We start from the raw sequence: 461373 nt of genomic DNA, 5'->3' as shown, positions 1-461373 counted from the left end.
CTGCAGCGTTTAAAGCAATCAGGCGCAAGGGATACCACCAGTTTAGATAAAGACCTTGAAATATTAAGAAGTGACCTGGTTGGGATCGACCTGAAAAAGATCATGAATAAGCCATTATCACGTAACGACCTGATTGTAGAAAACGGAGATGTGATCCGGGTACCCAAAGAGCTGCAAACCGTTCGGGTAACAGGCGAAGTTTTAAAACCCAACAGCATTGTGTATACCAAAGGCAAAAGCTTTACCGGTTACATCAGTGGCTCAGGCGGTTTCAGCTATAATGCATACCGAAAAGGTGCATTTATTGTATACTCCAACGGATCTGTTGCTGCCAACCGGAAATTTTTGTTCTTCAATAATTTTCCGCAGGTAAAACCGGGTGCTGAAATTTTTGTGCCGAAAAGGGCGGAGCGTGAGAAGCTCAATGCCGCTACGTTTATTGGAATATCAACAGGTATCGCCTCACTGGCTGCCATTATTGTGAGTTTATTACGTTAAGCCATGTCTGAAATCCATCATAAAGAAGTTACGCTGAAGGAACTGGCCATCAAAACAAATGAGTGGTTATCCTATCTCCGGTCGAAATGGCTGATCATGCTGATCGGCTGCCTATGCGGCATGGTATTGGGCTACCTCTATGCGACCTATAAAAAACCAAAGTATGTAGCGGCAAGTACTTTTGCTCTGGAAGATGCAAATGGCGGCGGAAGCCTCGGACAGATGGCGGGTTTGGCTTCTATGGTGGGTATTGACATTGGCGGTTCAGGAAACGGAGGAGTGTTTCAAGGTGATAATCTCATTGAATTGTATAAATCCAGGAACATGATCCAGAAGTCACTTTTAAATGAGGCTGATTTTAATGGCAAAAAACAGTTATTGATTGATCGGTACCTGGAATTTAATCACCTGAAGGAGAAATGGGCCAAACATCCGGTGCTGAAAAATATCAACTTTAAGCTAAAACAAAATGACCGTTTAACCAGGGCTCAGGACAGTGTTCTTGGTGAAGTCGTTAAAGAAATCGGGAAAAACAACCTGGTGGTCACCAAGCCTGATAAGAAATTAAGTATTTTAAAGGTTCAGGTGACTTCTAAAGACGAATTATTTTCCAAGGCATTTGATGATGAGATTGTCAAGAATGTGAATGAATTTTATGTGCAAACGAAGACAAAAAAATCATTGCAGAACGTGGCCATTCTGCAGCATCAAACCGATTCAGTGAAGCGGGAATTAAACGGCGCACTGGCTGGTATGGCTTCTTTAACGGATGCCAATCCCAATCCTAACCCGGCCAGGCAAATCCTGAAGGTACCCTCCCAACGGAGACAGGTGGATGCACAGGCCAATACAGCCATTCTGACGGAGCTGGTGAAAAACCTGGAAATGTCAAAAGTATCACAACGCAAGGAAATGCCCTTAATTCAGATGATCGATGCACCGGTTTTACCTTTAACCAAACTGGCGACCACCAAAACCCAGGGGATGGTGGTTGGCTTCTTCCTGGCCGGATTTTTAATGTCGGTACTGTTATTGGTAAGACGCGGATTTTTATTGATGATTAAATAATGCATGTCGGGCTTAAAGAAAAATATTGTCTTTAATACACTCTTATCCGTTTCTCAAATCTTATTTCCGTTGGTTACCTTCCCTTATGCTTCACGCATATTGGGGCCTGAAGGTATGGGTGCCGTAAACTTTGCCGATAATTTTATTACCTACTTTTTAATTTTTTCAGCACTGGGTATTCCCTTATATGGCGTAAGGGAAATTGCGAAGGTAAAACATGATTCCATCGCACTCGGACGTGTGTATTCCGAACTGATCTTCATCCACCTCGTTACTTCATTAATTTCCATTGTGGTATTGCTGGGCATCAGCTTATCCAGTGATAAGTTATTTGCGAATTTTCAGCTTTATCAAATCGGGATGGCCATTTTACTGGGTAATGTTTTTATTGCCGAATGGTTTTTTCAGGGCATAGAAAAATTCAAATACATTGCCATCCGCACGGTGCTGATCCGTTTATTCACCATCATATTGCTTTTTGCCCTGGTGCATACGGTGGCCGACCGGAATATCTATTATGCCCTAAATCTGGTGGCTACCCTGCTGGCTGCTGCTACCAATATGTATTCTGTCAGTAAGCTGGTCAAAATCTCTTTTAAAAACCTGACCCTCCGGCACCACCTGAAACCACTCTTCATTATCTTTTCCAATAGCATCATCACCACCATTTACCTGGTTTTTGATACCATCATATTGGGCTTTTTAACCAGTGATGTCTATGTAGGTTATTATTCTGCTTCCATGCGGATCAGTAAAATTTCGCTGGCCGTCATTGGCGTTTTATCAGCAGTGCTGTTACCCAGGCTGACCATTGCTTTTAAAGCCGAAAACTGGGCGGAGGCCCGATTACTGCTGCACAAATCCATCAACTTTGTGGTATTTTTAAGTATTCCCATTGCCATTGGTACGTATTGCCTGTCAGAAGAAATTATCCGCTTATTTGCCGGTCAGAAATATTTGCCGGCCGTAAGCTCCTTACAAATTCTATGTTTCATTGTGGTATTTGTGGGTATGGCACAGGTTTTTGCACATCAGATTCTTTTGCCCCTGCATCAGGAGCGTAAAATTCTGTATGCCTCATTGTTCGGCGTTTTTGTGAGTCTGGGTTTAAATTTCTTACTGATCCCCATCTATAAGCAAAATGGTGCAGCGATTAGTTCACTGGCTACAGAATGCAGTGTAACCATGCTTTTGTTCTTTTTTTCGTTTAAACTGTTTAAGGTAAAGTTTCCTGTGCTAGAAACATTACAGGCCTTATTTACTTCGGCTTTGTTTTTTCTGATTAAAATGCTGGTGCTGAAAATCAGCAGCCTGCCTATCGTGGTTGTCATCATTACCGTGCCCCTGTGCGGCCTGGTTTATCTGTTTATGCAGGTATGGGTTTGGAAAAACAGGAATGTTTTAGAAGTATTGGCAGGTTTTGGCCCCTTAAAGTTTTTACAAAAAATTTAATTATGAAAGCTTGTGTTGTAATTCCGGTGTATACAGATCAGATTGGTTCATTTGAGCAGATCTCCATGGATCAGTGTTTCCGGATACTGGCTAACCATGATATCTATTTTATCGCACCCAGAAGACTGGAAGGCTTTATCCGGAATCACAATTATGTGCTTAATCATCAGGCCGGTTATAAGCTTTATGACGATCAGTTTTTTGCCGATATTCCGGCTTATAACCGGTTAATGAAGTACCATGGTTTATATGCCAGCTTTTTAGCTTACGATTTTATGCTCATTCATCAACTGGATGCCTTTGTATTTAGGGACGAATTGATGGACTGGTGTAAAAAGGGATACGATAATATCGGAGCACCGCTGTTTGAAGGACATGATTTGGCCGGAACAGATAGTCCGCTGGTGAGTTTAGGCAATGGCGGCTTTTGCCTTCGGAAGGTGAGAAAGTGTTATGAAGTGGTCACGAAGTTTAAAAAACTGAAGTTTACCCGCACATTTGATGATACAAACCGGCCGTTTTACATCAATTTTTACCGTTATATCAAACACCAGATGGTTTATATTTATGCTGGTTATCCTTTTCAGCCCATCATCAATGAAGATCTGTTCTGGTCAGAAGTGATTCCTCATAATTTTCCTGATTTCAAATTACCCACAATCGGTGAAGCCATGAAATTCAGCTTTGAAGTGAACCCAGAGGTATTGTTTGAGCTGAATCACCACAAATTGCCTTTTGGCTGCCATGCCTGGTGGAAGTATAATTTAGCGTTCTGGCAAAAGCACATCAACGCATACGGGTATCATATTAAGGTTGATTAAAGTTTATAAAAATTTGCACATTTGTAATCTATGGGAATAAAACTGCGCCTGTTGCAATCCAATGATGGAGAATACTTTCTTGATTGTATTGATGAGTTATACCGTACAATAGAAAAGGCACCTGCAGGTTTTGACCCAGCGCGTAAAATGCTTAAACACTCCCGTTTTAAGTCTTTCGTTGTTAGAAAACTGACCCGGTATCCATCCTTATTTAAACTGCGGTTAAGATTTAAACAGGAACTTGCTGTTAATTTTGTTTCCATGATCAGCGGCGATTTCAGGTTGCTTATTCCCTATGCTTTTAAAACAAAACTGAACTTTGTGTACATGTACGATGTGTGGCCAAGGTTTCACCGCTGGATTTTCCCGCTTCTTGATTTTTTTAATGTATATTATGTATTCTTCTCCTCTAAACAGGTGATGGAGAATTTTAATCAGAATTATAGCCATATTAAATGCCGGGCCATCTGGCTTCCCGAAGCTTTATCTGCTCAGGATTATCATTTCAAGGCATACCATGACAAAGAAATTGATGTGCTTGAATTTGGCCGGATGTATGATGAATACCATCATCTGATCACCGGGCCGCTTCAGCTCAACGGAAAGCATCACGTCTACAGGAAACCGGGAATGAATTTACTTTTTCCTGATAAGCCTGCTTTTTCTGCGGCACTGGCGGCAGCTAAGATTGTCATTTGTGTACCCTCTAATATCACTCACCCTCACCGGGCAGAATATATTTCTTCCATGACGTTAAGGTATCTTCAGGCAATGGCTTCCAAATGTTTGATTGTCGGTGTTTTACCTTCGGATATGGCAGAATTATTCGGCTATAATCCGATCGTTGAGATTGACATGGACCATGCCGGAGACCAGATGCTCAATGTTCTGGCCAGTTATGAGGATTATCATGCACTGATTGAACGGAATTATAATCATGTGATTCGCCATCATCAATGGGAAAACCGCTGGCAGGTGATTCAGGAAAAAATACAGGAAGCTTTATGATGGAACCTTTGGTGAGTATTATTATTCCTGCTTTCAATTATGGTCATCTGATCGTAGAAACCCTGCAGAGCATCATCAAACAACGCTACCTTCACTGGGAGTGTATCATCATTGATGATGGTTCAACAGACCATACCGCCGAAGTGGTGGCCGGCTTTATCGCGGCGCATCCAACCTATCGCATCACTTTTCATCCGGTGAAAAACGGGGGCACATCCGCCGCAAAAAATGCGGGCATCCGGCTGGCGAAAGGCAAATACCTTCAGTTTTTAGATGCCGATGATCTCTTGAGTGCAGAGAAATTAAGCATTCAGGTGGCCCTGGCAGAAACATCAGGTGCTGGCCTGGTTTTTTCTAAAGCAGTCTTTTTTACCGGAGAAGCTACAGCACGAGAAGAAATTCAGAAATATCCTGCCGGCTTTTTAGCAGCGGAAACCTTAAGTGATGTTGAACTTTTAAAAAGGCAGGTGACCAATAATATCTTAACCATCAATAGTCCATTGGTAAAAAAAGAACTCATCATCGCAGCAGGCCTGTTTGATCAGGATTTGAAAAACAATGAAGACTGGTTGCTGTGGTTTAAGGTGGCCATGCACCATCCGCATTTTATTTTTGACGGGGATGACCGTTCCTGCGCGTTGATCAGGGTACATGGAAAAAGCGCCATCAACAATAAAAGAAACATGTTTTTAGGCGAAGTAGTGGTCCGGAACCATATGGATCAGGCACTTTCCACATTACAGGATCCAAAAGCAATGGCATGGTTAAAGAAACTGAACCTGGATTTACTGGCCCTTCATGAAGTACGTTCGCTCGGTGTTTTAAAGGCGTTTGGGTATATTTTCAGTAATTTTGTAAAAAATCCGCTTCAGGAGTGGCCCCTGCTCAAAAAGGGAATGTTAAAATTAGGCATCAGGATGTATAAAACGATCAGATAAATGGGTATTAAACCTTATATATTAGTACTCATTATTGGTGCATTGCTGTTTATAGATGTTTACCTGCTGGCAAGGTATGCGTCATGGGGTTGCAGCCTGGAAGAGCTCGTCCCCTTTGCCACCTTCCTGCTGGTAGCAGAGGGATTATCGGTCTTCTCCGTGATCAGGTTCGGGCAAATCATCAACCCTTTTACCATTTACAGCATTTTTGTATACATCGCCGGTTTCTCCTTCCTGATGGTTTCAGACAGGCAAATGGGGTACGAATGGCAGTTTGTTTTGGTATTGGCTTTTAGCGTAGCCTTTTTTATCATTGGCGGGCTGGTATCCATGAAAACATTTTCCTTTAGTCTTAAAAATTATATCCAGCCGTTAAGCCCCAGGTTAAGCCTGGCCTTTTTATTACTGGTTTTTATAGCGGGTATAGGCGTCTTTATCATGGAAGTAGGCCAGTTGGGTTATTTACCGGTACTAAATTTAGGAAATGCCGCCGTGTACCAGGATATCAATGAAAATGATGTTACCCCCCTGCATAACTTTATTGTACTCAATTCGGTATTGCCGGCCATGTTCTATATCCTGTATAAGAAAAAGACCTTACGTTTCTGGCAGTTTCTGGCACTCAGTTTTGTCTGCGTTTTTATTATCCTTAACTTTTTCAGCCGGCAAATCATCGTCCTGTTTTTCTTTTCGATGCTGATTGCCTACAGCTATTATAAAACCATTCCCTTACTCCGGCTTTTTTCTATCGGTGCGGCCTGTATCGTCCTGTTTGTTATATTGGGCCAGTTGCGGGGTGGCTCAGCAGAAGACGATAAAGAAATGTCCGTCAATGAATTTTTAAGGGATTACGGCGATATTACCAAGCCCACCAATATTATTGAAACCTACCTGTCCCTGTATGGGGCCGTTAATTTTTCTACCGGAAATGAAATTGTCAGTACGGCTTTACGGGATGATTATGTTAGTTATGGGGCCTATTCTGCCAGACCCCTTATTACCGTACTACCCATTGATAAAAATGCCATTTATCCGCCGCTATACAGTTCATATACCAAAATCGGGACTTATATGGTAGATCCATTTCTGGATTTCAGGTGGTTTGGTGTAATCGTCCTGAATTTTTTATATGGGTTTTTATCCATGAATGCCTTTAAAAATTACATGTCTAAAAATGGCGAATATTATATTGTAGAATGGTCCTTATTTATATTCTGCATCTTTATGAGTTCATTTACAAATTTTTACCACATGTTTTTTGTGGCTTTCTTTTTCATTGTCAACCGGATAGCCATTAAATAAACATGAAAGAAGCACCGGTATTAACAATCCTGATGGCCACTTATAATGGTGCCGAATACCTAGAGAAACAACTGGATAGTATTTTAAATCAATCCTATGAAGCCTGGGAGCTGATCATTCGTGATGACCGGTCTACCGATGCGACTCCTGAGATCATTCACAGCTATGTGCGAAAAGATGCACGCGTGACATGTATTCAGTATGGTTCGGTGCATGGTTCTGCCTGTCGCAATTTTTCCCAGCTTTTCGATTGGGCTTATGAAAACAATAAATCATATGTTTTATTTGCAGATCAGGATGACATCTGGCTGGTGAACAAGCTGGAGCGTTCACTTGCAGGTTTATTAAAAAATGAAGCGATTTATGGGTCAGATTATCCATTGCTTTGTTATGCCAACCTTACCTTTATTGATGAGCATGATCATCGGATCGATGCCCGCCTGCCATTGCCCGCTCAGCTCAGTTTACCGGTATTAATGAATGAAAACTATGCCTGGGGCTGCACCATGATCTTAAACCGGGCGGCCGTCCAAAAAATAAAACACATTCCGGCCGAGTCGGTTAACCATGATTATTATGCTGCATTGGTGATTGGTGCTTTTGGTAAAAATATCTTAATTGATGAAGACCTCATCCTTTACCGGCAGCATCAAAAAAATGTAAGTGGTAATGTAAACAAAATGACTTTCATGAGCCGGTTTAACCGGTACTTCAGCGACACAACCTATATGCTGAAGCCTTTGGTCCATAATTACGAATTGCTGCAGTCTTTTTTTGACCGTTACCAGAATGAATTGTCTGATCAACAGGTGAAGATGATCAGCAGTTTTCTTCACCAGTATCAGAAAAGCTTTATGGCATTGTTCAGGACCATGTGGAGATACCATATTTTTAAAATCGGTTTAGGCAAAAATGTCGTTTACCTGTATACTTTGTTCCTGTTGCGCAAAAAGGTGATGGCAAAGGTTAAGACTGGGGGATTTAAATGAAGATACACTTTGATAATATTATTTACAGCCTGCAAAGGGCAGGCGGCATTTCCACTTACTGGACGGAGCTGATTTACAGGCTGCTGCGTGATCAGTATGAAATGACGTTTACAGAATTGCCTCATCAGAATATTTCCCGTGCAGGCTTACATATTCCTGAACAAAGCCGAACCCTGACGCAGGGCGGACGACTTTTATTCAACCGTTTTAAGATACTGTCTTTAAGAGCAGAAAAAGATCCCTTTATTTTTCATTCCAGCTATAACCGCATTACTTCCAATCCTCATGCGCAGCAGGTGCTGACCATTCACGATTTTGTACACGAAAAGTTTTACAGCGGCTTACGCCGGTACCTGCACCTTCATCAGAAAAATAAGGCTATCGGCCTTGCTGAAAAAATTATTGTCGTGTCTGAGCATACCAAACAGGATTTACTTCACTTTCATCCCTATTTAAAGGAGGAAAACATTGCGGTAATCTATAATGGTGTCTCCGAAAGCTTCTATCCGCTTAATGATGTCTGTAATCAAAAGCTCAATCCCTATCTGCTTTTTATCGGATCAAGAGCCCATTATAAAAATTTTAATTTTGCCGTTGAACTTTTAGGCCGACTAACCGATTTTAACTTTTATATAGTAGGTTCGTCACTTTCGGAAAAAGAAATCCGTTTACTGAACCAAAAAATTCCTGGCAGGTGGAAGATGTTCACTAATATAGACAATGAGCAGTTAAACCGGGTGTACAATGCGGCTTATGCTTTAATTTATCCCTCTTCATATGAGGGTTTTGGAATTCCTTTACTCGAAGTGATGAAAACTGGAACTCCTTTTGTAGCCTTAAATCAATCTTCTATTCCGGAAGTAGCCGGAAATGCCGGGATTTTGGTAGATGAGCTCGATCTTGATGCTTTTGAACAGGCCATTCTACAGATTAATGGGAATGAGGCATTACTGAAAGAGAAAGGGCAAACACAGGCCGGTAAATTTTCATGGGAGAAATGTTTCCACGAAACCCTACAGGTATACCACGATTTAGGACAATGAAAATTTCAATCATTACTGTAGTCTACAACAACCATAAAACCATTCAAACAGCTATTGATTCTGTTTTAGGTCAAGATTATGACGATATAGAATATATGATCATTGATGGCAAATCAACAGACGGCACCATGGATGTGATCCGTCGTTATGGTAAAGCCATTAGCCAGGTCATTTCTGAACCTGATCAGGGCATTTATGATGCCATGAATAAGGGTATAGCACATTGTACAGGCGATGTCATCGGTATTCTGAATTCGGATGACGTATATGCAGACCCGAATGTGTTGAAGGAAGTGATGCAGGTGTTTGCGCAAGACCCTGAACTGGATATGCTCTATGGAGATTTGGTGTACGTTAAAAATAACGACCTGAACCAGGTGGTTCGCCGGTGGACTTCGAAAAGCTACTACCCTACGTTTTTTGAAGATGGCCATGTACCGCCGCATCCCTCACTTTTTGTGAAGCGTGAAGTGTATCAACAGGTTGGTTTATTTAACCTGGATATGCGGCTGGCTGCAGATTATGAGTTGATGCTGCGGGTTTTTAAACTTAACCGGTATAAGAGCCGGTATATCAATCGTTTATTTGTTAAAATGCGTTTGGGTGGTGCAACCAATGCCAGTATTAAAAATATCGTTCGGGGCAACCAGGAAATTTTAAGGGCATGGAAAATCAATAATTTTAAGGCTCCTTTTCTGCTGATGCCTAAAAGAATGGTTAAAAGATTAATTCAATTTGCCAGATGACCATTCTATTAACAGGTGCCAATGGTTTTCTGGGTAAGGCTATTGGCCATCATTTCGCTGCTGAAACCATGATCCGCCTGGGCAGAACAACAGGTGAGGTGAGGGCGGATCTGCAACAGGAACTTCCACTACTTCCTGTTGCAGACCTGGTTATCCATGCAGCAGGTAAGGCACACGCTGTTCCCGGAACAGCAGCAGAAAGTGCCGCCTTTGAACATGTAAACGTGGGGGGTACGCGCCGTTTGCTTCAGGCATTGAGTCAGGCAGCCCGTTTACCCAGGTATTTTGTCTTCATCAGTTCCATTGCCGTTTATGGCCTGGAACATGGGGTGCTAATTGATGAGAATCATCCTTTAGGTGCTACCGACCCTTATGGAAAGAGTAAAATTGAAGCGGAGCAGCTGGTAGAAAAATGGTGCCGGGACAATGATGTGGTTTGTACCATTCTCCGCCTGCCACTGCTGGCGGGTAAAAATCCTCCGGGTAATTTACAGGCCATGATCAAGGGCATCGCCAAAGGCTATTACTTTGACATCAAGGTTCCTCCTGTAAAAAAGAGCATGGTGCTCATTGAGGATGTGGCTGTTTTTATAGAAAAGATTTACCAGATTGGCGGCACTTACCACTTAACAGATGGATATCATCCGGGTTTCAGTGAAATTTCCCATCTGATGGCCAGACAGCTGGGTAAAAGAAAGCCAAAAGCTATACCATATGTTTTAATCAGGACCATGGCCTATGTAGGGAATTTTTTAGGCCCGCGATTCCCGATCAATATCCGGAAGCTGGAAAAAATGACCAATACTTTAACTTTTACAGATCAAAAGGCCAGAACAATAACCAACTGGCAATCCAGAGCTGTTCTGGAACATTTTAAGATATGATTGACTTTACCCTGATTTTATTTACGGTTGTGCTGTTTGGCATGATGTTGCTCTACCTTCGGATTGCAGATAAATATGATATTATCGACAAGCCAAATGCCCGGAGTTCTCATGCTGTTCATACCATCAGGGGCGGCGGAATTATTTTTCCCATGGCCTTGCTGCTTGAATTTGCCTTTTCTGGTTTCCAGTATGGCTGGTTCATATTGGGTTTGGTCCTGATCAGTGCGGTTAGCTTTCTGGATGACCTTAAACCACAAAAAGCCAGGTTACGTTTCAGTGTGCACCTCCTTGCAGTAGCCCTGCTGTTTTATGAGCTGCAGCTCTTTGTTTTGCCCTGGTATCTCGTGGTATTGGCCTTGTTTTTTGTCATCGGCAGCATCAATGCCGTAAATTTTATGGATGGCATCAACGGGATAACTGGTGGGTATGCGCTGGTTACTTTACTGACATTGTGTTACATCAATATTAAAATCGTATCCTTTACCGATCAACGGATGCTGCTGGCGGCCATTATTGCGCTACTGGTTTTCAATTGTTTCAACTTCCGGAGGGTAGCGAGGTGTTTTGCCGGAGATGTGGGCAGTGTAAGTATCGCTTTTATCATGCTTTTCTTTATGCTCCGGCTCATTATGGTAACTGAAAACTTCAATTATATTTTATTACTGCTGGTCTACGGTCTGGATGTGGTGAGCACCATAATTTTCAGGATGATCAGAAGGGAAAATATTGTGGAAGCCCATCGCACTCATTTTTATCAGTTTCTGGTGAATGAGAAAAAAAAGCCACATTTAATAGTGGCCACGGCTTATTGTATGGTACAATTGGCCGTTAATGCGGGGGTGATTTACTGGTCTGTAAACAAATTATCTTATCTTGCGCTGGTTTTGGTGATAACAGGTACGTTTATTGTAGTGTCCCGGTTGATCATTCAGGGCAAAAGGCAGTTGGTTGATCGCACCTACGCAGAAAATAGTTAAAAAAATCCGGTGTTTAGCAAAGTTAATATAGTACCCCGCTGGCTTATATTCATCATTGACCTGATGATTTGCCTCATCTCCCTTGGAGTTGCCTATTTTATTCGGTATAATTTTGATATCACCGATTTAGATGTCATCTTTTTTAGCCGCAGTGCTTTAGTGACTATTGGGATTAATATTGTCGTTTTTCTGGCCGTTAAATCATACAGTGGTATTATCCGGTATACCAGTGCTCAGGACACTTTACGTATTTTGTTTGCGGTGGTATTAAGTAGTGCCAGCTTATTTATTCTGAATGTGTCTATCCTGGCCTTCATGAACAAGATGCTGATTTCCAATATTATTGTGGTGGTATATGGTTTAGTCAGTTTTGTAACGTTGATCACCTACCGGGTACTGATCAAATATTTCTTTACCTATGTGAAAAACCTGAATTTGGATAAGATGCGGGTAGTGATATACGGTGCTGGTGAAGCGGGTGTGGCGACTAAAAGAACCTTTGATCATGATAACCGCATCAATAAAAATATTGTCGCCTTTGTGGATGATGATTTGCGAAAAGTAGGGAAAACTATTGATGGGGTTAGGATCCTGGATGCAAAGGATCTAAAATTATTAATATCAAACCGGGAAATTGATGAACTTATTTTTGCCTCCTTCAGTATTCCTATTGAGGTGAAAAATGAAATTGTTGATGCCTGCCTGGCCTATGATGTGGTGGTGCTGAATATTCCGCCTTCCAATGTATGGATCGATGGCAAGCTGCAGTCGTCTCAGATTCAAAACCTGAATATCGAAGATCTGCTGAACCGGAAAACCATAGAAATTGATGTGGAGGGGATCCGCAGCCAGATCCGAAACAAGCGGATTTTAATTACCGGGGCAGCCGGCTCCATCGGCAGTGAAATTGTTCGTCAGCTGCTCAAATTTGAGCCCAGCCTCATTATCCTGAATGATCAGTCGGAAACCGCTTTGCATGAGCTTTACCTGGAACTGGAAGAATCCAGCCAGAACGCCAATTACCATGCTGCAGTAGGTGATGTACGCGACGTGAAAAGAATGGAGTACCTGTTCGAAACCTATAAGCCACATTTTGTGTACCATGCGGCAGCCTACAAACACGTGCCTTTAATGGAAGATAACCCTTGTGAAGCCATTAAAACCAATGTGATGGGGACCAAAATCCTCGCAGACCTTTCTGTAAAATATGGTGTACGCAAGTTTGTGATGATTTCGACCGATAAGGCCGTAAATCCAACGAATATTATGGGGGCTTCCAAAAGAATTGCCGAAATATATGTACAGTCTTTAAATAATACCTTAATCAATCATAACCATATTTTCAGCAACGGACTAAGTTACATCAACGGGTTGAATGTAAAGCCGATTACTAAATTCATCACCACCAGATTTGGCAATGTGCTCGGTTCAAACGGCTCCGTGATCCCGAGGTTTAAACAGCAGATTGAAAAGGGCGGACCGGTTACGGTTACACATCCGGAAATTACCCGGTATTTCATGACCATTCCTGAAGCCTGCCGGCTGGTGCTCGAAGCCGGAAACATGGGTGTGGGTGGTGAAATTTATATCTTTGATATGGGTAAATCGGTTAAAATTGTGGAACTGGCCAAGAAAATGATCCGCTTAGCCGGATTAATTCCTAATCAGGATATTAAAATTCAGTACAGCGGTCTGCGTCCCGGGGAAAAACTCTTTGAGGAGCTCTTGAATGATAATGAAAATACCATGCCAACCCATCACCATAAAATTATGATCGGGCGGGTAAGGGAATATATCTTTAATGATGTAGAACAGCACATCTATAAACTCATTGACTGTGCCCGGTTAAACGATAGCCGTCAGGTGGTCGTGCTGATGAAGCAATTGGTACAGGAATATAAAAGCAATAATTCAATTTACGAAGAACTAGATCATGCGAATGAAAAAAACTAATACGCCATTTTTAATCTTATTGGTTACCCTTATCCTTTCCTGTGCCTTACATGAAGGATCTTTTGCACAAACCCCCAATCAGCAAATTCCATATTCCTACCAGTTCTATCAAAAGTTAAATTCTGCTGTTTACGATATCAATTCCAGCTTTCACAGTTCCATCAGGGGCTTTTATGCGGATGACAGCCTGTTAAATGGCCAATACCAGGCGCTAATGAAACTGGGTGTAGACAGTCTGAATAAAAGAAGCTGGTTAAGAAGAAAACTCACTGATGAACATCTGGTCAATTTCAATGGAGATGATTACCATGTTTACATCGATTTCCTACCTGATTTTCAGATCGGAAGAGAATTTAAGGAAAGTAAAACAACCTGGTTAAATACCAGGGGTTTCCAGATTGGCGGCGATATCGGGAAGCAATTCTCGTTTTATGCCAGTGCCTATGAAAACCAGGGTGTTTTTGCCAATTATGTGACGGATTTTATCAATACCAACAAAGTGGTGCCAAGTGAAATGACAGGCAAACTGGACGGGAAAACGAAAGACTGGTCTTATGCAACAGCCTTACTTTCTTTTACCGCCAATAAACATTTAAATATCGCGCTGGGTTACGACAAAAACTTTATTGGTGATGGTTACCGTTCCATGTTGCTGTCTGACGTGGCGGCAAACTATTCCTTCTTAAGGTTGAGGACTTCATTGGGTAATGTGCAATACCAAACCATCTTTGCTTATATGCTTGATCCGGGTGCGGAGCGCTTTACTGAAGACAGAAGATTGGGCGATCGTGGCAAATGGATGGCAGCGCACTACCTCGACTGGAATATCACCAAACGTTTCTCTGCCGGCTTTTTTCAGGCAGTTACCTGGGCTGATGCAGAGAAGGAAGGAAAAAGAGGCTTTGACTTTAATTATGTACATCCCTTTATTTTCCTGCGTTCTGTGGAGAGTGCCAATACCACTTCACCGGATAAAATGCGTTTAGGCATTAACCTGAAATATGAAATTCTAGACAAAACCACGCTTTATGGTCAGTTCATGTTTGATGAATTTACAGCCAAAGAAATCTTTGCCAATACGGGCTACTGGGCCAACAAACATGCCATTCAGCTGGGCTTCCGCGGATCCGATCTGTTTAAGGTGCCCCGCTTAAACTACCTGGCTGAATTTAATACAGCCAAACCTTATACCTATGCCCACTTTGACCGCGTTTCCAATTATGCCGCCATGAACCAGCCATTGGCCCATCCCTTTGGTGCAAATTTCAGGGAATTTTTAGGCTTGCTGAACTATAGCTACAAGCGGTTCGATTTTCAGGGACAAATGATTTATGCCAATTATGGTGAAGATCCGGAAGGCTTAAACTATGGTAAAAATATCTTTTTAAGTTATGAAACACGGGTGCAGGATTATGGCGTACACACGGGACAAGGCATTAAAACCAACCTGTTTTTTACGGAAGCAAAGGTTTCTTACCTGATTAATCCCAAATACAACCTGCGTGCAGAAGTTGGCGGCATTCTCAGAAGAGAATCTTCATCCCTGACGGCGCAAAATACAGGTTTAATTACCTTTGGGATCAGAAGTACCTTCAGAAACTTATACCGCGATTTTTAATCTGTTGCCTACACCCTTTTGCTTATTACACCTATCTAAATTAATGGATCATGCTGCTCATTGAAAAGACCTTTAATTATTTCAAGCAAAGATTTCTGCGGAAATTTTTTTACCGGTATGGTTTTGGAAGTCCTGTCAGCAAAAATATCTGGGAAGCGCAGTTTAAAGATGGAAAGTGGGATTATCTTTATGCAGACCAGGAAGCCCTGCATTACAAAAGTATAGCCAAATTCTACAGGCAATACGGGAAGGGAAGTATGCTGGATGTGGGCTGCGGACAAGGCGTTTTATACCATTATCTTCAGCAGGATATTCATCCGCCTGAAGCATACCTGGGTGTAGATATTTCAGATACTGCCATTATGCAGGCTAAAACCAGCTTTCCGGGTGCCAGATTTGAGCAAATGGACTTCGATAATAGTCGCCTGGAAGAACAATTTGATATCATTGTTTTCAATGAATGCCTTTACTATTTCAAAAAACCCTTTGATAAACTGGCTTCTGCTATCGCCAAAAACCTGAAGCCTGGTGGTGCTGTTATGGTTTCCATTTTCTACTATGCCGAGCATGCGGTATTATGGAAAAAATTAAATGAACAATATCAGTTCCTGGCAGTAGATGAGGTGACCAATGATAAAGGCCAAATGTGGAAAATAGGCATTTTTAAACCCTAATTCATCCTTTTTTTGTTAGGGCAAGACGGCAATTTTGGACGCAGGATGATCTGTCTATCTCCGCATATTGCGTTACGCTCTCCCTCAGGCCTTCCCTTTGCTTCGCCATAACGGGCTTTACGTGGTTTTCATGGCAGCGCACTTTTTTCAGCGGTTTCAGCACCTTGTATGGACACTGGTCGGCGTAAGCATATCCCTTTATACAATAGGAGAAATTAAAACAGGCGGTGCCTGACCAGCGTTAAGCGAGACTTGACTTATGCCCAGGGCATGAGCAGCGCCATATTTGTGGCTATCTTGATCAAGAGAAAATGAGGCTGAGGACATACCAAAAACCGGCGTTCCTGATTACACACCCACGGCCGTACAAAGCCCTTCTCTTCATACAAGCAGCGGAGGGAGTGCATTTTACGGATAGCTGTTGCAATACCCGTTAAAACTTAATATATTCATTCATCTAAATCTTATCTCATGCAAACACTTTCAATCGGCTCAGCAGGCAGCGAGGTTTTTATGCTGCAAAGAGGCCTCTCTTTTCTTAATTATTCACTGGTCATTGACGGCAACTTTGGCCCGGGTACCCAGGCAGCAGTCAGGCAATTTCAAACGGATCATCAATTAGTTGCTGATGGCATTGCCGGGCCCGCTACCTGGGCTATGCTGGATAATCTGGTACCGCAGGGCATGGATATCAGTCATTTTAACGGCCTTATCAACTTCGCCCAGTTATCACCGCATATTCAGTTTGTGTATTGCAAAGCCAGTCAGGGCGCAGGTTTTAAAGACCCTACGCTATCTTCTAACATGGCAAGCATCAGGCAGCAGGGGCTGATATTTGGTGCTTACCATTTCTTAACCTTTCAGGATTCTGCCGCTGTTCAGATGCAGAACTTTTTATCGTGCGGCATTGATTTCAGGGCCCCGGGCACCTTGCCACCGGTATTGGATATTGAATGGCAGGTCAGCTCAAATGATGCGCAGAGCCAGGCCATGAACCAGTACATCCTGAATAATAAAAATGCCTGCGTTCAGCTGATTCAGGATTGCCTTACGCAACTTTCCGCTGCAACAGGTCGCATCCCGATGATCTACACCGCAAAATCGTTCTGGACGGAATATTTTAGCGGAGTCACTTTCCCTGATTATCCTTTATGGGTGCCTTCTTACCAATCTAACCCACCGGGGTTATTTGGTTCATGGCAGGCATACACATTCTGGCAATATTCGGGAGCCGGAACGGTAACAGGTGTGGCTGGTCAGGTAGACCAGGATCTTTTCAATGGCAACAAGGCCGCTTTAAATGCACTGGCATTGATCAGCAGTAGTGAAGCGCAGGTATAAATAGCTCGGGGCTTGCCCTGCAAGTGTTTAACGTATACTGCTATAGTTAACATTCTAAAGTATATAAATATGAAAGCCCCATCAGTACCTGATAGGGCTTTCATAATAAATGATGGGGTTAGATTAACGAATTCCTGTCTGCTATCCCTTTTAGTCGCCACAATCTTTCAATTTACTATCCGTTTGGGTTTGCGCACGAAGATGGCTTTCAATTGATCGCATATCTTCTCGTTACGATTTGGCGCTGCTGTTATCGGAAGATTGATAAAAAAACACTTAACTGTTTTTCGGCAAGCTCACCTGACAAATCTTCGTGAATAATGATGGTATCAACTTTTGGGGTTAAGGGATTACCGAGATTAATTTAGGAAAAGCATTTTGTCAGGTACATGGATTACCTATTTAAAGGAGATAACCCACCTGCTGTCATTCCGGAGCAGCCTAATTCAAAACAAGCATGTTATCACTGTTTTAGCTGGCTGACAGGCATGACTGATGCCTTAATCCTTCACTACGCGGTTTTTCAATAATAAAATGGGGTCATATAAGGCCCGCATGAGGCGGTATCTTTTGCCGAGTTTCATCGTGATGATTTTCCAGTCATCCGTCTCATTAATGGCAAATCTCCGGAGCGTATATCGCGTTTCCACCGAAGTATAAATGGATAAGCCAAAAGTATACCCGGCCTTTACCAGCATTTTTTGATGTTTCGCCGGGATTTTGCCGTATGGATAGGCGAAGGAATAGACCGGGGACTGCAGTAAAGTTTCCAGGTTTTGTTTCGAACCGGCAATATCCTGGTAAGCCGTTGCTTCACTTACCTTGTTCAGCCGGATGTGGTTTTCGCCGTGGCTCCCTATTTCCATGCCGAGTGCCAATAAATGCCGGAGTTGATCAAGATTCATGAGCTTTACACTGCTCATGGCAAATTCTTCAATATCCCAGGTGTTTTCACCGTCAATATGATTGGAAGGCATATAAAACACCGCTTTCATGCCGCGTTTCAGCAATTCAGGGATGGCAAATTCAAAAAGCTCGGCTGCACAATCATCAAAGGTGATGATGATCCGGTTTTTTAAGTCTTTTGCGGTGAATTTCTGGCTGACGATTTCATGAAAGGTGGTGGTTTGCAATTGCTGTTCTTCAATGCAGTTTAAAAATTCCAGGAACTTACCATGACTGATACACCAGGTCTGCAAACTCGGGTGAGGCTGTTCTGCTACATGATGGAGCATGGCAATGGGGATATTCAAGGGGTTTTCCGGTTAAAGCGTCAGCGAAATTTTAATTCTCAAATAAACGGATTTAATCGGTTAAAAACTCAGATTCCATCAATTTTTTTAACGCTAAAACGAATAAAACGACTTAGCTGTCAAAGTTGTAAAAGTGACAAACTGGTAAAAAATTTCTCATCCGGCTAAACTTTACATACCTTTGCGAGCATTTTAGCGTTCTTGTAACAAAACCATATCATGACTATGCGGATATTCTATCCCTTTTTATTGCTGATTTTTCTGAGTAGCTGGGTATCTGCACAGACTTTACCAGTAGGTTTATTGGAAAATGTGGAAGATGCCTACAGAAGGCAGCAATTGCTGGGTAAAGACAGCTCCAATAGTTCTTATATGATCAGGCCAATGTTTATGTCAGACCGGAATGACCTGGCATTGGATCCGGACAGCAGCTACTCTTTACTTCATTTCAGGAAGCTACTGTATAGCAATCCCAAATTCAAAACCCAGATTTATGCCTTGCCCTTAGCCTGGCAGCAACAAGTCAATTCCCATCATCCCTATGGCATGAATGATGGTTCCATGGTACAGGCCAAAGGTTATGAAACGCAAATCTCCGCAGGCATTTATGCCAAGATCGGCCCCTTAAGTATTCAGTTCCGGCCAGAATATGTATATGCACAGAATCTGAAATTTCAACGTTTGGCTGATGCGCCAAATGGCGTCTATTGGAATACGCCTGTTACCGCCACATACTATAATAAAATTGATCTACCTGACCGGATGGGTAATAAAGCTTATTCCAAAATGAGTTTAGGACAAAGCAGTATCCGCTTGAATGTTGGTCCAGTGTCAGCAGGCTTCTCCAATGAAAATTTATGGTGGGGACCTGGCGTACGAAACTCTTTGTTGATGACGAACAATGCGTCTGGATTTAGACACCTAACTTTAAATACCACCAGACCCGTGAAAACTTATATTGGTTCTTTTGAAGCACAAATTATTGGTGGACGCTTGGAGCAATCCGGTTTCACTTTAAATCGTGATCCGACTGTTCCGCAAGCGATCAGAAATGAATTGGTTCAAAAGCCATATGATTGGCGTTACATATCTGGTATAACAGCAACCTATCAGCCTAAGTGGGTTCCTCAATTGTTTTTGGGCCTTGCACGCACTTTCGTCGTGAATAGATCAAGCATGGGCACTGGCTTTAGTAATTATTTTCCAATTTTTGGCGCCATAGAAAAAGCATCATTTAATGAGGCCGATGGTAATAATGCTGCTGATGCTGCAGAAAAAGATCAATATATCTCTTTTTTTGCCAGGTATATACTTCCAGAGAGTAAGGCAGAAGTTTATTTTGAATATGGACGGAATGATCATTCTAATGATTTGCGTGATGCAATTGTAGAACCGGAACATACCCGGGCTTATGTGGTAGGTTTTCGAAAATTAATTCCGGTGCGAAGCGCAGATGAATTTATTCAGGTTGGTGTCGAACTGACACAGTTAGAAAAGCCAGCTACAAGAGAAACCAGGGCAAGCGAGACCTGGTACAGTCATTATCAGGTATTAGATGGTTATACGAATAAAGGCCAGGTATTGGGTGCTGGTATTGGACCAGGAAGTAATTTACAAACACTTGATTTAAGTTGGGTTAAAGGGCTAAAAAGAATTGGAATTCAGTTGGAGAGACAAGTTAATAATAATGACCTTTTTTACCGCTTTGCATATGCATCAGCTGATAAAAATCAATATATCAACAGGCATTGGATTGACCTTTCTCTTGGAGGTAATGTAAGCTGGAATTATAAGAATTTCATATTGAATGGTCAATTGACTTATATTCGATCACTAAACTATCAATATCAATGGCAAGCGAAGCCAGATGGTGATTTTTGGAACTGGAACAAACAAGATGTGAATAATTTGCATGCCAAAGTTGGCTTGGTGTATCTATTTCAATAATGATTAGTTATTAATCTACATATTAAATGAATTGAAAAGCACCTATCAAACAAATCCATCTATTTGATATTGCATTAAAATGATTAAGTTTGCAAAATTGATAAAATGTTCTTTTGAACAGATAAATTACCTATGAATAAAATTATTTTCTTGAAAAGAAACAGCATTTATTGCTTGTTACTTCTATTAACATCGACAATATTACCATCTTGTATAAGTAATAAAAAAATCGCCTATTTCCAGGATATTCAAACGATAGATAAAGCTCAACTTGAGAATGCCACAAAGTTTACGGAGCCTATTATTCAGTCAGATGACATTCTAAGTATAAACATTTTTACGTTGAATCCTCAAAGTGGAGCTATCGTTAATCAAGCAGCATCCAATACTGTCTTAGGAGGCGGAGCTAGTACAGCTGTAGCGGCTCAGCAAGTATCAGGTTTTTTAGTAGATAGAAATGGAGATGTTGAGCTTTCACTTATTGGTAAAGTCAAAGTCGCAGGTTTAACAACATATGAAGCTAGAGAATTAATTCGTGAAAAAGCTGCTTCAGTCTATAAAGAACCAAATGTTCAGTTAAGATTTGCTAATTTCAAGGTTAGCGTGTTAGGAGAAGTAAATACCCCTTCGGCCTATACCTTACCTAACGAAAAGGTAACAGTTTTAGATGCATTGAGTTTGGCTGGAGATTTAACAATATATGGAAGAAGGGAAAACGTTTTAATTGTCAGAGATAATAATGGTAAAAAAGAGTTTGCTCGATTAAATTTAAATTCTTCTAAAATATTTGATAGTCCATATTATTATTTAAGACAAAATGATGTAGTATATGTTGAACCAAATAAGCGAAAGGTTTCTGCATCGAATTCTGCACAAGTCCAAACTATTAGCGTAATTGCATCTGTTTTGTCTGTTATTGTTGTAGCTATTACAAGTTTAAGATAATATTAGCATTATGAATAATCTGCCAGGAATTAATATGGAAAACAATCATACAGAAGAGGAAGAAACAATAGATTTAAAGAAAATACTAAATCAATTTTTAGTAAAATGGCACTGGTTTGTTATTAGTGCTTCAGTTTGCTTATTGGTTGCTTTTTTATACTTGAAATATACCGCACCAACTTACCAAATCAATGCTAGGGTATTAGTAAATGATGATCAAAAAGGCGGAGGTATAGGTAAGCAAGCAAGTGCATTAATGGATTTGGGTGGCCTTATGGGTGGTCATAATTCTGTGGATAATGAAGCAGAAATTTTAACCACTCGTTTCTTAATGGAACAAGTGGTAAGGAAAATGCAGCTCAATATTGTCTATTATAAAAAGATAAATTTGGTCAGTAGAGAGTTGTACAATACACCTTTTAAATTGACATTAGTTAGCGTATTGGATACCCTTAGACCAAGTAAGATTAATATTAAAATTGGTACTAATGATCAACTTGATGTTAAAAGTGATGGTTTCAAAGGAATGGTTAAATGGGGACAAACCTTTCTTATAAAAGGAATTGGTAAAATTAAAATTGACAAAATATCCACTATTTCTTCAAATGATATTGATTATTCGATAGTAATTAGCTCTATTGATGACAGGGTGGCCAGCCTGATGAATCAGCTTTCGGTCGCGGTCTCTAATAAGCAAGTTTCCATTATTGACTTGGGTTTATCATATCCAATACCACAAAAGGGGGAAGATATTTTAAACACTTTGATTAACCAGTATATCAAAGCAAATTTAACCGATAAAAATGCGATTGCTGATAGTACGGGTAAGTTCATCAAAGAGCGCTTATCTCTAATCGCTTCTGAATTGGGTGATGTTGAAAATAAAGTCGAATCTTTTAAACAAAGAAATAAACTCGCAGATATGAGTGAACAAGGCAAAGCGCTTGTTAAAAATACTAGTGAATTTGCTTCAGATTTGGCTAATGCTGAAACAAAAGTTACAGTCATTAATGATTTAGAGGCTTATATGAAAGATGAGTCCAAAAATAAAAAGATTTTTCCCACTTCGCTTTTCCCACAAGATATGGCTTTCTCAGCTTTAATGGGTCAGTACAATGCCTTACTTATTGAGCGTGAGAAACAATTATTAAGTGTGACAGAAGAAAGTCCATTCATTCAAAATATTGATAATCAAATTGCAGGTTTAAGAAAAGGAATTTTAGATAATATCGAAAGCACTAAAAATAGTTATATATTAACACGAAACCAACTTCGGAACCAATTAAATAAAGCTCAAGGAGAAATTTCAGGAGTGCCAGAGGTGGAAAAAAATTACCTAAAATTGGCTCGAAATCGAGATATTAAACAAGAGTTATATATATTTTTGATGCAGAAAGCAGAGGAAACTGCTATTTCCAAAACAGCTAATATGTCCGTTGCTAAAGTAATTGATCCACCAAAGGCACAATTCGCTCCTATAAGTCCTAAAACCAATGTAATTATTTTGGCTGGTTTATTCATTGGTTTTGTGTTGCCGGCAGCTATAATTTTTATACTAAATGCTCTGAAAACAACCGTTGCTACTAAAGAAGATATTGCTAATCATACCAATGTTCCAATAGTAGGAGAAATTAATCATAATCTAAGTAATGACAACATGATTGTGGCCAATAGTTCTCGATCTGCCATTTCAGAACAATTTAGGGCATTACGCACCAATTTATCTTTTTATCTTAAAAATGAAGGAGAGAAAGTAATTTTATTGACGTCCAGTATGAGTGGAGAAGGTAAGTCATTTACAGCGATTAATTTAGCCAATGTACTGGCACTATCGGGTAAAAAGGTACTATTAATGGAACTTGATTTACGCAAACCTGGCTTATCATCTAAATTAGGTGTCGACAATGGTATTGGTTACAGTAGTTATACTATCAATCCTGAGATTAAAATTGAAAACATTATTAAGCCTTTATCTCTTAATAATAATATGTTCATTATTTCTTCAGGCCCTTTGCCACCAAATCCTGCTGAAACCTTAATGAGTGAACAAATGCCCAATTTAATGTTAGAGCTCAAGAAACAGTTCGATTATATTATTCTCGATACTCCACCTGTTGGAATTATAACTGATGCACAACTTCTGGCTAATTATGCTGATATAACATTATATTTAGTACGCCAAAACGTAACCAAAAAAGATCAGCTAAAGATCGTTGAAGAGTTATATCGTTCAAAAAGAATGAAGCATTTAGGCATTGTAGTAAATGATATTAATAGTAAAAGCTATGGTTATGGTTATGGTTATGGGAACTATGGAGAGGATAAAAAGGAAAAGCAAAATATTTTCGATAAAATATTTAATAAAATTTAAAAATATTGATAGAATAAAATGAAAGTTGCATTAATTACTGGAATAACTGGACAGGATGGGGCCTATTTGGCCGAATTGTTATTGGAAAAAGGATATATGGTTCACGGAATTAAAAGAAGAAGTTCTCTTTTTAATACAGATCGAATAGACCATCTTTACCAAGATCCACATGATGAAAACTTACGCTTTAAATTGCATTATGGTGATTTAACAGATTCAACTAATTTAATTAGAATTGTTCAAGAAATTCAACCTGATGAAATTTATAATTTAGGTGCAATGAGTCATGTTAAGGTATCTTTCGATTCGCCTGAATACGTAGCCAATGTAGATGGTATCGGAACTTTACGTATTCTGGAAGCCGTAAGGATATTAGGCTTAGAAAAAAAGACCAGAATTTACCAAGCATCTACTTCTGAATTATATGGAGGCATGCCGGAAAATAAGAATGATAAAGGTTTTTATGATGAAAATTCACCGTTTTATCCGCGTTCGCCATATGGTGTAGCCAAGATTTACGGGTTTTGGATCACCAAGAATTACCGTGAGGCTTATAATATGTTTGCCTGTAACGGAATCTTATTTAACCATGAAAGCCCATTAAGAGGGGAAACTTTTGTAACCCGGAAAATCACACGTGCCGTAGCCAAAATAGCACAAGGTTTACAAGACAAATTATTTTTAGGAAATCTTGAAGCGGAACGAGACTGGGGGCATGCAAAAGACTATGTAGAAGCGATGTGGCGAATTTTACAACAAGATGCACCTGAGGATTATGTTATTGCGACAGGGGTAACGACTAAGGTTCGTGAATTTGTGCGGATGGCATTTGCTGAAGTGGGAATCACCATTGATTTTAAAGGTGAAGGTATAGCAGAAAAAGGCTTTGTAAGTGCTTGTGCCAATCCTGAATTCCAGGTGGCGATCGGTACCGAAGTGGTAGGTGTAGACCCTTCCTATTTCCGTCCTACTGAGGTTGATTTATTAATCGGTGATCCAACTAAATCCAAAACAAAATTAGGCTGGGAACCAAAATATGATTTGGCGGCTCTAGTTAAGGAAATGGTGGCTACAGATGTGGATCATTTCAGAAAAGAAACACTTTTAAAATCTCATGGCTATACCATTAAAAATCAATACGAATAATGTCAGAGTTATATCTGAAAGATAAGTCTTCAAAAATATATATAGCCGGCCATAAAGGCATGGTAGGCTCTGCAATCAAACGGAAACTGGAAAACGAGGGCTTTGAGAATATCCTGGTGGCAGATTCCAAAACCTTAGATTTACGTAATCAGCAGGCCGTTTCAGATTGGTTTGGTAAGAATCAACCTGAATATGTTTTTTTAGCCGCTGCCAAGGTTGGCGGGATTGTCGCCAATAATACTTACCGTGGAGAATTTTTGTATGATAACCTGATGATTCAAAGCAATATCATTGAGGCATCCAGAAAAGCCGGTGTTAAAAAGCTGATGTTTTTAGGTTCTTCCTGTATTTATCCGAAAATGGCACCACAGCCATTAAAAGAAGAATACTTATTAACGGGTGAATTGGAACCAACCAACGAACCTTATGCCATTGCGAAGATCGCAGGAATTAAAATGTGTGATGCTTACAGGGATCAATATGGATGTAATTATATCTCGGTCATGCCCACCAATCTTTATGGTTTGAATGACAATTACCATCCTCAGAATTCACACGTATTGCCCGCATTGATTAGGAGATTTCATGAAGCTAAGCAGCAAAATTTACCCAGCGTGACCATCTGGGGATCTGGTACACCAAAACGGGAGTTTTTGTTTGCTGATGATTTGGCGGAGGCCTGTGTTTTCTTGATGCAGCATTATAATGAGCCAGGATTAGTGAATGTGGGTTGTGGTACTGATTTGAGTATTGCGGAATTGGTAAATGAAGTTAAAAATGTTGTTGGCTATGAAGGTGAGATTGAATATGATTTAACTAAGCCCGATGGTACACCACGAAAATTAATGAATGTTGATAAGCTTAATGGCTTAGGATGGAAGTTCTCCACATCGCTGAAAGATGGCCTGCAAATTGCTTATACCGATTTCAAGAATAAAACATTGGAATAAATGAATTATACATTAAAGGTTGCTGAAATTCGAAAGGAAACTGAAGACACGGTAACCTTATGCTTTAAGCAACCCGGCTTAAAGAAAATAAAATATCAAGCTGGGCAATACTTAACCTTAATTTTTCGAATTAATGGCAGGCGTTATATCCGGCCCTATTCTTTTTCTTCTTGTCCTGGTGTAGATTCATTTCTGGAAGTCACGGTAAAACGTGTCGAAAATGGCTTAGTTTCCAATCATATTAATGATATGGTCAAAGTAGGGGATTCCATAGAGGTGATGCCCCCGATGGGAGACTTTGTGTTTGACCCAAATGATCATTTGACTGATGTCTACTTTTGGGGGGTGGGTAGTGGGATTACACCTTTAATCTCCATTATTAAGCATATTCTGAATTCAACGGAGCATATTACTGTCCATTTGAATTATGGCAATAGAAATCATGAAACGACCATTTTTAAAGATCAGATTGAAGCCTTAAAAAACCGGTATGCTGAGCGATTGATTACCAGGCATTTTCATACTAAATTAGTCATTGATGAAGCGAATCCATATCTGATTCAAGGACGAATTGACCAGGAAAAAGCCCTTTTCATTCTAAACGGACAAATGACTCCTGAACATTGTGCACACTATATCTGTGGACCAGCGGGTTTGAAAGAGTCTGTAAAGAATGCCATACAAATTAAGTATGGAACTTTAACCAACGTGTTTTCAGAAGACTTTGAACTGATTAAAGACCCAAAGGATTTTGAAGATGTGCACACACAGAAAATTTCATTAACCTTTGAAGGCACTGTTCATACATTAGAAGTAGCCAAGGGAAAAAGTATCCTGGATGCCGCCTTAAATGCAGATATAGAATTGCCTTATTCCTGTCAAACAGGAAATTGTAGTACCTGTAAAGGAAAATTGGTTACGGGTAATGCGAAGATGATCGGATTAAGCAAACAAAGAGATGATTTAGAACAAAACGAATTTTTGCTCTGCTGCACGCATCCGTTAACCGATAATGTACATATAGAAATATAAGATAAAAATATGAAAGTTGTAATACTTGCAGGGGGTTTAGGTACACGGCTGATGGAAGAAACAGAAGCCCGTCCAAAACCAATGGTTGAAATTGGTGGTAAGCCGATTTTATGGCACATTATGAAAATATATGAAGCCTATGGCTATAATGATTTCGTATTGTGTTTAGGATACAAAGCGCAAAGCATTAAAGAGTATTTTTTGAATTACTATCTCTATAATTCAGATGTATCTATTGATATTGAGAAGAATAAGGTCGACGTCCACTTTTCCAATTCTGAATCTTTTAAAGTTACCTTGGTTGATACGGGTTTAACCACCAATACCGCAGGCAGAATAAAAAAAATTCAAAAATATGTGCAGGATGAAACTTTCATGCTGACCTATGGAGATGGCGTTGCAGATATAGATATCACTAAATTAGCTGCGTTTCATAAAAGCCATGGTAAACTGGCCACATTGACCAGTATCCAGACACCCGGGCGTTTCGGTAATATTGAAATGGACGAGCATGGTGTCGTTAAACACTTCGTAGAAAAACCTCAGGGTGATGGCATGTGGATTAATGGTGGTTTTTTCGTTTTGGAACCAGGTATTTTCAAGTATCTGGAAGGTGACATGGACGAGATTCAGTGGGAGAATATACCTCTAAAAGAAATCGCAAATGACGGTCAATTGGCCGCATTTAAACATTCCGGTTTTTGGAAACCAATGGATGCATTGAGAGATCGCATTGAACTGGAGCAACTTTGGTCTACTGGTCAGGCAAAATGGAAAATCTGGTAAGATGAGTTTTCAGAATATATATCAAGGGAAAAAGGTACTTATAACCGGTCATACTGGTTTCAAAGGGTCCTGGATGGCGATCTGGCTTAAAGAATTGGGCGCAGATGTATATGGTTATGCACTGGCGCCACAGTCCGAAATGGATAATTTCGTTATCTGTAATCTAGAAAGTCAGATCAACCATTACGAAGGTGATGTACGGAATGGTAAAAAACTGAAGGGCTACTTTGAAGAGGTGCAACCTGATTTTGCTTTTCATTTGGCTGCGCAACCTCTGGTATTATTGTCTTATCAAGATCCCGTAGGCACATTTGATACCAATTTGATGGGTACAGTTAATTTCTGGGAAGCAGTAAGGGCTACCCCATCCGTAAAAGCTGCAGTTAACGTCACCACCGATAAATGTTATGATAATAAAGAATGGGTTTGGGGCTATCGCGAAAATGATCCGATGGGTGGAAAAGATCCTTACAGTGCCTCAAAGGGCTGCTCTGAGCTGATTACGAATTCGTATTTGGAATCATTTTTTAGTATTGAGGGTACCTGTAATATTGCCTCTGCCAGAGCGGGTAACGTGATAGGTGGTGGCGATTGGGCACTTGACCGTATTATTCCTGATTATTTCAGGGCGTTTAAAGTGGGCGAGAAACTCGAAGTTCGTAATCCTTATGCTACCAGGCCTTGGCAACATGTATTGGAGCCATTAAGTGGTTATTTAAATCTTGCTGCTGAACTTTCCTGTAAAGGAAAAGAATTTACAGGAGGATGGAATTTTGGACCAGAAGATGTGACCAACTATTCTGTAAAAGAACTTATTGATGAGATTTTACTGCTTGATAACCGAGGAGGATACGTAATTCCTGAAGGAACTAAAAAACTCCATGAAGCTGTTTTATTGAAATTAGATATATCAAAAGCTGCTAATTTTTTAAAGTGGAAGCCAGTGCTAAGTTTTAAGGAAACTGTAGACTTTACTCTAAAAGGGTACATAGATGATCTTAATGGCGGTAATAATATTTTAAAGGCGAGATCTGAACAAATTTATCAGTACACCAAAACCGCTATTGCAAAACAAATAAACTGGGCATTAGAATGGAAATAAAGGATACAGCTTTTCAGGATTTATATATTATGGAATACAATAATTTTCTTGATCAACGAGGGGAATTTGTTAAGACAATCCATAAGGAAACTTTTTTAATTAAAGGCTTGGACTATATCTTTAGCGAAAGTTTCTATTCTGTTTCCAATAAAAATGTGATTCGGGGAATGCATTTTCAAATTCCTCCTGAAGATCACGCTAAATTAGTTTATGTGGTAACTGGATCAATTATTGACGTCATTTTAGATATCAGAAATGATTCTCCAAACTTCGGCAAATTTTTTTCGATTGAATTATCCGCAAAAAATAGGAAAGGAGTATATATTGGAAAAGGATTTGCACACGGATTCTTAGCATTAGAGGATAATACTACAGTTGAGTATCATACAACCACCTCACAAAATCGCGAATGTGAAGCAGGAATTAAATTTGACTCTTTCGGATATGATTGGGCTGTTAAAGAACCAATTCTTTCCAATAGAGATTTAGCATTCCAAAATTTTTCTAGCATAGAAAGCCCGTTTTAAGATGATAGCATTTATTATCGGTGCATCGGGCTTAGTTGGCTCACACTGTCTATCTGTGTTTAAAAACAATGGATGGGATGTTATTGGTACTCACCTAAACTTCAAAACTGATTCAACAGTTTCATTTGATTTTTCAAAAGAGGATTTAGATGATTTCTTTCAAAAGTCAAACTTTAAACCAGATGTAATCATTCATTGTGCTGCTTTAACCAATGTTGACTTTTGTGAAAATAACGTTGAGGCTAGCTATGAAGGTACCGTATTACCCACAATAAAAATCGTTGATTATTGTGAAAGAAATAATGTAAAATTAGCATTTATATCTACAGACTATGTTTTTGATGGGAAAAATGGTCCCTATCATGAAGATGAAATGGTAAATCCACTAAATATATATGGAAAGCATAAATTAGCATGTGAAGATCTTGTATCTAAGCTGGATCAGCATTTGATTTTAAGAATTACTAATGTTTATGGAGAAGAAGGTAGATCTAAAAATTTTATAGCCAGACTAATAGATGATGCGAATAACAAAGTAGTAAAAGAATTAAAATTACCATACGACCAGTTTGCAACACCAATTTATGCCGGTGATATTGGCAGAATGACATTTCAGTTGATCAAAGATAACAAAAAGGGAATTTTTCACTTAGCTAGTACTGATTATTTTAATAGGTTTCAACTGGCAAAGAAGGTATTGTCTTATTTCAAAGATACTGAGGCTATAAAGATTTCACCGATTAAAACATCAAATGCAAAGCAAGCAGCATTAAGACCTTTGTATGGGGGCCTTTTAAACACAAAATTTATTGAAGAATATCCGGATTTTACATTTGAAAATGTAGATTCCTTTATGCTAAAAGTAACAAAACATGAATTATAAACATTTTAGCGGAACTTTAGAGGAGCAATTGTCCGAAATAGCCGCAAAGAACGCAAAAAGAGAAATCATTCCAGGACAGGACTATATTGCTGTAACAGGTAAAGTTATGGATCAAGATGACCTGTTATTAGGTGTTGACTCCATGTTAGACGGATGGTTAACTGCTGGAAGATTTGCAACTGAGTTTGAGTATGAGTTTGCGAAATATTTCGGTGCGACAAAAGCATTGTTGGTAAACTCTGGTTCTTCGGCTAATTTAGTTGCATTTTATACATTAACCTCTCCTAAACTTGGCGATAGAGCCATTAAGCCAGGTGATGAGGTCATTACTGTAGCCGCTGGTTTTCCTACTACAGTAAATCCAATTGTTCAAGCAGGAGCCATTCCAGTTTTTATTGACGTAGACATTGCAACACACAATGTAAAGGCAGATATGATAGAGGCCGCTGTTTCTCCGAAAACAAAAGCCATTATGATCGCCCATTCATTAGGTAACCCATTTGATTTAGACGAGGTGATGCGTGTGGCTAAAAAATATAATCTTTGGGTGATTGAAGATGACTGCGATTCATTAGGTGCAACCTATAAAGGCCAAAAAACAGGAACATTCGGAGATTTATCTACTTTTTCATTTTATCCTGCTCACCATATCACTATGGGTGAAGGTGGTGCTGTAGTAATAAATAACCCTGAATTAGCTAAGATTGCTGAAAGTTTCAGAGATTGGGGCAGAGATTGCTACTGTTTACCAGGCAAAGATGATACTTGCGGTTGCCGTTTTGGTCAACAGTTAGGATCACTTCCTTATGGCTATGATCACAAATATACCTACAGCCATGTTGGTTTTAATTTAAAAGTGACTGATATGCAAGCAGCTCTAGGGGTTTCTCAATTGAAAAAAGTTGATTACTTTATTCAAAGAAGAAAAGAAAATTTTGCTGCATTATATTCTCGTATGAAAGAATTTGAGGAAGTGTTTATTTTGCCTGAACCTACTGCAGATTCTGATCCATCTTGGTTTGGTTTCTTATTAACGCTAAGAGAAGGGGATTCAAATGATCGCCACATGCTCGTGCAATATTTGGAAGAGCATAAAATTGGAACTAGACTACTTTTTGCTGGGAATTTATTAAGACAACCTGCTTATGCTAATGTTGAACATAGAGTTGTTGGAGATTTAACTAATACTGATATTATTATGAACCAATCGTTTTGGTTAGGCGTTTGGCCAGGATTAAATGAATTCCATTATGATTACATTGCTAATGTAATTAGAAAGTATATAAACAATTAAATAATGATTTAGTTTTAGGTGCAGGATTAGTGGGGGGGGTTCATTATTTAAGTCGTGAGTTTTAGTTATAAAAAAAGTATCAGGTTGGAGGTGTCGTATTTATTCCCATTAAAATAATCGTCTTACATGAAATGAAGGGCTTTATGTTTCATTTTACGAATAATTTGAGTTAGTCCAATGATTAATGAATTTAATGTATTAAAAAAATGATGAATTCGAAATGGAAAAATATTTAAGTATATAATGAGCGATATTAGATTATCAAAAAAAGATGTTATTTGGGGGTACTTTGCCCAGTTTTTTTCAATTGCATCCGGAGTTTTGGTTTTGCCATTAATACTACATTTGCTTAGTCCAGAAGAGATTGGTATGAATTATTTGATGCTGACCGTTGGATCATTGGTGTCATTATTTGATTTTGGTTTTGGTCCTCAATTTGGGAGGAACATTACTTACATTTTTAGCGGAGCACAACAATTAAAAAAAGAAGGTATTCATAGCAGTCAAGAAGATATAAAACAAATTAACTATCGTCTATTAGCTACAATGATCTATACTGTTAGGTTTGTCTATCGAAGGTTGTCACTTGTAGTTTTGGTAGTTATGCTTTCGTTTGGTACATTTTATATTTATAAAGTCACTAATGGTTTTACAAATGTACATCAGTCCTTATTTATTTGGATAGTTTATTCTATATCAACTTTCTTTAATATGTATTATACCTATTATGCATCGTTATTAATAGGAAAGGGTATGATAATGGAATCGAAAAAGGCAATGGTCTATTCTAGGATTGTTTATATTATTATAAATGTCTCTTTGTTGTTATTGGGCGTCGGTTTGTTGTCTATTGCAATTGCTAATCTATTAGCACCTTTTGTAGAGAGATTTATTTCCCACTACTATTTCTTTACAAAGGAATTCAAAAGTAAAATTGATCAATTTGTAATCACTAGGAAAGAAAAATTGGATTTGTTTAATATCGTTTGGCATAATGCACGCAAACTCGGTTTAGTTTTTATAGGATCGTATGCAATAACTCGTTTTGCAATGTTTTTAGGAGGGTTGTATTTGAGTTTATCAGATATTGCTTCGTATGGCTTAATGGTGCAACTTGTTGGGATAATTTCGGGTATTTCAAGCACCTTGTTTATGATTAATAATCCACGTTTTGCTGAGTTAAATATTACAGGAAATATGAATGATCTAAAAAAAGAATTTGCTTTTGCTATGGGAATTTTTTATTTATTATTTCTAATTGGCGGTGTTTTTCTTGTGTTAGCAGTGCCTGAGTTATTAGTATTAATTAAAGCAAAAGCAGTATTACCTGTATCGAGTATCCTTATATTATATTTAATTGTAATGCTACTTGAAACGAATCATTCTTTTTTTGCAACGATGATCGTTATAGGCAATTCTGTTCCTTTTATGTGGGTTTCTTTAATTACAGGTGGATTTATAGCTTTGGGAAGCTATCTCTCCTTATCTTTTACTAATTATGGTTTATTAGGTTTAGTATTAGTTCAAGGGACTGTACAACTAGCGTATAATAATTGGAAATGGCCTTTTGTTATATTAAATAAATATAATATAAGTTTATTCGATTTTTTAGGATTAATCATTTCAGAAGTATTTTATAGACTAAAAGCGTATACTAATGCTAGATAAAAGTGCTGATTTTTTTAAAATCGAAGATAATTTTGCCAAGACTAAAAATATCACATCGATTTCCTTAATTCAATCAAAATTAAGCTTTGAACCCCAAATTACGATTGCAATACCTACATATAAAAGGGCAGATTTATTAAGGGATACCCTTGATAGCGCTATCAATCAAATTGAATTTATTGAATATGATATAGTAGTTGTAGATAATAACCCGGAACGTGGGTGTGAGACAGAAAAGTTAATGAATTTTTATAATAACCCGCGCTTAAGTTATTATAAAAATGAAGAAAACATTGGCATGTTTGGTAATTGGAATCGTTGTATAGAGCTTTCCTCTGGAAAATATTTGACAATTTTAAATGATGATGACATATTAGAACCAAATTATTTAAAATGCGTTTTGGAAATTGTTTCAGTTAAACAAAATTTGGATGCCATTATAGTTGGACATAAAGTAATTGATTCTGAAGGTAAGTTAATTTTAAAGCATAAAATTGCTGAACCCAAACTTAATAAAGTTATTCCGCTAGATTTACAACTGGGTAATGTGAATCCGGGGTCACTTGGTATACTATTTACGAAAGAAAGTCTATTAACAATAGGCGGCTATGATGAGAAATTTTATCCCTCGTCTGATTATATGTTTTTAGTGAAGTACCTAGCCCATTATGATAATGTATTTTACCTAAATGCTCAATTAACTAAATATCGTATTGGGTTTAATGAATCAAAAAAAATAGCTACTCTTCAGGGTTTTATTGAAATGGATACGAAAATCAGGCAGTCATTTAAAATTATTTATCCAATACTACGAAAAGTTATTGATTTAGCACAAAATGTAATAATACTGAAACAATATAAAGCGTTAAGTGCAGCTTCGGAAGAATTTGAAAATATAAATTCAAAGCATATAGAAAAATTGGAAAAGGATATAAATTTCTTTAATAAAATCGCATTCAAATCAATTCCAATTTTTTGTAAATTAATAAGGTTCAAAAATAAATTATAATTATAGTGGCTTTCGTGTATATTTTAAGTTTTACTAAAATAATTTTTAATTAAAATGAAAATTCTATGGTTTACAAATACTGCAGCGGGTTATAATTCGAATTCAAACGAATATAATGGAGGCGGGTGGATTGCTTCCTTGGAAAAGGAGATTAAAAAAGTATCTAATATTCAATTAGCAGTTTCGTTCTTTTATCAAGATGAACCATTCAAGGTTGAACAAGAAAATGTAACTTATTATCCAATTTCTATTGATAGAGGTATATTAAATAGATTAAAAAGAAAGTTTTCTAAAAGGGAACAAGAGTCTTTTCATGTAAGTGCTTTTAAGTCTGTTATAGATGATTTTAAACCTGATGTCATACATGTATTTGGTTCCGAACTAAGTTTTGGTCTCATAGCTCGGTATACTGATATTCCTACAATTATTCATTTACAAGGGATTCTTATTCCTTATTTGAATGCATTTGTTCCACCATTTTATTCTGAATGGGATATGTTTCGTTCCAATGGAATAAATCCTTTAAAAATACTTTCCAATTATAAGCAACTAAAAGGATGGAAAACTTCAGTTGAAAGGGAAAAAAGGATTTTTGCCGGTTGTAAATATTTTATGGGACGAACTGAATGGGACAAAAGGATTTCTAAAATTTATTCACCAAAATCTCAGTATTTTTATTGTAGTGAGATGCTTCGCGAATCTTTTTTTGATGCAAAGCCTTGGCAAGTTAAGACGAATAGAGATAAAATAGTAATTGTAACAACTATTTCAAGTCCGCTTTATAAAGGTGCGGATATGTTATTAAAGACAGCGCAAATAATCAAAAAAGAGTTGAAACTCAACTTTGAATGGCTGGTTTATGGAATCACAGATATGAATTTTGCGAGCTATAAAACGGGAATTCATCCTGACGCTGTTTCAGTGTACCCTAAAGGTATCGCTTCATCTAAGGAAATAACAGAAGCACTTATAAATTGTGATGTTTTTGTTCATCCTTCATATATTGACAATAGTCCCAATAGTGTTTGTGAGGCACAGCTTCTAGGCGTACCAGTTATTGCTTGTAATGTGGGGGGTGTTTCTACGCTAATAGAACATTTAACATCAGGCGTCTTGGTTCCTGCAAATGATCCTTATATGGCAGCATCCTATATTAAAGAAATAGTTAATGACAAAGCACTAGCATCAAAAATTGGAAATAGTGCCCAAATTCTTGCTTTGAAGAGGCATAATAAAAAAGAAATTATTAATGATCTGTCAGGGATCTATAAAACAATTCTGGGTTTACATAAATTTTAAATGTTATTTATCTACACCACTGTCAGATGGTGTTACTAATATAGAAGAGTAAAATAAAAATGTTAATTAATCCTAAAGTTACCGTTGCAATACCTGTTTATAATGTTGAAGCTTATGTTGCTAAATGTTTAACTTCAGTTATTAATCAAGATTATGACAATATAGAGATTCTAATTGTTTATGATGTTAGCGACGACAATAGTCTACAAGTGACTATAGATACTTTAGTAAGTAGCAAATTTCCATTTCGAATAATAAAAAAAAATGAAGTTGATAAGGGGATAGGGAAATCCAGAAATATTATTCTGGATAATTTAACAGGTGATTATCTTTTTTTTGTTGATAGTGACGATAGTATAGATTCACACACAATAAGTTTACTAGTAACAGAAGCAAAACTAAATAGTGCTGATATCGTAGCTGCTTCTCATCGGTTTGTAAATGAACAAGGTAGAGAAATTCAAGTATTTAAAAATAATGAAAAATTTCAATATGATAAAAAACAAATATTTGATAATAGCTCATTTAAAAAGTATGTCTATGTGCAAAATGGATACTTTTCTGTGTATTCATGGAATAAATTATATAGTACCATTTTCTTAAAAGACAATAATTTAAGATACGTTCATGATGTAGTTGAAGATGCTGTGTTTTCTTTTTTAGAAATTCGACATTTAACAAAGATTGTATTACTTCCTGATATTACATTAGATTATCTTACTCGAAACACATCTATTACAAATGCCATTATGTATAAAGACATGTCATTTGAAATTGCTAAAATATATATTTCGATTCGTGATTTCGAGTATTCTATTAATGATCCTGAAATATTTGAAGATGTATGCAGTAATATTGGTGTTTTCCACTTTTGTTACACCATGATTGTTAGGGATTCGTACAAAAGTAAAAAGATTACTAAACAGGATAAACTCGAACTTTGTAGAAAAGCTTTTGACACACCTTATATCAAATGGAAAAGCTTTTTCCCATTATTATTAGCAAAAAAGAAAAGTCTCATTTTATTATTGATGATAAAAATGTTTCCTTTCAAATTAAATATGATGATTGTTAATTTGTATCATAGATATTCGAAATATTTGAGGTCACTATAATTCGGTATGAATTCAATGATCAAATCTCCTTTCAGATCTATGATTATTGTATTAAATTTAAAATAATCTGGTTGATTTTTATATTGATTTCCTTGCCCTAATACAGCGTTTTTATTTAATCAAACAATTGGTTTTCTAACATAATTATTGCTTTTAAAAGCTAAAAAACTTTTGTTTACATTTACAAAAAATATATGTTAATTGAGATTTATAAAGTATATACCAAATTTACAACTCATATCGCCAATACAATCAATTGGAGATGGGGTAGATTTATTATGAAAGTATATGGTGTTTCATTTGGCAGAGACCTAATAATACAAGGAGTTTTAGATGTAACTATAGGAAAGAATACCAACATTACAATTGGTGATTCCTGCACTTTTAAAAGTGGAAGAGGTCTTAACCCTTTAAGCAGAAACATTAAAGGCTCAATAAGTGTTGAGGATAGTGCGGTTTTGCTTATTGGTAATAACTGTGGTTTTAGTTCAGTTTGTTTATGGTCTCATGAATCGATAAAAATTGGAAACTACGTGAATGTTGGTGCTGATACGATTATCATGGATTCTGATGCTCATTCTTTATCCTATCTTGATCGACGTAATAATCAATCTGATCTTAACCATAAAGTTAATAAACCAATCATTATAGATGATAACGTTTTGATAGGGACTCGATGCATAATTTTAAAAGGAGTTCATATTGGAGCACGTAGTATTATTGGAAGTGGAAGTGTTGTCGTGAAGGATATTCCAGAAGACTGTGTCGCCGCTGGAAATCCTGCTAGAATAATAAGAAAAATTAATTTTAATTAAATATGATATATGTTGTTTTTAGTGATAGGCTAGGAAATAATCTTTTTCAGATGGCCGCAGCGTTATCTCTAAGTAAAAATTTAACAATATGTGTACCATTAAAAGAAGAGTATCTAGCAACATTAAAATATAGCACTACCTTTTTTAAGGGTTTTGAAATTTTAGATTATATTCCTGCCGGAATACCAATTTATGAAGAACCATTTCATCATTACGCTACAATTCCATATACTGAAGGTGCGGATTTGATCATAAAAGGATACTTTCAATCCTATAAGTACATCAATAGAAGTAAAGCATTAGAGCAATTTTCAATTGATCAAGATACATATACTTTTATTAAGAGTCATTATCCTGTATTATTCAACAAAAAAATTACCAGTATACATGTTCGTAGAGGCGATTATCTTAGAATGTTGCACAAACACCCTTTTAGTGGTTTGTCTTATTATTTAAAGGCAATTGAACAAATAGGGAAAAATGAAAATTTTATTGTTGTCAGTGATGATATTGGCTGGTGCAAGAAAAATTTGAAGTTAGCTAACGTTATTTTTGTAGAAAATACATCGCCGATAATTGATCTGTATATCCAATCATTTTGTGTTAATAATATTATCAGTAATAGTTCTTTTAGTTGGTGGGGAGCGTTTTTAAATGAGCATAATGATAAAAAAGTTATAATGCCGAGTTTATGGTTTGGACATCAATTTAAAGTAGACATATCTGACTTAATACCTCCTTCATATATTGTTATTAAAAATAAATATAGTATGTTTTTATATTTAAAATCATTGATTCAGGTTATCAGTCAAAAAATATTTTCTTAAGTAATAAGGATGTTTAAAATAAAAATCGGGCAATTCAAAAGGTGCTTATCATTAGGAATTCTTTTTTTCTCTGGGACAGGATTTGATTTATTGAAAGTTAAGGGAGGTTTGATTATTTGGTTAATTTTATTGATTTTATTAAATTTTAGAAATTTACAAAAAATTGTTTTTCGAGATTTATTAATATTAGTAAGCTTGTTCTTTATTTTGCTCGTCTTCTTTTACTTTAAAGGAGCTGAAATACCATATTTTCTATTCGTCGCAATTACTTCATCTTATATTGTCTTACTGAATTATAGAACCTCAAATGCCAGTAGTAAATTCACAGGTGATATTTTTGCTCTACTAAGGTTTTATATGTATTTAACTTTAGTACATATATTATTTTTATTTATCGGTCAGTCATTATTCCAGCATACTTATGTTAATGTTTATTATCGACAGATTGGCTATATATTATGGTATATTGATTCTGGAGGGCCCTCTTTTTTCAATCGCTTTAGGTTATGTGCATTGGCATGGGAACCAGGTATTTGGCAGATGTATTTAAATATGAATCTTCTTTTAATGTTTTACTTCAAAAGAAAATTAAAAGAAATTTTGTTGTCTATAATAGCAATAATATTTACTTTTTCTACCACAGGCATCATTTTAATGTTGTTTGTAATAGTTGCGTATTTTTTATATATAAGGTCTATAAAAAATATTAAAGCTATGATTATTCCGGGTTTAATACTTCTTAGTTTGTCTACTTTAATTATTGATAATGTTAATGATAAGTTGAAGGGGCGCGGTGCTACTTCTTCTATGGTAAGATTCGGAGACTTTACACTAGGTCTTAAAATGCTTGAAAGGAGTCCATTGATAGGAGAAGATCCTAAAAGCACTTTAAATTCATCAGATAAATTGATTGCTAGTGTAAGGGAAAAAAATTGGGATGATTCATTAGAAGGTGATAAAATAGGATATTTGAATGCTGAAATACTAAATGGACTATTTATTTTTCTATTAGATTTCGGTTTAATTGTTGGGGGATATCTTTTATATAAAACTTATTGCTTTAACCTTTTTGTTGATAGTAAATTGAAAAACTTATTCATTTGTGTAATCATTATAACACTAATGTCGGAACCAATTTCACGCACAGGTTTCTTTTTCTTTTTCGTACTGGCCTCAATTATTATAAATAAGAAAGGTGAAAAAGAGTCTTCTTTTAGCGTAGGATATAAATAAATGAAAAATAATTTAATAACGATCATTGTAGCAACGTTCAATGCGGATTCTTGTCTTGAAAATTTAATTGAGAGCATAATTTCGCAAGATGCCAATTACGAATTCATACTAATTGATGGTGGATCGAAAGACAAGACGATTGAAATAATTAAAAAATATCAATCCTACATAAATTATTGGATCAGTGAATCCGATAAGGGGATTTATGATGCTTGGAATAAAGGGATTGCAAAAGCTACTGGGGACTGGATCATGTTTTTAGGGGCAGATGATTATCTTAAATCGAATGCTCTTAAAAAGTATTATAATTTCCTGAATGTACATCCAAGAATTGAAGATTTACTTTTTTTATCGTCCAAACGGGAAATGATTGACTTGAAAGGAAACTTGATAAGAACAACAGGATATTCTTGGGAATGGCCTCTCTTTAAAAAATTTATGACGGTTTCTCATCCCGGAGCCCTACATTCTAGCAGGCTTTTTGAAAAATATGGTATGTATAACATTGATTATAAGATTTCTGGGGATTACGAGCTTCTTTTAAGACCGAGAGAAAATCTAAACGCCGCATTCATGGCAGATGTTACTGTTATCATGAGTGAAGGCGGTACAAGTGATTCGATTAAGGCTATCACAGAATATTTCAAAGCAACTACACAAACTGGTGGCAGTTCAAAAGCCTCAGCGAGTATAAATGCAATAATTGTAGTGCTTAAGTTTATAGTAAAGAAATCACTCAGAAAGATTGGTCTCAATGTTTATTTAAAAAGGTAATCCATTTAGTAAATGAAAAAATATTTTGTTCCTTATGCCATTTCATTGTTATACATTATTTGTGGTACTATAGCGCTACTTCCATTTCACAATTTTAGGATTGCTTTGATGAAACTAATGGGAGCGAGAATAGGCAAAAAGGTTGGCCTTTACCGCGGTTTTGAAGTAAGAGATCCATGGAAATTATCAATTGGGGATAATACACTGATAGGGCACGGAGCACTATTAGATGCAAGAAAAGGTTTAGTGATTGGCTCAAATGTTAATCTCAGTAATGAGGTAATGGTCTGGTCTCTACACCACGATTATAATGATGAATTTTTCAAGATAATTGGTGATAAAGTAATTATTGAGGATTATGCGTGGATATGCTCAAGAGCCATAATACTACCTGGGATTACTATTGGCAAAGGTGCTGTTGTAGCTGCTGGATCAGTAGTTACAAAAAATGTACCTCCCTATTCTGTGGTAGGTGGTGTTCCAGCTAAAATTATCTCAAATAGGTCGAATAAATTATCATACAACTTAGGTGAAGGAATTTGTCCAATTATTTGAATTACTTACAAATTAAAAAATGTCAATTAAGCCTAGAGTTATTATTATACTAGATTCTTTGAAATATCTTGTGAAGGAAGATAAGTTAAAGCAAATAATATCGCAAGATTGTAATCCTGAATTTTATTATACATACTATGAAAATTCCATAGTGAAATTTTTTCATGGTTTACCAATTATTGGCAACTTCTTATCGCATCTTGCTTACTGGTCGATTTCATTGAAAGAAGCTTTAAGACTAATTGTTTTCAAAAAAAAGTATAATATAAAAATTTTTATAAACCCTATTGTAGCAATATTTTATTGCGGTATAACTAGGTTAGTGTTACGTAAAGAAGATATTAGTGTTGCAGGCTTCTTATTTGAAGATAAATCTAATAAGCTATATCTAAACCTGAGGAAATCATTTGTTAATTTTTGCTACAAGAAAGTTAAAAATATTATTGTATATTCTAATAACGAGGTTCTTCTTTATTCAGAGTTTTTCCCAGCCTTAGCAGGTAAATTTGTTTTTATAAGATATGGTAGAGATTTTGACATTTTTGAAGAAAATGAATATACCGATAGCGAACGATATATTTCAAGTGGTGGCGTTAGCAATCGCGACTTTGCCACTTTATTTAAAGCATTTAATATATTGTCGAATAGTAACCCACAACTAAAATGTAAGATTGCGACTAGGCCTCAGGCAATTGATGGATTTTCAGAAGCTAAAAATATTATTCCCTTGTATAATATAAGAATAGATACATTTGGCAGTTTTTTAGACAAATCTATTTTTGTAATTATACCTTTAGCAGATACTTTTATTTCTGCTGGCCACATGGCTTTATTGGAATCAATGTATCGTAAAAAAGTTATTTTGATAACCGATATTCCTGCAGTTAAAGACTATGTTGATGAGAGTGTTGCTTTCTTTTACAAAGCAAATGATGAATATAATTTGGCAAAAATGATTGAATATATTAATCTAAATATTGACCAGCCCGAAATACAACTTAAGGCAGATGCAGCATTTCAACGATATTCGTTAGATTTTGATTTTAGCTCGTTGCTTAAGCGAATTGTAACACACGCAGTTAATAAAGGTAATTTTAGTAACTAAATAACTCTGGTAATAAAAAATGAAAATTAAGATATTAGTAGACGCCCATACTTTTGATTATTCTTTCCAAGGATCTGCTACATTTATAAAAGGATTATATAATGGACTGGTTGAAAATGATCAAGTTGAGATCACTCTCGCTGCACAAAATCTTGAAAACCTTAAGGCTAATTTCCCAGATAAGAGATTTAGGTATTTACAATTAGAAAACAATTCCCGCTTTAAAAGATTGTTTTTTGAATGGCCTAAGCTTATAAAACTGGGTGGTTATGATTTTGCCCATTTCCAATATATCATACCATTTTTTCAAGAATGTATTTATATAACCTCTATACACGATTTAATATTTTTGGAACAGAAAGAGTATTTTCCCTGGAAATATCGATTCTTAAGAAGAATACTTTTTAATTACTCGGCAATTAGGTCTAAGGTTGTACTTACTATATCAAATTACTCGAAAAGATCTATCGTTAAAAAATTTAATATTGATAAAAAAAAGGTTTATATGATGCCTATAGGAGTAATTCAGGAACCTGCTAAAGCCAATTTGGACATTAAAGCAAAATATGGCCTAAGTAAATATATTCTTTACATAAGCCGATTTGAGCCAAGAAAAAATCAACGTGGTCTTCTTGATGTTTATAAAGAACTTAATTTGGCTGCAAATGGCTACCAGTTGGTTTTCATCGGTGCGAAAAAGGAAAAAATAGAATTGGATGAATATCAGAAGGTAGTAGATCAGGTACCAGACGAGCTAACTGATAAAGTGAAATTTCTTGAAAACATTCCCTATGACGAATTATCCCTTTTCTTGAGGCAGGCTGAATGTTTTGTATTCCCATCTTTTGCTGAGGGTTTTGGCATTCCTCCTATAGAAGCAGCTGTTAACAACTGTAAGGTTTTGTGTTCTAACTTAACGGCGATGGGTGATTTTGATTTTTTTAAATATCATTTTAATCCAAATGATAAGCAGTCTTTTAAGAATAATCTCTTATTGGCTTTAAACGATAATGAATATCCCTTTGATCAAATAAAAAACGAAGCCCAAAGAAGATATGATTGGAAAAACATTGCTAATGAATATTTCACTGTTTTGCAAAAGAACTTATCCCAGAAATAAAATCATAATATTGCAAATAAGTAATCGATTGGTTTTTCAATTAACTTATTGCTCAAGGCATTAAAAATAAAGAATGAAAGTTGCAATTATATCTGGCATAACCGGACAAGATGGTTCTTATTTAGCTAAGCTTTTAACCAGTAAAAATTATAGGGTAATTGGATTGTCTCGTAGTTACAGTTCACTAAATATAAAAAATTTAAAGTATTTAGGAATCAGTGAGAATGTAATAATTGAGGAGAGTGATTTATCTGATTTTTCCAGCATAATTAAGATTTTACTTAAATATAAGCCTGATGAGTTTTACAACTTAGCTGCACAAAGTTCAGTGGGCGTTTCTTTTGAACAACCCATTGGAACAATCAACTACAATACCCAATCTTTGCTAAATATTTTAGAAACAGTCAGGTTGTTAAAGCTTGATACAAAAGTTTATCAAGCATCTAGTAGTGAAATGTTTGGGCGGGTGCTAAACTTGCCGATAGAGGAAACTACCCCATTGCATCCACTTAGTCCATATGCCATATCTAAGGCGTCTGCTTATTGGATAGGAATTAATTATCGTGAGTCTTACAAGGTTTTCTGTGTTAATGGTATTTTATTCAATCATGAGTCTTATCTGCGCAGTCCAAACTTTTTTATAAAAAAGGTTATACGTACAGGGATTGAAATTAAGCGAGGTTTAGCGAATGAACTTAAAGTTGGGAATATCGATGTTAAAAGAGATTTTGGTTACGCCCCAGATTATGTTGAAGCAATGTGGTTATCATTGCAGCATAGCAAACCGGACGATTATTTAATTTGCTCTGGAACATCGATATATCTTCGTGATATTGTTAGTTACATATTCGATTATTTAAATCTTAGCCAAAATAAAATTATTGAAGATTCTTCATTGTTTAGGCCAACCGATATTGAAGATATATTTGGAAGTAATCAAAAGGCTAAGTCTATTTTAGGTTGGGAATATAATAAGTCTTTTTATCAAGTATTGGATATGTTGATCGAAGAGGAAAGCGTGAATATGATTTAAAAGAGCAATATAATAGAAGATGAAAATAGGAATAATAGGGACAAGGGGTGTGCCAAATCATTATGGAGGTTTTGAACAATTTGCTGAATATTTATCTCTGGGTTTGGTCGAACGTGGCCATGAAGTAATTGTTTATAATTCAAACGACCATCCCTATCAGGAATCTTTGTGGAACGGCGTAAAGATCATTCATTGTTATGATCCTGAAGATAAAATAGGTACTGCCGGGCAATTTATTTATGATTTTAATTGTATTTTGGATAGTAGAAAAAGAGGTTTTGACATTATTTTGCAATTAGGCTATACAAGTAGTTCGATTTGGGGTTGGTTGCTTCCTAGAAAAAAAACAGTTGTTACAACTAATGTTGATGGTTTGGAATGGAAGCGTACGAAGTTTTCACCAAAAGTAAAGCGGTTTTTAAAATACGCTGAGAAGCTAGGTGTTAAATGTAGTGATCATTTAATTTCAGATTCCATTGGTATCCAAGATTACTTAAAAAATACTTACCAAAAGGATTCACGTTACATTCCTTATGGAGCAGATCTCTTTACCGATCCAGATAAATCTTTTTTAGAAGATTATGGTTTGGAAGAACAGCAATTCAGTATGCTTATTGCAAGATTAGAACCAGAAAATAGTATTGAGATGATTTTGGATGGGGTTGTTGAAGCTGAGCATAATGAAAAATTCTTAGTTATAGGAAAGCATAAAACTAAGTTTGGGGAGTATTTAAAAGAGAAATTTAAAGCCCAAAATAATATAATTTTTATTGGTGGGGTTTATGATATAAATATCTTAAATAATCTAAGACATTTTTCAAGACTGTATTTTCACGGCCATACTGTAGGAGGAACTAATCCATCTCTATTAGAGGCAATGGCTTCACAAGCACTGATTGCGGCGAATAAAAATATATTTAACGAATCCATCCTTGAGGATAATGCATTTTATTTTGATAATGCGAAAGAGGTTTGCCAACTGTTAAAAACAATTGATAAAGCAGTATATAAAAATATCCTAGAAGCTAATAATAATAAAATTACTCAAACTTTTTCTTGGAATCTAATTGTTGATCAATATGAACAGCATTTTAAACAAATATTAATTTAAATACATTAAAGTGAACATAAGCAATCCAAATAGTTTCGTTTTAATCATGGCGGGCGGCGTTGGCTCCCGTTTCTGGCCAAAAAGCCGTAATCACTTCCCAAAACAGTTTATTGATATCCTGGGGACCGGAGAGTCTCTGCTGCAACTGACTTATAAGCGCTTTTTAAAGGTTTGCCCAAATGAGAATATCCTGATCTTAACGAATGCAGGTTACGCAGATTTGGTGAAGGCGCAATTGCCAGCGATATTAACTGATAACATTTTATTAGAACCCAGCCGCAACAATACGGCACCCTGTATTGCTTATGCCACCTATAAAATTTTACAAAAGAATCCGGATGCCAATATTGTAGTGGCCCCTTCTGATCATTTAATTTTGAAGGAGGACGTCTTTATCGAGAAGATTAACCTGGCATTGGATTTTACGGCCGACAATGATGCCTTGTTAACGCTGGGAATTAGTCCGACCAGGCCGGATACGGGATATGGGTATATTGAGTATTTGGAGGATGAAGGAATAGAAAAGGAGATAAAAAAAGTGGCTGCTTTTAAGGAAAAACCCGTATTGGAAAAAGCACAGGAATATGTGAACAGTGGGAATTACCTATGGAATGCAGGGATCTTTATCTGGAAAGCGGCCAACCTGCAGAAAGCATTTGAAAAATATGCCGTAGAGATTGATGCCTTATTTAAATCGGGAAATGCCTTTTACAATACGCCGGCGGAGGAGCAGTTTATCCTGGATCAATACCCGGGCAGTCCGGATATATCCATTGACTATGCCATTTTGGAAAAAGCCGATAACATTTATACTATTCCGGCAGATATTGGCTGGTCTGATTTAGGCACCTGGGCGTCTTTGCATGCCATTGCCCAACAAGACGAACACCACAATGTTTGTAATTCGGAACACCTTCATTTGCATGATACACATGACTGCATGATCAACTTACCTAAGGGGAAAGCTGCAGTGATCAGGGGGCTTGACAATTTTATTGTGGTGGATGATGAACAGGTATTGCTGATCTATCCCAAATCGGCAGAACAGGAAATCAAAGGGGTCTCTAAAGAAATGGTTTCCAGGTTTGGCGAGCAATATTCATAATCTTTTTACAGGAGAGCTTATCATAAAGATAGGCTCTTTTTCTACATAGCAGGCAGATAGCTCGACTAAATGATCGGTCAATCCTACTTTACATGTGATTCCAGGTAAAAAATTGTAACTTTGCTGTGAACTAAAAATATTCGTGAACGGGTTTTAAGTTAAAACTTAACATTGAATTTATATTAGGGCATTATTTTTGCTATGGGTAAAAACATTTGTAGCACTTCATTGTTAACGCACAAATTTTTATGCAAACACGTTACCTTTACATCCTGAAATACATCTTACCAGTCACCGACCTTCTGATGGTACTGGCCGTTTACTTCTTCTCTTATCAGTTCACCAGTTATTTAGGCAAAGTTGTTGATTCTGAATTGCAGTGGCATTACGTAGTGGTATGCAGCTTGCTTTGGATTGTTTCCACCACTTCTTTTGGTTTGTATACCGAATATGGTTCCAGGCGTATTGAACGCATTTACAGGGGGACCTGGAGAAGCGTGTTCCTGCACGCAATCCTGTTCTCCGTTTATTTATTTTTTTCTAAACAGAATGATTTTTCCAGGTCATTTCTCGTGGTATTCTATGGTGCCTTAGGTATTTTGTTCCTGGTTAATCGTTTTATCGGTACTTCTTTTCAGTTCCTGTTATTTAATCACCTCAGGGGGGTAAAGTCAGTAGCCATTATGGGAAACAATGCCACAGGGGAACAACTGGCTTCTTATTTTGAAAAACAGAAATACATTGAATTTCATGGTTTTATTCCGGATGTACCGGAGCATTACCTGGAACGGGATGGCCGGTTAAGTGATGCGGTAGGCAAGCAGTTTGAGCTGGCGATTGAAAAGGGGATCAAAGATATTTATGTCACGATAGCACCAGAGCGGATGAGCGATATGCTGATCCTGACCCAGGAAGCAGAACGCCAGTGTGTGCGCTTAAAGTTTATTCCGGATATCAGCGGGGCTTTATTGTCGCCTTATACGGTAAGTTATCTGGGAAATGAATTCCCAGTGATTTCGCTTCGCTCAGAACCTTTAGAAAAAATTCACAACCGTTTCAAAAAGCGACTGATTGATGTGGTTTTCAGCGGGCTGGTAATTTTGTTTGTATTGAGCTGGTTATATCCTATTATTGCACTGTTGATTAAATTACAAAGTAAAGGACCGGTATTGTTTAAGCAACTGAGAAGTGGCCGGGATGATGAACCTTTTTATTGCTTTAAATTCCGGAGCATGCGCATGAATGCAGACAGCGATAAAAAACAGGCCAGTAAAAATGATGACCGCATCACGCCCATTGGTAAGTTCTTAAGGAAATCAAGCCTGGATGAGTTGCCACAGTTTTTTAACGTATTTATGGGGCATATGAGTGTGGTTGGTCCACGCCCGCATATGTTAAGCCATACGGAGCAGTACAAAGGTATTGTAGACCAGTTTATGGTGCGCCATTTTCTAAAGCCAGGGATCACAGGATGGGCGCAGGTCAATGGTTACCGAGGCGAAACCAAAGAGGATTATAAAATGGTTAAAAGGGTAGAGCACGATATCTGGTACCTGGAACACTGGACGGCTGCACTGGATGTCAGGATCATTTTCATGACCGTGATTAACATGGTGAAGGGAGAAGAAAACGCTTTTTAATCTATAAAGATGTCAAAATTTAAAAAAGCTCGGTGTTGTAACAACCCGAGCTTTTTTATATTATTCATATCACCGGAATTTGTCTTTTATCCCGCCATCGTATTCGTGGTTCTTTTTACAGCAACCTTTCTTACGGCCTGAATAATGGCTTCTTTATCGTAACCACATTCTGCCCATAATTCAGGTTGTTCGCCATGGTCAATAAACTGATCCGGGATGCCCAGTCGAATGACAGTAGCGGTATATTGATGGTCTGCCATAAATTCTAAAATGGCCGCACCTGCTCCACCCGGTAATGAACCGTCTTCCACGGTGATGATGTATTTGTATTTAGAGAAAACCTCGTGCAGCATTTGAGCATCCAGGGGTTTTACAAAGCGTAAATCGTAATGCGCAGGATAAATGCCTTCGCTGTTTAATTCTGAACGTGCTTCAACGGCAAAATTACCTACATGCCCGATGGTTAGTAAAGCTACTTCTTCACCATCACATATTTTACGGCCTTTACCAATTTCCAAAGCTTTGAACGGGCGTTTCCAATCGGGCATGACGCCATTGCCACGCGGATAACGGATTACAAATGGCCCCATGTTTTCCTGCTGGGCAGTAAACATCAGGTTGCGCAATTCTTCTTCATTCATCGGGGATGAAATCACCAGGTTGGGGATGCAACGCATATAAGCGATATCATAAGCACCATGATGCGTGGCACCATCTGCCCCGGCTAAGCCCGCCCGGTCCAGGCAAAATACCACATTCAGTTTCTGAATGGCCACATCATGAATCACCTGGTCATAGGCCCTTTGCATAAAGCTGGAATAGATATTACAGAAAGGAATCAATCCCTGGGTAGCTAAACCTGCAGAGAAAGTGACCGCATGCTGTTCGGCAATGCCCACATCAAAAGCCCTTTTGGGCATGGCCTTCATCATGATGTTTAAGGAAGAGCCGGATGGCATAGCTGGTGTAATGCCCACAATTTTATCATTCGCCCCGGCCAGTTCAACCATGGTATGGCCAAATACATCCTGGTATTTTGGAGGCTGTGGTTTATCTGGTACGCTTTTTTTAATTTCGCCGGTAATTTTATCAAACAGGCCTGGTGCATGCCAGATGGTCTGGTCTTTTTCAGCAAGGGCAAAGCCCTTACCTTTTACGGTAATGCAATGCAATAATTTAGGGCCCGGAATGGCCGATAAATCTTTGATGGTTTGTGCTAAACGCGTAACATCATGCCCGTCAACCGGACCAAAGTACCGGAAGTTTAAAGCTTCAAACAGATTGCTTTGTTTCAGCAATGTTCCTTTGATGCTTTTTTCAATTTTCTTTACGTATTTATGTGCATTGGGACCAAGCTTGGATAGGCCGGCGAGCACATTTGAAATGTCGTCGCGAAAACGGTTATAAGATTTAGAAATGGTGATGCTGGTTAAATACTCTTTCAATGCGCCAACGTTGGGATCGATAGACATACAGTTGTCGTTTAAAATCACCAGTACATTGCTGTTTTCAATTCCGGCATGGTTTAAACCTTCAAAGGCCAAGCCGGCCGTCATGGCACCATCACCAATCACCGCAACATGCTGCCGGTCGGTTTCCCCTTTTAACTGTGAGGCCACAGCCATGCCTAAAGCGGCAGAAATAGAGGTAGAAGAGTGGCCAACACCAAAAGTATCATATTCACTTTCGGTAATTTTCGGGAAGCCGCTAATGCCTTTGTAAATTCTGTTGGTATGAAACAACTCCCGGCGGCCGGTCAGGATTTTATGTCCGTAAGCCTGGTGTCCAACATCCCATACCAGCTTGTCATAAGGGGTATTTAAGGCATAGTGCAGGGCTACTGTTAATTCAACAACACCTAAGCTGGAACCAAAGTGCCCGCCATTTACACTTACCACGTCAATAATATACTGACGTAATTCCTGGCTGATTTGTTCTAAGTCAGACTCACCATACTGCTTTAAATCAGCAGGATAGTTAATTTTAGATAATAGGGGGCCAGCTTTAACTTGCATTCAATTTTTTTAGTAGAAACAAGATACAAAGTAAGGTATTTTTGTTCTAATATTCATGTAAAAAATCAATCAATGCACTGAAAGCCAGATCAGCTTATTTTCAGAAACATGAAATACAGGGCTAAAGCTTTCATATAAAAATCATTATGTTTGTTTTTACAAATGCAATCTGAGATTTTTGAAATAAAACTTCCGGTATTCGAAGGACCCTTCGATCTGTTATTATTCTTTATCGAACGTGATGAATTGAACATCCAGGATGTTGAGATTGCAAAGATCACCAACGACTTTCTGGCTTATATCCATCAGCTGCTTGCCGTAAATGTAGAAGTGGCCAGTGAGTTTATTCTGGTGGCAGCCACCCTGATGCGCATTAAATCCAGGATGTTGTTGCCCAGGATGGATTTGAATGAATCGGGAGCGGAAATGAATCCTGAAGAAGATCTGATTGCACGATTGATTGCCTATAAGCAATTTAAATCTGCTGCGGAAGAAATGAAGCTTTTGGAAGATGCACGGATGAAACAGGAACGCAGGGGAAATATTGAGTATGACCTGCAACTTGCGGCAGAAAATGCTGCCCATCAGGATGAATTGTTATCACTTGATCTGTATAAATTGCTTACGGTATATCAGCGGCAGATGCAAAAATATGAGCTGCGTAGTGAAGAGGTTAAACATACAGTGGTACAGTATCCCTATACCATTGAACAGCAGAAACATTTTATGGCCAATTTATTAAACATCAATGAGCAAATCGATTTTGCCCTGGTGTTAAAGCATTCAGAAAATAAAGTTCATTTTGTTTATAATTTCCTGGCTATTCTGGAAATGCTGCAGCAACAACTCGTTGAGATTACGATAGGAAGTGGTTTTAATAATTTTAGCATCAGGTAAAAGGAAAGAGGCAATAGGATTTAGAAATCAAATAGCAAGACACAATCTGGCATGTGTTTTTAAGGATCGTTATGCTTTGCTTTACTGATGATGACAAGATTTTAATCAAAACCCTGTTTTTCCTGGTACCTGCCTCTATTTTCTCGGTGGTTAACTTTTTATGTCTACCGGCATTAGTACTACGTGCGGGCATGCTGCATGGATATGCTGTTGATTTTACTGTTTTTTTCGGTTAAACATTTATCCCCTAATTATCTCATATTCATCTCTGCGTTAAGGATTAATTTCTTACTTTTGCCAAAAAAACAGAAACCTATACAGGATGACACGCGACACCAAAATCTTTGAACTTATTGATAAGGAATTAAACCGCCAGGAACATGGTTTAGAACTTATTGCATCAGAAAACTTTGTGAGCAAGCAGGTAATGGAAGCTGCTGGTTCAGTACTCACCAATAAATATGCGGAAGGCCTGCCGGGGAAACGCTATTATGGCGGTTGCCAGGTGGTTGATGTAGTGGAGCAAATTGCGATTGATAGGGCAAAAGAATTGTTTGGTGCAGCGTGGGTTAACGTTCAGCCACACTCAGGTGCACAGGCCAATGCAGCAGTAATGCTGGCTGTATTGCAGGCAGGTGATAAAATTTTAGGTTTCGATCTGTCTCATGGAGGACATTTAACCCATGGTTCGCCTGTGAATTTCTCCGGTAAACTTTATCAGCCATTATTTTATGGTGTAGAAAAAGAGACCGGGTTAATCGATTATAAAAAATTAGAGGAAGTGGCCTTAGCTGAAAAGCCGAAATTGATTATTTGTGGCGCTTCTGCTTATTCTCGTGAATGGGATTATGCTTTCATCCGTTCGGTTGCTGATCAAATTGGGGCCCTGGTGTTGGCAGATATTTCTCATCCTGCTGGCTTAATTGCTAAAGGTTTATTGGCAAACCCATTGCCGCATTGTCATATTGTAACCACAACTACCCACAAAACATTACGTGGCCCCCGTGGTGGAATGATTATGATGGGTAAGGATTTCGAAAACCCATGGGGATTAAAAACACCAAAGGGCGAAACCCGCATGATGAGCAATTTGCTGGACATGGCCGTTTTCCCAGGTACACAAGGTGGGCCTTTAGAGCACATCATCGCAGCAAAGGCCATTGCATTTGGTGAGGCTTTGACTGATGAGTACGGGGCTTATATTAAACAGGTAGCAGCCAATGCGCAGGCCATGGCCAAAGCTTTTGTGGCTAAAGGTTATGGAATTATTTCTGGAGGTACCGATAACCACCTGATGTTAATCGATCTCAGAAATAAAAATATCACAGGTAAAGTTGCGGAAAACGCTTTAGAAAAAGCGGAAATCACGGTTAATAAAAACATGGTTCCCTTCGATGATAAATCTCCGTTTGTCACTTCAGGTATTCGCGTAGGTACAGCTGCGATCACTACCCGTGGGTTAAAAGAAGCTGAAATGGAAAAAATAGTAGATTTAATCGATCAGGTTTTAACTAACCCGGAAGATGCGTCTAATTTAAATGCGGTAAAGGAAGAAGTGATTAAATTGGTGAGTGCATTCCCGCTATATAAATAGGATAAGAATAAAGATTTTAAATAAAAAGCGCTTTGCATTCACTTGTAAAGCGCTTTTTATTTAAAGGATTTGGATAACCTGATTATGCTTGGCAATGGTCTTCTGAAAATTAGCGAAAAAGTAAAGGGCCGATATCCTAAAAGAAGTATCGACCCTTACCATCTAAATTAACGCTCTCAAATATATAAACGCAATTACAGGCTAAATGGTTTTAAAAAAATTAAAAAAGTTTATCTTTTTATGATTTAACCTATTTATATCCCTTTAATCAGGTATTAATGGTTTATCTAATTCTCTGATTAAGATGTGCTTACCTTTAATCACTCATATATATTGATAATTAAATTATTCAGCAAAAGCTATCGCCGCAATACTGATCTTTAGTGCGCCCTTATGAATTAAAGCATTTGCACAGGATTCTAAAGTAGCCCCGGTCGTGATCACATCGTCTACCAGTAAGATATGTTTACCCCTTATGGGTTCCTGCTCGGCGACTTTAAAAACAGCTTTCATATTTTCATACCTGCTGAAGCGGTTTTTCCTGGTCTGACTTTCTGTAGAAACAACGCGGACTAAAATCTGTTCATTCAGCGGAATGTTCATGGCTTGTGCGATCCCTGCTGCAATGAAATGGCTCTGGTTATAGCCTCTGGATCTTAATTTACGCTGATGCAGCGGAACAGGAACGATATAGTCAATATCTGCATAAGACGAACTTAAATTAAGTCTTTCTCCGATCATATTGCCCAGTAATATACCGACATCAGTTTTTTTATTGTACTTTAAGTGATGAATCAGCCGTTGTACTTTTGCGCCTTTTCTGAAATATAGCAAAGCCATGGCTGCGTGTATGGGCACTCTCCCCCACAATTGTTTCATTACCCTGTTTTCCTGGTATACATGATAATCGGTAAAGGGAAGGTCATACAGGCATTTGGTGCAAATCAGTTGCTCATTATGAAACAAACTTGTGCCGCAGGCATTACAAAGATTTGGGAACAGCAGGCTGATTAAGTCTCTTCCCCAGTGTGAGATCATTTGCATATCCCTAATTTATAAATTTATAGCGATAAGTTGTATGGGGGGGGCTGTGTTATTTAATGATGAGCCATTATTGATTACAGTATCCTTTATTATATTTTGCTCTTATTAATAGGATATCAGTCTTATTTTTCCTTTAATAATCACCATTACCGTCTCTATGTTCTCTATGCCTCTATGGTTTAATATAACTTGATCTGGTCTTTCTTCCTGAAAACCGCCCTTGCAAACACTGCTGATTTAAAAATGTTTTATTTATTTTAATTTTTTATGGATGATTTACAGCGGGTTATGTTTTTAGGGGAATGAAAGGGTTGGTATGGGTTTGCGGGGGTATGATTTTTTGCTACCTTTGCATCCCGCTTCGGAGGAAAGGGCTAGGGTTGAAAAGCGTGTTGATGATGAGTAGGGGGGATAAAAGGAGCAGAAATTATTTCAAATAAAATTTGCGGAAGTAGAAAAGATCATTACCTTTGCAGCCCGGTTCGGAAGGAACGGGGAGCTGGTTTTAAGGACTGGCAGATTGAAGGGTTGGAAAGAAAAGAAGGATGAAAAAATAAAATTATTTTATTTGGAAGTTCAGAAAAGATTTCTACCTTTGCACTCCCAACCGAAAGGGAAGGGAAAAAAGAATCAGGTGGCGGATGTCATGATGATTATCAAACGAGATTGAAACAGACGAAAAACAAGCTAAGACGAATACGACTTAAGCGAACTGAAGTCTGGAGATATATAAAAAGGGCGACCGTGAGGGATTAGCCTGATAAGTTCTTAAAAGAGATGTCAATGTAGCGAAAGCGGGTTTAATGAAGTACTGGTCGAAGTACATGATTAAGTAGCTTTATTTTAAAGGTGATGTCTAACAGACAAAACAAAAGAAGACTATTTTTAACAATAGTTAAAACTGGTCAGAATCAACAACATTTTACAATGGAGAGTTTGATCCTGGCTCAGGATGAACGCTAGCGGCAGGCCTAATACATGCAAGTCGAGGGGTAGAGGGAGCTTGCTTCCTTGAGACCGGCGCACGGGTGCGTAACGCGTATGCAACCTACCTTTATCTGGGGGATAGCCCGGAGAAATCCGGATTAATACCGCATAAAATCACAGAATGGCATTATTCAATGATCAAACATTAATGGGATAGAGATGGGCATGCGTGTCATTAGCTAGTTGGCGGGGTAACGGCCCACCAAGGCGACGATGACTAGGGGATCTGAGAGGATGACCCCCCACACTGGTACTGAGACACGGACCAGACTCCTACGGGAGGCAGCAGTAAGGAATATTGGTCAATGGAGGCAACTCTGAACCAGCCATGCCGCGTGCAGGAAGACTGCCCTATGGGTTGTAAACTGCTTTTATCCGGGAATAAACCTAAATACGTGTATTTAGCTGAATGTACCGGAAGAATAAGGATCGGCTAACTCCGTGCCAGCAGCCGCGGTAATACGGAGGATCCAAGCGTTATCCGGATTTATTGGGTTTAAAGGGTGCGTAGGCGGCCTGTTAAGTCAGGGGTGAAAGACGGTAGCTCAACTATCGCAGTGCCTTTGATACTGATGGGCTTGAATGAACTAGAGGTAGGCGGAATGAGACAAGTAGCGGTGAAATGCATAGATATGTCTCAGAACACCGATTGCGAAGGCAGCTTACTATGGTTTAATTGACGCTGAGGCACGAAAGCGTGGGGATCAAACAGGATTAGATACCCTGGTAGTCCACGCCCTAAACGATGAACACTCGCTGTTGGCGATACACAGTCAGCGGCTAAGCGAAAGCGTTAAGTGTTCCACCTGGGGAGTACGCTCGCAAGAGTGAAACTCAAAGGAATTGACGGGGGCCCGCACAAGCGGAGGAGCATGTGGTTTAATTCGATGATACGCGAGGAACCTTACCCGGGCTTGAAAGTTAGTGAATCATTTAGAGATAAATGAGTGAGCAATCACACGAAACTAGGTGCTGCATGGCTGTCGTCAGCTCGTGCCGTGAGGTGTTGGGTTAAGTCCCGCAACGAGCGCAACCCCTATGTTTAGTTGCCAGCACGTTAAGGTGGGGACTCTAAACAGACTGCCTGTGCAAACAGAGAGGAAGGAGGGGACGACGTCAAGTCATCATGGCCCTTACGTCCGGGGCTACACACGTGCTACAATGGATGGTACAGAGGGCAGCTAGCTGGCAACAGTATGCGAATCTCACAAAGCCATTCACAGTTCGGATTGGGGTCTGCAACTCGACCCCATGAAGTTGGATTCGCTAGTAATCGCGTATCAGCAATGACGCGGTGAATACGTTCCCGGGCCTTGTACACACCGCCCGTCAAGCCATGGAAGTTGGGGGTACCTAAAGTATGTAACCGTAAGGAGCGTCCTAGGGTAAAACCGATAACTGGGGCTAAGTCGTAACAAGGTAGCCGTACCGGAAGGTGCGGCTGGAATACCTCCTTTCTGGAGTAGCATCACCTACTCAGCTTTCGCAACATGATATTTCACATTAAGGTATATGATTAAAGCAAAAAGACTAAAGCTGAAAGGCTAAAGGCCTTGCTGCTTGATACTGATACTTTAAAAAAAACAAGAGAAAAAAAGAAACACCCAGAGGAAAACGGTGGGCTGCTATAGCGGTAAGCACAACGGAAGACAAGATGGGGAAAGCCAAAGGATAAGCAGTAGCGGTAAGATACTATATACTGCATACGGAAGCTGACCTTAAATCAAGAAGTCCCGTAGCTCAGCCTGGTTAGAGCACTACACTGATAATGTAGGGGTCTCCAGTTCAAATCTGGACGGGACTACCATTAAAGTTGGGAGTAAAGAGGATAGAGTTGGGAGTTATGAATACTCCAAACCAATGACTCCAAACTCAAGACTATAAATCTGGGGGATTAGCTCAGCTGGCTAGAGCGCCTGCCTTGCACGCAGGAGGTCAACGGTTCGACTCCGTTATTCTCCACTTTAGAGCTGTAAAGCTTAAAGACCAAAGCAGAAAGCTTTTAAAAAACAGGAATACCTTATTACCGGGATCGGTAATCTACATTGACATAAAGATTAAGACAAGAAGAAAACGCCATGGGGCACATACGAGAAAAAGTATGAAACGGTTCGAGACCGCAGTTTTTAACTAACGAAGCTGAAACGAGGCTTAGGTTGGGGCACATGACACCCTATACCTTTATACCTTCGTCCATCAGCCTCAGTAAAGTTCTTTGACATATTGGAAGAAGTTAAAAAAGAAGAGCAAACAACAATAGGCGACTGTTGTGTTTGTGCTCGCTTAACGAAGCGCAAGCAGAAATTAGGTATGAGACATCATAACAAGAGCAAAAAAGCATACTATACGGCGCAAAAGGCGTATAAGTAGAAGAAAGTAATAAAGAGTACACGGGGGATGCCTTGGCTCTCAGAGGCGATGAAGGACGTGATAAGCTGCGATAAGCTTCGGGTATTTGCAAATAGGAATAGATCCGAAGATTTCCGAATGGGGCAACCCGGCTGGTTGAAGACCAGTCACATATAATGAGCAAACCTGCCGAACTGAAACATCTAAGTAAGCAGAGGAAGAGAAAATAACAATGATTTCCTGAGTAGTGGCGAGCGAAAGGGAAAGAGCCCAAACCTACTTTGTTACGGCAAAGTGGGGGTTGTAGGACTACGATGTGGCATTGGTAAACAGAAGTGGAACGGGATGGGAAGCCCGGCGATACATGGTGATAGCCCAGTACACGTATAGAATACCAGTCTAGTAGTATCCTGAGTACCGCGAGGTCGGAGACGCCTTGTGGGAATCTGCCGGCACCATCCGGTAAGGCTAAATACTCCTGAGAGACCGATAGTGAACCAGTACCGTGAGGGAAAGGTGAAAAGAACCCCGAACAGGGGAGTGAAATAGAACCTGAAACCGTGTACTTACAAGCGGTCGGAGCGTCCAGGTGGCGTGACGGCGTGCCTTTTGCATAATGAGCCTACGAGTTACTCTTCTCTGGCAAGGTTAAGTGCTTCAGGCACGGATCCGAAGCGAAAGCGAGTCTGAATAGGGCGTATAGTCAGAGGAGGTAGACGCGAAACCTTGTGATCTACCCATGGACAGGTTGAAGGTGCGGTAACACGTACTGGAGGACCGAACCGATAAACGTTGAAAAGTTTCCGGATGATCTGTGGGTAGGGGTGAAAGGCTAATCAAACTGGGAAATAGCTCGTACTCCCCGAAATGTTTTTAGGAACAGCGTGGATATAAAGTTTAATAGAGGTAGAGCTACTGATTGGGTGCGGGGGAGTCAAATCCTACCAAATCCAGACAAACTCCGAATGCTATTAAATATGATCTGCAGTGAGGCGCGGGGTGCTAAGGTCACGCGCCGAGAGGGAAAGAACCCAGACCATCAGCTAAGGTCCCCAAGTTACAGTTAAGTTGAACTAACGAGGTCCGATTGCACAGACAGCTAGGATGTTGGCTTGGAAGCAGCCATTCATTTAAAGAGTGCGTAACAGCTCACTAGTCGAGCGATCGGGCATGGATAATAAACGGGCATTAAATTGTACACCGAAGCTATGGGATTGAAATATATCGGTAGGGGAGCATTCTATCGGCAGCGAAGGTATCTGGTAATGGGTGCTGGAGCTTATAGAAAAGCAAATGTAGGCATAAGTAACGATAAGCGGTGCGAGAAACACCGCCACCGAAAGGATAAGGTTTCCTGATCAACGCTAATCGGATCAGGGTTAGTCGGGACCTAAGGAGAACCCGAAGGGGAAATTCGATGGACAACGGGTTAATATTCCCGTACTTTTTATAACTGCGATGTGGGGACGGAGTAGTGACACTGCCGCGATCTGACGGAATAGATCGTTAAAGGCTGTAGGTATTAGAACGGTAGGCAAATCCGCCGATCTAGCTGAACGCTGATAGTACCGCAAGGCTTCGGCTGAGTGGATAGTGCAGGTAATCAGACTTCCAAGAAAAACCGCTAAGCTTCAGGTTATAAAAACCCGTACCGCAAACCGACACAGGTATCCGGGAAGAGGATTCTAAGGTGCTCGAGTGAATCATGGCTAAGGAACTCGGCAAAATGGCCCTGTAACTTCGGGAGAAGGGGCGCTTGCAGCAATGTAAGCCGCAGTGAAAAGGCCCAGGCGACTGTTTAACAAAAACACATGGCTTTGCAAAATCGAAAGATGAAGTATAAGGCCTGACACCTGCCCGGTGCTGGAAGGTTAAGAGGGGATGTCATCTGTAAGGAGAAGCATTGAATCGAAGCCCCAGTAAACGGCGGCCGTAACTATAACGGTCCTAAGGTAGCGAAATTCCTTGTCGGGTAAGTTCCGACCTGCACGAATGGTGTAACGATCTGGGCGCTGTCTCAGCCATGAGCTCGGTGAAATTGTGGTCCCGGTGAAGACGCCGGGTACCCGCAACGGGACGGAAAGACCCCATGCACCTTCACTACAATTTAACATTGACATTGGATACAGGATGTGTAGGATAGGTGGGAGGCTTTGAAGCGGCGTCGCTAGGCGTCGTGGAGCCAACGTTGAAATACCACCCTTTCTGTATTCGGTGTCTAATCCCGCCAAGCGGGAGACATTGTTTGATGGGTAGTTTGACTGGGGTGGTCGCCTCCAAAAAGGTAACGGAGGCTTTCAAAGGTAAGCTCAGTACGCTTGGTAACCGTACGCGGAGTGCAATAGCATAAGCTTGCTTGACTGTGAGACATACAGGTCGATCAGGGTCGAAAGACGGATATAGTGATCCGGTGGTTCTGCATGGAAGGGCCATCGCTCAAAGGATAAAAGGTACGCTGGGGATAACAGGCTGATCTCCCCCAAGAGCTCATATCGACGGGGAGGTTTGGCACCTCGATGTCGGCTCGTCACATCCTGGGGCTGGAGAAGGTCCCAAGGGTTCGGCTGTTCGCCGATTAAAGTGGCACGCGAGCTGGGTTCAGAACGTCGCGAGACAGTTCGGTCCCTATCTGTTGTGGGCGTAGGAATTTTGAGTGGGGCTGACCTTAGTACGAGAGGACCGGGTTGGACTAGCCTCTAGTGAATCTGTTGTTCCGCCAGGGGCATTGCAGAGTAGCTACGCTGGGAATAGATAAGCGCTGAAAGCATCTAAGTGCGAAACTAGCCACGAGATGAGAATTCCATATAGGACCGTAGCAGACTACTACGTTGATAGGCTACAGATGTAAAGCTGGTGACAGCACAGTCGAGTAGTACTAATCATCCGAAGCTTTCAAAGCAAACAGAACTGTTGTTTGTTCTTCAAAACTTAACTTCTTTCAATAATATGTCATTTAAGTTGTAAGTGATAAGTTGTATGTTGTAAGTAGAGATACTTATACCTTCATACTTAAAACCTGCCACTTATTTAAAAACATTTAGGTGCCTATATCGGTGGTGTCCACCTCTTCCCATTCCGAACAGAGAAGTTAAGCCCACCAGAGCCGATGGTACTGCGGTAACACGTGGGAGAGTAGGTCGGTGCCAAATCTTAAAAGCCTTAAGCAGGCATTTAATCAGAACCCTTGCAGTAACAACTGCAGGGGTTTCCTGGTTTATAAAGTTTAAAGAGCAAGGAGCAAAGAGCAAAGGCTGAATTGTTGTTTGAATATGGCTGAGACATGATTCTGGATCTTTTTATGGCTACTAATCCATAACGATAGAAAAACAACGAGATTAGAATCCATCTATAATGGTTCCCGCAGATTTCAGGGATTTCGCAGATTTAGGGTGATGAAACGTTGTGTCATTGAAATTCGGGATCTTTTTAAGGGTACTAATCCATAACGATAGAAGAACAATGAGATTAGCACCCATCTATAATGGTTCCCGCAGATTTCGGATATTTCGCAGATTTAAGGTGATGAAACGTTGTGTAGTCGCATTTGGAGTCTAAAGAAAAGCAGGTTTAAAAGTTATTCTCAATCAATGTTCTTCCAAACCCTTGTGTGATTCTTCTGAATGGGATTCAGGATCTGAAAAGAGTGGATTTAAACACCTCAACAGGCGCAGGCTTTCAAAAAAAGGCAACAGGCCTGTCTTTAATAAACCTGATGGTAACGAAAATCCTTTTTGTTAACGATAACGTTCTATTTTTAGAAATATCTCAACAAAAAGATTGCAGTGTACAGCAGAACTAAAATAGCCAATAGTTGCTGACTTTCGTTTACAAATTGTTCTAAGTATTCAGTGGATTTACTTTATTATCAAACGGCCTGGTTTTTCAACATATAGTTTAATCGATGGTAGATGATCAGGTATCAATTTCCCTCATTATGAGATTAGTAATAAAGATCATATTTAAAACTGATTCTATGCAAATGTGTTAATAAAATAAGGTTTGCCGTAATATTTGGTTACCTTTGTTTTTAACAAAATTTATATAAACGAGTAATGAGTTTTTTTGCAGAAAAAAGAAGGGAAGTAATGGTGCATATTGAGAAGTATATGCTCGACATGATGGATACATACCTTAAGCCTATTGATACCAATTGGCAACCATCTGATTTTCTACCTGATTCTACAAGTGATACTTTTTATCAGGATATTAGAATCTTGAGAGAAAATGCAAAAGATTTATCATATGACCTGGTAGCTGTTTTAATAGGCGATACCATTACTGAAGAAGCCTTACCTACCTACGAATCATGGCTGGCCATGGTGCAGGGACCAAGCATGAAAGAAGATGGTGGCTGGATGAAATGGAACAGACACTGGACAGCTGAAGAAAACCGTCATGGTGATTTGTTAAATAAGTATTTATATTTATCAGGTCGTGTAGATATGCGCCAGATGGAAATCTCTACACAATATTTAATTGCTGATGGTTTTGACATCGGAACCGGACATGATCCGTACCGTAACTTTATTTACACTTCCTTTCAGGAGTTGGCTACCAATATTTCGCACAGAAGGGTAGCTTCCCTAGCCAAAAGAGATGGCGATACCCTATTGTCTAAAATGTGTGGGGTTATTGCTTCTGATGAAGCGAGACATGCTAAAGCTTATAAGGATTTCATGAATCGTATTTTCGAAGTGGATCCTAATGAGGCCATGCTTGCTTTTGAGGATATGATGCGTAAAAAAATTGTAATGCCTGCACACTTTTTACGTGAAGTGGGTTTGAAAATTGGTCAGACATTTGGTCACTTTACCGATGCAGCACAACGCTTAGGTGTTTATACAGCGGTTGATTACGTAGAAATTATGCAACAGTTAATTGAAGACTGGAAAATTGACGGTATGCAGGATTTAAATGATGCCGGTGAAAAAGCCCGTGATTATATTATGGCACTGCCTTCCCGTTTATTGCGTGTGGCAGAACGGATGAAGACACCCACCATTGATTATAAATTTAGCTGGATTGCTGGTTAAAAGCCCTGAAATATTATTGAAAGTCCCGTTTTGAAAAAATCATAACGGGACTTTTTTGTGCTACATGTTTCGGCGGTATTGCCCGCCAACCTGATAAAGTGCATGGCTGATCTGACCAAGGGAGCAAACTTTACAAACTTCCATTAGCTGTTCGAATATATTTTCTCCATCAATGGCAGATTTCTGAAGTTTTTTGAGCAGGTGATCTGATTGAGCTGCATTTCTTTGCTGAAAATTTTGGAGTGCATTGATCTGGTATTGCTTTTCTTCTTCAGTAGCCCGTATCACCTCACCTGGAACTATAGTAGGCGAACCATTCTTATTTAAAAAAGTATTAACTCCTACTATCGGATAATCACCATTATGTTTAAGGGTCTCATAATATAAACTTTCTTCCTGAATTTTTCCACGCTGGTACATGGTTTCCATCGCACCTAAAACGCCACCGCGGTCGTTAATTCTTTTAAATTCCTGTAATACGGCATCTTCAACCAGATCGGTTAATTCTTCAATAATGAATGCGCCCTGCAGTGGGTTTTCATTCTTAGCCAATCCTAATTCCCTATTGATAATGAGTTGAATGGCCATGGCGCGACGAACAGATTCTTCTGTAGGTGTGGTAATGGCTTCATCATATGCATTGGTATGTAATGAATTACAGTTGTCATAGATGGCATAAAGTGCCTGTAAGGTTGTCCTGATATCATTAAAATCTATTTCCTGCGCATGCAGGGAGCGTCCGGAAGTTTGAATATGGTATTTTAATTTTTGCGATCGGTCATTTCCTTTATATTTATTTTTGATTGCTTTTGCCCAGATTCTCCGTGCCACCCTACCAATCACAGCATATTCGGGATCTATCCCATTGGAGAAAAAGAAAGAAAGATTGGGTGCAAAATCATCAATGTGCATGCCTCTGCTCAAGTAATATTCTACAAACGTAAAACCATTGCTTAAGGTAAAAGCAAGTTGGGAAATGGGGTTTGCCCCTGCCTCGGCAATATGGTATCCGGAAATTGATACAGAATAAAAATTACGGACTTTTTCATCAATAAAATACTTTTGAATGTCGCCCATCATTCTGAGTGCAAATTCTGTGGAGAAGATACAGGTGTTTTGTGCCTGATCTTCTTTTAAAATATCTGCTTGTACCGTTCCACGAACCGCACTGATGGCTTTTGCCTTGATGGTCTGGTAAACTTCCAAAGGTAAAACCTCCTCTCCGGTTACACCCAGAAGCATTAATCCCAGTCCATTATTTCCTTCAGGAAGTTCGCCATTGTAAGCGGGGCGCCGGATATTTTTTGCCTGGTAAATTTTATCTATCTTTTGCGCTGTTTCTTCCTGTAGATTGTTTTCGAGGATATACTTTTCACATTGCTGATCAATAGCGGCATTCATGAAAAAGCCCAGCAACATCGGCGCAGGCCCATTAATGGTCATGGAAACGGATGTGGAAGGTGCACAAAGATCGAAACCTGAATACAGTTTTTTGGCATCATCAAGAGTGGCAATACTTACCCCTGAGTTCCCGATTTTACCATAAATATCGGGGCGGATGTGCGGATCTTCGCCATATAGGGTCACGGAATCAAACGCGGTAGAAAGCCGATGTGCCGGCTGTCCGAGTGAAACATAATGAAAACGTTTATTTGTACGTTCGGGACCACCCTCACCTGCAAACATTCTGGTTGGATCTTCACCCTCCCGTTTTAACGGGAAAACGCCAGCGGCATACGGGAACTCCCCTGGTAGGTTCTCTGTAAGTAACCATCTTAAAATATCGCCCCAATCTTCATATCGGGGTAGGGAAACTTTAGGAATGTTAAGTTTGGATAGTGACTCGTAATATAGTGGTTGCTTAATTTCCTTATCACGTACTTTATAGATAAAAAACTTTTCCTTATAAGTCTTTTTGGTTTCCGGCCATTGACGAAGCAGGCGCTTACATTCACCATCCAATTGTTCCTCAAATAATATATATGCCTCCTGTAAACCTTCACTTAAAGAGAGCGATGGATGATCTTGTGCAAGATCGAGAACGCCTTTCAGCTGATACATTTTTCGGGCAATGCTGGCTTGTTTATCTACCCATTCATGATAGGCCTGGCTTCCTTCAGCTATTTCTGCCAGGTAACGGATGCGATCAGGTGGAATGATATAAATTTTTTCGGACTGATCTGAAGTGAGTTCCATTTTCGCCTGAAAATCTGTTCCGGTTTTAATGTTAATTTGTTCCATCAAGGCAACAAAGAGGTTATTCATGCCCGGATCATTAAACTGCGATGCCATGGTACCATAAACAGGAATTTTATCATCGCTCACCTCAAAAAGATTGTGATTACGTTTGTACTGCTTGCGTACATCGCGAAGTGCATCCAAAGCACCACGTTTATCAAATTTGTTTAAAGCAACCAGATCGGCAAAATCAAGCATGTCAATTTTTTCCAGTTGTGTAGCGGCACCAAATTCAGGTGTCATCACATACAATGAAACATCACAATGTTCGGTAATTTCGGTATCAGACTGGCCAATTCCGGAAGTTTCCACGATAATTAAATCGTAACCTGCCGCTTTACAGATATCGATACTTTCCTGTACATTTTTGGATAAAGCGAGATTCGCCTGCCGCGTAGCAAGTGATCGCATATAAACTCTAGGATTATTGATGGCATTCATGCGAATGCGATCGCCTAATAATGCCCCACCGGTTTTTCTTTTGGATGGATCAATGGAAATGATAGCCAATGTTTTGTCTGGCACTTCCACCAGGAAACGACGAACCAGTTCGTCTACCAATGATGATTTACCTGCTCCGCCTGTTCCTGTAATTCCCAAAATTGGAGCCGTGTTATTTTTTGAAAGTTTCTTTAATTCATCCACGAATTTCTGGGCACCTTCCGGATCATTTTCTGCAACCGTAATTGCTCCGGCAATGGCCTTTACGTCTTTTGTTGGGATGGTTTGCAATTCGTTTGTAATCCCGTCATTCGTCATGAAATCAGTTTGAATCAACATATCATTGATCATTCCCTGTAAACCCATTTTGCGACCATCATCCGGAGAGTAGATTTTAGAAATCCCGTAGGCCTCAAGTTCTTCAATTTCTGCAGGTAAAATCACCCCACCGCCACCGGCAAATATTTTGATATGCCCTGAACCCTTTTCCTGTAAAAGATCGTGCATGTATTTAAAATATTCTATATGTCCGCCTTGATAGGACGTCATAGCGATGCCCTGAACATCTTCCTGTATGGCACAATTTACCACTTCTTCGACTGATCGGTTATGACCAAGATGGATGACTTCTGCTCCGGATGACTGTAAAATCCGACGCATGATATTAATGGTGGCATCGTGGCCATCGAAAAGGGAGGCAGCGGTTACAAAACGGATTTTATTTTTTGGTTTGTATATTTCTACTGGTTGCATACAATAGGATTTAAAGGCGGCTGTACTTAAACGACTCATCCTTGTTCCCAAATATTTGGTATGCAAATGTACTAAAATAAGTAGCTCCGGCCAGGTATACCCTATACCGTTATGGCTTTTGGTTCAGCTATAAATCCTGTCCGAATTGCAACAAATAGCCATTATTGTCATAAATGGCAAACTCCCTCATGCCGTAATCGAAATCTTCCAGTGGGTAACAGATTTTACATTTACTTTTTAAATTTTCCCATAATGTTGCCACTTCATTTGTTTTGATATAAAGTGAGCCACTCATGATGGGTTTATGTATGTTACGGTGTTGATTAGGTGTGCAGAACATGATTTCTATTTCATCTTTGCTGAGGGTTAACCAGCAAACGTCATCGGACTTTTTACTACAGGTGAAGTTTAATATTTCAGTGTAAAATGTTAAGGTGGCCTGTATATCATGCGTTTCGAGCATGGGCGTGAGTTTGGTTGCTGTATATGTTGACATGATCCAAAAATAATAAAAATGGTTCAAAATAGAAGATCATCCTCGTGATTAGAAATAGTATACTTGATTTTTAACTATATAGGCATTTAAGTGCATATCAGGTATAGTTTCATATTGTACATTTATATCTGGGGGCATGCTAAACTGACTAAGGTGGTTCAATATTATTCTTTGCCATTATCATCGAAGATCATCCTTGGTGATTAGAAAATAGTATACTTGATTTTTAACCATATAGACATTTAAGTGCATATCAGGTATAAAAAAAACTATGCTGATGGGCATAGTTTTTTTGAATTATTTATTGGTAATTTCTGTGATGGGTTCTCCAACATTGCCATTTGGCATTTGAATATGCAGCAAGGCAGCGAGGGTAGGGGCAATATCAGTCATGTAATGTGTTTTATTTGATGCACCTGGCTGGATTCCCCAGCCCATAAAAACCAATGGAATGTGAGCATCATATGGATTCCAGTTGCCATGGGTAGTACCTGTGCTGCTACCGTTAAACCAGTTCGGATTTAAAATGTAATAAAGGTCTCCGCTTCTTCTGGCATTGTAACCATTGGTGATCATTTTCTTTTGAACCTCCGGTAAAGTTGCCTGAGAAATTTTTGAAATGTCTACCACATTGGCAAAGCCATCTATCTTTTTCAGAAATTCTATTGATGCCGATTTTATTACATCAAAGCTTACATTGAGCTGATCTGTTTTATCGTGGTCAAAAATAATCTGGTTATTCATCGACCTTAACACAATATTATTGAGCTTGAATTTCTCATTAAGATAAGTATTTAGTTTACTGGCAATATCTCTGTCACTTACTACCCCTGAAGGTAATTTATTGGCCTGCATAAAACCTGGTACATGGGCCGCACCATGGTCTGCAGTTAAAAATACGGTGTAATTTCCTTTGCCAACTTTCTTATCCAGATAATTGAAAAATTCTTCAATATCTTTATCCAAACGTAAATAAGTATCCTCAGCTTCTACTGAATTCGGGCCATAAGCATGACCAACATAATCGGTAGAAGAACAACTTACCGCTAAGAAATCAGTGATGTTATCCTGACCTAAATCTTCAGAAAGGATGGCTAATTTGGCAAGGTCAAGGGTAATGGTGTTGCCGTAAGGTGTGCTTCTGATGGCATCGTAATTTTTACCGGCAAACTGCGCAAGGCTATGGGGGAAGGTGTTTGACTTTCCTTCGTATGCCTGCTCATCAGTTGTGCTATTTACATAGGTATTGATTGGGTATAAGGTTTCCCAGTTTTTTGCATAAAACTTATTTGCGAGTTTAAGTTTGTTATAGTCTGCGATCCATGTCGGCACTTCTTTCATATAATAGCTACTAGTGATCCAGTTCCCTGTGGTTCCCTGGTACCAGTAGGCCGCATTTGCGGCATGACCTGCAGGAAGAATAGATCCCCTGTCTTTCAAAGAAATTCCGATGACTTTACCGCGGAAATTAGTGGCTAACCTTAACTCATCTGTAATGGTTGAAGTGAACATATTTTTTGGCGACATATTGCCTTCGGGTGATGGTGTACTGCCCACAGTTACGACACTGGTATCTTCAGTGCAATACACGCTTCTTTTTGTTTCAGGATCATACCAGTCGTTGCCGATAATGCCATGAATGGCCGGCACGGAGCCTGTATAAATACAGGTGTGGCCACAGGCCGTATAAGTTGGGGTATAAGGAATAAACGTATTTTCAACAGAAAAACCCTCGTTAATTAATCTCTTAAAGCCTCCATTGGTATAGCGGTTGTAATAACGGTATAAGTAATCCCAACGCATCTGATCAACCACCAGGCCTACCACCAGTTTAGGTCGTGCCACTTCAGCAGGAAATGTTTGGGATTGATTTTGTGGTGTTTTTTTGGTTTGTGCTGATGCGATTGAACCGGAGAGGAGCGCGAGTGAAAAGAGTAAATAAGAAATTTTCTTCATTCTGTTTTTTAGTAAAGGCCAAAATTAATCATTTTAAGATGAAGAACTTTTGAAGTTTTTGTAAAGTTTTTATATCGCTTCCGCTACTACGAACGTGCTTCCGCCGATATAAATCAGATCATTTACCGTTGCATTTTTTAACGCGGCTTCCTTTGCTGCTAATACTGAAGTGTATGTTTTACCCATAAGGTGATATGCAGATGCCTGTTCTGCCAGCTCAGCTTCAGGTAACCCTCTTTCCAAATCAGGCATACAGAAATAATAGGTAGCTTGCAGCGGCAGTAGTGATAAAACCTTCGAAATATCTTTGTCCTTCACCATTCCAAAAACGATGTGCAATTTTTCGTAGGGCGTTTGGTGAATGTTTTTCATCACTTCTGCAATACCGGCTTCATTGTGACCGGTATCACAAATTACCAGCGGACTGGTTTGCAAAGTTTGCCACCGGCCCTGCAAACCAGTGTATTTTTTTACGTTTTTGAGTCCTTTGTAAATACTTTTTTCTGCAATTTTGAATTCCGTTTCCTTTTCAAGAACATGCAATGCTTCCAAAACGGTCACGATGTTCTTTTGCTGATAGAAGCCAGTAAGGTCGCTCTGCAGATTTTTGTATTGTATTTTATCTTCCCGAAGGATAGATAAGGAAAGCAGGTTATCCTTTAATTCAAAATCGGCAGCCTTTAAAATCTCATCCGCAAATACGATCGGTGCATTTGCTTCTGTAGCTTTTGCAATGAAAACAGCCGATGATTTGTCTTGTGTTTCACCAATAATGACTGGTGTATTGGCTTTAATGATACCTGCTTTTTCACCGGCAATTTCTTCAATAGTATTTCCAAGCATATTCATGTGATCCAGGCTGATATTGGTAATCACAGAAATTTCAGGACTGATAATGTTGGTAGAATCTAAACGTCCGCCCAGGCCAACTTCAATAACGGCAATGTCTACTTTGTTTTTTGCGAAATGATCAAAAGCCATGGCTACCGTTACTTCAAAAAAAGAGGGTTGGATGTCTTCCATGAGTGTTCGCTGATCGGTAACAAAGTCGACCACATCCTGCTTCGGCATCATTTTTCCATTGATCCGGATGCGCTCTCGAAAATCTTTAAGGTGTGGTGAGGTATATAAACCTGTTTTATAGCCTTGTGCCTGTAACACTGCTGCCAGCATGTGCGACGTAGAACCTTTACCATTGGTGCCAGCCACATGAATACTTTTAAATTTTCTTTGCGGATGATCAATTGCTTCGCATAATAAAATGGTATTGGTTAAATCCTTTTTAAATGCTGACGCGCCAACACGGGTAAACATGGGAAGTTTACTGTATAAAAAATCAAGTGTCTGCTGGTAATTCATGGCGCAAATATACATCAAGGGGATTCAAAGTGAAATTGAAATCTTTTTAAAAAAAGCATCTAAACACAAAAGGGCACGGTATTTTATCCGTGCCCTTTTGTGTTAGTATTACAATATGTGAAATTTAAAGTGATGTAAAGCTAGTTTACGCCAAAATTAAAAGTAACTAAGCCAGTTTGATTATCTCCGCCTTCTTCGGCTTTAATGATTGAAGAATTTAACACCGCCTGAATACATTTATTCACCAATTCAGTGTCGGTTGTGGTAGATCCCTTAAGGTTTTGAGTGGCCTTAACAATTTTTCCATTCCGGTTAAAATACACCCTGATCACAATCCGGCCTGTCTTCTGACCATCATCTGTTGGTTTTTCTAAATTTGCAAAGCGCCTCAATGGGAGTGGTGTATTACCAAATCCCGAACCGCCTGCACCATAATTGTTGGCTAAAGGATCACCATTTACAGAACCCTGGTTACCCGGCGTATTTCCGGTTCCATCTCCTCCGCCCTGACCAGTACTTTTTTTGCCTTTATAGAGTGCATTTTGATTGACTACTGGTTTCGATGGTTTATCTTCAGTGGCTGTGGTTGGGGTAGCCGCCTTCGTTTTGGTTGGCTTGGTGTTTACAGCAATTGCTTCTTCGGTGTTTTGGGTCTGAATTTCTTTTTCTCCGGTTTCTACCGTTGTATTTTCCGTTACTTTTTCTTCTGGTACAACTTTATCAGGTGCTTTATTATTGGCATTTGGATCTGCAGAAGGTTCTTCAATACTGGTATAATCATCGCCCATCCCGGTTTCAGCCGTGCCATAGTTCACCACCATACCACCCATTCCGATCTCTTCGGGGGGCTCAAAAGAATTTATCACGATCAAAAAGCTAATCGCAAGCAAAACAGCCATGATTCCGCTGGAAATGGCAATGGCTTTTGGATAATTATTTTCTTCTGTAGTATTATTCATTATTTTTTAGGCTCTACAGCTAAAACGAGTTTTAATTTCAATTTGTTTGCTACATCATAAGCCACCATGATGTTTTCTGCCGGAACATTTTTTGCCACATATAAAACGATCGTCATATCAGGCGCAGCTTTCTGGTAAACCTCAATGGCAGATTGTAAGCCTTCAGCAGCTACTGGTTTCTTATCAACGAAATAATTGAACTTATCGTCTATACTCACCGTTACGGCTTTCTTTGCTGTTGATTGTTGTCCGCTGGAAGATTGTGGCAATAATAATTTAACCACCTGTGGATTTACGACAGCCGAGGCCAATAAGAAAAACAACATCAGAAAGAACATAATGTCGTTCAGTGCTGATGTATGTACTTCTACACTTCCTTTTGTTCTTTTGCGTAAATTCATTATTTGCTTGGTTCTTCTAATAAATCAATAAAATCAATAGCATCTGTCTCCATTTTAAGGATGATTTTTTCTACCATAATGTTTAAGATGTGGTACAACACATAAGCAATAATACCGATAATTAAACCGGATGCAGAGGTGATCATTTTAGTATATAAACCTCCTGAAATGGTACCAATTTCAATAGCGCCTTTAATGGATACCTGGTGAAAGATGGTAATTACCCCAACGATGGTTCCAACGAAACCAAGCATGGGTGCAATACCAGCAACAATACCGAGGATACTGATATTTTTTTCCAGTTTGGAAACCTCTAATTTACCCACGTTTTCAATGGCGCCTTCAATATCCTTAATCGGGCGACCGATGCGTTTTAAACCTTTCTGCAACATGCGTGAAAGTGGAGAGTTATTATTTTTTAGCAACGACATGGCCCCGTCTAAATTTCCGGAATGGATATATGACCTGATCTGTCCCATAAGGTTAGCTTCATCTTTTGTCGCTTTTTTAATAGTTAAGTAACGTTCTACAAATATAACAAGGGCTAAAAATGCCAGAAATGCCAGCGGAATCATTACCCAGCCGCCTTTAAAAAGAAGGTCGATAAAGTGAAGTTCTTGCGGAGCAGGTTGTGTTAACGCCTGGTTAACCGCATTGGCTGTGTCTTGAATCGCTTGCGTGGTGTCTTGAATTAATAAAGTAATCATTATGGTTGTGTGTTGGTAAATATTTGTTGTACAAAAAATCCTTTTCCTTTTAGTTTTTTCTGCAAAATCTCTTTTTGCACTTCAGCTTCTTTTTGCGTTTTAAAACTTGCAATGCTTACCTTTTTTAAACGGCCCGGAAGTTTTGCAATTTCTGCTTTCAAACCTATTTTTTCCATTTGTTTGATAAAAACCAAAGCTTTCTTTTCTGATTGGAAAGATGCCGCAATTACGTTAAAGGTAGACGGACCGGTATTAACCGGGATTTGACTTTCTTTAGGCGTTTCTACAGGAGGCTTAACCACTGGCTTTTCTGTCAGTTTACCAAGTGAATCTGTTTTTTTCTTTACCTGGTTTACTTTCAGAATGCTATCAGTTTTGGCAGCAGAGTCTTGTCTGGCTTTTGCCGGATCAACAGTAACCTGAGCTGTGTCTGTAACGGTTTTAATAGGTTGAGCAGGCGATATCTGGCCTGTAAATAGTTCTGGTTTAATCAGATAGGTGATGGCTACTGCGATAATTACAATCAATACAGCAATCGTTATTTTCAGCCAGGTTGACATGCCTTGCGGTGTTTCTTCCTCAGGTAGAATAGGATCGTGACCAAAGCGATTGGGATGTTCGGCATGCTGTGCTTTAATGAAAGAAGGCGCATCTATTACAGGTTCCGGCTCTGCTGTATTTTCGTCCAGATGAAGGTATGTTTTAGGTGTATCCGCATCAGCCCTCAATGAGAAGCGACCTGAGTGAGGTACCGGTTGAGGGATATCTGTTTCTGAAATTGCTGTTTCATCAGGAACCACAGTATTTATGGCAACAGGAGTTTCCAGCTGCGAAGTGTTTTTATTTGCCTGTTGAACGGCTTCTTTATATGCCTCTTCTGATTCAGGCGTATGGCCAAAACGATTCGGATGTGCTGCATGTTGTGCCTTTACCACCTCAGGAGTTTCCACAATGGATTCTTCTATTACACTATTTTCTGCTGAAGTAGCTGGTGTTTCATTTTCTTCAGGTTGTAAAACTGGTGGAGTTAAATTTGTATCGGCTTTTACTGCTGCTTCATCTTCAGGCGTATGGCCAAAACGATTCGGATGTGCAGCATGCTGCTCCTTTATAAATTCAGGTGTATCCTTCACCTCTTCAGCAGGAATGGTATGTTTTAAAGTATGCTTAAAATCATCCTTCACTTCATCAGGTTCAATATTTTCAATTGCGGGATGTTGATATGATGGATTTGCAAATGGGGAAGATGTAACCGTTTTATCAGGTATTTCGCTATTTACTTCCTCCTCTGGTTTGTCTACAGCTGGTTTTACTTCTTCAATGTTGTTTTCAGAAAGTGCAGGAAGACCAAAAAATTCAGAACCATAGGTAATGTTTTCAGCAGGGTCAAAACTTAAACCCGCATGCTCTGTAAAATAAAGTCTGCCAATACGGTCCAAAATGGCTTCATGTTCCTCTTCCAGACGAAGATTAGTCTCTTCTACAAATTTAGAAATGTAATACCCGGCACTTTCGACAGATATGTTTCTTTTAGCGGCAACATAGTCTTCCAGTATATTTTCTTCTTTAACTTCAGGAGTAAAGTGCAAAGTAAACCCCGGGGGTAAGAAAGATTGTTTTTCCTTATCGTATCTGCCAGGATATTTCTTTTTAAAGAAAGTTCCTAAACCGGCAATACCAACTTCTTTGCGTTGTTGCAAGAGTTCAAAAAGGTATGATAAGATATCCATTTTGTAAAATTATTATTTTAGAATTAAAAAAGATATTCATTTAAACTGCTTTGAAGGCTGTTTTCACAAAATGTGAGTTGAAAAAGCCCGGAAATAGGGGAGGAATGAATAATTTTTACCATGCAAATTTTACAGTTTAAGAGAATTGGTAGCTGCGTTCTTTCAAAGATAACGGTTACAAAGATAAAAATGGTATGTTACTACGCAAATGGCATATAAAATATAATACGATTGTGCTAATCAAAAGTAATCTAAAAGGATTTAGATAGTTGTAAATATATAAAAATAGTTAATCTACCGATTTTGTAGATTAACTATTTTTTTTTACGTTTGTCATTACGATGAATACCACACGAACAATTCTTACTCAGGTACTTAAGTTGTTAGTTCCGCCTTCCTATCCTCTGAAGATACCACGGATGAATCAGGAACCCTGTAAAAGTTAAAGCATTATGAATATCTGTCAATCCCTAACAAATCCAATCCCTTCATCCATGAGTTAACCGTTTATAAAAAAACCGGCAAGGAAGCCTCACCGGTTAGTTGGAATATCAGTTCTGTAACGCCAATCACTTACTGATATCCGCTCAGCTTTATTCAATGATAATCATTAACATAAAACCAGTTTAAATATGGAAATATTTCTCCATAAGAAAAAGTATATAGCGTATATTCTAAAAGCCAGCCTGATTTTTTCTTTTCTGCTGCTGTCTTTTTCCAGCAAGCTTTTTGCCCAGGTAGAACCACCGCCCCTGATTAATTCAAATTTACAGGGTATGGTTATTGATTCGGCCAGCAAACAACCTTTACCGGGGGTAGTGGTTCGTATAAAAGGGGTTACACATTCGGTATCAACCGATGGTGAGGGTAAATTTATTTTCGTTACCGGCCAAAAACTGCCTTATACCTTAATCTTAAGTTCGGTGGGTTACGAAACCAAAGAACTGGTGGTGTCCACGAGTCCGGTAACAATCCGGTTAAAGGAAACCAATAGTCAGCTAAATGATGTTGTAGTGGTTGGCTATGGCAAACAAACCCGGAAATCATTAACAGGCGCGGTATCTACTATTGCTGTAGATGAAGTAAGAACAAAACCTACAGCCACATTTGCCGAACAATTACAGGGGAAAGCACCCGGCTTACAGGTAAGTACATCCACCGGGGTTCCGGGTGACGGGATGTTTATCCGAATCAGGGGAACAACCTCTATTAATGCCAGTAATGATCCTCTATATTTAATTGACGGGGTTTATGTAAACAGCGGATCACTGCAACGCATTACCACTCAGGGCCAGGCAAATAATCCGTTGTCGGATATCAATCCGGATGATATTGAGAGTGTAACGGTGTTAAAAGATGCTGATGCGACGGCCATTTATGGTGCCAGGGCAGCCAACGGGGTAATTGTAATCACCACTAAACGTGGTAAATACAATACCGGGCCAAAGGTAAGCCTGAGCGCCTATGTAGGTACCGCAAAAACACCAAAATTATGGGATCTGGTTACGGGGCCGCAGCATGCAGAACTGGTAAACGAATTTTACCGAAATTCGAATGCAGATGCCATTGCAATTGCCGCCGCAAATGGAACAAACCCGGCTACCACTTATCGCTTTCAGCCTTTCAGAGCCTTAACGGATAACCCAACGGCATCTCCTGCACCACGCGGTTTGCCTCAGGATCAAAGTACTTACGATCGGTTAGGCAAAGCTTTCAGAACCGGATTTTTGCAAAATTATGATGTATCGGTGTCTGGCGGAAATGATAAGACCACTTATTATATTGGAGGTGGATTAAATAAGCAGGAGGCGACTTTAAAAACAAACGATTTTAGAAGGGGAAGTTTTAAAATTAACCTCGACCAGAAAATCGGCGATTTCATCACCATCGGTACCAGCAATATTTTAACGCAAACTTACCGTACCAATGCCCGTGTAGGCGATGGCCCACAGGGTGGAATTCTCCAGTCTGCATTGCATACCCCAACTTATTTACCTGAGGTTAACGCGGATGGAACTCCCGGAAAATGGGCCGGATTTGATAACCTGGATGTTTTGCTCGCAAATACCAATATGAATAGTACAAGTAACCGATTAATCAGCAATGTTTATGGAGAGGTAAAAATTTTAAAAGACCTTACCTTCAAAACCAGCTGGAGCGTTGATTATAATCAGTATGATGAATACCAATACTGGAATAGCTTAACCAATTTAGGGATTGCCAACAGAAACCTCGGCACAAACAGTGTAAGTAACAATACCATCTGGACGAATGAGCAGACCTTAAACTATACCCATACTTTTGGTGATCATAGTTTTGGTGCATTAATCGGAAATTCACTTCAAGGTGCGGTAAGCAAACAGGTTTTAGCTCAGGGAACCAATTTTCCAAACGATTCGTTTCAGCAGATTGCTTCTGCCGCAACTACCACTTCATCAGCCTCTGAATCTAAATATACCTTATCCTCATTTTTCGCCAGGTTAAATTATAATTATGCTGGTAAATATTACGCTGTTTTTAGTGTTCGCGGTGATGGTTCTTCCCGTTTCGGTACCAATCATCAATGGGGATATTTTCCTTCTGCAGGTGTTTCCTGGCGTATTAATAAAGAAAATTTCTTAAAAGATGTCGCGGTGATTTCTGATTTAAAATTAAGAGGAAGTATCGGAATTACCGGTAATCAGAATGGCATCAACGATTTCGCCTCACGCGGGTTATGGGGCGCTGGTGCGAACTACCAGGACAATCCTGGAACCATCGCCTCACAATTGGCTAACCCTGATTTAAAATGGGAAAGTACCCGCCAAACGAATATTGGTTTGGATTTAAGCTTATTTAAAGATCGTTTAACCATCAGCGGTGATGTTTATGAAAAGTACACCAGTAATTTATTGCTTAACCTCCCGCTGGCATCAAGCAAGGGATTCTCATCCATATTAACCAATGCCGGCGAAATGAGCAACAAAGGTTTTGAATTTAATGTAAGCAGTGTAAACCTTGATCAGGCTTTTAAGTGGAGCACCAACTTCAACATCTCCAGAAACATCAATAAAATTGAGCAACTACCAACACAGGTAGTTGCTGCCTATGCCGCACAACGCATGGTACAGGGTTTATCGATGTATACCTTTTTTGTGTACAACCAATTATACGTAGATCCGCAAACGGGAAGTGCGGTTTATGAAGATGCCGACAAAAACGGGGTAATCAATGCGAATGATATTGTTCCGGTAGGAAATGCGCTGCCAAAATTCAATGGAGGTTTAACCAATAATTTCAGTTATAAAGGCTTTGATTTATCGGTGTTCTTCAACTTCGTTTACGGCAATAAAGTTTACAATAATAACCACTACTTCCTGGAGGGTGGAGGAACCCGCGATGCCAACAGGGCAATGGATGTTTATCAGTTAGATCGCTGGCAACAGCCCGGCGATATCACAGATATGCCTCGACTTACTGCTTTTGGACAGAATTACACCATCAGCCCGACCAGCCGGAACATTGAAGATGGTTCATTTATCCGCTTAAGTAATGTTACGTTGGGCTACAACATTCCGAAAAGCATCACTAAAAAGGTAAAAATGTCTGCCGTTCGCATTTATGCCAGCGGATCAAACCTGGCCTTGTGGACTAAGTACAAGGGGCCCGATCCAGAAATCAATGTGTCATCATCCGCAACTGTTTTAGGTTACGATCTGGGAACACCTCCCGTGCCCAGAACTTTTCAAATCGGCGCAAACATTACATTTTAATCCATGGTAACAATTATGAAAAAAGTAATTTATATCTTATTTCTTGTGGTATTGTTTACTTCCTGCAAAAAGTTTCTGGAGGTAGAACCACAACTTCAGGTGGATCAGGATCAGGCGATTATTAACGCAGGTTCTGCCACTACCGCAGCTAATGGTCTTTTTAATCTATTGGCCAGCAATGGTTATTATGGCTCTAACTTTCTGGCACTTTCCTATCTTTCTGCCGGCGATATTCAATGGTCCGGATCGCAGGCTGATCCGAATGAAATTACCAAACATTTAACCTCCGCAACCAATGGCTACGTGCAATCTGCATGGACGGCCATTTACCGAACCATTTCTCAGGCCAATTACATTATAGACAAAGTACCGGGCGTGGCCGATCCACAGTTTTCAACGGCTTTAAGAAACCAGTACCTGGGTGAAGCCTATTTTGTTCGGGCGCTGGCCTATTTTGACCTGGCAAGGGGCTGGGGTGGCGTTCAGTTAATTCTGAGACCCACCAATACTTCTTCAGATAATTCCGACATTCCAAGAAGCAGCCTGGCGGATACTTATGCACAAGTACTGAAGGATTTAAATGCTGCAGAAACTTTAGTGCCTGCTGTGGTAAACCGGAACCGCGTTTCTTTACGCACCGTTCAGGCATTAAAAGCCAGATTTTATCTGTACCAGAAAAACTGGGCTTTGGCCGAACAATTTGCCACCTTGGTTATTGGCGATAATGCGAACTATTCTTTGGTTACGCCTTATAGTGCCTTCTTTGCAAACAATGTAGCCAGCACAAACGAATCAATTCTGGAACTGGCTTATACCACTTCAAATACCAATAACCACAGCAACTGGTGGCTGCCACCGGCGTTAGGCGGAAGAAGAGAATGGTCGCCAAATGATGCTTTGGTAGCACAATTAAATAATCCGGCTATAGGTGGCAACCGTAATGCTTTAATTGCCAGAACTGCTCCTCCTGGAAATTTATGGTATGGCAGATTATATTACCGCAACCCGTTGGGAACAGATCCTGCTTACCTGATCAGGGTTTCGGAACTTTATTTAATCCGCTCAGAAGCCCGAGTCTATCAGGGAAATTTTACCGGCGCAACAGCAGATTTGAATGCGGTGAGAAGCAGGGCAGGCCTGAGCGCCAGCATGGCTTCAACACTGGCAGAGATTTTACTGGCTTTGGAAAACGAGCGTCAGTTAGAATTTGCTTTTGAAGGCGACCGTTGGTTTAATCTTGTCCGCACCGATCGTGCACAAACGGTTCTGGCTTTGCCGGATAAGCACCTTTATCTTTTCCCGATTCCTTATAATGAAACATTGGTAGATCCCCAGCTTGGAGGAGCAAACCGTAACCCAGGTTATTAAGCTATGTTTATGAAAAAATTAACATTAACCGTTTTTGCTCTCGTTGCCACTGGTTTTTCGATCCTGGCACAGCCGTCGCCGATAACCATCAGAAAATCGGTTACCAGGCATGGGCCTGAAAAAGGAAGCCTGGTCATTATCGGAGGAAATGTAGGCTCACAGCGCGACATTTGGGAGAAGTTTACGGAACTGGCTGGCGGCAAGGATAAAGCGGTATTGGTAGTGGTTACCACAGCTACCGGCGATTCTGCGGCGTTTGACCAGAAAGGAGTTGAAGAGATAAAGCGACAAACCGGGATTAGAAATGTAACGCTTCTGCATACCAGCGATATTAAAGAGGCCAATAGTGAAAAGTTTATAGCGCCACTAAAAAAAGCCACTGCCGTTTATTTTGAAGGTGGCAGGCAATGGCGAATCGCCGATTCTTACCTCAATACCCTTACGCACCAGGCCTTTACAGATGTGCTGAGCCGTGGCGGCGTAATTGCAGGCAGTTCAGCGGGTGCAACCATTCTGGGCTCCTTTTTATGGCGGGGTGATACCAGGGGCGCACATATTTTAGTGGGCGATCATACGCAAGGTTTGGGTTTTCTTAAAAATTCTGCGATCGATCAGCATTTGCTGGTGAGAAACCGACAGTTTGACCTGGTAGATTTTATTCGTCAATCTCCTGAACTGATTGGTATAGGTTTAGATGAAGCCACTGCCGTATGGGTACAGCAAGATACCCTGCAGGTATTGGGCAAATCTTTCGTTGCCATTTATGATTATGCGCATATTATATATGATAGCAACCAGCATGTAGCAAACGGTCGTGAAAATTTCTCAGCTTCAAGTGGTCCTTTTTTCTTTCTAAAAAACGGACAGAAATATGATCTGGCTGCAAGAAAGGTGATTGTTGAATCTGCGAAAGCAAAAAAGTAGGATCAAAATGACGACTCAAACAAATAGCATTTCAGCAGGAAGGTGGACGGAAAGAGAAAAACTGATCTTCCGTTTCTTTTTTCTTTTCTTCATACTTCAGGCGCTGCCATTAAGCATTGATTTTTTCAAGATCGTATTTGGTTTCAACTGGCTGTATATCTCTTATGGAAATATCTTCGACCTCACCCGTTTATCGGCGAAGTTTATTCCGGGGTCAGACAGTCTGCTTAACTGGCTCATTGTTGCCATAATCTCCTTATCAGGTACTGCTTTCTGGTCGCGATCGAAATATAAAGATGCTAATTATAACGAACTTTATTACTGGCTCAGGGTAGTGGTGAGGTATCGCCTGGCCATCGGCATTATCGGTTATGGCTTCATAAAGTTCTTCCCGATGCAGGCACCTTTTCCATCCATCAGTAACCTGAATACCAGTTACGGTGATTTTACCAACTGGAAACTTTTTTCAATGAGTTTAGGCATTGTGCCCGGTTATGAAACTTTTTTAGGGAGCGTTGAAATACTGGCTGGTCTGCTGCTTTTCTTCCGCAAAACTGCTACCGTTGGTGCCATTATTATTCTGGTTTTTACCGGGAACGTATTCATCTCAAATCTGGCCTACAATGGCGGGGAATATGTTTATGCATTATACCTCATCAGCTTTGCGGTATTTGTGTTGTGGTTCGATGCCATCAGGATTTACAACCTCATTGCACTGGAGCGCCCCACCCAACCGAATGTTTTTAAACCATATTTCAACAACAACATTAAACCTATCCGCAAGGCAGTAAAAGGCTTTATCATTTTCTTCTTTATTTTTTTTTATGGATTTAAAACCTATTCCGGCTCACACCGAGACCCTTATCAATTCCCAAAAACGAAGGGTTTAGCCCGGGCTGCAGGTATTTATAATGTAACTGAGTTTAAAATCAATAACAAAGTTTTGCCTTACAACCCTGCCGATCCGGTGAGGTGGAAAGATGTGGTATTTGAAAAATGGGCCACAATCAGTATACGTTCCAACCGGCCGGTATTGATCGATTCTTTGAATGACGAGCGGATTTTTACACACGATAAGGAACGAAATTATGAGCTGGCCGGTAGTGGAGGCAGACATTATTATGCCTATCAGCTTGATACGATAAATCATTTGCTTCTGCTGGAGAATAAAAACTTTCATTACAAGGATGAGCAGTTAACATTTAAATACAGCCGGCCAGATACGGCAACGATTATTTTAAAAGGGGTTAATGAAAAAAGGGATTCTCTGTATGTAGTGTTGAACCGGATAAATAAAAAATATCCGTTAAAAATGAGCCGCCGGAAAGCACTTAAACTTTAAATGGAGTATACTGTAAAATCAAAAAATCATGTCTGACCTTAGTAAAAACGAAATTCAAGATACCGCGGATATTTCGCCTACAGCGCTGAAACCCTGGTCGGCACTGAAGAAATTCGGATTCCGTGTGTTGTTCATCTTCCTGCTGGCCATGTGTATTCCATTTTCACCCAACTGGTATAAAAATGTTTTGACGCTGGATTGGTCTCGTCCGCATTACCGCGACCTTTATGATATCGCACGTTTTCAGCCGGGTTTCCTTTCCCTTTTTGGCGGTCAGCGGAACCGGGATATTACAGACTCTCCGGATGGGAATGCAGCTTCCGGAAAAGATAAAAAGAACTCAGTCAAAATAGAAAATTCAGGAAAAAAAGCCACCGCAAACACGGTTGCACTACCCGCAAAGAAAAGTTTCCTGGCCGATTATGCCGATTGGGGTGTTGCATTGTTCATCGGGTTGCTGGGTGGTGCCATCTGGTCTGTATTGGACCGGAAGCGAAAATCTTATCACGAGCTTTATTACTGGATTCGGGTGGTGGTGCGCTACCGGGCCGGTATTGGAATTATTGGCTTCGGCTTCACCAAATTGTTTCCCACGCAAATGCCTTATCCATCTTTGGGTTTGCTGAACAGTAATTTTGGTGATTTTACCGCGCAGAAAATTTACTGGCTATCAGTTGGGATTGTGCCCTGGTACCAGGTTTTTGGCGGCGTAGTTGAAATTCTGGCGGGCGCACTGTTGTTCTTCAGGAAAACGACTACTTTCGGAGCCATTTTGCTCATTGCCGCATTGGGCGACATCACTTTTGTAAATTATGCCTATGATGGTGGTGTGCATGTATATGCTTTTTATTTTGTGGTTCTGGGATTGTTTCTGCTGGCAGATGATATTCCGAAGCTATACAACTTACTCATACTGGAACGTTATACCGTACCTTTTCGGGTATATCCAGACCTAAGAAAACCAGCATGGAAATACACGCGGATTGGTTTAAAGGTGTTAACCTTCTTAATTTTTTTCGGGGTGATGACTTATACCGAGATTATCAATTTTAAATATGATCCCTATAAGCAACCCGCTACGGCAGGCGTCAAAAACCTCCGCGGAAACTATCGGGTAACGGAATTTAAAATAAACGGACAGGTGGTTCCCTTTAATCCACTGGATTCTACCCGCTGGCAGGAAGCTACCTTCGAAAACTGGACTACACTTACTTTCAGGGTAAACCGGCCAGTGCTGATTGATCCTTCAAACGGAGGCGGTAGTCCGATGCGCGACATTCAGCGGACCTTCGAGATTAGTGGTGTGGCGGGCGGACAACGCGCCTTTCATTACTATGCCGATACTATCGATAAGGTGCTATATCTGCAGGATAAAAATGTGATGGCGCTTCGTGGTCAGGCTAAAAATAAAGCAGCGACAGCTGAAATTAAAAAACCGGATGAGTGGATTAGCAAAGCTGCCTGGGCACATATTGGGAATGAAAAAGAAATGATCGATCCGCGTGCATGGTCTACCCGGAGAGACCGGGAGTTTGCAGCGCAACCCAAGGAAATTAGAAGAAACAGAATGGTGCTTCATTATGAGACCAAAGATGGATCTAAAGTGCTATTAACCGGTTTAAATGAATACAATGATTCAGTTTCTATTGTTTTAAATCGCTACGACAGACCATATGTGTTACCCAAAAGTACCTTAAATGCAGGAAAGTATTAGGCAATGAAAAAGAGGTTACTATTCATATTTGGCTTTTTGTTTGGACTGATCCTGCTTTCTGTAAATGATACCTGTGTAGTTGCTCAAAAGCGGCAACCGTTTACAGATAGTGTAAAGAAGCCTGTAAAATTTGGTTTCGGCAGGCCGGCAACAGGTGCTGAGATTACCGCCTGGGATATTGATGTTCGTCCGGATGGAAAGGGATTGCCTGCCGGACAAGGTGATGTTAAAAAAGGGAAAGTAATTTATGATACGAAATGTGCGGTTTGCCATGGTTTAAACGGCCGCCAAACCGGAGCGGTAAAATTAGCAGGTGGTGCTTTGGTGGGTGATACTTTGGCAACTGCCAAACCAAAAACCATCGGCAATTACTGGCCCTATGCCACCACTTTATTTGATTACATCAGGCGGGCCATGCCGTACAATCTTCCGGGTTCCTTAACCAATAACGAAGTTTACAGCTTAAGTGCTTACCTGCTAAATGCCAATAAAATTGTAGGTGCTGATGTGGTGCTGGATGCTAAAAATCTTCCAAAAGTGGTGATGCCGGCTAAAAAACTTTTTATCATGGATGATCGCCGGGGAGGGGCAGAAATTAAATAATGGGAAAGAAACTAAAATTTGCTCCTGAAAAAAAACCGGGACACATGAGCAGGCGAACCCTGTTAGGTGGCATCCTGGCTGCTGCGGTATTGCCGGTTGATGGGTTGTTCGCCCTGGAAAAGGATCCCGTTAATATGCCTGAAGTAATCAATGACGACCCAACCAAAACACCCGGCCCGGGGCCAAGTCCTTTAGGTAAGCGATCGGGTTTCGAAAACCCTGTTCGGAAACCATCAGATATTTCTTCCCGTACACCCCTGCAGGATTTTCACAGTACCCTTACACCTTCCGATCTTCATTTTGAGCGGCACCATGCCGGTATTCCAACAATTGATCCGCTTAAGCATGAATTATTGATTCACGGCCTGGTGGATCAACCAATGAAGTTCACGCTGGCAGAATTAAAGCGGTTTCCATCGGTTACCCGCACCTGTTTTATTGAGTGTGCCGGAAATTTCAGAACCGGGAAAGCAGAGATGACCCCTCAGGATATTTTGGGCTTAACCAGCCAGAGTGAATGGACGGGCGTACTATTAGCAACAATCTTTAACGAAGTGGGAATCAAAGCCGAAGCCAAATGGTTTCTGGCAGAAGGGGCAGACGCGGCCGTGATGACGCGAACCATTCCGCTAGCCAAAGCCTGGGATGATGCGATGATTGTTTACGCCCAAAACGGAGAGGCCATCAGGCCGGAGCAAGGTTATCCGATTCGGTTGTTACTTCCCGGATTTGAAGGAAATATGAATATAAAATGGCTCAGAAGGATTGAATTATCCGAAGAACCTTACATGACTAGGGAAGAAACTTCAAAATATACGTATCCGGTACAGGATAAAATCAGAATGTTTAGCTTTGAGATGGATGCGCGCTCAATCATTACATATCCTTCTTATCCGCAGCAGATTACAAAAGGATATGTAGAAATTCGTGGCCTGGCCTGGAGCGGAAGGGGGAAAGTGACCCAGGTAGAAGTGAGTACCGATGCCGGGAAAACTTGGGAAATGGCAAAATTACAGGAGCCGGTTTTGAGCAAAGCCCATACTTATTTCAGATATTTATGGAACTGGAATGGCTCTCCGACAGCGATTTTAAGCCGGGTAACCGATGAAACAGGCTATTTACAGCCTACACTAAAACAATTGATTGAGGCAAGAGGGCCGAATATAAGTGGTTACCATATGAACCCGGTTACAGCCTGGCAGATTAGGGAAGATGGCTTTGTATTTTTTAAGCCGGAAAATTAGACGAAATAAAAATGAGTTTGGAAAAACGTGATTATGATGCAATAGTGGTGGGTTCTGGTCCGAATGGACTGGCTGCGGCTATTTTAATACAGCAGCAGGGTTTATCTGTATTGATCATTGAAGGGAAGGATAAAATTGGTGGCGGCCTCGCTTCTGAAGAATTGACACTGCCTGGCTTTGTACATGATGTTTGCTCAGCGATTCATCCAATGGCTGTGGCCTCGCCCTTCCTCAAAACCCTTCCTTTAGCTGCGCATGGCCTGGAGTTTATTTCCCCAACACTTGCCGCCGCCCATCCTTTTGATGATGGCACGGCAGCAATTCTGGATCACTCGATTTCACATACCGCCAGTTTTTTGGGTGATGATGCCCGCACTTACGAAAAACTGATGACGTCTGTAACTTCAGATTGGCCGCTCATTGACAAAGATACACTCGGGCCACTGCGTTTTCCTTCACACCCGCTGGCTTTGGCCAGTTTTGGTTTAAAAGCCCTCACCAGTGCTACCTATTTTGTCAATCATTTTAAAGGGCAGGCGGCGCGCGGATTATTTGGTGGGATGGCCGCCCACGCCATTCAGCCGTTAAACAATTTAAGTACAACGGCAATCGGTTTGGTGCTGATGGCTACGGGGCATTTGAAAGGCTGGCTAATTCCGAAAGGAGGTTCTGTATCCATTGCAAATGCTTTGGCCAGTTACTTTCTCAGCATTGGAGGCAAGATTGAAACCGGAAATTTTGTTACCGATCTCTCCAAACTGCCTTCTGCTCATGCTATTCTTTTCGATGTAACGCCAAAACAATTGCTGAAAATTGCCGGGCATAAATTCTCTAATATTTACAAATGGCAGCTGGAACGCTACAGGTACGGAATGGGGGTATTCAAAATTGACTGGGCATTAGCCGAACCTATTCCATTTACGGCCGAAGCCTGTAGAACGGCAGGTACAATTCACCTCGGCAATACTTTTGAAGAAATAGCAGAAGGAGAGTTAATGACCAGTAAAGGCAGGCAGGCTGAAAAACCTTTTGTACTGCTCTCCCAGCAAAGTCTTTTCGATTCATCCCGTGCGCCAGCGGGAAAACATACGGGCTGGGCGTATTGCCATGTTCCTAATGGTTCCAAGCAAGATATGACTAGCATTATCGAAAACCAGGTAGAACGTTTTGCACCGGGTTTCAGGGATGTTATTCTGGCCAGAAATACCATGAATACCGAACAGATGGAAGCCCATAATCCAAACTATATCGGTGGCGATATTAATGGAGGGATTTTGGACATCAGACAGTTGTTTACCCGGCCGGTGCTGAAATGGTCGCCCTATAAAACTTCTGCAAAGGGACTTTATATCTGTTCTTCCTCTACGCCACCTGGCGGAGGTGTGCATGGCATGTGCGGATACAATGCTGCGAAGGCCGCATTAAAAGATATTTTTAAAATCGAAATCAAATAAAATTCATAACAAAAAAATGATGTCAGTAGAGAATACAGCAACAGAAAACAGTGCTGCATTAACCGATGCAGGAATTACGCCAGATAAGAAGACCTTTCTACAATCTTTAACGGAAGACTGGTGGGCCGTAATTTTGGGTTCCATTATCATTGCCACGGTTTTATTTTTAACCAATAGCGGCACAATCATCGCCTTACCTGCTTATAAATGGAGTGGAAGTGAAGATTTATTTAATAAAATTTTATCTTCCGGAAACCTGCTTCTCATGCTGGAAACCGGGGTGATCTTTTTGGCACTGACCAGTATCGCCATTGCATTATCCGGCGGAAACGTTGCCAGGTTTGCCGCCGGCTTCAGTTTCATATATCTCCTCGCCAATATCGCTTTCATTATTGGTGGAAACAAGACCGTATCTTATTACGGATTGGAATATGTGGTTTTTGCATTGCTCATTGGAATTTTGCTAGGCAATCTGATTAAACTCCCAACATGGTTAAAGGAAGCCGTTCGCTCAGAGTTTTATATCAAAACCGGTCTGGTCATTTTAGGTACGACCATTTTATCTGCTGATTTAATTAAAGCAGGTTTACCCGGTATTATTCAGGCAGTGATTGTAGTGAGTGCCGTTTGGTTTTTCTCTTTATGGTTAAGCCGAAAATTAAAGGTAGACGATGAATTTGGAATTATCCTCGCATCTGCAGTGTCTATTTGTGGGGTATCTGCAGCCATTGTAGCAGCTGGTGCAATAAACGGAGATAAGAAGAAATTATCGTATGTCACCACGCTGGTCTTAATTATGGCGATCCCGATGATGGTGATTTTACCCTGGGCGGTTCGGTACTTTCAAATCCCGGAAGTGATTGGGGGTGCCTGGCTTGGCGGAACTTTAGATACCACCGCAACGGTAACCGCAGCTGGCGATTTAGTCGGCCCGATTGCTGTAAAAGCTGGTGTGATTGCTAAGTTTTCGCAAAATGTGTTCATCGGTTTAGCGGCCTTTTTTATTGCCATCTGGTGGGCTTACAGAAAGCCTGCTAACTTAACTGGTGAAATTTCGGCTGTTAAACCCAAAAGCCCGGGACTTAAAATTGTTTGGGAACGCTTTCCAAAATTTGTGCTGGGATTTGTCGGTGCATCCTTAGTATTTTCATTTCTGCTTTCACCAGCAACGGCTAAAGGTGTAGGGCCAACACTGAACGGTTTACGTACCATCTGGTTTGCGATTGCCTTTATTTCCATCGGGATGGAAGCTAAATTTTCTTCATTGGTTAAATTGCAGGGAGGCAAGCCGGCGTTGACGTTTGTGGTCGCACAAATTTTTAATATTTTCTGGACTTTACTTTGGTCGTATATTTTGTTTGGAGGGTATTTATTTCCGATCCCGGATTTTAAGTAGCTTATTCCTTCTTTTCTTATGCTCAATGAGGGATGCCCGCAGGGTATGGTGGTTAAATAAGGATTCATCTTTTTAAATCTGTTGGCTTGTTTTTTTGTCGTTTTTATTTGGTTGTCTGCTCTGGATTTTTGCTCTCTTATCCTTACGCCTTCCTCACGCTCAACCCCACAAAAAAAGGTAGGATAACCTCAGTCATCCTACCTTTAAACTATTATCAATTGAATTAAAAATTCCCCTTATCAACGTCCCACCATAATCTGGTACCGCCGTTATCAGGTCCGCCCAATAGGCCAACCGCTTTAACGACTTCTGCACTGTTACCATTTCCGAACTCGGTAGATGGATAAGGCAACCTTCTGATTTGCGTTTGGGTATTAATCGTTCCGTTGCTGAAATTATTCGCTACGGTGAACAATTTCGGGTAACCTGTACGTCTGAATTCAGACCAGGCTTCCTGTCCGTCAGGGAAGATAGCCAACCATTTTTGCGTAATAATTCTTTCCAGCTTTTGCTCATTCGAAGCTGCTGCATCCCACTTCACCGTAATGGTACTTACGGCTGCGGAATTGTTTGCCGGGTTTTTCGGATCAATATAGGCCATTGGTTTGCTTGTTGCATCCGCTAAATAATTTCCAGCACTTACATTCCACTGTTGAAGTGAAGTAGAAATTCCGGTTTCATAATTCGTTTGTGCATCTCCAGCACCTGCCCATCCACGAAGAGCAGCTTCTGCTTTCAAAAACCAAACTTCAGCCGCCGTCATCAAAATTTGAGGTGCTTTTTGTCCGGCAGGCGATTTTAAATTATCACTTGAATTTAAGCTGGAATAATTTCTGTATCCAGGTTTGCCTAAGCCATTAAACGAAGTATTGGCTCCCGCTCTGATGCCCACATACTGACCAGCAAACAGGGGATCTGTTGCAGGTGTAGCGTAAATGGGTAAGCGTGGATCATTATAACCCACTAAATACGATTGTAAAGCAGCACCCAAAGCATTATCGCCATCATAAGATACGGTAACTACCCATAAATCGTTATCTCTGGTTCCAGATTGGGCAACCGCAGCATTGTCTGTAACCGTAGATAATAAGCCACCCGGCGCACTTAATGCTTTTTCTCCCTGAATTTTTGCCGTAGCGGCATCAGCTTTCACAATTCGCGTGGCCAAACGTAAACGCAGTGAATTCGCCAGTTTCAGCCATTTTACCGGATCGCCGGAATAAATCAAATCTCCTTTATCATAAAAAGCAGTTTTGTTTGGATTGGCAGAAATAAAAGCCTGTAGGTTATTCGCTGCGGTATCAATTTGCTTAAAAAAGGCATTGTAAACCGTTTTCTGATCTTCATATGGCGTAGATATTAAAGATGATCCAGCCGTCGTATAAGGAATCGGACCGAATTTATCCGTCACCCTACTCATCGCCATCACCTGAACCAAAAGGGCGATAGCCCAGGCCTCAGGCGATTTCGTTTTCACCTCGCTCTGGCCAATTTTAGAAATCGGTGCCATTACGAAATTATACTGATCATTAAAGCCGGTACTGTTCCATCCGTTATTAAGCGAATAGTTCATGTTGTTAATACCGCCGTTAAATGGCGTTGGTGCCATCATGTAACCGCTAAATGCATCAGCACTTAAGTTCTGTGCGATTTGATAGTTGTGAAAAATTTCCTGCTCTATCGGACCAATTGCAGATTTTAAAAGGGCAGTAGTTTGCTCTGGTGAAAGTGCTGTAGGGTTGGTATTAAACTCTTCGAAGTTTTTGGTACATCCAAAATTCAGGGCCATTAAAGATGCCAGCAAAACAGCAGACCATCCTTTAATCCCTTTATCAGCAGATTTTTGATATATCGTTTTCATGTTGTTTTTCAATAGAATTAAAATGTTAAATTTAGATTGAAACCTAAAGTACGGGTGGCAGGCTGATTGAATACATCAATACCCGATAAACCATTTCCTGTCGACATCGTGAGCTCCGGATCAAATGGTGCTTTTTTATAGAAGTACACTAGGTTTCTGCCGGTAACTGAAAACTTCATGCTTTTGAAAGTTTTACCGGTTAACGGGAAAGTATAACCTAAAGCGGCTTCTCTTAAACGTACCACAGTTGCGCTGTAAATGTATTCGCCAGATACGCCTGATCTTCCACCAACGATAGAATAATAACTTTGTGGATTGATGCTTGCAGAAACTGCATTTCCTCTCGTATCCACACCATCAATTTTAACACCGCCTTGATTTCTGGCATTGCCAGTCGCTTCAGATGCGCCGGCTTCGTCCATTAATGCTTCTGTTAACGATAACACCTTTCCGCCGAATTTACCATCAACCAGGAAACTCAAACTGAAATCTTTATAACTGAAACTGTTGTTCCAACCCAATTGGAATTTCGGATTGGCATTGCCAATGTAATTGAAGTCTGCGCTTTTTAATGGTGTGTATGGCGAAGCGCTTGTTCCGTCTCCACCTAAAATGATTCTGTTTTGTGCATCACGCTGTAAGGTATAGCCATAAATATCACCATAAGAACCACCAACTTTTAACCTGGATATATAAGAATTATTACCGCCGCCCGTTAAGTCTATACTAAAAATTCTGTCTTCAGATGCAATATCAATAATTTTATTGCGGTTTGCAGAACCATTAATCGAGGTGTTCCAGTTGAATCCGTCACCTTTCACCACATCAGCGCCTAAAATGAATTGGATACCTTTGTTTTCTACATTTCCAGCATTTAAGTAACCGGTAGATACCAGTGAAGATGGTGGCGCAATTACCGGAATGTATTGGTTTCTGGTGTTGGTTTTGTAATAAGTGAAGCTAAAGTTGATTCGGTTAGCCAGGAAACGTAGATCTGTTCCAATCTCGAAAGATTTGGTACGTTCTGGCTGCAATTCTCTAAAAGCTGCATTGGTATTAAATAACAATGCACCATCTGCCTTTAAGGTATTTTGAATAAAGGTAAGGTATGGCGGAACCGTATTTCCAACCTCTGCATAGGTACCTCTCACTTTTGCATAGCTGATGGCCTCAGGCAATTTAAACATTTGCGAAACAATGAAAGACAAACCAAAAGAAGGATAGAAATAAGAATTATTTGGCGTGTACGATAAGTTCGATGACCAATCATTTCTTCCTGTAACGGTAAAAAATGCCCAGTCTTTATAAGATAAGTTGGCGTTACCAAAAACAGCCTGCAACTGATTGTGATTTGGAATAATCGCTGTGGTATTGGTCAACGTATTCCCGGTAAAGGTACCAGGTTGCGCCACGATGGTGTTTGATGGCGTAAAGAAATCAACTGCTGATAAATTTCCTGCAAGAGACAAACCAGAAGTTTTCTGATCGTTAATACTTCCACCAATTAACCCATTCAGTTTAAAATCTGATCCGGTTAATGGCACCGTAATGTTTGCAATTGCATCTACATACTTTTGTACAAAAGTCTGGTTGCTTTGTGAAAAATAACCTGTTCCGGTAGAATTAAAGTTTCCGTTGATTCCTGAGAACCTGTGGTTTTCATAATCATCAGTCGTTCTGTCCATATTTCCCCTTACCTGAACATTTAACCAGCTGGCTACATCATATTTTACGCTTCCGCTTAATAAGAAACGGTTACGGATAGCCGTATTCGGATTTAAATTGGTTAACCACCAAGGGTTTTGATTAATATCTGCCGAACCACCTAACCAGTTCTGGCGGGCAGTACCTGTATTATTAGAAAGCAAATACTGCTCTTTATAAGGATTAATATCTACACCACGAGGAAAAAGATATAAACCCACCAACGGATTTAAATATAAACCTAAAGTAGGACTGTTATTAATTCGCTGATTGATGTAGTTTACACTCGCATCAACCGTTAACTTGTTGTTTAAAAATTTAGCGGTTTCGCGTAAGTTGATGTTGTTTCTGTTTAACTTATTTCCTGGCTGAATACCACTTGCATAAGTGTTTGAGTAAGAAAAATAAGTTTGTGCAATTTCCGATCCGCCAGAAAGATTGATCGCGTTTGAAGTATTGATTCCGGTCCGGAAAAAATCACTTAGATTATCTGTAGTGTTATTAATTGCACTTCCCCAGCTATCTCTCGTAGTAGCAGATGCTGGTCCGTAGCTGTTTTGGAACTTCGGTTTGTAAGCGATGTTATCAATATTTACACCGGAAGAGAAACCAATTTCAGTTTTACCTGATTTACCTTGTTTGGTGGTGATTAAAATTACACCATTCTGCGCCTGGCTACCATATAATGCTGCCGCAGATGCACCTTCTAAAACTGTGATGCTTGCAATATCATCAGGATTTAAGTTGGAAATTCCGTCTCCGCCATCCTGACCACCTCCAAATACACTGTTTTGCTGGCCGTTTGCATTACCGTTATTGCTAATCGGAACCCCATCAATCACGTACAAAGGCTGGTTATTTCCGCTCACTGAACGGCTACCACGTAAAATTACCTTTGCAGAACCACCTACTCCGGAAGCACTCGGACTGATAGTTAAGCCTGCTACTTTTCCGTTAAGCGAGTTCATTAAGTTAGGGCTTTTAACCTTTGATAATTCATCTCCTGATACTTGCTGTGTATTGTAGGTTAACGATTTTTCTGACCTTTTAACACCCAATGCCGTTACCACAACGGTTTCCAGGTTTTTAGAATCAGCACCCATCGAAACATCAACAGTACTTTCTGTACCCACCGTTACCTCTTTGTTTTGATAACCAATAAAGGAGAAGACCAAAACATCACCGGCTTTAGCAGAAATGCTATACTGGCCAGAGGCATTCGTTTGTGTTCCGGTTTTTGTACCTTTTATCACAACAGTTACGCCGGGTAGGGTAATGCCCTTTTCATCTTTTACCGTTCCTTTAATCACATCCTGGTAAACCGAATGGAAGGAAACCGCGTGATTAAAATGATTAATTGGTGCAGCTGCGTACAAACCTGTTGATGCATAAAGCAATAAACAAGTGAGCTGTAAAGATTTTTTCATATTCATTAAGAATAATTTTGAATAATAATTATTTGGTTAATTGTTAGTCGCCATACAGAATCCATCTGGATGGTCTATCAGTTAAGAGCATTTATGGAGGATAAATTGCCTACAGAAAAACTGATGATTTTAATATTTATTTCTTCGGGCCTGATAATCATTTACTTAAAATACGGCTATTGGCATTAAATAAGGTTTGGCAGCCATTTGAGGAATCAGATTTTTCTATTAAACTGGCTGCCGACTAGATTTTTTTTGATTACTTTACGTTTGATTAACTAAACTAATCAATTTGAAAGCAGCAAAGCCAGATCTGGTCGTTTTATGGAGTAAGATTTGCCTGGAAAGTGATATGAACGCTTTTGAGCAGCTGTACCGGTTTTTGTATAGCCGGCTGATTAAGTTTTCCATTTATTATGTTGGTGATAAACAAGCTGCTGAAGATCTGGTTACAGAGGTTTTTGTGAAGTGCTGGGAAAATCGTAGCGCAAGTACACACGTTTTAAACCCTGAAAGCTATTTTTTTATCGCAGTTAAAAACCAATCGCTAAAACACCTTAAAAAAAAATCATCAGTTACGTTTATGGATTTAGCAGATGTTGATGAAGATGTTTCGGCAACAGCACAAACGCCGCAATATATTCTTGAAACAAAAGAACTTCATCAACAACTTCATCTCGCCATTGAAACTTTGGCACCCCAGGCCCGGGAGGTGTTCAGGTTGATTAAAGAAGGCGGACTGAAATATAAAGAGGTGGCCGAATTGCTTAATATTTCACCCCGAACCGTGCAAACGCAATTATTCAGAGCACTTGCCAAACTTCGGTTAATTTTAAAACCCTTAGCTGAAATGGAGTCTGGCGAAACCCCAAGCGGAACAATAATTTCGTTGTTGATGCTCTTGGGCTCCTTATCTTTTTTATCTTACTTGTAGGCAATTTTCAAAAAAACAGGAACCTTTAAATAGAACCACAACTAAAATGACAGATCAGAGATTTACAGAATTGCTAGGAAAACAATTGGCCGGAGATATTTCTGCGGATGAATCTATGGAACTGAAATCACTTTTAGAAAATCATGCAGCATTAAATAAAGAATATCAACTGTTGCAAAATTACCTGGAATCTGAAACGGAAGAAGAAGCAAATATCGAGGTGGTTTTCGATCGCATTAAAAGCCAGATTCAGGCTCCTGCTGAAACCCGATTAAAAGTTTTAAAAAGTAAAAGGTTCCTTTGGTTAAGAGTTGCTGCCATGGTTGCCATCGTATCAGGAGCCATTTTATTATACTATAGAGAAGTACTTTTTTCAGACGATTCCAGCCGTTTAGTCTTAGTGAAAGCGCAGACTAAAGCCGCTGATATTAGAACGATTACACTTGGAGATGGATCTGTTGTCAAAATTAATGCTGCAAGCCTGTTCAGGTATCCGAAAAAGTTTAGTGGCGATAATAGAAATGTTTATCTATCCGGAGAAGCATTTTTCGATGTAAAAAAAGACCCGCAACATCCTTTCATTGTGCATACTGAAAAAATGGACGTGCAAGTGTTGGGGACTGCTTTTAATGTTAAAAACTATCCTGATGATGATTTCGCCGAAACTACTTTAATCCGCGGTAAAGTTGAGATTGCACTTAAAAATGGCGATAAACAACCCTTTACTTTACGGCCAAATGATAAATTCACCTTGGTAGACGGCAAAGGCCAGGTAAGTCAAACTGAAAGTGGCGGTGTAGAAGAAACTGCATGGACGAGCCATGAACTCGTTTTTAAAAATAAAAATTTCGATCAGGTTTCCAGGCTTTTTGAAAGGCATTATGATGTCAAGATATATTTTAAAGATCCCGATTTGAAAAAGATGGAGTTTACCGCCCACTTTACCAAAGAAAATATTAATGAAGCGTTAGATGCATTAAAATTCATTGAAAACTTTAATTATTCAATAAAGGGTAAAAATGTCTATATCTTCCGCTAGTACAAAGCATTAGCCACGTATATTTGTGGCCATGGGTTTGCTGCAAAAAGTCGTATTATTTATCGGAATGCTTTTTCCGTTTTATGCAGCTGCGCAAACAAAGGTTACGCTCAACTTTAACAATGCAGATTTTGAGGAGGTGATCACCTCCATATCGCAACAAACCATTTATCACTTCGCTTACAGTGAAGCGCAAATTCCGAAACATCAGGTTTCCGTTAAAGTAGAAAAAGAGGAAGCACTCAAAGTAGTGGATCAACTGCTGCGCAATAGCGGTTATGCCTATTCGCTGTTGCCAAATAATTTAATTGTAATCAGAAAAACGGCTGAAGGGAAATTACCAGCAGATAGCGGTCGTGTATTGAAAGAAGTTGTAATTACCGCTCTGGGGATTGAAAAAGATAATGAAAAAGTAGGCTATGCTTTAACAACTATCAAAGGATCATCCATTTCAAAAGCAAGAGAAAGCAATTTAATCATGGCTTTGCAGGGCAGGGTTGCCGGCTTGAATATCACTGGTGTAAATGGCGGACCAGGATCTGCGGCGCGGGTATTGATTCGTGGTGTTTCGAGCATGACTGCCGCCTCACCTTTATTTGTGATCAACGGTGTACCCATCGATAATAGTATCAGGGGAAGTGCCAACGAATATGGTGGTGCCGATTACGGCGACGGTATCAGCAACATCAATCCTGATGATATTGAAACCATCACGATTCTGAAGGGTTCGGCCGCTTCGGCATTATATGGTGCAAGGGCCGCAAATGGTGTAATCCTGATTAATCTTAAAAGTGGTGGGGAAACTGCCGATCCGAAATTGGAATATAACGCAAATCTGGCTTTTGATGTTCCGGTGAACTCCACCGATTATCAATATTTGTATGGTCAGGGTGCGCAGAATAAACGTCCTTCAGATTTGTATAATGCCATTAACACGGGTTTGCTTAGTTGGGGAGAAATCATGGACGGACAATTAACCATGCAGGTTGATGGTTCCATGCGGCCATATAATCCGGCGAAAAATAACATCCAGACTTTTTATCGAACAGCACCTGCAGTTACCAATACCCTTTCACTTACGGGCAGAAATACCAGCAATAATTACCGGGTTTCAGTTTCTAACTTAGACTATAATTCCATTTTAACCAATGGTGCACTCAACCGAAAATCAATCAATTTTTACGGAAGTCTGGCACTAACCAAGAAGCTTTCATTAAGCCTGACCGGAAATTATATTGATGAACGGAATAAAAATAAAAGTTATTTAAGCGACGGACCTTTAAATGCTAACTATGGGATTTCAGCTTTAGCTACCAGCCTGGATCAGTCGATTCTCGCCCCTGGTTTTGATTCAGAAACCGGTTTCGAGCGGCGATGGAATGCCGATGAATATAAAACGAACCCTTATTTTTTAATGAATAAGCAAGCCGATTACGCCAACCGAAACCGCTACATTACTTCTGCTGTGATGAGGTATCAACTGGCAAGTTGGATGTCGCTTCAGGGACGGGTTGGCTATGATTTAAGTAAAGATAAAGTGGTGAGTATTTTACCTACCGGAACGGCATTTTCGATTAACAGGCAAGGTGGTATCAATGCTTACGATCAAAACAAAACTGCTGAATTTAACAGTGATGTTTTACTCAGCGCAAATAAAAAACTGAGCGATCAATTGAGCCTTGAACTCTCGCTGGGTGCAAATTACCGAGAAAGAAAGGGCAATGGCGAACAGTTGAAAGGCTCGCAATTTATCACACCTTATTTATACGTTCCGGAAAATCTAATCAGCAGTACCAGGATGTTCAATGTTTCCAGGATTGTCACGGAATCGGCCTATTACACAGCAGATTTGAGTTACTTACGTTTTCTCAATTTCTCCGTAACCGGCCGTTATGATATCTATTCTACCTTGCCAGTCAATAACCGTGGAATTTTCGTTCCCGGTGTATCAGGCAGTTTCATCTTTTCAGATCTGCTGAAATGGAAAGGCCTGGATTTCGGTAAACTAAGATTAGATTTTGCCAAAACCAGTGGCGAACCCATCATGCCTTATACCACGCAGATTTATTACAACATTGATCATCATGTAAATGGAACGCCAATAGGCGGCTTTTCCGGCGACCTGCCTAATTACAACCTGAAGCCTTTTACCCTGAATGAAATAGAAGCTGGTCTGGATCTCAAATTTTTTAATAGCCGTTTTAATATTGATTTTACCTATTTTAACCGCCTTACCCATAACGAAATCATCAATGCTAAGCAATCTGTAACTACAGGTTTTACCTCTGCTTATGTTAATCTTGGTGCTACCCGGAACAGGGGAATTGAACTGGCGCTCGGTTATACACCCCTCTTAACAACTAATAGTAAATGGCAGATTAACCTGAACATGACGAAGGTGAAAAATACGTTGCTTTCTATAGATGGGAATAGCAATTATACGCTCACCGGAACATACAGGCCATTAAATGCCAATACGGCACTGGTTGTTGGTAAACCAATTACGCAGATTATGGCTTACGATTACCTCCGCGATCCCAGTGGAAATGTTATCATCGGATCAGACGGGATTCCGAAGCGGGGTATTTTTATCCCGATGGGTGGTACCATGCCCACTTTATACGGAGGAATCACCAATAGCATCACTTACAAACAGTTTAATCTGTCATTTTTAATCGACTATCGTTTCGGCAATAAAATTTTATCTGCAACAGCATATTACAGTTATGTACAAGGACTTAATAAAGCAACACTCGTGGGTCGGGAAACCGGTATTATTGCAGATGGGGTAACCGAAAGTGGCCAAAGGAATACGGTAAATGTTCCGGCCTACGCTTACTATCCCGAACTGGCTACGAATGTTTCGGCATTATCAGTACTCAATGGCAGTTTCATAAAACTCCGTCAGGCCACGTTGGGTTATGCTTTTACGAATCAATTTCTCAAAAATACTCCTTTTAGCAGTGTCAACATAGATTTGGTTGCACGAAATATATTTACCTTGCTTAAATACAGTGATAATGTTGATCCTGAATCACAGTTTTCGCCAACACTTGGTTATGCAGGAATAGAGGGGGCTTCACTACCCGCCACCCGGACTTTTGGAATCAATTTTAACTTTAAATTCAGATAAACCATGAATTGGAAAAGGATAGGTGCAATAGGAATTTCATTTCTCGTTTTAATAAATGGTTGTTCAAAGTCGAAACTGGATAAGATAAATACTGACCCAACCAAACTTACCGAAGAGAATTTCGATCCTAACAATTTACTCTCGCAGGCGCAGTTGAAATATGCCAATCTCGGTTATTACCAGCTGTTGTATCAAAGTACGATGATGCAACTGTTTGCTTCTACTTACAATTATTATAACAACGGCGATAAATACATAAATGTCGGCAGTTTTACCGATTATCAGGGTAGGATTTTTGACGAAGGTTATAAAGATGCCTCCTATATCCGGGAGATGCAGCGACTGGCGAAATTGAAAAACCCGGGCGCCAATCAAAATTTAATAGCAATTGGCGATATCATGTTTGTATTGATTTTACAACGAATTACTGATACCTACGGAGATGTACCCTACACGCAAGCGGCAAAAGCGATCGAAGGAATCAAATTTCCGGTTTATGATCGGCAGGAAGCTATTTATAGCCAGATGCTGAATGATCTCGAAACTGCAACAGCTCAGCTTGATTCGAATAAACCCGGACCCACTGCCGATCTTTTTTACAAAGGCGATATCAATAAATGGAGAAAGTTTGGTTATTCTTTAATGCTCCGTATTGCCATGAGATTAACAAAAGTAAATCCGGAAAAGGCGAAAGTCTGGGCTGAAAAGGCAGCGGGTAAAACCTTTGCTAACATTAGTGATAATGCAATTTTAATTACTGATGCTTCTTCTTTTGAGAGCCAGAATGGAAGTTCACTTGCACTCAGAACTTATTCAGATTATCTCGAAGTGCGATGGAGCAAAACATTGATTGATCAGCTCCGCAAGACGAATGACCCCAGGCTCGGCGTAATAGGAGAAGTGCCTAATGATGGACTGGCAAAAAGTGCAGATCAAAACCTCACCGGAAATACTGACGCAAGTGTTCAGCTGGGGCTTCCGAATGGATATGATTTACAAGGCGGGGCTACGGATATCAGTCAGGCTCCAGATTATCCCGGCGGTACAGGGAGTGGAAGTGATTTTGCTCCGCTTGGAAAATATTCCAGGCCACGCACCAATGTATACCTCAAACTCGGCGGACCAATTTTTATATTAAGCTACGCAGAAACTGAGTTTCTATTGGCAGAAGCTAAAGTAAGGGGATGGAATATTGAAGGAACTGCACCAATTCACTATGCCAATGGACTAGCGGGTGCTATCCAGTCTCTTGCTCAATTAGATCCATTAGCTACAGTAAATGCAACCAGTATTAACCATTTCGTTAGCCAAAATTTCCTTGATGAAAGCAGTGCAGAAGCGTCACTAAATAATATAAATACACAATACTGGATTGCTACGGGCACTAACTTTAATTTTATTGAAGCCTGGTTAAACTGGAAGCGGAGTGATTGTCCTAAGCTGGTTCCGGTGAACTATAGAGGAAACGTAACGAATGCTACTATTCCGAGGCGAATGATCTACCTCTCAACAGAGATTCTGAATAATCCACAAAATTACAGAGATGCCGTAAGTAGGATGCCAGGCGGAGATGTACTGACTTCGAGGGTTTGGTGGGATCGTTAAAAATCATTCTCGTCTTTTGTCAGGATACAGCTAAAATAAAAAAGCGGCAGTACCATGATACTGCCGCTTTTTGATAAATTTTAACGCTTATTTAAAACGAATAAGTCAATCCGCCGAAAATGTTTAAACCGTTTACCTGGTAATACAAAAATCTGTTATACTTACTATTTAAAAGGTTATTAGCCTTTGCAAAAACAGAGAATTTATTATTGATTCTATAATCTGCACCAATACCTAAATCAACGAAACCTTTAACTGTTTCGATACGTTCGATCCCGGTATTCGGTACCAAATATTGCAAAGGATTTACCGGAGTTTGTACGTTTACTTTTGCTTTCACATCATCCTGAATTACTACAGCAGCGTTGAAACTTAATTTTTTATTGTAAGTATAAAGGAAGTTCGAACTAACCTTTAGTCCTGGCTTAAACCATGAGTAAGTTTCCTGAGCAGGTTTCCAATCGTCAACATTTAACTTTCCAGTCCATTTTAAAGCATCACTTACCTGTACCGAAAGCTCCCCTTCAATACCCGTTAACTTGGTTTTGCCGAAATCGTAGATCACGTCAAATTTGTTCAGGTTATCAAAGTTGTTAATGAACAACGGCATGTCATCAAATTGTTTAACATATACTCTTGCTTTATAACCAAAGCCTGGGCCGCCAGTTCCTTTAATCCCTGCACTGAAACTCAATTTTTCAACCGTGTTTTTAATCAGGATATTACTATTTAACCATGGGTTTTCTTCTGTAAAACCTCTTAAAGAGTTTCTGTTCACATCACCTTTTACTTCCCCAAAAACTTGTAAATAATCCGGAATTAAAGTGAAATCAGCTGTAACAGCAGGGAAGATCCTTGTGCTGCTGAAAGCACCAAACTCCTGAACGAAGTTTACCCCAGCGGTTACTTTTGCCCCCTTAACCTGCAAGCGGATGTATGGATTTAAACGAAGTAAGTTGTTACCAACACTGGTCAAAGCATCTTTAGTATTTCCAAATTCTGTAGACGCAGCCAAACCTAAGTTAAAAGAACTGATTCTTTTGTTTAGATAACCGTTTAAGGTTAAATAGTTTTCTTTTGCTTCAAATTTATCCGACCAGATATAACCATTGGCTTTCAGCGCATAACTTAAAGCATCCGGATCTTCAGTAAAGTTTTTTACCAACTCACCCTCCAGTTCCACAAATGTTAATGCCTGTTTCTGAGGGTCTGTATTAAAGGTTGGTCTGTCGGTATCAATTCCGTAAAAATTTGTTCCATGACGCTGAACATTAATGCGACCACTTACGGTGTGCTGATCTAAAATGCTGCGACCGAAAACACTCAATTGCTGGTCGCTGCTGTTTTGTTTGTTTAGTTTCCCTTCCTGACTAAAGTGTTTGAAATAACCACCAAACTGCAAACCTTCATCTTTTCCATTGTTAAAATAAGCTTCGCCAAAAATGGTACCCAGGTTACCTATACCACCTTTAACATAATTATTAATTAAGATACTTTCTTTTTCATCCGCTACAGCTTGTGCCTGTAATTTTTGGATATCGCTGTTAATTTCCAGCTTTCTGTCAGTAATGCTGTAATTCAGTTTTGCCTTATAGATTTTTACGTCATCCAGGTTCGGACTCCTTCTCAGTTTTACTGCTTCTGCCAAGATAGGCTTGTACGGACGAACTACTTCAATCTCTTCATTAACCACTGCTTTTTCCTCTGTCTTTTTTTCCTGCGCCTGCACAGTCATTAATCCGGCAGCTATAAAAAACAGTGAACTATATATATATTTAATTGACTTCATCATCTTACTTCTTCTGGTTTAGTTTTTCTAGTTTCTCTTTGGCTGTTGGGATGATATCATCCTTGCCTTCGTAATTATCAATGATACTTAAAAGCGTACTTTTTGCCTGCAAGTTATCTTTCAATGCAACATAATTATCTGATAACAGGATAAATGCTTTCGCTACCCAATAATCATAAGATGCCATATTGTTAACCAGGTCGAAACAGGTTTTCGAAGATGTTTTGTAATCGCCTTTGTTATATTCTACCAGCGCAAGATTGTATTTTGCCTCTGCTGCAGCAATGGTTTTGGTTTTAGCCACTACATTTTTAAATTCTTTTACCGCAGCGGTAGTATCACCTTTCAGTAAATAAGCTTTACCAGAGAATAAACCAGAACTGTTTTTTTCTTCTTCTGAAGCTTTTTCCGATTCTTTCGTCAGCTGTGCATATTTAATCATGTCATCTGGCATGTTCAGGGCCGTGTAAGCCTTTAACAGGTTGTTGATGGCGAAACCATAGTGAGATTTGTAATCAGTGGTGGTTTCTAAACGTTTTAAATAAACAATGGCTTCGTTATATTTTTTCTGATTCAGGAACAACTGGGAAATGCTCACGAGCGAACGTTCGGTATAATCGCTCGTCCAGTCGTTCAAAATAAATTCATAATCTGCAATGGCCTCATCCGGACGATTCAATTTTACTAAAGATTCTGCCCTGATGAATTTGGCTTCCTTAGTATGAATGGCTTTTGGGAATTTATCAAAGTAGGCGTTTACGGCTTGAAAAGCACCATTGGCATCGCCCTTTAAGTAAAGGTTGTTTGCTGCGGCAAAAATGATGTTGTCTTGCTCTGTGTTAGAATAATTTCCAAGTGGAGTGGTGTTTGCATAGTTGATGAATCCATTTGCATCGCCACGGTCTACATAAATATTTTTGATGGATTCCATCGCCTGTTTGGATTCATCTACGGCAGGATATTCTGTCACTACCTTTTTAAAGGATTCTAAAGCCGCATCATCCTGATCCTGGTTATATTGAACCAAACCAATCGTTACCAAAGCTTTTGGTACGTAGCTGCTTCGCGGGTATTTGGCTACTAAAGCCACTAAATCAGATTTAGATTTATCAAAATCACCTTTGTTAAAATAGGTATAAGCCGTTTCAAAACCCGCATCATCAGCATAGTTCGAATTTGGAAACTGCGATAACAAGCTTTGCATGGTGGCAATTTTTGCATCGTACTGCGTTTCCAATCCCTGGATCATTCCTTTCTGGAAGGTGGCATAATCTTCAGAAGAAGTATGTCTGTTGATGATTTTGTTATAATTTGTCATCGCCTGACCGTAACTCTTATTCACGAAGTATGAATCGGCTAAACGGATCGTGGCATCATCAATTGTTTTTTGATCTTTATCACTTCCAGCTAAAAACTTCTCGAAATAATTAGCGGCCTTGCTATACTTTTCATCTTCAAAAGCAGCATAGGCTAAAGCATAATTTGCGAAGTTATAAACACCGGTTTTGTCGGCGCCAGGCAGTTTAAGGAATTTTTCGAACGTAGATACTGCTTCACCGAACTTGCGTAATTCATACATCGACTCTGCTTTCCAATACGTGTTCAATGCATAAATTTCGTTATCTTCAGGATATTTATCCGAACGAAGGAACATCGATAATGCATTTGGAAAGGCACGCTCATTATAAAATTCTAAACCACGGAAATAGGTTACTTTCTGATAGGCTTCTTTAGCTTCTAATGTTTTATCCGGAATAGGTTCTAAAATATCTACCGCCGCCTGATAGTTTTTGGTGGTTAATAAAACTTCACCCAATAAGGTTTTAGCCTCATTTATTTTACGCGATTTAGGGAAAGCCTTTAGAAATCCTTGTGTAGCCTCTAAAGCTTGTTGGTGGAAATCTAATTCGTAACTCAGTTTCGCATAACTCAACCAGGCCTCTTCCTGTATGCCTTTGTCGAAATCTAAACGGGATGCCCTAAAGAATGCGCTTTGTGCTTTTTGTTTATTGCCCAACTGGATAAAGGCTTTACCCAAAGTATGCATTCCGTTTTGAAGGTAAACATCGTCCGAATTTAATTTCTCGAGTACCGCTACAGATTCTTTATATTTTTTATTTTGCAACAGGGAATAACCATACTGATAAATAAAAAGATTGTTTTTGGTGTCGTTTTTGTCTTTCGCATAAAATTCAGCGAAATATTTTTCAGTATTTTTAAAGTCTGATTTTGCGAAATAAGAAGCGGCAACCAGGCTCAGCATTTCCGGTTCGAACTGTTGCTTCGTTTTTTGAATCGATTCTAGCGCATAGCTGATCACATCATCATAGCGTTCATCCAAATAATACATCGAAGTGATGTAATAAGGATAACTCGCTTCATAAGTTGGAGAGCCCTTTAACTTTTCGAAGTTGGCCAATGCCGTTTTGTATTCCTTGTTCAGGTAATTGATGTAGGCGAAATAATAGGTGGCACTTTCCTGGAAATCGCCTTCCTCTTTTTTCACCTGCTCAAACAAAGGTTCGGCCTTATCATATTGTTTTAACTCGAAATAAGAATAACCCTGCTTAAACTGGTATTCGTTTCTCTGTTTGGCAGAAAGCGTTGAGGGATCAGTTTTTTCAAACCATTCTAAAGCTTTTTGATAGTTTTTTTGTCCGAAATAAGTTTTACCCACGTAAAAGTAGGCCAGTTTGGTATTTGGATTGAGTGGATAATCGCGTATAAATGCCTGAAACAAGCTTTCTGCATCGCTATTCGTTAATTCAAGTGCACAAACTGCAGCATAAAATTTTGCATTCTCTTTTAACAGGGATAATTCGGCATTACTCTCTGTCTGGGTAGAGGGTTTATAAAGATGCTGTTCTACCAGCTTAAACTGTTGTGCCGCAGCAGTATATTTTTCTTTATCTAATAATTCTAAGCCGGTTTGATAGTTTTTATTGAGGTTTTGGACGGCACTAACCTGTGCATACGAGCTAAAACTTCCTGCCAAAAGTAGCGGAATTAATAAGTATTTTTTTTTCATTATGCTATATCTTTTTCATGAGATGATGCCGTTATAATCCATAATTGCAGGAGATTAAGGCTTAAAGGTTCCATCGGTTTCAAATAGGGTTGGTACTAAATTAAAAATAGTATTGCTGTTTATCAACATAAGTAATTAACATCTGTTAATAACACACTTTAACGAAAGGTTTTTTAGTTTGGTATCAGGGTAGATCTGATTGTTGAAAAAGGAGGTTTATTTCGGCCAGGAGTTCAATGGTCATTCGTCATTGGTACAGTTGTTTATTTGTGCCGCCGCATCCGCCATTAGAGTAAAGAAGCTGAAGATTAATTATCTCTGTCAGGTCCGGAAACATGCTTTCAATTCCTGAATATTTTTTCCAACCCACTGCTAATAGACTAATACCGGCCACTAGACTTTGGACTCAAAACTCCAAACTTAACCCTGGCTTGCCAGTAAATAAAGCACTGCCATTCTTACCGCCACACCATTTTCTACCTGTTCCAGGATGATGGATTGTTTGCTGTCGGCTACATCACTGGTAATTTCTACGCCTCGGTTAATCGGGCCAGGGTGCATGACGATAATTTCTTTATCAAGGTTATCCAGAATCTGTTTGTTTAGACCGTACATCATCGCATATTCCCGTAATGACGGGAAATATTTAATGTCCTGACGCTCGAGTTGAATGCGGAGCATATTGGCTACATCACACCAGTTTAGCGCTTTGATCAGGTTATGTTCTACCTTCACGCCCAGTTGATGAATGTGTTTCGGTATCAATGTTGTCGGTCCGCATACCATCACTTCTGCACCTAAACGCTGCAGGCAAAGGATATTAGAGATGGCTACCCTGGAGTGGAGAATATCACCAACAATGACTACCTTTTTTCCGGAAACATCACCTAATTTCTGACGGATAGAGAAAGCATCAAGCAAAGCCTGTGTTGGATGTTCATGTGCCCCATCTCCGGCATTTACGATCTGCGCTTTAACGTGTTTACTCAAAAACTGACCTGCACCGGCATAAGGGTGACGCATCACTACCATATCCACTTTCATCGATAAGATGTTATTTACGGTGTCAATCAGTGTTTCGCCTTTACTTACAGAGGAGGAAGAGGCTGCAAAATTAACCACATCAGCCGAAAGTCTCTTTTCAGCAAGTTCAAATGAAAGTTTTGTTCGGGTAGAGTTTTCGAAAAAGATATTGGCAATGGTAATGTCACGAAGTGAAGGAACCTTTTTGATTGGTCTGTTAATTACTTCCTTAAAATTATCTGCAGTTTCGAAAATCAATTCGATATCATTCCGGTTAATATCTTTAATGCCTAAAAGATGTCGGGTTGATAGTTTGTCTGCTGCCATTTTCTATAGTATTGTTTTTTATCTGTTTATTATAATGTTATTAACTGTCAGATAGCGCTTCTATGCCAAAATACCCTCCGTAAAGCGTTTATGCTTATTTTGGCAAGGGTGGTTCAGATAATAAAATCACTTTGTCTTCTGCTCCTTCGCTTGCCCAGGTAACCTTCACCTGTTGTGAATTTAAGCTATCTACCACATGGCCCGTATAATCTGGTTCGATGGGTAAATGCCTGCTAAATCTGCGGTCTATTAACACCAGCAGTTCTACTTTTTCCGGACGGCCATATGCCAGCAAGGCATCAAGTGCTGCCCTGATGGTTCGGCCAGTCCATAATACATCATCAATTAGTACAACTTTTTTTCCTTCGATAATAAAGTCGATGGAATTGCTGCTTGCTGTTACCAAACCATCCTTTCGGCGGAAATCATCTCTGAAAAAGGTAATGTCGAGATTGCCCTTAAGGATTTTTTTATTTTTTAAAATGAGTTGCAGTTCCTGGTGAATCCGGTCAGCCAAAAAGATTCCTCTTGGCTGAATGCCAATTAGAACGGTATTTGCGAAATCGTCGTGATTTTCAATTAACTGATGGCAAAGCCGCTTAATTGTAATCTGAATTTTTTGTCCGTCAAAGATTGTTTTCTTTTGCATTGGAGAAGGATTGGGCAAATATAGAAAAATGTTTTAAGGTAGAAAAGTTAGATGTCTATTGTTTTGTAGTTTGTATGCTAAATTCTTCTGTAGCAACATTTAAAATTTAATTTTTGTTTTCGGTCGGTGTGACACCGGACCGATAGGCTAATTGATGTTTTAATAATTAATATGATGTCTGGCTTTGGCCCACAGATCAAAGTGATTTTGCAGGTTTACTATTCCCTTCTGTGAAAGTGCTCTAAATCTGGATAATTGTTTAAGCAATAGCGATTATTTCTTGGTTATTAATAAATACTGAATTAAATAAGCTAACTCGTGCGTTGTAAAATGGACATATGGTTATGTCTGGCTTTGGCCCGCAGATCAAAGTAATTTCGCAGATTTTTGCTGCTCGCTTCTGCGGAAGTCCTCTAAATCTGCGGGATAATTGTTTAAGCAATAGCGATTATTTCTTAGTTCGTTATAATAAATATTGAATTAAATAAGTTAAATCATGTGCTGTAAAACGACATAAGGTTATGCCTGGCTTTGGCCAGCAGATCAAAGTGATTCGTAGATTTTGCTGCTCGCTTCTGCGGAAGTCCTCTAAATCTGCGGGACAATTATTTAAGCAATAGCGATTATTTCTTGGTTATTAATAAATACTGAATTAAATAAGCTAACTCGTGCGCTGTAAAATGGACATAAGGTTATGCCTGGCTTTGGCCCGCAGATCAAAATGATTTCGCAGATTTTTACTATTCGCTTCTGCGGAAGTCCTCTAAATCTACGGGATAATTATTTGGGCAATAGCGATTATCTTAATCAATAAACTTCTGTCTTTCGTCCTACCTTTTTATTGATTTGCGTTGCACCAACAGAAATCTTAACGGGCTATAATGGCCAAGCTTGAAACTATAAATAAATTGGATTCTTTGTTTCGTTCGTCTGGACAAGGACCGATAGATTAATGCTTACTGTTCTGCATCTCGGTCCTTGTTTTTAGGCGACCATAACCAAAGACTTAAGATTAAAAACGGAATAAAGATGCTTAGCCAAATCACGATGAAAATTCCACGTTGTTTCACAATATCTGCTTCATCGGTAATAAAAACATTCACGGTTTCTTTTAAAAGAAATAAGGTGAGGATGGTGCAAGCAACTGCAAAAACTTTTCTCATGGTTATAATTTGATGCAAAGATTGTATTTATTTTCAATACCAATTGCCATAAAATAAAAAAGTCAGCCGGATTATGCCGAACTGACCTTAAAAGAAAAAATAGTATTTAATCTGCAGTTTTAACAGGTACCAGATTTTTAAGTTCCTCTTCAGTAAAAAGGCGATAATGGATTTTGAAAGTTTTTTGCAAAGGTGTTTCCAATGAAAATCCGCCAACGCCGAAACCATCCAAAACATCCAGCGTAAAGTGCGAAAATTTCCAATATTCAAAAAGATCTCTGTCCACCCAGAATTCACAACCTTCTACTTCTCCAAGGCAAACATCTCTCATGCGTAGATAATAGCCACCTTTTTCGAAGCATTGGGGTTGTGTGCCTTCGCAGCATCCTCCGGCTTGATAGAACATGAGCTCCCCATGTTTTTCTTTAAGAATTGCAATCAGCTCTTTAGCTTTCCCTGTACTGTCTATTCGCGCTATCATAATAGTGTATAGATGGTTTTATGTCGCTTCATATTTTGATAGTTATATGGTTCATGGTTTATAGCCGTGATATTCGTCTCATTTATCTCATGATTACGTTCTTAAGAAACACCAGGATATAAGCTAATTCACCATAAACCATGATCTAACTAAAAGAAACCTAATTTATTTTTATCGTAAGAGATTAACATATTTTTAGTCTGGCGATAATGACCGAGCATCATTTTATGATTTTCTCTTCCCACACCCGATTGTTTATACCCCCCAAATGGCGCACCTGCAGGATAGGAGTGATATTGATTTACCCAAACGCGACCAGCCTGAATGGCCCTCGGCACCTGGTAAAGCTCATGTGCATCTCTGGTCCAAACACCTGCACCCAAACCGTAAAGTGTGTCATTCGCGATCTCAATCGCTTCCTCAACTGTTTTAAAAGTGGTTACAGCCAGCACCGGACCAAAAATCTCCTCCTGGAAAATCCGCATTTTATTATGCCCTTTGAAAATGGTTGGTTTAATATAATATCCACCGCCAAGCTCACCAGGAAGTTCGTTTACTTCCCCTCCAGTTAATACTTCGGCACCTTCTTCTTTCCCTAATTTGATATATTGAGCAATCTTTTCGAACTGAATTTTTGAAGCTTGTGCACCCATCATTACGGTTTTATCCAAGGGACTACCGATCTTAATCGACTCCGTTCTTTCAATTACCCTGGCAATAAATTTCTCGTAAATGTCTTCCTGAATTAACAAACGCGACGGACAAGTACAAATTTCGCCCTGGTTTAAGGCAAACATCACCGCACCTTCTACTGCTTTATCTAAAAATGCATCATCTTCATCCATCACAGAACTGAAGAAAACGTTTGGCGATTTTCCACCCAACTCTAAAGTAACCGGGATAATATTTTCAGTTGCATATTGCATCACCAATCTACCTGTTGGTGTTGATCCGGTGAAAGCTGCCTTTGAAACTTTAGGATTGGTAACTAATGCACGTCCGAGTTCTGCGCCAAAACCGTTTACGACATTGATTACGCCCGGAGGCAATAAATCGCCAATGAGTTCCATCAAAACCATGATGGAAATTGGTGTGCTTTCTGCTGGTTTTAAGACCACACAATTACCTGCGGCTAAGGCAGGAGCCAGTTTCCAGATCCCCATTAACAGCGGGAAATTCCAGGGGATAATCTGTGCCACTACACCAATTGGTTCGTGTACAATCAGCGAAACCGTATTGGCGTCCAATTCTGAAAGTGAGCCTTCCTCCGCACGGATTACACCAGCAAAGTACCTGAAGTGATCAATGCCTAAAGGCAAATCTGCAGCTAATGTTTCACGAACGGCCTTACCATTATCAATCGTTTCTACAGTAGCAAGATATTCTAAATTATCTTCCATACGTTGAGCAATTTTATTCAAAATGATGCTCCGTTCGGTTGATGAAGTTTTGCTCCAAGTTTGGAAAGCATCATGTGCGGCATCTACAGCAAGTTCTAAATCTTCTTTGGTAGAATGAGCGGCTTTTGTAAAAACCTTTCCGTCAATCGGAGAGATGTTATCAAAGTAGGCACCTTTTACCGGCGCTACGAATTTTCCGCCGATATAGTTATCGTAATGGGATTTAAATGTTGGTTTCTCGATTAAATTTTCCATAATTATTATTGATTTTTTAATGATAAAAACACCAAAAGCATTTCACTAAATCAAGTTTAGATCGAATTGCTCATCATGATTTTTAGCGAATGAAGACCTGGTTAATACAAACCTAATGGTAAATCTGCCTGTAGAGGTAGTATAATTGCATCAAGTAATAGCATTATTGTTGCAGTCTGTATGGCCTTTGTGAAAATACTTATCTATATATTTGAGTAATCAGCAATGCGCTCTAACCAAAATCTTTATTGTTATGCCACATATATTAGACCAGGTCAGTTTAAGTAGAATCGAAAAATTACAAACATTAGTTGAAAACAGAACTTCATATACTTTATCACATTGCGAATTAAACGTTTTTGAAACTTATGCAGAATCTTACCTGGTGCCGCTAACTTTTAATGATTTCGTCATTACAAGTATGTTAAGAGGAAAAAAGGTCATGCATCTCTTTGATAAAAATGGATTTGATTATTTTCCAGGGCAAACGGTTATTGTTCCGCCTTCTGTAACCATGAAAATTGATTTTCCGGAAGCAAGCCACCGTAGTCCGACACAGTGTATAGCACTCGCTATAGATCAGGATCAGATTAAAAAAACAATAGCTTACCTGAACGAATTCTTTCCTAAAGAGGGAAGCAATGAAAAATGGTTGTTAAATTACGATGAATATCATTTTTACAACAATGAAGAAATTGCATACCTCATTAACAAAGTAATCAGGATTTGTTCAGAAGGCGCAAAAGAAAAGGATGTTCTGGCAGATTTAACCCTCAAAGAACTTTTAGTCAGGATTATGCAAATGCAAAACTTCAAAACCATCACTGATGAGGCCTATAACCTTAATCAAAATCCACTGGCCTTTGTATTGAATTATATTAAATCAAATTTAAGCGAGAAAATTAGTATCAAGAGTTTAAGTGATAAAGCCTGTATGAGCAAAGCAAGTTTTTACAGGTTATTTAAGCGGGAGTTAGGCATTAGTCCGAATGATTTTATCCTGACTGAGAAAATAAATAGGGCAAAGGTTTTACTGGCGCAATCTGGGGCAAAAGTAACTTCAATTAGTTATGAACTTGGATTTAATGATGCCAATTACTTCATCAGAATTTTTAAAAAGGTTGTTGGTATTACACCTGGTAACTATCAGTTACAAATGGCAAAACAGCTCATTCATTAATTTTCCAGATATTTTTTGGAATAGGTGATGCCCATCAAATCATAGCGTTTAAATTGAGTTGTCAAACGTTTTTTAAAATCCGGATAATTTCGTTTGTTTTTCGGACTCCACAAAATTTCACTCAGCGCATCTAACCTTGGGAAAAGCTGATATTGTACTTTTACGGGATTGGTGATGTATTCACTCCACAAACAACCCTGCCCGCCCCAAATGTATTTTGCTTGTTCGGTATTTAATTCGGCAGGAAGAGGGTCATACTGGTAAACATCAGCAAGGAGGGAAGCCTTGCCTGCCGTTAAACTATCTTCCTGGACAAATTGTGCATGGTTAAAATAAAACTTGTCTTCAGGAGTCATGATTACTTTATGGGTTTGCTTTGCGGCTTCAATGCCACCTTTTTCGCCCTGCCAGCTCATTACAACCGCGTTTGGGGCCAGGCCACCCTGTAAAATTTCATTCCAGCCAATAATGGTTTTGCCTTTGCTTTTTACAAATTTTTCAATCATTCTGATGAAATAACTTTGTAGCTCGCTTTCTGTTTTTAAGCCATTTGCTTTCATAATCTGTTGTGAAACGGCCGATTGTTTCCACCAAACTTTAGCAGCTTCATCACCACCAATGTGAATATATGGCGATGGAAATAAATCCATCACTTCAGTTAATACATTTTCCAGGAATTTGAATGTCGTGTCAGAAGCCTGTAGTACATTGTTGTATTTGTTCATCATGCCCCAGGTTTGGGCAACTTTGTATTTTTTATTTGGCTCGGTTCCTAACTCGGGGTAGGCGGCAAGTAAAGCCATGCTGTGTGCAGGCATTTCAATTTCCGGGATAATGGTAATGTAGCGCTTAGCCGCATAATCAATTACATCTTTAATCTGTTCATGGGTATAGTATCCGCCGTGTTTAATGCCGTCTGTTTTGACCACAGCGTCTTTTGGCGTAATTTTCACTTCCGTTGGCAATACCTGATATTTAATGTTTTCATTTCCTTTTCCAGGCCACAAACCAATAATACTGCCCTCTCTCCAGGCACCTATCTCTGTCAATTTTGGATATTTTTTTATTTCGATTCTCCAGCCATGGTCATCAGTTAAATGCCAGTGGAAATAATTCATTTTATGAAGAGCTAAATAATCAATGTATTGCTTTACAAAAGCTACATCAAAAAAATGGCGACTCACATCCAGGTGCATTCCCCTGTAATCGAAGCGTGGATAATCGACAATAGAAACCGAAGGAATTTGAACAGGAAAAGCTTTACGGGAATAGGGTAGCAGTTGAATTAACGTTTGGATGCCGTAGAAAATTCCTTTTGGAGATGAAGCACTGATTTGGATTTGCTTATCATCTGAAAAAAGCTCATACCGATCTGGATTTAAGGTTTTGATCGTATTTACTTGCAGCTTGATGACGTTGTCTTTTTTATTGAAAGTACTATCTCTGCCGATCACAATGCCATAATATTTCGAAAGATAATCTGTGAAAAACGAGATGCTGTTAATTAGAGAGTCAGGCGCAATAATCAGTGTGTTTTGATCGATGGTAAACGCTGCAGTTTTTTGCTTTATATCGAGTTGAACAGGTACCGGGATGATATTAACTTCCTGTGCAGAAAGTTTCAAAGTACTTAAGACTAGAAACAAAAAGATAAATTTCTTCATTATAAAAGGGATTTTCCTTTTCAAAAGTAATAATTATAGGCGGATGAAAGGAAATGGTTGGGCAGAACGAACTACTGATGTTACATAAACCCGATAGGATGAATGCCGTTTTTCACGGCAGCAAGTATAGCGGGGCAGGAGTTGCCGATGAGCTATTACTTTGGTTTTCTAATTATGATTGACGATATAAGGCATCTAAGAAAAATATAAGCTCATGTTGCAAATTTCTTTAATGTTCTTACATTTCTTATATAGTGAATGAAAATAAGATTGCTTGGTCGGCTGAAAAGCCTCCTCGCAATGACGAAAACTTTGAACACAAAAAAATCCCGATAACTTTCGCTATCGGGATGAATATATTCAGTTAAAAAGAACTAGCCTTTTTTAGCTTTGCTTTCTTCGCCTTCTAATTGCGATTTCAATTGAGCCAATACGTCTAAGTCTCCTAAAGTAGATTTCTCTACAGAATCTTTAACTTTTTTAACCGCAGTTACAGCAGCTTTAGCTTCTTTTTTCTTAGCATTTCTTTCTTCTGCTACCGCTTCAGCTTTAACCTCTTCCCAGATACGGGCGTGAGATACTACGATACGTTTTGCTTCTTTGTTGAATTCAATGATTTTGAAGTCATTGGTTTCCTCAGCTTTAACTGAAGTACCATCTTCTTTAACCATGTGTTTAGTTGGTACGAAACCTTCTACACCATATGGTAAAGCAATCACAGCACCTTTATCAGTTACTTTAACAACAGTACCCTGGTGAACCGAATCTAAAGTAAAGATCGTTTCGAAAGTATCCCAAGGGTTTTCTTCTAATTGTTTGTGACCTAAGCTTAATTTGCGGTTATCAACGTCTAATTCCAAAACAACTACGTCTAATACATCACCAACTTTAGTGAATTCGTTAGGGTGGTTTACTTTTTTAGACCAAGATAAGTCAGAGATGTGGATCAAACCATCAATACCTTCTTCGATTTCAACAAAAACACCGAAGTTAGTCATGTTTTTAACAGTAGCCTGGTGCTTGCTTCCAACAGGGAATTTAGCAGCTACTTCTTGCCATGGATCGTTAGATAATTGTTTAATACCTAAGCTCATTTTGCGCTCGTCTCTGTCTAAAGTTAACACTTCAGCTTCGATCTCATCACCAACTTTTAAGAACTCCTGTGGATTTCTTAAGTTTTGTGACCAGCTCATTTCAGACACGTGGATTAAACCTTCAACACCAGGGATGATTTCTAAGAAAGCACCGTAATCTGCAACAGTTACGATTTTTCCTTTTACTTTAGAACCAACAGCTAAGTTAGCATCTAAATTTTCCCAAGGGTGTGGCGTTAATTGTTTTAAGCCTAAAGCGATACGTTTTTTCTCATCATCGAAATCTAAAACAACCACGTTGATTTTTTCATCTAATGATAATACTTCTTTCGGATGCTCTATGCGGCCCCAAGAAATATCAGTAATGTGAAGTAAACCATCAACACCACCTAAATCGATGAACACACCGAAGTCAGTAATATTTTTAACAGTACCTTCTAATACTTGTCCTTTTTCTAATTTAGAAACGATTTCAACTTTTTGGCTTTCTAAATCGTCTTCAATTAACACTTTATGAGAAACAACTACGTTTTTAAACTCATGGTTAATTTTAACAACTTTAAATTCCATTGTTTTACCCACGTATACATCGTAATCGCGGATAGGTTTAATATCAATCTGAGATCCTGGTAAGAAAGCCTCAACGCCCATGATATCAACAATTAAACCACCTTTAGTACGGCTCTTAACGAAACCGTTGATGATTCTATCATTTTCAAGTGCCTCGTTAATCGCTTCCCATGATCTTTGGGTTTTTGCTCTTTTGCGAGAAAGGATCAATTGACCGTTAGCATCTTCTGGTGCTTCAACGAAAACGTCAACTGAATCGCCGATTTTAAGATCTGGTGTATCACGGAATTCTGAAGTAGAAACTAAACCGTCTGATTTAAAACCTACGTTTAATACGACGTCTTTGTTGTTAATAGAAACAACGATACCGCTAATGATTTCACCTTTAGTGATCTGATTGAATGTTCCGGCATACATATCTTCAAACTTTTTACGGTCTGCATCATTGTAATTACCAAAAACTTTTTCATCTGCATCCCAGTCGAAATCTTCGGTTGGTGTTGCTAATGATGATTTAATCGATTCGATCGAAACTGAATCAGCTTCTGATTCAATCGTTTCTTTTTCAGTCAGGCGTCCGCCTTCTCCCTGAAGTTCAGCTGTTTTAGCTGCTAATTCTTTTTCTGCTACTTGTTTTTTAGCCATTAATTAATTATCTCCTTTTTTCCCTATTTAGGGACTGCAAAGGTAAAAATATTTTAATTAATAGAAAAGATTTTTTTAATAAATGTTGCTGATTTTTAGGTTATTAAGATTCTACCACTCGTCATGCTGCATTTATTTCAGCATCTAAATTGTAAAATTCAAATAATATGAATGTGATTTTTATTATTTTTTTGTAAATGAAGGTGCAGTAATTCTTCGGATACAGTAGTCCCGTCATCGCTTATAGTCCTCGCTGCGCTGTGGGCTATCTGCTCTACCGGGTTTATAAACGAAGGCTTTGCAAAAAAAATACTCATTGTTATCAACAATAGCTTTTAAAGATAATTAATGTTATGATCCAGATTTATCTCTTCTTAAAAGTCCCCCTTGTAAAACCTTCTCCAACCAGCGTTTTTTCATCCCTGATCAACAGTAAAATCATATTTTGCTGATCATAAAGTTTGATCATATCGCCTTCAATCACATACTTTGCTTTAAAAGTAGAATCGGTATAGGTATCTTTTACCACAACAGAATCCTGCGTGCCAAAGTCGAAAGTTTTATATTGGGTGTCGCTATCGCTGATATAAGTTCCTGAAACTGTTTTGGGCTGTATAAATGTAACAAAGCAAAAATAAACCACTACCAGAACCACTATTGCAGAAATGCCGATCAGTATTTTATTCTGATTGGAATATTTAAAAATAAAATAAAGAATGGTGCCAAAAACCAGTGCAACAATGGCAAACAGAATGATGTTTGAATAATCTTTGGCAATCTGCGGTACTTCAACCGATACCGAAGGTTTTTTCGCAACCGGTTTATTTACGGGTGATACCCTGGCTAAAAACGCTTTGCTTACCCAACCCTCGCCATTTGACACTTTAATTTTGAAATAACTCGTGTTGGAGGAATCCAAAACGGCAACATTTTCATTTTCAGGTAGGTATCCGATTACTTTGCTTTTCGGGTCTGCACTTGATCTTACCCTTAGGTTATCTGTAGTGGCCTTGTAAATATCATTATTCGCGGACGTTGTCGTATCAACTGCAGCAGGTGCTGTTGTTCCGGTTTTTGCTGGTTCAGCCTGGGCCGGTGCAGCAATTTTTTCAATAAAATCTTTACTTACCCAGCCTTCTTTATTGCGAAGTTTGATCTTATAAAATTTGGCATCACTGGCATCTAAAACAGTCACTTTTTCATTTTGGATGATATTGGCAATTACTTTACTGTTTGCGTCTTTGGATTGTCTAACCCTCAGTTTATCCGCAGTTACACGGTATAAATCCTGAGCCATTACCTGGCTGGAAAAAATAAAAAGCGCAATAACTAAGAAGAAAATTCTGGTCATAATATTGGGATTCTGCAAATCTGTAAAGAATGATTTGGCAATTACGCTCAGCGCAGACATTGTGCCAAGCATGCCAAAATTATAAAATAGTTTTGATTAGCACAGAAAAGAATCTAAAAGTAAGCCTTTTACCAGCTTCCCCCGGTGCCGCCACCGCTACTGCTGCCACCGCCCCAGCTACTTGAAGAGGATGCTGAAGAACTGCTGCCTGATGAAGATGAACCCGATGATGAGCTGCTTGACTTAACCAACATGGGCAGTGTGATCCATCTGATAAACTCAGTTTTTTTGCAGAAGCTGCACTCATTAATGATTTTGGCTTGTCCTTCATGGCTATAGGTTGCAGATTTGGTTGTGATTTTTTTATTTAATTTGTAGGTTTTAAATCCACAGGCCGGGCACTCCAAATAATCGTCGAATTTTTCAGCAGGCCATTTTTTAATAACATGCTCTGTTTTCTCGGTATTTTCCCAAATGTCGTAATCGTATACTTTCTCCACTTCTTCTTTACGTTGCCCTGGTGTTAAATAAGGACTTCCCTCAACATTAATATCCCGGTCAATGCGAATCATTTCTTCATTTTTGCTATCCAAAACAGATTTAAAGCGATCGGTGGTTTGCACACGCATAATCAGCTGCCTGATTAAGGCTATCAGAATAAGTGGTGAAAGAAAGACCAGCCACCAGTTTTTCTGATTAAAAGTCTTTACTGCATTAAAGAAATTTTGATCGTCCTGATGCTTGTTTCTGATGGAAGCGATCAAAAACAAATACCTGAAGAAAAGTATGATGGACAGAATTGTAAATGTTATGTAGGGGATTTGTGCCAGTTTTATTTTTTCCAGAAAACCCAGGCCTCCGAAAAATACAATGGCAAATATCGAAAAGAAGCCAAAAATGATAAAACCGGCACAACCCTTTACAAGAACGGGATCATAACTGTCCTGCTTTGGCGATTTTGATTTCTTTTCATTTTTATCCTGCCTGTTTATGATTTTAAAAGTGATCCAAAAGCCTAAAATGATGAGTGACATGGGAATCCAAAAGTTCTCTAATGAACTATTGCTGTCCTTTTGTGTGAAAAATTGATTTAGTTCTGCGTGGTTATCTGGATTTAAAATGATTATGCCAATGGCATCAATGGTATTGATAATGCCGGTGCCGAAATTATTCTCCCTGAAAGCCGGAATTAAATTTTGTTCTGCCAGGTGTTTAAGCTTTACGTCGGGTAGAACACCTTCAATCCCCGTTCCGGTGATAAACCGGTACTTGCGGCGGTCTTTAGCTATAAATAAAAGTAAACCATTATTGCTGGTTTTTGATCCGATTCCCCATGTGTTAAAGAGGTGGTAAGCAAAATCGAAATCTTCCTGATTGTGGTCAAAATCTTTCACGATGACAATAGCTACCTGAACATTCGTTTTGCTTTCGAATGTAGAGATCGTGCTGTTAATCTGTAAAATATCGTCAGGTGTTAAAATCTGATCGGGATCACTGACCCAGCCTCCGCCATGTTTTTTAGGATCTGGAAGTTCTGCTACGGTATAAGCTTTTTGTCCGAAAGCAATTGTCGTTATAAATAAAAATATAACAGGTATAAAATTTTTGATGATAGAATGGGGTAGGCATATCATTTATCTATCGGAATTTAAGTTTTATGATGCTTATTATAGCAATAGATAACTAACGTTACTTTTCCAACAGTTGATTAATTACCTGATCAAGTTTTGTTTTGTTTTTCAGGTAAGGTTTCAGGTCAAAAAGTTTAACGGTTTTAAATTCAATGGGATGACTTTCACTTTGAAGTGAGATATAGCCGGATTTTAAAGGGGTGCCATCAATTTTTACTTTGGGATCGTAATTGGAAACATTATCACCGCCAATTTGGGGCTTGGTATATTCCAATACCACTTCTTTATTGATGATGTGTTTAATGACAGAATCTTCAAGAACCAGAAATTCTGCAGTAACCCACTGTTCTCCGGAATAAGTTTTCGACTTTGAATCCAGACAATGATCGGTAAAAAGTTTACCCTGATAATTGATTAGCGTACCGGGGGTGCAGACATTACTGGTATGTCGTAAATGTTCTCCGTCGCCACCTAAAATTTGTGCTTCAATAGAAATAGGGAAGTCCTGATCTTTCAGCATCGTTGCCGGATCCTGACAGTGTAGCATAGCGCCACTATTGCGCAGTGCCCAACCTTCACCACCCTTGGCCTGTTTGCCTACAAACCGATAGGTTACCTTTAATAAATAGGCCGAAAAAGGCTTTTTGTAAAAGATATGGCCATATTGCTGGTCAAATTCTTGGTAACCATCATAACTCACTTTCATTAAGCCATTTTCGACCCGAAAGGTATTGGCATAATTATCCTGATAATTGTGTTTGGCAATTTTAATGTTCCAGTCTTTCAAATCTTTTCCGTTGAAAAGATTAATCCAGCCTTTTTGCGCCAGGACATTAAAATTTAAACAAATAAAAAAAAGAAACAGGAGCGGGGAATATTTTAATTTCATAGCGGCTTAGTGGTTAGCTGCTAAAAATATGAATTTTTTTATTCTCCGGGAAATAGTGTTCACCTGGCAATTTCAGTTCAGCGTTGCTGGTACCGGTAAACGATTATTTGAAAAGCATTAAGTGCTACACCGCTAAATCCTAATCAGCTCCAGCATCTGGACAACGAATCCACTTCTCCGCCTTACCGATCCAGCAAAGGTTCTACCTTTCCTATGGCGAAAGCCAGCTGCTCGTCTTGTGTTAAATTGGTATTGTCTAAAATAATAGCATCATCAGCACGAACCAAAGGGCTTTCTTTACGGGTGGTATCTGCATAATCGCGATGGGCCAGGTTTTCAAAAACTTCCTCCAGTGTGGTGAGGTTATTACCCTTGCTCTCCAGCTCTCTAAACCTGCGTTCAGCCCGGATTTTTGGATCAGCTGTCATGAAAAACTTTAACGGGGAATTTGGGAAAACAGTGGTGCCGATATCGCGGCCATCCATTACAATACTTTTTGATTTCCCCATGCGCTGTTGCTGTTTCACCATTTCATGGCGTACCGTTTTGTGGGCAGATACTTCACTCACATTTTGGGAAACAGGCATTAAACGTATCTCATCAGAAACTTCTTCCCCATTTAAAGTGATGTGTGATTCATAATCCCTTGAATGAAAATTTAATTCTATGTGTTGTAGTGCATCTGCAACAGCATGATCATCACGCACATCAATATGATTCCGCAAAAAATATAAGGTAACTGCGCGGTACATTGCACCACTGTCTACATAAATAAAGCCTAATTTTTTAGCTAAGGCCTTTGCCAGTGTGCTTTTTCCGCAAGATGAATAGCCATCAATAGCTATAACCAGGTTCTTTTTCATTCTGCTACAAAGGTAAAAAAAGCCGATCGACTTACTAACTTTTTTTAGCCGACGATTCTTTTTACTTTTGTAAAATGTTACCCACCAGAGCAGAAATTTTAAAATCAGTAACCTTCAAAACCTCCAGAAGTGGGGGTAAAGGTGGGCAAAATGTAAATAAAGTTTCCAGTAAAGTTGAGTTGATCTTCGATTTATCAGCAAACGAATATTTAAGTGATGAAGAGAAAACGCTGCTAAAATCTCGCCTGGAAAATAGAATAGATAGTGAAGGCTTGCTTCATATTATAGCTCAGGAAGATAGAAGTCAGCTTTTGAACAAGGAAAAAACTATTGCCAAACTGATTGAGCTCCTTAAAAAATCGCTTCATGTGCAAAAAAAAAGAAAGCCAACAAAAATTCCGAAAGGTGTGGTAGAGAATAGATTGAAAAATAAAGCCGTTCATTCGGATAGAAAGAAAAACAGAAAACCTCCCAGGCTCCTAAAGGGGGAATAGAACCTAATTAAAAATGCTTCGGTATTGTAAAGGAGTGATGCAATTTAACAGGTAAGCAATTTACTTCCCAAACCTATAATACAAACTTAATCCGCCATAATTCTGTGCTTTGGCAACACTTTTAACTTCCTTTGTTTTAAAAATAACATTAAAATCTGCGGTAAATCTTTTTGAACTGTAGTTCACACCAAACTGCTGTTCGAAAACAATGGGTTTTACGTCAAATGTAACCGGGCTATTGTTATTAAATAAACTTCCCTGGATAGTCGCATCATAAGCCACAAAGTTAAGCTGTGGTTTTACATAAAGGAAAAGCTCAGATTTGTTTAAGCGCTTTGTTTTCGAATTTCCAATTACTGCATGATGGTAGGCACTGTTAAATAGTTGATTTAATTTTCCAGCCCTGAATAATACGGAAGCACCCAAACCGGAAAATGTAGTACCAAGGTTTGCATAACCCTGTCCGCTAATATCAATAATCGGATCTTCAGGCCTGAAAAGTAATTTACTATAATTTGCACCTAAATTTACAGCAAATTCATTTTTAATCTGGTATTCCCATCCTGCAGGTGTATAAAAGCCAACAGTTTTATGCAAAAACTTCTGGGCATCCTGTGCCAGTGAATTTGGTCCAACAGTTCCGATTTCTATACTGGTTTTCAATACACTTTCATTTTTGTAGAATATGGAATAAGCTGCACCAGCATATAAATAGCCGGCAAAGGGTCTGTCCTGATCTTCTTTTTTCGCCACCTGACCCCAGTATGGGGTATACATTTTCTGACCAGCAGAAATTTCATAGGTTTTCTTTTCTATTTTCTCTGAAAAATTTGTTGAATCTATGGCTCTGCGGAAATAAATAAATAAGCCATTGGTATAGTACCGGTCATTTAAGGTGGCCAGATAAGCATCATTTTCGGTTTTAAAACCAAATTCGTTTTTAAATGACTGCGCAAATCCTGTCATGCAGATGAAGCAAAAAATAGCTGTGGTGAAAATTGATTTCATAAAAAAGCCCGGATGATTATCCGGGCCATAAATGTATTTATTGTTATTGGATTTTCGAAAGGTCACCCCAAAGATTTCCCATTTAATTTACAATGGGTGCGGCTTTAATACTCAGATCCAAAGGTTTTTTAACTTTATTTTTAGTTAAAGCCAAATCTATGACTTCACTCATTTCATTTACGTAATGAAAGGTAAGGTCTTTGATATAGCTTTCTTTAATCTCTAAAATATCCTTGCGGTTACTTTTACAAAGGATAATCTCCTTAATATTGGCCCTTTTGGCTGCCAGGATTTTTTCTTTGATTCCACCCACAGGCAGCACTTTACCACGGAGGGTAATTTCACCGGTCATGGCCAAATGTTGTTTTACTTTTCGCTGCGTAAAGACAGAGGTTAAGGCCGTTAACATGGTTACACCAGCAGATGGACCATCCTTTGGTGTCGCGCCGGCAGGTACGTGTACGTGAACATCCCAGTTATCAAATAAGGTATAATCGATTCCAAATTCTGCAGCATGAGCACGTAAGTAAGCCAATGCAATTACGGCAGATTCTTTCATCACATCACCCAGATTACCGGTTAAGGTTAATTTTCCTTTTCCGGGGCTTAAGCTGGATTCGATAAATAAAATATCGCCACCAACACTTGTCCAGGCCAGACCGGTAACCACACCGGCTACTTCATTGCCTTCGTATAAATCTTTATCGTAAATTGGTGCACCTAGTATGCGTTCAACATCTTCATTTGTTAAAGTTGCACTGTATTCTTCTTCCATAGCCACCTTTGTAGCCACACCACGAACCAGAGAACCTATTCTTTTTTCCAGTCCCCTTACACCAGATTCACGGGTATAATCTTCAATTACCTTTTCAATCAGTGCTGGTTTAAGGGTAATATGCTTATTCTCTAAACCGTGATTTTCTTTCTGCTTAGGAAGCAGGTATTTCTTGGCAATCTCTATTTTTTCTTCAATGGTATAACCGTTAACTTCAATAATTTCCATACGATCCAGTAAAGCAGGCTGAATGGTACTAAGCGAGTTGGCGGTAGCTATGAACAATATATTAGATAAATCGTAATCCATCTCTACATAGTGGTCATAAAAAGCATTGTTTTGCTCCGGATCAAGTACCTCTAAGAGGGCCGAAGATGGGTCGCCACGGTGATCGGTTCCAACCTTATCTATCTCATCTAAAACAAATACGGGATTATCAGCACCGGCTTTTTTAATTGATGAAATGATCCGTCCGGGCATGGCACCAATGTATGTTTTACGGTGACCGCGGATTTCTGCTTCATCCCTGATTCCACCGAGGGCCATTCTGACATACTTGCGGCCTAAAGCTTTTGCAATTGATTTCCCCAGAGAAGTTTTACCTACTCCCGGAGGCCCCACTAAACAAAGAATAGGTGCTTTCATGTCGCGCTTAAGTTTTAGCACGGCAAGATATTCTATGATACGTTGTTTTACTTTTTCAAGGCCAAAGTGGTCTTTATCTAAAATACGTTGCGCTCTTTTTAAATCGAAATTATCTTTGGTAAACTCACGCCATGGTAAATCCAAAAGTAATTCAAGATAATTCAACTGTACAGAATAATCTGGTGCAGCCGGGTTCATTCGGCCTAATTTATCCAGTTCCTTATCAAAATGCGCATTAACTTCTTTCGACCATTTTTTCAGTTTTGCTTTCTCCTGTAAGGCATCAAATTCCAGGTCGGCAGAGTTGCCGCCTAATTCTTCCTGTATGGTTTTTAATTGCTGGTTCAGGAAATAATCACGTTGTTGTTTATCCAGATCGGTACGAACTTTAGATTGAATCTGGTTTCTCAACTCCAGCATCTGTAATTCTACCATCAACAATTCCATCACTTTTTGTGCGCGATCAAGCAATTTATTCATTTCCAGAATCTTTTGCTTGTCGGCCATTTCGGCATTCATGTTTGACGAAATAAAATTGATCAGAAATGAATTGCTTTCAATGTTTTTCAGCGCGATACTGGCCTCACTTGGTATATTTGGAGAAAGCTGAATAATCTGGGCCGACATTTCGCGTATAGACGCGATTAAGGTTTTGAACTCTTTGTCGCTCTTGTGTTTTTGCTCTTCAAATTTTTTAATAACAGCTTTGATATAAGGCTCATTCTGTACTTCTTCAATTAAGCTGAAGCGCTGTTTACCCTGAATAATTACAGTGGTGTTGCCATCAGGCATCTGCAGCAATTTGATGATGTTGGCCACAGTACCCACTGAGTTAAGTTGCTCAAAGGTAGGATCTTCGATGGAAACATCCTTTTGAGAAACCACACCAATGATTTTATTTCCCTTATAAGCTTCTTTAATTAATTTAATGGATTTATCCCGCCCAACTGTAATGGGAATAACCACTCCCGGAAACAAAACAGTATTCCTTAAGGGTAAAATAGCCAATGTTTCAGGCGTATCCTCGTTGTTCATTTCCTCCTCGTCTTGTTGAGACATTAAAGGGAAGAATTCGGTATCCTCATTTATAATTGGCATAGCAGAATGGAAATCAAATATATCTTGTTTACTCATTTTCACGTTTTCCTCTCACGACAAACTGGCAGTTTAATCGTATTCACATTGTTTAATTATGTTAGTAATATAATAAATTCAACTCTTGTGCCAAAGTAAAAACTATATTAATCTTATGTTAAAAAGGCAGAGAAATATAATTTTAAGTCAATATCATATTTCTTCTAATTGATCGTTTAAGCTAATATCTGGGCTTTCCGTTTTTTAGATAAAGAAAATTAAAAACTATTAAATTATCATAATAGGATTATATTGCAAAAAAAACACCCTGAAGGTGCTGGATTCATCTAAATTATTATTCATACATGAACTATTTTAAAAAAGCGATTTTAGGTTTAATCATTTTTTCTTCAACCACCAGTTTTGCTCAGAACAATTATGAGAAAAGCATGCAGGCCATGATGAAAGGCGATTATAAAACTGCAGTTACACAATTAGAAAAAGCCGATACCAAAACACCCGATAATGCCAATGTTTTAAAAATGCTGGGCTATTCTTATTTTCAAAATGGAGAATATGAAAAGTGTATTGCTACTTATAGTCGTTTGTTGACCATGAAGCCTAATGAGGTGTCTGCTTATTATTATCGTGGAAAAGCCAGGTTAAACATCGCAAATGATCCGAAAGAATCATTAAATACCATGCGTGAAAATTTTTATACAGCTGCCATTAAGGATTTTACCAAAGCCATTGAAATTAACGGGGATGAGGATACACAAATGTTTCAGAACCGTGGACTAGCCTATAAAGATTATGCAATTTTTAAATCCTATAAAGTAAAGAAAAACACCGAAAAGCTAGCCTGTGTTGCATTATTTAACAATTCTATCGCAGATTTTCAAAAAGTGCTTACCATGCAGCCTTTAAGGAAAGACATTATCGATTGGGTAGCTTACGATAAAGCGCAGATCGTCAGTTTAAAATAGAATTGGAAATCCATAAAAAAAGCAGATTCAAATCTGCTTTTTTTATGGATTAAAACTGGCTATTACGGCGTAATTTTTAGTTGAAAGAAATCTTATTTTCTGTTGTTTTTTAATTTGATATAACTGATCCGGGAGGTAGGTAAGTGTATCCTGTGATTGAAATAAAATATTCTTTTGGTTAATAATGATTTCAATCCTGCTAATTTTCGATGACTTTTCCGTTACCGAAATCTTTTTTACCGGGATTTTTTTATTGTCAGATGTGTAGGTGATTATGTCATCTTTCCGGTTAGTCTTAAAGCTACCTTTCCATGAATTTTTATTGATATCGGCATCTATAAAAATGGCCAGTTCCTTATCCCAGTCATTAATATGAAGGGATTTATTTTCTTTTACGCCATTTATACTAACTGTTTTATTTACTATGGGTTTAGCCTTCTTTAAACGCATGATCTCATTTCCGAAGTAACCTTTTAAATCGAAATAGGGTAATCCGGTATTTGCCTTAGGTTCTTCATGTGGGTTACACGAAAGAAATGCCAAAGCAAATACCAGTATACAAAGGTTTTTTATCATTATACTAAAACGTTTCCAGTCATTTCTGCAGGAATATCCACACCTAAAATCCTAAGCACAGTAGGCGCGATATCACCAAGCTTTCCATCAGCAATGGTTTTATAATCATGGTCAATCAGGATGCAGGGAACCAGGTTAGTCGTATGGGCTGTATTTGCAGATCCATCGCCATTAACCATAAATTCAGAGTTGCCATGATCTGCCAGTAAAATAAAGGAATAACCATTTTCTAAACCTTTCTTCACCACTATTTCCGCACATTGATCTGCAGTTTCTACAGCCTTTACCACTGCATCAAAAACACCGGTATGGCCCACCATATCCGGATTTGCAAAGTTCAGGCAAATAAAATCTGCCCATCCGGTTTCCATTTCTGCCGTAATGGCCTCGGTAATGCCGGCTGCACTCATTTCCGGTTGCAGATCGTAAGTGGCTACTTTAGGCGAAGGAATTAAAATACGTTTTTCATTTTCAAATTCGTTTTCTCTTCCACCTGAGAAGAAAAAGGTAACATGAGGATATTTTTCTGTTTCTGCAATGCGGATCTGATTTTTATGATTTTGGGCTAAAACCTCCCCAATGGTTTTGGTCAGGTCATCTTTAGTAAACATGACATTTACTTTTTCAAAGCTTTCATCGTATGTAGTCATGGTGACATAATACAATGGTAATTTATGCATCTGCTGCTCCGGAAAATCTTTTTGTGTTAATGCAGTAGTAATTTCACGTCCTCTGTCTGTACGGAAATTAAAGCAGATCACCACATCATCAGGCTGAATGGTAGCCACGGGTGCACCATTGGCCTGGGTAAGTACCACCGGGTTTAAAAACTCATCTGTTATGCCATTCTGATATGAATTTTGAATGGCGTTCAAGGCATCCTGAGTGGTTTCGCCAATGCCATTTACCATTACATCGTAGGCACGTTTTACACGTTCCCAGCGATTATCACGATCCATGGCATAGTAACGTCCAACCATTGAAGCCAGTTTTGCGTTACCGTGTTGAAGGTGATTTTGCAAGTCGGTAATGAAGCCTAAGCCAGCGTTCGGATCCGTATCTCTTCCATCCAAAAAGGCATGTACAAAAGTTTTTTCCACATGGGCTTCATTTGCCGCATCACAAAGTGCTTTCAGGTGCTCAATGTGCGCATGTACACCGCCATTTGAAACTAAACCAATAAAATGAACCGCCTTATTGTTTTGCTTTGCATAATTAAAAGCGTCAAGCAAAACAGGATTAACATGAAGTTCTCTATCGGTAATGGCTTTGTTTATTCGGCCAAGTTCCTGATAAACCACACGTCCTGCACCTAAATTCATATGTCCAACTTCAGAGTTCCCCATCTGTCCGGCTGGTAATCCTACTGCTTCGCCGGATGCTTCCAGCTTGGAATTTGGATAGTGCTGTAATAAAGAATCGAAAAAGGGTGTTTTTGCAGCATATGCTGCATCAGCATTATCCTGACGTCCGTAGCCCCAACCATCTAAAATAATAAGTGCGAGTTTTTTATTATTTACCATATTTATTCAAAATTATAATTATTACCAAAACCTTTTATTGTAAAACCTGTTTTAGTATTCTATTCATATGGCAAATATAGCTTTATTGAAGGTTATACAAATTAAGAAATCTGTTTTTTGATCAGCTAATGGCATAATTTTAGCTAACCATTCTGTATAAAATACAGAAATGATCCGGAGCTTATTTTTATTTATTATTGGTTTATCATCATTATATAGTTCTAATGCCATCCAGGCCGATATTATTGATGATTTATCGTCATATTTTAAAGCCGGCAATGCGAAAGAGATTGCGAAAAGTTTCGCTTCAACGATTGAATTAATTATTATTGATGAAGAAGATGTCTATTCTAAAGCACAGGGTGAACAAATTCTCAGAGATTTTTTCATTAAGCATCCTGCGGTCAAAACAAGTGTTTTTCATAAAATCAACAATAGTCCAAACTACCGCTTCGGAGTAGTTATCTTAAATACTTCAAAAGAAACATTCAGGGTATCCATCACCATGAAGAAATTTAACAACAGTTTTTTAATTACCGAATTAAGAATTGAACCTGCTAAAGACTAGGTGTCAGAGTCCTCCATATCAGCTGACTTAAGATCAGGAAATAGCAGAAATTCAGATTTCCAATCCATATATTTTCCTCAATCCGGTTGCTTTAAATCCATCTGTAAATTGCCCGCTCACAAATAATTCTTATTTTTGCTGCATAAAATCTATACTTTGGATATTCTACTTGTACATCAGTTTATAAAAAACGCACTTGCTGAAGATATTGGTGATGGTGATCATACCTCATTATCAACCATTCCGGCAGGAACTCAGGGAAAGGCAAAACTCATTATCAAAGAAGAAGGGATTCTGGCAGGAATGGAGTTGGCTGTAGAGATCTTCAAAATTGTTGATGCAGATTTAAACGTGACGGTGTTGTTACAGGATGGTGCCAAGGTAAATGTAGGTGATATTGGTTTAACGGTATCCGGAAGTACCCATTCTATTCTTGTTGCAGAACGTTTGGTTTTAAACTGCATGCAACGGATGAGTGGCATTGCAACCAAAACAAATCATATCGTTTCGCTTTTAAAAGATACGAAGACTAAAATTCTGGATACGCGTAAAACAACCCCGGGTTTGCGTTACCTTGAAAAATGGGCAGTAAGAATTGGTGGAGGTGTCAATCACCGGATAGGTTTGTACGATATGATCCTGATTAAAGACAATCATGTAGATTATGCAGGAGGAATTTCAAATGCCATTCATTCCACTAAAAAATATTTAGCTGATCATCAAAAAGCGTTACAAATAGAGATTGAAGTAAGAAATCTGGATGAGTTATCGCAGGTGTTGGCTATTGGAGGTATAGATCGGATTATGCTTGATAATTTTAATTTTGAGGAATTGAAAGCAGCTGTAGCATTAATCAACGGCCGGTTTACAACAGAGGCATCTGGCGGCATTACAGAAGAAAATGTGTTAGCATATGCTGCTTGCAGTGTAGATTTTATCTCAATGGGTGCACTTACACATTCTGTAAAAAGCCTGGACATCAGCTTAAAAGCGTACTAAATTGATGTGCTATAAAATTGAAAGTTTATTTTTTGTATCATTGTAGGCTATGGTTACGGTTTATTCGCTCAGCGCCTTATTGTTCGCGTATCTATTTGGGTCTATACCTACAGCTGTATGGCTCGGTCAGGCCTTTTATGGTATTGATGTAAGAGAGTATGGAAGTGGTAATGCAGGCGCAACCAATACCTTCAGGGTTTTAGGTAAAAAGGCGGGCATAGCCGTAATGATCATTGATATTGCGAAAGGGTATACGGCTACCAATTTAGCCTATCTTATAGGCATGTCTGTTACCGGACCACAAAATTCAGTAGTGTTTGTAAATTATCAGCTTGCCCTGGGTGTAACGGCGGTAATGGGGCATTTATTTCCCGTTTTTGCAGGTTTCAGGGGAGGAAAAGGAGTGGCTACACTTTTTGGAATGATTTTGGCAGTTAACTTTGAAGCATCTATGCTTTGCGTTCTGGTTTTTGTGATTGTGTTATTGTTAACAAAATATGTTTCATTAAGTTCAATTTGCGCGGGTTTTACATTTCCGCTCAGTGTTGTCTTCCTGTTTCAGGTTTCCATAAAATCAGAAGTGCTTTATGGCATGGTGGTTTGTGTGCTGATTCTGGTTACGCATCAAAAAAATCTCGAAAGGTTGCTGAAGGGCAAAGAATCCAAGGTGTATTTGTTTAGGAAAAAGGCGAACTAATTAACAAAAACACATTCATTAAAACTTATTTGCTGGCATGATGTTTAATCTCCGTTGTGCCCGAAGGGTTTATCAATCAACTAAAATCGCATTATGAAAAAGTTATTTTTAACGGCAGGTGTTGCTGGTATTTTATTATTTAATTCATGTTCAACCGTTCCGCTAACCGGACGTAGTCGATTTGATTTGGTAAGTAATGATCAGGTGTTGCCCATGGCATTTCAGGCCTATAATACATTTTTAACAGAAAATAAAAATACTGTTTTACCTGCATCAAATGCGCAGGCTTTAAAAGTTAAAACTGTTGGAAACAAATTGATCAATGCGGTAAAATCCTATATGAACAGCAATAATTATGGAAATTTAATTGCAGATTACCAGTGGGAAGTTAACGTAGTTCAAAACAAAGAGAAGAATGCCTGGTGTATGCCAGGAGGAAAAATTGTGGTGTATACCGGAATTTTACCCGTGACACAGGATGACGCGGGGCTGGCAACTGTAATGGGGCACGAAATTGCGCATGCTATTGCAGGTCATTCGGCCGAACGCATGTCGCAGGAAATGGTGGCTCAGGGCGTTGGTGCTGCAGCAGGGGTAGCTTTATCTAAAAATCCTAAAACACAGTCGATTTTCAATACCCTTTATGGTGTGGGTACACCGGTAGCCATGTTGAAATTCAGTCGTAACCAGGAGCTGGAGGCGGATCGTTTAGGTTTGATTTTTATGGCGATGGCCGGATACAATCCACAGAATGCCACCAGTTTCTGGAATAGAATGTCTGCTGCATCTGAAGGCGCGCAAAAACCAGCAGAATTTTTAAGTACGCACCCAAGTGATGCAACCCGTATTGCTCAGATTCAAAAATATTTACCTGAAGCACAACAGTACTATAAGAAGTAGGGTTGAAGATAAAAGATAAAAGATAAAAGATAAAAGGTGGAAGGTTCTTACATTGTGTAGAAGTTTCCACCTTTTTTTATAGTCGTCATCCTGATTATTAATTAAGTCATAGCTAAACATTACGACTGGCAAAGACTCATTTTTTGTTTTCTAATAATACTCCAATCAGGCCTAACCGCCAAACACCTTCAGCATTGCACTGGCCTTCAGCATACATTCTTCATATTCTTTTTCCGGATCACATTCATAGGTTATTGCTCCGCCTACCTGAAAGGATAGATATTGATTCGCTGAATTGTAAAGAATACTTCTGATGATTACATTGAAGTCGAAATCTCCAGCCGGATCTATGTAGCCAAAAGATCCTGAATAAACTCCCCGTTTGGTTTCTTCGTATTCCTCTATCAATCTCATGGCTTTTACCTTTGGTGCACCTGTCATAGAGCCCATTGGGAATGCATTTTTGATGGCATCAAGAAAATAAACATCTGAATTTAAATCGCAGCTGATGGTAGAAATCATCTGGTGAACCTGTGGAAAGCTATAGATTCCAAACAATTCATCAACTTTAACTGATCCCCTTACCGCTGATTTTGTAAGGTCGTGACGCACCAAATCAACAATCATTACATTTTCAGACTGCTCCTTGATATCATTTCTCAACTGTGATTTAATCAGCTTGTCTTCCAGCAGGTTTGCACTTCTTTTTGCCGTCCCTTTTATGGGTTGGGAAATGAGTTTTGCACCACGCTTGCACACAAAACGTTCAGGCGTAGCAGATAGTATATAATGTTGATCAATCTTAAAATAACCGGCAAATGGGGTCGGAGAAACTTCATTTAGTAAACTAAAGGTTTGCAACGGGTTAATTGCGGCATTTTCAGCAAAAAACTCCTGGCAAAAATTAACTTCATAAATATCGCCCCGGATAATATGGTTTTTTAAAGCCTCCACCTTTTCGATGTATGTCTTTTTTGAAAATTTTGAATGGATATTTATGGCCTTCGGAGGCATTTCATTTTCAAACTTGAAATTATTTATCTCCTCTAAAATAGCGTCATCTCCAACTAAGATCTCTGTTTTACCATCTTTGTGGGCAATCAGGTATTTTGGTACAAAGAAAAATAATTCCGGAAAATTCAAATGATCAGCATGGTTTGATTGAAGATCTTCTATTTCATTTTTAAGATCATAGCTCAAAAAGCCAAAGCTCCATTTTTTATGATTTTCATAGAAAATTTTGAGTTGCTCAAATGCTGTTCCGCTTGCACATTTTAATTGAGCCTGAACATCAGCAGCGATCAGAAAATCGTATTTACCGTAGGGGTCTGCGTATTGATTTGAATCTAATAAGCAACATACTTCAAACTGGTTGGCCCAGTGTAATGCTTTTTGTTTGAAATCAAAGATATTTTGTATGGTTTTCAATAATGCTTTTTTTATTCGGTATAAGGTTATTGTTTAGCTATTCCAGGTTTCTCATCCCTTTTTTATTTAAGCTCCTTAAAGCTTTGATTGCTCACTATCTTTTTACCTGATTATTGCGCTAAATCTTTTCGGGCTTTGCCCGCAACATTGCCACCTGCTTTTGCGGCGGTTAAAATGGCATATTCTTTATCTTTTTTAATGCTTCCTTATTTCCATATGTTAATGAGTTCATCGTGAACAAGAATACCGCGGATTCGTTTTTCAATCCGTTCATCGCTGTATCCTTTGGCTTTGTAAGGTACTGCCTTATCTTCAACTAATTTAAGTTCACTCATTTTATCTAAATTAAACTTAGTGTAATAATTATATAGATGAGATATATGTTATTGACAGGGAGTTCTAAGATAGATAAATGCTACTCAAAAACTAAAAAATGTTATATACAGCAAAAGCAACCTTTTTCTGGTTGCTTTTGCTGTATAATTATGAAAGATATCTAGCGTAATTCCAGAGTCTGTGCCCTATCTGGTCCTACAGAAAGGAATTTGATTGGCACCTCCAGTTCTTTTTCTAAGAATGCAATATAATCGTTTAGCTTCGCTGGAATTTCATCAACTGAAGTGATTTTAGTAACATCAGTAGCCCATCCGTCAATAGCTTTTAATACTGGTTTCGGTTCGATGGAAATGATATCGTAAGGCATATAGTCGATGGTTTCACCATTGTATTCGTAATGTGTACAGGCGTAAATGGTTTCGAAAGTATCCAACACATCGGCTTTCATCATAATCAATTCGGTTACACCGTTTAACATGATGGCATATTTTAATGCAGGCAAATCAATCCAGCCACAACGGCGGGCACGACCTGTAGTTGCACCAAATTCATGACCTAAAGCGCGTAAATTTTCACCAACTTCATTGTCCAATTCAGTAGGGAATGGACCACCTCCAACGCGGGTACAATAAGCCTTGAAAATACCATAAACAGCACCAACCTTGTTCGGTGCAATACCTAAACCTGTACAAGCACCGGCTGTAGTAGTGTTACTAGACGTTACGAAAGGATAAGACCCAAAGTCAACATCTAATAAAGTTCCTTGCGCACCTTCGGCTAAAACAGCTTTTCCTTCTTTTAAGAAACCGTTAACATAATGTTCGCTATCTACATGAGGGATTGATTTTAAAAATTCAATGGCTTCAAAGAATGAGGCTTCTTTTTCTGCCAGTTCATATTCAAAACCTTCGTAATGGGAGAGAATTTCCGTGTGCTTTTCTACTAATTTGTTGTAACGCTCTTTAAAATCAGGAAGTGTAGTATCGCCAACACGAAGACCATTCCTGCCTGTTTTATCCATATAAGTCGGGCCAATTCCTTTAAGTGTTGAGCCGATCTTATTTTTACCCATGCGTGCTTCATTAGCGGCATCCAATAACTGGTGGGTAGGTAAAATTAAGTGTGCCTTACGGGCAATTACCAGTTTGCCATCGGCAACAGGGTCATGACCAGCTTTTTTTAAGTTATCTAACTCTCTTTTTAAAATGATTGGGTCGATCACTACACCATTACCGATAAGGTTCATGGTTTTTTCATTAAAAATTCCTGATGGAATGGTATTTAAAACGAATTTTTTACCATCAAATTCAAGTGTGTGTCCGGCATTCGGGCCACCCTGAAAGCGGGCAATAAGATCATATTTTGGACTGAGTACATCAACGATTTTTCCCTTTCCTTCATCACCCCATTGCAGGCCGAGAAGTACATCTACTTGCGTCATTATTAAAAATTTAAGCTGGTTTTATTTTGTGGATTGATTTAATTTTCTTCAGGTTTGGCTGTCTTGGCCGACTCATTTACTTTTCTGGCCATGCTACAGTCTGAGCAGAATCCATACAGGTTTAATGAATGGTGTTTTACATCGAATTTTAAAAGATCGCCAACCATGGTTTGAATTTGGTGAATACGGGGATCGCAGAATTCTACTACCTTACCACATTCAATGCAGATCACATGGTCATGTTGACGGTAGCCGTAAGATTTCTCGAATTGTGCCATGTTCTTACCAAACTGGTGTTTGGTAACCAAATCACATGAAACCAATAATTCTAAAGTATTGTAAACCGTAGCCCGACTTACACGATACTTTTGATTTTTCATGTGAATATAGAGGGTTTCAACGTCGAAGTGATCGTTTCTAGAATATATTTCCTCCAGTATGGCGAAACGCTCAGGCGTTTTGCGCAGATTCTTGTTTTCTAAATAAGCTTCAAAAATCTTACGAACGAGCTCATTTGTTTTTTGTTCAGGCATAGTGTTTAAACTCCAATCAAAGGTAGGTAAATTGTTTTAAAAATGATTACCCCGGTGAAATGATTACAAAGATTTGGTAATTGTTTGATTATGATATTATTCTATTGTTGAAATGTTTTAAGATTAGTCTGAAGTCAAAAGTCTGGAATCCTAAGTCGGACTATACTACTTCAGGCTTCGGACTCCAGACTTTCAGGCTCTTTTAAGCATCAAATCTCGTCACCCCTGTCACCCCTCTTACCTTTAACAGGTTCTTGATTAAATTTTCAAGATGTTCGGTGTCATTGACGAAGATCATGATTGAGCCATCAAATATACCTTCATTGGTATCAACGGTAATGGAGCGCATATTCACCTTAAAGTCTGTTGAAATAACTCTGGTAATGTTATTGATTAAACCCACATCGTCAATACCCATAATGCGTAATCCCGTTAGGAAAGTTAGCTCCTGTTGTTTATTCCATTTTGCCTTCACCACGCGATAGCCATAGTTGGCCATCAGCTGCGCCGCATTGGGGCAATTTGTCCGGTGAATCTTTATCCCGTCACTAACGGTGATAAAGCCGAAAACATCATCACCCGGAATAGGGTTACAACAGGCCGCAAGCGTATAATCAATACGTTGCATATCTTCACCAATGAGCAAAATATCCGATTCACCGCCTTTTATTTTGCTTTTAACACCGTCTACAGATAAATTTTCAGGGCGCTCTGGTCCACGGGTTTCTACCTCCTTCTCGCTATTTAAATATTCCCTGATATCTTTAAGCTCAATTTTTCCGAGTGCCACATTTACAAAAAGCTCCTGGGTAGATGGCAGTTTAAAGAAATAGCTTAGTTTTTGTAAGTTATCGGTGTTGTAGGTGATTTTGAGCGATTTAAGTTTCCGTTCCAGAATCTCTTTACCATTATCGGCAATTTTTCTTTTTTCTTCTTTAAGGGATGATTTAATTTTGGATTTGGCTTTCGCCGTTACCACAATATTTAACCAATCCTCCTTAGGCGTTTGTTTGTTCGAGGTGATAATCTCCACCTGATCGCCATTTTGGAGCTTATAGGATATGGGCACCAGCTTATGGTTAACCTTTGCCCCAATACAGGTAGCCCCGACACCAGTATGGATTTCAAAGGCAAAATCTAAGGCTGTTGCTCCTAAAGGCAACTGCAGCAGGGCACCTTTTGGCGTAAAAATGAAGATCTCATCAGAGAAAAGGTTCATTTTGAAATCATCCAGGAAATCTAAAGCATTTGCTTCCGGATTGCTCAGCATCTCCCTCACTTTTTGGATCCATTGGTCAAGGCCATTATCATTGCTCGATTCTTTGTATTTCCAGTGCGCAGCGAAACCTTTTTCGGCAATTTCATTCATCCGTTGCGTACGGATCTGAACTTCTACCCATTGCCCCCTGGGGCCCATTACCGTAGTGTGTAAACTTTCATAACCATTTCCTTTCGGTGATGACACCCAGTCGCGCAGGCGGTCGGGATTTGGACGGTAAAGATCGGTTACAATAGAATAGGCTTTCCAGCAATCGGCTTTTTCATTTTCATAAGCACTATCCAGGATAATCCGGATGGCAAAAAGATCATAAACCTCTTCAAAAGGAATATTTTTCTTTTTCATCTTGTTCCATATGGAATGAATGGATTTTGGCCGGCCATATACATCAGCAACCAAGCCCTGCTCGTGAACAATTTCATCAATCGGTTCTACGAATTTTTTGATGAAAAGTGCACGTTCAGCTTTTTTCTCATTCAATTTTTTTGCGATAAATTTATAGGTATCAGGATCAAGATATTTCATGGAAAGATCTTCTAATTCTGATTTAATGGCATATAAACCTAATCGGTGAGCAAGTGGTGCATAAAGATAAATGGTTTCGGATGCAATTTTCAGCTGCTTGTGGCGCGGCATGAAATCCATCGTACGCATATTGTGCAGGCGATCGGCCAGTTTGATCAGGATCACCCTTACATCATCAGCGAGGGTAAGCAGCATTTTACGGAAATTCTCCGCCTGCAGGGAACTGTTCGTGTCGAAAACCCCTGATATTTTGGTTAATCCATCAATGATTTTAGCTGTTTTCTTGCCAAATTCACGTTCAATATCTTCCAGTGTGATTTCCGTATCTTCCACCACATCATGTAATAATGCGCAAACAATAGAAGTGGTGCCCAGGCCAATTTCTTCAGCGGCAATCTGTGCCACCGCTATAGGATGATAGATATAAGGTTCGCCAGATTTACGGCGCATATCTTTATGGCTTTCCAGTGCCATATCAAAAGCTTTTCTGATTTCTTTTTTATCCCCTTTCTGCAATGTAGATTTGCTGGCCCGTAGCAACGCCCTGTATCTTTTTAAAATCTCCTGCTTTTCCGCCTCTAAATCAATCACTAACTCTGTTTTCATTTGTTTTTTTTGCGTAAAAATTTGCGTCTTATTTATGAATAAAACTTATATTAGTTCTGTCACACGACTAATATATGAAATAACACCTAACTTTGTTAAAGTATAAATTTATGAATTTTAAAGGGTCAATCTTTCTGTTTATTGTCATGATTTTTGGTGTTACACTAAAAGCCCAGGACGTTACAGCTCCGGTTTTTCCTAAAATGAGCAAAGCAGATACGATCAGGGTGGCCTCTACCAATGATAACGGCGTGATGATTCCCTGGATGCAACTGCAGGATGTGAGTATTTTTGCCAATAGAATCTGGAAATCTCCTGCAGAACAAATGGCTTATAACAGGTTGAGGTATAATGTATTGAAAGTGATGCCGTATGCCTTATATGCCAAGCGCCGCTACCAGCAGCTGGAAGAAGATATCGCACGCACACCTGAAAAAAAAGATCAAAAGAAACTGGTTAAGCAATGTGATAAAGAAATTAAAGACATGTTTAACCGCGAAATTAAAGAACTCACCATTACACAAGGCCAGATTTTAACCAAACTCATTGACCGGGAAGTTGGAAGAACCACTTATGATATTGTGAAGCAAACCAAAGGTGGTTTTGCGGCTTTTTCTTATCAGATTGTTGCCCGCGTGGTTGGTCATAATTTAAAAAGTACTTACAACCCTAATGAAGATCGTGATATTGAATCGATCATCAGAACTTCAGGGTTTTATCAATAAATCAAATGCAGGAAAGCATTCCGAATATTTATTCTTTCAAGGTTAAGAAAATCAATGGGGAAGAGCAACCCCTTTCCGCATACCGGAATAAAGTTGTTTTAGTGGTGAATACTGCATCTGAATGTGGGTTTACCCCACAGCTAAAGGAACTGCAGCAACTGAAAGATGAAATTAACCACCCGGATTTCGAGATTTTAGGTTTTCCGACAAATGACTTTGGAAAACAGGAACCCTTAACTGGTAATGATATTGCCTCATTTTGCGAAATTAACCATGGTGTAAAATTCCCTGTTTTTGATAAGATCATGGTTCGTGGCGAACATGCACATCCGCTTTATCAATTCTTAAGTGATAAAAAAAAGAATGCAAAGTTAAGCTCCAAACCCAGGTGGAACTTTCATAAGTATTTGCTGAACAAAAAAGGTGAACTGGTTGATTTTTATCTGCCCTTTACCAAACCCCTGAGTTCAAAAATTAAAAAGAAAGTTCAGCAGTTGCTGAACGAAAATGCCAATCAATCATCATGAAATTAGATATTTTAGTTATCGCTGTACATCCTGATGATGCAGAACTTTGCTGTTCAGGAACAATTTTAAAACATATTGCACTTGGTAAGAAAGTAGGAATTGTAGATTTAACCCGTGGAGAGCTGGGTACCCGGGGAACGGCTGAAACCCGTGATGAGGAAGCTGCAGATTCAGCCAGGATATTAGGTTTGCACGCCCGGGAAAATCTTCGCCTGAGAGATGGTTTTTTTCAGAATGATGAGTTTCATCGCCTGGAAGTGATTAAGGTGATCAGGAAATATCAACCGGAAATTATTTTAAGTAACGCATTGGAAGACCGTCACCCAGACCATGGTCGGGCGGGAGATCTGGTTTACGATGCTGTTTTTCTTTCCGGATTACCTAAAATCGAAACAAAAATAGATGGTATCAATCAAGGTGCCCACCGACCAAGATTACTGCTGCAATATATTCAGGACCGTTATCTGAAACCTGATATCATCGTTGATATTTCGGAGCATATGGATCAAAAGATTGAATCAATCAAAGCTTTTAAAACACAATTCTACAATCCAGATGTAGATGGTTTGCAAACCTATATTTCCTCTCCGGAGTTTTTTGAAACCGTAATTGGCCGTTCCAGAGAGTTTGGTAAAAGTATTGGTGCAACCTTTGGTGAGGGATTTACTTCCAGAAAATTGCTGGGCGTAGATAACCTGTTTGATTTGAGGTAATCTCGTTTATTAACCGCAAAGGAAGCCGAGCTTTTAGATCACCGGATGCTCCAGGTTTTTACAGAGAATATTGAGCTAAATTATATTTAAGCTCAGTGTTCCTTTGTGCCTTCTCTTCGTGTTATGTGGTTGCTTAAATGGGAATCCCCAACAAAATTGCCCTTCATTTGTTACTCTCCAAACGAATAATCATGGCAAATATATTCTCTTCACTCAAAAACGCATACAACCTTTTCAAACATGTAGATTTCGATAAGTTAGAAGTGCTTTCTAAAAAAGTAGATCTGCCCAAAATGGTCGAAACGATTTCTAGCCTGGATGATAAACAAATCCAAGGCATGATGAAAATGATGGGTGGATCGGGCAAAAAAAGAGAATTACCATCAATTGAAGGTGATTTTTACCACCTGGGCGACGAAGCTTTGAAAGATGAAGACAGGCAACTCCAGCTGAAGGTTCGTGCATTTTTAGAGAAGGAAGTGAAGCCGATTGTGAACCACTATTGGAATAAGGCTGAATTCCCGTTTGAGATCATTCCGAAACTGGCGGAGCTGAACATCTGTGGATTAACCTATAAAGGTTATGGCTGCCCAGGAAAATCGAATTTGATGGAAGGGATTCTGGCGATGGAAATGGCCAGAATAGACACGTCAATCTCTACTTTTTTTGGTGTTCAAAGTGGGCTTGCCATGGGCTCCATCTACCTCTGCGGATCGGAAGCACAAAAACAGCAATGGCTGCCTTTAATGCAGCAGTTTAAAATTATTGGCTCGTTTGGATTAACAGAACCTGAAGTAGGCTCTGCAGCTGCGGGCGGTTTAACCACCACCTGTAAAAAGGTTGGCGATAAGTGGGTGTTAAATGGTCAGAAAAAATGGATTGGTAATGCCACTTTTGCTGATATTTTAATTATATGGGCACGTGATGAAGGTGATGGAGAAGTGAAAGGTTTCATTGTAAAAAAGGATAATCCGGGTTTTGCAGTAGAAAAGATGCAGGATAAAATGGCCTTGCGGATTGTTCAAAACGGATTAATTACATTAACCAATTGTGAGGTAGAGGAAGTAGACCGACTTCAACATGCCAATTCATTTAAAGATACGGCGAAGGTTTTACAAATGACCAGGGCAGGGGTGGCCTGGCAGGCTGTTGGCTGTGCTCGTGGTGCTTATGAAAATGCTTTAGAATATACCCGAACCCGGAAACAGTTTGGTAAACTCATTGCTTCTTTTCAGTTGATTCAGAATCACCTGGTAGAAATGCTATCCAATCTGACGGCTATGCAAACTTTATGTTTCAGGCTTTCTCAATTGCAGGATCAGGGTTTACTGAAAGATGAGCATGCATCTTTAGCCAAGGTGTTTTGTTCTTTACGTACCCGTGATGTAGTGAGCAAAGCCCGTGAAGTGATGGGCGGAAACGGTATTTTACTCGAATATAATGTGGCCCGTTTTGTGGCTGATGCAGAAGCCATTTACTCTTATGAAGGCACCAAAGAAATTAATACCCTGATTGTAGGTAGGGCAATTACTGGTTTTTCGGCATTTGTGTAATCTCTAAATTTCCAGCAGATCAAGATGATTTTCGCTAATTTTTCTGCGGTTATCTTGATCTGCTGGAAATTTTATAGAGGATATTTATTAAATGCCACCTGACTCATGGCACTTTTTTCATACAAGGCTATACAATCCTTATTAAATGAAGGATTGAAGTTTACCGTTCCGGGTTCTAACGTGTTAGGTACGTTTGCATTCGCCATAAAGAAATAAACCTTTGTACTGCCATATTTGGTATGTGGCATTAAATTACCATAATCTTCCATTTCCTTCCAAACAGAATCTTCAACCGTTACCACATAAATACGTTGTACCGGACCAGTATTGTTCGCATTTCTATATTTAGCAATTTCTTTAAAGCCTGCTTTCATATCTTCAGTTCCGGGTTGATTAAAGGTATCTTTAACCATAAAGAAAACTAAAATAATAACGATTGCCGTAATGACGTAAATAAGGGATTTTCTGCGCATGCTTACAATAAAGGCAATATTTTTTCCATAACCGTCAGGCCTTCGTCAATATGTTTTTGTTCGATACAAAGTGCGGGTCTGAAACGAATAGTCTTTTCTCCACAACCTAAAAACATCACATTGTGCTCCAATCCTTTGCTGATAAAAGTATTGCGCATATCTTTATTCGGGAAATCAAAGGAGCAGAGCAAACCTCGCCCGCGGACATTGGTCATCTTATCAAATTGCTGAGCAAGATTAGCCAGGTTGTCTTTTAAATATGTACCTACTTTCTCCGCATTTTCACAAAGCTGATCATCTGCTATAATTTGTAGAATCTGTGATGAACGCACCATATCTACCAGGTTACCACCCCAGGTAGAATTGATTCGGCTCGGAATTTTGAATACATTTTTCTCTACTTCATCAACTTTATTACCGACCAGTATTCCACAAACCTGCATCTTTTTACCAAAGGCAATAATATCAGGTCTCGCTTTTTCACTAAAATGTTGGTGGCACCAGAATTTACCGGTTAAACCTACACCAGTTTGTACCTCATCGTAAATCAGGAAAGCTTCGTTTTCATCAGCCAGTGTCTTTAGCTGAATCAAAAATTCTTCTCTCAGGTGATTATCGCCACCTTCTGATTGAATGGGTTCAATAATAATGGCACAGATATCATCTTTATTTTCTACGAAAGCCTTTTTAATCTGCGCTATAGATATTTCTTCCGTTTGGATCGCATGATCAAGACTTTCTCCGGCAAGCGGAAATTTCACTTCTGGCACTGAAACCCTTGGCCAATCAAATTTGGCAAACCATTTTGTTTTATCAGGAAGGGTGTTGGTCAGGCTCAAGGTATAGCCTGTTCTGCCATGAAAGGCCTTTTCGAAATGTAATACTTTAAATCCCTTTTCTTCGGTATAGCCTTTGGCAAAGTTTTTTTGAACTTTCCAATCCATAGCTACCTTAATGGCATTTTCTACTGCCAATCCTCCGCCTGCAATAAAGAAAGCATGTGGTAAATAATCCGGAATACCAATTTTGGAGAAGGTTGCTAAAAACTGGGCATATTGCTGGGTATAAACATCAGAATTAGATGGATTCGCCATCGCTGCCAGTAATAAGTTTTTCTTAAAGTTTTCATCATCTACCATTTTTGGGTGATTGTATCCCAAAGGAACGGATGCAAAGCAGGTGAAAAAATCAAGAAGTGTCCGGTTATATTTAGCATCATAGATATAGGCTCCATGACTCTTTTCCATATCATAGGTCAGGTCGAAACCATCCGCTAAAATATGCTTGCTTAATGATTCTTTAACTTGGTTGGCAGGTATGGTTAACTCGTACATAAACTTGGTTTTGGTATAATTCAAATTTAGTAAAATGTGCCTGGAATCAAAATTTAAGCACTTTTTGCAGGAATTAGTCAAAAAATAGGTTTAAACTGTTTAAAGTATGATTATAGACAAATTCGGATTTTAGACTTCAGAAATGTGGAAAACTTTTTTGGTTGAAAAATATCAACTCAATGAGAATACGATCAGATAAGAGGTCATATCTGTTTGAAAATTCACCAATCAGGAAAGATGCATCACTACAGGTATACTTACCACCCAACAGATTCTTTTAACTTATTTATACTTTGTTTGAGGATGATGCTAAATAAGTTTAAGCATCATTAAAGCTCAAAAATTGAGATTACACCTTGATTTTTAACAGATCGACTGGATCATGTTCTAAAAAAGTGCCTCCAGATTAATCAAAGCTATTTTGGAAACAAATTTACGCGAAACAAAAAAAAGTTTCTATAAAAAATGTTTCTGGTTGGAGAAACAATTTTACAGGAAACAAAAAAATGTTTCTCGTAAATTTGTTTCGGGATTTGGAAACGATGAGTCAGGAAGCAAAAAAATGTTTCCCCTCGCCGGTGCACCGCGATGTAGGATATAAAACGCACATGCGCCAGTAAGGTTAGCAAGTGGCTTGTGTATTTTGAAACAAACATTAACCTAGCTTGCAGCAGATATGGCTTATTTAATTAGCCTACTATGGAAAGTGAAATTTATCCTTCATCCCCAGTAAACCCAATAACCCACCGGTATGAATAGCCAGGATGCTATCCGTCGGCAGGATTTGATTTTGCTGATATAAATCCAGAATGGCATAAAACATTTTTGCGGTATAAACCGGATCGATCAGCACGCCAGTTTCTTGAGTGAATTTTTTAATAAAATCCAGAAGCGCTGGGGTAGTTTTGGCATAGCCAGCAAAATGATAATCGGTATGCAAAATGAGGTGGTTGGAAAGCGCAGTGTACCTGACGATTTCATCAGCAATGAAACTTCCTCCTTTTAAAACCGGAATAACATGCAGTTTTGTATTTAAACCCGCATCTTGAATCCCCTTTAATAAACCCGCTGCAGTGGTGCCCGTACCGGCAGCTACAAAAATATGATCGTATGTTTCTGTGAGTTCTGAGATAATTTCACTACAGCCCTGAACTGCTTCTGCTGATGCGCCCCCTTCATCAATAAAATAAGTGCTGTCATTGGAACCAAAATGCCGCTGATATAAACCAGCTTTATTTTTATAAGATTCCCTGTCTACAAAAATGAGATTCATTCCGTAGAGGGAACAGATTAAAAGCATTTCATTTTTTACTTCTTCTCCTCGTACAAAGGCTGTAGCCTGTAAGCCAGACCGGGCAGCTGCAGCAGCTGTAGCCACCAGGTGATTGGAATAGGCACCTCCAAAAGTAACCAGGTGATTTTTCCGTTCAGCTTTTGCTTTTTCCAGAATGTACTTTAGTTTGCGCCACTTATTTCCAGAAATATAGGGATCAATCAGGTCATCCCTTTTTACATATAAATTGCTGAGCGGATGAAAATCAATCTTTTGAACCGGACTATATATATTTTTGAACACGTGTAAAATTAAAAAACGCCTGATGATTTCAGGCGTTTTTTAGTGTTTATGTTTCGACGGACTTGTTATTGTCCGATACCAAAGCCTACACCCGCATTAACCATGCTATATTTTGCCTGGGTATAAGAGCCGTATAACTTAAAAAATCCAAATTGCAGTTGAAAACCTAAGCTGCCGCGGATGCCATCGATATCTGTCCGGCCAACTGAAACAGGATCTACATAAGTTGCCGTGGTTACAGGGCTGGTTTCAAAGCGATAAGTACCCAGGGCTTTTAAACTGGTTTTAGCGGTTTGGTAACCAATACTGGCGAAAGGTGTAAAAAACATAATTTTCTTCGAAATAATGGCATCAACATTAACACCATTGAATCTGGCATCAATGCGCTGATCCGAATTTGCTTCGTTATTGATATTTAAGTCGAGATTATACTTATATTGGGTAAAACCTCCGGCCAGGGCAATATCTACAGGGATTAACTTTTCTGTTTTTCCCAGAATTAAAGGTAACAATTCAATCTTTGCACCAACACCAATCATCGAAATACTGCCTAAATCGCTACCCAATTTAATTTTTGGCATTGCCCTTAAAGAGATATCGATGTTTTTGGGCAGACCTAAAGTGGCCTGAATTTGTGGTGAAGGCACAACATGGAAACCAACACCCCTTGGCAGGCTAAAGAATTTTCCGGTGGGAATGCCATCACTGGTGTAAACTTCCATCCGGCCGCCATCCTGATTTTGCCCGAAAGCAGTCGGACCGATTGATGAGGCTCCCGGGGCGGGTTTAATGTTATTTAAACCTAAGGTATTTACATCATAAGTGCGGGCTGATTGTGGCACGAATGCTGCGGAGGCAGAAACCCTGACTTCAAATTTTAGAAAACCTTTTGACCTGGCGGTGTTGCTCCAGCCATCATTCAGGCCCTGACCTAAGCCTTTGTACAATGGATCAAAGTAGGCATTAATAAGTTTTGTTGCATCTGCAGGACCGGAAACGAATAGGTTTCCAACATCTTTTTGCGCATTTGCCCGAGGTGCGAAAGCAAATAGCAAGAAAGCCAGAAGGGCTTTTACGTAGGGATTTTTCATGGTAGAATGGTTTAGAACGGTTTGTATCACTAAGATAGCCCAGTTTTTTTAATAATAAAATCATTTCGATAATCTTAGGGCTAAAAGTTTATTTTTGTAAGATGGAAAATGTGGTAGAATTGCAGGAATCAGAAGAGCAGGAATTATATGAACACTTAAAAATTATTGTAGATAAGGGGCAATCTCTGTTGCGCATCGATAAGTTTTTAATGGTTCGTGTGGAAAATGCTTCCAGAAACCGCATTCAGAATGCCATTGATGCCGGGAATGTTTTGGTGAACCAGAAGCAGATCAAACCAAGTTATAAGGTTAAGCCTTATGATGAAATTTCGATTGTTCTGCCACATCCGCCCCGCGATACCGAAGTTTACCCGGAAGATATTCCATTGGATATCATTTATGAAGACAGCGATTTATTGGTGGTTAATAAGCCAGCCGGAATGGTGGTACACCCCGGTTTCAATAATTATACCGGAACACTGGTCAATGCATTGGCTTTCCATTTTGAGCAATTGCCACAATTGCCTGGAAATGATGGCAGACCAGGTTTGGTGCACCGGATTGATAAAGATACCTCAGGTTTACTGTTGATCAGTAAGAATGAAAAATCAATTACACACCTGGCCAGACAGTTTTTTGACCACAGCATCACCCGTAAATATATTGCTTTGGCCTGGGGCGATATTGAAAACGATGGCACCGTAACAGGCTATATTGGCAGAAGTGTGAAAGACAGAAGGGTGATGGATATTTATGAGGAGGAAGAAAAAGGAAAATGGTCGGTTACGCACTACAAAGTTTTAAAACGCCTGGGATATGTGACTTTAATCAGTTGTGAACTGGAAACCGGCCGTACGCACCAGATTCGTGCGCACATGCAACACATTGGGCATCCGCTCTTTAACGATGCCATGTATGGTGGCGATAAGATTTTAAAAGGAACCACGTTTAATAAGTACAAACAATTTGTAGATAATTGTTTTGAATTGTTGCCCAGGCAGGCGTTACATGCACAAAGTCTGGGTTTTATTCATCCAACAACAAAAGAATACATGCACTTCGAATCGGCATTACCTGCAGATTTTAAAGCAGCTTTAACGAAATGGGAAAATTACATCACCACATCATAAAATATGTCTCAAGCGTACCTTCTATTTAATGATGAATTTCATGCGGATGATTTTCCTGTTTTAACGACTTCTAATCGTGGGTTTAAATTTGGCGACGGGCTTTTTGAAAGCATGCGGATGATTAATCATAAGCTTCAGTTTGCGGATTTGCATGCCGATAGGCTTACTGCAGGTATGAAAGCACTGAAGATTGATGGTCATGTTTTAATGGATGATTATTTTCTTCGGCAGAAAACTGCAGACCTGGTGAAGAAAAATAAGTGGAATGGCAATGTTCGATTCCGGCTTTCTGTTTACCGGCAGGGTGCAGGGGTGTACACGCCTGAAAGTAGCAAGTCTGGCTATGTTTTAGAAGGTATTCCGCTAAAGGCTACTGATTATGAATTAAATGCAAAAGGTTTAATTATTGATGTTTATGATGAAATGACCAAATCCATCAATAAGCTAGCTAATTTCAAAACCTCAAATGCCCTGCTATATGTAATGGCTGGTCTTTTTAAGACACAGAACCGGTTAGATGAAGCCATGATATTAAATCAGAATGGCTTTTTGTGTGAAAGCATCAGCTCAAACATTTTCATTGTATATGATAAGCAAATTTATACCCCTGCATTAACTGAAGGTTGTATTAGTGGTGTAATGCGCAGCACGGTGATGCAGATTTGTAAAATGAACGATATTCCCCTGGTTGAAGCGCAGATTAGTCCTGAAATTTTAAAAGAAGCTGAAGAAGTTTTTATTACCAATGCTACGCAGGGTATTCAATGGATTATGGGTTATGGCCGAAAAAGGTATTTTAATGAGTTTTCTAAATTTTTGAATGAGAAGTTGAATGCTTTGTAATTGAGATTTATTTCCATATTGAGAAATGATGACCACTCTTTATTGGCTTTAGGGCATCTAATTGTTTTTCTTTATAGTGGTATTGATTGTAATTAAAATACGGCATTTATCGATTTTAAATGTCATATCTATAATTATTTGAAATTTAAATGTAGTATTAGTTTGTAGTTTTAAATTTTCTTTCTATCTTCATTTACCTCTACTGTACTAACCAAATTCTACAACTATTTATGAAGACCACATGTTCTCTGTTAAAGCAGTATATGCTGCCTTTAATTTTATTATTGAGCACAACAATTTTTATTTATTCCTGTAAAAAGGATAAAGACAATCATTCCGTTTTAAGTGCCGACGAAATTAAAAAGTGGTACATCTCAAACGCTAATACCTTTAATACAGAAAGTAAGATCTTCGAACATAAAAATCCTGATTTTACAAAATCTTTCGGAGCCTTTAAAGACGGACAGCAGGTAACCGAATTTAATTTTGATAGTCCTAATAAACTGGTTTTTGATAACGGAACATCTACAGATGCTGAAAAAGAAATAGCATTAGCCAATACTGAAGTTAGACTACTGTTTTTTAGCCCTATTGATACAAAGACAATTTCTGCTGCGGCTTTTATGGTTATTATTGGCAAAGAAAAACAAGATTTAACCAAGGTGCATTATAAAGAATTTAGTAATTTTAATGGACGCCTGTTATTTTACAATAGCAATGGCACTTTAGAGAATGGTTATACCATTGAGAATGGAAAGGTGATGAAAAGCTTTGGAAAAGTTAAACTAAGTTCTATTGAATTATTGAATCTAAAAGCTAAGCTTCGAAACCATTCAGGAGCGTATAATTCTAAAAGCGGCTCGAAGTTAATGTTGTATGATATTAATAGTAATTGTGTTAGCTGGGTAACAACATCCGAGCAAACCTGCACTTCATTTGATCTGTATCAGTTTTCTAATAAAACAAAATTAAATAATTTACAACATGAAAAATTAATGGTTGGCAGCGATACCTATTGCCGATGGACTGTTAGTGGAGAATATGTAGGAAGTGAATGCCAAAGTAGCGGGAATGATGGAGGTTATAATGGAGGATCAGGAGGTGCTGGTGGTCAGCAAGGTGGAGGAACTGGAAGCGGTAATACAGTAAATAAAGATATTATTGATAGCTTACGCGGTTATCCTTGTGCTCAAGCTCTACTTGCTAAAATGAAAACTCCTTTAAATACTGATATTGGCAATTTGATTAAAAGTACATTTGCACAAAATGACGATATAAATGTAACTTTTAAAATAGACAAAACCCTTATTGGAACAACAATTGACGGTAATACATCAACGGGTAATTTTGTAACAGGATATACCAGTGAACAAACTGTTGGTCTTAATCCAGATGTCTTAAATAATTCCTCTCAGGAATATATATTAGTTACTATGTATCACGAGGCACTTCATGCTTTTTTTAATAAGAGAAGTGAGGATCTTAAAAATAGTCCAGGTGAATTTAGTAGATTGTATGAAGGTGTAACTGTGAACGGAGGAAGAATGCTTGGGGTTAATGATGACGACCATTTACCCATGGCATACAATAAATATGTCAGCGGTTTGAGGGACATTATACTTGCATTTAATCCAAACTTTGGGAGTGATAGAGCAATGTCATTGGCTAAGTTTGGGATAATAACATTACTACCAGAAGAGAAGAAAGATAATGCGCAGGAAAGGGATACAACTAAACCAGGATACAAAGGCACAAAATGCCCATAATAAAATCGTTATGAAAACAGGTTACATTTTTTTTATCATGCTTCTTTCTATAAACTTACTATATATAGATGTTGCAATTTCGCAAACAAAAAAAGAAGGTTTAAATTCTTTAAATCATAAAAATACCTCCATTGAAAAAAGCTTTTATAAGATTTTTACACAAAGCGATAATTTATGTTCTAGATTATTAAATGACAGTGTTGCAATTTATACTACAAATTTTAGAATAGAAGTTATTAGAAAAGGTAGTAAAACAACTGTGACAAAAATCGAAGCGGCTGATTCTCTTGCTTACAAGCTTTTTCCAAAATACCCTGGATTAAAGCAAATTAATTTTATTGAGCTTTTCAATAAGTCAGATCAAAAAATTACCATTATTATGCCTATAATGGTATATGGTGCGGATAAAAGGAGAATAAAATACAGAGATATACAAGGAAATCCGCTAACAAATATGAACGCAGCTATAAATGCTTTGAAAACATCTTACTTTAATTTCTTTTCAAATGAAGGTGTTTTTAATAGATTAGTCATAGCAAGACCATTAATATGTGAATATTCATATATTGAATAAATTAAGAGAAACTAGCAAATCAATATAAATTGGTGCGATGTGTCCATAAGAAAATTATAGTAAAATAAAATATGGAATCAAAATACAAAGTAAATATTCTAAGCCCCTGTTATTTATGTTATCTTATTTTCCAATTGCTTTTTCATAAAATCATCGTTGGAACAAATAAAAAAATGGTTAATCTTAATGCAATTAAGAGTACTATTATGGCAAATAAAGGTTTTTTTAAAAAGTATAAAAGTTGTGTTATTGTTGCTCCTGTCATGATAATTAATTTAAATGATCAATTTATAAGTTTTCAAAATGAATTAGTAAAGAAATGGAATTCACTATTTCCTGATGTTGCTAAATTTAAAATAGAAGAACTGTATTGTGTAAACCAATCAACAGATCATATATAATTGATTATAATTAAGTGCCATTTCTAAAACATCAGTGATCTGGAAGCTCGGTGACTTAGCTGGGGGAGGATTAGTAGAAACCAGTTTATGGGACGTTTTAACTGAATCTGATAAACAACAAATTATAGATATTAATAAGAACTACTCAAAAAGAGGATCACTTAAAAACGTGATTATTGTAATTAAAGATTATGAGAGCAACATTTATATTATTCTTAATCTTTTGTTTTTTTAGGTTAAAGGACAAAACAAAGATTCTGAACAATTTATAAATGATTTTTATAAAGGTAATGACACAATTGTTTATTTTCAAATCATTGATAAATTCACACTTTCGCAATTAGAGAAGATTGTCTCAAAGGATACTTTAAGAGGTGTTTTTGAAGATGATGATAAAAAAAATATTCTTAACAGGTTAGAAAGGTCTCAGGTAAAACAAGAATTAGATCAAATGCAAAAATATCACTAGTCTTCAAAACTATTTAAAAAAATAAAAGTAATCTCCTTTAATCCTGATTCTATTAACAATAATCCAGGTCAGCATAAAATCGTGACTTTTAGTAAACCAATTTTTCTTAGAGAAAAAAGATTTTGCCTTTTTTATAATGGTTGCACTTGCGGTTCGAAATGTGGCCAGGGAAGATTTGTTTTATATAAAAGAATAGCACACAAATGGGTGTCATATATGACATTATATAGATGGATAGCCTAATCCAACGTGTTATTCTACAACCGCATCCCCCTTAAAAAATCCTCAATCAGCATCCGTTTTTTACCCTCAAACTGAATATCCAGTAATTTGATAAATCCATCTTTCGTGGCAAATTTTAGATAAGTTTTGCCGTCTGTTAAAAAGCCACCAGCGGCAATACCTGGTTCTTTCTCTTCAGGCTCCGCTTTAAAAATTTTTAATGTTTTATCATTTAACAGGGTGAAAGCAGTTGGATAAGGACTCAACCCTCTGATGAGATTATGAATCAGTGCGGAAGAATTATTCCAGTCTATTTTACAATCCTCTTTGAATATTTTTGGCGCATGTTTTAATTCATCGCTTTGTGGCTGTAGTTGCTCGGTAAAATCTCCTTTTGAAATGGCTGTAACTGTTTTGACCAGCAGATTGGCTCCGATTACCATTAATTTATCATGTAGTTCACCAGCGGTTTCATCGTCACCAATAGGGGTACGGTCACTTAAAATGATATCACCAGTGTCAATTTCATGTGTTAAAAAGAAGGTCGTTACACCACTTTCCTTTTCGCCATTGATGATGGCGTGATTAATCGGGGCGGCGCCTCTGTATTGTGGCAGCAAAGATCCGTGGAGGTTAATGGTTCCTTTTGGCGGCATGTTCCACACCACTTCCGGAAGCATTCTGAAGGCAACCACCACTTGTAAGTCGGCTTTAAAAGCTTTTAACTCAGCCAAAAAATCAGGATTTTTAAGTTTTTCGGGTTGGAGTACCGGAATTGAGTTTGCTACAGCATATTTTTTTACGGCACTTTCGTTAATTTTCTGCCCACGCCCGGCAGGTTTATCAGGGGCCGTTACCACTGCAACAATGTCGAATTTGGCCTGAACCAGGGCATCAAGAGAAGCAACTGCAAAATCGGGCGTACCCATAAAAACTATTTTCATACGTGTGTGTTGTGTTCTAAAATAACGTGATCAGTCACCTTAAGTTTTACAAAATAACTAAAAATTAATTCATCCTGATAAGTAAAAATGGTACAAGGTGAAGATGTGGTTAAAGCAAGCGGATTGGTTTATGTAACCGATGCCATGCCTGGTATTTACCGAAAAGGCAAACCCGGTAAATTTTACTACGAAGATAAAAAAGGAAATAAAATTACGGAAGAAAGGCACCTCGGCCGCATTAAAGCGCTTGTTATTCCGCCGGCATGGCAAAATGTATGGATTGCCAATAAACCCAATGCGTACCTGCAGGTGACCGGAATTGATGCCGCAGGCCGAAAGCAATACCGGTATCATGCCAAGTGGACGAGCCGTCGGTCGGAAGATAAGTATTTCAGGCTTTTTGAATTTGGAAAAGTATTGCCCGAAGCCCGAAAACAGATTGCCAAAGACCTTAAACGTAAGGTACTGGACGAGCGTAAGGTACTTGCCATATCAGTAGATGTTCTTCAGAAATCTTTGATCAGGGTAGGTAATGAAAATTACAAGCAGCTATACGGCTCCTTTGGTTTAAGTACCCTGAGGGATAAGCATGTTAAAATTGAAGGCAGCAAAATTAATATTGATTTTATTGGCAAGAAAGGGGTAAGGCAAACGGTTGTATTGAACGACAGCAGCCTGGCCAAACTGGTTAAAAAATGCCGCGATATTCCCGGTCAGGATCTTTTTCAATATTATACCGATGGCAAGGAACACCGCGGAATCGATTCGGGTAAAATCAATAATTATATTAAGGAAATCACGCAGAACGATTTTACCGCCAAAGATTTCAGAACCTGGGGGGGTACATTAGAAGCCTTACGCCAGTTTGCGAAATGTTCAGTGGATGTTGATGTAGCATTGAATACCAAAAAAACTGTGATAAATGTTTTGGATTGTGTAGCCAAAAAACTGGGCAATACCCGGGCCGTTTGTAAAAGTTCATATGTATATCCGTTGCTGATCACGGCTTATGAAAATAATGAACTGGTGAAGTATATGAAAAAAATGAATAACCATAAAACTGTTGGTAAATTGGGATTGGAACACGATGAAAAGGTATTGCTTTCCTTTCTGAAATCGACAGGAAGCAAGTAAATTTTTATATTTGTTCTTCCATATGCAAGAAAAACCTACAGATCATTCAGATCTCTTTAACATTTTAATAGAAGAATCAAAAACGCCGATTGCCCTTTATGAAGGGGATCATCTGATCATTAATGTTGCCAATAAGGCGATTTTAAAGGCCTGGGGCAAGGATGATTCGGTTAAAGGAATGGAACTTGCCAAGGCACTTCCTGAACTTGCCAACCAGCCTTTCCTGCAGCTTCTCAGAGAGGTGATCCGGACCGGAATAGCCTATGAGGCGAAGGAAGATATGGTGCAATTGATGGTGGATGGCGATCTCAGAACATTTTACTTCGATTTTATTTATAAGCCACTCTTTGATCAAAACGGAAAGGTATGGGCCATACTGAACAATGCCACCGATGTGACTGAACTGGTGAAAGCCAGGTTAAAATATCAGGAAAAGGAAGCCTTGTTTCGGCAGATGATTTACGATGCACCCATTGCCATTGGCGTTTTACGCGGACAAGATTTCATTATTGAAGATGCAAATGTTGATTTATTAAAAATCTGGGGTAAAACGGAAAAGGTTATTGGTAAGAAGCTGCTGGATGGTTTACCTGAAATTGCCGATCAGCAATTCCCCCAAATATTGGCACAGGTATACCAAAGCGGGAAGCCATATTACGGCTATGAAACCCTGGCGCGTGTGGAACGTGACGGAGTGTTGGGTAATTATTATTTCAACTTTGTTTACGATCCCATTTTTGATCAGGATAAAAAAGTATCAGGCATTATGATTGTAGCCAGTGATGTTACCGCACAGGTAAATTCACAGCTTAATTTAAAGGAAAGCGAAGCGCGTTTCAGAACGCTGGTGCAGGATAATCCTATGCCTACTGCCTTCTATGAAACCGAAGATATTGTCATTAAGATAGCCAATAACGAAATGCTTAAGTTATGGGATAAAGATAAAAGCATTATTGGAAAACCTATGATTGAAGGTATTCCGGAGTTGGCTGGTCAGCCTTTTATCCCCATTTTAAAAGAAGTGTTCCGCTCAGGTGTTCCTTATCATGCAGATCAGCAGGAGGCAGTGTTGGTTATGGATGGTGTTCCCACCAAAAGCTGGTTTAATTTTACATATAAACCGCTTCGGAATGCTACAGGGAAAGTTTATGGCATTCTGCATGCCGCAATAGATGTAACCAGACAGGTTCAGCTGCAGCAGCAAAAGGATGAGTTTCTGGGAATTGCAAGTCATGAGCTGAAAACGCCGGTAACCAGTGTTAAGGCTTATACTCAGGTACTGGAACGCATGATCCGTTTGGAAGGGGATGAAAAGAAAGCCAATATGGTGCATAAAATGGATCAGCAATTAAACCGTTTAACCGGATTGATTGGTGATTTATTAGATGTAACTAAAATCCAGGCAGGTAAAATGGTCTTAAACCTTTCAACATTTGATTTCGATAACCTGGTGAAGGATATTGTGGAAGAAATGCAGCATACCACTTTAAAACACCAGCTAAATGCTACACTAAACAGTTTCGTGAAGGTAGAAACAGACCGCGAAAGGATTGGGCAGGTGATCACCAACTTTTTATCCAATGCCATTAAATATGCTGATGATGCGGACAATGTCGAAATTAAAAGTGAGGTGATAGGAAATGAAGTGATTTTAAGTGTGAAAGACTATGGAATCGGTATTTCAGAAGATTTGCAACAGTATGTCTTCGACCAGTTTTACCGTGTCAGCGGCCATCAGCAACATACGTATCCGGGCCTGGGTTTAGGGCTGTACATCTCTGCGGAAATTATAAAAAATACAGGTGGCAGAATCTGGCTGGAAAGCGAAGCTGGTACAGGTTCAACCTTTTATTTCGCTTTAAAAATTAAAGCATAGTGCAAAAAGGGGATTTTAATACCATCAAAATCCCCTGATCATTAATCCGCTTTAGGTGCTTTCTTTATCGGATGAACAGGTTGCTCTTCAGTTTCTCTTTGTGCTGCCGGATCATCTGTTTTAACAGGCTTATTCGGTGTACTGTCATTAGGTTTACGAACGGTTTGATGATCTACCGGCTTTCGTCCTTTAGGTACTTCCTCCTTATAGTTACTTCCTGGTTTGTCGCTCGTTTCTTTTGGTCCGCTCATAATTTTAATGATTGAATTTTGAATGATAATGTTTAAAATCGATTATTAAAGTAACAAAGCCCAAACCGGATTGTTTAGTTCGGTATGTCAGAATGCGAATTGTTTCTCAAATTTCATCATTCCATTACAGGCTCATTGACCATTCACTCATTCAAATTCCACTCATTACTTATAAAGCAGATATTTCAGGCGCATTTTTTTATAATTGCTTAATCCTGGTTCCCAGCTGGCTCTGATTTCTTTTTCGCTCTGACCTTCCATCACCTGTTTTCTGAAATCAGCAACGCCAACCAGCCGCTCGATAACCCCCATCTCTTTACTTAATTTTGTATTGAAAAAATCTTCTTTTTTAGGTGAGGCATTGTACAGTGCAATGAGCCATGAAATATTAATCTGTTTAGATTTTCTTAATTCAGCAGGATCATAATTCCTCAGGTCAAGTCCGTAACAAAGCTGATTTTGAAAGAGCGGCGTTTCAGACATTCCTTTTATACTTTTAGGGATAAAACTGAATTTGAATTTACCTTTTAGGTAAGGCGCACCGATGATGGTGAAAGGAAACATTGTCCCGCGACCATGATTTAAATAGGTGCCCTCAAATAAACAGGTAGATGGATAAAGCAATATAGCTTGTTGTGTATTTAAATTTGGAGAAGGCTTCACTGGTAAAGTATATTCCATATCATGATTGTAATGAAGGTTTTTAATTACCACGATATGACATTTAACCTTGTTTTTTAACCAGCCCTCGCCGTTCAGCATTTGTGCATATTCGCCAACCGTTAAGCCATGTGCAATGGGAATAGGTTGTACGCCGATACCTGACTTGAATTGAGGGTCTAAAATCGGTCCGTCTATCAGATATCCGTTTGGATTTGGGCGATCCAATATCAGCAGTGTTTTCCCATTCGCTGCGCAGGCTTCCATTACATTTTGTAAGGTGTTAATATAAGTATAGAAACGTACACCCACATCCTGAATGTCAAATATCATGATGTCTACATCAGCCAGATCTTCAGTAGTTGGTGTACTATGTTTACCATAAAGCGATACAGCTTTTATTCCTGTTTTGGCATCAACTGCATCATCTACTTTAACACCTGCACTCGCATCACCCCTAAAACCATGCTCAGGGCCAAAAATTTTCTGAATCTTCACACCCAGTTTCAGCAAACTATCCACAACAGTTTGTGTGCCGATAATAGATGTAGGGTTAACCACCATGCCCACACGTTTTCCTTTCAGCAAAGGCAAATATTTTTCTGTTTGCTCGGCTCCTGTTTTAATCCCCATAGTATCAGGTAAATTCATGCGCCTGATGGTGGATTTTTGATCTCCTTTCCCTGTGCCTGAATCTTCTTCTGTTGATTTGGGTTGACCACAGGCAGATAGTGCAAGTAAACTGGTAAAAGCAAGAAATAGATATCTTTTCATGTTGTTATATTTTTTGACCTTTCGGAATACCTTTTATAAGCATTTATACTAATGCATTTAATACAAGGTTAAATGATGCTTAATAGAGATAAAGGTAATTCATTAAAACAATCCCTCATCCATATTGATTTACTTATCATTATAAGGGCATAATATTCCAAATATATGCCATTTTTAAAAAGGATTTAAGCATTTTTGCTGTTAAAAATTATCAGAATTGAATTTCGAATATTTCATAGCCAGCCGTATAGCCATTAAATCGGAGCGAACTTTTTCAAAGTTAATTGTGCGCATTGCCATTGCAGGGGTGATGCTAAGCCTTGCTGTAATGATTCTGTCTATCGCGATCATTAAAGGATTTAAAACTGAAATTCAGGATAAAGTCAGGGGCTATCTGGGTGATATTCAGATTACGCGTTATGATTTGAATAATTCTTTTGAACATTCGCCTTTTATACTGGATGCTGAAACAAAAAAACAGCTGAAAAATAATCCGGATATTGATTTTTATTATCCCTTCGCAACCAAACCGGCCATTCTTTCTGCCAATGACGAAATTGAAGGGATCAATTTTAAGGGGGTAGATAAAAGTTATCACTGGAACTATATTAAACAGCATATCATTAGCGGTACCATCATCGATTTTTCTGACAGTACAGCTGCAATGCAGGAATTGCTGATCTCCAATTATACGGCTAACCGGTTAAAACTTAAAACCGGTGATGACTTTATCATGTATTTTGTGCAGAACCAGTTGAGGCCAAGAAAGTTTAAAATTGTAGGTATTTATGATATTGGCGTAGAAGATATAGATAAGGGTTTTGTACTGGGAAATCTGAATATTATTAAGCGGTTAAACAATTGGAAACCAGAAGAAATTGGCGGTGTCGAAATCAGAATTAAGGATTTTAACAAACTAAAGCCGGTTGCTGATCAAATTTTTGAAGATTTACCCCAAAACCTCAGGTCGTTTTCCATAAAAGAAAATTTCCCGAATATATTCACCTGGCTGGGTTTGCTGGATGTAAATACCAGGGTGCTGCTGATTTTAATGTTAATTGTTGGGGTAATTAATATGGTAACAGCCTTATTAATTATGATTCTGGAACGGACCAATATGATTGGCATGCTCAAATCGTTTGGTGCCAGCAACTGGTCTATAATGAAAATATTTTTGTTTAATTCGGCTTACTTAATCGGAATCGGCTTGTTACTGGGGAATATTTTAGGGCTTGGCCTGGGCTTTTTTCAGCAATCCACCCATCTCTTCAAGCTGAACCAGGCATCTTATTTTCTGGCCTATGCCCCGATAGAATTTCATTTTATTGATGTGGTAGCATTAAATGTTGTAACTGTAGTGGTGTGTTTGGCGGTATTGATCATTCCATCATTCTTAATCAGTAAAGTTTCGCCTTTAAAAGCCATCAGGTTTAAATAGCGAAATTAAATAAGGTGCTTAAAAAATTAATGCGGCAATCAGATCGCCGCATTAAGTGATCATTAATCATGTGCCGTTTAAGCTTATTTCCATCCAGAGACAAGACTTTTGGCATTAACTAACCCATTCCAAACCGGAACAGCATTAAGAATTAAGCTTTTCTATAAGATATAATAAGACCCGACTGATGCCAGTTCGGTCTGCGGTTTATCTTCATATATTTTATCATCATCAAGCATTTGTGAAAGATCGCGCTCAATATTTCTACAGATGGTGGTGGTGGGGGTATCTGTAGGTTTATTTTCAAAGGGATCCTGCAAATGAACAGCCATTTTTTCAACCAATAAAAAGAATGCGGCAATGGCCACTACCAGGGGTACTTCCATATATCCGAAATACTCAATCAGCCCGAATGGCAGGAGCACAATAAATAAATGAATAGACATGTTGATGTACTTGCTGTAAGTAACCGGAAAAACGGTGTTTTTGATCCGCTCTGAGCCACCCATGTGATTGCATAAAGCCGTAATGGATTTATCAATTTCGATTTGCTGGTATTTGTTAATCCAGCCTTCGCTGAGGGCTTTTTTTAAATCCATTCCGTGTAACTCCAGCAATGATGTGGTTACGTTTCTTCTTTTTTTTATAAAAGCAAGTTCTTCGGCGCACAGGTATTCTTCCAGTCCTTTACGGGCATTAAAGCCTCTTAGTGCCTGACTTAGGGCATAGCACCAGGCAATTTGCCTTTTAATAAAGCGTTCTTTGAATTCTTCCACCTCGTTCATTCCATATGGATTTTCAACAAAAGACAAAATTTGCCGGGAGATTGATCTTGAATCGTTTACAATTGCCCCCCAGAGTGTTCGGGCTTCCCACCAACGGTCGTAAGCCTGGTTTGACCTGAAAGCCAGCAGTAGCGATATGATCGTTCCTAAAAGCGCGGGCACGGCAACCGGTATTGAAATTCTGGTGACATGAAAATTCTGATAAAGCACAACAATACCTACCGAATAACTGATCACAAAAAGTAATTCCGATTTAATCTTTCCAAAAATGTAGGTGAGCGGGATGTTATTTCGTAGCAGCATAAATAAATGTCTTTAAGAGTAAGTGGTTAGGCATTAGATCCTTGTAAACGGGTTTCAGGAATGCGGGTTTCGATCAGGTTTTCCTGAACATGAAGTTTCATCATATTTAGATACATCACTTCACAGCCCGATCTTTCCGTTAAATATTTCGGATTGATGCTATATTTATTGATGGCCTGGAAATTATAATTTTTTGGATAGGCGATGTAGTCTACCTCAAAAGCTTCTATAAAATTCTTGAAGGCAGATACTGTGCTGCCATAAAAATATTCAATGCCTATATTATGGATCTGATTGGCATATTGCCTTTTATAAGTCTCCAGTTTCTGATAGAATTCATCGCTTACATTTTCATAATCGCGGCTGCGGCGACTTAGCATCAACATATCTGTAATTGAATCTGATAACTTAAAAGCATGCAGAAAGATAATATTCAGGCTTTCATTGGGCTGGGCTTCTACAAGGGCATCAATAATTTTTGTGCTTTCTAGGTTGAAGTCGGTGGGTACCAATACTGTTTTCATTGCTAACTTGTTTAAGTGAATTAATCAATTGATACAAGTTTAGGCCAATGACATTACAGCCAGTTAAGAATGAGATTAGAATACGATTAGATTTGTGTATAAAGGAAGGATAATAAGCAAATATAATCAATATAGGTTTATACACCAATTAACGGCAGCATGATTTTAATTTCGGTTCCAATGCCTTCCTGTGATTTAATGGCAATACTTCCCCTGTGCAGCCGGATAATATTCAGTGAAAGTGGTAAACCAACACCGTAACCCTTATAATCATTGGTGTTGGAAGCCCTGTAAAAAGGCTCGAAAATATGTTGAATATCCGTTTGTGGTATGCCTATTCCATGATCAGTTACGGCAATAGATAGTGTTTTGCCAGTACTTTCAATGCCGATAAGCACTACATTTTCATTTGAATATTTACAGGCATTACTTACCACATTGGATATGGCCAGTTTAATTAAATTCTTATTTACCTTCAAGGTCAGTAATGATTCCTCTTCCGGCAGTTTACTGAAATCAATCCGGATGCTGCTATTGGGGTATACCTGGTTAACTGAACCTTTAATTTCCCACAGCAATTCGTCCATCCTTACTTCTTCCCAGGGTTGATTTTTGCCGTTAAAACCAGATTGTGCCAGGCCGAGCAAACTGGTTAAAATATGCTCCAGCCGTTCCGCCTCATCTTTTATTCTGGATAATGCCTTCTGCTGGTATTCCTGATGCTGATCATGTTTCATGGCCAATTCCACTTCGGCACTGATTACGGTTAGCGGCGTACGCAGCTCATGCGATGCATTACTGATAAAGTTGTTTTGGGTTTCAAAGGCCGTTTCCAGGCGGTTTAGCATGTTATTGAAAGTTTGTGCCAGTTGCGACATTTCATCGCTTCCTTTTTTAACATCCAGGCGCATGTGCAAATTCTCTGCTTTTATTTTTTTTACACTTTTGATGATATTTCTCAGTGGGGTAAGCATATAATCAGAAAATTTCCAGCCCACCACAAAAGAGAGGATAATGGAAAGGAAAAAACCTATAATGAGGATTTTTTGTAAATCTTCCAGTTCCCTGAAACCAAACGGGTCGTTTGCAGAAATGATTACAATGTAGCCCCCCTTAGACGTTTTAAAATATTTGCCGGCATAAAAATGATTTTCGATGCGATAGCGGGCCATCATACCTGTATTAATCTTTTTATAAAAAGTTTTGGGCAACTCCCGGTCTATTGGTGAAGTGGCTTTTTTGGGATCGATGATAAACTCCTGCTCTGATGGCAGGCGCTCCAGGTATTGATTGCGCATTTTGGCATAAACAGCGTTATTATCGTCTTCATACAATTTAATTTGTGCCGCAATGTTCACCCTGGCTTCTAAACGCTTGTAAAAATCTTCAAACGCAAATTCATTTGAAAAATACCAGACAAAACCACTTAACAATGAAATAATTACGGCCGATAAAATGGCGAAAAGTAAAGTGATTTTCTGGGCAATTTTCATGATTTTTCTTTTAAAACATAGCCTAATCCAACAGCGGTATGAATGAGTTTCTGACTGGCGTTTTTATCTATTTTTTTACGCAGGTAATTCACATAAACATCCACCACATTGGTGCCAAGGTTGAAATCAATATCCCAAACATTTTCCAGGATATCGATCCTTGACAGGATTTTGCCTTTATTTTTTGCCATGTATTCCAGCAAGCGGTATTCTGTTGCCGTGAGTACAATATCAGTCTGGTTCCGGTTAACGGTTTTTGCACTGAGGTTAATTTTTAAATCAGCAATGCTGATGATCTGATCGAGATTAACAGTGCCTTGATAACGCCTTAAAAGCATTCTGATTCTGGCAAAAAGTTCCGCAAATTTAAAAGGTTTAATCAGGTAATCATCTGCGCCGTTATCCAATCCATTCACCACATTTTCGGTAGTACCTAAAGCCGTAAGCATAATGACCGGGATACCGGGTTTCTGTTCTTTAATCATTTTACAGAGCTCAAGACCATTAATGCCGGGGAGCATGATGTCCAGAATAATTAAATCGAAATGATTTTCGATGGCCATTTGTTTGCCAATCAGTCCGTCGGGAGCAATACTCACCGTAAAACCTTCATCGGTTAAACCTCTTGAAATGACCGAAACCACATTGGGTTCATCTTCTACAAGTAATAAATTCATCTAAGTACAAGTAATTAAAAAACGGGGAATTAACAAAATTTAATTTTTTGTAATTTCCCCAAGATAATCGTTTTTCCTGAAAGATGAGTATGGTTTTCAGTCGTGCAACAGGCACAAAGTGGGCGTATGGTATAGATGTCCGATAAAGCAATCTTACCAGACCAGTAAAAGCATTAGCTGTGCTTCATGCCCTGAAATAGTGATTGATTTTTAAATAATGTTAAGGTCTGTTTTGGGCGAATTGATTTTAAAATGCATTAGATCTGCAATTGATTGTGCTTTTTGTTTAATGGTTTCAGCATTTTCACCGGCAAATAATTCATCAACTGTTTGAATAAAAATCGCTTTCCAGATGCTAAATTCTGCTTCCTGTAGTGGTATCTTTTGGTTTAATGAAAAATGTGTAAGCATCGGGTTTCCTTTATAAATGGCTTTTCCAAAAAGAATACTTTCCCAGAAATCATACATTTTAGGTAAGTGGTGCACCCAGTTTACCTGCGCGATCTCAGTAAAAATCGGACCGATCTCTTGATTTTCTTCTACATGGTTGTAAAAGCGATCAACCAAAAGGATGATATCTGTTCTGTTTTCAATGTCATTCATCATGCAATTTTTATGGTAACAAAGATCATATAAAATGATTTGTAAAAAATGACCGGGATCATTATGCCAGCACTATCGGTAAAGCCTCATCAAAAGTTTACTGTAATGAATAACGGCATTGTGTTGCATTAAAATATCGCCTCCGATAATGGCTGCGACAGGAGGATGGCCAAATTGCTGGTATGTTGCACTAACCGATTGCAGGTCAAAGGCAACCGTTTCGTAATTTTTTATTTTTAGTGTGCCAATTTTAACTTCCGGAATAGTGGCTTGTATGGTAGTGGTGGTGGTAAATAATGTTGCGGCATTTATTTCTTCCGATACATGGAGGGTTTCGGAAAGGTGTTTTTCTATAATGGCTTTATCAAATACACTTCTGGATGCACCGGTATCCAATACTGCGAAATGCGTTTCCTTAAAAACAACAATTTCTACCAGGAGGTGGAAGCCGTCATCTTGCAGATTGATGAGTTTAAGTGGGATCGGTATTGATTTCATGCATGGTTTTTAACGCCTAAAATTTCAGCTTTTATAAGTCACTTTAGCCAATCCTTAGTTCATTGGCTTTAATTTTGCCACCTGAGACATTTGAGATTATTTAGGGAAATTGAACTTAGCTGTATTTGGGTAGCTCAGGTGGTTAACTTCATAGCTATACCAATTTCATTTCGGCCAGTACGCTATTCATATTTCTTACTGCATCAGCACTTTTATTAAATGCAGTCTGTTCCTCATCGGTTAATTTGAAATCAATAATCTTTTCCCATCCATCACGGCCAATAATTACCGGAACACCCAGGCAAATATCCTGTTGACCATATTCGCCTTCTAAAGAAACACAGCAGGTAAATAATTTTTTCTCATCGCGAACAATGGCTTCTACTAAAGCTGCACCGGCTGCACCAGGCGCATACCAGGCGGAAGTACCAATTAGTCCGGTTAGTGTTGCACCGCCTACCATGGTATCTGCCGCTACTTTATCAAGCGTAGCCTGATCCAGTAAATGGCTTACCGGTAAACTTTGGTAAGTAGCCAGACGGGTTAAAGGAATCATCGTTGTATCGCCATGGCCACCAATTACAAAACCCTGCAAATCATTCGGATTGCAATTTAAAGCCTGAGATAAATAAAATTTGAAACGGGAGCTGTCTAAAGTTCCACCCATGCCAATGATGCGGTTTTTGGGTAATCCTAAAGATTTTAAAGCCAAATAGGTCATGGTATCCATCGGATTACTGATCACGATTATAATGGCTTCCGGCGAAAATTCAAGGATGTTTTCGGCCACGCCTTTCACAATGCCGGCATTAATTCCGATGAGGTCTTCGCGGGTCATCCCAGGTTTACGTGGCAAACCTGATGTAATGACCACAACATCCGAGCCCGCGGTTTTACTGTAATCATTGGTTACTCCGCTGATTTTTGTATCAAAACCCAATAGCGTAGCCGTTTGCATCATGTCGATTGCTTTACCTTCGGCAAAACCCTCTTTAATATCCAGTAAAACGAGTTCGTTAGCCAATTCCCTCCGGGCAATATTATCTGCACAGGTAGCACCGACAGCGCCTGCACCTACAACCGTTACTTTCATATATCTATAATTTTAATGGTTTGCTTCACTAATATAAGTCGAAGGTAGAAATAAATATAAGGTTAAAAAATCCTTATTGGAAAACTTTACATCGATAAACCGTTCCTGTTTTAATAAACCTATGGCGTTTGTTTCGTTATTTTTTTTATTTCTTCCAGCGTATAGGCTTTATAACTAAAGCCAAATCTTTTGGTATTCTCTTCAACAGTGGTGTCAAAACCTGCTTTTTTGCGTCTTTTGTTTACGTTTTTGGCATCTTTAATCGGGACTACATACCGAAAGAAATCCTTCTTGCCGGTTATTTTATTCAGAATTTTTACACCATATATCTGTGTGCCATAAAATTGTTCTTTCCCTTCGTTACTTAACTTTCTATCTAACATCATTGCCGTGTATTTAAATGGTAACTCACCTGCTTTTCCAGCTTTTTTAATAAGTGGATAATATGTTGGAATAAGGTTAGGGCTATGTTGGATGACAAAAAAAGCGGCTGTATTTGTCGGTTCACCCACCATGCTTTTTCCCGGGTAACCGTATTTTGATATTATGGCCTCTATTTTGATTAAATTAACAGAATCTATTTCATTCATGACCTTCCATAGGTTTTCAGTCAGGGTTTTCTTCGGGTATTTAAACATTGCTGCAAGTGTATCTTTTCTTATTTCCGTGGTTTCTGTATCACCAAATTCCCTGATTCCCTGATCAAGTTGCAGAATGGTATCCAGTTGCTTCTTCAATTCCAGATTAAATTGCTTCTGCGCAAACAGACCGGAGAAGGGCGCAGAAAGAAATAATATAGCTAAAATAGTTTTCATCATGGCAATGAAGTTTTTTTCTTGAAATAAATTTTTACAAAAAGTAATGTTTTTAACTGAATTTTCGTTTTATATCATGTTAAATGATGTAGTTGATCATCTTAGTCGTTTCAAAATGGAGTGGTTTGTTGATAATTTGCTGACAACATCCGCATTCAAATTTCCTATTTTTGAAAAACCGTTATGATTCCCGAACGGTTAATTCTTGACCATACCATATGTACTTAATTTTTGATACAGAAACCACAGGTTTGCCACGCAATTACAATGCGCCCATTACCGATACCGATAACTGGCCGCGTTGTATTCAGATTGCCTGGCAATTGCACGATGAAATGGGGAGGATGGTGGAGCATCAGGATTACCTGGTTAAGCCTGAGGGTTTTAACATCCCTTATGATGCCGAGCGTATTCACGGAATTTCTACTGAACTGGCCGATGAACAAGGGATTACTTTAGCAGAAGTACTGGAAAAATTTAATGCTGTCCTTGCTAAATCAAAATTCATAGTCGGGCAGAATGTTGGTTTCGATATCAACATTATGGGCTGCGAATTTTACCGTTTTGGTATAGAAAACTGCATGGCCGAAATGCCCGTACTGGATACCTGTACGGAAGTAACTGCCGAATTATTGAAGTTACCAGGGGGAAGGGGGGGTAAATTTAAACTGCCAACCTTAACCGAACTGCATTCCTATTTATTTGGCGTACCTTTTAATGAGGCACACAATGCCACTGCCGACGTGGAAGCAACAACACGTTGTTTTCTGGAACTGATCAAGAAAGAAGTTTTTAAAAAGGAAGAATTACTGGTTGATGCAGAATATTTTCCACGTTTCAGGGAAATAAATCCGGCGTCTATCCCAAGCTTTGGGATTCCGCATGTGAATTTAAAATCGGCTTCCGATGAAATTCGCAAGCGCCTGCAGAAAGCAGAGGGTGGTGGGGTATCCAGGCAGGAACTTGAACAGAATAAGCAGGAACTGGCTTCGGCGAATTTTGTACACCTGCACAATCACACCCAGTTTTCTGTTTTACAAAGTACCATCAGTATTCCGGCATTGATTAAGGCGGCAGCATCGTTGAAAATGCCTGCAGTAGCCATGACCGATCATGCCAATATGATGGGAGCCTTTCATTTTGTAAATCATGTTTTAAATCATAATAAAGCTGCCGAGGCCAAAAACGCTGCTGCTATAGAAGCCGGAGAAAGACCAACAGAAGTGGTGATGACACCAATTGTTGGCGTAGAGTTTTTCGTATGTAACAACCACTTAGACCGCACCACAAAAGACAATGGCTACCAAATGGTACTGTTGGCTAAAAATAAAGCAGGATACCACAACCTGGCTAAAATGTCATCCATTGCTTATACCAAGGGATTTTATTATGTGCCCAGAATTGACAGGGAGGTAATTGAGCAATATAAAGATAATATCATTGTACTTTCCGGAAATCTGTCTGGCGAAATTTCAAATAAAATCTTAAACATGGGTGAAAACCAGGCAGAGGAAGCTTTGCTGTGGTGGAAAGCACAGTTCGGAGATGATTTTTATATTGAGGTGATGCGACACAGTCAGGAAGATGAAGATCGGGTAAATGCATCTTTAATTTCACTGGCTAAAAAACATGATGTTAAGCTTGTAGCCACCAATAATACCTATTATATCAATAAAAAGGATGCGAATGCGCATGATATTTTATTGTGTGTAAAGGATGGTGAAAAGCAGGCTACACCAATTGGTCGTGGACGTGGTTACCGTTATGGCTTACCTAACCAGGAATACTATTTTAAATCGGGCGAGGAGATGAAAGCGCTTTTTGCCGATTTACCTGAAGCCATTTTGAACATACAGGAAATTGTTGATAAGATTGAAACTTACAAGCTTGCCCGGGAGGTATTACTGCCAAAATTTGATATCCCCGAACAATTTTTAGTCGCAGAAGATGAGGAAGACGGTGGAAAACGTGGTGAGAATAAGTTTTTAAGGCACCTTACTTATGAAGGCGCGAAAATCAGATATGGAGAACTTACACCGCCAATTATTGAGCGTTTAGATTTTGAGCTGGCTACCATTGAGAAAACAGGTTATCCGGGTTACTTCCTGATTGTACAGGATTTTATTGCTGAAGCACGCCGAAGAGATGTGTCAGTTGGACCCGGGCGTGGTTCGGCAGCAGGCTCTGTAGTGGCTTATTGCTTATGGATTACGAATATCGATCCGATTAAATATGATCTGCTTTTTGAGCGTTTCCTGAATCCAGACCGGGTTTCCATGCCCGATATTGATATCGATTTTGATGACGAGGGGCGTGGTCGTGTAATGGAATACGTAATTAATAAATACGGTTCCAGCCAGGTTGCGCAAATCATCACTTATGGTACCATGGCAGCTAAGTCATCTATTCGTGATACGGCCAGGGTGTTAGATTTGCCACTGTTTGAGGCCGATAAAATTGCGAAGCTGATTCCGAATATGAAGCTCGCTAAAATCTTTAATCTCGACGAAAAGAGTTTAAAGGATGCTTTACGACCTGATGAATATGAACGTGTTCAGGAGTTGAAGGCAATGGGACTTTTAAAAGACCTAAGTGCCGAAACCATTCAACAGGCACAGGTTTTAGAAGGCTCATTGCGAAATACGGGAATTCACGCCTGCGGAGTAATCATTACGCCAAGCGATATCACCAATTTCGTTCCGGTAGCTACAGCAAAGGATTCTGATTTATATGTTACCCAGTTTGATAACTCCGTAGTAGAAAGTGCCGGTTTATTAAAAATGGACTTCCTGGGGTTAAAAACATTAACCCTGATTAAAGATACCGTTAAACTGGTGAAGAAAAGGCATGGCATCGATCTTAATCCGGATAATTTTCCGATTGATGATGTGATGACTTATGAACTTTTCCAGCGCGGTGAAACCATTGGTATTTTCCAGTACGAGAGTCCGGGTATGCAAAAGTACATGAAGGAACTGAAGCCGACCGTTTTCGACGATTTAATTGCCATGAATGCATTATACCGTCCTGGTCCAATGGAATATATTCCAAGTTTTGTTCGGCGTAAAAATGGAGAAGAAGAAATTCAATACGATTTAGATGCCTGTGAAGAATATTTAAAAGAAACCTACGGGATTACCGTATACCAGGAGCAGGTGATGCTTTTATCGCAAAAACTGGCTGGTTTTACCAAAGGTGAAGCCGACGTTCTGCGGAAGGCAATGGGTAAAAAGCAAAAGGATGTTCTGGATAAGATGAAACCTAAATTTGTAAAGCAGGCGGCAGAAAAGGGCCACAATGCGGCAACTTTAGAAAAAATCTGGAAAGATTGGGAAGCATTCGCCTCTTATGCCTTTAATAAATCACACTCCACTTGTTATGCCTGGATTGCCTATCAAACGGCTTATTTAAAAGCCCATTACCCGGCAGAATATATGGCTGCGGTGCTTTCCAACAACATGAGCGATATTAAACAAGTAGCATTTTTTATGGAAGAATGTCGCCAGATGGGAGTAGTGGTGTTAGGACCTGATGTGAATGAGTCTGACCTTAAATTTTCCGTAAATGGCAGAGGTGAGGTGCGTTTTGGAATGTCGGCAGTGAAAGGTGTAGGAGAGAAGGCCGTGGAGAGTATTATCGAGGAAAGGGTTTCGAACGGGGCCTATGCATCCGTTTATGATTTTGCCAAACGGTCTAATACCCGCATCGTGAATAAAAAGGCTTACGAAAGTTTTGTGTATAGCGGTGCTTTTGATGCCTTTGGCGGGCACCGTGCGCAATACTTTTACATCGGACCTAATGATAAAATGAATGGCATTGAAAAAATTATCAAGTTTGCCAATGATTTTCAGAATAATGAAAATACCTCGCAGGGATCGTTATTTGGCGGATCGAAAGCAGATCTGATTCTGGAGCCTTCATTACCTGTTTCACCGGAATGGGCACTCATGGACCGGTTGAAATATGAAAAAGATGCCATCGGAATTTTCCTTTCTGGGCATCCTCTGGATAATTATAAACTGGAACTGGATAGATTCTGTACGCATGGTGTCAGGCAGTTGAGCATCATCAATAAGGTGAGAATGGGCGATACCAATGAAGAGATTTTGGCTGAATTTTCAAAGCTGCAAAACCGCGAACTTTGCGTGGGTGGATTAGTGGTGGCGGCTTCTCAGCGGATAACCAAAACCGGCAAACCCTTTGGCACATTTGTATTTGAAGATTATGAAGATGCCTGTGAAATGGCTTTGTTCGGCGAAGATTTTCTCAAATTTAAATCTTTTTTAACAGAAGGATATTTCCTTCAAATCAGAGGCAGGGTGGGTGAAAGATTTGGAAAGGCAGGTGACTGGGAGTTTAAAATCACAGCCATTAACCTGATGTCAGAATTAAGGGATAAGCTTACCAAAAGTTTAACCATACAAGTGCCGATTGAGCGGGTTAATGATGAGCTGATGAAGGAAATTGAACTGATCTTAGCAGACAATAAGGCAAATTCTGATCAGCAGAACTGCCAGCTTAATTTCGCTGTTTTCGATAGTGAAAAACAAATTATGCTGGATCTATCATCCAAAAATTTAAAAATAAACCCTAACAATAAGTTTCTAGAACAATTACTGGGGCTTAATGTTGTTAATTACAAGCTGAACTAGCGGTTAGTGTTTAGCGCAGGGCATTTTCGACTACGAATGCCACACGCCAACCGCCCCACGCTTTACCAAAATAATGTCAAATTGACATTACAGAGTAGTTGGCATTGCAATTGAATACATATATTTGAACATAAAAAAAATAATTATGGCATTAGAAATCACAGATGCAAACTTTGAGGAGCTTGTATTAAAATCAGATAAACCCGTATTAGTAGATTTTTGGGCAGAATGGTGTGGCCCTTGTCGCATGGTTGGTCCTGTTGTAGAAGAAATCGCTAAAGAATACGATGGCAAGGCAATAGTTGGAAAAGTAAATGTTGATAACAACCCTCAAATTTCAATGCAGTTTGGTATCCGTAACATTCCGGCCTTATTATATTTCAAAAACGGTCAGATCGTAGATAAACAAGTTGGTGCAGTTCCAAAATCTGTATTAGCAGATAAACTGAACAAGCAATTGGCATAGGAAGGTTGAAGGTATACAGGTCTAATAATTTAGGTCTTGATCCTGGATACTAACTATTTTATCCGCGCTGTGTGTAACATATTTAAAACCCGAAACCATTTTAAGGTATTCGGGTTTTTTATTGCGATATTTTTTTGTTTATTTAATAAAAATATAGAATCATGTCTGTCAATCTATTCAACAGCAAAACAGTAGGGATTATTATAGCAGGCTTCGCCTTAAACTGCCTAAATACGGCCTGTGCTTTCGCTCAAAATCCAGTGGAAACGGAGAAGCCTACCGCAGATTATAAGCCAGCTTTTACCGGACAAACCAGGATTGCCGGAATAAAAACAGAAACGCCTTTGTCTGTTTCAATCATCAATGAAAAATTAGAAAATCCGTGGGGAATAGCCGTTCTTCCAAATGGTGGATTTTTAATCACCCAGAAACAGGGATCGATGGTTATCTTAGGTGCTGATGGAAAGCTGTTAAAGAAAATTGAAGGCTTGCCGAAGGTTGATGCCTCGGGTCAGGGTGGTTTACTGGATGTCACTTTAGATCCTGACTTTGCAAAAAACAGGATGGTTTACTGGGCTTTCGCCGAACCTCAGGCTAAAGGCTCCTTATTAGCCATTGCGAAGGGGAAATTGTCTGCAAGCGAAACAAAAATAGAAAATCAGAAAATTATTTATCGGGCTACACCTGCACATACCGGGAAACTTCAGTACGGTTCAAGAATCGTTTTTGATAAAGATGGAAATCTTTTTGTAAGTACCGGAGAACGATCAGATAAAGAAATCAGGGTTCAGGCGCAACAGTTAAATTCCTCACTCGGAAAAATTCTGCATTTAACACCTGAAGGTAAACCTGTGCCGAACGGGCCCTTTGCCGGTAAAGCGGGTGCCAAACCAGAGATTTACGCTTACGGACTTCGGAACCCTGACGGACTGGCAATTAATCCGCAAACCGGCGATTTATGGGAGGCTGAGTTTGGCCCTCGCGGTGGTGATGAAATTAATTTAATCAGGCCGGGTAAAAATTATGGCTGGCCGGTAATTACATATGGAATTGAATACAGTGGCAAAGCTGTAGGTGATGGTATTCAGCAAAAAGAAGGTATGGAACAACCAGTTTATTACTGGAATCCGGTAATTTCGCCGGGCTCGATTGCTTTTTATAACAGTGATAAAATTCCGGCATGGAAAGGTAATTTATTTGTTGGTGCATTGAGTGGCTCGCATATTATCCGTCTGGTAATTAAAGACAATAAAATTGTTGGAGAAGAAAGACTGCTGGAAGGAAAAGGCGAGCGTTTCAGAGATTTAGTAGAAAAAGACGGTGCTTTATATGCCGTAACCGATAATGGAAAACTTTATAAAATAGCTGTAAAATAGCGAGTATATTAACATATTGGCTGGTGTTTCACCAGCCAATATGTTAATATCTGTTTCGGGGTGTAACAAACGGGCCATCATTTCATAAAATCTTTTTATTAGCTTTACGATATGCAGGCCGTAAATGATGAACAAGAAACCAGTTTTGGAAACCTGGAATTGCTGGCGAGCCAGGTTGTAGAAGGTTTTATCACTGGATTACATAAAAGTCCGTTTCATGGTTTTTCTGTAGAATTTGCCGAACACCGTCAGTACAATAATGGTGATAATGTTAAAAACATTGATTGGAAATTATACGCCAAAACAGATAAGCTGTATAGCAAGCGTTTCGAAGAAGAAACCAATCTTCGCTGTCAGTTCGTAGTGGATGTTTCTTCATCCATGTATTTCCCTGAAGCCCAAAACAATAAGCTTACTTTTTCCATTCAGGCAGCTGCAGCACTCATGTACCTGCTCAAAAAGCAAAGAGATGCCTTTGGACTAAGCCTTTTTTCAGATGAAATCTTATTAAATACCCCTGCTAAATCAACAACGGTTCATCAGAAATTCTTGTTTACCAAGCTTGAAGAATTATTAAACACGCCAAAGGTGAATGCACAAACGAATTTAAGTGAATCGCTTCACCAGGTGGCAGACCTCATCCACAAACGGTCGCTGGTGGTTGTTTTTAGTGATTTATTCAACACCCAAAGCAGCCCTGAACAAACCGATCAGTTTTTTGATGCATTGCAGCACCTCAAATTCAATAAGCATGAAATTGTGGTTTTCAATGTAGTGGATCAGTCTAAGGAAGTCAACTTTGAATTTGAGAACCGCCCGCATCAGTTTATCGATATGGAAACAGGTGATACCATTAAAGTGCATACCAATCAGGTAAAGGATAATTATAAGGACGCCATAACAACATACAGACAGCAAATTGCCTTAAAGTGCGCGCAATACAAAATTGACCTGATAGATGCTGATATTAAAGCAGGTTTTTATCCTATACTTCAGGCTTATCTCATCAAAAGGCAAAAAATAGGTTAGTTTTTTAACTCAACCAGATCAAAAATTACAAAACATTGTAAATCCATGCAAACAATAGCCTCATTTTTAAAGTATAAATAGTAATCATATTTAACAGAGGTTAATAACCTCCACTTTAAGAATAACTATATGGCTAAAAATGTTGCAGAACAACTGGTAGAAATGCTTGTGGAGGCTGGCGTAAAAAGAGTTTATGCGGTTACAGGCGATAGCTTGAATTATTTTAATGATGCTGTACGCCGAAACGGAAAAATCAAATGGATTCATGTTCGCAATGAAGAAGTGGGTGCCTTCGCTGCCGCAGCTGAAGCGGAACTGGATGGATTGGCCTGCTGTGCGGGAAGCTGCGGACCCGGACACGTTCACCTGATTAATGGTTTGTACGATGCACATAAATCTCATGTTCCGGTGATCGCCATCGCTTCTACCATTGATACCGGGCAGTTTGGTATGGATTATTTCCAGGAAACCAATACCACTAAATTATTTGACGATTGCAGTTCTTATAACCAGATTGCTACAACTGCTGCGCAGGTACCCAGAATGTTTCAGGCTGCTATTCAACATGCTGTTCATCAAAAAGGTGTAGCTGTATTTGGTTTACCAGGTGATGTTGCCCAAATGGACGCGGTAGAAAGTGAAACATCTATGCAGCTTTTTAAAAGCAGACCTGTCATCAGGCCCCAAGACAGCGATCTTCACTTACTGGCTAATTGTTTAAATGAAGGTAAAAAAATCACCATTTACTGTGGTATCGGCGCGGCTGAAGCGCATGATGAAGTTGTTGCACTGGCCGAAAAACTGAAGGCCCCGGTAGGTTTTTCCTTCCGTGGAAAAATGGGCATCCAATACAATAACCCTTACGAAATTGGCATGACCGGCTTACTTGGTCAGCCATCTGCATACCATAGCATGCATGAGTCGGATGTAGTGTTACTGCTTGGAACGGATTTCCCCTACCAGAATTTTATGCCTGAAAAAAATAAAATCATTCAGATAGATGAAAGTCCGGAGAGAATAGGCAGAAGGGCAAAACTGCACATGGGTTTGTGCGGTGATATCAAAGATTCAATAGCTGCTCTGCTGCCATTAATTTCCACTAAAACCGATGATAGTTTCTTAAAAGCACAACTGGAGTTTTACGGAAAAGTAAAAGAAAATCAATTGAGTTATGTGAAAGACCGCGGAGAGGAAAATAAAATTCAACCTGAATTTGTAGCAGATACCATCAACCGGTTAAGCGATCAGGATGCAATTTATACGGTAGATACCGGGATGTGCTGCGTTTGGGGCGCCAGGTTTATAGATGGCACAGGTCAAAGGAAAATGCTGGGATCTTTTAACCATGGTTCAATGGCCAATGCCATGCCCATGGCAATAGGGGCTGCACTTGCGCATCCTGAAAGACAAGTAATCGCACTTTGCGGAGATGGTGGTTTATCAATGCTGCTGGGTGATCTGGCCACCATTAAACAATATAATCTACCTATTAAAATTATCGTTTTTAATAATCGTGCCTTAGGCATGGTGAAGCTCGAAATGGAAGTTGATGGTTTGCCTGATAATGAAACGGACATGATTAATCCTGATTTTGCTTTGGTGGCACAGGCCATGGGTTTTAAAGGCATTACGATTAACCAGCCTGACGATGTAGAAGTTGCCATCGCCAATGCCTTTGCTGAAGATGGTCCCGTTTTATTGAATATCATGACCAACCCGAATGCTTTAGCAATGCCACCAAAAATAGAATGGGAGCAAGTAAAGGGAATGACCATTTCCATGACCAAATTAATGCTTGGCGGTAAAATGAGTGAGGTATTTGATACCATAAAATCTAATTACAAACATTTGGGCGAAGTATTATAGTCCGGAATAAAAAAATATAAAATGATACTCGAAAAAGGAAAAGTAGCACCAGATTTTGAATTGAATGCCACACCGGATCAGAAAATTAAGCTGAACGATTTCAAAGGTAAAAATGTGATCCTGGCTTTTTACCCTGCCGACTGGAGTCCGGTATGTGGCGACCAGATGGCCTTATATAATGAAATGCTGAAATATTTCAGTAAACATGATGCGCAGATGATCGGGATATCAGTAGATAGCACCTGGTGCCATAATGCTTTTCAGAAAGATAGAAAATTACATTTTCCGCTTCTGGCAGATTTTGAGCCTAAAGGGGAAGTTTCAAAAGCTTATGGCGTATATGATGATGAAGTAGGAGAGAGTAAGCGGGCACTTTTTGTGATTGATAAGGAAGGAAAAATTGCCTGGAGTTATTTATCACCAACAGCAGTGAATCCTGGTGCTGATGGCATACTGGATGCTTTGGAAAGTTTAGAACAAAAATAATATATCATGAGCACATTAAAACCAGCAATAGGAAGCAGCGATCATTCCGAAGGATCTGATTCAGCAGCAATTACCATCGTGGAATTTGGCGATTATCAATGTCCGCATTGTGCCCACGCTTATCCGATTATAAAAGAAATTCAGCAGGCTTTTGGTGATCAGATCCGGTTTGTGTTCAGGCACTTTCCGCTACAGGAATCTCATGCGTTTGCATTTCAGGCAGCTTTGGCTGCAGAAGCAGCAGCACTTCAGGGTAAATTCTGGGAAATGCACGAGGCCATCTATGATAACCAGTACCGTTTAAATGATGAACTCTTTCAGGAACTTGCAGAGACCATTGGCTTAGACATCGAGCAATTTGATGAGGATATAAATACTGAAGCGGTAAAGCAAAAAGTGGAAGATGATTTTGAGAGCGGTGTGAGAAGCGGGGTAAATGGAACGCCATCATTTTATGTAAATGAAACTAAATTTGATGGCGGTCCTGAAGATTTATTTGAGATGTTGAAAGAGAATGCTGAATAAAAATAAAAAACCTCATGTATTTTGCAATACATGAGGTATCAGATAAGGGTAACCGGAAAACTAAAAAACTAATTATGAAGTTTTTAGAATTTAACAAAACGGAAATCGCTTCTGGTGTTTTGTTATATCAAAGGTGCACTTCATTTATGAAGTTTTAGTGAAGAAGTGATTTTACTATTTACAAATTCCCTCTTAATTCCTGTTCACGCTCTAATGACTCAAATAAAGCCTTAAAATTTCCTGCACCAAAGCTTTGTGCGCCCTTACGTTGAATAATTTCAAAAAATAAGGTAGGCCTGTCTTCAACAGGTTTGGTGAAGATCTGGAGTAAGTAACCTTCTTCATCACAGTCAACCAAAATCCCCAGGCTTTCCAATAAAGCAATTTCTTCATCTATTTTGCCCACCCGTTGTGGCATCATATCATAATAAGCTTCTGGTGGGGCACTTAAAAACTCCACGCCACGTGATTTTAACTCTTTAACAGTTTTTACAATATCTTTGGTGGCCACGGCAATATGCTGAACGCCTTCGCCTTCATAATACTCTAAATATTCTTCTATCTGCGATTTCTTTTTACCTTCCGCGGGCTCATTAATCGGGAATTTTGAGAAACCATTTCCATTGCTCATTACCTTACTCATCAATGCAGAATATTCCGTGTTGATTTGTTTATCATCAAAGGAAAGGATATTTACAAATCCCATCACATCTTCGTACCATTGTACGGCCTCGTTCATCCTGTTCCAGCCCACGTTACCTACACAATGGTCAATATATAAAAGGCCGGCATCAGCAGGTTGATAATCGCTTTCCCAAACGCGGTAACCCGGCATAAAAGTACCTTTGTAATTTTTTCTTTCAATGAACATGTGGATGGTTTCGCCATAGGTATAAATCCCGCTCATTTTTACTTCACCTTGATCATCTGTTAGTGTTTTAGGCTCCATATAAGGCTTAGCACCTCGTTTTGTTGTTTCTTCAAATGCACTGTAGGCATCATCTACCCAAAGGGCCAGTACTTTAACACCATCTCCGTGTTTTTTTACATGTTCAGAAATCGGATGATCTGATTTTAATGCAGTGGTTAAAATTAACCTGATTTTTCCCTGTTGTAAAACATAAGAGGCGCGGTCACGTATGCCTGTTTCCGGACCGGCATAAGCCAAACTCTGAAAGCCAAATGCGGTTTTGTAATAATGCGCGGCCTGTTTGGCGTTGCCTACATAAAATTCAATATAATCTGTTCCGTTAATAGGCAGAAAATCTGGTGCCTTAGCGATCTTTTCTGCAAATGTCTGTGTTTCCATTTTGATGTTGTTGTAATGTTTTTTAATATTATAATATTTCGAATATGTTGGATATCTCATTATCCCGACTCCGGACTCAAGACTTTCGACTCCAAACGCTCAACTCCAAACTCAGCCTACCCTTCCTGCCAGCTTTTGTGGTAATTTTCATCTTCTATTGCAATGGCTTCTTCTGTCAGCATCAGCGGTTTAAAAGGATCAATCATCACAGCCAGTTCATCAGTTTTGTCTTTACCGATTGATTTTTCTACTGTGCCTGGATGAGGGCCATGAGGAATTCCTCCTGGATGTAAGGTAATTTGACCTTTAACCACGCTTTTACGGCTCATAAAATCGCCATCAACATAATACAACACTTCATCACTATCTACGTTGCTATGGTTATAGGGCGCAGGAATCGAATCAGGATGGTAATCATATTTACGCGGTACGAAAGAACAAACAACGAAATTATGCCCCTCAAAGGTTTGGTGTACAGGTGGTGGCTGATGTAAACGCCCGGTTATCGGTTCAAAATCATGAATGGAGAAGGCATATGGATAATGATAGCCGTCCCATCCGATATAATCGAAAGGATGCGTGCCATAGGTATAGGGATAAATTAATCCTTGTTTTTTAATAAGCACTTTGAAATCACCATATTCATCATGTGTTTGCAGGTTTTCAGGTAAACGTAAATCGCGTTCGCAATAAGGCGAATGTTCCATCAACTGCCCGTATTGATTTAAATAACGTTTAGGCGGGCGTAATGGGCTGAAGCTTTCTACGATAAACAATCTGTTCTGCTCCTGGTCAAACTCCATTTGATAAATGGTTCCTCTCGGGATAATCAGGTAATCGCCATAGCCAAACTTAATTTCCCCGAAGCCTGTTTTAAGTTTTCCGGAACCCTCGTGGATGAAGATCATTTCATCCGCCTGACTGTTTTTATAAAAATAATCGGTCATGGATTTCCTGGGTGCCGCCAAAACAATATGTAAATCACTATTCACTAAAACCGGCTTCCTGCTTTTCAGGTAGTCGTCTTCCGGTTGAATGTTAAAACCAATTAAGCTGGTGTGTTTCAGGTGTTTTTCTCTGGCAATTTTAGGCTCAACGCTGTAAGGTTCGCCCAAATGCTTCACCATGGTTGGTGGATGGGCATGATAAACAAGCGAATATAAACTCGAAAAACCTTCTGTAGAAACCAATTCTTCGGCATAAAGGTTTCCATCAGGTTTGCGGAAAACCGTATGGCGTTTTGCGGGTATCTGCCCCAATTTATGATAAACAGGCATATAATTAATGTTAGGTTAGAAATAAAATCTACTGGAAAAATTAATTAAAAACGTGAAGCGTCTAATTAAGAAGAAGGATGCTGGATTTTACAAAGAATACTGGGCCATGATTAGTTTAGATAGCATTTTATAGCGACGTGCAGCGATGGCATCGTTTACTAAATTGATATGTAATGCTTTTAAAATCATGTTTTGATACGGCTAAAATAAGTATATTCTTTAAGAGGAAGAAATTTTTAACCATTTTAATTTAACCGGATTTTACGATGATAATCAATTACTTAAAATTAATTGCAGTTGCTTTATCCAGGTTGGGTTGATTTTGAACGCTATTCCTTTTTACTATATTTACCCCGTAATTTAACCAAATCATATATGAAATTCGTATCCTATAAAACAGAAGATGTTATACACTTAGGCCTGTTTATCGACGGACATATCTATAATTTAAATAGCTGCGATAAATTGCTGCCAGACAATATGAATGAATTTTTGCAGGGAGGAGAGGTACTGATGGAACGTGCAAAAAAGGTTGATGCACAGATAAAAGATGGAAGCCTGGAAGCCAAAGAAGAAATTTTCTATGAAATTCTCGCACCGGTACCAAATCCAACCAGTTGTAGGGATGGATACGCATTCAGACAACATGTGGCTGCAGCTCGGCGAAACCGTAAAGTAGATATGATTCCGCAGTTTGATGAATATCCGATTTTTTACTTCACCAACCACAACGCCATTCAGGGTACAGGAGAAATTGAATGTATGCCTGATCATTTCGAAAAGCTTGATTTTGAACTGGAACTGGCCATTGTCATCGGTAAGAAAGGAAGAAATATTAAAGCTGCAGAAGCGGATGAGTATATTGCCGGTTATATGGTGATGAACGATATGAGTGCCAGGACCCTGCAGATGGAAGAAATGTTGTTAAATTTAGGTCCGGCAAAAGGAAAAGATTTTTCTACAGTGATTGGCCCCTGGCTGGTTACACCAGATGAACTGGAACCCTACAAAGTTGCGGCGAAAGATGGCCACACCGGAAATGCCTATAATTTAAAAATGACTTGTCGCGTAAATGGTATTGAAGTATCAAAGGGTAATGCCGCAGATATGGACTGGACCTTTGCCGAAATTATTGAGCGTTGTGCCTATGGTGTGGATATCCTGCCTGGCGATGTCATCGGATCAGGTACGGTTGGAACCGGATGTTTCCTGGAACTTAATGGTACAGGTTTACTAAACGATCCAAATTATCAGACACAATGGTTACAGCCCGGCGATGTGGTAGAAATGGAAATTACAGGTTTAGGTGCTTTAACCAATACCATAACCAAAGCTGATACTGATTTTTCTATTTTAGCTTTGAAGAAATAGTGGTGCAGGCGGTAAGTTGGTTAGGCGTTTAGTAAGTGAAATCCACAGGTGCCGATATGTAAGAAAGGAGGGGGGATGTGCCGATTTCCAAAATTTAAACTTATTGCGAGATTGATTATTCAACTGCACAACTTACTATGCCCCAACTTACCAACTGTAAAAAAACAATTTTACCAATTCATCAGCTCATGCTAACCTTAAAAACTGAAGATTTATCTGCGATGCAGCTGCAGGATTATCTGCAATATGCCATTGCACCAAGGCCAATCTGTTTTGCATCAACCATTGATGATGATGGAAACATCAATCTGAGTCCGTTCAGCTTTTTCAATATGTTTAGTACCAAGCCGCCGATTTGTGTTTTTTCACCAGCCCGGCGGGTGCGGGATAATACGACTAAGCATACGCTGGAGAATGTACTCCAGGTAAAAGAGTGCGTCATCAATATTGTAAATTATGAGATGGTACAGCAAATGAGTCTGGCCAGTACCGAATATGCAAAAGGAGTAAATGAGTTTGAAAAAGCGGGTTTTACCATGCTTAAATCTGATTTGGTTAAACCACCAAGAGTAGCAGAAGCCCCGGTGCAGTTTGAATGTGTGGTGAATCAAGTAATTCCATTAGGTGATCAGCATGGTGCCGGAAACTTAATTTTAGCAGAGGTTAAGCTCATCCATATTAATGAAGATATTCTAAATAGCGAAGGAAAAATAGATCAGGAGAAAATAGATTTGGTGGCCCGTTTAGGTGGCGACTGGTACTGCAGGGTAACTGCAGAAAATTTATTTAAAGTAGCCAAACCACTGGCTAAATTAGGGATCGGTGTAGATGCCTTGCCAAAATCTGTACGCTTATCTAAAGTATTAACCGGAAACGATTTGGGAATGTTAGGGAATGTGGAACATTTGCCAACTGATCATGAAGTTGATTTGGTTACTTTAAATCCAGATGTAAAAGAAGTTTTAGATGCCACCATTGGTGATGCCATGAACAGGGAACGTGAATTACATGAGCTTGCCCGGCAATACCTCAGGCAGGGGAATGTAGCATTAGCATTGAAGGTTGTTTTGCTTTAAATTTAATTTAAAAAATCCAGGCTTATGCATACTTCTGTACAAGTTGATCAATACATCATCAAATCTGCTCCATTTGCCATTCCGATATTGGAGCGCTTAAGAATACTTGTACATCATGCAGATGCCAGGATAGAGGAGAAGATAAAATGGGGAATGCCTTTTTTTGAATATAAAGGTGCGGTATGCCATATGGCGGCTTTTAAAAACCATTGTACTTTTGGTTTCTGGAAAGGCGCTTTAATCACAGACGAGTTTAATATTTTTGAAGATCGCAGCAGTGTAATGGGGATGTTGGGTAAAATCAAAAGCCTAAGAGATCTGCCTGACGATGAAATACTGATCGCTTATATTCAGGAAGGCATTCCCTTAAATGAAGATGGGATTAAGCTTCCTGCAAAGCCTAAGGCAGGCACACAAAACCTGATTATTCCGGCATATTTTATGGAAGCACTACAAAAAGATCCTGTAGCCATGCATATATTTCAAGACTTTAGCCCTTCCAATAAAAAAGACTATGTGCTGTGGCTGGAAGAAGCCAAAACTGAAGGTACAAGAGCAAGGCGGCTGGCCACAGCTATTGAATGGATTGGTGAAGGTAAAACCAGAATGTGGAAATACAAATAATAAGCTAGATGATGCTTACGATTTTCATAAAGCGATTTCTATAATGGCCATTAAGTTCAGTAATGGTAACGCTGTGTGCTTTTCCTGATGAGGCATGAATAAATTTAATTCCGTTTTCATCAATGGAATACACAATACCAACATGGCCGATTTTCCTGATTTTTGAATTGCTTCCGGTAAAAATTAACACGTCACCTACTTTCGCGTTTTCTAAAGTGGTTTCAGTTCCTGCCCCGCTAAATTCTCTTGATGAACGCGGCACTTTAAAACCGAAATTACTGAATACATAGCTCACAAAGCCTGAACAGTCAAAACCAATTTTAGGATTGCTAGTGGCATAGCGATAACGTATGCCCAGCATGCTTTTGGCAAAATCGATTAAAGATTCAGAATCTGTAGATGAACCATCTTTAAATGTTGCAGTAGTATTCTTTGGTAAGGTAGCAACTAATTTTTTAACCAGTTCCTGATATTGGGCAGGTATGATGTTTTGAGCTTTCACTGCACTTGCAGACAAAATGAAAAACAGAAAGGCAAATGTTATTTTCTTCATATGTTGACTGGCAAGATATAAAAAAAATATAAAGCAGGTTAAAAATGTGGAAAACTCGTTAAAACAAAAGGCCCGGATTGAATGTCCGGGCCTGATTAAATATTAGTACTGATTAGATACTTGGGAAAAAGCCCTGAGCTTTATCTCCGATTACCGGAAGTGGCTTTAACTGACTATTGTTTGCACTAACTGCACCTAAAATGATGAAGATAATGTACACAATGTAAATCAGATAACTCAAATAGCCTAAAAATGCTACCGGGAAAATCGCCACCAGAATGGTGAGTAAGATATTAACCACAATGATAGCCAAGTGCAGCAGCAGCGACTGCCTTAAATGATAACTGGATAAAGCCGTTTTATTGTCTTTATACATGGCGAAGTAAGAAATAAGCCAGCCAATCAGGAAGATGTAGCTAACAATTGCAGCATTTTTGCCGCTGTCTGGAGTAGTAGTGAATTTTGAGTTTTCCATATGATTAATTTAAAGGTATGCAATTCATATTAAATCATAGACTTTAATTAAACCAATAAAGTTTATCAGTTTTTAAAGTCTTAATGATTAAGGTGTTGACACTGCAACAGGCAAAATTTTTCCATTAAAAAACTTATGCCCTGTTTTTGCGAAATCTGCTACGTATTTCCCCATTTCAAAAGCCATTACAGGGCTTTGATAGCCGGGAAAAGCAGCTTCCAGCATTTCCGTTTGTGCCGAACCTAAGGCTAAACAATTAATTTTGATTTCTGTTTGCGCTAATTCAAAAGCGAGGCATTCGGTTAAGGCATGAAGCGCAGCTTTACTTGCAGAGTAAGCAGAAAGTCCGGAGAATTTAACACTCCCCTGAAAACCACCCATGCTTCCGACATTGACAATATGGCTGCCCTTTTGCATTAAAGGTAATGTAGCCTGGATCATTCTGAAATGACTAATTACGTTGCTTTGCAGCATTTCGCCTAAGTCTTGTTCAGTTGTTTCTAAAAAAGGTTTATTAATTAATGCGCCTGCATTGTTAATCAGGATATCGATATGGCCGAGGCGCTCTTTTAAAAATGGAATCAGTGCGGCATAATCGTCATTTACGATATCAAATTCAACAGGCAGCAGTGTGCAATCCGGGTTGATCCCTTTGGCAATTTCCAGCAGTTTACGTAGTTTATCCGCAGAACGGGCTATGGCAACAATTTTATTTTCTTTCTGCAAGCTAAACTCTAAGGCAGTTTCAAATCCGATTCCGCTGCTTGCTCCGGTAATGATAATGTTCATGGGTAAGGTATATTTGCGATGAATATCCTTCATCTATTGATTTAAGTTTTAAATAGCTTTAAGCTTAGTAATCTTCAAAATTCTGGCGTAAGTTAAATTAAAATTAATTCAATATCATCGATAAATTAGAATCCTGTATCAGAAGTGACTAAAGGTATTTGCAAAAAAAACTTGAACAGCTGCTATAATTGCATCGGGAGCTTTTACTTTAAAGCGTTGCCCTGAACATTAATAAGGAAGTTTGTATCCGCTACAAAACTAAATGAACTCATTTCTTATTTTTTTCTGGTAATCTACTTCATCCAAACCACGTTGCAATTTTCTAAAATGCTTATGCAAGGTTTTTTACACCCGTTTCTGATAATTTTTTATGGCATCTTGAACTTTTTCTTTCGTGATAGGTTGTTGGATTTCAATGATCATGCTCAAATTTACTTAATTAATATCAAATTTCACAGGTTAGGTTTTTGTGTTAATCTATTAATAATTGACTCACCGGATTTTTAATCACATGTAAACCATCATTAATAAGTTTTTTATGATCTAACTCTTTGCCCGCCTTAATTTCTAGATAAACCTGAATTTCCTTTTCCAGCTGGTGATAAATTTTTTGATGAAAGATGATTTCTAAAATCTCCAATGAACAAAGCCAGTCCTGCCGATGGTTCCGTTTCAGCTGATCAAAAATTCCAGCGAGTGCATCCAGGTTTTGACCACTTTCCCTGATCTCTCTAACCTGTTGATACAGCTGATGCAATGCTACTGTTTTTTCTTCATAAATAATCTGATGTGTACTTTCCTTGCTGATCAGGGCAATCTCTTCAAAGGCATCCTTATCTGCCGCACCATTAAAAACAGAAATAATTTTTTCACCCACAGCCATATCATAATTGCCCCATTCGGGTTTAAAAAGGATATTACCATTGCGCTCGTTTACGGTACAGTCTACAAATGTGATTAAGATAACCTTTCCATTTTCTCTCAAAATATCTGTCACCCTGCCATCAACACAGATGCCACTGCTGAAAATCATCTGGGTTCTGTTACCCTGATGATTTCCTGATGTTCTGATTTCTTCATCACTGTAATCTTCCAACGGTTTTGTAACATCCTTCAGCTTTCCAACAGGAGATGAGAACCCATCAGCGTGATATTGTTTTCCATGACCCGGAAGTTGCTTGTCATTAAAAGCAAGGGCAGAAACCCCGGTAGTTTTAATAAAGGTAAGCTCATCTGCCAGGCCAATCCCGATATCGGTAAATACACCACTCACCTGTAATCCTGAAGAATAAACTGCTGTTGCCACGTTTTTACAGGCAATCGCTTTCATGATGCTTTCTGTTCCGCCACGGCGAAAGGCCATGGTATCTGCAAATTGTTCCAGTACATCAATTAGATTTTGAAAAGTTTCTGTTACAAAAAGCTGGGGCTGAGGCTTGGTGATATCATATTGGTAATTGATGGTATCGATGTTGTACCACAATTTTTTAACTTCTTTATTCATACAGGAAGCGCTTTCTCCAATGGATGAAAGCAAACCTGCACCATAAATTTTCGGATCTTCCAACGTTCCGATTAGGCCATATTCAACTGTCCACCAGTGCAGGCGGCCAAGTAGTGCCATTTCGGAAGGCTCTCCCATATTTTCACTAATAGTGCGCAATGCTTTTTCTGCTTTCGCAATTTGTTCTTCATTAGTATTAACCGCTTCTTTTAATATGGATAATTTTCTGATGGCTTCATAGAGCTCAAAATCCTTGGCTGAAAACATCGCTTTGGCACCAATAGCACCAAAATAACTCAAATAATTATTATAATCTGTATCTGCTATAATAGGGGCATGGCCGGCACTTTCATGAATAATATCTGGTGCTGGTGTATATTCAATATGGTTGATCTGGCGAATATCTGCAGCAATGACCAAGACCCGATAGGCCTGGTATTCCATAAAAGCAGCTGGTGGAATAAAACCATCAACCGTAACGGCACCCCAGCCAATTTTGCCGAGGTTATCATTCATGGTCTGTAAATCTGGAATATGTTCAATACTTAAGCCGGCCCGTTGTAAACCTTTAATGTAAGGATAATAAGCAACATCCTTTAAATAGCTATAATTCTGACGCATGACATAACGCCAAACCGCCTGATCAATAGGGGTGTATTTTTCGTAATTCTGGTTAACTATAAATTGTTTTAAATGATTAGGTAATTTTGCTACCTGCGCGTTATTAAAATCATTAAAATGGCTCATGGTTGAAATGAAAATAAGTTGGTCGAGGGCTAAGTTATGATGTTAGCCTTACCTAAACAAGAAAGCCATCCTATAAATTAATAGCCATAGGTAATAAATGGTTAAAGCAGAATCGAAGAATCAGTATTTAGTGCCGGTTTTATTGATTTTTGCTATTGCTGCCTAGTTTCTTTACACTAAAGGTAAAGTAATGTTGATAAAGGTAACTGAAGCCAGCGATTAGGAATTGTACAACCAGGCGGGATATGGTGGGATAAATACCTAAAATTTCTGAAAAGAACTTGAGCAAAATATAGTTAAGCGGCATATTAATCAGTTGCAGATTTAAAAATCTAAATAACTGAACATGTGATTTTACTTCGCTGTGCGTAAAAATTACATATTTATTTAAAATGAAACTATAGGGAATGACAATGGCAAACTCCACGGCAAGCGCAACGGTATTTCTTTTCAAAGTCATGAATAAAATATGATATTCTTCCTTCATGAAGACATCATTATACGCAACATAGAAAACCACCAGCCCAAGAACGAAAGTACTGCCACCTGTAGCCAGATATCGAAAATTATGCAGTGAGATGTATTTTTTAAATGGTGGATAGAAAAAATCGATAATGGCTAAAATAAATTTCCGCATGAATTTTGATATGGTTCAGTCGCAAAGGTAGTTTTTTTAACAAAAATTACTTTCAAATTTTTGCTGAGGTTAAACGGTTAAATGAATTGAATAGGTCATTATGGCGTTTAACGGTCTGATTTAGGGAGTGCAACAAAATCTATCACCGCACACCATATATAGGAGGGATGTGGCTGTATGCTTAAACCAACGATATTAAACCTGTTTCTTTGGTCCAGTATGGTGAGGCGGTGACCAAGAGATTGCACACCACAATCCAGAAGCAGGTGGCATACAATATCCAATCCCTTATCATTCCCGAAATCGATGTTTTCACTCATCGTTCTATTTGGGTAATATGTAGCAATTCTTTTTGAAAACTTATCGCCATTACTGCTCTCATGTGTGTCCAGATTATTTTTGCTTAAATCCAATGCATGATTACGACTCACTATTGATAATTTATCGTCCGGATAAAACATTGGCAGGTCTTTTATCTTGCGCAAATGTATGAGTAGTGATAAATAATAAGGGTTGTTTTTAGCAATTTTCAGATCATTGTAATTGCGGTATTTACGAACTTTTGCATTGTAATCATTGATGTATTCTTCCAGTAGGGTGTGATAAAATTTCTCGCCATCCATACGCGCCAAATTCATGTACAGCACCATGTTTTTTTCTTCATTGCTGAGATATGATGCGTTGGCTGCTGTATTGGCACGTTGATACTCCGCATCTGTCCATTTTTGTGCCTGAGCAATAACGGCTAAAGAAAGAATTAAGAGTGTGAATAAAAAATATCTGATCATTCAAGATGGGATTTGTAATGAAAACGCCCGGAAGAATGCTTTATTTTAATTGGGTGATTATTGGTCGATAGGGCATTAATCAAAGTTTGTCGAAGTACCCAATGGCCTTCGACAAACTGAACTTTCAGCCATTCTATAATCTATAAGAACATGCCGCCTGAAGCCTCAATGCGTTGCGCATTAATCCATCTGGCTTCTTCTGTACAAAGAAATGCCACTACACCACCAATATCATCAGGTAAGCCTACACGGCCTAAAGCAGTTTGTGAGGCTATTCCTGCGTTCATTTGTTCATTATCACGTACCACACCACCACCAAAGTCAGTTTCTATCGCTCCAGGGGCAATGATGTTTGATCTTATACCTCTTGCACCCAATTCTTTTGCCTGGTACCTGGTTAAAGTTTCCATAGCTCCTTTCATCGCACCATAAGCCGCATATCCTGGTAAAGAGAAACGGGCCAGGCCTGATGAAATATTAATAATCGCGCCACCATCATTCAGAATAGGTAAAACTTTTTGCGTCAGAAAAAACGGACCTTTAAACTGGATGTTTACCAAAGTATCAAATTGATCTTCTGTGGTTTCTGCAAATGATGCATGGATACCAATACCTGCATTATTTACGATAAAATCCATTTTATCAGCACTGAAAACCGTGTTTAAAGTGGATTGCACTTCAGTAATAAAAGCATCGAAATTTCCACTATTGGCAACATCAAGCTGAAGTGCTGCGGCATTTACACCTAATTTTTTAATTTCATTAACCGTATTTTCAGCTTCTTCTTTTTTTGATTGATAGGTAACAATAACATCAATACCTTTTTCGGCGATTTTAATCGCTGCATTTTTTCCTAAGCCACGGCTACCACCGGTAACTAATGCAATTTTATGTTGTTTTTCCATGTTCTTTTAATTTGATAAACAAAGTTAAATGGAAAGTGATGGGAAAAATGGTGACTACTTAAGTTAAAATGGTGAGAGATTAAGTATTATGCGGTAGTAAGGGCTTTATTTGCTAAAGAAATTAAATATGCTTCACGATATTGCTTTGGCGTTTTGCCAGCAAAATGTTTAAAAAACTTGGTGAAGTTTGAAGGATCGTAAGTTAAAATTCTGGCAATTTCTGAAATGGGCATATTGGTATTTTCCAACATGGATTTTGAAATATCCATCAAACGCTTTTCAAAGAAATAACATGGCGCATAGCCGGTAGCGGCTTTAATGGTATTGCTTAAATGAACCGGGTGGACATGGATTAAATCGGCAAAGTCCCTGACTTCAAACATTTCTGTTGCCCGGCCGGATACAATATCATCAAGATGTTTATCTAACTCTTTTATATAATCGGCTGCAATTTCATGGCGACGGGCAAAAAATTTTTGAGGAAGTTTCATCAGGTGATATGATTAGGACCAAGACAAATATAATCTACAAACGATAAAACCAGGATCCTTATAGATTAAATCATTCTTTTTTGACTTTCGCATTATCTCGAAACCTGCTTTGTTTATAAATCAAACTCGTGTAGTTTTTTCACGAATTTTTTGCGTTGATACCAGTCATTGTAAACTAACTCCATGTTGTGTACTTCAAAGGTGCCGAAATCAAAGTCTCTGTATTTTTCTACCAGTTTCAATAATTGATCTTTGTTTTTTAGCACTTGCCTGAACCTGATAACGGTTGAATGTGCTGTTTGAATGGCATAACGTTTATCTATACTTTGTTGAAGATCAGTATTTTTAAAGCCAATGCGCAAATCATCCCTGATTTCGTTTAGCGTATCAGTTAAAAATCCCTGAAGCAAAATGCAGGAAGGAGAGGCCGTAATTCCTTTAAATTGAATTTTGAAATTTCGGTGTTTGGCTATTATCGGTTCAATTACTTTAACATAATCCGCTACATTGATGTGCCGGAGATCGAAACCAACATAGCAGGATATGATGGACATCACCGTAATGTGAAGATCGCTATTTTGATAATAATACTGGTGTGGATCAATGGCTTTAACTTCATTCAAAAATTGTTGGATGTTAGTCTTGGTGCTTTCGTCCGGCCTGATTACCAAGGTAATTCCGAAACGATAATCATCTTTCGAATCAATCAGTTCATCAACCTCATAATGGCCATTGGCTATTTTGGTTTTCGATTCCTGATATAGTTTGTCGTAATGTGCTGATAAATTCATTTTTCCAAAAAAAAGTCGCAGGTTAAAACCTGCGACTAAATATGATAACCAAACTAAAATGTTCTTAGGTGATCAATTAGGCAAGTAGTGTTTTCCAACTCACTGCTTTGCCAATAATATCGGCTAAATCAGCAATAGCAACACGTTCTTGTTCCATGCTGTCGCGATGGCGGATGGTTACGGTATTGTCTTCTAAACTCTGGTGATCGATAGTTAAACAAAAAGGTGTACCAACCGCATCCTGACGGCGGTAACGTTTGCCAATGGCATCTTTCTCTTCATATATGCAATTGAAATCGAACTTCAGGGTATCCATAATTTCGCGGGCTTTTTCCGGTAAACCATCTTTTTTAGTCAATGGGAAAACTGCAACTTTATAAGGTGCCAAAGCAGGGTGCAGGCGTAACAATGTACGACTGTCCTGTTTTTCTGCTGTACTTAAGTCCTGCTCTTCAAAAGCATTAATCATGGTTAACAGAAACATACGGTCTAAACCGATTGAAGTTTCAATCACATATGGCACATAGTTTCCGTAAGGCTTGCCATCTTCATTTAAATCATTGTCGAAATATTGCATTTTCTTGCCGGAAAATTCCTGGTGTTGCGTTAAATCGAAATCTGTACGGCTATGAATTCCTTCCACTTCCTTAAATCCGAATGGGAATTCAAATTCAATATCTGTGGCTGCATTGGCATAATGCGCCAGTTTTACGTGGTCATGGTAACGGTATTTTTCAGGCGATGTTCCTAAAGCTTTATGCCATTTCAAGCGGGCTTCTTTCCAGTATTCAAACCATTTTTTGTCATCACCAGGGCGAACGAAAAACTGCATTTCCATCTGCTCAAATTCGCGCATGCGCATAATGAACTGACGGGCAATTACTTCATTTCTGAAGGCTTTACCAATTTGGGCAATTCCGAAAGGAATTTTCATCCTTCCTGATTTTTGAACGTTCAAAAAGTTTACAAAAATACCTTGAGCCGTTTCCGGACGAAGATAGACTTCATCACTGCCCTCTGCCATAGCACCAAACTGAGTGCTGAACATCAGGTTAAACTGGCGTACATCTGTCCAGTTGGAGGTTTTAGAGATCGGGCAAATCACTTTATAATCAACAATTAAATCCTTTAGCTGTGCTAAATTTTCAGATTTAAGTGCCAGGTTCATTTCAACCTCAAGTGCTAAGCCTTTTTTTACAAATCTCCAGCTGGCTTCATTAATAAAAGGATATTTCTCATGCTCTAAAATGTCATTTTCATCTTTAAAACCAGGAATCCACGCGGCCTGACCTTCATCACTCAGACCTAAAATTTCATGTTGAAACTCCTGAAACTTAGCTTTGTTTTCAACACTGAAATTGGCCAGTTCAGAATATAATTCATCAATTTTATTTTCCAGTAGCTGGTCGGCACGGTAACGTTTTTTCGAATCTTTATTGTCGATCATCGGGTCGTTAAAACCATCCACGTGACCACTGGCTTTCCAAACTTTAGGATGCATAAAAATCGCAGAATCAATTCCTACAATATTTTCATGCATTTGTACCATGGCTTTCCACCAGTATGATTTGATGTTGTTTTTTAACTCGGCACCCAATTGCCCGTAGTCGTAAACGGCACTTAAGCCATCATATATTTCGCTGCTTTGAAATACAAAACCGTATTCCTTTGCATGTGAGATTACATTTTTAAATTGTTCGTCGTTATTCTTTTGAGCCATAATGCAGCAAAGATAATAAAAAGGCGGAGGGTTTAAAGGTATAAGGCTGAAGGTTTTTGAACGAAACCATTATGCGGTTTACAGGGTCTCCCTTTAGGCGATTTAGTGGTAAAGCAATGGTAATGCTGATCGGTTGCTCCAGTCCCGCTGTACGCTTTACTTCGTGCTCGCTGCCATCGGGTTTAGTTTGCAAAAGTGGTGTAATAATGAAAGTTTGTCTCCCCTGCTTCCATTTTTCTTATAACCCTATACATCATCCATTTTTTACTATTTTTGCCTTATGAAATTTTATCATCTCATTTTATTGAGTTTTCTGACCATTTTCGCCGCATGCGGCCAGGAGGAAGCTCATCAATATATTAAGTTTAATAATATTCAGGAACTCTATCAATTCTTAAAATGGAGCCCGGAAAACCGTTTTCCATTAATCAGTGCACACAGAGGTGGCCCGATGCCCGGTTTTCCTGAAAATTGTATTGAAACCTTTAATAATGCAACCACTTATAATCCCATGGTCATCGAATTTGATATTGCTTACAGCAAAGATTCGGTGATGGTGATTATGCATGATGATAATTTAGACCGGACCTCAACTGGAAAAGGCCCGATTGGAAATTACAAGTACGAAGAACTTCAATCATTTAACCTGAAAGATAATGAAGGGAAAGAAACCAGTTTTAAGATCCCCACGCTTGATAGTGTTTTAAGCTGGAGTAAAGGAAAGGTATTGTTAACAATCGATTTGAAAAAGGGCGTTTCTTATGCGAAAGTGATTGAAAAAGTGCGACAATACCAGGTAGAAAGTAATGCTATCCTCATTACCTATAATGCAAATCAGGCAGAAGAGGTTCATCGCCTGGCGCCGGATTTAATGATTTCTGCATCGGTACAGAAACAATCAGAGTTGAAACGGCTCAATGCTCTGGGTATTCCCGACAATAGAATTGTGGCTTTTGTTGGCGTTTCGGCACCTGATAAGGAATTATATCAATTTCTTCACGCCAGGGGCATTACCACCATTTTAGGAACCATGGGTAACATTGATAAAAGTGCGATTGCCAGTCCGGCCAGAAATATTTATTACCACCTGGTAAACAATGGAGCGGACATCTTATCTGGCGATAATATCCCCCAAGCAGCTGAGCAGCTTGATAAATTCAGGTACAATAAAAAGTTGAAATCAGCACGCATTAATTAGAAACGTCTTACTTGGCTAACTTTACAGCCTTTGCGAAAAACTTAGTGTTCTTTGCGGTTATATAAAACAAAATGAGCATTTCAGTAAGAAATATTTCCAAACATTACGATGCACAAAAGGCTGTTGATTCAATTAGTTTTGAAGCCAGGGCGGGGCGTATTTTAGGGTTTTTGGGACCAAATGGTGCGGGGAAGTCAACAACTATGCGCATGTTAACCGGTTACCTGGAACCAACATCCGGCAGTGCGGAGATTTCAAATAAAAATATCGTTACGCAATCTCTTGAGGCTAAAAAACACATCGGTTATTTGCCCGAAAATACACCGCTTTATCCGGAAATGTATGTAAGGGAGTATCTGGGCTATGTGGGGCATACTTATAAGTTAAAAGATATACCGGGTCGTGTGGATGAAGTGATTAAGCTGGTGGGTTTAACACCAGAGCAACACAAGAAAATTGCGATGTTATCAAAAGGTTACCGCCAGCGGGTAGGACTGGCACAGGCTATTATTCATAATCCCGATGTTTTGATTCTGGATGAACCTACTTCAGGTTTAGATCCTAACCAATTAATAGATATTCGTGCTTTAATTAAGGAGCTGGGTAAAAATAAAACGGTTATTATTTCTACACATATTATGCAAGAGGTAGAAGCCATTTGTGATGACATCATCATCGTCAATAAAGGTAAAATTGTAGCGAACGATACGCTTGAAGGCCTGAAAAAAGTGCATCATCAGATCTCACTGGAGGATATTTTCAGAAAACTTACGGCCTGATTGCTTTATTAATCCCTATTTCGGGAAGATGAAAGTGCTGGTATTTATATTAGTATAGAAATATTTTCATGCTAAATCTTACAGCCAGCTATTAGTTAAATAATGGAGTAACTTCATGAAAGATCTGATTTGGGTTAAAATGATACCTTGGCTAAGTGTTAGATTTAACTAATGAAAAGATAAAGTGTGTGCTGTTAACGTTAGCTTTTATTTTAATCAATGATAAGGTAATATATTTCATTAAAGCGGAATAGCAACAACGCTTTCTGAACGAATTAGCCGTTTTGTACCTTTAATATGCCCGAATATTTAATTAACTTCGGCATTTTAACGTGGTATGTACGCAGTTTTTAAACGCGAGTTATTCAGTTTCTTAAGTTCAATGGTGGCTTATATCACCATTGGCATTTTCCTGCTTATTTCTGGCTTGTTGCTCTGGTTTTTTCCTGACACATCAATTCTGGATTATGGCTATGCCGAAATGGATGGCTTTTTTAGTCTGGTGCCTTACTTATTTATGTTTCTGATTCCGGCCATCACCATGAGGTCTTTTGCCGAAGAACGCAGGGAGGGAACTTACGAACTCTTAATCACCCGGCCCGTTTCCCTGTGGCAGATAATCATTGCGAAGTTTCTGGCCTGCCTGGTGCTGGTATTTTTTGCGTTAATTCCAACACTCGTTTATTCTTACTCCATTTCAAAACTGGGATTTCCGGAAGGAAATATTGATTCAGGAGCGGTAACCGGATCATACATCGGTTTATTTTTTCTCGGCGCCATTTTTACATCAATAGGCATTTTTGCTTCTGCATTAACGAAAAATCAGGTCATTGCTTTTGTGATTTGCGCCGCATTATGTGCCTTTGTCTTTTTAGGATTTGAATATACCAGTCAGGTGGCTTTTTTACAGCACTTCCAAAGTACCATTTCAAGTTTCGGTATCAGTGCACATTATAGCTCAATGAGCAGAGGTGTGCTGGATACCAGGGATTTACTGTACTTTATCAGTTTTACGCTGCTTTTTTTATTGTTTACCAGATTAATAATAGGAGGGAAGCGATAATGGAAAAAGGGAAAAAATGGCTGTATATGATCTTGTTTTTTATCGCAATCATTGCCATCAATATTATTGGAAACTATATTTTTTACCGCTTTGATTTTACTATAGATAAGCGGTTTACTTTAAGTAATAAAACAAAAGATATTCTGGCTAAAAATACGAAGCCCATTACCGTCACTGTTTTTTTAGATGGTGAATTGCCTCCTGCATTTAAACGTCTTCAGGCCGCGGTAAATGATATTTTGTCAGATTATAAAGCTTATTCTAATGCCGATCTGAAAATTGTTTTTGTTGATCCGCTGGCCGGATTAAATCAATCCGATCAGGACACCGTGATCAATAACTTATATGAAAGAGGGATTGAGGCAACCAATTTAAGTGTTAAAACAGAAGCCGGACTGACACAGAAATTAGTGTATCCAATGGCCATGATTGAAACGGACAATAAGGAATTTCCGGTAAAGCTTTTTCAGAATTTAGATACCCGCGGCAGTTATGAAGATAATATAAACCGGGCCATTGAAAACCTGGAATATGTTTTTACAGCAAGCTTAAAAAAAGTAATTACCGGAAAAAATCCCAGGATTGGATTTACCGAATCAAATGGAGAACTTAACGATTTACAGATTGGAGATGCCATCCGAACGCTTTCGAGTAGTTATGAAGTAGGACGCGTGGATTTGAACACCATTGATAAGGCCGGGCTGGATAAGTTGAACATGATGATTATTGCCAAGCCGGTTAAGCCGTTTTCGGAAACGGAAAAATACAAAATCAATTATTTTGTGATGAATGGCGGGCGTATACTCTGGAGCATTGATCAGGTAAATGCAGAACTGGATAGTTTGAGACAGAGGAGCGGGCAGATGGCGACCAGCCGCAACCTGAACCTGGATGATATGCTTTTTATGTATGGGGCGAGACTTAATTATAATCTGATTGCTGATCCGGCAAATTGTGCCGAAATTCCAGTTTCAACAGGGCCTGTTGGCGGACAAAGCCAGATGCAACTCTTGCCATGGATCTATTACCCTATCTTACTTCCGGATACGAGCCAAAGTGTGGTGAAAAAACTAGATGGTATAAAGTCGGAGTTTCCTGGTACGGTAGATAGCATAGCGGTTAAGGGTGTTACGAAATCATTCATTCTCAATACTTCAGCATTTAATAAGGTTTACAATACCCCTAAGCCTTTCAGTTTACAGATGATTAGTGAACAGCTGGACCCCCGTGCATTTCAAGGCGTACCACAGCACGTAGGTTTAATGATGGAAGGGCATTTTCCTTCTGTATTTGCGGGCAGACCATTGCCGACTGGAATTTCAGTACCTTATACCCAGGATTTAAACAGTAAAACTACAAAAATGATCGTCATCGGCGATGGGGATGTCTTCAGGAATCAGGTTTCTGAAAGAGACCATTCACCTTTTCCTTTGGGTTTTGACCGGTTTAGCCAGCGCACTTATGGCAATAAAGCACTACTGTTAAATATTGTTGATTATTTTACCGACGATGATAACCTGATTATACTCAGAAACAAAGAAGTGAAAATCAGGTTGCTGGATAAAACCAAAATAAAACTCGAAAAAGCCCGATGGCAGTTTATAAATATTGCAGTTCCTTTGTTATTGTTAATATTCTTTGCGATTTTTCAACATTATTACCGCAAATACAAGTACGCTAAATAATTTTTATATTTTTGAAGAAGACTAAATAATATCATGAGATTTATTGTATCCACATCAACCTTATTAAAACACCTGCAAACTGTAAATGGTGCATCAAGCAGCAGTACAGTTCTACCTATACTAGAAAATTTTCTTTTTGAAATTAAAGAGGGAAACCTCACGATCTCAGCTACCGATTTACAAACCAGCATGACCACCTCATTAGCTGTAGAGTCAAAGGAAGAAGGTAAAGTAGCTGTTCCATCTAAAATTTTATTAGATACCCTCAAAACATTACCAGATCAACCCATTGCGTTCAATATTGACGACAGTACCTTTGCAATAGAAATCAGTGCTGGTGATGGTAAATATAAATTAAGTGGTGAAAACGGGGATGATTTCCCTAAAATTCCGGTGGTAGAAAATGCTTCTTCGGTAAATTTACCGGCGTCTGTTTTAACAGAAGCTATTACCAAAACCATATTTGCGGTAAGTAATGATGAGTTGCGCCCTGCAATGACTGGTGTATTTTGCCAGCTATCGCCTCAGCACATCACATTCGTAGCAACTGATGCCCACAAGCTGGTGCGTTACCGTCGCATGGATAGTAAGGCCGATAAAGCCACTTCATTTATTCTTCCTAAAAAAGCACTGACACTTTTAAAAGCAGCTTTACCATCAACAGATATTAATGTGTCAGTTGATTATAATGCCACAAGCGCATTCTTTAAATTTGATAACATCAACCTGGTGTGTCGTTTAATAGACGAACGTTATCCAGATTATGAGGCGGTGATTCCTCAGAACAATCCAAATAAACTGGTAATTGACAGGGGATTATTTTTAAATACCCTTCGTAGGGTAGTGATTTTTGCAAATAAAACCACTCACCAGGTGAGGTTAAAAATCAATGGAAGTGAACTTAATATCTCTTCTGAAGATTTGGATTTTGCCAATGAAGCACATGAACGTTTAAGCTGTCAATACGATGGAGAAGATCTTGAAATTGGCTTTAATGCCCGTTTTCTGATTGAAATGCTCACCAACCTTAGTGGTGATGAAGTTACCTTAGAACTTTCAACACCAAACAGGGCCGGCTTACTCATTCCTCAAACCAATGATGAAAACGAAGATGTTTTGATGTTGGTGATGCCGGTTATGCTGAATAACAGCTATTAATCTGTTTCATTAAATATAAAAAATGGCTTGGTTTTTGACCAAGCCATTTTTGTTATAACCAAACCCTGCTATGAAACGCCATTCCGCTCTTTTCTTTATTCTTTTCGCATGTTTAATCCTTACTTCTTTATTTTCTTGTAAAAAAGCGGATCCAAATGTCGAGGTGAAAGGCGAATCAAAAGTGAAGTTAGTGAATGCTATTCAGGCCAATGCAGTTCAGGATATCTTTATTGATGACGAAAAGCTTTCTAATTCCGCACTGGCTTTCTCTGAATCAACAGATTATATGAAGCTGGTTTCCGGAAGCAGGGATATTAAATTTATAGGGGATAATCACGTTGAAACAAAAGCTTCTATTAAATATACACCTTCCATTACCTATACTACTTTTTTGATCAGTAACCGTTCAGGAGCAAAAGAAATTGTATCCTATGAAGATAATTTAAGCAATACCGAATCAGGAAAAGCTAAAATTAAACTGATCAGCCTTACGCCTTATTTTACAACAGGAATTAATGTGAGTGTACAGGCAGGAACATTATTCGTAAACGGATTACAATACAAAGAGTCGTCAACCTATTTTTCTGTAGATGCCGATTTAAACCTCAGGTATAATGTTGTAGGCTCCGGAACAGTTAAAACCATTGATAATTCTAATTTTCAGGCAGGTAAGATTTATACCATTTGGTTCAGTGGCAATACCGCTGCCAGCTTAACGGCACATGTGATTACAGATAATTAATTATCAGTTTTAATATGCTTTCTGCTATCTTTACGTTTTAATTGTGTTATACCTGTTTATGAAGAATAAATTATTTCTAATTCCTAAATTACTGTTTTTAACTCTGGGCACTATCTGTATCAGTGCCTGCATTAAAAATGATAATTTCATTAAGGGAGATGCAAAAATCAGGATATTTCAAACTTCGGCTTTGGATACCACGCAAAATTTTTTTCTTAGTGGCCGGCAGCTTGGTTCTGCTACAACTTACGGAACCAATAGCAGTTATATTGTAATTGCAGGAGACTCTTCCTACAAAGTAAGCTCCAGGAACATTACCTCATCTGACGATTTAACCAGTTTGGATAATCAGCGATTTGGAATAGGAAAAAATTATTCTGTATTTTTCACCAGAAAGACGATAACCTCACCACCAAATTTAATGATGTATGAGGATGATGTGAAAATAGATACGGCAACTGCTAAAGTTGTATTTTTAAATCTGGGTTATACCCTTCAGTCTCCGGTTATTGTAACAGATACAGGTGCCAGTTTTAATAAATTCTCCATGAGTTACGGCGATCGGGTTGAAAAGAAAATAAAGGTAAGCAGGTTAACCAAAATTTCATTTGTGCTCACTACACCAACTACCACTAATCCACAGCCAGTAGTTACGGTATTGGATTCTACAACAATAATTAAAGGTAGAGTTTATACGGTGCTGATTGACGGTTCTAAAACAGGAGATCTTCAGAAACGTTTGGTAACCAGTAACTGATTAATCAGATTTATTTAATTAATCGCTCCTAAATCCTTTTCATATTCATACTTTTGTCCAAAATTAGATCAATTGGAATTACTACATCAACTTCTGGATTTTATCCTTCATATCGACGTACATCTCGCACAAATTGTTAATGATTATCAAACCTGGACATATCTGATCCTGTTTCTGATTATTTTTGCAGAAACCGGTTTGGTGGTTTTACCTTTTTTACCTGGTGATTCCCTGCTTTTTGCCATGGGGGCCCTAATTGCCGGTGAGCATGAAACCGGACTCAGCATTTGGTTAATGCTATTTATCCTGATCATTGCAGCCATTCTAGGTAATACGGTAAACTTTAAACTAGGTAGTGTGCTCGGAGCTGGTGTGTTCAAGGAGAATAATAAAATTTTAAAATTAAAATATTACGAACAATCACACGAGTTTTTTGAAAAACACGGCGGAAAGGCCATTATTTTTAGTCGCTTTTTGCCTATTTTCAGAACCATTGCGCCATTTGTGGCCGGAATTGCGAAGATGCCATTCGGCCGGTTTACCTATTTCAATGTTATAGGCGGTGTGGCATGGATCGTCGCGCTACTATTGGGTGGCTTTGTATTGGGCCAGATTCCTGTGATCAAAAATAATTTCGAACTTGTAATTGTATTCATTGGGGTGGTAACTTTTGTTCCGGCGATATGGGCTGCGGTAAAAAGCCGTCTTCAACCAAAAAAAATAGAAGAAATTATAGAAGGTGAGGACGCCAAGAAATAATATAAATACTGATAAAGAATTTAAAGCGGCGGGCATTTGATGTTCGCCGCTTTGTTTTACTCATATTTCTCGTCCGATGATGATGCCTTTTTGATATTTCTGCTCTGTTTCAGATTCTTCCTTTTTTAAGTCTGGTTCGGGCTCAATCTTCACTAGATTTTTAAGTTCCGGCTGTCCGGCATCAACCCAGGCTGAAAACCAAAAATTACCGGTTTCCAATATAGCCAACCGCATTTGTTTTTCCACCATATTATTCATCCGGTCATGATAAGCCTTTGCATAGGCAATAGAATACTGTTTTAAAACCACATTGTTCCGTTCAGAAAAGCTATATTTCTGGTCAGATGGAAAAGATGCGGCCAGCTGTGCTTCAAAAATTAACACGGTATCCACTAAGCGATGGGTATGCTTCACTATTTTCCATGCCTCCTTTAATGGGTTTTCAATGTAACTGGCTTTGCCTACAACAAAATTATATTGCGTTGAAAATAATTCAGGCAAACGGCTTTCCCAAAACGCATGAATTCCTACCTGTTTAGTGAGTTGTCCGTTATGGTTAGCGGTAGTATGGAGCGGTACATGTGCATCTCCGATGTAATGTCCAAGGTCTGCCGAATACTTCAGTATTTTTACAGAATCCATGATTTTAAAAGCATTAACCAGGCTATAGTATGTTCGCTGGATTTGCCAGGGAAGAATACCATTTGCATTTAATGACTTTGATCCGTATCTGGCCAATGCATCATTCCACTTTTCAGGAATGCTATCTATATTTGATGTGTAATTTTCAACATCCAAATAGTGCCGAGGTGGCTCGAGCGTATCCGCATACCTTCGTTTGTCTGGGTCTACGGCATGTTCGGTAATGTACTTGACGTTTTTTTTGTAAAAACCAATCATGCCGGAAGGCAGGGTAAAAACAGCAAGTTGGTTAATTCTTTGATGTGCAAAGAAACCCCAGGATGTACAAATTAGAAAAGGGATGATTAACGCCATTGTTATCGTTAATCTTTTCATATCCTAAGATAAAAAATATATATTATTTGTGCTGATTTTAACTTAAATTAATTTCATCACGGTGAATATTGAAAATTTCTGATCCGATGTTATTTAACTTTTCACTGAAGGGCTCAAATCCATGATCTGTAATATAATTTCTCTCCTTTTCGGTAATGGGTACCATCCATAATATATTCACCTGACTATCACGGTAATTTTCAAGCGGGATATCAGGTAAGTTATTTAAATGTTTCACCAGTACTACTGACGTCATTTTTGTGTGCTCAAAAATATTAAAAGTGATGGTGTGCCCGTTACCAAGCCAGGAAATTCTCTTCCACGGAATGCCCGCCTGACCGCTGATCCAACCGCCAATAAGGTTAAGCTCTGCCTGCGTCAAGCCAGCATTTAAGAGTAAGCCCAATTCTATTCTGTTTACCGCATTAGGGTCTTCGCTATACATTTCAGCCACTGGCATAGGTAGCAACGATAGTCCAACGGTTACAAATACATCCTTAACTTCTCCTTTCTTTAAGAATAAGCCCCTTGGTGGCCATTCGTTTCCATCTATCGCAAAATATTGATCACTTTTACCTAAATGATCTTCATATTGTTGAAGTAACTGAGGCTGAATCATTTGAAATGGATTAATTTCCTGATCCCACAATTGCCAGTAATCTTTCGCTTTTTTAACCCTTTCTAATAAGATATTAGAAGATTTGAGTTCCCAGCAATATTCTCCTTCACCAACACAGTCTCTGGCATAGCCTGAAAAACCATTCATACCAGCCCAGGATGGGATAAGGGCAATAACTTCTCCCTTTTCTATTAAAGCAGCACCATCACCTTCCTCAAGCCAAACAATTTCCAAATCATCTGCTTGCAAAGGTGTTTGTCCTTCTGGAAACCTGCAGTATGCTTTGGTTAACATTGGCGGAATTCCTTCTTCCATTTGTTTCAAATCTGCATTTAAGGGGGCTTCATCCAGGTTTCTGATCCAGCAGGCTTTAACTCCAAAATCGGAATCTTCATCACCCCACAAATAAAAATAAGCAACTTGATTATCCTGCTCCACAATAGCGGTAATCGGACAAGCCGGACTTCTCAATTCCATGAGTACTTCTGGTTCTTCCCTTTCAGGAGCATCTGAACCAAATAATTTTTTTAAAAAACTCATCTGATCATCTTAATTTTAAAAGTTTAAAAACAATTTATAGATATAATAATCCATTCAGTTTAGAATTAAAGCCAAACCTTAAGCAATATGCATAACTGTTCTGTTTCAAGTTTTATGCCAATTCCCAAGATTATCTGACCTCATTTATGGCTGCAGGGCTTTTCTAATGGCAGGCGCAATCTGATTTCCGAAGAGCTCTATTGATTTCATCATGGCCGCATGAGATGGCCCGCCAACATCCATATGCGCTGAAAAACGGGTTAAGCCAAATGTGGCTTCCATGGCTAAAATTTTATCAACGGATTCATTGACATCACCAATAATTAAAGCACCCTCGGGGCTCCGGCCGGCTTCAAACTGGTTTCTCTGAAAAGGTGCCCAGCCACGTGATTTTCCAATTCTATTCATTTGAGCTGAATACAAGGGGAAGTAATAATCTGAAATGTCCCGGCTGTTCGCTCCAAACAGGGAATGCATGTGTACGCCCACTTCAAATTTAGCCATATCATGACCATGGGCCTGATAAACTTTTTTATAGTAATCAAAAAGGGGTTTAAATTGATTTGGCTGACCACCGATAATTGCAAACATGACAGGTAAGCCTAATCTGCCTGCCCGTTCAACAGATTGTGGCGTACCACCTACGGCAACCCAAATCTTGAGGTTATTATTTACCGCACGTGGCAAAACTTCCTGATTCACCAAACCGGCCCTGAATTTGCCCTTCCAGTTAACTTTGGATTCACGGTTTATTTTTAAAAGCAATTCGAGTTTTTCTTCGTAAAGCTCATCGTAATCCTGAAGGTCATAGCCAAACAAAGGAAATGATTCGATGAAACTTCCGCGACCGGCCATAAGCTCGGCACGGCCGTTTGAGATTAAGTCTATAGTTGCGAAATTCTGGTATAACTTTACGGGATCTGAGGAGCTTAAAACGGAAACTGCACTGCTTAGTTTAATTTTTTTAGTAACTGTTGCTGCCGCGGCTAAAATAATCTCCGGACTGGAAACTGCATAATCAGGGCGATGGTGCTCACCAATACCATAAAAATCAAGACCAACCTGGTCCATCAATTTAATTTCTTCTATAATTTCCTGAAGCCTTTGTTGTGCGGGTTGAATATCTCCTTTTGCATTAATTTGCAAATCGCCGAACATGCCAATACCTAATTCCATAATGCTAAAATTTATTTAACAAAGATAGGGGATTAAGGTTTAGCGGTTTTTGATGTATGGTAAGAAAGCGGGAATTACCATATAAGAAAATACTCACAGGATAATCGCCCTTCATTTTCTTATATGGCAAATGCTTAATAAGAAATTTGGAATCTCATTCAGAACGATACCTTATGCCTTAAATTTACACATTGACTCTGAACTAACGACGTTGAACTCGGGACTTACTACTCAATCTTCTTCCCCTTCATCGCCGTAGAAACCGCCGCATCCATTACACGTTCTGCAAATGGGCGGGTAAATTCATTCAGTTCATCTGCTTTCTTCAAAATGGTATCTTTTTCTTGTGAGGCTAAAGCTGTTTTTAACGCTTCGATATGTGCCACAGTTTCTGCAATTTCGGTCTCGCTTAAATGTTCTGCATGTTTTTTGATAAAACCTTCGGCCGTGTAAACCAATTGCTCACCTTCACTTCTTGCTTCGATCAGCATCCGTTGCTCAACGTCACTTTTGGCGTGGGTGATGCTATCAATCAGCATTTTTTCTACAGTGTCATCACTTAAACCATAGCTTGGTGTAATTTCGATTTCCTGTTTCACGCCAGAACGCAGTTCAATTGCCTGAACAGTTAAAATGCCATCGGCGTTCAATAAAAAGTTAATATCAACTTTAGGTAATCCGGCAGGCATAGCCGGAATGCCTCTTAATTCAAATTCAGCCAGTTTACGATTTTCTTTTACCAGATCGCGTTCACCCTGATAAACAGAAATTTTCATATTTACCTGCCCATCAATGGATGTCGTATACTGGCGACCTGCTTTAGTCGGCACCTTACTGTTGCGGGCAATAATCACATCCATTAATCCACCCATGGTTTCGATGCCCAAAGAAAGAGGGGTTACATCTAACAATAAGATATCAGAACGGTTGCCGGCCAATACATCTGCCTGAATGGCTGCACCCAATGCCACCACTTCATCCGGATTAATATTATCTTGAGGTGTTTTGCCAAAGAAATTTTCTACCTGTTGTTTAACAAATGGGGTACGGGTGGAGCCACCAACTAAAATCACCTCATCAATATCATCAGCCTTAAGTTCAGCATCCTTTAAAGCATTTTTACAAGCGCTAATGGTTTCTTCAACCTTCGGCGCAATGAGCTGTTCAAAAGTTTGCTGATCTAATGTACACCAGATTTCGCCAACTTTTTCATTGTATAAATTTTGCGAAGACAATGCTTTTTTTGCTGCTTCAGCTTGTAAACGCAAGGTTTGCATCAGGATATTATCTTCAGCCAATACCTTAATGTCTAAATTATTTTTTTCTATCCAATGGTTTAAAATGGCATTATCAAAATCATCACCACCTAAATAAGTATTTCCATTTGTAGCAAGTACTTCAAAAATTCCATTCTGAATTTGAAGAATAGAAACATCAAATGTTCCACCACCTAAATCATAAACGGCAATGGTTTTTTGTTGCGTAGGATCTAAACCAATTCCATAAGCTAAACTAGCAGCGGTAGGTTCATTTACAATGCGCATTACGTCTAAACCGGCGAGTTTACCTGCATCGCGTGTGGCCTGGCGCTGACTATCATTAAAATAGGCTGGAACAGTAATTACAGCCCGGTTAACAGGTGTCTTTAAAGCATGTTCTGCCCTGGCTTTCAGTTCTTTTAAAATTTCTGCAGATAGTTCAATAGGGGTATAAAAACGATCACCTGCCTGAATTTTTACCAGGGCATCGCTATCATCATCAATAATTTTATAAGAGAAAATAGCAGCATGTTCAGCAACATCCTTATAGGAGCGGCCTAATAATCTTTTAACTGAAAATATAGTGTTGGCCGGATCAGTAGTTAAATATTCCTTAGCTTCATTCCCCACAATAGCTTCATTCTGGCTGTTAAAATAAACCACAGATGGCACCAATAATCCCTTTCCGGCATCGTTAATCACCTGCGGATTTTTATCTGGATTAATAAAAGCGACTAAACTATTGGTTGTGCCTAAATCGATTCCGACTATGATTTCTTCCTTTTGAAATGAACCTGTAGCAAGGTTGATTGATATTTTTGCCATAGCAACAAAAATATGCTTTTTAAATAAAGGTTATGTCATTCATTTGTTAGCAAGAATGCATAAGTTTTAGTCTTTTTATTTGAATGATTTTTATTCAATTTCTACAGAAAATCTATAAATCTGTTGTATTAAATATACGTTTTGGGTTTAATTGAAGTTAATTCGTTTGTTTGTGGTTTTTATTTTGTTTTATTAATTTATTTTTTAACAAAATGAATGGTTTTTTAATTTATATTGCTTGTATCTAGCAAAATAAATATGAAAAAACGATTACTTTATGTGTTAATGGTGGCTTTTGTGCTTCCGATTACTGCCTTAGCCCAGAATTTGGTTAAGGGAAAGGTTTTAACTACGAAAGGAGAAGGAATTATTGCCGCTTCTGTTAAAGAAAAGGGGACTGGTAAGGGTGCGGTTACGGATCAAAATGGAGACTTTCAGATTTCAGTTTCCAATCAGGCTATTTTAGTGATTAGTGCAATTGGTTATGAAACCAAAGAAGTGACTGCCGCTATGGCTTCATCAATTACGCTGTCTGAAGGTTCACAAAATCTTGGTGATTTTGTGGTGGTTGGAACACGTGGAAAAGGTCGCTCATCCATGTTAACACCAGTTCCTGTTGATGTGATTAAAATTAACCAGGTAAATATGCCTACTGCAAAAATGGATTTAACCTCTATTTTAAATGCGGCTTCTCCATCTTTTAATTTTAATAAACAAAGTGGGTCAGATGGTGCCGATCAGATAGATTTGGCTACGCTTAGAGGTTTGGGGCCAGATCAGACATTGGTTTTAGTGAATGGTAAACGCCGTCACCAAACGGCCTTTGTTGCCGTATTCGGAACCCGTGGAAGGGGAAATTCAGGAACGGATTTAAATGCCATTCCCGAATCTTCAATAGATCGGGTGGAGATTTTAAGAGACGGGGCCTCAGCCCAATACGGCTCTGATGCCATTGCGGGCGTAATCAACCTGATCTTAAAAAAGGATGTTGGTGTTTTAAGTGTCAATACCGGCTACTCGGGCTATTATGATCCGAGAAATAATACTTATTATGCTAAAGAGCTGGGTCAGTATCGCCATGGTGGCGCAATAGATGGCAATGCTTTTTCATTAGGCACTAATTATGGTCTGGCATTGGGGAAAAATAATGGTTTTATCAATTTCTCCGGTAACTTTTTTGCCAATGGAAAGACATTCAGGCAAAACCTGAATACAGATTTAAGTACCAAAGATGGTTTGCCTATTAATACGGTGAGGAGATCTACAGGAGATGGGTCAGTAACCTCCGGTGGTTTAATGTACAATATGGAATTGCCGATTGCACACACTAAAACAACTATTTACTCTTTTGGAGGTGGTAATATAAAGGCCTCTGATGCCTATGCTTACACCCGAAATTTATCAGACAGGCCGGAGCGTTTTCCTGATGGAGTTGCCGGAAACCCTATTTTACAAACTACAATAGACGGAGAAACTTATTTTGATCCGATCATTCAGACTAAAATTCAGGATCTTTCTTTTGCGGCGGGAGTAAAAGGCATTTGGGGTAACGATTGGAACTGGGATTTAAGCAACACATTGGGACGTAATAATTTCCATTTTTATGGTGATCAGACTTTCAATGCTTCTTTGGGTGCCGGAAAAACGCATTTTGACGATGGCGGTTTCTCATTTTTGCAGAACACGGTTAACTTCAATTTAAGTAAAGCAATACCTGATGTTGCATCAGGATTAAATTTAGCATTTGGCCTGGAACATCGATATGAAAATTATCAGATTTATGCTGGTGAAAAAGACTCCTATGCCAACTATAACCCTGATAAAGCTACCGGGGCACAAGGTTTCCCTGGTTATCAGCCAGGTGATGAAGTGAATGCCAGCCGATCAAACGTGGCGGCTTATGTTGATGCTGAATTAGATGCAACTGATAAATGGCTGATTGGTGTTGCGGTGAGAGCCGAAAACTATAACGATTTTGGTTTCACCAGCAATTACAAATTCGCTACCCGTTACAAGCTAACGAATAATTTTAATATTCGGGGATCATTAAGTACGGGTTTCCGGGCACCATCGCTACAGCAAATCAATTTTAGCAATACCTTTACCAATGTACAGGGAGGTAATGTTTTCGAGGTTAAAATTGCACCAAACTATAGTCCAATTACCAAAGCTGCAGGAATTCCTGATTTAAAACAGGAAAAATCTATGAATGCCAGTTTAGGATTTTCATGGAAGCCTATACCGGAGATTAACGTTACCTTAGATGGTTATCGCATCAATATTAAAGATAGGGTAGTTTTGTCAGGTCAGTTTGATGAAAGTATTCCGGCGTTGAAGCCGATATTAAATCAATTGAATGTATCACAGGCACAGTTCTTTGCAAATGCGGTTAACACCACAAATTATGGTTTGGATTTAGTGGTAGATTATAACAAACGATTCGATAATAAGAGCATCAGGGTTTTATTTACCGGAAACTTAAATCACCTAAATATTGATAAAATCAATATTCCAAATGCACTAAGTGGTTCTTATGAAAATCAACAGGCATTTTTTAGCGATCGTGAACAGGCTTACATTAAAGCGTCTGCACCTCCTGTAAAACTAGGCTTAAACTTAGATTATGGTTTTGGCAATTGGATGGTGGGAACACGCTTTTTGTACTATGGTAAAATTTCGATTTTGGGTTATGGCTATGAAAATACTTACCCACCCTTGGTTGCGCTGGATAACGATCCGGCCACAACCGTATTGGAGCAATTCAATTATTCTGGTAAAATGGTTACTGATCTTTATGGTTCTTATAAAGTATCAAAAAGGATGACCGTGTTTTTTGGTGTAGATAATGTATTCAATATTCACCCGGATTATGGCTATGTTCAAGGTGCTAAACTCTCGGCTTATGATGGCGAGACAGGCGGTGCATGGGATGCTGTTCAAATGGGCTTTAATGGTCGCAGGCTCTTTACCAAATTGGCTTTTAACTTTTAAAATTAGCTGAATATCAATGTTAAAGAGGCTTTTGATCAGATCAGAAGCCTCTTTTTTTCTTTTTCCCCCACCAGATTAAAAATCCGGTAGTGGGCAAGGTTGCAATAATTAAGGCAGCCAGAAATGCCAGTATCTTAGTAGGCCAGCCCAATAAGCCACCATCATGGATATCGAGATTGGAATTGCGCCATTTTAAACCCAACGGCTTATGCTGATGTAACATTTGATCCGTAAGTAAACCCGTATTTGGATTGAAGTAGAAATAACTTAATCCCCGCCAGGCATCTCCTGAATGAATGATCTGAACGGTAGCCATCATGCTTGCCTTTTTTTCTTCAGGATAATTTAGCAGGATCGCTTCGTAATTCCCTTTATTCAACCTGATCAGGGTATTTAAGGCCAGGTTACTGGCTAATCTGGTTTTATGTTCAGCCGGAAATTGTACGTATTCTCTTAATAAATTTGGCTTTTTAGGTGTGCCCAATGACTTATAAATGCCCAGTTCCCACCATTTAAACGACCACACCAGGCCAGTGATAACTATTACCAGTGCAAATGGAATCACATAAAAACCAAACGTACTGTGCAAATCCCAGTTAAGTCGTTTAAACCTTGCATTCCACTTTACTGTTAAGCGTTGCCTGATGTTTTTTAACTTTTTGGGAAGCCAGATGATAAAGCCTGTAATAATGATCACCAGAAACAGGAGTACTGAAGAGCCTACGATAAGACTTCCAATAGGCTTCTTAAATAGCAAATATTGATGAATCAGTCTGACAATACTGAAAAATTCATGTTTAAGATCAATAACCCCGAGAACCTTACCGCTAAACTGATCGATATACACCTCTTTACTATATGCTACCTGACCAAGATAAAAAATTGATTTAGTCTTTTTATTGACTTTAGAAGCTGAAAATATATAAGCGTACCGATCTGATTTTACTTCCACACGATTAAATTTTTCGTCAGCAGGAAGTGCCTTCTGTGCCTTGTCTTCTAAGATGTACAAAGGCAATGGTTTGCCCGCTGCCTTTGTATAAACAATATCCTGATGGAAAAAATTAAACAACTCCTCTTCAAAAACGTATATACAGCCGGTAATGGCTACAATGGTAATGACAACACCACTAATCAGTCCAAGCCAGAGGTGTATTAAAGCAGCTGTTTTTTTAAATTTTTTCAAGATTTTAATTGAATGTGTAACCCAAAGTAAATAAATAATTTGAAGGTGTACCCGGGAAAAGTCTTAGGTAATCGTACCCGCCAACCCAATGCACTTTATTCGTAATATTATTCATGTTAAACTGTACTTGTACCTTACCAACGTTATAATAAAGTGCAGCATTGAATAAAGTATAGCTTGGAATGGTTTGATTAAAATTCAAAGATAAGATTCTGGAATCTACATAATTTGAACCAGCACCAATGCCAAGTCCTTTCAAGATACCATCACTAAAGTTATATTTTGCCCAGATGTTGGCGGTATGATGAGGTGCATTTGGTTTCTGTATACCAACTTCTGATGCAACAGGACTATCCGTAATCATGGCCTGATTATAAGAATATGATGCTAATATGCTCAATTGAGGAATAATGCGCCCAATAATGTCGAATTCAATGCCTCTTGAACGTTCTTCGCCTACCGCACGCAAAAGATCTGGTTGGCCGGAAACATTTGCAGGATAAAGCACATTGGTTTGTTTAATCTGGTAAATGGCAGCAGAAGCTGTTAAGCGATCATCCAGCCAACTCGTTTTTGCACCAAATTCAATCATATTGCTTTTTAAAGGATCAAATGGTCCGCCGGCATTTGGGTTGGAAATGGCCGAAGCTGTTTGTGGCGTATAACCCATTACATAAGTTCCGTAAAGGTTAATGTTTGGTGTAGCTGAGTACACTAAACCAAATCTTGGTAGTAATGCTTTAGAATGTGCTTTTGCTTCAGTTGGTTTAAGGTAATTGGCAAAATCGGTATAATATTCGTAGCGAAGTCCAAGCAAGGCCTGCAGTTTTCCAAATTTGATATTGTCCTGTACGTAACCAGCATGTAGAAAATAATAGGTTGGATCATAGGCGGCCTGGGTAAAAAAGTTTTTGCTATCGTCTTGCATACGCTGAGACCCCATTACATCATTCAGGTTGAACGATGGTACATTCGGTACCAGCAAATTATTTACCACAAGGAAGCGCTTGATATAGTTGGTAGGATCCTTATCATAATCTGATTTTACAAAGCTGATTGCGCCGGTATTGGCTGCATTGCGATAGTTATTAGCCGTCAGTTGGGAAGCGCCAACCGGAAGTTTTTCGCTGGCAAAATCATATCCGGCTACAATGGTTTGCTCAATTTTTCCCGTTTTTATTTTATAATTAATAAAGCCGGAGAAGTTATCAATATACCTTTTACGGATACGGTTAAAAATTTGCATGGCGATTAGATTATCCACAGGTTTTCCGGTAGCATCTAAGGCATAGGCGTTGGCACTTCTATGTTCATACAAATCTTCGCTGTATCCTGTCTTCATGTAAGAAGCTGTAAAATTCAGGTTATCATTAAAACGGTGATTTAAGGAAAGCGCAACATTATAAGTTTTCTCATTCAGCCGGTCGTTCCCTGTATTTAGTGAAGTTGATTGCGGCGTGGAATACAGGTTTCCATTCCCAAAAACAGATTGTCCACGATCTAAACGGCTTTTGGAATCATTGTACACCAGGTCGAAATTTAAACTGGTGTTTTTCGAAGGTAAAAACGTAAGTGATGGTGCAATAACCACATTTTTATCAAATTGTAAATCGCGGAATGAATTTGCATCCTCGTAACCAAAGTTCACGCGGTATAGCAAAGTACTATCTTTATTTGCTGGTCCGGTTACATCGGCAAGGGCACGGAAAGTATTGTAACTTCCCATAGAAAGGCTCAGTGATTTACGCGTTTCTGCCAAAGGTTTTTTGGTTACGCGGTTAATTACACCACCCGGACTCGCATTGCCATAAAGTGCTGAAGAGGGTCCTTTTAATACCTCAACACGCTCCAGGTAATTGGCCAGGGGCTGTTTCCAGAAACCGGTGCTGGTACGCATGCCATTAATTAACTGGGTATTGCTACCACCATTAATTCTGAAACCACGGATCGTGATGTCATCATAAAAAGTGAACTGATTTACGCCGCTGAAGTTTTTGACCACTTCACCAACCCGTACAGCACCCTGATCTGCAATCAATTCCTTACTGGCATAAGAAACCGATTGTGGCAAATCTTTCAACAGGATTTCTGATTTGCTACCAATGAAAGTAGCTGTATTTTTGTAGGTTTTCTCTTTTCTCCCGGTAATCTCAACTTGCTGTAAATCTGATTTTGTTGGAGATAAGCTCACATTCAAAGTGATTTTATCACGATTCATGTTAATATTTCTGCTGGTGGTGATATAGCCGACATAGCTGAATTTAATTGTTAATGTGGTTTTGCTCACAGATAAATTGAAATTTCCCTGTTGATCGGTAGTTGTTTTTTCGTTTCCATGATCAGCATATACATTAACGCCAGGGATCACTTCACCGGATTCATTGGTTACTTTACCATTGATGGTTACCAATTCCTGGGCCGGGGCAAGGGCATAAATACCCGTAAAAACAATTAAAAATAACAGTTTCTTATAAAGATTAGACATTGAAATTTGTTTGGATTTTATTTAGACTTATTTTAAATAATGCGCAAATCTAATATATTTCTGAAATGTTACAAAAGGAAAATAAATAATCGGAGTTTTAGGTGAGTTGGGAAGAATGATGTGAGGTAAGATGGAGAAATAGACTATTTCTTGTTTTTTTCTTCAATCCAAAGTGACATGTATCTTGTACTTTGTGTGGTATGGTGGTTTAAAATCTGACCGAAGAAGTTATTTTGCCGGTGTGTAGTTAAACCTGAAAATAGTCTCTCAACTTCTTGTATGAATGGGTCAGCAAAATGTTTTGCCGAATATCTTTGGTTAATGATCTGGATACCGTTCTGCTGCGCGACTTGCCAGGAATTTTTATCCTGATAAAGTTTTACGGCTTCCTCTATAAAAAGTTCCAGATCATTTTCAATGCTACCATTCCAATCTAAATCACCTTTCATGGCTTCTGCGCCTACAGATGTAGTTATAGACGGCGTGCCAACCTGCATGGCATCAATAAATTTACCTTTTGCACCTGCGCCAAATTGAATAGGGGCAAGTAATATTCGATGTTTAGCAATGGTTTCCTTCGCATTTGCAGCTCTTCCTTTAATTAAGAATTTTTCGTTTTTATTATCCAGTTGCAGCACTTTTTGCGAGGCATAAGATCCGAATATATTCAAATTTGTGTTTGGGAGCCTTTTTCTGAGCAGAGGCCAGATCCTGGTTTTTAAAACCTGAACAGTATTCCAGTTGGGCTCATGAAGGAAATTGCCAATGAAAACAAAATCTGCTCGGTCTTCAAAGGGAATCCATTTTTCGATCACTTGCTGATTGATTTCTTCTTCCAGAAATGATAAATAATAAATCAGTGAAGGATCAACTTTGAATTGATTTTTCAGGATATCCATCTCCACTTCTGAAATGATTAAAGATAAATCGCAACGTAAAATTGAAGCCATTTCGCGCTTTGCAGTATCAGAAAACAAATTGATTTCGGTTTGCTTTTTATCGCTTTGCTGGCGGGCACTTCGCAGGAAATGTAAATCTTCCGTATCTAAAATCCTCAATGCATCAGGGCATTCCTGTTGAACCCTCCAGCCATATTGTTCTTCTACCATGAAACGGTCGAACATGACAATTTCAGGACTTAGTGTTTTTAAAAATGAATTAAAGCTTTCATCATTCAGCCTTATTTGCTGCTCAATAACAGGAGTTTGTGTGAAATCATAACTGAAATCACTTTTTGATGCTGCAGAGGCAAAAGTGATTTCGTAATTTTTGTTCAAAAATAAATCGACCAGTTGAATCATCCGTGTTCCCGCTGCCGAAGAGGTTGGTTCGGGCCAGACTAATCCAATAATCAATAATTTTTTTACGCTTCTACTCATTTCTACAAAATAAGCTCTTTTTTTTTGCTCCTGCAGATAAATGTGATTTTCTCAGATTAAAATCTGGATCTGCGATTATCGATTAAACCTGCGGGATATATAAACGTATCTTAAATATTCTTAATTTTGCGGCTCAATTACATCACCACATGTTAGGATTAAAATTGTTGACAGACCCACGCTGGGCAAATATCGCGGAATCTAATTTAGAAGAAATTTTATCTGACCATGCCTGGTGCGAACAAAAAGCAGCATCCAATGCGATTACATTAATTACTCAAAATTCAGAACACCAGGATCTGGTTGATGAATTAACGGCCATTGCCATTGAAGAGATGCAGCATTTCCAAATGGTAATTGAGATTATTAAACAGCGTGGTTATACCTTAAGCCGTGAACGTAAGGATGATTATGTTGGACGTTTGGTAAAATTCAGTAAAAAGGATGGTAGCCGTAATCAGGCTTTTATCGACAGGCTTTTGTTTGCAGCGATGATTGAGGCCAGAAGTTGTGAACGTTTTCGCGTACTTTCATTAAATATTAAGGACGCAGAACTGGCTAAATTCTACCATGAGCTAATGGTTTCAGAGGCGGGGCATTATACTACATTCTTAAATTTTGCCCGTAAATACAGTACGGATGTCGATGTAGATAAACGCTGGAAGGAATGGCTGGATTTTGAAGGCGAATTGATTCAAAGTTTTGGAACGAAAGAGGCGATACATGGGTAAAAGTTGTAGGGTAAAAGTTGTAGGTGGTAAGTTGGATACCTTTCCATCCATGCAGGTTATATGCGCCTAGGCTTTCAATTCTTAACTTTCAACTCATTTTTATGTATATTCCATAGCCAAATCACAATATCCTGGTAACTGTCGATTCCTTTTTTCTGGTTGTTGAGTTTCAGAAAGCGGTCAAAAGCAGCATCCATATAGGCGAACATTTCGCCATTATATTTACGCCAGAATTCTTTTTCAGTTTTAAAATCAGCTAAAACTAAGGGTGATAATGTATCATGGAGCCGCTTGTAATCTTCAGGTGATTTCATTCTGATTTCGAATAAGATATACCTGAGCATTTCATAGTTCGCTGAATATTGATAATTCACATCAGGACTATTGCTGGCTGTTAAATAACCTAAAAGGTTTGCTTCATCTTCATAAGCAATGCCTAGCTGATGTGCAATCTCGTGACAGGAAACATAAGGTTTAACAAAGTCAGGTAGGTTCATGTTCATATTGGCTTCGCCAGAAAGCGGTGCGTAATAGCCTTCAATACCAGCTTTACTCAACATCCATGGAATTAAAACTGATTTTAAGCAGGGGCTTTGGTATGCAAATAATGGATTTTTTTTCTCCATCAGATCGTAAGCTTTTGCGGAATTAGTTTCTAAATCAGTTATAGCGTAGGCAACGTTCTTGTTTTGCTCTACTTTTAAAGCATTCGTTTTTTTTATGAAATATTCTCCAAGCGAAACAAGCTCCTTAACATTATACTTTTCATTTCCTATCCCTAACTCGTCACTTACGCTCGGTCTGCTATAATTTAATCCCCAAACCAGTTTGAAAACAATGTAAAGAATTAAAAAAAAGTTTAAAATCTGTAAGGGGACAAGAGTTCTATCCTGCTTTTTTAGTGATTTACGTCTTTTGTAAAATCTAACAATTTTATAAAGTACAAAGCCAATTAATAAGGCATAAATGATATCGCTAACGGCGAAAGGAAAAATAGATGATATAAACCTTAGTGCTGAAGAAATGTAAGGATAAAAACCTGTTGAATAATATTTTTGGACCAGGGTAGGGAAGAAGCCAAAGAAAAAAATTAAGAAAGCAAGGCCAAGTAAAACAATTAATTTGATTAGTATTAGGCGCGCTATCATTATTTATTTATAATGACCTCTTAATGAATGGATGTGTAAAGCATCGTTTAATATTTGATAGATGATTCTGTGCTCTCCATCTATTCTTCTAGACCATAGACTGGATAAATCATATTTTAAAGGTTCTGGTTTGCCGATGCCTGTGTATGGATGTTTCAAAATATCTACAATCAACTGTTCAATTTTCTTCTGAACGGTTTTATTTCCTGATTTCTTCCAAAATTTGATGTCAGCTAATGCTTCATTATAAATATATGATTTCCATAGTATTGAAAGCGTAATGGATTTTTAAATCACGGCTTATACATAATGTAACAAATAACTCATTTCCATAAATCTTCTACAGCAATTTTGACCCCTTTTCCTTCTTTCATTTGCTCCTGACTTCTTTTTATTTTAGCAACAAAATCAGGCTTGTATGGGCTTTTTTCTGTAGTAAACTCAATTTTTAAAGCTTTTACAAATGCCTTTAAAGCTGAGAGTTGCTCTTTGTCTTTTGGATGTATGATTAGTGTTTCCATATTATAATCATTGTGGTAGACAAATATAACAAATCTATCGTGCAAAAGTTAGGCGTTTCCCAATCTGATCAGTCGTGAATTTGCCATTTTGATAAGCCAGATTTCCTGATACGAAAGTGTGGGTAATACTGGCCTGGAAGGTATCTCCGTCAAACGGACTCCAGCCACATTTGTAGAAATTATTCAATTTGGTTACTTTCCAGGAATCTTTCAGGTCAACCAAAACCAGGTCAGCCCAATATCCCTCGCGGATGAACCCACGTTTTTCAATATCGAAACAGATCGCCAGGTTATGTGCCGTTTTTTCTGCAATTTTTTCTAAAGAAATTTTGCCCTGCAGATGCATTTCCAATAAGGCAGGCAAAGCATGCTGAACCAATGGTCCGCCCGATGGAGCCTGCGCGTAAGGTTGATTTTTTTCTTCCAGGGTGTGAGGCGCATGGTCCGTTGCAATTACATCAATATAGTCATTGAGTACGCCCTGTAATACACCTTTTTGATCATCTTCGGTTTTTACTGCAGGATTCCATTTAATGAAATTTCCTTTTGAAGCATAATCTTTATCGTTAAACCAGAGGTGATGTATGCAAGCTTCAGCCGTGATTTTTTTATCTTTTAATGGAGTTGTATGATCAAATAAAGCTATTTCTTTAGCCGTTGAAATATGAAGAATATGCAAACGCGTTTGGTAGCGTTTCGCTAGTTCAACGGCTAATGACGATGAGGTATAACATGCTTCTGCGCTGCGAATCAGCGGATGCATATCAATGGTTAAATCATCACCGTATTTTGCTTTAAATGCGGCCAGATTATGGCGGATCGTTGCTTCATCTTCACAGTGTGTGGCCACTAAAATGGGGGCTTTGCTGAAAATATTTTCCAGCGTTTTTTCATTATCCACCAGCATATTGCCGGTTGATGAACCCATAAAAACTTTTATGCCACATACATTTTTAGGGTCAGTTTTTAACACTTCATCAATGTTGTCATTGCTGGCACCCATGTAAAAAGAGTAATTGGCTAAAGAAGTTTCTGCTGCAATGGCATATTTGTCAGCCAGTAATTCCTGAGTTAAAGTATTTGGAACTGTATTCGGCATCTCCATAAAAGAGGTAATTCCTCCTGCAACAGCGGCCATACTCTCCGTAAATATATCTGCTTTATGTGTTAAACCTGGCTCACGGAAATGAACCTGATCATCAATCATTCCCGGTAAAAGGTATTGTCCTTCAGCGTTAATTTCCTGTGCTTCGGGTGCAGAAAGATTTTGACCAATTTTTTCAATTAATCCATCTTTAATTAATACATCAGCAACAATTTTTTGTCCCTCGTTTACAATTGTGGCGGCTTTTATCAGGTAAGCATTCATGCTTCAAAGGTAAAAATAGATTTGAGAAGTCAGATATGGGATTTGAGAAATAGGAGGTAAAATTTGGACGGATGAAAGGAAGAAACTGGGTTTAGCATTGCTGTTTTAAGTTAAACAAACCCGACAGCAGTGTGCACGAGTGTAACGAAGTAAAGCGAATGGCAGGACTACCATAGCCAAAAAATTACCGGAATTGCTTTACGCCTAATCTCTTTAATGAAGCTTTGACTTTATGTTTGAATTTAAGACTCAAGACTTCAGACTCCGAACTTCAGACTACCTCAAGCCTTTCGGCTTAAAAAACCTATCTTTGTGCGCTATGGCAAAATCGTTCGAAGAATTTAAGTTAAACAGGCAAATATTAAATGCAGTTGCCGATGCAGGTTATACTGTTGCCACACCAATACAAGAAAAAGCAATTGCTCCGGTGTTATCCGGGCAGGATATTTTTGGAATTGCAGAAACTGGAACGGGTAAAACAGCCGCCTTTGTTTTGCCAATTTTAATGCAGTTGAAATACGCTCAGGGGGATAATCCACGGGCTTTGATTTTATCTCCTACACGTGAGCTGGCCATGCAAATTGCTGAGCAGGTAAAATTATTTTCCACTTATACAGATTTGCGTTCGTTGGTGATTTTTGGCGGAATTGGTCCGAAAACACAAAAAGAAGAAATTGCAAAAGGGATAGATATTTTGATTGCTACGCCCGGAAGGTTTTTGGATTTATATCTTGCAGGAGACATTAATACACAAAGTTTAAAATTTCTGGTACTGGATGAAGCCGATAAAATGATGGATATGGGCTTTATTGGTTCAATCCACAGGATATTGGAAATTGTGCCGCGCAAACGCCAGAACTTGCTTTTCTCGGCAACGATGAGCGAGTTAGTCCAAAAAATTGCAGGTGATTTTTTAAATAATCCGCTTGTTATTGAAGCTTCAGCACAGGCTACACCAGCAGCTAATGTCACGCAGGCATTATACTATGTTCCGAATTTTAAAACGAAAATAAATTTGTTACAGCATTTGCTAAAAAATGATGAAGCTTTTTCACGCCTGATTATTTTCTGCAAAACCAAAATGGTTGCAGACAATATTTTCAGTTTTATTGAGCGTAGATATGGTGCCGATAATGTTCGTGTAATTCATGCCAATAAGGGACAAAATACCCGTATTAATTCTATCAACAGCTTTAAGGAAGGTAATATCAGGGTGCTTGTTGCTACCGATGTTGCCAGTAGAGGAATTGATGTGAGTGATGTGAGCCATGTGATTAATTTCGATGTTCCGATTATTATTGAAGATTACGTGCACAGAATCGGGCGGACGGGTAGGGCCTTTGCTAAAGGAGACGCCATTACTTTTGCTACCGATGCGGAAAAATATTATATCCGTAAAATTGAGAAATTAATTCGCCAATATATTCCTGTTGCTGAAATCCCTGAAGGGGTTTATATTGATGAAACGCCTTATGAGGAACGCCAGCAGATTGCCAAGGAAATTGATATGCAGAAACGCAAGGAAGATCCTGATTTTAAAGGTGCTTTCCATGAGAAAAAGCATGCTGCCGCCATAGAGAAGAAAGTTCGCGAAAAGGCCAAGGCAAAAGCTGGAAAAGAAGTAAAATCATTTAAAAAGGGTAAACGTTTCGATAAGAAAAAGTAGGGAACATGAAGCTGAGGATTACGCCCCTGAATATTATTGGTGCTATTGGATTAGGATTGGTAGCCTTTACTATTTTAAGTCCGGAAAAGCATGCGCCAAGACAGGTAGATTTTAGTGGTTTTTATCTTTTAATACTGGGATGTTTAATTTTAGTCACCTTTATTACTGATTTGATCTTCCGTTTTACACTTAAGGATTTAAAAAAAATCTGGATGGTGGAATCCATTTTTATTGTCATTACCGCAGTGTTGATGCTGATCATCCAAAGGATCTCGTAATTAAACCGTAAAAAATATTCTCGCAGGCTTTTCAAGCGTATAATCAAAATAAAAATTCAGCATCTTTGCGCCATAAATTAAAACTGTGGAATCTCCACAATCAGTGAAATCATTTTATGAAGACAGCAGAAATAAAATTAACAGTTGAGTTAGACGAAGGTAATAATCCAGATAACATTCTTTGGGAAAGTACAGATTCTGGAAATGCAGATAAAGTACCGGCAAAAGCAATGTTCTTATCTGTTTGGGACCATAACTATAAAAACACGCTCAAAATTGACCTCTGGACCAAGGATATGCCTGTTGATGAAATGAAACGTTTCTTTTACGAAACTTTACAAACCATGGGCGACAGCTTTTTAAAAGCCACCAATGAAACGCTGATTGTGGAAGACCTGCGTGATTATTGTGCGCACTTCGCAGAGAAAATGGGGATTGTAGAAGGGCAGTAGTTTAGTCATTAGTCATTAAAAATACCAGGTAAGTTAGCGATTTAACCATTAACTTCCGTTACAAACAATTACCAATCAATGGAATCGTTAAAATCAATGTAATCATTTTTAACTATGTTAATATTAAATAAATTCAGGGCTTTTATAGGTGTTTTACTTTGTATCATTGCAGGTTTTTGTCCGATGTTGAAAGTGCCGATTAAAGGAAACTGGAATCTATATCAATCGGATGCCCGCTTGTTTATGATCACTTATGCCATCATTGTTATTTCAGTACTTTTTCTCTTTATCAGAAAGGCTGGTGCATTCAGGTTCATGAGTTTTGTAATGGCTATCTGGTATGTATTGGCAGTGATAGCCGTTTATTTTACAGCTAACAATTATACCAAATATGGCTTCGCCAATAAATTAATCGGTAAGGTTGTTCATTTCCAATGGGGATGGATTGTTCTTTTGGTAGGTGTTCTATTTATGCTTTTTAGCACCAAACGTGGCGATAAGATAACTGCCACAAGTAATCCTGACGTATTGAAGTAAGGTTAATGCATTGGATGATGCGGTCCTTCATTTGTATTGCCTGATCATGCATTGCAATCTATAAAGTTTGATGGCAACGCATGATCGAGATTCAGGGTTAGATTGCGCTTCGAAATAGATTCGGATAAATTAGTCGGCAATAAATAAATCGGCTGTATCCTCTTCTAGTGGAATATAAATTCTTTCCCATTCCTCGCCTTCGATAATTTCCCAGGTATGCCCGATGCCTTTTGTGTCGTTCGCAATTAAAATAATTCCAGGCTCAATGATAAAAGTTTCGCCGTTGGTTACGCTAAATTTTAATTTTCCTTTTAAGGTAATTACATATTGCCGCCGAGGTGCCGGATGCGGAATGCCTTCCAGGGTGGAAACATCCGTTTTGGCGAAAAAATAGCTGGCATTGATGTGTTGTTGTACCGGAATTTTTCCGCTTTCAAAGCTGCAATCATCGTTATCCAGGTTGATCAATCTAATGGCTTTTAAATATTTATTCGTTCCGGCTTTTTGTAATGATGTCATCTTCAATTGATATAATTAAAATTTAATTGTGGTTTGTCCCCTTTGCGCTATTTCCCTTTCATGTTCCAGGAGCCATTGCTTTCTCCATAAACCACCGGCATAACCAACCAGTTTGCCATTGCTGCCAATCACTCTGTGACATGGAACAGCAATGGCGATGTTGTTTTTGCCATTAGCTGCTGCGATAGCCCGGATGGCCAGCGGATGATGTGCAGAAAACTTCGCATAAGAAACCGTTTCTCCATAAGGAATATTCAGTAAGTTTTGCCAAACCTGTTGTTGAAAATCAGTGCCTTTTTGTTTAATGGGGAAATCGAACTTTTTTAAGTTACCGTTAAAATAGTTTTTTAACTGATTGGCAACATTTCTGGTCAATTCGTTTTCAGTTAATCCATCATTTTCCGTTGCTGAAAAAGTTATGGCGCACACAAAATCATCATCAGCTAAGATGGTTAATTTGCCAATCGGCGATGCTATTACTGATGCATAATTCATAGATTTATTTTTTGCCACTGAAACGCATCGCCCGGGGAATAAAAAGAATCAATTCCTTTACATCCAACAGAAAAGTTTACGGTATAATTTTCAGTGCATTTTATAGCTAAATTCTTTAATCTTAATGAGATAATAATTATTTATTTAAATGTGTCGGCAGCAACCTAATCTTTAAACAATATTACAACAATCCAACAAAATTACGCACCGATAATTTCTCAATAAAAGTATCTTTGCGGTTATGCAACTGGCCAAAGAGGTTAAATATTTAATCCATAAGGAAGTACTGTTAGAGTGGCGCTCCAAATATACCATCAATGGAATCCTATTGTATGTCGTTTCCACTATTTTTACCTGTTATTTATCTTTTGTAAGTCTTGGTGATAAGCTTGCCTGGAATGCATTGTTCTGGATTATTATACTTTTTGCCTCCATAAACGGTGTTTCCAAAAGCTTTCTGCAGGAAACGAAAGGTCAGCAATTGTATAACTATATTCTGGCAAGTCCGGCAGCAATATTAATTTCAAAAACGGTATATAACACAATATTAATGCTGGTTTTAACCACCATAGCACTGGGGTTTTATACACTGGTGTTTGATTCTTTTACACCTCCCGATTTACTTTTATATTATGTAGCTGTAATGATGGGCAGTATCAGTTTTTCTACTGTTTTTACGATGGTTTCGGCCATCGCGAGTAAGGCGGGTAACGGCGGAATGCTGATGGCGATTCTCAGTTTTCCAATCATCATTCCTGTATTAATTCTGTTAATAAAACTGGCTAAAAATGCAGTAGATGGTCTGCCATGGGAAAATAGTTACGATGAAATTGGGATGTTATTGTTGGTAAATGTACTAACCGTTGCCACCTCTTTATTGTTATTTCCTTACCTTTGGCGGGATTAAAAAAATGATTGAATGATTGAATGATTGAATGAAAGAATGATTGAATTATAGAATGAGAAATTCGCAAGTATAAATCCTTGATGATTTTTAAGGCGTAATAAAAGAATATTCTCCCATTCAAAACTTGATCATTCAAAATTATATATGTATGAATAAAACTTGGTGGAAAATCTTAGGTTCAGTGCTGGTTATTTACACGGCAATAGCAGGTTTGTTAATGGGTGTGCCGCGTTTGCCTATCATTAATGAATCAATCCGGAATTTATATTTCCATGTACCGATGTGGTTTGCCATGATTGTTTTGTTCTCTATTTCTGTTTTTTACAGCATCAAATCACTGAGCACCAAAAGTGAAATTGATGATATTAAAGCCGTAGAAAGTGTAAATGCAGGAATTGTTTTCGGCCTTTTAGGCTTAGTTACGGGGGCCATCTGGGCGAAATATACCTGGGGGCAATTCTGGAGTTTTGATCCTAAGCAAAATTTTGCTGCCATTTCGGTATTACTTTATTTTGCTTACCTCATTCTTCGTAATGCCATAGATGAAGAGCAAAAGCGAGCTAAAATTTCAGCCATTTATAACATTTTTGCTTTTCCGATGATGGTGGTTTTACTTTTTGTATTGCCTCGTTTAAAAGATTCATTACATCCTGGTAACGGTGGTAATCCTGGTTTTAACAGCTATGATTTGGATAGCCGCATGCGCATGGTATTCTACCCAGCCTGTTTGGGTTGGATTTTGATCGGCTACTGGGTCTATACCATTCGTTTCAGAATACGTTCCATCGAAACTAAACAGCAACAGAATTAATAGCAAAGAGCAAAGAGCAAGGAACAAAGAGCAAAGATTGAAGTGCAGAAAGTAAGATGCAGAACTGCCTTTTTTATCTTTTACCTCTCAAAATTAAAATTTTTAACAGCACAATATTTCAATAACACCAACATGAAGAAGATATTTTTATCACTGATATTAATGCTAACTGCGGTACAATTATTTGCGCAGGATAATGGCGTGGAAATGGCAGATCGACTGCGCAGCGATGGTAAAATCTATGTAGTGGTTACCTGTATTGTGATCATTTTAGTCGGTTTACTGGCTTATCTTTTCTCAATTGATAAAAGATTAAAAAAAATAGAAAAAGAAAATTCGGACAAAAAGTAAGCTTAAACGTTTTAAAGCCATTTTTTCAGTCATTTTCAATTGGTGTTTCCTTTACACTAAGTATTTTTTCATTTGGATATATGCTGTTTTTTTAGCCAATTTTGCGGCATACTTAATTCATAAAAGATAAATAAATGGCTAATCTAGCAGACGAGAACAAGTTTTTTGCAGATGTTTGTAAGAACTTTGACAGTGCGGCTCAATTCACCAATCACCCTGAAGGTTTATTGAACCAGATTAAAGCATGTAATAGTGTGTATCGTTTCCAATTCCCTATTCGCAGAGGAAACGGTTTTGAAGTAATTGATGCCTGGCGAGTAGAGCACTCGCATCACATGAGTCCAACCAAAGGTGGTATCCGTTACAGTGAAATGGTTAATGAGGATGAAGTAATGGCACTTGCAGCCTTGATGACATATAAATGTGCCATCGTAAATGTACCTTTCGGAGGTGCAAAAGGTGGTATTAAAATCAACACCAAACAATATAGTGTAGCTGAACTGGAAACCATCACCCGCCGATATACAACTGAATTAATCAAAAAGAATTTTATTGGCCCTGGTATTGATGTCCCGGCTCCGGATTATGGATCTGGTGAACGCGAAATGAGCTGGATTGCAGATACTTACATGACCATGAATCCTGGTCAGCTGGATGCATTGGGTTGTGTAACCGGTAAACCAATTGCCTTACATGGTATCCGCGGACGTAAAGAAGCTACCGGTCGTGGTGTGGCTTATGCCGTTCGTGAATGTGTTGATGTGGCTGAGGATATGGCTAAAATCGGTTTCAAGGCTGGTTTAGGTGATAAAAGGGTAATTGTTCAGGGCTTAGGTAATGTAGGTTATCACTCTGCAAAATTCCTGGCCGAATTTGGGGCAACCATCGTTGGTTTATGTGAGTATGAAGGTGCCATCTACAATCCAAATGGTTTGAATGTAGATGAGGTTTTTGCGCACCGTAAAAATACAGGTTCGATTTTAGGATTCCCTGGTGCAACAGATTTCAGAAATTCAATGGAAGGTTTAGAGCAGGATTGTGATATCATTGTACCTGCTGCGCTGGAAAATCAATTTACTGAACTGAATATCCGCAACATCAAAGCAAAAATTATTGCTGAAGGTGCGAACGGACCAACTACACCTGAGGCTGAATTGATTTTCACTGAAATGGGTGGGATCATCATTCCGGATATGTATTGCAATGCCGGTGGTGTAACCGTTTCTTACTTCGAATGGTTGAAGAACCTTTCTCACGTAGCTTTTGGTCGTATGGAAAACCGTTATGCGGCAAATTCAAACGCTAACCTGATTGCAACTTTAGAAAACTTAACAGGAAAAACCATTCTTCCGGAACACCGTTTAATGATTGTGAAAGGTGCTTCAGAAATGGAATTGGTCAATTCCGGGCTGGAAGATACCATGATCCATTCTTACCATGAGATCCGTGAAACCCTGAAAGTAAAACCGGGTACACAAACATTAAGAACTGCTGCTTTTGTAAATTCTATTGATAAAATTGCAGTTTCTTATATGAACTTGGGCGTTTGGCCATAGGGAGTTGAAAGTTAAAGCTTAAACGAAAATCCTTGCAAATGATACTTGCAAGGATTTTTTGTGTTGGAAGGGTATGGTTCTGAGTAATTTTGGACAAGAGTTAGTCCTCCATTTTTTGCTTTTCAGGATAGAAAAAAACCGGCATCTACCGCAATCTGGTTGAGATACATCAATTTTGTTTAGCCAATGGTATAGCAGATGTTGCCTGATCAAACCAACTAAGAAGTAATGCTTAATTCTTCCAGATCCAACCGCCATTCTTCTTTTCTGATAATGTCATCATCATAATTTTTATTGCGCTTTAAATGGTGCAGTTCGTCACGCTGAACCTGAATTAATGCAATTACAATTTCATTATAGGCCTTTAAATCATGCTTGTTAATTTCACCTTTTTTATAAGCCTGAAGTGTATCTTTTTTCTCATTTAAAGAATGCTGCAATTCAGCCTTCAGATTCACCATCAGTTCATTGTGGGTACATTGATACTGGTAATCAGCCACTAACTTTTCCAGTGAAAGATCAATCAACCTCAGCTTAATCTGGCTGATTTGTTCCTGCTCAGAAAGCTTATGCTTTGGTTCAGGTATGTTTAACAGTTTAATAAAAAGCGGAAGTGTTAAGCCCTGAACCACCAGTGTAAAAAAGATCACTACGAAAGTGATAAATAAAATCAAATTCCTCAACGGAAAGGCCGTCTGATCAGCAATCATGACCGGAATGGAAAGCGCAGCAGCCAACGATACCACTCCTCTCATGCCCGCATAAACAATGACCATTGAGGAATGCCAGGTTAAATCCTGATAACGTACCCGTGTTCTTTTATTAAAAAAACTGGTAATTCTTGCGGTGGAAAAAAGCCAGATGAAACGAACCACAAGTGCCAGTATACTAATGCCAATGCCATAACCAATTGCCCTTGCAATGGGATAATCCGGACCTAAGCCTGCTACAATATCAGGTAATGCCAAGCCAATCAGGATAAATACCACGCCATTCAGTAAAAAAATCAGGGCTGACCAAACCGAAACCGTTTTAATTCTGGAGTTTGAGGTGAGGATTAAGTGTGACTGACTGGAAAGTAGCAGGCCTCCTGAAACCACAGCCATGACGCCTGAAGCTTCAAAATGTTCCGCAACGATGTACATAAAGTAAGGCGTAAGCAAGGTCAGAACGGTATCGATGTTTTCTGTAGTGGGCAGCCAGCGGTGAATGGCGTAAAATATACCGCCTATGGCTAAACCAATTATAATACCTAACCCTGCAACAGAAATAAAATTTACGGCTGCATCCTGTAAAATGAAAGTTCCGGTAGTTACTGTAGCCAGTGCAAATTTGAATACGATTAAACTGGATGCATCATTTACCAGACTTTCGCCCTCTAAAAGTGCCGTAACAGTTTTAGGAAGTTTCATTTCTTTAAGTACAGCTGCTGCGGCAACAGCATCAGGTGGAGATACAATTCCACCCAGTAAAAAGCCAAGTGCCAGTGTAAAGCCTGGTATGAAGGCAACAGATGCATAAGCTACCGCTACTGAAGTGATAAATACCAGCCCTACCGCCATCAGAAAAATGGCGCCTTTATATTCCCAGAAAGCCTTCCAGGAGGTAAACCAGGCAGCTTCGTATAATAGTGGTGGTAAAAACAACAGAAAAACAAGATCAGGATCTATTTTGATATGTGGCATACCTGGAATAAAGCCAATAAATAAACCGGCCACCACTAAAAAAATGGGATAAGAAATTTTAAGCTTTTGCCCCATCATTACCAGAAGGGTTACGCCAAGCAATAAAACCAGAATGAGAATTAAATTATCGTGTAGCATTTAATGAGATGTAAATCTATATCCCTAAATATATCAGAATTTGAAACTAAAAGCAGCAGGCAGATTAAAAATCTTTGACAATCTGATACAAAGCATTCACTTGATCATTCACGAAAGTGATTTTTCCATCCAGCCTGATCTGCCTGTCATGCATTGACCTTCCTTTTATATCCATGTATTTCAGGAGTTTCAAGTGTTGTGTTAAACCTGGAATACGCATTGATTGATTGATTTTCACTAAATCAACATTTAGTGAAAAGAACGCATTCGAGGGGATTAGCATATTATCTGCTTTATTCTTTTTTTGAGTCGTTAGCTGAAGCTGATTTTGATGGCCACCCAGAAAAACTTTATAAAGTGGAAATACTGTATTGCGTATTGTTCCACTATCGAGATTAATCACCTGTTTTTCATTAAGATAATTAATCAATAGATTTCGATCAGCTTTAATATTAAGCATCAGGTTTGGTACGCTACGTTTCTGTAAGGTTACTTTAGCCGTTTTTTCAAAGTCATCATTGTATTCATACGTAACAATAGAATCAGTTTGTGTGGTGGTATTGGTCCATTCAAAATCCAGATAACCTTTATAATATTTCAACAAGCTATCACGATCTAAAGTGCTGCTTTTTAGTTGAATTTTTTTATTTGGTAATTTAGCAAAATCAGCATTGAGCCAGGCACTTGCTGTACTTTCCTGATTAAACTTCCGATGAAAGGGTTTAACTGCCGGAATAATAGAATGATTAGCAAAATCAGCAGAGATATTTATTTCCCCACTATTGAAGTCGATTGTAACATCATTTTTAGCATCAGAATAGGCGATGTGACGGGTTGATTCTTTTATGGATTTAAATTTACCCACACCAATTTGTTGAAAGTTTTTTGCTTTCAAAATATCCAGGAGTACTGCATCAAAATTTCTGGCTTCACCAGATACAACAACAGCAACATGGTTCGCATCGTAGCAAAAAAACACATTTCCTGATCCAGCAAAGGTAATTTCATTTTGTTTCTTGAGGATTTTAAACCCAAACTTGTTATGAATAAATGTTTGAAAATTGCGGAGTTGCTTAATTTCAAATCGGGAAAACAGTGCCGTTTCCGGCTGATTTTTCATGGTATAAAAATATACACTCGCCGGGATTTTTAAGCCATGGCGAAAGTCTCCGGTAATGCTGTCAGTTTTTTTATCAGGATCAGATTTTAAATAATAGTCCGGATTGAAAAGCATATTCAGCGCCAGACTTTTATATATTTCATCGATACTAAGCTTAATTACTGCAGTAGCCGCTTTCGGAACAGCAATCTGATTGGCATGATATTGCCTGTATTTAAAGATCCCCACAAAAAAAATAAGCAGTGATAGGATGATCACTGCTATTGTTTTAAAAAATTTCTTCATAATTTATTTCAAAATGATCTTGCTACGGAATCATGAAAGCGCAGAAGCACTTTCCGTGGCTTCTGTGTTTTCTTAACAAATGTTATTTCGATGCATTTTCAATTAAAGTAAACAAATATTTCAATGCATTTTCATGCCCGTTAGGAATTTCTGCACTGATGTCTGCAGAAACCAGGTTACCCTTAATTGGATTTGATTTCATGTACACATTACCCATTTTGCCCAGTGTTTCGTTAAACTTTTTTGCTGTTTCTTCGCCACCTATTTCTTCGTTCGGCACTTTACCTACCAGGTTTTTTGCATTAAATAAGAAACTAAAATTGTTCTGGCTCAATAGTTTTTGATGTGCTTTATTAATTCTCGCATTAAATGTATTGTTGCTAATGCTTTGCATTTCTGGTAATGAATTTCCAAAAAATACAATGCCATCCTTAATCATGAAGTAAATATCTATCGGACTTTTCTTTTCTTCAATCTTATAGATATTATTGCTTACACTAACCTTGTTTTTATTTATTCCGTATTTAATGAGCTTATTCATTAAACGCTGGTCTTCTGATGAGAACATAAAAAGGAAGTCGGGAAGGGTTTCTTTTTTGGTTTTAGTTACCTCTGTTTGATTATAGTCTTCGTCATAATCATATGTGGTATAACTCACATCACGGCTGTTTAAACCATTGATGATAAATAAGGCATCGCCTTTTACTACTTTGCTTACAGCCTCTTCATCCAGCAGGAGTGAAAATAACTCTGAACCCAAAGCAATTTCTTCATCCATTTTATTGCTGCCTAAAAATGAACCATAGGTTTGCTGCATCAATTTAGGTAATTCCTCCAAATAAGCCTTCGTATCAATGGCATATCCCATAAAGCCAATTGCCTTTTCACTGTCAACATATTTCAGGAATTTTTTATTCAATTTCCGGTTCATGACTTTTTTATATGAATCGGCCTGTTCTTTTGCCAATTCCAGACCCGTAGAAATGCGGAAACTTTTTTTATCCATAAATAATTTCGAGGTTAAACTTCCGTAACCCTTCATTATTCCTGCTTTTCCGTAGCGGCCAAATTCAGGGGAGATGGAATTATAAACATCCTGCAAGCTTGAAATCCAAACTTCTGCAATGGCATTTTTATCCAGACTGGCACTGTAAGATTTATTGCTTTCAATTGATTCGTAATTGGTACTGAAGATTTTATCTGCCTGTTCGCTGATCCACATATAGGTCAGTGCTTTTATTTTTGCATCTTGTTCAACTTTTTCTTTTTGGTAGTTATCATACTGGTCCGAATCACTTACTGATCCTGCAGCATCCGTAGCAGCATCGTCAGTAGTTTCCAGCATTTTCACTTCTTCAGCCTCTGGCGCTTTTTTAATTTTGCCGGACTTTTTCCTTTTCCCCGTTTTTTTCTTGGTCACCGGTTTTTTCTTACCCGTTGTTTTGTGATTTTTCTTCGGTAGAACAGGTGGCGCAATTTCTGTTTCAACCATTGGCTCTGCCGCATAGGTAGAATCTACCGCAACTGTGGCACTATCTGTAAGCACATCATCGCTTTGATAGCGGATATCTTTAATGCCGTATTTTGCAGACTTCAGAGAATCAGCAAAGAAAGAACTTTTAATGCTACCCGTAACATAGTACATCATGGTATTGTTCCATTTAATCAAGCTGGTGCTGTCAGGCAGAAACATTGTTCTGATTTCGCCCTCAACCTTTAATTTTTTGTCTTTGTCGGTGATGAGGTTTTCAAATTTTGAAGCATCTTTAAGCGGAATCAGGAAGCAGTTATAAGTGATACTGTCGCTCAGCTGATTAAAATAATACATATTTTTCTCCAGGTTAATCCCAAAGTCTTCTATGCTGCTGAAATTTTTATCCAGGGATTTTGAGGTCTCTGTTAATAATTTTTTACCGACAAAAGATTCATTAAAATCTTTCACAAACATGAGTTTAAATACATTATCACCTTTTATGGTAGCCACAGTAAAGGCATTTTTAGGGATTTTCTTTACCAAATCCTGAGCATAGGTCAAACTGGAAAAGAATAGAAAGGAGAGTGCAACGAGAAGTTTTTTCATTTTTATAAATTTGTTTTCAAAGGTGGGTAGCTGGTTATGATCGTGTACTTTCTTCTGAATACGATTTCGTGATCATTGTAATCTTAGGTTATTTTAGGAGTTGTATTTGATTGGAAACGTTAACTTTTCCGTTGATTAAATTCATGATATTACTTTTTAGCATTACCGCCTTTTTTGATTTTGACAGGTTTGATGCCGGATTGGTCACATTTGTTACAGGAGATTCAAAACGATAGATACTGGTGTAGGTGGCACCGTTGAAAACGGCTTTATCCTGATTTTTAAGTTTGTTGAATTCAGACTTTGCATTGGCTACGGGCTGGTATTTCCTCGAAAATACTTTGGTAGCTTTATTGAAACTGTAGGAAGAGGTGTTGGTGGCTTTTATTTTTTGTTTGGCCAGGATGTTTTTAGTGATATTATTGATGTTAGATACATCTTTAAAGGTAAAGCCAATGGTGGCAATATAATGATTAAAATCGCTGCTGCTCTTTACATTTGAAATGCCATCACATTTTTTGAGATAAGCAACGGCTTCTGCCAGTTCTGACTGGATTTTTTGCTTGCTGGGAACTTTATATCCCTGAACGCTATCCAATAGCATCACAGAAGCCACTTTAGTTTTACTTTGGCTAAGGTTAATGGTCAGCGTTACATCGCCGGTTCCATCATTCCGCATGTTTATTTCTTCTACAATTTCAAAACAGGAGCTTAATGCAGGAATGAATAGGATAAATAAAATAAGCTTATAAAGTTGCCGGAGTTTCATAGGAGGTGATAATTAGGATTTCCACGATTAAAATAACAATGATCTGATTGTCAAACATACTCATTTAACTGAATTTAATGCATATCTAATCTGATGTTATAGATAATTGTCCCATACCGCAAGTATTTTAGAAATATCATATTAAAATCATCATTGATTTGATAAATTCTAAAATTTTTAATGATCTAATCCTATCATCAGTTAATTGTCAATATAACGACACGAAAACGGTAAAAGAAGGTTCGCTATGGCTATTTTTCTATCTTTGTTGCCAGCTTTTACTACAATAACACAACATGAAAAAAAGTGCAATCATTGGATTAATTACTATTGCAATTTCTGTAGGGATTCTTTTTAGCTTAAATGCCAATACGGATACTTACTCGAATTTTAAAGAGGCCGCTACTTCTCAAAAAGAAGAACATGTAATGGGCTATTGGGAAAAATCCAAAGGGATGTATTATGATGCCGTTAAAGATGCCAATCATTTTGCTTTTCACATGAAAGATGAAAAAGGTGAAATCAGAGAAGTTGTTTACAATGGTACGAAGCCTCAGGATTTCGAAAAATCAGAAAAGTTAGTGTTGATTGGTAAAATGGATGGCGATAAGTTTTATGCTTCAAAAATTCTGATGAAGTGTCCATCTAAATATAATGATAACCTGGTCGAAATAAATCAGGATGGCAAGGTTAAAGAAGTGGGTAAGTACGGCGAAAAAAAATATAATTAATTTTAATGGATATTCAATTTGTAGGTGAGAACCTGCTGCCGGGTAAAATCGGACAGTTTTTTATTGTGCTGGCTTTTAGTGCATCATTACTTTCAACCATATCATATTTTTTTGCTACCCGTGATAAAAATCTAACAGATCGTTCATGGCTTAATTTAGGTAGAATTGGTTTCCTCATCAATTGGGCCAGTATCATCGGTATTGGTGCAACATTGTTTTACCTGATTTTAGGTCACTATAACGAATACAGCTACGTTTATTGGCATTCATCTAAAGAATTACCCGTTTATTATATTGTATCTGCCTTTTGGGAAGGTCAGGAAGGAAGTTTCTGGCTTTGGGCTTTCTGGCAATCGTTTTTAGGCGCTTTGCTGATTTGGAAAGCAAAAACCTGGGAGCGTCCGGTTATGACGGTAGTTGCATTTTCTCAAGTTTTTCTAACATCCATGCTGTTGGGTGTCGAAATTTTAGGTGAGCGGATCGGAAGTTCGCCATTTATCCTGTTAAGAGATTCCCTTGATTTGAAATCAATGGCTCCTGTGGTTTTTGCCAATCCGGAGAATTTTGCCAATTATTTAAAATTTATTACCGATGGAAGAGGATTAAATCCATTGCTGCAAAACTATTGGATGGTGATTCACCCGCCAACGCTGTTTTTAGGTTTTGCAAGTATGGTGGTTCCTTTTGCTTATGGTATTGCTGCCCTTTGGCAAAAGAGATATAAAGAATGGATTAAACCTGCAATGCCATGGACGCTTTTTGCTGTCATGATTTTGGGAACGGGTATCATCATGGGTTCGTTCTGGGCTTATGAAGCTTTAAACTTTGGTGGTTTCTGGGCCTGGGATCCGGTAGAAAATGCTTCTATAATTCCATGGTTAACCCTAATTGGTGCAGTACACGTAATGATCGCGTATAAAAATACCGGTCATGCTTATTTCACTGCCATTGCATTGGTGTTCTTAAGTTTCTTGCTGGTGCTTTATGCATCGTTCTTAACCAGAAGTGGTATTTTAGGTGATACCTCCGTACACTCATTTACAGATATGGGCATGTTTGGTCACCTGATTCTGTATAATGTGGTATTTGCCGTAATTGCGATAGCCCTTATTATCGTGAGGTGGAAAGAATTACCGATCACGACTAAAGATGAAGAGACCTATTCCAGAGAATTCTGGATGTTTATTGGTGCCTTAGTGGTTACGGTTGCCTGTATCCAGATCATTTTTTCTACTTCAGTTCCGGTATTTAATAAAGCTTTCGGAACCAACTTTTCACCACCCATTGATGCAGTAAAATACTATAACCAGTGGCAGGCACCATTCGCCGTATTGATCACTTTAATTTCTGGTTTTTCACAATATTTAAAATACAAACGGACTGATCCGCGTAAATTCTACAGTAGCCTGATTTCGGCTATTTTGTTTTCATTGGTACTGACTGCTGGTTTGGTTTGGGTAGCAGATATCTACACCAACACCATGTATATTCTGATTACCTTCAGTTGTTTATTTGCGGTGTTGTCTAATTCAGCGATCTTATACCAGGCATTTGGAGGTAAGGTGAAACTGGCCGGTTCTGCCGTAGCCCACATCGGTTTCGCATTTTTAATTCTGGGCGCATTGATTTCAGCGGCAACCAATAAGCCGCTATCCATCAATGCCAATAACTTTATCCCGGTAAAGGATTTTGAAAAAACTGAAAAGCCGGGTGAAAACATCATGTTGTATAAAAATGAGCCTAAAGAAATGGGCAAGTATACGGTAACATATGTTAGCGATACCACTGAAGCACCGAATACGATTTATACCCTTAATTTTAAGGTTCTCGATAAGGAAACAGGTAAAGTTAAAGAAGATTTTAATTTGCATCCGCACGTGCAAGAAAATGAAAAGATGGGGCTGATTGCTTCGCCTGATACCAAGCATTATTTAACTTACGATGTGTATACACACATCACCAGTGCGGCGATTAAACAGGCCGATCATGGCGATCATGAAGGTCATTCTGATGATGAAAATTATAAAGAACCACGAATTGTAAAGGTTGCCGTGGGTGATACGATTCATACCTCTAGCGGTGTGGTAACTGTAAAAGCTTTAAATAACAAACCAGTGGCTAAAGACCTGGTATTGGCACAAGGAGATTATGCCGTAGGTTTGCCTTTGGAAATTAACTCAGCCGGAAAAATTTATACCGCTGAACCGATGTTTTTAATCAAGGGGAACAATACTTTCGATTTTGCCCGTAAAGTAGAAGGATTAGACCTTAAGTTCCGCTTCTCTAAGGTTTTACCTGATGAGAAAAAGGTAGAATTACAAATTTTCGAAAAACCTCAGCAGGCGAAGGACTGGGTAGTTTTTAAAGCCATTGAATTTCCATTTATCAACTTATACTGGGCAGGTACCATTGTAATGGTGATTGGTTTCTTATTATCTATTTTCAGGAGAAGAAAAGAGGCTAAAATCGCATAGCTGATGAAGATTGTTTTAATAGGTGCTGGAAATGTAGCGACTCATCTTGCACAAGCTTTAAAAAGTAGGGGTGAAGAACTCCTTCAGATTTATAGTCAGGATCTGAATCATGCTAAATTTTTGGCCGATGGCATTCCCTGTGAACCTGTTAATGATTGGAAGTTACTTAAAACCAATGCTGATTTATACATTATAGCGGTTAAAGATGATGCGATTGAAAGCATAGCTGATCAGTTGAAAACGGTTAATGGTCTTGTTGTTCATACTTCAGGCACTACAGATATTCAGGTGTTATCCTCGAAAGTTAAACATCCGGGCGTTTTATATCCGCTGCAAACTTTTTCTAAATCGAAAGCAATTTCATTTGAAGACATTCCCTTATGTATTGAAGCTGCAAATGAAGCTGATTTAAGCATTTTACAAAGCCTGGCTTCTAAATTAAGTCAAAAGGTATATCACCTGGGTGGATATCAAAGGAAGGTGCTGCATCTCTCAGCCGTTTTTGCCTGTAATTTTACCAATCATCTGTACGCATTAGCCCATCAGTTGCTTCAGGTAAACCACCTGGATTTCGAAATCATCAGACCCTTAATTAAAGAAACTGCAGATAAGGTGATGATGAATTTACCAGAAAATGTACAAACCGGGCCGGCAGTGAGGGTAGATGAAACCACATTAAACAAGCATTTGAGCATGTTAAACCACATGCCCGAACTACAGCATATTTATCAAACTTTAAGCGATAGTATAAAATTAATGCACAAATAGCATATTTACCGCTTTAGCTTACTATTTTTGCAATATAATTATGAGCATTTTTAAATTAAAAATAAATTTTGAAGAAGCTGATCACGAATCTATAGAATTACCTATAGCTGCCGGAGAATCGGTTTTAGATGTTTGCCTGGATAATGGAATAGACCTTCAGCACAATTGCGGAGGCGTTTGCGGATGCAGTACATGCCATGTTTACGTAACAAAGGGTATGGATAATTTGGAGGAAATTTCTGATAAAGAGGAAGACTTTATCGATAGAGCCGTTCGCCCAAAAATTACATCCCGTTTGGGTTGCCAGTGTGTAGTCATCAATGGAGATATTGAAGTAACCATTCCGGATCAGTCTGGCTTTATGGGACATTAGATTAGTCTGGAGTCAATAGTCTTTAGTCTCGAGTCTGCAGCATTCTTTCGAAAATGATGAAGCTATAGATGTAGTACGCCAGACCGGTAACTTTTAACTCATAACTTTCAACCTTTAACTTTTAACCTTCAACTTTACAACAACATGAACAACGATAAATTTGCCTTGCCTTTTTACTGGAATGATTATGAAGATATCGCCATGTCTTTATACGAGAAATTTGGTGATGACTTTACCGAAGCCAAAATCTATCGCATCCGTTTCACGGAGCTTTTAGAGTGGGTTTTGGAATTACCGAACTTTAAAGGAACCCGTGAAGAAAGCAGCGAAGGGCATTTAGAGCAAATACAATCTGCCTGGGTTTACGAATGGAGAGATAATCAGTAAAGTAAGTCATGAGTTCGGAGTCCTTAGTCTTGAATCGGTTCCGAACGCCTAACGCTAAACATCATACGCACAAATGTTTCTTCAAAAACTAAAGGAAATCACCACCTTCATCTTTGATGTTGATGGTGTATTAACAGATGGATCTGTTCAGGTAACAGAGAGCGGGGAATCACTGCGTACTTTTAATATTAAAGATGGCTATGCCATGCAACTGGCCGTAAAGAAGGGATATCATTTTTGCATCATATCGGGTGGAGATGGTATTGCCTTACGGAAACGTTTTCTCAATCTGGGCATAAGCGATATTTTTTTAGCCGCTGGTGATAAGGTTTCGATCTTTAACCAATATTTAAAAGAAAAAGGCATTACCGCGAGTGAAGTACTTTATATGGGTGATGACATTCCGGATTTAAAAGTGATGAAACTGGTTGGGCTTCCCACTTGTCCGGCTGATGCGGCTGAGGAGATTAAGGCCATATCTACATTTATATCTCCCTACAACGGTGGTAAAATGGCTGCACGAGACATTATTGAGAAGGTAATGAAAGTACAGGGCAGATGGCACGATGAAAATCCAAATGCTGCTGATTCGGGTAAGTAAGTTGGATCATTAGGGAAATTCGTCCTTGCGAACTGAAGGGCAGGCTCCGTAATGGCGTGAGGCAATCTTTCTTCGCAAAATAAATTGCTTCGTCGTTCCTCCTCGCAATGACGAAAATGTAATCTTATCCATTGTCTGTGGCAGAATTGCACTTAAAAGATTGATCTGTTTTAATTTGCAACATTGAAGTTACAGTATGCCATTAAACTTTGTTTCCTGCTAATACTCCAACTTGTCTAAATTTCAAAAAACAACAAGATGAAAAAATTATTAATGATCTGCGGATTAATGCTGGGCATAGCTGGTTTCGCTCAGGCACAACAGGGGGGCGGAAGAGGTATGATGATGAAACCTGAAGAACGTGTAAAACTATTGGATGAAAAGCTAAAGCTGAGTGATGACCAGAAAACGAAGCTAACCACTGTTTTTACGGAACAAGCTGAAGCCATGAAAAAGATGCGTGAAGAAATGCAGGGAGCTGATCGGGATGCGATGAGGGAGAAGATGCAAAAATTCCGTGCGGAAAATGATACAAAGGTTTCTGCAGTGCTAAATGATGATCAGAAAAAAACTTATGAGGCCTGGCAGAAAGAGCAACGCGCTGAAATGCAGAAGCGTATGCAGGGTGGAAGTAATTAATCTGTTAAAACATTCGATAATAAAAGCGGCTTTTGGTCGCTTTTATTATTTTAGCAAAAATTTACGTTATGGCAATTACATTCCCACCCATCATACTGGCATCAAAATCACCGCGCAGACAGGAACTTTTAACCCTGATAGGCTTAAATTTTAAAGTGGTACTGAAAGATGTCGATGAAAGTTATCCTGATGGATTGTCTCCTGCCGAAATTGCTGTTTACATTTCAGAACAAAAAGCAAAAGCATTTAAGGCTGATGATGAAATCGTCATCACGGCTGATACCATCGTGGCCTTAAATGGCGAAATATTAGGCAAGCCAGCAGATCGTGCACACGCTCAGGAAATGCTGGCAAAATTATCTGGTCGTAAACATGAAGTTTATACGGGTGTGACATTAGCTAAAGGCAATAAAATCTATTCTTTTTATGACCGGACTGAAGTTTATTGTAAGTCAGTTACCAGTGAGGAGATTGATTTCTATATTGATCACTATCAGCCATATGATAAGGCCGGGAGTTATGGTGTGCAAGACTGGTGGGGATTGGTAGTGGTACAGCGAATTGAAGGCTCTTACACCAATGTAATGGGGCTGCCTACTGAAAAGTTATATCAAGAGCTCAAAAACTTCTTAGGTTGATAAGTAGCTAATCCTGAATTTGAATACAGATTCAATCAAGTTAAACCTACTAAGTTCTTTATGTTGTTAATTCAGCCCACAACATTGCTTTTATGGTTTACTGAAGAGTCTTCAAACGTAATAAGATCATTTATGCCTACAATTTTTCCGAAGAATACCTCACAATATTTTTTGGAAGAGGCTTATGCAAACTTATGATATCTTTATTTTTATCAGCAAATTTTCTTCTCGAGCCACCTGTTTTTCCTGCTGACAATTCTTCGAAACCATAAAACCTAAGTACCGTAATTAATTTCCCCCAGGTTAAATCTTTGGGCTTTGATAAGAATCTATTAATAAGTTTTTCGATTCTACTCAACATTGTAACTGAATTGTAGTTGTACAACATCTGCTATGTTTTTTCTATTGCAAAACAATTAAATCATTTTAAATAACTTATGGAATCCTGATTTCTTTTTCATCATGTTAACAAATCTAAAAGATGAAAAATTCGCCAGCACAAGTGACCATTGCAGAACCCTGTACTCAGCATTGGGATGAGATGGAAAAAGAATCAGGTTTTGCTTTCTGTACAGCCTGTTCAAAAAACGTGATTGACTTTACGAATTATACCAACGCAGAAATCATTTCTGTATTAACTCAAGCCAGCACTTCGATATGTGGCCGTTTAACAGTTACGCAGCTCAATCAGTTGAATTATTACTTATTAGTTAAACCAGCGAATAGAAACTGGATGAAATACCTAGGTGTACTGGCCATTGGCGTAGCCATTTTTACTCAGGATGCCAGGGCTGCTATTCCTCGCGTGGCTACAGAAATTACAGCGCAGTCTACAGTTAAAGAGGACGATAAAAAGCCAGATACTGTGACCAGGATATCAGGAGTGATTTTAGGTTTAGATAAAAAGCCCAGGTCCGGAATTCGTGTGGTCATTTTGAACACCAAATATCATACAATAACAGATGAAGCTGGTCGGTATGAATTTGTTTTTAAATATGGTTTAGATCTTAAAAGCAATGTACTTTCTGTGGAGAGCGCACGCTTTGCCGCAACAATGATACTCGATTACAGCAAGGTCAAGCAAAAAGATTTAGCTTTGCAAAGCAGCCCAATCATTATGGGAAGAGTGATTATGCCAGCTAAAAAATTAACCCTCGAATAAATTTTGCGACAGCATGCCCATTTTTAAATCATAGGTTGATAGTTTTAGCTGGTTAATCTGAAGTCTGCCCAGAACGTAGTTGGTGATGAGGGCTGCAATTACAATTAAATCTACCCGAAGAGGAATGATACCCGGCATTTCTGATCGCTGTTGATGCGTAGAGTTAATCAACTTAACAGAGAGGGTAATATATTCATCAAAATCGAAATGATAGGATTGGAGTGTATCTAAATTAATGACCGATTTTTTCGCGCTGCTCACCAATTCGGCAAAGGTTTCAAAAGCACCCGCTGATCCGATTAATGTTTTTGGCTGATACGGTGCACATACGGTAAATAAGTCTGTCAGTTCCTCTTGAATGTGTGCTAAAATATTATTTTTATCCCCATCCGAAATGGGATCTGACTTAAAAAATCTTTGCATTAAACGGGCTGCACCAATATTGTAGCTCTTCTTCCAGATTAATTTTTCTGTATTACATAGGATAAATTCCACGCTACCGCCACCAATATCCATAATTAAGGATAAATCTTCTACTGCGCCGCTTAATTTTACGCCTTCATAAATTAATGCAGCTTCTTCATCACCAGATAAAATCTCGATCTCTATTCCTGTCTGTTCCTTAACGATATATACGAAATCTTTCCCGTTGCCGGCGCTGCGCACCGCTGATGTAGCAGTGGCCCTGATCTTCTCTACCCTGAACTTTAAGATAGTTTCCTTAAAGTTTTTAAGACAGTTAATTCCCCTTTCAAATGCCTCCGGAATGATGATGTTGTCATTGATGCGTCCTTCACCCAGTTTAACAGGGACATTCGTTTTATAAAGTATTTCAAAATTTTGCCCGCTGACCTCCGCAATCAAGAGGTGAAAGGTATTGGTGCCCAGATCAATAACCGCTATACGCATAGCTGATAATAAGTTAAAGTGTTTAGCATTTAATTTCAGACCAGATTTTTCAAGCCATCAAATATGCTCTCAAAAAATGTAGAGATATTTAAGCCGGAACTGTGGTTAAAATACACAAAAACGAGGAAGGCAATCACCACAAAAATGATGAGTTTCCTAAAGGCAAAGGCAATAATCACGAGTGCAATTGGAATGATGAACAGCCATAAACTATTAATGGTGTATGGATTCAGGTCATTGTCTTTTTTGTATACATAAACAAGTTTACTATGTGTACCGAAATCGTTTTGATGTTTGATATAAACAAAAGTAGATTTATCTATGGGCAAGGGCAATACTGCGATGCCATCATTGAATTTAAGAATCTGGGTAAAACCACTTACGCTAAAGGTATATGTCCCATTAATATTTTCATTCGGAACATTCAGCGAATCGGCGGCAATAATGGCGAGCTTATTATTTTTAATTAAATTTTCCTTCACCAGGAAATTGTTAATGGTTGCGGTTTGTGCCGAGCTGATGAAAGCCACCAAACAAAGTGAGCAAAATAAGATTAATTGTTTCATTCGATAGAACGTTTATTGTAAATTAAATAACCGATATGCAATAATACACCATTTCTTTTAACTGCATCATTATATAAATTATAACTCAGGCTTACGGGGCCAAGCGGTGTATGATAAACCACTCCGGCTGTTGCCGCATAGCGAATTTTTGTAATAGCCTTTGCATAATCAACATCCTGCAGGCCAACACGTTCAAATTCCTTATGCGGTAAAAATAAATAAGCTTCAGCCCTTAAATCAATATTTTTTTTAAGGCTATAAATATTTTTAATCCCTCCGGCAGCATAAGTAGTGGCCCTGAATTTATCGAGAAAGAGCGAACGGCTATCCTGAATAGGGTAGAAGGCAGGAGCAACCAGCAACGTAGAGTAATAATTGTTGAATAAAGGCTGATTGGAAATCACGCCTTCCACAATATAGCCGAGCGTATACTTCTTCAGGTGCAGAAAATAGTTCTCCTGAGTGATTTTAATACTGCCCCAATGGTGCAATCTGCTCACTTCCGGTGATTTAACATAACCAAGTGTATTGCGAAAGATGTTGCCCGGCGTATAATTTTCCCTGCCGGTGGTATAGTTGAAGCTGAGAGAGAAATTTTGACCATTGGTGGCATATTGTTTCCTGTTTAAAGAGTTTTTTTCGAGATTAAGTGAACCCCTGAAGCCATTAAAAATGGTTTGATCCAGTAAGTCGCCCACCGCAAAGGTATTATTCGGGCTATATCGATCCGTATTATTGATGAAGCTGGAGTGCAGGACTATTTTAGTGTTGTAATTTAATGGAACACCCATCATCAGGTCAATCTTGCGGTCAGATTGCTCGATATAAATAGGGCGTGGATTTTCAATAAAAATCTGGCTGGTATTGTAAAAGTTCCAGTGGTTATAAGTCATTTCTGCAGCCAGAAAAAGCGGTAATTTTGTAGGATAATCTATCCGGCCGTTCAACTGAACCGATTCGTAAAAGCGACCGGAATAAAAGCTCGTTCCAAAGGTGTATGCCTTGCGGTTTAAATAATTGTATTCGGCACCCAGAAAAACATTACTGATGGGGCGGGTGGATATATTGCCACCCAAATCCAGTTTAAAGCTTTTTTTGGGCTGAGCCACCACTTCAAAAGTATAGCTATCGGTAACAGACTGATAAGATATTTTGGGATAAACGGTTTCAAAAGTCTGATCGGCAACCAGTTTATAGTAGCCGCGCTTAATATCCTGCAGGTTAAATGTAGGCTGGTCACTTTTGAATAAGCGCTCGATATATTTTTTCTGCTGGTCGTTTACGCCGGATACAGAAACTGTACGGAACTTGAAATCAGGTTTTTTGGAATTAAAAATGGCTCTTTTTTTTGCCAGTTCCTCATCACTGACCCTTCTGCTGATCAATAGTTTAATCCTGGGCATATCTGCCATCGTTGCATCATATCCTCTTTTAATCAGTTCTTTTACGGGGGCAAAGTTGGTTGCGGTATATTCAGCCAGATCAGGCTGGATGTAAACGCCGTTTTTTCCAATCATGGTGGAGTCTGATTTGGACAAAAACATGTACACCAGGAAACGGTTCATTAAACGGTCATCGGTATTTTTAGGATATTCATTATAGGTTTTGGAAGAAACATTGGCACCGATCATATAATCAGGCTTAAATTCCCTTTCCATTACATCTGCAGGGAAGTTATTATACAAACCACCATCAAAAACATATTTTCCATCCAGCTTAATCGGACGGTAAATAATCGGAACCGTCATTGTTGCCCGCACTGCTTCTGCTAAACTTCCTTTGCTCACCGTAATACTTTTCTGAGAAAGCACATCGGCCACCATACAGCGGTAGGGGATAAAAAGCTTATTAAAATCATCCTTAGATACAGCTGATGCCTGTGAGAAAAGTTCCAGAAAGGCAAAATTTAAAGGAATATCATTAATCAGGTTGGAACGGAAACTAAAATGGAACCCTGTATCTATGGCCACTTTAGCTGTAAGCATAGAAGCATTGGGTGCATTCTTTTGGAAATAGTAAGTATAATCGCTTGTATAGCGCCCGTTTACCCAGTTTTGAAAATCATCACTTAATGCTATTTTCTCAATCTCTGCCGGTGAATAGCCTGCGGCATACATGGCACCAACAATGCCGCCCATTGATGTTCCGGTAATATAATCTATGGGGATGTGATTTTCTTCAAGCGCCTTTAAAGTGCCAATATGTGCCAGGCCCTTTGCACCGCCACCGCTAAAAACAAGACCCACCTTTTGCGCATGCAACTGGGTATAGCATAAAACGAAGAGTATCAGCAAAATTCTTTTAAAAGCTACCACTCTCCTAAAATAAGATTTTCTTTTAAAATTAATTCAATATGAATAGGTTATAAGTTAAAAATGATGCAAAACTAACCCAAAGTATGTAGGGGATGAATAGTAGCCCTGCCCATTTATCTATTTTATAAAACATCATTGCGTTAAGAATGATAACCGCCAGGAGTACAATAATCTCTGCCAGGGCAAAACCAATTTCATGCAGGTAAAAGAAAATAAAAGACCAGGCCAGGTTTAAAATAAGCTGGATGAAATAAACGGCTACCGTTCTGGGGAAGTGAACAATGCGATCGCGTTTAACCCAAACCAGATAAGCAGCTATTCCGATTAATACATACAGGCTTGTCCAAACCGGCGCAAAAAGCCAGTTAGGTGGATTAAAAGCGGGCTTATTTAATAAAGGATACCAGGTTCTGACCGATTGCGCTGTAGCATAACCGCCCAATGCCCCAATACTCAGGGTGATCAGTATGCTTAAAATGAATGCTAAAGGCTTAAATTTCATGGCCTAAAAATAAGCTTAAACTTTGGTAAAGCTTAATGTTTTCTATCTGCCAATGCCGGGAACAACCGCAAGGCTTTCATTCTCTTCATTGCCAACACTTTGTACAGCAAATAAATAATTGTCTTTACTATAGGGTAGCGTTATCTTAGTGGCTGAAGTAAAAAATTTCTTTTCCCAAACGGGGCTGCTGGTTTCGCGCATGAGCACATAATAACCCTTCACATTGCCGCTTAACGGTGCTTTCCAATATAATTGTGAAGCATTGCTCAGGTTTTTAACATCTATTTTAACTTCTATGGGTGCTGAAGGTGCTTTGGCTAAATTGGCCAAGACGGCGATATTAACACCCGTATTTTTTCTGAGGTATTCAAAATCCATAAATTCTTGTAAATCGCCATATTTAATGCCATTTTCCGTTCTTAAATCCTGATGCTGATGATCAAAATTTTCATTCATTTCAGTGATTCTTACTGCGGTAAAGCCATTTTCAACAAAAGGCGTGTGGTCGCCACCCCTTAAAAAGCGGTCATTTCTGTAAATGAGTTTAATCTCCAGCTGATCGACATAACGTTCGCCAACTTCCTTTACGTATCTTGCCAGCTGACGGCTTTTACCATCATTTTCCAATCCAAACTGGCGGATGCTTTTAGCGTTTTTATCCAGCTCATACGCCGGTAGGCCTTCACTAAACACACGTAACCGGGTATTGTCTATAATTTGTGTTTCACTGCTGTTATTGCTGCCAATCATATCATTGTTAAGCATCGCATCAACATTCCAGCCTTCTTTTTTAGCTTTATCCGCCATAAAACCCGAACCTAATAACGATTGTTCCTCACCGCTAACGGCAACGAAAATAATGGTGGTAGGAAATTTATACCGGCTCATAATCCTTGCGGCTTCTATTACGCCGGCTACCCCGCTGCCATCATCGTTTGCTCCGGGTGCATTACTGGTTCTGTTCATTACATCTGTAACGCGACTATCCAAATGCCCGCTGACCACATAAACCCTTTTATCATTTGGATCAGTTCCTTTTAATATGGCCACTGCATTTCCCAATAGGGTAGGTTGGTCTACCCGTTTACCGTCTGGTTTAAAAGTAGTGGTATCTAAATATGCCGAGAGCCGGCCATCACCTTGTTTTGCAAATTGATTAAACTTTCCAACCACCCAATTTCTGGCTGCCCCAATTCCTTTGGTTTTGCTTTTCATATCACTTAACGTATTTCTGGTGCCAAAGGAAACCATTTGAGCAATATATGACTTCAATGAATCCTGGCTCACAGCTTTAACCATTTGATCAATATCCTGATTTCGGTTTACTACAGTTTGTGCATGAAGTGAGGTGATCAAAAAAGAAAAGAGTATGATAGCGGTCTTTTTCATAGCGGGATAATTGATGCGCTAAGATATTGAATGTTTAATTAATCTGATCCGGAGCCGGACAAAATCATGTAACATTTTAAGCATAAAAAGCTTCCTGATTTTAATCAGAAAGCTTTTTATTTAAAGTAGGATAACATTATTTTGCTATTGAAGAAATTTCTTCTTTATTCGCTTTTTTCCAGTTTCCAAATGCCTTTTTTACGGCTGCTTTTGCCGTATTCATTTCAACATTACCCGCAACGGTTAAAAATGTTTTTTCAGGTGAGATTTCATTATAAAAAGCCTGAAGATCTCCAAGCGATATAGCATTTATCGTATTTTCATTTACCGTTTGGTCGTAATCGTAATCCTGTTTTTTTAAGCTGGCAAGTAATGTCGCTTTGCCGCTATCGAATGCTTTTTGGTTGATGTCAGTATGTTGAATGATGGAGGCCATTTCTGTTAATCCTTTTTCCAGCTGGGCATTATTGGTAGCCAACCTGCCACTGTTATCTTTAAACAGGATCTGATCATTTTTTGAGGCACGCTCATTTAATGTCGCATTAAGCAATTCTACAATGCCATCCTTCTTATTTTGAAATGCTCTGGTATCTAAGGTAAAACTCGAAAATGCACCCTGGGACTTTTGATTTTCTGAAACGATAATTTTCATACCATTTTTTAACGAATAATTGATAGGTTCACGCATACCATTTTGTGCATTACTGGCCGATGCAGAAAAGATAATTAACGAGAAAACGAAGATTTTTTTGATAGTGTTCATGTGTGTTATTTTTTTATGATGATAAATTATAGTTATCCATTCAGTTTATTCATGCCCAAAAGCGCCAGAGGAGCATAAATAATAAATGATTTTGGCTTATATACGGGTTTATATTTTGTCTGGTTTTTGAAATGAACAGATTTATTCATTTTGTTCATTATATTGATGATCATATCATTCATTTTGAATGTCGTTGCTTTTGTTACAAATAATATGCCAACAAGTGCGGTATTATATCGGAAGAATATGATTATTCGAAAATGCTATAATAATGATTGAACCTTATAATTTTTATCTCTCCTTTAAAAATTATATATCACATTTGAGAAGGAGGCGTCGTTGTTATCATTCAACCTATTTTACATGGCATTTTAACAGCTATTTTTGGAAAACAGGAAAATTAAAAATCTCATGACTACAAAGCTTGATTATTTTGGAGTGATCAAGCTTTGTGGCTAATTAAGATTATTCGTGCAGGTGTTGCTATGGAAGAGGCGGGAATTAGGGCACTAAATCCTGATGTCTGAACAATATATTCAACAATTTCTTCAGAGCATAAGTAAAGAAGATATTATTATGATTTAGCACATGTGTTCATCCATAATAAATTTTTTGATTTCTTTCACGGTTTCTTCCGGTTCACAAATCTGTGGGAAGTGACCGGTGGCCTTCATCACAACTAAAAAATTATTGGGTGTATACTCCCTGATGTATTCGCCTATATGCAGTGGAACCAGCGGATCATTGGCCATGGCTAAAGTCAGGCTTGGAACGGATAGTTCTTTTAATTTTTCCCGGCAATCTGTTTTAAAGGTAGCCATGGCAAAGGCCAATGCAATACTGGGATTGGTTTCTTCGAAGCATTCAATTAAAAATTCTGTTAATTCAGGTTTATGAGGACAATCCAGCACAGCTGGTGAAATCGCTTTGGCCCATCCGGAATAATCGTCCACAATATGGTTAAAAAGGGCTGCTATATCTTCAGTTTTAAATCCGCCAATATAATGTTGATCATTCAGGTATTTAGGGGAAGGCCCGATAAAGATCAATTTCTTAAAACATCTGGTTTTTGTATTGCGGCAATCATCCCGATCATGGCGCTAACCGAGTGGCCGACAAAAATAATTTCCTGAAGCTGAAGTGCAGCTATAATATCAAGAACATCGCAGGCATAACCTTCTAAAGTAGCATATTTGTGGTAATCATACTGACTGATGTCGGTGTTTCCAGATCCTACATAGTCAAACAAAATCACCTTATAATCTTTCAGAAAAGAGTGGGTAATGTATTTCCAGGTGCTTTGTGTACAGCCAAAACCATGTGCAAAAACAATGATCTGGCTACCTTCACCAAGAATTTTAATATTATTTCTAACTAAAACGGGATGCACAATATTCGGGTTTAATTCAGCTCAATGTGGGGATATTCAATGAAATTAAATATTGTTGATCGGAAACAGAAATAAAATAAAATAATGAATGAAAAGAAAAAACATGCAATGAACTGCGGTTGGGCATACCGGGTATGCTATTCAGTTATTGCATGTTCAGGTTAATATTTACTATGGAAGGATGCGATTAATTTTTAATCTTAATCTCCGTTCTTCTGTTTAAGGTTCTTCCTTCTTCGGTATTATTGGTGCTGATGGGTTCTTTTTCCCCATGGCCTACAATGGTAAAACGATCGGCACTTAAACCTGCATTTACAAAATATGATTTAACAGCATTTGCACGATCTACTGAAAGCGACATGTTATGCTCCGGACTACCTTCTGCAGAAGAGTGACCATTCAATACAAACTGGGTATTTGGCGATTTTTTCATTTCTGCTACCGCTTTGTCTAAAATAGAAAAGGAAGAGGTTTTGAGCACAAAGGAATTAAACTCAAACTGAATATTATCCAGATTGAAGTTTGGCTGATCTGATGGCGCTGCTTCAGGTTCTTTTTCAGGCTCAGGTGCCGGTTTTTTGGCTTCTGCAGGTGGAGCTGGTTGAGCTACCGGTGCAGGTGCTGGTTTGGCTGCCAGTTTTTTGGTTTTGCATGAATACATGCTTAGTGTTGATAATGCGATAAGTGAGGTGAATAAAATGTTTTTACTGATGTTCATTTTTTTTGGTGTTAAGGTTTTGTTCAAATCAAACATACAAAATTCCGATTATAGCTATAACGATTCTTTTTAAAAGAACTTATGTTGAGGAAGGCCGGAGATGAAAACGGATGGTGCAATTCTATTGGAAAAGCTGATCATCAGGTAAAAACCAAAGGCTGGTTTCTGTCGTATATGAAAATACCAGAAACATAGAACCTATGAAAGATTTTACAATTGCCGCATTATTGGGCGGCCCGGAAATGATTATCCTTGGCATAGCCATATTATTATTGTTTGGAGGAAAGAAAATTCCGGAACTGATGAAAGGCCTAGGTAAAGGAATTAAAGAATTTAAGCAAGGCCAGCAGGATGAACCCGTTCCCGCCCCGGTTAATGAAAAAACGAAATAAATTTTTTATGATAACCAACAAACCTTACTAGTTTAAAACCGGTAAGGTTTGCTGCTGTATTATTTAAGAAATTAATTTATCTGATTTAATACCGTGCACCGTTTTCCTTTTGTTTTACAAGAATTTACCCATTCATTAGCATTAGAAAACCAATTATAAAGCTTTTTATAAGCCGAAATAATCTCATTGGCAGAGGTTAAAAATTCCCCTCCAAATCCTCTTCCTGAAAGATATAAGCATGTGATCCAAAACTTATGTGGTTGGCGAGGTACTAATTATTAATTTAGTCTGACTGTATGATTAGTACTACTATTCAAATATCCCGAAATTTTTAATTTAATCATGATTATTGACTATTATTCAGGCGTGTTTTTTTCAAAAAAGTCCATTTATTGTATGTAATGCGAATGTTGAAACGTTTTTTAGCGAAACAAATTTTTGTTTCCAGAAAAAACGTTTCGGATTTTGGAAACAAATTTTCCCGAAACAAAAAAATGTTTCGGCTTTTTTTGTTTCGGGAATTCATCATTTTATTATTGGCATTATCTGCTATCGCTTGTTTCCGGTTTATAAATTTCCGGTTATTGCAATATTAATTTTTAAAACTCATCAAGTCTAAATTCGCAGCCATGCCATCGATGATTTGAGTTTATGATCTCAATGTGCCGTGTATAAAAGCACTACACATTGCCCTGAAAACCCACAACATTTTGATTTATATGAAGTATGATAAGTGATACGAAAATTATTTTAAAATAAATACAAGCATCTTTTCCTGATAAAATCTATGTTTAAATGCTTTACATTAAACCTTTTCAAAAATCGGGAAGATTGAACAGCTGTAAATGAGCAACATAGATCATTCATTGGCTCAATATTTGGTAAAAGCATATATCGTTTAACCAAATTAACCATCATTAAATTTTACGCCAACGCACTCATTTTCAATAAACAGATTCATCAGCAATATTGGGTGCAGGTTTAAATTAAAATGGTGAACAGCTTAGCCCTATGGAAAACAAACTCATCACCGAAATCAATATAGAAGACCAGGCGATACCTCATTTTGCCTCATTTAGTTTACAACAGGAATTTAACAGCCACCATTATTTTGAACTCCGGTTTAACCACGACCAGATGGGTGCCCCCGGCCTGATTAACCTGGATGACAGCCGCGATTTTGTAGGTAAAACCCTAACCGCCTCCTTTGGCTACGCAACCGAACAGATGCAGCAATTTGCTGGCCTGGTTACCCGGGTAGAGCTGGCCCAAAGCCATGGCTACCATGGGGTGTTGATTGTGAGTGGTTACAGCCCCACTATTTTGATTGATCGCGGGGAAGACCTCGGTTCTTACCTGGATAAAGATTTAAATGAAATTGTAAAACTGGCCACCATTGATACCCCGGCAAACGATTTAAAAATTGTAGCCAATGCCAGCCGCCAGGCCAGTATTGATTACCTGATCCAGTACAAGGAAAGCGACTGGGAATTTTTAAACCGCCTTTCTGGCGAATACCATGAATGGCTGTATTATGATGGTAAGCAGCTGAATTTCGGGAAGCCTGACACCCAAAAGGACATTGGCCTGTTTTATGGCCGGGATGTCCACAACCTGCAATACGCCATGGAACTGGCACCCCTTAAAAACAAACGTTTCGCCTATAACCCCAAACAGGATACCATACTGGAAAGTGAAAGCAGCGGCCAGGCCGGCGGCCATCCTGATCTGGATTATGCCATCAAAGCATCGAACCTGATGTACAGCAAAACCTTTAACCAACCCTCCATGATCAGGGTGGATAATGATGGCGATATTAAAAGTCATGTAGAGAATGAAGAAAAAGCGCACATCAGCGAGTTGTTAAAGGTAAACGCCAGTGGCGATAATGCAGCACTGGGTATTGGTACCCTGGCCGAAATTACCATGAGCATCAGGCAGGAAATCGCCTTTGCTACCGAAAGCCTGGGACGGTTTTTAATTACCAGCATTACCCATAACCTGGATGGTACAGGGAAATACCACAATACTTTTGAAGGCGTGGTGGCCAGTTCTGAACGGATACTGGTGAAAAATTATACTAAACCCAGCCCGGATATGCAGCTGGCTGACGTGATTGACAATGACGATCCGCAGGGGCAGGGCCGCATTAAAGTAAAATTTAAGTGGAAATGCCACAGCAATGATGTAACCGAATGGCTGCGCGTGGTCAGCCCAAATGCGGGCACGGGCGATACCGGGAAAAACCGCGGCTTTCACGTCATCCCCGAAAAAGGCGACCAGGTGATGATCGCCTTTGAAGAAGGCAACGTGGCGCGGCCCGTGGTAATGGGCAGTGTGTACCATGGCAAAAGTGGTGACAGCAGCGGTTTTAAGAACAGCAACACCAAGGGTTTGACCTCCAGAAAAGGCAGTGCTTTAACATTTGATGATTTAAACCATGCCTTAAATATGGGTACCAATGCGGCTAATTTTGTGAACATTAAAAATGGCCCGGGTTTAATTACAGCACAGGCAGCCAGCAAGATTGTGATTCATAGCGGTAAAAGTACCATTACCATGGATAAGGAAGGGAATATTGATATCAGTGGCGAGCATATCAGTATTAACGGACGAGCAAGCATCGATATTCAATCGCCGAAAATTACCATGGGTAACCTGGCCCCGGCAGAAGGTGCTACACCAGAACAAACGGCGGCCGCTACCAAAACTTTAGATATTAAAGGCGAACTGATTACGGTGGAAGGGAAAGACCTGGTAGATGCAAAAGCCAGGGCCATGAACCTTGCCGCCACTGAAAATGATTTTACCATTGATGGCCAAAAAAACTTAACCATAGGCGTTACCGCAACAGCTTCTTTAAATGGTGGCAAGGTAGAAATTAATAAAAGCTAAGTTATGTTGTACGAAGATAACTATCCGATCAATTTTGGATTAACAGAAGGTACAAGCAAGGCTTACCAGATTGAGCAGCAAATTAGCTATACGGTTGACGATTATCAGTACCACAATGAAATCAAAACGGAAGTAAGGGTTACGGTAGAGCAAAAAACTCCCTTAAATTATGTGTTTTCCATCCAGCTATTAAATCAGTGGCAGCTTAAAAATGATGGTGTGGATGCGGTAGATATGAGCATGGCCGAGTTGCGTAAGAAACTCCTGATTGAAACGGATTTGCAAGGCAAGATTCAACAAGTGGTCAATCTATCTGAAATCAAAGATCACTGGCTTGAAATTAGGCCTGCGATAGCTAGAAAATATGCAAATCACGGGCAGCTTAAAGAAATGATCAATGATGCGGTATTACTGCTATATACAGATGGTGGGTTAAACAGGGCTATACAATCATCCTATCTATACCAAGCTATATTGCCTGGGCTACTGGAACAAAATTTCAGCAAAGAAAGACAGTATGCTTTTAACGGTCACCGCGAAATACCCAATGCCATCGGACAAACTGCATTACCCTTTAAAACAAAAGTTTCGTTGGCAGATTGCGATGAGGTACAACATAGCTGCACGATCAAAATAGAGGGTGAGATTGATCGGGACAATTTTGATCAGGATAGTGTAACTGAAATGTTTAGCGAGCTACTGGAGGTCTATAATCTCAATGCTCATGTAGAAGGTTTTCATTTAGAAAGCTATGAATACGGCAGCGATGGCATGCCTTTGCAGTCATCCCAATTGACCCAATACGCAATTGAAAGCGTATTGATGTACCGTAATAGTTGTATCCTAATACCTTTAAACAATTAGCCATGGCAAAGAAATATGTTCCGAATGGTGTCTATCTGGTTTGCGATAAAGGGCTTGGGTTTGGAAAACTTAAGGTAACCAACCATAAAAATGTTCGCCTTTATGGCAAACAAATGGCTACCGAGGGTGATAAAGTACCTATGGTCAACATTCCTTGCCTAGGCATCTGTTCCATCACCAAAACCAAGTGTCAGCCCATCCCCTTGCTGTGGCAGGGTGTACAGCAAGGCATTACGATAGGCCCTTACCACAAACTGCTCGAAGATTCGAAATTGCCATGCAGTCTGGGCGGTAAAATTGGTATTCATTTTAGTATGCCAGCAGCCATGGCAGCTATTGAGGCCAATGTTACGGCAATGCGGCAGCGTGAGATGAAAAGCCTTGGTGCTAAGGTGGATGACTGGTTTCAAAAGGGTTTTGACGAGCAGGAAAAAGCCAACAACAAGGTTGGTGGTCTTTACGGTAAATATTCCAATTTTAAACTGGGCATAAATGAAGGGATATATGGCGGGGTAAAGGGTATTGGTGAAGGGCTGGTGTTTTTAAAAGACCTGGGGGATAAGGCCAGGGGGGCTGCCTTACATGCGGTAACCCACCCTACTGAAACTGCGGGCAAAATAAAAGATGCGGCTGTGGCAACCAAGAACGCAGTAAGTGGTGCTGCTGATTGGGTAAGCACACCTGGCAATGTAAAGAAAGTAGCGAGTGATTTTGGGCAGGCGCACATAAATGCCTATAATTGGGCAACCACACCCGGCAACCTGGAAAGTGCGGGTAAGGCTGCCATCACTAAAACGGGTGAAGGCCTGAAACAGGCCAAAGATTGGGCGGCGAAACAAAGCCCCCGCGATTGGGGCCGGTACACGGGACGTACCGGGTTCGAAGTGGGTCTAATGTTTACGGGCGTTGGAGAAGCCAAAGCTGTGGTAAGTGGTGCAGAACTTGCGAATGTTGCGGCTAAAACTGGTGAGGGTGCCAACATTTTAGCTAAAACTGCCGAAGCGGCAAGGGCAGCAAAAATAGCAGAAGAAGCTAACGCAACGGCAAAAGCATTGGAGGTAGCCAAAGCAGCAGAAGAAGCTAAAAAGGCAAGGACATTGGGGGAGGTGGTATCAGCAAAAGCAGATGATGTTATAGAATTAGCACCTGGTACTAAAGGTAACTGGAATAAAATTTTAAATAATAAGTTAAAACCAAATTCAACATATAAGGTCGGCAATAAACTTTATGAGACTGATGAGTTTGGAAGGATAAAAAGAGTCAAAGGAGAAATAGAGCTTGGCAAACTTGGCAGAAATGGATACCAACAAGGAAAATCTGTTATTTTAAAAGATGGAACTAAAGGTATTGATGAGGGTGGGCATTTAATTGGGCACCAATTTAAAGGGGCAGGTGAACAAATTAATTATGTGCCTATGAAAGGTACGCTTAATCAGGGTGCATGGAAAAAGATGGAAAGCGATTGGGCAAAAGCTTTGAAGGAGGTTCCTCCTAAAAAAGTTGAAGTTGATATAAAAAATATATACGATGGAGTTAGTAAGAGACCGTCGAAATTTAAGGTTATTTACAAAATTGACGGAAAAACAAACATAAAAATATTTCCTAATAACTAAAAAAGATAGAATATGACAGTTGATGAAATTTATGAGGCTATTGCCAAAGAAATCCTAAACGTAATTAATGATGACTGGGATAAAGCTTGCTTGGAATTTGAATTTGTTGGAGAGGGAGTTGTAGGGTATACTGGTGATTACGTTAATGATAATAATAAAAAAGATATTGAAGTTGAAAACATCGATGACGATGTTACTGATTGGTTAAGCCAACTTCATGAGATTACAACCGAAGGCGGTAACAACAAATGGAACCGAGCGATATTCACATTATTTTCAACAGGCAAATTCGATATGGAATTTATTTGGGATCAAGAACTAAACGATGAAATTGAGCGTTTAAGTAAGGAATAAAATTCATGGATATCACAAATAATCTAATAAACGAAATAATTCAAATTTCAAATTCTAATATCCCATCAGATGATTGGGATAATTTTACCTTGAACATTTATGCGATAAATAAAATGATTTCAGTTAAATCATTTTATGAGAAAAATGGGGAAATAATTTCTTTTGATCCAGAAGAAAATGGCGAGGATGTAACGTTAAAAATTAAAAAATTGCGCGAAGAATTATACAAGTTATCTCCTAATAAGGGAGCTTGGTATACATGTATAATAACTGTAACTAGCGACGGAAAATTTAACATAGATTTTGATTATGATGAAAAGCCCGAATTTAAATATGATCCCAGCCCGGATAAGTTTATTGATGATTTGAAAGTTTTCCCAAGAGATAAGGATTTGGTACCCGAATGGTTGAATGATATTCTATTAAAAAATTAAACTTTTTTAGCTTTGAAATATTCAGTAAACACCATTTTTCACGGAGGCTATGAATAGATGAAAATTTACAAATTAGCATGATGAGTGATTTTAGATTTTTAGAACAGTTTAAAGTAGTTGATGTCAATCAGTATAGTGCATTGGATCATAAATTATATTCAGAAAATTTGTCAGATATTGCAATTTCCGAGGATAAATTAGGTTTTTCGCTTCCAAAAGAACTAAAAGATTTTTATACCCAAATTGGATACGGTTTTTTTGGCAGCTAAATAAAAGCAGTTTTGATAGGTTTCCAGCCGCAAATCAGGTTGCACAAATAAACCTCAAGGAAGATTTTTACGAGTTCGATCCTGATTTGGAATTATATGACCAACTATATCATGGTGATAAATTACTATTTTTCGAAGTAAACGAGGGCATTTATTTAGCCATTGATAAAAAAGATGAAAAAGGCAAGAATGCAATTTATTATTTTAAAGATAAAATAGCAAATTCGCTTGAGTCGTTTATAAAAGATTTTATTAATAACGAGAATTTATTGAAGGATTTTAGCCACTAAATAAGAGAACATCACAGATTTAAATTATACACAAAAGCCCTCGAAAAGAGGGCTTTGTGTATAATCGTTTTATAACCAACATAAAAAATTCTGCGAAGGCCAGCATCTTTCTTAATAGGCAAATCGATATGAAATTTATTTGGGATCAGGAACTAAACGATGAAATTGAACGTTTGAGCAAAGAATAAAATAGGTAGCTGGTAGAACCGAAGGTGGAAATAACAAATGGAACCGAGCGATATTCACATTATTTTCAACTGGAAATTTCGATATAGAATTTATTTGGGATCAGGAATTAAACGATGAAGTTGAACGTTTGAGTAAGGAATAAAATAGGTGGCTGGTATATAAAATAATAAATTGATTTCAACAAAGAAATAGTTTAATCATGAAAAATTTAAATCGCCTGATAGAAGAAATTGCGCAGGCATGTTATAAAATTTGAAAACCCGACCAGGTTGTTAAATCAGGAAGGTAAAATATAATACTTTATAAAAGGTTTTAATCTACTGATCATGCTGCCAGCAATAACCCGTTCCATTTGTATTTCTTTTGCAGCGGCTTCTTTTTTTAGTTAAGGCTTTACATTGCCCGGTATAACTGGTGGTTTTATTTTTAGCGCGATTAACTGCTGAAAAAGTATTCATTATCCCGGATGTTTTAGCTGCACATACACCACAGCTACCACCGGCACCACAGCGTTTACATGCACTGCAATTGGAACATGCTGTACAAGGGTCATACCCATAGCAGGTAGAAACTACAGCTTTTACTTTACTTTTAGTGGGAGCGGTGTGAAAGAGTGTTAGGCTTAACACCATCAGGATAATTAATTTCAAAATAGAGCGTCGTTTTAGTATGGTAAGTAAATTAAAGGTGATAAGTTAGCGGCAATTTTTTAAAACTACAATACTGATAGCTGTGTATTGTAGGTTGGAATAAATTTACAGCTGAAAGATGATTTAATTTTATGGAAATCCGTAAATGGCATCATTAGGTATGCAAGGCGCAAATGAAGTAGCTGCTACAGGAAATAGGGGTTCTGCCTCTTCAAAACCTGCTGAGTTGGGTAGAAATTTTATCAGGATACATGATCTCTACCGGATGGAAAAACTGCTTCCGGTCTGATGCGTATTTTTTTCTAAACAACTCATTCACATCATAAAGGATATAGATATTGATGCCTTTCAAATGCGAATTTTCCATTTTTAATTGTTTGTAAAGGGAAACGTGGCGGGCCATTTTCACCACAAGCTCCTGCCGGTCACGGCTTAAATAGAGGATGGTGCCGGATGGCAGACTGCCCGGCGACTCCAGCATAAAACTATTATTGGCAGAAATTACGCGTGGACTTAAAAATTTTGAATAATACTTTAATGCACCTGCTATCGCATAATTGTTTGTAAGTATGGCATTGGGTTTTTGACTCAGGCTTTTAAGCGATGCGCTGTCAATTTCACCGGAAAGTGTTTGCCAACCAGACATATCTGCAAAAAATTGCGGAATCGATCCGCTTGTGCCATCTTCCCAAACCATTGGTCTGGAAAAGTTAGTATAGGTCACCATTTTTTTAATGTAATTTCGGCATACATCGACCGGCAAAACCGGAATAACCAGTGGCAGGCTCAGTAAGCCAAAAAGATAAAGAGAAGCTACAAATATGTATTTTGGAAATATCCGCATTCGGAAAAGCATTTCCCAGCAGCAACCTCCGGCAGCAAAAAGAATGGGGAACATACCCAAACCATAATATAATTTTCCTTTTAGCAAAGCCAGTGAAATTACAAGAATGATGAAAGTGACTGGCCAGGTGAGATTAAGTTTATCTCTGGTTTGTTTCATGAGCAGGAAGCAAAAACCAGCTGTCCATACGGCAACACCGGCACCATGAAAGAAAAAAAGCTGGAAAAGATAGTCGGAAATATCAATTGAAAATGCTTTGCTTCCTACAATATTCAAATATCCGAAAATGGGAAAACCATATGCCCATTGCCAGATCAGGTTGGGGATGATGAGGAGGAAAAAAAGAAGAAAGGAACCTGTTACGCTATGCCAATTGATTTTTATATGGCGTTTGCCAGTTATAAACCAGCCCAATATCATGGCTGCCAGGTACATGGCAATGGTATATTTGTTTAACATCCCCAATCCTAAGGCGAGGGCTGTCAGATACAGGAAGATTGGTTTTTGTGTTTGCTGAAACCTTAATGCCGAAAAGGCCAGAAGTGCCCAGAAAAATTCATCAAACACAACTGGTTGTAAAAGATATGAAGTGGCTAAAAATGCAGGTGAACAAATGATGGCAGAGCAGGCAATGGTAATGCCCAGTTTTCTGCCACCCAGATGGTGCGCCATTAAACCGGTAAGCATCACGGTTAATGCACTGAACAGGCAGGGGATGATTCTCCATGCCATCACAGCAGTACCAAATAGTGTAGAAGATACTTTTGCCATCCAGGTAACAAAAGGCGAAATGTCTAAAAATCCCCAGGCAAAGTGCTCACTGAGCGAGATGTAATAAAGCTCATCCGCATGAAGGCCATAGTTGGAAATACCAGTTAAGTGAATACAGAATTTCAGCAAACCAAAAAAGGCGATGAGCAGCCAGCCGCTACGGTCTAATCTTAATTCAGAATTCCACGTTTTAATTGTTGCTGTTTTTTCTGCCAGATCTGTTTTTTCAAACTTTGCTGGCAAACCAGGGTTCTTGCTTAAAATATCCATTATCAGCACTCAACAATTACAACTGAGGTGGTTGTGTATAAGAAAAGGGTAGGTATATTTTTGTATTGAAGCATGCTGAAAATTTGGATGGTCCGGCTTTGTAATGAAAGGTTAATAAAACCCTTCATCTGAATAACAGCAATTGCCCCGGATTGATTTGTAAATTAAATATTTTATGTTCATTTCAGCCATATGGCCTGTTTATGCAGTAAATGATTAGTGATTGCTTGTGATAACAATCACTAACCATGTATTTTAGGTTGGCTGAACCAATGGGATTTCAAACCAAAATTCAGACCCGGTATTGATATCACTGTTTACACCTATTTTGCCATGGTGCCGTTCTATAATCTGTGCTGAAATGTAAAGCCCGAGGCCAAGTCCGGAGAAATGGTTAGACGATTCATCCACCCTGAAAAAGCGGTCGAAAATTAATTCGGCCTTATCTTTCGGAATGCCAATACCCTGGTCTTTAACAGCCAGTCTGAGGGTTTTGCCATTTGATTTTGCCGAAATTCTGATCTCTTTTCCTTCAGGCGAATATTTTAATGCATTGGAAAGGAAATTGGAAATCACCTGTTCTATCCTGTTTTTATCAGCAGAAATGGGTACGTCATCTACATCTTTTATGATTTTCTGTTTGCCCAGATTTCCCTGCACGCCATCAACTGCCTCGGCAATAATCTCTTCCACATTAAAGTTAGAGATGGTGAAAGTGAGTTTTCCTGCCTGGATTTTAGTTACATCCAGTAAATCATCAACTAACCGGGTCAGTTTCCCGATCTGGCGGTTAGCCTTGCTTACAAACTCCAACGTATGACCAAATTTTTCTTCCCTGGCCATTTTCATGGCAAATTGAAGATAGCCTTTAATGCTGGTAATTGGCGTTTTTAATTCATGGCTGGCAATGCTCATAAATTCATCTTTCTTATTCATCAGTGCCCTGGTGGCACGCTGAGCGATCATTAAATCGGTTACTTCAAAACCAAAGAAAGAAATTCCATCAATCAGGCCATCTGCAGAAAATACAGGATTCAGGATCAGATCGAACCAGCTGTCTGTTATTTGTCCTGTTTCCTTATCCTTTAGCTGGAGTAAATAGGAATTGGCCAGAAAAGTTTTACCCGTTTTCATTACCTGCTGTTCCATGGCTTTAAGTTCCGGATTGGCAAATAAAGAATCGGCTCTCATGGTTTCACCAACATAATGATCGCCACCATCAAATTTCGCAAAAGACTCATTTACAAATTCGAACAAGAGGTTGCTGCCCCTGCGAATACTGATCAATGCCGGCGCCTTCTTGAAAATGCTGTAAAATTCATCCTGCTGTTTTCTGATGAGGTGCTGAAGTTCATTCCGCCTCTTTTCATTGTGTTTCTGCTTGCTGATGTCGATGATATAGGTTACCGCATCACTCCTGTTTTCATCATCCAGGATGGCAGAACCTATCAGTACATCTAGCTTTTTACCGCTTTTGGTGTAATATTGTTTTTCAAATGGGGGACAAAAACCCTTTGATTTTAACAATTCGGCAGAAATATTACTGATGGGCATAAACTCATCCGGAGTAAGTTTTCTCCAGTTGATATTGCCTTGTTCAAAATCTTCAGGTGTATACCCCAGCATTTCTAAAAAGCTTCGGTTGGCTGTTTCAATTTTACCGGAATCAACATTGGAGAACATCATTCCGATTACATTGGAATCAAATATTTTTCTGAATTTACGCTCCGTTGAACTGAGTTTTGTTTCAGTATCTGCCAGCACCGAAATGTCGAGTATGGAGCCTACCATGCGGTAAGGTACCTGGTTTTCGTCGAGCAGAATACTTCCCCTGTCTAAAATGGTCGCAAAGCTGCCATCGGCCTTTTTTAAACGGTATTGGGAAGTCCATTGCTCACTACCCTGATTAATGGCATCGTAAACGCTTTTTTTCACCCTCTGCCTGTCGTCAGGATGGACGATTTCAAAATAGAAAGAAATGTTCTGGTTATCAGGTATATTCTCATAACCAAACATGGTAGTGAAATTCTGGCTCCGCCACATGGTATTATCGGCCAGGTTCCAATCCCAGATGGTATCGTTGGTGGCCTGTGCAACCAGGTTAAACCGGGTTTCGCTTTCTGATAAGCGCATGGTTCGCTCCTGTACCTTTTGCTCCAGTGCTGCATTTAAATGCTTCAGGTTTTCACGGGTACCAAGCAATTCATTATAGTTTTTTTTCAGTTTTTCTTCTGCAACTTTTTGTTTGGTAATATCGGTTACGGTTGCAGCAAAGCCATCAGACATTTTAACCGCCACCAATTCAATCCAAAGGTGATCATTTAACCTGAATTGGATCTGGAAGGTATTTCCTTTTTCAACCACTTCAATATATTTCTCCATGAGGTTGCTGCCCGAGAGTTCAGGCAAGCCGTCTGTGAGTTTGGATTTATCCAGCGATTCATGGGTCTTTTTCAGGATGCGGAGTGCGGCTTCATTAAAAGAAATGCATTCAAAATCGGTGATAAAATGTTGTTTATTCCTGACCGCTTTGAAAGCCAGAACGCCGTTTAAGCTGGCATTAAATACCCCACTGATGATGTTATTTAACTCTGTTAATTTAGAAATATCTACAAAGGTAATCACCACGCCATCGGTTTTCCTGTCTTTCCTGATGTAAGGCATAATGCGCATCAAACAGCTCTGCCCGTTGCGGATTTGCACTTCCTTTTCAATAATGTGCCCGTTATTTAATACCTGCTGTATATCGGCGTTGAGGTTTTGTGCCTTAATATTATTGGAAATGTGTTCTATAGACCGGCCAATATCTGCTTCAATGAGGTTGACCATACTAATGGCTGCACCATTGAACTTTCTGATAAACATGCCGGCGTCTACAAAAATCTGCCCGATATCCGTACTTCTGAAATAGTTGTCAAGGTCGTCATTCAAATCTACCAGATCTTTTATTTTAAGCTGGTGTTCGGTATTCAGCGTATGCAGCTCTTCATTCAGTGATTGTAACTCCTCATTACTGGATTGCAGCTCTTCATTGGCAGAAAGCAACTCTTCGTTGGTAGACTGGAGTTCCTCATTAGTGGTTTCCATTTCTTCTACCGCCAGCTGAAGATTGCTCCTGGTTTCATTCAGTTCGGCCTCAAGCTCAAAAATATATTCATTCTGATTGCCATCATGGATCTCAAACATACCCATATCATCCTTTTCCTGGATGGTTTCTACGGTGCTTTCCCCAAAAATAATCAGCGTGAAACCTATTCCGCTGTCCTGCTCGGGAGGCTGCACCGAAATGTTTAAATAAGTTGCCTGATCTTTTGTATTAAAATAAACTCTTTTTAAATGTGTAGCCTCCTGGTTTTTCCAGGCTTTGCGAAGTGCCGAATTCAGCATAATAGATACCGCTTTTGGTACCATTTTCAGCACGTTTAATTCTATTTTTTCTTCGGGCAGGGAAAGATATTTGCGGTAATCGCCAATGGCATCCTGCATGATATAGGATTTATCGACATATATACCGGCATAACCCAGGTCTTTCGTTAAGAAGTTACTAAAACTCTTCTCAATTGGACTTATTACAAAATCTGCGGCAACTGTTTTCTTTTTATCTTTTACCAGCTGAGACCTGGCACCCGTATTATAAGTATTATAACTGGCATAATTGATGCTTCCTGTTTTTTCGTAAATTTTCCATTTGCCTGGTATTTCAGTAAAACCATCTTTTAAGGATGAAGCGGTTTCACTTGAACCTAAAAACAAATAGCCCCCTTTTACCAGGGAAAAGTGGAATACGGAGAGTATTTTTTCCTGAAGCACATTATTCATATAAATCAGCATGTTCCGGCAGGTTACCATATCATTTTTGATAAATGGCGGCGATTTTATGACATCATGTTTGGCAAAAACCACCATTTTCCGTATGGCGGGGAGTACATTATAAAAAACGCCATCCTGAACAAAATACTTTTTAAAATACGGTTTGGGAATTTCCTTTTTTATACTTTCAGGATATTGATTTTTAGCAGCAATTTCTATGCTCTTTTCGTCAATATCAGTCGCGAAAATTTTAATGTCTATTTTTTTTCCTGATTTTTCTACATATTCATTGGCCAGGATGGCTACAGAATAGGCTTCCTGACCGGTACTGCAGGCACAAACCCAGATTTTAATGTTATCGCCATTTTGCTTGCTGCTAACCACCTGCTCCAACTGTTCGCCAAAGGCTTCAAAAGCTTTATCATCCCTGAAAAATTTGGTGACACCAATCAGGAAATCCTGTGCCAGGATGCCGGGTTCACGTTTATTTGTTTTTAAAAATTCAACATAATCATCCAGGGATTTAATGCCGTTTTCATTCATTCTTCGCCCAATTCTACGGATGATGGTTGGGGTTTTGTACAAATTGAAATCATTGCCGCTTTGAAGATGAACAATTTTAAAAACCTCTTCCAGTAGCGGCTCATTTATTTTGCCGTTCTCCAGCACTTTTACCGGTTCTTCATTCACATAAATAAACAACTCATGGCTCATTTCAGGAGGAGGGAGGATAAAATCTGCGTTTCCTGAAGCAATGGCACTATTGGGCATGCCATCAAATTTGGCTGTAGCCGGATCCTGAACGATGACCATGCCGCCGTTTTCTTTGATGGCCTGAATACCTTTGGTGCCATCAGTGCCTGTACCGGAAAGAATAATGGCGATGGCTTTTTCTTTTTTATCTTTTGCCAGGGTATAAAGAAAGTGGTCAATCGCGGTATTTGGTGCTTTTACAAGTGATTTTTCTGCCAGTCTTAAACGGCCATGACTCATCGTCATCAGCTTATTGTTCGGGATAATGTAAACACAATCCTGCTGGATAGTCATATCATTGGCCGCCTCAAACACTTTCATGTGTGTATGTTTGCCCACCAGTTCTACCAGCAGGCTCTTGTAATCGGATGATAAATGCTGGATCACCACGAAAGAAAAGCTTGCATTGGCAGGCATATGATCAAAAAACTCATGAATGGCTTCCAGTCCACCGGCCGATGCACCTATGGCAACAATGTATTTATCGTATCTTTTTATACCTTCTTTTGTTTTCTTGTCAGTCATTGTACACTAATTGTATAGTGATGTGGTACTAAATTCAAAAAGGAAGTTCCTTAATGATTCTGCCGTTTCCATTTCCTGTTCCGACCATGCTTCAGATTGTCCGTGAACGGTTTCCAGCCAAAGCTTAAATGAGTTTCTGGGATGGTAACTTTTGCCGTCTTTTTCAAAATTGATGGCCTGATTGGGATCACCGCCCCACTTAATTTGCTTCACTACTTCAGGCCTGAAACAAACTATAAAATCACCCAGACCCGGATTGATCGGGATAACAAGCATTCCGCTGGCCACATCTGCATAATCATCTGCATCTTCAAACACATCACTCAGGTTATTGGTATGGAATACATTTACGAGAGATTTGCTCTTGATCCATAATATGATGTTATCCAGCACCTCATTTTCAGGTACCGTTCCGCCGCTGGATACTATTCCGTCAGCATGAACTAAAAATCCTGTAGCGTTAAACAAAGAGCGCAGGTTTTGGTTTTGATCTTCCGTTATTCCGTTAAGGATATTTCCTTTTGAATAGATATTTTCTATAATCAAGGTTTTTTTCTGAAGCAGTGCGGCAGAACGGCTTAACGATTCCTGTATAATAACAGCGGAAATGCGATGAGAAATTTCCATGCTTAACCATTCAAATATAGACCTGTTTTCCACAGTCAGGTATTTAGGTGTTTCATGGTGGCAGGAAATAAGTCCCCAGAGTTTCCCCTCCGCCATCACACGGATAGACATGGAAGCCGTTACACCCATATTTTTCATGTATTCCAGGTGCACGCCTGCAATACTGCGGAGGTTACAGTCTGATAAATCTAAAAAGCCGTTAAATATGGGGTTGATTACCGGATATAAGCGGTATGACTGATAAAGTCTGTTTGGAATTAACCGGTAAGGATTTTGGATATAAAGTGCACGGGCCTGTTTTGGTACATCAGATGCAGGAAAGGTTTGTCCGAGGTAACTTTCCAGCTTTCCGGTAATTTCTTCGGCAATAACGGTACCATTCCATTGCTCATCAAAACTGTACATCCGGATGCCATCGAAGCCGGAGATGCGCCTGATTTCGCGGATGCTGGCCTCACAAATTTCTATAACGCTGCTGGTTTTCTCAATGGTAGAGATAAAAGAGCGAACCTCCTGGAAAACATCCGTAAAGCTTCTTTCTGTAGTATCTGCCTCTTTTTCTATCTCCAGGATAATAAAATCTTTTTTTACATGTGCCAGTATATTCACCGGCACAGTACCAGAAGGGAAATTTAAAGTAAAGTTAAAGGGCAGGCGGCTACGTTCACCTTTGCTGATCTCCGTTTTGAGGTAGATAAGGTCTTCCGCATGAAGGAATGTAGCGATGTTGGTGCCGATGAGCGCCTGGATTGTATTTTCGAAAATTTGATCGATGTTTTCACTGCCTTGTATGATTTCGAGGTTTTCCTGCGCTAATACCAGTAAATAGCCATAATCCTGTATGGAATTGGTTTGGTGTATGGCCAGGTTTCCACAAAATTGTGCGTCGTAATTTTTATTTTCAGGCATTTGCTATCAGGGGTTATGTATCTTTTTCCAATTGAACTGATATCATGTTGTTTTGTATATATCAGTTATTTTAATCCAATCACGTTTCAATATTAACATTGAAGCCAGTAAAAATATTGAAATATCTCGGTTATGACGAACGGGAGTATAGATAAGTGGTGAACATTTACTGAATTTAACTTAAATAACGAATTGAAGGGCTTGATCAGTATTCCTTCATACCCGATCTATCCTTTTTTAACTGTGCAGTGTTGCTTTATATAGAAATGATTTAACAACTGAAATAACCAGGAATGGCAGATTAAATCATATGGCGAAAAGATTGTTAGACGCCGGTAGCAGAAATATATTCTACTATTTTTTTAAAAATACGTCAAATTTGGATGGCAAGTTATATATTTGCCGCTCAAAGTTCCCATAGTTCAATGGATAGAATTGTGGTTTCCGGTACCACCGATGGGGGTTCGAATCCCTCTGGGAACACTTGGTTGGAGTCAGTTATCTAGGTATAACTGACTCCATTTTTTTAAGCCTCTAATTTTTGGAACTGGGTAATAGCGAAAGGCCGTTCATTTAACCACATGGTTGTAGTTACAAAAGGCATTAAGCGACTCCAACACGCGGAGCCGCCCTAAGCATTATTCTTCCTTTTTGTGTTTCATTAATACCGGAATCAGCAATTTTATCTCTGCAAGGAGTGCTGCTGCTCCCTTTTGAAGTGAGATATGATCTGCCACATCAACCTTTTGTAATTCCCTGCTTATCCCGGCTAAATTCTCAAGTCCGGCAGAGGTAGACATGCCGTACAACTTATGTGATATTGAAAGTACCATCTCGGCATCTTCAGGTAATATATTCTTATCCAGCTGTTGTTGTGCCTGATGAAGCTGATTAAGTGTGATCCCAATGATTTTTTGCAATTTAACGGCATCTTCACTAAAGTAGGATGCCAGTTTTTTAATATTAAAATGAACCAGATCCTGATCAGTTTCATTTTCAATTTCATCATGTTCAGGCGTTTCGGGCTGAACCAGCCACTTGCTTAATATGGCTTCAATATTTTCTTCCAGAACGGGTTTAGTCATAAAATCATCCATATCGGCAGCAACGCTTTTTTCTCTTTCTCCTTTTACATTGGCAGCGGTTAAAGCAATTATTGGCGTTCTTTTACCTTTTTCTAGTGATCTTATTTTTTTTGTACATGCATAACCGTTCATTTCCGGCATTTGTATGTCCATAAAAACAAGGCTAAATGGCATTTTTTCGAATTCTTTGATACCTACCAGGCCATTTTCCGCTTCTACAATTATGCTTTGCGGATAAAGTTTTTCAATATATGAGCGTGTGAGGAATCTGTTTACTTCATTGTCTTCAACAATCAAAAAACTGTATTCATGGTTTTTATGCGATACTGTTGGTGCTGAAATTTCCAGATTTCTCGGTACTGGTTCCTTTGTTTTGAGTCTCACCAAAGCATGATAAAGCTTATCTATTTTTATTGGCTTTAGTAACCTGTTTTCAATTTCAAGTTCGTTGCAGGCTTTGATAATTGTGCCGTCATCTGAAGAGCTGTGGAGCAGAATTACAGGAAGCTTTTCATCTCCATGTGTAAAATTATCCCTGATTTTCTTTGTGGTTTCTATCCCATCCATATATTGCATGTGATAATCCATCAAAATTGCATCGTAGTTTCTGCCTTCAGCCAGAAATTGTAGTGCTTCGAAGCCATTTCGTGCATGATCAGACTTGATGTTTTTCAACAGCAGCATGTCTGTTAAGATATTCCTGTTGTTGTCGTTATCATCTACGATGAGCACATTAGTGACGTTTTCCAGACCAAGCCATTCCACCGGATCGCCCTCTTCCGACTTCAGATTTAAGTCGAAGTAAAAAATACTGCCTTGTCCGGGAGAACTTTCCAGATAGAGGCGGCTATCCATCATCTTTAATAATTTATTTGAAATTGTAAGTCCTAAGCCGGTACCACCATATTTTTTTGTGGTGGAAGAATCTTCCTGCGAAAATGCGTTAAAAATTTTTGCCTGCGTTCCCTTTGCGATTCCGATACCGGTATCACGAACGCTAAACCGAAGTAAGTGATGGTTTTGACTTTCGCTCAGGGATTCTATCTTAAGTTCAATTTCTCCTTTGGCCGTAAATTTTGCTGCATTCCCCAATAAATTAATCAGTACCTGTTTTAATCGAAGTGCGTCAGTCCAGATAAATCTTGGAAGATTTGGCTGAACATTTAACAGCATTTCTAATTTCTTAGTTTGAATCTGGTAGTTGGTGATATCGCTCGCTTGTCCTGCAATTTCATAAAGATCACACCTTTCAATATCAAGCTCAAATTTTCCGGCCTCAATTTTTGAGAAATCTAAAATATCATTGATAATGCTCAACAGTGCATTGGCAGATTGATTGACAATCTTTAAGTATTGCTTTTGGGTATGATTCAACTGGGTTTTTAATACCAGATCTGTGAAACCAATCACGCCATTTAATGGCGTTCTGATTTCGTGACTCATATTGGCGAGAAATTCAGACTTTGCCATGTTAGCCAGGTCGGCGCGTAATCGCGCTACAGTTAACTCTTGCCGGTGGTGAACACTTGCTGAAATGTTGTGTGTAAAGATCATCATGCCACCAATAGAGTTGTCTGCTTTAAACCAGGGTCTCATTTCCCAGGAAATATGATTTGGTGTATTGGTTTTGACGTCAACATATACATCTTCCTCTTTTTTAACAACCCTACCATTGAGCACCTCTTGATGCACAGCCTTGCGTTCATCGGATAAATTAGGGAAAACATCATAATACGATAATCCCTTGATATTTCCCTCAATCTGGGTGTAGTCTTTTAACCAGGTTTTGCTTGTCATCAGAAAACGCATATCTGCATCAATCATGGCTACAGATGCAGGTGCATTTTCAATGAAAGCCAGTAATAATGCTTTTTCTGTTGCCAGTTCTTTTTCTGTGGCTTCTTTCTGCGTAATATCAATCGAAATGCCTAAATAACCTATGATATTGCCGTTGCTATCTTTTATAGACGTGATGGATAATGATACCCTTAGCCGTTTGCCTGATTTGGTAATAAAAGTAAATGTTCTTTCTTTCTGAAGATGATCTGCACACTGTTTATAAAAGCCAAATCCTGAAACTTCGAAATCTAATGAAGAACTGAAATCGGTACAAAGTTCTTCTATTTCTTTCGGGTCGTGAAAGATGACTGGTGTTTGCTTGCCTATTATTTCTTCGGCAGTATAGCCTAATAATTGTACTGAACCCTCGTTAAACACGGTGATGGTACCCTCTAAATCTGTAGCGATTATACTTACTCCGGTAGCTGCTGAAAGGACATCATCCAGCAGTTTTTTAGAAGCGGTTACTTCCAGCTGTGCACGCTTCTGATCATCAATATTTTGAAAGGTGCCATACAGACGAATTGGTTCTTCCTTTACAATATGTACATTGCCTTTTGTGCGTACCCAGATTTCCTTACCATTAAAGTCGATAATCTGAAGTTCCAGGTCCCAGTCTTTACCTGTAAGCAAGCATTCCTGTACCGTTTGCATGATTTTTTCTCTGCTTTCTCCACTTTTGTAGAATTGAATTGCATTTTCTTTAGTCGGAATAAACCCATCTGGTACGGAATGGATTTCACGTGTGATACTGGACCAATAAAGCTGATGATCAACTAAGTTAAGCTCCCAGCCACCAATTTTTGACAGGGCACTGGTTTCCTCCAGTAAATTTTTCGTATGAAGAAGATCTTTTTCTAATTTCTTTTGGTCAGTTATATCTACAGCATTTCCAATAATATAGGGTTCACCATTAAGGTCACCTTCCAGTATGTTTGAATATAACCACAACCGTTCTTCACCCGATTTGCGTTTAATAACCATATAGCCCTTAGAAAAGCCGTTTGATAAGATATCTGCAAGATATTGATGTAGATCATCGTGCTGTTCTATCGGAACGATGTCAAAAAGCGTTTTATCAATAAGCTCCGCCCTGGAATAGCCTAATGTTCTGGCGCCGATAGGATTAATGGAAATTAATTTACCATGGATATCATGCGTACACATTAGTCCTTGTGAACTTTCAAAAAATGCCTTTAACTTTTGCTCACTAACTTTTAACGCCTGGTTTTTTTCTATTTCAGCTGTAACATCCCTTCCAATTGCAAATATATTTTTATCTGTTTTTTCAGCAGTAGCACTCCATTCAATTATCCGGTGACCACCTGTCTTTATTGCTATCTGATGTGTATTTTGCTCATCTGCCTGGCCCTTTTTAATGTTAGACCAAAATGCCTTTGCCTTATCTTGATCTTCTTCCGGAACAATATCAAAAATAGTTTTGAATTGCAGCTCTTCTTCACTCCATCCCAGGCATTCATTGAAGCATGGGTTGGCCATCTTAAAAGTCCAATCCTGAGCCAAAATGCAGATCAGATCCTCAGAGTTATTGATCAGGTGACTGAAGTTTTTGTATTCCTGCTTTTTCCGACGGTCTACAATAACGGTGATGGCTTCCTCTGCGAGAAGTGAAAGCTGTTTTTGCTGTGATAGCGATATCTTATTTGGTTTTGTACTGATTACACAAAATGAGCCGAGTGTAAATCCATTAGGATCAATAAGTGGAAAACCGGCATAGAAACGTACTTTAATTCCCTCCTGTACCATTGGATGCGTACACCAGTGCGCATCTTCCAGTGTATCTTCTACAATGAAAGGCTTATCAGATAGTAAGGCGCATTCACACATGGTAAATCCTCTGGGCTCCTCCTCTACAGAAAGCCCTTTAGCTGATTTATACCATACCCTGTTTTTATCAATAAAGGAAATTAATGAAATTTCGCAATCGGCGATCAAAGAGGCAATTTCTGTGAGCCTATCAAAATCACGCTCTTTATCGGAGTCTATGATATCGTAACTATACAGTGCACGCAGGCGGGCTAATTCTTTTTCTTGCATTTCAATTTGTTTTGCATAGTGGTAATCACTATAAGCCGGTTTACTTAAGCCATTTTCTATATCTGCATGCAGCTGTTATCAGGCTACCTGCAGATATTAATATATTCTAATACTGTTTGATTTTTGCGCTATTGGAAGAAAATAGTTGGTTAGTTTGTTTTGGTTTTGAAGATATGGTTTTATAAGCAGTTCTGAAATAAATTCTTCTGAATAAGAAAGTCTAAATAATGGTATTCTATTGCTGATCAGCTTATATTTAAACACTCTCTTTCTGGAAAATGGCAGGTATTGTTCTTAAAATCAGTTTAATATCGTTTTTAAAACTTTGATTTTTTGCATAGGTATTATCCAGCATCAATCGTTCTTCTTCACTCATTTTTCCTTTACCACGTTTCTCAACCTGCCATAAACCGGTTAATCCAGCTGGTGCGGCAAATCTCAGAACAGACTTATCGGTCGTTAGTTTTTCTGCTTCATAAATGGGTAATGGCCGGTTACCAACAATGCTCATGTCGCCTTTTATAACATTCCACAGCTGCGGCAATTCATCAATGCTCGTATTTCTGATGAAATTACCCACCTTGGTAATTCTTGGATCGTTGGTAATCTTAAAAAAAGCAGATCCGTTTTTCATTGAATTAACGTAAGCATCATCTTTTTCACACCATTTTGCCCCATCTGCATAAATAGGATATTGGCATTTACCTGTTTGCATACAAGTATCGCAAAGCACCTGATTTTCCTGCGTAAGCTTTTCTTCCTTCTTTTCGTCAATATTGTATTGGTTGAGGTGCATCAGGTCTTTAACTTTCTGATCAGCGTTGATGTACATTGATCTGAATTTATAAAATCTGAAGATCTTAAATCCTGTTCCTGTGCGTAAAGAATAATAAAATACAGGCCCTTTAGATTCCAGACGTATGGAAATCGCAACCAAAATGAATAGGGGAAACAGCATAATCAGTGCCATGCCGGCAAAAAAAACATCAAATATGCGTTTGGCCAATCCGGTATGATATACCGGCCTGCTGTGAGCAGGCAGTTCTTTAATTAACGAAGCCCCATTCCGGATGAAGAAAAGTACACGTTTTTCCAAACGGTCTTTTTGCAAAGGAAGTCTGAAAACATCAGAGATACCTGCAGTAAGTGCTAATATCCTCAGATTTGAATTAAAATACCTTACAACTAAAAAGAAAGGCACGGCTGGCATCTTCCTGTTTTTAATTGTTTCCATCAGCGAAAGGCCTCCGCTGGATAATATTTCGCTATGAGAAATAATTGCCACTATAGGCAGCTTTTTAGCTTCCCATTCTTGAACAAGCACCATTCCATTCTCGAAATGCACCAGCTGTATGCCATTGAAGTCACAACTTTCAAGAAAAGAATGTAAAAAATCATCAACGAAGCCAACAAAGGCTATGATCTGCGTATTGGCTCTATCAGTACTTTCCATTAGATCACACTTTTTCCGGCCCGTCTTAACACCATCTTAATTCTAGCTTCCAATTCTGCAGGGTTAAAAGGTTTCACCACGAAATCATCGGCACCGGCATCAAGACATTTAATACGTTTATCGGAGCTTTCTTCACCTGATAAAATCATGATAGGAAGTGAACTGAAAAAATCGCTCACTTTAAGTTGCTCTATTAATTCGAGCCCATTCATGTTTGGTGTATTCAGATCTGAAATAATCAGGTCAGGAATGTTCCCGCTTTGTAAAAAAGCTAACGCACCCAAGCCATCTGGTCTGATATCTATGCGATAATTTACATTCAAAATCTCATCAAGTATGGCTTGCATGAATTCATCATCCTCAACTAGGAGTATGTGTATTTTGGGATTGTTAGTTTTACTCATTTGGAAAGACGTATGATAGAGCTTATTACAGGTATTACCAGGGATAGTTTAGTGAAAAATAGCAATTAACATTAAGTAATCACCAAACTGACTTTAATTTTCATTGCCCGGATCATTAAATAAGTAATGTATATAAATACATTTATCATCCGGAAAATCATATTAAATCTTTACTGGTAACACACAATAATAAGAAAAAATTAATCGTTGCTATCTGTTTTACTCCTTTAGGGTGTAGATATTTTAATTGTTTTTATTATCATGACAAATCTACATACATAGCCTACAATTACAAAACTTATAGTGGTATACTGACCACATTTTCTACAAAATATTTAAACCCGGTATTTTTGTACAGACACAAAAGCATCGTCTTTTAGAGATTCTTAATATTGGCCTAAAGTTAAAAAACAGTTTCAAGCATATAAAACTCAGAATGGACAAAATGGTTATTGATCTTAGTTTTAATAAACAGTTTAAATTGCAGGGGCAGCATTATCTCACGATTCCGGTCACACATTATTTTTAGTATGTCTATTTAAATTCTGATTTTATCGGTATTTTCATAAATTTAGGCATCTTATAACCATCTGATTAATGGAAACCAATTTTTTACAACTCAATTTCGCTCAATTAAACAGACTTTATCCTTACTTTTTGTTATTAGATGAAAATCTGAACATCGTTCAGATGGGTGAGGTATTAAAAACACTATATGGAGATTATATTGGAGAAAATTTCACAGATCATTTTGAGCGGTTTGATCAGGAAGATATGGACAATCTGATTTTTTTGGGCAGAGATACAGCGCTCCAGGCAAAAAATGTTGATGGAAGAGTTTTAGGAAAATGGGAGGAAATCAGTGCCCAGAAATCATTTTTATTTGCCGGAGAAAAATTTTTGCGCAACAATAACCAGGAACTGATGACGGCAAATACAGTTAATGAAAAACCTTCCGACATCAAAGAACTGTTTCTGGCCAATATGAGCCATGAGATCAGAACGCCTATGAATGCCATCATCACCATGGCTGGTCAGCTTTCTAAAACCAAGCTTACTGAAGAACAGGATTATTATCTTCAAACCATACAAACAGCATCAACCAACCTGTTGGGAATTATTGACGATATTCTGGATCTTTCCAAAATAGAGGGCGGTAAAGTTGAACTGGAGCATATAGGTTTTAATCTTCCGGTAGTTCTTTCAAAGGTTACGCAGTTAATGCGGGATCAGGCAGAAAAGAAGGGATTGGAAATAGACTTTATCCTTCCGGAAGACATTGATATTGCACCAGTATTAATAGGAGATCCCTTGAGGATCAATCAGGTAGTCATGAATCTGCTGAGTAACGCTATAAAATTTACCGAGAAAGGTTTTGTATCATTAACCGCCGCAGTTTTGAAAGAGGATCAGGGAAGCCAGGAAATTAAAATTCTGGTGAAGGACTCCGGAATTGGAATGGCCCCGGAATTCGTGAACCGGCTTTTCGACAATTTCAGTCAGGAAAATGAATCTGTATCGCGTAAACATGGCGGAACAGGGTTGGGGATGAGTATTTCTCAGAAATTGGTGAAACAGATGGGTGGGCATTTCGATGTGAAAAGCGAAAGAGGAGCAGGTTCTGAAATTTCTTTTATTATCAAACTTCAGAAAGGCACTGATATCCACCTTCCGGATGATGTTATCGTAACCCAGAACGAAGAATTGTTTGCGGGTAGAAAAATTCTGGTTGTTGACGATAATGAAACCAACAGACTGGTGGCCAGTGCAATTTTATTGAATTATGGCGCTCAGGTATTGAATGCCGAGCATGGTGAGATGGCACTTGACATGGTTAAGGATGAAGTTTACGATATTATCCTGATGGATATTCAAATGCCTGTAATGGATGGGTATGAAACAACCAGCATTTTGAGGCAGCAGGGATACCCCGGCACGATCATCGCCCTTACGGCTTCTGTGGTTGCGGGAGAAAGGGAAAGGTGTATTGCTGCGGGGATGGATGATTACCTTACCAAGCCCATTAATGAAGAACTCCTGATCAAGGTGATAGATGGCTGGATGAAGAAGAAACCAATTCATATTCCAGAGCCGGAGCTTACGCAACCTTTATATAGTTTAGAAGGCCTCAGAATAATCAGCAAGGGGAGGGAAGATTTTGTAACTAAAATGATTGAGTTGTTTTGTGGACAGGTACCTGATACATTAAATCATCTTAATGCCTGTTTCCGGGAAAATGATCTTCCTCAGGTTTCTAAACTGGCGCATAAGTTAAAATCCACTATTGATCATCTGGAAATCAAATCAATTCAGCGCACCATCAGAAGCATCGAAGCATTGAATGAAGATGGAAGTGGAGCGGAGCTGCATTCCATGATTGAGGAGGTTAATCGTGTGCTCAACCAGGTAATGGATGAGCTTCAGGTGGAAATTCAAAAAAGAAACGGTTGATATTGAGCTTTGCTATCCACTACCTGATCTGAAAATTGGATGTTTTTAAAAGATGATTATGATCCCTTAAGCTTTCGGTAATGTTTGGATAAAAAATCCGAAATTCTTTTTCCCAATAACAGGTTAGCCAGTTTGCCGAGCGTGCTATAGTTGGAATGCTGAAGCCATGAAGCCGCAAAATGATGAATGCTGTAAGTATTTCCGGTGATATTTATCTTTAGCGTTTTCCAACTTTTCGGGCTGAAATAGTCACTTGGGTAGATGGTGCAATAGTTTGACAAGACTTGTAAAGTATTATCCGTTTTGAGGGATTTTTTTTCTTTCATGAATGCCGTTATACTCTCCGTATTTGGATTAAGATCTAATGCTCCATTCGCCAGGTAAAAACTTCTGTTGTGATAATAAGATAATAATTCATTGATCCATTGGCCCTCCTTCATACTTCCCATTATTGCCGAAGACAGTAAAAAATTCCCTTCAAATCCGGTAAAGGCAACATCCCGAAGCATGGCGTCATCCAGCGGCCTGAGAAATTCTACGTCAGTATCGAGGTAAATCCCCCCCACTGTTTTAAGGGCATATAACCGGCAAATATCAGATACGAAGGCAAACTTACGTTCATCATAGGCTTCCTTTGAATATTGATATAGGTTCACGTCAAAGTTTTCTTCGTTCCAAACCATAATTTCGTATGCCGGAAGATAACGGTTCCAGGAGGCAATGCATTGTAAAACGAGGTCTGGCATTTCTCCTTTTCCAAACCAGCAGTAGTGTATAATTTTTGGTATCATCGTATCACTTTCCTTTTTATTTTTTGATAGCCTTCATATAATTCGGTACGCTCAAACTTGATCAGCAGGGAAATTAGAAAAAGTATGGTGCCAATGATCAAGCCATTGGTTAAAAAGGTAATCCAGGAGTCAATGGTAAACAGATTGAGTTTTTTCCAGCCATATGCAATTAATAACAGCAGCATAAATCCTGCAAGGCCCTTGATCATTTTGATAAAAAAATACCATCGCTTTTCTTCCAGGCAATAGGCTGCATATAATGGGGTAAAGGTAAGGTGACTAAATACACCACTGATCAGTGCTGCAACGGGTATGGCATATACACCCAGATTACTGTATAAACATAGGAGTATTACTAAAACGTAATTTAGTATAGAGATAAAAATTCCCCATATGGAAGCCATTCTTAATTTATTAGTAATAACAAAGACATGATATACCGTTTCTACCGTTCCATGAACGATAAAGGGAATAAGTGTAATAATAGAAAGAATGTGCAGCCCTTTTGCATCCTGCGTGGGTAACCACAGATGAAAAAAATCTTCTCCATAAACAAAAAATACCGCCAGGGGTACTAAAACCACCAGGAATATGGCTTTAAAAGACTGATTTAAGGTATGCTTAAGTTTCTCCATATCGTTTCGGGCATAGGCCTTAAACATTTCCGGTAAAAATATGGGAACGATGATCCCCAGCAGGATATAAATGGCGTTCGGAATAAATTTGGTGAGGGATAAAAAGCCCATGCCTGATGCGCCAAAAAAATGATTGGCAATCAATAAATCCAATTGGGTGTTAATCACATTAGATAGTGCCATGATGGAATTCCAGATTCCGGCGCCAACAACTACAGACAGTGTACCTTTAGCGAAGAAAGCCCAATCGATAACAATTTCTGGCAGTAGTTTTTTGGTAAGCCTGTAGTTCGCGATGAGGGTGTAAAGCGACAGTATGGCCGTAACTAAACCTAAAAAGTAAATCTTCGGCGTGAAAAAATAAAACAGTAATATGATGGTACCCAGTTTTATGATGTTAGAAGCAATATTGATATAGGCTAAGCGGTCAAATCTGTTTAGCGCAAAAGCCGTTACAGAAAAAACTGCTGATGATACATTGATAACCAGGCTGATAAACATGAAGACGAAGAGTAACCTTACATCTTCAAAGAGTCGGGTAGGAATATCAAGTATATTGCTGATGAAATAGCAGAACAATGCACTTAAAATGATAAAAAAGAACGAAATCAACAGGTTTCCAAATAATATGGAATTGAAATAGGTATTTACCTCCCTGATTTCCTTTTTCTCTAAACTTATAGTGATGTACCGGCTGGACATGGAGTTTAATGCAGTGGTGATAATACCTGCATACATGATAAAGTTATTGGTTAACGGAAAAAAACCATAAGCCTCCTTACCTAAATGCGCTACGATGTATGGCGTTAAAAAGAAAGAGATTCCGATGCCGGAAAGGGCACTAAAAAGATTGGAAACCAGGTTAATTACGAAGCGTCTTCTATCCATAAATAAAGGATGACTAAAGTAGTGGTTTTTTATTTAATTTATACAAGCACTTAAAAGGTTTGCAATAATTCTCTATTTTAGTCCTCAAACGCAAGATTTTAATTTTTTAATCAATTGGAACCACTCGTATCGATAATTGTACCCTGCCATAATTCTGCTAAGTTTATTACGGCAACCTTAAATTCAGTGATTGCCCAGAATTATACCTCATGGGAATTAATTATCATCGATGACAAATCATCAGATGATACCTGCACCATTGTAGAAAAGTTTGCTAATCAGCACAATAACATACAATTGATTCGTTTACCGGAAAACAAAGGTGTTTCACACGCGAGAAACCTTGGGATGGCAAAAGCCGGCGGTAAATATATTGCGTTTCTGGACAGTGATGATATCTGGCTGGAAAATAAGCTAGGCCGCCAGGTGGCTTATATGGAAAAAGAAATGCTCAGCTTAACCTTCTGTGCCTACAATAGAATTAATGAAGATGGCGATATCATTTCAGGGGTAATTCCGGCGCCGTTTCATGTGAGCTACACTCAATTATTGTCGCATAATGTCATCATATTTTCAACTTCCATGATGCTGAAGAGCACTATCGGAGATTTACAATTTTCGAAGGCGGGCCATGAAGACTGGATTTTCTTCCTGCAGTTGCTTAAAAAGTGTAAACTGGGATACGGAATCAATGAACCATTGGCCTTGTATAGAATCAGGAAACATTCCCAGTCATCAAATAAAATGAAGGCCATTGTCAAAACCTGGAAAATTTTTAGGGAAAGCGAAAAACTTGGTCTTGTAAAGTCTGTATATCACTTCAGCAATTATGCTGTGTTAACGGTCTTGAAAAGGCTGAGATAGATTAATTGAAAACTTACTTCTGCAGATCGAATCCTAAATTTTTGCTGTCCTTACGATGGGTATAATTCCATAACAGGCCTTTTAATACCCATTTTGCCAGGTGCGATTGCTGATTAAATAAATATTTAAACACCGCCTTCGGGCAGGCTATTAGAGTATAGTACACAGAAAAGAGAACGGTATTCATTAAGCCTGTATTCTTCCTGATAAAGAGCATCCTGTTGCGCGTGTGGAAATAAATTTTTAGCGGGCTGTCTATGCCAACACTTATTGATTCCTTGTGGTAAACATGGGTTTTGCCAGTAAACCAAACTTGTTTGCCAATTGCTTTGAATTTTTCACACCAGTCCAGCTCTTCATAATACAGAAAATAATTTTCTTCCATTAAGCCTGCTCTGAGCAGGTCTTCCTTACGGCACATCATTGCGGCACCATGGCAATACCCGGTTTGATGGCTTTTATTGGCATATTGCCCTTCATTTCGATCCAGTTCGCCAATGGTGGCATTTCTGCCTGTGAGGTGATTTACAGGCGTGAAACCTGCATACTGAATTACATCCTTTCGGTCGTAATACAATAATAACGGCGACAAAAGTCCTATGTTTTTATGTTGTTCAAATTCTGCGCAAAGGGTTTCGATACATCCGGCAGGCAATTCGGTGTCGTTATTTAATAAAAAGATATAATCGCCAATGGCTTGCTTAATTCCTAAATTATTTCCGCCAGCGAAGCCCAGATTCTCCTTCGATTGAATATATTTAATGTTTTCAAAGTAAGGTTGAAAAACATTTTCCTGGTTTTGCTTAGCCCCGTTGTCTACAATGATCACTTCAACATCTTTTCCATCATAATGTTTACCGATTGACTGGAGTAGTGCGATGGTTACGGCTTCCTGGTGAAAATTGACGGTAATGATGGAGGTGGTGGACATGGCGTTTTATTAATATTGATGTTAATCTGCCTGGCAAAAATAATCTAAATGCTTTTGATAATCGATTTCATGGATGCAATCTAACTTTTATTTGCTGAGACATCATTTATAGCCTGGTAAATTTCTTCGGCATTTTTGGCCCATGTATGGGTATGTGCAAAGTTAATTCGTGCAGTAGCCAAAGTTTCGCTGTGCTCAACCAATGCTTTTTCTGCCAATGTCACGTAATCTTCTTTCGTTTCAGCCAGGTAAACATGCTGTTCAAAAATGCTCATGGCTGCTGTATTGGTGGCGATAGTGGGTTTGCCCATGGCCAGATATTCGTCAATTTTACGAGGATAATTGCCTATGGTAAGCGGGTTTATCGCCTGCGGATTTAAGCAAACATCAAATCCTTTAATGTACGCAGCCAGTGTCTCCGTTTTTTTGCTTCCTAAAAAGTGTACATTGTCTAATTGATGAAGTTCACTTCTTTTAAAATCATCATCCTCTGGTCCAACCAATATGATACTCCAGTCTGGTCGTGTTTTTGCCAGGTGTAAAAGAATGGCTTCATCAAGCCTTAATGATAATATGGCACCTACATACCCCAATCTCGGACCTCTGATTGCAGAAAGATCATCTGGTAAAGAAATAGGGCCATCATGTTTGAACAACTTAAAATCACAACCCTGTCCAACATAAAAAGAATTCGGATTGTATTTTTTACAATAGTTGGCCAGGAAAACTGAATTTGCCACGCATAAATCACTTTTTTCAATCAGTTGTGGCTCCATGTATTTTCCATGATACTGCCAATAGGGGGTAGCAATGATATAGTCTCTGGAGTAATAAACACTTATCCCAGGTTTTAAAAATTCCTTTAAATGAAAGCTCCTGAAAATATCATTGTCATTAAACAGAACGAAATTTTCAAAATTCAATCTTTTTGATGCGACATGAATGTCCCGGGCAAATTTCCTGTTATTTAATTTATTTAACCAGCGGAATACCGGCATGATTTTGATCCAGTTAATGGATTCGACTATGACTTTAGGATAATACACCCACAGATTTGGCGATACCTGTTCGAGGCCTTCTTCCTTACCGGCAATAATGCGCAACCTTTTCTTTACCAATTCAACATTTCTTTGTTGCAAGCTCGTCCTTCGGTCTAAAGGTGCATTCACGTACAGTACCCGGTTATTTTTGCTAAATTCAAGCGCCAGATCTTTGCAATTACTGCCAATTGCGGTGTCCCAGGGTTGCTGACCAACGATAATAATGTCTCTGTTCTTTAAAATCGACATTTTCTTACTTTTTTGTATGTTCTGATGTGTTTAGTCCTCTGATGAAACCCACTATTCCAAACAGGGTGCCTATGATGGCCAACAATTCTATCGGCATGATTAATGATTATCTTTAACAGGTTTATTGTGATGCGGCGTGACCATAAAAGATTTTTTGGCCTTGCCAATACTAAATAATGCGATCACCATTCCAATCATTGCTCTCGGAATTTGTAAGATAGCCAGATAAAGCCTTTTATCTACATAGAATTTTCTGGGTACGGCGATGAACAAGGTAATGCAAAGACTAAGGAATAATGTGATCCAGAATTCCCTGCCCGGTCCGATAGGATTAAAAAATGATTGTGCAGCCATGATGAATAGCAATGCCAGTAGCAAGATCCTGGGTACTAAAAAAGTTTGAAATGTTTTATTGAAAAACGCTATGTTTCCCTTAAATAACATCAAGATGCCTTCTAAAGCATATTCTTTCAGGAATTCTATTTGAGATGCAATCCATCTTGTTCGCTGATTGGTAAACACCTGTGCATTTTCTACTTTTTCATCATAAACAAATACATCATTTAGGTAAGCCACTTTAACTTTATCACTGGCCATCATAAAATCCAGTTTTTTATCTTCGCCCACTGTTTCTCCAATATAACCTAATTTGCTATGGAAATATGAAAAATCGAAAGCCACTCCCGACCCAATTAGTGTGGCCGATAAACCCAAAACAGCGTGACCTTTGCGGTAGATCTGGTTATTCACCTCTTCATTACAAGCGTCTAAGAAAGCAAAACTGGTATCTACATTTTTAGCTGTTCGGTGTACCTGAATGACTTTGTTCCCCTGTTGAAAGGCATAATTGATGTAATGCAAACAATCTGCTCCCAATACATTATCAACATCCAATACCATTGCAATATCGAAACCCTTATCTTTTAGCTCTTCCATGGCAAAGTGCATGGCTTTCCCTTTGGTGCTTTTTTCAAAAAAAACCTCGATAACATTTGCACCCATTTCTTTCAAAATGGCAATGGTTTGGGGCTGTAAGCCGTCTGCAATAACGACAACTTCAAAGTCTCCGTTATAATGATGGTTTAATGCAGATTTTACACTTTCGATAATAACACTATTTTCCCTGTAGGTAGGAAAAAGCAAGGCAATCTTTTTATAAGTGATGGCATGTTTTTGTGATTTAGGTAAATTAAAAAGGCCGGCAATCGCAAAAAAAGCCAGATACAAGCAATTGATAAGCAGGTAAATGCCTAAAATCCAAAGTGCTATGTGTAAGAGATTAATGATGATTATTTCCATCAGGTTCAGTTTGGTTTAACTTTTTATCAAGCCATGGTGCAATATATACAAAAGACCATGACATGAACATGATTACAGATGATGGCATTCCATTCATCACTTCATTGCCGTAACTACAGATAAAACAGGCCACTGTTCCGGCCGTAAGGGCAATCATCTTTGCCTTTAACCCCGGGTCTTGAATTTTCCAAACAATGCCGCTGCATTTCCCAATAATATAGGAGGTAATGGCAAACCAGAAGATGAGGCCAACAACGCCATACATTACCCATACCTTTACCCAGTAGCTGTCTGGTGGTATATTGGCAATGACTTTATCAGAGTTGTAGGTTATTCCATTCATCCCGCTCATTCCTAAACCTGCGCCAAAAGGCAAGTCTTTTAATATGGATTTTAGCTTTTTCTGGTTATCCAGCCTTACTTTGAAAGAAGCATCTTCCGGATTTAATGCGCTGCGTAAACGACTGATCTGAAATATATTTTCGCCAATGGTTGTGTATTTTAAGATAAAAAATCCGCTTCCACATAACAAGATACCTACAAATAATACCTTAAAATTTTTACTTAGAAATAAGGCGCTTGCTACGCCGGCTGCCAGCGCAAATAGTGCACCCCTGGTACCTGAAATGGCCATGCCATATAGAAATACAAAGGTGAATAATGCGATAATTATTTTTTTTCCAAAGCTAAACGGGCCAATAAGGAGTGCCAGCGAGATCACAGCCATAATGGCCTGCGAGGCACCAAATTGCCCCGCATCCGAGTAAATGGAAAATACCCGGAGCTTACCTTTTATAATATGCGTCATCTCGTTACCCATGCCCATCCATTGCTGTTCGCCGCTGGTGAGGCCAAAATAAAGTTGTTTTACACCATATAAACAGGCGAGAAAAGAAAATAAGAAAATGAATATAATAAACTTATTTAAGTCTGACCGGCTGTTAAATATTAAAAATACCAGTGGTGAAATGAGCAACCAGTTTAAAGCCACAAACCTTAATTCATTGAACCAGGCAACAATGCTGCCACCGTAGGGATTTAATATTTGAAGGAAACTGATGCCAAACCAAATTAATGATAATATTACGTGTTCATTTTTTATGTTTTGCCAGTTGAATTTATCCATATTGATCAGGATACTACACCAGGTGAGCAGCAATAGCGCTTCTAAAGCAAGTCCGACCGGAACCTGTAAAAAGGATTTAACCAGAAATCCCAGACAAAAACAATAGGCAAAATAGGCCCAAAAGGCAAGGCGTGGATTTTTGACAGCATACACCAGAAAAGTACCTGAGGCCGCAATGGCTATTGCACACAGGGGACCAAGCAATCCAAATTTGCTGATGGAACCAGCAACTAATATGGAAAGGCACATGGCGATAATAAAAAAAATAATCTTTTTTTTATTATCCGTGATATAGGTGTTCAGTTTATCAAGCATTAGCCTGCTGATTAAGCTTTAACGCCGCTGATGATCCATCCTGCAAACTTTTTGTCCGCATTCAGTTGTGTAACCTTTTCCTTTTCATGGTTGGCAATGGAGTCGCCTGCCATAAATAAAGCGATGTATTGATCTGTAAAGAAGATCCACTCTTTAATGGCCGACAAACTGTTTACCGGATCTAAATACACCAGGATTAAATCAAACTGTGCATTAAATGTATTGAATATTTGCTGGATGCCTTCCTGATTTCCCTTTTCCAGCAGCGACTTACCTCCTAAATCATTGCTTAAAAAAGTAATGGACTGATCAGCTACAATGGTTGCTCCTGATAAAATATTGCCGATAGATTGGTTGGTTGGAATTTTCAATTTTTCCAGTTCCAGGGCTATTTCAGCATGACCAATGATTAAAATCTTTTTGCCCAATGAATCAAAAGCATAAGTTAAGCCAACAAGTGTAAAAATTGGAGATCTGGCAGATTTCAGACTTGTAATTCCCAAAACTTTCTGGTTTTCTGTGGCAAGCAAACGGTCAATTTCAAAACGGAGTGCACGCATTTGGTCCTTAAATAAAGAAATTTCTTGGTCTGTATATTCCTCCTCCCAGATTTTGGTGATATCCCTGTTTCTAGGTTTGATGAAATTTAACTCACCGATTACCTTGCTATTGGTAGCTGCTTTTAGTTCCTGCGCATTGTTAATAGAATGATCTAAAAAGTAAATGATAAATAGCAGGAAAAAACAGATAGCGAAGCTGGCGATAACACTTAATGCCATGTAAATCGGTTTTTTTGACGATTCCGCAACGGTAGGCACACCTTCCTGTACGAGTTGCAAGCGCAGACCAATATTTTTATCCAGACTGGTTTGGTTGTAGCGGCTTAGTATTTCCAGGTATTCTTTAGTTGCTACATCGGCATTGCGTTCATAATCCTGAACGCCTGCATCAAAGGGAACCATTCCGGTGAATTTTGCATTTAACTTGTCTAACTCCCTGTCGATATCTTTAATACCCGCCGTTGTTTTTTCTAAATCGATTCCTATAGCTATGCGTCTTTGAACTAAAGTTTGCTTGGCAACGAGCGGATCGCTTACGTAACGGTCATTTGACTTTAATAACTTTGCACTCAACAGCAGTTGCAATGAATCAACTTTCTTTTTATCAAGGGCTTTATAGCCACCATCCAGGTATATATTCTCTGCAGTTTCGATTTTGTTTTTTAAATTGATGATATCCTGATTATCAGCCACTACTTCAGCTCCAAGATATTTATCTGTATTCCGGCCATCTAACTTATCGTTTACATTTTTTAAGGCGGCCAGGGCAGCTTGCCTGTCAATTAAGGCCTGACTTTTTTTATTCTCGTTATCAGTAATTTGCTGATAGATGATTTGTGATTGCTTATCCAGATTTAATACGCCGTTTTTAATTTTATAATCTTTCAACTGGCGTATGCGGTCATTCATCACAGTTTCTTTTTTCTTCAGGAGCGAATCCAACACCAGTATGGATGTGTTTTTATTGCTGATCTGATCTAAACTGTAATTATTGATAAAATCGTTGGCGAGGGTATTCACCACAAAAACAGAAAGCAAGGTATTCTGAGAAATAAATTCTACGGATATAAAATCACTGTTCTGTTCATGCGTAATATTCAGCTTTTTATTCAGCTGTACCGTACCATAGCCCATAGATTCAACAAGGTTGAACAGCATTAACCTGCCATTATCAAGGGGGGTTAGTACCTCTCTTTTCATCAAGCGGCTCTCGAACAAATTAATAGCCTCTTGTTTTTGGGCAGCATTCAGATTTTTGAGATCGGTACTTAGCGGCTTAAAAGGTGCCTGCGGGTTTTTGAGGTCGTGCAATATTAATCTGTAAGACAGCAGACTCATATTTTTCGGCATCCGCATCACATCAATAATGGTGGTAAACTGTTGGTTCAGTTTTATAATGATATCAGGACCCGAATAACCTTGTACTTCCGATGCCACCTGCCGGGATGGATCTAGTAAACCAGTAGAAATCTGTGCCACAGATTTATATTCTTTCGGTAGATTCCTCACAAAGAGAAACGTGATGATGAGTGTCAGTACAGGGATTGAAATGATCAGCCACCTGTACTTACGTGTAAGATTTAAAAATTCTTGAATGTTCATACTTCTTTATTTCACGTCCTCTAATGCCTCACCAATCAATGCTTCGAGTGAATCTTTAGCTTTGAGCAGATTAAGTTCTGCCAGCAAGCGTTCAGAATTGGCATATGATGTTATCGTTTTCGCCTTGGTATAATCATCCAGACTGGTTTCGCCTTTCTCAAATTTATATCGAAGTGCGTCACTGGCCGCTTTATTATCGGTGTAGGTTTGCGCCTTAACTTTCAGATCTGCAGCTTCACGCAAATATTCGTAATAGGTTTTCTTCACTTCCGAGGCCAATAATATATCGTACTCCTGTGCCTGGTAAATCTTTTCATTATGTTCTTCTTTCGCCTGCCTTACATAAGCAGGAGTTCTGAATAAAATACCTACGTTAAAAAAAATACCAAGCTGCAAGCCGTTTAATGTATAGTTATTGGTCGTGTTAATTTTTGAAGCATTGGTTGGACTATAATTATAAGAAGCTGTAAAAGCATCAAAATAAGTAGCCCTTGCTACGCCAACTTTAGCCTTTGCGCTCAACTCACTGGCCTTATACATTTTCCTTTTAGGGTAGTTTTGCTTGGCCAAATCAACATACTTTTCCAGAAGCATGTAGTTAATATTTCCAATAAAGCTCTCCTGGGCATAGGTATTTATAGAAAATAGAATAATAATAATGAATAGAAAAATTTTGGTCATTGGTTTGGTAATCTACCGTTTTGTTTGGGGATTTAAGTTATTGAGATAAATCAAATGTCAAAATTAGTGAATTAGTATATTCTTTTCTGTAAACTAAATCCTTTTTTTTCATCAAGTTGTAAGCTTTTAAATACCTGAGTGGAATTAATTTCATAACCGTGGTGATCCAGATGCTGCTACATCACCTGCTATTTTTTTATTTTTTAGTGAAAAAGTGTTTCTATTGTTTATTAAATAGGATTTTTATGCAGTGAATAAATCCTGATTTACGGTATTTCAGATATGATTAAGTGCTTATTACTAATGGCTTTTTAATTGTTTTGGAAACTGATCAGTGGGAAGATCGTGCAAAAATTTACTGTTTTTTACTGAGTTTATGTTCAAAATGGTTGGCCTGTCTGTTTTCTCTTCTTAAAATCGCGCTGTTTTCCATATCAGTTGTAGCCTGTTAACTACTTTCAGAATGAACATGAAGAGATCAGATAATCCTCAAAACAGCTGGTATAAAAAAGAGGCTGATCATTTTATCAATGATGCAACCTCCTTTGTAAAATGGTTGAAAATATTTTCTAATTATTATCCCACCAAAGGCGATCGGTAATTTTCGCTTTTTGCTGCGGTTGAGGATTAGAGATCATTTCTGAATTTGGATATAAAACCCTTCTCGGAATTTCTGATAATGCATTTTTTACTTTGTTTAAAACCGGAAACCCGGTGCGGCGCCAGTCGGTGTAGTTTTCTGGGTTAAGGAAGTTAGACACCGATTTTTCCTCCATAATTAATTGTATGGCATTAGTTGCACGAAGTGGCCCCCTTGCAGCAAGGTAATTATTAATGTCGGTTGTACTTACTCCTAATTTTTCCATATGGCGTTGAACACCTTCGGCATAAAATGGCTGTGCAGCATCAGCACCGGAAATAATAAAAGTAGCCTCAGCTTTTAAGAAAGCAGCTTCAGTGTAATTAACGAGGTAGTTATTTGCACTGGCACCTGCATAAAAATCTGCCGGAATAGAATAGGATTCCAGGCTACCGATTTCTTCCAGTCCAATCTGCCTGCCGGTATACAAACCCGTTTCAGTAGCTGGTTTCACCATCTTACTGAGTCTGGGATCATTTCTTAATTTCAGCTGATCCACAAAAGTATTTGCCAGCACGAATGTACTGCCGGGTAAAAAGTTCTGTTGCCATGGGTTTTCAGCTCCTGCAGAACCGCTAAATGAGATTTTAAAATCATCATCATTATTTTGCATACCATTGCTTAGTGCTGTTAAGGCCAGTTGTGCCTGTGCTGCTGCAGAAGTACCTGGTGCCTTGGTCAGATGCATGTAGAAGCGTGCTTTTAGGGTATAGGCAAGCTTTTTCCATTTTGCCATGTTACCAAGATAGATAAGATCATCTGCACCCGGTGTTAAACCCGTCTTCTTATCAATATCTGCAATGCTTTCATCCAGTAAGCGCTGCAATTGTATGTAAATCTGCTGTTGCGAGTCATACACAGGCGTAAGCATTTCTTTTCCCTTAAAAGCCTGGCTGTAAGGGATATCGCCAAAAGCATCTGTGGCATAACCCAAAGTATAAGCACTGAGTATTTTCGAAATCGCGGCATAATTTAAATTGCCATTGGTTGTCGCTTTTATATTCAGCAAGTTCAGGTTATTTAATGTGCGCACGTAGATGCTATTCCAATCACCATCCATGTCTATGTGATACATTTGATACGTGCCGAAATTGGGTGCTACCTGGTTCAGGGCCATTACCTGCAGGTACTGCTGAAGAATCACACTCAGGTTTCCATCCCCTGAAGCATTTATATTTTGCGAGATGAGCATTTGAATAGGCGGAAGCATCAACGATTCCTTCACATCTATTGGTCTGTTAGGATCATTGTTCACATCTATATATTTTTTGCAGCCGGCAAAAGCTGTGATCAGTGTAAAACTTAAAATATAATATATCTTTTTCATGTTGATTATTGCTATGTGGTGCTTACAATGTTAACTTCAGACTAAAATCTACAGATCTTGAGGTAGGAATAGAGAAGGAATAAATTCCCTGTGAACCATTGGAAGAGCCAAATGAACTTACTTCAGGGTCCCCACCAGTAAAGTGTGGTGCGTAAATCCATAAATTTCTACCCGTAACCTGGATTCCTAATGTTTTGAAAGGCGTTTTTTGCAGCCAGGTTGGTTTTAAGTTATAGCCGAAACTTACATTTCTCAATTTTACATAAGTACCATCCTGAATAACGGATTCAAGTATACTGTTGATTCGCTGGTAATAAGCCTGACCTGAAACTGAAACCGTATTGGGTAATCCGGTAGTGGCATTAACACCTTCCACTACTCGGTTTTCCCGGTTTTCGGTTACTTTTGGTGTACCATAAAAATAGCCATAGCCATCAACATTGTTCTGGATATCGCCACCTTTTTTCATATCAAAGGAGAAACTTAAGGTAAACTGCTTGTATTTGAAGTTATTGATAATGCCGCCCATCCAATCCGGATTGATGTTTCCGATAATGCCCTGTTCATCTGCGGCGAATGGCAATCCATCATCACCGATGGATAATTTGCCCTCACTGTTTTTGGCATATCGTGTTCCATAAATGACGCCATAAGGTTGATTGGCCAAAATAAAAGTAAAGCCATTACCAATCTGGTTAAGGTTATTGTAAATAGACAATACTTTATTTCTGATTCTGCTATAATTCAGTGTCAAATCCCAGCTAAAGTTTTCTGTTTTAATGGGTTTAGCATTTAAAAGTACTTCGATACCTCTGTTACGCATGGATGCAGTATTTACACTGGTAGAATTAAACCCGGTTGAAGGTGCAAGTGCTACATTGGGAATAATTCCGTTTACGGTCTTTTTATCGAAATATGTTACTTCCAAACCTATACGGTTTTTAAAGAAACCGGTTTCCAGGCCTACCTCAAATTCATTAATCCGCTCATTTTTTAAGTTGGGATCACTTAATACCGTACTGATCAGAAAGCCGGATTGACCTTGATATGGAAAGGCGATGTTTCTTACTGTTTGTGATTCATAAGGTGTAAGCAGGCTGTATGGACCAATACTGGCATTTCCAACGGTACTGTATGATACCCTTAACTTTCCGAAGCTCATGATGTCAGAAACTTCTTTTGAAAAGAAGTTAGAGAAAATAAAACTTGTAGCAGCAGAGCCATAAGGATAAAAGCTATTGTTTCTGGCCAGTACGGAAGTTCCGTCATATCGTCCGGTGAGGGAGAGGATCAGGAATTTTTTATAGTCGATATTTGATTGCAGGTAAAACCCTATTTTTCTGCTTAAGTAGCTGGTTTCCGTAAATTTAACCGTAGAAGTAGATCCTATGTTATCAAATCCCGGAACGGTAATCCCAAGCCCGTTGGCATATGCATTTTCAGAATAGGTAGAGATGATGTTATTACCTAAGATAGCATCAATGTTAAAATCACCAAAACTTTGATTGGCTCCGATAATTAAGTCATTGTTGTATTGTCTGAAATTGGTGTTACTATTTACGATCCGACCATTGGGATTAGATACGGAGAGTGAAGATTCATGATACTTTCCTTGTTCGGTGTATACATCAGCACCAAAGCGTTCTGTTACGGTTAACCAGCTCAGGGGCTTATAACTGGCGTTAAAAGTGGGTAAAAACCGGTTAACTACTGATGTGTTGCTGATATTATCCAATACCCAGTACGGATTGTTTCTTGAAAAGCGGTAAAGTCTTTGTGTTCCGTCTGGATTAAGGGCAGGTTGAAGATTGTAAGAAACCGGTGCCGTAAAGATTGTCCACACCGGACTCTCTAAAGCATAACCTTCAGGTAACCTGTTGTTTTTAGTGTTGGCATAATTAAGGGAGAAGGTAACGTCAAGATTTTTAAGTATTTGCGTGCTGAATTTTCCAAAAACCGTGTTTCTGTCAAAGGAGGTTTGTGGTACCGTACCATCTTGCGAAAGATTGGTATAGGATAGGAAATAAGTACCTGAAGCACCACCACCATTTATACCAATGGTATTGGTATAGGTTTTACCGGTTTTAAAGAATAAATCTGATTGATCGTAAACCTTTGCTGGTTGTCCGTTTATTTTTAGGGTGTCCATTCTTGCTCCCCAGGAAGTACTTGTTTTTTGGTTTACGCCATCAAAGTATACACCATTTGATCCTAATGAGTATTTATTCTGAATCTCCGGCAGTAAAGGGGTTTCTAAAGACAGGGAAGATGAAAAACTCAATGTTGGTTTCTTGTTTTGCATTCCGGTTTTAGTGGTGATGATAATTACTCCCTTTGCACCGTCAGAACCATAAAGGGCCGTTGCTGCTCCTCCTTTTAAAACGTTGATACTTTCGATAATATTAGGGTCCAAATCTGCTATTCTATTCGTTCCCGGGCCAGAATTCAGGTTTCCGGTTTCATCGTTATTGACCGGAATCCCATCAATTACCATTAAAGCTTCATTATTTCCATAAAGGGAATTGGCACCCCTGATTACTATTCTGGATGAGCTACCCGGCGAACCTGATGAACTGGTGATCTGTACACCTGAAACTTTACCCGCCAGTGCATTTACCAGATTGGGCTCTTTGGTTTGAGTTAACTGTTCACCTTTTACCTCCTGCGAACTGTAGGTAAGGTTGCGTTTTTCACGCTTAACGCCCAATGCGGTAACCACTACTTCGCTCAGGTTCTGCTGATCTTCCTGAAGCACAATAGACACTGCAGGCTGCCCGTTGAACGTAAATTCCCGGGTCTGGTAGCCTATTCCGCTGATGACCAGTACAGAAGGATTTGCGCCGCTGATGGAAAATTTCCCTTGAGCATCTGTAGATACGCCCTGGGATGTACCTTTTACCTTTACTGAAATGCCAGGTATGGGCATTCCATCTTTAGTCGTAATTTTACCACTAATGAGAGACGTTTGGGCTTGCAGCTGTATAAAACAGAGCATGACTACTGCCAGAAAAGCAGTTTTGAGTTTAGTTATCATGTGGTTTGGTTGTTAGTCTGCCCAAATTTAGGTGACTTGCAAACCAGATCATTAGAGGATTTTATCAGGTATTAACCATAATTTAACAAAAATATTACGCAAATGTTAAATGCATTGGAGGGAAGTATGAAATGCTGACAATGATGAACTTAAGGTATAATTTTATATTTTTTGAGCATAACCCGAATGCAGTTTACACTTTAAACATGATAATACGATAGGTTATTTTAGTTGCATGAAAAATGAAAACGATATTTTAATGAAGGAGTAGAAAATAAAAATACTTCCAATTTTTTTAAAGCATCCAATTGGTATATCCATAATATTAAAGAATTATTAAATCATCATGATTGATGATGAATATCATTTCATTTAAAGGCTCGTAGCGATTATTTAAGCCACATTATAAATGAATTAACAGGTGCACAGTTGGCTTTTTAAAAAATAAAAATGCACCTTTGCGAACCGCTAGCAGAGGTTTTGGCATGTATTAAATTAAATAGTTGTTTATGGAAGAAATGGTTGTAGAAGAGGTTCAGGAACTACTTGAAAAACAAGATGATATTGCCTTAAAGAAATATCTCGACGGACTGAATATCTCTGATGTAGAAGAATTAATTGATGAACTTCCACAATGTGCAGCCAAATTCATCGAAACCATTTCCCTCAACAGAGCTGTAAACGTATTTCGTATTCTCGATTTTCCTACCCAGGAACGGATCATTAAAAAGCTTTCAGGTAATAAGTTAAATCAAATTATAAAGGATTTACCACCTGATGATCGTACCGCGCTTTTTGGTGAAATGAAAGGCGATGTGGTAAAGAAAATGATTTCCCTTTTACCTTCGGAAGAACGTAAGGAATCACTGGCACTTTTAGGCTATAACGAATATAGTATCGGTCGTTTAATGACGCCCGATTATATTGCTGTAAAGCCAGAATGGTCGGTAGCGAGAGTGCTGTCCCATATCCGTCGGTATGGAAAAAACTCTGAAACGATTGATGTGGTTTATGTGATCGATAAAGATGGCGTATTGCTGGATGATATCAGGATTCGGGAAGTTTTGTTGGCCGATCCGGATTCTATCATCGGAGAATTAACAGACAAACGCTTTATCGCTTTAAAGGCAAATGATCCGCAGGAAGATGCCATCAACATTTTCAGGATGAATAACCGGGTAGCTTTACCTGTTGTAGATGAAAACAATATTCTGCTGGGGATTGTGACGGTAGATGATATCCTCTGGATTGCCAATGAAGAATATACAGAAGATATGCATAAAATAGGGGGTACAGAAGCTTTAGATGAGCCCTACCTGGATATTCCGATTTTAAAATTGGTGAAGAAACGTGCAGGCTGGTTAATTGTACTCTTTTTAGGGGAAATGTTAACGGCAACGGCCATGCAGCACTTCGAAATTGAACTCGAAAAGGCTGTGGTACTTTCCCTGTTTATTCCTTTAATTATGAGTAGTGGTGGTAACAGTGGCTCGCAGGCTTCAACCCTGATTATTCAGGCGATGGCACTTGGTGAAGTTACCATTGCAGAATGGTGGCGCGTAATGCGTCGCGAATTGGTGTCTGGCTCAATGCTGGGGATTATATTGGGAACCATTGGCTTTGTGCGCATTGTGATCTGGCAGGAACTGCATCTGTATGATTATGGACCTCACTTTTTCCTGATCGCCACCACTATATTTTTTACGCTGGTAGGCATTGTATTATGGGGAAGTTTAATCGGCTCTATGATGCCCATTATCCTCAAAAAGCTGAAGCTCGATCCGGCAACTTCATCAGCACCATTTGTGGCCACAATGGTGGATGTGACCGGTATTGTCATTTACTTTAGCGTAGCCGTATTGATTTTAAAAGGAGTTTTATTATAAAATAAATGATGGAAAAGAAAATAACCACACTTTTTACAGACATTGGCGGCGTGTTGCTTACCAATGGTTGGGACAGGCATGCCAGGGGAGAAGCCTCTGTACTTTTTGATCTGGATTCGGTTGATTTAGAAGAACGCCACCATTTAACCTTCGACACTTACGAAGTTGGAAAATTAACTCTCGATGAATATCTTGAGCGGATCGTGTTCTTCAAGCCTCGTCAGTTTACTTACAATGATTTTAAAGAATTTATGTTCAAAAAATCATTGCCTTACCCGGAAATGATCCAATTAATCTGTGATTTGAAAAAGAAGTATCAGCTTAAGGTAGCGGTTATCAGTAATGAAGGCAGAGAGCTTAACCAGTACCGGATCAATACTTTTAAACTGAATGAATTTGTAGATTTCTTTGTCTCATCCAGTTTTGTACACTTCCGTAAACCTGATGCAGATATTTTCAAAGTTGCGATAGATATTTCACAAAGCGATGTAGCTACCAGTTTATATATTGATGACCGGATGCTTTTTGTGCAGGTAGCTGAAGGTTTGGGATTGCAAGGGATCTACCACACCAGTTATGAAGATACCAAGGCGCAGCTTGCGGCTTATGGATTGGAGGTTTAAAACAGTATTTGAACTGTTAATGTTGTGGATATTTAAATATTAGAGTTACTAACTTTCCCAGTCGGTTGACAGTAAAAGTTAGTAACTCTTGATTATTAAACATTAAATCTGAAGTGCATAATGTCTCCATCTTCTACCACGTAAGTTTTGCCTTCAACACCCAGTTTACCAGCATCTTTACAGGCATTTTCCGAACCTAAAGTGACGAAATCGTTGTATTTGATTACTTCTGCACGGATAAAGCCCTTTTCGAAATCAGTGTGGATTACACCTGCCGCCTGAGGAGCGGTAAAACCTTTGGTAATGGTCCATGCACGTACTTCCTGAACCCCGGCAGTGAAATAAGTATAAAGGTTTAATAATTTATAGGCCGCACGGATCAATTTATTTACACCAGACTCATCCAGACCTAAATCAGCTAAAAATTCCTGACGCTCTTCATAGCTTTCTAATTCTGCTATTTCAGATTCTATTTTAGCAGAAATAACCAGCACCTCTGCACGTTCATCAGCTACGCTTGCTTTTACCAGATCAACATATTTGTTGCCGCTTACGACAGAAGCCTCATCCACATTACAAACGTACATTACAGGTTTTTGGGTTAATAAACCCAAATCTTCGATGAAATCGAAATCTTCTTGCGCAAGAGGAGCTGTACGGATAGATTTGCCATTTTCTAAGTGTGTTTTTACAACCGATAATATTTCATAAGTGCGTTTGGCATCTTTATCACCACCGGTTTTAGCCATTTTTTCTACCTTCTGGATGCGCTTATCAACCGTATCCAAATCCTTTAGCTGTAATTCTGTATCGATAATTTCTTTATCACGGATCGGATCAACAGAGCCATCAACATGGATCACATTACCATCATCAAAACACCGTAAAACATGAATGATTGCATTTGTAGCCCGTATGTTGCCTAAAAACTGGTTACCTAAACCCTCACCTTTTGATGCGCCCTTAACTAAACCTGCAATATCTACAATTTCAATAGTATTAGGCTGTACTTTGTTAGGCTTAACCAGCTCAGCCAGTTTGGTTAGTCTGTCATCCGGTACCGTAATTACACCAACATTAGGCTCTATAGTACAAAAAGGGAAGTTTGCAGCTTGCGCCTTTGCATTGGATAAACAGTTAAAAAGCGTTGATTTACCTACGTTTGGTAGACCAACTATACCACATTGTAATGCCATTTATATTTTTTAATTTACGATTTACGATTTACGATTTCACCTTTCACCTTTCACCTTTCACCTTTCACCTTTCACCTTTCACCTTTCACCTTTCACCTTTTTCAGGCGGCAAAGATAAGCTTTTAAACTCTTTAATTAAAGCTGGTTATTTGTTACAGCTAGATATTTTATCTAAGTTTATCCAAAATTACAGTGATTAATATGGAAGATTTAGCGGAGGGTGTACCTCAGGAAGTGAAATTAGTGGTAACAGAAGAAATGCGTAGTTACCTTTACGATATTACCAAATGGGCGAAATTTCTATCAATTGTTGGATTTGTATTTTCAGCGATGATGGTTTTAATTTCGTTTTCAATCCCATCAATGATTGCGGGCAATCCAATGCTGGCCAAACAATTGGGTACATTGGGGCAGGGCAGTTCAACTGCAATCACGATCGTTTATTTATTTCTGGGCCTGTTTTATTTTTACCCGAGTTTGTTATTGTTTAGGATTTCAAATCAAGGAAAACAAGGCGTGTTGTTTGGAAATCAGGAAAGTTTAAACAGCGCTATGCAACATGTAAAGTCACTTTTTAAATTTTGGGGAATTATTACAATCACCGTAATTGTCGGCTACTTTCTATTGATCTTTTTAATGGGAGCAGGATTGGCCGTAGCATAGCCACTATTGATCAAATCTGTATACAGTAAATATTTAAAGCATAAAAAAGCCTTTGTTTTCGCAAAGGCTTTTCTTATATGATTAGATTAAAACGAAAAATCGTCAGATGTTTTAGCACTATGTTCTCCGTTTTCAGAATATTCATAGCGTTTTTCAATAACATCCTGATGAGATTTAATATAATCAACCGTTTCGTTTAAGCCTTCCGTAAATTTTTCAAAGTCTTCTTTGTATAAGAAAATTTTGTGTTTTACAAACACACCGTCTTCTAATCTTTTCTTGCTCTCGGTAACTGTTAAATAATAATCACCTGAGCGAGTAGCCTTCACATCGAAGAAATAAGTTCTCTTGCCTGCTCTTACTTTCTTTGAAAAAACTTCTTCTCTTTCCTTGTTGTCGAATTCTCCCATGGTTGGTATTGATGTTGGTTTTTGGTTTCGGTAAATATAAAGCAAATATTTAAAGTTCAAAATAAAATTAAATACTTCGTGATTCTTCCTCTAAAAGCTGGTTATTGTAAAGTTCTGTATAACTCCCGTTTTGGCTAAGTAATTCGCTGTGTGTGCCTTGCTCAATGATTTCTCCGCGATCAAGCACCAGAATCTTATCTGCATTCTTAATGGTAGAAATGCGGTGCGCAATTAAAATACTGGTTTTTCCGCTCATCATTTTACCCAGATTATTTAAAATTTCTTCTTCCGTTTTCGTATCAACAGCTGAAAGACAATCATCAAATATTAAAATTCCAGGCGATTTGATTAAAGCTCTGGCAATAGATACACGTTGTTTTTGTCCGCCAGACAATGTTATGCCACGTTCACCAAGCATCGTTTCAAATTTTTCATCAAAATTAATAATGTTGTGGTAAACGGAAGCATTTTTGGCGGCAGTGTAAATTTCTTCATCTGTAACCTGGTCTAAACCAAAGGCAATATTATTTCTTATCGTATCAGAAAACAAGAAAACCTCTTGTGGTACAAAGCCAATCTGGCTGCGGTAGTTTTTCAGATTGAGAGATTTTAAATCATTACCATCAACCAAAATAGCTCCATTTTGAACATCATACATGCGCATGATTAAATTGGCCAATGTAGATTTTCCAGAACCTGTTTTGCCAATAATGGCCACAAACGCTCCTGCTTTAATCTCAAAATTTAAATTTTTCAATGCTTCAATACCGGTATCGGGATAAGTGAAACTTACATTGTTGAATTTGATATGTCCATTAATTGTTTTAGCATTAAGTTCTGTCGACTGGATATCAGATGGAATATCTAAAAATTCATTAATCCTTTTTTGCGAAGCTGCTGCACGTTGAATCAATGAAGTGACCCAGCCCAGCATGGTTACCGGAAATGTAAGCTGATTAATGTAGATGATAAATTCTGCAATGTTTCCGGCCGTGATGCTTCCGTTCATCACCTGTATGCCGCCAATGTAAATGGTTAAAATGGTGCTTAATCCGATTAATAGCATCATGGTAGGGTAGAACAGCGCCGAAACCTTTACCAAACTCATGGAATCCTTTTTATAATCATTACTTTGAATCTCAAACATGTTCCGGGTGTAATCTTCCCTGACATAGGACTTGATAATGCGTATGCCTGAAAAACGCTCCTGTACAAAACTTGACAATTCAGAAAGCCTTTCCTGAATTTTTCCGCTTTTCTTGAAAATAAGCGTATTCACATAATAAATAATAACCACAAGGAAGGGGAGCGGCAGAAGGCAATAAATGGCCAGTTTGGAGTTTACATCAAACATTGACCATACAATTAATACCGATAAAACAAAGGTATTGATGGTATACATAATGGCCGGACCAACATACATCCGGACCCGGTTTACATCTTCCGTAGCACGGTTCATAAGGTCACCGGTATTGTTTCTGCGGTAAAACCCAAGGCTTAACTCCTGATAATGCTGATAGATATCATTCTTCATATCAAATTCAATATGCCTCGACATCAGGATTATGGTTTGACGCATAAAAAACAGAAACAGGCCTCTAAGTATATATAGTGCTATGACCAATAGCCCAAAATACAGAAGGTTACTGCTGAATATGCTATAAATGATCTCCTGTCGGTCAAAGCCATTAAAAAGGTTATAGATCTGTATGTTTTCTGTGATCAGATCAACCGCATAACCAATTACCTGGGCAGGAACAACACCGAAAATATTGGAGATGACTACAAAAATACTTCCGGGTATAATCCACCATTTATATTTCAGAAAATACTTATTTAATCTGCGCAGATGTTTCATGTGGTACAAACTTAGGCAATTTCACGATTTCAAACTCAATAATTATATTGTTAATCCTCATCAGTTTTCAAAATGCAAAACGATTGTGAGGTGATCAGAACGAAATATATTTTGTTATAGTTAAGTTAAATGCATGTATTAATGGTTTTTTTATTTTAATTTTGCAGGAAGTTAGCCGATCGTTAAATATGCCAGCAAATTCTCCGTCCGATTCATCCATATTAGCTCAATTAAGTGCCTACGGGCATAAGAAATTGGTTTTTTGCAATGATCCGGATACTGGCTTGAAAGCAATTATTGCCATTCATGATACCACTTTAGGTCCGGCTTTGGGCGGAACCCGGATGTGGAGCTATGCCACCGAAGGAGAAGCTTTAGAAGATGCCTTGCGTTTATCAAGAGGAATGACGTATAAAGCTTCCATTACAGGTTTAAACCTGGGTGGTGGAAAAGGCGTAATTATCGGCGATTCCAGGAAGGATAAAACGGAGACGCTGATGCGCAGCTATGGAAGGTTTATTAAAAATCTGAATGGCGAGTTCATTACTGCGGAAGAAATGGGAACCAATACCAGGGATATGGAGTATATCCGCATGGAAACGAATTATGTTACGGGCGTTCCTGAATCCATCGGCGGGGCAGGAAATCCGGCACCTTTTACTGCTCAGGGTGTTTATCTCGGTATTAAAGCCAGTGTAAAAGAAGTTTTTGGTACCGATATGCTTGCCGGCAGAACCATTGTAGTACAGGGAATTGGTAATGTTGGCGAACACCTGGTGGCCTTGTTAAGAAAGGAAAATGCAGAGGTGCTGATCAGTGACATTAACCAGGAACAACTCACTTACGTTGCCCGTAAATACAAAGCAAAGCCCATTGAAGCTGATAAAATCTTCGGTATTGATGCCGATGTTTATGCGCCATGTGCCATGGGAGCTACAGTAAATAACAAAACCATTGAGCGCATGAAATTTGCCATTATTGCCGGCTCTGCAAATAATCAGCTTAAGGATGAGGTTTTGGATAGTGAACTGCTTTCTAAAAAAGGAATTTTATTTGCTCCTGATTACCTGATTAATGCAGGTGGATTAATTGCCTGCTATTCTGAATGGACTGGTTTTGGAAAAAAACGCACTGTTCAGCTCACCGAAAATATTTATGATGCCACAAGAAGTGTCATCAAACTGAGTAAATCAGAAAAAATATCAACCAACATCGCTGCAAACCGGATTGCTGAAAAACGGATTGCCGATATTAAAAAAATTAAATCGTCATATTAATAATTATTAAAAAAAGGTTTTAAAAAACCCACTCGTTCTTACATTCATGTTAAACAGAAGGCACTTAAGGATCAAAGCTTTGCAAAATATTTTTGCATGGCACATGGCAGACAAAAAAGACATTAAAGGAGATTTAAAACTCCTGATGCAAAGCATCGACAGCGTGTACGAAATGTACATCTGGATGTTATCACTTATGGTAGAAGTGACCGAGTTTACGGCCAATGACGCTGCAGAGCGTGCAAATAAACACCTGAAAACTGCAGATGATCTTAATCCCAATTTAAAACTGCTTCACAATAAGTTTAGTGTTTTAATGCAGCAAAACCCTGAATATGTATCAGCAGTCAAAAAATACAAGGTAGACTGGGGATTTGATCCGGAAATTCGTAAAACCGTATTCAATTCTTTAAAGGCTTCAAAAGAATATGCAGAATATCTGGCTGATCCCAATGAAAGTTTAGAATCATCCAAAGACATCATCAAGTACATTTTTAGAAAAATTATCTTAAAGAATCAGGCTATTTTACAGGTTTTTGAAGAAAAATTTATCAACTGGCAGGTAGATCATGAAGTGATGAAAGGCATGGTGGCTAAAACGCTCAAGAATTTTACCTTCGATGATCCATTCAAAAATAAGTTAACTGAAATCAGTGCAGACTGGACGGAAGACAGCAAATTTGTACAGGATCTTTTTGTGCATACCTTGCAAAATGATGCAAAGTACCAGGAAATGATTGCTGAAAGGACAAAAAACTGGGAGTCTGAACGTATTGCCCTAATGGATACGATTTTAATGAAAATGGCCATTTGCGAATTGTTAAATTTCCCATCTATCCCTGTGAAAGTGACCATTAACGAATATTTAGAGCTTTCAAAAGATTACAGTACGCCGAAAAGTAATTCGTTCATAAATGGTATTTTAGACAAAATTTTAGGCGACCTTAAGAAAAATAATACCATTAAAAAGATCGGTCGCGGATTAATCGAAGAGTAATTATGAAGAAGGTATTCATTCTGGCTATTGCCGCATTGTCTTTTACAGCATGCCGCAATGCTAATAATTCCACCACAGAAACGGCGCCATCATCAGGTAGCACTAAAGTGTCGGCAGACGCACCCGTAATTGTTTTTGAAAGAGAAATTTTTGATTTTGGAAAGATCGTACAAGGTGATAAGGTTAATCATGAATTTAAATTTAAAAATGCAGGTAAAAGTCCGCTGATTATCTCAAATGCCACAGCCACTTGTGGTTGTACGGTTCCTGAAGTACCAAAGGACCCCATTTTGCCGGGTAAAGAAGGTAGTCTTAAAGTGGTTTTTAATAGCACAGGAAAACAAGGGATGCAGGATAAAGTGATTACCATTAACTCTAATGCTAACCCTTCCATCTCAACTGTTCACCTGGTGGGTGATGTAAGGGAGAAAAAATAAGCAGCCAGCTAACTTTGGCTGAACCAATATTAACATACAAATCAAATCAATAAAAAAATGACATCAACAGTAATTTTACAGGCAGCAGGTGGCGGTAACATGCTCACTACCATTGTACCTATGGTATTAATTATGGTAGTTTTCTACTTTTTCATGATCCGCCCGCAGGTTAAAAAAGCTAAGGAGCATAAAAAATTAGTGGCAGAGCTGAAAAAAGGTGATAAAATCATTACCACTGCAGGTATTCACGGACGTATTGCAGACATGAACGACACTACTTTTTTAATCGAAGTGGAAGGCGGCGTAAAAATCCGTTTCGATAAATCTGCTGTATCATTAGATGCGACGAAAGCAGTAACCGCACCAACTAAGGCTTAAGATCATCATTATTTAAGAAAACCGTCGTTCAGCAGATCGACGGTTTTTTTATTTTCGCGAATTTAGAAATATGCAACCAGCAGCTATTTGGGTTCTTTATACCATTTCTATTTGAGCACCTGTTTACTTTTGCTACATTTGGCGGTATTGTTGTAATTGGTTCATCATCCATTGAGATTAAGATAATTAATATGCCTTTTATTAGATTAACCCAAATAGAGAAAAGACGTGTTTTTACACTCTTGGCCTGTTTGTTTCTGGCAATTGCGGCATGGCTTTTTATGGCGCTGAACAACAAGTATATCTATACGGCTAAAACAGTTCTCGTTTTTAAAAATACACCTACCCGCCGGGCATTTTATCCGCTTCAATCAGATACGGTTGACTTACAGGTAGAAGGAACAGGCTGGCAATTAATATTCGCCAGGCTACGGATTAGTCCGCCATCCATATCCGTGAGCTTAAGCCAGTTAAATACCAAAGATTTTATTACGTTTTCAGATCAGTTGTACAATGTAAACAGGCAACTGGAAAGCACCCAAAAAGTGATTTCTGTAAAGCCTGATACTTTATATTTTGATTTCACCAAGCGAACGGTAAAAAAGGTTTCCATTAAACTGGTCAGCAAGCTGGACTTCATCAGCCAGTATGGGATTTCCAGCGACATCATTTTAAACCCGCAATACGTAAAAGTGGCCGGTCCGGCAGAAGAATTAAGCAAAATTTCGATCTGGCCGACAGATACCTTAAAGCTGAGTAAAATTCAGGGGAGTACAACCGTGAGGATCGGCCTGCAGCATAGTCCTCAAAAAAATGTCAGCATTTATCCGTCATCCGTAGAAGTGAAACTTCCGGTGGATGAGTTTACAGAAAAGACTGTTGAGGTGCCATTAAAAATCATTAATAATAAAAATTACAACAGCATCAAGCTTTATCCAAAGAAAATTAAGGTAACTTTTTTAGTTGCTTTGGGTAATTATAGTCAGGTAAATGATAACTTCATTACTGCAACCGTTGATGTGAATGAATGGCAGGATTTAGCGCACAAGCAGTTTACTGTAAAGATTACGGAGTTCCCGGATTATTGTAAACTGATCAATATCAATCCTTCAAAAGTAGATTTTGTAGTAGAAAAATAATGTATAAAGTAGGAATTACAGGTGGAATTGGCAGTGGTAAAACAACCATTTGTAAGGTTTTTGAAGTTTTAGGCATCCCGGTGTTTTATGCAGATACGGTGGCAAAAGAAATTATGGTAACGGATCAATTACTGATTGCTGGCATTAAATCTGCCTTCGGTGAGGAAAGTTATACTGCAGAGGGCAAACTCAACAATAAACACCTGGCGGCAATAGTTTTCAGTCATGAAACTGAACTGGCCAGACTGAACGCTTTGGTTCATCCGGCGGTATTCAGGGCTTTTGACGATTGGGAGAAGCAGATTGATGAGCGTGTACCTTATACTATGAAGGAGGCTGCGCTGCTTTTTGAGAGCGGTTCATATAAAATGTGCGATACATCTGTTCTGGTAACTGCTCCTCTGTCGTTGAAACTAGCGCGCGTGATGCAGCGTGATCAGGTTTCTGCTGAACAGGTGAAGGCCAGAATGGATAAACAGTTTACTGATGAGCAAAAGGCTAAATTATCCGGTCATTTTATGGTTAATGATGAGGAACATTCCATTATTGAACAGGTGCTGGCTTTGCATAAACAATTTCTGAAAAAAGCAGCTGATGCATCAAGTTTAGCCTGATCATTCATTTATCCATCCCATCATGAATTTTAAAAATACGACCTGCAAATCTGTCGCATATTCTACATGTATTAATCCCGATTATGATTTTAGATGATTTTATTACCATTACGCCAACAGGATTGTATTGTGTTTACGGAGACTTTTATTTAGATCCGCAGCAACCTGTAAAAGAGGCAGTAGTTTCTCATGCCCATGGCGATCATGCCATTGGTGGCAGTGAGCATGTATATTGTACGGCTGCTACAGAATCGTTCATGAAACACCGTTACCGTAAGTTTGCTGCTGTAGATTTTTATATCAAAGCTTATCATCAATCCTTTAAGATAAAGGAGGTTACCATCACCTTTTATTCAGCCGGACATATCCTGGGCTCTGCACAGGTTTTAATGGAATATCAGGGAATTAAATATCTTTATACGGGAGATTATAAGATAGAACCTGATGCAACCTGCGAACCCTTCGAATTTGTACAGGCTGATGTGTTGATTACAGAAAGTACCTTTGCCAATCCTGATACCAAACATCCGTCTCCAGTTACGGAAATAGAAAAGTTGAATGATACAAATGCAAACATTATGCTGGGTGCTTATGCTTTAGGTAAAAGCCAAAGGATTATTCAATTGCTCAATCATCACTGCCCAACTAAAAATATAATGGTGCATCACAGCATCATGCCTTTTGTGAACATTTACGAAGATTATGGCATTAACCTGGGTAAATATAAAATGTATGATCGTAAAGTAATGAAGAATAACCAGCAGCATCAGGTTTATATTGTGCCACCAATGGTCTTTCATAGTTATCATAAAGCGATTAATGTGGTCAGGGCTTTTGCTTCAGGGTGGAAAAATCTGCAGCAGCAAAACGGAATTTCACTATATATATCTGATCACGCCGATTGGGAAGCCATATTGGAAACCATCGAAAAAGTAAAACCGAAACAGATATGGACATTACATGGTGACGGTAAGCAGCTGAAAGACTATTTTAAGGGGAACTTAGAAGTTAAAATACTGAACAGTAAAAATGATTGATTGAAGGAATCAGATAATAATTGAATGAAGGCATTGTGACTTGAAAAATCTCATTCTCTCATTCATTCATTCTCTCATTCATTCATTCCCTCATTCTCTCATTCGAAATTTAAAATATGAAAGAAGGCGAAGACTTTTATTTTAATGAAGATGGTTTGATGGTTTTTACCGAAGCTTATCATTTAAAGCGGGGTTATTGCTGTAAAAATAAATGTAAGCATTGCCCCTGGGGCTACGGGAAAAAGAAGGTGAAGAAATAGCTGATTTATGATTTCAGTTATCTTTTTCTGCTGACCTAAAATTTAACATGTTGATAAATGTCCTTCAGCTGTATATTAAAACCAAGGCTATGGAAATCCAGATTTTCATCTATATTTTTATATTCCTTTAACTCGCAGTTCTGATGCGCATTAATGTAAAAAGCTTCAACTGAAATCGCTGTGGGATCGATCATGATATATTCTTTTAAAGACGGAATATCTCTATACAGTTTAAATTTATTGTCCCTGTCATAATCTTCTGTAGAAGGAGAAAGATTTTCAATGATAACAGTCGGAAGGAGAGTCGTATTTTCATCTTCCTCCAGGTGCTTGATTTTATTGCAGTAGATTGATATATCAGGATAGGTGAATAAAGTGTTTTCGGGAATGTTCATTCTCATATCACTTCCAAAAGGAATACACTTTGATCCGTATAATTTTTGGCTAGGAAAACCGAAAGTATTCGAGAATATAAAGTTATGATTAAGCGTCACACCAGACATGGAGGTTACACCTAACGCACTATCTTCCTGATGAAGCGGGAAGATTTCACCCTCAAAATATTCGTGTTTTATTGGTGATACCTATTCCATCGTAAGGTATTCCTTAACAGTATAACGTCTTTTTTGATAGACTACTGCTGGTTCATTTACAATTTCATCCATAAAGCAAGATAATCAAAATTGTAGATTTTTTATTGTTACTTTTTCCAGCTGATGGTATGATTTTAATGATGCCCGGCAAAGAAGCCTATTAAAGCAACACCGATTCCTAATAAAACAGCGATCATTTTGCGGAGGTTGATTTTATGGTCGGCACTGGATTCAAATAAGATAGTGGTCGATATATGAAGGAAGATTCCGATCACCACCCCCATAATTTTATTAAAATAAGCCTCTACACCGCCAATGCTGCCGTTACTTAAGCCCATACTGACATAAAAGCCCAATGGAGCCATAATTGCAAAAATGATCAGATAGAGAATTATACTTCCTTTTTTGAAATGATTTTGCATTAAAATGCTCCCTAAAGCAAATGCAGCAGGGATATGGTGTAAGGAAATGCCAAAAATTAGTTCATTATGCTGTTCTTTTGCCAAAGGCATACCTTCTAAAAATGCATGTAAACACAAACTAATCATAATGCCGAATGGAAATACATGCCCATCATGGTGTTTGTGGATATGACCATGTTCAACACCTTCAGAGAATTGTTCCAGAAATACCTGTAAAAGAAAGCCTACCAGAATGAAAATCCCGATTTCGCTTTTATCCGGTCCGCCAAAAGCATCTGGTATGAGATGTAATACGGTAATGGCAAACAAATAGGCACCACTAAAAGATAAGATCAGTTTCAGTAACTTAGATTTATCGCTTTTAACCAAAAATATAGCTGTTCCGCCTAAAAAGGCGCAGAAGAAAAGTACGCAGAGTTTCCAGATTTCCATCGCTTAAAAATCAGGTTGTAATTTTTTAAACATTTTTGAACAGATGAAGCCGATTAATGCTCCGAGCAATGCGCCTGCTGTAACATCAATAGGATAATGAACGCCAACATACACTTGTGCAAAACTAATGATAAAGGCCCAAAACAATCCGATGGGTAAAATGGGCTTCCACCGGCTATAAAAAACAAAAATTAAAAATACAGCAATGGCAAAATGGTTAGTGGCATGTGCCGAAGGAAAGCTTAAACCGCTTCCGCAGGGCACACGGTGAATAATGTCATTGGCTATCGTTAAATCATTGCATGGACGAACCCTCGAAACCCAGGGTTTGATCACACGTGAAGAAATTAAATCAGCAGAAGCAAAGGTAAACAGGATCATGCCAATAATATAGTAGCCCTGTTTTTTATATTGTTTAATGCAGAAAACAATGATGAAAACATAAAGTGGCGACCAGAAAAACCGGTTCCGCATGAGTGGCATGAGCCAATCGAAAAAGCCATTGGAAAGCCCCCGGTGGATTTTGATAAATAAGGCCAGATCAAACTGCTGTATGCTTTCTATCATGCTTTTTTACAGATTAAAATTAACCGGTCTGATGTGTTTTGATCAAAATCATCCAGTTCATAGTTACCGAAGGTTTGATGGATTACCATCCCGGCTGATGATATCATCCGCTCAAAATCTTCAAAACTAAATGCCTGAACACGCTCTTCAAAATGATACGTCTTCCCTTTATCTTCAAAATTGATTTTCTTGATGATCTTTCCGTCTGTTACGTGTTTTGAAATGTTGAAAGCAATCCCGTCCAGTGATTTTACTTCGCAGGTGTTCAGATTCCGGATAATTTTTTCGGTGTTAAAGTAATCAAGAATCAATACCCCATCCGCTTTAAGGCATTTTCTGAATGTCTTCAGGGCATTAACATGTTCCTTTTCTGTATCAAAATAACCGAAACTGGTAAACAGGTTTAGCGCAATATCAAAATAATTGATGTAGAAAAGCTTTCGCATATCATGCACCAGAAAATGCAGTTTGTTGTTTTCGAACCGCCGGGCATACTTAATGCTTTGTTCAGATAAGTCAATTCCGGTAACATCAAATCCCTTTTTATTGAGGTAAATGGCATGCCTGCCTTTGCCACATGCAATATCAAGTGTTCTGGAATCGGGTTTTGGCTGAAGAAAAAGCGTTAACCTGTCAATGAAGAATTCAGCTTCAGCGTTATTTCTTTGTTGGTAAAGAATATGATAATATGGCGAATTAAACCAATATTGAAACCATTTGCGCTGCATAAAAAGCTGTTTGTATTTTTTAAAAGGATGCAAACTTAGATAAAATTCGATTAAACGCAGCAGATTAATTTTAAGCCGAAGCATCTATATCATTCCCTGTGTAATCATTAAATTACTAAATTTTCTGCAAATATAAGATTTTACTATTGCCAGATGGCTAATGTGGATTTTTTTGCAACAATATTGCATAATTATTTTTTAAGTAAGGCCTTAGCGCATTTCTTGAGGCGCAAATGCTTTGTCTTTTTTGTCAGGAAAGTGGTTGTATCCCTACTAAATACATCGTATAAATAGATATAAACTAAATGTAAATTAACTTCTGTAACACAGTTAGGATATCTGCTATCTTGTTTTTTTTCTTATTTTTGATGCTCAACATTAGATAGAATAAGTGACTTTAATAAAATCGATTTCGGGAATAAGAGGAACGATAGGCGGACAGGCTGGAAATGGCTTAACACCGATTGACATAGTGAAATTTACCGCTGCTTTTGGAAGCTGGGTAGTCCAAAAAACAGGAGTTAAAAGAATTGTTTTAGGTCGTGATGCCCGGATTTCGGGCGAAATGGTTAATCATCTGGTGATCGGTACCTTGCAGGGACTGGGGATTGAGGTGATCGATTTAGGTTTATCAACCACACCAACGGTTGAAATTGCCGTACCTGATGAGCATGCGGGTGGTGGTATCATTTTAACCGCAAGTCATAACCCCAAACAATGGAATGCACTGAAGTTATTAAATGCGGATGGTGAGTTTATCAGCGATGCCGATGGTATTGAAGTTTTAGAACTGGCTGAAAGCGCGGCGTTTGAATTTGCAGAGGTGGATAAATTAGGCAAGGTTATTCAAAATGACACTTATCTTCAAAAACATATCGATAAGGTTTTGGCTTTGCCGCTTGTTGATGTAGAAGCAATAAAAAAGGCTGATTTTAAGGTTGTCATTGATGCTGTAAACTCTACGGGTGGTATTTTTGTACCGGCTTTATTAAAGGCTTTGGGCGTGGCCAGGGTTACAGAATTATATTGCGAACCCAACGGACATTTTCCGCATAACCCAGAACCACTTCCGGAAAACCTGACGGAGATTTCAAAAGAAGTTCAAAAACAAAATGCAGATTTAGGTATTGTGGTAGATCCGGATGTTGACCGTTTGTGTTTTGTTAATGAAGATGGAAGTATGTTTGGTGAAGAATATACTTTGGTTGCCGTAGCCGATTACGTGTTGAGAAACACCCCTGGAAATACGGTTTCCAATCTTTCATCAACCAGGGCACTTCGTGATGTAACGGAAAAAGCAGGCGCTGAATATCATGCTTCAGCGGTTGGTGAAGTGAACGTGGTGAATAAAATGAAAGAAAGCAACGCCATCATTGGTGGTGAAGGCAATGGTGGAATCATTTATCCAGCTTCTCATTATGGCAGAGATGCTTTGGTAGGGATCGCTTTATTTTTAACTCATTTGGCAAAATTTGGTAAATCTATTTCCGTATTAAGAGGTAGCTACCCGCAATATTACATCTCTAAAAATAAAATAACACTCACTGCAGAAATGGATATCGACAATTTGTTGAAGCAAGTGGAAGAGAAATATAAAAAGCAGCCTTACAGCACTATTGATGGTTTAAAAATAGAGTTCGATAAGACGTGGGTGCACTTGCGCCGTTCTAATACCGAACCGATTATCCGCATTTATAGCGAAGCAGAAAATGAAACCATTGCAGAAAGTCTGGCAAATAAAATTATTTCTGATATCAAGGAAATATTGCATTTGTAACTGGAATTAAAGGCAATAATTAAAAGAACAACATTAATTCGTGATTTCATCTCTATAGATGAAATCATTTAAAAGGTGACAATCACAATATGAAAAGGATTTATTTAGATAACGCGGCTACCACACCATTAGATAAACAAGTAATTGCCGAAATGAGTAATGTGATGGAAAACTACTATGGTAATCCATCAGCCATTCATGCGCTGGGACGTGAGGTAAGAACTTTGGTGGAAAAGGCCCGGAAAACTGTCGCTAACCTTTTGGGTGCATCACCTTCTGAAATATTTTTTACTTCAGGTGGAACAGAAGCAGATAATACAGCCATTCGTTGCGGTATTTTTGCGTATGGAATTAAGCATGCCATTACCTCTAAAATTGAACACCATGCGGTAGAACATACTTTAAATATCATGCTGAAAAATGGCGAGATTGATAAGCTGAGTTTTGTAAATATAGATGAAAAAGGCAATATTGATTACGCGCATTTAGAAGAATTATTGGAAAATAACGGACGCACTTTTGTTTCCCTCATGCATGCCAATAATGAATTGGGTACCCTTACAGATATGGTCAAAGTGGGTGATATCTGCGAAAAATATAATGCCATTTATCATGCCGATACCGTTCAAACCATGGGGCATTACGTTCATAATGTGCGTGAACTGAAAGCACATTTTATTGTATGTGCCGCACATAAACTCCACGGACCAAAAGGTGTGGGTTTCTTGTATGTAAATAGCAGCATTAAAATTCCACCAATGATTTATGGTGGCGCACAAGAACGTAACATGCGTGGAGGAACTGAAAATGTGTATGGTATAGTAGGTTTGGCAAAGGCTTTGGAAATGGCCTATGCTGAAATGGAAGCACATCAAAGTCATATTCAAGGTTTAAAAGATTATCTGAAATCGCAGTTAATTGCAGAAATTCCAGGTATTGGTTTTAATGGAGAAACTGATGCGGATAAAAGTCTGTATACAGTACTGAATGTTTCTTTTCCTGAAATGGATATGGGAGATATGCTGCTGTTTAATTTAGATATTAACGGCATTTGCGCTTCCGGTGGCAGTGCCTGTTCATCAGGTTCTAACATTGGTTCACATGTACTAAACGCTATTAAAGCCGATCCCAATCGTCCGTCTGTACGTTTTTCTTTCAGTAAATATACTACAAAAGAAGAACTGGACTATGTGATAGAGAAAGTAAAAATGGTAGTAAAGCAGAATGCTTTAGCCTAAAATATCATTAACCAAATAGGAACTGTCCCGGAGTAATCCGGGACTTTTTTGTTTAATCATTTCTTGCCATTAGTTGTTAACTCACCAGCTTTAATAAATTAATTCCCTGTCCCTGTAAGTCACAGATTGCAAAGACTACTGTTAAAACAATATTATTTCTCATGTGTTCCTATAATACATCAATTTAAAATCACTATGGAAACGAATAAAGAAAAAGGCAAAGTTATTGAGAATGAATTGCTGGATAAGACAGCCGAAGATGTTAAAGAAAATAGAAATCTGGATGATAACAAGTCATCTAAAGTAGCAACAAACTTATTTGATAAAGATAAAGGGCGCAAAAACAATTCATTTGGTCCGGGCCACGAGCCGGGAACCACTCCAGGTTCAGGGATTTAACCTTTAATTTCTGAAAGAATTATTAAATTTAAGCCACAGCAAAAATGTTGTGGCTTTTTAAATATGACTTAAAATGGAAAGAAGAAATTTTATCAAAAATTCTGCATTAGCCATGGCTTTGCTTTCAGTTTACAAGACAGATGTGTTTGCACAATCTCCGGTATTAGGCTACAACTTTAAAACAATTAGAAATAATGTAGGGATTTTTACGGAACAGGGTGGAACAATCGGCTGGTTAAATTCTTCAAGCGGATTTGTAGTCGTTGATGCGCAGTTTCCAGCTTCGGCGCCACATGTGATTGCAGAATTAAAAAAAATGGGCGAAAAGCCATTTAAATACCTTCTTAATACGCACCATCATGGCGATCACACCGCAGGGAACATTGCTTTTAAAGGCCTGGCAGAAAAAGTTGTGGCGCACCAGAATTCCCTGGTAAATCAAAAGAGCGCAGCGGAGAAGGCGAATAATTTAGATCAGCAATTGTTGCCGGATACCACCTTTGGTACAGGATGGAAAGCACCGGTGGGTGGTGAAAAAATCAGTGCTTATTATTATGGTTCAGGGCATACCAATGGCGATGCCATCTATCATTTTGAAAATGCCAATATAGTTCACGTTGGAGATTTGGTTTCTAATAGGAAATATCCGTACATCGATCGTGAAAATGGTGCGCATATCGGAAATTGGATAAGCGCTCTGGATAAAATTTACCAACAGTTTGACCAGGATACATTATTTATATTCGGACATAGCCGAGATCCTGAAAAGGTAACTGGCAACAAAGCGGATGTGAAAGCTTTTCAGAATTACCTTCAACAGCTGCTCAGTTTTGTAAGTGCAGAAATCAGGGCAGGCAAATCAAAAGAAGAAATTTTAAAGGCCACGGCAATTCCAAATGCACCGGAATGGCAGGGAGAGGGAATTCAAAGGAGTTTGACAGCTGCATATGAAGAATTAAAAGGGGCTTAACTTTGACTGCTGATTATCCTTTCATGAATTTGCAATACCTGTCCAAATCTATTTTCAATTTATAAACGTTCTATATTTAAAATAAATCTGAACAGCGTATCTAAATTAACACCAACTCAATCCATATCTTTTATATTTGCGATACACCAATCGGATATCAGATATGGATGATTTCTTAGCTGCCCGCTCCCAAATGGCCTTATCACTAGGCTTCCACATTATTTTTTCCTGCATTGGTATGGTCATGCCATTTTTTATGGCTGTATCGCACTATAAATGGTTAAAAACAAATGATGAGGTTTATAAAAATCTTACGAAGGCCTGGAGTAAAGGTGTTGCCATTTTTTTTGCTACCGGTGCAGTGTCTGGCACGATGTTATCTTTTGAACTGGGCTTATTATGGCCAAAATTTATGGAACATGCAGGTCCGATTTTTGGGATGCCCTTTTCACTGGAAGGAACCGCTTTTTTTATCGAAGCTATAGCCTTAGGGTTTTTTCTGTATGGATGGGACAAATTAAATAAATGGTTTCACTGGTTTACCGGAATGGTGGTAGGCGTGAGTGGATTGGCATCCGGAATTCTGGTTGTGGCGGCCAATTCCTGGATGAATAGTCCGGCGGGCTTTGATTTTGTAAATGGTCAATACCTCCATGTTGATCCTATTCAGGCCATGTTTAATAAGGCCTGGTTTTCACAGGCTTTGCATATGTGTCTGGCTGCATTTACGGCTACTGGTTTTGCTGTAGCAGGTGTTCATGCTTTGATGATTTTAAGAAATCAAAATAAGCACTTTCATTTGCAGGCGTTTAAGATTGCTGCAGTGTTTGCGTGCATCGGTGCATTGTTACAGCCCTTAAGTGGTGATATTTCTGCTAAAGATGTAGCTAAACGGCAACCGGCAAAGCTTGCTGCCATGGAAGCGCTATATAAAACCGAAAAGCCTGCTCCATTATTAATAGGGGGGATTGTAAATGAAAAAGACCAAACTGTAAAGGGTGCGATTAAAATCCCGGGTGCTTTGAGTTTCCTGGCTCACGGTGATTTTAAGGCCGAAGTAAAGGGCCTTGATCAAATACCTAAAGATCAGCAACCACCAGTCGCTGTTACGCATTATGCTTTTCAAATCATGGTTGGAATAGGAACCTTGCTGGCCTTAATTTCACTTGTATATTTTATTCATCTCATTAGAAAGAAAGCACTTTTAGAGAAGCGCTGGTTGCTTAAATTGTTTGTGCTTGCTATTCCTTTAGGTTATGTAGCGCTGGAAGCCGGCTGGATAGTGACAGAAGTGGGGCGTCAACCCTGGATTATTTATGGCATTATGCGTACCAAAGATGCCGTAACGCCAATGCCGGGAATTGCTTATTCATTTTACATCTTTTCAGCGATTTATTTCTCTCTGAGTGTTATTGTAACCTTTCTGCTTTACCGGCAGATTAAAATGGTTCCGGTGTTATACAACAATCCTATATCCGAAACCCCTAATCATTAAATTATGGAATATGTTGTAATTACCTTTTTATGTTTGGGCATACTTTTATACTTTTTACTTGGAGGAGCGGATTTTGGCGCGGGAATTATTGAGCTGTTTACTTCTACAAAAAACAGAAGCAGAACCCGTAAAACCATGTATCAAGCCATTGGTCCGGTTTGGGAAGCCAATCACATGTGGCTGATTATAGCCATTGTGATTTTGTTTGTTGGCTTTCCGCACATCTACACCACGATGTCGGTTTACCTGCATATCCCTTTACTCATTATGCTTATTGGCATTATTGCCCGTGGAACAGCTTTCGTTTTCAGGCATTATGATGCCATAAAAGATGATATGCAATGGCTTTACAATCGAATTTTCAGGTATTCCAGTTTTATAACTCCCTTATTTTTGGGGATCATTGCGGGCAGTGTCATATCCGGACATATTGATACCGAAGCAAATGATTTTCTTTCAGCCTATATCTGGAGCTGGCTAAATTGGTTTTCGGTTTCTGTTGGTCTTTTTACAGTGGCTTTGTGTGGATTTCTGGCCGCCATCTACCTTATTGGTGAAACGGAAGACGTACACGATCAGCGTCGCTTTATTCAGAAGGCCGAATACATGAACATTGCTGCAGTTATATTTGGAGCAATGGTTTTTATAGCAGCACAGCTGGATAAAATTCCGCTTATGGATTGGGTTTTTAAAAATCCGGTTGGTTTAACGGCAATTATTCTGGCCAGTTTATCATTGGTTTTATTGTGGTACCTTTTAATTAAAGGTAAAACACAGATTTTACGTGTTCTGGCAGGTTTTCAGGTAACCATGATTCTGGTAGCCATCAGTTATGCGCACTTTCCTAATTTTATCCGATTAAAGAACGGAGATGCGATTTCGCTCTTTGAGACGATAGGTCCGCAGAAAACCATTTATAGTTTAGGTTTGGCTTTGCTATTGGGTAGTATCTTGATCTTGCCTTTCTTAGGGTATTTATTTTATAAGTTCAAAAAGAAAGAGGAATAACCATCAGAAATTCGTCATTGCGAGGAGGTACGACAAAGCAATCTTTTAAGTATATATTCTTTTTAGAGAGATTGCTTCACTCCATCGCTTGACCCAACCCTACAGTTCGCAATGACGACACCTCTTAACCTCGTTGCGAAACAAGAAATAGTCTTCTAACAAGACAAATTAAAAAAATAGGTTCAAGATGTTTGTTTATGATAAATAATACATTAAATCTAAAATCTGATGCATAAAAAAATGAGCATCTGTTTACAGATGCTCATTTCTTATTTAGGTTTAGTCATGATCTATAATCCACCTTTTCTGGTTGCTTTTCTTTGTTCCGGCCAAGTGGCAGGTTTTCCGGTACGTTCATTCACCGGTAAATCTGTCGCTTTTTCTGTTGATGTCTTTTCAGCATCTTCACAAGCCATGTAAACCATAATTGCTGCTAAAATGACATTGCTTCGAATTTCATCGAAAACTAACTTATCGTAGCTATCACGATTGGTGTGCCAGGTATAGGTTCCGTAATCCCAACTGGTAGAACTTAATGAATAACCCAAAGCACCTGCCGCCACGAAAGAGGCAAAGTCTGATCCGCCCGCACCAGGCATGCCAGGGAAACTGGTTTTGATCTGATTTTTAATGGTATCCGGTACTGCATTTAGCCAACGGGTGATGTAATCTTTGGATTTGGCAAATCCCTGGCCGCCAATATTGACTACCCTGCCTGTTCCGTTATCCTGGTTAAATAAAGCCTGGAGATTGTTAACAATTTCCGGATGATCTTCAACAAAAGCCCTGGAACCATTTAATCCTTGTTCTTCACTTCCCCAATGTCCAACTAAAATCGTGCGTTTTGGGTTAGGATAAAACTTTTTCAGAATACGCATAGCTTCCATCATCATGATGGTTCCTGAACCATTATCTGTTGCGCCGCTTGCCCCATCCCAGGAATCAAAATGTGCAGATAACATCACATATTCTTTTGGTTTCTGCTTTCCTTTGATTTCAGCAATCGTATTAAAGGTTGGTACAGTACCTAATTTTTTCGATTCAGATTCTATTTTAAGCATTGGCTTATTACCGCTTAAAGCCAAACGATAAACCAATCCGTAATCTTCCACGGATAAATCTAAAGTGGGTACTTTTGTAGTATTGGCAGCAAAGATCTTATCTACACCAAAACCCTGCGACCAGTTATTGATGATCACAGCCACTGCTCCAGCATTTTCCAAAGCTACGGGAAGTGTTTTGGTATTGTAACCTGTTTTTGCCATACTGGCCGTCCAGGATTTCAATGCTTCGGTTTTTTCTTTTTTAAACTTATCAAACAAGTCTTTGGTAGCAAATTCTTCCCAATTTTTTTCAGGCCTGCCTGAAAGTTGGTTCATCGAAATTAACACAATTTTACCTTTAACGCTTGGCAGCCATTTTTGGAAGGCCACCGAATCGGTGATCGCAGGAAGAATAATTGCTTCAGCATTAATCGCTTGTCCATTTGTTGAAGGACTCCAGGCCAATTGCGTTCCTTCCAGTGTTCTCAACCTTGGGCTTACCATATCAATATGCGTAATGCCGCGTTCCCAGCCAGCCCATTCACCCCATTTTTCGTTCTTTGCAGAGATGCCCCAGTCGCTGTATTTTTTTACTGCCCAGTCGTTGGCTTGCTTCATTTGTGGAGACCCGACTAAACGTGGTCCAACAACATCTAAAAGTTCATGAGCAAGTTTTTCTAATTGTGAGTTTTCATTTACCTCTTTTACAATCTTATCGATCACTTTTTTGTCTTGCGCAAAAGCAAAAGAAGAGGTAAACAGGAGTAAAGTAGGTAAGAGTAGTTTTTTATTCATAATAGGATTAGTTAATGATCCGCTAATTTAATGAATAAGGGCTGTGGAAACAGATGTTAATGGAAATGTTGCAGATTGTAGCTTTCGCCGCCCTGAAGTAATTCCTTTTTAATTGGAATTGCCTAAACGGCAGGATGTTTTTTAGGCTATGGAAAGGAAGCTGCCAATCCTAAGTATTACTGAACCACTGCAAGATAAACCTGATTGAAGTGGAAAGCCCGCAGCGCAGCGAGGACTTGAAACAAAAAGCAGGACTGAATTCACCGATTTATTCAAGCCCTGCTTTTCTTATTATAGTTATGGTCATTTTGGCATTTATTTATCAGGCGATTTACGCTAATAAACCAATGACTATTGAACCAATTTAATTATTCATCATCTTGATAAAAGCGCCTAATTTAGCTTTCATCGCCCTTCTGTCTACAATAAAATCAAGGAAACCATGTTCGAGCACAAATTCTGAAGTTTGAAAGCCTTTTGGTAAATCCTTTTTAATGGTTTCTTTGATTACCCTTGGGCCGGCAAAGCCGATTAAAGCACCTGGTTCTGCAATATTGATATCGCCAAGCATGGCATATGAGGCTGTTACGCCACCAGTAGTTGGGTCTGTCAATAAAGAAATGTATGGAATTTTTGCCTGGCTTAACAAGGCCAGTTTTGCGGATGTTTTGGCCATCTGCATCAATGAAAATGCAGCTTCCATCATTCGGGCACCACCAGACTTTGAAATCATCAGGAAGGGAACCTTATGTTTGATCGAGTAATCAATTGAACGAGCAATTTTTTCACCCACTACCGAGCCCATCGATCCGCCAATGAAAGCAAAGTCCATGCAGGCAATTACTAATTCCTGACCTTCAATTTTGCCCACACCTGCACGAATGGCATCTTTAAGTCCGGTTTTTGCCTGGCTTTCTACGATTCTATCCGTATAAGGTTTATTATCATTGAAATTCAAAGGATCGCCAGAAGTTAAGTTGGCAAAAAGTTCTTTAAACTCATTATTGTCGAACAATACTTCGAAATATTCTTTTGAACCTACCCTCAAATGGTAATTGCAGTAATGGCAAACATATTTGTTTTCCTGCAATTCTGTTTGATGTAGCGGTTTTTTACAGTTCGGACACTTATTCCACACACCATCCGGTGCCTCTTTCTTCTCTTCTGTTGTGGTAATAATACCTTTATTTTCTCTCTTAAACCAGGCCATATAATTTTTTAAAGAATTGGACTGCAAAGAAACGAAAAATTATTTTAACTCAAGTATTTCTATTTAGTGTGTTTTCTACACTAAGGATAATGTGTTTTATACACTAAATAGCCCTTATTCTATTGTAAGGCAAATAATTCTGTTGTTACAAAAGCTTGTAATGTTATTTTTTTTTATAACTTCGGACTTAATAAAATTAACAAGAGATGAGTTTAAAAGGCTACAAAGGCGTAATTTACGGAGATGCCGTTCAAGAATTGTTTGAGCAGGCTAAAAAACATCAGTTTGCTTTACCAGCGGTAAATGTAACCGGTACAAATACGGTTAACGCGGTATTGGAAACTGCTAAGGCAGTAAATTCGCCTGTTATGATTCAACTGTCTAATGGTGGTGCGCAATTTTACGCAGGTAAATCTTTAGATAATGAGAAATTACAGGCATGTATTTTAGGTGCAGTATCTGCAGCTAAGCATGTACATTTATTGGCAGAACATTATGGTGTTGCCGTGGTTTTACATACTGACCATGCCGCTAAAAAATTGTTGCCTTGGATTGACGGCCTTTTAGATCACGGTGAAAAATTCTTCGCTGAAACAGGTAAACCTTTATTTTCTTCACATATGTTGGATCTTTCTGAAGAATCTATCGAAGAAAACATGGAAATCTCTGCAAAATATTTAGCGCGCATGTCTAAAATGAACATGACGATTGAAATTGAATTAGGAGTTACCGGTGGTGAAGAAGACGGTGTGGATAACAGTGATGTAGATAGTTCAAAATTATATACTCAGCCAAGTGAAGTGGCTTATGCTTATGAAGAATTAAGCAAAGTATCACCACGTTTTACAGTAGCTGCAGCTTTTGGTAACGTTCATGGTGTGTACAAACCAGGTAACGTAAAATTACAGCCGGTTATTTTGAAAAACTCTCAGGATTTCGTTAAAGAGAAATTCAGTTTATCTGCTGAGAAACCAATTAACTTTGTGTTTCACGGTGGCTCTGGTTCTTCTCAGGAAGAAATCAGAGAAGCCATTTCTTATGGTGCCATTAAAATGAATATCGATACCGATATGCAATGGGCATTTTGGGAGGGTATTTTAGAATATTACAAAAAGAATGAAGCTTTTCTTCAAGGTCAGATTGGTAATCCTGATGGTGATGATAAACCAAATAAAAAATATTACGATCCACGTGTTTGGTTACGTAAAGGTGAGGAAACATTCGTTAAGCGTTTAACTGCTGCATTTGAAGATTTGAATTGCATTAATGCAAATGATAAGTTGTAAACAAATTGGATTTTTAATATTGAATACCTATTCAGTCATTTAAGAATCATTCATTCAATAATCAAACAAAAGCGCCATTGGTTTAAAAACTGATGGCGCTTTTGTTTGTTTTTATAGTTACTTTTAAGCAAACATTATCTGATGAAAAAATCTAAAAACGATAATAACTTTTTTGAGCAGTTTGCCAATGCCGCAACGAAATTTACAGGCAGCTCGGTTGCTTTTATCGCAGCAACAGCCATTGTAATTTTATGGGCGGTGACAGGTCCGGTTTTTCATTATTCTGAAACCTGGCAGCTGGTGATTAATACCGGAACAACCATCATCACTTTTTTAATGGTATTTCTGATTCAGAAAGCGCAGAACAAAGATGGGAAGGCGATCCAATTAAAATTAAATGAACTGATAGCTGCCCAGCAGGGCGCCAGCAACCGGATGGTAGATATTGAAGATTTAAGTGAAAAAGAGCTTGATCAACTGCATAAATTTTACGTTACAATTGCTGCACTTGCCAAAAAAGAGGCCGATATTCACTGTTCGCACTCTATTGATGTGGCTGAAGCATTAAATGAGTTGAAGTTAGAAAAGAATAAACATTTTAAACACCAGAAATAATGAGTTTGCAGGTTCAGAAAGTTATCCATCCTGAGGAATTGGATAAAGTATTTGCGATACGTAAAATTGTATTCGTAGATGAGCAGAATTGCCCGCCGGAATTGGAATGGGAATATGAAGAGGAATCAATACATTTTCTAGCCACACATAATGGTCAGCCTTGTGGTGCCTGTCGCTGGAGAAAAACTGATGCGGGATATAAATTAGAGCGGTTTGCAGTACTGAAAGATTTTAGAGGACAGGGCGTAGGACGTGCATTAATTGCCGAAGCCTTATCTGATTTACCGGAAGATGCCCATTATATTTACCTGAACTCACAGTTAGATGCCATGAGTTTATATGCGAAATTTGGTTTCGTGGCCGAGGGAGAGCAATTTGAGGAGGCTGGAATTCAGCACTTTAAAATGGTGAAGAAGGTTTAAAATTAGAAAGATAAATCGTCTTTGCGAGGCACGAAGCAATCTTAATGCGATCGCTATCATATAAATTTATTTCCCTACCCGCAGTTGTAGGATTGCTTCGTGCCTCGCAATGACGTGAAGCTGAAAACTACCCAAATATTTTTCCGGATAAAACCATCGCCTCCTTCCACTTATCCATATTTAGATTCAAATTTTCTCCTTTGTCATTTAAATAGGCAATTACATCTTCTGTAGCTATGTTACCTGTAAGGTCATCAGCAGCCATTGGGCAGCCACCGAAGCCTTTCAATGCTGAATCAATTCTTTTTACGCCCGAATGATAGGCTGCTTCAATTTTTTCAAACCTTTCAGCAGGAGTGGAGTGTAGATGGATACCAATTTCTATATTGCTAAACCTGGAAATTAACTTCGGTAAGATATGATTTATCTTTTCGGGAGTTGAAATGCCAACTGTATCCGCTAAGGAAATAATTCCTACACCTTTATCCACTAAAATATCCGTCCATTTTTCTACAATTTCATCGTTCCATTCATCACCATAAGGGTTTCCAAAACCCATTGATAGATATACAACTGCTTTTTTATTATTTTTGGCACATAAAGCCAGCATATCTTCAACGGTGCTTAGTGATTGCTCAATACTTGAATTGGTATTTCGCTGTTGAAAGGTTTCTGAGATAGAAAAAGGAAAACCCAGATAATCAATTGCTTGATGTTGTACAGCACTTTCTACCCCCCTTAAATTGGCTACAATAGCCAGAAGTTTGGTTGAAGTAAGCGATAAATCTAAGTTTTCTAATACCTGCTGCGTATCTGCCATTTGCGGAATGGCTTTGGGCGAAACAAAACTACCAAAATCTAATGTGTCAAACCCAACCTGAAGCAGTAGGTTTAAATATGCTGATTTCAGTTCGGTTGGAACGAAATGATGCAAACCCTGCATCGCATCACGCGGACATTCCACTAATTTAATATTTTTTAGGCTCATGGTTTTACAGGTTATTTAACCGCAAAGTGCATAAAGTTTATCGCAAAGAAAAGAAGTAAAGCAAACCGTTTCTGATACTAAAAGTTTTCACTAATGACTAATGACTAATGACTAATGACTAACTTCATCTTTCACCTGAGCATTTTCTGTTCTATAATCCACACTTCTGTCTTTAGCAAAAGTTCTAATGATTAACCGGGTTCCTCTATCGTAACTAAAATAACTCCATAGCCAATTCACAAAAACAATAATTTTATTTCTAAAGCCTACGAGAGTCATCAGGTGGACAAACATCCAGGTAAACCATGCAAAAACGCCCTGAAAACGAATTTTTCCTATGTCTACAACAGCTTTGTTTCTACCTACAGTAGCCATTGAACCCTTATCAAAATACTTAAATTTTTCTAGGGGTTTGTTTTCAATGATATTAACCAGGTTTTTTGCTAAATGATGACCTTGTTGAATGGCAACCGGTGCAACGCCCGGATGTCCGTTTGGCGTTTCCTCATCAATAATGGAGGCTACATCGCCAATAGCATAGATATTTTGATAGCCTACAATCAGGTTTTGTGCATCCGTTTTTAATCTGCCTCCTCTAACAACTTCTGCCAGATCAAGGCCTGGAATCAGCTGACCCTTAACACCTGCGCTCCAGATTACGGTAGAACTTAAAACTGGGGCCTTATCCTGTAAAGTAAGCGTAAATCCATCATAGCCCAATACCCTGGTTTCATTCATCACCCGCACACCCATTTCAGTTAAAAACTCTTTTGATTTAGCCTGGGCCTGAGGCGACATGGGTCCCAATAGTTCGGGTGAATTTTCAATCAGATAAATGTTTACCTGATTCAAATCCATTTCAGGATAATCATTTGGGATAACATGTTTTTTAAGCTCTGCAATTGCACCGGAAGTCTCCACGCCTGTTGGTCCACCACCTACTACAACAAAGTTAAGTAGTGCACTTTTCTTATCAAAATCAGTTTCTATCAACGACTTTTCAAAATTCTGCAAAATTAAACTTCTTAAATCCAGTGCCTCTGGAATGGATTTCATTGGCATCGAATTTTGTTCAATTTCGGTGTTGCCAAAAAAATTACTGGTAGATCCGGTAGCCAAAACCAGATAATCGTAACTGATTTCACCGATATCGGTTTTAAGGCAATTTTTTACGGCATTTATTTCGGTAACTTTTGCTACCCTGAAAATCAGGTTTTTCTGTCCTTTAAATATTTTTCGGAGTGGAAAAGCAATAGACTCAGCTTCAAGTCCGCCGGTAGCTACCTGATAAAGCAATGGCTGAAAGGTGTGGTAATTATGTTTATCCAACATCACCACTTGAAAAGGTTTGTTTTTCAGTCGTTTAGCCAGCTCAATTCCGCCAAATCCACCACCAATAATTACTACTCTCGGGTATTCACTTTTAGGAAGTTGTAAATCCATTCTCTATGCTTTTTTGTTTGCTAATCTAACAAAAAGAGACCCAAAAGGTTTAAGTATTGAAGTTTTGACAGGGATATCAATGAATATGATATTGAGAAGATGATACAAAAAAAAAGCGCTCCGATTATCGGAGCGCTCGTATATTCAAGATATTAAAATCTTATTTTTTTTCTGCAGAACTACCCAAGTCAATTACGATAGGAGTAGAGATACATAATGATGAATAAGTACCAATGATACGGCCAATCAATAAGGCGAAGATAAATCCACGGATGCTATCACCGCCAAAAATAAAGATCACCAATAACACAAAGAATACCGTTAATGAAGTCAAAATGGTACGACTTAATGTACTGTTTAATGCGAAATTAATTAATTGATTACGTTCTTCACCATGTAAATCCTCTTTACCAGATTCTTTTAGTTTCTCGCGGATACGATCAAATACAACAACAGTTTCTGTCATGGTATAACCCATTACGGTTAAAATGGCTGCAATAAAATCCTGGCCGATTTCTAATGAGAATGGCATCACACCATCTAGAATCGTGTAGAAAGATAATACCATTAAAACATCATGCGCCAATGCAAGTACAGCACCTAAACCATACTGCCATTTTTTGAATCGCACTACGATGTAGATAAACATGAAGATACAAGAGATCAATACGGCATAAAATGCGCCATTTACAATATCACTGGCAATAATAGGTGTTACCTTTTGTGAGCTTACCACCTCATACTTAGATCCAGCTAAACCTTTATTTAAAGCATCTTCAACCACTTTATCAGTTTTGATATCCTGATCTTCAATGTGGAAAGTAGTAGTGATTTTTACTTGGTTATCTTCACCAGCAGTTTTAACCTCTGGTGTTTCATTTCCAAAAACAGGCGTTAATTTTGATTTTAAGTCTTCTGTATTTACTGCATTATCAAAGTGAACTAAATAAGTTCTGCCACCTTTAAAGTCTACACCAAGGTTTAAACCACCATTTTTGAAATACATGCCAATACCAGCCACAATGATGATGGTAGAGATTACATAATATATTTTACGGCGACCTACGAAATTAAAAGCCAGATTTTTGAATGCATTACGGGTGAAGTTATTATCGAAGCTGATTTCAATTTTACGATCCAACATCGACTCAAATACCACTCTTGAAATCGCAACAGCGGCAAATAACGAAGAAAGAATACCAATACACAATGTTGTGGCGAAACCCTGAACAGGTCCGCTACCGAATGCATAAAGAATGGCACCCAAAATGAATACGGTAATGTTCGCATCCAAGATAGACGGCATAGCATGTTTGAAACCTTCTTTAATTGCAGTAGGAATATTTTTGCCTAAAGCTAGTTCTTCACGTACCCGTTCGAAAATCAGGATGTTTGCATCTACTGACAAACCAATGGTGAGTACGATACCGGCGATACCAGGTAAGGTTAACACTGCACCAAGTGATACCAGGATACCGATGATAAAGAATAAGTTGATTAACAACGCAAAGTTAGCTACCCAACCTGCACGGTGATAATATAACGCCATGAAGATTAAGATCACAATAAAGGCAATCACGAAAGAGATTAAACCATCATGAATAGCTTGTGCACCCAAAGTAGGACCCACTACGTAGCTACCTGCAATACGTGCCGGAGCTGGTAATTTACCTGCTTTTAAGATATTTGATAAATCTTTAGTATCTGCTTGTGTAAAGTTACCTGTAATGGAAGAAACACCACCTGCAATTTCATTCTGAACGGTAGGGGCAGAATAAACCTGGTTATCTAATACAATGGCAATGGATTTTTTATTATTTGGATCAGCAGCAGCTTCAGCCGTAATTTTTTTCCATTTTGCAGCACCTTCGCTGGTCATGTACATGGTTACTTCTGGTTTACCTTTTTGATCGAAATCATCTTTCGAATCACTGATGGCTTCACCACCTAAATCAGGTTTACCATCCGCGCTAACCGCTTTGATAGCATAAAGTTCGAAAACTTTTGAGCCTTCTCTAGGTTTAACGCTCCACATAAACTTCATGGTAGAAGGAATAGCAGCAGCAACCTCAGGTATTCTTAAATATGAATTAACTTTAGCCGTATCTTTTTGAAGAGACATCCCAACAACAGCACCAGGCATTAATTGTTGTTGTCCGTTTTCTCCCTGATAAACAGGAAGGCTAAGCACAGCATATAATGGATTTGATTTGGCCAGTTCTGCTTTTGCAGCAGTTGAATCTTTTTTACCTAAACCGGCAAGTTTTCCACCTTTGGCTGTGGTATCTTTAGCAGCAGCTTTTTCTAAACCAGCTAATTTACCACCTGCAGGAGCAGCTGTAGTATCTTTAGCTGTTGCCGGAGCATCAGCCTTTAATGTTACAGCCAATGTTTTGTTAATGTTTTCAAGCAAAGGAACAACTTCCTGTACCTGATATACCTGCCAGAATTGCAATTCAGCAGATCCTTGTAAAAGCTTAGCGATACGTTCTTTATCCTGAACACCTGGCATCTCGATTAAGATACGATTGCTGCCTTCTTGTTTTTGCATGTTCGGACTCACCACACCAAAACCATCAATACGTGAACGTAAAACGGTAAATGAGCGGTCAATAGCGCTGGTTGCTTCCTTTTCAAGGAAAGATTCAACTTCGTTATTGCTTGCGCTAGGTTTTAACTGAGAGGCATTATCCTGGTTAGAAAAATAATCTGCAAGTTTAACACCCGGGCTTAATTTTTCGAATTCATCAACAAAAATTTTGATGTAATCTTTACCACCGGCGTTTAATTGAATTTGTGCATTTTGAACGGCTTTGTTAAAGTTAGCATCAGTAGGGTTGCCCGCTAATGATTTAACCAATTCAGCTAACGATATCTCCATCGTTACGTTCATACCACCTTTTAAGTCTAAACCTAAATTAATCTCTTTAGCTTTAACTTCACCATAAGTAAATCCAACAACGGGATAAACTTTTTCGGTGCTCATTGAATCTAAATAAGCTTTTTCTTTAGCCAGATCACCCTTCGCATAGTCTTTGGCGGCTTTTTCTACATTGGATGCTACCAAAGTAAAAGAGAGCGCATACGCACAAACGATAGCTAAAACTATCGCTATAAACTTAATAAAACCTTTTCCTTGCATTGTTTGTTTAAAATAATTTGTCTTTCGCTGTTTTTTAACAAGTCGGCAAATCTAATTAAATTTTTAATTTATAGAACCCCTTAATTGATAATTTATTAAGATTAATTTTTAAGAGGGAGTAATACGGATGCAATCGTTACGTTGAATCCATTTTAATGTTCAATTATTCCGGCTGAATCGTTTGGAAAGCAAGAACAGCAGCATTTGTTTTGGGTTCGGCCCCGCCAAACGCTGTAGCCCGGTAGAAAAAACCGGGGCTGCCGCTGATGTCGGGTTTAGCTTGGCTGGGAAAGTATTTCTGTTTCCGGCTAAGTGGAATACAACATCATCATTGCCAGGCACAGCTATTTCCAACTTTTCAGGAAAGAAGTTTGTCTTACCTCATTAAATGCTCAGCGTTTTCTGTGAAAATCTCTGTAGCTGATAAAACTATTTCCTTTTTAAAACCTCGAAAGTATAATCGTATTTGTTTTTTTCATCCGCCTGATGGGGCTCTCTGCTTACCACTTCCCATTCGCTTCGGTTAATTTCAGGGAAAAAAGTGTCTGCATCGAAAGTATGATGAATCGTGGTTAAATAAAGCGTATCTGTTTTCGGTAAAGCCTGGCGATAAATTTCAGCACCACCTACGATGAAAACCGGCTTTTCTTCATTTTGGGTAATTTTTAGGGCTTCATCTAAGCTGTTCACTACTTCGGCACCATCAATTTTTAGCAACGCATCTCTGGTAATCACAATGTTTCTGCGGTTAGGTAACGGTTTACCAACAGAATCGAATGTTTTGCGGCCCATTACTATGGTATGTCCGGATGTTGTTTGTTTAAAAAACTTTAAATCTGCCGGCATGTGCCATAAGAGTTGATTGTTTTTGCCAATTTCGAGGTTTTCGCCTATGGCAACAGCGATTGCAATGGTCATTGTTGATAATGATTAAAATAAGTCTGAATGAGTACCAAGCCTGTCAAGGTAAATTTCTTTTTTAATATCATCCTGGAGCCAGGTCATTAACCAATCTCCCTTGATATGGCATTCCCAAAAACCAGCATAATTTCCACTTAAAATGTGCGGCTTATAGTTTGATGGTAGCTTGCCAGTTTCTCTCAATATTTTCAGAGTTACCTCTAAAAGAGAAATATCATAATTTCTTTTGATGCAACGTTTATAATCTTTTTTAAATTGATTTGAAAAAGATATTTCGTACATACTATGAATTTAACTTCAGCATTAAATCTTCATGGCTCGAAGATTTTGTAAGACCTTCACCCTTGCTTGTTTTTGCCATAGATGTGCGTGTGGTTTTATTCGGGCTTTTAGCTGATTCAGTATTAATTACTACACCTAATTCCTTTAAAAGCTGTTTCACTAAACTGCTTTTTTTATCGGGTACACTAATTGAAAAAGTTTCCATATACAAATATAATAATTCTTTTAACCATTAATTGTTTGTATTGATTATACCGCCACAATTCCTTTAATATGAGGATGTGCTTCGTAATTTTCCAATGTAAAATCTTCAAATTTAAAATCGAAGATACTTTTTACGTCAGGATTAATTTTCATCCTAGGTAACGGCTTTGGTGCTCTGCTCAATTGAAGATTGGCTTGTTCAATATGATTATTGTATAAATGTGCATCACCTAGGGTATGCACGAAATCGCCTGCTTCCAAGCCGCAAACCTGTGCCACCATCATGGTTAATAAAGCATACGATGCAATATTAAAAGGAACGCCAAGAAAGATATCAGCACTGCGTTGGTATAACTGACAACTTAACTTCCCGTCAGCTACGTAAAATTGAAAGAAGGCATGGCAAGGCGGAAGGGCCATATTTTCAATCTCTGCTACATTCCAGGCCGACACAATAATCCTGCGTGAATCAGGATTGTTTTTAATGGTATTGATGATATTGGTGATCTGATCAATGTGTTGTCCATCAGGCGTTGGCCAGCTTCTCCATTGCGAACCGTAAACCGGCCCCAGGTTTCCATCTGCATCTGCCCATTCATCCCAGATGCGAACACCATTGTCTTTCAAATATTTAATATTGGTATCTCCCGTTAAAAACCAGATCAATTCATGGATAATCGATTTTAAGTGCAGCTTTTTTGTGGTAACCATCGGAAAACCCTCCTGCAGGTTAAAACGCATCTGATAACCAAAAACACTGATGGTTCCAGTTCCTGTACGATCATGCTTTTGAGCACCGTTATCCAGCACATGCTGCATTAAATCTAAATATTGTTTCATATACCCTAAACCCAAGTAGGCTTTTAATCGTGAATAAATTATCAGGTACAAATATGTGAAATTTATCAAAAGAAGAAGGGTTTAGTTGCTGACAATATGCGCTTTTTAACATTTTCATTACCTGTTTACTTTTGAATACTTTGTTATCAAAACGTAACCATGTATGTTTGCATTGGGGATCGTTGCTGCTTTCTGTAATTAGGGACTCCAGGCTTACGACTAAAGACTCCAGACTAAAATGTTATCCTTTCCAAACGCAAAAATTAACTTAGGTTTAAATATCACCGAGAAACGGGCCGATGGTTATCATAATCTCGAAACTGTTTTTTATCCGATTGATATTAAAGACGCTGTAGAAATTGTAGATGCCACAGAAACATCATGCAAAATTTATGGTATAGATATTCCCGGAGAGGCGAATGATAACCTGTGTTTTAGCGCGTACCAATTGATTAAGAATGACTATAATATTCCTGCGCAGCAGATTAACCTCCTGAAAAACATCCCCGTGGGTGCTGGTTTGGGCGGTGGATCAGCAGATTGCGCCTTCGTCATTAAACTGATCAACGAAAAGTTTAATTTGGGTTTATCTGTGAATCAAATGGAAGATTATGCCCGCAGGTTAGGTGCTGATTGCGCTTTTTTTATAGAAAATAAACCTGTCTACGCTTTTAACAAGGGAGATGAATTTGAAAAATGCGAAGTTGACTTATCAGGCTGGTTTAAAGTTCTGGTAAAGCCGCCTATACATGTTAGCACCGCTGATGCTTATGCTCTGGTAAAACCTCAAAAGCCTTTGCAATCTTTAAAAGAAATCATACATTTGTCGCCAACAACATGGAAAGATAAGGTTATCAACGATTTCGAACCATCGGTATTCGCGAGGTATCCCCAAATTCATCAAATAAAAACCAGTTTATACGATGCAGGCGCAACATTCGCTTTAATGAGTGGCAGCGGCTCGTCGGTTTTTGCCATTTTTAACAAACCTGTTAAACTGCAGGAACTGGAAAAAAACAACTTAGTATTTTATGGTATTTAAGCTGAGCGCATGGCGCATGGTGTTCGAATAGCAAAACATTAGGGTATTAAATAATAAATTTAAATTAAGGTAGAAGGTTGGAAGATAGATGGTTTAAGGCGTTTGAAATGTCTCATATCTAATATCTCAAATCTGACATCTCGATACTATTAATATGAACATAAATCTCATCCGCAAAAGCGGTAAATTTAATTTTGAGGCAGAAAATGAAAGCGGTTTCACTGTAGAATTGGACGCAAAGACTGCCATTGGTGGTGAGGGTAAAGGTTTCAGGCCAATGGAAATGCTTTTAGTGGGACTTGGAGGATGCAGCGGCATTGACATGGTGAATGTGCTAACGAAACAAAAAGAGCCTCTGGATGATATTAAAATTGCCATCAACGCCACCAGAAAAGATGAAGAGATGCCACCGATTTTTGATCAAATCGATATTCACTTCGACTTATATGGCGATTTAAGTACAACAAAAGTAGAACGCGCCCTGGCCATGACTTTCGATAAATATTGTTCCGTATCAAATATTTTAGGCCGCTCAGCAAAAATTAATTTTACTTATAAAATAAATAAGGTGTAGGATGGAGGTTTAAGGTATAGGGTTTACGGAGTAAATGTCCTATCTCAAATCTAGCAGCCCACATCTCAATACTCATATCTCAGCATAAAATGAAATCCGAAAATTTTGAAACCATAGCCATTCGCACGCAAACCGAACGAAGTTTACATAAGGAGCATTCTGCGCCAATTTATCTTACCTCCAGTTATAAGTTTGATGATGCTGAAGAAATGCGGGCGTTATTCGCCAATGAAAAAGAAGGGAATGTTTACAGTCGTTATTCCAATCCTAATACCTCAGAATTTATAGAAAAAATGTGTCTGCTGGAAGGTGCAGAAGATGGTTTTGCTACGGCAACTGGCATGGCGGCTATTTTCACCACATTTGGTGCTTTCTTAAAAGCCGGCGATCATATTGTCTCCAGTCGTTCTGTTTTTGGATCTACACACCAGTTGTTAACCAATGTTTTTTCTAAATGGGGGGTAACCTTTGATTACGCCGATTTAGATAAACCAGAAGACTGGGAGGCTTTGATTAAGCCGAACACCAAAATGATTTTCGTTGAAACACCGTCTAATCCAGGTATTGATATTATTGATCTGGCTTTCCTGGGCAATTTAGCCAAAAAACACCATCAACTTTTAGTAGTCGATAATTGTTTTGCAACGCCATATTTGCAACAGCCAATTGCGTTAGGTGCACACATTTCTATCCATTCGGCTACAAAGTACATTGATGGACAAGGACGCGTATTGGGTGGTATCATCTTAGGTAATAAGGAACTGATAGCAGAGGTTATAGGGTTTGCCCGCCACAGTGGTCCGGCTTTATCTCCATTTAATGCCTGGATTTTGTCTAAAAGTTTAGAAACCCTGGCTGTGCGGATGGATCGCCATTGTGAAAGTGCTTTAAAAGTTGCTGAATATTTAGAAAAGCATCCTAAAATCAAACTGGTTAAATATCCCTTTTTACCCTCTCACCCACAATATGAAATTGCTAAAAAGCAAATGAAACAGGGTGGTGGTATCGTAACCATCGTTGTTGAAGGCGGTGTAGAAGGTGCCCGTAAGTTTATGGATGGCCTGAAAATGTTTTCCATCTCTGCAAACCTTGCAGATACACGGTCTATTGCCACGCATCCTGCAACCAGTACGCATAGCAAATTGACTGAAGAAGAACGGAATATCGTTGGTATTGAGCAGGGATCTATTCGCTTGTCAATAGGTTTGGAGCACATCAATGATATTTTAGCTGATATTGAACAGGCATTGAAAGCATAATAGCGAATTAAAATAATCAAAGCGGTATGAAATTCATTTTTATGCCGCTTTTTTTGTTATTGAATTTTAAAAAGACTCCAGGCTTCAGACTGAAGACTTTCTTACCCTACATCAATGTACAGTGGTTAAACCTGAAGTAAATTTGTATCATAAACAAGAAAGGAAATTTATGTCACAGTTTATTTTGTACAAAGAAAACACCAGGGGCCATGCCAATCATGGATGGTTAGACGCTCACCACTCATTCAGCTTTGCGAACTATTACAATCCTGAAAGAATGCACTTTGGCGTTTTAAGAGTTTTAAATGATGACTTAATTGACGGTGGAATGGGGTTCGGCGCACATCCACATGATAACATGGAGATCATTACCATTCCATTAGCTGGTGCCATTGCGCATCAAGATAGTATGGGTAATACCGCAGAAATCAAAGCAGGTGAAATTCAGGTGATGAGTGCCGGTACAGGGGTGAGTCATAGTGAATTTAATGCTTTGCCTGATGTGCAGTTGAATTTATTACAGATCTGGTTATTTCCGAATAAGAAAAATGTAACACCACGTTATGATCAAAGGGCTTTAGATGTTACTGCACGTCAAAACAACTTCCAGCAGATTTTATCTCCGAATAGTGAAGATGATAATGTCTGGATTCATCAGGATGCCTGGTTTTCATTAGGTAAATTTGATGAAGGCTTTGAAACAGAATATAAAATCAAAAAAGAGGGGAATGGTGTTTATGCTTTCGTCATTAGTGGGGAAGTAACCATTAACGGGCAAACATTAAGCAGAAGAGATGCCATCGGTATTTGGGATACAGACGGAATCAACTTCAAAGCAATTTCTGCAGATGCAGAAGTATTGTTAATGGATGTTCCGATGGAATTATAATTTAAGTGATCAGTTGAAAGTTGCAGGTCGATAGGCTAAGCCTGCAACTTTTAACATATAGCTTTTAACTTGAAAAATATGCAAACGACCATACTTTATATCGGCAGAGATCCTGAAATTACCATTGTAATGAACCGCCTTTTGAACGCTCGACCAGAATGGAAAGGGATTTGTGTTTGTACGGATGAAGAAGCCATTTTAGTTTTTAAAAAGGAAGCTGTTGATCTGGTATTACTTGGTAATGGCATCAATCAGGAATGTGAACAGGCTTTAAGATCAGAATTAGAGGCGATTAAACCTGATGTCAAAATCATTCAGCATTATGGCGGAGGCAGTGGGCTGTTGTATGGTGAAATCATGTCGGCCCTTTAACTGAGGCCATGGATCAATAGTAAACTCCTAGAAATCGTCATTGTCGATGAATAAACTTTGACGGCTTTAATAAGGGCCATAGAAAGAAAGTTGTCGAAGCTAAAACCCAACGAGCCTCAGGTGTTAGAAATTCTGTTCAGCACAAAGATTCAGCGAAAAGCCCGGCCGAAGATTAACTGCAATCCAGACTGAACTTTTCGAAAATCAATTATCCAAAGATATTAAGAGATATAATCTCTATCTTCATCACTCAATTCCTTTTTAGTTGAAACCGGTTGATTCCTTTCAATTTCATTGTCGTAACTGCTCACGGTTTTTTTAGGTCGGCCAACAATAAAGCCAATGATAAAACCGATGATGACACAGACACCTATCACCAGTAATTTGGAGACGAAGATACCATCCACCACAATAAAATTAAATGCTACTTCATCGCTGTTTAAAAATAAAAATGCAGTAAGTAGTGCTGTCAGGATGATAATGAATATGGTTTTTCCGCTCATGGGTTAAAAGCTATAATTAAATGAAAACTCTAATATCGGATTTTGATGGTAAATCTTATTAACAAAAACCAATCTCGCTCCAACATCAACAACAGGTTGATACCTCAAAATGTTTAAACTACTATTCAATTCTATGCCATAAGTTTTTGGTTCGCCAATATTTGTGTCTTTCCCTATATTTTCATAATGGGAAAATATACCTGCCCTGAAATTTCTGATGTATGCCAGTGGACCCAATTCCCAATCTGGAAAGGCAAAAGGAAAACGGTAGTTAAAAAGCATACTGTTCTGCAGTTTACTTTTTGCCAGGATGTTATTGTAGCCGTAAACTGTTGCAATTTCTGTTGCATACTGATTTACGCCAGTTGCTTTCTGGTAATTAAAACTAGCGAGGAAGGAATGATTTTTTGCAAAGCCCGGAAAATAGAAGAAACTTTCAAGTGCCACAATTTCACCGCCAAGATTTTTATCAAAAGGTTGATGATTGTATGTTGCCCTTAAAATTTGTGCCCACTTTGGAGCGATGTCTCTTTCGGTGGTTCGCAAACTATGATTGAAGGTAAAGTTATATTCCATTGGAAATTTTAATGCTGTTATAAAATTGGAAGGCATATTTTCCGGTAGATAACGTTGCGTAAAGCTGGTGGCTGCATTGAGCGTGAAAGAATAGTTTTGATTTCGTGCATTAAATGATAAAGGAACCGAGGCATTAAGCTTAATATAATTCTCTCTCCAATCGCCTTGCTGAATAGTGTTTTTAGATCGATAGAACGTTCTTTTTGGTCGATTGCGGTAGAGAATACTAAATACAGGATAAAGTGCCTTATAGCTAATATCTGCTGTATATTCAAAACGCTTTAAATCCCGGTGGTATTTTGCACCTGTATAGAAGTCCATCGTGTTTAATAAATTATTTGATTGTAATTCTAAGCCAAAAATATATTCGTTATCAATAACCGGAATCACACTGTGGAAACTGAAAAAATTTAAGCCTTGCCGGTAGCGTTTGGCCTGGAAGGTGGTATCCGGAATATGGGTAAATACATTGCCAACGTTTTCCTGTTTTTCGGCTTCACTGGAGAAATCTACAAATGTATTTTCCCCAACGGTTTTTTCAGTAAGCATTTGTTCTGCAATTTCATATCCATTTACTTTATAATCATTGAAAATAATTTTTCCGTCTCCACTTTCTGTTGGATTAAAGGCACCATATTTAGATGCGCTTAACGCATTAATTTTTTTAGTAGAAGTGTCTATTGTGTAAATATTATCAATGCCATTAAAGTGTGCATTAAAGGCAATTTTATGATCAATAAAAACTGGTCTGCTCAACTGCTGTCTGCTGTTTAAAATGAGGGATCTCTTTTTTTCGCCATCTACTACCCAAAGGCTTTTCCCTTTTTCAGTAACACTGATGTAAGCAATCTGATTTCCGGTTTGGTCAAAGCAAGGTGTCTGCAGAATTTCGTTATCCGGGTTCGGAATTGATTTTAAAATCTTTCCTGAACGGGCATCAATTTCAACCAGATTGAATTGATTATTCAGTTCCACTTTTACGACTATGATTTTCTTTCCGTCATCAGAAAGGGTGGGAGAGAAGAGGCGACTTTGACTGCTCAGTTTTTTAAACTTTCCGGTCATCAAATTGTAGGTGCAAATCACACTATAACTTCTCTGTTTATATCTTGGGTCGTATCGGATTTCATCCCATACCAGAATGTTGTTTTTTAAGCTAAACCAGGGTTGTTCCTGATAGCCTATTCCAAATAATTTTTGTTCAGACTGATCTTGATTAATGAGCACAAAATGTCTTGCTTCCTGCTTACTTTCTTTAAGTGCTAAAATCTGTTTTTTGTTTAATCTTGCAGGAAGAAAATAATGGGTAGCCAGTGATGTTTTTTGATTAAGTGATACATAATTTTCTGTTGATAAAGACTCTTGCTGATTGGTCCATTTTTTCTCTAGTTTTTCCTGAGTATCCTCAAAGTATTTTTTCGTGTTTTTACCGGTATATTTTTTTAAACTTTTTGAGAAAGGATAGAGCCTTATTGGACGCCTTCTGATATCTGAAAGTAAGCTGTCAGAAATGAACTGACCAAATTTTTCCTTCATGTCTGCTACCATCAAATACCCGGTTTGATAATATCCGGGAGTGAGGTCTTTATTGGAACCAAAATAGGCTTTGCTGTAAGAGAATTTTTTTCCTTCTAAAATTGATGCCCGGTAAGGCATGATCCAGTTGGGCTGTCTGCCCCGGCCTGATTCTGTTAATGCGGTTTCATTCACCACCGCATCACCTTCAAAAAACCAGATAGGTATGCCAGCCCCGAAGTAAGCAAAGTAAACCAGTTCAGGAAAAGGATGATTTTTATTTCCTGTCAATTTGTCAAACTGTGCAACGTGACGAAGTTCATGAACCGCCAGGTTATTCAGCCAATCCTGGCTATCAAAATATTGAGGTGGTGTTGCATAGAATTCAGATTTCTTTGGACCGAGCTGAACAAAGCCATTGGCAATGGTTCCCTGGTTTTGAAGCAGGAGTGGGGTGGAGGTCTGCTGCTGCCTTAACCCGAGTCCAACTTTTAGGTAAATGAAAGGTAACGTCCTTGCCATTCGCTGGGCTTCATTTTCAAGTTCCTTTGGGTAGATGATTTTAAAACCGCCAGACTCAATGTAGTTCCAATGTACACTAAGTGGGTTCTGTGCGGTGCTGAATATCTGTCCGAAAACAGGATGTGAAATAATACTTAATGAAATTGATGTTAAGTAACTGATAATTAGTTTTATGTTTCGTTTATTTAACTTCATTTACTGGGTATGCTAAAATTGTTAGTTTTTTAAAATTTAAATTGTGGTTAATGTGTGTTTTTTTGATTTAATAATTGATGTTTTAAAATTTGATAATCAATTGTTTATGTTTTTGATTTAAATTAGTTTTTAATGTCGTGATAACTAATATTGAAATCTATTTTGTATGTTGGAATGCTTCGGTTTGCGTTTTTTTAAGGAATTAAAATCAGCGCTTTAAATTACACTTATTAATCGATTTTAAGCAAAAATTTTTCGCTGTTTCTAAAATAATGATGGCAATAGCCATGTTAAATGTTCTCACATTTATGTAGAGATTTAGTTTAAATTGCAACAGCTCGACATCGAAACAATGGTGATGACAATTGGAAATTTAAAACCTGGCATAAGAATATCTAATACATCTGAATAGTTGGAACAGATAATAATTACCTGGGAACTTCTTCTTAAGTCGAAAATTTTTTAAAAAGGATCCAACCTGTGATTGCTATGTTTTGAAAATTTTCTGGTCTTGTAGATAAATAGTAATATGACTTTATGTCATTTGACTGAAATCTGTATCGTAAAATTGAAAGTCAGCATACAGGGGTCAATAGGAAAAGGAATTTGTTTATCAAATTTTTAGCGAAGGTTAAAGGCATGCTATAGGACTTTTTTTCGGTTATTCCATACTATTTAACTGCATTCTATAGGTTCGTTTTCTATCAAATTCGAGTAGTATTTTCAGAAATTATGTATGAATTTCAGATGTGTCAGCATGATAAATATGTATAATTTAGCCTTCCTAATGGCAGTTCTTTGGAATATTTGGTAGCCACTGCCGGTTTTTTCATTTTTAACCTTAATTCTAAATAGTGGTGTTTTTATTTATTTAAAAGACTTTAAATGAGTTCTTTATATGGTTGTTTTAGCTGTTTTTTTTGATTTCTTAAAAATGGTAAGGCAGCAGCTAAAAGTTAGCTGACACAACCAAAATTAGCCACACAATTTTTGAAATTTTGATTTAACATGCAAAATTTTTGAATCTTTTGCGTACTCGAAATGCGTACAATTACTACACTTTTTGCATTAGGTGAGTCTAAAATTAATAGCCAGTTTTATTAATATTTATGGAATACTGGATATGTTAACAGGTGATATTTTGCTGGTATTTTAGAGGTTCTAAAAAGGTATAAAAATCATTTAGCATATACACTAATTCAAGCTAGAAACATAAAGATTTTAGGGGAAATTATATCTTTTTTTGATGGGTATAAATGTGTTAGATTAGGATGTTTAATAGCGGTTATTTCAGACATTAATGGCCTTGGAAATTATTCGATTGTATAGGGTTTAATGTTGAAAATTGGGCATTAAAATGTGTTCTAAAAGGAGTAGTTTATTAGTGCTTGTTTCTTCTTTTTTTATAGATGGGATAGAAGAAAATAGTACTTAAAATAATGGCTGCCCCGATATAAAATCCAGCTGTCATTTGCTCCTTATCTTTGAAGAAAATAAAGGCTAATAAGATCCCGTAAACAGGCTCCAGATTTGTGATCAAAGCCACTCGGAATGCTGATAAAGTTCGCATCACAGATACCCCTGCAACGTAGGCGACTGAAGTACAAAGTGTACCTAAAAGGCTAATGTAAAACCAGTCATTCAGGCTCAGGTTGAACGAGGAATGAATTAAAGATCCGTCATATAGACGGTACAATGTAATCCAAAAAAGCCCGCCTACCAATTCATAAAAACCAATGATAGAAGGTTCGCTTTTTTGAACAAGAGTAGAATTTATCGTTGAAAAAAGACTTGAAGCTACCGCAGCAAGAAGCCCGAAAATAATGCCTGATGTATATTGACCTTCAAATTTAAAGATCATGTAGATGCCCAGAATAATGATCAATCCAACCAAAATATCTCCAATCTGAATGGGCTTTTTTTTGATCAGGGGCTCCAGAATGGCCGTGAATAATGTGAAAGAAGAAAGGCAAACTAAAGTCACTGAAACGGTAGAAACTTTAATCGCGTGAAAGAAAAATATCCAGTGAATGGCCACAATGGCTCCGGTTAAAAAGAACTGAATAAATTGTTTTTTTGAAATTTTGATGTTCTTTTTCGTGATGAGAAACCACGCAAAAAGAGTTGATGTTGCAATCAAAACCCGATACCAAACCAATGGTACTGCATCGATAGAAATTACCTTACCAAGCACGCCGGTAAAGCCCCAGATGAGTACGGTAAAATGGAGAATCAGTAAGTTTTTTTTTGTGCTGTCCATTCCTACTTTGGCGCCCGTTTTAGCAAATAGATCCCGAGTAAACCGAATGCAATAGTAGGTGAAATAACGGCAACCACTGGTGGTAATCCGCCTTTGGTAGAAAACATCTGTGTAAACTGATTAAACACGATATACGTGAAGCTGATTAAAATACCAATGCCCAATGAAACTCCTACTCCGCCCCGCACTTTACGAGAGGAGAGGGCCACACCAATTAGCGTTAAAATGTATGCAGATAGCGGATGCAGGTAACGTTTAAACTGTTCAAACTCCAGGTCGTTCATAATGCCTGTTCCCCTGACTTTTTCTTTTCTGATTTTATCTGCCAGCTCGCTTGTTGAGAGGTTTTGAATCACATTGGCGTAGGCCGAGAAGTCGTCAGGACGCATATCTAAAATGGTATCTTTAAGCTTTCCGTTTCCATAAATCATGGATTCTTTTAAGCCATCAATTTTTCGAATAGAGTAGTTGCTAAGTTGCCATTTTCTCTTGGTAGAATCCCATTTGATATTATCTGCAACAATCTTTTTAACCAACACATCCCCGTTAAAATTGTCTAACGAAAACCGATATCCGTAATTGGTTTTGTTATCAAAACTTTCAATGTAAATATAAGTTTTATCATCCAGCTTCATGTGGATATTCGTTTTCGTAGAAGGGTCGTTGCGCTTTACGTAGGTATTCTCGAAGCTGTTTTTGAGCGTATTGGTATAAGGTAAAATATAAAGATTAGACCCTAAATTGGCTGCAAATATAACCGTTGCAGAAACGAAATAAGGCAATAAAAACCTGTTAAAGCTAACACCCCCACTTAGGATGGGTACAATCTCTGTTTGATCAGCCATTTTAGCCGTAAAGAAAATAACGGCAATAAAGTTAATCAATGGTGATAGCATGTTTACATAAAAGGGAATGGAACCGGCATAATATTTAGAAAGAATGCCCCAAAAACTGAGACCGCTTTTCATAAAATCATCCATTTTTTCGGACAGATCAAATACGACAATGATGATTACGAAAATGGCCAGGGTATATATAAATGTACCCAGGTATTTACCGATAATATATTGGTCAATAATTTTTATCCTCCCTTTTAACAAACTCATTCTTATAGCTTATTTCCTAAAACTTTAACCATTTTGTTCTTCCATTCGTAAAATTCACCTGAAATAATTTTTTCTCTGGCTTGTTTTACCAGCCATAAATAGAAATGTAGGTTGTGTAACGTTGCAATTTGTGCGCCAAGCATTTCTTTACTATGTACCAGGTGCCTTAAATAAGCTTTACTGGTGACCAGATCAGCATGTAGATCACTTTCATCATCCAGCGGAGAAAAATCATTTTCCCACTTCTTATTTCTGATGTTGATAATACCATTTCTGGTGAAAAGCATCCCATTTCTTGCATTTCTGGTAGGCATTACACAATCAAACATATCCACACCCAGGGCAATGTTTTCGAGGATATTAATTGGTGTTCCAACTCCCATTAAATAACGTGGTTTTTCATATGGAAGGATATCGCAAACCACTTCCGTCATGGCATACATTTCTTCAGCGGGCTCACCTACAGATAAGCCTCCAATGGCATTTCCTTCACGGTTCATACTGGCTATAAACTCTGCAGATTTGATCCTCAGGTCCTTGTATACCGAACCTTGCACAATAGGGAACAAGGTTTGGTCAAAACCATATTTAGGTTCAGTATTGTCGAAATGAGTACAGCAACGTTTCAACCAACGGTGTGTCATTTTAATAGACTGTGCCGCATAGGTATAATCGCATGGATAAGGCGTACACTCATCAAAAGCCATAATAATATCTGCTCCGATGGTACGCTGGATGTCCATTGCGTATTCAGGCGTAAAAAGATGTTTCGATCCGTCGATATGCGAATGAAAAGTCACCCCCTCTTCTTTAATTTTACGCACTTTACTTAAAGAATACACCTGATAACCACCACTATCAGTTAAAATCGGCCGATCCCATCCGATAAATTTATGCAAACCACCGGCTGCTTCCAATATATCCAAACCTGGTCTCAGGTATAAATGATAGGTGTTCCCTAAAATAATTTTGGCATCTATATCATCCTTAAGCTCGCGCTGATGAACAGCTTTTACTGTTCCGGCCGTGCCAACCGGCATAAAGATAGGCGTTTGTATTTCGCCATGGGCAGTAGTAACGGTCCCGGCTCTGGCTTTTGATAAAGGATCGTTTGCCTGTAAAGTAAATTTCATATAGAATGCAAAAGTAACAAATTTACCACAGCTACATATACTGTTGGTTAGTTTAATGGCTTAAATCAATAATAAAAATGACCAGGTTTTCAGCTTCAGCAAGCTAAAAGGATGCATTGTTAAATACAGCTTCTTTTTAGCTGAAATAATATTTAGGATGTTTTTTTCAACATCAGGGATATTGCAGATTTAAAATAGGAAATTTGCGCCTATTTATTTTATCATCGTGATCTTAACTTTACCTGAAATTATTCTGCTTTCCATATTGGCTTTTTGCCTTTTAGTTCAGCTTTATTTTGTTTTATTTGTGCACTTAAAGCTGGCTAATGCTACGGTAGAAGCAATACCGTCTACAGCCAGAAAGCCGCTCAGCTTAATTGTGTGTGCCAGAAATGAAATTAAAAATCTACGCGAGTACCTCTCCACCTTAATGACTCAAAACTATCCTGAATATGAAGTGGTAGTGGTGAACGATCGCTCCTGGGATGGAACAGAAGAGTTTCTGGAGGAAATGGAAAAAGTATATCCCAACCTGAAAGTGGTTAAAGTTTTGGATAACGATAAGTTTTTAGCCGGTAAAAAGTTCGCAGTGACCATGGGAATAAAGGCAGCAAAATATGAATGGCTTGTTTTTACAGATGCGGATTGCACCCCGGGATCAGATCAATGGTTGATGGATATGCAACAACCGGAAGATGATAACACTGAAATTGTTCTAGGCTATTCACCATACATAAAAAAGCGTGGTTTATTAAATGTCCTGATTCGTTTCGAGACATTCTTTACTGCTGTAAATTATCTTTCATTCGCTTTAAAAGGTATGCCTTATATGGGCGTTGGCCGGAATATGGCTTACAAAAAGTCGTTGTTTTTTAGAAGCAAAGGATTTGCGGCACACATGCATATCCCGTCTGGTGATGATGACTTGTTTGTAAATGCGAATGCTAAGCGACATAATACAGAGATTCGCATCCATCCAGATAGCCATGTATGGAGTGAACCCAATCGTACCTGGGGCGGATACCTTAGACAGAAAAAGCGCCACTTTGGAGCAGGTAAAATGTACAAGTCGAAACATAAGTTTATTTTAAGCCTGCAAATTATTTTTCAGTTTCTATTTTATGGCTTTTTTGTAGCGGGTATGTTTTTAAGCCGGGAAGCACAATATATAGCAGGGGGTATACTTTTACTGAGCATTATGATCAGGAGTTTAATTTATCCAAAGTTGTTGAAGCGGTTAAACTATAGCGATTTGCGTTGGTGGTTCCCGATATTAGATATACTTTTGTTCCTGTTTTTAACATTAAACGGATTTTTAGCCATGTTTGGCCGGAAAAAAGTGAATTGGAAATAGATTTAACTTATAAAAATTATCATATGGCTGACGTAAAACCAGATCTTGTTTTAAAATATTTTCCTGATTTGACAGCGAAACAAATTGATCAGTTTTCACAATTATTTGATCTGTATGTTTATTGGAACGCTCAAATTAATGTGATCTCCAGAAAGGATATTGAAGCGCTTTATGAACGTCACGTTTTGCATTCTCTGGGAATAGCAAAGGTTTGCACTTTTAGAGCCGGCGAATCTGTTTTAGATGTAGGCACCGGGGGAGGCTTTCCAGGCATTCCACTAGCCATTCTGTTTCCTGATACGCAGTTTTATCTGGTCGATTCTATTGGCAAGAAGATTAAAGTGGTGAAAGAAGTGGCTTCTGCTTTGGGGCTGGAAAACTTAAGGGCAGACCATCTAAGGGCAGAGCAAATCAAGGAAAAGTTCAACTTCGTGGTTTCTAGGGCAGTTACCCGTTTAGGTGAATTTTATCCATGGATTCAGGGAAAATTTAAAAAGGACGCTGTAAACGCCATTCCAAATGGAATTTTGTACTTAAAAGGTGGTGATTTGGATGAAGAGATCAAGGAGTCAAAACTGAAAGCAGAATTGTACCCGCTTTCAGCTTATTTTGAAGAAGATTTTTTTGAAACCAAATATGTGGTTTACATACCGCAATAAGGATTAAAGCCTTTCTTTCTTTTTAGGGTTATCCATCATCATCATTTTATCTTTTAATGATTGTTGAAGGCCTGACTGTGCATCTATATTTTTGACGACTTCTAATACCGTGTTTGCGGCATCGCTAAAGAACTGCCTTGTAATGGTTGAATACTCATCCGTAGCCTTGTGATAGTCTTTATGATCTTCTACACCGAAATAAAGAAATGGGATGTTTTTGGCATTGAATGCACCCTGATCACTTTGATTTGTCCAGTCATCGTGGCCAAGTTTCGGGTCATCATGACCTAAAATAACTTTAATGTCTTTTCTGGTTGTATCAACATATTTTTTTAGTGCGGGATACCTAAATGTACCGCAAACATAAAGTTCAGCTTTTTCACTATGGCCAATCATATCCATATTTAAATTTACAGCAATTGATGCGAGTGGTACAGGTGGATTGGCCACGAAGGCTTTGGCGCCTTGCAAGCCCATTTCCTCAGCATCAAATGAGGCAAAAATAATGGTACTATTGGGTTTGTTTTTTGAAAAATATGCTGCAATCTTAAGCAATCCTGCAGTTCCCGAAGCATTATCATCAGCACCATTAAAGACTTCATCCTTAAGCACACCCAAATGATCATAATGAGCAGAAACCACAATTATGTTTTTGCCTTTTCCAGGAATATAGCCAATTACATTGGTACCGTTGATCTTCGCCCCATTTCTGGAATTAAAGGTAAATTCCTGTGCGTAGTTCACATTTTGGGGATATGATTTTAATCCCAGTTTCTGAAAACGCTCAATGATATAGGCTCTTGCCATTTCCGCACCTTTGGTGCCGGTTTTTCTACCCTGATAGGCATCAGATGACAGGATTTCTACATCTTTAAGCAGTTGCACATCTAATTTTCCTGAGCCGGTTGTCGTTTGATTTTTAACCGATGAACAGCAGCTGAGCATCATGGCTAAAGGAATAATATAAAGGATTTTCATAGTTTATAATCATGAATTATTGCCAAAGCAACTTTAAAATGGATGGATACAACTTGAATTTTTCATCAGCGGATAACAAGGTAGCATTTTGCTGTATTGATGATGAAATAATTAATCTATCGAATGGATCTCTATGCTCATTTAATAATGGAATGTTGTTATAGTTAAAAATTGATGGGTTATCTATGGGTAAATAGGTAAAGCCATCTAATAATGCCTGATAGTAGATATCTTCTGCGGTTACAATGAAATGAGGAAGTTTACCTAGTGATTGTTTGATAGAAATTTCAAATAGACTAATTTGACTAAAGTAAATGAGGTTTTCTATGTTTTGAATAATATCTAGAATCTTTTTAGGGATTTTCGGATTGTTTTCCTGAAACCATAATAAACAATGTGTATCTAAAAGATAGTGATTAGATGCCATTACATATACTCTTTTAAATCTTCTAAAGGATCATTGAAATTATCCGGTATTGATATTTTACCTTTAAGTGCACCAGGAACTCTTTTCAAAAGCTGAGGTTTTTCATCCGTTAGAAAAGTTACTATAACATCAGTTTTAGACTGTACTGGTGCGGTTTCTTCTAAAATGATTTTCCCTTTTTCGTAATATCCTTTAATTGTAGCTAACATGTCCTTGTTGTTATTAAACAAATATACATTTTCGTTATTGCTATTCAAAAATCGATTGGCATATTGCTTCATCAGCTAGAAAGCTATCTTGCACAGACAGAAATATCAGGTTTTGCTTTAGTCTTTAACCTTAAGCTGCAACTTCCCTCAAATCTACCGCTACAACCCTGGAAACCCCTTGTTCAACCATGGTTACCCCATAAATGATATCTGTGCTGGCAATGGTACGCTTGTTATGTGAAACAATAATGAACTGCGACTGATCTGAGAATTTTCGGATTATATTGTTGAATTTATCAATGTTCGTATCATCTAACGGCGCATCAACCTCATCGAAAATACAGAAGGGAGCTGGTTTTAAAAGATATAATGAAAATAAAAGTGCCGTTGCAGTAAGTGTTTTTTCTCCGCCTGATAACTGGTTAATGGATAGCGGTCTTTTGCCTTTTGGACGGGCAATAATATCAATATCGGCCTCTAATGGATTATTGATATCAGATAAAATCAAATCGCAACTGTCTTCTTCATTAAAGAGTGAACGAAAAACAACTATAAAATGCTCCCGGGCCTGGGTAAAGGCCTGCATAAATTTTTCTTTGGCCGTATCGTCAATTTCTTTAATGGTTTGTAGCAGATCTGCTTTAGCCGTATTTAAGTCTTTTTTCTGATTTTGGATAAAGACATAACGTTCTTCCATTTCTTTAAATGCCTCCATTGCCATTGAATTTATGGCTCCAAATTCATCCAGCTGGCGTTTCATTTTTTCTACCTTCTGCCTGATTTCAAACTCACTTTCCAATGTTTCTATGGCAATTTCCGTTTCCAGGAGATCATTAATGTCGATGTTAAATTCTACCGCCAATCGCTCCTTTAATGAATTTAGATCTATCTTCAGGCTATTTTTTTTATCCTTGATTTCTGTTAATAAAAAATCTGTTTCTTCACGGTTTTTACGAATAACCGAAATGTTTCCTTCTAAATCATTGATGGTTCCTTTGCTTTCAAAATACTCTTTCTCAATGTCAGCAAGGCCTTTTTCCAGATCTTCACGTTGTTGATACATCTCTAAAAGCGTATCGTCACTTAAATCCGTATGCTGTAAAGTAGCGGTAATTTGCGTTAAGGTTTCCTGCAGTTCTTTGTCGTTTTGCGCTATTCTTTTATCCAGCGCTTCTTCCTGCACAAAGCGGTAATCCAAATCTTTTTCCAGGCCAGCCAGCTTGTTTTGCTGTTGGTGAAAGCGGATATTATCCTGGTTATATTTGCCGGCAGAATCATTGACCTGATCGGCAAGTTCCTGATAATTTAATTGCTGTTCCTGCAAGTTAAGGTGTTCCTGTTGTTGTTTTTGCTGCAATTCAACTAGCGTAGGTAACTTTTCCTGAAGCGATTTTTCAATAGACGCAATTTTTTGGGCAATATCTGTTTTCCGGTTTTCGCTGGTAGTAATAAATTCCTGGTATTGGTCGCGCCGGGTTTGAACTGAAATCTGCTCATTGCTTAAACGATTCAATTCCTGCTGTAAAGTATTAATTACATTAACTTTTGAAGCTTCTTTCAGACTGAAAATCTGATCATTTTCTGCCTTAATGACCGCAGTGTACTGATTAATTAAAGATTCGGAGACCTTAATTTCTTTGGCTAAATTCTCCAGGTTTTTAACACGTCCGATACGCTTTCCTTCAAATAAACCGACAGATCCACCAGATAACATAAATCTGCTTTGTGCATATTTTCCGTTTTTTGCGAGAATAGTCAGGCTTTCAGCTGGGCTTTCTCTGAAAATTTGGTCCTGCGCTGCAACAGCCAGATATACATTTTGTAACAGCAGGTTGCACAGGTTTTGGTACTTTTTATCAACATCGATAACTGAAAGTGCCGGAACTAATCCTTCCTGTGGTATTAAAACCGGGTTTTTGTCGGGGACATTTTCCAATATGAAAAAGTTTGCACGGCCGCGGCTGGAATCAGTCAGCAAATTAATAGCCTGAACCGCATCCGCATATTCATCAACCACATAATGGTTCATTACCGGTTCCAGATAATTTTCTATGGCGATCCGATAATCTTCATGACAAAACAAGATATCAGAGAGGAGTAGGGCACTTTTTGAAAAGCTGTTGTTTTTTTTAAGAAAACGAATCGATTCAGGATAACCTTCTAAACTCTCTACAAGAGATTTGGTTAGGTTATATTCATTTTGTTTAGCGTCTTTTTTACGGTTCTCGGCATTGAGTTTTTCTTTGTTTGACGCTAAGGTAATTTCTGATGCCGCTAATTTTTCTTTAAGGATTTCTTCAGCTTCTTTAAGCTGTTTGATGTTGCGCTGCTTTTCCAAAACCTGGATGTCGAGTTCTGCCAGGGCATGGTCAAAGGCTTTCAACTCCAGTGTTTTAGTTTCTGCATCCCCCTCATTTCTGTTGGTTTCCTGCACCAAAGCATCTTTTTGAATGTTAAGGATGTCGATTTCTTTTTGCGACTGGTAAACCTGATTTTGCAAATCATTTAGCGATTTGATTAGACGATCAGTCCTGTTTTTTTCGGTTTGTTGCTGCTCCCTTAGCGTGTCAAGTGTTGATTTTAATAATTTTAAATCAGCTTCTAAACGATTGAAAACCTCTGTTTCTGTTAAAACCTCTTCATTTAAACGCTTAATATTGTATTTGATATGGCTAAGTTGATTTTTGTCTTTTTCTAGCTCACCTGCTAAACGGGTTTCTTTTTCCTGCAAAAACCGCATTTGCTCATTCTTTATCTTCTTTTCACTTTCATAAGTACGGATTTTAGAGACCAGTTCATTGGTGGCCTTTTGTTGTACTGAAAGATTTCTCTCCTGATTGATACTGCCTAATTTAAGTTTTTGCAATTCGGCTTCCTGCTGATCGATTCTGGTGCTCAGTTCTGATCTGTTTACCTGCTGATTTTGTTCCTGAGTTTCTAATGCATCAAGGTCTGTGCGGAAAAAAGCAATTCTATGGGTGGCCAATTGAATGCTCAGTTCACGATACTGTTCTTTTAACTTATAATAACGCTCTGCTTTTCTGGCCTGACTTTCTAGTGTTTTTAAGTTCTTTTCAATTTCGAAAAGCAAATCTTCCACGCGTTCTAAATCTGCTTCAGTATCTTTTAATTTATTGAACGTTTGCTTCTTACGTAACTTGTATTTGGAAATGCCAGATGCCTCTTCGAATAAAGAACGGCGGCTATGCTCCTTATTGGTAATGATCTCATCTACCATTTTCAGCTCAATAATCGAATAGCTGTCTGATCCGATTCCCGTATCCAGAAATAAATCGGTAATATCTTTTAAACGGCATTGCACATCATTCAAGCGATACTCACTATCACCGTTTCGGTACAATTTTCGGGTAACAGTCACTTGAGAATAAGCTGTAGGAAGGATATTTTTTGTATTGTCAAAACTTAATGAAACCTCGGCCAGTTGTGCCTGTTTACGGTTTTTTGTACCATTAAAGATGATGTTTTCCATCTTTTCAGAACGTAAAGCTTTAGTGCTTTGCTCGCCCAAAACCCAGCGCATAGCATCAATTACGTTGGATTTTCCACAACCATTCGGACCAACAATAGCGGTAACACCCTCATTAAAATTGATGGTCACTTTGTCGCCAAAGCTCTTGAAACCCTTAATTTCTAATCTGGTAAGTTGCATGGTTTGTATTCGGGAGAACTCAACTCAATAATAAGGATAAATTTTGAAAATTTAGGATGGAAGTATAAAGTTTACAATGTGTTTTGATTATTTCAAAGGTAATTGTACAACTCAACATCCTCAATAAAATGTAAAAAGTCCTACAGTTAAAACATTCCAATCCAATTCTGAGTACTATTGATAGTTAAATTACAGTTTTGTATAAATTTTAATAATATACTGATATGGAATATAGAAGATTAGGTAAGTCTGGCCTACAGGTAAGTTCATTAGGTTTAGGAAGTTGGCTAACTTTTGGTGCTCAAATTAGCGATAAGGTGGCTGATGAACTGATGGGGATTGCTTACGATGCTGGTGTAAACTTTTTCGATAATGCTGAAGGTTATGCAGAAGGAAAATCTGAAATGGTGATGGGTAAAATTTTTAAAAGCCAGGGTTGGGAAAGAGATTCTTTTGTAGTATCGAGTAAAGTTTTCTTTGGGGCTGAAAATAAGGGACCAAATCAAATGGGCTTATCTCGTAAGCATGTAACAGAGGCTTGTCATGGCGCACTAAAGCGTTTGCAGGTTGATTATTTGGACTTATATTTTTGCCATAGACCGGATAAAAATACCCCAATTGAAGAAACAGTTTTAACCATGAATACCTTAATAGAACAAGGTAAGATTTTGTATTGGGGAACATCTGAGTGGAGCAGTGCTGAAATTACTGAAGCTATAGCTGTTGCAAAAGACTATAGAATAATTGGCCCTACAATGGAACAGCCACAATATAATTTGTTCGAAAGAAAGAAAATGGAAGATGACTTTTTGCTTCTTTTTCGCGATCATGGACTAGGAACAACGATTTGGTCTCCCCTAACATCCGGTTTACTATCCGGTAAATATACCAAAGGAGATGTAAAAGATACTCGTTTGGCTGATGTAAAATTAGGTTGGCTTAAAGAGAATGTGATGCAAGCCGATAGACTTCATAAAGTGGAGAAATTGCAAGAAGTTGCCGATAATCTTAATGTATCGTTAGCTAAATTCGCTCTGGCCTGGTGCTTAAAAAATCCAAATGTTAGTTCTGTCATTTTGGGTGCATCAAAAAGCGCACAGCTTAAAGAAAATTTAACCGCACTAGAAGTGGTTCCATTGTTAACCGATAAGGTAATGGAAAAAGTAGAAGAAATTATGGGCACGAAGCCAGTGTTGAGTCAGTTTTAAAAAAATGGGAGTAGTGATTTTTTAGTAAAACTACTACTCCCACTTTGGCGATTGTTAGTAAAGTGTATAACCCATGTTGCCAAGTATGCCTTAGAAGATTATTATTTGTCCTTTTCCATCATAGTTAAAAGACCAAGTTGTTGTACTTGCTGAACCCAAAATTTCATTGTAATAATGAATTTCAGTATATTTTCTATAATTATTTTTTGAAAGCGAACGGTAAAAAAACTCATCCAATAACTGTAATCTCTTAAAAGGATTAATAGAATTGTCATAGTCTTCAAAAGTTCTAATAATTCTTTCTCCTTTATTTATCCCATTTTGTTGTCTGAAATATTCTGACCTAATTAAATTTCCATTTATATCGTAATAAAATTTTTCTACGTATGTTAATATAAAGCTGTTCAGATCAGTTGAGACGTAAGGTAGATTAGGAAAAAAAGTTTTTATTTCAGTAATATGTTTATCCGAATAATTAAATGTCTGTTTTTTGAGCAAATAATTATTTTCATTAGGGATCTCTTTCTTTTCAATTTGATTCAGATCGTTTAGCGTAAAATATTTTGTATTTAATACTGCACTAAAATCAGCTGATGAAGAAAAGTCTTCTACAGTAACATTTTGGCCTGAATAAACTAATGTAGTGTATATTTTATCCGTAAACACTTTAACGTTACCTGATGAAATAGGGATTGTTAAATCACCTCCAATTTTTTTAATAAGTCTTGAATACGTATCATATTCAAAGTTAAATGTGAAGTCTGGATTATTATTGTATAGTGATGAACCCGGATAAAATACATTCGTCCTCATTTTCTTTATCAATGGCTCATTAAAGGGATCTTTTTGGATCGAATTCTCAGTTTTAGCGCAAGAAACTAGAAAAATTCCAATAAATAAAAATTTTATTATGTGTTTCACGTCTTTTATTTCATACTAACAGTTAGTTGTTAGGGTTTAAGAAGTATCTGGAAAAAGGGGCTAAATTTTAAACTATACATCTTTATATTTAAGAACTTTATTATTAATTTCTCACAATCATCAGCTTAGCGAACTTCAACAATAATTGTTTGTTTCCCAATCCCTGAAAAAATACCGTAGCCTTCACATCGGGTAAAGTACCTTCCAGACTGATGATTTTTCCGAAACCAAATTTCTCATGCTCCACTTCCATACCACCTTGAAATTCATGTGGCTGAGAAGGTGCAAATCCAGGCGTAGGTACGTGAGCTTTAGCCAACAGCGAGGTTGTTTTCGGGCGCGGCGGTGGGGCAGAGGTGGTACTTGCTGGCTTCGGTTTACTGTAAAAATCACGCGGTTGCGAAGTCCAGGTTTTACGCTCATCATCAAAATTACCTTCCAGAACATTGCTTTTGGCAGGTTTAACATCCAATTCTAAAAATCTTGGATTAATTTCATTAATAAAACGACTTGGCTCGCAATTGGTGAGGGTTCCCCATCGGTACCTGGATGTTGCGTAAGTGATGGTCAGTTTTACCTCTGCACGTGTGATGGCTACATAAAATAAGCGTCGCTCTTCTTCCAGGTCAGAACGGGAATTTACCGACATTTGAGATGGGAAAAGGTTTTCCTCCAAACCCACAATAAATACATTTTTGAACTCCAGCCCCTTTGCTGAGTGAATCGTCATTAATGAAACGGTGTCCTTGTTTTTATCGCCATCCTTATCATCATTGGTTAAGAGGGCCACATCCTGCATAAAAATATCCAGGCCTTTTTCCTCAATATCTTCCCGTTCTGCAAACTCTTTTATACCATTTAATAGCTCCTGGATATTTTCATATCTCGAACGGCCTTCTACACTATCATCCGTATACAGTTCCTTTAAAATCCCGGCATGTTGTGCAATAAACAAGGCAGAATCATAAGCGTCTAATTTTTTGGCTTCAGCCTGAAAGCTTTGAATCATCATAGAGAAATCATTCAGCTGGTTGGCTAAACGTCCGTCTACATATTGATGTGCATTGGAAATGACATCCCACATGGTAATATTATGTTGAGCAGCGGCTACGATAATTTTATCAATAGAGGTATCTCCAATTCCACGTTTTGGATAGTTGATGACCCTTTTAATGGCTTCTTCGTCCTTCGGATTAAAGGTTAAGCGGAAATAGGCAATTAAATCTTTAACCTCCTTGCGTTGATAGAAAGATTGTCCGCCATAAATTTTATAAGGGATGTTGAGCTTGCGTAAACCTTCCTCCATCGCCCTGCTTTGCGCATTTGTGCGGTATAAAATGGCAAAATCACTATGTTTATAGCCTTTTAAACCACGTTCCTGGATGATGGATTCTGCCACCAGTTTACCTTCTTCATTATCCGTAAAAGCACGCGAAACTTTAATTCTGTCGCCCTCAGCATTTTCAGAGAAAACATTTTTTTCCAGCTGATTTTTATTATTGGCGATGATGCTACTCGCGGCATCTACAATATTTTGAGTAGAGCGGTAGTTTTGCTCTAATTTATAAACTTTTAAATCCGGATAATCACGTTCAAAATTTAGAATATTCTGAATGTTTGCGCCACGGAAAGCATAAATACTCTGTGCATCGTCACCAACCACACAGATATTCTGATAAGCTGCAGCCAGTTTTTTTACAATGGTATATTGCGAAAAGTTTGTATCCTGGTACTCATCTACCATTAAATACCTGAATTTTTGCTGGTATTTGTTCAAAACTTCAGGATGTTCTTTCAATAGAATATTAGTCTTGAAGAGTAAATCGTCAAAATCCATGGCACCGGCACGGAAGCAACGTTTGGCATACTGCTCATAAATCTGACCAATCAGCGGACGTTTATTTTGAATGTCTTCTGCCTGAATCTGATCATTGGCCTGGTATTCGCCCCAGGAGATGAGGTTGTTTTTTGCAGAGGAAATTCTGCCGAAAACAAAGTTGGCAGCATATAATTTATCATCCAGCTGCATTTCTTTCAAAATGGCACGGATAACGCTTTTACTATCGTCGGTATCGTAAATGGTGAAGTTATTGGGATAGCCTATTTTTTCAGCCTCCACACGTAAAATCTTGGCGAAAACAGAGTGAAAGGTTCCCATCCAAATGTTTTTTGCCTCTGCGCCAACCACTTTCGAAATACGCTCACGCATATCCTTACTGGCTTTATTGGTAAAGGTTAGTACCAGGATGTTAAAAGGATCAGTTCCGGTTTGAATGAGGTGAGCAACCCTAAAGGTAATTACCCTGGTTTTGCCCGATCCGGCACCAGCAACAATCATTACCGGTCCTTTAGTGTTCTCTACTGCTGCTCTTTGCTGTGGGTTTAATCCTTCTAAATAATCCAAATCGGCTCCTGTATTTTTAAGGTTCAAAAATAACAATTTCATTTCTTTTTTGGATAGGTGTTGGTAATTATTAAAAAGTTCCACATCAGTAATGTAAGCTCATATTGAATATGAAATCTAAATCGTTAAATAAATTTTACTAATGATTTTCTTAATTATTTAGCCTGCTACTGTCAAGAAATTCCAACCATATGGAGATTCAAGCTCATATAGTTAAAAATGTTGTCAAGTACGCACCCTTATATGCTTCTTAGGGCTGGTTAGTATTGATAATGAATATTTTAATTTTCCAAAATGGATTGACGTTATGCCAAAATTACAGATCTCCCATTTGGGAATAGAATTTGATATGTTTTCGCTATGAACGAGAAGAAAATTAATAAAAACGTTGAGTTTACTGATGTGCCAGAAGGAGAGTCTACAGATATTTATGCCAATTTAAAAGAGAAACTGGAAAGTGTAGAACAGTTTCCGGGTGTTTACAATTTTAAATTTATTATAACAGGCGGATTGGATAAAGTAGATGAATTGCGCAAGATACTACCTGATGATGAATTTATTGAACAACCTTCGAAAACAGGTAAATATGTATCCATCACTGTAAAAAAACAAATGCAAAATGCAGATGAAGTTATTTCAATTTATAAACAATCGGCAACTATTAAAGGGATTATGGTACTTTAATGTATTTATTAGGAATGAGTGTACTTAATTAGTGGAATTTAACGAGCAACGATAAATTTTTTAGCCACATTATACTGGCCTGAATCAGATGTAATTTTGAAGATATAAATCCCCGGAACGAATGAAGTTGTATTAATTTCAAGTGTATGTTTCCCTGTATTTAAATATTCATTTATAACTGTTTTAACCAAACGACCCATTAGGTCAAAAACCTGAAGGTTGATCTTATCGGTTTCAGGTAAAACAATATCCAAATATGTTTGGGAAGCAGCAGGATTCGGGTAGTTTTGTGAAACCACAAACATTAAAAACTTATCAAATATCGCTTTGTTAATAGCATCAAATATCACATAACTGATCAACCTGTATCCTCTTGCGTTAGGGTGAAAGGCATCCTGATAAAGTGTAAAATCTCGTCTCATCGCGGCGTTTACATCAGCCAGATAAATTTTGTATTCAGTAGCCAAACGCCTGTAAATGGCATTTAATGCCCTGATGTTTGAATTGGATGTAGCTAAAGTGGGGTTATTACGGTCATCTACATTTTGCAGGGTACATAAAATAGGTACCAGCTTTTGCTTTAAGCTAATGGCAATTAACTGCCGCATATTTGCTTCTGTTTCTGCCAAGCTTCCTTTACCGCTGGTAATCGCAAGGGCATCATTGATACCCATTGAAATGACAATAAAACCTGTACGGTCTTTTACTGCATTATCTATCCGGAGCAATCCTTGTATAGTTGTTTGGCCACCAATACCGTGATTGGTAATGTCTACCACCTTATTGGTATAACAGTTTTCAAAATTACTCTTCAGCATCGCCTGAAAGCCAACTCCTTTTACCCCCTCTACAGTACTGGCCCCAAAAGTGACAATATTAATACTGTCTTTAGCATAAAACTGGGCCGCTTCAGGACAGCTTATACGAGATGGGTTTTGAGAATATGCAACTACGGAGATACCTAAAGAAAAAAGCAATAGCAGAAGGAAGATTAATCTTGTGCTAAATTTCATTACAAATGGCCATTCTGGTTGATTTTTAGATATCTAAATAATGGCGCAATTTACAAAAAAATGAATTAAAACGATTTTCTGAAGTAAAATTTTATCTGCCTGAAAATTCTAATTTTCAACAAGTTTAGCCTAAATAAATAAGATCAATATGTTTTAAAAAAAGCAGTACCAGAGGTGTATTGCCTAGTCCAATTTTTATATTCTCAGATTGCTTTTGGGTTAAAACCCTATATTTGTCTAAATTCATTTTGTTATGCAAGAGATTAAAAAATATGTAGAAACGCACAAGGAACGCTTTTTAGACGAGTTGTTTGAACTGTTGCGTTTCCCATCGGTTAGTGCAGATCCGAAGTATAAAGGCGATGTACTCAAAACGGCAGATTACGTGGCGCAAAAATTAAGAGATGCCGGTGCAGATCAAGTAGAAGTTTGTCCTACCGCTGGTTATCCGATTGTTTATGGCGAAAAAATAATTGACCCTTCATTGCCTACAGTTTTAATTTATGGCCATTATGATGTTCAACCTGCAGATCCGCTGGAACTTTGGCATACACCACCATTTGAACCTACTGTACGCGATGGCAAAATTTATGCTCGCGGTGCCTGCGATGATAAGGGTCAATTCTATATGCATGTAAAAGCTTTTGAATTGATGATGGAGACCAATACCCTGGCCTGCAATGTTAAATTTATGATTGAAGGTGAAGAGGAAGTTGGTTCTGCAAACCTTGGTATTTTTGTTAAAGAGAATGCTGATCGTTTAAAGGCAGATGTCGTTTTGATTTCGGATACTTCAATGATCAGCATGGAACATCCATCTATTGAGACTGGTTTGCGTGGTTTAGCTTACATGGAAGTGGAAGTTGTTGGTCCGAACCGTGATTTACACTCTGGTGTTTACGGAGGTGCTGTAGCTAACCCGGCCACTATTCTTTGTAAAATGATCGCTTCCCTGCATGATGAAAATAATCATATTACCATTCCTGCATTCTATGATCAGGTGGTAGAGTTGTCTGATGAAGAAAAGAAAGCATTAAATTCGGCCCCTTACGATGAAGCTGAATATACAAAGGATCTTGATATTGAAGAAGTTTGGGGTGAAAAAGGTTATTCTACTTTAGAACGGACAGGCACACGTCCAACTTTAGAAGTAAATGGAATATGGAGTGGTTATATTGGTGAAGGTGCAAAAACAGTATTACCAAGCAAGGCCAATGCTAAAATTTCTATGCGTTTGGTGCCTAATCAAAGTTCAGAAGAGATTGCAGATATTTTTACTAAACACTTTGAAAGCATTGCCCCTAAAAATGTAAAGGTAAAAGTAACACCTCACCATGGTGGCGAACCTGTAGTTACGCCAACAGACAGCATCGCTTACCAGGCTGCTGAAAAAGCGATAGAAGATAGCTTCGGTAAAAAAGCCATTCCAACACGTGGAGGTGGAAGCATTCCGATTGTGGCTTTATTCGAGGATGTGTTAGGCATTAAATCAGTGCTTTTTGGTTTTGGCCTGGATAGTGATGCTTTACACTCACCTAATGAAAAATACGACATTTACAACTACTATAAAGGCATAGAGACGCTACCTTTATTTCATAAATATTTTGCTGAGTTGAGTAAATAGGCTTAGCTATTTCAAAAATAATTTAATCCTTGTTTGGTAATTTCCAGACAGGGATTTTTTTTGGGAATATGAAAAATCAGTTTTTCATTTGGGCTGCAGTCCTGCTATTGCTCATAGTCCTCAGTTCATTGCACCTCATTCCGGGCTATTTAACGCTGTCAGTTTTATTATGTGCGGGCAAACTTTCATCAACACCAGGCTGCCGGTATTTACCACACTGACTTTGGATCAGAACTCATTATCAATGAAACGTTACAATTGCTTTTTAAAAAAAGAGAATTTATTAAGCTGTTTTTTTATAAATTGTAGCCATGAAATATTCAATCTCTTCTCTTTTACTTTTAGCAGGCTTGGCTTCTTTTGCTCAGTCTACTAAAACGATTAAGCAATCAGGTAATCCTATATTCAAAGGCTGGTATGCAGATCCTGATGCAGCCATTTTCGATAATAAATATTGGATATATCCAACTTATTCTGCCAAGTATAAAGAACAGGTTTTTCTGGATGCATTTTCATCAGATGACTTAATTACCTGGAAGAAACATGACCATGTTTTAGATACTTCGGCAGTGAAGTGGGCAAACAAGGCCATGTGGGCACCGGCCATTATTAAGAAAGATAAAAAATATTATTTGTTTTTTGGAGCCAATGATATCCAGAGCGATCAGGAAATTGGAGGCATTGGTGTAGCCGTAGCTGATCGGCCGGAAGGACCGTACAAAGATCATCTTGGAAAACCTCTGGTAGATAAATTTCACAATGGTGCACAACCCATTGATCAATTTGTATTTAAAGATAAAGACGGTCAGTATTACCTCATTTATGGTGGCTGGAAACATTGCAATATTGCCAGACTTAATAAAGATTTCACAGGATTTCTGCCATTTGAAGACGGAACCATTTTTAAAGAAATTACACCAGATAAATATGTAGAAGGACCATATATGTTCATCAGAAACGGAAAATATTATTTTATGTGGAGTGAAGGCGGATGGACTGGCCCTGATTATTCAGTAGCCTATGCTGTTGGCGATTCTCCTTTTGGCCCGTTTAAAAGAGTAGGTGAGATTTTAAAACAAGATCCTGCTATTGCAACAGGAGCCGGACACCATTCTGTGATTATTAACGAGAAAAAAGGCACCTACCATATTGTATATCACCGCCGTCCATTAACAGAAACTGACGGAAATCATCGTGTTACTTGCATTGATGAAATGAAATTTGATGACAATGGAATGATTCTGCCGGTGAGGATCACCAACGAAGGTGTTCATGCTCAAAAGGTAAAATAGTTTTCATCAGCTGGAAGTTCAGTAAAACTTCCAGCTAATTTGTTTTTTCTTCCAGCATAACTTCGCCTTTCTTATTGTTCAGCATGTTGAACCCCCAGGCACATAACAATAACAGGCAGGTCAACCCGAACCAGAGCCAGTTATAACCAAAATTTTTGGCAACAAAAAAGCCAAACAAAGGCCCGATAACCTGGGCAAATGACCAACTCAAAGTGTAGCCAGCCGCATATAGCCCTCTGTTATGTTCATTACTTCTGCTAATTACAATTGTATTAATGAAGGGTAATGAGAACATTTCCCCACCGGTAAATATGATAATGATAACCACTGCCGCAACCAGATGATAGCCAACAGGAGCACCCAGCAAGATATATGAAATCGAAAATAATATGGCACCAATGATAATGAAAAACATCGGCGATCTTTTGGCTTCTATTTTATTAATCATAATCATCTCAAACAAGGCGATAACCGATCCGTTAATGCCGATAATGATGCCTATGGCAAATTCATCGATGTGCCATTGCTCTTTAAAAAATACAGGTACAACCCTGAACATCAGGAATGCGCAGGTGATAAAAACAGTGGTAAGCAAAATGAATTTCACATAAAAAATATCTTTCCAGGGTTTCATAATAACCATATTGATGGCATTTTCTTTTGCCTTCTGGATAAAACCTTTCACCTGTGGCAAAAACGATAAGATTAAAATACCAACGATAATACTTACGCCGCCTTCTACAATGAACAGCAGCTTGTAATTGATAGAGGCAATGATACCTGCCATGCTGATTCCTATTGACCAGCCGATATTTACAGCCAACCTGTTAAGTGAATATGACCTGGTAATAGTGCCTTCGGTAGCATAATGGGCAACCGCTGTAAAATTTGCAGGTCTGAAGGCTTCTGAAAAAAAGCTGATAACAACTGCCAAAACGCAAAGTGTGGAGAAATGTGTAATGGTTGAGAAAAAGATGAAAAGCAGTCCGCCGATAATCGATGATAAAATTTGTACGGGCCGAAAGCCAATCATGTCGGTGAGTTTACCCCCAGTTGCAGAACCGAGAATCGAGCCTACGCCAAATAAAGTAATGATTAATCCAGCATCCATTTCGGAGCGATGAAGACTTTGCGTAACATAAAGGCCCATAAATGGGACAGCCATACTGCCGCAACGATTAAACATCATGACAATACTCAGTAACCAGGTTTCACGGCTTAGTCCGCTAAAAGATGATTTATAGGTATTTAAAATGAGTTTGAACATAATAATTTTTCCGGCGCACAAAAGTAATAAAGCCTTGCCGATTTAATATTAAAATAAAAAGATAGTTGTACTTATTAAATCGGGCATCAATTTTATCAGAAAATCTTTCAGATAAGATGCAAGTAATTGTATTCTTTTTTATCTTTCAGTATTCTTTATTTAACGATCTAATCTCCTTAAATTAATGTTTCCATCTCAAAACCTGAAAGAAAAACTGGTTAACATCAGTAATGATTTGCTTCTACCTCAAGATTTTCATGAAAAACTAGTACGTGCCATTACCACTTATACTCAACTTCTATTTGAACTTGGTGAAATAAAGCCTGATGAAATATCAGACAGAACAAATATTCAATCAAAATTTGGTCGTGCCATTGGTACATTTTGGGCAGCTAACTGTGTGAAAGAGGTATTAAGAACCCAACGTTTTGTGAGGGGATTATACTTAGCCATTAAAGATAAGTTGCTGCAAGGAGATGGTCCCATACATATTCTTTATGCGGGTACAGGTCCCTTTGCCACGCTGGCACTTCCGGTAATGGTACAGTTTAGTCCTGCCGAAGTACAGTTTACCTTGCTTGAAATTAATGAGAACAGTTATAATAAGTTGGTGGATGTGATTACTGCTTTTGATTTAAACAGTTACGTGAAAGCTATTGAAATTGCCGATGCAACCAATTATGTTTTGCAAGATATTGATGTAGATATTGTAATCAGTGAAACATTAAATAGGGCGCTTATTACAGAGCCACAGGTTTTTATCATGTTAAATCTGGCCAGTCAGTTAGGCAGGGACGTAGTTTATTTACCAGAGGAAATTACGGTAAACCTGTGTGCAAAAAAGAGAAGTGAAAATAAGCCAGCAAAGCTTAAAACACTGATCAATTTTAATGTGGATAAAATGAAAGAGATTATTGATCAATCTGAAGGACAGGAATGGGCCTTTGATGAGATAAAAGTGAACATTAATAATATTGACCCTGCTGAGCTTTACTATTCTACTGAGTTAAAGATATATCGGGATAATGTTTTAGGTTATGAAGATTCTTCCCTGAATTTATTAGAAAAAGTAAAATTGGGGCATCAGATCGGGGATGACCTTATTTTTAAATATAACGCAGCCGAAAAGCCTGGCTTCATTGTTTATGCTAGGGAAAAGATAAGTTCATAGTTTATTGATAATTAATTAAATACATCGTCGACAATCTATTCACCCAAATATACCATTGTCGATTTAAGAATCATTTAGTAAGAATATGGATTAATCTAATCCGGCAATCCCTTTTTTATTTCACTACATTTTCCTCAACTTAGCGACATAAAATATTTATGCCGCCAGAAAAACGAAAGCCCTTTGCCAGAAAGCAAACTACCAGAAAGCCTGCGCTAAAGAAGAAAAAGCCAGCTGTGTTTTCTAAGCAGATGAAAATGGCGTTGGTAGGCTTACTATTGATTTTGCTCTCACCACTTTACTATGGTTATGTATTAAGTGGTTTTGTTGCCACCTGGCGATGGATAAAAGATTGGGGGCAAGACCCCAATTACCGCACTTACAAAAGCTTTAATATTAAAATTCCCAAAAAATATACCGTACACGGCATCGATGTTTCCTATTACCAGGGTAAAATAAACTGGTCAAAAGTGAAAGCCATGAAGGAAGATGAAGTGAAAGTCAGCTTTGCTTTTATTAAAGCTACCGAAGGTATTTTGCAGGTTGATCCGTATTTTCAGCGCAACTGGCGTGAAGCACCAAAGGCCGGAATTGTTTGTGGAGCCTATCACTTTTTCAGACCTAAAAAAAGCGGACGGGCACAGGCAAAATTTTTCTTACAGGTGGTAAATATCGAAAAAGGCGATTTACCACCTGTTGTGGATATTGAAACATTAGATGGTGTTTCTCCGCTTAGGATGCGGTTGGAGCTTTCAGATTTTCTGACCTACGTTGAAATGAAAACAGGTGTTAGGCCGATCATCTACACTGGTTTAAAGTTTTATGAGGATAATCTCGAAGGAAAGTTAGATGAATATCCCTTATGGATTGCCCATTATTACCAACCCAAATTGAAATTAGATAAAAGCCGCTGGAAGTTTTGGCAACATTCAGATAAGGCCAAAATAAATGGAATCGGTCATGTAGTTGATTTTAATGCGTTTAACGGGGACAGTACCGCACTTGCGAATATGTTGGTTCACTAAGTAAAATATTCATTGGCTTAATTGTCATTAGTTGTTGGTTCACCGAATTAAAATCATAGATAAATACAGATTTAAGGGAATTTTATTTATTATTACTTATTGCCATCTGACTAATTTTCTAATGAACCAATGGACAATGAACTAAACTACCCAGCTTTCACATTTTTCAAGAAAAAATTCATCGGCCTCTGCGCCAATGCCAACTTCATCAGGTACCTCAAGGAAATAACCATTATAGGTCAATCCTCCTACAACGGGATCCACCAGATGACCAAGTAATGCGGTGTCTAAATCAAAGAAATCTACATTCGGACTGGCCAAAGCAAAGTGCAGGTTTGCGCTTAAAGCGATCCGGCTTTCCAACATGCTTCCAATCATGCATTTAATCCCTTTTTTTAAAGCTTCCTCATGAATTTTTTGTGCTTCTAAAATTCCGCCGGATTTCGAAAATTTGATGTTCAAGTAAGTAGTAGATTGACTGTTGATTAGTTTTCTGGCATCGTGATGGTTATAACAGCTTTCGTCAGCCATGAGTTTAATAGGAGAGTTGATGTTCAGTTCCGGAAGCCGGTCATCATACCAGGTACGCATGGGTTGTTCACAAAATTCAATATTGTATTGTTCCAGTTCACCAAGCGCAAATAAAGCCTCATCAAAACCCCAGCCTTGATTGGCATCCAAACGTAAGGACATTTCAGTACCAACCACTTCACGGATTTGTTTTACCCGCTCAATATCATCTTCAACATTCTTCCCGAGTTTGATTTTTAAAATCCGGCAACCTTTATTTTGGTAATTCAATGCTGTTTTCGCCATTCCCTCGGGGGAATCAATACCGATGGTCATATCGGTTTCGATGGTTCTTTTTGTTCCGCCCAGAAATTTATAGAGTGGCAAACCTGCATGTTTGGCCGCAATATCAAACAAAGCCATGTCGAATGCACTTTTTATGGTACTGTTATGATCGGCATAAGCCAGGAGGTCATTCATTCTTTCAGGAATTTCCAAAGGATCTTTACCTTTTAAAATCGCGGCAAAGTCTTTGGCCATGGCAATGCAGGTTTCCTGTGTTTCTCCCACAATCATCGGGAAAGCCGAGCATTCGCCAATGCCGTGGATGCCCGCATCCGTAAAAATTCTAATCAATACATTCTGTGCGAAATGCATGGTTCCGGTGGCAATGACAAAGGGTTCCATCGGGATACTAAAGCGATATATTTCGGTATGCGTAATTTTCATTTTTTTAAGTTTGAAGGTGTAAGATTTGCTATTTGGGATAAAAGTCGTTAATGTATCCAACTCAATTCAGTACGCAATGCGTTACAAATTGGAAAAGCCTTAAAGAAACTTCTGATATTTCTCAAATTACTTTCATCAAATCCTTTTCCAAACTCAAGCGTAAGCTGTTGCGATAAATTCTTTAATGTACTTTTGCCATAATCTGCCCTGGCTTTATCTTCCTGCTCATCCTCAACAATCAACTTACCAATTTGCCAGTATGATTCAGGTAATTCAGCATTTGCTGCCCGGTAAACTTTCAGACGAGACTGAATAATAATTTTCTTAACAATGCTGAATAAATCGCTTTTAGCTAATTCCATAAACACAAATTGATCGACATCTAAAATAGAAAAACAAAACTAAAAGGGAGCAGCATTGTAGATAATTTATAGCTTTACCTGTTTAATATCGTAATCATTATTTCATGTCGAATACACATTCAGAACCCAATAGTTTAATTAGCGCATCTTCGCCCTACCTGTTACAACATGCTTATAACCCGGTGCATTGGTATGAATGGGGTACCGAAGCTTTGGAAAAGGCAAAGGCAGAAAACAAATTGATTTTAGTCAGTATTGGCTATTCGGCCTGCCATTGGTGCCATGTGATGGAGCGGGAATGTTTTGAAAACCATGAGGTGGCAGAAGTGATGAACCAGCATTTTATATGCATCAAGGTAGATCGCGAGGAGCGTCCGGATATTGATCAGATCTACATGTATGCCATTCAACTGATGACAGGGAGTGGCGGCTGGCCATTAAATTGCATCTGTTTACCAGATCAGCGCCCGATTTATGGCGGTACTTATTTCCGTAAAACCGACTGGATTAATGTATTGGAAAATGTAGCTGCGCTGTGGGCAAATGAACCAGATAAGGCAATTGAATATGCAGCAAGACTAACTGCCGGTATAAAAGATAGTGAAAAAATCATTGCTGTTGAACGTAAAGAAGCGTATACTCAAGATCATCTAACAGAAATTATTGATCCATGGAAACGCCATTTCGATATGGGCTACGGCGGCTATAATCGTGCTCCTAAGTTTCCATTACCTAATAATTGGGTTTTCCTCCTGCGCTATGGTTTTCTGAACGATGATGAATCTGTTTTTACAGCAGTTTGCCATACATTGGAAGAAATGAGCCGGGGTGGAATTTACGATCAGCTGGCCGGAGGCTTCGCCCGTTATTCGGTTGATGATAAGTGGCATGTACCACACTTCGAAAAGATGCTTTATGATAATGCACAACTCATCAGTTTATATATTGAAGCTTATCAATGTACTAAGTTTGATTCTTTCAGGCGGACTGCTGTTGAAAGTATAGACTGGGTTTTTAATGAAATGACTTCACCAGAAGGGTTGTTTTATTCAGCTTTAGATGCAGATAGCGAAGGGGTTGAAGGTAAATTTTATGTTTGGGATAAAACCGAATTTAATCAAATCTTAGGAGATGATGCAGCACTGCTGGCAGAATATTATAATGTTACCGAAGAGGGCAACTGGGAAGAAGAGCATACCAATATTTTAAGAAAAACCATTGAGGATAATGCCCTTTTGGAAAAATACGGGATAAATGCTGAAGATTTATTTGAAAAAGTAAGCGATGCAAAAGCAAGGTTACTCGAAGTAAGAGGTAAGAGAGTTAGGCCAGGATTGGATGATAAATGTTTAACCGCCTGGAATGGCATGATGATTAAAGCACTGGCAGATGCTTCACAGGTATTAGGACACGATCTCTATTATCAAAAAGCTTCTGCAGCTGCAAATTTCATCCTGACCAATATGAAATCAGAAACAGGTGGCTTGTATCGTAATTATAAAAACGGTAAAGCATCTATCACTGCTTTTTTAGATGACTATGCCTTTATAATCGAGGCTTTACTTGCTCTTTACGAATGTGATTTTAATGAGCAATGGCTGATTGAAGCAAAATCTTTCGCGGATTATGTTTTAAATAACTTTAGTGATGATCATTCACCGATGTTATTTTACACCTCAGCAGAAGGTGAAGATCTGATTGCCCGCAAACATGAGGTAATGGATAATGTGATTCCTGCAGCAAATTCAGCCATGGCCTTAAATTTGAAAAAACTGGGTTTGTTGTTTGACTTAAAAAATTACAGTGAAAAGGCGTCGGAAATGCTTGCTGCGGTACATCCCAAAATCAAAACATATGGTTCAGCTTATTCCAACTGGGCCATTTTACTGCTGAATGAAATATATGGCATCAATGAAATTGCGATTACAGGATTGGAAACAGCTATGGTTAAACTGGAGTTCAGTAATCATTATATTCCCAATAAAATTACTTTAGGCGGAACAAAAAGTAACCTGCCGCTGTTAAAAGGGAAGCAAAGCAACGAAACAAAAGTTTATATTTGCCGAAATAATGTGTGCCAGTTACCGGTTAATACTGTTGAGGAAGCATTAGTGTATTTACAATAAAAAAAATCTGAATGAATATTTCACCAAACTCAGTAGTCGCAGTAACTTATGAATTGCACACTACAAACGAAGAAGGACAACAAGTTTTTGTTGAAAAAGCTGATGAGCAAAATCCTTTAGTATTTTTATATGGCGTAGGCATGATGTTGCCTAAATTTGAAGAGCACTTAGCCGGCTTGAAAACTGGTGATGAGTATAGTTTTGAACTATCTGCAGCTGATGGTTACGGAGAACTTGATCCGGGTGCTTTTGCTGATTTGCCAAAAACCATGTTTACTGAAGCAGGTGGCGAAGTTCCGGCTGTTGGTGATGTAATTCCTTTGCAAGATAACAATGGCAATCAATTCAGGGCAGGTGTAACCGCTGTTCATGAAGAAACGGTTGCGGTAGATTTGAACCACCCGATGGCTGGTAAAAATTTATTGTTTGCAGGTACTATTTTAAATGTTCGCGAAGCCACTCAGGATGAATTGGCTCATGGTCACGCACATGGTGCGGACGGACATGCCGATCACTAGATCGATCGTAAATTCAATTGATAAAACTAAAAAATCCCGATATTCATCGGGATTTTTTTTATAATAACTTAGCCGTAATCAGTTCAACCGGAGGGTTATTCATCGCATTTCCCTTATTCAGTTTCAAAACTCCTTTCACGGTAATTGGCTGATAGGTAAATTTAATGGGTTCAGCCATTTCTACCAATACCATAATTGGAATTCCGTTCTTTCCGCAGTAAAAACATTGGTTAATGGGTAAAGTAGAAAGCATAAACTTGGTTTGCTTCATGCCATCTTTTATCGGTACGATATAGCCCGATAGCTCAAATGGCTTGCTTTCATATTTTTGAATGCCTGCATGATAAATGGCATAGGTTTCAGTAGGTTTTACTGTTTTAATTTTAACCTCACCAATAATGTCCCAATTGGGCGAATCCATCTGGTCGCTGGGGTCATGCTGTGCACTTGCCGAATAACCAATAAAAAGGAATAATAAAATAGTTAATAATCTCATCTGAATTTTATCTGAAAGGCAAATATACAAAAGAGATAACCTTCAGGGTTAAATGAATCAATACAATTCCTAAAAATCTACCTTTAAACGTAAGCCCCCATTGGTGAGGTTGAGGTTTTCGCGGGAGAAGGTTTTCATTGGAAGTCTTAGGAAAGGTTCAATAGCAATGTTGTTCTTTTTGGAGATTTTTTGTTTATAGCCCAGGGAGAAATTATAAAAGCCGATGTATTTATCCGGATCAATGGTAGATGTTGGCTGCGGCTCGCTTTGTTTCTCTGCCACGATAAAACTTTTAGAATCCATCATGCCATTGGCTAATGGAGCTGACAGTGTTTGAACCTGATTGACCAGATAAGTATTTTGTTGTGAATTGCTTAAAATGGCCAGCGCAGAAACACCAACGCCGGTGTATAACTTTTCCGAAATGTTATAACGTAACTCTAAAGGCACGTTAATGCCCTGAACTTTTGCATTGATAGACTCCAGATTTTTACCGGATAACGATTGGGGTGCGGTAGCATTTTGTGATTCTGTTGAACTGATGGAAGCATATGAAACCCCAGAGCTAATGGATAATTTATTGGCAATGGCATAAGATAAGGAGAATCCATAATTCATGTTTAACTTGTTGTCGTTACCCATTGAAGGCGCTACATACACGTCTGGCTGCCATTTGGAATGCTGTTCAGTTTTACTGTTGGTTGGATGTTGCTGATCAGTCTTGCTATCAACCGCTAACAGATCTTCAAAAGATAACTTTTTATTGGCTTCTGGTTTTTGCTTTTCTGACTGAGCATCTGCAACGCTTTGATTGTTATCAATGCTTTTGATATGAGATGATTGAGTAGCAAAATTATCGTTATTTAATGCTATCAATGCCTCCACAGGATGCTTCTCGGGAGTGATCAAATCAAGCTTATGATTTAGGTTGCTGTCTGATGGTTGAGAAGAGGATGGAAGATAGGCCTGCTTTTCATCCTGATTGATGCCTGCTGATTTTGTACCCTGAACAAATGGCTCATGAGAGTTGGTGTTTTCTCCTGTTTTTGTGCTTATTGGTGATTCTGTATTTTGAACTTTTGATTTTACCACACTAGGTTGTTTTGATTCTTCGCTTTGATGAATCAAAAATATGCCTGAAATCATGAAGATAATGGCTGCAGCTGTCCATAATGGCCATAAAACAAAACCCCTGCGCTTATTTTTCTCTTTTTCAGAGAAGCGCTCCCAGGCACCAGGAACATATTGTTCCTCGTGATTTTGTAATTGGGTGGTGATATGTTCTATTAATTCCTTATCCATTTTTTTTATATGAACCAACTAGCGTGTTGGTGTAAAGTGTACGCAACTTATTTTTTGATCGGGTTAAGTAAACACGGCTCGAACTTTCGGGGATGTTGAGCAACTTTGAAATTTCCTCGTGTGCAAAGCCTTCAATCTCATATAAGTTAAATACCAGCCTTTGCGTTTCCGGTAAATGATTTAACAGGTTCATAATATCACTGACATGAAGTTCTGATGCTATTGAAACCTGTGTAATGGGATGTTGATCTTCATTTAATTCATCCACATAAAAATGCGCTTTCGAGCTTCTGATTTTATCTATTGCCGTTCTTGATGCAATCTGAGCAATCCAGCCCCGAAATGATTTTTGCAATTCTTCAGGGTTTGCTGGCGGCTTGAAACCCGCAACATGCTTAAATATCTTGATAAAGGTGTCATTTACAAGTTCTTCACTGTCAGAAGTGTTCTTGGTATACCTTAAAATAATACCCATTAAGTAGCCATAAAATGATTTATACATCATTTCCTTACAGCTATTGTCGTTTTTTACACAGCCCTTTAAAATCTCCTCAAATCTGAGTATTTTTTTGATCACGCTGTAAAGGCCGGTTTAGGGTTTGATTCGTTTTAATGCTTAAAGCTTATTTATTACAAAATTAAAAAATAACACCATCCATTTTACCGAATGGCGTTAAATTCAATTGGTAGATGTTATTTATTGGTCATGATGGCTAAACCAAATTTAGTGCTATCTGTTTTACTGCTTAATCCTTTAGCCCAAATGGTGTAAATTTTGCCTTTTTCTATTTTTACAGCAGGTAGCGTTGCTGTTACCGTTCCAGCCTGCTTCACCTGAAAAGTATAATTATCCGATGGATTGATGGACGTAAATGGAGTAAACTCTTTAAACGCTTTTGAAGTAAATAATGCGGTGGCATTTCCTTCCACTGCCAAATCTAAAGGAGAAGAACCAGGACTTAAATTAATGAACCTAACTTTTGCCTTATCTGTTTCGGGAGCTTTTAAATCATCTTCAACCAGTAAAAGTTTAGTTGATTTTAAAGTATCGACCACAAATACGGAATAAAATGAACCACCTTTTAAAGCAGCTGTTCCGTTGGTTAAATATTTAAGCGAATCTTTTTTAGAAACCCCTACCAGCCTGGTGCCAGGGTAGGCCGCAAAATATCCACGGTCATTGGTATAGCTGAAACTCCCGATTTTTTGATTGTCCAGGATGTAATCTAAGGCAGCTGTGCCAGGAGAGGCATGTACAAAGCCTATACCAGCCGCCTCAATAGGATCATTGTTCCAATCTTTTTTACAAGCAGAAAAAGTGAGTGTGATCGCAAATAATGCGCATATTATTTTAGTGCTTAAGCCTAAGTAGTTTTTAGTTTTCATAATGTATTTAAATCAATCTTTTTCACAAAATTGGTTAATGGCCATTAACGCTTTTGATGATAAAACGATTAAGCAAATGAAAACGCTACAATAGCAAAAATTTAATTTACTGTTAAGTGATGAGAAATGGTTATCGTGCTTTTTACCGGCTTACCATTCACATAACCAGGATTACAGGCCAGTTCTTCAGGTCTGAATAAATTTTGGTCAATGCTTTTGGTTTCATTGAGATCAGAACCAACTACTTTTCGTTCCAGTTTCATAATCCTGCCCAGTTCATCTAAGAAATAGGTATAACTTACCATATAAGTTCCGTTTCTTGTTCTGAGATCCATGTCAGGATAAAGGATTCTATTTATCACTAAAATAGCACTGAAATTGCCACCAATTTTAACCGGACGAATAATTTCATCTCCTTCTTTTGCATTTTCTAAATGATAGGTAGTGGATTTATCCTCCATTTCAAACTCTACTTTTTTAGTGCTATTATTATAAACCTGTTCCAGCACACCATTTGATAAATAAAATTTCCATTGATTCACCCTTTCATTATTTTGATAATCACCTGAAGCAATTTGTTTTTGGTTAAACAATACTTCGGCAAATCCATTTTTAATGTTCTTATTTGATTTTAGTACGGTGTAACGTTCCATAAATCTTTTCCGGATATTGGTAGAACGGAAAGTTGTTGAATCACTTTTCTGAGCAAAGGCAGTTAAACTGAAAGTTAAAAACAGAGCGGTTAATAAGGTCTTCATAGCTATATAAAGAAAAAGAGTTTTGACGGGATATCAAAACTCTTTCAATATTATATTTTTATTAAGGATTATGCATACATTTCCTCACGAAGTTTGGCAACATCGGCACTGTTAATGTATTCATCATAAGTCATTAGCTTATCAATGGTACCCTTAGGTGTAATTTCTATAATTCTGTTGGCTACGGTTTCCGTTAACTGGTGATCCCTTGAAGTAAATAATATGGCCCCTTTAAAATCTTTCATGCCATTGTTTAATGCTTCGATAGATTCCAGATCCAGGTGATTGGTCGGTTCATCAAACATTAAAAGATTGGCCTGCTGTAACATCATTCTGGAGAACATGCAACGCATTTTTTCACCTCCTGAAAGCACTTTTACATTCTTTAAAACCTCTTCACCAGAGAATAGCATCCGGCCTAAAAAGCTTCTTACAAATTGCTCATCTGCATCTGTTCCTGAATATTCACGTAACCAGTCAACCAGGTTTTCATCTTTACCTGCAAAATATTCAGAGTTATCATTAGGGATATCTGCTGTGCTGATGGTTACACCCCACTTAAATTCACCTTGATGATCAGTATCTCTACCCGTTAAAACATCGTAGAATGCCGCAGTAGCTAAACTATTTTGCGAGAGTACAGCAATTTTATCACCTTTATTCACCATGAAAGTGATTTTATCAAACAAAATGCCATCGTTTCCGGATTTGCTTAAATTCTCTACCTGTAAAATCTGATCACCCGCCTCACGACCGGTGTTATTGAAAATAATAGCCGGATATTTACGGCTGGAAGCTTTAATTTCGGTGATGTCAATTTTATCAAGGGCCTTTTTACGTGAAGTGGCCTGCTTGGATTTTGATGCGTTGGCACTGAATCTCCGGATAAATTCCTGCAGTTCCTTCACCTTATCCTCCATCTTTTTGTTCTGGTCGCTACGTTGTTTTAAAGCCAGCTGACTTGATTCATACCAGAAAGTATAGTTACCCGTGTAGATACTCATTTTAGCAAAATCAATATCTACAATGTGTGTACAAACTGCATCTAAAAAATGCCTGTCGTGACTCACCACTAAAACAATATTCTGATAGTCAGCTAAGAAGTTTTCCAGCCAGGCGATGGTTTCAATGTCCAAATCGTTGGTTGGCTCATCCAGTAGTAAAATATCAGGATTACCAAATAAGGCCTGTGCCAGTAAAACCCTTACTTTTTGGGTATTGTCTAACTCTTTTAATAATTTATAATGGTTGTCTTCTGTAATACCAAGGTTGCTCAACATGGTTGCTGCATTACTTTCCATGTTCCAACCGTCCATTTCAGCAAAGATGTTTTCCAGCTCCCCGGCACGTTCACCATCTTTCTCAGAGAAATCTTCCTTCATGTAAATGGCATCCTTCTCTTTCATAATGGCGTAAAGCTCTTTATGACCAATCATTACAGTTTCAAGTACGGAAACTTCATCAAATTCATAATGATTTTGTTTTAAAACCGCCATTCTTTCGCCTGGAGTAAAGGCAACACTACCAGAAGTCTGGTTCACTTCTCCCGATAAAATTTTCAGGAAAGTGGATTTACCTGCGCCGTTAGCCCCAATCACACCATAGCAGTTACCATGCGTGAATTTTAGGTTAACATCTTCAAATAATGTGCGTTTGCCGTATCGTAAAGATAAATTAGAAACTGAAATCATAAACAAATAAAATAAGCCGCAAAGATAGGGAAAAAGGTTGAGGGTAAAAAGGTGGAAGGTTTAAGTTTAGTAATTTCAAAATGAATATTAATCCTCTTTTTATTTGTTTTTTGCTATTTTAGAACACACACAAATGAAACAAGATGAAAACATTAACATTAGGCATCCTCATGTCTGGCGTTTCGGCTATTGGATATAGTCAGACCAATCAGTACCAGTATAAACTAGACTTCTTTGGCGATACCATTCTGGTTGACGCCAATAACAAAACAATCGGCAAGCAAAAAAAAGACTTTTTCGGGAATACCATCATCGTGGACCAGGCAGGGAAAAAAATTGCTGAACAGAAAAAAGATTTTTTCCATCAGACCATACTGGAAGATGAGTCTGGACGGAAATTGGGCCAAAAAACCGTTGATTTTTTCGGAAATACCGTTATCAAAACTGAAAGCGGGCTGACACCGGGCGCGCAGGAAACCGGTCATGACAATGATTTATTTTCAGGAGATGGAAGAAAAAGAAATATCATTAAACAAAGACAGGATATTTTTGGAAACACAGTCGTGGAGGACGAGTATGGACAAGCCATGCGTATCTATAAAAAAGATATTTTTGGAAATGATGTTGTTGAAGACGGGAATGGCCATACCATACGTGTTTATAAAAAGGATATTTTCGGGAATGATGTCATTGAAGACGGAAATGGCCATACCATACGTATTTATAAAAAGGATATTTTCGGGAATGATGTTGTTGAAGACGGAAAAGGTCAGGCCATACGTATTTATAAAAAGGATATTTTTGGAAACGATGTTGTTGAAGACGGAAAAGGCCAGACCATACGTATTTATAAAAAGGATATTTTTGGTCATGATGTAATTGAAGATGGAAATGGAAAAAAAAATGCGGAATTTAAAACAGACGTTTTTGGAGATAAAATTTTCGAACGCGAAAATTAACAACAAGGAATGAGTTGATGAATCGTTAATCAGTCCGTTCTGATCGTTGATTTGCAGGATAACTTTTCAGTTAACAAAACGTCAAATCTTTCTGTTTTATCATTTAGATCTTCTCTTTAATCGCTAGTCTTTTTGCTTTTTACTATTTTTACCAAATGAGTACAGTATATGAAACCATCTCAAAAGTAATTAAAGAACGCCGTAGTATTTTTCCGGCGAGTTATATTAAGAAAGAAATTCCTGTAGCGGTAATTAATCAAATATTGGAAACTGCCAATTATGCACCAACACATAAGTTAACGCAGCCCTGGCGCTTCACCGTCATCAGAAAAGCTGGATTAGCAAAGTTGGGCATGGAACTGGGGCGGTTATATAAGACATTGGTAACTCCTGAACAGTTCCTGCAGAAAAAGTTCGATAGCTTTGCGGAAAAAACCGGCCAGGCAGATTGCATTATAGCTATTAATATGGCCGTAAGTGGCAAAATTCCGGAATGGGAAGAACTGGCTGCAGTATCCTGCGCAGTTCAAAATATGGCATTAACCGCCGAAAGTTTAAATGTTGGTGCTTATTGGAGTTCGCCACCATTGATTGATGATCTAGGCGAATTTTTAGGATTGGATGATAATGAAAAATGCATCGGACTTTTTTACATGGGCTATCACAATGAAAAACCTTGGCAACCAAACCGTACTTCGATGGCAGAAAAAGTAAAATGGATGGAGGATTAAGGCTCTGTTACAGCAAATTTATTGTCTATATTATATTTTCCATTACCCATCTCAGATTTCCATCAAAATATGCTTACTTTAAAATCGCAACTGTATCAGCTGTGCTTAACTTTTATTCAAAACCGGATAGAAAATATTGAATATTCCTTACAGCAGGCTCGCCAGGCATCAAATGATGATACCAAAAGCAGTGCTGGTGATAAGTACGAAACTACACGTGAAATGATGCAGCAGGAAATGGACCGGAACAGTAAACTGTTGTATGAAGCCGGGCAGCAGAAAATTTCCCTGCAACAGATTGAAAGTGTTGATGTTTCAACAGAGGTTAAAAATGGCAGTTTAGTCTTTACTTCAGAAGGGAATTTTTACATCAGCATCAGTGCCGGAGAACTTCATTTAGATGGGCAACAGTTCTTTGCTGTTTCTCAGGCCGCGCCTATTGGTAAACTTTTTATCGGAAAGAAAGTAGGAGATGAACTGGGTTTTAATGGTAAAAAATATGTGTTGATAAAAATACTTTAGTGACCTGACTTACCATATTCACTCGGCTATCCGGTTGTAGGTTTGTCAATTTTAAAATGACTTTATTGAACCACTAAAATTTTCTTTTACTATAGTCCTCTTAAACTTCGCCTGTTGATTATTTTACACCAATCCTTTCTGCAAATGACGGCACCAAATATGTTTTTAATTCATTAAAAGGAATAAAAACAACAATTTGTCCTTGTGCGTAACTGGCTACTTCATAAGGATTATACATAAATGCCAGGCCTTTTGAGTTGAAATAAAAGTTTTTATTTGGTTTGAGATAATCGTCAAATAGAACAGTGCTGATTGCATCATTTGGTTTGATATTATACAGTTTTCTGAGGCTTTTTTCCAACAGCTTTTGGAGATTATTGGAATCAATTTTAACGATGTCACCTAATACCAGTTGTTTTTTGTTTTTAACGTCCAGGCAATACATGGTGCTACTGTAGTTTCCATGCGCTCCCCCGGTGTAGGCGTCAGCCAGGAAATCAATCACCACATAGCCGTTCTCATTATATAACACCGTTTGCTGACTACTGTTGGTATAATTCATCCAGCCTTCAAAGTCATCATTTTTGCTTTCTTTTTGCTGTTCAGCTATTTGAGACTTATAATCTTTAAAATATGCTGCAGCAATAGATTTAAAACTGACTTCCCGATCGGCAGATGCTTTTAAGCCATCTATTTTTTTCAACTCACTATTGATCCAATTTCCTGAATCATCTGTAGCAGTAGCTTTTAGGTATTCAAAAGTAATTTCAGCTGTTGGAGAATTTGATTTATTGGGATACGCTATTACGGAATCCTGGTAAATACCAGTAGTAAACTGATAACTGCCTTCAGGATATTTCTCTTCTAGCAGGATGGGAAAGCTTTTACTTTCATCACCACTTTTCCAGGTCCCTTTAAAGCCGTTACCAGTCCATTTTAAATGCAGATGAGGCTCCTTAGAATTTTGATCAAAATATGAAGTGTAAAAACTGTATTCTGATAAGATCAGGCTATCCTGAGAGATTACGGTATCAGTTGATAAATTTAACCACGAACCATCGTAATAATAACTTCCATCTAGATCACCATCTAATCGCTGCAGATTCATCACCACGGGTTTCCCCGCAATTGTACCTTCCAGTCGTTTGTAAAAGTTTCCTTTAAATTCGCGTTTTACATTTTGGGCAGTATCTGCGGTTTCCTGATGATTCGATTTGCTTTTATTGTTATTACATGCAGAAATAATGACAGATACTAAAAGGTAAAATAATAAGTGCTTTTTCATAAGTCCGGTTAGTCAGGATTTATAGTTGACAGTTGAACTTATGATTTTGTTTTGTTGAAGCTCTTATTAATACTATAATAAAGGTTTTTTGCGGTATATCTTCCCGGATCTATAATTCTGCGAATGGTATATAGGGGGTAATTTTCATCCCTGGCGGTAGAAAGGATAAAAGCAGCTTTAAAGCCATATTCCTTCAGTTTGTGTAAATTCGAAGCTTTATAAACACCATATGGGTAGGCAAAATATTCTACTTTTTTTCCGGTGATCTGTTCGAGCTTCTTTGTTGGTTCGTCAATTTGGATTTTCCAGTCTTCATCCGTAAACTGCGCGAAATTTTTATGATCGTAAGTGTGGCTGGCAATGGTATTTCCTTCGTCTGATAACTGTTTAATATTTTCTTTAGTCATATAACTGATCCGCCCTTTGCGCCCTATGGAAACTGTCATGATAAAATACACACCCTTAAAGCCATATTTTTTCAGTGTAGCATTTCCCACAGTGAATTGATCCATATCCGTATCATCAAAAGTAATCATGATGGGTTTTTCAGGAAGTTTGCCATTAAACACCAGGTAATTGTACAATTGATCTGGTAAAATAGTATGGTAGCCACTATCTGCAAGCATTTTGATGTGCTCACGGAATTTATCCGGTGAAATAATATCATCGTGTGCCCTTTTGCTGTCGCTAGCCAGGTTATTCCTGATCTGGTGGTAACATAAAACAGGAACCTCGCGCTTAGCCATAATGGCTTTGGCATCTGCCGGCTTTTGTTTAGGATCTTCTTTAACTTCAGCGGTAGAGGTCGTTTTAATGATTTTTTCCCTATTCTGCGAATTGCTGCAAGCAGTAGAAAGTAAGGTTATAAATAAGGCTAAAATTAAGGGGGAAAGCCCTGATGCTGGTTTTAATCTCTTTTTCAAGGTAACATGATTTTATTAAAGATACTGCGTTTTCAGATAAACTAAAGTTTTTAATTGTTTCCTGCTCTTTTTTAGGATGCCTAAATTTAATGCGTTATGCTTCATATAGGTTTAGTCTGTCGCTTCGTTTTTAGCCTTTAAACAAGGATGTTGAGAATTTAAACATTCGCTTTTTCCCGGCTAATGCCGAGGTTAAAAAATTAAAAACTGTTTTTAATGCTGTTACTTAATGTTTTCGGACTCCAGTAACCACTGGCAATAATTCTCCGGATGGTAAATAAAGGATCTTTTTCATCACGCTTGGTTGATAGTTGAAAAGCCATTCTGAAACCACGTTTTTTCAATTCAGGAATACCTTCAGCATTCCATAGCCCGAACGGATAAGCAAACTCCGTCATTTTTTTGCCTGTAATTTCTTCCAGTCTTTTCGTTGGTTTATCTAACTGCTCCTCCCAATCTTTACCGGCATATTTTTTAAAATTTTTATGGTCATAAGTATGTGAGCCAATGATGTTTCCTTCATCTGAAAGTTGCTTAATCTGATCGCTGCTCATATAATCAACAAATTTTCCTTTTCTGCCAATAGAAACGGTCATGATGAAATACACCGCTTTGTAGCCCAGCTTTTTCAAGGTTGGATTTACAATCGTAAACTGATCGAGGTCCGTATCATCAAAGGTTAGCATAATGGGTTTGCTCGGAAGTGCTGCGCCAGTGTTTAAATAGGCATAAAGCTGATCGGGCAGGATGGTATGGTACCCACTATCGGCGAGCATTTTCATCTGGTCTTTAAAGTTTTGAACTTCAACAATGTAGTCCTTTCCAACCTTACCATCTGTAGGTTTCCAGTTTCTTACCTGGTGGTAGCACAAAATAGGTACCTGTTTCCGGGCCAGAATGGTTTTAGCATCAGCTACTTTGATTTTGGATACATCAACGGGTGTAGCTGTTGTAGCAACGTTAGCATTTGTATTTTCGGTAGAATCTGCAGTTTTTGCAGTTTCTGCTGTAGATTTGGATTGGCAGCTTGCCAGCAAAATTACGCCAGCTGTTATTGCGGTTAGTACGCCGTTTTTCATAGTTATAATATATAAATGCAAAACTATAAATTCTACCAAGTATTTACCTATCAAATAATCGCTTGTTAATAAAATATTTGCAGCCTGAATTTCTTTATCAATAACGCTTTTATTACAAATCTCGACCATTATAATTGGCTTTTATTAAATAATTTAGCCGTTCCAAACCTTTATTAATGAATAAAATTTACAAATTACTTTTTTGTGCACAATTTCTGTCGCTAACTGTCTTCGCACAAACCAAAACTTTTACCATCACGGAGAATATTCAGTCACAACCCAAAGCAAATTACCAGCTTGCTTCACGTTTTTCGCCAAACAAGTTAAAAAAAATGGTGTATTCAACTGCTGTTGATCCACATTGGTTAAAATTAAGCAATCGTTTTTGGTACACTTTTGAAAGTCCGAAGGGGAAATTCTGGTATCTGGTAGATCCTGCCTCTAAAACTAAAAAGCAGTTGTTTGATAATGCAAAGCTGGCTGCAGAGATTACGCTAATTGTGCGCGATCCGTTTGATGCGGAACATTTACCGCTGGAAAATCTAAAATTTGCCGCAGATGAGAAAAGCATTTCATTCGAGGTGAAAAGTTCTGTTGATGAATTAAAAAAAGATCGTAAAGATAAGAAGGCTGCTGATTCTATGCAGAAGAAGGTCTACTCCTTTAAGTATGAACTGGCTTCATCAAAACTAACAGAAGTGCCGAACTTTAGTAAGCCTAAGCCAAAGCCAGATTGGGGTTCAGTCGCACCGGATTCATCAGCCATTATATTTTCGCGTAACTATAACCTCTACTGGATGGATAAAGAAAATTATAAAAAAGCTGTTAAAAATGATGAGGACAGCACCATTGTAGAGCATCAGCTAACAAAGGATGGCGTTAAGTTTTATTCTTATGGAAGTGATGGCGATGGCGAAAACAATGTAGAAAACGAAAAGAATAACAAAAAAAGAAGAGCAGCTTATGTGCTTTGGTCGCCAAATTCAAAATATTTTGTTTTAGACAGGACTGATTCCCGAAAGGTAAAAGATCTTTGGGTGATTAATAGTGTTACTCCGGGGCGGCCAACACTCGAAACTTATAAATATCAGATGCCGGGAGAAACAGAGGCCCCGCAGGATGAAGTATTGCTTTTTGATTTCGTGGCAAAAAGTTATAAAAAGTTAAATGTTTCGGCTTTTAAAGATCAGAGTGTATCCGTATGGAGCAAGCCGGTTTTAGCCAAAGACCGTGATAATGAGTTCCGGCCTTCCATTTGGCTGGGAAATAACAGTCGCTTCTATTTTTCACGCACCAGTCGTGATTTAAAAAGAATTGATATCGGAACCATTGATATTGCTACAGGAAAGGTAACGCCAATAATAGATGAGCGTTTCAATACCTATGTGGAAGTGAACCGTCCGGGTCTGGTAAATGATGGTAAAGAACTTATCCACTGGAGTGAGCGTGATGGCTGGGCGCATTTCTATCTTTTTGATGAGAATGGAAAGCTTAAAAACCAAATTACCAAGGGTGCCTTCCATTGCGAAAGCATCGTAAATGTAGATGAAAAGAACCGTGTGTTGTATTTTACAGCCAATGGGAGAGAAGGGAAAGAAGATCCGTACTATCTGCATTTGTATCGTATCAATTTCGATGGTTCAAATATGAAGCTGCTTAATGCCGGTGATTTTGACCATGCGGCATTTATGAATGATAACAATACCTTTTTTGTAGATAACTATTCCAGGGTAAATACGGCGCCAAAATCTACGCTTTACGATCGGAATGGCAAAAAAGTAATGGACCTGGAAACCGCTGATCTTTCTTTATTAATGGCTGCGGGCTATCAATACCCTGAGCCATTTAAGGTAAAGGCTGATGATGGCATCACTGATTTATATGGTGTAATGTACAAGCCATTTGATTTCGATCCGAAGAAGAAATATCCGATCATTGAATATGTTTATCCGGGGCCACAAACCGAAGCCGTAAATAAGGCATTTAGCAAAAGCATGGATCGTACGGAGCGCCTGGCACAATTTGGATATATCGTCATTACTGTGGGCAACCGCGGTGGCAATCCATCGCGTTCCAAATGGTACCACACTTATGGTTATGGCAACCTTCGTGATTATGGATTGGCAGATAAGAAAACCGCTATTGAACAACTGGCAGCTAAATATGCTTTTATTGATGAATCAAAAGTAGGTATTACAGGGCATTCTGGTGGTGGTTTCATGTCTACAGCAGCCATGTTGGTTTATCCTGATTTCTTTAAAGCCGCGGTTTCGAATGCAGGTAACCATGATAACAGCATTTATAACCGTTGGTGGAGTGAAAAACACCACGGCGTAAAAGAAACCATTTCTTTAAAAGGAGATACTTCCTTTAAATATAATATTGATAAAAATCCTGATTTAGCTAAAAATTTGAAAGGCCATTTATTATTGATGCATGGCGATGTAGATAACAACGTGCACCCGGCCAATTCAATCCGTGTGGCCAATGCCTTGATGAAAGCTGGTAAACGGTTTGATTTTCTGATTATTCCTGGTCAGCGACACGGTTTTGGAGACATGACCGAATATGCTTTCTGGAAATTAGCCGATCACTTTAATAAATACCTGATAGGCGATTTCTCTGAACCGGGAGATGTTGACCTGGTAGAAATGGACCGGGATATTGAACAAACCGGAAAATAAAATATAATACGAATACATTTTAATGGCCTGTAGATACTGCAGGCCATTTTTTTTATAAAAATCCTGGCTTAATTTCTCCCAGAAAACGATATGAGGATGAGTTTTAATTGCCCGCGGTACCAATTCAAGCGCGAAACAATTACTATTTTCTCATGTTATTTTAATATGAATAATAAAGGTATTACAATGGCAGTGTTTCTTCTGGTTGGAGGAATAGCCAATAGTCTAGCCCAGGATATAGATAGTAAAAATGTTCCGGCAGCTGTGAAAACCGCTTTTGCAAAAGCATATCCAAAAGCTACCGATGTAGATTGGGAAAAGAAAGGTGCAGATTATAAAGTAGATTTTGATTTAGGTAAAACCGATCACAGTGCAACATACGCTGCTACGGGGAAAATTATTTCATTCGAAAAAGATATTCCGAACAACCAGCTTCCGGCGGCCATTGCTAAAAGTATTAAGGCGAAATATCCTCAGGGAAGAATAGATGATGTGGATTGGATTAGCACAGGAGGTAAAATAACCTATAAGGTCGATATAGAAGGTACGCCAGATGTTAACGTTTGGTACAGTGCTGATGGTAAATTTATTAAAGAACTTGCTGATTAAGCCGTTCACAGATCGCTTAGCACCAGGTTTTACTAAAATAAAAAGAGCTCCGGATTTATCCGGAGCTCTAAATGAGGTAATTCGCAATGGTTTTTTTAGTAAATGTAGTTTAAGGCAACAACATCATTAGAGTTAAATGTGCGGTTACCGCCATTTGAACAAGCCAACATGAAAGATGCTGCATCAGGACTGGATGGTGTTCCCGGAATTAATACCGCGCCAACGTTTGATGCACCTTCGTTTCCTGCACCACTTGCACCACAGCTAAATGCACGGTTCATGTAATCGGTATGACGGAAGCCGATGCAATGACCTACTTCGTGCTGGATCACAGAAGCAAGATATAATAAATTTGGATTTGAACCATAAGCAGCAGAATTGGTGTTCATTCTGATTTGGTTATAAGGATTGCCTGAAGAGGTAGGAAAACCAGCTGAACCCAGGGTGATAAAGCCTCCACTTGGACCTTCATTAAAACCAACCACATTAATATTTCCGGTGGTACCTGCATTTGCCCTTTGGAAAGTGATTCTTAAGCCTAATGAATTATATCTGGAAATCATGGTATTTACAGCATCACTGTATACCTGAGGTAAATTTGTAACTGATACCGTGATTACTCGAGGTAATGACGTTACTACATTGGTGGTTCGGTACTGCTCAGTTTCAGCAATACTCAATTTAGCGCCTGAAGATGCTTCAGTTAAATTCTCTTCTGTTAAAAGGATGTCGCCTTCTACCAAATAACCTTCGCTGGTTTTGCGAATGTTTTCGGTACTAAATCCTAGAGATTTGACTTTTTCTAAAGTGCTGGTGGAAATATCAGTTTTGTTTTCTACTGCATTTTCTGTATTACTATTCTTACAAGAATATAAACTTGAGAGCAGTAAACATGCCGCTGCAACTGATAAAAATTTGGTTCTTTTCATTTTAGTTTAGTTTTAATTTGGGACTATTAGATAAGTTAGTTAATATAATTTGCAAATTACCTTATAAATGCTAATTTAGGGAACTATTATGATGTAAACAAAATTTTACAATAAAATATTTCTTGAAAGTCAATACTGTATATTTAATAATATGTTTTTTTCTCTGTGTATTTAATTTAAATGCATATGGACAACCTGGTGGTGTAGAAAAAAAAGTTCAAAAATTTATTTCTTCCAACAGAAATAAGAACGAATTTTGGGTAAATGAGGCTTTGGTCGTCAGGTTTGATCACCCTTTAAGCACCAGAGAGATTCAGAAAATGCGGCCTGAAAAACAGCTCACTGCAGATTGTTTTATTGTGCGCAGAAGTGATATTTCCTCCTTCACTGAAGGGGTTGTTTTTCAGGCGCCGGCAAATGGTTTATGGAAAGCCAGCGACGGTTTGATGAGTCTCCTTCAAAAAAATAATAGAAAAGGCGATTCAATAACCGTGAGGCTTGCGCTTAAAAGTACCGGTATGATTCAGGAAGTATTAAAACAGTTAAGTATAATTTCTGTAGATCAGCAGCATGCCATTTATATCATTAAGATTCTGCCTGATGATTTGCTTGAAGTATTGGCCCTTGACGAGATATTATATGCTGATATTATCCCAACTGCCAGGCCTGAAGTGGTGATTAATGGATTGGATCTGGGCCTGAATCAGATCAGCAATGTCCGAGATCTTTTTCCTGGTCTTAACGGAACCGGAATCAATATTTCTTTTAAAGAAGACATGTATGATATAACGGATTTAGATCTTTTAGGAAAAACAGTTTCAGGAGCTGCTACCGGAGGTACAGCAACTACACATGCTACCACAATGGCCACACTTGCCCTGGGGAATGGCAATTCATTTATCCGCGGACTTGGTGCAGCACCAGCAGCTAAACTGGCATTTTCCAGTTTTGACCGCTTATTGCCTGATCAATTGACTGAACTAAGTCGCCTTCAGATCCGAGTGCAAAATCATTCCTACGGAACGGGAATCGATAATAATTATGGCATTGAAGCAGCGGCGTACGATCAGCAGGTTTTTGAAACTGATACTTTAATGCATGTTTTTTCTGCTGGTAACAGTGGTACGCTAACCCCGGCTAGTGGTTTTTATCAGGGCTTAACGGCCCGCGCCAATTTAACCGGGAATTTTAAACAGGCCAAAAATATACTGGTCATCGGGGGGATTAACCGGGAGAATGTTTCTGAAAATCTAAGTAGTAAAGGCCCGGCGTATGATGGACGGGTAAAGCCTGAGCTAGTTGCATTAGGCGAGGATGGTACCTCAGGTTCTGCTGCCATAAGCAGTGGATCAGTAGCCTTGCTGGAGCAGTTTTATCATCAGAAATTTGGTAAAGCACCTTCCGCTGCCTTAATCAGGGCAGCCCTGATAAACTCAGCTGATGATTTGGGTGCGCCACAGGTTGATTATGTTTTTGGTTACGGGAAATTGAACGTAGCTCAATCGTTAAAAACCATTGATGAAAATCGTGTGGCATTATATAGTGTTGCCAGGGGGCAAGATTTAATTGTTCCGCTTACTATTCCTGCAAATGTTGCTGAGATCAAACTTACCATCACCTGGAATGACCCTGCGGCAGCAGTAAATGCGGTACAAAGCCTGGTTAATGGTTTGGATTTAAGTATGGAAAGTCCTTCGGGAGAAATCACGCTTCCCTGGGTATTAAGCAGTGCGTCTAATCTGGATTCGATTGCGTTACCTGCAACAAGAAAAGCAGATCTGATTAATACTATTCAGCAGCTGAGTATTGATCATCCACAGGAAGGAAACTTCAGCATTCATGTAAAAGGTGACCGCATTACGCAAGGTGCCCAGCAAAATTTTGCCCTGGCTTATCAATATAAATTTAAAAACACTTTTTCTTTTATCACACCAGGAAAAGATGTTTTCTTTTTTGCCAATGAAGATAATTATATCCGGTGGGAAAATACCTATTCTGAGAAAACAGGTAAACTTTCGGTGAGTTACGATGATGGTTTGAGTTGGAAATTGATAGGTGCGGACGTTAATTTAGCAAAAGGATTTTATAAGTGGGGCACACCAGATTTATTTTCGAAGGCCATCGTTAAAATGGAAATAGGCAGTGAGGTGGTTTCTAGTCAAAGTTTTGTGATATCTTCTCCCAAAGTATTAAATGTAGGTTATGTATGCGCCGATGGGGTAGTTTTAAATTGGAATCCTCAAGCTGGTGCCAAAGATTATACAATTTATAGTATCATCAATAATATTTTATCGCCGGTTTTAACTGTTGCTGATACTTTAGTTAAGCTAAATACCGGCAGTATTCCTGGTAAATACTTTGCAGTTGCAGCAAATGGATCGGGTTTTACCGGTTTGAAGAGTTATACAATAGATTATACACAGCAAGGTGTAGCCTGTTATGTGAGAAGTTTATTTGCATCCACTACTGCAGATAATAAAATAAGACTTGACCTCAGTATTGGAACCACTCTGGGTATTAAAAATATTATTTGGGAGAAACAAACAGGCGTGAATACTTATACCGCTCTCCAACAAACAAAGCCAGGAAATAATGTTTTGAACTACTTTTTTTTTGATGATAAACCTAAGTCTGGAATACAATTTTACCGTGTAACCTTTGAAACAGCAGCTGGAAATGTTGCTAGTGATCTGGTTGCTGTCACCTTTCTTAAGGAAGATGAATTTTCTTTCTATCCAAACCCGGTAACAGACTACTTAACAGTTTTAAGTGGCTCTTTTGAAGATTATAGTCTTTCAGTATTTAATATTTTAGGGCAGAAAGTTTTTGAAGAAAGGGCAGCAAGTACGAACCGCTTTAATTTATCTGCACTGGCTACCGGCGTTTATGTAGGCGTAATTAATAAAAATGGAGAGCAGGTAAAGAAAATTAAACTGATTAAAAGATAAATGCTTAAATAGTTAAGGATAAGTTTTTATCCCCGCTTTTGCTAATTTCTTTGTAATTTCAAAACATGATTAAGATAAAAAAAGCGATATTCTTATTAGGTTGTGCACTTCTTTTGCTCACATCATGCAAGCAAGGAAGCGAAAAAAGCAGCACTTCTCCTGATTCACTTTCCGTAAAAGCGATTAACGATTCCAGCCTGACCCACTACCTTTCTGTTATTGCCGCAGATAGTTTAGAAGGTAGGAAGCCCTTTACCAATGGTGAAACCAAAACCATAAGCTACTTAAAAACTCAATTCGAAAAATTAGGTCTCGAACCTGGAAACGGGGATAGTTATTTTCAGGAAGTACCCATGGTAGAGATAAAATCGGTGCCGGAAGATCAGATGTTGATTAAAGGTAAACCTGGTTCGTTAAGCTTAAATTACCTGACTGATTTTGTTGCGGGATCGCGAAGGCTACAAGAGAAGGTAAGTATCGCTAATTCTCCTTTGGTATTTGCAGGCTTTGGAATCGTGGCACCAGAATATGGCTGGAATGATTACAAAGGTTTGGATGTAAAAGGTAAAACTGTGGTGGTGATGATTAACGATCCAGGTTTTGCAGATTCTACCTTATTTAAAGGCAAAAATATGACTTATTACGGTCGGTGGACCTATAAATTTGAAGAGGCATCCAGACAGGGCGCAGCTGGAGTACTGATCATTCATGATACTGAGCCTGCTGCATATCCCTGGAGTGTGGTAAGAAGTGGATGGTCTAAATCAAAGCTCAACCTGCAATCGGCAGATAATGGCATGAACAGAACGGTGATTGAGGGCTGGATCAGTTTAGACAAGGCAAAATCACTCTTTAAAATGTCAGGGCAAAGTGATGACTTAATGGCTAGGGCAAAGGAGAAAGGCTTTAAGGCTGTTGATTTAGGTTTAACCACTTCGCTGACTGTTAAAAATAAGATCAAAAAATCGGTGTCCTACAATGTGCTGGCAAAAGTAACGGGAGGTAAGCGTCAGGATGAGGCCATTATATATTCTGCCCATTGGGATCATTTAGGTATTGGTGAAAAGGTAAAGGGCGACTCCATTTATAACGGTGCGGTAGATAATGCCACAGGAGTTGCTTCTTTATTAGAACTGGCAACAGCATTTAAAAAGTTGCCAAATAAACCAGGACGAAGCATTTTATTTATTTCTTATACTGCTGAAGAGCAGGGACTTTTGGGATCTGAGTACTATGCCAAACATCCGGTTTTCCCATTGGCTAAAACAGTGGCGAATATTAATATGGATATGATGGGCATTGCTGGCAAAACGAAAGATATTGTGGTGTATGGTTTTGGTCAGTCAGAACTGGAAGATTATGCCGCAACTTCAGCGAAAAAGCAGGGTAGGGTAGTCGTTCCTGATCCCGTTCCATCTTCAGGATTGTATTACCGATCTGATCATTTTAACCTGGCTAAAGTGGGGGTACCATCTCTATTTACGGGTTCTGGTGTAGATAATATGAAAAATGGAAGAGAATGGGGCTTAAAACAGGTAGCAGACTTTACCAAGTTCAGATATCATTCTCCTCAGGATAATTTCGATGCAAAAACCTGGGATTTATCCGGAATTGTGGAAGATGTAAGATTGGTTTTTGATTTAGGTTATCGCCTGAGCAATGAAGACGTTTATCCAAAATGGAAAGCAGGTTCAGAATTTAAAGCCATAAGAGAAAAGAAATAAAAAAGCGCATCCCGACTTTAAATCGGGATGCGCTATAAAAAAAGTTAATTATTTTAGTGTTAAGCAAAATACTAAAAGTGAAATTGTACGCCTAATTTTGGTGCTAAGGTACTTGCCTCTAAGCCAAAAGAATTAGTTGTGATTTCATTGCCTGTAACTTCATTTTTAACTTTCAGGTTAGTGTAGCCTAAACCGTTAACAGAAACTTCGATACCAATTCTTTTGGTTGGGAAGAAAGCAAAACCTGGTGCAAGGTTAACACCAATTTCTGTCGTTTTTCCAATTTTAGCTCCGGTATCACCATTGTTATCTACAAATTTGTTGTTTCCAAATTCCATTGGTACAGATAACTGACCGAAGAATTTAAACTGATCTGATAAGTTAACATAGTAACGACCGAAGGGGGCTACTTTAAATGCCTGATTGATATTGTTTCTGCTTACTTCTTTATCAGATGTATAACCAACACCTGTACCAATAGCAAAGTTATCACTTACGAAATAACCAACATTTGGTACAATGTTAAAGCTCACATCAGATTTTGCAGCGCCTTCTACTTTTGTAGAATTGAAACCTACACTTCCGCCCAACATCACTTTTCCTTTTTCAGTTTGTGCATTTGCACCATAAACTAAACCTGCAACTGCAACTAATGATAATAATAATTTTTTCATCGTTTTATTATTTATTTGTTATTAAAAATATAGTCAATTTTACTTTTTTAATTTCTGACTATATTTGGTTAAAAGTCAATATCGATGCCAATAAAATATCATATCGTCATCAAAAAATCAGTTTTATATTAACTGCTTAATTGATAACGATATATAAAATAGGGGTTAAATCATTATTATTTTTGTGTGACTAAAAATTAATCAATTGATTGATTTTTTGCTTTAAAAAAGTTGACAATCTGACTTTTTTGGCATAAATGTCAGCTTTTTTAACTGTTATTATGGCAGCACTTTTAGGAATGTCGGCGTTATTATTATACTTTGCTGGCGGAAACCAGATGTGCTAGTTTCTTTTTAATTAAGTCTACTGCCATGTCATCGTTTAAGTTTCCGGCTTCATCAAATTTATTTTGAGCCTGGGCAATTAATACTTCTGGCTGTAAAACCGGATTCATATTCAAAAAGGTAAATACCGGAAGAAATGCAGCTTGCATTCTTACTGTACCCCAAAGACCTTGTGTAGCCCCCATAACGGCAACAGGTTTATGCATGAGCGGACTATCCTTTCCACGACTGGCCCAGTCAATGGCATTTTTCAATCCGCCAGGAATAGAATAATTATATTCTGGCGATGCGATGATAAATGCATCAGCAGTACTGAGCAATTCCCTGAATTTAGCTACGCTTGCCGGTCGTTCATTTGCTTTCGGTGTATCATGATCTTCATTGTAAACAGGGATATCATCATATTTTACAATTTCAAAGTCAACACCTTCAGGTAACAAGCCACCCGCTACTTTTAACAACATGTGGTTAAAGGAACCTTTTCGAAGGCTTCCGCACAGGCCGATTATTTTTTTATTTTTTTCCATATTTATTAAACGGAGGTTGCGTATAAAAGTTTTTTTCTTTATTATGTAGCTACACTATGATTAAAGATTAATAATAGTTGTTGCAATTCATTTATTAAATATATATGTCAGAAAATAATAGCGTTTCTCCTCTTATAGAAAAAACTGTTTTCCCTATTTTGTTTGCCCTGAGTTTTTCTCATTTGTTAAACGACACCATTCAATCCTTAATTCCTGCGATTTATCCCGTTATCAAAACAAGTTATCGTTTAAGCTTCTCTCAGATTGGATTAATAACGCTAACCTTTCAAATGGCGGCATCATTGCTGCAACCTTTTGTGGGCTTGTATACCGATAAAAAGCCTCAGCCTTATTCTTTAGCCGTGGGGATGGGTTTCACGCTGATTGGATTGATTACACTTTCTCAATCAGCTCATTTTTATAACATGCTCATTTCTGTTGCCTTTATTGGTATTGGCTCGTCCATATTTCACCCAGAGGCTTCCCGAATGGCGCATGCAGCGTCGGGAGGGAAAAGAGGTTTAGCACAATCTGTTTTTCAATTGGGAGGAAATGCCGGTAGTTCTTTTGGCCCACTGCTGGCTGCATGGATCATCGTGCCGTATGGTCAGTTTAGTGTGATCTGGTTTTCGGCAATTGCACTTTTGGCTATTGTTATATTAAGTTACGTAGGCAATTGGTATAAAGGTTTTATGATTGCCAGAAGTAAGAAAGTTGTCATTCAAACTGAAGTGAGCCGATTCTCACGGAACAAAGTGATTTTTTCTGTTGCTATTTTATTGCTTTTAATCTTTTCGAAATATTTCTATATGGCAAGTTTGACCAATTATTTTACTTTTTATCTGATCAATAAATTTCAGGTATCTGTTCAAACCTCTCAGATATATTTGTTTATGTTTCTATTTTCTGTAGCTGCAGGAACTTTGCTGGGTGGGCCGATAGGGGATAAGGTAGGACGGAAATATGTAATATGGGCTTCCATTTTAGGGACAGCACCTTTTGCACTGTTACTTCCACATGCCAATTTGTTTTGGATAGGAGTGTTGATCGTTCCAATTGGGATGATCTTAGCTTCAGCATTTTCTGCCATTTTAGTCTATGCACAGGAATTGATTCCGGGAAAAGTGGGCCTGGTGGCGGGCTTATTCTTTGGCTTTGCTTTCGGGATGGGTGGAATAGGTTCTGCCTTATTGGGTAAATTGGCAGATTCGAAAGGAATAGCCTATGTATTTAGTATTTGTGCTTTTCTCCCGCTGATTGGTTTACTGACCGGCTTTTTGCCGAATATTGAGACTAAGAAAAAGTAATATAAAATAGGAATAATTAGTATTGTAATAGGAAATAAGTGTTTTAATAATACTTTTTTACTACTCGTTGATGAGACATTAACGAGTAGTAAAAAACTCCGACCTTTCAGCAAGACGGAGCTTTTTATATTAAAAGTGATAATTCAATCCTATACTGGGATTAAATGAATCGAATCCAAACTGAAAGCTTTCATTTTTATAAGCCTGAGAATTTATATTATTTCCGTCATCTTTCATCTTGTACTTGTTATAGGAGAGTAAAGGGAGAGATAACTCGAATGCCCAATGCCTTGTCGGGAAAAATGCAAAACCCGGGCTAACCGCTGCCAAATACGCTGTAGTTTTGTATTTGGTACTCCGCGGAATAACCGTAAGGGATCCACCATCTTGCGAGACAGACTTTCCAAAAGCAACTAATGCATTACCCTGACCAAAAAATTTAAATTTATCGATTATATTGATATAATACCTTACAAAAGGGCCGACATTGAAGTTGTTGCTTTTATTTTCAGAATTGGTGATTAGTGTATTATTACCTGTATAAAAGATTGATTCATTGAGATTTTTATTTCTGTTAAAACCAACGCTCAAACCTATTGCCAGATTTTTACTTACGAAATGGCCAAAACGGGGAGTGATGCCATAGTTCGTCGAATTTAGTGAATTTAAGGCCGTAAGATTGTCCGGGGTTCGTTTATCCTTGCTATACCAGATGCTTCCGCCAATTAAATTGTTTCCCTTTTCTGTTTGTGCATTTGAGGCAAATGCAACAGCGCATAGCATAGCCAGCGATAGTAGTTGTTTTTTCATTTTCATTTGTGTTTTTGTGTCCTACAAAATACAATAAAAAAATTAAAAAACTACACTAATAGCTGGTTTTATTTACATGCTTAAAACCTATAGGTATGATACTTTGTACCTATCAAACAAGTATCTCACCAAATAAAAATCATAAGAGAAAAATCAAATTAAAAATATAATAAATTGACCGAGCAAACTTAGTCTATTGGGTAAGGCACCACCAGTAGGTTAAGAGATCATCCATTGGTTGGTGTCTCACCAGCCAAAAAATTATTAGATATAAAACGAAACAGCCTGTTCATCATTGATGAACAGGCTGTCTAATATAATGATGCTAAATATAACCTAGCTTTTTGCTTTCGTCATTTAGCTTTTAACTTTACTTTTAATTATGCTTTTTCAGCCAATACTTTGGTCACTAAATCTGCAGCTTCTTTCAATGCAATTGCTGAGTAAACCTGTAAGCCAGACTCGTCAATTAATTTTTTAGCTTCTTCTGCATTTGTACCTTGTAAGCGACAGATAATTGGCACAGGAATATTTCCGATTTCCTGATAAGCATCAATCACACCTTGCGCAACACGGTCACAACGAACGATACCTCCAAAAATGTTAATCAGGATGGCTTTAACGTTAGGGTCCTTCAAGATGATGTTAAAAGCAGCTTTAACGGTTTGTGCGTTTGCAGTTCCACCAACATCTAGGAAGTTAGCAGGCTCACCACCGGCCAATTTAATAATATCCATAGTGGCCATAGCCAAACCAGCACCATTTACCATACAGCCAACGTTACCGTCAAGGTTAACAAAGTTCAGGTTAGAAGCACTGGCTTCCACTTCCATCGGATCTTCTTCAGTTACATCACGCATTGCTGCATAATCCGCATGGCGGAATAATGCGTTTTCATCTAAATTAACTTTAGCATCAACAGCAATTACTTTATCATCAGAAGTTTTTAATACCGGATTAATTTCGAACATCGAAGAATCAGTTGCTTCATAAGCTTTATATAAAGCGGTTACAAATTTAACCATCTCCTTAAAAGCAGCACCGCTAACACCTAAGTTAAAAGCAATTTTACGTGCCTGAAAACCTTGTAAACCAACTTTAGGATCTATTTCTTCTTTGAAGATTAAGTGTGGTGTATGTTCAGCAACTTCTTCAATATCCATACCACCTTCAGTACTGTACATGATGATGTTACGGCCGGCCGCACGATCTAACAATACAGAGATATAGAATTCTTTAGTTTCTGAAGCACCCGGATAATAAACATCCTGAGCAACCAAAATCTTACTCACCAATTTACCTTCTGGTCCGGTTTGAGGGGTAACCAATTGCATACCAATAATATCGGTAGCACGTTGTTTAACTTCATCAAGGTTTTTAGCTAATTTAACACCGCCACCTTTACCGCGACCACCAGCGTGGATTTGCGCCTTAATTACCACCCAATCAGAGTTGTAATCGATCTTCAATTGCTTGGCCGCTTCAACAGCTTGCTCCGGAGTATCGGCAACAATTCCTTCTTGAACGTTAACACCGAAACTTTTTAATATTTGTTTACCCTGGTATTCGTGAATATTCATCTGTTTATATTTTTGTCTTTATCTGTCAGATGGAGCCTATTACTATTAAAATAATTATTTTAATAGTATCGGGTTCATTTGCTACAAAATTTGCCCAAAGCTACAATTCTAAAGCCTTTAAACAAATAGAATTTACTGATTTTTTAAAGAAAATGAAGGTTTTATGTGAATCCGAGAAAGTAGTTCTTTCCATCTTCATTTTTTTGTGTAAACATTGTAGGTTTTAAATTAGCAGCAGTCTGGCTAACTAACTTCCGGCAAAAGGTGTTCCGAAAATTCCTACGGCTAATTCTACCCATGTGAGAAACAAAAGCAAGAGTATAACCACTAATAATATTGTTTTTGGGAGATTGGGTTTAACATACCTGATCACCAGTTCTATTGCTAAGCCTGTGCCCAACAGTAATCCTGCTGCGATTATGAAGTCTGAAACTGTCCATTTTACCTCTTTAGTAAACTGCATGGCTACCAATGGAATACTTAAAATTAAACCAGTGATAATAAAAATAATCCTTATTCTTATTTTTGCTGATCGGAGTGTTTGTTGAGTTGTCATGATGTATTAAATTTAATGTTTTATAATTATGAATGCTACAGTGATTTAATTGGAATGCCTTATTCCAAAGTAGTTGGCTACTTTCCAATCCTGCAAATTCCATGACAGCCAGCCTTCCTCCCCATAACGTGTCTTAAAATAGCCAATTCGTTCATCCAGTTGGTTCCTGTAGTCATCTGCAGTTTGGGGTTGGGCAATTTCCCTTTCATCATACACTTTCGATGGCATGTAGTGCAGTTTCGATCTGTTTTTATCCAAAACAGGTAAGGTTTTATCAGAAAGGGAAAGGAGATAATCTGCATCAAGAGAAATGTTATCACTTTGTGCCAGGTTGTATTTTGCAATGGCAACATCCCAGTTTATTACACTAAAGGCCAGAAGCAAGAAAAACCATACGCTGCCGTTAATTCTAAAGAGATAAAATAAAGTTTTCTGCCGGGCTACCTTTAGGTAAACTGTGCACAGGCCGATAATGCAGAGCAGCGCAAATACTAAAACGCCAATTCTTTTGTGTGTGAGGCCATAAAACTCAATGTAATATCCATCTCTGATGAAGACTGAAATAATAAGGATTACATTTTGAAACATCCAGGCATAGGCCAGGGACTTAAGGATTTTGCTTTTACGGTAAAAATTTAAATTTCCCCGGAAGAAATAAGCGATCACAGCCATGGCCATCACAATGCTGAAAATCAAAGAATTGGTGCCTTCATGAAGTGCACTCGAGAAATTCCCTGCTGGTTTATAGCCAAACCAAAGGGTGCTGATATCAATAGTGTTGAGTAAAAACAATAAAATATTAAGTGCTGCAAACATAATTACACCAGTAACATATTCGGTTTTAAGTGCCATTTTGCGTGATAACAAATTGCCGGAAAACGTTTCCATAACCTGGTACCATAGCGTCTTTTGGTTCGATTCTCTTCTGGTTCTTTTTAATTGTTCAGGGGCCTTTAATTCTGCGTTTTCCAGGGCTTTATTAAAAAATGGTAACAATAAACCACCTGTCAGTAATAATCCGAAGCAGAAATAAAAGAAGCGCTCTATGTCCAGGTCTTCAAAAAAGAATTGAAGAATACTTTCAAAGAAATTAAAAATGCTGCTTAAAATGGTATTTACATAGTGTGCAAATAATTCGTTAGCGGCAGCATATAAACAAGTAAAAAAGATCACTACAATCGTTGGTATGATAATATACTTGATTAATCTAAAAACAGGTTTCAGTTTAAAATTGCCAATACTTATTTTACTCAGGTTATTAATGGCATTGTAAGGAGTTGTGATCATTTGAAGAATAGCTGCCAACCCTGCCGCAAATACCGTTCTGATTTGTTGGTTGTGACTGAAGCCAATAAATACCAATAAGCTGATGTAATAAGTTGCGATAGATAAATCTGTATTGTTAATTACCACTAAAATGGCTGACGAAAGATGTGCTAAGCCATAAATTTTAAATTTATTGCTTTTGGTTACGTCAGGATTAAAGTAGGTGACCGCTAAAATATAAATACTGTAGATGAATAAATTAAGTGCCAGTCTTTCTTTCCAGAATAAAAAGTTAAACAGCAGGCCACCAAATAAGGCGGCAAGGAGCAAGAGGTTGGATTTATTTTTCATAATAGAATGTTAACAGGTGATTTTAATGTGCTATAATGGTCAGGTAGAAGATTGTTAGCGGAATATTGAGCAAAACACAAATGATGGTTGCCACAATATTTTTCCAGTGTGCCTCATGTAAAAAAAGGGCTATAAATAATACCAGTAGAATGAAAATATTTACCAGAATAGCAAATAGAATATAAGTAAAACCTATTTTGATTAATAAATTATCCTTGCTGATGAGGTAAGAGACGAGAAGTAATGTTCCAATCACGGCTGAGTAAAGGGCGACCTTTTTTCCAATGGGTATAATCTGTGGTTCCATATCATTTTATTTTTTAAAAGTGCTTTGTATTTCAAAGTGATTGATCAAAAAAAATAGTTTATAGCTTTTTGATCATTTTTTCAAGTGCATCCAAATGTGCTTTAAAAGCTTGCGTGCCCAAAGTTGTAATAGAGTAGGTAGTACTGGTTTTTCTGCCGATGAAACCTTTATGTACCTTGATAAATTCTGCCTGCTCCAGCGTATTTAGATGTGAAGCTAAATTGCCATCAGTAAGTTCTAGCATTTGTTTCAGGTCGTTAAAACTAATTTCATTGTTTACCACAAGCATAGACATTACGCCCAGCCTGATCCTGCTGTCGAAAATTTTATTTAAATCTGCTATCGGATTTTTCATCTTAAGCACCTCTCTCGTATTTGAAGTACATGACCAGGCCATAAATAATATGGAGCACACCAAAGCCAAATGCCCAGAAGAATAAGCCATATCCAACATAAAACATGCAGATTAAACCCAGTATCACTTCAAGATAGCCTAAATACCGGATGTCGCTAAGGGTGTATTTGCTCGCATTAATGAGTGCAAGACCATAAAAGATTAAACAAGTTGGGGCAATAATGCTGTAGGTATCCGGATGATTAATCAGTAAACCGATAATAAATAAACCACCGGCAACCAGGGGAGTCATCAAATTAAATAATAAAGCTTTAGATGTTTTATCCCAGATGGGTAGGTTATTTTGCTGGCTTTTTCTATAAGTAAATAAAATACCACCAGCCAATGCCACAAATAGTACGATTAAGCCAAGTTTGATTAAATTAAACTCAAGGTCCATTTCGCCTTCCACACCATAACTGTAACCTCGCTTTGCAAAGAATTTTTCAATTTCCTCATGTGCGAAATAAGCACCGATTAAAGCTATTCCACCGGCAAAAACACCAGATAAACCACTTAAAGAAATGAAACGTGACGACCTGTCCATCATTTGTCTGATATCCTTAAGGGCATTTAATTGTTCTTCTTGATTACTCATTTGAAAGTGCTTTGTTTTTCAAAGTTAAGTAATAAAATGATAACTGCAAATTTATTTTGGTTTGATTATACCTATCATTTTTGCCATTACTTCACCGCCACACGCTTACCACCACACGTTTTCCGCTCTTACCTTCGGGATGATTACACAGATGGAAGGATTACTGTGATTATTTTCCATGCTCATCGCTCACCGCCACACGCTTTCCGCTCTTACCTTCGGGATGACTACACAGATGAAAGGATTATTGTGATTATTTCTATGCTCATCGCTCACCGCCACACGCTTTCCGCTCTTACCTTAGGGATAATTACGCAGATGGAAGGATTATTTCCATGCTCATCGCTTACCGCCACACGCTTTCCGCTCTTACCTTCGGGATGATTACACAGATGGAAGGATTATTGTGATTATTTTCCATGCTCATCGCTTACCACCACACGTTTTCCGCTCTTACCTTCGGGATGATTACACAGATGAAAGGATTACACCGATTAGTTTTTTGCTCTCCGCCACACACTTCCCGCTTACCGCCCACCGCTTTAACCTTTCCGCTTAAACTTTTCCAAAAACTTGCAACTTTTAACTATTTTTACGGCATGCTAAAAGCCACCGGAGTAAAAAAATCGTATGGGAATCTTCAAATCCTTAAAGGGGTAAATTTTGAAGTGCAAAAAGGAGAGATCGTGAGTATCATAGGGCCATCTGGTGCAGGGAAAAGTACTTTACTGCACATTCTGGGCACTTTGGATAAACCAGATGAGGGTGATGTAGAATTAAAAGGATCGATTATCAGCAAACTTCATGGCGATTTACTGAGCACTTTTAGAAACCAGAATATTGGTTTTGTGTTTCAATTTCATCACCTGTTACCAGAGTTTAGCGCCATTGAGAATATTTGTATTCCGGCATTTATTGCCAAAACCAATAAAAAACAGGCAGAAACCAGGGCATTGGAACTGTTAGATTTATTTGGTCTTAAAGATAGGGCCAATCACAAGCCTAATCAATTATCAGGTGGTGAGCAACAGCGTATTGCAATTGCCCGGGCTTTGATTAATAATCCGTCTATTATTCTGGCAGACGAGCCGTCCGGGAACCTGGATTCTGAAAATGCATCAGCCTTGCATCAGCTCTTTGTGAGTTTGAGAGATAATTTTCAGCAGACTTTTGTTATTGTTACCCATAATGAACATTTGGCTAAAACCAGTGATCGTGTGGTAACCATGAAAGATGGATTAATTGTATAAGACAAATTCAATTGTAGATTACAAAGAAGTAAATTCAATTTTTACAACTCTACCATTCAATCATTCATTCAATCATTCATTCAATCATTTTTTCACTCACTCACTTATTCAATCTTATTTATAAATTTTGAAAATACTGATAACAGGCGGAAACAGTGCAAAAGCATTAAAGCTTTTAAAAGCCTTCCCAAATCATTTTGTATTACTGGCCGATTATGGCGATGTACCGGGCATCATCACCGAAAATTATGCTTTTACCACGCTGGGCTTACTTAATCGGGATAGTATCGCACATCTCTTACTTAATTTTTGCATTACAGAATCAATTGATAGTATTATTCCGTTGCATGATTATGAGGTGGAGCCACTGGCCAAATCTGCGGTGTTATTTGGCGAATATGGCATTCAGGTTTTAACACCACAACCGGAGTTGATCGATTTGTTCCGCTCTGCCGAAAAAAGTACCTTTAAAAACTTTACCGTATTTATTCATGGTGAATGTGTTTTTTCAAGCGGGGGAGAAATTTTTATCCGTCGTGAAGATGAATTGAATGGTGTGTTTGGCTACAACGCTCCGGATGATGAATTAAAACTTTTTACGGTTTAGCAATGATGGATATCGCAGAAATTTTAAAAAACAAACAAGTAGTCATTTTTGAATTGGATGATGTTTTGTTTCCGGAAAAAGATTACCTGTTGCAGGTTTATTATTTGTTTGCTCAATTTATAGAATATACCGAGCAAAAGGATGCAGGGGCCACTTTAGCCTTTTTACGAGGAGAATTTGAACAAAATGGCGTGAAAGACCTTTTTGATAAAACAGCCAATCAATTTGGACTTGATTCAAAATACAAGTATAATTTTGAGCTGTTGCACCAAAATGCCCGTTTACCTTTAAAATTATTATTATATCAAACGATATTAGATTTGATGCAGGAACTGGTGGTAAACAGGAAAAAAATCTTTATTGTTACAGCCGGCGATCCAGAGCAGCAACTGAATAAAATTAAGCAAATCGAATGGAACGGACTGGAGCAATACCTTACCGTTTATTTTACTGATGAATTGAAACAGCAGAAATCAGAAATTTTTCAGAACATCCTAAACGACAATAATTTATTAGCTGATGATGCGTTAGTTATCGGTGCAAATAATTTTGATGCGCAACAATCTAAAATTGTTAATTTGCCGTATATTAGGTCACTTGAAATTTTCAAATAAGTATGCTGAAAAAAGTTTATTCGCAAAAAAATATTTTGTGTTTTCTGATGATGTCCTTCGGGTTAATCACCTCTTGTAAAAAAAACAACCCTGCAGATGAATCTCCAGGTCAAACCAAAGAAGCCAATACCCTCCAGACGCCGACAGCCAACCGGGAGGCGTTAACAAAAGATTCAATTTTTTTATATGCGAAGCAAACCTATTTCTGGAACATCGGGATGCCCTCTTATGATGGGTTCAATCCTAGAAAGTACAGCAGCAATGAGCAGGTTTTAGCAGCCTTGAAGGCCTTACCCAGCACAGGTGGAAAGGATAAATATTCTTTTATTGATGATGGTACAGTTGCCGGAGAACTGGGCGGAGTGAGCGGCGATTACGGATTTTCTGTGAATTATGACGGAGCCAACATTTTACGGGTAAAATATGTTTATGCAACCTCTCCGGCAGCAGTTGCAGGCTTAAAAAGAGGCGATGTCGTTACAAAAGTGAATGGTCGAACTACTTTAAGAACAAGCCAATCTGATATTGATAATATTAATGATGGCGTTTTCGGTGATAATGCATCGGTTTCTCTAACCATCACAAAGGCAGACCAAACGGTTCAAAATCTGGTTATTAACCGGGGTTCTTACAACATCAACCCCATATTGTTTAGCAATACTTATACCGTTGGTGCAAAAAAGATAGGCTATGTGGTGTTTAATAGTTTTACCACAAACTCCGTTCCTTTGCTTGATGCGGTGTTCAGTAAATTCGCTACTGATGGAATTAATGAACTGGTTGTTGATTTGCGTTATAATGGTGGCGGATCTGTGGCTACCTCTGAAGCATTTACCAATTTAATTGCTCCGTCTGCACAAAATGGAAAAATCATGTACACTACATATTGGACCAAAACCATGCAGGATAAAGAGGCGACCATACTTCAGAATCAAAAGTTTTATCAAACGACTTCAGATGGTGTAAAACGTTTGTATTCCATGTTTGATTATGATTATAAGCCTATTGCAGCTTCGGGCAATCAGGAGTTTTTCAAAAAGCGCGGAACGCTTAATGGTATCTCCAGGGTATATTTTCTGGTCACCGGTGGAACAGCCTCTGCCAGTGAATTATTAATTAATAATTTGAAACCTGTAATGGATGTTAAGTTAATTGGCCGTAAAACCTATGGCAAGCCTGTAGGGTTCTTTTCACTTCGCATAGATAAAAATGATTTGTACATTCCGCAGTTCCAGACTAAAAATCAGGCAGACTTTGGCGATTATTTCGATGGAATGGTTGTAGATAAGGACATTGCTGATGATTTAACGAAGGATTTTGGTGATGCATCTGAAAGTTTACTGGCGCAGGCCCTTAATTATTCAGCTACAGGAAGTTTTACTTCAATCTTAAAAGAAAATACATTGAGTAGTACATCTGGTGTTTCCAGGACATCGATTGATCATAACAATGAGCAGTTAAACCATGAGTTTAAAGGTATGGTGGAAACCAGAAAGTTGACGTTGAAATAAATATCAAAATAAGAATAGCTGGCTGAGAATAATTTCCGGATTTTCTTAAATATGATATTAAATGCACTTTTAGGCTTGTTTTTTCTGCTAAAATTTAATAAGCTTGTTTAATATTATTAGTTAGCAGCAATTATGTCAATAGAGATTATAGCGAAAGAACATATAGGTTATTTAAACATTATCGAAGCAAAAGAAGATCAAACCACAACCCTGAAAACAAGACTTAATGAAGCTCAGCGGCTGGGGAATGAATTTAAATCAAAAGCGATCATTACATTTAACACGACAATAGGGCCAAAAAGGGTAGATACCACTGTCTGGTCTGTAACAGAAAAATATATTCAACTTAAAAATAATATTCACATTCCACTCAAAAGCCTGATTGATATCGAATTTTAGGTTAAATCTTAAGGCCAATAAATCATCCCGCATTTATTTACCTTAACCTGAAATGAAATGAGTACGATTCATAAAATCGCCTTAACTTTTATCAAATCTATAGGTCCGGTAATGGCTAAAAACCTACTGGCCTATTGTGGCAGTGCTGAGGCCGTATTTTCAGCAAGCCGGAAACAGCTGCTTCAGATACCTGGGATTGGAGAGAAAACTGTTGATGCAATCTTAAATACTGATGCCCTGAAAAGAGCTGAGCAGGAATTACTGTTTGTGGAGCGTCATGGCATAGAAGTTTTATTTTTTACGGATGAAAATTATCCTAGAAGATTAAAAAACTGTTTCGATGCTCCCATCCTGATTTACTTTAAAGGCAAGGCAGATCTTAATCATCCACGTATTATCAGCATAGTAGGCGCGAGAAATGCCACCGACTACGGAAAGGCTTTATGCAGGCAGCTTTGTGAAGTGCTGGCTCCTTATCAGGTTCTAATTGTGAGTGGATTGGCTTATGGTATTGATGTAACGGCACATAAAGAATGTATTTCCAATAAAATGGCAACCATAGGGGTGTTGGGGCATGGCCTTGACAGACTTTATCCGCAGATACATAAAAGCATTGCGCAGAAAATGGTTTTGAATGGTGGTTTGCTTTCAGAATTTCCAACATTAACCAATCCGGATCGGCCCAATTTTCCGCAGCGTAACCGGATTATTGCCGGTATTGCTGATGCAACCATTGTGGTTGAAGCATCCATTAAAGGCGGCGCTTTGATAACTGCTGAAATTGCAAATTCTTATAACAAGGATGTTTATGCCTTTCCCGGACGAACAAATGATGTTTTTTCAGAAGGATGTAACTTCCTGATCAAAACTAACCGCGCCGGATTGATTAATAGTGCAAATGATTTAATCTATTACCTGGGCTGGGATAATGAGGTAAAGGAAAAGAAAAAAAATGCCCAGACTACTTTGCAAATTAACCTTACGGCAAATGAGCAGAAAGTGGTTGATCTGCTGCAAAATGGTCAGATGGCAATTGACGAAATTTCAATTGTTACCAACCTTCAGCAGAGCAAGCTCGCGATTGTAATGCTCACGCTGGAAATGCAGGGAATTATCATTTCATTACCCGGGAAGGTTTATAAGTTGGCATAATTTTTAATGTTTTCGAACGGTGATCATCGAAAATTCGCGGCCAAAAAATATTATCTGATGATTTATATAAACTCACGCAAACTCAGATGATTAACGCAGAACCATAACTGTCAGACGATGTTATAAAATTTACCGGTGGACTAAAACAAACACATATAATCTATAGCGAATAAAAGTTGCAATTGTATTTTACCCAATATTCAATCTATAAAGCCCATGTAAATTGTAGTTTTTAGAATTTAATTCTATTTATTCATTATTTTTAAAATTATGTTTCAAATAAAATATAGATGGTAAAATCCTTAATGCCTTTGCTTAAATTTGTTGCATGTGGTACAATAATATTTTAGAAACCATTGGCAATACGCCTTTGGTAAAATTAAATACAATAACAAAGAATGTTCCGGGTACAATTTTAGCCAAAATAGAAACGACTAATCCAGGCAACTCAATCAAAGATCGTATGGCGGTTAAGATGATTGAAGATGCAGAGCGTAGTGGTAAATTAAAACCAGGTGGAACCATTATCGAAGGTACTTCAGGTAATACCGGAATGGGCTTGGCCATGGCCGCCATTATTAAGGGCTATAAATGTATTTTCACTACCACAGATAAGCAATCAAAAGAAAAGGTTGATGCTTTGCGTGCTTTTGGTGCTGAGGTAATTGTTTGCCCTACCAATGTTGAGCCTGAAGATCCGCGTTCTTATTATTCGGTATCGTCTCGTCTGGAGCGTGAAGTACCCAATTCATGGAAACCCAATCAGTATGATAATTTGGCCAATTCTCAGGCGCATTATGAGCAAACGGGTCCGGAAATTTGGGAGCAGACAGAAGGTAAAATTACCCATCTCGTAGTTGGTGTAGGTACCGGTGGCACCATTTCCGGTACGGGTAAATATTTAAAGGAAAAGAATCCAAATATACAAATCTGGGGAATAGATACGTATGGTTCGGTTTTTAAAAAATACAAGGAAACCGGCATTTTCGATAAGGATGAAATTTATCCTTATATCACCGAAGGAATTGGAGAGGATTTTCTGCCGGCAAACGTAAATTTTGATGTCATCGACTTATTTGAAAAGGTTACGGATAAGGATGCGGCTTTAATGACCCGCGATATTGCCCGCAAAGAGGGGATTTTTGTAGGAAACTCAGCAGGAGCAGCCATCGGTGGTTTAATTCAGTTAAAGGATAAATTAAAACCAGAAGATGTGGTAGTCGTGATTTTTCATGATCATGGCAGTCGTTATATGGGTAAAATGTATAATGAAGACTGGCTGCGTGAACGTGGGTTTTTACAGGATGAAAAACTGACGGCAAAATCAATCATCGCAAAGAAAGAATCTACAGAGATTGTGACGCTTGATACACAGAAATCTGTTTTAGAAGCGATCAATACCATTAAATCAATGAATATCTCTCAGATTCCGGTAACACAGCAGGGCATGATTGTAGGTAAAATTGCAGAGAGTGATATTTTAACCGCATTACTCGAAAATCCAGGTTTGAAATCGGCACCGATTTCAGAAATTATGACCGCTACTTTTCCTTTTGTTGATTTGAATACTTCAATTGATAAAATTTCATCATTAATTAATAAAGAAAACTCTGCTGTTTTGGTTGAAGATGCATCCGGTAAGATTGAGATTATTACACAATATGATATTATCAATGCGATTTCTGGGTAGAACAGAAAAAAAACGTTATTCCGAGTTACGGAAGGGATCTTAGTGCTTTAGGCTTCGAATAGCGATCATTGTAAGATTGCTTCGTCGTCCCTTCTCGCAATGACGAGAACAAAAAAAAGCCCAAGTAAAATTTCTACCTGGGCTTTTTTTTAATCGATGCTTTAGCGGTGGGTTTTACCTCAAATCCTCGGCTTTCTAATGACTTGGCGCATCCGCATTTACGCGTTTAATTTGTGCACCTAAGGCACGTAAACGCGTATCAATATCCTGGTAACCACGTTCAATCTGCTCGATGTTGTAAATGGTTGATTTACCTTCTGCAGAAAGCGCTGCAATCAGTAAGGAAACACCTGCCCTGATGTCAGGAGAGGTCATACTGATTCCACGAAGTTTATATTTTTTATCAATACCATTAACAGTAGCACGGTGCGGATCACAAAGAATAATTTGTGCACCCATATCAATCAGTTTATCCACAAAGAATAAACGGCTTTCGAACATTTTCTGGTGAATAAGCACATTTCCTTTCGCTTGCGTAGCCACCACCAAAACGATACTTAATAAATCTGGCGTAAAACCTGGCCACGGGGAATCGGCAATGGTTAAAATCGAACCATCTATAAAGGTGTCAATTTCATAGTGTTTTTGAGACGGAATATAAATATCATCACCGCGGCGCTCTAATTTAATACCTAATTTCTTAAATACTTCAGGAATAACGCCAAGCTCATCATAACACACATTTTTGATCGTGATTTCTGATTCTGTCATCGCTGCCATACCGATGAAAGATCCGATTTCAATCATATCAGGTAACATCCGGTGTTCCGTTCCACCTAAAACTTTAACACCTTCAATGGTTAATAAATTGGAACCAATACCCGAAATTTTAGCACCCATGCGGTTCAGCATTTTGCACAATTGCTGCAAATAAGGTTCGCAGGCTGCATTATAAATGGTGGTTGTTCCTTTGGCCAAAACTGCGGCCATCACAATGTTTGCCGTTCCGGTTACTGATGCTTCATCCAATAAAATATAGGCGCCTTGCAGGTTGGTGGCATCAACGTTAAAAAAGGCTTTTTTGCTGTCGTAAACAAATTTGGCACCCAATTTTTCGAAACCGATAAAGTGTGTGTCCAATCTTCTCCGGCCAATTTTATCACCTCCGGGCTTAGGTATGGCGGCCTTGCCAAAGCGGGCCAATAGCGGACCTACAATCATGATGGAACCACGTAAACCACCACCTTTAGCTTTAAAAGTGTCAGATTCAAAGAAGTTTAAATTAATATTTTTAGCTTCAAAGGTATAAGTGTCTTTATTAATCCGTTCCACTAAAACACCTAAATCGCCTAGTAATTCAATTAATTTATTTACGTCTTTAATATCTGGAATATTGCTGATGGTTACCTTTTGTTCGGTAAGCAATACGGCCGATAAAATCTGCAAAGCTTCATTTTTAGCGCCTTGTGGGGTAATTTCGCCTTTTAATTTAATTCCGCCTGTTATTTCAAATGCGTTCATATATTTTTATAGTATTTTGTATCGATTCTCAAGCAATCAGTGTGGGCATAGATCTATAACCTTTTTCCTTTCACTTTCCGCCTTTTACCTTTCCTTTAATATTTTGGTTTATTGTTGTTGTTTGTCCTTCCGCGATTATTGTTATTATTGGTATTGTTCTGGCGGTTTTTTCCGTTGTTGTTATTTGTTCTTCCGCGGTTGTTATTATTGTTGTTATTCTGGCGTGGATTCTGTGCCCTGAATTCAACTTTTGCCAGATTTACACCTTCATCCAGCGATAATAATCCTCCTGAAAGGTATTTTAAATCTTTAATAATGGTATCATCACTCACATTATCCTTATTCCAGGTAACATACGCCATTTTCATAAAGTTGGCAATTCCCTGAACCATGGCTTTTTTATTTTCAGGGTTTTCTTCGCGCATGGCTTTCTCAATCAGGTTTTCTACCGTTTTACCATAATGTTTATAGGTAATGCGTTGCTGCGGATAAGGAAGCGGCTCTGGTTTTTTAAAAGCATTTTCAGGAAGCGGCTTTGGGTACGGACTTTCTACGTCAATCTGATAGCCAGAGATGATATGCAGGTGATCCCAGAGTTTATGCTTAAAATCGGCCACATCACGCAGGTGTGGTTGTAAGAATCCCATCAGGTCAATAACTGCCTGGGCATATTTATTGCGTTCTTCAATGGTGGGTAATTCGCAAATGTACTTTACCATATTCTGAACGTTGCGGCCATATTCTGATAAAATCAGGTGACTGCGCGTCGTATTATAATCAAAATTCATGTATAGATAATTTAATGGATCAATCTTCCGGCGATACGAATTATGAAATAACCAGGAGGAGATGAGGTTATGAATTCACCGAAATGTCTATTGCCGGACTTTCGTTATTTATATTCAAAGATAGCAAAATATAACAATTGTAGTAAAATTAATGGGATTTCTTATTTTTTTGTAAATGTAGGCTCAGTAGTGCTTTTGATTTTTTAGTCCTGCTTTTAATTACAAGCCCAATGAAAAATTGGGGCTTTCCATTGCAATCAGGTTTATTTAACAAAGATATTGGTTCTTTTGAACCTGTTGCATCGCCCTTTCGACAGGAGCACAGCGAGATGTAAAGATCATTGAAAATGAACGGTTTATGTCAGCGAACTAGAAAAGTTTCTTCAATACGAAGATCAAAGTAACAACTTCTTTAATTTTTCCATGTACGCCGTGTTTCAGTGGCAATCAGGAATTACATTTCATCACTATTCTTTGGGTAATCAAAAAACACCAGGTCTCCGGTGCCTTTGCTCACCATTGCCCATGAATCAAAAGGAAAAGAAATCAGCACCATTCCGGCAGTTGGAATATTATAAATATCAGCATCGCTTAATGCATTTGCCAAATCGGTAAAACCTGGGTTGTGTCCAAACATGATAACCGTATTTGCATCATCATCTAAACTGTTAATCACCTTTAAAAGTGCCTGGGTATTGGCTTCATAAATGGACGCTTCAAACTGAACCTGATCAAACTGATAGGCTTCAGCGAAAAACTTGGCAGTAGATTTCGCCCGTTTAGCAGGACTGCTTACCATCAAATCAAATTTGAACCCCTTTTTTAACAAGCGTTCTGCCATTTCAGGTGCATTCTCTTTACCACGTTTATTGAGTGGGCGATCGAAGTCTTTTAAATCTAAATTCCCCCAATCGGATTTCCCATGCCGAACCAACAATAATTGCTTAGCCATTTAAGTTTTCTTTAATTTTGTTTACAATGCTTTGTGACTCAATCATGTCCATACAACTTTCAACACCGCACATGCAGGGTTTGTTTCCGTAAATCGAATTTGGCCGCATCGGATGATCAACCTGCACACAATTGTTTATAGACTGCCCATAGCCTAAGAAACCGGCATATGGATGTGTCGGGCCCCATACCGAAACGACTGGAACACCAGCCAGCGATGCCATGTGCATACCTGACGAATCCATACTTAACATTAAATCCAGATTTGAAATGATCGCAAGTTCTTCCGTCAGGCTGAAATTTCCGATTAAATTATGTGTGTTTGCATTATGTTTTGCCCAATTTTCTGCAATGGCTTGTTCAGATTTTCCTCCGCCAAAAATGAAAAGTTCATGGCCTGATGCGCTTAACAGCGCAATCACTTTCTCCATTTTTTTTAAAGGATAAACCTTGTAAATGTGCTGTGCAAAAGGGGAGATGCCTATCTTTTTTTGCAGTGGATTACGAAACAAGTATTCCGCATTTGCAGGTAATAACTGCGGTTTGCGATTTATCTTATGCGTTAATTCAATCGGATAGCCCAGTTCACAAAAAACATCTGCATAACGTTCTACCGTTTGGCGGAGTGGCTTAAAAATTTTATTAACTGAACGTGTTAGTGCTTTTTTTTCAGCCCTTCCTTTATCAATCCTCTTAATTTTTATTCCTGTAAAACGAAAACATGCTGATATGAATCTGCTCCTTAAATTGTCGTGCAAATCGGCTATAGCAGCAGGCTTATATTTTTGAAGTTCTTTAAAAAGTTTGAACAAGCCCAAAAGGCCCTTGTGGGTATTTTCAGGTTGAATGGTATGGAAAGTGAGGTTTTTTATTTCATTAAAAAATGGTTTAAATGCCGCTCGACTAACCATGATGATTTCAACCGCAGGGTTTTGTGCAGCAAATTCTTTCAATACCGAAGCCACCATTGCCACATCGCCCATGGCTGAAAAGCGTAAAACGATAATTTTTTCCATTGATGACATTGGCTTTTATTGATACCTCGCAATGACGATTTGGAACTACGCTTTATTATACAACACCGGATTTAAACTCGGATCATTATACATTTTCATCTGCTTATATACTTTCATGTATTTCTTTCCAGCTTCAATATCGGCCAGTAACTGATCAATACTGGTCGATAAATCTTCACGTTGAGATAATAGAATATTCAGCTTGGCCTGGCATTGTTCACGGTGTTTAGCAGATGCCGTTTCTCGTTCTGCCTCTTCCTGCATGTGGTAAATTTTCAGCGCCAGGATCGAAAGCCTGTCGATGGCCCATGCCGGGCTTTCCGTGTTGATTTTCGCATCAGGCAAAGCTGTAATTCCGCGGTAAAGATTCAGAAAATAGCCATCTATAAATTCAACCATATCCGTACGTACCTGATTTTGTGCATCAATCCGTCTTTTCCAGCTTAAGCCTTCAGCAGGATTAATATTAGGGTTGCGCACTACGTCTTCCATATGCCATTGTGCGGTATCAATCCAGTTTTTAACATATAAAAGATGTTCAAGGCTTTCAGCATCGTAAGGATTTTCAACTGGGTAGTCGATATCGTCAAATTGATGGTAATCGGTAATAACCTGATTAAATATGCGGTTGGCAATTTCACTGATCATGTAGCAAAGATATTAAATTTAGGATGATTACCTACGGAGTGATTATACAGATCCCTTCGGCATGATGACACAAATTTAATTTGAAAAGATTAAAACATATTAAGGAGGTTTATCTTTTTTCTAAAGACTAAAGACTAAAGACTAAAGACTAAAGACTAAAGACTAAAGACGGTTATCTTTTTTTCCATCAAAATATGCGATTATTTCTTCCAAAGAAAAAGCGTTCAGGCATTTGTCTGCGCTCAGTCCGCCTTTTCGGGCAACCAGAATTCCATAACGTGTATCATGGAAACCATCTGTTCGGTGTGCATCGGGATTTACCGAAAGTAGCACACCTTTCTCCAGGGCATAGCGATGCCAGCGCCAATCTAAATCCAGGCGAAGCGGATTTGCATTAATTTCAATCACCACCTGGTTGGCTGCACAGGCATCAATGATTTTTTTATAGTCGATGGGATAACCTGCACGACTTAATAACAAACGTCCGGTGGGGTGCCCCAAAATGGTGGTATATGGATTTTCAATAGCTTTCAACAAACGAGTTGTTGCCTTCGCTTCATCCATCCGCAGGTTACTGTGAACCGATGCCACCACAAAATCGAATGTTTTTAAAATATCGTCTGAATAATCTAAAGAACCATCACTTAAAATATCACTCTCAATGCCTTTAAATATTTTAAACGGAGCCAGTCTTTGATTCAATTCGTCTATTTCCTGATGCTGGCCAAATACCCTTTGTTCATTTAAGCCCTTCGCATAAACCGCCGTTTTGGAGTGATCGCAGATACCAAGGTATTGAAGATTTAATACATCCTTGCAATACACAGCCATTTGTTCCAAAGTATGAACACCATCACTCCAGGTAGAGTGATTATGCAGGCTGCCTTTCAAATCCTTGTCGGTGATTAAAACAGGCAGCTGATCAGTTTTAGCCAGTTCAATTTCATCAAAACCTTCTCGAAGTTCGGGTTCGATATAAGAGAGTCCGGCTTTGCTGTAAATTTCATTCTCGTTTGCAAAAGGACCATCACCAGCAAGTGTAAGTACTTTTTTTGCATGCTCATGATTTCCTGTAAGTTTAAACCATTCCAGATAAAAATCAGCTTTATTTACCAGGAAGATTTTAATTCTTAAACCAGCTTCAGTAGTGGCAATAAAAGCTTCATCACCAGCAATAAGCGATAGTGGCCCAAAAGATGTTAATTGTTCGGCTACAATTTCCATGTTTTCAGCTCCAATTACCAATTCCAGCTCATCAATAATTTCACAGGCCCGGCGGTATTGCCCTGCAAATCCCAGTAACGAATGGTTATCTATGTTAATCAGCCATTCAGAAATCTGTGTAAACAGCGTGTTGGCAAAGCCTTCTACCTGAGCATAAAGAAATCTGCCGTTCGCTGCCAGTTTAAACGCTATGGCATTTTTGATTTCTTCCTGGGTTTTCAAACCAAAACCTTTAGCCTCAATTAAGCGGTTTTCGTTACAAGCATAATACAACTCACCAATGCTTTCAATGCCAAGTATTCTCCAGATAATCAGAATTTTTTTTGGTCCGATACCTTTAATACTCAACATTTCTATCACGCCTTCAGGTGTTTGCTGTATCAGCTCATTTAGTTCCCTTAATTCACCTGTTTGCAGCAGCTCGGTTATTTTTGATGCCAGTCCTTTACCAATCCCTTCAATCTGATCAATTTCTTCCAATGGTTTGTCTTTTAAAGCAAAAGGCAATTTATCTACTTTAAAATAAGCATTGGCTATTGATTTTATTTTGAAAGGATTCTCTTCATGCAGCTCCATCAACTGCGATAAAAAGCGTAGCGTGCGGGCAATGGTTTTATTTTCCATAAGGGGTAAAATTAGAAAATATTGCGCTAAAACTCATGGGGGCGGCAATTTTTCAAACAGAATTTGTAAGGCATTGTTCTTCAGTGATGAAACTTTATAAAATGATCTTCCTGGGTTTAAGCCTAAGCCTGTTTGCCTGTAAATCCAACCGCAAAGCGGAGGTAAGTGCTGTGGCCGAAACTGTAAAAGATGAAGGAACGGTTAAAATTGCAGAAAAATTCTTGATTGTTCCGGGCCGTTCAGCAGGAGAAATTTCTTTGGGTGATGATGTGCAGGTGGTGGCTAAACTTTTAGGAAAAGCCGATCTAAGCGATGCTGCAATGGGCAAAGCCTGGGGTATCTGGTACAGTCGGGATTCAACGCGTGGAAAGCGCAATGAAGTAGCCATCTATTCTGCTTATCGTGATACCAGTATGCGGATAAAGGAGGTAAAGCAAATCCGGATTACTGCCAGCCAGTTTAAAACAAAGGACGGATTTTCGACAGGTAGAAGTCTAAATGATACGCAACTGAAATTTTCGGGCATGAAGCAAATGGCTTCGTACCTCAATGAAAAGCAGGATACCGTTGTGATATATGATTCCATGCAGGATGGCATCAGTTTCGAGTTCCTGAACGGAAAAAGTATTGCGCTAACGATTCATCCGGCTAATCAGCCCCTGAACAATACCTATTTGACTTTACATCCGCATTGGAAGCCGATCAATTAGGGGATTGAAAAATATTAATGGTTGTTTTATTTGCAGGCATCAAAATTAATCTGCTCTTTGCAGCCTCAATATGATGTTATGAAAAAGTTTTATTTAATCCTCTTAGTTACAACCGTTATTTATTCCTCGGCAGTTGCGCAGACCACCCGCCCTATTTTGGTACAGGATAGTTTAAAGTTGATTTCGGCACAGTTTAAGTTTACCGAGGGTGCCTCAGTCGACCGGCAGGGTAATGTTTTTTTTACTGATCAACCCAATGATCACATCTGGAAATATGACACCAATGGAAAGCTGAGTCTGTTTATGGAAAAATCAGGCCGGGCAAACGGAACTTATTTTGATCAAAAAGGCAACCTGATTGTTTGTGCCGATGAAGATAACCAGATCTGGTCAGTTGACCGGAATAAAAAGGTGAAGGTTTTATTCTCTGATTTTGAAGGGAAAAAAGTGAACGGTCCGAATGACCTCTGGATTGATGCCAAAGGTGGAATTTATTTTACCGATCCTTATTATCAGCGTGATTACTGGACGAGAAAATCATCAGCACTGGATGGCGAGAAAGTGTATTATCTGGCTAAGGGTAAAAAGACCGCTCAGATAGCTGCCGCAGGATTTGAGCGTCCGAATGGTATTGTAGGCACACCTGACGGCAGGTTTCTTTATATTGCTGATATAAAAGCCGGTGTTACCTATCGCTATGAGATTAATCCTGATGCATCATTAGCTAACCGGAAACTGGTTTTTAAACAAGGCTCAGACGGAATGACTTTAGATAATACCGGAAATATTTACATTACAGGAAAAGGGGTTGATGTTTACCAACCGGATGGTGAAAAAATCGGACATATTGATGTTCCGGAAGACTGGTGCGGCAACATTTGTTTTGGAGGAAAAGATCGCAACATACTTTTTATTACCGCATCAAAGTCGCTTTATATGATAAAAACAAATATGAAAGGCGTTGAATAACAGGATGTTATTTTGTTGTTTCAGCCTTATTCAGTTGAAGTGCCAAAAATGAACTGAATTTATTCCTGTTCAGTTTATTCAGACCCCTTAAATATTAAAGTGATTATTTAGTTTTGGGTTCCTACTTATAGGGATAGACAACTAAAAAAAGCCCTTTCAGGATTGAAGGGCTTTTTTATTTTCATTTCCCGTCTTGAAAATTCTTATTTAAGGTGATTGGCCACTGTACCAACAGGTCATGCCGGAATGGATGTAAACAATATTAAAATAAGGGGCTTAAAGGTGTGTAATTCTGTAGAATTCTGTGAAGCAGGTTATACTATTTTTGATCATAATGGGTAAGAGTTGTTTGATTGCACTTCACCTTAGGTAGTTTCGTATGAAATGATCTGATTATGAAACCATTATTGTCTTTATTTATCTTCCTGTTCCTGATTACAAGGGTTAATGCTCAACAAAAGCATAAAGCATTAACGGCTAAGGTGGTATACGATGCGGTTTATCATGCGGAAAAAGGAATGAAAATATATCCTAAATTTCATTGGCGGAAAAATAATGCCGGAGATCTGTTATTTAATACCTGTTTTTATCTAGAAAATGGAAAGGAACTGACACGTTTTACTAACTTTTATTGCTGTGATAACGGAAAAATTTCAACAGCCAATCAAGCTACTTCAATAAGCCCCAATATTAATGATGGATTATTTATTTTTATCCCTTACACTAAACTGAATCTAAGCCGGAAGAAAGTGCATAAAGTAAAATTTGCATTAATGGCCTTTGAACAAGACCAGCCCGCCCAGTCAAGTGCTTACTACCACAGTATCATCAATATGCTGTAAAGTATCCTTAGCCGTTACAGGTTGGCACAGGATGGTTTAATGTATGAGTTTTGGGATATTTGAGTGTTAAGCTTTGGCTTAAGCCAGAACCAATCTGTTTCATTAATGGTCATCTATGTGTATATCCGCAGGCAATTTTATGAGCAATAAATGTTTTGGCATTCATTTTAAAATATTCTGATTTCCTATGAATACAAAGTCTGCCTTTCTAAAAATGGTTCTGTTCACACTGCTTTCGGGCACTTCTTTTGCACAGCAAACGCATTGGAGATTTGACTTTGGAGCCGAAAAAGGCCTAAAAGGTTATGTGCATGTTTTACCTGAAACCAGCTTTGAAAGTAATGGACAATATGGCTTTGATTTTGGCTCGGTGGTTCAAGCTGTAAAGTATAGTGGTAAAAAAGCTTTTCCAGGCAGCGGTATAAAAAGCAAAAAACCTTTCTATTTTTCAGCAGCAGTGCCTGAGGGTAATTACCGGGTAACCTTAACCATGGGAGATGCAAATGATGCTACTGCCAGCACAGTTAAGGCTGAATCGCGCAGGTTAATGCTGGCGGAAGTGAAAACAAAGCAGGGGGAGTTCGTCACCAAGACTTTTATCGTGAATATTAAAAACAGGAATATTGCAGCAGGGCAGATGGTTGCTTTAAAACCTCGTGAACTTACTAAACTGGATTGGGATGATAAGCTTACACTGGAATTTGACGGGCATACGGTGCTGAAGACCATGGAACTTACCAAAGTGGATGATCAGATCACGGTATTTTTGGCGGGAAATTCTACTGTAGTAAACCAGGATGATGAACCCTGGGCCTCCTGGGGTCAGATGATTCCGCGGTTTTTTAAACCCGGCGTAGCCATTGCCAATCATGCAGAATCTGGTTTAACTTTGGGCTCATTTATCGGCAGCAGGCGGCTAAGCAAAATCTTGAGTATAATGAAACCGGGCGATTATTTATTTATCGAATTCGGGCATAATGACCAAAAAGAGAAGGGTGCTCACGATGGTGCTTATCAATCTTATACCGAAAGGCTTAAAACGTTTGTTGCGGAAACCAGAAAGAAAGGTGGGATTCCGGTAATTGTAACGTCAACCAGCAGAAGATCATTTGATCAGGAAGGTAAAATTCAAAATACTTTGGGCGATTTTCCGGATGCCGCCAGAAAAGTAGCAGCAGCTGAAAATGTGGCCTTAATTGATTTAAATGCCATGACCACCAGTTTATTTAATGCCATGGGAGAAGTACAATCTAAAAAAGCCTTTGTGCATTACCCGGCAAACCGTTATCCCGGACAAGATAAAGCCTTGGCTGACAATACCCATTTTAACCCCTTCGGGGCTTATGAAATTGCCAGATGTGTGGTGCTTGGCATTCAACAGCAAAAATTAGGATTAGTGAAATATCTGATAAATGATTTGCCAACTTTTGATCCAGCTCAGCCAGATGATCCGATGAGCTGGAGGTGGCCTGAAAGTCCGAAAAGCAGCTTGATTAAGCCTGACGGAAACTAAATACCGGCTTGCGAATTGAGGTAGTCATTTGAAGGGAGGAACGCTGTCAGTTTAAATGTAGAACAACAATCGGTTTTAGAATTAGCAAAGTTCTGCCAATTTATAGGCTTTTAAAATTGAAGTTACTGTTTCAGCAATCTGTTAAGTTCATTTTGTTTGATGGTTAAAATCGTTCCATGTCTTAATCCTTTTGGTAAAGCAATCTGATCGGAAACATCCTTCCAGTTTTTTAAATCAGATGATAAGACAGCGCCATACTGATGATCGCGGTATTTATCAAAATACACCAGCCAATTTTTTCCCAGCTTTAGTGCGGTAGGCCCTTCGGCCCAGTAATTTCCGGTAATTGCCTCGCCCGCCCTTGAATAGGGGCCTGTAAGCTGATCTGCATAAGCCACTTTAATGTTTTTCTGCACCGGTTCAGGCGTTTCATCTTTTAAAAACATTACAAATCTTCCCTGATCATTTATAATGGATGCATCAATGACATTAAACCCAGGATCATAAAGCAGTTTGGTTTCAGAAAAAGTTTTAAAATCTTTCGTGGTGGTATAATATATTCTATGGTTATAGGCATCTTCCCTGGCAGAAGCCGTCTCCGTAAATTTTCCGGTTACAGTAGATGCCCAGTAGATCATATAGTTTTTCGTGTCGCTGTCATACGTAATTTCTGGTGCCCAGGTATTTCTGGCACCTTCTTCTTTCATCATGACCGGGATAAATTGTTGTTCACTCCAATGGATAAGATCTTTTGAACTGGCATAACCAATTCCCTTATCTTTCCAGCTTACCGTCCACACCATATGGAATAATCCATCTGCACCACGAATGATACAAGGGTCTCTCATTAACTTATCTTTACTTACGGCAGGTTTTAAAAAAGATGAATCATTCTTCAAAGCGGTCCATTGATAGGCATTATGGCTATAGGCCAGGTGCAAACCATCCTGGCCGTTATTTTTAAAATAGGCGAACAGGTAAACCTCTTTTTTTGATTGTGCCTGAACATTATAAAGTGTGCAGAAGAGTAGTATTGTGATATAAAATAATCTTCTCATCTGTTAAAACAGCTGCTGGTTATTTAAAATAACATTGACTTTTAGTGTTTGGTCAGATCTGCTCGTATCATAAATAGTTTGGACCTCAACCTGGTGAGGAATGGCGAATATAGAAAAGGTAATCGTGATGCTATTGTCATTCATTTTTGATTATTTTAATTCAAGAACCACTACCGATTTTGCAGGCAATTCTACTTTAAGCATATTTCCTGATTTTTTAGCACCGTTAAATTTTGCATTTATAACTTTATCGGCCGCCGTAAAGGTATTCACATCCGTTAGCTGCGCTGAAGTTAGGATTTGTCCGGTTACAGTTTTCCATTTCAAATTACCCAGATTGGTGTTTAACGAGATTTTATTTTTTGGATCCAGGTTAACCAGTGAAATATGAACGGCGCCGGTAGAATCCTGCGAAGCAGAAACATTCAAGGCCGCCATTTTTTTATCGCCTAAGGTATAATCTGGACTAGTAAATTGAATTGGCAGGTACTTTGCATCCATATGTACTTTATATAAATCAAATACATGGTAGGTAGGCGTGAGCAGCATTTTGTCTTTTTCGGTTAGAATCAGTGCCTGCAATACATTTACAGTTTGGGCCAGGTTAGCCATCTTCACCCGGTCTGAATGGTTGTTGAAAATGTTCAGGGTGGTACCCGCTACGAGGGCATCGCGCAAGCTATTTTGCTGGTAGAGAAATCCAGGGTTTGTACCGGGTTCTACATCCGTCCAGATTCCCCATTCGTCTACCACCAGGGCCACCTTCTTTTTCGGATCGTACTTATCCATAATGGCGGCATGTTTACTGACAATTTCTTCCATGCGTAAACAATTTTTCATGGTATTGAAGTATTGTTCCTCATCAAATTTTGTTGCAGAGCCTTTGGCATTCCAGTTTCCTGTAGGTAGGGTATAGTAGTGAAGGGTAAGTCCCCACATTCTGCCCGCACCTATATTTTTCATGCAGGTTTCTGTCCAGTTGTAATCTTCAGCATTGGCGCCACTGGCGATGCGCTTTAAGGGCGCCCCGGGATAATCCCTGGCATAGGTTGCATATCTTTTATATAAATCACTGTAATAATCCGCTGTCATGTTACCACCGCATCCCCAGCTTTCATTTCCAACGCCCCAGAAGGCTACTTTCCAGGGTTTTTCCATTCCATTTTGTTTGCGGATGGCTGTCATCGGGCTCACGCCGTCAAAATTTAAATATTCAACCCATTTGGCCATTTCTTCTACCGTTCCGCTGCCTACATTACCGGCGATATAAGGTTCACAATTTAGCATTTTGCAGAGATCCAGAAACTCATGGGTACCGAAACTATTGTCTTCCGTTACGCCACCCCAGTTGGTATTGACCATTTTCGGGCGTTGATTTCTGGGGCCAATGCCATCTCTCCAATGGTATTCATCGGCAAAGCAGCCACCAGGCCACCGCAAATTAGGCACTTTAATTTTTTTTAAAGCTTCAACCACATCCAGTCTGATTCTGCCTTTATTCGGAATGGTAGAATTCTCATCCACCCAGAAACCATCATAAATACACCGGCCTAAATGTTCAGAGAAATGACCGTAAATATGCCTGCTCACGGTTTGATCACCCGCCGGCTTAATGCTGAGCAGGGTTTCTGTTTGTGCACCGGAAAACATAGCACTGCAAAGCAATGCTATGGAGAGAAGTGTCTTTTTCATATGATATTTGGTTAGGATGATTAATTAAACGGAATCTTGAAAACGTTGAATGAGTAGGGTTTCAGGTTGGTAATGAGTTTCTTATCTCTAATTTTTATCGCTGATATTTTAGGGCTAACGGCTTCAGGATCAGTGAAAGAATTGAGCTGGTTTAGATTGGTACTGGCCATTTCTTCTACGGTACCTTTATTTTTCAAATTTCTTTTTCCTTCCAGATCAAAATCTATCATCTTTGGCTGACCAGAGCTATTTGAAACTTTAATGATCAGTTCTTTTTTCTTTGAGTCTATCACAGATGAAGCGTAAAGTCCGTCCTGGCCGGTGATGTTTTTTCCATCCAGGGTAATGGCAACTACATCCGTACCTTTGTTGGTGGAAAAAAGCTTCTGCACATAATAATCCGGTGTGCCGTAAGACCTGAGATTATCCACCCAAATCATGTCAGGTGCCCATTGCCAGGCATCAATATGCGCAAAAAGTGGGGCATAAGAGGCCATCTGAACCACATCGGCATTTCTTTCCAGGCCAGTCATCAATGATGCAGATGCCAGTGCACTTTGCCAGTTATTGCGGTTGCTGCCCACATAATCCTGATTGGCGTGAACAGCGTATTCTCCTACAAAAACTTTGGTTTCGTTTCTTGGATAATTGTCATAGCGGCCTGCATTTTTCAAAAACCAATCTGCCGGGCGATAATAGTGTTCATCAATAAAATCAGCTTTGTTTTTTCTTAAGGTTGTATTGAGCAAATCAAAACGATCACCTTCAGGATCTGTTCCTGAACTGTTAATGATTTTGAAATCAGGGTATTTTGCTTTGATGGCTTTGGTGAAGATGGCTAATCGCTCCAGGTACTGTGGCCCCCAGTTTTCGTTTCCAACGCCCATCATTTTAAGGTTAAAAGGTTTCGGGTGACCCAGGTCAGCTCTTTTCTTTCCCCATTTGGTATTTACATCACCATTGGCAAATTCAATCAGGTCTAGCGCGTCCTGTACATAAGGATCCAGCTCATCCAGCGCTGCCACCTCGCCCGAATTAAACTGGCAGGCCATACCACAATTTAAAATGGGCAGGGCATCTGAGCCAATATCTTCTGCCAGCTGGAAATATTCAAAGAAACCCAAACCAAAACTCTGAAAATAGTCAGGAGCGGCACGGTTTGCAAATTCAGTGTTCCAGCGGTTGATGATCATTTTCCGGTCTTCGATGGGGCCGATGGTATTTTTCCATTGATAGCGGTTAGTAAGGTCTGTTCCTTCTACAATACAGCCTCCCGGAAAGCGGATAAATCCAGGCTTCATATCGGCCAAAAGCTGTACCATATCCGAGCGCAAACCTTGCGGACGGCTTTTCCAGGTATCATCCGGAAACAGGGAAATCATATCTAAATCGATCTTACCTTTTCCTTCAAAAGTAATGGCGAATTTTCCTTTTGGATCTGTTTGGGTGGCGGTAAAACTTGCAGCTTGTTTTTGCCATTCGGCACCACTATTTGCCGGAGTCATTTCGCCTTCGCCAATGACTTCATTATTAGCGCCTAAAAGCTGCAGGCGCAACTTTACACCAGGTGTCATTTGGCGATACATCACAGAGAAATGATACTTAAGCCCCTTCTTCACGCCTATGCCTTTAAAACCTTCATTCGTGATTCCAAAAACACCACCCTCATTGTTGATTTGAATATACCGTGGATTGGCGGAATTAACTTCTTTCCGGTTGACAACCAGAATCTCTCCTTCGTTCGCTTTTTTGCGTTGAACGGTCCAGCCCATTAGTGGTTTGGTAAATTCAAATGATCTGTTCTTAATGAGTTCGGCATAAATACCCCCATCAGCACCAAAATTGATGTCTTCGAAAAAGACACCCCACATATTAGGCTGAACTTTTGCTATAGGCTGATCAACCTTAACTTTAACCATGGTGGTGGTTTGTGCTTTTGAGGTTTGCGGAATGGTTATGATACTGAATGACGCGGAAATGCAGGTATATAGAATGCTTTTTAATGTGATACTTAATTTCATTGGGTTTAATATCTGGTCTGTTCTAAATGTAAAAGTAAAATATTTAGGATAATAAACGTTATGTATACGATTATTTTCTGTAATAATTGTACTGGATAATGATTCAAACAGGCATGATTTCGGGACGGGTATTGCAGCCAAAGCTATTGTAAAGTTTTTAAACTGCAGCAATCGGCCAGATGGTTTGCCTTCAGGTATCCCGGAATAAACAGGATACCACAGGATACGAATGATGAATGAATGCTTTAAGTTTGAAAAAGAAGGTGCTCAAATGATTTGCATCAGGAATTCTAGGTTATCAACATGTAAATTTGGGTATATTTTTTACTGATGTTTATATTAAAGCCTGCTGCGAAAACCGATAACCTAAATATAAGAATCATTATGCTTAATAAAACAGGTTGCTTTTTACTGGCCTTTATCTTCTTTTTTACCGTGAATACGCTTGCACAACGCCAGATGGAAAATTTAGGACGTGGATTAGTTGCGGTGAGGAAAAGTGCCAATGCTGTTTTCGTCAGCTGGCGGATTTTAGGAACCGATCCGGATGACATTGCCTTTAATCTTTATGCCAAATCAGGAAATGAAACAGAGCAAAAACTAAATCCCCATCCATTAAGCCAGGGCACCAACTTTACTGATATGAATGTGAATACCGGTTCAGACCGACATTATGTTGTAAAACCGATCATTAAAGGACTTGAACAAAGCGCAAGCCAGGCATTTACCCTGGCTGCTAACACACCTGTTCGGCAATATTTAACTGTCCCGTTAAAAACCCCTGCAGGTTATACGCCTAATGATGCATCTGTTGGCGACCTGGATGGTGATGGTGAATATGAAATCATCTTGCACCAAACAGGTCGTAGCCGCGACAATGCTTCGGATGGATTTACAGACCCCCCGATTTTTCAGGCCTATAAATTAGACGGTACATTTTTATGGGAAATTAACCTGGGTAAAAACATTCGCGAAGGTGCACATTATACCCAGTTTATGGTCTACGATTTAGATGGCGATGGCCTTGCAGAATTTGCCTGTAAAACTGCAGATGGAACAGTAGACGGAAAAGGAAGAGTAATTGGTGATGCCAACAAAGATTACCGCAACCCTGAGGGTAAAATACTGGATGGTCCCGAATATTTCACCATCTTCAGCGGCAAAACAGGAGCAGCTTTGGCTACAACTCCCTACATTCCTGGGCGGGGCAATATTGGTGCCTGGGGTGGCAAAGGCGGAAATGGAAAAAATGATCACTCCGGTAACAGGGTAGACCGGTTTACGGCTTGCATTGCCTATTTAGATGGTATTCATCCCAGTGTGGTGATGGGGCGTGGTTATTATGGCAGAATAGTATTGGCAGCATGGGACTGGCGAAATGGAAAATTAAGCTCAAGGTGGGTTTTTGATACGAAAAACGGAGCAAATCCTTATTCTGGAATGGGAAATCACAACCTGACAGTTGCAGACGTAGATCATGATGGAAAAGATGAAATCGTATTCGGTGCTATGTGTGTTGATGACAATGGCAAAGGTTTATATACCACTGGTTTAAGACATGGGGATGCGATGCATGTTACTGATCTTGACCCTGAACGGCCCGGACTGGAGGTTTTTGGTGTGCATGAAATTGAAGAAGGTACAAAAGGTCCGGGGGCCGCACTTTATGATGCCCAAACTGGCGAAATTTTATGGCATGGAGCTGATGATGAGGATGTGGGCAGAGGCGTGGCCGATAACATTGACAATAGCCGTACGGGTGCACAAATGTGGTGGACGGGTTCAAACGGCTTGTTTGATATTAAGGGAAACAGGATTGGTGAGGAACCAAAATCAGCCAATTTTTTAATTTATTGGGATGCCGATCTTTCGCGCGAACTTTTAGATGGAAACCACATTGATAAGTATAACTATGGAAGGCTTTTAACTGCTGATGGTGCACTGGCCAATAACGGCACTAAGGCTACGCCGGTACTGAGTGCAGATATCCTCGGCGACTGGCGTGAGGAACTGATCCTTCGCGCTGCCGACAATCAAAGCCTTCGGATTTACACCACAATCATTCCAACTGAATACCGGAATTATACCTTAATGCATGATCCACAATACCGTTTGAGTATTGCCTGGCAAAATGTAGGCTATAACCAGCCACCACATACAGGGTTTTATTTCGGTCATGGAATGAAAATGGCGCCAAAACCTCATGTCGTATTGGTAGATCCTAAAAAGTAATATGCGTTTATTTTTACTTTTAGAATGGCTTAACCTGAATAAATAAGATCAAATGAAATTAACAACCTTAAAATTACTTTTTACGGCTGCCATTCTAATGGTTTCAGCTGCTTTTATCAAACCAGTTGAGCCTAGCTTGCATATGATCGGCGATTCTACCGTTCGGAATCTGAACCGGGAAACCTGGGGTTGGGGCACACCAATCGCCGCACTTTTCGATACCATAAAAATCCATGTGGAAAATAATGCCATGGCCGGAAGAAGTACCAGGACTTATTTATCTGAAGGAAGATGGGATAAGGTTTTAGAGAGCCTGAAGCCGGGAGATTTTGTAACCATGCAATTTGGTCACAACGATGGAAGCATCCCCGATACTACAAAAGCAGGTAGAAGAGGTGTTTTAAAAGGCACAGGCGAAGAGACAAAAATATTGACCTGGCCAGATGGAAAGGCAGAAACTGTGCACACCTATGGCTGGTACATTCGCAAATTTATTCGCGATACAAAAGCCAAAGGAGCAATACCCATTGTGGTTTCCATGATCCCCAGAAATGAATTTAAAAACGGAAAGGTGCTTCGTGCCGATCAGGATTTTGGGAAATGGGCCGCAACAGTGGCACAAGAGGAAAACGCTTACTTTATAGATCTGAATAAAATCGTGGCAGATCAATATGATGCCCTGGGACCGGAAAAAGTAAAATCTTTTTTTCCTGGCGACCATACCCATACCAATCTGGAAGGGGCTAAATTAAATGCGCAATCAGTAGTAAAAGGGATTAAAGCATTAAAAAAATGTACATTGAAAAATTATCTTTTATAGCAAGCAGCACGCTTATAAATCTGCACCCTTATAAAACAAAACTCTATCATCATTCCAGAAAAGAAAAATTACATCAATGAAATCAAACAAAACATCCTCATGCTTCATCTTATTGGCTGCCAGCATCATCATTTCTTCCTGTATCACGTTAAAACAACCGGAAAAGCCAACGCTATTTTTAATTGGTGATTCTACTGTGAAAAACGGAAAGGGGAAAGGAGATGGTGATTTGTGGGGCTGGGGAAGTTTTATCAGTGATTTTTTTGATACGGATAAAATTAATGTAGAAAATGATGCCCTTGGCGGAACAAGCAGCAGAACCTTCCAAACCAATGGTTTATGGGCACCTGTGCTAGCCAAAATTAAGAAAGGTGATGTTGTGATGATGCAGTTTGGGCACAATGACAGCAGTCCGCTTGACGATACGGCACGAGCCCGCGGAACCATTAAAGGGATTGGAATGGAAAGCAAAAATATCTACAATCCCATAAAGCAAAAGCAAGAAGTGGTGTATACTTATGGGTGGTACCTGCGTAAATTTATTGATGATATTAAGGCAAAAGGGGCTATCGCAATAATATGTTCTGCTATCCCAAGGAATCCGTTAAGAGATGGAAAAGTGGTATTGGTTAATGATCTATATGCGGATTGGGCACAAGAGGTGGCTCATGCAGAAAAGATCGGTTTTATTCCTTTAAATCAATTGATCAAGGATAAATACGCAAAATTATCAGCAACGCAAGTGCAAATGTTTTTCACAGAAAAAGACCATACCCATACCAATGAGGAAGGCGCAAAATTAAATGCATCCCTGGTTGCTGAAGGTGTTGGGACGCTCAAATTAAATCAGTTAAAAAGGTATTTGAAATGATTCGTTTTGTTGAGCCACCAAACCTGATAGATAAAATGAAAACCATATTAAAACTGGCAAAGCTCTGAGCTGCTTCTAACCTTATTCATCGCATCGCAAATATTTTACAGAAGCCATAAACCCAATTTAAACGTTTCTAACAGGATCATTCTTCTTAAGCAGGACACTACAGGTTGCCCGGTTGTATTTTTAATCCTATAATAGTGGCTTTAACCAGATATACCGAATGCTTTTGCATTTATTTCGCTTAAAAATTATGCAAATAAAAAGATTTTTATCCTTGAAGTGGTTTATTGCAGCATTTTGCTTCATCTCTATATATTCAATAGCGGCTTCTGCGCAAACCATTTCACTACAGGGAAAGTGGAGGTTTAAAACAGATGCCGGTGATGAAGGCATCCTGGCAAAATGGTATTCATCAACCTTACCGGAATCGATTAATTTGCCTGGTTCGATGGCCGAAAACCTTAAAGGAGATGATATTACTTTAAAAACAAAATGGACAGGAAGTATTTACGACAGCTCTTATTTTTTCCATCCCCGGTTGGAGAAATATCGCCAACCCGGAAACATCAAAATTCCATTTTGGCTTACACCGGCTAAGCATTATACCGGTGCTGCCTGGTACCAAAAAGATGTAGACATTCCGGCAAACTGGAAAGGTAAACGAGTGATTTTATCACTGGAATATCCACACTCAGAAACCCATGTATGGCTGGATGATGAGGAAATCGGCACACAATATACTTTTGTGGTGGCGCAAAATTTTGAACTTCCGGCTCACCTTAAGCCAGGCAAACATACCCTTACACTTTTAATTGATAATCGAATCAAAGCCATTAACGTAGGGCAGGACTCGCATAGCCTCACGGATCATACACAGGGTAACTGGAATGGCGTAGTAGGCAAAATGTTTCTGCAGGCTGGCTCACCGGTTTATTTTGAGGACATCCAGGTTTATCCTGATCTGAAGAACAAAGCTGTAAAAGTTAAGATCGAGCTAAAATCCGGAAATAAGCTTGCTTCAAATGGTCAAATCACCTTATCAGCCAAAAGTTTCAACACTAAAAATATCCTTAAGGTAAAGTCGGTTACGGTGCCTTATCATCTCAAAAACGGAACTGAGTTACTGGAAATTGACTTACCCATGGGCAATAAAATCGCAACATGGGATGAATTTGATCCTGCACTATACCGCTTGACTGCGACATTGCTCGCTGATGACGGTAAAAGAGATGAAAAACAAATTCAATTCGGGATGCGTGAATTCAAAGCTGTAGGTAGAAATTTTGAAATCAATGGTCGCCCGGTTTTTTTGCGTGGAACCGTAAACAACTGCGAATTTCCGCTCACGGGTTACCCATCCATGGATGTGGCAGCCTGGGAGAGAATTTTTAAAATTTCGAAAGCACATGGATTAAACCATATGCGTTTTCATTCCTGGTGCCCGCCCGAAGCTGCTTTTATTGCGGCAGATTTAACAGGCTTTTATTTGCAGCCTGAAGGGCCAAGCTGGGCCAATCATGGTACCGCTATTGGTGAAGGAAAGCCTATTGATCAGTTCATTTATGATGAAACCAACCGGATGACCAAGAACTATGGCAATTATGCTTCTTTTTGTATGATGGCTTACGGCAACGAACCTCGGGGCCGGCAGGTAGAATACTTAACTAAATTCAATAACTACTGGAAGGCGAAAGATTCACGCCGACTATATACCGGTGCTTCGGTTGGCGGAAGCTGGCCCATCATTCCAAACAATGAATTTATGGTTAGGGCGGGGGCAAGGGGTTTAGACTGGGCTAAAAAGCCGGAAAGCATGGCTACTTATGCCAAACAGATTGAACAATTTACCGTTCCGTTTGTGGCACATGAAATGGGACAGTACTGTGCGTTCCCGAATTTTGAAGAAATAAAAAAATATACCGGCGTTTACCGGGCGAAGAACTTTGAAATGTTTCAGGAAGATTTAGCCGATCATGATATGGCCAATCAGGCAAAGGATTTCTTAATGGCTTCGGGCAAATTGCAGGCACTGTGTTATAAAAATGAAATCGAGAAAGCGTTGAGAACCCCTAATTACAACGGCTACCAATTATTATCATTAAATGATTATCCCGGACAGGGAACGGCTTTAGTTGGAGTATTGGATGCTTTTTGGGATGAAAAGGGATACATTACGGCAAAAGCTTTTAAACGTTTTTCAAACAGTACGGTTCCGTTACTGAAGGTTCCGCAGTTCGTCTATACCAATGCAGAAAGTTTGGATGCGGCCGTAGAAGTGGCTCATTTCGGCAAGGTACCTTTGGTAAATACAAACATTTTATGGACCATTAAAAACGACGCGGGTGCTGTTTTGGACAAAGGGAAATTTGGCAGAAAGACATTAGCCATTGGCAACTGCATTCAGGTAGGCGATATCCATTTTCCATTAAAAGCCATTCAAAAGGCCACGCATATTAACCTGGAGGTATCTATTGAAGGTACTGAATTTGCCAACGACTGGAATTTCTGGATTTATCCGGTCACACTTCCGCAATTGAAAACCAATGTCTATTATACAGACGAATTGGATGAAAAGGCCAGGGAAATACTGGACGAAGGCGGAAATGTATTTTTAAATGCGGCAGGCAAAGTGGTAAAAGGGAAGGAAGTGGTTCAAACTTTCCTGCCAGTTTTCTGGAATACTTCCTGGTTTAAGATGCGTCCACCGCATACTTTGGGTATTCTTTGCGATCCTAAACATCCGGCTTTTGAAAACTTCCCTACTGAAAATCACAGTGATATGCAATGGTGGGAAATTGTAAATAAGGCACAGGTGATGAACCTTGAAGATTTTCCTTCAGGATTCAGGCCGATTATCCAGCCAATCGATACTTGGTTTTTAAACCGGAGGTTAGCCTTAGTAATGGAAGCGAAAGTAGGCAAGGGGAAGCTTATGGTTTCCAGTGCAAACCTATCACCTGATTTAAAAGATGTACCTGCAGCCCAACAATTGTATTTTAGCTTGCAGCAATACATGATGTCAGATAAATTTAACCCAAAATATGAAGTTGCCTTTGAGAAGGTGAAAGACATTTTTGAAAGTCCATCCAAAATTCAGTTTGATACTTTTACAAAGGATAGTCCCGATGAATTAAAGCCAAAATCAAAAACAAATTAAAATAAGAAATGACATTGCAGAAAATGAATCAGCCTTAAGCCTGAAGTAAAAAGGCGCGAAAGATTCCATTGCATTGAAAACACTAACCAATATATTGACATGAAGAAATTTATATGCTGCTTTGCCTTACTGATGGGCTTATCCTGTCAGCTCATTTTTGCGCAGAAACTGCCCAAAAAGAAAGCCATTTTGAAAGCCCTGAAATCTACCAATGCTTACTTTATGCATAAGTGGCCTGATGCCGGTAAATCAATCATCACCAATAAGGAAAGACCCAGTAATCTATGGACAAGGGCGGTTTATTACGAAGGTTTAATGGCTTTGTATCAGATTTATCCTGATCAAATTTATTATGATTATGCCGTTCAATGGGGTGATAAACATCAATGGGGATTGAGGGATGGCGTTAAAACCCGCGATGCCGATAACCAGGCCTGCGGACAAACCTATATTGATCTGTACAACATCGATAAAAAACCGGAACGCATCAGAGACATTAAAGCCTCAATGGATTTGATGATTTTATCAAATAAGGTGAAAGACTGGACCTGGATTGATGCTTTGCAAATGGCCATGCCGGTATTTGCAAAATTAGGTAAAGTTTATAATGACACGGCTTACTATGAACACATGTACAAAATGTATCTCCACAGCAAAAACGTAGAAGGTGGTGGTTTGTACCATGCAAAAGATGGACTCTGGTGGCGGGATAAGGATTTTGTCCCACCGTATAAAGAACCAAATGGGGCAAACTGCTACTGGTCGCGTGGAAACGGCTGGGTAGTGGCAGCCCTGGTTCGGGTGTTGGAAACGATGCCTAAAGATGCCATTGGCTATGCGGAATATTTAAAAACCTATCACGAAATGATTAAAGCTTTGGTGCCTTTGCAACGTGCTGATGGTTTCTGGAATGTAAGTCTGCATGATCCCAATCATTTTGGCGGAAAGGAAACATCTGGCACAGCTTTATTTACTTATGGCATGGCCTGGGGGGTAAATCAGGGTATTTTAGATCAAGAAACTTATCTGCCCGTGATTACCAAAGCCTGGAATGCCATGGCGAAAGATGCCGTTCATCCAAATGGAGTTTTGGGCTATGTACAGGGAACAGGAAAAGAACCAAAAGACGGACAACCGGTAAACTTCACCCATACACCTGATTTTGAGGATTACGGTTTAGGTTGCTTCCTGTTGGCGGGCACCGAAGTTTATAAAATAAAAAAATAAAGTAAGCCTGTAAAATTCCAAAATAATCACCATGTTGAATAAATTTTTTACCCTTTTATTGATGTTTTTGTCGACTGTTGTTTTTGGACAAACCATCGGCGATTACAAAAATGCATTTAAAAGGCAGGGTAATTCGATATCCATGAACATGACCAATGGTGTGGTTAAACTTGATTTATGTACACCAGGAATGTTCAGGATCAGAACCAGCTGGAATGGAAAGTTTGAGCCTAATGAAAACCTGATGGTCATTAAATACGATTGGGAAAATGTGAGCACTAAAGTAGTAGAGCAGAAAGATCATTTCTTATTGACTACTGCCAAGTTGAAAATCAGGATCAATAAAAGTCCGTTTAAGATAGATGTTTCTGATTTAAAAGGAAAAATACTTATAGCTGAAAGTGGTGGTTCAATGGTTAAAAACAATACGGAGGTTGGTGTAACCAAAAACCTTCAGGCTGATGAGCATTTCTTTGGTTTTGGGGAACGCATGGATTTCATGGATCACCGCTTCAAAAAACTGACCTTAAATGTTGGGCGTGGAAAAGGTTTGCCACATGCCATCGGGGCCTATAATATTTTAGAAGCCAACTATTGCCCGATACCATTTTTGATGAGTACCAAGGGTTATGGCATTTTTATGCACAATTCTTTTGCCACCACCTGGGATATGGGCGCCACAAATAAAAATCAATATACATTTAACGCAGCTGATGGCGAACTGGATTATTACTTTATTTATGGACCAACCTTTCCGGCTATCTTAAATGCTTATACCGCCATAACCGGAAAATCACCGATGTTGCCGCAGTTTGCCTTAGGCCTGCATGCTGGTACATATAGTGGTGGTACTTGGGGGCATGAAGAAAAAACATCCGATCAATATGTGATTGAACTGGCCAAAAAGTACAGGTTATTAGGTATTCCGGTCGATTTACTCTGGCTGGATTCTACCTGGAGGTTGTTCGGGGAAACCGGCGGTAAAGGAGCTACTTCTTTTGAGTGGAGGGAAACTTTTAAAAATCCCAAAGGAATGTTCGACAGCCTCTATGCCATGAATTATAAAATGGTAGGCTTACACCTTCGTCCGCGGTTTGATAATGCAAAAAAGTTAAATTTACTTGATCAGGCCCGGGCCAAAGGTTATACCTATCCGGAGCATGGAAAGCCCGGGGAGTTTGTGAACTTCTTTGATGAAAAGGCAACGCAATGGTGGTGGGAAAACGGCGTGATGCGTGTGGCTAATTTAGGTGCAAAATTTCTTAAAACAGATGAAGGGAGTGCTTTTGGCGCTTTGGCCAATGAAAGCGAAAAGGTTGGGCCTGTAGGACAGGATGCTGAACGCTTGCATAATGTTTTTCCGATAGCTTATGCTAAGGCACCCTTTTTGGAATTTGAAAAATTTAATGGTTTCAGGGGGCTAAACCAAACCCGCGAAGGTTATTCCGGTATCCAGCGTTACCCTTACATTTTTGCCGGCGACTGGCCAAGTGAGTGGCAGTATTTTGCGCCTGTAATTAAAGCCGGTTTAAATGTTGGTCTTTCAGGCGTAGGTTTATGGGCACATTGTATGGGTGGATTTGAGCACCAGGCCGATCCAGAGCTATATATCCGCTGGGTACAGTTTGGCATGTTTAGTCCGATTGCATTGGTTTTTGGAATGGATCATCCGGGTTATAAAGAACCCTGGAATTATGGTGAAGATGCCCTGAGGAATTTTAAAAAGTATGATCTTTTGCGTTACCGTTTATTCCCGTACTTGTACACCAGCATGCACCAGCAATACGAAACAGGTTTACCCATGATGCGGGCTTTGGTGCTGAGTGACCAGGATGATGAAAATGTATATGAAATCGGCGATCAGTATATGTTGGGCGATCACTTGATGGTGGCACCGGTAACTACCAAAGGTGCCATTACCAGATCCGTATACCTGCCGGAAGGAACATGGTTTAATTATTGGACAGGAGAAAAGTATGAAGGCAAAAGCTATCATCACGTAGTGGCACCATTAGATACCATACCGCTTTTTGTGAAGGCAGGCGCTATTATTCCCATGCAGCCGGAAATGATTTATACTGGTGAAAAGCCTGTTGATGTGATGACTCTAGATGTTTTTCCTCATGGCGAATCGAACTATAAATTTTACGAGGATGATAACCTAAGCGCAAAATATAAAACCGGAAATTTTGCCCTAACCAAAATTACTTCTTCATTAAATGATAATGCTTTGGTTTTGAAAATAGCAAAGCCCTCCGGAACATTTAAATCTGCAGCACACCGTTACCTGGCCAAAATCCACTGGAATAATAATATGGCCCCAAAGGCAGTTTCTGAAAATGCCAGGAATGTGGATGCGGTAAAAAACGCAGGTCAGCTGGATGAAAGCGCAGGATGGTATTATGATCAAAAAAATAAAATCCTTTGGATCAAATCAATTGGCAATAATGAAGAGGATATTGTCCTGAAGATAAATTAAGTTAAACCTTTTAGATAGAGGATTCACCTTACGGAATTTAGATAAATAGAAATGAAAATTGCATTCAAAATGAAACTGAAATCCGGTTTTGCGGATGAATATAAAAAACGCCATGATGAAATCTGGCCTGAATTGTCTGCATTATTAAAAGAAAACGGAGTAAGTGATTATTCTATCTTTTTAGATGAAGAAACCAATACCTTATTTGCAGTACAGCGGCAGAACGGAAATTCATCACAAGACCTTGGAAGCACGGCTATTGTTCAGAAATGGTGGGCTTACATGGCAGATATCATGGAAACGAATCCGGATCACTCGCCCATATCGCAGCCCTTAACCATGGTATTTCACCTCGACTAAGTCTGATAAAATGAAAAGATTCTTTACATTACTTTTGGCTGCCATTACCTTTTTAACAAATGTGAAAGCACAATTGCCTGCAAAAAAAATGGTGGGCTGGCCTAAAGTGGAAAAGCAGATGAAGCCATGGACCAGGTGGTGGTGGATGGGAAATGCCGTTGATAACCAGAATCTTGATGATGTTTTAAAAGCATATGCTGCAGCTGGTTTAGGCGGGGTAGAAATCACGCCCATTTACGGTGCCGTGGGTTTCGAAAAAAAGTACCTCCAATTTCTTTCACCCGCCTGGATAGATGCCTTGCATTACACAGTAAAACAAGCAAATCTGCTTGGAATGGGCGTAGATATGAATACCGGAACAGGATGGCCCTTTGGCGGACCCCAAATTAAACCGGAATATGCCGCAAGCAAACTGATTATTCAGGATTATAAACTGAATGCTGGTGAGCAACTGCCTGGACCCATAAAGGTAAAGGAAGAAAAGCAGAATTTTGCCCGCTTACAAGCCTTAACAGCTTATGGTCCCAATGGTGAAACAGAAAACCTGCTTCCTTTTCTTCAAAAAGATAATACGTTATCCTGGTCGCCAAAGTCAGGCGTGTGGAATATTGATGCTGCTTTTTCTGGAAAAACAAGGCAATTGGTTAAGCGTGCTGCTCCGGGCGGAGAGGGTTTTACACTCGATCACCTGGATCGGAAATCTGTTGATGTATATCTGAAGCGATTCACGGAAGCTTTCCATCATCAACCACAAGGCATCAGGTCTTTTTTCAATGATAGCTATGAAGTGTATGGCGCCAACTGGACCCTGGATTTTTTTAGTGAATTTAAAAAAAACAGGGGTTACGCACTTGAAAAACACCTTAAGGAGCTTGCAGGCAAGGATAGTACAGATGAAAATATCGCCCGTTTAAAATCAGATTACCGGGAAACAATGGACGAGCTGTTGCTCAATAACTTTACTAAAAACTGGACCAATTGGGCACATGGCTTAAAATCAATGACTAAAAATCAATCGCACGGTTCACCGGGTAATCTGCTTGATCTTTATGGTGCCGTGGATATTCCTGAAACGGAAACCTTTGGTTCAAGTCACTTCGATATTCCGGGTTTGCGCAGAGATGCTGCCGATATCAGAAATGTAGATCCTGACCCGGTGATGAGTAAATTTGCGGCCTCAGCAGCGCATACCAATGGCAAAACACTGGTGTCTTCTGAAACGTTTACCTGGCTGACTGAGCATTTTAAAACCTCCTATTCACAGTGTAAACCCGAGGCCGAGCAACTATTTTTATCAGGTGTTAATCATATCTTCTACCATGGTACCACGAACTCTCCAAAAGATATAGCCTGGCCGGGATGGTTGTTTTATGCCTCTGTGGAAATGAATCCCAATAATAGTTTGTGGCCGCATGCCAATGGGCTTAATCAATACATTGCCCGGTGTCAATCCATCCTGCAATCTGGAAAACCCGATAATGAATTATTGATTTACTGGCCAGTTTATGATGTATGGAATAAGGCGAAGGGTTTGGATATGCCACTGAAAGTACACGATGTAGATGAATGGTTGCATCCAACCGCTTTTTACCAACTGGCTAAAGACCTCTCGAAAACTGGTTATGCATACGATTTTGCTTCTGACCGGGTGTTAATTCGAACAAAGGCCACTGGCCACTTGCTGCAAACTTCAGAAAATGCATCCCCTTATAAAGTACTCATCATTCCGGAAAGTAAACTGATGAACCTCGAAACTTTGAATCATATTATTCAATTGGCAAATAAAGGTGCAACGGTTATTTTTCAGCAATTGCCAACAGATGTTCCGGGGTTGAATGACCTGGAAAACAGAAGAGCGAAGCTGAAATTGGCATTGGCCAGCTTGAACTTTCAAGCAGATGGAAATGGCCTTTCAAGCTTTAAAACCGGAAAAGGAGAAATGATTTTAGCTCAGGATGTGAAGCGGGCACTGTTACAATGCCACATTAACCGTGAAACACTGACAGATACAGGTTTGAAATTCATCCGGCGAAAAAATAACAGCGATACTTATTATTACCTGGTGAACCATACGGCAAAAGACATAGACACTGATTTGCGAGTTAATACAGTGGGTGAGGTGGTGATCATGGATCCGCAAAGCGGATCAATTGGTTCGGGTACCATGAAAGGCAATCAGGTTCGGGTGCAGATCAAATCGGGGCAATCGCTTTTCCTGAATATTTCAGCCAGGCATACTCAAAATTTAACCTGGAACTATCTTGATCAAGCGGGGAAACCTATTTTGATCACCCAGCCATGGACACTGCATTTTACGACGGGTGGACCAGTACTTCCGGAAGATCAAACATTGAATAAATTAATCTCCTGGACAGACTTAAAAGACCCTGAACTTGCCGTGTTCTCCGGAACAGGTTTGTACACCAGTCATTTTAATTTATCATCGAAAACGGCTAAAGAATATGTGCTCAGCCTTGGGCAGGTAAATGAAAGTGCAAAAGTATGGATCAATGAAAAGGAAGTCGGGATATTGTGGAGCATTCCATTTGAAGCCCGTATTGGTCAGTATTTAAAAGCAGGAAATAATACCATTAAAATTGAAGTGGTAAACCTGATGGCTAACCGGATAAGGGATATGGATATCAGGAAAATTCCATGGCGCAATTATCATGAAATCAACTTCGTAAACATTGATTACAAACCTTTTGACGCTTCGAACTGGTCTGTAATGCCTTCCGGTTTAATCGGTCCGGTGATGATTACACCCTATCCATAAGTTAAGGTTATTTTTTAAATATGATGAAATCTTTATACATACTTGCCTTGCTTACTGCTTTTTTACGTCCGGTAAAGGCGCAGCAATATAATATTTTGCATTACGGTGTAAGGTCAGATAGTACGGTCATTCAAACCCGGGCGATTCAAAAAGTAATTGATAAAGCCTTTGCAAAAGGTGGTGGGGTGATTGTTATCCCCAAAGGAACTTATTTAACCGGGGCATTGTTTTTTAAGCAAAAAACCAGTTTAGTGTTGCAGGAAGGGGCGGTGTTAAAAGGTTCGGATGAGATAAAGGATTATCCATTTATTCCTTCCCGAATGGAAGGGCAGAGTTTGGATTATTATGCAGCCCTGATCAATGCCTATGGTGTAGATGGATTTAGCATAAAAGGGCCCGGTACCATCAATGGCAATGGATTGAAGTTTTGGAAAACCTTTTGGGCACATCGGGAGGAAATGAAAAAATTGGGTAAAACGTCAAATAATCTCGAAGTCAGCCGACCAAGGTTAATCTTTATCTGGAAGAGCGATCATGTTAAAATTCAACAGGTACAGTTGCGCAATTCGGGTTTCTGGACAACCCATCTGTACCAGTGCAATGACGTATTGGTGGAAGATACCAACATTCAATCGCCTTTTAAACCCGTTCCTGCACCCAGTTCTGATGGTATAGATCTCGATGTTTGTAAGCGTGTTACAATCAGGAATTGCTACATCTCCGTAAATGATGATGCCATTGTGATTAAGGGTGGAAAAGGTCCTACGGCACATCAGTTGCCACAAAATGGAATAGTAGAGGATGTGCTGATTGAAAACTGCAGGTTTGGTCCTTCACATGCCACGCTGACCATTGGGAGCGAGTGCATCCATGCCAAAAACATTACAATGAAAAATTGTGTGGTGGAAAATAATTGTCCCATCTTAAAATTTAAAATGCGTGGAGATACCTTCCAGGTATTTGAAAATATCACTATCGATCACATCACAGGAACTTGTGGTTCAGTGATTGATTTAAACTCCTGGAGTCAGTTTTTTGATTTAGGAGCAACTGAAGCAAAACCCTTTGGCATTATTAAAAACATTAAAGTCTCCAATATCAAAGTGAAGAGCACAAAGTTTGGAGTAATGCAGGGTAATCCACTGGATCAGGTATCGGATTTTAGCTTCATAAATGTTGAGGTCACCACTTCAAATCCGGTGCTTAAGAATAAGTATGAAGACGTGCAATTTGAAAATGTGATGGTGAATGGAAAAGCGATAGTTCATTAAATGCGAAGTATCTAATAGTCAGAGCGTATCAAGAATGCTATCGGTTGATGTCTCACCAACCGAAAAAAAATGATTAACACATTCAAACTGGTTGGTGAGACACCAACCAGTAGATGAAAAATAGTCATGGCGTATCAAGAATGCTATCGTTTGGTGTCTCACTAACCGAAAAAATTGATTAATACATTTAAACTGGTTGGTGAGACACCAACCAGTAGATGAAAAATAGTCAGAGCGTATCAAGAATGCTATCGGTTGATGTCTCACTAACCGAAAAAAAATGATTAATACATTTAAACTGGTTGGCGAGACACCAACCAGTAGATGAAAAATAGTCAGAGCGTATCAAGAATGCTATCGGTTGATGTCTCACCAACCGAAAAAAAATGATTAATACATTCAAACTGGTTGGTGAGACACCAACCAGTAGATGAAGTCTGAGTATTAACCCGCATTTCAAATCAATAATACTCCCTATCAACTAAACAAAGTGTATTTGAATTACCAGCCCGGATTTTGCATGGCCTGCTTTTCCGCAGGGCTTAGTGCACTTCCGTTGTTTTTAATCACATCCAGAAACGACTGCGGAACCGGCCTTAAATAATGTTTACCTTCAATCGGTTTCGCTTCACTGTTAAATGCAGCTGTTCGGGCCACCAATGTTTTGGTACGGGCCAGATCTTCCCATCGCTGAAGCTCACCCATTAATTCTCTCGATCGTTCATTTAATACGAAGGCAATAAATTTATCGCTCTGAGCAATTGCCCCGATTTTATCAAAAAAATCTCTGTTAGAATTAAAGATATCTCCATCACTGTTTAAGTGCATGGAAGTTAAGGTACTGGCAGAGGTAACCGGAATGTTATTCGATTCAAAATAGGTGTTTTTATCTGAATAGGATGAAAGGGCTGTAGCATTTGTAGCCGGATTTGTTTTATATGAAATGCCTCCGTCAACATAACTCTCCCGGTTTTCACCATCTTTATAAGCAGCGCGGTCTCTTACTTTATTTAAATAAGGAAGGGCTTGTGCATACTGGCCCAACCGTCCGTAAGCTTCCGCTGCAATGAGATAGGTTTCGGCTAAACGGGCCAGAATACCATCCCGCTGTCCAAATTGAGAAGCCACCAGATTCCTGGATCCATCCATAAATTTAGATAAAGCTACAAACTGGCTCACACCGTAGTTGCCATGTGCATTTAAATAGCTCTGTGGCTGGCCCGCAAAATACCGCACAAACATACTTGGTTTGCGTCGACCAATGTCAGTTGGAAGCGGGTTATTGGCATTGGCAACAAGTGGAGTGTATCGTGTATCACCAGCATCATTCACAATATACAAAACAGCTTCTTCTCCTCCGGCAAATTTAGCCTGGCCCACCTGGGCAGGCGTAGGTGCTGTTGCAGCGGTCCATTTTGGTGCACTCGCCGGATTATTGGATACATATCTTGTTTTAAAGCTTTTCCAGAATCTGGAATCATTTACCCGGTCAAAAACATCCAAAGCATAATCTGTAGATTTTAATCGCTGAAATTCACGTCCACCAGCAAGGTCACGTACCATGCCCGGAAGTGTTTGATACACGGACGGATAATATAAATGGATCTGATTGCCATAACGGCCCTGCGTGGTAATGTTATTGGAAAATTGCGCAGCCAAAATCACTTCCCTGTTGGTTTCATTGGCTCCATCCACCGTAGTGAAGTTCCATAAATCACTGAAATTCGTGGCAAGTGTATAACTACCACTGTTGATCACCAGGTCGGCATATTTAATGGCATTTTGTAAATCGGCTGTTTTGGTGTCGCTGTTCCAGGCATTGTTAATTTCACTGGCACGGAAAAGGTATGCTTTTGCTAAAAAATGTGCGGCTGCCCCTTTTGAAATTCTGCCGGTTTCCGTAACGGTGGCAGGCAACAGATCATAGGCTTTTGTAAAATCCAGTATAATCTGGGCATAAACATCTTTTGCCGGGCTTCTAGTAAATTCTTCCTGAATAACTTCAGAAGGTTCAAGTTTTAAGGGCACTGCACCAAACTGTTTAACAAGTTTGAAATAATCAAAGGCACGCATAAAATAGCCTTCACCCAAACGGGTATTTTTATTGGCACCGTCGTAGTAAACCGGCACATTTTTAATAACAATATTAGCCGAGTTGATGCTGCCATACATATTATCCCAAACGGCTGCCACATCGCCGGAAAGGGAGTTGAAATTTCCATCGTAAGAGTTAAACATTTGTTCTGTGCGGTCTCCGCCAACCGTAAATTCATCTACACCATAATTGGTGGTGGTGTAAGCCCAGGTATAGTTGAAATGAAACTTTAAACTCTGGTACATCCCGATCACTAAGCCATCAAGGCCTAATGCGGTTTGAAAATCGGAGGTATTGTGTGAATTGATGACCTCTTCATCTAAAAAGCTTTTTTTGCAGGAGGTTGGTAAAATCATTAACCCGCTTAACAGGGCCATTCCTGATAATATATTGATAATCTTTTTCATGTTATTTTGGTTAGAAGCTAGCATTAATGCCGAAAACAAATCCTCTGTTAAAAGTAGAACCCCCTAAATCCGGATCAATCCATTTCACTTTTGAATAAATTAAACCCGGATTAATGGCCTGTGCATAAATCCTTAACCGGGATAAGGTTAATTTTTTAGCCATCTCTGATGCAAAGTTATAACCCAGCGAGATATTCCTGATTTTAATAAAGGAAGCATCCTGATAGTTTAAGGCACTTACATATTGATCTCCGCTGGCACTGGCATAATTGGGTGCCGGATAAGCATTTGTGGGGTTAGTTGGCGTCCAGTAATCTACAACCCTTTGTGCGAAACGGCCCTGAAGTGCTTCTGCTCCGGTTTGAATCAGGAAATTATAACGTGCAACAATAAAAATGGATAGGTCAAATTGCTTGTAGCCAAAGGTATTGGTTAAACCACCCGTCCAGCTTGGATTGTAATGGCCCAAAATCTGACGGTCATTGTTGGCATCTATTTTATAATCGCCATTTAAATCTTTAACCTTAATGCTTCCGGGACTAAACGTAACTCCATTTTGTTTATATTTCGCAATTTCGGCCAAATCTTCCGGCGTATTCTGCCAGATGCCTTCTTTCACAAAATCATAGGCCACGCCATTTCTTTGCCCGATAAAGAAACGATCAATAACCATATCGCCATTGTCTAACTTAACAATTTCATCTTTACTGGTAGAGAAATTCAGTGTAGATTCCCAGGTGAAATCTTTGGTTTTGATATTCACGGTATTTAAGGTCAAATCAAGACCTTTGTTTTTGGTTGAACCAATATTATCGTAAGAAGTAGTATAACCATTAACAGAGGCGATTTTTTTGAGTAGGATAAGGTCTGTGGTTTTAGATTTATAAATATCCAATGATCCGCTGATTCTTCCTTTTAAGATATCAAAATCCAAACCTAAATTGTATTGTAAGGTTTTTTCCCAGCTTAACAATTTATTTGGTAATGGAATCGGGTTGGCCAATGAGGCATCTGATGAAACGTAGCCGGTTTGGGCTGAACTGCCATAAGTATAAGTTAAGGGTTGTAACAATCCGAGGGTGCTGCCAATATCTACTGATGAGTTGCCGGTGCTACCTACGCCCAATCTCAGTTTTAATTGATCTACCCATTTAATATTTTTCATGAAATCTTCCTGCTCCAGTCTCCAGGCCAATGCCGCTGAAGGGAAGAAATCCCATTTGTTTCCTGCCGCGAGTTGCGATGCGCCATCCCAGCGTGCTGATGCCGTTAACAGGTATTTGCTGTTGAAACTGTAGTTGGCTCTGGCCATGTATGAAACCAGAGTTGATTTTCTTAAGTTGGTGTCAAAGGCATCTAAGCCTGTAATGTTTCCGGTATTTAAACCATACCAAAGTGAATTGGGTAAGGAGATCTTGCTTCCGGTTAAAGAGGAAGATTCTTCACGGAAGGAGGAGGAACTTTGTAATAAGGTTACGCCGAAATTGTGCTTATTAATGGTTTTATCATAATATAACAAGTGATCCAAGGTGTAGGCAAACCGATTGCTCTGATTTAGCTGCGCATAGTTGTTGATGGATCCCGGTACACCAGCATCACGATTAACCGACTTGGCGTCCTGAAACCTGCCATTGTAAAAATTCGAAAAATCAGGACCAAAATTGATGCGGTATTTTAAGCCCTTCAATAAATTAACCTCAGCAAAAACAGAGCCCAGCGTTCTTAAAGTTTTACGAAGGTTGATGTTGTAATCGGCTTCTAAAACTGGATTCTGGATGTTAATGTCTCCGCCAGGCAAATTAATTCTGTTGCCATTGGCATCAAATGGAATAGTTAATGGAAGCATGCCGCGTGCGGCGGCATAAATATTTCCTGCCCCTGATGCACTGGCGGCCTGGAAGCCATAGTTTTGTAAACCATAGGTTGCAGTAAGATTTGCACCCATTCTAAACCACTTTATCGGGTTTATTTCGACACTTAGTTTGCCGCTGTATCTTTCAAAATCCTGCCCCAGTTGCGTACCAGTTTGATTTAAGTAACCAAAAGATCCATAAGCTTTAATTTTATCTGTGCCACCACTTACACTCAATACATGATCTTGTGTAACGCCAGTTCGGGTTACCAGATCGCCCCAATCGGTTGTGGGCACTAAACTGCCATCAAACACGCCATTTACCCAGCCTTTATCCAGATTGGTCAGCATATTGGGATCTTGTTTGAAAATCTCTCTATCGGCAGCCTGGGTTGCAATCACCGGATAGGCATAAATGGGTTGTATATTGGTGCCGTTTATGGAGTTTAAATATGCCGTGCGGCGATAAGCATCGCGGCGAAATTCAATGTACTCACCAGAATTCATCATGTCCATTCGGTCATTCAGGGTTTCGATGGTTGCGGTACCTACATAATCCAATGTTAACCTTCCGGCTTTACCTTTTTTGGTCGTCACTAAAACTACACCGTTGGCACCACGCGATCCATAAATTGCTGTTGCTGATGCATCCTTCAGGATATCAATCGTTTCAATATCATTCGGATTAATTGCATCTATGCCACCTGCTTGTAAAGGAATTCCATCCACCACATATAAAGGAGAATTGCTGGCCGTTAGTGATCTCACACCACGAATCAGGATGCTTCCCAATTGCCCCGGACGCTCATTCGAAGTAATATCAACACCTGCAGCCTTACCTTGAATGGCTTGCAAAGCGTTGGTTACCGGTCTGGATCTGATTTCTTCTGCGCCAACACTTACCACCGCTCCGGTTAAATCACTTTTCTTCACCGTGTTGTAACCTACCACTACAATTTCTTCCAGGTCATTAATAGCACTTTTAATCTGAATGGTCATATTTGCCTGGCCGTTTACCGGAACTTCCTGAGTGGTATATCCCACATATGATATCACCAGAACAGGGTTGGAAGTGCCTGAAGGGATGGTAATGGAGAATGCACCATTTGCATCGGTTGTGGTAACTAAAGTGGTATTTTTGAGCTTAACGATTACGCCTACCAGCGTGGCACCCTTATCATCAGTGATTTTTCCTTTTACTGGATCATCGAAATTCTTCCCTTTTTTAATGGTGAGCGATTCCGTTTTATAGGTGATGGCTGCCTGCGCCGAATTGCCCGTTATCATCAGCGAAAGGGCAGAGATTCCCATAATCAGGAATTTTTTACTTCCAGACATATTTTGCCGGTAATGTGGCTTTGAATGTAAAGTGAAATACATAATTTTTAATTATTGGTTAGATATATTTAGTTAGTATGGTATTTTTTTTTCTGGCTAGGCTAAGTTTAAGCCTGCCTGAATCATGTAGTGAAAATTATTTCAGCCATAAAACCATTAAGAATCATGGCTATCCCTGATCAATTTTTCTTTGTAAATTAATTGTGATAAAAGATTTCCGATACTGATTTTTAAGGCAGGAAATAGTCTTGGTCTGGTTGTTTTTCTTTTTTTGAGATCAGGCAACTCATTTTGAATTGATTTCAATACAAAATTGTTTCATAACCACTTATCATTGGTTTTTTTAGCGTTTAGAATATATCTGGTTAATTGTAGTTACGAGGTTATGACTTTTATTTTGTTAACCCATCCTGATCTATCCTGCTAACGGTGAAATATAAACAAATGAATTTTTTCAAAGCCTTTGCTTTCAAGTTTAATGATGCCAATTTGAGGATAGGATTAACCACCTCACACTTTAGGCAAACCTCCAAAGGAGGGGAATTGCGATCGCCATAGAATTTCGAGAAATGGTTTTTTTAGGCCTTTCGCTTCAAGGGGAAAAGTGGGCTATAGGCGGATAGGGGGCATATCACCCCTCACCAAAAGCAAAAAGTCGTAGTGGAAGGCTACGACTTGTATTTTCTATTCAGGAAAATCAATTCCTATGCTGTGTTTTTGATATGTGATTATGCAAAATCAAGCCATAAACTGTCCATATGGTAATCACTAACCTCTACCACCTTATTGTTAAATCGGAGGGAAGTGATTAAACTCGCCACTTCCTGTTGCAGCATGATGATGCAATTCTCTACCAGTTCTTTTCTGAATCCTTTTTCTGCAAGCTCAATAACATAGCCTACACAAATGATTCTGGCTACGATTCTGCCGAGGTCAACCAGTTTTCTTTGCGCCAGTTGTTCATCTGGTGAGAACGAAAGTTCTGCTTTGAAATAATCAGTAGATTTTACTGTTAGTGGAAATTCTTTCAGGTACTGATAAAGCTGAGGCTGTTTTTGCTTTTTCATGCCTTTGATAATCATTTCGCCAATTTGTGCGTAAAGCATTTCATTGGAACCTTCAAAGATCTGGAAAGGGCGGCTATCCATAATTCCTCTTCCACCGATGTGGCTGGTGCGATAACCTTTTGCACCGGATAACTGCACCAATAATTGTGCACTTTCCTGCATCAAATCGGTTACTACAGTTTTCATGGTATTGGCTTCTAATCCTTCGGTAGCTAAATTGTTTTCTATACCACTAATGGCTGAACTCTTAGCACACATGGCAGAACAAATGGTATAAGCTGCCTGCAACCTGGAAATCTGAAACTTCACATTATCCATGCCAAGCAAATTACCCACACCAACCTTTCGGTTATCACATTGGTGATAAGCTTCATCCAGCATGCGTTTAATAAAGCCCATTCCCATTCCTGGAAACTGCATTCTGCTTCGGTGCAGAATATCCAGCATCATTTTAATGCCTGTCGTTTCAGGTTTAAGCCTTTGGTTTTTAGGTACGGTAAGGTCCAGTTGGTTCAATCCATAAGGAATCAGATATAAACCGGCATTATCATAATATTCTTCTACATGAATCTGTTGTGCTGCAATAGCATCCTCACATACAAAAAAATCGATATCCCGTGCTAATGAACCGTCGGCACCTTCGTTTCTGGCTGCTACAATCCAGTAATTGGCCATTCCGGTAAGTCCCTGCCAATGTTTTGTCCCTTTAATTTTATAACCGCTTTCAGTTTCTTTACTCGTAGTGCGCATATTCAATGCATCACTTCCAAAATTAGGTTCAGTGATCATTAAACCACCCATGTTTTGTGCTTTCAAAAACTTATCGAATATTCCCTTTTTTATCTCATCATCCCCATATTTGGCCACAGGTTCTAAAAATAAGGCGATATTGATTCCAAAAGTTAAAGAAAGTGATAGTGATTCATAGGAAGCTGCAGACAGGATGCCGAGACATTCTTTAACCTTACATCCTCTGCCTCCAAATGCTGATGGAACGGCTACTGATAAAGGAACATGATCCATGATTTCTGTCAGCAATTCCGGAGGAAGGCCTCTTTGCAGACTTAGCTGATCAATATTATGTTTTTCCTGAAAGAGATGTTTTAGATTTTGTTCAAATGTTTTTAAAAATTCCGGAAACTCCTGGTTAAAATTATTCATTATTTATGCTTCGTTAAGCTCATTTATAGATGTTATAACAGATTTACTCTTATTAATATATCCGTTATCTTTCAGGTTCATTATTATTTGCTAATCATTACTTAGCCCGGGCTTAGCCATTGAAGGGCAATGTAGTTAAATAAGTTTTACATATCTTAATATAATTGAAGTAAAAATCTATCAAAAATGCTGATAATTATTTAGAATCTTTCTAATTAAATAGGTTTTTATCAAATTATAAATGTCTGTAAGATTAATGATATACGTTCGCACGGTACAAATAGTTTTAATTTTTAACCATGCTGCCTTTGTGGTAACCTTTGAAGGGGGGAAATGCCAATCTGATTTCGCTGCTTAAGCATGTTGGCCGAATACCTGTAATGAAGAAAATCAATCATCATCTAACGCATGTTATTTCCAGCTTTCTATCTTAAGTTCATCGCCAACATGAATGATGCCGGTACCTTTATGGAGGAGGTTTTGGCCAAACATGATTTTTTGATTGAATGTTCGATAACCAGCCAATGTTTTTAATGGTTCTTTTCCCTGAATTCCGGTTTCCTGGTTGACGGTAATCAACACACACCTGGCACAGGGTTTTACGGCTGTGAAAAGCACATTACCCAAAGAAAAAGTTTTAAAATCATCTTCTATATGCGCTTTGCCACCTGAAAAAACCAGGTTTGGTCTGAAGCGATTCATCTTGACCGGTTCCGTTAATTTTTCATTCAGTGCATCCAATGAAGACTGGCCAATAAGGAGGCTAGGGTAACCATCTGAAAAACTTTTAACCTCTCCGTTTGCAGCATACCTTGGATCTACCAGGATCTTATCATCTTCAGACATCCGCACCAATCTGACCTCAAATTGCAGGTACGCCGTAAACCAGTCATTAACAGATTTGCTCACCTCTAAACCAACTGCAGCGTCATCCCAAACCCTTACTTCGATACGCTTACCGGTAGTTTCATCCAGTTGAAAAGAGATCTTAAGGTTCTCCTTCAGTTTATGGCTGACATATAGCCGATCATCTTCGATATGCACCTGCAACAGCGATAGCAGTGTATGTTTGCGTTGGGTAACAAAGGTTCCTTCATGATCAACTAACATCCAGCGCCTGTCGTACTGAAGCCCCTCATCTTCCATTAAAGCTTGTGCCACCCTGATTCCGCCAAGTGATTTTATGGGGTAAATATAGATGTCGGTCAGCTGAAATGGATTCATCCGATAAATATAATGAAATAACCTGCCTGCTTTTTAAACTGGGATAAAAAAAATCCGCTCATCGTTTCTAATGCTTGATGCAGAAGTTTTTTATCCTTTTACCACAGGTTAATTTAAGCGGACATCCTGCCTGGTTCCGGCCTTATAATAAAGTTCTGCAAGCGTTTTCTGATAACCCGAAATCATACTTTCCTGTTTAATTTTCATGTCGATTAACTTCGTTTCTCGGCTGTTGATTAAAAAAAGTGTACTTTCTCCAAGGTTAAATTTTTGGTTTTCACCTGTTACGAGTATTTGCTGATTCTGCACACTTTTAATCTGAACAGCCAGTTGCGCAGCATAGGCTGATAAATCATTATATGCTGCATTGATGTCATTTCTGATGGTTCTTCCATATTGCTGAATATCATAGTTGAGTTCCTGCTGTTTAATTTTTACTTCCCTGAGCTTACCCCGTTCAGACCGGAGGAAAAGCGGAAAGGAAAATTCTATCCCAACTTTGTAATTGCTCCAGTTAAAATCATAATCGCCAGGAATAAAACTGTTAAAATCAGTCCTGTTCGAAAGCAGATTCCCGGTAACATTTAGTTTGGGCTTTAAAAGTTCCTGCCGGTAGCTCCGTTCAACTGCCAGTTGCTCGCCTTTGCTTCTTAGTTTTAACAGTTCGGGGTGCTGGCTGGCGGCCTGACCAAGCAGTGTATCCAAAACCAGCGGGTTAGGTTTCGCTGCAGCCGGATTAACCTGTTGGGGTACTGCATCAGCAGGCAGTTCCAGTGGATTGCTATCTTCACTCCAGAGGTGATTGGATAACACCAGCTGTGCATTTTGCAGCTCAATTTTCATTTTTTCCTTTTGAATAATCCTTTCCTGTACGGTAATATAAGCCTCCACCGAATCAATTGCCGGTTTATCACCAATGATGGTTTGCCTGCTCATGGCCGTAAATCTTCGCTGAGCCAGTTCTACGCCTTCGGTAATTAAATTAAATTGCTTATAGGTATAATACCAGTTCCAGTAATCTTTTACTGCACTATACCATACGGCGTTAATCTGTTTCAGCTGTTCTGCTTCTGCATATTGCACCATAATTTTTGATTGACGGAGGGTATTTCTGCGGGCATCAATCACCAATCCCTGTCCTAAAGGAATACTCAGCCCTATGGCAGATAAACCCTGCGAATTGGTACGGCCTTCCGAATTCACATAGGTGCCCACATTGCGATCATAGCCAATTTTTAAATCGGCACCAGCCAGCCAGAGCGGTATTTTCAGTTCACTGTTCCATTTATTATAATATTCAGTGTTACCAAAAAGTTTCCTGGCGAAACCGGCTTTAAGTGCAGGATCAAAATAGCCAAGCGACTGTAATACATTCGCCCGTGCCGATTCGCTAAGCAAAGCAGCTTGCTTAACAATGGGATGATACCTGAACACCAGCATCTGGAGGTCGTCAACTGAAAAAACTTTGGTGCTGTCTGCTTCAGCCCTAACTATAGCGGCACTTTGTGCCAGTGCAGGTTGTGCTGTAAACAGTGAGCGCAAGAGCATTAAAATAATCAGGCATGCTTTAAAATCATTTTTCATATTAGTCTTCACCGTTATGTTTTTTCTTTACTACTTGCTGAAGGCTCTTTTTCCAGACTTGGCGGGAAACCGTTAAGCTGCCGCCAGATCTCGTACCACAGCGGTACTGATCTTAAAATAATACGTCCATAAACGCCAGAACCCTGGCGAAGTTGTACCGGCCATGGTTCATCTTTTGACGGAACGGGATTGGTTTGACTAATCAATAAGCGATATTTTCCGCCGGTGCTGCTCACCCGGTCAATGGAAGAAACTTTTCCGGCAAAGGTACCTACGGCAACTGATGGCCAGCCAGAAAACTGAACCGATGGCCAGCCTTCAAATTGTAAACGGACATCGCTGGTGTCTAAAATCAGAGGTACATCCATGGCACTCACATAAAGTTCTGCCGCCACTAAAGGTGATTTTGGTTGTAATGTGGCTACAGATTCACCTTCTTTAATGTTTTCCCCAATCCCTGCTTTAAGGGTTTTTACCACAAAGCCACTCTGTGGCGCCCTTACCACGTATAAGCCACGGCGAATGCTGATGTTGGAAATGTCGTTTCTTAATTTTGCAATATCGCCCTGTGCACTGGCCCTGCTGGAAACGGCAGAGCTCATATCAGACTGTGCTTTTGCCATTGATTCCTGATATTTTGCCCGGATATTATCCAATTCGATGCTGGCATTAAGCAGGTTTTGAGTGGAATTGCTCAGTTTATTTTGCTGACCGATTACTTTTGCATTATCCTCCTGCAGCTTCAGTCTGCGGGTTTCGATATCAGTAAGCGAAAAAAGTCCGTTTTTGTAACCGGTTTCGTAGCGTTCCAGCCTGGTTCTGGTGGTTTCATAAAATTTCTGAACGGCCAATAATTCTGCGCTGTCAATGCTGACGTAATTTCTGGCCTGGCGTACTTTATTTTCTGCAGCCTTCATTTGAAATTGTAAACCATCATTCATGGCCCGCATCTGGCTCTTGGTGGCGTCTATCTTTTGCAATGCAGCGGTTTCACTTCCACGTTTCGCATCCAGCTGCTCATTTAAGCGGGTAGGAAGTTCAGGATCAAAATATGATTGGCTGGTTTCTGAAATCACCAGGATGGTATCACCTTTTTGTACTTCCTGTCCTTCACGTACAGCCCAGTGTTCTATCCTTCCACCAATCTGGTTTTGAACAGTTTGCGGCCGGTCTTCCGGACGGAGCGCAGTAACCGTACCCCGGCCCGGAATGGTTTGCCGAAAAGGCAGGAAAAGTAAAATGGCGAAGAAAATAAATATAAAGAGGAGTACCCTGCCCAGTAGTTTTGGCCCTTTCGCATCCAGAATTTTACGGTTGGTATGAACGGATAATTTCTGCCAGTTTTTAAGTTGTGCAAGGTTGTTGCTCATTTTACCCATGACTTAAATCTCCTTCCTCCAGTTCAAGATCAGTAACCACGGCAAGCTTTTCACTGCCGGTTACCATATCAAACACGGTGTTTAAATTGGTCATTAACTTTTCTATGGCATAGCTGATCTGAACGATAATTACTTCTGCCGCAACAAACTGGCCGAAAGTCATTTGCCTTTCAACTACAAAATATGATCCCAAAAGCAGCAATGAACCCATTAAAATGGTACGCATGGCTACTGCACTGATGAAAAACTTCTTTAAAACACTAAAGTGATCATTTCTGGCCTGGATATAATTGGCTGTAATCTCATCTGTTCTGTTGATGATTTCTTTCCTTTTATCAGCACTGTTTCTGTAGGTATCTAAATCAGCAGCAATCTCTTCCAGGTAACCGGCTACTTCATATTTATATTCTGACTCCTCAATGCTGGTTTGAACACCCCGGCGATAATACAAAATGAGTACGAGGATGATTACAATGAGGACGAACATGCCAAATGCCATAAAAACCGGATGATAGAAAGATAGCAGAATGACGCTAAAAAAAATCTGTACGGCAGCAGCAACTACATCAACCAGTAATTTGGTAAGCCCTTTTTGAATGGTTAAAATGTCGAAAAAACGGTTAATCAGTTCTGAAGGATTTTCACCTTCCAGTGCTTTCTTTTTAATGCGGGGTAAGCGAAAGGCAAATTCTATCGCCGTTCTGGCAAAAATTTTCTGCTCAATCACCTCCACTAATGTTAGCTGACCAATGAGCAGGAGCCCTCCCACCACTATACCCGCTAAAATAACAGCAATGAGAATATAGGTGGAACTGTACATGGCCCCATTTGATAACAAATTGAAAACGGCACTGGTGCCCAGTGGCAGAGACAGGCCAATGAGGCCAATCAACATGGCATATATGTAAATATAATTGATGGTACTGCGTTCGTAGTACAACAGGCGTATAAGTCTTTGCCAGGGCGTAGGCATACCGGCAACATGATGATTTTTCATGGATATTTTACTTAAAGGATAAACTATGGGAGATTGCAGGTAAATCATACCGGCGATAAAAGCACATCATCCTGATCTGACAATCGAAAATGCATAAACTTACGCGTTAAATCAGTCTGGCTGATTTTCAGATCAAAGTAATGACGTTACCTAAGAAAAATGATCAGGCGGAGGCGTAGGCACGGTTTTGGGCGGATGGGTACCCATTTGTAAATAATAAGCTTGTTCAGGCTGCGGAGTATGAAGGCTCAGAAACAAATGACCTGTATCCAGCATGGAAGATTCGTAAATCAGAAGTTTCTTCTTGTTTTTCTCGAAAGCTTCACCCTCTTTGTCTTTATTCTCTTCTGCATTTTTTTCTATTGAGTAGGCATCCGCAGAGACTGAGAAGCAGGAAATGGAGAACGCACAAACTTTAAGCAGCAAAACACTTAATAGCGTTAAGGCAAAAAATCGTTTGAGCAAGTTATTTCTTAATCCTTCCATTTTTAGAGATGCAAATATATGTGCTTTCTAATTTTATGAAGTCAGCAGGTTATTATTTTTGCTCATAATAACGTCAAATTAATGAAAATCCAGATGAGATCGGAGCAATTTTTTTTTGTCATTTCAATTCATTAGGTCATAATGATGTGCTTATTTAAGTTATGATCTGCATGCGGTAATTAAATATCATGCATTTAACTTTATATTCGTAAATTATTTGATGGCTCTTATTTTACATTAAAATTTTAGATTTTAGATTATCACAATGAAATTGATAAGAACAGTCATCTTATGCTGCTTTCTTTTTTCCAACTATAATAGTGCTTTCGCTCAGTATATGAATGCTTCGGCCATCACGAAGCAAAATAAGAGCGAGATGAAAACCTATGGTACAAATGATGGCCTGCCTTCAAAAAATACCACGGCAACCCTTCGTGATCGACGTGGATTTATCTGGGTAGGTACCGAAAACGGATTGTGCCGCTTTGATGGTTACACTTTTAAAGTGTTTGCCAACCATGCCGGCGATAGTACATCTATTTCTAATAATTTTATCAATGCCATTGTAGAAGATCATCAGGGCAAAATCTGGGTAGCCACGATGGATGGCCTGAACTTGTTAGATCCACTTAATGAAACTTTTACGCGTTTTCTGCACCATGATCATAATATCCGTTCTTTAAGCCATAATAAAGTATGGTCCATATTATGTGATAAAAAGGGCCAGATGTGGTTCGGTACAGATGATGGTTTCAATCAGTATGTGGCTTCGAAAAAGGATTTTATCGTTTATAAGCCCAATCCGGCATCTGAAAAAAGTATGAAGGGAAAATCTGTAAACGCCATCATAGAAGATATAAATGGTGATTTATGGCTGGGCAACTGGAGTGCAGGCTTGAATCGATTTGATAAAAAAAAGAAAGCATTCACCAATTATGCTCAAAATCAGAAGTCCGGAGCTAAAAATCCGAACGATGTTTGGGCCTTAGCTTATGCAACCGACGGTCATATCTGGGTGGGTACCTATTGGGACGGTCTTTTTAATTTCAATCCGGAAACAGGTCAGTTTACTAAAGTACAAATCCCGGATCGGGATAATTATTCCGTTTTCAGCGTGATGCCTCTTGGTCAGGACCTCTTGCTGGTGGGTGGAAATAATGGATTCTACTGGTATCATACCCTGTCGAAACGCTGGGAGAAAATTAATGATGTACCAAATTATTCTTATGGCGATTCTTATCAGGATCGTGATGGCATCATCTGGCTCAATGGGCGCAACGGCCTTAGAAAAATAGATCATCAGCAATATAAATTTAAAATTAATTTACTTCCTCTGGGGAATCGTGATGTTAAGAGTATTGCTATCCGTGATGGTGTGATGTGGCTGGGCACCAATAACGGGCTTTTCGCAGTTGATCAGCAAACTGGGGGGATTAAAACCTTTGTAAAAAGTGACCATCCCAATAGTCTCACCAGCAACGAAATCCTGAAGCTATACTTTGATGGCAAAGGGATTTTATGGGTACTGACTGAAAATGGTTTCGACAGTTATGATCCGAAGCACAATACTTTTACGCATCATTTTCATCATTCAGCGATTGGGAATTTGTTTAATGAAGATGTATTCAGAGATATTCTGGAAGTGGAAGACGGGGTTTATATTTTGGCTACCGATGCCGGAATCAAGATTTATGATCGTCGTAAAAACACATTTGAACATTATTACAATCAGCCTAAAAATCCTTATTCCATCAACAATAATCATACCTATACGCTTTGTAAGGCACCTGATGGCGAAATCTGGATTGGAACCTATGGTGGTGGCGTTAATGTTTTTAACCTGCGTACCAAGCATTTTCGCGCACTGGAAACCTTAAACGGCAATGGTAAGGGGTTAAGCAGCAACATCATCAAAGCCATCCATGCCGATTCCAGAAAAAACATGTGGGTGTGTACGCAGGATGGTTTGAATAAGTTTTCGCCAAAGCGCAATGGTATTGAAGTGTACACCAAAGCCAATGGATTTGCGAGCAATGTTTTTAATGACATTACAGAAGATACGGATGGTAAAATTTGGGTGCTTACCGAAAATGGAATTTCGAGTTTAGATCCTTTGAGCAAAAAAGTAAGGAACTTTGATGAGGCGGATGGCGTTTTGGTAAATTCCACCATTAAAAACCAGGGTTCTTCTATTTTTGTTGCCGGTAACAAAGGCTATTTTTCCTTTAACCCGAAGCAAATCCGATTCAACCATGTGGCTCCACCCGTTTACCTCACCGATTTCCAGATATTTAATAAATCGGTGCTTCCGGGCGCAGAAAGTCCTTTAAACGAGAACCTGAATGTGGCAAAAGAAATTACCCTCAACTATGATCAGAGTGTTTTTTCTTTAGAATTTGTTGCCCTTAACTATGCCTATTCCTGGAAAAATGAATACGCATATCGATTGGTGGGTTTTGATCAAAAATGGAATTATGTAGGTCACCAGCGAAAAGCCACCTATACCAACCTAAACCCGGGCACATACCGTTTTGAGGTGAAAGCATCTAACAATGACGGGGTTTGGAATAATAAAGGTTATTCCATTACGATTAAGATTAATCCGCCCTGGTACCTTACCTGGTGGGCTTTTTTGCTGTATGCCGGACTAATCGGATTGAGTGTGTATGGCTTTATTGCTTACCGGAAAAAACAGGAAAAACTGAGGTATGAAATCAAAATTGCACATATTGAAAGTGAAAAGGAAAAGGAGCTGAATGAGCGTAAATTGTCTTTTTTTACCAATATATCACACGAATTTAGAACGCCGCTAACCTTAATCATTAACCCGGTGAAAGAATTGCTTTATCAGGATAACCAAAATATTGATACCAGCAGCATGAATATTGTGTACAGAAATGCCAAGCGTTTATTAAGCCTGGTTGATCAGTTATTGCTGTTTAGAAAGGCTGATGCGCAGGGTGATACTTTAAAAGTATCTCATTTAAACCTCACAGGCCTGCTGAAAGAAGTTTTTCTATGTTTTTCTCATCAGGCACGTACAAAAAATATTCAGTATGAATTTATAGCAGCTTCTGAAATAACAGAAATTTTTGCTGACCGGGAAAAACTGGAAATTGCCATTTTCAACTTATTATCAAATGCCTTCAAATTTACGCCTGATGGCGGACGTATCACAGTATCACTGTATGAAGCAGATCAGCATGTTGATATTTTAATTATGGATTCTGGTTGTGGCATCGCAGAAGATTCAACAGAGAAAATTTTTAACAGGTTTTACCAGGAGCCTGATAAAAAACACTCTTTAGGAAGCGGATTTGGAATTGGCTTGTACCTGGTTAAGAATTTTATAGACATGCATGGCGGAACCATTTCCTGTCAGAATAATGAAGGGGAGGGCACTTCATTTCACCTGAAATTATTAAAAGGGAATGAACATATTAATCCTGTGTCCATTGTTCCGGACCGGCAGGAAAGCTCTCTGATCCTGAAAGAACTTAGTCAGGATGATCTGATCCCGGAGCCGGTCAGAAAGAAAGATGTGGTTTTAAGTGATATGATTATACAGGAGAAGAAATCTATTCTGATTGTAGACGATAATGAAGAAATCGCGCATTACCTCAGCCAGGTTTTTTCAGAACAATATCAAATTTATCAGGCCCATGATGGCGAAAGCGGTTTAGCTATTATCCGTGGGTTTCTTCCGGATATCGTAATCAGTGATGTGATGATGCAGGGTATGGGTGGAATAGAACTCTGTAGTATTGTAAAGGAAGATGAATCTATTTGCCATATCCCCATTATCTTACTCACCGCCAGTACATCGGCAGAAATTAAACTGAAGGGTGTAGAGATTGGTGCTGATGATTATATCAGTAAACCTTTTGATAAGGAATTGCTCATGGCCAGGGTTGCCGGGATTCTAAAAAGTAAAAATAGTTTGCAAAAATACTTTTATAGCGAGATTACACTAAACCCAAGCAGTTCCAAGATCTCTGCCGAATACAAGGATTTTCTAAAAAACTGCATCAGTATCGTGGAACGTCATATAGAAGATCCGAACTTTAACATCAAGATGCTGGCAGATGAAATTGGCATGTCGAGGGCTAACCTGTTCAATAAGATTAAATCTGTTTCAGGGCATTCATCCAGTAGTTTTATTCGTTTCATCCGGTTAAGGAAGGCTGCTGAAATTTTCATCAGTACAGATAAAACCATACTTGAAACGATGTATACCGTTGGGATGAGTGATATCAAATATTTCAGGGAACAGTTTAAAAAAGTATTCGAAATGAATCCATCAGATTACATTAAAAAATACCGGAAGAATTTTTCCAATAATAAGTCCATCAGCCCGGGTTTAAAAAAAATAAAAACCTAGTATTCAGGAATGTTGAGCATTTTGGAAGCGCCAATTACCAAAACGCTTCGTCAAGCTAACACTATTCCATAAGATGTATCATACGATAGTTTAAAGGAGGGGAATGGCGGTAGTAATTCCTCTCTTTTAGATAGGTAGCACAGACTGGTGGTGTAAAAATCAATTTATAATTATCGGATTTTGGTTAGTAAAAGATTCTGGTTTCTACATCTTAATACGCACCGCATTTCAAAAAAATGGCAGATACAAAAGCGTTCAATTTATATTCCCTAAACTAATTTTGCGTCAAAAGGGCTGTTTCCTCTCTATCGGTTGTTTTTTCCCCCTCTAATATTAGCTGTTTACCCCCTTTGTGTTCGCTTGATTTGGTAGAATTTAGCAGCGTTTTCAAATGAATTCCCAACTCGCAAAACAATTATGCGAAGTGAACGAAAGCGTTCGAAAGAAAGTGGTAATTATAAATAACCAAATTAAACCAACATGAGAAAAGTTTTACGGCGCAAAGCTGTTCTGTTTTGTCGTAGTGCAAAACAAACGCTATTCATTGTATCCCTCAGTAGTGTGTCCTTGCTGTCTGCACAAATGGCAATGGCAACCTCACTTTCAGGCACTACAAATCCAGTATCAGTTAGAGATGAAATTACAGTAAGTGGTACTGTTTACGATGAAAAAGGTGGGGTATTACCCGGAGTAAGTGTATCCGTTAAGGGCACCTCAATTGTTACTGTCAGTAATGCCGATGGTAAATATTCCATAAAAGTTCCAAATGATAATGCAGTACTGGTATTCACTTATGTAGGGTATAACAAACAGGAAGTGCTTACAAAAGGCAAAACCACCGTAAATACACAACTTACGGCCAATGCACAATCACTTAATGAGTTGGTCGTGGTAGGTTATGGTACACAAAAAAAATCAACACTTGCCGGCTCAGTTGCTGTAGTTAAAGGTAGTGATCTGGTAAAAAGTCCACAGCCCAATCTTTCCAACTCATTGGCAGGTCGGGTTTCAGGCGTGGTGATCAATAACCGCGGTGGTGAACCAGGTTATGATGGATCGAAGATTTTAATCCGTGGTTTAGGAACCACCACCAACTCCGATGTATTGGTTGTGGTAGATGGAATTCCAGGCCAGTTAGGCGGTTTGGAAAGGATTGACCCTAATGATGTGGAAAGTATTTCGGTACTGAAAGATGCATCGGCAGCGGTTTATGGTAACCGTGCAGCGAATGGTGTAATCTTAATTACCACCAAGAAAGGTAAAATTGGTAAGCCCACAGTAAACTATAGTTTCAATCAGGGTTTCAGTATGCCTACACGCCTGCCGAAAATGGCTGATGCAGCAACGTATGCACAGATCATGAATGAAATCAATTATGATTCCAATCCGGGTGGTGGTCTTAATCAGTCTTACACGGCTGATCAGATTCAGAAATTCAGAGATGGTTCCGATCCATTGTTATATCCAAATACCGACTGGACCAAACAAACATTGAAAAGTGTAGCACTTCAAAATCAGCACAGCCTTTCGGTTAGCGGTGGTACCGAAGATGTAAAATATTTCGTTTCCCTGGGGAAAATTTACCAGGATGCGATTTATAAAGATGGTGCAACCAAATATCAGCAATACAACTTCAGAACAAATATTGATGCCAATATTTCCAAAAGGTTAAAAATCGGATTAGGCGTTTCAGGAAGGGAAGAAGATCGTGTGTTCCCGATTTCAGGTGCAGGTGATATTTTCAGATCAGTGTATCGTGCAAAACCAATTGTAGCCGCTTACTATCCAAATGGTTTGCCTACAACAGGAATTGAAAATAGCAACCCTGCCGTTCAGGTGACTGATTTAGGTGGAATAGCCAAAAACCCAACACAGGTAATCAATGCCATTTTAAGAGGTAGCTACCAGATTCCGGGTGTGGAAGGACTTTCGGTAGATGGTTTTTTCTCGGTTGACAAAACATTTAGCTTTAAAAAAAATTTCAATAAACCTTACAACCTGTATTCCTACGATCAATCTACCGGAATTTATAATACGGTAGTGGTAGGTGGAAGCGGCGGCAAGGCTACTTTATATGAGTCGCAGGCCAATACCAGCCTCATTACATCCAACGTTAAATTAAATTACGATAAGAAATTTGGGAAACATTCAATCAATGCTTTTGTAGCTTATGAACAGAGCAGACAGCGTTTTGAAACCTTTGATGCACAACGCTTAAATTACATTTCAACCAGTTTGCCTGAACTTTCACAAGGTGGTGCAGCTGCAACGGATTTAAGAAATTCGGGTAGCAGTACCGACTATCCAAGACAAAGTTATATTGGAAAAGTGACCTACAATTATGATGAAAAGTATATCATAGAAGGCCAGATGCGTGCTGATGGTTCTTCGCTCTTTCCGCAAAGTAAACGTTTCGGATATTTTCCGTCCATTTTAGGAGCCTGGAGAGTAAGCAAAGAAAAATGGTTCAGTGATAACGTTTCTTTTATTAATGATTTAAAAATCAGGGGTTCATATGGCTCATTGGGTAGTGATTTAATTTCACCATACCAATACTTTGATAATTACACATTAATCGGAAACGGCTTTGTTGCTTCAAACCCGGGTAGCGGTGTAAATGTCATTCAGCCAAATGTTAATTTGGTGAAACTGGCCAACCCGATAGTGGGCTGGGAGCGGGCCAATAAACTCGACATTGGTATTAATGCAACCTTCCTTAAAAATTTCACTTTAGAAGCCATTTATTTTAATCAGAAACGCAGTGATATTTTGTTAACCAGAAATGCTTCCATCCCGGGTACTTCAGGGATTGTGAATCCTTTTCCAGAGCCAAATAATAGTGCAGTATTTCCGTTAGTGCCATCAGAAAACATTGGTAAAATCAACAGTTCAGGTGTAGAGGCTTCATTGGGTTATAACCATTCAAGCGAAAACTTTAGCTGGGGAGCGACCGGAAATATTACCTATGCGAAAAGCAAAATCATCTTCATTGATGAAGCTTCAGGAACATTAGATTACCAACGTCAAACAGGTCGCCCGATTGGTAGTTACCTGTTGTTTAACTCACTTGGCATTTTCCGCACACAACAGGAATTAGATGCTTATCCACATGTTACAGGTGCCAAAGTAGGTGATTTAAAATATGAAGATTATAACGGTGATGGCGTAATCGATTTTAAAGACAGAACCAGAACTAAATACGGTAATGTACCGGAAATTACTTATGGATTAAACTTAACAGCATCTTATAAAAATTTCGACGTAGCCGTACTTTTTGCAGGGCAGTCTCGTGTAAGCCAGTATGTGTTGCCAGAATCAGGTAGCGTTGGAAACTTTTACAGCAGCTGGGCCGATAACCGTTTTAGCCCAAGTAATCCGAACGGAACTTTCCCAAGGGTAACCGAACGTGCTTCGAATGCCATTAGTGGTGGTGCTTTTCAAAATAATTTCTGGTTAAACAATGCATCATTTCTCAGATTAAAAAATATTGAACTGGGTTATAATTTCAATTCCAGCCTCTTATCTAAAATTAAAATCTCTGGTGTGAGGTTATATGCCAGTGCTTTCAACTTGTTCACCATCTCGAAAGTGAAAGATTATGATCCGGAAGGAGATAACGAAAGCGGACAATTTTATCCTCAGCAAAAAATTATTAACATAGGTGCAAACGTTAAATTTTAACATCATGAAATTATATAAACCATTATATTTTACCCTTGGTGCAGCATTACTGTTTGCATCATGCAAAAAAGATTTTTTAGAGATAACCCCAACTGCGGTTGTTGCCCCCGAAGTAGTTGAAAAGGACAGTACTATATTTGAAGCTTTCGTTCTTAACCGTTATGTAAGTCCAAGGCTTCAGGAAAAAGAAGGTGAAGGTTCCGGACCAGGTTTTGGCCGCGGTTTCGAATACAGTTTAATGAGTTCCAATACTGATGAATCACTCTATACCAATGATGATGGAACCTGGGCCATGCAACGCGGGCAGATCTCACCAGATAACCTGGGCAGCACAGCCTCCTTCTGGGCCAGAAGTTACCGCAGTATCCGCGAATGTAATTATGCGCTACAGATCTTATCAACCATTACGATGAGTGCAGGTCACAAAAGATTGTTAGAGGGTGAACTTAAATTTATCCGGGCTTACCGTTACCATGATATCATCCGTAATTATGGCAGAGCAGTTTTAATAGGTGATAAAGTAACGCAGTTGCAAGATAATTTACAGGATGATGCACTATTTAAAAGGGCTACCTTAAAAGAAAGCATCGACTATACAACGGCACAATTGGATCAGGCTGCTGCTTTACTCCCGGTTGATAATTCCGGAAACTGGTTACTGGGGCGTGCTACGAAAGGCGCAGCATTGGCCTTAAAATCAAGGTTAACCCTTTATGCTGCCAGTCCATTATACAATGCAGGCACCTGGGCTTCAGCTGTTACAGCTGCACAAGCGGTAATTAGCCTGAACAAATATGGCATTTACACCGGGGGCTATAATAAAATGTTCCTGCAAAATGAGACCAATGAAATGATTTTTGAAAGGCTCTATACCACTAACGCCAGACACGTGTGTTTAGAAATTGCAAACGGACCAAACGGGTACAATGCCTGGGGCGGCAATACTCCGATGCAAAACCTGGTTGATGATTATCAAACAACGAGTGGTAAAGCCATTACAGAAACAGGTTCGGGTTACGATCCAGCTAAACCTTACGCAAACAGAGATCCTAGATTTGGCTATACGGTTATTTATGATGGCGCAAGTTACCGCGGAAGAAACATGGAAGCTTTTGTTCCGGGTGGAAAAGACAGTAAAGATGGAAACTCCAACTGGAATACTTCTAAAACAGGCTATTACCTTAAAAAATTCATGAATGATGCCTTCCCGATTGATAACCCATGGGATGTAGCAGGTTTGCAACCCTGGATTTACATGCGCTATTCGGAAATCCTGTTAAATTTTGCAGAAGCGGCGAATGAAGCTTATGGCCCTGATGCGGTTCCTGCCGGATCATCAATGTCAGCCAGAGATGCGGTAAATATGATCAGATCCAGACCAGATGTAAACATGCCGGCACTGGCCAATGGTTTAAGTCAATCGCAAATGAGGGATGCTGTTCGTTATGAGCGCAGGGTAGAACTGGCTTTTGAAGAACACCGCTATTATGATGTGCGCCGTTGGAAAATTGCAAACATTGTAGAGAACAAAGCTGCCAATGGTATCATCATCACTAAAAATGGAAGCAGTTTAAGCTATGCGACTAAGGTGGCTTTAGATGGCAAAACTTTTCAGGATAAACAATACTGGTTACCTATTCCAAGAGCAGAAATTTTGTCTTCAAACGGAAAACTCGAACAAAACCCTGGTTACTAAAATTTTACACAGCGATCAATGTATCGCTGTGTTTTTCCATACTATTATAATAAATTGGAAGTGTAGATGGCAGCATTGTATAAAATCACTTTTGCTGCCATCTATACTCTTATTCAAATCTACCCATCATCATGAACTTGCTCCTCCAACAAAAGGCATTTGCTTTCCTACTGCTGCTGGGCATTACCGCTCCGGTAGTAAGCAGCGCCCAAAATCAACGTATCGTTAAAGCTAAATTTAATTTTAATCAGCCTGCCCAAATCATGGAAGGCTTCGGTGCCTCTGATGCCTGGACCTGCCAGTTTGCAGGTTTATGGCCCGATACCGAAAAAAATAAAATGGCTGATTTGCTTTTTAGTACACAAACAGATCAGGAAGGGAATCCGCGGGGAATAGGACTGAATTTCTGGCGTTTCGCCATAGGTGGGGGAAGTGCTGAACAAGGTCAGGCCAGCGGAATAAAAGATGAATGGAGAAGACAGGCTTCCTTTTTAACTTTAAATAAAACCTATAATGAAGATGCCATGCCCGGCCAGGTTTGGTTTATGAATGCTGCAAAAACAAGAGGCGTAAAACACTTTATTGGTTTTGTAAATAGTCCTCATGTTAATTTTACACGCAATCAAAAGGCATTTTCTGGTGATGGAAATAGTAACCTTGATTTCAGCAAAGCGGATGCTTTTACGCATGACCTTTCTAAAACCATTCAAATCCTCAAAAAGAAAACAGGTATCGAGCTGGATTACTTAAGTCCGATTAACGAACCGCAATGGAAATGGAATGAAGGTAACCAGGAGGGTTGTCCATATACCAACCGTGAAATATCTGTATTGGTTAAGAAACTGAGCAACACATTGGATCAGGCACATTTGAAAACAAAAATTCAGATTGCCGAAGCCGGTCAGCTGAATTACCTCACCAATCATCCTGATACAGCAAAAAGTAAACAGATCGAATATTTTTTTAATCGCAATTCTCCTGGCTACCTGGGAAATCTGAATCACCTGGACCAGAGTATTTCCGGACATAGCTATTTCACCACCAGCCCGGAACAAAAGGCTATAGCCCTCAGAAATTCAGTGAAGGATGAAGTCGCAAAATATGATCAGCTCAGATTCTGGATGTCAGAATATTGTGTACTAGGCGATAGTTCTTTAAAAGGAGAGGGGCGCGACCTGGGCATGACTACAGCTTTGTTTATTGCCAAACTGATCCATCATGATTTAACTTATGCCAACGCCACTTCATGGCAATGGTGGCTCGCCGTTTCAACAGGTGATTATAAAGATGGCCTTGTATATATAGACAAAAGCAAAACCGGCGGAAAGGTTTATGACAGCCAGACGCTTTGGGCATTAGGGAACTATAGCCGTTTTATAGCACCAGGTAGCTTAAGGGTAAATATGGATGTTTCGAATGATCAGGATTTTTATATTTCCGCTTATCTTAAAGATAATAAACTTATTACTGTAGCTGTAAATAATAGCGAGGAAGCCATTCACCTGGAGCTTTCAGGAATCCATCCGAAACAGAAAAACATCACCCTATATACCACTGCTGATGGGAAACACCTGAAGCGGTCAGTAGCGGATGCAGATCATTTAGATCTTCTTCCGAAATCCGTTACCACCATTATTGTCAACAAATAGAAACAAGAATATTCAGTGAGCTGATCCTAAATTTAAATACCATGATAAAACACAAGATACTTTTTTTTAATGCCATCATGCTGGCCATGATGCTTTTCGGATGTGGAAAGGCAAGTAATGAGCACTCTTTTACACTGGGAGACAGCACATTTATGCTGGATAATAAGCCCTTTCAAATCATCTCAGGAGAAATTCATTATCCCCGGGTACCACGTGAAGCCTGGCGTGCCAGGATGAAAATGGCCAAGGCAATGGGTTTAAATACCATTGGAACATATGTTTTCTGGAATTTACATGAGCCTGAAAAGGGCAAATTTGATTTTACAGGCAATCATGACATTGCAGAATTTGTAAAAATTGCAAAGGAAGAAGGGTTGTGGGTAATCCTCAGGCCAAGCCCTTATGTATGTGCCGAGTGGGAATTTGGCGGTTATCCATACTGGTTACAAAATGAAAAAGGACTTGAAGTAAGAAGCCGTGAAAAACAATACCTGGCAGAATACAAGAAATACATAGATGAAGTAGGTAAGCAGCTGGCACCACTTCAGATTAACCACGGTGGAAACATCATTATGGTTCAGGTAGAAAATGAATACGGTTCGTACGGAGCGGATAAGGTCTACCTGGAAATGAACCGGAAAATGTTTGTGGATGCAGGTTTTGATGGACTTTTATACACTTGTGATCCGGAAAAGGATATTGTAAAAGGACATTTAAAAGGTTTAATGCCGGCCATTAATGGTCAGGATAATCCGGTAAAAGTAAAACAAGCCATCCGCAGTCTGAATGATGGGAAAGGCCCGTTTTTCATAGCCGAATGGTACCCGGCATGGTTCGATTGGTGGGGCACACCGCACCATAAAGTTCCTGCAGAACAATATACCGGGAAGTTAGATACGGTATTATCCAATGGAATGTCAATCAACATGTATATGTTTCATGGTGGAAGTACGCGCGGTTTCATGAATGGCGCAAACTTCAGGGATACCATTCCGTTTGAACCGCAAATCAGCAGTTATGATTATGATGCACCACTGGATGAAGCTGGAAATGCCACGGATAAATTTATGAAGTTCAGGGCGGTGATTGAAAAGCATTTGCCAAAGGGACAAAAGTTGCCGGAAGTACCAAAAGCAAAACCTGCTGCGGCAATGGAGCCTATTCAGTTCACTAAAGAAATCAGTATTTTTGATTATATCGGAAAAGGAAAGCAAAGCCAGAATCCATTAACATTTGAAGACATGAATCAGGCATATGGCTACATGCTTTATAAAACTGAAATCAATGGAGGTAAAAAAGGTGAACTGAAAATTGATGGCCTCCGGGATTACGGCATCATCTTCATTGACGGCGTGCGCAAAGGTACGTTAGACAGAAGATTAGGACAGGAAAGCCTTACGCTGGATGTACCAGCCGGAAAACATCAGCTGGAAATATTTGTAGAAAATATGGGCAGAATTAACTTTGGCCCGAATTTGTTGAAAAACAAAAAAGGTATTGTTGGTCAGGTTTCTTTTGCTGGCACAGCACTTAAATCATGGACCATGTATTCATTACCTTTTGATCAGGTGGAAACCTCAAAAATGAATGCCGCAAAGGCCAGAAGCAATACGCCGGTATTAAAAACAGGATCATTTAAGGTTACAAGCCCTGAAGATACCTATCTTGATTTAAGGAAGTGGGGTAAAGGAGTGATTTGGGTAAACGGACATAACCTGGGTAAATACTGGGGTATTGGCCCTCAGCAAACCATTTATCTTCCGGCAGAATGGTTAAAGAAAGGAGATAATGAAATCATTATACTGGAGTTGAATAAACCTGAAAATAATCTGCTGACCAGTTTAGCGAAGCCCATCCTGGATCAGGTAAACGAGATAAAATAAATATTATTGATTGTATATAGCAATGCCCCCAAAAGTTAAACTCTTGATGGGGGCATTTTTATGATTAATCTTGAATGCACTCCACTTATAGCAAGTTATATTCCCATGGATTCTTCCGGATCTCAACCTTAAAATCATTTTCATTTCTTCTGCTATTGAAGACACTCTTCTTGCAGGGTTTCTTAAATCTGATTAGTTGATAGCACCAATGGATTGGTAACCAGGTATACTGTACAATTTGATGTAGCATAAAGCCACACATTGTCCATAAATTCTACAGTCCAGCTACTATCATGATAGGAATACAATAATAATTTTCGTTTACATACAATTTCTGTCTGGCTAAAAATGTGCGTTTTAAAAGGCACAGACCCCATTTTACGGGACAGGTGCTACTGCTTATCTGTTAAAAATGAGTGATATACACAATAATTGGCTTAATTTTTGGTTTATATTAAGTGTGGCGGATGCTACAAATAAACCTATTATTTAACCTTAAATTTAAAACTTATGGCTTTCAAAGCTAGATTGAATTTTTCGGGCAAGGAGTACGATGTGCTTCATTGCGCCTATGCGTTAAACCGCGATGTAGATGCTAAAGGAAGACCCTCTTCCGGAGTTTACGGCGGTACCATTGATATTGAGATCGAGTCGACCGAAGACACCTCTATTATCGAAGCAATGGTAAACAACCAGTACAAACCCATTACCGGAACCCTTCTGATTAAGAAATCTGAGGAAGATGCCAAAATGAAAGAAGTTGATTTTGAAGATGGCTACATTGTTAAGTATTCCGAAGGAATCAACATTGTGGGCGATCACCCGATGACACTGAAATTCCAGATCTCAGCCAGAAAGCTGAAACTCGGAAACGCAGAGCATTTAAACGATTGGCCTAAAGCGTAAAAGAGGTAGAGGGTAAAAGGTTGAAGGGATAAGGTTAATTAGATACCAGATGCCCAAGACCATGCTCTTCACCACACGCCAACCGCTAACTACAATTCATCTTTTCAAAACATTTAACACTTAAAAAATGGCATTTAAAACCAGATTAACATTAGGTTCAAAGGAATTTGATGTTTTACAGTGCAGCTTTTCATTAAACAGGGATGTAGACGCTAAGGGTCGTCCGTCATCAGGGGTATACGGTGGAACCATCAACATTGAAATCGAATCAACTGAAGATACTTCGGTCATCGAATCAATGGTGAACAACCAGTACAAGCCGCAGTCAGGAACCATCGTCTTCAAAAAAGGTGAAGAAGATGCAAAAATGAAGGAATTAACTTTTGAAGATGGCTACATTATCCAATACAGCGAGGGTATCGCCGTAAATGATAATACGCCAATGACACTTACTTTCGTAGTATCAGCCAGAAAACTCAAACTGGGTAATGCTGAACACGAAAATGACTGGCCAAAGGCATAGTTCTCCACTTGATATCGCCAAAAGTAACGGGTTTTACCTGTTGCTTTTGGTGTATCAAACCCTTTCACTAACAGTGCAAATCTATATTAATTTGCCACTCATGCTCCATTTTTCAAATAGCTTAGCATTTATTTTTTAAAATCATAACTGGAGTTTAGCATATAAAAAATTAACACCTGCCACCTGAAATCAATCTTCACATTTCACCTGGGTAGAAGTTGCAGCGGCAATGAAATTTTAGGGTTTCCCTACCCGTTGCCACTAAGCTTGACATGCATATGGAAAAGAAACTCATCACCGAAATCAATATAGAAGATAAGGCCATTACCCATTTTGCCTCCTTCAGCCTTCAACAAGAATTTAACAGTCACCATTATTTTGAATTGCGGTTTAACCACGACCAGATGGGTGCACCAGGTTTGATTAATTTAAATGATAGTCGGGATTTTGTGGGTAAAACCTTGACGGCATCTTTCGGATATTCACAAGACCAACTCCAACACTTTTCAGGTTTGGTTACCCGGGTAGAGCTGGCGCAAAGCCATGGCTATCATGGCGTATTAATTGTAAGTGGTTACAGTCCCACCATATTGATTGATCGTGGCCAGGATCTGGGCTCTTATCTGGATAAAGATTTGAACGATATTGTAAAACTGGCCACCAGCGATACACCGGCCAACGACCTCAAAATAGTAGCGAATGCCAGCAGGCAATCCACTATAGATTATCTCATTCAGTATAAAGAGAGCGACTGGGAGTTTTTAAACCGCCTATCGGGAGAATATTATGAATGGTTGTACTATGATGGTCAGCAATTGAATTTTGGTAAACCTGATGTGCAGAAAGATGTTGCCTTATTTTACGGCCGGGATGTACATAACCTGCAATATGCGATGGAAGTTGCCCCCATCAAGAATAAACGCTTTGCGTATAACCCTAAACAGGATGAAATGCTGCAAAGCGAAAGCAGTGGTCAGGCCGATGGTAATCCTGATCTGGCACATGCCATCAAGGCTTCTAACCTGATGTACAGCAAAACCTTTAATCAGCCTTCGCTCATCAGGGTAGATAACAATAGTGACATCAAAAGCCATGTAGATAATGAAGAAAAGGCACACATCAGTGACCTTTTAAAAGTGAATGCCAGTGGCGATAATGCCGCATTGGGCATTGGTACCATCGCCGAAATTACCATGAGCATCAGGCAGGAAGTTGCTTTTTTAACAGAAAGCCTGGGCCAGTTTTTAATTACCAGTATCACCCATAACCTGGATGGAACAGGAAAATACCACAATACCTTCGAAGGTGTGGTATCCAATACCGAACGCATCCTGGTGAAAAATTATGATAAACCCAACCCGGATATGCAACTGGCTGATGTGATCGACAATGCCGATCCACAGGGAAATGGCCGGATTAAAGTGAAGTTTAAATGGGCCTGTAAAACTAACGATGTTACTGAATGGCTGAGGGTAATCACCCCAGATGCCGGAAGCAGCGAAAAGGTAAGCAAAAACAGGGGCTTTGTATTTATTCCTGAAATTGGTGACCAGGTTGCGATAGGTTTTGAAGAAGGTAATATTGCCCGGCCAATTGTACTGGGCTCCGTTTTCCATGGTAAAAGCGGAAGTGGTGGTAGTGCAAGCAATAACAGCAAAAGTTTGACTTCTAAAAGTGGGCATACTGTTCAGTTAAATGATGGTGGAGGCATTACGATTAAAGATAAAACAGGCGGCAATCACATTGTTGTCGATGGCGAAAATAAGGTCACGGTAACTTCAAGTCAAACGGTTGTGTTAACCAATGGTGCAGCAGCAATCACACTCGAAGGGGATAAAATTACAATCCACGCATCAGAAATAGAGATTGCAAAAAAAGGAGGCAACTCCGCAAAAATTGATATTAAAGGCGATGCCACAAATATTAATGCTAAAGACACTGTTATTACATCAACCAATAATACCATTTCTGGATCAAACAATAAGATTATAGGAACGAATCATGTAACAGGTGGCAATACTAAAATTGATGGTGGCGATGTATTTATAAATTAATTTATTCATGGGAAATAAAATTATCACAGAAGAAGATTTTTGGATATGTTCGGAAGGTGCAATGCCTTCTCCTTTTCAAGGCACCAGAAAAAGTCTGCATGATAGTTCTGGTCATTTATATATTACAAAATCCGATACCAGTACGATAAGTTGGATTGATTTTGGATGCAAAAAGTATATGCTTCTAATGGCAATAATTGCTGCAATAGCTGTAGTTGTTGCAGTAGCCGTGGGTGTACTAACAGTTGCAACTGGCGGTGCAGGATTGATTTTGTTAGGTGCAGTAGCTGGACTCGTTGGAGGTGCTATTGGTGCTGTTATTGGCGGTTTGCTTTGCGGTCATAAAATGGGGCCAGCCAGAGAATGGGATAGTAAAAAGCCAGATATGATTTTACAAGGTATGCCCGTAATAACGGGGGGATGTACCATGACCTGTAAGGCTGGTGGAACAGTTCAATATGCACCAAATATTAAAAGTTGGATGGGCGCTATTGCCTATGCTGGTCTTAGTTATGGAAGTGAATTGGTTAAATGTGCTTTTGCTGGTGCTGCAGTAGGAACTGTTGGCTCTTTGCTTGGAGTTGGTAGTGTTGCTGTAGCAGGCTCTGGAGGAACGGTTGGAACAGGTATAAGCCTTACCAGAGCTAGCATGGTACTAGCGCGGCCAACGGTTGCGAGCGTTATGAGTAATATTGGTGCAAGTTTTGGTATTGGTGGAGGATGGACTGGAGCTGGTGTAGCTTTAGGATCTAGGGGAATCTTTGGTGCCGAATCTGCCGCCACAACTTATGCCAAAGATGCAGTAGGGGAAAATGGAGAGTCAATAAGTGTTGTAGATAGTTTTGCAAAAGGTGCTTTGCCAGAATACGAATTTGGTAGTCGTATTGCAAATGAGGGGATAAGCGGATTACAGTGGTCTGATGCATTATTGGGATTATATTTGCTTAATCTTAAAGTAGATCCACCAGGTACTTTTAGAGATGCCAATGGAACGCTCAAAAATTCCAGAGGGAATCCCAATGGGTTAAAGACGGGTACAATTGCCAGCGATCCAAGAAAGGTTAAAAGCGGTGGAACAGGCAAAGCTTATGAAGATCATAGACCCTCTCATACTAATGATGCAATTAATGATACTTGGAATAATAACAAAAATAAGAGAACTGGAAAAGTTAAAGATCCTGTATCTAAAGAGGAAATTAATTGGAAACCAGGCGAACCACGAGAAGGTGTCTGGAGCATGGGACATAAACCTGGATATGAATATAGACATCTTCGTAAAGCATATATGGAAGGAAGAATTACTAAAGATCAATTTTTAGAGTATTTTAATGATCCTAAATATTATCGGCCAGAAACACCAGCAACAAGTAGTAAACATGCTCACGAAAGTGATATCTCATTATATGATTTTGACAACTAATAAGTTTAATATATTTAATATAACTATGGAATACGAATTACACAAACTGGCTATTAAAGGTGATAAACAAAAATTGGAAGAGTTACTTCTAGCAGGAGATAAAGATGTAAATGAGAAAAATAATATTGGTTATAGCCCCTTAGCTTTTGCCGTTATAAACGGGCATATTGATGTTGTAAACCTTCTAATCAAATTTGGAGCTGATGTTAACATACAAGATATAGATGGGAAAAGTCCATTACATTATCTAGGTGATGATAATCCAGATAGTGAAGGTAACCAATTAGAGATAGCCAAGTCATTAATTGAAAATGGCGCAAGCATATCGCTATTAGATAACTATAAAAATAATCCATTAATAGCAATCGTATCATACCCAGGTGAAGATGAAGTCAGGATACCTTTAGTAAAACTTTTACTAGAAAATGGTGCAGATATTAACCACCAGAATAAATCAGGTATTAGTGCTCTTGGAATCGCAAAAGATGATAATGACGAGAATTTGATTCTTCTTTTTCAGAAATATGCTAAATAATAATTAAATTTCAATGGAGGGTTTTATTTTTTAAATGATATGTTCTCTATCTTGAAAATCCAATTCTTAGGCAAGTAAAATAAACTCATATGAAAACGAAAAAAGTAACCTACGAGGATTATGAAAAATTGAGTGGAACATCTGATCTTTATTTAAACCAGCTTTTGGATCTTTTTGGTTCGATGAACTGGAAAGAAGGTACATTTCTTTATTTTGAAATAAACAATATCAACGTATTACAATTGTCTTATGAGAATGATAACAGGTTCCTGATAGAAATCACAAATGATGGGGATGAAATGATTTATCTTCAAAAATATGCAACCTATGAGGAAGCTGTGGAATTAATTGAATATTATTTTGAAAATGAAGAAATCGGTTCAACTATTGGCTTCTATGAAGTACCCATTAATACCAAAACTTTAGATGATATTCTTGAAGAAAATAAATAGCTATCCATTTTATAGCTATCCATTTTTAAGTTTCCTAAGCAGCAAGTAAAATGAGTATTCAAAAAATATTGATAAGCGAAAAATTCCATAGGCAATACAAATTGTTGATAGAGACGGAATCGATGATGGTCACTGCCTTAATGAAATCTAAAACAGAGATTAGATACGATTTTTCTGTATTAAATATTGATTCTGAGGGCATTGAGTGCAGGCTTGTACAACTGGATATTTTCATTAAGGAGGCTAATAGTAACCTCATACATGAAGTGGCTGAACTTACAGGTGCTTTTAATCGAATGTTCAATGAGCTTCATTTAAAATTGGATCATAATGGAAGAGTTATTAAAGTTTTAAATATAGAATTGATTTTATCAAAATGGAAGCAAACAAAGATCTTGATGCAACAGGCTGCAAATAAGAGCGACGATTTAAAAGATCTAATTGCACTTAGTGATAGTATGTTTGAGAGTCCTGAAAAAATTCAACACGCTATACAAGCTAACGAATTTTTACAAACCTATTTTGGTCATATTTATGGTGAGAATATACCATCTTCTAAGTCTGATCCTAATAGGACAAATTTTCTTAATACATCATATTTGCCTTTTAAGGTTAGTTTGACAATTGATCAGCAGACATTGAACGATCAAAATATTAAAGTATTAACGAGCTCGGTACCCTATGTTATGCTAGACATGAGTTACAAAAAAAATGCATATAAAAGCTTTGAAGATAAGCTAGATTTAACGAGTCTTAATCCAGTTATCTCCGAAAATAGCATTCATATTATTAATCAAATTTCTGGTATGTTAATCCATTCAGAGATAATTAAAAAGGAGATTGTACATCCTGAGAAGCTTTTTACTAAAATGAATTTTACAATGAGTATAGAAGGTAATTCTAATGAAGCCAAAGAAGAATCTATTCAGAAAAAAAAATCAGAAACAAGATTTAAATTCTTTTAATAATTCGGTTTCATTAACAATGATTCTATTAAATATTTAGCCTTTTTATTATTACTTAAGATGTACACTAATTCAGATTGTGATATAGATTCAAAAGAAACATTGCACCGATGCACATTAAACATTGGAATTTGTTTATTTATTTTTCAACTGGAAAAACATAAATTTGGTGAATTAAAAAGTGATAGTATAGTGATTATGCTAACTGGTAGGAAACCAAAAATACCAGGTAAATGCTTTAATGTTTTTACGTTAGGATTGAAAAGAATAATCTATAGAAAAAGCATTAGAATAGGCATATTTAAAAGCAAACAAATATTAGAAAAGATTTAATATTAATATAATTATCTCGGTTAATCAATATACTAAAATTAGTTAAAATCTTCAAAAAATCGAATCTCTTTCAGCGCGGAAGCTGACACCAATCAAATCACCTTTATGCAAGAAGTGAAAATATCATCAAGATTTCTCTTTAGGAATATAAAAGGGAAATTTAATTCATTTCAGTCTTAGATAAACTAGAGATTTTTGATGGTGAAAAGATAACCTTCAAGAATATTGGTTTCATCAGCAAAAGTGTTATTGTATACAATTTTGACGTAATGGATAACTAAAATTATCTTTGTTACCTCCTCTTAAAAATTATAAAAAGAAATATGATCTATTTCTCTATCTTTCAAAATCCCCTTCATTAACCTTCCGATCTTGACTGCATGCAAAGCCCAGTTCTAAGGCATAACGGTTACATGTTATTGCATGTTTAGTGAAATGGATATTTATGAAATTTAGCTCAAATAAATACAGCCAATTTTCAATCAAAATTCAAAGTATATACGGTCATTTTTTTTAACCGAACCCCTTAATTTACCACTCCAGAGAATAAAATCGCTTTTTATTGTTTGTATACGATAATTAAATCTTTATCACAAAACATTATTATAAAAATGATGTTACGTTCTAGATTTATGAAAAAGCACCACCTCTCCAACAGCCCAACACCCTGGCAGCGGCTCGTCGAAATGCTTCATGCAGAGCGTTCCACGATCAACTATATTTTTATCTATGCCGGGTTCATTGGGATGATCGGTCTTTCGCTTCCACTTGGAACAGCGGCCGTTTTTAATCTCCTGTCTAATGGCTCCATGTATGGCTCTACCTACATTTTAATCACGGCGATTTTAATCGGAATTATTGTTGGTGGCATCTTGTTGCTGGGGCAGCTTAGCCTGGTAGAATTTCTGGAGCAAAAGATTTTTATTAAGGCCGCACTCGATTTTGCTTACCGGTTACCCCGAATCAAGAAAAAGGAGCTCGAAGGCGAAAATCCACAAGAACTGGTGAACCGTTTCTTCGATGTGTTAACCATACAAAAAGGCCTTACGAAGCTCTTAATCGATATTGTAGCTGCTGCGGTATTGATTTTTTTCAGTGCCATACTGCTTTCATTTTATCACCCGGTATTTATTGGATTTGGCTTGTTTACCATCATTTGTATTGCTATTATCATTTTCATTTATTACCGCAGGGGTGTGAATACCAGTATAGAAGAATCAGAATATAAATATGAAGTGGTGGCTTACCTGGAAAATGTAGCTGCTGATTTAGACGCTTACCGTGGTCGATCAGAAAAAATGGATCAGGTGATGACCATTACAGACGAGATTACATCCAAATATATTGGTGCCAGAAATGATCACTTCAGCATTTTAAAAAGGCTGTTTGCCAGTGCAGTCGTTTTGCGCACCATTTTAATGGGTGGTTTGTTGCTGATGGGTTCCTATTTCGTGGTGCAACGGCAAATGACTTTCGGTCAGTTTGTAGCTGCCGAGGTAATCATTGTACAGATTTCTTATGCGGTAGAAAAACTCATGACCAGCTTAAATACCGTATTTGATATGGTTACCGGAAGTGAAAAACTGGCTGTGGTCACTGATCTGGAAATAGAGGAAGGAGCGCAGGAAAATGGTTAATAGAACAAAGAAAATTATCGAAAAAAAGATAGAGGAACATGCTTTATTATCCAAAGCAAAACTCATTTCCTCTAATGGCCCCAGGTTATTTGGCAGGGTGATGATCGGTGTACTAATCCTTTTCATTATCATCTTGCTTTTGCCCTGGAGACAAACCATATCCGGACGTGGAATCGTTACGGCACTCAGACCGGAGGATAGACCACAAACCATTCAAAATCAAATTGGTGGTAGAATTGAGCACTGGGCTGTTCGTGAAGGACAAGAGGTGAAAGAGGGAGACACCATTTTAATTCTTTCAGAAACGAACCAATCCTATTTTAATCCGGATCTTCCAGACAGGTTGAATGAACAACTGGCCGCCAAAAAAGGAAGTGAAATGGCTGCTGAACAAAAAATCTCAGCAACAGACGCACAGATTAATGCCCTAACTAATGGTTTGAGGATTCAGTTATCTGCCGCTGAAAATAATGTGGTGCAGGCGCGTAACACAGTAAGAATAGACAGTGCAGAGCTGGTTGCGGTGAAAAACTATTATCAAACCAGTAAAGCCAGGTTAGAACGTTATGAGGTAGGGTATAAAAACGGACTTTTTTCACTCACCGATATTGAAACACGTCGGTTGAAACTTCAGGAAGACAAAGCTAAAGAAGTCAGTCAGGAAAATAAGCTTAACAGTTCGAGGCAGAGTTTAGCCAATGCCTATATCGAGTTGGATAACATCCGTGCAAAATACAGCCAGTCGCTGGCATCAGCACAATCAGATAAAAGTTCCGCCCTTTCCGGGAAAGCTTCCGTAAGGGAAGAGATCGCGAAGTTGAGAAACGAGATGTCGAACATAAACATCAGGCGTGGATTGTACGTAGTCAGGGCACCTCAGGATGGTTACATTGTGAAAACCCTCAAAGCCGGAATCGGAGAGAACATCAAGGAAGGAGAATCGGTTGCAACCCTTCAGCCGCGCTCACCTTTAGTGGCTGCAGAAATATATGTTGATGCCATGGACGTTCCGCTTATTCTGGATAGCAGTAATGTGCGCCTGCAGTTCGAAGGTTGGCCGTCGGTACAATTTTCCGGCTGGCCATCAGTTGCCATCGGTACTTTTGCCGGGAAGGTTTCTGTAATTGATCGGGTAAGTACAGATGGTAAATACCGCGTGTTGGTGAGGCAGCCTAATCAAACCCCCAAAAACGACGAACCCTGGCCAATCCAGCTCCGTCAGGGTTCAGGAGTATACGGAAGGGTAATTTTAAGAACAGTTCCGGTTTGGTATGAAATCTGGCGACAGCTAAATGGCTTTCCTCCAAGCTTGGATAAGGCACCTACACCAGAAAATATCAATAACAAATAATTGTGGTTTTATTTCAGCCATTACTTAAATCTATGTGGGTTAAACAAAGAACCATTTACAAAATTTGCTTACCAATTTTCCTGTTATGGACTGTATTCAGTTCAGCTTTTGCACAGGAAAAGCTTGATCTCACCCATCAAAAAACTTTCCTGTTAAAGGATTTGCAGGCATTTGTTTTATTCAACCATCCGATAGTGAAGCAGGCTGCATTACTGAGTAGGGAAGCCCAGGCAAGGGTATTTCAATCACTCGGTAAATTTGATCCGGCTTTGATGGCCTCATTCGGAAGGAAAACTTTTGGTGGTACAGATTATTATAATCATTGGGATAGTGAATTAAAAGTACCACTGTGGCTCGCTGGTGCAGATTTGAATGTGGGTTATGACCGACACGTTGGCGTGTATAATAATCCCGAAACCCGAACCAGTAGCACCGGCCTTTCAGGAGTTGGCCTAACCATTCCATTGGGGCAGGGTTTGTTCATTGATGCCCGCCGAAATACCCTCCGCCAGGCTAAAATTATGGTGGGTTATGCTGATGCCGAAAAAGTGGCACAGATTAATGGTGTCTGGTTTGATGTGCAGAAGGATTACTGGAATTGGTACTATGCCTTTCAACAAAGTAGATTTACTCATGAAGGGGTAGAACTGGCACAAAAACGCTTTCAGGCCATTCGGGCACAGGTAATGATAGGAGACAAGCCACCAATTGATTCAGTAGAAGCCGCTATTACGCTTCAGGATAGAAAAATTCAGTTTCAGGAAGCTACCGTAAAACTAATCAACTCCAGGCTTTTATTATCCAATCACTTATGGAGTTCGAATGCACAACCTCAGGAACTTCCTGCTGAAGCAGTTCCTGAAGATATAGCAGAAGCAGAAATGGCCCTGGAAAAATTACGTGTAGATACTTTGCTTCAGCAGGCGACTGAAACACATCCCGAAGTATTAAAAATCAAGAGTCAAACGGCTAAACTTGATATTGAACAAAAATATCGGCTGGAGATGTTAAAGCCTAAGCTTAATATAAAAGGTGCATTCCTCGCCGGGCGAAGAGATTTTTCTGATGTACCCAATGATTATGATTTTCGGTTAGCCAATTATAAGGTGGGCATAGATTTTTCTTTTCCCTTATTTCTTCGGGAAGAACGTGGTAAACTTCGTGAAGTTAAGATTCAGCAAGCTGAAATGGCCTATGGTCTTCAGCAAACCACGCGTGAAATTCAAACGGGCGTAATCACTGCATTTACAGAACTTA

374 protein-coding genes, 3 tRNA genes and 3 rRNA genes (2 of these 380 only partly in view) are annotated in these 461373 nt (G+C 38.8%); 207 read left to right on the top strand and 173 right to left on the bottom strand.

Features of this window, described 5'->3' with window-relative positions; translation table 11 throughout:
• From CBW18_RS09480 to CBW18_RS09405, 16 genes are all read left to right on the top strand, one after another.
• Positions 1–498, top strand: the end of a protein-coding gene (locus tag CBW18_RS09480) for an SLBB domain-containing protein (RefSeq protein ID WP_088301041.1). Its footprint begins 2022 nt before the window's first position; only the last 498 of its 2520 coding nucleotides appear in the window; its start codon lies beyond the left edge, outside the window; it ends in the stop codon at positions 496–498.
• Positions 499–501: 3 nt separating this feature from the next.
• Entirely contained in the window at positions 502–1566 is a 1065-nt protein-coding gene (locus CBW18_RS09475; protein WP_088301040.1) for a lipopolysaccharide biosynthesis protein, read from the top strand.
• A 3-nt stretch (positions 1567–1569) separates the two neighbouring features.
• The gene (locus CBW18_RS09470) at positions 1570–3018 is read left to right on the top strand and encodes a flippase (RefSeq protein WP_088301039.1); all 1449 of its coding nucleotides are present in this window, start codon (positions 1570–1572) and stop codon (positions 3016–3018) included.
• 2 nt (positions 3019–3020) lie between these two features.
• A complete protein-coding gene (locus CBW18_RS09465) occupies positions 3021–3839 on the top strand; it encodes a DUF5672 family protein (RefSeq protein WP_088301038.1) in 819 nt (272 codons plus the stop codon).
• 30 nt (positions 3840–3869) lie between these two features.
• A complete protein-coding gene (locus tag CBW18_RS09460; protein WP_088301037.1) occupies positions 3870–4847 on the top strand; it encodes a glycosyltransferase in 978 nt (325 codons plus the stop codon).
• Positions 4796–5785, top strand: coding sequence for a glycosyltransferase family A protein (locus tag CBW18_RS09455; protein WP_088301036.1), 990 nt, complete (start codon positions 4796–4798; stop codon positions 5783–5785). The genes CBW18_RS09460 and CBW18_RS09455 overlap by 52 nt, the downstream gene beginning before the upstream one ends.
• Positions 5786–7087, top strand: coding sequence for an O-antigen polymerase (locus CBW18_RS09450; RefSeq protein WP_088301035.1), 1302 nt, complete (start codon positions 5786–5788; stop codon positions 7085–7087). It begins immediately after the preceding gene.
• A 2-nt stretch (positions 7088–7089) separates the two neighbouring features.
• Entirely contained in the window at positions 7090–8076 is a 987-nt protein-coding gene (locus CBW18_RS09445; RefSeq protein WP_088301034.1) for a glycosyltransferase family 2 protein, read from the top strand.
• Positions 8073–9119, top strand: coding sequence for a glycosyltransferase family 1 protein (locus CBW18_RS09440; protein WP_088301033.1), 1047 nt, complete (start codon positions 8073–8075; stop codon positions 9117–9119). Before CBW18_RS09445 ends, CBW18_RS09440 begins: the two co-directional genes overlap by 4 nt.
• On the top strand, positions 9116–9865 hold the full coding sequence (locus tag CBW18_RS09435) for a glycosyltransferase family 2 protein (RefSeq protein WP_088301032.1): 750 nt from the start codon (positions 9116–9118) through the stop codon (positions 9863–9865). The genes CBW18_RS09440 and CBW18_RS09435 overlap by 4 nt, the downstream gene beginning before the upstream one ends.
• Positions 9862–10749: an NAD(P)-dependent oxidoreductase gene (locus tag CBW18_RS09430; protein ID WP_088301031.1), complete on the top strand. Its 888-nt coding sequence runs from the start codon at positions 9862–9864 to the stop codon at positions 10747–10749. Before CBW18_RS09435 ends, CBW18_RS09430 begins: the two co-directional genes overlap by 4 nt.
• Complete coding sequence (locus CBW18_RS09425; RefSeq protein WP_088301030.1) at positions 10746–11729, top strand: glycosyltransferase family 4 protein; 984 nt, start codon at positions 10746–10748, stop codon at positions 11727–11729. The genes CBW18_RS09430 and CBW18_RS09425 overlap by 4 nt, the downstream gene beginning before the upstream one ends.
• 9 nt (positions 11730–11738) lie before the next feature.
• Positions 11739–13682 (top strand): nucleoside-diphosphate sugar epimerase/dehydratase, encoded by a 1944-nt coding sequence (locus CBW18_RS09420; RefSeq protein ID WP_088301029.1) that lies wholly within the window; start codon positions 11739–11741, stop codon positions 13680–13682.
• Positions 13669–15300, top strand: coding sequence for a gliding motility protein RemB (locus tag CBW18_RS09415; RefSeq protein ID WP_088301028.1), 1632 nt, complete (start codon positions 13669–13671; stop codon positions 15298–15300). Before CBW18_RS09420 ends, CBW18_RS09415 begins: the two co-directional genes overlap by 14 nt.
• Before the next feature lie 50 nt (positions 15301–15350).
• On the top strand, positions 15351–15974 hold the full coding sequence (locus CBW18_RS09410; protein ID WP_088301027.1) for a trans-aconitate 2-methyltransferase: 624 nt from the start codon (positions 15351–15353) through the stop codon (positions 15972–15974).
• Positions 15975–16445: 471 nt separating this feature from the next.
• Positions 16446–17315, top strand: a complete 870-nt coding sequence (locus tag CBW18_RS09405) for a GH25 family lysozyme (protein ID WP_088301026.1) — start codon at positions 16446–16448, stop codon at positions 17313–17315.
• A gap of 500 nt (positions 17316–17815) precedes the next feature.
• Here the strand turns inward: CBW18_RS09405 and CBW18_RS09400 are convergent, their stop codons facing one another.
• On the bottom strand, positions 17816–18568 hold the full coding sequence (locus tag CBW18_RS09400; protein WP_140418652.1) for a polysaccharide deacetylase family protein: 753 nt from the start codon (positions 18566–18568) through the stop codon (positions 17816–17818).
• 219 nt (positions 18569–18787) lie between these two features.
• Here CBW18_RS09400 and CBW18_RS09395 point away from each other — a divergent pair, with 219 nt between their 5' ends.
• From CBW18_RS09395 to CBW18_RS09270, 26 genes are all read left to right on the top strand, one after another.
• Complete coding sequence (locus tag CBW18_RS09395; protein WP_088301024.1) at positions 18788–20515, top strand: capsule assembly Wzi family protein; 1728 nt, start codon at positions 18788–18790, stop codon at positions 20513–20515.
• Between the two features lie 132 nt (positions 20516–20647).
• Positions 20648–21460: a polysaccharide biosynthesis/export family protein gene (locus CBW18_RS09390; protein ID WP_088301023.1), complete on the top strand. Its 813-nt coding sequence runs from the start codon at positions 20648–20650 to the stop codon at positions 21458–21460.
• 10 nt (positions 21461–21470) lie between these two features.
• Positions 21471–23831 carry a tyrosine-protein kinase gene (locus tag CBW18_RS09385; protein ID WP_253248995.1) on the top strand — a complete coding sequence of 787 codons (2361 nt, stop codon included), beginning with the start codon at positions 21471–21473 and terminating at the stop codon, positions 23829–23831.
• 18 nt (positions 23832–23849) lie between these two features.
• Positions 23850–24977 carry a GDP-mannose 4,6-dehydratase gene (gene gmd / locus CBW18_RS09380; protein WP_088301022.1) on the top strand — a complete coding sequence of 376 codons (1128 nt, stop codon included), beginning with the start codon at positions 23850–23852 and terminating at the stop codon, positions 24975–24977.
• Positions 24977–25927, top strand: a complete 951-nt coding sequence (locus CBW18_RS09375) for a GDP-L-fucose synthase (protein ID WP_088301021.1) — start codon at positions 24977–24979, stop codon at positions 25925–25927. The genes gmd and CBW18_RS09375 overlap by 1 nt, the downstream gene beginning before the upstream one ends.
• On the top strand, positions 25928–26959 hold the full coding sequence (locus CBW18_RS09370) for a ferredoxin--NADP reductase (protein WP_088301020.1): 1032 nt from the start codon (positions 25928–25930) through the stop codon (positions 26957–26959).
• Between the two features lie 9 nt (positions 26960–26968).
• Positions 26969–27745, top strand: coding sequence for a glucose-1-phosphate cytidylyltransferase (gene rfbF / locus CBW18_RS09365; protein WP_088301019.1), 777 nt, complete (start codon positions 26969–26971; stop codon positions 27743–27745).
• 1 nt (position 27746) lies between these two features.
• A complete protein-coding gene (gene rfbG / locus CBW18_RS09360; protein ID WP_088301018.1) occupies positions 27747–28847 on the top strand; it encodes a CDP-glucose 4,6-dehydratase in 1101 nt (366 codons plus the stop codon).
• Entirely contained in the window at positions 28838–29374 is a 537-nt protein-coding gene (locus tag CBW18_RS09355) for a dTDP-4-dehydrorhamnose 3,5-epimerase family protein (RefSeq protein WP_088301017.1), read from the top strand. Before rfbG ends, CBW18_RS09355 begins: the two co-directional genes overlap by 10 nt.
• Position 29375: 1 nt before the next feature.
• On the top strand, positions 29376–30257 hold the full coding sequence (locus CBW18_RS09350; RefSeq protein WP_088301016.1) for an SDR family oxidoreductase: 882 nt from the start codon (positions 29376–29378) through the stop codon (positions 30255–30257).
• A complete protein-coding gene (gene rfbH / locus CBW18_RS09345; protein WP_088301015.1) occupies positions 30247–31551 on the top strand; it encodes a lipopolysaccharide biosynthesis protein RfbH in 1305 nt (434 codons plus the stop codon). Before CBW18_RS09350 ends, rfbH begins: the two co-directional genes overlap by 11 nt.
• 243 nt (positions 31552–31794) lie before the next feature.
• Complete coding sequence (gene wzx / locus CBW18_RS09340) at positions 31795–33219, top strand: O-unit flippase-like protein (RefSeq protein ID WP_088301014.1); 1425 nt, start codon at positions 31795–31797, stop codon at positions 33217–33219.
• Entirely contained in the window at positions 33209–34228 is a 1020-nt protein-coding gene (locus tag CBW18_RS09335; protein WP_088301013.1) for a glycosyltransferase, read from the top strand. The genes wzx and CBW18_RS09335 overlap by 11 nt, the downstream gene beginning before the upstream one ends.
• 54 nt (positions 34229–34282) lie before the next feature.
• Entirely contained in the window at positions 34283–35527 is a 1245-nt protein-coding gene (locus CBW18_RS09330) for a glycosyltransferase (RefSeq protein ID WP_088301012.1), read from the top strand.
• A 59-nt stretch (positions 35528–35586) separates the two neighbouring features.
• The gene (locus tag CBW18_RS09325) at positions 35587–36642 is read left to right on the top strand and encodes a glycosyltransferase family 2 protein (RefSeq protein WP_088301011.1); all 1056 of its coding nucleotides are present in this window, start codon (positions 35587–35589) and stop codon (positions 36640–36642) included.
• A 194-nt stretch (positions 36643–36836) separates the two neighbouring features.
• Complete coding sequence (locus CBW18_RS21780; protein WP_088301010.1) at positions 36837–37457, top strand: acyltransferase; 621 nt, start codon at positions 36837–36839, stop codon at positions 37455–37457.
• Between the two features lie 50 nt (positions 37458–37507).
• Positions 37508–38284, top strand: a complete 777-nt coding sequence (locus tag CBW18_RS09315) for an alpha-1,2-fucosyltransferase (protein ID WP_172406481.1) — start codon at positions 37508–37510, stop codon at positions 38282–38284.
• A 9-nt stretch (positions 38285–38293) separates the two neighbouring features.
• On the top strand, positions 38294–39517 hold the full coding sequence (locus CBW18_RS09310) for a hypothetical protein (RefSeq protein WP_088301008.1): 1224 nt from the start codon (positions 38294–38296) through the stop codon (positions 39515–39517).
• Positions 39518–40291, top strand: a complete 774-nt coding sequence (locus CBW18_RS09305; RefSeq protein ID WP_088301007.1) for a glycosyltransferase family 2 protein — start codon at positions 39518–39520, stop codon at positions 40289–40291.
• Positions 40292–40303: 12 nt separating this feature from the next.
• Positions 40304–40846: a DapH/DapD/GlmU-related protein gene (locus CBW18_RS21775; RefSeq protein ID WP_172406480.1), complete on the top strand. Its 543-nt coding sequence runs from the start codon at positions 40304–40306 to the stop codon at positions 40844–40846.
• Between the two features lie 19 nt (positions 40847–40865).
• The gene (locus tag CBW18_RS09295) at positions 40866–41951 is read left to right on the top strand and encodes a glycosyltransferase family 1 protein (protein WP_088301006.1); all 1086 of its coding nucleotides are present in this window, start codon (positions 40866–40868) and stop codon (positions 41949–41951) included.
• Between the two features lie 19 nt (positions 41952–41970).
• Positions 41971–43071: a glycosyltransferase family 1 protein gene (locus CBW18_RS09290; protein ID WP_088301005.1), complete on the top strand. Its 1101-nt coding sequence runs from the start codon at positions 41971–41973 to the stop codon at positions 43069–43071.
• A 73-nt stretch (positions 43072–43144) separates the two neighbouring features.
• Positions 43145–44104 (top strand): GDP-mannose 4,6-dehydratase, encoded by a 960-nt coding sequence (locus CBW18_RS09285; RefSeq protein ID WP_088301004.1) that lies wholly within the window; start codon positions 43145–43147, stop codon positions 44102–44104.
• 19 nt (positions 44105–44123) lie between these two features.
• Positions 44124–45215, top strand: coding sequence for a DUF1972 domain-containing protein (locus CBW18_RS09280; protein ID WP_088301003.1), 1092 nt, complete (start codon positions 44124–44126; stop codon positions 45213–45215).
• A 10-nt stretch (positions 45216–45225) separates the two neighbouring features.
• Positions 45226–46320 (top strand): mannose-1-phosphate guanylyltransferase, encoded by a 1095-nt coding sequence (locus tag CBW18_RS09275; protein ID WP_371566595.1) that lies wholly within the window; start codon positions 45226–45228, stop codon positions 46318–46320.
• Positions 46321–46568: 248 nt separating this feature from the next.
• A complete protein-coding gene (locus CBW18_RS09270) occupies positions 46569–47960 on the top strand; it encodes an undecaprenyl-phosphate glucose phosphotransferase (protein WP_088301001.1) in 1392 nt (463 codons plus the stop codon).
• 86 nt (positions 47961–48046) lie between these two features.
• Here CBW18_RS09270 and dxs read toward each other — a convergent pair whose 3' ends face one another.
• Complete coding sequence (dxs, locus tag CBW18_RS09265) at positions 48047–49975, bottom strand: 1-deoxy-D-xylulose-5-phosphate synthase (protein ID WP_088301000.1); 1929 nt, start codon at positions 49973–49975, stop codon at positions 48047–48049.
• Between the two features lie 162 nt (positions 49976–50137).
• Between dxs and CBW18_RS09260 the strand changes: the two genes are divergently transcribed.
• Together CBW18_RS09260 and glyA are read left to right on the top strand one after the other, a co-directional pair.
• The gene (locus CBW18_RS09260; RefSeq protein WP_088300999.1) at positions 50138–50872 is read left to right on the top strand and encodes a ScpA family protein; all 735 of its coding nucleotides are present in this window, start codon (positions 50138–50140) and stop codon (positions 50870–50872) included.
• 322 nt (positions 50873–51194) lie between these two features.
• Positions 51195–52466, top strand: a complete 1272-nt coding sequence (gene glyA, locus CBW18_RS09255; RefSeq protein WP_088300998.1) for a serine hydroxymethyltransferase — start codon at positions 51195–51197, stop codon at positions 52464–52466.
• 345 nt (positions 52467–52811) lie between these two features.
• Here the strand turns inward: glyA and CBW18_RS09250 are convergent, their stop codons facing one another.
• Positions 52812–53510: a ComF family protein gene (locus tag CBW18_RS09250; RefSeq protein WP_088300997.1), complete on the bottom strand. Its 699-nt coding sequence runs from the start codon at positions 53508–53510 to the stop codon at positions 52812–52814.
• A 924-nt stretch (positions 53511–54434) separates the two neighbouring features.
• Between CBW18_RS09250 and CBW18_RS09245 the strand changes: the two genes are divergently transcribed.
• The 6 genes from CBW18_RS09245 to CBW18_RS09215 all read left to right on the top strand — a co-directional run bounded on the left by CBW18_RS09245 (position 54435) and on the right by CBW18_RS09215 (position 61879).
• Positions 54435–55954: ribosomal RNA gene (locus CBW18_RS09245) — 16S ribosomal RNA — on the top strand.
• Positions 55955–56226: 272 nt separating this feature from the next.
• A tRNA-Ile gene (locus tag CBW18_RS09240) sits at positions 56227–56304 on the top strand.
• Between the two features lie 81 nt (positions 56305–56385).
• A tRNA-Ala gene (locus tag CBW18_RS09235) sits at positions 56386–56459 on the top strand.
• Positions 56460–56867: 408 nt separating this feature from the next.
• A 23S ribosomal RNA gene (locus CBW18_RS09230) occupies positions 56868–59744 on the top strand.
• 139 nt (positions 59745–59883) lie between these two features.
• A 5S ribosomal RNA gene (gene rrf, locus CBW18_RS09225) occupies positions 59884–59995 on the top strand.
• Together the 16S, 23S and 5S rRNA genes with 2 tRNA genes alongside form the textbook arrangement of a ribosomal RNA operon.
• Positions 59996–60898: 903 nt before the next feature.
• Positions 60899–61879 (top strand): acyl-ACP desaturase, encoded by a 981-nt coding sequence (locus CBW18_RS09215; RefSeq protein ID WP_088300995.1) that lies wholly within the window; start codon positions 60899–60901, stop codon positions 61877–61879.
• A 60-nt stretch (positions 61880–61939) separates the two neighbouring features.
• Here the strand turns inward: CBW18_RS09215 and CBW18_RS09210 are convergent, their stop codons facing one another.
• The 8 genes from CBW18_RS09210 to CBW18_RS09175 all read right to left on the bottom strand — a co-directional run bounded on the left by CBW18_RS09210 (position 61940) and on the right by CBW18_RS09175 (position 72919).
• Positions 61940–65311, bottom strand: a complete 3372-nt coding sequence (locus tag CBW18_RS09210; RefSeq protein WP_088301359.1) for a methylmalonyl-CoA mutase family protein — start codon at positions 65309–65311, stop codon at positions 61940–61942.
• A 127-nt stretch (positions 65312–65438) separates the two neighbouring features.
• Positions 65439–65807 (bottom strand): VOC family protein, encoded by a 369-nt coding sequence (locus tag CBW18_RS09205; RefSeq protein ID WP_088300994.1) that lies wholly within the window; start codon positions 65805–65807, stop codon positions 65439–65441.
• 297 nt (positions 65808–66104) lie between these two features.
• Complete coding sequence (pafA, locus tag CBW18_RS09200) at positions 66105–67763, bottom strand: alkaline phosphatase PafA (protein ID WP_088300993.1); 1659 nt, start codon at positions 67761–67763, stop codon at positions 66105–66107.
• 69 nt (positions 67764–67832) lie between these two features.
• Positions 67833–69122 carry a folylpolyglutamate synthase/dihydrofolate synthase family protein gene (locus tag CBW18_RS09195; protein ID WP_088300992.1) on the bottom strand — a complete coding sequence of 430 codons (1290 nt, stop codon included), beginning with the start codon at positions 69120–69122 and terminating at the stop codon, positions 67833–67835.
• 140 nt (positions 69123–69262) lie between these two features.
• Entirely contained in the window at positions 69263–70081 is an 819-nt protein-coding gene (locus tag CBW18_RS09190) for an energy transducer TonB (protein WP_088300991.1), read from the bottom strand.
• On the bottom strand, positions 70081–70482 hold the full coding sequence (locus tag CBW18_RS09185) for a biopolymer transporter ExbD (RefSeq protein ID WP_088300990.1): 402 nt from the start codon (positions 70480–70482) through the stop codon (positions 70081–70083). The genes CBW18_RS09190 and CBW18_RS09185 overlap by 1 nt, the downstream gene beginning before the upstream one ends.
• Positions 70482–71189 carry a MotA/TolQ/ExbB proton channel family protein gene (locus CBW18_RS09180; protein WP_088300989.1) on the bottom strand — a complete coding sequence of 236 codons (708 nt, stop codon included), beginning with the start codon at positions 71187–71189 and terminating at the stop codon, positions 70482–70484. The genes CBW18_RS09185 and CBW18_RS09180 overlap by 1 nt, the downstream gene beginning before the upstream one ends.
• On the bottom strand, positions 71189–72919 hold the full coding sequence (locus tag CBW18_RS09175; RefSeq protein ID WP_088300988.1) for an SPOR domain-containing protein: 1731 nt from the start codon (positions 72917–72919) through the stop codon (positions 71189–71191). The genes CBW18_RS09180 and CBW18_RS09175 overlap by 1 nt, the downstream gene beginning before the upstream one ends.
• Before the next feature lie 632 nt (positions 72920–73551).
• Here CBW18_RS09175 and CBW18_RS09170 point away from each other — a divergent pair.
• The 9 genes from CBW18_RS09170 to CBW18_RS09130 are packed head-to-tail and all read left to right on the top strand — an operon-like array spanning position 73552 to position 86716.
• Positions 73552–76671 carry a TonB-dependent receptor gene (locus tag CBW18_RS09170; RefSeq protein WP_088300987.1) on the top strand — a complete coding sequence of 1040 codons (3120 nt, stop codon included), beginning with the start codon at positions 73552–73554 and terminating at the stop codon, positions 76669–76671.
• A 15-nt stretch (positions 76672–76686) separates the two neighbouring features.
• A complete protein-coding gene (locus tag CBW18_RS09165; protein WP_088301358.1) occupies positions 76687–78039 on the top strand; it encodes a RagB/SusD family nutrient uptake outer membrane protein in 1353 nt (450 codons plus the stop codon).
• Positions 78040–78048: 9 nt separating this feature from the next.
• On the top strand, positions 78049–78963 hold the full coding sequence (locus CBW18_RS09160; protein ID WP_088301357.1) for a cyanophycinase: 915 nt from the start codon (positions 78049–78051) through the stop codon (positions 78961–78963).
• Between the two features lie 7 nt (positions 78964–78970).
• Positions 78971–80305, top strand: a complete 1335-nt coding sequence (locus CBW18_RS09155; protein WP_088300986.1) for a hypothetical protein — start codon at positions 78971–78973, stop codon at positions 80303–80305.
• 28 nt (positions 80306–80333) lie between these two features.
• Positions 80334–82019: a hypothetical protein gene (locus CBW18_RS09150; protein WP_088300985.1), complete on the top strand. Its 1686-nt coding sequence runs from the start codon at positions 80334–80336 to the stop codon at positions 82017–82019.
• 3 nt (positions 82020–82022) lie between these two features.
• Positions 82023–82622 carry a c-type cytochrome gene (locus CBW18_RS09145; protein ID WP_088300984.1) on the top strand — a complete coding sequence of 200 codons (600 nt, stop codon included), beginning with the start codon at positions 82023–82025 and terminating at the stop codon, positions 82620–82622.
• A complete protein-coding gene (gene soxC, locus CBW18_RS09140) occupies positions 82622–83866 on the top strand; it encodes a sulfite dehydrogenase (protein ID WP_088300983.1) in 1245 nt (414 codons plus the stop codon). The genes CBW18_RS09145 and soxC overlap by 1 nt, the downstream gene beginning before the upstream one ends.
• Before the next feature lie 11 nt (positions 83867–83877).
• Positions 83878–85320, top strand: a complete 1443-nt coding sequence (locus tag CBW18_RS09135) for an NAD(P)/FAD-dependent oxidoreductase (RefSeq protein ID WP_088300982.1) — start codon at positions 83878–83880, stop codon at positions 85318–85320.
• Positions 85321–85336: 16 nt separating this feature from the next.
• Entirely contained in the window at positions 85337–86716 is a 1380-nt protein-coding gene (locus CBW18_RS09130) for a YeiH family protein (protein WP_253248994.1), read from the top strand.
• A 223-nt stretch (positions 86717–86939) separates the two neighbouring features.
• Here the strand turns inward: CBW18_RS09130 and CBW18_RS09125 are convergent, their stop codons facing one another.
• Both CBW18_RS09125 and CBW18_RS09120 read right to left on the bottom strand, forming a co-directional pair.
• Positions 86940–88577, bottom strand: coding sequence for a SusD/RagB family nutrient-binding outer membrane lipoprotein (locus tag CBW18_RS09125; protein ID WP_088300980.1), 1638 nt, complete (start codon positions 88575–88577; stop codon positions 86940–86942).
• A gap of 17 nt (positions 88578–88594) precedes the next feature.
• On the bottom strand, positions 88595–91708 hold the full coding sequence (locus CBW18_RS09120) for a SusC/RagA family TonB-linked outer membrane protein (RefSeq protein ID WP_088301356.1): 3114 nt from the start codon (positions 91706–91708) through the stop codon (positions 88595–88597).
• Between the two features lie 292 nt (positions 91709–92000).
• On the opposite strand from CBW18_RS09120, the gene CBW18_RS09115 reads away from it, so the two are divergent.
• From CBW18_RS09115 to CBW18_RS09100, 4 genes are read left to right on the top strand one after another with little or no spacing between them, the layout of a single operon-like run.
• Complete coding sequence (locus CBW18_RS09115; RefSeq protein ID WP_088300979.1) at positions 92001–92642, top strand: RNA polymerase sigma-70 factor; 642 nt, start codon at positions 92001–92003, stop codon at positions 92640–92642.
• 46 nt (positions 92643–92688) lie between these two features.
• Positions 92689–93681, top strand: a complete 993-nt coding sequence (locus tag CBW18_RS09110; RefSeq protein ID WP_088300978.1) for a FecR domain-containing protein — start codon at positions 92689–92691, stop codon at positions 93679–93681.
• Positions 93682–93712: 31 nt separating this feature from the next.
• The gene (locus CBW18_RS09105) at positions 93713–96814 is read left to right on the top strand and encodes a SusC/RagA family TonB-linked outer membrane protein (protein ID WP_088300977.1); all 3102 of its coding nucleotides are present in this window, start codon (positions 93713–93715) and stop codon (positions 96812–96814) included.
• 3 nt (positions 96815–96817) lie between these two features.
• Positions 96818–98419 carry a SusD/RagB family nutrient-binding outer membrane lipoprotein gene (locus CBW18_RS09100; protein WP_088300976.1) on the top strand — a complete coding sequence of 534 codons (1602 nt, stop codon included), beginning with the start codon at positions 96818–96820 and terminating at the stop codon, positions 98417–98419.
• A 91-nt stretch (positions 98420–98510) separates the two neighbouring features.
• Here CBW18_RS09100 and CBW18_RS09095 read toward each other — a convergent pair whose 3' ends face one another.
• The 7 genes from CBW18_RS09095 to CBW18_RS09065 all read right to left on the bottom strand — a co-directional run bounded on the left by CBW18_RS09095 (position 98511) and on the right by CBW18_RS09065 (position 108534).
• On the bottom strand, positions 98511–100211 hold the full coding sequence (locus tag CBW18_RS09095; RefSeq protein ID WP_253248993.1) for a TonB-dependent receptor: 1701 nt from the start codon (positions 100209–100211) through the stop codon (positions 98511–98513).
• A gap of 1 nt (position 100212) precedes the next feature.
• A complete protein-coding gene (locus tag CBW18_RS09090) occupies positions 100213–103236 on the bottom strand; it encodes a tetratricopeptide repeat protein (RefSeq protein ID WP_088300975.1) in 3024 nt (1007 codons plus the stop codon).
• Positions 103237–103656: 420 nt separating this feature from the next.
• The gene (locus tag CBW18_RS09085) at positions 103657–104586 is read right to left on the bottom strand and encodes an aspartate carbamoyltransferase catalytic subunit (RefSeq protein ID WP_010600217.1); all 930 of its coding nucleotides are present in this window, start codon (positions 104584–104586) and stop codon (positions 103657–103659) included.
• Between the two features lie 94 nt (positions 104587–104680).
• Positions 104681–105235, bottom strand: coding sequence for a bifunctional pyr operon transcriptional regulator/uracil phosphoribosyltransferase PyrR (gene pyrR / locus CBW18_RS09080; RefSeq protein WP_088300974.1), 555 nt, complete (start codon positions 105233–105235; stop codon positions 104681–104683).
• A 956-nt stretch (positions 105236–106191) separates the two neighbouring features.
• Complete coding sequence (locus CBW18_RS09075; protein WP_088300973.1) at positions 106192–106398, bottom strand: hypothetical protein; 207 nt, start codon at positions 106396–106398, stop codon at positions 106192–106194.
• Between the two features lie 106 nt (positions 106399–106504).
• Positions 106505–106879, bottom strand: coding sequence for a DUF779 domain-containing protein (locus CBW18_RS09070; protein WP_088300972.1), 375 nt, complete (start codon positions 106877–106879; stop codon positions 106505–106507).
• Positions 106880–107028: 149 nt separating this feature from the next.
• Positions 107029–108534: an aldehyde dehydrogenase family protein gene (locus CBW18_RS09065; RefSeq protein ID WP_088300971.1), complete on the bottom strand. Its 1506-nt coding sequence runs from the start codon at positions 108532–108534 to the stop codon at positions 107029–107031.
• A gap of 253 nt (positions 108535–108787) precedes the next feature.
• On the opposite strand from CBW18_RS09065, the gene CBW18_RS09060 reads away from it, so the two are divergent.
• The gene (locus CBW18_RS09060) at positions 108788–109714 is read left to right on the top strand and encodes an AraC family transcriptional regulator (RefSeq protein WP_088300970.1); all 927 of its coding nucleotides are present in this window, start codon (positions 108788–108790) and stop codon (positions 109712–109714) included.
• Here the strand turns inward: CBW18_RS09060 and CBW18_RS09055 are convergent.
• The 6 genes from CBW18_RS09055 to cmk all read right to left on the bottom strand — a co-directional run bounded on the left by CBW18_RS09055 (position 109711) and on the right by cmk (position 118421).
• The gene (locus CBW18_RS09055; RefSeq protein ID WP_088300969.1) at positions 109711–111378 is read right to left on the bottom strand and encodes a beta-N-acetylhexosaminidase; all 1668 of its coding nucleotides are present in this window, start codon (positions 111376–111378) and stop codon (positions 109711–109713) included. The genes CBW18_RS09060 and CBW18_RS09055 overlap by 4 nt on opposite strands.
• A 374-nt stretch (positions 111379–111752) precedes the next feature.
• The gene (gene rpsA / locus CBW18_RS09050; RefSeq protein ID WP_029288947.1) at positions 111753–113687 is read right to left on the bottom strand and encodes a 30S ribosomal protein S1; all 1935 of its coding nucleotides are present in this window, start codon (positions 113685–113687) and stop codon (positions 111753–111755) included.
• A gap of 364 nt (positions 113688–114051) precedes the next feature.
• Positions 114052–115110 (bottom strand): SH3 domain-containing protein, encoded by a 1059-nt coding sequence (locus CBW18_RS09045; protein ID WP_088300968.1) that lies wholly within the window; start codon positions 115108–115110, stop codon positions 114052–114054.
• Positions 115111–115166: 56 nt separating this feature from the next.
• Entirely contained in the window at positions 115167–116672 is a 1506-nt protein-coding gene (locus CBW18_RS21555) for a YgcG family protein (RefSeq protein WP_088300967.1), read from the bottom strand.
• A gap of 55 nt (positions 116673–116727) precedes the next feature.
• Entirely contained in the window at positions 116728–117558 is an 831-nt protein-coding gene (locus tag CBW18_RS09035; RefSeq protein WP_088300966.1) for a DUF1080 domain-containing protein, read from the bottom strand.
• A 182-nt stretch (positions 117559–117740) separates the two neighbouring features.
• Positions 117741–118421, bottom strand: a complete 681-nt coding sequence (cmk, locus tag CBW18_RS09030; protein WP_088300965.1) for a (d)CMP kinase — start codon at positions 118419–118421, stop codon at positions 117741–117743.
• A 74-nt stretch (positions 118422–118495) separates the two neighbouring features.
• Between cmk and arfB the strand changes: the two genes are divergently transcribed.
• On the top strand, positions 118496–118915 hold the full coding sequence (arfB, locus tag CBW18_RS09025; protein WP_088300964.1) for an alternative ribosome rescue aminoacyl-tRNA hydrolase ArfB: 420 nt from the start codon (positions 118496–118498) through the stop codon (positions 118913–118915).
• Positions 118916–118975: 60 nt separating this feature from the next.
• Here the strand turns inward: arfB and CBW18_RS09020 are convergent, their stop codons facing one another.
• Entirely contained in the window at positions 118976–119923 is a 948-nt protein-coding gene (locus CBW18_RS09020) for a lipid A deacylase LpxR family protein (RefSeq protein WP_088301354.1), read from the bottom strand.
• Between the two features lie 82 nt (positions 119924–120005).
• Positions 120006–122477: an endopeptidase La gene (gene lon / locus CBW18_RS09015; protein ID WP_088300963.1), complete on the bottom strand. Its 2472-nt coding sequence runs from the start codon at positions 122475–122477 to the stop codon at positions 120006–120008.
• Positions 122478–122782: 305 nt separating this feature from the next.
• On the opposite strand from lon, the gene CBW18_RS09010 reads away from it, so the two are divergent.
• Positions 122783–123403 (top strand): tetratricopeptide repeat protein, encoded by a 621-nt coding sequence (locus tag CBW18_RS09010; RefSeq protein WP_088300962.1) that lies wholly within the window; start codon positions 122783–122785, stop codon positions 123401–123403.
• Positions 123404–123445: 42 nt separating this feature from the next.
• Here CBW18_RS09010 and CBW18_RS09005 read toward each other — a convergent pair whose 3' ends face one another.
• Together CBW18_RS09005 and gpmI are read right to left on the bottom strand one after the other, a co-directional pair.
• Entirely contained in the window at positions 123446–123979 is a 534-nt protein-coding gene (locus CBW18_RS09005) for a hypothetical protein (RefSeq protein ID WP_088300961.1), read from the bottom strand.
• Positions 123979–125502 carry a 2,3-bisphosphoglycerate-independent phosphoglycerate mutase gene (gene gpmI, locus CBW18_RS09000; protein WP_088300960.1) on the bottom strand — a complete coding sequence of 508 codons (1524 nt, stop codon included), beginning with the start codon at positions 125500–125502 and terminating at the stop codon, positions 123979–123981. Before gpmI ends, CBW18_RS09005 begins: the two co-directional genes overlap by 1 nt.
• 169 nt (positions 125503–125671) lie before the next feature.
• Between gpmI and CBW18_RS08995 the strand changes: the two genes are divergently transcribed.
• The 4 genes from CBW18_RS08995 to CBW18_RS08980 all read left to right on the top strand — a co-directional run bounded on the left by CBW18_RS08995 (position 125672) and on the right by CBW18_RS08980 (position 128666).
• Positions 125672–126070 (top strand): DUF4783 domain-containing protein, encoded by a 399-nt coding sequence (locus CBW18_RS08995; RefSeq protein WP_088300959.1) that lies wholly within the window; start codon positions 125672–125674, stop codon positions 126068–126070.
• 156 nt (positions 126071–126226) lie between these two features.
• Positions 126227–127069: a carboxylating nicotinate-nucleotide diphosphorylase gene (gene nadC, locus CBW18_RS08990; RefSeq protein ID WP_088300958.1), complete on the top strand. Its 843-nt coding sequence runs from the start codon at positions 126227–126229 to the stop codon at positions 127067–127069.
• A 49-nt stretch (positions 127070–127118) separates the two neighbouring features.
• On the top strand, positions 127119–127766 hold the full coding sequence (plsY, locus tag CBW18_RS08985; protein ID WP_088300957.1) for a glycerol-3-phosphate 1-O-acyltransferase PlsY: 648 nt from the start codon (positions 127119–127121) through the stop codon (positions 127764–127766).
• A gap of 93 nt (positions 127767–127859) precedes the next feature.
• On the top strand, positions 127860–128666 hold the full coding sequence (locus CBW18_RS08980; RefSeq protein ID WP_088300956.1) for a M48 family metallopeptidase: 807 nt from the start codon (positions 127860–127862) through the stop codon (positions 128664–128666).
• A 171-nt stretch (positions 128667–128837) separates the two neighbouring features.
• Here CBW18_RS08980 and CBW18_RS08975 read toward each other — a convergent pair whose 3' ends face one another.
• The 5 genes from CBW18_RS08975 to CBW18_RS08960 all read right to left on the bottom strand — a co-directional run bounded on the left by CBW18_RS08975 (position 128838) and on the right by CBW18_RS08960 (position 134814).
• On the bottom strand, positions 128838–130094 hold the full coding sequence (locus tag CBW18_RS08975) for an anthranilate synthase component I family protein (RefSeq protein ID WP_216359213.1): 1257 nt from the start codon (positions 130092–130094) through the stop codon (positions 128838–128840).
• 206 nt (positions 130095–130300) lie between these two features.
• On the bottom strand, positions 130301–130429 hold the full coding sequence (locus CBW18_RS21740) for a hypothetical protein (protein ID WP_256387655.1): 129 nt from the start codon (positions 130427–130429) through the stop codon (positions 130301–130303).
• Positions 130430–130590: 161 nt separating this feature from the next.
• The gene (locus tag CBW18_RS08970) at positions 130591–131871 is read right to left on the bottom strand and encodes an adenylosuccinate synthase (RefSeq protein WP_088300954.1); all 1281 of its coding nucleotides are present in this window, start codon (positions 131869–131871) and stop codon (positions 130591–130593) included.
• Positions 131872–131909: 38 nt separating this feature from the next.
• Positions 131910–132404, bottom strand: coding sequence for a Fur family transcriptional regulator (locus CBW18_RS08965; protein ID WP_088300953.1), 495 nt, complete (start codon positions 132402–132404; stop codon positions 131910–131912).
• 202 nt (positions 132405–132606) lie between these two features.
• Positions 132607–134814, bottom strand: coding sequence for a bifunctional (p)ppGpp synthetase/guanosine-3',5'-bis(diphosphate) 3'-pyrophosphohydrolase (locus CBW18_RS08960; RefSeq protein WP_088300952.1), 2208 nt, complete (start codon positions 134812–134814; stop codon positions 132607–132609).
• A gap of 110 nt (positions 134815–134924) precedes the next feature.
• Between CBW18_RS08960 and CBW18_RS08955 the strand changes: the two genes are divergently transcribed.
• From CBW18_RS08955 to CBW18_RS08940, 4 genes are all read left to right on the top strand, one after another.
• On the top strand, positions 134925–135539 hold the full coding sequence (locus CBW18_RS08955; protein WP_088300951.1) for a DUF4294 domain-containing protein: 615 nt from the start codon (positions 134925–134927) through the stop codon (positions 135537–135539).
• Between the two features lie 5 nt (positions 135540–135544).
• Entirely contained in the window at positions 135545–136066 is a 522-nt protein-coding gene (locus CBW18_RS08950; RefSeq protein WP_088300950.1) for a glutathione peroxidase, read from the top strand.
• Positions 136063–136779: a bacillithiol biosynthesis deacetylase BshB1 gene (bshB1, locus tag CBW18_RS08945; RefSeq protein WP_088300949.1), complete on the top strand. Its 717-nt coding sequence runs from the start codon at positions 136063–136065 to the stop codon at positions 136777–136779. Before CBW18_RS08950 ends, bshB1 begins: the two co-directional genes overlap by 4 nt.
• A 191-nt stretch (positions 136780–136970) precedes the next feature.
• Positions 136971–138332 carry an acyl-CoA dehydrogenase family protein gene (locus tag CBW18_RS08940; RefSeq protein ID WP_088300948.1) on the top strand — a complete coding sequence of 454 codons (1362 nt, stop codon included), beginning with the start codon at positions 136971–136973 and terminating at the stop codon, positions 138330–138332.
• Positions 138333–138403: 71 nt separating this feature from the next.
• On the opposite strand, the gene CBW18_RS08935 is transcribed toward CBW18_RS08940, so the two are convergent.
• The 4 genes from CBW18_RS08935 to CBW18_RS08920 all read right to left on the bottom strand — a co-directional run bounded on the left by CBW18_RS08935 (position 138404) and on the right by CBW18_RS08920 (position 142806).
• Positions 138404–138805, bottom strand: a complete 402-nt coding sequence (locus CBW18_RS08935; RefSeq protein WP_088300947.1) for a hypothetical protein — start codon at positions 138803–138805, stop codon at positions 138404–138406.
• 2 nt (positions 138806–138807) lie between these two features.
• Entirely contained in the window at positions 138808–140139 is a 1332-nt protein-coding gene (gene lat / locus CBW18_RS08930; RefSeq protein ID WP_088300946.1) for an L-lysine 6-transaminase, read from the bottom strand.
• 697 nt (positions 140140–140836) lie between these two features.
• Positions 140837–141715 (bottom strand): 1-aminocyclopropane-1-carboxylate deaminase/D-cysteine desulfhydrase, encoded by an 879-nt coding sequence (locus CBW18_RS08925; protein ID WP_088300945.1) that lies wholly within the window; start codon positions 141713–141715, stop codon positions 140837–140839.
• 65 nt (positions 141716–141780) lie between these two features.
• Complete coding sequence (locus CBW18_RS08920; RefSeq protein WP_088300944.1) at positions 141781–142806, bottom strand: DUF6588 family protein; 1026 nt, start codon at positions 142804–142806, stop codon at positions 141781–141783.
• 101 nt (positions 142807–142907) lie between these two features.
• Here CBW18_RS08920 and CBW18_RS08915 point away from each other — a divergent pair, with 101 nt between their 5' ends.
• The 5 genes from CBW18_RS08915 (at position 142908) to CBW18_RS08895 (ending at position 147520) form a co-directional block, all read left to right on the top strand.
• Entirely contained in the window at positions 142908–143936 is a 1029-nt protein-coding gene (locus CBW18_RS08915) for an RluA family pseudouridine synthase (RefSeq protein WP_088300943.1), read from the top strand.
• Between the two features lie 3 nt (positions 143937–143939).
• Positions 143940–144779 (top strand): aminotransferase class IV, encoded by an 840-nt coding sequence (locus CBW18_RS08910; protein WP_088300942.1) that lies wholly within the window; start codon positions 143940–143942, stop codon positions 144777–144779.
• Positions 144780–145063: 284 nt separating this feature from the next.
• Positions 145064–146545: a hypothetical protein gene (locus CBW18_RS08905; protein ID WP_140418651.1), complete on the top strand. Its 1482-nt coding sequence runs from the start codon at positions 145064–145066 to the stop codon at positions 146543–146545.
• Between the two features lie 10 nt (positions 146546–146555).
• Complete coding sequence (locus CBW18_RS08900; RefSeq protein WP_140418650.1) at positions 146556–147119, top strand: hypothetical protein; 564 nt, start codon at positions 146556–146558, stop codon at positions 147117–147119.
• A 71-nt stretch (positions 147120–147190) separates the two neighbouring features.
• A complete protein-coding gene (locus CBW18_RS08895) occupies positions 147191–147520 on the top strand; it encodes a hypothetical protein (protein ID WP_088300939.1) in 330 nt (109 codons plus the stop codon).
• Between the two features lie 726 nt (positions 147521–148246).
• On the opposite strand, the gene fmt is transcribed toward CBW18_RS08895, so the two are convergent.
• The gene (fmt, locus tag CBW18_RS08885) at positions 148247–149155 is read right to left on the bottom strand and encodes a methionyl-tRNA formyltransferase (RefSeq protein ID WP_088300937.1); all 909 of its coding nucleotides are present in this window, start codon (positions 149153–149155) and stop codon (positions 148247–148249) included.
• An 87-nt stretch (positions 149156–149242) separates the two neighbouring features.
• Between fmt and CBW18_RS08880 the strand changes: the two genes are divergently transcribed.
• Entirely contained in the window at positions 149243–150289 is a 1047-nt protein-coding gene (locus CBW18_RS08880) for a DNA topoisomerase IB (RefSeq protein ID WP_088300936.1), read from the top strand.
• Positions 150290–150311: 22 nt separating this feature from the next.
• Positions 150312–152165, top strand: a complete 1854-nt coding sequence (locus CBW18_RS08875) for an ATP-binding protein (RefSeq protein ID WP_088300935.1) — start codon at positions 150312–150314, stop codon at positions 152163–152165.
• A 41-nt stretch (positions 152166–152206) separates the two neighbouring features.
• Here the strand turns inward: CBW18_RS08875 and CBW18_RS08870 are convergent, their stop codons facing one another.
• Both CBW18_RS08870 and CBW18_RS08865 read right to left on the bottom strand, forming a co-directional pair.
• The gene (locus CBW18_RS08870; RefSeq protein WP_088300934.1) at positions 152207–152416 is read right to left on the bottom strand and encodes a hypothetical protein; all 210 of its coding nucleotides are present in this window, start codon (positions 152414–152416) and stop codon (positions 152207–152209) included.
• A gap of 165 nt (positions 152417–152581) precedes the next feature.
• A complete protein-coding gene (locus tag CBW18_RS08865) occupies positions 152582–153850 on the bottom strand; it encodes a DUF1343 domain-containing protein (RefSeq protein WP_088300933.1) in 1269 nt (422 codons plus the stop codon).
• Positions 153851–154067: 217 nt separating this feature from the next.
• Here CBW18_RS08865 and CBW18_RS08860 point away from each other — a divergent pair, with 217 nt between their 5' ends.
• Positions 154068–155288, top strand: a complete 1221-nt coding sequence (locus tag CBW18_RS08860; protein WP_088300932.1) for an FtsX-like permease family protein — start codon at positions 154068–154070, stop codon at positions 155286–155288.
• A 161-nt stretch (positions 155289–155449) separates the two neighbouring features.
• Here the strand turns inward: CBW18_RS08860 and CBW18_RS08855 are convergent, their stop codons facing one another.
• From CBW18_RS08855 to CBW18_RS08820, 8 genes are all read right to left on the bottom strand, one after another.
• The gene (locus tag CBW18_RS08855) at positions 155450–156376 is read right to left on the bottom strand and encodes a bestrophin family protein (RefSeq protein WP_088300931.1); all 927 of its coding nucleotides are present in this window, start codon (positions 156374–156376) and stop codon (positions 155450–155452) included.
• Between the two features lie 26 nt (positions 156377–156402).
• Entirely contained in the window at positions 156403–156900 is a 498-nt protein-coding gene (locus CBW18_RS08850) for a hypothetical protein (protein ID WP_088300930.1), read from the bottom strand.
• A gap of 137 nt (positions 156901–157037) precedes the next feature.
• Positions 157038–158393, bottom strand: coding sequence for a HAMP domain-containing sensor histidine kinase (locus tag CBW18_RS08845; protein WP_088300929.1), 1356 nt, complete (start codon positions 158391–158393; stop codon positions 157038–157040).
• Positions 158390–159070 (bottom strand): response regulator transcription factor, encoded by a 681-nt coding sequence (locus CBW18_RS08840; protein ID WP_088300928.1) that lies wholly within the window; start codon positions 159068–159070, stop codon positions 158390–158392. Before CBW18_RS08840 ends, CBW18_RS08845 begins: the two co-directional genes overlap by 4 nt.
• 210 nt (positions 159071–159280) lie before the next feature.
• Complete coding sequence (locus CBW18_RS08835) at positions 159281–159676, bottom strand: group III truncated hemoglobin (protein WP_216359212.1); 396 nt, start codon at positions 159674–159676, stop codon at positions 159281–159283.
• Positions 159677–159745: 69 nt separating this feature from the next.
• Positions 159746–160171, bottom strand: coding sequence for an aspartyl protease family protein (locus CBW18_RS08830; protein ID WP_088300926.1), 426 nt, complete (start codon positions 160169–160171; stop codon positions 159746–159748).
• 154 nt (positions 160172–160325) lie between these two features.
• A complete protein-coding gene (gene mdh, locus CBW18_RS08825) occupies positions 160326–161264 on the bottom strand; it encodes a malate dehydrogenase (protein WP_088300925.1) in 939 nt (312 codons plus the stop codon).
• A gap of 119 nt (positions 161265–161383) precedes the next feature.
• The gene (locus CBW18_RS08820; protein WP_088300924.1) at positions 161384–162082 is read right to left on the bottom strand and encodes a DUF6624 domain-containing protein; all 699 of its coding nucleotides are present in this window, start codon (positions 162080–162082) and stop codon (positions 161384–161386) included.
• A 215-nt stretch (positions 162083–162297) separates the two neighbouring features.
• Here CBW18_RS08820 and dnaE point away from each other — a divergent pair, with 215 nt between their 5' ends.
• From dnaE to CBW18_RS08785, 7 genes are all read left to right on the top strand, one after another.
• Positions 162298–166731 (top strand): DNA polymerase III subunit alpha, encoded by a 4434-nt coding sequence (dnaE, locus tag CBW18_RS08815; RefSeq protein WP_088300923.1) that lies wholly within the window; start codon positions 162298–162300, stop codon positions 166729–166731.
• A 145-nt stretch (positions 166732–166876) separates the two neighbouring features.
• Positions 166877–167197, top strand: a complete 321-nt coding sequence (gene trxA, locus CBW18_RS08810; protein ID WP_088300922.1) for a thioredoxin — start codon at positions 166877–166879, stop codon at positions 167195–167197.
• Between the two features lie 161 nt (positions 167198–167358).
• Entirely contained in the window at positions 167359–168573 is a 1215-nt protein-coding gene (locus CBW18_RS08805; RefSeq protein ID WP_088300921.1) for a PQQ-dependent sugar dehydrogenase, read from the top strand.
• Positions 168574–168684: 111 nt separating this feature from the next.
• Positions 168685–169602, top strand: a complete 918-nt coding sequence (locus CBW18_RS08800; RefSeq protein ID WP_088300920.1) for a DUF58 domain-containing protein — start codon at positions 168685–168687, stop codon at positions 169600–169602.
• 129 nt (positions 169603–169731) lie between these two features.
• Positions 169732–171468 (top strand): thiamine pyrophosphate-dependent enzyme, encoded by a 1737-nt coding sequence (locus tag CBW18_RS08795; protein WP_088300919.1) that lies wholly within the window; start codon positions 169732–169734, stop codon positions 171466–171468.
• 21 nt (positions 171469–171489) lie between these two features.
• The gene (locus CBW18_RS08790) at positions 171490–171954 is read left to right on the top strand and encodes a redoxin domain-containing protein (RefSeq protein ID WP_172406479.1); all 465 of its coding nucleotides are present in this window, start codon (positions 171490–171492) and stop codon (positions 171952–171954) included.
• Positions 171955–171960: 6 nt separating this feature from the next.
• Positions 171961–172479, top strand: coding sequence for a thioredoxin domain-containing protein (locus tag CBW18_RS08785; RefSeq protein ID WP_088300918.1), 519 nt, complete (start codon positions 171961–171963; stop codon positions 172477–172479).
• Positions 172480–172657: 178 nt separating this feature from the next.
• Here the strand turns inward: CBW18_RS08785 and hppD are convergent, their stop codons facing one another.
• Both hppD and CBW18_RS08775 read right to left on the bottom strand, forming a co-directional pair.
• On the bottom strand, positions 172658–173788 hold the full coding sequence (hppD, locus tag CBW18_RS08780) for a 4-hydroxyphenylpyruvate dioxygenase (protein ID WP_088301352.1): 1131 nt from the start codon (positions 173786–173788) through the stop codon (positions 172658–172660).
• A 116-nt stretch (positions 173789–173904) separates the two neighbouring features.
• The gene (locus tag CBW18_RS08775) at positions 173905–175065 is read right to left on the bottom strand and encodes a homogentisate 1,2-dioxygenase (protein ID WP_088300917.1); all 1161 of its coding nucleotides are present in this window, start codon (positions 175063–175065) and stop codon (positions 173905–173907) included.
• 375 nt (positions 175066–175440) lie between these two features.
• Here CBW18_RS08775 and CBW18_RS08770 point away from each other — a divergent pair, with 375 nt between their 5' ends.
• The 3 genes from CBW18_RS08770 (at position 175441) to CBW18_RS08760 (ending at position 178136) form a co-directional block, all read left to right on the top strand.
• Entirely contained in the window at positions 175441–176436 is a 996-nt protein-coding gene (locus tag CBW18_RS08770; protein ID WP_088300916.1) for a fumarylacetoacetate hydrolase family protein, read from the top strand.
• Between the two features lie 188 nt (positions 176437–176624).
• On the top strand, positions 176625–177512 hold the full coding sequence (locus CBW18_RS08765; protein WP_088301351.1) for a flavin reductase family protein: 888 nt from the start codon (positions 176625–176627) through the stop codon (positions 177510–177512).
• A 24-nt stretch (positions 177513–177536) separates the two neighbouring features.
• On the top strand, positions 177537–178136 hold the full coding sequence (locus CBW18_RS08760; RefSeq protein ID WP_088300915.1) for a YdeI family protein: 600 nt from the start codon (positions 177537–177539) through the stop codon (positions 178134–178136).
• A gap of 4 nt (positions 178137–178140) precedes the next feature.
• Here CBW18_RS08760 and CBW18_RS08755 read toward each other — a convergent pair whose 3' ends face one another.
• The 11 genes from CBW18_RS08755 to CBW18_RS08705 form a co-directional block, all read right to left on the bottom strand.
• Entirely contained in the window at positions 178141–178689 is a 549-nt protein-coding gene (locus CBW18_RS08755) for a C40 family peptidase (protein WP_088300914.1), read from the bottom strand.
• 112 nt (positions 178690–178801) lie between these two features.
• Entirely contained in the window at positions 178802–179164 is a 363-nt protein-coding gene (locus tag CBW18_RS08750; protein ID WP_088300913.1) for a hypothetical protein, read from the bottom strand.
• An 87-nt stretch (positions 179165–179251) separates the two neighbouring features.
• Positions 179252–179953, bottom strand: a complete 702-nt coding sequence (locus CBW18_RS08745; RefSeq protein WP_088301350.1) for an SDR family oxidoreductase — start codon at positions 179951–179953, stop codon at positions 179252–179254.
• A 472-nt stretch (positions 179954–180425) separates the two neighbouring features.
• The gene (locus tag CBW18_RS08740; protein ID WP_088300912.1) at positions 180426–182204 is read right to left on the bottom strand and encodes an aromatic amino acid hydroxylase; all 1779 of its coding nucleotides are present in this window, start codon (positions 182202–182204) and stop codon (positions 180426–180428) included.
• 139 nt (positions 182205–182343) lie between these two features.
• On the bottom strand, positions 182344–182841 hold the full coding sequence (locus tag CBW18_RS08735; protein ID WP_088300911.1) for a GtrA family protein: 498 nt from the start codon (positions 182839–182841) through the stop codon (positions 182344–182346).
• Between the two features lie 107 nt (positions 182842–182948).
• The gene (locus CBW18_RS08730) at positions 182949–183629 is read right to left on the bottom strand and encodes a CAP domain-containing protein (RefSeq protein WP_088300910.1); all 681 of its coding nucleotides are present in this window, start codon (positions 183627–183629) and stop codon (positions 182949–182951) included.
• Between the two features lie 140 nt (positions 183630–183769).
• On the bottom strand, positions 183770–184534 hold the full coding sequence (locus CBW18_RS08725) for an SDR family NAD(P)-dependent oxidoreductase (protein ID WP_088300909.1): 765 nt from the start codon (positions 184532–184534) through the stop codon (positions 183770–183772).
• Positions 184535–184620: 86 nt separating this feature from the next.
• The gene (locus CBW18_RS08720) at positions 184621–185025 is read right to left on the bottom strand and encodes an AraC family transcriptional regulator (RefSeq protein ID WP_088300908.1); all 405 of its coding nucleotides are present in this window, start codon (positions 185023–185025) and stop codon (positions 184621–184623) included.
• A gap of 113 nt (positions 185026–185138) precedes the next feature.
• Positions 185139–185816, bottom strand: a complete 678-nt coding sequence (locus tag CBW18_RS08715) for a 2'-5' RNA ligase family protein (protein ID WP_088300907.1) — start codon at positions 185814–185816, stop codon at positions 185139–185141.
• 76 nt (positions 185817–185892) lie between these two features.
• Entirely contained in the window at positions 185893–187536 is a 1644-nt protein-coding gene (locus CBW18_RS08710) for a glycine--tRNA ligase (protein WP_088300906.1), read from the bottom strand.
• The gene (locus CBW18_RS08705; RefSeq protein ID WP_088300905.1) at positions 187520–187729 is read right to left on the bottom strand and encodes a hypothetical protein; all 210 of its coding nucleotides are present in this window, start codon (positions 187727–187729) and stop codon (positions 187520–187522) included. Before CBW18_RS08705 ends, CBW18_RS08710 begins: the two co-directional genes overlap by 17 nt.
• Positions 187730–187816: 87 nt before the next feature.
• Between CBW18_RS08705 and CBW18_RS08700 the strand changes: the two genes are divergently transcribed.
• The 8 genes from CBW18_RS08700 to CBW18_RS08665 all read left to right on the top strand — a co-directional run bounded on the left by CBW18_RS08700 (position 187817) and on the right by CBW18_RS08665 (position 195677).
• On the top strand, positions 187817–188734 hold the full coding sequence (locus CBW18_RS08700) for a glycerophosphodiester phosphodiesterase family protein (protein WP_088300904.1): 918 nt from the start codon (positions 187817–187819) through the stop codon (positions 188732–188734).
• A gap of 71 nt (positions 188735–188805) precedes the next feature.
• Positions 188806–189513, top strand: a complete 708-nt coding sequence (locus tag CBW18_RS08695; protein WP_088300903.1) for an ATP-binding cassette domain-containing protein — start codon at positions 188806–188808, stop codon at positions 189511–189513.
• A 337-nt stretch (positions 189514–189850) separates the two neighbouring features.
• Positions 189851–190576, top strand: coding sequence for a gliding motility-associated ABC transporter permease subunit GldF (gene gldF, locus CBW18_RS08690; protein ID WP_088300902.1), 726 nt, complete (start codon positions 189851–189853; stop codon positions 190574–190576).
• Positions 190576–192261: a gliding motility-associated ABC transporter substrate-binding protein GldG gene (gene gldG, locus CBW18_RS08685; RefSeq protein ID WP_088300901.1), complete on the top strand. Its 1686-nt coding sequence runs from the start codon at positions 190576–190578 to the stop codon at positions 192259–192261. The genes gldF and gldG overlap by 1 nt, the downstream gene beginning before the upstream one ends.
• A 33-nt stretch (positions 192262–192294) precedes the next feature.
• Positions 192295–193419, top strand: a complete 1125-nt coding sequence (gene dnaN / locus CBW18_RS08680) for a DNA polymerase III subunit beta (protein WP_088300900.1) — start codon at positions 192295–192297, stop codon at positions 193417–193419.
• 70 nt (positions 193420–193489) lie between these two features.
• Entirely contained in the window at positions 193490–194161 is a 672-nt protein-coding gene (locus CBW18_RS08675) for a DUF4397 domain-containing protein (RefSeq protein ID WP_088300899.1), read from the top strand.
• A gap of 58 nt (positions 194162–194219) precedes the next feature.
• The gene (locus CBW18_RS08670) at positions 194220–194918 is read left to right on the top strand and encodes a DUF4397 domain-containing protein (RefSeq protein WP_088300898.1); all 699 of its coding nucleotides are present in this window, start codon (positions 194220–194222) and stop codon (positions 194916–194918) included.
• A gap of 72 nt (positions 194919–194990) precedes the next feature.
• Positions 194991–195677 (top strand): VTT domain-containing protein, encoded by a 687-nt coding sequence (locus tag CBW18_RS08665; RefSeq protein ID WP_088300897.1) that lies wholly within the window; start codon positions 194991–194993, stop codon positions 195675–195677.
• 60 nt (positions 195678–195737) lie between these two features.
• On the opposite strand, the gene CBW18_RS08660 is transcribed toward CBW18_RS08665, so the two are convergent.
• The 4 genes from CBW18_RS08660 to hscA all read right to left on the bottom strand — a co-directional run bounded on the left by CBW18_RS08660 (position 195738) and on the right by hscA (position 201113).
• Positions 195738–196694, bottom strand: coding sequence for a zinc dependent phospholipase C family protein (locus tag CBW18_RS08660; protein WP_088300896.1), 957 nt, complete (start codon positions 196692–196694; stop codon positions 195738–195740).
• Positions 196695–196731: 37 nt separating this feature from the next.
• Positions 196732–197853, bottom strand: coding sequence for a suppressor of fused domain protein (locus tag CBW18_RS08655; protein WP_088300895.1), 1122 nt, complete (start codon positions 197851–197853; stop codon positions 196732–196734).
• 144 nt (positions 197854–197997) lie between these two features.
• The gene (locus CBW18_RS08650; protein ID WP_088300894.1) at positions 197998–199029 is read right to left on the bottom strand and encodes an Atu2307/SP_0267 family LLM class monooxygenase; all 1032 of its coding nucleotides are present in this window, start codon (positions 199027–199029) and stop codon (positions 197998–198000) included.
• Positions 199030–199256: 227 nt separating this feature from the next.
• Positions 199257–201113 carry a Fe-S protein assembly chaperone HscA gene (gene hscA, locus CBW18_RS08645; RefSeq protein ID WP_088300893.1) on the bottom strand — a complete coding sequence of 619 codons (1857 nt, stop codon included), beginning with the start codon at positions 201111–201113 and terminating at the stop codon, positions 199257–199259.
• A gap of 258 nt (positions 201114–201371) precedes the next feature.
• On the opposite strand from hscA, the gene CBW18_RS08640 reads away from it, so the two are divergent.
• The gene (locus CBW18_RS08640) at positions 201372–204104 is read left to right on the top strand and encodes a TonB-dependent receptor domain-containing protein (RefSeq protein WP_088300892.1); all 2733 of its coding nucleotides are present in this window, start codon (positions 201372–201374) and stop codon (positions 204102–204104) included.
• A gap of 40 nt (positions 204105–204144) precedes the next feature.
• On the opposite strand, the gene CBW18_RS08635 is transcribed toward CBW18_RS08640, so the two are convergent.
• From CBW18_RS08635 to CBW18_RS08625, 3 genes are all read right to left on the bottom strand, one after another.
• A complete protein-coding gene (locus CBW18_RS08635) occupies positions 204145–205290 on the bottom strand; it encodes a PepSY domain-containing protein (protein ID WP_172406478.1) in 1146 nt (381 codons plus the stop codon).
• Between the two features lie 4 nt (positions 205291–205294).
• Complete coding sequence (locus CBW18_RS08630; protein WP_088300890.1) at positions 205295–207775, bottom strand: TonB-dependent receptor; 2481 nt, start codon at positions 207773–207775, stop codon at positions 205295–205297.
• A gap of 143 nt (positions 207776–207918) precedes the next feature.
• Positions 207919–209154, bottom strand: a complete 1236-nt coding sequence (locus tag CBW18_RS08625) for a glycosyltransferase (protein ID WP_088300889.1) — start codon at positions 209152–209154, stop codon at positions 207919–207921.
• A gap of 149 nt (positions 209155–209303) precedes the next feature.
• Here CBW18_RS08625 and CBW18_RS08620 point away from each other — a divergent pair, with 149 nt between their 5' ends.
• On the top strand, positions 209304–209885 hold the full coding sequence (locus CBW18_RS08620; protein ID WP_088300888.1) for a tRNA-(ms[2]io[6]A)-hydroxylase: 582 nt from the start codon (positions 209304–209306) through the stop codon (positions 209883–209885).
• A 74-nt stretch (positions 209886–209959) separates the two neighbouring features.
• Here the strand turns inward: CBW18_RS08620 and CBW18_RS08615 are convergent, their stop codons facing one another.
• From CBW18_RS08615 to CBW18_RS08600, 4 genes are all read right to left on the bottom strand, one after another.
• Positions 209960–211033 (bottom strand): DUF3810 domain-containing protein, encoded by a 1074-nt coding sequence (locus tag CBW18_RS08615; RefSeq protein ID WP_088300887.1) that lies wholly within the window; start codon positions 211031–211033, stop codon positions 209960–209962.
• Between the two features lie 3 nt (positions 211034–211036).
• Positions 211037–211285 carry a Txe/YoeB family addiction module toxin gene (locus CBW18_RS08610; protein WP_088300886.1) on the bottom strand — a complete coding sequence of 83 codons (249 nt, stop codon included), beginning with the start codon at positions 211283–211285 and terminating at the stop codon, positions 211037–211039.
• Positions 211286–211356: 71 nt separating this feature from the next.
• Positions 211357–211554, bottom strand: coding sequence for a DUF2683 family protein (locus CBW18_RS08605; RefSeq protein ID WP_088300885.1), 198 nt, complete (start codon positions 211552–211554; stop codon positions 211357–211359).
• Between the two features lie 34 nt (positions 211555–211588).
• Complete coding sequence (locus CBW18_RS08600) at positions 211589–212923, bottom strand: dihydroorotase (protein WP_088300884.1); 1335 nt, start codon at positions 212921–212923, stop codon at positions 211589–211591.
• Between the two features lie 319 nt (positions 212924–213242).
• Here CBW18_RS08600 and CBW18_RS08595 point away from each other — a divergent pair, with 319 nt between their 5' ends.
• The 4 genes from CBW18_RS08595 (at position 213243) to CBW18_RS08580 (ending at position 215856) form a co-directional block, all read left to right on the top strand.
• Positions 213243–214589, top strand: a complete 1347-nt coding sequence (locus CBW18_RS08595) for a DEAD/DEAH box helicase (protein WP_088300883.1) — start codon at positions 213243–213245, stop codon at positions 214587–214589.
• Positions 214590–214594: 5 nt separating this feature from the next.
• Positions 214595–214867: a hypothetical protein gene (locus tag CBW18_RS08590; RefSeq protein WP_088300882.1), complete on the top strand. Its 273-nt coding sequence runs from the start codon at positions 214595–214597 to the stop codon at positions 214865–214867.
• Positions 214868–214983: 116 nt separating this feature from the next.
• Complete coding sequence (gene gldC, locus CBW18_RS08585) at positions 214984–215319, top strand: gliding motility protein GldC (RefSeq protein WP_056871223.1); 336 nt, start codon at positions 214984–214986, stop codon at positions 215317–215319.
• 114 nt (positions 215320–215433) lie between these two features.
• The gene (locus CBW18_RS08580) at positions 215434–215856 is read left to right on the top strand and encodes a hypothetical protein (protein WP_088300881.1); all 423 of its coding nucleotides are present in this window, start codon (positions 215434–215436) and stop codon (positions 215854–215856) included.
• A 129-nt stretch (positions 215857–215985) separates the two neighbouring features.
• Here CBW18_RS08580 and CBW18_RS08575 read toward each other — a convergent pair whose 3' ends face one another.
• Positions 215986–216375 carry a hypothetical protein gene (locus CBW18_RS08575; RefSeq protein ID WP_088300880.1) on the bottom strand — a complete coding sequence of 130 codons (390 nt, stop codon included), beginning with the start codon at positions 216373–216375 and terminating at the stop codon, positions 215986–215988.
• Between the two features lie 15 nt (positions 216376–216390).
• Positions 216391–216870 (bottom strand): methylated-DNA--[protein]-cysteine S-methyltransferase, encoded by a 480-nt coding sequence (locus tag CBW18_RS08570; protein WP_088301349.1) that lies wholly within the window; start codon positions 216868–216870, stop codon positions 216391–216393.
• 241 nt (positions 216871–217111) lie between these two features.
• On the opposite strand from CBW18_RS08570, the gene CBW18_RS08565 reads away from it, so the two are divergent.
• The 4 genes from CBW18_RS08565 to CBW18_RS08550 all read left to right on the top strand — a co-directional run bounded on the left by CBW18_RS08565 (position 217112) and on the right by CBW18_RS08550 (position 220495).
• Entirely contained in the window at positions 217112–217777 is a 666-nt protein-coding gene (locus tag CBW18_RS08565) for a heme exporter protein CcmB (protein WP_088300879.1), read from the top strand.
• 148 nt (positions 217778–217925) lie between these two features.
• Positions 217926–218588, top strand: a complete 663-nt coding sequence (gene ccsA / locus CBW18_RS08560) for a cytochrome c biogenesis protein CcsA (RefSeq protein WP_088300878.1) — start codon at positions 217926–217928, stop codon at positions 218586–218588.
• Positions 218589–218720: 132 nt separating this feature from the next.
• The gene (locus CBW18_RS08555; protein WP_172406477.1) at positions 218721–218939 is read left to right on the top strand and encodes a CcmD family protein; all 219 of its coding nucleotides are present in this window, start codon (positions 218721–218723) and stop codon (positions 218937–218939) included.
• A 134-nt stretch (positions 218940–219073) separates the two neighbouring features.
• The gene (locus CBW18_RS08550) at positions 219074–220495 is read left to right on the top strand and encodes a Glu/Leu/Phe/Val dehydrogenase (protein ID WP_088300877.1); all 1422 of its coding nucleotides are present in this window, start codon (positions 219074–219076) and stop codon (positions 220493–220495) included.
• A 218-nt stretch (positions 220496–220713) separates the two neighbouring features.
• Here CBW18_RS08550 and CBW18_RS08545 read toward each other — a convergent pair whose 3' ends face one another.
• The 4 genes from CBW18_RS08545 to CBW18_RS08530 form a co-directional block, all read right to left on the bottom strand.
• The gene (locus CBW18_RS08545; protein ID WP_088300876.1) at positions 220714–222318 is read right to left on the bottom strand and encodes a Na+/H+ antiporter; all 1605 of its coding nucleotides are present in this window, start codon (positions 222316–222318) and stop codon (positions 220714–220716) included.
• A 64-nt stretch (positions 222319–222382) separates the two neighbouring features.
• The gene (locus CBW18_RS08540; RefSeq protein ID WP_088300875.1) at positions 222383–223723 is read right to left on the bottom strand and encodes a hypothetical protein; all 1341 of its coding nucleotides are present in this window, start codon (positions 223721–223723) and stop codon (positions 222383–222385) included.
• 82 nt (positions 223724–223805) lie between these two features.
• The gene (locus tag CBW18_RS08535) at positions 223806–225803 is read right to left on the bottom strand and encodes a hypothetical protein (protein WP_088300874.1); all 1998 of its coding nucleotides are present in this window, start codon (positions 225801–225803) and stop codon (positions 223806–223808) included.
• Between the two features lie 88 nt (positions 225804–225891).
• Positions 225892–226572, bottom strand: a complete 681-nt coding sequence (locus CBW18_RS08530) for a hypothetical protein (RefSeq protein WP_088300873.1) — start codon at positions 226570–226572, stop codon at positions 225892–225894.
• A gap of 296 nt (positions 226573–226868) precedes the next feature.
• On the opposite strand from CBW18_RS08530, the gene CBW18_RS08525 reads away from it, so the two are divergent.
• The 9 genes from CBW18_RS08525 to CBW18_RS08480 all read left to right on the top strand — a co-directional run bounded on the left by CBW18_RS08525 (position 226869) and on the right by CBW18_RS08480 (position 234345).
• Complete coding sequence (locus CBW18_RS08525; protein WP_088300872.1) at positions 226869–227303, top strand: cytochrome c maturation protein CcmE; 435 nt, start codon at positions 226869–226871, stop codon at positions 227301–227303.
• Between the two features lie 5 nt (positions 227304–227308).
• On the top strand, positions 227309–229777 hold the full coding sequence (ccsA, locus tag CBW18_RS08520; protein WP_088300871.1) for a cytochrome c biogenesis protein CcsA: 2469 nt from the start codon (positions 227309–227311) through the stop codon (positions 229775–229777).
• 3 nt (positions 229778–229780) lie between these two features.
• Positions 229781–230545 carry a Rossmann-like and DUF2520 domain-containing protein gene (locus tag CBW18_RS08515; protein ID WP_088300870.1) on the top strand — a complete coding sequence of 255 codons (765 nt, stop codon included), beginning with the start codon at positions 229781–229783 and terminating at the stop codon, positions 230543–230545.
• Positions 230546–230585: 40 nt separating this feature from the next.
• Positions 230586–230918 (top strand): 2Fe-2S iron-sulfur cluster-binding protein, encoded by a 333-nt coding sequence (locus CBW18_RS08510; RefSeq protein WP_088300869.1) that lies wholly within the window; start codon positions 230586–230588, stop codon positions 230916–230918.
• A 144-nt stretch (positions 230919–231062) separates the two neighbouring features.
• Complete coding sequence (iscX, locus tag CBW18_RS08505; protein ID WP_088300868.1) at positions 231063–231305, top strand: Fe-S cluster assembly protein IscX; 243 nt, start codon at positions 231063–231065, stop codon at positions 231303–231305.
• Between the two features lie 73 nt (positions 231306–231378).
• The gene (locus tag CBW18_RS08500) at positions 231379–231906 is read left to right on the top strand and encodes an HAD family hydrolase (protein ID WP_088300867.1); all 528 of its coding nucleotides are present in this window, start codon (positions 231379–231381) and stop codon (positions 231904–231906) included.
• Positions 231907–232164: 258 nt separating this feature from the next.
• On the top strand, positions 232165–232545 hold the full coding sequence (locus tag CBW18_RS08495; protein WP_088300866.1) for a periplasmic heavy metal sensor: 381 nt from the start codon (positions 232165–232167) through the stop codon (positions 232543–232545).
• A 68-nt stretch (positions 232546–232613) separates the two neighbouring features.
• A complete protein-coding gene (locus tag CBW18_RS08490; RefSeq protein WP_088300865.1) occupies positions 232614–233183 on the top strand; it encodes a nucleoside triphosphate pyrophosphatase in 570 nt (189 codons plus the stop codon).
• A gap of 481 nt (positions 233184–233664) precedes the next feature.
• Entirely contained in the window at positions 233665–234345 is a 681-nt protein-coding gene (locus CBW18_RS08480; RefSeq protein WP_088300864.1) for a hypothetical protein, read from the top strand.
• Here the strand turns inward: CBW18_RS08480 and CBW18_RS08475 are convergent.
• The 9 genes from CBW18_RS08475 to CBW18_RS08435 form a co-directional block, all read right to left on the bottom strand.
• A complete protein-coding gene (locus CBW18_RS08475; protein WP_088300863.1) occupies positions 234331–235254 on the bottom strand; it encodes an exopolyphosphatase in 924 nt (307 codons plus the stop codon). The genes CBW18_RS08480 and CBW18_RS08475 overlap by 15 nt on opposite strands.
• Positions 235255–235289: 35 nt before the next feature.
• A complete protein-coding gene (locus tag CBW18_RS08470; RefSeq protein WP_088300862.1) occupies positions 235290–235820 on the bottom strand; it encodes a hypothetical protein in 531 nt (176 codons plus the stop codon).
• Complete coding sequence (locus CBW18_RS08465) at positions 235817–238114, bottom strand: patatin-like phospholipase family protein (RefSeq protein WP_253248992.1); 2298 nt, start codon at positions 238112–238114, stop codon at positions 235817–235819. The genes CBW18_RS08470 and CBW18_RS08465 overlap by 4 nt, the downstream gene beginning before the upstream one ends.
• Before the next feature lie 49 nt (positions 238115–238163).
• Entirely contained in the window at positions 238164–238637 is a 474-nt protein-coding gene (locus CBW18_RS08460) for a TspO/MBR family protein (RefSeq protein ID WP_088300861.1), read from the bottom strand.
• A gap of 42 nt (positions 238638–238679) precedes the next feature.
• Positions 238680–240026: a M28 family metallopeptidase gene (locus CBW18_RS08455; RefSeq protein WP_088300860.1), complete on the bottom strand. Its 1347-nt coding sequence runs from the start codon at positions 240024–240026 to the stop codon at positions 238680–238682.
• A gap of 136 nt (positions 240027–240162) precedes the next feature.
• On the bottom strand, positions 240163–240789 hold the full coding sequence (locus tag CBW18_RS08450) for an insulinase family protein (RefSeq protein WP_088300859.1): 627 nt from the start codon (positions 240787–240789) through the stop codon (positions 240163–240165).
• 581 nt (positions 240790–241370) lie between these two features.
• The gene (locus tag CBW18_RS08445) at positions 241371–241838 is read right to left on the bottom strand and encodes an alpha/beta fold hydrolase (protein WP_088300858.1); all 468 of its coding nucleotides are present in this window, start codon (positions 241836–241838) and stop codon (positions 241371–241373) included.
• Entirely contained in the window at positions 241835–242179 is a 345-nt protein-coding gene (locus CBW18_RS08440; RefSeq protein WP_172406476.1) for an alpha/beta fold hydrolase, read from the bottom strand. The genes CBW18_RS08445 and CBW18_RS08440 overlap by 4 nt, the downstream gene beginning before the upstream one ends.
• Before the next feature lie 187 nt (positions 242180–242366).
• A complete protein-coding gene (locus CBW18_RS08435; RefSeq protein WP_088301345.1) occupies positions 242367–242897 on the bottom strand; it encodes an OmpA family protein in 531 nt (176 codons plus the stop codon).
• Positions 242898–243097: 200 nt separating this feature from the next.
• Between CBW18_RS08435 and tatA the strand changes: the two genes are divergently transcribed.
• The 7 genes from tatA (at position 243098) to CBW18_RS08395 (ending at position 249718) form a co-directional block, all read left to right on the top strand.
• Positions 243098–243289: a twin-arginine translocase TatA/TatE family subunit gene (gene tatA, locus CBW18_RS08430; RefSeq protein ID WP_088300856.1), complete on the top strand. Its 192-nt coding sequence runs from the start codon at positions 243098–243100 to the stop codon at positions 243287–243289.
• Between the two features lie 1011 nt (positions 243290–244300).
• Entirely contained in the window at positions 244301–246184 is a 1884-nt protein-coding gene (locus CBW18_RS08420; RefSeq protein WP_088300854.1) for a type VI secretion system Vgr family protein, read from the top strand.
• Positions 246185–246187: 3 nt separating this feature from the next.
• Positions 246188–247048 (top strand): hypothetical protein, encoded by an 861-nt coding sequence (locus CBW18_RS08415; RefSeq protein ID WP_088300853.1) that lies wholly within the window; start codon positions 246188–246190, stop codon positions 247046–247048.
• A 2-nt stretch (positions 247049–247050) separates the two neighbouring features.
• The gene (locus CBW18_RS08410) at positions 247051–248661 is read left to right on the top strand and encodes a DNA/RNA non-specific endonuclease (protein ID WP_140418649.1); all 1611 of its coding nucleotides are present in this window, start codon (positions 247051–247053) and stop codon (positions 248659–248661) included.
• A 12-nt stretch (positions 248662–248673) separates the two neighbouring features.
• Positions 248674–249015, top strand: a complete 342-nt coding sequence (locus CBW18_RS08405; protein WP_088300851.1) for an immunity protein YezG family protein — start codon at positions 248674–248676, stop codon at positions 249013–249015.
• A 5-nt stretch (positions 249016–249020) separates the two neighbouring features.
• On the top strand, positions 249021–249449 hold the full coding sequence (locus CBW18_RS08400; protein WP_088300850.1) for an immunity protein YezG family protein: 429 nt from the start codon (positions 249021–249023) through the stop codon (positions 249447–249449).
• Between the two features lie 77 nt (positions 249450–249526).
• Positions 249527–249718 (top strand): SMI1/KNR4 family protein, encoded by a 192-nt coding sequence (locus tag CBW18_RS08395; RefSeq protein WP_140418648.1) that lies wholly within the window; start codon positions 249527–249529, stop codon positions 249716–249718.
• A 796-nt stretch (positions 249719–250514) separates the two neighbouring features.
• Here CBW18_RS08395 and CBW18_RS08385 read toward each other — a convergent pair.
• The 4 genes from CBW18_RS08385 to CBW18_RS08370 all read right to left on the bottom strand — a co-directional run bounded on the left by CBW18_RS08385 (position 250515) and on the right by CBW18_RS08370 (position 259356).
• The gene (locus CBW18_RS08385) at positions 250515–250847 is read right to left on the bottom strand and encodes a hypothetical protein (protein WP_088300847.1); all 333 of its coding nucleotides are present in this window, start codon (positions 250845–250847) and stop codon (positions 250515–250517) included.
• A gap of 211 nt (positions 250848–251058) precedes the next feature.
• Positions 251059–252732, bottom strand: coding sequence for a glycosyltransferase family 39 protein (locus tag CBW18_RS08380; protein WP_088300846.1), 1674 nt, complete (start codon positions 252730–252732; stop codon positions 251059–251061).
• A 255-nt stretch (positions 252733–252987) separates the two neighbouring features.
• Positions 252988–257820 carry a chemotaxis protein CheB gene (locus CBW18_RS08375; protein WP_088300845.1) on the bottom strand — a complete coding sequence of 1611 codons (4833 nt, stop codon included), beginning with the start codon at positions 257818–257820 and terminating at the stop codon, positions 252988–252990.
• 6 nt (positions 257821–257826) lie between these two features.
• On the bottom strand, positions 257827–259356 hold the full coding sequence (locus CBW18_RS08370) for a GAF domain-containing protein (protein ID WP_088300844.1): 1530 nt from the start codon (positions 259354–259356) through the stop codon (positions 257827–257829).
• Positions 259357–259767: 411 nt separating this feature from the next.
• On the opposite strand from CBW18_RS08370, the gene CBW18_RS08365 reads away from it, so the two are divergent.
• Positions 259768–259839: transfer RNA gene (locus CBW18_RS08365), tRNA-Arg, on the top strand.
• 155 nt (positions 259840–259994) lie between these two features.
• Here CBW18_RS08365 and CBW18_RS08360 read toward each other — a convergent pair.
• The 3 genes from CBW18_RS08360 to CBW18_RS08350 all read right to left on the bottom strand — a co-directional run bounded on the left by CBW18_RS08360 (position 259995) and on the right by CBW18_RS08350 (position 266195).
• Entirely contained in the window at positions 259995–264338 is a 4344-nt protein-coding gene (locus tag CBW18_RS08360) for a PAS domain S-box protein (protein ID WP_088300843.1), read from the bottom strand.
• A 256-nt stretch (positions 264339–264594) separates the two neighbouring features.
• On the bottom strand, positions 264595–265791 hold the full coding sequence (locus CBW18_RS21645; RefSeq protein WP_216359211.1) for a sugar transferase: 1197 nt from the start codon (positions 265789–265791) through the stop codon (positions 264595–264597).
• Complete coding sequence (locus tag CBW18_RS08350; protein ID WP_088300842.1) at positions 265791–266195, bottom strand: response regulator transcription factor; 405 nt, start codon at positions 266193–266195, stop codon at positions 265791–265793. Before CBW18_RS08350 ends, CBW18_RS21645 begins: the two co-directional genes overlap by 1 nt.
• A gap of 597 nt (positions 266196–266792) precedes the next feature.
• Between CBW18_RS08350 and CBW18_RS08345 the strand changes: the two genes are divergently transcribed.
• Positions 266793–268646: a hybrid sensor histidine kinase/response regulator gene (locus CBW18_RS08345; protein WP_088300841.1), complete on the top strand. Its 1854-nt coding sequence runs from the start codon at positions 266793–266795 to the stop codon at positions 268644–268646.
• Between the two features lie 56 nt (positions 268647–268702).
• Here CBW18_RS08345 and CBW18_RS08340 read toward each other — a convergent pair whose 3' ends face one another.
• On the bottom strand, positions 268703–269437 hold the full coding sequence (locus tag CBW18_RS08340; RefSeq protein WP_088300840.1) for a glycosyltransferase family 32 protein: 735 nt from the start codon (positions 269435–269437) through the stop codon (positions 268703–268705).
• Positions 269434–270960 carry a lipopolysaccharide biosynthesis protein gene (locus CBW18_RS08335; protein WP_088300839.1) on the bottom strand — a complete coding sequence of 509 codons (1527 nt, stop codon included), beginning with the start codon at positions 270958–270960 and terminating at the stop codon, positions 269434–269436. Before CBW18_RS08335 ends, CBW18_RS08340 begins: the two co-directional genes overlap by 4 nt.
• Positions 270961–271074: 114 nt before the next feature.
• Between CBW18_RS08335 and CBW18_RS08330 the strand changes: the two genes are divergently transcribed.
• Positions 271075–271824: a glycosyltransferase family 2 protein gene (locus tag CBW18_RS08330; RefSeq protein ID WP_088300838.1), complete on the top strand. Its 750-nt coding sequence runs from the start codon at positions 271075–271077 to the stop codon at positions 271822–271824.
• 13 nt (positions 271825–271837) lie between these two features.
• Here CBW18_RS08330 and CBW18_RS08325 read toward each other — a convergent pair whose 3' ends face one another.
• The 8 genes from CBW18_RS08325 to CBW18_RS08290 form a co-directional block, all read right to left on the bottom strand.
• Complete coding sequence (locus CBW18_RS08325; protein ID WP_088300837.1) at positions 271838–272755, bottom strand: glycosyltransferase family 2 protein; 918 nt, start codon at positions 272753–272755, stop codon at positions 271838–271840.
• An 80-nt stretch (positions 272756–272835) separates the two neighbouring features.
• Positions 272836–274044 (bottom strand): glycosyltransferase, encoded by a 1209-nt coding sequence (locus tag CBW18_RS08320; protein ID WP_088300836.1) that lies wholly within the window; start codon positions 274042–274044, stop codon positions 272836–272838.
• Between the two features lie 99 nt (positions 274045–274143).
• The gene (locus tag CBW18_RS08315) at positions 274144–275343 is read right to left on the bottom strand and encodes a glycosyltransferase family 2 protein (RefSeq protein WP_088300835.1); all 1200 of its coding nucleotides are present in this window, start codon (positions 275341–275343) and stop codon (positions 274144–274146) included.
• Positions 275324–276784 (bottom strand): O-antigen ligase family protein, encoded by a 1461-nt coding sequence (locus tag CBW18_RS08310; protein WP_088300834.1) that lies wholly within the window; start codon positions 276782–276784, stop codon positions 275324–275326. Before CBW18_RS08310 ends, CBW18_RS08315 begins: the two co-directional genes overlap by 20 nt.
• Before the next feature lie 11 nt (positions 276785–276795).
• Positions 276796–278946, bottom strand: coding sequence for a lipopolysaccharide biosynthesis protein (locus CBW18_RS08305; protein ID WP_088300833.1), 2151 nt, complete (start codon positions 278944–278946; stop codon positions 276796–276798).
• 6 nt (positions 278947–278952) lie between these two features.
• Positions 278953–279627 carry a TolC family protein gene (locus CBW18_RS08300; protein ID WP_088300832.1) on the bottom strand — a complete coding sequence of 225 codons (675 nt, stop codon included), beginning with the start codon at positions 279625–279627 and terminating at the stop codon, positions 278953–278955.
• A 569-nt stretch (positions 279628–280196) separates the two neighbouring features.
• Positions 280197–281594, bottom strand: a complete 1398-nt coding sequence (locus CBW18_RS08295; protein WP_088300831.1) for a SusD/RagB family nutrient-binding outer membrane lipoprotein — start codon at positions 281592–281594, stop codon at positions 280197–280199.
• 22 nt (positions 281595–281616) lie between these two features.
• Positions 281617–284628, bottom strand: a complete 3012-nt coding sequence (locus CBW18_RS08290; protein WP_088300830.1) for a SusC/RagA family TonB-linked outer membrane protein — start codon at positions 284626–284628, stop codon at positions 281617–281619.
• A gap of 509 nt (positions 284629–285137) precedes the next feature.
• Between CBW18_RS08290 and mgtE the strand changes: the two genes are divergently transcribed.
• Complete coding sequence (mgtE, locus tag CBW18_RS08285; RefSeq protein WP_088300829.1) at positions 285138–286514, top strand: magnesium transporter; 1377 nt, start codon at positions 285138–285140, stop codon at positions 286512–286514.
• 8 nt (positions 286515–286522) lie between these two features.
• Complete coding sequence (locus tag CBW18_RS08280) at positions 286523–287137, top strand: HAD hydrolase-like protein (RefSeq protein WP_088301343.1); 615 nt, start codon at positions 286523–286525, stop codon at positions 287135–287137.
• A gap of 95 nt (positions 287138–287232) precedes the next feature.
• Here the strand turns inward: CBW18_RS08280 and ychF are convergent, their stop codons facing one another.
• Complete coding sequence (gene ychF / locus CBW18_RS08275; RefSeq protein ID WP_088300828.1) at positions 287233–288333, bottom strand: redox-regulated ATPase YchF; 1101 nt, start codon at positions 288331–288333, stop codon at positions 287233–287235.
• 201 nt (positions 288334–288534) lie between these two features.
• Between ychF and CBW18_RS08265 the strand changes: the two genes are divergently transcribed.
• Positions 288535–288996 carry a DUF5362 family protein gene (locus CBW18_RS08265; protein WP_088300826.1) on the top strand — a complete coding sequence of 154 codons (462 nt, stop codon included), beginning with the start codon at positions 288535–288537 and terminating at the stop codon, positions 288994–288996.
• Positions 288997–289082: 86 nt separating this feature from the next.
• Here CBW18_RS08265 and CBW18_RS08260 read toward each other — a convergent pair whose 3' ends face one another.
• Together CBW18_RS08260 and CBW18_RS08255 are read right to left on the bottom strand one after the other, a co-directional pair.
• Entirely contained in the window at positions 289083–289406 is a 324-nt protein-coding gene (locus CBW18_RS08260; protein ID WP_088300825.1) for a DUF3276 family protein, read from the bottom strand.
• Positions 289407–289473: 67 nt separating this feature from the next.
• Positions 289474–291264 (bottom strand): ABC transporter ATP-binding protein, encoded by a 1791-nt coding sequence (locus CBW18_RS08255; protein ID WP_088300824.1) that lies wholly within the window; start codon positions 291262–291264, stop codon positions 289474–289476.
• A gap of 188 nt (positions 291265–291452) precedes the next feature.
• On the opposite strand from CBW18_RS08255, the gene CBW18_RS08250 reads away from it, so the two are divergent.
• The 8 genes from CBW18_RS08250 (at position 291453) to CBW18_RS21350 (ending at position 297403) form a co-directional block, all read left to right on the top strand.
• The gene (locus CBW18_RS08250; protein WP_088300823.1) at positions 291453–292541 is read left to right on the top strand and encodes a Glu/Leu/Phe/Val dehydrogenase; all 1089 of its coding nucleotides are present in this window, start codon (positions 291453–291455) and stop codon (positions 292539–292541) included.
• A 46-nt stretch (positions 292542–292587) separates the two neighbouring features.
• Complete coding sequence (nusB, locus tag CBW18_RS08245; RefSeq protein ID WP_088300822.1) at positions 292588–293538, top strand: transcription antitermination factor NusB; 951 nt, start codon at positions 292588–292590, stop codon at positions 293536–293538.
• A 2-nt stretch (positions 293539–293540) separates the two neighbouring features.
• On the top strand, positions 293541–293975 hold the full coding sequence (locus CBW18_RS08240) for a DUF1573 domain-containing protein (RefSeq protein ID WP_088300821.1): 435 nt from the start codon (positions 293541–293543) through the stop codon (positions 293973–293975).
• Positions 293976–294032: 57 nt separating this feature from the next.
• On the top strand, positions 294033–294353 hold the full coding sequence (gene yajC, locus CBW18_RS08235; RefSeq protein ID WP_088300820.1) for a preprotein translocase subunit YajC: 321 nt from the start codon (positions 294033–294035) through the stop codon (positions 294351–294353).
• Positions 294354–294544: 191 nt separating this feature from the next.
• On the top strand, positions 294545–295492 hold the full coding sequence (locus CBW18_RS08230) for a CdaR family protein (RefSeq protein WP_253248991.1): 948 nt from the start codon (positions 294545–294547) through the stop codon (positions 295490–295492).
• Positions 295492–296106: a dephospho-CoA kinase gene (coaE, locus tag CBW18_RS08225; RefSeq protein WP_088300819.1), complete on the top strand. Its 615-nt coding sequence runs from the start codon at positions 295492–295494 to the stop codon at positions 296104–296106. Before CBW18_RS08230 ends, coaE begins: the two co-directional genes overlap by 1 nt.
• Positions 296107–296189: 83 nt before the next feature.
• The gene (locus tag CBW18_RS08220; protein WP_088300818.1) at positions 296190–297143 is read left to right on the top strand and encodes an exonuclease; all 954 of its coding nucleotides are present in this window, start codon (positions 296190–296192) and stop codon (positions 297141–297143) included.
• A gap of 116 nt (positions 297144–297259) precedes the next feature.
• Positions 297260–297403, top strand: coding sequence for a DUF5522 domain-containing protein (locus CBW18_RS21350; protein ID WP_172406475.1), 144 nt, complete (start codon positions 297260–297262; stop codon positions 297401–297403).
• Positions 297404–297438: 35 nt separating this feature from the next.
• Here the strand turns inward: CBW18_RS21350 and CBW18_RS08215 are convergent, their stop codons facing one another.
• From CBW18_RS08215 to CBW18_RS08200, 4 genes are all read right to left on the bottom strand, one after another.
• The gene (locus tag CBW18_RS08215; RefSeq protein WP_088300817.1) at positions 297439–297906 is read right to left on the bottom strand and encodes a Uma2 family endonuclease; all 468 of its coding nucleotides are present in this window, start codon (positions 297904–297906) and stop codon (positions 297439–297441) included.
• 224 nt (positions 297907–298130) lie between these two features.
• Positions 298131–298850 (bottom strand): ZIP family metal transporter, encoded by a 720-nt coding sequence (locus CBW18_RS08210; RefSeq protein ID WP_088300816.1) that lies wholly within the window; start codon positions 298848–298850, stop codon positions 298131–298133.
• A gap of 3 nt (positions 298851–298853) precedes the next feature.
• Positions 298854–299417, bottom strand: coding sequence for a phosphatase PAP2 family protein (locus CBW18_RS08205; protein ID WP_088300815.1), 564 nt, complete (start codon positions 299415–299417; stop codon positions 298854–298856).
• A complete protein-coding gene (locus tag CBW18_RS08200) occupies positions 299414–300145 on the bottom strand; it encodes a bifunctional 2-polyprenyl-6-hydroxyphenol methylase/3-demethylubiquinol 3-O-methyltransferase UbiG (RefSeq protein ID WP_088301341.1) in 732 nt (243 codons plus the stop codon). The genes CBW18_RS08205 and CBW18_RS08200 overlap by 4 nt, the downstream gene beginning before the upstream one ends.
• A gap of 391 nt (positions 300146–300536) precedes the next feature.
• Here CBW18_RS08200 and glmM point away from each other — a divergent pair, with 391 nt between their 5' ends.
• The 6 genes from glmM to CBW18_RS08170 all read left to right on the top strand — a co-directional run bounded on the left by glmM (position 300537) and on the right by CBW18_RS08170 (position 307032).
• The gene (gene glmM, locus CBW18_RS08195; RefSeq protein WP_088300814.1) at positions 300537–301922 is read left to right on the top strand and encodes a phosphoglucosamine mutase; all 1386 of its coding nucleotides are present in this window, start codon (positions 300537–300539) and stop codon (positions 301920–301922) included.
• Positions 301923–302011: 89 nt separating this feature from the next.
• On the top strand, positions 302012–303160 hold the full coding sequence (locus CBW18_RS08190; protein WP_088300813.1) for a cysteine desulfurase family protein: 1149 nt from the start codon (positions 302012–302014) through the stop codon (positions 303158–303160).
• A 195-nt stretch (positions 303161–303355) separates the two neighbouring features.
• Positions 303356–303559, top strand: coding sequence for a hypothetical protein (locus CBW18_RS08185; protein ID WP_088300812.1), 204 nt, complete (start codon positions 303356–303358; stop codon positions 303557–303559).
• A gap of 73 nt (positions 303560–303632) precedes the next feature.
• Complete coding sequence (locus CBW18_RS08180) at positions 303633–304529, top strand: MBL fold metallo-hydrolase (protein WP_088300811.1); 897 nt, start codon at positions 303633–303635, stop codon at positions 304527–304529.
• Positions 304530–304692: 163 nt separating this feature from the next.
• A complete protein-coding gene (locus CBW18_RS08175; RefSeq protein WP_088300810.1) occupies positions 304693–306024 on the top strand; it encodes a cytochrome ubiquinol oxidase subunit I in 1332 nt (443 codons plus the stop codon).
• 3 nt (positions 306025–306027) lie between these two features.
• Complete coding sequence (locus CBW18_RS08170; protein ID WP_088300809.1) at positions 306028–307032, top strand: cytochrome d ubiquinol oxidase subunit II; 1005 nt, start codon at positions 306028–306030, stop codon at positions 307030–307032.
• Between the two features lie 290 nt (positions 307033–307322).
• Here CBW18_RS08170 and CBW18_RS08165 read toward each other — a convergent pair whose 3' ends face one another.
• Both CBW18_RS08165 and accD read right to left on the bottom strand, forming a co-directional pair.
• Entirely contained in the window at positions 307323–308870 is a 1548-nt protein-coding gene (locus CBW18_RS08165; RefSeq protein WP_088300808.1) for a M20/M25/M40 family metallo-hydrolase, read from the bottom strand.
• Positions 308871–309234: 364 nt separating this feature from the next.
• On the bottom strand, positions 309235–310080 hold the full coding sequence (accD, locus tag CBW18_RS08160; RefSeq protein WP_088300807.1) for an acetyl-CoA carboxylase, carboxyltransferase subunit beta: 846 nt from the start codon (positions 310078–310080) through the stop codon (positions 309235–309237).
• Between the two features lie 206 nt (positions 310081–310286).
• Here accD and fbaA point away from each other — a divergent pair, with 206 nt between their 5' ends.
• The 3 genes from fbaA to CBW18_RS08145 all read left to right on the top strand — a co-directional run bounded on the left by fbaA (position 310287) and on the right by CBW18_RS08145 (position 312403).
• A complete protein-coding gene (gene fbaA, locus CBW18_RS08155) occupies positions 310287–311366 on the top strand; it encodes a class II fructose-bisphosphate aldolase (protein ID WP_088300806.1) in 1080 nt (359 codons plus the stop codon).
• Between the two features lie 141 nt (positions 311367–311507).
• Positions 311508–311981, top strand: coding sequence for a low affinity iron permease family protein (locus CBW18_RS08150; RefSeq protein WP_088300805.1), 474 nt, complete (start codon positions 311508–311510; stop codon positions 311979–311981).
• Positions 311981–312403 carry a GNAT family N-acetyltransferase gene (locus tag CBW18_RS08145; protein WP_088300804.1) on the top strand — a complete coding sequence of 141 codons (423 nt, stop codon included), beginning with the start codon at positions 311981–311983 and terminating at the stop codon, positions 312401–312403. Before CBW18_RS08150 ends, CBW18_RS08145 begins: the two co-directional genes overlap by 1 nt.
• Before the next feature lie 127 nt (positions 312404–312530).
• Here the strand turns inward: CBW18_RS08145 and CBW18_RS08140 are convergent, their stop codons facing one another.
• The 7 genes from CBW18_RS08140 to CBW18_RS08105 form a co-directional block, all read right to left on the bottom strand.
• Complete coding sequence (locus CBW18_RS08140) at positions 312531–313391, bottom strand: hydroxymethylglutaryl-CoA lyase (RefSeq protein WP_088300803.1); 861 nt, start codon at positions 313389–313391, stop codon at positions 312531–312533.
• A 111-nt stretch (positions 313392–313502) separates the two neighbouring features.
• Positions 313503–314834: an NAD(P)/FAD-dependent oxidoreductase gene (locus CBW18_RS08135; protein ID WP_088300802.1), complete on the bottom strand. Its 1332-nt coding sequence runs from the start codon at positions 314832–314834 to the stop codon at positions 313503–313505.
• 160 nt (positions 314835–314994) lie between these two features.
• Positions 314995–317976, bottom strand: coding sequence for a protein translocase subunit SecDF (gene secDF, locus CBW18_RS08130; protein ID WP_088300801.1), 2982 nt, complete (start codon positions 317974–317976; stop codon positions 314995–314997).
• 429 nt (positions 317977–318405) lie between these two features.
• Positions 318406–318894 (bottom strand): dihydrofolate reductase, encoded by a 489-nt coding sequence (locus CBW18_RS08120; RefSeq protein WP_088300799.1) that lies wholly within the window; start codon positions 318892–318894, stop codon positions 318406–318408.
• Positions 318895–318906: 12 nt separating this feature from the next.
• Positions 318907–319179: a type II toxin-antitoxin system YafQ family toxin gene (locus CBW18_RS08115; protein WP_088300798.1), complete on the bottom strand. Its 273-nt coding sequence runs from the start codon at positions 319177–319179 to the stop codon at positions 318907–318909.
• Between the two features lies 1 nt (position 319180).
• Complete coding sequence (locus tag CBW18_RS08110; protein WP_088300797.1) at positions 319181–319384, bottom strand: hypothetical protein; 204 nt, start codon at positions 319382–319384, stop codon at positions 319181–319183.
• Between the two features lie 44 nt (positions 319385–319428).
• The gene (locus CBW18_RS08105) at positions 319429–320223 is read right to left on the bottom strand and encodes a thymidylate synthase (protein WP_088300796.1); all 795 of its coding nucleotides are present in this window, start codon (positions 320221–320223) and stop codon (positions 319429–319431) included.
• 238 nt (positions 320224–320461) lie between these two features.
• On the opposite strand from CBW18_RS08105, the gene ispE reads away from it, so the two are divergent.
• From ispE to CBW18_RS08080, 5 genes are all read left to right on the top strand, one after another.
• Entirely contained in the window at positions 320462–321265 is an 804-nt protein-coding gene (gene ispE, locus CBW18_RS08100; protein WP_088300795.1) for a 4-(cytidine 5'-diphospho)-2-C-methyl-D-erythritol kinase, read from the top strand.
• 154 nt (positions 321266–321419) lie between these two features.
• Complete coding sequence (locus CBW18_RS08095; RefSeq protein WP_088300794.1) at positions 321420–321839, top strand: OsmC family protein; 420 nt, start codon at positions 321420–321422, stop codon at positions 321837–321839.
• 89 nt (positions 321840–321928) lie between these two features.
• The gene (locus CBW18_RS08090) at positions 321929–323098 is read left to right on the top strand and encodes an O-succinylhomoserine sulfhydrylase (RefSeq protein WP_088300793.1); all 1170 of its coding nucleotides are present in this window, start codon (positions 321929–321931) and stop codon (positions 323096–323098) included.
• A gap of 169 nt (positions 323099–323267) precedes the next feature.
• Entirely contained in the window at positions 323268–323987 is a 720-nt protein-coding gene (locus tag CBW18_RS08085; RefSeq protein WP_088300792.1) for a pirin family protein, read from the top strand.
• 78 nt (positions 323988–324065) lie between these two features.
• Positions 324066–324359, top strand: coding sequence for a hypothetical protein (locus CBW18_RS08080; RefSeq protein WP_088300791.1), 294 nt, complete (start codon positions 324066–324068; stop codon positions 324357–324359).
• 221 nt (positions 324360–324580) lie between these two features.
• Here CBW18_RS08080 and CBW18_RS08075 read toward each other — a convergent pair whose 3' ends face one another.
• The 5 genes from CBW18_RS08075 to tgt all read right to left on the bottom strand — a co-directional run bounded on the left by CBW18_RS08075 (position 324581) and on the right by tgt (position 332169).
• Positions 324581–324862: a hypothetical protein gene (locus CBW18_RS08075; RefSeq protein WP_088300790.1), complete on the bottom strand. Its 282-nt coding sequence runs from the start codon at positions 324860–324862 to the stop codon at positions 324581–324583.
• Positions 324863–324865: 3 nt separating this feature from the next.
• On the bottom strand, positions 324866–327670 hold the full coding sequence (locus CBW18_RS08070) for a hypothetical protein (RefSeq protein WP_088300789.1): 2805 nt from the start codon (positions 327668–327670) through the stop codon (positions 324866–324868).
• A gap of 1381 nt (positions 327671–329051) precedes the next feature.
• The gene (locus CBW18_RS08065) at positions 329052–329930 is read right to left on the bottom strand and encodes a DMT family transporter (protein ID WP_088300788.1); all 879 of its coding nucleotides are present in this window, start codon (positions 329928–329930) and stop codon (positions 329052–329054) included.
• Positions 329931–329932: 2 nt separating this feature from the next.
• Entirely contained in the window at positions 329933–331036 is a 1104-nt protein-coding gene (locus tag CBW18_RS08060; RefSeq protein ID WP_088300787.1) for an LptF/LptG family permease, read from the bottom strand.
• Between the two features lie 2 nt (positions 331037–331038).
• Positions 331039–332169, bottom strand: a complete 1131-nt coding sequence (tgt, locus tag CBW18_RS08055; protein WP_088300786.1) for a tRNA guanosine(34) transglycosylase Tgt — start codon at positions 332167–332169, stop codon at positions 331039–331041.
• Positions 332170–332395: 226 nt separating this feature from the next.
• On the opposite strand from tgt, the gene CBW18_RS08050 reads away from it, so the two are divergent.
• Both CBW18_RS08050 and rsmG read left to right on the top strand, forming a co-directional pair.
• Complete coding sequence (locus tag CBW18_RS08050; protein ID WP_253248990.1) at positions 332396–333523, top strand: glycosyltransferase; 1128 nt, start codon at positions 332396–332398, stop codon at positions 333521–333523.
• Between the two features lie 23 nt (positions 333524–333546).
• Positions 333547–334182 (top strand): 16S rRNA (guanine(527)-N(7))-methyltransferase RsmG, encoded by a 636-nt coding sequence (rsmG, locus tag CBW18_RS08045; RefSeq protein WP_088301339.1) that lies wholly within the window; start codon positions 333547–333549, stop codon positions 334180–334182.
• A gap of 3 nt (positions 334183–334185) precedes the next feature.
• Here the strand turns inward: rsmG and CBW18_RS08040 are convergent, their stop codons facing one another.
• The 4 genes from CBW18_RS08040 to smc all read right to left on the bottom strand — a co-directional run bounded on the left by CBW18_RS08040 (position 334186) and on the right by smc (position 339466).
• Positions 334186–335160, bottom strand: coding sequence for a M28 family peptidase (locus tag CBW18_RS08040; protein WP_088300785.1), 975 nt, complete (start codon positions 335158–335160; stop codon positions 334186–334188).
• A gap of 16 nt (positions 335161–335176) precedes the next feature.
• The gene (locus tag CBW18_RS08035; RefSeq protein WP_088300784.1) at positions 335177–335587 is read right to left on the bottom strand and encodes a type II toxin-antitoxin system VapC family toxin; all 411 of its coding nucleotides are present in this window, start codon (positions 335585–335587) and stop codon (positions 335177–335179) included.
• Positions 335587–335796: a DUF2281 domain-containing protein gene (locus CBW18_RS08030; protein WP_088300783.1), complete on the bottom strand. Its 210-nt coding sequence runs from the start codon at positions 335794–335796 to the stop codon at positions 335587–335589. Before CBW18_RS08030 ends, CBW18_RS08035 begins: the two co-directional genes overlap by 1 nt.
• A 130-nt stretch (positions 335797–335926) precedes the next feature.
• The gene (gene smc / locus CBW18_RS08025; protein WP_088300782.1) at positions 335927–339466 is read right to left on the bottom strand and encodes a chromosome segregation protein SMC; all 3540 of its coding nucleotides are present in this window, start codon (positions 339464–339466) and stop codon (positions 335927–335929) included.
• A 224-nt stretch (positions 339467–339690) separates the two neighbouring features.
• Here smc and CBW18_RS08020 point away from each other — a divergent pair, with 224 nt between their 5' ends.
• Positions 339691–340674, top strand: a complete 984-nt coding sequence (locus CBW18_RS08020) for an aldo/keto reductase (RefSeq protein ID WP_088300781.1) — start codon at positions 339691–339693, stop codon at positions 340672–340674.
• A 90-nt stretch (positions 340675–340764) separates the two neighbouring features.
• Here CBW18_RS08020 and CBW18_RS08015 read toward each other — a convergent pair whose 3' ends face one another.
• Both CBW18_RS08015 and CBW18_RS08010 read right to left on the bottom strand, forming a co-directional pair.
• The gene (locus CBW18_RS08015) at positions 340765–341595 is read right to left on the bottom strand and encodes a hypothetical protein (protein WP_140418647.1); all 831 of its coding nucleotides are present in this window, start codon (positions 341593–341595) and stop codon (positions 340765–340767) included.
• A gap of 103 nt (positions 341596–341698) precedes the next feature.
• Positions 341699–343999 (bottom strand): ATP-dependent helicase, encoded by a 2301-nt coding sequence (locus CBW18_RS08010; protein ID WP_088301338.1) that lies wholly within the window; start codon positions 343997–343999, stop codon positions 341699–341701.
• Positions 344000–344359: 360 nt separating this feature from the next.
• Between CBW18_RS08010 and CBW18_RS08005 the strand changes: the two genes are divergently transcribed.
• Positions 344360–344683, top strand: coding sequence for a DUF493 family protein (locus CBW18_RS08005; RefSeq protein ID WP_088300779.1), 324 nt, complete (start codon positions 344360–344362; stop codon positions 344681–344683).
• Between the two features lie 38 nt (positions 344684–344721).
• Here CBW18_RS08005 and CBW18_RS08000 read toward each other — a convergent pair whose 3' ends face one another.
• Complete coding sequence (locus tag CBW18_RS08000; protein WP_088300778.1) at positions 344722–345696, bottom strand: SGNH/GDSL hydrolase family protein; 975 nt, start codon at positions 345694–345696, stop codon at positions 344722–344724.
• Between the two features lie 253 nt (positions 345697–345949).
• Here CBW18_RS08000 and CBW18_RS07995 point away from each other — a divergent pair, with 253 nt between their 5' ends.
• Together CBW18_RS07995 and CBW18_RS07990 are read left to right on the top strand one after the other, a co-directional pair.
• Positions 345950–347320, top strand: coding sequence for a dipeptidase (locus CBW18_RS07995; RefSeq protein ID WP_088300777.1), 1371 nt, complete (start codon positions 345950–345952; stop codon positions 347318–347320).
• A 311-nt stretch (positions 347321–347631) separates the two neighbouring features.
• Entirely contained in the window at positions 347632–348612 is a 981-nt protein-coding gene (locus CBW18_RS07990; protein ID WP_088300776.1) for a glycoside hydrolase family 43 protein, read from the top strand.
• Between the two features lie 34 nt (positions 348613–348646).
• Here the strand turns inward: CBW18_RS07990 and CBW18_RS07985 are convergent, their stop codons facing one another.
• Positions 348647–349879 carry an MFS transporter gene (locus CBW18_RS07985; RefSeq protein WP_088300775.1) on the bottom strand — a complete coding sequence of 411 codons (1233 nt, stop codon included), beginning with the start codon at positions 349877–349879 and terminating at the stop codon, positions 348647–348649.
• 184 nt (positions 349880–350063) lie between these two features.
• Between CBW18_RS07985 and CBW18_RS07980 the strand changes: the two genes are divergently transcribed.
• Both CBW18_RS07980 and CBW18_RS07975 read left to right on the top strand, forming a co-directional pair.
• On the top strand, positions 350064–351050 hold the full coding sequence (locus tag CBW18_RS07980) for a hypothetical protein (RefSeq protein ID WP_088300774.1): 987 nt from the start codon (positions 350064–350066) through the stop codon (positions 351048–351050).
• Positions 351051–351208: 158 nt separating this feature from the next.
• Positions 351209–352075, top strand: a complete 867-nt coding sequence (locus tag CBW18_RS07975; RefSeq protein ID WP_088300773.1) for a glycoside hydrolase family 25 protein — start codon at positions 351209–351211, stop codon at positions 352073–352075.
• Between the two features lie 141 nt (positions 352076–352216).
• Here CBW18_RS07975 and CBW18_RS07970 read toward each other — a convergent pair whose 3' ends face one another.
• Positions 352217–353314, bottom strand: a complete 1098-nt coding sequence (locus tag CBW18_RS07970) for a mandelate racemase/muconate lactonizing enzyme family protein (protein WP_088301337.1) — start codon at positions 353312–353314, stop codon at positions 352217–352219.
• A 47-nt stretch (positions 353315–353361) separates the two neighbouring features.
• Entirely contained in the window at positions 353362–353676 is a 315-nt protein-coding gene (locus CBW18_RS07965) for a DUF1016 N-terminal domain-containing protein (protein ID WP_088300772.1), read from the bottom strand.
• Between the two features lie 104 nt (positions 353677–353780).
• On the opposite strand from CBW18_RS07965, the gene CBW18_RS07960 reads away from it, so the two are divergent.
• Both CBW18_RS07960 and CBW18_RS07955 read left to right on the top strand, forming a co-directional pair.
• The gene (locus CBW18_RS07960; RefSeq protein ID WP_088300771.1) at positions 353781–355802 is read left to right on the top strand and encodes a thioredoxin domain-containing protein; all 2022 of its coding nucleotides are present in this window, start codon (positions 353781–353783) and stop codon (positions 355800–355802) included.
• 11 nt (positions 355803–355813) lie between these two features.
• Positions 355814–356320 (top strand): peptidylprolyl isomerase, encoded by a 507-nt coding sequence (locus CBW18_RS07955; RefSeq protein WP_029288049.1) that lies wholly within the window; start codon positions 355814–355816, stop codon positions 356318–356320.
• Positions 356321–356378: 58 nt separating this feature from the next.
• Here CBW18_RS07955 and CBW18_RS07950 read toward each other — a convergent pair whose 3' ends face one another.
• The 6 genes from CBW18_RS07950 to CBW18_RS07925 all read right to left on the bottom strand — a co-directional run bounded on the left by CBW18_RS07950 (position 356379) and on the right by CBW18_RS07925 (position 361953).
• A complete protein-coding gene (locus tag CBW18_RS07950) occupies positions 356379–356816 on the bottom strand; it encodes a hypothetical protein (protein ID WP_088300770.1) in 438 nt (145 codons plus the stop codon).
• Positions 356817–356885: 69 nt separating this feature from the next.
• Complete coding sequence (locus CBW18_RS07945; protein WP_088300769.1) at positions 356886–358118, bottom strand: outer membrane beta-barrel protein; 1233 nt, start codon at positions 358116–358118, stop codon at positions 356886–356888.
• On the bottom strand, positions 358111–358695 hold the full coding sequence (locus CBW18_RS07940; protein WP_088300768.1) for an RNA polymerase sigma factor: 585 nt from the start codon (positions 358693–358695) through the stop codon (positions 358111–358113). Before CBW18_RS07940 ends, CBW18_RS07945 begins: the two co-directional genes overlap by 8 nt.
• Positions 358696–358811: 116 nt before the next feature.
• A complete protein-coding gene (locus CBW18_RS07935) occupies positions 358812–359504 on the bottom strand; it encodes a DUF4397 domain-containing protein (RefSeq protein ID WP_088300767.1) in 693 nt (230 codons plus the stop codon).
• A gap of 101 nt (positions 359505–359605) precedes the next feature.
• A complete protein-coding gene (locus CBW18_RS07930; RefSeq protein WP_088300766.1) occupies positions 359606–360262 on the bottom strand; it encodes a hypothetical protein in 657 nt (218 codons plus the stop codon).
• A gap of 68 nt (positions 360263–360330) precedes the next feature.
• Positions 360331–361953, bottom strand: a complete 1623-nt coding sequence (locus tag CBW18_RS07925) for an ABC-F family ATP-binding cassette domain-containing protein (RefSeq protein ID WP_088300765.1) — start codon at positions 361951–361953, stop codon at positions 360331–360333.
• Between the two features lie 143 nt (positions 361954–362096).
• On the opposite strand from CBW18_RS07925, the gene CBW18_RS07920 reads away from it, so the two are divergent.
• The 3 genes from CBW18_RS07920 (at position 362097) to CBW18_RS07910 (ending at position 364165) form a co-directional block, all read left to right on the top strand.
• Positions 362097–362912 (top strand): hypothetical protein, encoded by an 816-nt coding sequence (locus tag CBW18_RS07920; protein WP_088300764.1) that lies wholly within the window; start codon positions 362097–362099, stop codon positions 362910–362912.
• Positions 362913–363067: 155 nt separating this feature from the next.
• Positions 363068–363643 carry a nitroreductase gene (locus tag CBW18_RS07915; RefSeq protein WP_088300763.1) on the top strand — a complete coding sequence of 192 codons (576 nt, stop codon included), beginning with the start codon at positions 363068–363070 and terminating at the stop codon, positions 363641–363643.
• A 69-nt stretch (positions 363644–363712) separates the two neighbouring features.
• Complete coding sequence (locus CBW18_RS07910) at positions 363713–364165, top strand: 3-oxoacyl-ACP synthase (protein ID WP_088300762.1); 453 nt, start codon at positions 363713–363715, stop codon at positions 364163–364165.
• 118 nt (positions 364166–364283) lie between these two features.
• Here the strand turns inward: CBW18_RS07910 and CBW18_RS07905 are convergent, their stop codons facing one another.
• From CBW18_RS07905 to CBW18_RS07895, 3 genes are all read right to left on the bottom strand, one after another.
• Positions 364284–365450, bottom strand: a complete 1167-nt coding sequence (locus CBW18_RS07905; protein WP_088300761.1) for a DUF3298 and DUF4163 domain-containing protein — start codon at positions 365448–365450, stop codon at positions 364284–364286.
• 38 nt (positions 365451–365488) lie between these two features.
• The gene (locus tag CBW18_RS07900) at positions 365489–366373 is read right to left on the bottom strand and encodes a polysaccharide deacetylase family protein (protein ID WP_253248989.1); all 885 of its coding nucleotides are present in this window, start codon (positions 366371–366373) and stop codon (positions 365489–365491) included.
• A gap of 200 nt (positions 366374–366573) precedes the next feature.
• The gene (locus CBW18_RS07895) at positions 366574–367452 is read right to left on the bottom strand and encodes a polysaccharide deacetylase family protein (protein WP_088301335.1); all 879 of its coding nucleotides are present in this window, start codon (positions 367450–367452) and stop codon (positions 366574–366576) included.
• Between the two features lie 176 nt (positions 367453–367628).
• On the opposite strand from CBW18_RS07895, the gene CBW18_RS07890 reads away from it, so the two are divergent.
• Positions 367629–370136 (top strand): DPP IV N-terminal domain-containing protein, encoded by a 2508-nt coding sequence (locus CBW18_RS07890; RefSeq protein WP_088300760.1) that lies wholly within the window; start codon positions 367629–367631, stop codon positions 370134–370136.
• A 165-nt stretch (positions 370137–370301) separates the two neighbouring features.
• Positions 370302–370745 (top strand): PepSY-like domain-containing protein, encoded by a 444-nt coding sequence (locus CBW18_RS07885; protein WP_172406473.1) that lies wholly within the window; start codon positions 370302–370304, stop codon positions 370743–370745.
• Between the two features lie 95 nt (positions 370746–370840).
• Here CBW18_RS07885 and CBW18_RS07880 read toward each other — a convergent pair whose 3' ends face one another.
• Positions 370841–371674, bottom strand: coding sequence for a M57 family metalloprotease (locus CBW18_RS07880; RefSeq protein WP_088300758.1), 834 nt, complete (start codon positions 371672–371674; stop codon positions 370841–370843).
• 122 nt (positions 371675–371796) lie between these two features.
• Here CBW18_RS07880 and CBW18_RS07875 point away from each other — a divergent pair, with 122 nt between their 5' ends.
• Both CBW18_RS07875 and CBW18_RS07870 read left to right on the top strand, forming a co-directional pair.
• Positions 371797–374622, top strand: coding sequence for a S8/S53 family peptidase (locus tag CBW18_RS07875; RefSeq protein WP_088300757.1), 2826 nt, complete (start codon positions 371797–371799; stop codon positions 374620–374622).
• A 65-nt stretch (positions 374623–374687) separates the two neighbouring features.
• Complete coding sequence (locus CBW18_RS07870) at positions 374688–376346, top strand: M28 family metallopeptidase (RefSeq protein ID WP_172406472.1); 1659 nt, start codon at positions 374688–374690, stop codon at positions 376344–376346.
• A 71-nt stretch (positions 376347–376417) separates the two neighbouring features.
• Here CBW18_RS07870 and CBW18_RS07865 read toward each other — a convergent pair whose 3' ends face one another.
• Both CBW18_RS07865 and CBW18_RS07860 read right to left on the bottom strand, forming a co-directional pair.
• Positions 376418–377020, bottom strand: coding sequence for an outer membrane beta-barrel protein (locus CBW18_RS07865; protein ID WP_088300756.1), 603 nt, complete (start codon positions 377018–377020; stop codon positions 376418–376420).
• Positions 377021–377334: 314 nt separating this feature from the next.
• Positions 377335–377892 carry an NADPH-dependent FMN reductase gene (locus CBW18_RS07860; RefSeq protein WP_088300755.1) on the bottom strand — a complete coding sequence of 186 codons (558 nt, stop codon included), beginning with the start codon at positions 377890–377892 and terminating at the stop codon, positions 377335–377337.
• Between the two features lie 104 nt (positions 377893–377996).
• On the opposite strand from CBW18_RS07860, the gene CBW18_RS07855 reads away from it, so the two are divergent.
• Positions 377997–379199, top strand: coding sequence for an MFS transporter (locus tag CBW18_RS07855; protein WP_088300754.1), 1203 nt, complete (start codon positions 377997–377999; stop codon positions 379197–379199).
• 129 nt (positions 379200–379328) lie between these two features.
• Here the strand turns inward: CBW18_RS07855 and CBW18_RS07850 are convergent, their stop codons facing one another.
• The 7 genes from CBW18_RS07850 to CBW18_RS07815 all read right to left on the bottom strand — a co-directional run bounded on the left by CBW18_RS07850 (position 379329) and on the right by CBW18_RS07815 (position 385061).
• On the bottom strand, positions 379329–380009 hold the full coding sequence (locus tag CBW18_RS07850; RefSeq protein ID WP_172406471.1) for an outer membrane beta-barrel protein: 681 nt from the start codon (positions 380007–380009) through the stop codon (positions 379329–379331).
• Positions 380010–380389: 380 nt separating this feature from the next.
• A complete protein-coding gene (gene sucC, locus CBW18_RS07845) occupies positions 380390–381589 on the bottom strand; it encodes an ADP-forming succinate--CoA ligase subunit beta (RefSeq protein WP_088300752.1) in 1200 nt (399 codons plus the stop codon).
• A gap of 247 nt (positions 381590–381836) precedes the next feature.
• Positions 381837–382145 (bottom strand): hypothetical protein, encoded by a 309-nt coding sequence (locus CBW18_RS07835; RefSeq protein ID WP_088300750.1) that lies wholly within the window; start codon positions 382143–382145, stop codon positions 381837–381839.
• 45 nt (positions 382146–382190) lie between these two features.
• Positions 382191–383762: a DUF4173 domain-containing protein gene (locus tag CBW18_RS07830; RefSeq protein ID WP_088300749.1), complete on the bottom strand. Its 1572-nt coding sequence runs from the start codon at positions 383760–383762 to the stop codon at positions 382191–382193.
• Between the two features lie 22 nt (positions 383763–383784).
• Positions 383785–384069: a hypothetical protein gene (locus CBW18_RS07825; protein ID WP_088300748.1), complete on the bottom strand. Its 285-nt coding sequence runs from the start codon at positions 384067–384069 to the stop codon at positions 383785–383787.
• Positions 384070–384127: 58 nt separating this feature from the next.
• A complete protein-coding gene (locus tag CBW18_RS07820) occupies positions 384128–384424 on the bottom strand; it encodes a transcriptional regulator (RefSeq protein WP_088300747.1) in 297 nt (98 codons plus the stop codon).
• A gap of 1 nt (position 384425) precedes the next feature.
• Positions 384426–385061 carry a hypothetical protein gene (locus CBW18_RS07815; protein ID WP_088300746.1) on the bottom strand — a complete coding sequence of 212 codons (636 nt, stop codon included), beginning with the start codon at positions 385059–385061 and terminating at the stop codon, positions 384426–384428.
• 599 nt (positions 385062–385660) lie between these two features.
• Here CBW18_RS07815 and CBW18_RS07805 point away from each other — a divergent pair.
• From CBW18_RS07805 to CBW18_RS07775, 7 genes are all read left to right on the top strand, one after another.
• On the top strand, positions 385661–386311 hold the full coding sequence (locus CBW18_RS07805) for an ABC transporter ATP-binding protein (protein WP_088301333.1): 651 nt from the start codon (positions 385661–385663) through the stop codon (positions 386309–386311).
• Positions 386312–386438: 127 nt separating this feature from the next.
• Positions 386439–386918 (top strand): hypothetical protein, encoded by a 480-nt coding sequence (locus CBW18_RS07800; protein WP_088300744.1) that lies wholly within the window; start codon positions 386439–386441, stop codon positions 386916–386918.
• Positions 386919–386920: 2 nt separating this feature from the next.
• A complete protein-coding gene (locus CBW18_RS07795) occupies positions 386921–387532 on the top strand; it encodes an HAD hydrolase-like protein (protein WP_088300742.1) in 612 nt (203 codons plus the stop codon).
• 2 nt (positions 387533–387534) lie between these two features.
• Positions 387535–389043 carry a S41 family peptidase gene (locus CBW18_RS07790; protein ID WP_088300740.1) on the top strand — a complete coding sequence of 503 codons (1509 nt, stop codon included), beginning with the start codon at positions 387535–387537 and terminating at the stop codon, positions 389041–389043.
• Between the two features lie 132 nt (positions 389044–389175).
• Positions 389176–389442, top strand: a complete 267-nt coding sequence (locus tag CBW18_RS07785) for a hypothetical protein (protein WP_088300738.1) — start codon at positions 389176–389178, stop codon at positions 389440–389442.
• Positions 389443–389499: 57 nt separating this feature from the next.
• Entirely contained in the window at positions 389500–390594 is a 1095-nt protein-coding gene (gene dprA / locus CBW18_RS07780; RefSeq protein WP_088300736.1) for a DNA-processing protein DprA, read from the top strand.
• 328 nt (positions 390595–390922) lie between these two features.
• Complete coding sequence (locus tag CBW18_RS07775) at positions 390923–392284, top strand: pyridoxal-phosphate dependent enzyme (protein ID WP_088300734.1); 1362 nt, start codon at positions 390923–390925, stop codon at positions 392282–392284.
• Positions 392285–392479: 195 nt separating this feature from the next.
• Here the strand turns inward: CBW18_RS07775 and murA are convergent, their stop codons facing one another.
• The 6 genes from murA to CBW18_RS07745 form a co-directional block, all read right to left on the bottom strand.
• Complete coding sequence (gene murA, locus CBW18_RS07770; protein WP_088300733.1) at positions 392480–393805, bottom strand: UDP-N-acetylglucosamine 1-carboxyvinyltransferase; 1326 nt, start codon at positions 393803–393805, stop codon at positions 392480–392482.
• 95 nt (positions 393806–393900) lie between these two features.
• A complete protein-coding gene (locus CBW18_RS07765) occupies positions 393901–394593 on the bottom strand; it encodes a DUF4290 domain-containing protein (RefSeq protein WP_088300732.1) in 693 nt (230 codons plus the stop codon).
• A gap of 454 nt (positions 394594–395047) precedes the next feature.
• The gene (locus tag CBW18_RS07760; protein WP_088300730.1) at positions 395048–395545 is read right to left on the bottom strand and encodes a histidine phosphatase family protein; all 498 of its coding nucleotides are present in this window, start codon (positions 395543–395545) and stop codon (positions 395048–395050) included.
• A complete protein-coding gene (locus CBW18_RS07755) occupies positions 395538–396560 on the bottom strand; it encodes a glycosyltransferase family 9 protein (RefSeq protein ID WP_371566493.1) in 1023 nt (340 codons plus the stop codon). The genes CBW18_RS07760 and CBW18_RS07755 overlap by 8 nt, the downstream gene beginning before the upstream one ends.
• Positions 396561–396605: 45 nt before the next feature.
• Positions 396606–397208: a DUF4254 domain-containing protein gene (locus CBW18_RS07750; protein WP_088300727.1), complete on the bottom strand. Its 603-nt coding sequence runs from the start codon at positions 397206–397208 to the stop codon at positions 396606–396608.
• Between the two features lie 162 nt (positions 397209–397370).
• Entirely contained in the window at positions 397371–399056 is a 1686-nt protein-coding gene (locus CBW18_RS07745) for a helix-hairpin-helix domain-containing protein (RefSeq protein WP_088300726.1), read from the bottom strand.
• 35 nt (positions 399057–399091) lie between these two features.
• Between CBW18_RS07745 and CBW18_RS07740 the strand changes: the two genes are divergently transcribed.
• From CBW18_RS07740 to CBW18_RS07725, 4 genes are all read left to right on the top strand, one after another.
• A complete protein-coding gene (locus CBW18_RS07740; protein WP_140418646.1) occupies positions 399092–399766 on the top strand; it encodes a hypothetical protein in 675 nt (224 codons plus the stop codon).
• 78 nt (positions 399767–399844) lie between these two features.
• Positions 399845–400735, top strand: a complete 891-nt coding sequence (locus CBW18_RS07735) for an SMP-30/gluconolactonase/LRE family protein (RefSeq protein WP_088300723.1) — start codon at positions 399845–399847, stop codon at positions 400733–400735.
• A gap of 395 nt (positions 400736–401130) precedes the next feature.
• Positions 401131–401577: a hypothetical protein gene (locus CBW18_RS07730; protein ID WP_088300721.1), complete on the top strand. Its 447-nt coding sequence runs from the start codon at positions 401131–401133 to the stop codon at positions 401575–401577.
• A gap of 187 nt (positions 401578–401764) precedes the next feature.
• Entirely contained in the window at positions 401765–403090 is a 1326-nt protein-coding gene (locus tag CBW18_RS07725) for a rhamnogalacturonan acetylesterase (protein ID WP_088300720.1), read from the top strand.
• A gap of 122 nt (positions 403091–403212) precedes the next feature.
• Here CBW18_RS07725 and CBW18_RS07720 read toward each other — a convergent pair whose 3' ends face one another.
• From CBW18_RS07720 to CBW18_RS07710, 3 genes are all read right to left on the bottom strand, one after another.
• On the bottom strand, positions 403213–404148 hold the full coding sequence (locus CBW18_RS07720) for a glycoside hydrolase family 43 protein (protein WP_088300719.1): 936 nt from the start codon (positions 404146–404148) through the stop codon (positions 403213–403215).
• Between the two features lie 150 nt (positions 404149–404298).
• Positions 404299–405840, bottom strand: a complete 1542-nt coding sequence (locus CBW18_RS07715; RefSeq protein WP_088300717.1) for an alpha-N-arabinofuranosidase — start codon at positions 405838–405840, stop codon at positions 404299–404301.
• A gap of 20 nt (positions 405841–405860) precedes the next feature.
• Positions 405861–407861 (bottom strand): alpha-L-arabinofuranosidase C-terminal domain-containing protein, encoded by a 2001-nt coding sequence (locus CBW18_RS07710; RefSeq protein WP_088300715.1) that lies wholly within the window; start codon positions 407859–407861, stop codon positions 405861–405863.
• Between the two features lie 384 nt (positions 407862–408245).
• Between CBW18_RS07710 and CBW18_RS07705 the strand changes: the two genes are divergently transcribed.
• The 9 genes from CBW18_RS07705 to CBW18_RS07665 all read left to right on the top strand — a co-directional run bounded on the left by CBW18_RS07705 (position 408246) and on the right by CBW18_RS07665 (position 423060).
• Positions 408246–410093, top strand: coding sequence for a rhamnogalacturonan lyase (locus CBW18_RS07705; protein WP_088301332.1), 1848 nt, complete (start codon positions 408246–408248; stop codon positions 410091–410093).
• A 52-nt stretch (positions 410094–410145) separates the two neighbouring features.
• A complete protein-coding gene (locus CBW18_RS07700) occupies positions 410146–410913 on the top strand; it encodes a rhamnogalacturonan acetylesterase (protein ID WP_088300714.1) in 768 nt (255 codons plus the stop codon).
• A gap of 76 nt (positions 410914–410989) precedes the next feature.
• A complete protein-coding gene (locus tag CBW18_RS07695) occupies positions 410990–411784 on the top strand; it encodes a rhamnogalacturonan acetylesterase (protein WP_088300712.1) in 795 nt (264 codons plus the stop codon).
• A gap of 256 nt (positions 411785–412040) precedes the next feature.
• Positions 412041–414947 (top strand): sugar-binding domain-containing protein, encoded by a 2907-nt coding sequence (locus CBW18_RS07690; protein WP_088300710.1) that lies wholly within the window; start codon positions 412041–412043, stop codon positions 414945–414947.
• Positions 414948–415046: 99 nt separating this feature from the next.
• Positions 415047–416174, top strand: coding sequence for a glycoside hydrolase family 88 protein (locus tag CBW18_RS07685; RefSeq protein WP_088300709.1), 1128 nt, complete (start codon positions 415047–415049; stop codon positions 416172–416174).
• 31 nt (positions 416175–416205) lie between these two features.
• Entirely contained in the window at positions 416206–418653 is a 2448-nt protein-coding gene (locus CBW18_RS07680) for a glycoside hydrolase family 31 protein (protein ID WP_088300707.1), read from the top strand.
• Positions 418654–418704: 51 nt separating this feature from the next.
• Positions 418705–419013: an L-rhamnose mutarotase gene (rhaM, locus tag CBW18_RS07675; protein ID WP_088300706.1), complete on the top strand. Its 309-nt coding sequence runs from the start codon at positions 418705–418707 to the stop codon at positions 419011–419013.
• A 10-nt stretch (positions 419014–419023) separates the two neighbouring features.
• A complete protein-coding gene (locus CBW18_RS07670; RefSeq protein ID WP_088300705.1) occupies positions 419024–421789 on the top strand; it encodes a glycosyl hydrolase in 2766 nt (921 codons plus the stop codon).
• A gap of 20 nt (positions 421790–421809) precedes the next feature.
• Positions 421810–423060, top strand: a complete 1251-nt coding sequence (locus CBW18_RS07665) for a glycoside hydrolase family 28 protein (RefSeq protein WP_253248988.1) — start codon at positions 421810–421812, stop codon at positions 423058–423060.
• 501 nt (positions 423061–423561) lie between these two features.
• Here CBW18_RS07665 and CBW18_RS07660 read toward each other — a convergent pair.
• The 8 genes from CBW18_RS07660 to CBW18_RS07625 form a co-directional block, all read right to left on the bottom strand.
• Positions 423562–425562 (bottom strand): RagB/SusD family nutrient uptake outer membrane protein, encoded by a 2001-nt coding sequence (locus CBW18_RS07660; protein ID WP_088301331.1) that lies wholly within the window; start codon positions 425560–425562, stop codon positions 423562–423564.
• Between the two features lie 10 nt (positions 425563–425572).
• The gene (locus tag CBW18_RS07655; RefSeq protein ID WP_172406470.1) at positions 425573–428752 is read right to left on the bottom strand and encodes a TonB-dependent receptor; all 3180 of its coding nucleotides are present in this window, start codon (positions 428750–428752) and stop codon (positions 425573–425575) included.
• A 728-nt stretch (positions 428753–429480) separates the two neighbouring features.
• Positions 429481–430980 (bottom strand): acyl-CoA dehydrogenase family protein, encoded by a 1500-nt coding sequence (locus CBW18_RS07650; RefSeq protein ID WP_088300701.1) that lies wholly within the window; start codon positions 430978–430980, stop codon positions 429481–429483.
• A 411-nt stretch (positions 430981–431391) separates the two neighbouring features.
• Complete coding sequence (locus tag CBW18_RS07645; RefSeq protein WP_088300699.1) at positions 431392–432204, bottom strand: MOSC domain-containing protein; 813 nt, start codon at positions 432202–432204, stop codon at positions 431392–431394.
• 108 nt (positions 432205–432312) lie between these two features.
• Positions 432313–433788, bottom strand: a complete 1476-nt coding sequence (locus CBW18_RS07640; protein WP_253248987.1) for a TolC family protein — start codon at positions 433786–433788, stop codon at positions 432313–432315.
• Between the two features lie 14 nt (positions 433789–433802).
• Entirely contained in the window at positions 433803–435158 is a 1356-nt protein-coding gene (locus CBW18_RS07635) for an HlyD family secretion protein (protein ID WP_253248986.1), read from the bottom strand.
• A gap of 1 nt (position 435159) precedes the next feature.
• On the bottom strand, positions 435160–436164 hold the full coding sequence (locus CBW18_RS07630; protein WP_088301330.1) for an ABC transporter transmembrane domain-containing protein: 1005 nt from the start codon (positions 436162–436164) through the stop codon (positions 435160–435162).
• A 150-nt stretch (positions 436165–436314) separates the two neighbouring features.
• Positions 436315–436650 carry a hypothetical protein gene (locus tag CBW18_RS07625; RefSeq protein WP_088300695.1) on the bottom strand — a complete coding sequence of 112 codons (336 nt, stop codon included), beginning with the start codon at positions 436648–436650 and terminating at the stop codon, positions 436315–436317.
• A gap of 265 nt (positions 436651–436915) precedes the next feature.
• Between CBW18_RS07625 and CBW18_RS07620 the strand changes: the two genes are divergently transcribed.
• The 15 genes from CBW18_RS07620 to CBW18_RS07545 form a co-directional block, all read left to right on the top strand.
• Positions 436916–441031: a two-component regulator propeller domain-containing protein gene (locus CBW18_RS07620; protein ID WP_088300693.1), complete on the top strand. Its 4116-nt coding sequence runs from the start codon at positions 436916–436918 to the stop codon at positions 441029–441031.
• Positions 441032–441511: 480 nt separating this feature from the next.
• On the top strand, positions 441512–444712 hold the full coding sequence (locus CBW18_RS07615) for a TonB-dependent receptor (RefSeq protein WP_088300692.1): 3201 nt from the start codon (positions 441512–441514) through the stop codon (positions 444710–444712).
• Between the two features lie 4 nt (positions 444713–444716).
• Complete coding sequence (locus CBW18_RS07610; protein ID WP_088300690.1) at positions 444717–446408, top strand: RagB/SusD family nutrient uptake outer membrane protein; 1692 nt, start codon at positions 444717–444719, stop codon at positions 446406–446408.
• 131 nt (positions 446409–446539) lie between these two features.
• On the top strand, positions 446540–448057 hold the full coding sequence (locus CBW18_RS07605; RefSeq protein ID WP_088300689.1) for a glycoside hydrolase: 1518 nt from the start codon (positions 446540–446542) through the stop codon (positions 448055–448057).
• A gap of 41 nt (positions 448058–448098) precedes the next feature.
• Positions 448099–449940 carry a beta-galactosidase family protein gene (locus CBW18_RS07600; protein WP_088300687.1) on the top strand — a complete coding sequence of 614 codons (1842 nt, stop codon included), beginning with the start codon at positions 448099–448101 and terminating at the stop codon, positions 449938–449940.
• Between the two features lie 510 nt (positions 449941–450450).
• On the top strand, positions 450451–450846 hold the full coding sequence (tssD, locus tag CBW18_RS07595; protein WP_029288480.1) for a type VI secretion system tube protein TssD: 396 nt from the start codon (positions 450451–450453) through the stop codon (positions 450844–450846).
• A 127-nt stretch (positions 450847–450973) separates the two neighbouring features.
• Positions 450974–451369 (top strand): type VI secretion system tube protein TssD, encoded by a 396-nt coding sequence (gene tssD / locus CBW18_RS07590; protein ID WP_088300686.1) that lies wholly within the window; start codon positions 450974–450976, stop codon positions 451367–451369.
• A gap of 278 nt (positions 451370–451647) precedes the next feature.
• Positions 451648–453423: a type VI secretion system Vgr family protein gene (locus tag CBW18_RS07585; RefSeq protein WP_088301329.1), complete on the top strand. Its 1776-nt coding sequence runs from the start codon at positions 451648–451650 to the stop codon at positions 453421–453423.
• 7 nt (positions 453424–453430) lie between these two features.
• Positions 453431–454843 (top strand): HNH/ENDO VII family nuclease, encoded by a 1413-nt coding sequence (locus CBW18_RS07580; RefSeq protein WP_088300685.1) that lies wholly within the window; start codon positions 453431–453433, stop codon positions 454841–454843.
• A 25-nt stretch (positions 454844–454868) separates the two neighbouring features.
• Positions 454869–455378 (top strand): ankyrin repeat domain-containing protein, encoded by a 510-nt coding sequence (locus CBW18_RS07575; protein WP_172406469.1) that lies wholly within the window; start codon positions 454869–454871, stop codon positions 455376–455378.
• 89 nt (positions 455379–455467) lie between these two features.
• Complete coding sequence (locus CBW18_RS07570) at positions 455468–455830, top strand: hypothetical protein (protein ID WP_088300683.1); 363 nt, start codon at positions 455468–455470, stop codon at positions 455828–455830.
• Positions 455831–455880: 50 nt separating this feature from the next.
• Positions 455881–456795 (top strand): hypothetical protein, encoded by a 915-nt coding sequence (locus CBW18_RS07565; RefSeq protein WP_088300682.1) that lies wholly within the window; start codon positions 455881–455883, stop codon positions 456793–456795.
• A gap of 965 nt (positions 456796–457760) precedes the next feature.
• A complete protein-coding gene (locus CBW18_RS07555) occupies positions 457761–458765 on the top strand; it encodes an ABC transporter transmembrane domain-containing protein (RefSeq protein ID WP_088300680.1) in 1005 nt (334 codons plus the stop codon).
• On the top strand, positions 458758–460116 hold the full coding sequence (locus CBW18_RS07550) for an HlyD family secretion protein (protein WP_088300679.1): 1359 nt from the start codon (positions 458758–458760) through the stop codon (positions 460114–460116). The genes CBW18_RS07555 and CBW18_RS07550 overlap by 8 nt, the downstream gene beginning before the upstream one ends.
• A 32-nt stretch (positions 460117–460148) precedes the next feature.
• Positions 460149–461373 carry the 5' portion of a TolC family protein gene (locus tag CBW18_RS07545; protein WP_088300678.1) on the top strand. 230 nt of this gene lie beyond the right edge of the window, so only the first 1225 of its 1455 coding nucleotides appear in the window; it begins with the start codon at positions 460149–460151; its stop codon lies beyond the right edge, outside the window.

Origin of the sequence: Pedobacter sp. AJM (assembly GCF_002197755.1) — a bacterium.
In the GTDB taxonomy this organism is placed as follows: Bacteria; Bacteroidota; Bacteroidia; order Sphingobacteriales; family Sphingobacteriaceae; genus Pedobacter.
The sequence above is the reverse complement of the archived record's forward strand: the minus strand, read 5'-3'. Positions and strand labels throughout refer to the sequence as shown.

What these genes read in the sequence shown, in the direction of transcription:
- CBW18_RS08210 (WP_088300816.1), bottom strand. Translation starts at nt 298,850, where the DNA reads ATGGAAATCTGGAAACTCTGCGTACTTTTCTTCTGCGCCTTTTTAGGC.
- CBW18_RS07755 (WP_371566493.1), bottom strand. Translation starts at nt 396,560, where the DNA reads ATGGAAAAAATTATCGTTTTACGCTTTTCAGCCATGGGCGATGTGGCA.
- CBW18_RS08795 (WP_088300919.1), top strand. Translation starts at nt 169,732, where the DNA reads ATGGCTAAAAATGTTGCAGAACAACTGGTAGAAATGCTTGTGGAGGCT.
- CBW18_RS08145 (WP_088300804.1), top strand. Translation starts at nt 311,981, where the DNA reads ATGAGTTTGCAGGTTCAGAAAGTTATCCATCCTGAGGAATTGGATAAA.
- CBW18_RS08370 (WP_088300844.1), bottom strand. Translation starts at nt 259,356, where the DNA reads ATGCCTGAAAATAAAAATTACGACGCACAATTTTGTGGAAACCTGGCC.
- CBW18_RS08745 (WP_088301350.1), bottom strand. Translation starts at nt 179,953, where the DNA reads ATGAACATTATCATTACCGGAGCAAGCAGCGGAATCGGATTTGAAACT.
- CBW18_RS08955 (WP_088300951.1), top strand. Translation starts at nt 134,925, where the DNA reads ATGAATTTTAAAGGGTCAATCTTTCTGTTTATTGTCATGATTTTTGGT.
- CBW18_RS08020 (WP_088300781.1), top strand. Translation starts at nt 339,691, where the DNA reads ATGGAATATAGAAGATTAGGTAAGTCTGGCCTACAGGTAAGTTCATTA.
- CBW18_RS08845 (WP_088300929.1), bottom strand. Translation starts at nt 158,393, where the DNA reads ATGAAAATTGCCCAGAAAATCACTTTACTTTTCGCCATTTTATCGGCC.
- iscX (WP_088300868.1), top strand. Translation starts at nt 231,063, where the DNA reads ATGAACAACGATAAATTTGCCTTGCCTTTTTACTGGAATGATTATGAA.
- CBW18_RS08910 (WP_088300942.1), top strand. Translation starts at nt 143,940, where the DNA reads ATGTCTCAAGCGTACCTTCTATTTAATGATGAATTTCATGCGGATGAT.
- CBW18_RS08565 (WP_088300879.1), top strand. Translation starts at nt 217,112, where the DNA reads ATGCAACTGGCCAAAGAGGTTAAATATTTAATCCATAAGGAAGTACTG.
- CBW18_RS08920 (WP_088300944.1), bottom strand. Translation starts at nt 142,806, where the DNA reads ATGAAAAATCCCTACGTAAAAGCCCTTCTGGCTTTCTTGCTATTTGCT.
- CBW18_RS08340 (WP_088300840.1), bottom strand. Translation starts at nt 269,437, where the DNA reads ATGATACCAAAAATTATACACTACTGCTGGTTTGGAAAAGGAGAAATG.
- CBW18_RS07935 (WP_088300767.1), bottom strand. Translation starts at nt 359,504, where the DNA reads ATGAAAACTAAAAACTACTTAGGCTTAAGCACTAAAATAATATGCGCA.
- coaE (WP_088300819.1), top strand. Translation starts at nt 295,492, where the DNA reads ATGTATAAAGTAGGAATTACAGGTGGAATTGGCAGTGGTAAAACAACC.
- CBW18_RS08075 (WP_088300790.1), bottom strand. Translation starts at nt 324,862, where the DNA reads ATGAGCGGAAAAACCATATTCATTATCATCCTGACAGCACTACTTACT.
- CBW18_RS07945 (WP_088300769.1), bottom strand. Translation starts at nt 358,118, where the DNA reads ATGGATAAGGAATTAATAGAACATATCACCACCCAATTACAAAATCAC.
- CBW18_RS07880 (WP_088300758.1), bottom strand. Translation starts at nt 371,674, where the DNA reads ATGAAAAGAACCAAATTTTTATCAGTTGCAGCGGCATGTTTACTGCTC.
- CBW18_RS08110 (WP_088300797.1), bottom strand. Translation starts at nt 319,384, where the DNA reads ATGGAAACTTTTTCAATTAGTGTACCCGATAAAAAAAGCAGTTTAGTG.
- CBW18_RS08865 (WP_088300933.1), bottom strand. Translation starts at nt 153,850, where the DNA reads ATGAAAAGATATCTATTTCTTGCTTTTACCAGTTTACTTGCACTATCT.
- CBW18_RS07765 (WP_088300732.1), bottom strand. Translation starts at nt 394,593, where the DNA reads ATGAATTTTGATTATAATACGACGCGCAGTCACCTGATTTTATCAGAA.
- CBW18_RS08215 (WP_088300817.1), bottom strand. Translation starts at nt 297,906, where the DNA reads ATGTCTGGTGTGACGCTTAATCATAACTTTATATTCTCGAATACTTTC.
- CBW18_RS08290 (WP_088300830.1), bottom strand. Translation starts at nt 284,628, where the DNA reads ATGATAACTAAACTCAAAACTGCTTTTCTGGCAGTAGTCATGCTCTGT.
- rfbF (WP_088301019.1), top strand. Translation starts at nt 26,969, where the DNA reads ATGAAAGTTGTAATACTTGCAGGGGGTTTAGGTACACGGCTGATGGAA.
- CBW18_RS07710 (WP_088300715.1), bottom strand. Translation starts at nt 407,861, where the DNA reads ATGAAATTAAGTATCACATTAAAAAGCATTCTATATACCTGCATTTCC.
- CBW18_RS09440 (WP_088301033.1), top strand. Translation starts at nt 8,073, where the DNA reads ATGAAGATACACTTTGATAATATTATTTACAGCCTGCAAAGGGCAGGC.
- CBW18_RS07885 (WP_172406473.1), top strand. Translation starts at nt 370,302, where the DNA reads ATGAATAATAAAGGTATTACAATGGCAGTGTTTCTTCTGGTTGGAGGA.
- CBW18_RS08065 (WP_088300788.1), bottom strand. Translation starts at nt 329,930, where the DNA reads ATGGACAGCACAAAAAAAAACTTACTGATTCTCCATTTTACCGTACTC.
- CBW18_RS08170 (WP_088300809.1), top strand. Translation starts at nt 306,028, where the DNA reads ATGGAATATGTTGTAATTACCTTTTTATGTTTGGGCATACTTTTATAC.
- CBW18_RS08980 (WP_088300956.1), top strand. Translation starts at nt 127,860, where the DNA reads ATGAAAAAGTTATTTTTAACGGCAGGTGTTGCTGGTATTTTATTATTT.
- CBW18_RS08135 (WP_088300802.1), bottom strand. Translation starts at nt 314,834, where the DNA reads ATGGATTTACAACTTCCTAAAAGTGAATACCCGAGAGTAGTAATTATT.
- CBW18_RS09260 (WP_088300999.1), top strand. Translation starts at nt 50,138, where the DNA reads ATGCAATCTGAGATTTTTGAAATAAAACTTCCGGTATTCGAAGGACCC.
- CBW18_RS08915 (WP_088300943.1), top strand. Translation starts at nt 142,908, where the DNA reads ATGGAAAATGTGGTAGAATTGCAGGAATCAGAAGAGCAGGAATTATAT.
- CBW18_RS08240 (WP_088300821.1), top strand. Translation starts at nt 293,541, where the DNA reads ATGAAGAAGGTATTCATTCTGGCTATTGCCGCATTGTCTTTTACAGCA.
- nusB (WP_088300822.1), top strand. Translation starts at nt 292,588, where the DNA reads ATGTTAAACAGAAGGCACTTAAGGATCAAAGCTTTGCAAAATATTTTT.
- CBW18_RS09205 (WP_088300994.1), bottom strand. Translation starts at nt 65,807, where the DNA reads ATGTCAACATATACAGCAACCAAACTCACGCCCATGCTCGAAACGCAT.
- CBW18_RS08725 (WP_088300909.1), bottom strand. Translation starts at nt 184,534, where the DNA reads ATGGAAAAACAACATAAAATTGCATTAGTTACCGGTGGTAGCCGTGGC.
- CBW18_RS08550 (WP_088300877.1), top strand. Translation starts at nt 219,074, where the DNA reads ATGGCTAATCTAGCAGACGAGAACAAGTTTTTTGCAGATGTTTGTAAG.
- CBW18_RS09285 (WP_088301004.1), top strand. Translation starts at nt 43,145, where the DNA reads ATGAAAGTTGCAATTATATCTGGCATAACCGGACAAGATGGTTCTTAT.
- cmk (WP_088300965.1), bottom strand. Translation starts at nt 118,421, where the DNA reads ATGAAAAAGAACCTGGTTATAGCTATTGATGGCTATTCATCTTGCGGA.
- CBW18_RS08230 (WP_253248991.1), top strand. Translation starts at nt 294,545, where the DNA reads ATGCCTTTTATTAGATTAACCCAAATAGAGAAAAGACGTGTTTTTACA.
- CBW18_RS08420 (WP_088300854.1), top strand. Translation starts at nt 244,301, where the DNA reads ATGGAAAACAAACTCATCACCGAAATCAATATAGAAGACCAGGCGATA.
- dprA (WP_088300736.1), top strand. Translation starts at nt 389,500, where the DNA reads ATGAGTACGATTCATAAAATCGCCTTAACTTTTATCAAATCTATAGGT.
- CBW18_RS09425 (WP_088301030.1), top strand. Translation starts at nt 10,746, where the DNA reads ATGATTGACTTTACCCTGATTTTATTTACGGTTGTGCTGTTTGGCATG.
- CBW18_RS08820 (WP_088300924.1), bottom strand. Translation starts at nt 162,082, where the DNA reads ATGATGAAAACTATTTTAGCTATATTATTTCTTTCTGCGCCCTTCTCC.
- CBW18_RS09020 (WP_088301354.1), bottom strand. Translation starts at nt 119,923, where the DNA reads ATGAAATCAATTTTCACCACAGCTATTTTTTGCTTCATCTGCATGACA.
- CBW18_RS08590 (WP_088300882.1), top strand. Translation starts at nt 214,595, where the DNA reads ATGAAGCTGAGGATTACGCCCCTGAATATTATTGGTGCTATTGGATTA.
- CBW18_RS07720 (WP_088300719.1), bottom strand. Translation starts at nt 404,148, where the DNA reads ATGAGAAGATTATTTTATATCACAATACTACTCTTCTGCACACTTTAT.
- CBW18_RS07990 (WP_088300776.1), top strand. Translation starts at nt 347,632, where the DNA reads ATGAAATATTCAATCTCTTCTCTTTTACTTTTAGCAGGCTTGGCTTCT.
- CBW18_RS07650 (WP_088300701.1), bottom strand. Translation starts at nt 430,980, where the DNA reads ATGAATAATTTTAACCAGGAGTTTCCGGAATTTTTAAAAACATTTGAA.
- CBW18_RS09450 (WP_088301035.1), top strand. Translation starts at nt 5,786, where the DNA reads ATGGGTATTAAACCTTATATATTAGTACTCATTATTGGTGCATTGCTG.
- CBW18_RS08310 (WP_088300834.1), bottom strand. Translation starts at nt 276,784, where the DNA reads ATGCTTGATAAACTGAACACCTATATCACGGATAATAAAAAAAAGATT.
- CBW18_RS07695 (WP_088300712.1), top strand. Translation starts at nt 410,990, where the DNA reads ATGAAATCAAACAAAACATCCTCATGCTTCATCTTATTGGCTGCCAGC.
- CBW18_RS09035 (WP_088300966.1), bottom strand. Translation starts at nt 117,558, where the DNA reads ATGAAATTAAAATATTCCCCGCTCCTGTTTCTTTTTTTTATTTGTTTA.
- plsY (WP_088300957.1), top strand. Translation starts at nt 127,119, where the DNA reads ATGGTTACGGTTTATTCGCTCAGCGCCTTATTGTTCGCGTATCTATTT.
- CBW18_RS08005 (WP_088300779.1), top strand. Translation starts at nt 344,360, where the DNA reads ATGAACGAGAAGAAAATTAATAAAAACGTTGAGTTTACTGATGTGCCA.
- CBW18_RS09180 (WP_088300989.1), bottom strand. Translation starts at nt 71,189, where the DNA reads ATGATTACTTTATTAATTCAAGACACCACGCAAGCGATTCAAGACACA.
- CBW18_RS09190 (WP_088300991.1), bottom strand. Translation starts at nt 70,081, where the DNA reads ATGAATAATACTACAGAAGAAAATAATTATCCAAAAGCCATTGCCATT.
- CBW18_RS09405 (WP_088301026.1), top strand. Translation starts at nt 16,446, where the DNA reads ATGCAAACACTTTCAATCGGCTCAGCAGGCAGCGAGGTTTTTATGCTG.
- CBW18_RS08580 (WP_088300881.1), top strand. Translation starts at nt 215,434, where the DNA reads ATGTTAATATTAAATAAATTCAGGGCTTTTATAGGTGTTTTACTTTGT.
- CBW18_RS08035 (WP_088300784.1), bottom strand. Translation starts at nt 335,587, where the DNA reads ATGGCATCTAATCACTATCTTTTAGATACACATTGTTTATTATGGTTT.
- CBW18_RS07860 (WP_088300755.1), bottom strand. Translation starts at nt 377,892, where the DNA reads ATGGAAAAAAATAAAAAAATAATCGGCCTGTGCGGAAGCCTTCGAAAA.
- CBW18_RS07610 (WP_088300690.1), top strand. Translation starts at nt 444,717, where the DNA reads ATGAAATTATATAAACCATTATATTTTACCCTTGGTGCAGCATTACTG.
- CBW18_RS09075 (WP_088300973.1), bottom strand. Translation starts at nt 106,398, where the DNA reads ATGAGAAAAGTTTTTGCAGTTGCTTGCACCATCCTCACCTTATTTCTT.
- CBW18_RS08415 (WP_088300853.1), top strand. Translation starts at nt 246,188, where the DNA reads ATGTTGTACGAAGATAACTATCCGATCAATTTTGGATTAACAGAAGGT.
- CBW18_RS08250 (WP_088300823.1), top strand. Translation starts at nt 291,453, where the DNA reads ATGCCAGCAAATTCTCCGTCCGATTCATCCATATTAGCTCAATTAAGT.
- CBW18_RS09175 (WP_088300988.1), bottom strand. Translation starts at nt 72,919, where the DNA reads ATGGATATCTTATCATACCTTTTTGAACTCTTGCAACAACGCAAAGAA.
- CBW18_RS07930 (WP_088300766.1), bottom strand. Translation starts at nt 360,262, where the DNA reads ATGAAGACCTTATTAACCGCTCTGTTTTTAACTTTCAGTTTAACTGCC.
- CBW18_RS08460 (WP_088300861.1), bottom strand. Translation starts at nt 238,637, where the DNA reads ATGAAATTTAAGCCTTTAGCATTCATTTTAAGCATACTGATCACCCTG.
- CBW18_RS07910 (WP_088300762.1), top strand. Translation starts at nt 363,713, where the DNA reads ATGCTTACTTTAAAATCGCAACTGTATCAGCTGTGCTTAACTTTTATT.
- rfbG (WP_088301018.1), top strand. Translation starts at nt 27,747, where the DNA reads ATGAGTTTTCAGAATATATATCAAGGGAAAAAGGTACTTATAACCGGT.
- CBW18_RS08710 (WP_088300906.1), bottom strand. Translation starts at nt 187,536, where the DNA reads ATGGCTCAAAAGAATAACGACGAACAATTTAAAAATGTAATCTCACAT.
- CBW18_RS08175 (WP_088300810.1), top strand. Translation starts at nt 304,693, where the DNA reads ATGGATGATTTCTTAGCTGCCCGCTCCCAAATGGCCTTATCACTAGGC.
- fbaA (WP_088300806.1), top strand. Translation starts at nt 310,287, where the DNA reads ATGAGTTTAAAAGGCTACAAAGGCGTAATTTACGGAGATGCCGTTCAA.
- CBW18_RS09120 (WP_088301356.1), bottom strand. Translation starts at nt 91,708, where the DNA reads ATGAAAAAATCTTTACAGCTCACTTGTTTATTGCTTTATGCATCAACA.
- CBW18_RS07790 (WP_088300740.1), top strand. Translation starts at nt 387,535, where the DNA reads ATGCTGAAAAAAGTTTATTCGCAAAAAAATATTTTGTGTTTTCTGATG.
- CBW18_RS07855 (WP_088300754.1), top strand. Translation starts at nt 377,997, where the DNA reads ATGTCAGAAAATAATAGCGTTTCTCCTCTTATAGAAAAAACTGTTTTC.
- CBW18_RS08600 (WP_088300884.1), bottom strand. Translation starts at nt 212,923, where the DNA reads ATGAATGCTTACCTGATAAAAGCCGCCACAATTGTAAACGAGGGACAA.
- CBW18_RS07705 (WP_088301332.1), top strand. Translation starts at nt 408,246, where the DNA reads ATGCTTAATAAAACAGGTTGCTTTTTACTGGCCTTTATCTTCTTTTTT.
- CBW18_RS08700 (WP_088300904.1), top strand. Translation starts at nt 187,817, where the DNA reads ATGAAATTTTATCATCTCATTTTATTGAGTTTTCTGACCATTTTCGCC.
- CBW18_RS09085 (WP_010600217.1), bottom strand. Translation starts at nt 104,586, where the DNA reads ATGGCAGCAGACAAACTATCAACCCGACATCTTTTAGGCATTAAAGAT.
- CBW18_RS08995 (WP_088300959.1), top strand. Translation starts at nt 125,672, where the DNA reads ATGATCCGGAGCTTATTTTTATTTATTATTGGTTTATCATCATTATAT.
- hscA (WP_088300893.1), bottom strand. Translation starts at nt 201,113, where the DNA reads ATGGCAAAAATATCAATCAACCTTGCTACAGGTTCATTTCAAAAGGAA.
- CBW18_RS09135 (WP_088300982.1), top strand. Translation starts at nt 83,878, where the DNA reads ATGAGTTTGGAAAAACGTGATTATGATGCAATAGTGGTGGGTTCTGGT.
- CBW18_RS09165 (WP_088301358.1), top strand. Translation starts at nt 76,687, where the DNA reads ATGAAAAAAGTAATTTATATCTTATTTCTTGTGGTATTGTTTACTTCC.
- CBW18_RS07775 (WP_088300734.1), top strand. Translation starts at nt 390,923, where the DNA reads ATGTGGTACAATAATATTTTAGAAACCATTGGCAATACGCCTTTGGTA.
- CBW18_RS07660 (WP_088301331.1), bottom strand. Translation starts at nt 425,562, where the DNA reads ATGAAAAAGATTATCAATATATTATCAGGAATGGCCCTGTTAAGCGGG.
- CBW18_RS08400 (WP_088300850.1), top strand. Translation starts at nt 249,021, where the DNA reads ATGGATATCACAAATAATCTAATAAACGAAATAATTCAAATTTCAAAT.
- CBW18_RS08265 (WP_088300826.1), top strand. Translation starts at nt 288,535, where the DNA reads ATGGAAGATTTAGCGGAGGGTGTACCTCAGGAAGTGAAATTAGTGGTA.
- CBW18_RS07760 (WP_088300730.1), bottom strand. Translation starts at nt 395,545, where the DNA reads ATGGCTAAGCAATTATTGTTGGTTCGGCATGGGAAATCCGATTGGGGG.
- CBW18_RS08180 (WP_088300811.1), top strand. Translation starts at nt 303,633, where the DNA reads ATGGAAAGAAGAAATTTTATCAAAAATTCTGCATTAGCCATGGCTTTG.
- CBW18_RS08150 (WP_088300805.1), top strand. Translation starts at nt 311,508, where the DNA reads ATGAAAAAATCTAAAAACGATAATAACTTTTTTGAGCAGTTTGCCAAT.
- CBW18_RS08085 (WP_088300792.1), top strand. Translation starts at nt 323,268, where the DNA reads ATGTCACAGTTTATTTTGTACAAAGAAAACACCAGGGGCCATGCCAAT.
- CBW18_RS07570 (WP_088300683.1), top strand. Translation starts at nt 455,468, where the DNA reads ATGAAAACGAAAAAAGTAACCTACGAGGATTATGAAAAATTGAGTGGA.
- CBW18_RS09095 (WP_253248993.1), bottom strand. Translation starts at nt 100,211, where the DNA reads ATGATGAAGTCAATTAAATATATATATAGTTCACTGTTTTTTATAGCT.
- mgtE (WP_088300829.1), top strand. Translation starts at nt 285,138, where the DNA reads ATGGAAGAAATGGTTGTAGAAGAGGTTCAGGAACTACTTGAAAAACAA.
- CBW18_RS08260 (WP_088300825.1), bottom strand. Translation starts at nt 289,406, where the DNA reads ATGGGAGAATTCGACAACAAGGAAAGAGAAGAAGTTTTTTCAAAGAAA.
- CBW18_RS07630 (WP_088301330.1), bottom strand. Translation starts at nt 436,164, where the DNA reads ATGAAAAATCATCATGTTGCCGGTATGCCTACGCCCTGGCAAAGACTT.
- CBW18_RS07785 (WP_088300738.1), top strand. Translation starts at nt 389,176, where the DNA reads ATGTCAATAGAGATTATAGCGAAAGAACATATAGGTTATTTAAACATT.
- CBW18_RS08530 (WP_088300873.1), bottom strand. Translation starts at nt 226,572, where the DNA reads ATGAAACTCCGGCAACTTTATAAGCTTATTTTATTTATCCTATTCATT.
- dxs (WP_088301000.1), bottom strand. Translation starts at nt 49,975, where the DNA reads ATGCAAGTTAAAGCTGGCCCCCTATTATCTAAAATTAACTATCCTGCT.
- CBW18_RS08255 (WP_088300824.1), bottom strand. Translation starts at nt 291,264, where the DNA reads ATGAAACATCTGCGCAGATTAAATAAGTATTTTCTGAAATATAAATGG.
- CBW18_RS07585 (WP_088301329.1), top strand. Translation starts at nt 451,648, where the DNA reads ATGGAAAAGAAACTCATCACCGAAATCAATATAGAAGATAAGGCCATT.
- ccsA (WP_088300871.1), top strand. Translation starts at nt 227,309, where the DNA reads ATGGATATTCAATTTGTAGGTGAGAACCTGCTGCCGGGTAAAATCGGA.
- CBW18_RS08490 (WP_088300865.1), top strand. Translation starts at nt 232,614, where the DNA reads ATGGCAATTACATTCCCACCCATCATACTGGCATCAAAATCACCGCGC.
- CBW18_RS08620 (WP_088300888.1), top strand. Translation starts at nt 209,304, where the DNA reads ATGTTAGGATTAAAATTGTTGACAGACCCACGCTGGGCAAATATCGCG.
- CBW18_RS08405 (WP_088300851.1), top strand. Translation starts at nt 248,674, where the DNA reads ATGACAGTTGATGAAATTTATGAGGCTATTGCCAAAGAAATCCTAAAC.
- CBW18_RS08220 (WP_088300818.1), top strand. Translation starts at nt 296,190, where the DNA reads ATGATTTTAGATGATTTTATTACCATTACGCCAACAGGATTGTATTGT.
- rhaM (WP_088300706.1), top strand. Translation starts at nt 418,705, where the DNA reads ATGAAAATTGCATTCAAAATGAAACTGAAATCCGGTTTTGCGGATGAA.
- rpsA (WP_029288947.1), bottom strand. Translation starts at nt 113,687, where the DNA reads ATGGCTAAAAAACAAGTAGCAGAAAAAGAATTAGCAGCTAAAACAGCT.
- tssD (WP_029288480.1), top strand. Translation starts at nt 450,451, where the DNA reads ATGGCTTTCAAAGCTAGATTGAATTTTTCGGGCAAGGAGTACGATGTG.
- CBW18_RS09395 (WP_088301024.1), top strand. Translation starts at nt 18,788, where the DNA reads ATGACTATGCGGATATTCTATCCCTTTTTATTGCTGATTTTTCTGAGT.
- CBW18_RS09295 (WP_088301006.1), top strand. Translation starts at nt 40,866, where the DNA reads ATGTCAATTAAGCCTAGAGTTATTATTATACTAGATTCTTTGAAATAT.
- arfB (WP_088300964.1), top strand. Translation starts at nt 118,496, where the DNA reads ATGTTACCCACCAGAGCAGAAATTTTAAAATCAGTAACCTTCAAAACC.
- CBW18_RS08185 (WP_088300812.1), top strand. Translation starts at nt 303,356, where the DNA reads ATGGAAACGAATAAAGAAAAAGGCAAAGTTATTGAGAATGAATTGCTG.
- trxA (WP_088300922.1), top strand. Translation starts at nt 166,877, where the DNA reads ATGGCATTAGAAATCACAGATGCAAACTTTGAGGAGCTTGTATTAAAA.
- CBW18_RS07960 (WP_088300771.1), top strand. Translation starts at nt 353,781, where the DNA reads ATGTCGAATACACATTCAGAACCCAATAGTTTAATTAGCGCATCTTCG.
- CBW18_RS09195 (WP_088300992.1), bottom strand. Translation starts at nt 69,122, where the DNA reads ATGAATTACCAGCAGACACTTGATTTTTTATACAGTAAACTTCCCATG.
- CBW18_RS08850 (WP_088300930.1), bottom strand. Translation starts at nt 156,900, where the DNA reads ATGAAAACAGTATTGGTACCCACCGACTTCAACCTAGAAAGCACAAAA.
- CBW18_RS07920 (WP_088300764.1), top strand. Translation starts at nt 362,097, where the DNA reads ATGAAAACATTAACATTAGGCATCCTCATGTCTGGCGTTTCGGCTATT.
- CBW18_RS08205 (WP_088300815.1), bottom strand. Translation starts at nt 299,417, where the DNA reads ATGATAGAAAGCATACAGCAGTTTGATCTGGCCTTATTTATCAAAATC.
- CBW18_RS09390 (WP_088301023.1), top strand. Translation starts at nt 20,648, where the DNA reads ATGAATAAAATTATTTTCTTGAAAAGAAACAGCATTTATTGCTTGTTA.
- CBW18_RS08540 (WP_088300875.1), bottom strand. Translation starts at nt 223,723, where the DNA reads ATGAAGAAATTTTTTAAAACAATAGCAGTGATCATCCTATCACTGCTT.
- CBW18_RS09215 (WP_088300995.1), top strand. Translation starts at nt 60,899, where the DNA reads ATGAGTTTTTTTGCAGAAAAAAGAAGGGAAGTAATGGTGCATATTGAG.
- CBW18_RS08960 (WP_088300952.1), bottom strand. Translation starts at nt 134,814, where the DNA reads ATGAAAACAGAGTTAGTGATTGATTTAGAGGCGGAAAAGCAGGAGATT.
- CBW18_RS08095 (WP_088300794.1), top strand. Translation starts at nt 321,420, where the DNA reads ATGAACATAAATCTCATCCGCAAAAGCGGTAAATTTAATTTTGAGGCA.
- gldF (WP_088300902.1), top strand. Translation starts at nt 189,851, where the DNA reads ATGTACGCAGTTTTTAAACGCGAGTTATTCAGTTTCTTAAGTTCAATG.
- CBW18_RS09155 (WP_088300986.1), top strand. Translation starts at nt 78,971, where the DNA reads ATGACGACTCAAACAAATAGCATTTCAGCAGGAAGGTGGACGGAAAGA.
- CBW18_RS08935 (WP_088300947.1), bottom strand. Translation starts at nt 138,805, where the DNA reads ATGCGCAGAAAATCCCTTATTTACGTCATTACGGCAATCGTTATTATT.
- CBW18_RS09280 (WP_088301003.1), top strand. Translation starts at nt 44,124, where the DNA reads ATGAAAATAGGAATAATAGGGACAAGGGGTGTGCCAAATCATTATGGA.
- CBW18_RS09290 (WP_088301005.1), top strand. Translation starts at nt 41,971, where the DNA reads ATGAAAATTAAGATATTAGTAGACGCCCATACTTTTGATTATTCTTTC.
- bshB1 (WP_088300949.1), top strand. Translation starts at nt 136,063, where the DNA reads ATGAAATTAGATATTTTAGTTATCGCTGTACATCCTGATGATGCAGAA.
- smc (WP_088300782.1), bottom strand. Translation starts at nt 339,466, where the DNA reads ATGCAACTTACCAGATTAGAAATTAAGGGTTTCAAGAGCTTTGGCGAC.
- CBW18_RS07830 (WP_088300749.1), bottom strand. Translation starts at nt 383,762, where the DNA reads ATGAAAAATAAATCCAACCTCTTGCTCCTTGCCGCCTTATTTGGTGGC.
- CBW18_RS07965 (WP_088300772.1), bottom strand. Translation starts at nt 353,676, where the DNA reads ATGGAATTAGCTAAAAGCGATTTATTCAGCATTGTTAAGAAAATTATT.
- CBW18_RS08545 (WP_088300876.1), bottom strand. Translation starts at nt 222,318, where the DNA reads ATGCTACACGATAATTTAATTCTCATTCTGGTTTTATTGCTTGGCGTA.
- tgt (WP_088300786.1), bottom strand. Translation starts at nt 332,169, where the DNA reads ATGAAATTTACTTTACAGGCAAACGATCCTTTATCAAAAGCCAGAGCC.
- gmd (WP_088301022.1), top strand. Translation starts at nt 23,850, where the DNA reads ATGAAAGTTGCATTAATTACTGGAATAACTGGACAGGATGGGGCCTAT.
- CBW18_RS08895 (WP_088300939.1), top strand. Translation starts at nt 147,191, where the DNA reads ATGGAATCAAAATACAAAGTAAATATTCTAAGCCCCTGTTATTTATGT.
- CBW18_RS08595 (WP_088300883.1), top strand. Translation starts at nt 213,243, where the DNA reads ATGGCAAAATCGTTCGAAGAATTTAAGTTAAACAGGCAAATATTAAAT.
- CBW18_RS08320 (WP_088300836.1), bottom strand. Translation starts at nt 274,044, where the DNA reads ATGTCGATTTTAAAGAACAGAGACATTATTATCGTTGGTCAGCAACCC.
- CBW18_RS07635 (WP_253248986.1), bottom strand. Translation starts at nt 435,158, where the DNA reads ATGAGCAACAACCTTGCACAACTTAAAAACTGGCAGAAATTATCCGTT.
- CBW18_RS07950 (WP_088300770.1), bottom strand. Translation starts at nt 356,816, where the DNA reads ATGAGATTATTAACTATTTTATTATTCCTTTTTATTGGTTATTCGGCA.
- CBW18_RS08900 (WP_140418650.1), top strand. Translation starts at nt 146,556, where the DNA reads ATGAAAACAGGTTACATTTTTTTTATCATGCTTCTTTCTATAAACTTA.
- CBW18_RS08410 (WP_140418649.1), top strand. Translation starts at nt 247,051, where the DNA reads ATGGCAAAGAAATATGTTCCGAATGGTGTCTATCTGGTTTGCGATAAA.
- CBW18_RS09185 (WP_088300990.1), bottom strand. Translation starts at nt 70,482, where the DNA reads ATGAATTTACGCAAAAGAACAAAAGGAAGTGTAGAAGTACATACATCA.
- CBW18_RS07555 (WP_088300680.1), top strand. Translation starts at nt 457,761, where the DNA reads ATGAAAAAGCACCACCTCTCCAACAGCCCAACACCCTGGCAGCGGCTC.
- CBW18_RS21775 (WP_172406480.1), top strand. Translation starts at nt 40,304, where the DNA reads ATGAAAAAATATTTTGTTCCTTATGCCATTTCATTGTTATACATTATT.
- CBW18_RS09150 (WP_088300985.1), top strand. Translation starts at nt 80,334, where the DNA reads ATGTCTGACCTTAGTAAAAACGAAATTCAAGATACCGCGGATATTTCG.
- CBW18_RS07690 (WP_088300710.1), top strand. Translation starts at nt 412,041, where the DNA reads ATGCAAATAAAAAGATTTTTATCCTTGAAGTGGTTTATTGCAGCATTT.
- CBW18_RS08000 (WP_088300778.1), bottom strand. Translation starts at nt 345,696, where the DNA reads ATGAAATTTAGCACAAGATTAATCTTCCTTCTGCTATTGCTTTTTTCT.
- CBW18_RS08190 (WP_088300813.1), top strand. Translation starts at nt 302,012, where the DNA reads ATGAAAAGGATTTATTTAGATAACGCGGCTACCACACCATTAGATAAA.
- lon (WP_088300963.1), bottom strand. Translation starts at nt 122,477, where the DNA reads ATGAGTAAACAAGATATATTTGATTTCCATTCTGCTATGCCAATTATA.
- CBW18_RS07915 (WP_088300763.1), top strand. Translation starts at nt 363,068, where the DNA reads ATGAGTACAGTATATGAAACCATCTCAAAAGTAATTAAAGAACGCCGT.
- CBW18_RS08510 (WP_088300869.1), top strand. Translation starts at nt 230,586, where the DNA reads ATGAGCATTTTTAAATTAAAAATAAATTTTGAAGAAGCTGATCACGAA.
- CBW18_RS08765 (WP_088301351.1), top strand. Translation starts at nt 176,625, where the DNA reads ATGCTAACCTTAAAAACTGAAGATTTATCTGCGATGCAGCTGCAGGAT.
- CBW18_RS08375 (WP_088300845.1), bottom strand. Translation starts at nt 257,820, where the DNA reads ATGACTGACAAGAAAACAAAAGAAGGTATAAAAAGATACGATAAATAC.
- yajC (WP_088300820.1), top strand. Translation starts at nt 294,033, where the DNA reads ATGACATCAACAGTAATTTTACAGGCAGCAGGTGGCGGTAACATGCTC.
- CBW18_RS09055 (WP_088300969.1), bottom strand. Translation starts at nt 111,378, where the DNA reads ATGAAGAAATTTATCTTTTTGTTTCTAGTCTTAAGTACTTTGAAACTT.
- CBW18_RS09145 (WP_088300984.1), top strand. Translation starts at nt 82,023, where the DNA reads ATGAAAAAGAGGTTACTATTCATATTTGGCTTTTTGTTTGGACTGATC.
- CBW18_RS08395 (WP_140418648.1), top strand. Translation starts at nt 249,527, where the DNA reads ATGATGAGTGATTTTAGATTTTTAGAACAGTTTAAAGTAGTTGATGTC.
- CBW18_RS09430 (WP_088301031.1), top strand. Translation starts at nt 9,862, where the DNA reads ATGACCATTCTATTAACAGGTGCCAATGGTTTTCTGGGTAAGGCTATT.
- rfbH (WP_088301015.1), top strand. Translation starts at nt 30,247, where the DNA reads ATGAATTATAAACATTTTAGCGGAACTTTAGAGGAGCAATTGTCCGAA.
- CBW18_RS07640 (WP_253248987.1), bottom strand. Translation starts at nt 433,788, where the DNA reads ATGAAAAATGATTTTAAAGCATGCCTGATTATTTTAATGCTCTTGCGC.
- CBW18_RS08625 (WP_088300889.1), bottom strand. Translation starts at nt 209,154, where the DNA reads ATGAGTAGAAGCGTAAAAAAATTATTGATTATTGGATTAGTCTGGCCC.
- CBW18_RS08655 (WP_088300895.1), bottom strand. Translation starts at nt 197,853, where the DNA reads ATGAGTTTTTTAAAAAAATTATTTGGTTCAGATGCTCCTGAAAGGGAA.
- ychF (WP_088300828.1), bottom strand. Translation starts at nt 288,333, where the DNA reads ATGGCATTACAATGTGGTATAGTTGGTCTACCAAACGTAGGTAAATCA.
- CBW18_RS09090 (WP_088300975.1), bottom strand. Translation starts at nt 103,236, where the DNA reads ATGAAAAAAAAATACTTATTAATTCCGCTACTTTTGGCAGGAAGTTTT.
- CBW18_RS08720 (WP_088300908.1), bottom strand. Translation starts at nt 185,025, where the DNA reads ATGAAACTTCCTCAAAAATTTTTTGCCCGTCGCCATGAAATTGCAGCC.
- CBW18_RS08350 (WP_088300842.1), bottom strand. Translation starts at nt 266,195, where the DNA reads ATGAGTAAAACTAACAATCCCAAAATACACATACTCCTAGTTGAGGAT.
- CBW18_RS07995 (WP_088300777.1), top strand. Translation starts at nt 345,950, where the DNA reads ATGCAAGAGATTAAAAAATATGTAGAAACGCACAAGGAACGCTTTTTA.
- sucC (WP_088300752.1), bottom strand. Translation starts at nt 381,589, where the DNA reads ATGAATATTCACGAATACCAGGGTAAACAAATATTAAAAAGTTTCGGT.
- CBW18_RS09210 (WP_088301359.1), bottom strand. Translation starts at nt 65,311, where the DNA reads ATGCAACCAGTAGAAATATACAAACCAAAAAATAAAATCCGTTTTGTA.
- CBW18_RS09460 (WP_088301037.1), top strand. Translation starts at nt 3,870, where the DNA reads ATGGGAATAAAACTGCGCCTGTTGCAATCCAATGATGGAGAATACTTT.
- CBW18_RS08165 (WP_088300808.1), bottom strand. Translation starts at nt 308,870, where the DNA reads ATGAATAAAAAACTACTCTTACCTACTTTACTCCTGTTTACCTCTTCT.
- CBW18_RS21780 (WP_088301010.1), top strand. Translation starts at nt 36,837, where the DNA reads ATGTTAATTGAGATTTATAAAGTATATACCAAATTTACAACTCATATC.
- ccsA (WP_088300878.1), top strand. Translation starts at nt 217,926, where the DNA reads ATGAATAAAACTTGGTGGAAAATCTTAGGTTCAGTGCTGGTTATTTAC.
- CBW18_RS08715 (WP_088300907.1), bottom strand. Translation starts at nt 185,816, where the DNA reads ATGAATTTATCAGCACATTACGACAAACTATATCAGGAATCGAAAACC.
- CBW18_RS09170 (WP_088300987.1), top strand. Translation starts at nt 73,552, where the DNA reads ATGGAAATATTTCTCCATAAGAAAAAGTATATAGCGTATATTCTAAAA.
- ispE (WP_088300795.1), top strand. Translation starts at nt 320,462, where the DNA reads ATGTTATCCTTTCCAAACGCAAAAATTAACTTAGGTTTAAATATCACC.
- CBW18_RS07620 (WP_088300693.1), top strand. Translation starts at nt 436,916, where the DNA reads ATGAAATTGATAAGAACAGTCATCTTATGCTGCTTTCTTTTTTCCAAC.
- CBW18_RS08030 (WP_088300783.1), bottom strand. Translation starts at nt 335,796, where the DNA reads ATGTTAGCTACAATTAAAGGATATTACGAAAAAGGGAAAATCATTTTA.
- CBW18_RS08660 (WP_088300896.1), bottom strand. Translation starts at nt 196,694, where the DNA reads ATGAAAAGATTAACGATAACAATGGCGTTAATCATCCCTTTTCTAATT.
- CBW18_RS07685 (WP_088300709.1), top strand. Translation starts at nt 415,047, where the DNA reads ATGAAGAAATTTATATGCTGCTTTGCCTTACTGATGGGCTTATCCTGT.
- CBW18_RS07655 (WP_172406470.1), bottom strand. Translation starts at nt 428,752, where the DNA reads ATGTCTGGAAGTAAAAAATTCCTGATTATGGGAATCTCTGCCCTTTCG.
- CBW18_RS08200 (WP_088301341.1), bottom strand. Translation starts at nt 300,145, where the DNA reads ATGCAGCGCAAATGGTTTCAATATTGGTTTAATTCGCCATATTATCAT.
- CBW18_RS08835 (WP_216359212.1), bottom strand. Translation starts at nt 159,676, where the DNA reads ATGATGAATGACATTGAAAACAGAACAGATATCATCCTTTTGGTTGAT.
- dnaE (WP_088300923.1), top strand. Translation starts at nt 162,298, where the DNA reads ATGTACTTAATTTTTGATACAGAAACCACAGGTTTGCCACGCAATTAC.
- accD (WP_088300807.1), bottom strand. Translation starts at nt 310,080, where the DNA reads ATGGCCTGGTTTAAGAGAGAAAATAAAGGTATTATTACCACAACAGAA.
- wzx (WP_088301014.1), top strand. Translation starts at nt 31,795, where the DNA reads ATGAGCGATATTAGATTATCAAAAAAAGATGTTATTTGGGGGTACTTT.
- CBW18_RS07625 (WP_088300695.1), bottom strand. Translation starts at nt 436,650, where the DNA reads ATGGAAGGATTAAGAAATAACTTGCTCAAACGATTTTTTGCCTTAACG.
- CBW18_RS21555 (WP_088300967.1), bottom strand. Translation starts at nt 116,672, where the DNA reads ATGATATGCCTACCCCATTCTATCATCAAAAATTTTATACCTGTTATA.
- CBW18_RS09415 (WP_088301028.1), top strand. Translation starts at nt 13,669, where the DNA reads ATGAAAAAAACTAATACGCCATTTTTAATCTTATTGGTTACCCTTATC.
- CBW18_RS07665 (WP_253248988.1), top strand. Translation starts at nt 421,810, where the DNA reads ATGATGAAATCTTTATACATACTTGCCTTGCTTACTGCTTTTTTACGT.
- CBW18_RS08295 (WP_088300831.1), bottom strand. Translation starts at nt 281,594, where the DNA reads ATGAAAAAGATATATTATATTTTAAGTTTTACACTGATCACAGCTTTT.
- CBW18_RS09130 (WP_253248994.1), top strand. Translation starts at nt 85,337, where the DNA reads ATGATGTCAGTAGAGAATACAGCAACAGAAAACAGTGCTGCATTAACC.
- CBW18_RS08090 (WP_088300793.1), top strand. Translation starts at nt 321,929, where the DNA reads ATGAAATCCGAAAATTTTGAAACCATAGCCATTCGCACGCAAACCGAA.
- CBW18_RS09100 (WP_088300976.1), top strand. Translation starts at nt 96,818, where the DNA reads ATGAATTGGAAAAGGATAGGTGCAATAGGAATTTCATTTCTCGTTTTA.
- CBW18_RS08940 (WP_088300948.1), top strand. Translation starts at nt 136,971, where the DNA reads ATGGCAAATATATTCTCTTCACTCAAAAACGCATACAACCTTTTCAAA.
- CBW18_RS08640 (WP_088300892.1), top strand. Translation starts at nt 201,372, where the DNA reads ATGAAAAAACGATTACTTTATGTGTTAATGGTGGCTTTTGTGCTTCCG.
- CBW18_RS08500 (WP_088300867.1), top strand. Translation starts at nt 231,379, where the DNA reads ATGTTTCTTCAAAAACTAAAGGAAATCACCACCTTCATCTTTGATGTT.
- CBW18_RS08730 (WP_088300910.1), bottom strand. Translation starts at nt 183,629, where the DNA reads ATGATCAGATATTTTTTATTCACACTCTTAATTCTTTCTTTAGCCGTT.
- CBW18_RS07850 (WP_172406471.1), bottom strand. Translation starts at nt 380,009, where the DNA reads ATGAAAAAACAACTACTATCGCTGGCTATGCTATGCGCTGTTGCATTT.
- CBW18_RS07980 (WP_088300774.1), top strand. Translation starts at nt 350,064, where the DNA reads ATGTTTCCATCTCAAAACCTGAAAGAAAAACTGGTTAACATCAGTAAT.
- CBW18_RS08495 (WP_088300866.1), top strand. Translation starts at nt 232,165, where the DNA reads ATGAAAAAATTATTAATGATCTGCGGATTAATGCTGGGCATAGCTGGT.
- CBW18_RS07700 (WP_088300714.1), top strand. Translation starts at nt 410,146, where the DNA reads ATGAAATTAACAACCTTAAAATTACTTTTTACGGCTGCCATTCTAATG.
- secDF (WP_088300801.1), bottom strand. Translation starts at nt 317,976, where the DNA reads ATGCAAGGAAAAGGTTTTATTAAGTTTATAGCGATAGTTTTAGCTATC.
- CBW18_RS08735 (WP_088300911.1), bottom strand. Translation starts at nt 182,841, where the DNA reads ATGCGGAAATTTATTTTAGCCATTATCGATTTTTTCTATCCACCATTT.
- CBW18_RS08880 (WP_088300936.1), top strand. Translation starts at nt 149,243, where the DNA reads ATGGTACAAGGTGAAGATGTGGTTAAAGCAAGCGGATTGGTTTATGTA.
- CBW18_RS08800 (WP_088300920.1), top strand. Translation starts at nt 168,685, where the DNA reads ATGCAGGCCGTAAATGATGAACAAGAAACCAGTTTTGGAAACCTGGAA.
- rsmG (WP_088301339.1), top strand. Translation starts at nt 333,547, where the DNA reads ATGGCTGACGTAAAACCAGATCTTGTTTTAAAATATTTTCCTGATTTG.
- CBW18_RS08760 (WP_088300915.1), top strand. Translation starts at nt 177,537, where the DNA reads ATGCATACTTCTGTACAAGTTGATCAATACATCATCAAATCTGCTCCA.
- CBW18_RS07745 (WP_088300726.1), bottom strand. Translation starts at nt 399,056, where the DNA reads ATGGAAAATAAAACCATTGCCCGCACGCTACGCTTTTTATCGCAGTTG.
- CBW18_RS09330 (WP_088301012.1), top strand. Translation starts at nt 34,283, where the DNA reads ATGAAAATTCTATGGTTTACAAATACTGCAGCGGGTTATAATTCGAAT.
- CBW18_RS08325 (WP_088300837.1), bottom strand. Translation starts at nt 272,755, where the DNA reads ATGTCCACCACCTCCATCATTACCGTCAATTTTCACCAGGAAGCCGTA.
- CBW18_RS07645 (WP_088300699.1), bottom strand. Translation starts at nt 432,204, where the DNA reads ATGAATCCATTTCAGCTGACCGACATCTATATTTACCCCATAAAATCA.
- CBW18_RS07730 (WP_088300721.1), top strand. Translation starts at nt 401,131, where the DNA reads ATGAAACCATTATTGTCTTTATTTATCTTCCTGTTCCTGATTACAAGG.
- hppD (WP_088301352.1), bottom strand. Translation starts at nt 173,788, where the DNA reads ATGGAAACACAGACATTTGCAGAAAAGATCGCTAAGGCACCAGATTTT.
- CBW18_RS09455 (WP_088301036.1), top strand. Translation starts at nt 4,796, where the DNA reads ATGGGAAAACCGCTGGCAGGTGATTCAGGAAAAAATACAGGAAGCTTT.
- CBW18_RS08675 (WP_088300899.1), top strand. Translation starts at nt 193,490, where the DNA reads ATGAAACGCCATTCCGCTCTTTTCTTTATTCTTTTCGCATGTTTAATC.
- CBW18_RS08790 (WP_172406479.1), top strand. Translation starts at nt 171,490, where the DNA reads ATGATACTCGAAAAAGGAAAAGTAGCACCAGATTTTGAATTGAATGCC.
- CBW18_RS08535 (WP_088300874.1), bottom strand. Translation starts at nt 225,803, where the DNA reads ATGAAAAAACTTCTCGTTGCACTCTCCTTTCTATTCTTTTCCAGTTTG.
- CBW18_RS07805 (WP_088301333.1), top strand. Translation starts at nt 385,661, where the DNA reads ATGCTAAAAGCCACCGGAGTAAAAAAATCGTATGGGAATCTTCAAATC.
- tssD (WP_088300686.1), top strand. Translation starts at nt 450,974, where the DNA reads ATGGCATTTAAAACCAGATTAACATTAGGTTCAAAGGAATTTGATGTT.
- CBW18_RS08040 (WP_088300785.1), bottom strand. Translation starts at nt 335,160, where the DNA reads ATGAAAATCCTTTATATTATTCCTTTAGCCATGATGCTCAGCTGCTGT.
- CBW18_RS09160 (WP_088301357.1), top strand. Translation starts at nt 78,049, where the DNA reads ATGAAAAAATTAACATTAACCGTTTTTGCTCTCGTTGCCACTGGTTTT.
- soxC (WP_088300983.1), top strand. Translation starts at nt 82,622, where the DNA reads ATGGGAAAGAAACTAAAATTTGCTCCTGAAAAAAAACCGGGACACATG.
- CBW18_RS08455 (WP_088300860.1), bottom strand. Translation starts at nt 240,026, where the DNA reads ATGAAAAAGACCGCTATCATACTCTTTTCTTTTTTGATCACCTCACTT.
- CBW18_RS09105 (WP_088300977.1), top strand. Translation starts at nt 93,713, where the DNA reads ATGGGTTTGCTGCAAAAAGTCGTATTATTTATCGGAATGCTTTTTCCG.
- CBW18_RS07550 (WP_088300679.1), top strand. Translation starts at nt 458,758, where the DNA reads ATGGTTAATAGAACAAAGAAAATTATCGAAAAAAAGATAGAGGAACAT.
- lat (WP_088300946.1), bottom strand. Translation starts at nt 140,139, where the DNA reads ATGTACGAGTTAACCATACCTGCCAACCAAGTTAAAGAATCATTAAGC.
- CBW18_RS08950 (WP_088300950.1), top strand. Translation starts at nt 135,545, where the DNA reads ATGCAGGAAAGCATTCCGAATATTTATTCTTTCAAGGTTAAGAAAATC.
- CBW18_RS08755 (WP_088300914.1), bottom strand. Translation starts at nt 178,689, where the DNA reads ATGAAGAAAATAACATTTGCCTTTCTGTTTTTCATTTTGTCTGCAAGT.
- CBW18_RS09325 (WP_088301011.1), top strand. Translation starts at nt 35,587, where the DNA reads ATGTTAATTAATCCTAAAGTTACCGTTGCAATACCTGTTTATAATGTT.
- CBW18_RS08380 (WP_088300846.1), bottom strand. Translation starts at nt 252,732, where the DNA reads ATGGATATTTTAAGCAAGAACCCTGGTTTGCCAGCAAAGTTTGAAAAA.
- CBW18_RS08650 (WP_088300894.1), bottom strand. Translation starts at nt 199,029, where the DNA reads ATGGAATTAGGTATTGGCATGTTCGGCGATTTGCAAATTAATGCAAAA.
- gldC (WP_056871223.1), top strand. Translation starts at nt 214,984, where the DNA reads ATGAAGACAGCAGAAATAAAATTAACAGTTGAGTTAGACGAAGGTAAT.
- CBW18_RS08470 (WP_088300862.1), bottom strand. Translation starts at nt 235,820, where the DNA reads ATGAAACAATTAATCTTATTTTGCTCACTTTGTTTGGTGGCTTTCATC.
- CBW18_RS07835 (WP_088300750.1), bottom strand. Translation starts at nt 382,145, where the DNA reads ATGACAACTCAACAAACACTCCGATCAGCAAAAATAAGAATAAGGATT.
- CBW18_RS08965 (WP_088300953.1), bottom strand. Translation starts at nt 132,404, where the DNA reads ATGCCTGAACAAAAAACAAATGAGCTCGTTCGTAAGATTTTTGAAGCT.
- CBW18_RS09060 (WP_088300970.1), top strand. Translation starts at nt 108,788, where the DNA reads ATGCCACATATATTAGACCAGGTCAGTTTAAGTAGAATCGAAAAATTA.
- pyrR (WP_088300974.1), bottom strand. Translation starts at nt 105,235, where the DNA reads ATGCAAAAGAAAACAATCTTTGACGGACAAAAAATTCAGATTACAATT.
- CBW18_RS09045 (WP_088300968.1), bottom strand. Translation starts at nt 115,110, where the DNA reads ATGCTTGGCACAATGTCTGCGCTGAGCGTAATTGCCAAATCATTCTTT.
- CBW18_RS08875 (WP_088300935.1), top strand. Translation starts at nt 150,312, where the DNA reads ATGCAAGAAAAACCTACAGATCATTCAGATCTCTTTAACATTTTAATA.
- CBW18_RS08060 (WP_088300787.1), bottom strand. Translation starts at nt 331,036, where the DNA reads ATGAGTTTGTTAAAAGGGAGGATAAAAATTATTGACCAATATATTATC.
- CBW18_RS08070 (WP_088300789.1), bottom strand. Translation starts at nt 327,670, where the DNA reads ATGAAGTTAAATAAACGAAACATAAAACTAATTATCAGTTACTTAACA.
- CBW18_RS08360 (WP_088300843.1), bottom strand. Translation starts at nt 264,338, where the DNA reads ATGCAAGAAAAAGAATTAGCCCGCCTGCGTGCACTGTATAGTTACGAT.
- CBW18_RS07565 (WP_088300682.1), top strand. Translation starts at nt 455,881, where the DNA reads ATGAGTATTCAAAAAATATTGATAAGCGAAAAATTCCATAGGCAATAC.
- CBW18_RS07740 (WP_140418646.1), top strand. Translation starts at nt 399,092, where the DNA reads ATGGGGGCGGCAATTTTTCAAACAGAATTTGTAAGGCATTGTTCTTCA.
- CBW18_RS08695 (WP_088300903.1), top strand. Translation starts at nt 188,806, where the DNA reads ATGAGCATTTCAGTAAGAAATATTTCCAAACATTACGATGCACAAAAG.
- CBW18_RS09465 (WP_088301038.1), top strand. Translation starts at nt 3,021, where the DNA reads ATGAAAGCTTGTGTTGTAATTCCGGTGTATACAGATCAGATTGGTTCA.
- CBW18_RS09010 (WP_088300962.1), top strand. Translation starts at nt 122,783, where the DNA reads ATGAACTATTTTAAAAAAGCGATTTTAGGTTTAATCATTTTTTCTTCA.
- CBW18_RS08140 (WP_088300803.1), bottom strand. Translation starts at nt 313,391, where the DNA reads ATGAGCCTAAAAAATATTAAATTAGTGGAATGTCCGCGTGATGCGATG.
- CBW18_RS09070 (WP_088300972.1), bottom strand. Translation starts at nt 106,879, where the DNA reads ATGATAGCGCGAATAGACAGTACAGGGAAAGCTAAAGAGCTGATTGCA.
- CBW18_RS07575 (WP_172406469.1), top strand. Translation starts at nt 454,869, where the DNA reads ATGGAATACGAATTACACAAACTGGCTATTAAAGGTGATAAACAAAAA.
- CBW18_RS08740 (WP_088300912.1), bottom strand. Translation starts at nt 182,204, where the DNA reads ATGAGCCATTTTAATGATTTTAATAACGCGCAGGTAGCAAAATTACCT.
- CBW18_RS09125 (WP_088300980.1), bottom strand. Translation starts at nt 88,577, where the DNA reads ATGAAAACGATATATCAAAAATCTGCTGATAAAGGGATTAAAGGATGG.
- CBW18_RS07895 (WP_088301335.1), bottom strand. Translation starts at nt 367,452, where the DNA reads ATGAAAAACGGCGTACTAACCGCAATAACAGCTGGCGTAATTTTGCTG.
- CBW18_RS21350 (WP_172406475.1), top strand. Translation starts at nt 297,260, where the DNA reads ATGAAAGAAGGCGAAGACTTTTATTTTAATGAAGATGGTTTGATGGTT.
- CBW18_RS08750 (WP_088300913.1), bottom strand. Translation starts at nt 179,164, where the DNA reads ATGGAAAACTCAAAATTCACTACTACTCCAGACAGCGGCAAAAATGCT.
- CBW18_RS07970 (WP_088301337.1), bottom strand. Translation starts at nt 353,314, where the DNA reads ATGAAAATTACGCATACCGAAATATATCGCTTTAGTATCCCGATGGAA.
- CBW18_RS09310 (WP_088301008.1), top strand. Translation starts at nt 38,294, where the DNA reads ATGTTTAAAATAAAAATCGGGCAATTCAAAAGGTGCTTATCATTAGGA.
- CBW18_RS07890 (WP_088300760.1), top strand. Translation starts at nt 367,629, where the DNA reads ATGAATAAAATTTACAAATTACTTTTTTGTGCACAATTTCTGTCGCTA.
- gpmI (WP_088300960.1), bottom strand. Translation starts at nt 125,502, where the DNA reads ATGGTAAATAATAAAAAACTCGCACTTATTATTTTAGATGGTTGGGGC.
- CBW18_RS07815 (WP_088300746.1), bottom strand. Translation starts at nt 385,061, where the DNA reads ATGAGTAATCAAGAAGAACAATTAAATGCCCTTAAGGATATCAGACAA.
- CBW18_RS07925 (WP_088300765.1), bottom strand. Translation starts at nt 361,953, where the DNA reads ATGATTTCAGTTTCTAATTTATCTTTACGATACGGCAAACGCACATTA.
- CBW18_RS21645 (WP_216359211.1), bottom strand. Translation starts at nt 265,791, where the DNA reads ATGGAAAGTACTGATAGAGCCAATACGCAGATCATAGCCTTTGTTGGC.
- CBW18_RS09315 (WP_172406481.1), top strand. Translation starts at nt 37,508, where the DNA reads ATGGCCGCAGCGTTATCTCTAAGTAAAAATTTAACAATATGTGTACCA.
- CBW18_RS08475 (WP_088300863.1), bottom strand. Translation starts at nt 235,254, where the DNA reads ATGCGTATAGCGGTTATTGATCTGGGCACCAATACCTTTCACCTCTTG.
- CBW18_RS08315 (WP_088300835.1), bottom strand. Translation starts at nt 275,343, where the DNA reads ATGGAAATAATCATCATTAATCTCTTACACATAGCACTTTGGATTTTA.
- glyA (WP_088300998.1), top strand. Translation starts at nt 51,195, where the DNA reads ATGACACGCGACACCAAAATCTTTGAACTTATTGATAAGGAATTAAAC.
- CBW18_RS09250 (WP_088300997.1), bottom strand. Translation starts at nt 53,510, where the DNA reads ATGCAAATGATCTCACACTGGGGAAGAGACTTAATCAGCCTGCTGTTC.
- CBW18_RS08105 (WP_088300796.1), bottom strand. Translation starts at nt 320,223, where the DNA reads ATGAAACAATATTTAGATTTAATGCAGCATGTGCTGGATAACGGTGCT.
- gldG (WP_088300901.1), top strand. Translation starts at nt 190,576, where the DNA reads ATGGAAAAAGGGAAAAAATGGCTGTATATGATCTTGTTTTTTATCGCA.
- tatA (WP_088300856.1), top strand. Translation starts at nt 243,098, where the DNA reads ATGAAAGATTTTACAATTGCCGCATTATTGGGCGGCCCGGAAATGATT.
- CBW18_RS07985 (WP_088300775.1), bottom strand. Translation starts at nt 349,879, where the DNA reads ATGTTCAAACTCATTTTAAATACCTATAAATCATCTTTTAGCGGACTA.
- CBW18_RS09355 (WP_088301017.1), top strand. Translation starts at nt 28,838, where the DNA reads ATGGAAATAAAGGATACAGCTTTTCAGGATTTATATATTATGGAATAC.
- CBW18_RS07905 (WP_088300761.1), bottom strand. Translation starts at nt 365,450, where the DNA reads ATGAAAAAGCACTTATTATTTTACCTTTTAGTATCTGTCATTATTTCT.
- CBW18_RS09305 (WP_088301007.1), top strand. Translation starts at nt 39,518, where the DNA reads ATGAAAAATAATTTAATAACGATCATTGTAGCAACGTTCAATGCGGAT.
- CBW18_RS07865 (WP_088300756.1), bottom strand. Translation starts at nt 377,020, where the DNA reads ATGAAAAAATTATTATTATCATTAGTTGCAGTTGCAGGTTTAGTTTAT.
- CBW18_RS08775 (WP_088300917.1), bottom strand. Translation starts at nt 175,065, where the DNA reads ATGCCTGTTTATCATAAATTGGGGCAGATACCCGCAAAACGCCATACG.
- CBW18_RS07825 (WP_088300748.1), bottom strand. Translation starts at nt 384,069, where the DNA reads ATGGAACCACAGATTATACCCATTGGAAAAAAGGTCGCCCTTTACTCA.
- CBW18_RS09110 (WP_088300978.1), top strand. Translation starts at nt 92,689, where the DNA reads ATGACAGATCAGAGATTTACAGAATTGCTAGGAAAACAATTGGCCGGA.
- CBW18_RS07725 (WP_088300720.1), top strand. Translation starts at nt 401,765, where the DNA reads ATGAATACAAAGTCTGCCTTTCTAAAAATGGTTCTGTTCACACTGCTT.
- CBW18_RS08080 (WP_088300791.1), top strand. Translation starts at nt 324,066, where the DNA reads ATGCAAACGACCATACTTTATATCGGCAGAGATCCTGAAATTACCATT.
- CBW18_RS08335 (WP_088300839.1), bottom strand. Translation starts at nt 270,960, where the DNA reads ATGGATAGAAGACGCTTCGTAATTAACCTGGTTTCCAATCTTTTTAGT.
- CBW18_RS08570 (WP_088301349.1), bottom strand. Translation starts at nt 216,870, where the DNA reads ATGAATTATGCATCAGTAATAGCATCGCCGATTGGCAAATTAACCATC.
- CBW18_RS08300 (WP_088300832.1), bottom strand. Translation starts at nt 279,627, where the DNA reads ATGACCAAAATTTTTCTATTCATTATTATTATTCTATTTTCTATAAAT.
- CBW18_RS07670 (WP_088300705.1), top strand. Translation starts at nt 419,024, where the DNA reads ATGAAAAGATTCTTTACATTACTTTTGGCTGCCATTACCTTTTTAACA.
- CBW18_RS09335 (WP_088301013.1), top strand. Translation starts at nt 33,209, where the DNA reads ATGCTAGATAAAAGTGCTGATTTTTTTAAAATCGAAGATAATTTTGCC.
- fmt (WP_088300937.1), bottom strand. Translation starts at nt 149,155, where the DNA reads ATGAAAATAGTTTTTATGGGTACGCCCGATTTTGCAGTTGCTTCTCTT.
- CBW18_RS08525 (WP_088300872.1), top strand. Translation starts at nt 226,869, where the DNA reads ATGAAAAAAAGTGCAATCATTGGATTAATTACTATTGCAATTTCTGTA.
- CBW18_RS08870 (WP_088300934.1), bottom strand. Translation starts at nt 152,416, where the DNA reads ATGAGCGGACCAAAAGAAACGAGCGACAAACCAGGAAGTAACTATAAG.
- mdh (WP_088300925.1), bottom strand. Translation starts at nt 161,264, where the DNA reads ATGAAAGTAACGGTTGTAGGTGCAGGCGCTGTCGGTGCTACCTGTGCA.
- CBW18_RS09065 (WP_088300971.1), bottom strand. Translation starts at nt 108,534, where the DNA reads ATGGAAAATTTAATCGAGAAACCAACATTTAAATCCCATTACGATAAC.
- CBW18_RS08615 (WP_088300887.1), bottom strand. Translation starts at nt 211,033, where the DNA reads ATGATAGCGCGCCTAATACTAATCAAATTAATTGTTTTACTTGGCCTT.
- CBW18_RS08480 (WP_088300864.1), top strand. Translation starts at nt 233,665, where the DNA reads ATGAAAAATTCGCCAGCACAAGTGACCATTGCAGAACCCTGTACTCAG.
- CBW18_RS09445 (WP_088301034.1), top strand. Translation starts at nt 7,090, where the DNA reads ATGAAAGAAGCACCGGTATTAACAATCCTGATGGCCACTTATAATGGT.
- CBW18_RS08305 (WP_088300833.1), bottom strand. Translation starts at nt 278,946, where the DNA reads ATGAACATTCAAGAATTTTTAAATCTTACACGTAAGTACAGGTGGCTG.
- CBW18_RS07870 (WP_172406472.1), top strand. Translation starts at nt 374,688, where the DNA reads ATGATTAAGATAAAAAAAGCGATATTCTTATTAGGTTGTGCACTTCTT.
- CBW18_RS08450 (WP_088300859.1), bottom strand. Translation starts at nt 240,789, where the DNA reads ATGAACACTATCAAAAAAATCTTCGTTTTCTCGTTAATTATCTTTTCT.
- CBW18_RS09005 (WP_088300961.1), bottom strand. Translation starts at nt 123,979, where the DNA reads ATGATAAAAAACCTTTGTATACTGGTATTTGCTTTGGCATTTCTTTCG.
- CBW18_RS08840 (WP_088300928.1), bottom strand. Translation starts at nt 159,070, where the DNA reads ATGAATTTATTACTTGTAGAAGATGAACCCAATGTGGTTTCGGTCATT.
- CBW18_RS21740 (WP_256387655.1), bottom strand. Translation starts at nt 130,429, where the DNA reads ATGAGTGAACTTAAATTAGTTGAAGATAAGGCAGTACCTTACAAAGCC.
- CBW18_RS08555 (WP_172406477.1), top strand. Translation starts at nt 218,721, where the DNA reads ATGAAGAAGATATTTTTATCACTGATATTAATGCTAACTGCGGTACAA.
- CBW18_RS08120 (WP_088300799.1), bottom strand. Translation starts at nt 318,894, where the DNA reads ATGACCATTGCAATCGCTGTTGCCATAGGCGAAAACCTCGAAATTGGC.
- CBW18_RS08575 (WP_088300880.1), bottom strand. Translation starts at nt 216,375, where the DNA reads ATGACATCATTACAAAAAGCCGGAACGAATAAATATTTAAAAGCCATT.
- CBW18_RS07605 (WP_088300689.1), top strand. Translation starts at nt 446,540, where the DNA reads ATGAACTTGCTCCTCCAACAAAAGGCATTTGCTTTCCTACTGCTGCTG.
- CBW18_RS08515 (WP_088300870.1), top strand. Translation starts at nt 229,781, where the DNA reads ATGAAGATTGTTTTAATAGGTGCTGGAAATGTAGCGACTCATCTTGCA.
- CBW18_RS09375 (WP_088301021.1), top strand. Translation starts at nt 24,977, where the DNA reads ATGTCAGAGTTATATCTGAAAGATAAGTCTTCAAAAATATATATAGCC.
- dnaN (WP_088300900.1), top strand. Translation starts at nt 192,295, where the DNA reads ATGAGATTTATTGTATCCACATCAACCTTATTAAAACACCTGCAAACT.
- CBW18_RS08435 (WP_088301345.1), bottom strand. Translation starts at nt 242,897, where the DNA reads ATGAACATCAGTAAAAACATTTTATTCACCTCACTTATCGCATTATCA.
- CBW18_RS08805 (WP_088300921.1), top strand. Translation starts at nt 167,359, where the DNA reads ATGTCTGTCAATCTATTCAACAGCAAAACAGTAGGGATTATTATAGCA.
- CBW18_RS07750 (WP_088300727.1), bottom strand. Translation starts at nt 397,208, where the DNA reads ATGATCAGTGAAATTGCCAACCGCATATTTAATCAGGTTATTACCGAT.
- CBW18_RS08770 (WP_088300916.1), top strand. Translation starts at nt 175,441, where the DNA reads ATGAAATTCGTATCCTATAAAACAGAAGATGTTATACACTTAGGCCTG.
- CBW18_RS08630 (WP_088300890.1), bottom strand. Translation starts at nt 207,775, where the DNA reads ATGTCTAATCTTTATAAGAAACTGTTATTTTTAATTGTTTTTACGGGT.
- CBW18_RS09475 (WP_088301040.1), top strand. Translation starts at nt 502, where the DNA reads ATGTCTGAAATCCATCATAAAGAAGTTACGCTGAAGGAACTGGCCATC.
- CBW18_RS07955 (WP_029288049.1), top strand. Translation starts at nt 355,814, where the DNA reads ATGAATATTTCACCAAACTCAGTAGTCGCAGTAACTTATGAATTGCAC.
- pafA (WP_088300993.1), bottom strand. Translation starts at nt 67,763, where the DNA reads ATGAAGAAAATTTCTTATTTACTCTTTTCACTCGCGCTCCTCTCCGGT.
- CBW18_RS08830 (WP_088300926.1), bottom strand. Translation starts at nt 160,171, where the DNA reads ATGAAATCAATACCGATCCCACTTAAACTCATCAATCTGCAAGATGAC.
- CBW18_RS07580 (WP_088300685.1), top strand. Translation starts at nt 453,431, where the DNA reads ATGGGAAATAAAATTATCACAGAAGAAGATTTTTGGATATGTTCGGAA.
- CBW18_RS09350 (WP_088301016.1), top strand. Translation starts at nt 29,376, where the DNA reads ATGATAGCATTTATTATCGGTGCATCGGGCTTAGTTGGCTCACACTGT.
- CBW18_RS09385 (WP_253248995.1), top strand. Translation starts at nt 21,471, where the DNA reads ATGAATAATCTGCCAGGAATTAATATGGAAAACAATCATACAGAAGAG.
- CBW18_RS08280 (WP_088301343.1), top strand. Translation starts at nt 286,523, where the DNA reads ATGGAAAAGAAAATAACCACACTTTTTACAGACATTGGCGGCGTGTTG.
- CBW18_RS09410 (WP_088301027.1), top strand. Translation starts at nt 15,351, where the DNA reads ATGCTGCTCATTGAAAAGACCTTTAATTATTTCAAGCAAAGATTTCTG.
- CBW18_RS07735 (WP_088300723.1), top strand. Translation starts at nt 399,845, where the DNA reads ATGAAAAAGTTTTATTTAATCCTCTTAGTTACAACCGTTATTTATTCC.
- CBW18_RS07715 (WP_088300717.1), bottom strand. Translation starts at nt 405,840, where the DNA reads ATGAAAAAGACACTTCTCTCCATAGCATTGCTTTGCAGTGCTATGTTT.
- CBW18_RS07820 (WP_088300747.1), bottom strand. Translation starts at nt 384,424, where the DNA reads ATGAAAAATCCGATAGCAGATTTAAATAAAATTTTCGACAGCAGGATC.
- CBW18_RS09270 (WP_088301001.1), top strand. Translation starts at nt 46,569, where the DNA reads ATGCAAACACGTTACCTTTACATCCTGAAATACATCTTACCAGTCACC.
- CBW18_RS08670 (WP_088300898.1), top strand. Translation starts at nt 194,220, where the DNA reads ATGAAGAATAAATTATTTCTAATTCCTAAATTACTGTTTTTAACTCTG.
- CBW18_RS09435 (WP_088301032.1), top strand. Translation starts at nt 9,116, where the DNA reads ATGAAAATTTCAATCATTACTGTAGTCTACAACAACCATAAAACCATT.
- CBW18_RS08605 (WP_088300885.1), bottom strand. Translation starts at nt 211,554, where the DNA reads ATGGAAACACTAATCATACATCCAAAAGACAAAGAGCAACTCTCAGCT.
- murA (WP_088300733.1), bottom strand. Translation starts at nt 393,805, where the DNA reads ATGAACGCATTTGAAATAACAGGCGGAATTAAATTAAAAGGCGAAATT.
- CBW18_RS07600 (WP_088300687.1), top strand. Translation starts at nt 448,099, where the DNA reads ATGATAAAACACAAGATACTTTTTTTTAATGCCATCATGCTGGCCATG.
- CBW18_RS08345 (WP_088300841.1), top strand. Translation starts at nt 266,793, where the DNA reads ATGGAAACCAATTTTTTACAACTCAATTTCGCTCAATTAAACAGACTT.
- CBW18_RS07615 (WP_088300692.1), top strand. Translation starts at nt 441,512, where the DNA reads ATGAGAAAAGTTTTACGGCGCAAAGCTGTTCTGTTTTGTCGTAGTGCA.
- CBW18_RS09470 (WP_088301039.1), top strand. Translation starts at nt 1,570, where the DNA reads ATGTCGGGCTTAAAGAAAAATATTGTCTTTAATACACTCTTATCCGTT.
- CBW18_RS08785 (WP_088300918.1), top strand. Translation starts at nt 171,961, where the DNA reads ATGAGCACATTAAAACCAGCAATAGGAAGCAGCGATCATTCCGAAGGA.
- CBW18_RS07680 (WP_088300707.1), top strand. Translation starts at nt 416,206, where the DNA reads ATGTTGAATAAATTTTTTACCCTTTTATTGATGTTTTTGTCGACTGTT.
- CBW18_RS07975 (WP_088300773.1), top strand. Translation starts at nt 351,209, where the DNA reads ATGCCGCCAGAAAAACGAAAGCCCTTTGCCAGAAAGCAAACTACCAGA.
- CBW18_RS08855 (WP_088300931.1), bottom strand. Translation starts at nt 156,376, where the DNA reads ATGCTGCTACGAAATAACATCCCGCTCACCTACATTTTTGGAAAGATT.
- CBW18_RS08115 (WP_088300798.1), bottom strand. Translation starts at nt 319,179, where the DNA reads ATGTACGAAATATCTTTTTCAAATCAATTTAAAAAAGATTATAAACGT.
- CBW18_RS08970 (WP_088300954.1), bottom strand. Translation starts at nt 131,871, where the DNA reads ATGACGCAAGTAGATGTACTTCTCGGCCTGCAATGGGGTGATGAAGGA.
- CBW18_RS09370 (WP_088301020.1), top strand. Translation starts at nt 25,928, where the DNA reads ATGAATTATACATTAAAGGTTGCTGAAATTCGAAAGGAAACTGAAGAC.
- CBW18_RS07795 (WP_088300742.1), top strand. Translation starts at nt 386,921, where the DNA reads ATGATGGATATCGCAGAAATTTTAAAAAACAAACAAGTAGTCATTTTT.